This window comes from Enterococcus sp. CR-Ec1, from assembly GCF_002850555.1.
GTDB classification, from domain to species: domain Bacteria; phylum Bacillota; class Bacilli; order Lactobacillales; family Enterococcaceae; genus Enterococcus_D; species Enterococcus_D entomosocium.
This window is the reverse complement of record NZ_CP025223.1, coordinates 2,158,892-2,620,264: the sequence shown is the minus strand read 5'-3', so window position 1 is coordinate 2,620,264 and position 461,373 is coordinate 2,158,892. Positions and strand designations below refer to the sequence as shown.

General features: G+C 43.1%; 407 protein-coding genes, 1 tRNA gene, 7 pseudogenes, 1 riboswitch and 4 other annotated features (2 of these 420 only partly in view). Of the genes and pseudogenes, 316 read left to right on the top strand and 99 right to left on the bottom strand.

The features are described 5' to 3' along the window. The 11 genes and pseudogenes from CXM95_RS12550 to CXM95_RS12500 form a co-directional block, all read left to right on the top strand. Positions 1 to 918 (top strand): annotated as a pseudogene (locus tag CXM95_RS12550) (BglG family transcription antiterminator); it begins 1,151 nt to the left of the window's first position. Between the two features lie 22 nt (positions 919 to 940). Beyond that, positions 941 to 1,243: a PTS sugar transporter subunit IIB gene (locus tag CXM95_RS12545; protein WP_005225455.1), complete on the top strand. Its 303-nt coding sequence runs from the start codon at positions 941 to 943 to the stop codon at positions 1,241 to 1,243. 31 nt (positions 1,244 to 1,274) lie between these two features. Beyond that, the gene (locus tag CXM95_RS12540; protein ID WP_008379073.1) at positions 1,275 to 2,564 is read left to right on the top strand and encodes a PTS sugar transporter subunit IIC; all 1,290 of its coding nucleotides are present in this window, start codon (positions 1,275 to 1,277) and stop codon (positions 2,562 to 2,564) included. Positions 2,565 to 2,582: 18 nt separating this feature from the next. Then, entirely contained in the window at positions 2,583 to 2,975 is a 393-nt protein-coding gene (locus tag CXM95_RS12535; protein WP_005234663.1) for a hypothetical protein, read from the top strand. Positions 2,976 to 2,997: 22 nt separating this feature from the next. After that, positions 2,998 to 3,864, top strand: a complete 867-nt coding sequence (locus tag CXM95_RS12530) for a class II fructose-bisphosphate aldolase (protein WP_005234664.1) — start codon at positions 2,998 to 3,000, stop codon at positions 3,862 to 3,864. Further along, positions 3,865 to 4,485: a zeta toxin family protein gene (locus CXM95_RS12525; RefSeq protein WP_005234665.1), complete on the top strand. Its 621-nt coding sequence runs from the start codon at positions 3,865 to 3,867 to the stop codon at positions 4,483 to 4,485. It begins immediately after the preceding gene. A gap of 206 nt (positions 4,486 to 4,691) precedes the next feature. Further along, positions 4,692 to 5,291, top strand: a complete 600-nt coding sequence (locus tag CXM95_RS12520) for an NUDIX hydrolase N-terminal domain-containing protein (protein WP_016613623.1) — start codon at positions 4,692 to 4,694, stop codon at positions 5,289 to 5,291. Positions 5,292 to 5,452: 161 nt separating this feature from the next. Beyond that, complete coding sequence (locus tag CXM95_RS12515; RefSeq protein ID WP_008379064.1) at positions 5,453 to 6,763, top strand: NCS2 family permease; 1,311 nt, start codon at positions 5,453 to 5,455, stop codon at positions 6,761 to 6,763. A gap of 372 nt (positions 6,764 to 7,135) precedes the next feature. Beyond that, complete coding sequence (locus CXM95_RS12510) at positions 7,136 to 8,131, top strand: LacI family DNA-binding transcriptional regulator (RefSeq protein WP_042890342.1); 996 nt, start codon at positions 7,136 to 7,138, stop codon at positions 8,129 to 8,131. Positions 8,132 to 8,277: 146 nt separating this feature from the next. Continuing rightward, on the top strand, positions 8,278 to 9,654 hold the full coding sequence (locus CXM95_RS12505; RefSeq protein ID WP_086297404.1) for a PTS transporter subunit EIIC: 1,377 nt from the start codon (positions 8,278 to 8,280) through the stop codon (positions 9,652 to 9,654). Between the two features lie 43 nt (positions 9,655 to 9,697). Then, positions 9,698 to 11,140 (top strand): glycoside hydrolase family 32 protein, encoded by a 1,443-nt coding sequence (locus CXM95_RS12500; RefSeq protein WP_086297387.1) that lies wholly within the window; start codon positions 9,698 to 9,700, stop codon positions 11,138 to 11,140. 122 nt (positions 11,141 to 11,262) lie between these two features. On the opposite strand, the gene CXM95_RS12495 is transcribed toward CXM95_RS12500, so the two are convergent. After that, positions 11,263 to 11,934 carry a cyclic nucleotide-binding domain-containing protein gene (locus CXM95_RS12495; RefSeq protein WP_086297383.1) on the bottom strand — a complete coding sequence of 224 codons (672 nt, stop codon included), beginning with the start codon at positions 11,932 to 11,934 and terminating at the stop codon, positions 11,263 to 11,265. Between the two features lie 92 nt (positions 11,935 to 12,026). Here CXM95_RS12495 and CXM95_RS12490 point away from each other — a divergent pair, with 92 nt between their 5' ends. Beyond that, entirely contained in the window at positions 12,027 to 12,686 is a 660-nt protein-coding gene (locus CXM95_RS12490; RefSeq protein ID WP_034878443.1) for a YczE/YyaS/YitT family protein, read from the top strand. Positions 12,687 to 12,707: 21 nt separating this feature from the next. On the opposite strand, the gene CXM95_RS12485 is transcribed toward CXM95_RS12490, so the two are convergent. From CXM95_RS12485 to CXM95_RS12475, 3 genes are read right to left on the bottom strand one after another with little or no spacing between them, the layout of a single operon-like run. Beyond that, on the bottom strand, positions 12,708 to 13,112 hold the full coding sequence (locus CXM95_RS12485) for an arsenic metallochaperone ArsD family protein (protein ID WP_086299277.1): 405 nt from the start codon (positions 13,110 to 13,112) through the stop codon (positions 12,708 to 12,710). A 51-nt stretch (positions 13,113 to 13,163) separates the two neighbouring features. Then, a complete protein-coding gene (locus tag CXM95_RS12480) occupies positions 13,164 to 14,141 on the bottom strand; it encodes an ABC transporter substrate-binding protein (protein ID WP_086297378.1) in 978 nt (325 codons plus the stop codon). Next, entirely contained in the window at positions 14,138 to 14,890 is a 753-nt protein-coding gene (locus CXM95_RS12475) for a polysaccharide deacetylase family protein (RefSeq protein WP_176285362.1), read from the bottom strand. Before CXM95_RS12475 ends, CXM95_RS12480 begins: the two co-directional genes overlap by 4 nt. A 96-nt stretch (positions 14,891 to 14,986) precedes the next feature. On the opposite strand from CXM95_RS12475, the gene CXM95_RS12470 reads away from it, so the two are divergent. The 10 genes from CXM95_RS12470 to CXM95_RS12425 all read left to right on the top strand — a co-directional run bounded on the left by CXM95_RS12470 (position 14,987) and on the right by CXM95_RS12425 (position 25,470). Then, positions 14,987 to 15,706, top strand: coding sequence for an ABC transporter ATP-binding protein (locus CXM95_RS12470; protein WP_233499052.1), 720 nt, complete (start codon positions 14,987 to 14,989; stop codon positions 15,704 to 15,706). Then, complete coding sequence (locus tag CXM95_RS12465) at positions 15,703 to 16,437, top strand: ABC transporter permease (RefSeq protein ID WP_086294841.1); 735 nt, start codon at positions 15,703 to 15,705, stop codon at positions 16,435 to 16,437. Before CXM95_RS12470 ends, CXM95_RS12465 begins: the two co-directional genes overlap by 4 nt. A gap of 113 nt (positions 16,438 to 16,550) precedes the next feature. Next, on the top strand, positions 16,551 to 16,784 hold the full coding sequence (locus CXM95_RS12460; RefSeq protein WP_010747746.1) for a DUF1858 domain-containing protein: 234 nt from the start codon (positions 16,551 to 16,553) through the stop codon (positions 16,782 to 16,784). After that, the gene (locus tag CXM95_RS12455) at positions 16,781 to 18,094 is read left to right on the top strand and encodes a DUF438 domain-containing protein (protein WP_086297318.1); all 1,314 of its coding nucleotides are present in this window, start codon (positions 16,781 to 16,783) and stop codon (positions 18,092 to 18,094) included. The genes CXM95_RS12460 and CXM95_RS12455 overlap by 4 nt, the downstream gene beginning before the upstream one ends. 214 nt (positions 18,095 to 18,308) lie before the next feature. Continuing rightward, entirely contained in the window at positions 18,309 to 19,130 is an 822-nt protein-coding gene (locus CXM95_RS12450; protein WP_086297292.1) for a PRD domain-containing protein, read from the top strand. A 110-nt stretch (positions 19,131 to 19,240) separates the two neighbouring features. Next, entirely contained in the window at positions 19,241 to 21,175 is a 1,935-nt protein-coding gene (locus CXM95_RS12445) for a beta-glucoside-specific PTS transporter subunit IIABC (protein ID WP_101699224.1), read from the top strand. Positions 21,176 to 21,188: 13 nt separating this feature from the next. Beyond that, positions 21,189 to 22,676, top strand: a complete 1,488-nt coding sequence (locus tag CXM95_RS12440; protein WP_086297272.1) for a sulfatase-like hydrolase/transferase — start codon at positions 21,189 to 21,191, stop codon at positions 22,674 to 22,676. A 29-nt stretch (positions 22,677 to 22,705) separates the two neighbouring features. Continuing rightward, positions 22,706 to 23,818 carry a radical SAM/SPASM domain-containing protein gene (locus CXM95_RS12435; protein ID WP_086297264.1) on the top strand — a complete coding sequence of 371 codons (1,113 nt, stop codon included), beginning with the start codon at positions 22,706 to 22,708 and terminating at the stop codon, positions 23,816 to 23,818. Further along, positions 23,815 to 24,591 (top strand): sulfite exporter TauE/SafE family protein, encoded by a 777-nt coding sequence (locus CXM95_RS12430; RefSeq protein WP_086297261.1) that lies wholly within the window; start codon positions 23,815 to 23,817, stop codon positions 24,589 to 24,591. Before CXM95_RS12435 ends, CXM95_RS12430 begins: the two co-directional genes overlap by 4 nt. Positions 24,592 to 24,606: 15 nt before the next feature. Continuing rightward, positions 24,607 to 25,470, top strand: coding sequence for a formylglycine-generating enzyme family protein (locus tag CXM95_RS12425; RefSeq protein ID WP_086297257.1), 864 nt, complete (start codon positions 24,607 to 24,609; stop codon positions 25,468 to 25,470). Between the two features lie 51 nt (positions 25,471 to 25,521). Here CXM95_RS12425 and CXM95_RS12420 read toward each other — a convergent pair whose 3' ends face one another. The 4 genes from CXM95_RS12420 to CXM95_RS12405 form a co-directional block, all read right to left on the bottom strand. After that, on the bottom strand, positions 25,522 to 26,364 hold the full coding sequence (locus tag CXM95_RS12420; protein ID WP_086297254.1) for a hypothetical protein: 843 nt from the start codon (positions 26,362 to 26,364) through the stop codon (positions 25,522 to 25,524). 124 nt (positions 26,365 to 26,488) lie between these two features. After that, positions 26,489 to 26,704 carry a DUF378 domain-containing protein gene (locus CXM95_RS12415; RefSeq protein WP_008379021.1) on the bottom strand — a complete coding sequence of 72 codons (216 nt, stop codon included), beginning with the start codon at positions 26,702 to 26,704 and terminating at the stop codon, positions 26,489 to 26,491. A 28-nt stretch (positions 26,705 to 26,732) separates the two neighbouring features. After that, positions 26,733 to 27,077, bottom strand: a complete 345-nt coding sequence (locus tag CXM95_RS12410) for a YrhK family protein (RefSeq protein ID WP_086297251.1) — start codon at positions 27,075 to 27,077, stop codon at positions 26,733 to 26,735. A 19-nt stretch (positions 27,078 to 27,096) separates the two neighbouring features. After that, the gene (locus CXM95_RS12405) at positions 27,097 to 28,230 is read right to left on the bottom strand and encodes an alcohol dehydrogenase catalytic domain-containing protein (protein WP_101699596.1); all 1,134 of its coding nucleotides are present in this window, start codon (positions 28,228 to 28,230) and stop codon (positions 27,097 to 27,099) included. A gap of 288 nt (positions 28,231 to 28,518) precedes the next feature. Here CXM95_RS12405 and CXM95_RS12400 point away from each other — a divergent pair, with 288 nt between their 5' ends. Continuing rightward, positions 28,519 to 28,803: a hypothetical protein gene (locus CXM95_RS12400; protein ID WP_005234711.1), complete on the top strand. Its 285-nt coding sequence runs from the start codon at positions 28,519 to 28,521 to the stop codon at positions 28,801 to 28,803. A 70-nt stretch (positions 28,804 to 28,873) separates the two neighbouring features. Here the strand turns inward: CXM95_RS12400 and CXM95_RS12395 are convergent, their stop codons facing one another. Further along, entirely contained in the window at positions 28,874 to 29,377 is a 504-nt protein-coding gene (locus CXM95_RS12395) for an isochorismatase family cysteine hydrolase (protein WP_086297248.1), read from the bottom strand. A gap of 242 nt (positions 29,378 to 29,619) precedes the next feature. On the opposite strand from CXM95_RS12395, the gene CXM95_RS12390 reads away from it, so the two are divergent. The 9 genes and pseudogenes from CXM95_RS12390 (at position 29,620) to CXM95_RS12350 (ending at position 40,866) form a co-directional block, all read left to right on the top strand. Then, the gene (locus CXM95_RS12390; RefSeq protein ID WP_008379010.1) at positions 29,620 to 30,936 is read left to right on the top strand and encodes an ABC transporter substrate-binding protein; all 1,317 of its coding nucleotides are present in this window, start codon (positions 29,620 to 29,622) and stop codon (positions 30,934 to 30,936) included. Between the two features lie 132 nt (positions 30,937 to 31,068). Next, positions 31,069 to 31,980: a carbohydrate ABC transporter permease gene (locus tag CXM95_RS12385; RefSeq protein WP_008379008.1), complete on the top strand. Its 912-nt coding sequence runs from the start codon at positions 31,069 to 31,071 to the stop codon at positions 31,978 to 31,980. After that, a pseudogene (locus CXM95_RS12380) lies at positions 31,980 to 32,839 on the top strand (carbohydrate ABC transporter permease). Before CXM95_RS12385 ends, CXM95_RS12380 begins: the two are co-directional and overlap by 1 nt. After that, a complete protein-coding gene (locus tag CXM95_RS12375) occupies positions 32,836 to 33,438 on the top strand; it encodes a DUF624 domain-containing protein (protein ID WP_101699223.1) in 603 nt (200 codons plus the stop codon). Before CXM95_RS12380 ends, CXM95_RS12375 begins: the two are co-directional and overlap by 4 nt. Before the next feature lie 141 nt (positions 33,439 to 33,579). Beyond that, on the top strand, positions 33,580 to 34,614 hold the full coding sequence (locus CXM95_RS12370) for a LacI family DNA-binding transcriptional regulator (protein WP_086297234.1): 1,035 nt from the start codon (positions 33,580 to 33,582) through the stop codon (positions 34,612 to 34,614). A 99-nt stretch (positions 34,615 to 34,713) separates the two neighbouring features. Continuing rightward, positions 34,714 to 36,048, top strand: a complete 1,335-nt coding sequence (locus tag CXM95_RS12365) for a PTS sugar transporter subunit IIC (protein ID WP_008379001.1) — start codon at positions 34,714 to 34,716, stop codon at positions 36,046 to 36,048. Between the two features lie 53 nt (positions 36,049 to 36,101). Further along, positions 36,102 to 36,569 (top strand): hypothetical protein, encoded by a 468-nt coding sequence (locus tag CXM95_RS12360; protein WP_086297229.1) that lies wholly within the window; start codon positions 36,102 to 36,104, stop codon positions 36,567 to 36,569. Positions 36,570 to 36,577: 8 nt separating this feature from the next. Further along, on the top strand, positions 36,578 to 38,815 hold the full coding sequence (locus tag CXM95_RS12355) for an alpha-galactosidase (protein WP_101699222.1): 2,238 nt from the start codon (positions 36,578 to 36,580) through the stop codon (positions 38,813 to 38,815). Beyond that, positions 38,812 to 40,866, top strand: coding sequence for a beta-galactosidase (locus CXM95_RS12350; protein ID WP_086297168.1), 2,055 nt, complete (start codon positions 38,812 to 38,814; stop codon positions 40,864 to 40,866). Before CXM95_RS12355 ends, CXM95_RS12350 begins: the two co-directional genes overlap by 4 nt. 74 nt (positions 40,867 to 40,940) lie before the next feature. Here CXM95_RS12350 and CXM95_RS12345 read toward each other — a convergent pair whose 3' ends face one another. After that, positions 40,941 to 41,777: an NAD(P)H-hydrate dehydratase gene (locus CXM95_RS12345; RefSeq protein WP_034872317.1), complete on the bottom strand. Its 837-nt coding sequence runs from the start codon at positions 41,775 to 41,777 to the stop codon at positions 40,941 to 40,943. 159 nt (positions 41,778 to 41,936) lie between these two features. On the opposite strand from CXM95_RS12345, the gene pepV reads away from it, so the two are divergent. After that, positions 41,937 to 43,361 carry a dipeptidase PepV gene (gene pepV / locus CXM95_RS12340; RefSeq protein ID WP_005225493.1) on the top strand — a complete coding sequence of 475 codons (1,425 nt, stop codon included), beginning with the start codon at positions 41,937 to 41,939 and terminating at the stop codon, positions 43,359 to 43,361. 220 nt (positions 43,362 to 43,581) lie between these two features. Then, positions 43,582 to 43,875 carry a hypothetical protein gene (locus tag CXM95_RS12335; RefSeq protein WP_086297165.1) on the top strand — a complete coding sequence of 98 codons (294 nt, stop codon included), beginning with the start codon at positions 43,582 to 43,584 and terminating at the stop codon, positions 43,873 to 43,875. Between the two features lie 143 nt (positions 43,876 to 44,018). Here CXM95_RS12335 and CXM95_RS12330 read toward each other — a convergent pair whose 3' ends face one another. Then, a complete protein-coding gene (locus CXM95_RS12330; RefSeq protein ID WP_008378986.1) occupies positions 44,019 to 44,225 on the bottom strand; it encodes a hypothetical protein in 207 nt (68 codons plus the stop codon). 131 nt (positions 44,226 to 44,356) lie between these two features. Continuing rightward, the gene (locus CXM95_RS12325) at positions 44,357 to 44,665 is read right to left on the bottom strand and encodes a DUF5960 family protein (RefSeq protein ID WP_008378984.1); all 309 of its coding nucleotides are present in this window, start codon (positions 44,663 to 44,665) and stop codon (positions 44,357 to 44,359) included. Positions 44,666 to 44,825: 160 nt separating this feature from the next. Here CXM95_RS12325 and CXM95_RS12320 point away from each other — a divergent pair, with 160 nt between their 5' ends. Beyond that, positions 44,826 to 45,176 (top strand): hypothetical protein, encoded by a 351-nt coding sequence (locus CXM95_RS12320; RefSeq protein WP_086297162.1) that lies wholly within the window; start codon positions 44,826 to 44,828, stop codon positions 45,174 to 45,176. A gap of 120 nt (positions 45,177 to 45,296) precedes the next feature. Here the strand turns inward: CXM95_RS12320 and CXM95_RS12315 are convergent, their stop codons facing one another. Then, positions 45,297 to 46,040: an NADPH-dependent oxidoreductase gene (locus tag CXM95_RS12315; protein ID WP_087664956.1), complete on the bottom strand. Its 744-nt coding sequence runs from the start codon at positions 46,038 to 46,040 to the stop codon at positions 45,297 to 45,299. Between the two features lie 349 nt (positions 46,041 to 46,389). Between CXM95_RS12315 and CXM95_RS12310 the strand changes: the two genes are divergently transcribed. Then, entirely contained in the window at positions 46,390 to 49,041 is a 2,652-nt protein-coding gene (locus CXM95_RS12310) for a cation-translocating P-type ATPase (RefSeq protein ID WP_086299275.1), read from the top strand. 58 nt (positions 49,042 to 49,099) lie between these two features. On the opposite strand, the gene CXM95_RS12305 is transcribed toward CXM95_RS12310, so the two are convergent. From CXM95_RS12305 to CXM95_RS12285, 5 genes are all read right to left on the bottom strand, one after another. Beyond that, positions 49,100 to 51,238, bottom strand: a complete 2,139-nt coding sequence (locus tag CXM95_RS12305; protein ID WP_086297157.1) for a transglutaminase-like domain-containing protein — start codon at positions 51,236 to 51,238, stop codon at positions 49,100 to 49,102. Further along, on the bottom strand, positions 51,235 to 52,278 hold the full coding sequence (locus CXM95_RS12300) for a DUF58 domain-containing protein (RefSeq protein WP_086297154.1): 1,044 nt from the start codon (positions 52,276 to 52,278) through the stop codon (positions 51,235 to 51,237). The genes CXM95_RS12305 and CXM95_RS12300 overlap by 4 nt, the downstream gene beginning before the upstream one ends. A gap of 2 nt (positions 52,279 to 52,280) precedes the next feature. After that, entirely contained in the window at positions 52,281 to 53,219 is a 939-nt protein-coding gene (locus CXM95_RS12295) for an AAA family ATPase (RefSeq protein WP_086297151.1), read from the bottom strand. 192 nt (positions 53,220 to 53,411) lie between these two features. Further along, positions 53,412 to 55,253 carry an FAD/NAD(P)-binding protein gene (locus tag CXM95_RS12290; RefSeq protein WP_086297148.1) on the bottom strand — a complete coding sequence of 614 codons (1,842 nt, stop codon included), beginning with the start codon at positions 55,251 to 55,253 and terminating at the stop codon, positions 53,412 to 53,414. A 37-nt stretch (positions 55,254 to 55,290) separates the two neighbouring features. Continuing rightward, positions 55,291 to 56,286, bottom strand: a complete 996-nt coding sequence (locus CXM95_RS12285; RefSeq protein WP_016621584.1) for an ROK family protein — start codon at positions 56,284 to 56,286, stop codon at positions 55,291 to 55,293. 172 nt (positions 56,287 to 56,458) lie between these two features. Between CXM95_RS12285 and CXM95_RS12280 the strand changes: the two genes are divergently transcribed. Beyond that, positions 56,459 to 57,265: a Cof-type HAD-IIB family hydrolase gene (locus CXM95_RS12280; RefSeq protein WP_034872313.1), complete on the top strand. Its 807-nt coding sequence runs from the start codon at positions 56,459 to 56,461 to the stop codon at positions 57,263 to 57,265. A gap of 85 nt (positions 57,266 to 57,350) precedes the next feature. On the opposite strand, the gene CXM95_RS12275 is transcribed toward CXM95_RS12280, so the two are convergent. Both CXM95_RS12275 and CXM95_RS12270 read right to left on the bottom strand, forming a co-directional pair. Beyond that, a complete protein-coding gene (locus CXM95_RS12275; protein ID WP_034872311.1) occupies positions 57,351 to 59,501 on the bottom strand; it encodes a GH92 family glycosyl hydrolase in 2,151 nt (716 codons plus the stop codon). A gap of 5 nt (positions 59,502 to 59,506) precedes the next feature. Next, positions 59,507 to 60,559: a GntR family transcriptional regulator gene (locus CXM95_RS12270; protein WP_086297145.1), complete on the bottom strand. Its 1,053-nt coding sequence runs from the start codon at positions 60,557 to 60,559 to the stop codon at positions 59,507 to 59,509. A 155-nt stretch (positions 60,560 to 60,714) separates the two neighbouring features. Between CXM95_RS12270 and CXM95_RS12265 the strand changes: the two genes are divergently transcribed. From CXM95_RS12265 to CXM95_RS12185, 17 genes are all read left to right on the top strand, one after another. Next, the gene (locus CXM95_RS12265; RefSeq protein WP_016613582.1) at positions 60,715 to 62,004 is read left to right on the top strand and encodes a glycoside hydrolase family 125 protein; all 1,290 of its coding nucleotides are present in this window, start codon (positions 60,715 to 60,717) and stop codon (positions 62,002 to 62,004) included. 73 nt (positions 62,005 to 62,077) lie between these two features. Further along, positions 62,078 to 64,756: an alpha-mannosidase gene (locus CXM95_RS12260; RefSeq protein ID WP_016613581.1), complete on the top strand. Its 2,679-nt coding sequence runs from the start codon at positions 62,078 to 62,080 to the stop codon at positions 64,754 to 64,756. A 3-nt stretch (positions 64,757 to 64,759) separates the two neighbouring features. Then, entirely contained in the window at positions 64,760 to 65,635 is an 876-nt protein-coding gene (locus CXM95_RS12255; protein WP_086297142.1) for an ROK family protein, read from the top strand. Continuing rightward, positions 65,628 to 67,019, top strand: coding sequence for a glycoside hydrolase family 1 protein (locus CXM95_RS12250; protein ID WP_086297138.1), 1,392 nt, complete (start codon positions 65,628 to 65,630; stop codon positions 67,017 to 67,019). The genes CXM95_RS12255 and CXM95_RS12250 overlap by 8 nt, the downstream gene beginning before the upstream one ends. 240 nt (positions 67,020 to 67,259) lie before the next feature. Next, positions 67,260 to 68,141: an ABC transporter permease gene (locus CXM95_RS12245; protein ID WP_086294872.1), complete on the top strand. Its 882-nt coding sequence runs from the start codon at positions 67,260 to 67,262 to the stop codon at positions 68,139 to 68,141. Between the two features lie 13 nt (positions 68,142 to 68,154). Continuing rightward, positions 68,155 to 69,075 carry a carbohydrate ABC transporter permease gene (locus CXM95_RS12240; protein WP_005225516.1) on the top strand — a complete coding sequence of 307 codons (921 nt, stop codon included), beginning with the start codon at positions 68,155 to 68,157 and terminating at the stop codon, positions 69,073 to 69,075. A 27-nt stretch (positions 69,076 to 69,102) separates the two neighbouring features. Then, positions 69,103 to 70,572 (top strand): ABC transporter substrate-binding protein, encoded by a 1,470-nt coding sequence (locus tag CXM95_RS12235; protein WP_016613578.1) that lies wholly within the window; start codon positions 69,103 to 69,105, stop codon positions 70,570 to 70,572. Positions 70,573 to 70,845: 273 nt separating this feature from the next. Beyond that, positions 70,846 to 71,466 (top strand): DUF624 domain-containing protein, encoded by a 621-nt coding sequence (locus CXM95_RS12230; protein WP_008378954.1) that lies wholly within the window; start codon positions 70,846 to 70,848, stop codon positions 71,464 to 71,466. Continuing rightward, entirely contained in the window at positions 71,459 to 73,207 is a 1,749-nt protein-coding gene (locus CXM95_RS12225) for a sensor histidine kinase (RefSeq protein ID WP_008378953.1), read from the top strand. The genes CXM95_RS12230 and CXM95_RS12225 overlap by 8 nt, the downstream gene beginning before the upstream one ends. Continuing rightward, the gene (locus tag CXM95_RS12220; protein WP_008378952.1) at positions 73,200 to 74,684 is read left to right on the top strand and encodes a response regulator transcription factor; all 1,485 of its coding nucleotides are present in this window, start codon (positions 73,200 to 73,202) and stop codon (positions 74,682 to 74,684) included. The genes CXM95_RS12225 and CXM95_RS12220 overlap by 8 nt, the downstream gene beginning before the upstream one ends. A 107-nt stretch (positions 74,685 to 74,791) precedes the next feature. Next, complete coding sequence (locus CXM95_RS12215; protein ID WP_005234774.1) at positions 74,792 to 75,391, top strand: YczE/YyaS/YitT family protein; 600 nt, start codon at positions 74,792 to 74,794, stop codon at positions 75,389 to 75,391. A gap of 187 nt (positions 75,392 to 75,578) precedes the next feature. Then, positions 75,579 to 76,799: an MFS transporter gene (locus tag CXM95_RS12210; RefSeq protein WP_086297130.1), complete on the top strand. Its 1,221-nt coding sequence runs from the start codon at positions 75,579 to 75,581 to the stop codon at positions 76,797 to 76,799. 123 nt (positions 76,800 to 76,922) lie between these two features. Continuing rightward, entirely contained in the window at positions 76,923 to 78,254 is a 1,332-nt protein-coding gene (locus tag CXM95_RS12205) for an APC family permease (RefSeq protein WP_008378950.1), read from the top strand. Continuing rightward, complete coding sequence (locus CXM95_RS12200; RefSeq protein WP_086297128.1) at positions 78,251 to 79,210, top strand: D-2-hydroxyacid dehydrogenase; 960 nt, start codon at positions 78,251 to 78,253, stop codon at positions 79,208 to 79,210. Before CXM95_RS12205 ends, CXM95_RS12200 begins: the two co-directional genes overlap by 4 nt. 164 nt (positions 79,211 to 79,374) lie before the next feature. After that, positions 79,375 to 80,406 carry a YibE/F family protein gene (locus tag CXM95_RS12195; protein WP_086297125.1) on the top strand — a complete coding sequence of 344 codons (1,032 nt, stop codon included), beginning with the start codon at positions 79,375 to 79,377 and terminating at the stop codon, positions 80,404 to 80,406. Beyond that, complete coding sequence (locus CXM95_RS12190; RefSeq protein WP_086297122.1) at positions 80,403 to 81,164, top strand: YibE/F family protein; 762 nt, start codon at positions 80,403 to 80,405, stop codon at positions 81,162 to 81,164. Before CXM95_RS12195 ends, CXM95_RS12190 begins: the two co-directional genes overlap by 4 nt. 17 nt (positions 81,165 to 81,181) lie before the next feature. After that, positions 81,182 to 81,703, top strand: coding sequence for a GNAT family N-acetyltransferase (locus tag CXM95_RS12185; RefSeq protein WP_061054398.1), 522 nt, complete (start codon positions 81,182 to 81,184; stop codon positions 81,701 to 81,703). An 82-nt stretch (positions 81,704 to 81,785) separates the two neighbouring features. Here CXM95_RS12185 and CXM95_RS12180 read toward each other — a convergent pair whose 3' ends face one another. Continuing rightward, positions 81,786 to 82,784, bottom strand: coding sequence for a LacI family DNA-binding transcriptional regulator (locus CXM95_RS12180; RefSeq protein WP_016621569.1), 999 nt, complete (start codon positions 82,782 to 82,784; stop codon positions 81,786 to 81,788). A 258-nt stretch (positions 82,785 to 83,042) separates the two neighbouring features. Here CXM95_RS12180 and CXM95_RS12175 point away from each other — a divergent pair, with 258 nt between their 5' ends. The 4 genes from CXM95_RS12175 to CXM95_RS12160 all read left to right on the top strand — a co-directional run bounded on the left by CXM95_RS12175 (position 83,043) and on the right by CXM95_RS12160 (position 88,612). After that, complete coding sequence (locus CXM95_RS12175; RefSeq protein WP_086297120.1) at positions 83,043 to 84,314, top strand: extracellular solute-binding protein; 1,272 nt, start codon at positions 83,043 to 83,045, stop codon at positions 84,312 to 84,314. A gap of 139 nt (positions 84,315 to 84,453) precedes the next feature. Beyond that, complete coding sequence (locus CXM95_RS12170; protein ID WP_016613570.1) at positions 84,454 to 85,689, top strand: carbohydrate ABC transporter permease; 1,236 nt, start codon at positions 84,454 to 84,456, stop codon at positions 85,687 to 85,689. Between the two features lies 1 nt (position 85,690). Beyond that, entirely contained in the window at positions 85,691 to 86,545 is an 855-nt protein-coding gene (locus CXM95_RS12165) for a sugar ABC transporter permease (protein ID WP_008378938.1), read from the top strand. 9 nt (positions 86,546 to 86,554) lie between these two features. Beyond that, on the top strand, positions 86,555 to 88,612 hold the full coding sequence (locus CXM95_RS12160) for a beta-galactosidase (protein ID WP_086297117.1): 2,058 nt from the start codon (positions 86,555 to 86,557) through the stop codon (positions 88,610 to 88,612). Positions 88,613 to 88,703: 91 nt separating this feature from the next. On the opposite strand, the gene CXM95_RS12155 is transcribed toward CXM95_RS12160, so the two are convergent. After that, positions 88,704 to 90,218, bottom strand: a complete 1,515-nt coding sequence (locus tag CXM95_RS12155; RefSeq protein ID WP_008378933.1) for a flavocytochrome c — start codon at positions 90,216 to 90,218, stop codon at positions 88,704 to 88,706. A 572-nt stretch (positions 90,219 to 90,790) separates the two neighbouring features. Here CXM95_RS12155 and CXM95_RS12140 point away from each other — a divergent pair. Then, positions 90,791 to 91,513 carry a metal ABC transporter ATP-binding protein gene (locus CXM95_RS12140; protein ID WP_005234801.1) on the top strand — a complete coding sequence of 241 codons (723 nt, stop codon included), beginning with the start codon at positions 90,791 to 90,793 and terminating at the stop codon, positions 91,511 to 91,513. Position 91,514: 1 nt separating this feature from the next. After that, a complete protein-coding gene (locus CXM95_RS19150) occupies positions 91,515 to 93,272 on the top strand; it encodes a metal ABC transporter permease subunit (RefSeq protein ID WP_086297052.1) in 1,758 nt (585 codons plus the stop codon). Between the two features lie 27 nt (positions 93,273 to 93,299). Here the strand turns inward: CXM95_RS19150 and CXM95_RS18865 are convergent, their stop codons facing one another. The 3 genes from CXM95_RS18865 to CXM95_RS12125 form a co-directional block, all read right to left on the bottom strand. Continuing rightward, a complete protein-coding gene (locus CXM95_RS18865) occupies positions 93,300 to 93,473 on the bottom strand; it encodes a hypothetical protein (RefSeq protein ID WP_005234804.1) in 174 nt (57 codons plus the stop codon). A 134-nt stretch (positions 93,474 to 93,607) separates the two neighbouring features. Further along, a complete protein-coding gene (locus tag CXM95_RS12130) occupies positions 93,608 to 94,468 on the bottom strand; it encodes a metallophosphoesterase (protein WP_005234806.1) in 861 nt (286 codons plus the stop codon). 173 nt (positions 94,469 to 94,641) lie between these two features. Then, complete coding sequence (locus CXM95_RS12125; protein WP_005234809.1) at positions 94,642 to 95,358, bottom strand: hypothetical protein; 717 nt, start codon at positions 95,356 to 95,358, stop codon at positions 94,642 to 94,644. 185 nt (positions 95,359 to 95,543) lie between these two features. On the opposite strand from CXM95_RS12125, the gene CXM95_RS12120 reads away from it, so the two are divergent. The 15 genes from CXM95_RS12120 to CXM95_RS12050 all read left to right on the top strand — a co-directional run bounded on the left by CXM95_RS12120 (position 95,544) and on the right by CXM95_RS12050 (position 109,783). Further along, entirely contained in the window at positions 95,544 to 96,314 is a 771-nt protein-coding gene (locus tag CXM95_RS12120; protein ID WP_061054395.1) for a TatD family hydrolase, read from the top strand. Further along, positions 96,307 to 96,879, top strand: a complete 573-nt coding sequence (gene rnmV / locus CXM95_RS12115; protein WP_005234813.1) for a ribonuclease M5 — start codon at positions 96,307 to 96,309, stop codon at positions 96,877 to 96,879. The genes CXM95_RS12120 and rnmV overlap by 8 nt, the downstream gene beginning before the upstream one ends. Beyond that, positions 96,876 to 97,763, top strand: a complete 888-nt coding sequence (gene rsmA / locus CXM95_RS12110; protein WP_086297038.1) for a 16S rRNA (adenine(1518)-N(6)/adenine(1519)-N(6))-dimethyltransferase RsmA — start codon at positions 96,876 to 96,878, stop codon at positions 97,761 to 97,763. Before rnmV ends, rsmA begins: the two co-directional genes overlap by 4 nt. A 118-nt stretch (positions 97,764 to 97,881) precedes the next feature. Further along, the gene (locus CXM95_RS12105) at positions 97,882 to 98,493 is read left to right on the top strand and encodes a hypothetical protein (RefSeq protein ID WP_005225537.1); all 612 of its coding nucleotides are present in this window, start codon (positions 97,882 to 97,884) and stop codon (positions 98,491 to 98,493) included. Between the two features lie 138 nt (positions 98,494 to 98,631). Further along, the gene (locus CXM95_RS12100; RefSeq protein ID WP_005234818.1) at positions 98,632 to 99,402 is read left to right on the top strand and encodes a C39 family peptidase; all 771 of its coding nucleotides are present in this window, start codon (positions 98,632 to 98,634) and stop codon (positions 99,400 to 99,402) included. 399 nt (positions 99,403 to 99,801) lie between these two features. Continuing rightward, positions 99,802 to 100,770, top strand: coding sequence for a homoserine O-succinyltransferase (locus CXM95_RS12095; protein ID WP_086297022.1), 969 nt, complete (start codon positions 99,802 to 99,804; stop codon positions 100,768 to 100,770). Continuing rightward, positions 100,760 to 101,959, top strand: coding sequence for a MalY/PatB family protein (locus tag CXM95_RS12090; RefSeq protein ID WP_086297019.1), 1,200 nt, complete (start codon positions 100,760 to 100,762; stop codon positions 101,957 to 101,959). The genes CXM95_RS12095 and CXM95_RS12090 overlap by 11 nt, the downstream gene beginning before the upstream one ends. Continuing rightward, entirely contained in the window at positions 101,949 to 103,043 is a 1,095-nt protein-coding gene (locus CXM95_RS12085; protein WP_086297017.1) for an aminotransferase class I/II-fold pyridoxal phosphate-dependent enzyme, read from the top strand. Before CXM95_RS12090 ends, CXM95_RS12085 begins: the two co-directional genes overlap by 11 nt. 255 nt (positions 103,044 to 103,298) lie before the next feature. Then, positions 103,299 to 104,129, top strand: a complete 831-nt coding sequence (locus CXM95_RS12080) for a MetQ/NlpA family ABC transporter substrate-binding protein (protein WP_086296999.1) — start codon at positions 103,299 to 103,301, stop codon at positions 104,127 to 104,129. 50 nt (positions 104,130 to 104,179) lie between these two features. Continuing rightward, positions 104,180 to 105,760: an ABC transporter substrate-binding protein gene (locus tag CXM95_RS12075; protein ID WP_016613557.1), complete on the top strand. Its 1,581-nt coding sequence runs from the start codon at positions 104,180 to 104,182 to the stop codon at positions 105,758 to 105,760. Between the two features lie 72 nt (positions 105,761 to 105,832). Beyond that, on the top strand, positions 105,833 to 106,792 hold the full coding sequence (locus CXM95_RS12070) for an ABC transporter permease (protein WP_005234830.1): 960 nt from the start codon (positions 105,833 to 105,835) through the stop codon (positions 106,790 to 106,792). Continuing rightward, the gene (locus tag CXM95_RS12065) at positions 106,792 to 107,622 is read left to right on the top strand and encodes an ABC transporter permease (RefSeq protein WP_005234832.1); all 831 of its coding nucleotides are present in this window, start codon (positions 106,792 to 106,794) and stop codon (positions 107,620 to 107,622) included. Before CXM95_RS12070 ends, CXM95_RS12065 begins: the two co-directional genes overlap by 1 nt. 3 nt (positions 107,623 to 107,625) lie before the next feature. Next, positions 107,626 to 108,504, top strand: a complete 879-nt coding sequence (locus CXM95_RS12060) for an ABC transporter ATP-binding protein (protein WP_005234835.1) — start codon at positions 107,626 to 107,628, stop codon at positions 108,502 to 108,504. Then, the gene (locus tag CXM95_RS12055; RefSeq protein WP_008378908.1) at positions 108,504 to 109,394 is read left to right on the top strand and encodes an ATP-binding cassette domain-containing protein; all 891 of its coding nucleotides are present in this window, start codon (positions 108,504 to 108,506) and stop codon (positions 109,392 to 109,394) included. Before CXM95_RS12060 ends, CXM95_RS12055 begins: the two co-directional genes overlap by 1 nt. Continuing rightward, complete coding sequence (locus tag CXM95_RS12050; protein WP_005234839.1) at positions 109,391 to 109,783, top strand: OsmC family protein; 393 nt, start codon at positions 109,391 to 109,393, stop codon at positions 109,781 to 109,783. The genes CXM95_RS12055 and CXM95_RS12050 overlap by 4 nt, the downstream gene beginning before the upstream one ends. A gap of 54 nt (positions 109,784 to 109,837) precedes the next feature. On the opposite strand, the gene CXM95_RS12045 is transcribed toward CXM95_RS12050, so the two are convergent. Continuing rightward, positions 109,838 to 110,494, bottom strand: coding sequence for a Crp/Fnr family transcriptional regulator (locus CXM95_RS12045; RefSeq protein ID WP_008378905.1), 657 nt, complete (start codon positions 110,492 to 110,494; stop codon positions 109,838 to 109,840). Between the two features lie 222 nt (positions 110,495 to 110,716). Here CXM95_RS12045 and CXM95_RS12040 point away from each other — a divergent pair, with 222 nt between their 5' ends. From CXM95_RS12040 to CXM95_RS12025, 4 genes are all read left to right on the top strand, one after another. Continuing rightward, positions 110,717 to 111,982: an MFS transporter gene (locus CXM95_RS12040; protein ID WP_008378903.1), complete on the top strand. Its 1,266-nt coding sequence runs from the start codon at positions 110,717 to 110,719 to the stop codon at positions 111,980 to 111,982. Positions 111,983 to 112,013: 31 nt separating this feature from the next. Beyond that, the gene (locus CXM95_RS12035; protein WP_005225550.1) at positions 112,014 to 112,196 is read left to right on the top strand and encodes a hypothetical protein; all 183 of its coding nucleotides are present in this window, start codon (positions 112,014 to 112,016) and stop codon (positions 112,194 to 112,196) included. Positions 112,197 to 112,427: 231 nt separating this feature from the next. Further along, positions 112,428 to 112,529, top strand: a riboswitch (THF riboswitch). A gap of 26 nt (positions 112,530 to 112,555) precedes the next feature. Beyond that, positions 112,556 to 113,086, top strand: coding sequence for a folate family ECF transporter S component (locus CXM95_RS12030; protein WP_005234846.1), 531 nt, complete (start codon positions 112,556 to 112,558; stop codon positions 113,084 to 113,086). Positions 113,087 to 113,216: 130 nt separating this feature from the next. After that, positions 113,217 to 114,443 (top strand): glycoside hydrolase family 3 protein, encoded by a 1,227-nt coding sequence (locus CXM95_RS12025; RefSeq protein WP_035006661.1) that lies wholly within the window; start codon positions 113,217 to 113,219, stop codon positions 114,441 to 114,443. Positions 114,444 to 114,514: 71 nt separating this feature from the next. On the opposite strand, the gene CXM95_RS19195 is transcribed toward CXM95_RS12025, so the two are convergent. The 9 genes from CXM95_RS19195 to CXM95_RS11985 all read right to left on the bottom strand — a co-directional run bounded on the left by CXM95_RS19195 (position 114,515) and on the right by CXM95_RS11985 (position 119,352). Continuing rightward, positions 114,515 to 114,778, bottom strand: coding sequence for an Rgg family transcriptional regulator (locus CXM95_RS19195; protein ID WP_442778491.1), 264 nt, complete (start codon positions 114,776 to 114,778; stop codon positions 114,515 to 114,517). After that, positions 114,678 to 115,367, bottom strand: a complete 690-nt coding sequence (locus CXM95_RS12020) for a helix-turn-helix domain-containing protein (protein WP_233499050.1) — start codon at positions 115,365 to 115,367, stop codon at positions 114,678 to 114,680. The genes CXM95_RS19195 and CXM95_RS12020 overlap by 101 nt, the downstream gene beginning before the upstream one ends. A 404-nt stretch (positions 115,368 to 115,771) precedes the next feature. Then, on the bottom strand, positions 115,772 to 115,960 hold the full coding sequence (locus CXM95_RS12015) for a hypothetical protein (protein ID WP_005234854.1): 189 nt from the start codon (positions 115,958 to 115,960) through the stop codon (positions 115,772 to 115,774). A 228-nt stretch (positions 115,961 to 116,188) separates the two neighbouring features. Next, a complete protein-coding gene (locus tag CXM95_RS12010) occupies positions 116,189 to 116,611 on the bottom strand; it encodes a VOC family protein (protein WP_008378895.1) in 423 nt (140 codons plus the stop codon). A 103-nt stretch (positions 116,612 to 116,714) separates the two neighbouring features. After that, complete coding sequence (locus CXM95_RS12005) at positions 116,715 to 117,299, bottom strand: AAA family ATPase (protein WP_008378893.1); 585 nt, start codon at positions 117,297 to 117,299, stop codon at positions 116,715 to 116,717. A 116-nt stretch (positions 117,300 to 117,415) separates the two neighbouring features. Further along, positions 117,416 to 117,787, bottom strand: coding sequence for a hypothetical protein (locus CXM95_RS12000; RefSeq protein WP_008378891.1), 372 nt, complete (start codon positions 117,785 to 117,787; stop codon positions 117,416 to 117,418). Positions 117,788 to 118,044: 257 nt separating this feature from the next. Further along, positions 118,045 to 118,530, bottom strand: a complete 486-nt coding sequence (locus CXM95_RS11995) for a tetratricopeptide repeat protein (RefSeq protein ID WP_008378889.1) — start codon at positions 118,528 to 118,530, stop codon at positions 118,045 to 118,047. Between the two features lie 57 nt (positions 118,531 to 118,587). Then, positions 118,588 to 119,115 carry a GNAT family N-acetyltransferase gene (locus tag CXM95_RS11990; protein WP_016613544.1) on the bottom strand — a complete coding sequence of 176 codons (528 nt, stop codon included), beginning with the start codon at positions 119,113 to 119,115 and terminating at the stop codon, positions 118,588 to 118,590. A 24-nt stretch (positions 119,116 to 119,139) separates the two neighbouring features. After that, a complete protein-coding gene (locus tag CXM95_RS11985) occupies positions 119,140 to 119,352 on the bottom strand; it encodes a hypothetical protein (protein WP_008378885.1) in 213 nt (70 codons plus the stop codon). Between the two features lie 720 nt (positions 119,353 to 120,072). Further along, positions 120,073 to 120,126: a sequence feature (sodium ion sensor (DUF1646 type); this cis-regulatory element may regulate processes involved in with the transportation of sodium ions), on the top strand. 111 nt (positions 120,127 to 120,237) lie between these two features. On the opposite strand from CXM95_RS11985, the gene CXM95_RS11980 reads away from it, so the two are divergent. The 10 genes from CXM95_RS11980 to CXM95_RS11935 all read left to right on the top strand — a co-directional run bounded on the left by CXM95_RS11980 (position 120,238) and on the right by CXM95_RS11935 (position 130,110). Further along, positions 120,238 to 120,570, top strand: coding sequence for a hypothetical protein (locus tag CXM95_RS11980; protein WP_008378883.1), 333 nt, complete (start codon positions 120,238 to 120,240; stop codon positions 120,568 to 120,570). Then, positions 120,548 to 122,509, top strand: a complete 1,962-nt coding sequence (locus CXM95_RS11975; RefSeq protein ID WP_086296981.1) for a V-type ATP synthase subunit I — start codon at positions 120,548 to 120,550, stop codon at positions 122,507 to 122,509. The genes CXM95_RS11980 and CXM95_RS11975 overlap by 23 nt, the downstream gene beginning before the upstream one ends. After that, complete coding sequence (locus CXM95_RS11970; RefSeq protein WP_005225567.1) at positions 122,506 to 122,976, top strand: V-type ATP synthase subunit K; 471 nt, start codon at positions 122,506 to 122,508, stop codon at positions 122,974 to 122,976. The genes CXM95_RS11975 and CXM95_RS11970 overlap by 4 nt, the downstream gene beginning before the upstream one ends. 13 nt (positions 122,977 to 122,989) lie before the next feature. Continuing rightward, complete coding sequence (locus CXM95_RS11965) at positions 122,990 to 123,574, top strand: hypothetical protein (RefSeq protein WP_086296979.1); 585 nt, start codon at positions 122,990 to 122,992, stop codon at positions 123,572 to 123,574. 3 nt (positions 123,575 to 123,577) lie between these two features. Then, a complete protein-coding gene (locus CXM95_RS11960; protein ID WP_086296977.1) occupies positions 123,578 to 124,564 on the top strand; it encodes a V-type ATPase subunit in 987 nt (328 codons plus the stop codon). Next, positions 124,554 to 124,862 carry a V-type ATP synthase subunit F gene (locus tag CXM95_RS11955; protein WP_005225570.1) on the top strand — a complete coding sequence of 103 codons (309 nt, stop codon included), beginning with the start codon at positions 124,554 to 124,556 and terminating at the stop codon, positions 124,860 to 124,862. The genes CXM95_RS11960 and CXM95_RS11955 overlap by 11 nt, the downstream gene beginning before the upstream one ends. A 15-nt stretch (positions 124,863 to 124,877) precedes the next feature. Continuing rightward, complete coding sequence (locus CXM95_RS11950; protein ID WP_086296975.1) at positions 124,878 to 126,665, top strand: V-type ATP synthase subunit A; 1,788 nt, start codon at positions 124,878 to 124,880, stop codon at positions 126,663 to 126,665. Next, positions 126,649 to 128,046, top strand: a complete 1,398-nt coding sequence (locus CXM95_RS11945; protein WP_061054381.1) for a V-type ATP synthase subunit B — start codon at positions 126,649 to 126,651, stop codon at positions 128,044 to 128,046. The genes CXM95_RS11950 and CXM95_RS11945 overlap by 17 nt, the downstream gene beginning before the upstream one ends. Beyond that, positions 128,027 to 128,656 (top strand): V-type ATP synthase subunit D, encoded by a 630-nt coding sequence (locus tag CXM95_RS11940; protein WP_008378868.1) that lies wholly within the window; start codon positions 128,027 to 128,029, stop codon positions 128,654 to 128,656. Before CXM95_RS11945 ends, CXM95_RS11940 begins: the two co-directional genes overlap by 20 nt. Positions 128,657 to 128,733: 77 nt before the next feature. Next, positions 128,734 to 130,110 carry a TrkH family potassium uptake protein gene (locus CXM95_RS11935; protein ID WP_086296973.1) on the top strand — a complete coding sequence of 459 codons (1,377 nt, stop codon included), beginning with the start codon at positions 128,734 to 128,736 and terminating at the stop codon, positions 130,108 to 130,110. Positions 130,111 to 130,153: 43 nt separating this feature from the next. Here the strand turns inward: CXM95_RS11935 and CXM95_RS11930 are convergent, their stop codons facing one another. After that, positions 130,154 to 130,813, bottom strand: coding sequence for a hypothetical protein (locus CXM95_RS11930; RefSeq protein WP_086296971.1), 660 nt, complete (start codon positions 130,811 to 130,813; stop codon positions 130,154 to 130,156). Positions 130,814 to 131,134: 321 nt separating this feature from the next. Here CXM95_RS11930 and CXM95_RS11925 point away from each other — a divergent pair, with 321 nt between their 5' ends. The 6 genes from CXM95_RS11925 to CXM95_RS11900 all read left to right on the top strand — a co-directional run bounded on the left by CXM95_RS11925 (position 131,135) and on the right by CXM95_RS11900 (position 138,680). Continuing rightward, entirely contained in the window at positions 131,135 to 131,506 is a 372-nt protein-coding gene (locus CXM95_RS11925; protein WP_016613534.1) for a MarR family winged helix-turn-helix transcriptional regulator, read from the top strand. Between the two features lie 171 nt (positions 131,507 to 131,677). Next, positions 131,678 to 132,787, top strand: a complete 1,110-nt coding sequence (locus CXM95_RS11920; RefSeq protein ID WP_086296968.1) for an NADH-dependent flavin oxidoreductase — start codon at positions 131,678 to 131,680, stop codon at positions 132,785 to 132,787. Positions 132,788 to 133,136: 349 nt separating this feature from the next. Then, the gene (locus CXM95_RS11915) at positions 133,137 to 134,183 is read left to right on the top strand and encodes a hypothetical protein (protein ID WP_008378859.1); all 1,047 of its coding nucleotides are present in this window, start codon (positions 133,137 to 133,139) and stop codon (positions 134,181 to 134,183) included. Between the two features lie 228 nt (positions 134,184 to 134,411). After that, complete coding sequence (gene licT / locus CXM95_RS11910; RefSeq protein WP_005234912.1) at positions 134,412 to 135,248, top strand: BglG family transcription antiterminator LicT; 837 nt, start codon at positions 134,412 to 134,414, stop codon at positions 135,246 to 135,248. Between the two features lie 116 nt (positions 135,249 to 135,364). Then, positions 135,365 to 137,236 carry a beta-glucoside-specific PTS transporter subunit IIABC gene (locus CXM95_RS11905; protein WP_086296966.1) on the top strand — a complete coding sequence of 624 codons (1,872 nt, stop codon included), beginning with the start codon at positions 135,365 to 135,367 and terminating at the stop codon, positions 137,234 to 137,236. A 16-nt stretch (positions 137,237 to 137,252) separates the two neighbouring features. After that, the gene (locus tag CXM95_RS11900) at positions 137,253 to 138,680 is read left to right on the top strand and encodes a 6-phospho-beta-glucosidase (RefSeq protein WP_086296957.1); all 1,428 of its coding nucleotides are present in this window, start codon (positions 137,253 to 137,255) and stop codon (positions 138,678 to 138,680) included. A gap of 106 nt (positions 138,681 to 138,786) precedes the next feature. Here CXM95_RS11900 and CXM95_RS11895 read toward each other — a convergent pair whose 3' ends face one another. Next, a complete protein-coding gene (locus tag CXM95_RS11895) occupies positions 138,787 to 140,490 on the bottom strand; it encodes a sensor histidine kinase (RefSeq protein WP_101699221.1) in 1,704 nt (567 codons plus the stop codon). Then, on the bottom strand, positions 140,487 to 142,010 hold the full coding sequence (locus CXM95_RS11890; protein WP_101699220.1) for a response regulator transcription factor: 1,524 nt from the start codon (positions 142,008 to 142,010) through the stop codon (positions 140,487 to 140,489). Before CXM95_RS11890 ends, CXM95_RS11895 begins: the two co-directional genes overlap by 4 nt. A 168-nt stretch (positions 142,011 to 142,178) precedes the next feature. Between CXM95_RS11890 and CXM95_RS11885 the strand changes: the two genes are divergently transcribed. From CXM95_RS11885 to CXM95_RS11860, 6 genes and pseudogenes are all read left to right on the top strand, one after another. Continuing rightward, positions 142,179 to 143,468: an ABC transporter substrate-binding protein gene (locus CXM95_RS11885; RefSeq protein ID WP_005234924.1), complete on the top strand. Its 1,290-nt coding sequence runs from the start codon at positions 142,179 to 142,181 to the stop codon at positions 143,466 to 143,468. A gap of 61 nt (positions 143,469 to 143,529) precedes the next feature. Next, the gene (locus tag CXM95_RS11880; protein WP_010747841.1) at positions 143,530 to 144,405 is read left to right on the top strand and encodes a carbohydrate ABC transporter permease; all 876 of its coding nucleotides are present in this window, start codon (positions 143,530 to 143,532) and stop codon (positions 144,403 to 144,405) included. A gap of 2 nt (positions 144,406 to 144,407) precedes the next feature. Continuing rightward, positions 144,408 to 145,223 (top strand): annotated as a pseudogene (locus CXM95_RS11875) (carbohydrate ABC transporter permease); the annotation flags it as partial. 40 nt (positions 145,224 to 145,263) lie between these two features. Continuing rightward, the gene (locus CXM95_RS11870) at positions 145,264 to 147,456 is read left to right on the top strand and encodes an alpha-galactosidase (RefSeq protein ID WP_101699219.1); all 2,193 of its coding nucleotides are present in this window, start codon (positions 145,264 to 145,266) and stop codon (positions 147,454 to 147,456) included. Positions 147,457 to 147,646: 190 nt separating this feature from the next. Further along, positions 147,647 to 147,925 (top strand): (4Fe-4S)-binding protein, encoded by a 279-nt coding sequence (locus CXM95_RS11865; protein WP_199559928.1) that lies wholly within the window; start codon positions 147,647 to 147,649, stop codon positions 147,923 to 147,925. After that, the gene (locus tag CXM95_RS11860) at positions 147,913 to 148,185 is read left to right on the top strand and encodes a GNAT family N-acetyltransferase (RefSeq protein WP_005234932.1); all 273 of its coding nucleotides are present in this window, start codon (positions 147,913 to 147,915) and stop codon (positions 148,183 to 148,185) included. Before CXM95_RS11865 ends, CXM95_RS11860 begins: the two co-directional genes overlap by 13 nt. A gap of 69 nt (positions 148,186 to 148,254) precedes the next feature. Here CXM95_RS11860 and CXM95_RS11855 read toward each other — a convergent pair whose 3' ends face one another. The 5 genes from CXM95_RS11855 to CXM95_RS11835 all read right to left on the bottom strand — a co-directional run bounded on the left by CXM95_RS11855 (position 148,255) and on the right by CXM95_RS11835 (position 153,846). After that, positions 148,255 to 150,009 carry an ABC transporter ATP-binding protein gene (locus CXM95_RS11855; protein ID WP_061054371.1) on the bottom strand — a complete coding sequence of 585 codons (1,755 nt, stop codon included), beginning with the start codon at positions 150,007 to 150,009 and terminating at the stop codon, positions 148,255 to 148,257. Further along, complete coding sequence (locus CXM95_RS11850; RefSeq protein WP_101699217.1) at positions 150,006 to 151,736, bottom strand: ABC transporter ATP-binding protein; 1,731 nt, start codon at positions 151,734 to 151,736, stop codon at positions 150,006 to 150,008. Before CXM95_RS11850 ends, CXM95_RS11855 begins: the two co-directional genes overlap by 4 nt. Before the next feature lie 52 nt (positions 151,737 to 151,788). Then, on the bottom strand, positions 151,789 to 152,331 hold the full coding sequence (locus CXM95_RS11845; protein ID WP_086296863.1) for a GNAT family N-acetyltransferase: 543 nt from the start codon (positions 152,329 to 152,331) through the stop codon (positions 151,789 to 151,791). 149 nt (positions 152,332 to 152,480) lie between these two features. Further along, complete coding sequence (locus tag CXM95_RS11840) at positions 152,481 to 152,840, bottom strand: hypothetical protein (protein WP_086296861.1); 360 nt, start codon at positions 152,838 to 152,840, stop codon at positions 152,481 to 152,483. A 73-nt stretch (positions 152,841 to 152,913) separates the two neighbouring features. Continuing rightward, positions 152,914 to 153,846 carry a helix-turn-helix transcriptional regulator gene (locus CXM95_RS11835; RefSeq protein WP_086296859.1) on the bottom strand — a complete coding sequence of 311 codons (933 nt, stop codon included), beginning with the start codon at positions 153,844 to 153,846 and terminating at the stop codon, positions 152,914 to 152,916. A 77-nt stretch (positions 153,847 to 153,923) separates the two neighbouring features. Here CXM95_RS11835 and CXM95_RS11830 point away from each other — a divergent pair, with 77 nt between their 5' ends. From CXM95_RS11830 to CXM95_RS11795, 8 genes are all read left to right on the top strand, one after another. Continuing rightward, positions 153,924 to 154,388 carry a VOC family protein gene (locus tag CXM95_RS11830; protein WP_042890471.1) on the top strand — a complete coding sequence of 155 codons (465 nt, stop codon included), beginning with the start codon at positions 153,924 to 153,926 and terminating at the stop codon, positions 154,386 to 154,388. A 193-nt stretch (positions 154,389 to 154,581) separates the two neighbouring features. Beyond that, positions 154,582 to 155,709: an LCP family protein gene (locus CXM95_RS11825; protein WP_008378814.1), complete on the top strand. Its 1,128-nt coding sequence runs from the start codon at positions 154,582 to 154,584 to the stop codon at positions 155,707 to 155,709. Between the two features lie 176 nt (positions 155,710 to 155,885). Continuing rightward, positions 155,886 to 156,803 carry a cation diffusion facilitator family transporter gene (locus CXM95_RS11820; RefSeq protein ID WP_086296857.1) on the top strand — a complete coding sequence of 306 codons (918 nt, stop codon included), beginning with the start codon at positions 155,886 to 155,888 and terminating at the stop codon, positions 156,801 to 156,803. A gap of 770 nt (positions 156,804 to 157,573) precedes the next feature. After that, a complete protein-coding gene (locus CXM95_RS11815) occupies positions 157,574 to 160,240 on the top strand; it encodes a cation-translocating P-type ATPase (RefSeq protein WP_086296856.1) in 2,667 nt (888 codons plus the stop codon). Positions 160,241 to 160,449: 209 nt separating this feature from the next. Then, positions 160,450 to 160,857 carry a MarR family winged helix-turn-helix transcriptional regulator gene (locus tag CXM95_RS11810; RefSeq protein ID WP_008378808.1) on the top strand — a complete coding sequence of 136 codons (408 nt, stop codon included), beginning with the start codon at positions 160,450 to 160,452 and terminating at the stop codon, positions 160,855 to 160,857. 14 nt (positions 160,858 to 160,871) lie between these two features. After that, positions 160,872 to 161,507: a nitroreductase family protein gene (locus CXM95_RS11805; RefSeq protein WP_008378805.1), complete on the top strand. Its 636-nt coding sequence runs from the start codon at positions 160,872 to 160,874 to the stop codon at positions 161,505 to 161,507. Positions 161,508 to 161,521: 14 nt separating this feature from the next. Next, positions 161,522 to 161,809 (top strand): putative quinol monooxygenase, encoded by a 288-nt coding sequence (locus tag CXM95_RS11800; protein WP_101699216.1) that lies wholly within the window; start codon positions 161,522 to 161,524, stop codon positions 161,807 to 161,809. 2 nt (positions 161,810 to 161,811) lie between these two features. Continuing rightward, the gene (locus CXM95_RS11795) at positions 161,812 to 162,171 is read left to right on the top strand and encodes a DUF1304 domain-containing protein (protein WP_016613516.1); all 360 of its coding nucleotides are present in this window, start codon (positions 161,812 to 161,814) and stop codon (positions 162,169 to 162,171) included. A gap of 132 nt (positions 162,172 to 162,303) precedes the next feature. On the opposite strand, the gene CXM95_RS11790 is transcribed toward CXM95_RS11795, so the two are convergent. Further along, the gene (locus CXM95_RS11790; protein ID WP_016613515.1) at positions 162,304 to 162,906 is read right to left on the bottom strand and encodes an ECF transporter S component; all 603 of its coding nucleotides are present in this window, start codon (positions 162,904 to 162,906) and stop codon (positions 162,304 to 162,306) included. Positions 162,907 to 163,016: 110 nt separating this feature from the next. Between CXM95_RS11790 and CXM95_RS11785 the strand changes: the two genes are divergently transcribed. The 3 genes from CXM95_RS11785 (at position 163,017) to CXM95_RS11775 (ending at position 167,385) form a co-directional block, all read left to right on the top strand. Next, complete coding sequence (locus CXM95_RS11785; RefSeq protein WP_005225615.1) at positions 163,017 to 163,637, top strand: TetR/AcrR family transcriptional regulator; 621 nt, start codon at positions 163,017 to 163,019, stop codon at positions 163,635 to 163,637. Between the two features lie 367 nt (positions 163,638 to 164,004). Next, complete coding sequence (locus CXM95_RS11780) at positions 164,005 to 165,495, top strand: NlpC/P60 family protein (protein WP_086294925.1); 1,491 nt, start codon at positions 164,005 to 164,007, stop codon at positions 165,493 to 165,495. Positions 165,496 to 165,528: 33 nt separating this feature from the next. Then, a complete protein-coding gene (locus CXM95_RS11775; RefSeq protein WP_101699215.1) occupies positions 165,529 to 167,385 on the top strand; it encodes a glucosaminidase domain-containing protein in 1,857 nt (618 codons plus the stop codon). A 62-nt stretch (positions 167,386 to 167,447) separates the two neighbouring features. On the opposite strand, the gene CXM95_RS11770 is transcribed toward CXM95_RS11775, so the two are convergent. Further along, positions 167,448 to 168,071, bottom strand: a complete 624-nt coding sequence (locus tag CXM95_RS11770) for a hypothetical protein (RefSeq protein WP_005234960.1) — start codon at positions 168,069 to 168,071, stop codon at positions 167,448 to 167,450. A gap of 489 nt (positions 168,072 to 168,560) precedes the next feature. Here CXM95_RS11770 and CXM95_RS11760 point away from each other — a divergent pair, with 489 nt between their 5' ends. The 3 genes from CXM95_RS11760 (at position 168,561) to CXM95_RS11750 (ending at position 171,246) form a co-directional block, all read left to right on the top strand. Beyond that, positions 168,561 to 168,938, top strand: a complete 378-nt coding sequence (locus CXM95_RS11760) for a DUF7006 family protein (protein ID WP_005234961.1) — start codon at positions 168,561 to 168,563, stop codon at positions 168,936 to 168,938. A 138-nt stretch (positions 168,939 to 169,076) separates the two neighbouring features. Continuing rightward, positions 169,077 to 169,844: a putative ABC transporter permease gene (locus CXM95_RS11755; RefSeq protein ID WP_005234965.1), complete on the top strand. Its 768-nt coding sequence runs from the start codon at positions 169,077 to 169,079 to the stop codon at positions 169,842 to 169,844. 205 nt (positions 169,845 to 170,049) lie between these two features. Next, positions 170,050 to 171,246, top strand: a complete 1,197-nt coding sequence (locus tag CXM95_RS11750; RefSeq protein WP_101699214.1) for a 3D domain-containing protein — start codon at positions 170,050 to 170,052, stop codon at positions 171,244 to 171,246. 299 nt (positions 171,247 to 171,545) lie between these two features. On the opposite strand, the gene CXM95_RS19025 is transcribed toward CXM95_RS11750, so the two are convergent. Both CXM95_RS19025 and CXM95_RS19020 read right to left on the bottom strand, forming a co-directional pair. Next, positions 171,546 to 172,283, bottom strand: coding sequence for a hypothetical protein (locus tag CXM95_RS19025; RefSeq protein WP_233499048.1), 738 nt, complete (start codon positions 172,281 to 172,283; stop codon positions 171,546 to 171,548). Between the two features lie 56 nt (positions 172,284 to 172,339). Continuing rightward, positions 172,340 to 173,014, bottom strand: coding sequence for a helix-turn-helix domain-containing protein (locus CXM95_RS19020; RefSeq protein ID WP_233499047.1), 675 nt, complete (start codon positions 173,012 to 173,014; stop codon positions 172,340 to 172,342). A gap of 859 nt (positions 173,015 to 173,873) precedes the next feature. Between CXM95_RS19020 and CXM95_RS11740 the strand changes: the two genes are divergently transcribed. From CXM95_RS11740 to CXM95_RS11640, 20 genes and pseudogenes are all read left to right on the top strand, one after another. Continuing rightward, on the top strand, positions 173,874 to 174,743 hold the full coding sequence (locus CXM95_RS11740; protein WP_016613512.1) for a hypothetical protein: 870 nt from the start codon (positions 173,874 to 173,876) through the stop codon (positions 174,741 to 174,743). 45 nt (positions 174,744 to 174,788) lie between these two features. Further along, a complete protein-coding gene (locus tag CXM95_RS11735; RefSeq protein WP_005234969.1) occupies positions 174,789 to 175,721 on the top strand; it encodes an LCP family glycopolymer transferase in 933 nt (310 codons plus the stop codon). Between the two features lie 15 nt (positions 175,722 to 175,736). After that, positions 175,737 to 176,516, top strand: coding sequence for a YveK family protein (locus CXM95_RS11730; RefSeq protein WP_008378786.1), 780 nt, complete (start codon positions 175,737 to 175,739; stop codon positions 176,514 to 176,516). A gap of 9 nt (positions 176,517 to 176,525) precedes the next feature. Next, positions 176,526 to 177,233 (top strand): CpsD/CapB family tyrosine-protein kinase, encoded by a 708-nt coding sequence (locus CXM95_RS11725; protein WP_442778490.1) that lies wholly within the window; start codon positions 176,526 to 176,528, stop codon positions 177,231 to 177,233. Positions 177,234 to 177,256: 23 nt separating this feature from the next. After that, a complete protein-coding gene (locus tag CXM95_RS11720; RefSeq protein WP_008378782.1) occupies positions 177,257 to 178,021 on the top strand; it encodes a tyrosine-protein phosphatase in 765 nt (254 codons plus the stop codon). A 12-nt stretch (positions 178,022 to 178,033) separates the two neighbouring features. Then, positions 178,034 to 179,851 (top strand): polysaccharide biosynthesis protein, encoded by a 1,818-nt coding sequence (locus CXM95_RS11715; RefSeq protein WP_101699212.1) that lies wholly within the window; start codon positions 178,034 to 178,036, stop codon positions 179,849 to 179,851. Positions 179,852 to 179,863: 12 nt separating this feature from the next. Beyond that, positions 179,864 to 180,478: a sugar transferase gene (locus CXM95_RS11710; protein WP_324847109.1), complete on the top strand. Its 615-nt coding sequence runs from the start codon at positions 179,864 to 179,866 to the stop codon at positions 180,476 to 180,478. After that, positions 180,475 to 181,341 (top strand): NAD-dependent epimerase/dehydratase family protein, encoded by an 867-nt coding sequence (locus tag CXM95_RS11705; protein ID WP_101699210.1) that lies wholly within the window; start codon positions 180,475 to 180,477, stop codon positions 181,339 to 181,341. Before CXM95_RS11710 ends, CXM95_RS11705 begins: the two co-directional genes overlap by 4 nt. Next, positions 181,338 to 182,561 (top strand): glycosyltransferase family 4 protein, encoded by a 1,224-nt coding sequence (locus tag CXM95_RS11700; protein WP_101699209.1) that lies wholly within the window; start codon positions 181,338 to 181,340, stop codon positions 182,559 to 182,561. The genes CXM95_RS11705 and CXM95_RS11700 overlap by 4 nt, the downstream gene beginning before the upstream one ends. Before the next feature lie 2 nt (positions 182,562 to 182,563). Beyond that, on the top strand, positions 182,564 to 183,586 hold the full coding sequence (locus CXM95_RS11695; RefSeq protein ID WP_016613506.1) for a polysaccharide biosynthesis protein: 1,023 nt from the start codon (positions 182,564 to 182,566) through the stop codon (positions 183,584 to 183,586). Beyond that, positions 183,583 to 184,692, top strand: a complete 1,110-nt coding sequence (locus CXM95_RS11690; protein WP_061054353.1) for a capsular polysaccharide biosynthesis protein CapF — start codon at positions 183,583 to 183,585, stop codon at positions 184,690 to 184,692. Before CXM95_RS11695 ends, CXM95_RS11690 begins: the two co-directional genes overlap by 4 nt. 2 nt (positions 184,693 to 184,694) lie before the next feature. After that, a complete protein-coding gene (gene wecB / locus CXM95_RS11685; RefSeq protein WP_101699208.1) occupies positions 184,695 to 185,819 on the top strand; it encodes a non-hydrolyzing UDP-N-acetylglucosamine 2-epimerase in 1,125 nt (374 codons plus the stop codon). After that, positions 185,816 to 186,994, top strand: a complete 1,179-nt coding sequence (locus tag CXM95_RS11680; protein ID WP_101699207.1) for a glycosyltransferase — start codon at positions 185,816 to 185,818, stop codon at positions 186,992 to 186,994. The genes wecB and CXM95_RS11680 overlap by 4 nt, the downstream gene beginning before the upstream one ends. A gap of 82 nt (positions 186,995 to 187,076) precedes the next feature. Beyond that, complete coding sequence (locus CXM95_RS11675) at positions 187,077 to 188,198, top strand: glycosyltransferase (protein WP_101699206.1); 1,122 nt, start codon at positions 187,077 to 187,079, stop codon at positions 188,196 to 188,198. Next, complete coding sequence (locus CXM95_RS11670; RefSeq protein ID WP_101699205.1) at positions 188,195 to 189,427, top strand: O-antigen ligase family protein; 1,233 nt, start codon at positions 188,195 to 188,197, stop codon at positions 189,425 to 189,427. Before CXM95_RS11675 ends, CXM95_RS11670 begins: the two co-directional genes overlap by 4 nt. Then, positions 189,424 to 190,298: pseudogene (locus tag CXM95_RS19190) on the top strand (glycosyltransferase family 8 protein). Before CXM95_RS11670 ends, CXM95_RS19190 begins: the two are co-directional and overlap by 4 nt. 83 nt (positions 190,299 to 190,381) lie before the next feature. Further along, positions 190,382 to 191,449, top strand: coding sequence for a polysaccharide pyruvyl transferase family protein (locus CXM95_RS11655; protein WP_101699202.1), 1,068 nt, complete (start codon positions 190,382 to 190,384; stop codon positions 191,447 to 191,449). A 2-nt stretch (positions 191,450 to 191,451) separates the two neighbouring features. After that, positions 191,452 to 192,866, top strand: a pseudogene (locus CXM95_RS19010) (lipopolysaccharide biosynthesis protein). Positions 192,867 to 192,930: 64 nt separating this feature from the next. Next, positions 192,931 to 194,025 (top strand): acyltransferase, encoded by a 1,095-nt coding sequence (locus CXM95_RS11645; protein WP_101699201.1) that lies wholly within the window; start codon positions 192,931 to 192,933, stop codon positions 194,023 to 194,025. 10 nt (positions 194,026 to 194,035) lie between these two features. Further along, a complete protein-coding gene (locus CXM95_RS11640) occupies positions 194,036 to 195,202 on the top strand; it encodes a nucleotide sugar dehydrogenase (RefSeq protein WP_101699200.1) in 1,167 nt (388 codons plus the stop codon). A gap of 112 nt (positions 195,203 to 195,314) precedes the next feature. Here CXM95_RS11640 and CXM95_RS11635 read toward each other — a convergent pair whose 3' ends face one another. Further along, on the bottom strand, positions 195,315 to 195,929 hold the full coding sequence (locus CXM95_RS11635) for a helix-turn-helix domain-containing protein (RefSeq protein WP_101699199.1): 615 nt from the start codon (positions 195,927 to 195,929) through the stop codon (positions 195,315 to 195,317). A 635-nt stretch (positions 195,930 to 196,564) separates the two neighbouring features. On the opposite strand from CXM95_RS11635, the gene CXM95_RS11630 reads away from it, so the two are divergent. Next, positions 196,565 to 199,468: a MucBP domain-containing protein gene (locus CXM95_RS11630; protein WP_101699198.1), complete on the top strand. Its 2,904-nt coding sequence runs from the start codon at positions 196,565 to 196,567 to the stop codon at positions 199,466 to 199,468. Between the two features lie 81 nt (positions 199,469 to 199,549). Here the strand turns inward: CXM95_RS11630 and CXM95_RS11625 are convergent, their stop codons facing one another. Then, complete coding sequence (locus CXM95_RS11625) at positions 199,550 to 200,221, bottom strand: CPBP family intramembrane glutamic endopeptidase (protein WP_101699197.1); 672 nt, start codon at positions 200,219 to 200,221, stop codon at positions 199,550 to 199,552. A 234-nt stretch (positions 200,222 to 200,455) separates the two neighbouring features. Here CXM95_RS11625 and CXM95_RS11620 point away from each other — a divergent pair, with 234 nt between their 5' ends. Then, positions 200,456 to 202,018: a polysaccharide deacetylase family protein gene (locus CXM95_RS11620; RefSeq protein ID WP_176256998.1), complete on the top strand. Its 1,563-nt coding sequence runs from the start codon at positions 200,456 to 200,458 to the stop codon at positions 202,016 to 202,018. 70 nt (positions 202,019 to 202,088) lie between these two features. Here CXM95_RS11620 and CXM95_RS11615 read toward each other — a convergent pair. Next, positions 202,089 to 202,972: pseudogene (locus CXM95_RS11615) on the bottom strand (Rgg family transcriptional regulator). A gap of 1,153 nt (positions 202,973 to 204,125) precedes the next feature. On the opposite strand from CXM95_RS11615, the gene CXM95_RS11610 reads away from it, so the two are divergent. The 12 genes from CXM95_RS11610 (at position 204,126) to CXM95_RS11555 (ending at position 232,441) form a co-directional block, all read left to right on the top strand. After that, a complete protein-coding gene (locus CXM95_RS11610; RefSeq protein ID WP_101699196.1) occupies positions 204,126 to 213,500 on the top strand; it encodes an Ig-like domain-containing protein in 9,375 nt (3,124 codons plus the stop codon). A 102-nt stretch (positions 213,501 to 213,602) separates the two neighbouring features. Continuing rightward, complete coding sequence (locus CXM95_RS11605) at positions 213,603 to 215,072, top strand: adhesive domain-containing protein (RefSeq protein WP_101699195.1); 1,470 nt, start codon at positions 213,603 to 213,605, stop codon at positions 215,070 to 215,072. Between the two features lie 14 nt (positions 215,073 to 215,086). Continuing rightward, the gene (locus tag CXM95_RS11600; protein WP_101699194.1) at positions 215,087 to 215,395 is read left to right on the top strand and encodes a hypothetical protein; all 309 of its coding nucleotides are present in this window, start codon (positions 215,087 to 215,089) and stop codon (positions 215,393 to 215,395) included. After that, on the top strand, positions 215,392 to 216,039 hold the full coding sequence (locus tag CXM95_RS11595) for a WxL domain-containing protein (RefSeq protein WP_005235021.1): 648 nt from the start codon (positions 215,392 to 215,394) through the stop codon (positions 216,037 to 216,039). Before CXM95_RS11600 ends, CXM95_RS11595 begins: the two co-directional genes overlap by 4 nt. 111 nt (positions 216,040 to 216,150) lie before the next feature. Next, positions 216,151 to 217,194, top strand: a complete 1,044-nt coding sequence (locus tag CXM95_RS11590; RefSeq protein ID WP_005235023.1) for a DUF916 and DUF3324 domain-containing protein — start codon at positions 216,151 to 216,153, stop codon at positions 217,192 to 217,194. A gap of 658 nt (positions 217,195 to 217,852) precedes the next feature. Then, positions 217,853 to 218,581 carry a LytTR family DNA-binding domain-containing protein gene (locus CXM95_RS11585; protein WP_005235024.1) on the top strand — a complete coding sequence of 243 codons (729 nt, stop codon included), beginning with the start codon at positions 217,853 to 217,855 and terminating at the stop codon, positions 218,579 to 218,581. 28 nt (positions 218,582 to 218,609) lie between these two features. Continuing rightward, complete coding sequence (locus CXM95_RS11580; RefSeq protein WP_101699193.1) at positions 218,610 to 224,540, top strand: bacterial Ig-like domain-containing protein; 5,931 nt, start codon at positions 218,610 to 218,612, stop codon at positions 224,538 to 224,540. A 270-nt stretch (positions 224,541 to 224,810) separates the two neighbouring features. Beyond that, positions 224,811 to 226,487 carry a potassium-transporting ATPase subunit KdpA gene (gene kdpA / locus CXM95_RS11575; RefSeq protein WP_086332521.1) on the top strand — a complete coding sequence of 559 codons (1,677 nt, stop codon included), beginning with the start codon at positions 224,811 to 224,813 and terminating at the stop codon, positions 226,485 to 226,487. 12 nt (positions 226,488 to 226,499) lie between these two features. Then, positions 226,500 to 228,530: a potassium-transporting ATPase subunit KdpB gene (kdpB, locus tag CXM95_RS11570; RefSeq protein ID WP_096741366.1), complete on the top strand. Its 2,031-nt coding sequence runs from the start codon at positions 226,500 to 226,502 to the stop codon at positions 228,528 to 228,530. A gap of 48 nt (positions 228,531 to 228,578) precedes the next feature. Continuing rightward, on the top strand, positions 228,579 to 229,115 hold the full coding sequence (locus CXM95_RS11565) for a potassium-transporting ATPase subunit C (RefSeq protein ID WP_101699192.1): 537 nt from the start codon (positions 228,579 to 228,581) through the stop codon (positions 229,113 to 229,115). A gap of 12 nt (positions 229,116 to 229,127) precedes the next feature. Then, the gene (locus CXM95_RS11560; protein ID WP_101699191.1) at positions 229,128 to 231,728 is read left to right on the top strand and encodes a sensor histidine kinase; all 2,601 of its coding nucleotides are present in this window, start codon (positions 229,128 to 229,130) and stop codon (positions 231,726 to 231,728) included. A gap of 11 nt (positions 231,729 to 231,739) precedes the next feature. Continuing rightward, entirely contained in the window at positions 231,740 to 232,441 is a 702-nt protein-coding gene (locus CXM95_RS11555) for a response regulator transcription factor (protein ID WP_016613477.1), read from the top strand. A gap of 296 nt (positions 232,442 to 232,737) precedes the next feature. Here CXM95_RS11555 and CXM95_RS11550 read toward each other — a convergent pair whose 3' ends face one another. Next, positions 232,738 to 233,169 carry a GNAT family N-acetyltransferase gene (locus tag CXM95_RS11550; protein ID WP_016613476.1) on the bottom strand — a complete coding sequence of 144 codons (432 nt, stop codon included), beginning with the start codon at positions 233,167 to 233,169 and terminating at the stop codon, positions 232,738 to 232,740. A gap of 282 nt (positions 233,170 to 233,451) precedes the next feature. On the opposite strand from CXM95_RS11550, the gene CXM95_RS11545 reads away from it, so the two are divergent. Further along, entirely contained in the window at positions 233,452 to 234,792 is a 1,341-nt protein-coding gene (locus CXM95_RS11545; protein WP_101699190.1) for a peptidoglycan DD-metalloendopeptidase family protein, read from the top strand. A gap of 77 nt (positions 234,793 to 234,869) precedes the next feature. Here CXM95_RS11545 and CXM95_RS11540 read toward each other — a convergent pair whose 3' ends face one another. Beyond that, the gene (locus CXM95_RS11540) at positions 234,870 to 235,238 is read right to left on the bottom strand and encodes an iron chaperone (protein WP_101699189.1); all 369 of its coding nucleotides are present in this window, start codon (positions 235,236 to 235,238) and stop codon (positions 234,870 to 234,872) included. A 418-nt stretch (positions 235,239 to 235,656) separates the two neighbouring features. Here CXM95_RS11540 and CXM95_RS11535 point away from each other — a divergent pair, with 418 nt between their 5' ends. The 24 genes from CXM95_RS11535 to CXM95_RS11425 all read left to right on the top strand — a co-directional run bounded on the left by CXM95_RS11535 (position 235,657) and on the right by CXM95_RS11425 (position 262,735). Beyond that, positions 235,657 to 236,169 carry a hypothetical protein gene (locus CXM95_RS11535; RefSeq protein WP_034878497.1) on the top strand — a complete coding sequence of 171 codons (513 nt, stop codon included), beginning with the start codon at positions 235,657 to 235,659 and terminating at the stop codon, positions 236,167 to 236,169. Beyond that, a complete protein-coding gene (gene celB, locus CXM95_RS11530; RefSeq protein WP_005235081.1) occupies positions 236,153 to 237,508 on the top strand; it encodes a PTS cellobiose transporter subunit IIC in 1,356 nt (451 codons plus the stop codon). Before CXM95_RS11535 ends, celB begins: the two co-directional genes overlap by 17 nt. Before the next feature lie 101 nt (positions 237,509 to 237,609). Further along, positions 237,610 to 238,338 carry a GntR family transcriptional regulator gene (locus CXM95_RS11525; RefSeq protein ID WP_005225667.1) on the top strand — a complete coding sequence of 243 codons (729 nt, stop codon included), beginning with the start codon at positions 237,610 to 237,612 and terminating at the stop codon, positions 238,336 to 238,338. Positions 238,339 to 239,129: 791 nt separating this feature from the next. Continuing rightward, positions 239,130 to 240,215, top strand: a complete 1,086-nt coding sequence (locus CXM95_RS11520) for a DivIVA domain-containing protein (RefSeq protein WP_101699188.1) — start codon at positions 239,130 to 239,132, stop codon at positions 240,213 to 240,215. A gap of 137 nt (positions 240,216 to 240,352) precedes the next feature. Continuing rightward, positions 240,353 to 241,660 carry a hypothetical protein gene (locus tag CXM95_RS11515; protein ID WP_101699187.1) on the top strand — a complete coding sequence of 436 codons (1,308 nt, stop codon included), beginning with the start codon at positions 240,353 to 240,355 and terminating at the stop codon, positions 241,658 to 241,660. Further along, the gene (locus tag CXM95_RS11510) at positions 241,657 to 242,031 is read left to right on the top strand and encodes a hypothetical protein (RefSeq protein ID WP_101699186.1); all 375 of its coding nucleotides are present in this window, start codon (positions 241,657 to 241,659) and stop codon (positions 242,029 to 242,031) included. The genes CXM95_RS11515 and CXM95_RS11510 overlap by 4 nt, the downstream gene beginning before the upstream one ends. Beyond that, positions 241,964 to 243,343 (top strand): glucosaminidase domain-containing protein, encoded by a 1,380-nt coding sequence (locus tag CXM95_RS11505; protein WP_101699185.1) that lies wholly within the window; start codon positions 241,964 to 241,966, stop codon positions 243,341 to 243,343. The genes CXM95_RS11510 and CXM95_RS11505 overlap by 68 nt, the downstream gene beginning before the upstream one ends. Continuing rightward, the gene (locus CXM95_RS11500) at positions 243,336 to 244,379 is read left to right on the top strand and encodes a hypothetical protein (RefSeq protein ID WP_101699184.1); all 1,044 of its coding nucleotides are present in this window, start codon (positions 243,336 to 243,338) and stop codon (positions 244,377 to 244,379) included. Before CXM95_RS11505 ends, CXM95_RS11500 begins: the two co-directional genes overlap by 8 nt. A 13-nt stretch (positions 244,380 to 244,392) precedes the next feature. After that, positions 244,393 to 245,847 carry a hypothetical protein gene (locus tag CXM95_RS11495; RefSeq protein WP_101699183.1) on the top strand — a complete coding sequence of 485 codons (1,455 nt, stop codon included), beginning with the start codon at positions 244,393 to 244,395 and terminating at the stop codon, positions 245,845 to 245,847. Positions 245,848 to 245,885: 38 nt separating this feature from the next. Continuing rightward, entirely contained in the window at positions 245,886 to 246,209 is a 324-nt protein-coding gene (locus CXM95_RS11490; protein ID WP_016610400.1) for a hypothetical protein, read from the top strand. A gap of 25 nt (positions 246,210 to 246,234) precedes the next feature. Then, complete coding sequence (locus CXM95_RS11485) at positions 246,235 to 246,930, top strand: type IV pilus modification PilV family protein (protein WP_086316324.1); 696 nt, start codon at positions 246,235 to 246,237, stop codon at positions 246,928 to 246,930. A 43-nt stretch (positions 246,931 to 246,973) separates the two neighbouring features. Further along, positions 246,974 to 247,660, top strand: a complete 687-nt coding sequence (locus CXM95_RS11480; RefSeq protein ID WP_101699182.1) for a PulJ/GspJ family protein — start codon at positions 246,974 to 246,976, stop codon at positions 247,658 to 247,660. Beyond that, a complete protein-coding gene (locus CXM95_RS11475; RefSeq protein WP_101699181.1) occupies positions 247,647 to 249,695 on the top strand; it encodes a phage head-tail adapter protein in 2,049 nt (682 codons plus the stop codon). Before CXM95_RS11480 ends, CXM95_RS11475 begins: the two co-directional genes overlap by 14 nt. Positions 249,696 to 249,709: 14 nt before the next feature. Further along, positions 249,710 to 251,284, top strand: coding sequence for a GspE/PulE family protein (locus CXM95_RS11470; RefSeq protein WP_223347100.1), 1,575 nt, complete (start codon positions 249,710 to 249,712; stop codon positions 251,282 to 251,284). A 91-nt stretch (positions 251,285 to 251,375) separates the two neighbouring features. Then, positions 251,376 to 252,686, top strand: a complete 1,311-nt coding sequence (locus CXM95_RS11465; RefSeq protein WP_101699180.1) for a type IV pilus twitching motility protein PilT — start codon at positions 251,376 to 251,378, stop codon at positions 252,684 to 252,686. Between the two features lie 3 nt (positions 252,687 to 252,689). Further along, positions 252,690 to 253,901 (top strand): type II secretion system F family protein, encoded by a 1,212-nt coding sequence (locus CXM95_RS11460; protein ID WP_086299320.1) that lies wholly within the window; start codon positions 252,690 to 252,692, stop codon positions 253,899 to 253,901. Between the two features lie 75 nt (positions 253,902 to 253,976). After that, the gene (locus CXM95_RS11455) at positions 253,977 to 254,492 is read left to right on the top strand and encodes a type II secretion system protein (RefSeq protein ID WP_101699179.1); all 516 of its coding nucleotides are present in this window, start codon (positions 253,977 to 253,979) and stop codon (positions 254,490 to 254,492) included. A gap of 59 nt (positions 254,493 to 254,551) precedes the next feature. Next, complete coding sequence (locus CXM95_RS11450) at positions 254,552 to 255,304, top strand: prepilin peptidase (protein ID WP_101699178.1); 753 nt, start codon at positions 254,552 to 254,554, stop codon at positions 255,302 to 255,304. A 108-nt stretch (positions 255,305 to 255,412) separates the two neighbouring features. Next, positions 255,413 to 256,459 carry a type IV pilus biogenesis protein PilM gene (pilM, locus tag CXM95_RS11445; RefSeq protein WP_086299321.1) on the top strand — a complete coding sequence of 349 codons (1,047 nt, stop codon included), beginning with the start codon at positions 255,413 to 255,415 and terminating at the stop codon, positions 256,457 to 256,459. A 2-nt stretch (positions 256,460 to 256,461) separates the two neighbouring features. Next, positions 256,462 to 257,085: a hypothetical protein gene (locus CXM95_RS11440; RefSeq protein ID WP_061054312.1), complete on the top strand. Its 624-nt coding sequence runs from the start codon at positions 256,462 to 256,464 to the stop codon at positions 257,083 to 257,085. Next, the gene (locus tag CXM95_RS11435) at positions 257,078 to 257,704 is read left to right on the top strand and encodes a hypothetical protein (protein ID WP_005235123.1); all 627 of its coding nucleotides are present in this window, start codon (positions 257,078 to 257,080) and stop codon (positions 257,702 to 257,704) included. Before CXM95_RS11440 ends, CXM95_RS11435 begins: the two co-directional genes overlap by 8 nt. Before the next feature lie 21 nt (positions 257,705 to 257,725). Then, on the top strand, positions 257,726 to 259,591 hold the full coding sequence (locus tag CXM95_RS19005) for a pectate lyase-like adhesive domain-containing protein (protein WP_233499044.1): 1,866 nt from the start codon (positions 257,726 to 257,728) through the stop codon (positions 259,589 to 259,591). Between the two features lie 183 nt (positions 259,592 to 259,774). Then, positions 259,775 to 261,769: a hypothetical protein gene (locus tag CXM95_RS19000; protein ID WP_233499043.1), complete on the top strand. Its 1,995-nt coding sequence runs from the start codon at positions 259,775 to 259,777 to the stop codon at positions 261,767 to 261,769. Positions 261,770 to 262,021: 252 nt separating this feature from the next. After that, a complete protein-coding gene (locus tag CXM95_RS11425; protein WP_086373095.1) occupies positions 262,022 to 262,735 on the top strand; it encodes a demethylmenaquinone methyltransferase in 714 nt (237 codons plus the stop codon). 97 nt (positions 262,736 to 262,832) lie between these two features. On the opposite strand, the gene CXM95_RS11420 is transcribed toward CXM95_RS11425, so the two are convergent. The 5 genes from CXM95_RS11420 to CXM95_RS11400 all read right to left on the bottom strand — a co-directional run bounded on the left by CXM95_RS11420 (position 262,833) and on the right by CXM95_RS11400 (position 267,591). Next, the gene (locus CXM95_RS11420) at positions 262,833 to 264,638 is read right to left on the bottom strand and encodes an ABC transporter permease (protein ID WP_005235129.1); all 1,806 of its coding nucleotides are present in this window, start codon (positions 264,636 to 264,638) and stop codon (positions 262,833 to 262,835) included. A 13-nt stretch (positions 264,639 to 264,651) separates the two neighbouring features. Further along, positions 264,652 to 265,404, bottom strand: a complete 753-nt coding sequence (locus CXM95_RS11415) for an ABC transporter ATP-binding protein (protein ID WP_005235131.1) — start codon at positions 265,402 to 265,404, stop codon at positions 264,652 to 264,654. Positions 265,405 to 265,411: 7 nt separating this feature from the next. After that, entirely contained in the window at positions 265,412 to 265,774 is a 363-nt protein-coding gene (locus CXM95_RS11410; RefSeq protein ID WP_005235132.1) for a YxeA family protein, read from the bottom strand. A gap of 168 nt (positions 265,775 to 265,942) precedes the next feature. After that, positions 265,943 to 266,293, bottom strand: a complete 351-nt coding sequence (locus tag CXM95_RS11405; protein ID WP_008378669.1) for a hypothetical protein — start codon at positions 266,291 to 266,293, stop codon at positions 265,943 to 265,945. Next, complete coding sequence (locus tag CXM95_RS11400; protein ID WP_005235137.1) at positions 266,290 to 267,591, bottom strand: DUF1576 domain-containing protein; 1,302 nt, start codon at positions 267,589 to 267,591, stop codon at positions 266,290 to 266,292. Before CXM95_RS11400 ends, CXM95_RS11405 begins: the two co-directional genes overlap by 4 nt. A 361-nt stretch (positions 267,592 to 267,952) precedes the next feature. Between CXM95_RS11400 and CXM95_RS11395 the strand changes: the two genes are divergently transcribed. Next, entirely contained in the window at positions 267,953 to 269,746 is a 1,794-nt protein-coding gene (locus CXM95_RS11395; RefSeq protein WP_016613448.1) for an oligopeptide ABC transporter substrate-binding protein, read from the top strand. A gap of 311 nt (positions 269,747 to 270,057) precedes the next feature. On the opposite strand, the gene CXM95_RS11390 is transcribed toward CXM95_RS11395, so the two are convergent. Continuing rightward, positions 270,058 to 270,921: a helix-turn-helix domain-containing protein gene (locus CXM95_RS11390; protein ID WP_016613447.1), complete on the bottom strand. Its 864-nt coding sequence runs from the start codon at positions 270,919 to 270,921 to the stop codon at positions 270,058 to 270,060. 1,046 nt (positions 270,922 to 271,967) lie between these two features. Here CXM95_RS11390 and CXM95_RS11375 point away from each other — a divergent pair. From CXM95_RS11375 to CXM95_RS11365, 3 genes are all read left to right on the top strand, one after another. After that, the gene (locus tag CXM95_RS11375) at positions 271,968 to 272,810 is read left to right on the top strand and encodes a PRD domain-containing protein (RefSeq protein ID WP_008378663.1); all 843 of its coding nucleotides are present in this window, start codon (positions 271,968 to 271,970) and stop codon (positions 272,808 to 272,810) included. Positions 272,811 to 272,979: 169 nt separating this feature from the next. Next, the gene (locus CXM95_RS11370; RefSeq protein ID WP_016613444.1) at positions 272,980 to 274,881 is read left to right on the top strand and encodes a beta-glucoside-specific PTS transporter subunit IIABC; all 1,902 of its coding nucleotides are present in this window, start codon (positions 272,980 to 272,982) and stop codon (positions 274,879 to 274,881) included. A 91-nt stretch (positions 274,882 to 274,972) separates the two neighbouring features. Then, the gene (locus CXM95_RS11365) at positions 274,973 to 276,442 is read left to right on the top strand and encodes a glycoside hydrolase family 1 protein (RefSeq protein ID WP_101699177.1); all 1,470 of its coding nucleotides are present in this window, start codon (positions 274,973 to 274,975) and stop codon (positions 276,440 to 276,442) included. Between the two features lie 49 nt (positions 276,443 to 276,491). Here the strand turns inward: CXM95_RS11365 and CXM95_RS11360 are convergent, their stop codons facing one another. The 3 genes from CXM95_RS11360 to CXM95_RS11350 all read right to left on the bottom strand — a co-directional run bounded on the left by CXM95_RS11360 (position 276,492) and on the right by CXM95_RS11350 (position 278,563). Continuing rightward, positions 276,492 to 276,677: a hypothetical protein gene (locus tag CXM95_RS11360; RefSeq protein WP_008378656.1), complete on the bottom strand. Its 186-nt coding sequence runs from the start codon at positions 276,675 to 276,677 to the stop codon at positions 276,492 to 276,494. Between the two features lie 346 nt (positions 276,678 to 277,023). Further along, a complete protein-coding gene (locus CXM95_RS11355; protein WP_005235163.1) occupies positions 277,024 to 277,281 on the bottom strand; it encodes a hypothetical protein in 258 nt (85 codons plus the stop codon). 106 nt (positions 277,282 to 277,387) lie between these two features. Then, on the bottom strand, positions 277,388 to 278,563 hold the full coding sequence (locus CXM95_RS11350) for a helix-turn-helix transcriptional regulator (RefSeq protein WP_008378650.1): 1,176 nt from the start codon (positions 278,561 to 278,563) through the stop codon (positions 277,388 to 277,390). 160 nt (positions 278,564 to 278,723) lie between these two features. On the opposite strand from CXM95_RS11350, the gene CXM95_RS11345 reads away from it, so the two are divergent. The 7 genes and pseudogenes from CXM95_RS11345 (at position 278,724) to CXM95_RS11315 (ending at position 288,380) form a co-directional block, all read left to right on the top strand. Beyond that, entirely contained in the window at positions 278,724 to 280,925 is a 2,202-nt protein-coding gene (locus tag CXM95_RS11345) for a glycoside hydrolase family 3 N-terminal domain-containing protein (protein WP_101699176.1), read from the top strand. Positions 280,926 to 280,944: 19 nt separating this feature from the next. Further along, positions 280,945 to 282,297, top strand: a complete 1,353-nt coding sequence (locus CXM95_RS11340) for a PTS sugar transporter subunit IIC (protein WP_016613439.1) — start codon at positions 280,945 to 280,947, stop codon at positions 282,295 to 282,297. Positions 282,298 to 282,306: 9 nt separating this feature from the next. Beyond that, positions 282,307 to 283,212, top strand: a complete 906-nt coding sequence (locus CXM95_RS11335) for an ROK family protein (protein WP_086299328.1) — start codon at positions 282,307 to 282,309, stop codon at positions 283,210 to 283,212. Further along, positions 283,205 to 284,569: pseudogene (locus tag CXM95_RS11330) on the top strand (glycoside hydrolase family 1 protein). Before CXM95_RS11335 ends, CXM95_RS11330 begins: the two are co-directional and overlap by 8 nt. 3 nt (positions 284,570 to 284,572) lie before the next feature. Continuing rightward, positions 284,573 to 285,544, top strand: coding sequence for an alpha/beta hydrolase (locus tag CXM95_RS11325; RefSeq protein ID WP_061054302.1), 972 nt, complete (start codon positions 284,573 to 284,575; stop codon positions 285,542 to 285,544). Between the two features lie 2 nt (positions 285,545 to 285,546). Further along, the gene (locus CXM95_RS11320) at positions 285,547 to 287,247 is read left to right on the top strand and encodes a DUF4091 domain-containing protein (RefSeq protein ID WP_101699175.1); all 1,701 of its coding nucleotides are present in this window, start codon (positions 285,547 to 285,549) and stop codon (positions 287,245 to 287,247) included. A 245-nt stretch (positions 287,248 to 287,492) separates the two neighbouring features. After that, complete coding sequence (locus CXM95_RS11315) at positions 287,493 to 288,380, top strand: SDR family oxidoreductase (protein ID WP_005235175.1); 888 nt, start codon at positions 287,493 to 287,495, stop codon at positions 288,378 to 288,380. Positions 288,381 to 288,461: 81 nt separating this feature from the next. Here CXM95_RS11315 and CXM95_RS11310 read toward each other — a convergent pair whose 3' ends face one another. Then, positions 288,462 to 289,967 (bottom strand): helix-turn-helix domain-containing protein, encoded by a 1,506-nt coding sequence (locus CXM95_RS11310; protein ID WP_101699174.1) that lies wholly within the window; start codon positions 289,965 to 289,967, stop codon positions 288,462 to 288,464. A 183-nt stretch (positions 289,968 to 290,150) separates the two neighbouring features. Here CXM95_RS11310 and CXM95_RS11305 point away from each other — a divergent pair, with 183 nt between their 5' ends. Genes CXM95_RS11305 through CXM95_RS11295 form a run of 3 tightly spaced genes read left to right on the top strand, consistent with a single transcriptional unit; the run spans position 290,151 to position 293,970 of the window. Further along, positions 290,151 to 290,726 (top strand): WxL domain-containing protein, encoded by a 576-nt coding sequence (locus tag CXM95_RS11305; protein ID WP_008378634.1) that lies wholly within the window; start codon positions 290,151 to 290,153, stop codon positions 290,724 to 290,726. 16 nt (positions 290,727 to 290,742) lie between these two features. Beyond that, complete coding sequence (locus CXM95_RS11300; RefSeq protein ID WP_005235181.1) at positions 290,743 to 291,792, top strand: DUF916 and DUF3324 domain-containing protein; 1,050 nt, start codon at positions 290,743 to 290,745, stop codon at positions 291,790 to 291,792. 18 nt (positions 291,793 to 291,810) lie between these two features. Then, positions 291,811 to 293,970 carry a lectin-like domain-containing protein gene (locus CXM95_RS11295; protein ID WP_101699173.1) on the top strand — a complete coding sequence of 720 codons (2,160 nt, stop codon included), beginning with the start codon at positions 291,811 to 291,813 and terminating at the stop codon, positions 293,968 to 293,970. Positions 293,971 to 294,025: 55 nt separating this feature from the next. Here the strand turns inward: CXM95_RS11295 and CXM95_RS11290 are convergent, their stop codons facing one another. Beyond that, complete coding sequence (locus CXM95_RS11290) at positions 294,026 to 294,202, bottom strand: hypothetical protein (RefSeq protein ID WP_005235184.1); 177 nt, start codon at positions 294,200 to 294,202, stop codon at positions 294,026 to 294,028. A gap of 454 nt (positions 294,203 to 294,656) precedes the next feature. On the opposite strand from CXM95_RS11290, the gene CXM95_RS11285 reads away from it, so the two are divergent. Both CXM95_RS11285 and CXM95_RS11280 read left to right on the top strand, forming a co-directional pair. After that, the gene (locus tag CXM95_RS11285) at positions 294,657 to 295,025 is read left to right on the top strand and encodes a DUF7006 family protein (protein ID WP_101699172.1); all 369 of its coding nucleotides are present in this window, start codon (positions 294,657 to 294,659) and stop codon (positions 295,023 to 295,025) included. A gap of 278 nt (positions 295,026 to 295,303) precedes the next feature. Then, positions 295,304 to 295,666 carry a hypothetical protein gene (locus tag CXM95_RS11280; RefSeq protein WP_008378626.1) on the top strand — a complete coding sequence of 121 codons (363 nt, stop codon included), beginning with the start codon at positions 295,304 to 295,306 and terminating at the stop codon, positions 295,664 to 295,666. 50 nt (positions 295,667 to 295,716) lie between these two features. Here the strand turns inward: CXM95_RS11280 and CXM95_RS11275 are convergent, their stop codons facing one another. After that, positions 295,717 to 296,151 carry a MarR family winged helix-turn-helix transcriptional regulator gene (locus CXM95_RS11275; RefSeq protein WP_086373082.1) on the bottom strand — a complete coding sequence of 145 codons (435 nt, stop codon included), beginning with the start codon at positions 296,149 to 296,151 and terminating at the stop codon, positions 295,717 to 295,719. A gap of 58 nt (positions 296,152 to 296,209) precedes the next feature. Further along, on the bottom strand, positions 296,210 to 296,620 hold the full coding sequence (locus tag CXM95_RS11270) for an organic hydroperoxide resistance protein (RefSeq protein ID WP_034872372.1): 411 nt from the start codon (positions 296,618 to 296,620) through the stop codon (positions 296,210 to 296,212). Positions 296,621 to 296,805: 185 nt separating this feature from the next. On the opposite strand from CXM95_RS11270, the gene CXM95_RS11265 reads away from it, so the two are divergent. Both CXM95_RS11265 and CXM95_RS11260 read left to right on the top strand, forming a co-directional pair. Beyond that, positions 296,806 to 297,081, top strand: coding sequence for a hypothetical protein (locus CXM95_RS11265; protein ID WP_016620494.1), 276 nt, complete (start codon positions 296,806 to 296,808; stop codon positions 297,079 to 297,081). Then, the gene (locus CXM95_RS11260) at positions 297,078 to 298,037 is read left to right on the top strand and encodes an SPFH domain-containing protein (RefSeq protein ID WP_005235198.1); all 960 of its coding nucleotides are present in this window, start codon (positions 297,078 to 297,080) and stop codon (positions 298,035 to 298,037) included. Before CXM95_RS11265 ends, CXM95_RS11260 begins: the two co-directional genes overlap by 4 nt. A 65-nt stretch (positions 298,038 to 298,102) precedes the next feature. On the opposite strand, the gene mprF is transcribed toward CXM95_RS11260, so the two are convergent. Together mprF and CXM95_RS11250 are read right to left on the bottom strand one after the other, a co-directional pair. After that, positions 298,103 to 300,649 carry a bifunctional lysylphosphatidylglycerol flippase/synthetase MprF gene (gene mprF / locus CXM95_RS11255; RefSeq protein WP_101699171.1) on the bottom strand — a complete coding sequence of 849 codons (2,547 nt, stop codon included), beginning with the start codon at positions 300,647 to 300,649 and terminating at the stop codon, positions 298,103 to 298,105. A gap of 2 nt (positions 300,650 to 300,651) precedes the next feature. Then, positions 300,652 to 301,377: an alpha/beta fold hydrolase gene (locus tag CXM95_RS11250; protein ID WP_005235202.1), complete on the bottom strand. Its 726-nt coding sequence runs from the start codon at positions 301,375 to 301,377 to the stop codon at positions 300,652 to 300,654. A gap of 266 nt (positions 301,378 to 301,643) precedes the next feature. Between CXM95_RS11250 and CXM95_RS11245 the strand changes: the two genes are divergently transcribed. From CXM95_RS11245 to CXM95_RS18860, 3 genes are all read left to right on the top strand, one after another. Further along, positions 301,644 to 302,669: an NAD(P)/FAD-dependent oxidoreductase gene (locus tag CXM95_RS11245; protein ID WP_005235204.1), complete on the top strand. Its 1,026-nt coding sequence runs from the start codon at positions 301,644 to 301,646 to the stop codon at positions 302,667 to 302,669. Between the two features lie 199 nt (positions 302,670 to 302,868). Continuing rightward, complete coding sequence (locus CXM95_RS11240; protein WP_101699170.1) at positions 302,869 to 303,744, top strand: cation diffusion facilitator family transporter; 876 nt, start codon at positions 302,869 to 302,871, stop codon at positions 303,742 to 303,744. Between the two features lie 131 nt (positions 303,745 to 303,875). Beyond that, on the top strand, positions 303,876 to 304,046 hold the full coding sequence (locus tag CXM95_RS18860) for a hypothetical protein (RefSeq protein ID WP_005235207.1): 171 nt from the start codon (positions 303,876 to 303,878) through the stop codon (positions 304,044 to 304,046). Between the two features lie 114 nt (positions 304,047 to 304,160). Here the strand turns inward: CXM95_RS18860 and CXM95_RS11235 are convergent, their stop codons facing one another. Beyond that, positions 304,161 to 304,424 carry a hypothetical protein gene (locus tag CXM95_RS11235; RefSeq protein WP_086317413.1) on the bottom strand — a complete coding sequence of 88 codons (264 nt, stop codon included), beginning with the start codon at positions 304,422 to 304,424 and terminating at the stop codon, positions 304,161 to 304,163. Positions 304,425 to 304,595: 171 nt separating this feature from the next. Here CXM95_RS11235 and CXM95_RS11225 point away from each other — a divergent pair, with 171 nt between their 5' ends. Continuing rightward, positions 304,596 to 305,099 (top strand): GNAT family N-acetyltransferase, encoded by a 504-nt coding sequence (locus CXM95_RS11225; RefSeq protein WP_086316302.1) that lies wholly within the window; start codon positions 304,596 to 304,598, stop codon positions 305,097 to 305,099. 14 nt (positions 305,100 to 305,113) lie between these two features. Further along, positions 305,114 to 305,851, top strand: coding sequence for a MurR/RpiR family transcriptional regulator (locus CXM95_RS11220; protein WP_086316301.1), 738 nt, complete (start codon positions 305,114 to 305,116; stop codon positions 305,849 to 305,851). 24 nt (positions 305,852 to 305,875) lie between these two features. On the opposite strand, the gene CXM95_RS11215 is transcribed toward CXM95_RS11220, so the two are convergent. After that, positions 305,876 to 306,646 carry a MurR/RpiR family transcriptional regulator gene (locus CXM95_RS11215; RefSeq protein ID WP_086299339.1) on the bottom strand — a complete coding sequence of 257 codons (771 nt, stop codon included), beginning with the start codon at positions 306,644 to 306,646 and terminating at the stop codon, positions 305,876 to 305,878. Between the two features lie 171 nt (positions 306,647 to 306,817). On the opposite strand from CXM95_RS11215, the gene CXM95_RS11210 reads away from it, so the two are divergent. From CXM95_RS11210 to CXM95_RS11165, 10 genes are all read left to right on the top strand, one after another. Beyond that, the gene (locus CXM95_RS11210) at positions 306,818 to 308,209 is read left to right on the top strand and encodes a glycoside hydrolase family 1 protein (protein WP_086316300.1); all 1,392 of its coding nucleotides are present in this window, start codon (positions 306,818 to 306,820) and stop codon (positions 308,207 to 308,209) included. A gap of 12 nt (positions 308,210 to 308,221) precedes the next feature. Further along, positions 308,222 to 309,526 carry a PTS sugar transporter subunit IIC gene (locus CXM95_RS11205; protein WP_086316299.1) on the top strand — a complete coding sequence of 435 codons (1,305 nt, stop codon included), beginning with the start codon at positions 308,222 to 308,224 and terminating at the stop codon, positions 309,524 to 309,526. Position 309,527: 1 nt separating this feature from the next. Next, on the top strand, positions 309,528 to 309,773 hold the full coding sequence (locus CXM95_RS11200) for a hypothetical protein (RefSeq protein WP_086316298.1): 246 nt from the start codon (positions 309,528 to 309,530) through the stop codon (positions 309,771 to 309,773). Positions 309,774 to 309,913: 140 nt separating this feature from the next. After that, on the top strand, positions 309,914 to 311,212 hold the full coding sequence (locus CXM95_RS11195) for a PTS sugar transporter subunit IIC (protein ID WP_005225702.1): 1,299 nt from the start codon (positions 309,914 to 309,916) through the stop codon (positions 311,210 to 311,212). Between the two features lie 28 nt (positions 311,213 to 311,240). Continuing rightward, positions 311,241 to 311,492, top strand: a complete 252-nt coding sequence (locus CXM95_RS11190; protein WP_086316297.1) for a hypothetical protein — start codon at positions 311,241 to 311,243, stop codon at positions 311,490 to 311,492. Between the two features lies 1 nt (position 311,493). Beyond that, positions 311,494 to 312,588 carry a DUF871 domain-containing protein gene (locus CXM95_RS11185; RefSeq protein ID WP_074535646.1) on the top strand — a complete coding sequence of 365 codons (1,095 nt, stop codon included), beginning with the start codon at positions 311,494 to 311,496 and terminating at the stop codon, positions 312,586 to 312,588. A gap of 4 nt (positions 312,589 to 312,592) precedes the next feature. Then, positions 312,593 to 313,705, top strand: coding sequence for an amidohydrolase/deacetylase family metallohydrolase (locus CXM95_RS11180; RefSeq protein WP_016613420.1), 1,113 nt, complete (start codon positions 312,593 to 312,595; stop codon positions 313,703 to 313,705). Beyond that, on the top strand, positions 313,689 to 314,795 hold the full coding sequence (locus CXM95_RS11175; RefSeq protein WP_008378592.1) for a DgaE family pyridoxal phosphate-dependent ammonia lyase: 1,107 nt from the start codon (positions 313,689 to 313,691) through the stop codon (positions 314,793 to 314,795). The genes CXM95_RS11180 and CXM95_RS11175 overlap by 17 nt, the downstream gene beginning before the upstream one ends. Continuing rightward, on the top strand, positions 314,792 to 315,541 hold the full coding sequence (gene dagF, locus CXM95_RS11170; RefSeq protein ID WP_016613418.1) for a 2-dehydro-3-deoxy-phosphogluconate aldolase: 750 nt from the start codon (positions 314,792 to 314,794) through the stop codon (positions 315,539 to 315,541). The genes CXM95_RS11175 and dagF overlap by 4 nt, the downstream gene beginning before the upstream one ends. A 9-nt stretch (positions 315,542 to 315,550) precedes the next feature. Next, the gene (locus CXM95_RS11165) at positions 315,551 to 316,555 is read left to right on the top strand and encodes a sugar kinase (RefSeq protein ID WP_016613417.1); all 1,005 of its coding nucleotides are present in this window, start codon (positions 315,551 to 315,553) and stop codon (positions 316,553 to 316,555) included. A 106-nt stretch (positions 316,556 to 316,661) separates the two neighbouring features. On the opposite strand, the gene CXM95_RS11160 is transcribed toward CXM95_RS11165, so the two are convergent. The 8 genes from CXM95_RS11160 to CXM95_RS11125 form a co-directional block, all read right to left on the bottom strand. Further along, on the bottom strand, positions 316,662 to 317,240 hold the full coding sequence (locus CXM95_RS11160) for a TMEM175 family protein (protein ID WP_034872253.1): 579 nt from the start codon (positions 317,238 to 317,240) through the stop codon (positions 316,662 to 316,664). A 99-nt stretch (positions 317,241 to 317,339) separates the two neighbouring features. Continuing rightward, the gene (locus CXM95_RS11155) at positions 317,340 to 317,900 is read right to left on the bottom strand and encodes a TetR/AcrR family transcriptional regulator (RefSeq protein WP_010747950.1); all 561 of its coding nucleotides are present in this window, start codon (positions 317,898 to 317,900) and stop codon (positions 317,340 to 317,342) included. Positions 317,901 to 317,902: 2 nt separating this feature from the next. Beyond that, complete coding sequence (locus tag CXM95_RS11150) at positions 317,903 to 318,826, bottom strand: phytoene/squalene synthase family protein (RefSeq protein ID WP_101699169.1); 924 nt, start codon at positions 318,824 to 318,826, stop codon at positions 317,903 to 317,905. Beyond that, positions 318,816 to 320,303 (bottom strand): phytoene desaturase family protein, encoded by a 1,488-nt coding sequence (locus tag CXM95_RS11145; protein ID WP_101699168.1) that lies wholly within the window; start codon positions 320,301 to 320,303, stop codon positions 318,816 to 318,818. Before CXM95_RS11145 ends, CXM95_RS11150 begins: the two co-directional genes overlap by 11 nt. Then, a complete protein-coding gene (locus tag CXM95_RS11140) occupies positions 320,300 to 321,016 on the bottom strand; it encodes an ABC transporter ATP-binding protein (protein ID WP_101699167.1) in 717 nt (238 codons plus the stop codon). The genes CXM95_RS11145 and CXM95_RS11140 overlap by 4 nt, the downstream gene beginning before the upstream one ends. 11 nt (positions 321,017 to 321,027) lie before the next feature. Then, positions 321,028 to 322,092 (bottom strand): ABC transporter permease, encoded by a 1,065-nt coding sequence (locus CXM95_RS11135; protein WP_016613416.1) that lies wholly within the window; start codon positions 322,090 to 322,092, stop codon positions 321,028 to 321,030. A gap of 316 nt (positions 322,093 to 322,408) precedes the next feature. Further along, a complete protein-coding gene (locus CXM95_RS11130; RefSeq protein WP_086299345.1) occupies positions 322,409 to 323,056 on the bottom strand; it encodes an HD domain-containing protein in 648 nt (215 codons plus the stop codon). A gap of 22 nt (positions 323,057 to 323,078) precedes the next feature. Then, positions 323,079 to 323,969, bottom strand: coding sequence for a dihydrodipicolinate synthase family protein (locus tag CXM95_RS11125; protein WP_086299346.1), 891 nt, complete (start codon positions 323,967 to 323,969; stop codon positions 323,079 to 323,081). Between the two features lie 336 nt (positions 323,970 to 324,305). On the opposite strand from CXM95_RS11125, the gene CXM95_RS11120 reads away from it, so the two are divergent. Genes CXM95_RS11120 through CXM95_RS11110 form a run of 3 tightly spaced genes read left to right on the top strand, consistent with a single transcriptional unit; the run spans position 324,306 to position 328,517 of the window. Beyond that, the gene (locus CXM95_RS11120) at positions 324,306 to 326,138 is read left to right on the top strand and encodes a beta-glucoside-specific PTS transporter subunit IIABC (RefSeq protein ID WP_086299347.1); all 1,833 of its coding nucleotides are present in this window, start codon (positions 324,306 to 324,308) and stop codon (positions 326,136 to 326,138) included. A gap of 46 nt (positions 326,139 to 326,184) precedes the next feature. Further along, entirely contained in the window at positions 326,185 to 327,648 is a 1,464-nt protein-coding gene (locus CXM95_RS11115; protein WP_086299348.1) for a glycoside hydrolase family 1 protein, read from the top strand. A 20-nt stretch (positions 327,649 to 327,668) separates the two neighbouring features. Next, positions 327,669 to 328,517 (top strand): PRD domain-containing protein, encoded by an 849-nt coding sequence (locus tag CXM95_RS11110; RefSeq protein WP_005235258.1) that lies wholly within the window; start codon positions 327,669 to 327,671, stop codon positions 328,515 to 328,517. 67 nt (positions 328,518 to 328,584) lie between these two features. On the opposite strand, the gene CXM95_RS11105 is transcribed toward CXM95_RS11110, so the two are convergent. Further along, positions 328,585 to 328,986, bottom strand: coding sequence for an HIT family protein (locus tag CXM95_RS11105; protein WP_254905026.1), 402 nt, complete (start codon positions 328,984 to 328,986; stop codon positions 328,585 to 328,587). A gap of 173 nt (positions 328,987 to 329,159) precedes the next feature. On the opposite strand from CXM95_RS11105, the gene CXM95_RS11100 reads away from it, so the two are divergent. The 4 genes from CXM95_RS11100 to CXM95_RS11085 all read left to right on the top strand — a co-directional run bounded on the left by CXM95_RS11100 (position 329,160) and on the right by CXM95_RS11085 (position 332,033). Next, positions 329,160 to 330,140 carry an aldo/keto reductase gene (locus CXM95_RS11100; RefSeq protein ID WP_005235260.1) on the top strand — a complete coding sequence of 327 codons (981 nt, stop codon included), beginning with the start codon at positions 329,160 to 329,162 and terminating at the stop codon, positions 330,138 to 330,140. A 75-nt stretch (positions 330,141 to 330,215) separates the two neighbouring features. Then, complete coding sequence (locus tag CXM95_RS11095; RefSeq protein ID WP_005235261.1) at positions 330,216 to 330,620, top strand: MerR family transcriptional regulator; 405 nt, start codon at positions 330,216 to 330,218, stop codon at positions 330,618 to 330,620. A gap of 66 nt (positions 330,621 to 330,686) precedes the next feature. Beyond that, positions 330,687 to 331,247: an NAD(P)H-binding protein gene (locus tag CXM95_RS11090; protein ID WP_101699166.1), complete on the top strand. Its 561-nt coding sequence runs from the start codon at positions 330,687 to 330,689 to the stop codon at positions 331,245 to 331,247. Positions 331,248 to 331,415: 168 nt separating this feature from the next. Next, positions 331,416 to 332,033, top strand: coding sequence for a YitT family protein (locus tag CXM95_RS11085; protein ID WP_008378566.1), 618 nt, complete (start codon positions 331,416 to 331,418; stop codon positions 332,031 to 332,033). A 52-nt stretch (positions 332,034 to 332,085) separates the two neighbouring features. On the opposite strand, the gene CXM95_RS11080 is transcribed toward CXM95_RS11085, so the two are convergent. Genes CXM95_RS11080 through CXM95_RS11065 form a run of 4 tightly spaced genes read right to left on the bottom strand, consistent with a single transcriptional unit; the run spans position 332,086 to position 335,165 of the window. After that, positions 332,086 to 332,850 (bottom strand): ABC transporter permease, encoded by a 765-nt coding sequence (locus CXM95_RS11080; RefSeq protein ID WP_061054282.1) that lies wholly within the window; start codon positions 332,848 to 332,850, stop codon positions 332,086 to 332,088. Beyond that, positions 332,847 to 333,758 carry an ABC transporter ATP-binding protein gene (locus CXM95_RS11075; protein WP_008378547.1) on the bottom strand — a complete coding sequence of 304 codons (912 nt, stop codon included), beginning with the start codon at positions 333,756 to 333,758 and terminating at the stop codon, positions 332,847 to 332,849. Before CXM95_RS11075 ends, CXM95_RS11080 begins: the two co-directional genes overlap by 4 nt. After that, a complete protein-coding gene (locus CXM95_RS11070; RefSeq protein WP_005235274.1) occupies positions 333,755 to 333,982 on the bottom strand; it encodes a PLD nuclease N-terminal domain-containing protein in 228 nt (75 codons plus the stop codon). The genes CXM95_RS11075 and CXM95_RS11070 overlap by 4 nt, the downstream gene beginning before the upstream one ends. Then, complete coding sequence (locus CXM95_RS11065; protein WP_016620471.1) at positions 333,975 to 335,165, bottom strand: helix-turn-helix domain-containing protein; 1,191 nt, start codon at positions 335,163 to 335,165, stop codon at positions 333,975 to 333,977. Before CXM95_RS11065 ends, CXM95_RS11070 begins: the two co-directional genes overlap by 8 nt. Positions 335,166 to 335,332: 167 nt before the next feature. Between CXM95_RS11065 and CXM95_RS11060 the strand changes: the two genes are divergently transcribed. Further along, positions 335,333 to 336,499: a glycerate kinase family protein gene (locus CXM95_RS11060; RefSeq protein ID WP_082741588.1), complete on the top strand. Its 1,167-nt coding sequence runs from the start codon at positions 335,333 to 335,335 to the stop codon at positions 336,497 to 336,499. A gap of 70 nt (positions 336,500 to 336,569) precedes the next feature. Here CXM95_RS11060 and CXM95_RS11055 read toward each other — a convergent pair whose 3' ends face one another. Next, positions 336,570 to 336,908: a RidA family protein gene (locus CXM95_RS11055; RefSeq protein WP_016613408.1), complete on the bottom strand. Its 339-nt coding sequence runs from the start codon at positions 336,906 to 336,908 to the stop codon at positions 336,570 to 336,572. 269 nt (positions 336,909 to 337,177) lie between these two features. Here CXM95_RS11055 and CXM95_RS11050 point away from each other — a divergent pair, with 269 nt between their 5' ends. Then, positions 337,178 to 339,742, top strand: a complete 2,565-nt coding sequence (locus CXM95_RS11050; protein ID WP_101699165.1) for an HAD-IC family P-type ATPase — start codon at positions 337,178 to 337,180, stop codon at positions 339,740 to 339,742. Between the two features lie 16 nt (positions 339,743 to 339,758). On the opposite strand, the gene CXM95_RS11045 is transcribed toward CXM95_RS11050, so the two are convergent. Beyond that, positions 339,759 to 341,210: a helix-turn-helix domain-containing protein gene (locus CXM95_RS11045; RefSeq protein ID WP_087665207.1), complete on the bottom strand. Its 1,452-nt coding sequence runs from the start codon at positions 341,208 to 341,210 to the stop codon at positions 339,759 to 339,761. 812 nt (positions 341,211 to 342,022) lie between these two features. Beyond that, positions 342,023 to 342,235: a binding site (T-box leader), on the top strand. 66 nt (positions 342,236 to 342,301) lie between these two features. Next, positions 342,302 to 342,547, top strand: a binding site (T-box leader). Between the two features lie 58 nt (positions 342,548 to 342,605). Here CXM95_RS11045 and trpE point away from each other — a divergent pair. The 7 genes from trpE to trpA are packed head-to-tail and all read left to right on the top strand — an operon-like array spanning position 342,606 to position 349,015. Further along, complete coding sequence (gene trpE, locus CXM95_RS11035; protein WP_005235286.1) at positions 342,606 to 344,012, top strand: anthranilate synthase component I; 1,407 nt, start codon at positions 342,606 to 342,608, stop codon at positions 344,010 to 344,012. Beyond that, positions 343,993 to 344,589, top strand: a complete 597-nt coding sequence (locus tag CXM95_RS11030; RefSeq protein WP_005235288.1) for an aminodeoxychorismate/anthranilate synthase component II — start codon at positions 343,993 to 343,995, stop codon at positions 344,587 to 344,589. Before trpE ends, CXM95_RS11030 begins: the two co-directional genes overlap by 20 nt. Then, a complete protein-coding gene (gene trpD / locus CXM95_RS11025; RefSeq protein WP_005235290.1) occupies positions 344,589 to 345,623 on the top strand; it encodes an anthranilate phosphoribosyltransferase in 1,035 nt (344 codons plus the stop codon). The genes CXM95_RS11030 and trpD overlap by 1 nt, the downstream gene beginning before the upstream one ends. A gap of 26 nt (positions 345,624 to 345,649) precedes the next feature. Continuing rightward, a complete protein-coding gene (gene trpC / locus CXM95_RS11020) occupies positions 345,650 to 346,408 on the top strand; it encodes an indole-3-glycerol phosphate synthase TrpC (protein WP_101699164.1) in 759 nt (252 codons plus the stop codon). Continuing rightward, positions 346,405 to 347,052: a phosphoribosylanthranilate isomerase gene (locus CXM95_RS11015; RefSeq protein WP_101699163.1), complete on the top strand. Its 648-nt coding sequence runs from the start codon at positions 346,405 to 346,407 to the stop codon at positions 347,050 to 347,052. The genes trpC and CXM95_RS11015 overlap by 4 nt, the downstream gene beginning before the upstream one ends. Beyond that, positions 347,049 to 348,242: a tryptophan synthase subunit beta gene (gene trpB / locus CXM95_RS11010; protein ID WP_016620460.1), complete on the top strand. Its 1,194-nt coding sequence runs from the start codon at positions 347,049 to 347,051 to the stop codon at positions 348,240 to 348,242. The genes CXM95_RS11015 and trpB overlap by 4 nt, the downstream gene beginning before the upstream one ends. Then, entirely contained in the window at positions 348,239 to 349,015 is a 777-nt protein-coding gene (trpA, locus tag CXM95_RS11005) for a tryptophan synthase subunit alpha (RefSeq protein WP_101699162.1), read from the top strand. Before trpB ends, trpA begins: the two co-directional genes overlap by 4 nt. A 153-nt stretch (positions 349,016 to 349,168) precedes the next feature. Here trpA and CXM95_RS11000 read toward each other — a convergent pair whose 3' ends face one another. Beyond that, positions 349,169 to 350,026, bottom strand: a complete 858-nt coding sequence (locus tag CXM95_RS11000) for a PhzF family phenazine biosynthesis protein (RefSeq protein ID WP_101699161.1) — start codon at positions 350,024 to 350,026, stop codon at positions 349,169 to 349,171. A gap of 114 nt (positions 350,027 to 350,140) precedes the next feature. Between CXM95_RS11000 and CXM95_RS10995 the strand changes: the two genes are divergently transcribed. Then, on the top strand, positions 350,141 to 350,464 hold the full coding sequence (locus CXM95_RS10995) for a hypothetical protein (protein WP_016613398.1): 324 nt from the start codon (positions 350,141 to 350,143) through the stop codon (positions 350,462 to 350,464). A 39-nt stretch (positions 350,465 to 350,503) separates the two neighbouring features. On the opposite strand, the gene CXM95_RS10990 is transcribed toward CXM95_RS10995, so the two are convergent. The 3 genes from CXM95_RS10990 to CXM95_RS10980 form a co-directional block, all read right to left on the bottom strand. Then, complete coding sequence (locus CXM95_RS10990) at positions 350,504 to 350,926, bottom strand: HIT family protein (protein ID WP_101699160.1); 423 nt, start codon at positions 350,924 to 350,926, stop codon at positions 350,504 to 350,506. A gap of 340 nt (positions 350,927 to 351,266) precedes the next feature. Next, positions 351,267 to 351,340, bottom strand: a tRNA-Arg gene (locus CXM95_RS10985). Positions 351,341 to 351,484: 144 nt separating this feature from the next. Then, positions 351,485 to 352,183: an O-methyltransferase gene (locus CXM95_RS10980; RefSeq protein ID WP_034872576.1), complete on the bottom strand. Its 699-nt coding sequence runs from the start codon at positions 352,181 to 352,183 to the stop codon at positions 351,485 to 351,487. Positions 352,184 to 352,759: 576 nt separating this feature from the next. On the opposite strand from CXM95_RS10980, the gene CXM95_RS10975 reads away from it, so the two are divergent. The 4 genes from CXM95_RS10975 to leuD are packed head-to-tail and all read left to right on the top strand — an operon-like array spanning position 352,760 to position 357,291. After that, positions 352,760 to 354,280, top strand: coding sequence for a 2-isopropylmalate synthase (locus CXM95_RS10975; RefSeq protein WP_016612263.1), 1,521 nt, complete (start codon positions 352,760 to 352,762; stop codon positions 354,278 to 354,280). Beyond that, positions 354,277 to 355,341 carry a 3-isopropylmalate dehydrogenase gene (gene leuB, locus CXM95_RS10970; RefSeq protein ID WP_101699159.1) on the top strand — a complete coding sequence of 355 codons (1,065 nt, stop codon included), beginning with the start codon at positions 354,277 to 354,279 and terminating at the stop codon, positions 355,339 to 355,341. Before CXM95_RS10975 ends, leuB begins: the two co-directional genes overlap by 4 nt. Continuing rightward, positions 355,322 to 356,704 (top strand): 3-isopropylmalate dehydratase large subunit, encoded by a 1,383-nt coding sequence (gene leuC, locus CXM95_RS10965; RefSeq protein WP_086373056.1) that lies wholly within the window; start codon positions 355,322 to 355,324, stop codon positions 356,702 to 356,704. Before leuB ends, leuC begins: the two co-directional genes overlap by 20 nt. Beyond that, positions 356,704 to 357,291 carry a 3-isopropylmalate dehydratase small subunit gene (leuD, locus tag CXM95_RS10960; RefSeq protein WP_016612252.1) on the top strand — a complete coding sequence of 196 codons (588 nt, stop codon included), beginning with the start codon at positions 356,704 to 356,706 and terminating at the stop codon, positions 357,289 to 357,291. The genes leuC and leuD overlap by 1 nt, the downstream gene beginning before the upstream one ends. Before the next feature lie 17 nt (positions 357,292 to 357,308). On the opposite strand, the gene CXM95_RS10955 is transcribed toward leuD, so the two are convergent. Beyond that, entirely contained in the window at positions 357,309 to 357,962 is a 654-nt protein-coding gene (locus CXM95_RS10955) for a uracil-DNA glycosylase (RefSeq protein ID WP_034872574.1), read from the bottom strand. 169 nt (positions 357,963 to 358,131) lie between these two features. Beyond that, positions 358,132 to 358,202, top strand: a sequence feature (ribosomal protein L21 leader region). 19 nt (positions 358,203 to 358,221) lie between these two features. On the opposite strand from CXM95_RS10955, the gene rplU reads away from it, so the two are divergent. From rplU to CXM95_RS10765, 37 genes are all read left to right on the top strand, one after another. Then, a complete protein-coding gene (gene rplU, locus CXM95_RS10950; RefSeq protein ID WP_005225751.1) occupies positions 358,222 to 358,530 on the top strand; it encodes a 50S ribosomal protein L21 in 309 nt (102 codons plus the stop codon). Positions 358,531 to 358,556: 26 nt separating this feature from the next. After that, positions 358,557 to 358,901 carry a ribosomal-processing cysteine protease Prp gene (locus CXM95_RS10945; RefSeq protein WP_005225752.1) on the top strand — a complete coding sequence of 115 codons (345 nt, stop codon included), beginning with the start codon at positions 358,557 to 358,559 and terminating at the stop codon, positions 358,899 to 358,901. 12 nt (positions 358,902 to 358,913) lie between these two features. Continuing rightward, positions 358,914 to 359,207 (top strand): 50S ribosomal protein L27, encoded by a 294-nt coding sequence (gene rpmA, locus CXM95_RS10940; RefSeq protein WP_003126181.1) that lies wholly within the window; start codon positions 358,914 to 358,916, stop codon positions 359,205 to 359,207. A gap of 109 nt (positions 359,208 to 359,316) precedes the next feature. Next, on the top strand, positions 359,317 to 359,781 hold the full coding sequence (locus CXM95_RS10935) for a GNAT family N-acetyltransferase (protein ID WP_005235322.1): 465 nt from the start codon (positions 359,317 to 359,319) through the stop codon (positions 359,779 to 359,781). Positions 359,782 to 360,244: 463 nt separating this feature from the next. Further along, the gene (gene phnD, locus CXM95_RS10930) at positions 360,245 to 361,180 is read left to right on the top strand and encodes a phosphate/phosphite/phosphonate ABC transporter substrate-binding protein (RefSeq protein WP_005235326.1); all 936 of its coding nucleotides are present in this window, start codon (positions 360,245 to 360,247) and stop codon (positions 361,178 to 361,180) included. A gap of 95 nt (positions 361,181 to 361,275) precedes the next feature. After that, positions 361,276 to 362,064: a phosphonate ABC transporter ATP-binding protein gene (gene phnC, locus CXM95_RS10925; RefSeq protein ID WP_016620453.1), complete on the top strand. Its 789-nt coding sequence runs from the start codon at positions 361,276 to 361,278 to the stop codon at positions 362,062 to 362,064. Next, a complete protein-coding gene (gene phnE / locus CXM95_RS10920) occupies positions 362,061 to 362,843 on the top strand; it encodes a phosphonate ABC transporter, permease protein PhnE (RefSeq protein WP_005235330.1) in 783 nt (260 codons plus the stop codon). Before phnC ends, phnE (CXM95_RS10920) begins: the two co-directional genes overlap by 4 nt. After that, on the top strand, positions 362,840 to 363,631 hold the full coding sequence (gene phnE / locus CXM95_RS10915; RefSeq protein ID WP_008378503.1) for a phosphonate ABC transporter, permease protein PhnE: 792 nt from the start codon (positions 362,840 to 362,842) through the stop codon (positions 363,629 to 363,631). Before phnE (CXM95_RS10920) ends, phnE (CXM95_RS10915) begins: the two co-directional genes overlap by 4 nt. 145 nt (positions 363,632 to 363,776) lie before the next feature. Then, complete coding sequence (locus CXM95_RS10910) at positions 363,777 to 364,685, top strand: diacylglycerol/lipid kinase family protein (protein ID WP_101699158.1); 909 nt, start codon at positions 363,777 to 363,779, stop codon at positions 364,683 to 364,685. A gap of 96 nt (positions 364,686 to 364,781) precedes the next feature. Continuing rightward, positions 364,782 to 365,315 (top strand): GNAT family N-acetyltransferase, encoded by a 534-nt coding sequence (locus tag CXM95_RS10905; protein ID WP_008378501.1) that lies wholly within the window; start codon positions 364,782 to 364,784, stop codon positions 365,313 to 365,315. Positions 365,316 to 365,545: 230 nt separating this feature from the next. After that, a complete protein-coding gene (locus tag CXM95_RS10900) occupies positions 365,546 to 368,320 on the top strand; it encodes a sigma-54-dependent transcriptional regulator (RefSeq protein WP_051013021.1) in 2,775 nt (924 codons plus the stop codon). A gap of 229 nt (positions 368,321 to 368,549) precedes the next feature. Continuing rightward, positions 368,550 to 369,044, top strand: coding sequence for a PTS system mannose/fructose/N-acetylgalactosamine-transporter subunit IIB (locus tag CXM95_RS10890; protein WP_026008065.1), 495 nt, complete (start codon positions 368,550 to 368,552; stop codon positions 369,042 to 369,044). 68 nt (positions 369,045 to 369,112) lie between these two features. After that, positions 369,113 to 370,105 (top strand): mannose/fructose/sorbose PTS transporter subunit IIA, encoded by a 993-nt coding sequence (locus CXM95_RS10885; protein WP_101699157.1) that lies wholly within the window; start codon positions 369,113 to 369,115, stop codon positions 370,103 to 370,105. 30 nt (positions 370,106 to 370,135) lie between these two features. Continuing rightward, positions 370,136 to 370,939: a PTS mannose/fructose/sorbose transporter subunit IIC gene (locus tag CXM95_RS10880; protein WP_008378492.1), complete on the top strand. Its 804-nt coding sequence runs from the start codon at positions 370,136 to 370,138 to the stop codon at positions 370,937 to 370,939. A gap of 20 nt (positions 370,940 to 370,959) precedes the next feature. Next, positions 370,960 to 371,871: a PTS system mannose/fructose/sorbose family transporter subunit IID gene (locus CXM95_RS10875; RefSeq protein ID WP_005235347.1), complete on the top strand. Its 912-nt coding sequence runs from the start codon at positions 370,960 to 370,962 to the stop codon at positions 371,869 to 371,871. Positions 371,872 to 371,987: 116 nt separating this feature from the next. After that, positions 371,988 to 372,353 (top strand): DUF956 family protein, encoded by a 366-nt coding sequence (locus tag CXM95_RS10870; protein WP_005235348.1) that lies wholly within the window; start codon positions 371,988 to 371,990, stop codon positions 372,351 to 372,353. Positions 372,354 to 372,427: 74 nt separating this feature from the next. After that, positions 372,428 to 372,667, top strand: a complete 240-nt coding sequence (locus tag CXM95_RS10865) for a GlsB/YeaQ/YmgE family stress response membrane protein (protein WP_005225767.1) — start codon at positions 372,428 to 372,430, stop codon at positions 372,665 to 372,667. 214 nt (positions 372,668 to 372,881) lie between these two features. Beyond that, complete coding sequence (locus CXM95_RS10860; protein WP_005235349.1) at positions 372,882 to 373,946, top strand: M24 family metallopeptidase; 1,065 nt, start codon at positions 372,882 to 372,884, stop codon at positions 373,944 to 373,946. A 209-nt stretch (positions 373,947 to 374,155) separates the two neighbouring features. Continuing rightward, positions 374,156 to 374,581, top strand: coding sequence for an Asp23/Gls24 family envelope stress response protein (locus CXM95_RS10855; RefSeq protein ID WP_005225770.1), 426 nt, complete (start codon positions 374,156 to 374,158; stop codon positions 374,579 to 374,581). Beyond that, a complete protein-coding gene (nusB, locus tag CXM95_RS10850) occupies positions 374,574 to 375,038 on the top strand; it encodes a transcription antitermination factor NusB (RefSeq protein WP_005235350.1) in 465 nt (154 codons plus the stop codon). The genes CXM95_RS10855 and nusB overlap by 8 nt, the downstream gene beginning before the upstream one ends. 293 nt (positions 375,039 to 375,331) lie before the next feature. Further along, complete coding sequence (locus CXM95_RS10845; RefSeq protein ID WP_005235351.1) at positions 375,332 to 376,183, top strand: bifunctional methylenetetrahydrofolate dehydrogenase/methenyltetrahydrofolate cyclohydrolase; 852 nt, start codon at positions 375,332 to 375,334, stop codon at positions 376,181 to 376,183. Continuing rightward, a complete protein-coding gene (xseA, locus tag CXM95_RS10840) occupies positions 376,184 to 377,536 on the top strand; it encodes an exodeoxyribonuclease VII large subunit (protein WP_101699156.1) in 1,353 nt (450 codons plus the stop codon). After that, positions 377,517 to 377,738, top strand: coding sequence for an exodeoxyribonuclease VII small subunit (locus tag CXM95_RS10835; protein WP_005235356.1), 222 nt, complete (start codon positions 377,517 to 377,519; stop codon positions 377,736 to 377,738). Before xseA ends, CXM95_RS10835 begins: the two co-directional genes overlap by 20 nt. After that, complete coding sequence (locus CXM95_RS10830; RefSeq protein ID WP_005235358.1) at positions 377,735 to 378,631, top strand: polyprenyl synthetase family protein; 897 nt, start codon at positions 377,735 to 377,737, stop codon at positions 378,629 to 378,631. The genes CXM95_RS10835 and CXM95_RS10830 overlap by 4 nt, the downstream gene beginning before the upstream one ends. Next, complete coding sequence (locus tag CXM95_RS10825) at positions 378,628 to 379,449, top strand: TlyA family RNA methyltransferase (protein WP_008378483.1); 822 nt, start codon at positions 378,628 to 378,630, stop codon at positions 379,447 to 379,449. Before CXM95_RS10830 ends, CXM95_RS10825 begins: the two co-directional genes overlap by 4 nt. A gap of 97 nt (positions 379,450 to 379,546) precedes the next feature. Beyond that, the gene (gene argR / locus CXM95_RS10820) at positions 379,547 to 379,996 is read left to right on the top strand and encodes an arginine repressor (RefSeq protein ID WP_005235362.1); all 450 of its coding nucleotides are present in this window, start codon (positions 379,547 to 379,549) and stop codon (positions 379,994 to 379,996) included. A gap of 15 nt (positions 379,997 to 380,011) precedes the next feature. Then, entirely contained in the window at positions 380,012 to 381,685 is a 1,674-nt protein-coding gene (recN, locus tag CXM95_RS10815; RefSeq protein ID WP_008378481.1) for a DNA repair protein RecN, read from the top strand. A gap of 96 nt (positions 381,686 to 381,781) precedes the next feature. Further along, a complete protein-coding gene (locus tag CXM95_RS10810; protein ID WP_008378480.1) occupies positions 381,782 to 382,513 on the top strand; it encodes an alpha/beta hydrolase in 732 nt (243 codons plus the stop codon). A 399-nt stretch (positions 382,514 to 382,912) separates the two neighbouring features. Continuing rightward, positions 382,913 to 383,767 carry a phosphate ABC transporter substrate-binding protein PstS gene (locus tag CXM95_RS10805; protein ID WP_008378479.1) on the top strand — a complete coding sequence of 285 codons (855 nt, stop codon included), beginning with the start codon at positions 382,913 to 382,915 and terminating at the stop codon, positions 383,765 to 383,767. A gap of 97 nt (positions 383,768 to 383,864) precedes the next feature. Next, positions 383,865 to 384,785, top strand: a complete 921-nt coding sequence (gene pstC, locus CXM95_RS10800; RefSeq protein ID WP_005235375.1) for a phosphate ABC transporter permease subunit PstC — start codon at positions 383,865 to 383,867, stop codon at positions 384,783 to 384,785. Next, a complete protein-coding gene (gene pstA / locus CXM95_RS10795; protein ID WP_008378478.1) occupies positions 384,785 to 385,669 on the top strand; it encodes a phosphate ABC transporter permease PstA in 885 nt (294 codons plus the stop codon). Before pstC ends, pstA begins: the two co-directional genes overlap by 1 nt. A 13-nt stretch (positions 385,670 to 385,682) precedes the next feature. Further along, positions 385,683 to 386,489 carry a phosphate ABC transporter ATP-binding protein PstB gene (gene pstB, locus CXM95_RS10790; RefSeq protein ID WP_005225783.1) on the top strand — a complete coding sequence of 269 codons (807 nt, stop codon included), beginning with the start codon at positions 385,683 to 385,685 and terminating at the stop codon, positions 386,487 to 386,489. A gap of 31 nt (positions 386,490 to 386,520) precedes the next feature. Further along, entirely contained in the window at positions 386,521 to 387,279 is a 759-nt protein-coding gene (pstB, locus tag CXM95_RS10785; protein ID WP_005235379.1) for a phosphate ABC transporter ATP-binding protein PstB, read from the top strand. A gap of 11 nt (positions 387,280 to 387,290) precedes the next feature. Next, positions 387,291 to 387,968: a phosphate signaling complex protein PhoU gene (gene phoU, locus CXM95_RS10780; protein ID WP_008378477.1), complete on the top strand. Its 678-nt coding sequence runs from the start codon at positions 387,291 to 387,293 to the stop codon at positions 387,966 to 387,968. Positions 387,969 to 388,493: 525 nt separating this feature from the next. Then, positions 388,494 to 390,056 carry a daptomycin-sensing surface protein LiaX gene (liaX, locus tag CXM95_RS10775; protein WP_016612240.1) on the top strand — a complete coding sequence of 521 codons (1,563 nt, stop codon included), beginning with the start codon at positions 388,494 to 388,496 and terminating at the stop codon, positions 390,054 to 390,056. A gap of 49 nt (positions 390,057 to 390,105) precedes the next feature. Next, a complete protein-coding gene (locus tag CXM95_RS10770) occupies positions 390,106 to 390,414 on the top strand; it encodes a PspC domain-containing protein (RefSeq protein ID WP_016612239.1) in 309 nt (102 codons plus the stop codon). Next, a complete protein-coding gene (locus CXM95_RS10765; protein ID WP_005225788.1) occupies positions 390,414 to 390,773 on the top strand; it encodes a phage holin family protein in 360 nt (119 codons plus the stop codon). The genes CXM95_RS10770 and CXM95_RS10765 overlap by 1 nt, the downstream gene beginning before the upstream one ends. 63 nt (positions 390,774 to 390,836) lie before the next feature. Here the strand turns inward: CXM95_RS10765 and CXM95_RS10760 are convergent, their stop codons facing one another. Next, on the bottom strand, positions 390,837 to 392,537 hold the full coding sequence (locus CXM95_RS10760; RefSeq protein WP_008378475.1) for a M3 family oligoendopeptidase: 1,701 nt from the start codon (positions 392,535 to 392,537) through the stop codon (positions 390,837 to 390,839). A gap of 157 nt (positions 392,538 to 392,694) precedes the next feature. Here CXM95_RS10760 and hprK point away from each other — a divergent pair, with 157 nt between their 5' ends. The 6 genes from hprK (at position 392,695) to CXM95_RS10730 (ending at position 397,795) form a co-directional block, all read left to right on the top strand. Beyond that, positions 392,695 to 393,630: an HPr(Ser) kinase/phosphatase gene (gene hprK / locus CXM95_RS10755; RefSeq protein ID WP_005235388.1), complete on the top strand. Its 936-nt coding sequence runs from the start codon at positions 392,695 to 392,697 to the stop codon at positions 393,628 to 393,630. 14 nt (positions 393,631 to 393,644) lie between these two features. Further along, positions 393,645 to 394,475, top strand: a complete 831-nt coding sequence (gene lgt, locus CXM95_RS10750; protein ID WP_005235390.1) for a prolipoprotein diacylglyceryl transferase — start codon at positions 393,645 to 393,647, stop codon at positions 394,473 to 394,475. Between the two features lie 75 nt (positions 394,476 to 394,550). Beyond that, a complete protein-coding gene (locus tag CXM95_RS10745) occupies positions 394,551 to 395,579 on the top strand; it encodes an NAD(P)H-dependent glycerol-3-phosphate dehydrogenase (RefSeq protein WP_008378474.1) in 1,029 nt (342 codons plus the stop codon). Positions 395,580 to 395,596: 17 nt separating this feature from the next. Beyond that, on the top strand, positions 395,597 to 396,514 hold the full coding sequence (galU, locus tag CXM95_RS10740) for a UTP--glucose-1-phosphate uridylyltransferase GalU (protein ID WP_008378473.1): 918 nt from the start codon (positions 395,597 to 395,599) through the stop codon (positions 396,512 to 396,514). Positions 396,515 to 396,674: 160 nt separating this feature from the next. Then, complete coding sequence (locus CXM95_RS10735) at positions 396,675 to 397,100, top strand: DUF948 domain-containing protein (protein WP_005235398.1); 426 nt, start codon at positions 396,675 to 396,677, stop codon at positions 397,098 to 397,100. A gap of 14 nt (positions 397,101 to 397,114) precedes the next feature. Next, entirely contained in the window at positions 397,115 to 397,795 is a 681-nt protein-coding gene (locus tag CXM95_RS10730) for a YtxH domain-containing protein (protein ID WP_005235400.1), read from the top strand. Between the two features lie 82 nt (positions 397,796 to 397,877). On the opposite strand, the gene CXM95_RS10725 is transcribed toward CXM95_RS10730, so the two are convergent. Together CXM95_RS10725 and CXM95_RS10720 are read right to left on the bottom strand one after the other, a co-directional pair. After that, positions 397,878 to 398,756 (bottom strand): NAD-dependent epimerase/dehydratase family protein, encoded by an 879-nt coding sequence (locus CXM95_RS10725; protein ID WP_034872569.1) that lies wholly within the window; start codon positions 398,754 to 398,756, stop codon positions 397,878 to 397,880. Positions 398,757 to 398,810: 54 nt separating this feature from the next. Beyond that, positions 398,811 to 399,911, bottom strand: coding sequence for a M24 family metallopeptidase (locus CXM95_RS10720; RefSeq protein WP_016612236.1), 1,101 nt, complete (start codon positions 399,909 to 399,911; stop codon positions 398,811 to 398,813). 194 nt (positions 399,912 to 400,105) lie between these two features. On the opposite strand from CXM95_RS10720, the gene ccpA reads away from it, so the two are divergent. Further along, positions 400,106 to 401,104 carry a catabolite control protein A gene (ccpA, locus tag CXM95_RS10715; protein WP_008378470.1) on the top strand — a complete coding sequence of 333 codons (999 nt, stop codon included), beginning with the start codon at positions 400,106 to 400,108 and terminating at the stop codon, positions 401,102 to 401,104. 142 nt (positions 401,105 to 401,246) lie between these two features. Here ccpA and CXM95_RS10710 read toward each other — a convergent pair whose 3' ends face one another. Beyond that, positions 401,247 to 403,685 carry a transglycosylase domain-containing protein gene (locus CXM95_RS10710; RefSeq protein WP_016612234.1) on the bottom strand — a complete coding sequence of 813 codons (2,439 nt, stop codon included), beginning with the start codon at positions 403,683 to 403,685 and terminating at the stop codon, positions 401,247 to 401,249. A gap of 262 nt (positions 403,686 to 403,947) precedes the next feature. Between CXM95_RS10710 and tyrS the strand changes: the two genes are divergently transcribed. The 4 genes from tyrS to CXM95_RS10690 all read left to right on the top strand — a co-directional run bounded on the left by tyrS (position 403,948) and on the right by CXM95_RS10690 (position 407,606). Next, positions 403,948 to 405,210 (top strand): tyrosine--tRNA ligase, encoded by a 1,263-nt coding sequence (gene tyrS, locus CXM95_RS10705; protein ID WP_008378466.1) that lies wholly within the window; start codon positions 403,948 to 403,950, stop codon positions 405,208 to 405,210. 70 nt (positions 405,211 to 405,280) lie between these two features. Continuing rightward, entirely contained in the window at positions 405,281 to 406,192 is a 912-nt protein-coding gene (locus tag CXM95_RS10700) for an AEC family transporter (RefSeq protein ID WP_016612232.1), read from the top strand. 88 nt (positions 406,193 to 406,280) lie between these two features. Next, positions 406,281 to 407,174 (top strand): deoxyribonuclease IV, encoded by an 894-nt coding sequence (locus CXM95_RS10695; RefSeq protein ID WP_005225802.1) that lies wholly within the window; start codon positions 406,281 to 406,283, stop codon positions 407,172 to 407,174. 45 nt (positions 407,175 to 407,219) lie between these two features. Next, positions 407,220 to 407,606 carry a cytidine deaminase family protein gene (locus tag CXM95_RS10690; RefSeq protein ID WP_034872565.1) on the top strand — a complete coding sequence of 129 codons (387 nt, stop codon included), beginning with the start codon at positions 407,220 to 407,222 and terminating at the stop codon, positions 407,604 to 407,606. A 140-nt stretch (positions 407,607 to 407,746) separates the two neighbouring features. On the opposite strand, the gene CXM95_RS10685 is transcribed toward CXM95_RS10690, so the two are convergent. After that, positions 407,747 to 408,364 (bottom strand): FMN-dependent NADH-azoreductase, encoded by a 618-nt coding sequence (locus CXM95_RS10685; RefSeq protein ID WP_005225804.1) that lies wholly within the window; start codon positions 408,362 to 408,364, stop codon positions 407,747 to 407,749. 162 nt (positions 408,365 to 408,526) lie between these two features. On the opposite strand from CXM95_RS10685, the gene CXM95_RS10680 reads away from it, so the two are divergent. From CXM95_RS10680 to CXM95_RS10595, 18 genes are all read left to right on the top strand, one after another. Then, positions 408,527 to 409,222, top strand: coding sequence for a response regulator transcription factor (locus CXM95_RS10680; RefSeq protein ID WP_008378457.1), 696 nt, complete (start codon positions 408,527 to 408,529; stop codon positions 409,220 to 409,222). Further along, entirely contained in the window at positions 409,219 to 410,166 is a 948-nt protein-coding gene (locus CXM95_RS10675; RefSeq protein WP_016612231.1) for a sensor histidine kinase, read from the top strand. The genes CXM95_RS10680 and CXM95_RS10675 overlap by 4 nt, the downstream gene beginning before the upstream one ends. An 89-nt stretch (positions 410,167 to 410,255) precedes the next feature. Then, positions 410,256 to 411,032, top strand: a complete 777-nt coding sequence (locus CXM95_RS10670) for an ABC transporter ATP-binding protein (RefSeq protein ID WP_005235419.1) — start codon at positions 410,256 to 410,258, stop codon at positions 411,030 to 411,032. Continuing rightward, the gene (locus CXM95_RS10665) at positions 411,004 to 413,094 is read left to right on the top strand and encodes an ABC transporter permease (protein WP_016612230.1); all 2,091 of its coding nucleotides are present in this window, start codon (positions 411,004 to 411,006) and stop codon (positions 413,092 to 413,094) included. Before CXM95_RS10670 ends, CXM95_RS10665 begins: the two co-directional genes overlap by 29 nt. A gap of 265 nt (positions 413,095 to 413,359) precedes the next feature. Next, a complete protein-coding gene (locus CXM95_RS10660) occupies positions 413,360 to 414,910 on the top strand; it encodes an Ig-like domain-containing protein (protein ID WP_101699155.1) in 1,551 nt (516 codons plus the stop codon). A 182-nt stretch (positions 414,911 to 415,092) separates the two neighbouring features. Continuing rightward, complete coding sequence (locus CXM95_RS10655; RefSeq protein WP_005235425.1) at positions 415,093 to 416,142, top strand: LPXTG cell wall anchor domain-containing protein; 1,050 nt, start codon at positions 415,093 to 415,095, stop codon at positions 416,140 to 416,142. Between the two features lie 298 nt (positions 416,143 to 416,440). Further along, positions 416,441 to 417,964 carry a helix-turn-helix domain-containing protein gene (locus CXM95_RS10650; protein WP_101699154.1) on the top strand — a complete coding sequence of 508 codons (1,524 nt, stop codon included), beginning with the start codon at positions 416,441 to 416,443 and terminating at the stop codon, positions 417,962 to 417,964. Positions 417,965 to 418,216: 252 nt separating this feature from the next. Continuing rightward, positions 418,217 to 419,125, top strand: a complete 909-nt coding sequence (locus CXM95_RS10645) for an ABC transporter ATP-binding protein (protein WP_016612225.1) — start codon at positions 418,217 to 418,219, stop codon at positions 419,123 to 419,125. 2 nt (positions 419,126 to 419,127) lie between these two features. Next, positions 419,128 to 419,931: an ABC transporter permease gene (locus tag CXM95_RS10640; protein ID WP_008378441.1), complete on the top strand. Its 804-nt coding sequence runs from the start codon at positions 419,128 to 419,130 to the stop codon at positions 419,929 to 419,931. Positions 419,932 to 420,038: 107 nt separating this feature from the next. Beyond that, entirely contained in the window at positions 420,039 to 420,257 is a 219-nt protein-coding gene (locus CXM95_RS10635) for a YneF family protein (RefSeq protein ID WP_005235432.1), read from the top strand. Between the two features lie 198 nt (positions 420,258 to 420,455). Next, positions 420,456 to 422,204 (top strand): ABC transporter ATP-binding protein, encoded by a 1,749-nt coding sequence (locus tag CXM95_RS10630; RefSeq protein ID WP_042890950.1) that lies wholly within the window; start codon positions 420,456 to 420,458, stop codon positions 422,202 to 422,204. Then, entirely contained in the window at positions 422,204 to 423,979 is a 1,776-nt protein-coding gene (locus CXM95_RS10625; protein WP_008378435.1) for an ABC transporter ATP-binding protein, read from the top strand. The genes CXM95_RS10630 and CXM95_RS10625 overlap by 1 nt, the downstream gene beginning before the upstream one ends. 668 nt (positions 423,980 to 424,647) lie before the next feature. Further along, complete coding sequence (locus CXM95_RS10620) at positions 424,648 to 426,000, top strand: SLC13 family permease (protein WP_008378434.1); 1,353 nt, start codon at positions 424,648 to 424,650, stop codon at positions 425,998 to 426,000. A 62-nt stretch (positions 426,001 to 426,062) separates the two neighbouring features. Beyond that, the gene (locus tag CXM95_RS10615) at positions 426,063 to 428,192 is read left to right on the top strand and encodes a hydantoinase/oxoprolinase family protein (protein ID WP_101699153.1); all 2,130 of its coding nucleotides are present in this window, start codon (positions 426,063 to 426,065) and stop codon (positions 428,190 to 428,192) included. Beyond that, positions 428,189 to 428,923: a hypothetical protein gene (locus CXM95_RS10610; RefSeq protein WP_005235446.1), complete on the top strand. Its 735-nt coding sequence runs from the start codon at positions 428,189 to 428,191 to the stop codon at positions 428,921 to 428,923. Before CXM95_RS10615 ends, CXM95_RS10610 begins: the two co-directional genes overlap by 4 nt. Positions 428,924 to 429,071: 148 nt before the next feature. Next, positions 429,072 to 430,181, top strand: a complete 1,110-nt coding sequence (locus CXM95_RS10605; RefSeq protein ID WP_005235448.1) for a LacI family DNA-binding transcriptional regulator — start codon at positions 429,072 to 429,074, stop codon at positions 430,179 to 430,181. A gap of 414 nt (positions 430,182 to 430,595) precedes the next feature. Continuing rightward, positions 430,596 to 431,438, top strand: coding sequence for a BglG family transcription antiterminator LicT (gene licT / locus CXM95_RS10600; protein ID WP_005235451.1), 843 nt, complete (start codon positions 430,596 to 430,598; stop codon positions 431,436 to 431,438). A 197-nt stretch (positions 431,439 to 431,635) separates the two neighbouring features. Continuing rightward, positions 431,636 to 433,555: a beta-glucoside-specific PTS transporter subunit IIABC gene (locus CXM95_RS10595; protein ID WP_005235453.1), complete on the top strand. Its 1,920-nt coding sequence runs from the start codon at positions 431,636 to 431,638 to the stop codon at positions 433,553 to 433,555. A 76-nt stretch (positions 433,556 to 433,631) separates the two neighbouring features. Here the strand turns inward: CXM95_RS10595 and CXM95_RS10590 are convergent, their stop codons facing one another. Continuing rightward, positions 433,632 to 434,552: a MurR/RpiR family transcriptional regulator gene (locus tag CXM95_RS10590; RefSeq protein ID WP_005235454.1), complete on the bottom strand. Its 921-nt coding sequence runs from the start codon at positions 434,550 to 434,552 to the stop codon at positions 433,632 to 433,634. A gap of 260 nt (positions 434,553 to 434,812) precedes the next feature. Between CXM95_RS10590 and CXM95_RS10580 the strand changes: the two genes are divergently transcribed. Together CXM95_RS10580 and CXM95_RS10575 are read left to right on the top strand one after the other, a co-directional pair. Beyond that, positions 434,813 to 436,204 (top strand): 6-phospho-beta-glucosidase, encoded by a 1,392-nt coding sequence (locus tag CXM95_RS10580; RefSeq protein WP_008378426.1) that lies wholly within the window; start codon positions 434,813 to 434,815, stop codon positions 436,202 to 436,204. A 20-nt stretch (positions 436,205 to 436,224) separates the two neighbouring features. Next, a complete protein-coding gene (locus CXM95_RS10575; RefSeq protein ID WP_008378424.1) occupies positions 436,225 to 437,658 on the top strand; it encodes a 6-phospho-beta-glucosidase in 1,434 nt (477 codons plus the stop codon). Between the two features lie 231 nt (positions 437,659 to 437,889). Here CXM95_RS10575 and CXM95_RS10570 read toward each other — a convergent pair whose 3' ends face one another. After that, the gene (locus tag CXM95_RS10570; RefSeq protein WP_005235460.1) at positions 437,890 to 438,360 is read right to left on the bottom strand and encodes a glutathione peroxidase; all 471 of its coding nucleotides are present in this window, start codon (positions 438,358 to 438,360) and stop codon (positions 437,890 to 437,892) included. A gap of 153 nt (positions 438,361 to 438,513) precedes the next feature. After that, positions 438,514 to 439,899, bottom strand: a complete 1,386-nt coding sequence (locus CXM95_RS10565) for an MATE family efflux transporter (RefSeq protein WP_008378420.1) — start codon at positions 439,897 to 439,899, stop codon at positions 438,514 to 438,516. A gap of 185 nt (positions 439,900 to 440,084) precedes the next feature. Here CXM95_RS10565 and trxB point away from each other — a divergent pair, with 185 nt between their 5' ends. From trxB to thrB, 6 genes are all read left to right on the top strand, one after another. Then, positions 440,085 to 441,017, top strand: a complete 933-nt coding sequence (trxB, locus tag CXM95_RS10560; protein WP_008378419.1) for a thioredoxin-disulfide reductase — start codon at positions 440,085 to 440,087, stop codon at positions 441,015 to 441,017. Between the two features lie 147 nt (positions 441,018 to 441,164). After that, complete coding sequence (locus CXM95_RS10555; protein ID WP_016620427.1) at positions 441,165 to 442,892, top strand: phospho-sugar mutase; 1,728 nt, start codon at positions 441,165 to 441,167, stop codon at positions 442,890 to 442,892. A 246-nt stretch (positions 442,893 to 443,138) separates the two neighbouring features. Continuing rightward, positions 443,139 to 443,432: an ArsR/SmtB family transcription factor gene (locus CXM95_RS10550; RefSeq protein ID WP_005235473.1), complete on the top strand. Its 294-nt coding sequence runs from the start codon at positions 443,139 to 443,141 to the stop codon at positions 443,430 to 443,432. A 116-nt stretch (positions 443,433 to 443,548) separates the two neighbouring features. Next, on the top strand, positions 443,549 to 444,799 hold the full coding sequence (locus tag CXM95_RS10545; RefSeq protein ID WP_101699152.1) for a homoserine dehydrogenase: 1,251 nt from the start codon (positions 443,549 to 443,551) through the stop codon (positions 444,797 to 444,799). Positions 444,800 to 444,801: 2 nt separating this feature from the next. Beyond that, positions 444,802 to 445,860, top strand: a complete 1,059-nt coding sequence (thrC, locus tag CXM95_RS10540; RefSeq protein WP_016620425.1) for a threonine synthase — start codon at positions 444,802 to 444,804, stop codon at positions 445,858 to 445,860. Then, positions 445,857 to 446,726, top strand: a complete 870-nt coding sequence (gene thrB / locus CXM95_RS10535) for a homoserine kinase (RefSeq protein ID WP_008378411.1) — start codon at positions 445,857 to 445,859, stop codon at positions 446,724 to 446,726. The genes thrC and thrB overlap by 4 nt, the downstream gene beginning before the upstream one ends. Positions 446,727 to 446,805: 79 nt before the next feature. Here the strand turns inward: thrB and CXM95_RS10530 are convergent, their stop codons facing one another. Next, entirely contained in the window at positions 446,806 to 447,693 is an 888-nt protein-coding gene (locus CXM95_RS10530; RefSeq protein WP_008378409.1) for a pyruvate, water dikinase regulatory protein, read from the bottom strand. A gap of 95 nt (positions 447,694 to 447,788) precedes the next feature. Here CXM95_RS10530 and CXM95_RS10525 point away from each other — a divergent pair, with 95 nt between their 5' ends. The 9 genes from CXM95_RS10525 (at position 447,789) to recO (ending at position 455,059) form a co-directional block, all read left to right on the top strand. Further along, entirely contained in the window at positions 447,789 to 448,220 is a 432-nt protein-coding gene (locus CXM95_RS10525) for a Fur family transcriptional regulator (protein ID WP_008378408.1), read from the top strand. Between the two features lie 160 nt (positions 448,221 to 448,380). Continuing rightward, entirely contained in the window at positions 448,381 to 448,557 is a 177-nt protein-coding gene (gene rpsU / locus CXM95_RS10520; RefSeq protein WP_002356740.1) for a 30S ribosomal protein S21, read from the top strand. A gap of 33 nt (positions 448,558 to 448,590) precedes the next feature. After that, the gene (locus CXM95_RS10515; RefSeq protein WP_005235483.1) at positions 448,591 to 449,040 is read left to right on the top strand and encodes a GatB/YqeY domain-containing protein; all 450 of its coding nucleotides are present in this window, start codon (positions 448,591 to 448,593) and stop codon (positions 449,038 to 449,040) included. 185 nt (positions 449,041 to 449,225) lie between these two features. Continuing rightward, positions 449,226 to 450,185 (top strand): PhoH family protein, encoded by a 960-nt coding sequence (locus CXM95_RS10510; RefSeq protein ID WP_016612213.1) that lies wholly within the window; start codon positions 449,226 to 449,228, stop codon positions 450,183 to 450,185. Positions 450,186 to 450,206: 21 nt separating this feature from the next. Continuing rightward, positions 450,207 to 452,408, top strand: coding sequence for an HD family phosphohydrolase (locus CXM95_RS10505; protein WP_016612212.1), 2,202 nt, complete (start codon positions 450,207 to 450,209; stop codon positions 452,406 to 452,408). Beyond that, entirely contained in the window at positions 452,408 to 452,884 is a 477-nt protein-coding gene (gene ybeY, locus CXM95_RS10500) for an rRNA maturation RNase YbeY (RefSeq protein ID WP_008378268.1), read from the top strand. Before CXM95_RS10505 ends, ybeY begins: the two co-directional genes overlap by 1 nt. Further along, positions 452,868 to 453,257, top strand: a complete 390-nt coding sequence (locus CXM95_RS10495; protein WP_016612211.1) for a diacylglycerol kinase family protein — start codon at positions 452,868 to 452,870, stop codon at positions 453,255 to 453,257. The genes ybeY and CXM95_RS10495 overlap by 17 nt, the downstream gene beginning before the upstream one ends. A 35-nt stretch (positions 453,258 to 453,292) precedes the next feature. Beyond that, positions 453,293 to 454,192, top strand: a complete 900-nt coding sequence (gene era, locus CXM95_RS10490; RefSeq protein ID WP_008378264.1) for a GTPase Era — start codon at positions 453,293 to 453,295, stop codon at positions 454,190 to 454,192. Positions 454,193 to 454,285: 93 nt separating this feature from the next. After that, positions 454,286 to 455,059 (top strand): DNA repair protein RecO, encoded by a 774-nt coding sequence (gene recO, locus CXM95_RS10485; RefSeq protein ID WP_101699151.1) that lies wholly within the window; start codon positions 454,286 to 454,288, stop codon positions 455,057 to 455,059. On the opposite strand, the gene CXM95_RS10480 is transcribed toward recO, so the two are convergent. Next, entirely contained in the window at positions 455,053 to 455,859 is an 807-nt protein-coding gene (locus CXM95_RS10480; RefSeq protein WP_101699150.1) for an AraC family transcriptional regulator, read from the bottom strand. The two genes, recO and CXM95_RS10480, sit on opposite strands and share 7 nt — an antisense overlap. A gap of 121 nt (positions 455,860 to 455,980) precedes the next feature. On the opposite strand from CXM95_RS10480, the gene CXM95_RS10475 reads away from it, so the two are divergent. The 5 genes from CXM95_RS10475 to glyS all read left to right on the top strand — a co-directional run. Beyond that, positions 455,981 to 457,993, top strand: a complete 2,013-nt coding sequence (locus CXM95_RS10475) for a beta-galactosidase (RefSeq protein ID WP_101699149.1) — start codon at positions 455,981 to 455,983, stop codon at positions 457,991 to 457,993. Beyond that, positions 457,993 to 459,750, top strand: coding sequence for a glycoside hydrolase family 35 protein (locus CXM95_RS10470; protein ID WP_101699148.1), 1,758 nt, complete (start codon positions 457,993 to 457,995; stop codon positions 459,748 to 459,750). The genes CXM95_RS10475 and CXM95_RS10470 overlap by 1 nt, the downstream gene beginning before the upstream one ends. Positions 459,751 to 460,048: 298 nt before the next feature. Then, positions 460,049 to 460,288, top strand: coding sequence for a hypothetical protein (locus tag CXM95_RS10465; RefSeq protein ID WP_008378255.1), 240 nt, complete (start codon positions 460,049 to 460,051; stop codon positions 460,286 to 460,288). A 15-nt stretch (positions 460,289 to 460,303) separates the two neighbouring features. Continuing rightward, positions 460,304 to 461,215, top strand: a complete 912-nt coding sequence (gene glyQ, locus CXM95_RS10460; RefSeq protein ID WP_005225852.1) for a glycine--tRNA ligase subunit alpha — start codon at positions 460,304 to 460,306, stop codon at positions 461,213 to 461,215. A 1-nt stretch (position 461,216) separates the two neighbouring features. Beyond that, positions 461,217 to 461,373 carry the beginning of a glycine--tRNA ligase subunit beta gene (gene glyS / locus CXM95_RS10455; RefSeq protein WP_101699147.1) on the top strand. The gene runs 1,916 nt beyond the window's last position, so 157 of the gene's 2,073 nt are visible here — the first part of the coding sequence; its start codon is at positions 461,217 to 461,219; the stop codon falls past the right edge of the window.

Sequence of the window (461,373 nt, the reverse complement as noted above, 5' to 3'; positions counted from 1 at the left end):
ATTCATTTTTCTACAGCCCTAAGTTCATTGAACCACGAGATTATTACGATCTATAAGGCGGTCGTCGTCTGTAACCATGGAATGGCAACCGGCAATCTGCTGGCAGCCAGCCTCAAGGAGAAGTTTCCAGAAGTAGAAGTTGCGGCAGTCTTGAATTCACAAGAAGTCAATTTGATCACGAAATTCGATGTGGATCTGGTTTTTTCAACCTATGAGATCGATTATCGAGAAAAGCCGGTATTACTGATCCCACCGATCATCAATGAAGAAAATCACCAAGTGATCCGCCGTTTCTTAAAAAACAATGAACAATTCAAGCGGATCGCCTTTGACCAAAAAAATGCCACGCTGTTCTTCAATCAATTGCTTACAGTCATTGAAGAAAGCGGTGGAACGGTCGATGCTGCCGCCTATCGCAAATTGACACATTTGTTTGAACAAAATCAATTAGCCATTAATGCAAGGGAGATTCAGCCAATGTTAAAAGATGTTTTATCCGCTAGTCATATTCAATTAAATGTTCCTGTTCAAAATTGGGAAGAAGCCATTGAACGCTCTGCGCAGCCGCTAGTAAAAGAACAGATCATCGAAAAACGCTATATCGAGGCAATGGTTGCGGCGGTGGAGGAATACGGTCCTTATATCGTCATTGGCAAACATTTGGCGCTGGCGCATGCACGACCAGAAGATGGCGCCCAGCAGTTGGGTGTGAGTGTCCTCACCTTGGCGCCGCCAGTCGCATTTGGGAACCCAGAAATGGACCCCGTCAAAATCATTTTTTGCTTGGCTGCGGTGGACTCCTACTCTCATCTTGCCATCATGAAGGAATTGATCGAACTGATCAATGATGAAGAAAAAGTCACGCAGTTGCTGGATTGCTCTACGATTGAAGCTTTTCAATCATTGCTATTTTCATAAAAAAAAGAAAAGGGGAAAAATCATGAACAAATTATCGATCTTATTCGTATGCGGTGCAGGTCTTGGCAGCAGCTTTGCGGCTCAGATGTCAACAGAAGATGTCTTAACGAAATTAGGAGTGGAGGCGAAATTGGATCATGTCGATATCTCATCAGCGGTATCAATGAAACCAGACATCATCATTACGGCAGAGAATTTCCGAACGCAATTTGAAAAGTTTGCCTTGGACCCGACAACCGCAATCATTTATTTGCGCAACATCGTTTCAAAACCAGAAATCGAAGAAAAAATCACCCCAGTATTAACGGAAAAAGGCGCACTGTAAGGAAGAGGCATGACGAAGGGAGTTTGAAAAAATGGGCATCATCAATTTTATCATTGATAATATTTTAACGCAGGCATCGATCACGATCGCTTTGATCGCGATGCTAGGGCTGTTGCTTCAGAAAAAGTCAGCAGGTCAAGTCATTTCAGGAAGTTTGAAGACTCTATTGGGCTTCCAGGTTTTAAGCGCTGGTTCTAGCATCATCGTCGGTAGTTTGACCTATTTCGGCGAGATTTTCACAGAAGGATTCGACATGCAAGGCATAATTCCTTCCATCGAAGCCATCAACGGGCAAGCGATGAATGAGTTGGGCTTGGGTCGGGACATAGCGCTGACATTTTTAGCCATCTTTGTTTTTAATATTTTATTGGCACGCTTTACAAAATGGAAATATATTTTCTTGACGGGTCAAGCCATTTTATGGATGGCGACCATGACGACGGTCTTTGGCTATTTCGCTGGTTTACGGGGCGTTGTCTTGATTCTTGTCGGTGGGTTGATTGGGGCGATCTTTGCCGTAGCGATGCCAGCGATGGCTCAGCCCATCATCCGCAAAGTCACTGGGTCAGACGACATTGCTCTCGGACATTTCTGTACGATCGGCTACCTCTTTGAAGCAGGCGTTGCCTATCTGTTTGGAGAAAGAGGCGAGAAGAAAAAATCGATCGAAGACATCAAACTGCCACGTTCTTTTGAATTTTTACAAGATACCTATCTTTCTGTCATGGTCGTGATGGTTCCACTGTATATCGTGACGGTCTTGTTTGCTGGAGAAACCTTTGCTTCTACGCTTTCTGGTGATCAAAATTACATCATGTATGCCTTCTTGCAAGCCATTCAATTCGTGGTTGGGGTCTATGTTTTGCTAGCTGGCGTTCGGTTGCTCTTAGGCGAGATCGTCCCTGCATTTCGTGGGATCGCCATGAAATTGGTGCCTGATGCAAAACCAGCACTCGATTGCCCAGTGTTCTTCCCATATAGCCCCAATGCAGTTATTTTAGGCTTCATTACTACAACGATTGGGACAGTCATCGCCATGTTCGTTTTACCAGTCTTTGGCTTGGCGATGATCTTGCCGGGGATGCTGACGAACTTCTTTGCCGGCGGTACCGCTGGGATCTTCGGCAATGCGGTCGGTGGACGTCGAGGGGCGATCATCGGAGGGATCTTTCACGGATTCTTCATCACATTACTGCCAGCCCTACTTGTAACGATCTTCAATCAAATGGGCTTTGTTAACGCTACTGCAACTGATGTGGATACCGTTACGGCAGCCTTGCTATATGCTTGGATCATCAGTCCCTTATTGAAAAACTTTTAATCGCTAGGAGGAAGACCTATGTTCTCTTTTTTCAAAAAAGAAAAAAAGCCCACAGAAACACCAGCGGTTCCTTTGACCGCTGAAGAAAGCCAAGAGGCAGAAGCGCTTATTAAAACTTTAGAAAGTCAGTTGCAAGCAGAAACTGACATCGACGAACAAGCAAAATTGTATGAAGCGTTAGGCTTAGCCCAGGCAAAACTTTCCCGCACAGAAGAAGCGATCGACGCATTGGAAAAAAGCTTGCAGGCGAAAAAATCGATCGGGGACGGCTACAAAAAACTGATGTCCCTTTACAATGCTCAGCGTGCCGCCGCCGCACGAAACGGCGACGATGCAAAGATCGACTATTACATGGACAAAATGGAAGAAATGCGGCAAATCGCCAAACAACTTACGATCAGCGGCAATTAAACTAGACGAGGTGGAATCAAGGATGTATACAACATTAAAAGAAGTAACGAAAACAGCAGAAGCATTGAATTTTACAGTGGGGGCTTTTAATACCCATAATTTAGAAATGCTGCCAAGTATGCTGCGGGCAGCCAAAGAGATGGGGGCACCCATCATCATTCAAACAAGTATCGATACGGCGAAATACATCGGCTATGATGTCTTGGTCAATGTCGTCAAAACGATTGCCGATCACGAGCTAGTAGATGCTGTCTTGCATTTGGATCATGCCAGAGATTTCGATGAGATCAAAGCGGCGATTGATAGCGGCTATAGCTCGGTGATGTATGATGGCTCGCATTTGCCCTTCAAAGAAAACATTTTGAAAACGCGCGCAGTCGTAGAATACGCCCATGCCCATGGGGTGTCCGTCGAAGGAGAACTAGGAACGATCGGCGGCACAGAAGAAGGCATTCATGTGGAAGAAGACGATAAAGTCTTCACACGCCCAGAAGATGCAGTAGAATTTGTCGCTGCTACTGGCGTCGATGCGCTAGCCATCGCTATCGGAACCAATCACGGCCAATTCCGCTCCAAAACCGAAGTGAATGTTGCGTTATTGAAGGAGATCCATGCAGTCGTCGACGTGCCGCTAGTCATTCATGGAGGAACTGGCGTCAAAGAAGAAGATTATCCTGAATTGATCAATAACGGCATTCGCAAGTTTAATGTAGGTACTGAATTGTTGGTCAATTGGACGAAGATTGCGAAAGAAAATTTTGGGGCAACGGAAGTCAACAAATCATTGCGCCACAACGTGATCCCATCCAATGAAGCCATCAAAGAAATCGTCAAGCACAAGATCGGCCTTTTCATGAATACGAAAGCGCCGACTGCGATCGGCAAATAGATGGTACGCAAAAAGATGCTTGTTTTATTGGCAGGCAGTCCTGGGACTGGAAAAAGTTATTTACTGAATCTGCTGAAGGCACGTTTTCCCGATCTTTTCGCTCTTACGCCAGATGAAATCAAAGAGTGCTATGCCGAATCCCTTGGCTTTGATTCATTGGCAGAAAAAGCCCAGATCGAAAAACAGTATGTTTGGCCTTTTTACTATCAGGCATTGGGCTTGTATATGTCTCTAGGAAAACGCTTGGTGGTCTCGGAATACCCCTTTAGTGAAAAGCAGAAGCCCTTGCTGACTTTTCTCGCTCAAAGTTATGGCTACGACTGCTTGACCATACGTTTGACTGCCTCGTTTGAAACCTTATGGGAAAGACGTTTCATACGTGATCGAGCGGATGACCGTCATTTGAGTTTTATCATGGAACGATACCATTACGGGGATGTGCTGGAAGATAGACATGCTGCAACCAACCATATAACCAAAGAAGCGTTTCGGCAAATCATCACCGATCGCCGTTACGATGACTTTCAGTTAGGGGAGCTTATCGAAGTCAATGTGGAAGATTACAAGCAAGTGGATTATCGTCCGTTGATCGAGAGAATCGCAATTGAGCTAAGTAAATAAGCAAAGCAGTGGGCGTTATACCTGTTCTAGGTACATGCCAACTGCTTTTTTTTATGAGCTATTTCTCATGACTCAGCTTTTGGGGAAGTTTAGCTGTCAAAGCAAGACGGATTGTTTCTTATGTCTCAGAAGACTTTCTTTTGCAAAACCGCCGATTTCCTCTAGAATAAGAAGCATAACAGAGAAATGGAAAAGGCGGGGAATGGATGAAAGATTATTTTGCGCAATACAAACGCCTGTTATCGATCGCTGAAGCAGGTTTGTACTATGGCAAAGATGTGTACGATAAGGAACGATACCAAGAAATCAAAGAGTTGGCATTGCATTTGATGAGTACCGTCGTGGATCAAGACGCAGCTGCGTTGACCCTTTTAATAGAAAAAAATGAGGGGTATCCTACACCTAAAGTCGACGTACGAGCATTGATCCAAAAAGACGAAAAAATCTTGCTAGTGGAAGACAGCCTGACGAAAGAATGGTCACTGCCGGGTGGCTATGCAGAGATTGGCTTGACGCCTCGGGAAAACATCAAAAAAGAAGTGCTGGAAGAAACCGGTTTGCTAGTAGAGGTGAAGGAGCTGCGAGCAATTTTTGATACGAATCTAAGACAAGACATTCCGCAAGTGTTTCAATACTATAAGTTGGTCTTTGAATGTGAGGTTCTGGCAGGGGACTTTATCAAAAACAGTGAAACCTCCAACAGCGATTACTTTGCGTTGAACGAGTTGCCAAAGCTTTCCATCAAGCGCACCACCAAGGAACAGCTGGAGCAATTGGTGAATGAGAAGTCGTTACACGTTGATTAGAAACAACTAAGGGTAAGATGTTGGAAAAAGCGTTTTATTGGTTTTTTTAACCGGATAATATTTACTTGCAGATAAAGTTGGTTTATGATTGATTTCGTCGTTTTCATTATAAAAAAATCAAGCAATGGCGACACCTTTGCTTGATTGCTGGAGGAGTAAAAATGAAGAATCAAATCAATTCCTTTTTTGGGCTAGATACCTTACAAACAACGGTCAAACGAGAAATCTTAGCTGGTTTCACCACCTTTATCTCAATGGCCTATATTTTATTCGTCAATCCAACGGTCCTCGGGGCATCTGGGATGGACGAAGGTGCCGTCTTTACAGCAACGGCGTTAGCCAGTGCATTGGGCTGTATCTTGATGGGGGTTTTAGCAAAATACCCGATCGCTACAGCACCCGCATTAGGGATCAACGCCTTCTTTTCTTATTCAGTTTGTATTGGAATGGGGGTTCCATGGCAAACAGCATTAGCGGGTGTGTTTGTGGCATCACTGATTTTCATCGTGATCACGATCTTCAAATTACGGGAGCTGATCATTGATGCGATCCCTGCTGATTTAAAATACGCCATCTCTGGCGGGATCGGTCTGTTCATCGCCTTTTTGGGACTGAGCGAAGGCGGGATCATCGTTTCCGACGATTCGACCCTTGTGGCACTAGGTTCATTGAGTGTCGGTACGACGTGGCTGACGATTTTTGGTCTAGTGATCACTGCCGTCTTGATGGTTCGCCGAGTTCCTGGTGGAATTTTTATCGGGATGGCCGCAACAACTGTTTTAGGTCTTTTGACTGGCTTGATCCAAGCACCATCCAGTATCGTTTCTGCTGCACCAAGTATTTCTTCCACATTCTTAGTGGCGCTAAACCATGTAGGAGACATCAACTCCCTGCAAATGTGGGTCGTAGTACTGACTTTCTTACTCGTCACTTTCTTTGATACCGCAGGCACCTTGGTGGGGCTTGCCAACCAAGCAGGCTTCATGAAAGACAACAAAATGCCACGAGTCGGCAAAGCACTTGCTTCTGACTCCACTGCCATGCTCGCCGGTTCTTTATTAGGGACCTCACCAGTAGGGGCGTATGTGGAATCTTCCGCTGGGATCGCCGTGGGCGGTCGTTCTGGCTTGACTGCTGTGACGACTGGAATTTTCTTCTTGTTCGGCTTGTTCTTTTCACCATTGCTATCCGTTGTTACTTCCCAAGTGACGGCACCAGCACTGATCGTCGTAGGTGTGCTGATGGCACAATCGCTACGAGAAATCAAATGGCACGAAATGGAAATCGCAATCCCAGCCTTCTTGATTCTACTAGGCATGCCGTTGACCTACAGCATCTCCGATGGGATCGCCTTGGGCTTCATCTTTTACCCAATCACCATGTTAGCAGCCAAACGCGGCAAAGAAGTCTCACCAATCATGTACGGCTTGTTCTTTGTCTTTCTTGGGTTTATGTGGATTTTGAATGTGTGAGGGACGTTTTAATGTAAACTTAGGATAGGATCTCTACTAATAAAAAAACCAGTTAAGCGTGGCTTAGCTGGTTTTTTTATTATATGTCGCTTGCTATAAAAATGTTCAGAATCCAATAATGGTTTACTATCCGTGGTTTATCTGCTGACGAATCATGGCGGTGTATTGCTTAAAAAATATGCTCAATGATCTGATCGATCTTCGCCATAGCTTGTAAAGGGAGATTTTAGTTTCTCTACCATTCATTGATTGTAAGATTACTTTGAAGTGAAGCTTCATTCCAAAACCGCCCAACCCAACAATTTTTACGCAAAACCTGCGCTTTTCTTTCAGTTATTGTTATAATAAAAGAAAATGCAAAGGTGGGAAATCATGACAACGATCAAGGACATTGCTGAAAAGGCGGGAGTAGCGAAAAGTACGGTTTCCCGCTATCTGAACAATGGCTATATCAGTGAAGAAAAGCGCAAAAAAATTGATCAGATCATTGCTGAAACTGGTTATCGCCCCAATACATTTGCTCGATCGCTGAAAGCCCAAGACACGAAATTGCTGGGCGTGATCATTCCTCGATTGAATTCGCCCTCGACAAATGATGTGTTAAAAGGGATCGATACGACGGCTCGGGAAAACGGCTATCAAATGCTGATCACCAACTCCGATCAAAGCGATGAACGGGAACTAGAAAATATCGAAATGCTAGTCAAACAAAAAGTAGCAGGGATGATCCTTTTTGCGCGCAAAATCACGCCGCAGCTGCAAGCGGTGCTGGCAGAGGTTCCTATGCCGGTTTTATTGTTAGGTCAACAGTTAGCTGGCATTCATTCCATCGTCCATGAAGATTATCAAGCTGGCAAAACCATGGCAGAATATGCAGTCAGCGCTGGCCACCGACGTTATTTATTTGTTGGTGTCAGCGAAAATGATTATGCGGTAGGTGTCTTGCGGAAAAAAGGATTTCTTGATGTCTTGGCACAAACCCCCAACGTCAAAGTCGACTTTATCGAAACGTCTTTTTCAAGAAGAGAAACGTACCAAAAAGCCCTTGTGTTCTTGAAAGATCAACCGGCAACGTACATCGCCTGTGCTACCGATAATATTGCTGTTGCTGTATTGAAAGCCGCCCATGAACTAGGGTACCAAGTGCCGAAAGACTTTTCCTTGAACGGATTTGGCGGCTATGATTCGACGGATTATGTCTATCCGACCATCACAACGACCCAATATCCCTATGTCCAGTTAGGCATCGATGCCGTCTTAACGATCCAAAAACTGACGCAAGGGGAAAAGGTTCCTGAAGTGATCGAATTGCCGAATCGATTAGTGGTCAAACAGTCGACTGCCAAGCTTGACAAGCAGGAGCAATAAAGCAAACATTTTTAGAGAAAACAGGACGTCCAGTTGCGGCGTTCTGTTTTTTTATTTTCTTTGCTTGCAATTGCAAGCGGTTTCTGTTAATCTACAAAGGTAGAACCGGTTCCACAAATGAACCGACGATCAAAGGAGTGGGAAAAATGAAGGAACAAAAAACGATCGACCAAGTGTTAGAAGCTGTTGGCGGCAAAGAAAATGTCAAAAACTTTGAACACTGTGCCACACGTTTGCGCTTGATTTTGAAAGACGATCAGTTAGTAGATAAAGACAAAGCGGAAGCAGTTGAGGGCAGCAAGGGCTATTTTTTCAACACGGGACAACATCAGTTCATTTTTGGAACAGGAAAAGTCAATGAAGTGTATCAAGCCTTCGCCGCTGAAATGGGCAATGACGCCTCCGCTGAAAAAGCTGGCTTCAAAGATGATGTTTATTCGAATCTGTCACCCGTCCAAAAAGTTGTCCGCACGTTGTCAGATGTCTTGGTGCCATTGATTCCAGCTTTGGTAACGACGGGGCTTTTGATGGGGATTCGGGGATTATTGACTGAGTTGGGGGTCACCTATAGTGCTGACTGGTTAGCCATGTTTGAAATGTTAACGGATACAGCGTTTGCCTTTTTACCTGTTTTGATCGCCTATAGTGCGACGAAAAAATTCGGCGGTAATCCGATCATCGGGATCGTGGTAGGATTGATGATGGTGGCACCGCAATTGCCTAACGCTTGGGCAGTTGCCAGCGGGGATGCAGAGCCACTGCACTTATTCGGTTTATCGATCTCTGGGTATCAAGGGTCGATTTTTCCAGCAATTATTGTCGGGATCTTAGTTTCTAAGCTAGAAAAATGGTTCCGTAAATTTGTTCCGCAAATGATGGACTTGATTGTGACACCATTCTTAACGATCGTCATTACTTTAGGTTTGATTTTATTTGCGTTAGGACCAATCTTGCAAGTAGCTGAAAGAGCAGTCATCAACAGTATCGTTTACTTGGTGCAAGCACCATTGGGCATCGGTTATATCATTTACGGAGGGGTTCAGCAAGTGATCGTGATCACTGGATTGCACCATTCGTTAAGTATTATTGAGTTAGGGTTATTGAATACGACAGGCGAAAACGTCCTACAAGTCTTAGGTACAGCAAGTATGGCGGGACAATTTGGGGCTGCGATCGCTGCGGCATTTATTTATAAAAACAAAGTCAAACGCTCAAATGCCATCAGTGCGGCGGTTCCAACCTTATTTGGGATCACGGAACCTTTACTGTTTGGGGTCAACTTACGCTCAATGCGGATTTTTGGCGCAGGCATGTTGGGGGGCGCAGTCGGCGGGTTTGCGACGTATGTCTTCCAATTAGCTGCCACTGGGATGGGCATCACTTTTATTCCAGGACTATTGTTGTATACTGGAGATTTCGGTGCCATGCTGAAATACGTCGTCGTGATTTTGATTGCCTTTGCAGTCGGTTTTGCTGGTGTCCAATTGCAGCGCAAACCGCTAGCCAAAGAGTTGAACCAATAAATAATCCCTTGCTGTTCATCGGCAAGAGAAAAGAGGTACCGCATTGTTAACGAAGGAATACTGGGCACAGCTTGCCCAAACACAAAACGAATTAGCAGAAAAAATCAGTGCTGATGCGTGGCGCTTGAACTATCATTTGATGCCAGAAACAGGATGGATGAACGACCCGAATGGTCTTTGCCAATTCAAAGGCGTGGTTCATTTTTACCATCAATATGTACCGCAAACGCCCCATGGCGGGGAACCACCTCACTGGGGACACAAAACGTCGACGGATTATGTCACGTTTCAAGAAGAAGCGCTGTTTCTTTCTCCCGAACACGACTATGACAAAGACGGGGTCTACTCGGGCTCTGCCTTTATCGAGAATGACGCGATCCATTTCTTCTATACTGGGAATGTCAAACATCCTGGTGATCATGACTATACCTTTAGTGGACGAGAACAAAACACGGTCCATGTAATCAGCAAAGACGGCTATACCGTCGAAAAGCAAGAAGTCGTGATTCCTCATGAGCACTACCCTGAAGGATTTACCGATCATATTCGTGACCCAAAGGTTTTTGCCCACGAAGACACCTACTATATGCTGCTAGGCGCGCGTACGTTGGAAAACGAAGGGAAAATTTTGATTTATGAATCGACGGATTTAAATGAATGGACCTATCGAGGAATCTTTTTCGGTGAGGACTATGCTCTAGGCTACATGTGGGAATGCCCAGATTACTTCCATTTAGATGGCAAAGATGTGTTGGTCTTCTCACCGCAAGGCTTGGCAGCCAAAGAACATGCCTGTCAAAATATTCATCAATCAGGGTATCTGATCGGTGAGGTGGATTGGGAGACTCTGACGTTTAAAGAAACTTCTGCGTTTCGTGAACTTGATTATGGGTTTGACTTCTATGCCCCGCAAACCTTTGAAGATGAGCAGAAACGTCGGATCTTGTGGGGCTGGATGGGGCTAGGGGATACCAGTCCTGAATACAGCAATCCTACGATCCCTCGCGGCTGGCAGCATGCCGCAACGCTGCCAAGACAGCTTTCGGTCAAAAATGACCAGTTGTATCAAGAACCTTTGCCAGAATTCCAAAAATTGCGAGACAAGCAAGTCAGCCAAAAAATTGTGCTTTCAGAGAAACCGCAGCACTTGTCTTTCGATGAATTGGCATATGAGTTGCAAGTTACGGCGGAAGCCCCATTGCAGCAGTTCCAGCTTGGACTTTTGCAAGATACGACTTTGGCTTATGAAGCTGGTGTCTTCACGATCCATCATGGCGTTTCTGGCTACGGTCGTAAACAGCGCAGTGTCAAGGTCGATGAACTGACGCAGCTGCAAATTTTTGTCGATACGTCTTCGATTGAGATCTTCCTAAATGGCGGGCAATATTGTTTGACCTCTCGCGTGTATCCAAAACGGACCGCGGCGATCGCTCTCAGCGGAACCGGCACGGTTAGTGTCAATGCTTGGGCATTGGCGAAAAAATAAAGCAACGTCCCGAAAACGACAGCAAACAGTTGGTTTTTCTTGTTGCGCCCCCTAAAAGTCAGCTTTCTCTCTGGCTTTTAGGGGGTGTATCATACCAACTATTTCGCTGTCGTTTTTGCTTACTACTGCTTTTGTTGGTTTTGGATAAAGGTCTGCAGCGCAGGCGCATCGATCCGATAGCCGTCAGCAGTTTTGACCACTAGTTTTTGCGTTTTGAAATCTTTTAAGGTATACGTCAAATGGCGATAGCTCACGCCTAAGTATTCGGCGGTCTCCGTCAATTTTTCTTGAAAAAGATCATCGATCGAAGCTTCCAACAGTAGCTGGGCAAGGCGCCATGCTAAGGGATAGGTTTGATTGACGGAAAAATGATCCATACGCAGCAGCAATTTTTCACCGATAGTTTTGCCTAGCGTTTGTACGAAAGCCAGGTCTTGCATGAGCCCGTGGGCTGCTGCTTTCATCGGAATGCCCAGACATGTTGTTTCACCGATCGCAACCACGGTTTTCGGTACTGTTTCGGCGCCAATCAACGTGAGATCGCCAATGCAATCACCAGGATGGAGAAACTGCAGCAAGGCACGTTTGCCGTTTTCTTGCGTTTGAATGATCTTGGCTTTGCCAGTCAATAGGACAAAAAAGACCGTCATCGGCACCGTTTCTTTTTGGATCGCTTCTCGATGATCAAAGGTCCAGAGGGCACTTTGTTGTAAAATCTCCTCAGGAATCGGCAAGGGGCAGCTTTCTTTGATTGGTACCTGCTTTATTGCCAAGGCATAAGCGGTTTTTTTCACTTTTTTCCTCCAAACTAGGAGAAATCTCCTATTTGTTTTTAGTCAGTATAGCACATACTTAGAAAAGCAAAAACGAAAGTGTGGGAGAAAAAATGAATAAAAAGCAATGGATAGGATCAGGGATTTTTTATGGGCTGAGTGCATTCGGGATCAGCTTGACCATTAAAGCAAGCGTTGGGGTCAGTAGTTTTAATGCCTTGAATGTTACGCTGGCAACGATGTCAGGAATCAAAGTCGGCACCATCACAACAGCCATCAACTTGGGCTTTTTAGCTGCCTGTTGGCTATTGGATCGGCGGCAGACGTCCCTCAAACAAAAAGGCAGTGAGTACTTGATTATGTTTTTCGCTTTGCTGGCTTTCGGCTATTTGATCAATGGCTTTGTTTACTACTTCTTGGCATCGCTGCACTTGACGAATTATTGGAGCCAACTAGCTGCTTTGATCGGTGGGATCTTGATTTCTGGAACGGCGACGGGACAAGTCCTACGGTTGCAGGTCTTGAAATTTCCAATCGAGCACTGGTGTCATTTGCTGGCGCAACGCAGTCGTTGGACATTTAAGCAGTACCGTTATGGCGTTGATGCAGTCTGTATTTCGGGGGCACTCTTGCTAGCAATCAGTTTGGGCTTACCGCTAGCGGTGAGGGAAGGGACGGTCATTAGTTTCTTTTTGCTGTCAGGTGCCATCGCTTGGTCGAAGGAACGTGATTTGACTTTGGGAATACCGACTCGGCAAAAGCGTCAAGGGTAAATCCTTCAACGCCTTTTGATCTTACGCATCAAATTGCAAAGTGATCCCGGATTTGGTCAATTGTTCCCATTCACGGATCGTTGGCAAGCGACCTTGGCAAAATAGCTGATCGTCGACATACACGAGTGGCAGACAGCTGCGGCCATTGCTTGCTAATTGCTGCTTGACGGCTTGATTCGTATGAAAAGGGGCAGGATCTTCTGTAAAGAAGTATTCGTCGATCGTTAAAGGTTCGTTATGGAATGTTTGATGAGCCTGGGTCCTTTCTTCATTTATTTTTAACTGGTGAGTCAAGTGTGCTTCCCAAGTATCTTCTTTCTGGTCGGCATAAACAGCGATCGTTGGCATTAAATCAAATCCTTTCATGGCAGCTGATTTGTCAAAAGTATACCTGAATTTCTTGCCACGAGCAAAAAAGAGTGTCAAAAAGAAGTGAAACAACAAAAAAAGACGCAAATGCGTCTTTTTTGTTGTTTCTTATTCGTCAGCGGGTAAAAAATCGAAATTGGTCAACTCGTTGTAGGAATATGCTTGGTCGATTTGTCCTTTGTCTTTCGTCCAAGCAATGATCGCGTCGTATTGCTCTTGCGGTACAGCTTGGGCATAAGGATAGTCTTCCTGGCTGTCTAAGTAAGTACTCATAGCATCTGGGAATTGATAGTCTGCCAAGATGTCGGCATAGTCTTTTGCTGAATGAGCATTCATATAATCGATGGCTTCGTTGTAAGCAGTGTAGAATGCTTTTAGGTCTTGCGGGCGATTTTGGATAACTTCGTCCATAAATTGCAGTGTGCCGCCTTTGATGCCAGCATCTTTAGAGCTGCCTAAAACAATCGCCCCTTGGGCAGCCAACATGCTGGCTTGCGGTTCCGTATAAACAGCACCATCGACTTGGTCATTGAGCAATGCTTCGGAACGGGCAGAAAAAGAAGCGATATCCACGATGTCATAGGTAAAATCATTTTCCTGTGCAAATTGGTCCATGATGTATTCTAAAATGAAATTCGGTACAAGGGTGATTTTTTTATCCGCTAACCCTTTCATCTCAGTGATCCCTGAATTCGGTGAAGCGAGAATCTTGAAGTTTTCCAAAATATCAGAAGTGATCGTCATATCAATGCCGTTTTGCTTAAAGGTCGCTTCTGTCATGACATCGCTGATCGTACCATCCAGCTCGCCTGCCTGCACCGCCACATTGCGGTCATTCGGGGAAGTGAAGGATTTGAGTTCCACAGTCAATCCTTGCTTTTCGAAAAAGCCTTCTTCTTTTGCTAGAATGATCGGAATCGCTGATTCTGCTGGTAACACCCCGATCGTCAATGTTTGATCCGTGACCGCAGCTTCTGTACTGCTAGTGCTGGAATTGCGGGTACTTGCTGTTTCGCCAGTGTTGCCGCAGGCGGCAGCGCCGACAGCGAATAGTGCTAGGATACTTGCTAAAATCGTTTTTTTCATTGGTTCATTTCCTCGTTTCTAAATCGTTGTTCAAAAGCAGCCATTGGTAGTGAGAACGGGATGACAGCCCGATGGAGTTCCATTGGCTTGGTTTTTGTCGTATTGATGCCAGGTTTGGTTGTAAATGCCAGAACAAAGCCTTCCTTTTCTAGTGTTGCGATCGTCTGCTGATCATAAAAGCCAAAGGGATAGGCAAAAACATCCTTGAGGGGCACGTGCTGATTGCAGCTTCGTAAGTCTTGCGCAAAGGCTGCCGGTGTTTCCCACATTGACCGCCCTTGCTGGTCCTTGCGTTCGTGAAAATGAGCGGTATGATTGGCATATTCGAAGACATCGCTCATTTCGGCTAATTCGGCACTGCTCAATGTCCGCGAAACTTCTGGTTCGTAAGGCTGAGGGGCATCAAAAAGCCAGCCGGTCACGACAAAGGCAGTGGCCTTGAAACCAGCTTCCTTCAACAGTGGGTAGGCATATTCTTTCATTGATTGATAACAGTCGTCAAAGGTCAGCAACACGGATTTTTCTGGTAGCGGCTGCTGCCGGAAATAAAAATCTTTGACTTCTGCAAGGGTCAACGTATGGTAATTTTCTGCTTTCAAAAAGTCGATTTGTTGTTTAAAATGAGAAGTGCTATTGAATAAGGGCAGAGGCAAGGCATCTTGATAGCCGTCTGCGACTTTGATCGGGCGCACCTGATCATAAAGTTCTGCTTCGGGACGTATTTCATGAAATACGAGGGTCTGAAACATCATAAACCATCCTTTCTTGTCAATCACGCAAAAAATAGTATAGCATAAAATGTGAAAACCAACACAAATAATTTTAAGAAAGAAGTTTATTCTCTGATGAGTATTCGATTCGATTCCGTTTCCTTTACGTATGGGGAAACCGTCATTTTTAAGGATCTTTCGTTTTGTTTTGAACAAGGAACGACCTATGCGCTGCTGGGAGAATCGGGGATTGGCAAAAGCACGCTTTTATCCTTGATCAAAGGGTTGCAGCGACCGCAATCAGGCACGATCACTTACCAAGGCTGTTCCCCTGACAACATCGAGGTCGTTTTCCAAGAACTGCATTTGTTTCCTTGGCAAACAGTCTACCAAGCCCTGGAAATGCCGCTGCTTATCAATCAAACACCCAGTGAGAGCCGTAAAAAACGGGTCACAAGCTGTTTGGCGGAGTTGGGATTGACGCAGGTGCAGGACCGCTATCCACATCAGCTTAGTGGCGGTCAAAAACAACGGACCGCCATGGGGCGGGGACTGATCACACAGCCCGATGTTTTATTATTGGATGAGCCGACTGCTTCGCTGGATCAAGAAACCAAAGCAAACGCCCAAGCCATGATCGCTGCCCAACAGCAGCGTAGACAAAACAGCTTGATCGTGGTGACCCACGATCCAGAAGAGGCAGTGTTTTTGGGGCAGACGATTTTGTTGCTAAAAGATCAGGGCGTTACGCCGATCAGTAATCCTTTTTATGGCCGCCAGCAGGAACGAGACTCATTGGCTTTTTATGAAGTCGTCTTGCAGTTGAAAGAACAAATGAGGGAGGCAAGGCAATGAAAACCATCAAATCTTTTGCTTGGGGCTTCTGTTCGTTTGTCGTGGTTTGGTGGGGTGTAAGCTGGGTGACCAACAATCGCTCGTTGCCTAATCCTTTAGAAACCGCTGAACGTTTTTGGGCATTACGAGAAGTCTTACTGATCCACGCAGGTGCCAGTTTGCTGCGGGTATTTGCGGCGTTGAGTGGGGCGTTGCTAGTCGGGGTGCCGTTAGGAATCTTGATTGGGCGATCCCAAAGAGTGGATCGGCTGCTTGGTCCACTGCTTTACTTTTTATATCCGATTCCTAAAGTTGCGTTTTTACCTGTCTTTATGATTTTCTTTGGCTTAGGCAATCTCTCAAAAATTCTCTTGATTTTTGCGGTGATTGTCATTCAAGTGATCGTCTCGATTCGTGATGCAGTCACGAAGATCCCACCAGCGTATTTTCAGGTCATGAAAAATTATACCAATCAATGGCGCCATGTCTTGCGCTTCGTTATTTTGCCCGCGCTTATGCCAGCACTTTTTGCCAGTGTGCGGGTCAGTATCGGGATCGCGTTGGCTTCCCTCTTTTTTGCCGAAAACTATAACACGACGTATGGTGTCGGCTATCTCATCTTAAGTGCGTGGTCAAAAATGGACTACCCACAAATGCTTTCGGGTATCCTCCTGATTGCTTTGATGGGCTATCTGCTTTTTGCCAGTATCGATTGGTTGGAAAAAGTGGTGTGCCGTTACCGACAATCTTAGAAAAAAATGATCGATTGATAAATGTTTGCGGCAGTTCGTGTATTTTTGAACAAAATGATTTATACTAAGGATATCTTATTGAGAATCATTCTCACTGAAAGGAAGACCTTACTATGAAAGAAATCGATCTGTCAAAAACGCTCTATGAACTTGTGGCACAATATCCTGAAATACAAGAAATCATGAGTCAACTAGGGTTTACGGCGATCAATCAACCAGGGATGCTGCAAACTGCTGGACGTTATATGACGATCCCAAAAGGTGCACAGATGAAGAAGATCCCCTTGGAAATGGTTTGTCTCGCTTTCGAAAAACAAGGGTTTCTTGTGAAAGGAGCGACGAAATGAAAACCAACAGTCAAAGACAAGAACGGATCGTCGAAATACTGAGTTTGCTTCACCAAGGCGGTTCCTTTGAAGAAGCTAAACGCTTGTTTAACGAAGAATTTGATGGTGTGGATGTGACGGAGATCACTGCTGCTGAAAAAGCTTTGATCCAAACGGGGTTGGACCCTTCTGAGATTCAGCGTTTGTGCAATATTCATGCTGCTGTTTTCAAAGGTTCGATCAACGAGATCCATCACTCCAATGAAGAATATGGGCAACCAGGGCATCCTGTGCATACCCTGAAATTGGAGAATCAAGTCCTGCAATCCCTGTTGGCCGATGAGATCGATAGCCTCTTAGCTAAAATAAAAACCGGTGATTGGACGCCTAAAAAGCGTCTAAAAGCTGCCTGCAATGATTTAATGCAGATCGACAAACATTATGCGCGAAAAGAAACGTTGATTTTTTCTTACATGGAGAAGTACGGCATCACTGCACCGCCAAAAGTGATGTGGGGTGTCGATGATAATATTCGGGTCATGATCAAAGCGCTCAATGAGCTTTTGGCTTCCGAAAAAACTGCCTATAATCCGATTGCTGTCCAATGGGAAGCGGTCAAAAACGAAATCGAAGAGATGATTTTCAAAGAAGAAGAAATCATGGTGCCAATGACGCTGGATGTCTTCAGTCTTAAAGATTGGGAACAAATTGCGGCTGACAGTTTAGACATCGGCTTTGCCTTTATTCCAGAACCGCTTCCTTGGAAACCGAGCCAAGAAGCTCTTGAAAAGGAACAGGCGGCAGAACCCGCAAGGCAAGCGGCGATCAAACAAGCCCAAGAAACAACCGCCGGCATCGCAGCCGGTTTAGGATTCGATGAATTTCAAGTCATAGAAACGGAAAATTCGCCGCAAATTGCTGAACAGCCGACCCTCTCATTGCCTACTGGTAATTTGCAATTTGAACAATTGGTGGCGATTTTTCAAACGTTGCCAGTGGACTTGACCTTTGTAGATAGTGAAGAGCGGGTGCGCTTTTATTCAGAAGGCAAGAGTCGCGTCTTTCCACGAACGAATTCGGTTTTAGGTCGTGAAGTCGTCAACTGCCATCCACCGAAAAGCATGCATCTCGTGCAACAGATTTTGGATGATTTTCGAGCGGGTACAAGGGAGACAGCTGAATTTTGGATCGATATGCGGGGCCGTAAAATCTATATTCGCTACTTTGCATTAAAAAATGAAGCAGGCATCTATTTAGGTTGTCTAGAAGTCACGCAAGACATTACGGAGATCCAAAAAATCGAAGGGCAAAGCCGTTTGCTGGACCAGTGAGCAGTTTGGAGAAAGGCTGATCCGTGTCTATTTGAAACGAAGCAAAAAAAGAAAAATCAATAAAACGCTTGCAACGTTTCTAGAAAAATAGTATAGTAAAGGCAATCAAATGGGTAGTTACTGATAATGCAGGCTATACCTTTTTACGTGTGTACGGATCCTACACATGTATTAAGGTATCGCCTTTTTTCGTTTTAAGGAGGTGAGAAGCGTCTTGAAGATCAAAAAAATCTTAAACAACAATGCAGTTTTGGTCGGACAAGATGGCAAAGATTTTATCTGGATCGGTACCGGCCTTGGCTTCAAAATGAAACCAGGACAAACCGCCGATGAATCAAAAATTGAAAAAGTGTTTGTGCTTCATAAGAAATCCTCTGATCGTTTGATAGAATTGCTAGAGAACATTCCAATCCAATATGCATCTCTTGCGGATGATATTATCCGTTATGGAAAGCAAGTCATTTCCTACCAATTAAGTGATTCCATTTACATCTCTTTGACGGATCATATCTATAATTTGATTCGCTTGAAAGAAGAAGGGAGCAGCATCAACAATCGCTTGACCTGGGAAATCAAGCGTTTCTATCCCAACGAGTATGCAGTAGGAGAGCATGCGGTTCGGTTGATCGAAAGCAAAACGCAATTCTCCCTAAATGAGGCAGAGATCAGTAATATCGCCATGCATTTTATTAATGCGCAAATCAATGACGATTCAGAGAAGATGGAAGATATCGAATTGCTGACACAAAAAATCAAAGACATTATTTCACTTATTCGTATTCACAATCGTGTGCACATTGATGAGAATAGTTTAGCTTTCGATCGCTTCGTCACCCATTTGAGATTCTTTTTTAAACGGATTGAAAACAAGGAAATCGTTGAAGGCGTGGGGAATCCCCTATTAGTTCATGTGATCGATAAATATCCTAAAGCCTATGAAACCACCCGTTTGATTGGCGAATATTTAAATAAAACATTATATGACGATGAACAATTGTACTTAACGCTTCATGTACAAAAATTGATCGATCAATAATTCAAGGTGTTACTGGTAAAGCAGGCAAGACTTGACAAGGCTACAAGAAATGTAGTGTTGTTTGGTCTTGCCTTTTTCATTGGTTGATAGTAGAGAAAGGAATGAACGATATGCAATACCAAGAATTGAATGAACAAATTTTAAAGAATATCGGCGGAAAAGAAAACATTGCTGGGTTGACGCATTGTATTACCCGTCTTCGGTTTAAACTTAAAGATGAATCAAAAGCCCAGACCCAAACGATCAAAAACTTGCCGGGGGTTGTCACCGTCGTCCAAAGTGGGGGACAATATCAAGTAGTTATCGGAAATCACGTAGCAGAAGTTTACAAAGAATTTACGGACATGATCGATATGAATACGGAAGAAACTTCTGGGCAAGAGGAAGAACCCAAAGGGATTCTAAATCGGTTTATCGATATTGTCGCTGGTATTTTTACACCGATCATCAATGTCTTGATGGCAGCAGGGATGATCAAAGGGTTACTTGCTTTATTGACAACATTTGAAGTGCTGGATAAAGCATCAGGAACGTATTTGATTTTAAATGCGACAGGGGATGGATTGTTTTATTTCTTCCCACTCTTTCTAGGGTACACTGCTTCGAAAAAATTTGGGGGTAAACCCTTTATCGGAATGGCGATCGGGGCAGCATTAGTTTATCCGACGATCATAGCAGCAAATGGCGGAAGCGAAGCGATGTATACCTTATTTGCAGGTTCTGTCTTAGAATCTCCAATCTATATTACTTTTCTTGGAATCCCTGTTATATTGATGAGCTATACTTCAAGTGTGATTCCGATTATTGCAGCTACTTATTTGGCATCAAAACTAGAAGCTTTCTTTTCTTTATTGATTCCACGAGCAGTGCGGAGTTTCTTTGTTTCTTTTCTGACCTTGATCATCACAGTTCCATTAGTCTTTCTAATCGTTGGACCGATTACTACTTGGGCAGGATTACTATTAGGGCAAGCATTGTCAGCTGCTTACGAGTTTAGTCCGATTATCGCTGGTATTGTTATTGGGGGATTTTGGCAAGTCTTCATTATGTTTGGCCTGCATTGGGGTTTTGTGCCGATCGCTTTGAACAACTATGCCACACTAGGGTACGATGTCGTGATGATGGCTGGTCTGGCAACTCCCGTGGCGATGGCGGGAGTCACCCTCGCAATCTTTTTGAAAACTAGAAACAAAAAATTAAAAGAAATTGCCTTCCCTGCTTTTCTTTCGGCAATCTTTGGTATCACGGAGCCGGCACTGTATGGGGTAACCTTACCAAGGAAAAAAGCATTTTATACTACCTCCATCGCAGTCGCTGTTGCAGGAGGAATCATGGGATTGTTCAAAACGAGAGTCTATATCAATGGTGGGACAGGTATTTTCGCTTTACCACGATTTATTCACCCAGAAAATGGTATTGATAACAGCTTTATCGGGTTTGCCTTAGCTAGTGCCGTTGCCTTTGGATTAGGATTTTTGATCACGTTCTTTTATGCTTATAATCCTAAAAGTGATGACGAACCAGCTAGTGAAGGCACCCAGGAAAAAAATGTGGAGCCATCGACACTGAATCATGAACTTGGACAAACTGTTCTCTATGATTTAGCAACACCAGTTAGAGGAACGATCATCCCACTAAAAGAAGTAAAAGACGAAGCGTTTTCCAGCGGATTGTTAGGGAAAGGATTAGCTGTCATTCCGTCAGAAGGAAAGGTCTACGCACCAGCAGATGGAATCGTTTCAACACTTTTTCCGACAAATCATGCAGTGGGAATCACGACCGCAGATGGCGTTGAAGTTCTGATTCATGTAGGGATGGATACAGTGAATTTGAAAGGACAGTATTTCCAGCCAGCAGTTGCCCAAGGAGACTCAGTAACGAAGGGACAATTACTTTTGAGTTTTGATAAAGACGCATTGGAAAAAGAAGGCTATTCCATCGTGACACCGATTATTATTTCAAACACGGCGGATTACCTAGATATTGTTGAAACAGACAAACAAGATGTTGAAAAACAAGATACCTTATTAACGGTCATCGGTTAGGAGGAAAGACAAGTTGAAAAAAAATATCTTTTTATTCGTAGCAGATCAGATGAGAAATGACGCACTCGCACATATGGGGAATCCCGCATCAATCACCCCTAACTTTGATGAACTGGCAGAAGAAGGGGTTTCATTTGAAAATGCCTACTGCCAAAACCCCGTCTGTGTGCCTTCTAGAAATAGTTTTCTGACGGGTTTTTATCCACATGTCAATGGGCATCGAACGATGCACTATTTGCAAAGAGAAGATGAACCCAATATTTTGAAAGAAATGAAGAATCAAGGCTATGAAGTCATCTGGATCGGCAGAAATGATGTGGTTCCGGGAGATAAACCAAAAACAGACTATTGTGATGAATATTATGACGGTGTGGTAGACGAAAACACTCGGGATGCACAAAACAGTGAAGTCAATCATTCCGCCGATATGAACGAAGCCAGTAAACAGCTATACGACCAGATGCTTTCAGGAGATACGTATTATTCATTTTATATGGGAAAATTACCAGATAGTGAGGGTTATGGCAAAACGGATTGGAATTGTGTGAAAAAGGCGTTGGACTATCTTGAACGTCGCAGTCAGGAAAAGACAGACAAACCATTTTTCGTTTATTGTACGATCTCATTCCCACATCCACCCTATGCTTGCGAAGATCCATGGTATTCGAGTATTGATCGTCAGAAACTGCCGAAACGCCGACCGAACATCAAAGATATTCCTAACAAAGCCTCAATGCTGTATGGCATCAATGAGAAACAGAATTTGAACGGTTGGACAGAAGAGCGCTTTGATGAATTACGAGCTACCTATTTAGCAATGGTTTCGCGTTTTGATCATCAACTGGGCATGATCAAAGAGAAGCTGCGTGAAACAGGCTTTTACGATGAAACAAACCTCATTGTTTTCAGTGACCATGGAGACTATACTGGTGACTACACGATCACTGAAAAAGTCCAAAACTGTTTTGAAGAGCCGATCACGAATGTCCCATTGGTCATCAAACCTGCTAAAACGATTGAAAGTGTGCCGCGAATCACCAAAGCACAAGCGGAACTGCTAGATTTACCAGCAACGATCGCCGAACTGGCTGAGTTCGATCTTTCCTATACACAATTTGGAAAGTCATTGGTTCCTGTGATCAAAGGAGCCGAAGAGCACAAAGATGCTGTTTTTTGCGAAGGCGGACGCACTCATGGGGAGACACAAGCGATGGAGCTGGGGCATGGACCGAAATCTCCGTATTGGCCGCGGCTTGCGACACAGTATAGCGAAGGTCCGGAACATACAAAAGCAGTTATGTGCAAGATGGGAAACTATAAATATGTGATGCGTCTTTATGAGCATGACGAACTATATGATTTGGAAAAAGACCCGATGGAAATCAAGAATTTGGCGCTAGAAAAAGCATACGCCGAAATTGTCGAGAAAATGAAACAACGCGTTACTCGTTTTTATATGGAAACGACTGATTTTGTTCCGATGAAACGCGACAAACGCTAAAAAAGTAAAAAAAGAATCGAGGCCTCCACATGAAACATATCTCCGTATTGATCAAGCCAGCATCCTCTCTTTGCAATCTGCGCTGCACCTATTGCTTTTATGCCAACGTCAGTTCCTTGCGCGAAGTGCGTTCCTTTGGCAAAATGAAAGAGGATGTAATGGAAAAGATGATTGCAAACATCTATGCAGACTTAGAAGCTGGCGATCATTTGACGTTGGCATTTCAAGGCGGAGAGCCGACGATGGCAGGGCTGAGTTATTTTAGAAAACTAACGGCTTATGTTGCGGCGCAAAAAAAGCGAGTGACAGTACACTATGCGATCCAGACCAACGGCATGGTGATCAATGATAAATGGTGTCGTTTTTTGAAAGAGTATCGCTTTTTAGTCGGGCTGTCGATCGATGGGCATCCGCTTGCGCACGATCGGCATCGATTAGACGCCAAAGGGCGGGGGACCTTTGCGCGGGTTTTGCAGACCAAGCGGTTATTGGACGCCTATCAGATCGAGTACAATGTCTTGTGCGTGTTGACAAATCCATTAGCAAAGGAAGCCCAGCGTGTGTTTGATTTTCTCAAGGAAGAGCAGATTGCCTTTGCGCAGTTCATTCCTTGTTTGGCTGATTTGGATGCCACGTCAACGAACGACTATGCCTTGACACCAAGAAGCTTTGCGCACTTTTATCAGCAGCTGTTGGCGTTTTGGCTGCAGGAATTGACACAAGGGCGCTACCTAAGTATTAAGCTGTTCGATGATTTACTAAATCTATTGGTGCGGCAGCAAGTAACTGCCTGTGGGATTCTAGGCAACTGCCAAGTGCAGTATGTGATCGAAGCCGACGGCAGTGTCTATCCTTGTGACTTCTATGTATTAGATGAGTTTCGCATGGGCTATATCCAAGAGCAAACGTTGCGGGAATTGTTTTCTCAAGACTGTTCGCAGCAGTTTTTGTGCCAGAAAAAAGACATGCCTTCGAAGTGTACGCAATGTCCTTTCCAAAAAATGTGCCGAGGAGGCTGTAAACGAATGAAAGATGCAATGTACGTGGATAGTGAGGGGGTTTGCGGCTATCAGGAGCTGTTAAAAGACTTCACACCCAGAATCAATGAGATATTGGGGCTGTTGCAAGGGGTGAGACAATGATCGGACTGATTTATTTTCTCGTGATCGTCTTAGCAAATACCGTAGGGGCAGTTTCGGGCATGGGGGGCGGCGTGCTGATCAAACCGATTTTCGATTTTATCGGCGCCCATTCTGTTGCTGCGATCTCTTTTTACTCGGCGACAGCTGTCTTAACGATGTCTATCGTTTCGACAGCTAGACAATTAGCCAGTGGACGGAAAATCAATTGGTCGATTGCCTTGTGGGTTTCTGGTGGTGCTGTGTTAGGCGGTGTTTTAGGCAATGTTGCCTTTGAACAGCTATTGCTGGTTTTTCGAGACGACAAGATGGTTCAGCTGATCCAAATCCTTGTGACCGTGCTGACACTATTGTTCGCTTTTTTGTATACAAAATATAACTGGCGCGGGTTTGCGTTGGAAAAAGTCGGCTGGTATGCAGCTTGTGGCTTGATTCTCGGTTTTCTAGCCAGTTTGCTGGGGATCGGCGGCGGACCCATCAATGTTTCTTTATTGATGTTGCTGTTTGCCATGCCGATCAAAGAGGCGACGATTTATTCAATTTGTACGATTTTTTTCTCGCAGCTGGCAAAAATTTTGACGATCGCTTTTTCGACAGGTTTTGGTGCGTATGATCTGCAAATTTTGTGGTTTGTTATTCCAGCCGCGATCGTGGGAGGACTATTAGGCGCCAAGGCCAGCAACGTCCTGTCACCGCAGCGAGTGACACTGGTATTTCAAACTGTGATCGTGCTGGTGTTACTGATCAATCTGTACAATGGCTATCAATTATTGTAAAAAGGAGGCAAACAGATGCCCACGATTCCAGCAGGAACTTATCGAATCGGCACGAATACGATGGACGGCTTTGCCGAGGATCTTGAGGGACCGCAAATCAGCCTCGACAGCCCAGCATTTGCCATTGATGCCACGACGGTGACGAACCAAGCTTTCCAAGTTTTTGTGGAAGCAACAGGATATGTCACAGAAGCCGAGCGCTTTGGCTGGTCGTTCGTTTTTCACTATTTTTTAAGTGAGCAAACGAAACACCGCAGTCAAAAGATACCGAATATGGCTTGGTGGTACGCGGTTAGCGGCGCAGATTGGCGTCATCCTGAAGGACCTGATTCAACGATTGCCCAGCGGATGGATCACCCAGTGGTTCAGGTGTCTCGCAACGATGCGATCGCCTATTGCCAATGGGCAAAAAAACGCCTCCCGACAGAAGCAGAGTGGGAGATCGCTGCAAAAGGCGGGACAAGTTTTGAAAAATATCCTTGGGGAAGGGAATTTTTGGCAGAAAATACCTATCATTGCAATATTTGGCAAGGAGAGTTTCCAAAAAGCAACACGCGAGCAGATGGCTTTGCCAATACAGCGCCAGCGAAATGGTATGAGCCCAACGGCTTTGGTATGTATCAAGTGATCGGCAACGTCTGGGAATGGTGCGTCAATCCTGCCCGCATCCCGTTGACGCAGTTTCAACAACAGACGGGACAAACCTTTTGGATAAGGAATCAAACACAAGATGATCAAATGTATGCGACTCGCGGCGGTTCATTTTTGTGCCATGAATCCTATTGCAAACGATACCGAATTGCCGCTAGAAATGGTAATTCTGGGATGTCGGCAGCCAATAATTTAGGGTTTCGGTGTGTCAAAGACTTGGATCAGTAAACCGATAAAAGCAAAAGCGGCACCTATTCACGGGGATAGGTGCCGCTTGTTTTATTGCCATTCGGATTGATAATTTCCTTTGAGATCATAGACATAATTGATCTCGGTTCGATTACGAATCCCATTTAAACCAACGGTCCAAGTCCATTCACCTTGGAAGCCGTTTAAAATGACGATGCTGACACCAGGAACATAGTGATCTAGCTGAGCTGCTCGCGCCTCAGAATCCTTGATGATCTTGGGAATGACGCCCCAGTCGATGACATCAAAGGCAATGGTATCTTCCATCGAAAGCTCGATCGTATCGTCGTCTTTTTTCCATTTGGTCAACAGATTTTCTGGGTAATACCAATACTCGTCTTGTAGGCCTGTGTTTGGATTGATCACTCGCGCAACTGCATAAATGCCGCTTTTTAGCGGGACATTTCGGATGTGAAAACTATAGCTGACCAGTTGCAGCTCTTTGTCCTTGAATGAAGATTGATTTGGCAGCGCCGCCATAATTTCTTTGGCACTGGTTTCTTCTCGAAAGAGTTGGCGGTCTACAGGTAAAAAGGTGGAAACTACGCCAATACAAAAGAGAATCGCTGGTAGCAAGAGCAATGAGAATAACCAGTAAAATGGCGATTTTTTGTGTTTTTTGAGGCCGATGATCAGACCGATCAGAAAGACCAGCAGGATCCCTGCTACCCAAAAGTAGGGGAACAAACGAATGATCTGATGCCTGGTTTCAACGACTTGGTATTCATTCAGACCAAACCAGTTTTCCGCGATGGTGAGGTTATTTAAAACAATGATTCCGCCAATAATACTTAAAATAAATAAGAAAATCAATAGCAAAAGCATCCGACCGAGTATCCGACGTATCAGCGAGGGTCTAGTAGGTGGGGTCATGAGTCACGTCCTTTTTGTTTTTTTCGAAAATAGTAGGTTAAATATAAGAGTAGTACAACTGGTGTTTTTTTTCAATGATTGTAGACAAAAAAACTGCATCCACAGATGCAGGTTTTATTTTCATTTAGTCGAGGGTTTGTTGGCGGGCGATAGCTGGAAAGAATTTCAGGCTATACAATGCACTGATCCCAACTAGAATATAAATGACGCGGGCAATGATCGACGTGCTGCCGCCGGTGATCGCTGCGACAAGGTCAAACTCGAAGGCGCCGACCAGCAGCCAATTGATACCGCCGATGATCAATAAGGTCAGTGCGATCCCATCAAATGTTTTTAACATAGGAAACTCCTCTCTAGTTGTCGTCCCATCAACTTTCATCGTCGGTGATGGTGACATCTTTTTCTTTCTCGCCGTCTTGATTGCGCTCATTATAAATATAGACATGGCGAACGATTTTAATCAGCGGGCGAATGGTCAAAAAGACTCCGCCGATCAAATAGGCGATCGTTCCGTATATCGCAGGCAAACTAGTTAATGAAACGATACTCCCGAAAATATAAAACAAGCCCGTCAAAATATCATTCGTAAGTGAGATCAACATGTAGCGATTTTGAAAGTAGATGCGAAAGCGACTTGCCTTGATGATCACATCTTCTTCTTTTCCCGGATCGAATTGATGTTCACTCCGTTTGATTTTTGGCATAGGTGCCATCACTGCTCCTTTATTTGTGCTAAGGTTTCAAGACAACTTTGATGTTCTTGTCTTCTTTTTTGTCAAAAATCTCATACGCTTTGGCAGCATCTGCTAAAGGCATCGTGTGGGTGATGATCTGTGACGGGTCAAACAAACCGTCCGCAATCATGTCATAAATTTTTGGCATCAAATGGATCACAGGTGCTTGCCCGTGTTTGACATCGATGTTGCGCATAAAGAATTCTTGCAATGGATAAGAAGAAGCTGGTGTCATGTAAACACCAGTGATTTGGACGGTACCAAATTTTTTGACTGCTTTGGCGGCCATCTGGATCGGTGAGATCGTTCCACTTTGCAAGCTGACTAGGTTTTTGGCTTTTTCTTTGACGGGTTCTAAACCATCCATCCCAACACAGTCGATGATCACATCAGCGCCACCTTTGGTCAGCTCATACAATTCATCGGCACTAGTAGCCAGATCATCCAATTGGAATGTTTCGACTTGATTGTAGCTGCTGGCTTTTTCTAAGCGATGAGCAACAGGGTCCACGGCAATCACCCGCTTAGCGCCTGCCATCACAGCAAATTTTTGCGCAAACAAGCCAACTGGTCCTGAGCCTAAGACGATCACGGTATCATCTTTTTTGACGTCGGCATTTTGGACGCTCCAATATGCTGTAGGTAAGATATCAGATAAAAACAATACTTTTTCATCAGGGATCGTTGATTCAGGTACGATAAACGAGGTGAAATCTGCGAACGGTACGCGCAAGAATTCGGCTTGACCACCCCAGTGGTTGCCGTTCATTTTTCCAAAACCGAATAAGCCGCCATACAATGTATCTTCTGAAGAATTGTCGCATTGACTTTCCATCTCATTTTGACAAAAGTGGCAGTGACCGCAACCGATATTGAAAGGGATGACGACGCGGTCGCCTTTTTTTAGTTTCTGTATTTGACTGCCGACTTCTTCGACAATACCCATTGGTTCGTGACCAACGACATAGCCTTCTTCCAAAACCGAGCCGCCATGGTGGTAAAGGTGGAGATCAGAGCCGCAGATTGCAGTTGCGGTGATTCGGATGATCGCATCCGTCGGTTCTAAAATCGTTGGATCTTCTACACGGCGAACGTCCATTTTTTGATTTCCTTGCCAGGTTACTGCTTGCATCATTTTTCCTCCTTGTTTGTTCAGATAAGTTCGGACAATCACTAATTTTTCCAACAACATGTTTTTACTTTTCAGTAACAGATAAGTTAATTCTGCAAGGATTTTAACGATTTGACAACGAAAACGCTCAAAACGGTTGATTAGGATTTTTCTTCATCAATGGTTTAAAAAAAGAAAAACAGATGATTTGCTAAAAAAGTGAAAGCGTGACACTATTAAAGTGAAGCATGCATGTGTTACGAGTATCTACTGGAACCTGCATCAACCAGTGACAAGAAATGAGGAGGGATGATCATGGATCTAACGATTCGAGGAAAAGCTTCCTGCACCAATTGCAATGAAAACTTTGATGGGAAGCTAGTCGTTCATTTACAAGAAGACAGCGAGGGGCAATTAACCATGGTACCACCGTTGGAAACGAATGAATTGGCAGAAGATGAAATCGCTATTCATTATACTTACGGGGAAGTGAAGGAAGCCATCGAAGGAACCTTCGTATGTCCAAACTGTCAGACAGAAAATGAGGTTCGGATTGAAATTCCGACCGAGCTATTAGATGGCTCAATGAATTGAATGAATAATTAAATTGAAAAAGCTCTCTGTTCCTTGAACAGGGAGCTTTCGTTATTTATTGGTCATTGGTTTATTTTGTTCCATCAATGATTTGGACATTGAAGTCTCGTAAGATGTCGAGTCCTTGCGACTCGTGATTTTTACCGGCGACTAATGTTTTATTGATGGTGAAATCAGCGTCAGGAAAGGCGCTTTGGATCTCGATCGTATTGGAAAGGACGCAGATGTTGGTTTCAACACCGGTGATTTCGATTTTCTTTTCTTCTTCAGGCTTAAATAGATTTTTCTTGATGTCGATCAAGACTTCAGGTGGAATACTGTAATAGTATTTCTTGACGACTTTTTCATTTTCGAGAGGCTTAAGTTCTGGGATAAGCTGCAGGGCAGCGGCTTCTTCATCAGACGTTCCTTTGACTTCGATTGGGATGTCGCGGGTGTGTAAGATGTACTCCCCATTCGCCCGCGCTTGTTCTAGGCGCTTGGCGATTCGTTTGACGAGGGCGGCGCTATCTGGCACATACGCTTCGTTCTCTTCATCGAGAATTTGGTTTTGCATATCGACAATGACTAGCATGTGGTTACTCCCTTTCTATAAACATCGTTTTTCAAATGATCTAACGAGAGGTTGAAAAATAGGTGCTATTACTATGATGCCCCACTTTTTTTAAATTTTCAAAGAAAACGCTCTTCTTATCGTGAAACGGTAAAAATGTTATTTTTTTATTCGAATAACGATGCTTTTTGTTTGCTGAAAAGAAGAAGTAGTGATAGCTTTTAAATAGTACATTAAAAATAAATGAAAGTAGGTTAGGTTAAATGAGAAAGTTATTTTATATGGGGACTTTGCTTTTTTCAGTTGGTGTACTGGCGGCAGGATGTGGCAATAGCGAAACCGCTGATTCCTCGGGGAATGAGTCAGCAGATGGCAAAACGACGTTGGATTTTTGGTCCTTCTGGGGGTCTGGTGCAAGACAAGAAGTAATTGAAGAAATTATTGATGATTTTAATGCGTCACAAGATAAAATCGAGGTCAAATACAGCTACCAGCCTTGGGGCGATATTTGGACAAAATCACTGTCGTCGATCACTGCTGGTAATCCGCCTGATGTTATTGTACAAGATATTAATTCTGTTGCTCAGCGGGCAGAAGCGCAGCAAGCAACAAATTTAAGCGAGTATATCGAAGAAGGCTTTTCTGATGAATTTTATCCGCAATTATGGGATACGGTGGAGTATGAAGGGGATGCGTATGCTGTTCCTTTCAATACAGATACGCAAGTGATTTTCTACAACAAGACACTCTTTAAAGAGGCAGGTATCAGTGAAGAGCAACTGCCCCAAACGTGGGAGGAGTTAGAAACAGTTGCTCGTAAATTAGATGTCAAAAACGGTGATGACTTTGAGCGGATCGGTTTTTACCCATTGTGGAATTTAGGCGCCGATGTGTGGGCCTTGAATGCCGACGATGGCGTCAGCTGGTTTGACAAGGATGAGAACGTCAAAATCGATACAGACAACAAAGTGGAAGCGTTGGAATGGATCTTAGACTGGCAAGAGTATTATGGTCAAGATACCATCAATCGGTTAGAAGCTGAATTTGGTTCAGGTGTTGCCGATCCATTCATTTCTGGATTAGTGGCGATGCGTGCGCAAAACATCAACTACTACTCAAGTTTAGCGGAAAATGCACCGGATGACTTTGAATTTGGGGTCATTCAAATTCCTGAAAAAGAAAGTGGTTCTGGTCACTGGTCATGGGGTGGCGGGTTCGTCTTAGAAGTGCCATACGGAGCCAAAGATCCTGAAGCGTCCTATGAGTTTATCAAATACTTGTCGACACCAGAAGTTCAAGAGAAATTTGGTGAGAAAAGCTTTGATATCATGGCGAATCGAACAGCCAACGAAAACTTGGTCAACAACGACAATCTAGATGAAAACGGCCAAATGATCTACCAAATGGCAGATGAAAACTTTGCCAATACGGTGATCACACCTGTACCATTGACAGCTCCTGATTTCAGCAGTCTTGTCAATGAACAGATCGACCAAATCATGCTGGGCAGCAAAACACCGGCTGAAGGGTTGGCAGATGCGCAAAAAGCGGTCGAAGATCTCGTTGAGCAAAACAAATAAATTTCAAAACGAGCGTTTTTAAAAAAGAAGGAAAGTCCAGTCGGTTAGCGGACTGGGCTTTGCTTTCTGCTTTGCGAAGCGGACGTGTTTTCTTGAATAAACAATGAGTAAAAATAGAATGGAGTGGAAGGAATGCCAAAGAAGCGTTCAAAAAGTAAACGGCAAGAAGCTCTTTGGGGCTACTTCTTCGTAGCACCATTTTTGCTTGGGTTCGTGATCTTTATGTTAGGGCCCATGCTGTTTTCCTTCGTAGGAAGCTTTACCGATTACAATCTGACTTCAAAAATGAATTTTATCGGCTTTAAGAACTTTACCCGCATGTTCACGCAAGATACCCTGTTTTGGAAATCTCTTTATAACACGGCGTATTTTGTACTCTTCAATGTTCCCTTAACCACGTTATTCAGTGTTTTTCTAGCCACTTTACTGAATCAAAAAATCCGCGGAATCAGTTTTTTCCGAACGACCTTTTACTTACCAGCGATCCTTTCAGGGGTTGCCGTCTACGTCTTATGGATGCAATTATTATCTCCTTCCGCAGGATTGATCAATACCTTCTTGAGCTGGTTCAATATCAAAGGTCCGGCATGGCTGTTTGATCCAGAATGGACGAAACCAGCGTTGATTTTGATGAAGATTTGGAGTTCAGGGGGCGCGATGCTCTTGTATCTAGCTACCTTGCAAAATATTTCGCCGACGCTGTACGAATCGGCTGAGATCGATGGAGCGGGGGTTTGGGCGAAATTCAAAAATATTACGATTCCTTTGATCACGCCGATCATCTTCTATGATGTGATTACTTCAACGATCGGTTCTTTTCAAATTTTCCAAGAAGCATACGTGATGACCAAAAATGGTACCGGCGGTCCGGCGAATTCGTTGCTATTCTATAATTTGCATATGTGGAACAAAGCATTTGTTGCCTTTGATATGGGTTATGCGATGGCAATGTCGATGATCTTGTTCTTGATCGTCCTAGTCTTGACCTTTATCAATCTCAAGCTGGCACCACGCTGGGTTCACTATACCGGAGGTGGCAGCTAATGGAAATGACGACAAAAACGCGAAGCAAATCAAGCCAACAGCGAGTCAAGAAAATCATCAGCTATGTGGTGATGTCGATCATCGGGATCGTGCTGCTGATTCCGTTGCTGTGGATGGTCTTTACGTCATTGAAACCGATGGAGGAGATCGTGCGTTACCCGCCGACCTTTTTCCCAGAAGAAATCAATCTTGGCAATTATTTGGAGACCATCAACGCCTTTCCTTTTTGGCAGTATGCAAAAATACGTTATTCATTACTGTCTTAGTGGTCTTCGGGAATGTCTTATCAAATTCCTTCATTGCTTATGGGTTTGCAAAATTGGCCTTTCCAGGAAAAAATCTGATCTTTGCCCTCGTCTTGTCTACCATGATGATTCCTGGCTTTGTGACGATGATCCCGCAGTATGTTTTGTTTTCCAAAATCGGCTGGGTCGGCACCTATCTGCCGCTGATCGTTCCAGCGTTTTTCGGCAACGCCTTTAACATTTTCTTGATGCGGCAGTTTTACTTGTCCGTCAACAATGAATTGATCGAAGCCGCTAAGATCGATGGCGCCAATCATCTTTATATTTGGAGCCATCTAATGATCCCATTGACGAAACCCGCGCTGATCACGATTGCCATCAACTCCTTCAATGGGGCGTGGAATGATTTCTTAGGACCATTACTGTATATTCAAAATCAAGAAAAGTACACGCTGCAGATTGGCCTGCAAGTCTTCCAAAACCAATCAACGACCCAATGGAACTACTTGATGGCAGGAGCAACGCTTGTGCTATTGCCGACGATCTTGCTATTCTTCCTCGCACAACGCTACTTTATTGAGGGAATGGATCTGACGGGAGGTTCCAAAGGATGAGAACAAAAGTTACCCCGCAACGCTTGAACCAAGCGCTGTTGACTGGCATCAACTGGCTTCCGCATTTACTGGTTTTACAAGGCATGTGGCTGTTGTATTCCTTGCCTTTGATCACCAGTACCACCGCTATTCGAGCATTGATCGAGACGTTGACGGAACTGCGGAACGATGGCTTGGAGGCAAGCAGCAAAGCTCGTTTTCAGCAGGCATTTCATCAACAGTGGACAACAAGAAAAGGGCAAGACCGTTTGCTCAGTCTATTCTTCCTGCTGCTTTTGGCGGACAGCTTTATCTTTAGCCGTTTGCAGCACCCGCTGTTTCAGATCGCTAGTTACGCGTTAGCGTTCACCTTTGGCTTGTTTTGCTTGGTCTTACTTTATCAAACGAGGCTGCTTCACACCTATCCGCAGCAGCCCAGCTCATTGTTTTATAGTTTTTATCAGTTTGCTCGTTCACCCAAACGAGTACTGGCGCATCTTTTAGCAACAGTGACGCTTGTCTTGACCTTTTTGCTGTTTGGTCCAGTCTACTTATTGGTCTTAGGAATCAGCACCTTGTATTTAGTCAATGTCGTGCTCTGTGACCAAGCGCTCAAATAGAAAACAAATGGGTATCCCGAAACTTCCTTAGTGAAAAGCTAAGGAGTTTCGGTTTTTTTGTGAAAAGAAGGTTGACAGGGCCAAAAATTATGCCTATGCTGAATGTAAATTTAGTAAACAGTAAACAGATGAGGTGCAGCTATGGCAAGTATGAGAGATATCGCGAAATTAGCCGGGGTGTCGGTAGCAAGTGTTTCTAGAATCCTTAACAATGATGAAACCTTCAGTATCAATGAACACACGCGTCAACGAGTCATTGAGATCGCCAACCAAATGAATTATTCAAAAGAAAAAAATCAACCCCATTCCCGTGAAGTCGGCGACCAAAACACGATTGCCATCATTACCCGCCACGATCGAGAGTCGGAAAGAAACGATCCGTATTTTATGATGATCCGCAATGGGATCGAAAAAGAAGCGGCGAAGTGGCGCTTAAAAACGATTCGGGCCTTTTCCATGCGGGAGCCTCAAAAAGATTTGGCACAATTGGCGAAGTATGGCGCAGTCATTATTATTGGAGAGATGACCAGCGATGCTTTGGCAGAGATCAGTCAGCAAAATGCCAATATTATCCTGGTGGATAATTATAGTGAAGCACCCAGCTACGATTGCATCCAAACCGATTTTGCCCAAAAGACCCACCAGATCCTCACGTTGTTAAAAGAGAAGGGCCATGAGAATATTGCCTTTGTGGGCGGTGTTGCCAGCCGAGTGACGATTTCTGGCGAAGTCGTTTACGATGAACAAGAGATTCGAGCAGAAAACTACCGCCAATGGATGCTGCTCAATAAATTGGAAAAGTTCACAACCGTGCTGCAGGGGAAATGGTCACCAGAGACTGGTTTGCATTTTGGTCAGCAGATCGCGCAAATGAATCCTCGCCCCACAGCGATCGTCGTTGCCAGCGATCCTATGGCTGTCGGGGTTTACAAGGCACTCACTGAAGCGGGGCTATCGATTCCTAAAGATGTGTCAGTCGTTAGTTTTGATGATATCGAAATGGCGCAATTTATGACGCCCGCACTGTCCTCCGTCAAGATGAAAGCCGAAGAGATGGGGCAGATGAGTGTCGAATTAGCGAAAAATAAAATCCTAGGGGTGCGGACGATGCCGGTTCGCGTCGTTTGTGGCAGTGAATTGATCATTAGAGAATCGATTACCGAAAAAGATCAGTGACGTCTGATCTTTTTTATTTTAGGGGTTGTGTAAACATTAACTAAACAACTATACTGATTGTAGTAAACGTTTACAGTTAAAAATAAAGGAGAAAACGAAATGAAGTTTATTGATAAATTAGCCGAAAAGATGGTGCCTTTTGCTCAGATCATTGCCAACAACAAATACTTGTTAAGTCTTCGTGATGGGTTTATGGTCGCTTTTCCTGCAACAATGTTTGCGTCAATTATGATTATTATTCAAAATCTGCCTGCTACTTTCGGACTCTCGGAAAAACTTCCAGAGGGATTCATCACGTTTCTAAACGACTTTTTTGGTCCTATCGGAAATGCGACCATGAGTATCACCGCTATTTTCGTTGTTTTTGGGATCGGCTATCAGTTGGCTGGCAAATATGGACAAGCCAAATTATTTGCGGGTGCCATTTCACTGTCTTCGTTTTTGATGTTGCTGCCTTTTGGCTCATCCGAAGAGTTAGGTACAGTGATCCCCTTGTCGAAATTAGGGGCTGAGGGAATGTTTGTCGGAATCATCACGGCCATTATCGCTACGCAGATCTATTGCAAAATCAGTGCGGCTGGACTGACGATCAAAATGCCAGATTCGGTTCCGCCAATGATCGCAGAATCCTTTGTCGCCATCATTCCTGGGGCGGCACCGTTGTTCCTTTTCAATTTGATCCGCTACTTGTTCACCTTTACTTCATGGGGCAATGCCGTTGATTTCGTTTATGAGATTTTGCAAAAACCATTAATGGGCTTGGGCGGTACGTTGCCAGCAGTACTGATTGCCGTCTTGTTCACCCAATTCTTCTGGTGGTTTGGGATTCACGGTACCTTGGTGGTCAATGCGGTGATCGATCCAATCATGAATGCGTTAGCGATCGAAAACTATGAAGCCTACAAAGCGGGAGCTGAGCAATTGCCCCATATCATTAACACTACGTTTATGGGCGTGTTCGTCAATCAAGGAATGCAGTTGGGGATCTCGATTACAATGGCCTTCTTTATCGCTCGTTCGATTCGGATGAAAAAATTAATGAAGACGGTGATCGCGCCATCTGTTTTCAACGTATCTGAACCGATGACCTTTGGTTTGCCGATCGTCTTGAACCCAATCGCTTTTGTCCCATGGATCTTAGCGCCATTAGCCAGTACGACGATCTCTTACTTTGCGATTGCCGCAGGTTTGGTTCCGCGGCCAATCGGAGCAACGGTTGTTTGGACGACCCCGGTCTTCTTATCTGGTTGGTTAGGCACGGGTTCTGTTGCCGGCGCAATCTTACAGTTAGTGACGGTTGCCGTAATGACCTTGATCTGGGTGCCATTCTTGATCGTAATGGATCGCGGGTACTTGAAAGAAGAAAAAGCGGAAGCGGCATTAAATGAACAAGCGGCATCTGAGACGATCAATCAAAGGGTAGAAGAAAGATAAGCCCAGAAACGTAAAGGAATGCAATACGCGCATCCTTTAGAAAGGAATTTGTGATGAGAACCGATACATTGTCTTGCAGTTATCAAATGAATACCACACCTACGGACTTTTCCCGTGTGTTATTGGCGGAACAAGAGAAATTCTTTCTAGCCAAACAAGCCCAAGAACCGTTCGGGGAAGGCTGCCGTATTGAAACGATGATTCAAACCAAAACCGCTCCGCGGTTGGTACCTGCCGTTATGACGGTCAAAAAAATTGCCGCGGATGCGCTGTGGCTTCGTACGACCCATGAAGAAGGAGTGATCGATCAACGGTACAGTTTTGCTCCAGGACGAAAAGGGAAGCTGCAAGTCACGTATTCGGAACAAAGCCGTTTTGAGCAGCAGAAAACAACCTACAGTTTTATGCTGGCGGCGCTGTTTTACAAATTCTTTTTCAATCGTGGTGTCAAAAAACGCTTGCGTTATCTTGAAGCAGCTTGTCAACGAGCAGGGACAAATGAAAAAAATGGGGAAAATTGAGGATAGCAATGATAGAAATAAAGAACGAACAACTCTTTCACTTATACAATGAAAAAATCAGTTATATCATAAATGTGTTACCAAATCAGCAACTGGGTCATGTCTATTTTGGGCCATCTCTAGGCACACTGGCGCCGTTTGATCAAGCGTACCTTGAGAAAAAAGAGAATAAATCGGCAGGAACCGTCAAATTTTTTGAAGAAGACAATCTTTTTACATTGGCGGACCGTTTTCAAGAATTGCCAACGTATGGGACTTCTGATTTTCGAGAAGGTGCAGTGTCGGTTTTTGAGGAAGAAACCCCACTTTATGTTGATTTTAAACTTGTGGCTTTTCACTGTTTTGAGGGCAAAGAACGAAAGCTGGCGCAACCAGCCAGCTTCGCGGCTGCCGATGAAAGCCAAAGCATCGTCTTTGAATTGGTAGATCAAGAGCGGCAGCTGGAACTGGCGATCACCTATACGATCTTCAAAGGATCAGGTACCATCACGCGGCAGCAAACACTGACCAATACGGGGAGCAAGCCTAGAACCATCCAGCGCTTTTTGAGTGGTGTCTTGGAGCTGAAAAATCGCGATTTTGAACTGCTGCATCTTTCAGGCGCCTGGCTGAAAGAACGACATATCAAGACGGTTCCTTTGACCCAAGGGACGATCAGTGTCGGCTCGTTAAAAGGAGCGTCTGGTCATCAGCACAATCCTTTTGTTGCCTTAAAAGAACAGCAAGCCACCAATGACACTGGTCACGTCTACGGTGCCAACCTGATTTATTCTGGTAACTTTTTGGCGCAAGCAGAAATGGATGAATGGGACAACGTTCGATTGATGTTGGGGATACATCCTGAACGTTTCAGCTGGCAGCTTTCACAAGGAGAAACCTTTGAAGCGCCGGAATGTCTCTTCACCTTCACCGCTGCTGGCCTGAATGGTTTGAGTCAAGAATCCGCCCAATTTATCGAAAAGCATGTGATTGCCCCTTATTGGCAAAAGCGGCAGCGGCCGATCGTCTTTAATAACTGGGAAGCGACTTATTTTGATTTTAATGAAGAGAAGCTGTTGACCTTAGCCCAAGAAAGCAAGGTGTTAGGGATGGAGTGCTTTGTGCTGGATGATGGTTGGTTTGGAAAACGTAACAACGACCGCAGTTCATTAGGCGATTGGGTGGCGGACCCTGCCAAATTTCCAAAAGGAATCGGGTCTTTTGCTGAGAAAATTCATGCCATGCAGCTGCAACTGGGGATTTGGTTTGAACCAGAAATGGTTTCGCCAGATAGTCAGTTGTACCAAGAGCACCCTGAGTGGGTAGTCAAGCATCCTTATGAGCGGATCTCTGTGGGGCGCGGACAATACGTGTTGGATTTTGCCAATCCAGCAGTGGTCGAGGCGATTTTCGAAGCGATGCAAAAAGTGATCCTTGAAACCAAGCTAGATTACATCAAATGGGATATGAACCGCAATATCACTGAAGCTTACTCTCCCTATTTAGCGGAACAGGGAATTTCTCAGACGGAGTTTTATCATCGCTACATTTTAGGTCTTTATCGCTTATATGAAAAAATCTTAGCTGCGTTTCCGACCCTTTTGATCGAAGGCTGTGCTGGCGGCGGGGGCAGATACGATTTAGGGATCTTATTTTACAGTCCGCAGATTTGGCCTAGTGATGATAGTGATGCAGTGGAACGTTTAGCCATCCAAAGCGGAACGTTGTTAGGGTATCCGTTGTCCTCCTTCAGCAATCACGTGTCGGCGGCACCAAACCACCAAGTCGGCCGGGCAACGTCTTTAGCCTTTCGGCAAACCGTCGCAATGTTTGGGCCTTTGGGGTATGAACTCGATCTCTTTCACTTGTCTGAAACCGAAAAGCAGGCGATCAAATCCCAAATCGTCTTTTATAAAAAACAGCGGCAATTGCTGACCTTTGGCACTTTTTACCAGCTGCAGCAGTTGGACCATGCCAATGAAACGACTTGGGCAGTGTATGATCCGCAAAACGAAGAAGCATTGGTTGCTTTCTTTCGCGTGTTGGCACAAGCCAATCCGACGGCGGAAGACTTTTTGCCCGCACCCTTTCTCGATGGCCAACAGGTGTATCAGGTCAATGGCGAAACTGTCTCTGGTCAGCTGTTAAGGCAATTAGGGTTGCGTAAACCCTATCAGTTTAATGCCGTCAACCATGGAACGGCGCAAGTCACTGGCGATTTTCAATCATTTGTCTACCATTTACATGCCAAAAAAGGAGCAGAATGATGAGCAATCAATTGTTTGATCAGCAGTTTATGCATGGCGGGGATTACAACCCCGATCAATGGCTGGCTTATCCAGAAATCTTGCAAAAGGATCTTGCTTATATGCAGCAAGCCCATGTCAACACCGTCACATTAGGGGTGTTTGCTTGGAGTGCCTTAGAGCCGCAAGAAGGCGTTTATCAGTTTGACTGGTTGGATCGTGTGTTTGATCAGATCCATGGCATCGGCGGCAAAGTCATTTTAGCCACTCCTAGCGGTGGGCGTCCGCAATGGTTGAGCCAAAAGTATCCCGAAGTCAATCGGACCAACGCCCAAGGGCAAAAACATACCCATGGGTTTCGCCACAATCATTGTTACTCTTCACCGATCTATCGGGAAAAGGTAACGCAAATCAATCAGCAGTTGGCAAAACGTTACGGCAAGCATCCGGCATTAGCCATGTGGCATATCTCCAATGAGTACTCTGGGGAATGCTTTTGCTCCTATTGTCAAGAAAACTGGCGCAGTTGGCTGCAAAAGAAATATGGTGATTTAGCCACGTTGAATCATGCCTGGTGGACTTCTTTTTGGGGCGGTACGTACTCCGATTGGTCGCAGGTTTTACCGCCTTCGCCTCTAGGAGAACACAAAGTGCATGGCATGGATCTTGATTGGAAACGATTTGTTACAGATAGGACGATCGATTTTTATTTGCATGAATGTACGCCGATTCGCCAACTGACACCGGACATTCCTGTGACGACGAATTTTATGGCGGAAGGACATGCTACCCAAGACTATATTCCTTTGGAAGGCATTGACTACAGCAAGTTTGCTCGTCATGTGGACATCGTTAGCTGGGATAGTTACCCTGATTGGAACAACAACTTTGAATCTTTGGCAGCGACAGCAATGAAATCTGCCTATGTGCATGACCAGTACTGGTCTTTGAAGAAACAGCCCTTTTTAGTGATGGAATGCACGCCGAGTTTTGTTAACTGGCATTCCTTCAATAAAGCGAAAAAGCCTGGTGTCCATCAGTTGAGTGCCATGCAGCAGATCGCTCACGGCTCAGATAGTACCTTGTATTTTCAATGGCGCCAATCCCGCGGCAATTCAGAAAAATTCCATGGGGCAGTCGTGGGAAATGATGATTCCACGGAGAATAGGGTCTTCAAAGAAGTTGCGGCTTACGGCAAGCGCTTGGAAAAAATCAAAGAGATTCAAGGAACCACCAGAAAAAAAGCAGTGGCGATCCTTTTTGACTGGGAAAGCAACTGGGCATTGAAGCGAGGCGGCGGGTTTGGTCGACCAACCAGACGGTATCCGCAAACGTTGCAGGAGCATTATCGTTATTTCTGGGAACAAGACATCGCTGTCGATATTTTGACGCCAGAGCAAGATTTTTCTGACTATCGGTTGGTGATCGCTCCGATGCTTTACTTGATGACCTCGGAGACGATGGCAAAACTTTGCCAGTACACGGAAGCTGGTGGTACCTTGATTTCCAGTTACTTTAGCGGCATGGTCAATGAAACCGACCTGTTGTATCTGGGGGGCTTGCCACAGCCGTTGCGAGGGTTATTAGGCATCAACGTGCTGGAGCTGGAAACTCTTTTTGACACTGAACACAATCAAGTGGTTTTTCAAGGACAGCCCTTTGAAACACGGGACTATTCTGCAATCATCGAAGCCGAAACAGCGGAGGTACTAGGGGTGTATCAAGCGGATTTTTACCAAGGAACACCTGCGATCACCAAACATACCTTTGGTGCAGGCACCGCCTACTATCTGGCGGCTCGCACCAACTATGACTTTTTCGAACAGTTTTATGCCTCTTTGGTCCGTGAGCTGTCCTTGGCAGAGGAAAGGATCGCGCATGCCAATCCTGCAGTCTCGATCCAAGGCAGGATCAGTCCAGAACGAACGTACTTTTTCATCATGAATTTTTCTGAGAAAGAGCAGACACTACACTTGATCAAAGAAGTCGTTGATTTAGAGACCAATCAAGCAGTCCCTCAAACAGCAACCTTGGCGCCGTATGAAGTGCGAGTGGTTTATTTTAACAATTAGCTGACCATTGGAAAAAACGTCCCTTTCGACAAATGCAGAAAGGGACGTTTTTTTGATGAATGGTTTATCAGAAATCATTCTGGATCGGCTGCTTGGTGCTTTTTCATCCATTGAGGCAATGCGGCACTGATTTGTGTCGGCAAAACGACATAGTGCTCTTCTGCCAATGCTTCGCCAATCAGGCTATGGAGATAGACAGCCGCGTGGATCGTTTCCTCTGTTTTTTCAAACTGTGCCAAAAAGCTGGTAATCATGCCTGCCAGCGTATCACCCATCCCACCAGTCGCCATTGCGGGTGTTCCTAGGGGATTTTGGGCGATGCTGCTACCGTAAATTTGCGTGCGATGGCTTTTTAAGACCACCAGACTTCCGAGTTTTTGTTGGGCTTGCTGATTGTTTTCTTCGGTCTGGTCGGCAATTGCCAGTCCGCTGAGCCGTTGCCATTCCATCTGATGCGGCGTGAAGACGACTTGTTCAGGAAAGGGGATGATCAGCGGATATTTGGCAGCCAAATTGATCGCCGAACCATCGATCACCAACCATTGGTGTTCTTTTTGGGCAGAAACGATCCGCTGCAGCAGATCAAAATTGCTTTTTCCTTCTCCTAATCCGGGACCAATCAGTAGGACGTCCGCCGATTCGGTGACCGTATCGATCAGTTCTGTTTGCTGCCAATCGACAAACATCGCTTCAGGCAAGCGGGCGTGCAGGGCGGTTCGGTTGACGCCATCGGAGATCACAGTGGTCAAACCAGTTCCCCCATATACACAGGCTTGCGCCGCCATTAAGATCGCCCCACCGAATTGGCGGTTGCCCCCTACTAAAACGGCCCGGCCAAAGGTACCTTTGTGGCTTTTTGTCGGGCGCTGTTGGATCACTTTGGATAAAATCGCAGAATCAAGTTGCACCATGCAATGACTCCTTTCGTTAATCAAAATCGAGTTATATTTATTATACCTGTTTCCTAGAAATTTCATAGAAAAGACCCATGGAAAAAGGCGCAATTTTTTTTCCTTTTTTGGTTTAAGAGTGTTATCATAAATAGCGAGAACAGAAATGGAGGGAACACTATGACAATCGATTGGAAAAAAGAGGTCGAAGCCCGCAAAGACGATTTGCTGAACGACTTGATTGATCTATTGAAAGTGAAAAGTGAAAGAGAAGATGATAAAGCGACTGCGGATGCACCATTTGGTCCCGGACCTCGTGATGCGTTGCTACACATGCTAGCTTATGGCGAACGTGATGGCTTCACAGTCAAAAACGTCGATAACTACGCTGGTCATATCGAATTTGGTGAAGGAGACGAAACATTAGGGATCTTCGGTCACATGGATGTTGTTCCTGCAGGTGACGGCTGGTCAACCGATCCTTATGATCCAGTCATCAATGACAACAAAATCTATGCTCGTGGTTCTTCTGATGATAAAGGTCCTTCAATGGCCGCCTATTATGGGATGAAAATCATTAAAGAATTGGGCTTGCCATTATCGAAAAAAATCCGTTTTGTCGTTGGTTCTGATGAAGAAAGCGGCTGGGCAGATATGGATTACTACTTTGAGCATGAAGAAAAGCCTGATTTTGGCTTCTCGCCAGATGCCAATTTCCCAATCATCAATGGAGAAAAAGGGAATGTGACGTTAGGTATCCATTTCCAAGGCAACAATGAAGGAGACTTCACGCTACAAAGTTTCACTGCTGGCTTGCGAGAAAATATGGTACCAGGAACGGCAACGGCAAGCTTCATTGCTCCATCAACAGAAGAAGCATTAGCGATCGAAAAAGCCTTTTTCGATTACGTTGAAGCCAATCCAGTGACGGGCACAATTGAAACAGAAAATGAACAAGTGACGATCGAATTAGTCGGTAAAGGTGCCCATGGTGCCAGCCCACAATCAGGAATCAATGCGGGAACCTTCTTAGCTGTCTTCTTAGATAACTATGCCTTTGGCGGCGGCGCAAAACAATTCATCCATGCAGCAGCAGCCTATGTCCATGAAGATTTCTACGGTGAAAAATTAGGTGTGGCGTACGAAGACGAAAAAATGGGTAAATTAACTATGAATGCTGGCTTGTTTGCTTTTAAAGCGAACCAAGCAGGAACGCAAGCAGACAACTTTATCGCCTTGAACTTCCGTTATCCTAAAGGGGTAACTGCGGAAGGACTTGAAATCGGTGTGGAACGCACCGTCGGTATGGAAGGGGCCACCGTTACTCGCAATGACCGCAACATGGAACCTCACTACGTGCCAGCAGATGATCCATTGGTAGAAACTTTATTGGCGGTTTATGAAGAACATACCGGCGAAAAAGGCTTTGAACAAATCATCGGCGGCGGCACATACGGCCGTCTATTGAAACGCGGCGTTGCCTATGGCGCAATGTTCCCAGGCTATGTTGATACCATGCACCAAGCCAATGAATTCATGAGCTTGGATGACCTATTCAACGCAGCGGTGATCTATGCAGATGCTATCTACCGTTTGGCGAAATAAAGAGACATTGATACCGTCTATTCTTTTTTAGCGGAGTCGATTTATTGATACTTAGATGAATAGAGGCAATAAAGGAATAGCAGTACGACTGATTGTTTTAATCATTGTCGCACTGTTATTTTATTACTTTAGAAAATAATTATTTTATTTTCGTTGGGTTATTTTATTATTGACATCAAATCATCCGAATGATTTACTTTTTGTAAGGAGTTGAAAAGTGATGCCTGATTTAGTGAAATTTATTTTGGTTATTTTGATTATTTGGGTGGTTTATCAAGTATTTACGACGGTTTTATTTACCCTTTCCCAAAAAGCAGTTGCCAAACAAATCAAAAGCGGGAAGATGTCTGATCAGCAGTTGGCGAATTTGTACCACGCTGTAGCACGAGCAAATCAAGGAAGCAATTTCCAAGCGATTTTCTCTTATGGGCTCTTTTACCGCAGCCATGCAAAGCAAAGTGATGCGGTCTATGAACTGTATCGCGCGGAAATGGCGAAAAGAAATCTGCTGTAACCAACTGTGAAGCAACTGTTTTCGAGAATATTGCTCGAAGTAGCAAAAAAGCCCAGGTCCTGTACAACAAGTGCAGAACCTAGGCTTTTTTTGTATTTACTGGGCAGCAAGCTGTGACAGATAAACACAGCTCTTTGCTTCAGCTATTTCTTGTCTTTGTTGCTTTTTTGATCCATACCGGCACCGATCGCTACACCTAGTGCGATGCCTAAACCCATGCCTAATGCCAGGTTGTCAAAAAACAGCATCCCAAATGCAGCACCTAAGGCCATTCCGACACCGATCCCCAATCCCATATTGTTAGAAGCGGCTTCTTTTTCTTCAGACGTTTGCGGTGGTTTTTTCGTCATTGTGAAAAACCCCTTTCTTTTTAGTATAGAGGGGTTTTGTTTTGATGACAAACATTCGAACTGCTGCTCAGTGATTTTCATGAGGAGAGAGCAGCCGCTTGGTACAGTAAACGGGAGGGGGAAACATTGGTCTATCTTCCGCCGGGCAAATAGTTACGCTCGGGGTTGTAGCGGCGAATGATCTTATTTTCAGCAAGTACGTGCTCATAATAATAAACAGGCGCATCCTTAGTCTCTAGTCGAAAAACAAAGACGAGCGGAACCTTTAAGACGGAATAGCGCGCGGGGATCGCAATATATGATTTTTGATTGCGCTCCATCGTCAATGCGAATTCATCAAACAAAAGCGCCACTGGTGTGGGAAAGTTTACCAATTCATAATAGTGTTTTTCAAATGCATAGGTTTCTTGTTTTGCATAAGCGATTTTTGCAGCTGGCATACGCATTCACCTCACTTGAATTATACGAACGTTTGTTCTGTTTGTAAAGCGGAAAATCACCAAACGAGGAAAAAGGGGGAGTTCTCTATGAAAAAGATGTTTTGCTAACAAGAAATTTGCTACACTAGAGGAAAGAAGGAATCAAAAAGGAGCAGATACCATGGATTATGAACGCTTTGCACGATTACAGGCACGCTTTACCGATGAAAAACTGCTGACCAATGAAGGGTTCTATCGGTTGCGCTTGTCAGGGAAGGCGCAGTTCGAACTAGCCTTTATCAAAACTGGACCTTGTGGCGAGTCTGTCTACCAGCCGCTGATCAAGGGCACTTTTTCTGAAAAAGAAGCAATCCCTACCTATTTGCTGGATCTTGCGGCGCAACCTATGACGCAAATCAGTCAGCGAACCTCCGAAAATGCAGCCGTGATAGATAAAGCATTCGTAGAATTAATGGAAAAATGTGAGCAGGCAGTTGCCGTCAACGAAACCGCACAAGAAGCCGCACGTTAATTAGCGCGACAAAGATACAAGAGCAGCCTGAACCTGATTTTTTACACCAAGTAAAAAAACGATCCTGACAAGATTCCTTGCCAAAGATCGTTTTTTATTTTCCCGTGGTGATTAGTGTCCTCATTCGCCAAAGTGGTCTGAGAAGCCTTGTTGCTTCATAAAGGCAGCGACATCTGGACGTCGCGGTTCACGGAAAAATTCCGTCATTTTCGTTTGCCAATTGGTTTGCTGTTGATTGCTGCTGCGTTGTGCATAATAGGCTTCTGTCGTTTGGTTGTACTGGGCTGTTTGCTCCTGCGTCAGCGGTTGATACTGATCGACACTTACGATCGCTTCTTGGGGCAAGCGGACTTTCGGCTCATTTCTGTGTTGCGGATAGCCGATCGTTAAACCGAATAACGGAAACGTCAATTTTGGTAAGCCGACGAGTTCTGCGATACGAGGCAAATCATTGCGGATGCCGCCGATGTAGCAAATTCCTAAGTCTTGTGCTTCAGCATATGCTACCATATTTTGGGCAGCGATCGTCGTATCAACGACTGACACAATAAATGGTTCCATCGTGGTTAAGTGGGTATCCGGCAATCCTGCTTGGGCCAGCAGCTGCTGATGCTTATGTAAGTCGGCGACAAAAAGATAGAAGACCCCCGTTCGAGTGATGTAGTTTGGGGCACCGGCAATTTTTTCGATAGCAGCCAGTTTTTCAGGATCACTGACCTCAATGATCGAATAAGCTTGAACAAAGTTCGAACTGGAGCCGCTCTGGGCAACCGTTACTAATTTTTGCTTGAGTTCCTTTGATAGTGACCGGGGTTGAAAATCTCTGACAGAGCTGTGGCGGGTAAAAGTATCAAAAAGATCCATCGTTTTTCCTCCTGTAACGTACAAATTTCTTTCTTCTTTAGTGTAACAGAAAAAAAGGAATGGGAACAAAAAGAATGTTTTCAAAAAATTTTCAAATTGATGTTTTATAGTTGCCAAGCACAACAGTTTCCGTTATGATAATGATACATTCTTATTATTATTCCTTAGGGGAGTAACCGGTGGCGCAAGCTGCGATAATATCAACAGTAAGTAAGCTGGCGACAGCTTTCTGGTATTATTTGAAATGGTGAGACCTAAGACAAGCGTATACTTGTCTTAGGTCTCTTTTTTTCTAGCAGAGTGCCTAAGGAAAATAAAATTAAAAGGGGCAAAAAAATTGGCGAAAGAAATGTATCAAAAAGAAATCTCGGAAATTATGGCAGAGGTCCAGAGCAGTCCAGAGGGGTTGACGCAGCAAGAGGCAGCCAAGCGGTTAGAAAATGGCCTGAACCAGCTGAAGGAAGCACCTAAGAAATCAAGCTTTGCCTTATTCTTAGATACCTTCAAAGATGCGATGGTGATCGTCTTGTTGATTGTGGCAATCATCCAAATGGTTATGGGTGCCCACGTTGAGTCCATCGTTATCTTCGCAGTACTCTTGTTGAATTCCGTCGTCAGTGTGATACAAACGAAAAAAGCCGAAGGATCGTTAGACGCTTTGAAAAGCTTGTCAGCACCAGATGCTAACGTCATTCGGGATGGCAAAGAACAAAGTGTGCTGGCGAAAGAATTGGTTGTCGGCGATATCGTTATTTTAGAAGCTGGGGACTATGTACCAGCAGATGGTCGATTGATTGAAGAGGGTTCTTTGAAGGTCGATGAAGGAATGCTGACTGGGGAATCAACGCCAGCGGAAAAAGAATTAGGTGTGATCGATCGTACCGCACCGATCGGCGACCGTGACAACATGGTCTTCAGTGGAACGATCGTCACTTATGGGCGTGGTCGGTTTATCGTAACCGCGACTGGTAATGTGACGGAAATCGGTCAAGTGGCTGGCTTATTGGAAAGTACGGTTGAACACAAAACGCCATTGCAACGAGGATTGGACAGCTTCAGTAAAAAACTGAGCTTGGCGATCTTGGTCCTTTCATTGATTATTTTAGGGGTTCAAGTAGCACGGTTGTTCTTAGGTGACGGAACAGGTGATATGACGGAAGACTTAGTCAACGCCTTTATGTTTGCGGTAGCCGTAGCCGTAGCAGCGATTCCAGAAGCATTGCAATCGATCGTGACGATCGTCCTTTCGATCGGAACAAAACAAATGGCGAAGCGTCATGCCATCATTCGAAAACTACCGGCGGTTGAAACATTGGGTTCAACGAGTATCGTTTGTACAGATAAGACAGGGACCTTGACCCAAAACAAAATGACCGTTGTTGACTACTATTTACCAAATGGGCAAACGGGCACGTTCCCCGATGAGCCAACTACCTGGACATTGCCTGAAAAACGCTTAGTAGAGATCAGTGTCTTGGCCAATGATGCTGCCATCAGTGAAGATGGGGCGAAGCTAGGAGACCCTACTGAAATTGCTTTTCTGGATTACAGTGAGAAACTAAATCAGCCATATCGGGCGATTCGTCAACAGTTTCCTCGTTTGCAAGAATTGCCTTTCGATTCTGATCGTAAATTGATGTCCACCTTACATGAGATCGATGGCGAACATTTGTTGTTGACCAAAGGTGGTCCAGACATCGTCTTTGGCCGCAGTACCAAAGTCTTGATCGATGATCAAGTCGTTCCTTTAACAGATGAAATCAGAAATAAATTGCAGCATCAAAACGAAGAATTCTCAAAACGGGCATTACGGGTCTTGGCGTTTGCTTACCGTCCATTGACCGATATCCAATCACGAGAATTGACACTTGAGGATGAAAACGAGCTGATTTTGGTTGGTTTGATGGCAATGATCGATCCTCCTCGTAAAGAAGTCAAACAAGCCGTAGCAGATGCCAAATCTGCCGGTATCAAAACAGTTATGATCACAGGGGACCACAAAACGACAGCCGTGGCGATCGCACAAGAGATCGGTATTTCAGCTGAGGGCGACTTAGCCTTGACTGGTACGGAATTGGATGCTCTTTCTGAAACCGAACTAGCGGATCAATTAGACAAAATCACGGTTTATGCTCGTGTTTCGCCGGAAAACAAAATCCGTATCGTGCGGGCTTGGCAAGACAAAGGCAAGATCTCTGCCATGACCGGAGATGGGGTCAATGATGCCCCCGCCTTGAAACAAGCGGATATCGGGATCGCAATGGGAACCGGAACGGACGTTGCCAAAGATGCAGCGGCGATGGTCTTGACGGATGATAACTTTGCCTCGATCATTCGTGCCGTAGAAGTTGGCCGAAACGTCTTTGACAACATCAAAAAAGCCATTTCGTATTTGTTTGCTGGAAACCTAGGTGCGATCATTGCGATCGTCTTTGCCTTAGTGATGGGTTGGGACAATCCATTTACTGCCTTGCAGCTACTCTTTATCAACTTAGTCAACGACTCATTACCAGCAATTGCTCTGGGAATGGAAAAAGCCGAACCAACCATCATGCAGCGCCAGCCAAGAGATCCAAATGCTGGTATCTTCACTGGAAAAACTTTGATCTCAGTAACGTATCGCGGTATTTTGATTGCCGCTGTCGTGATTTTGGCACAATGGTTAGGGATGAGCCAATCACCTGAGTTAGGTGTAGCGATGGCCTTCTCAACACTTATCTGGAGCCGGACATTGCAAACATTGCCAGCACGCTCAAATACCGAGACTGCTTGGCAAGCTGGCCTTTTTGCCAATAAAATGGTGTGGTTGGCGATCGTCGTTTGTGGTGGACTATACAGCATTACCTTGATTCCTGGCATCCGTGAAGTCTTTGCGATTCCAGCAACCTTCACTTTAGGACATGTCGGTCTATGTATCGCAATGGCTGCTGTGGCAGTTGTTTTGATGGAAATCACAAAACTGATTATTATTGCCGTTCAAAAACGTCAAGGAAACGCCTAAAGCAAAAAACGTATCGATCCTTTGATCGATACGTTTTTTTGTCGTTTCTCCTCACTGCTTAGTTGATTTTTTTCAGCTGACTGATTTGGGCAGCGACTTGCTTCAAGAAGGCTTCTTGACCAGCCGGCTGTTCTTGGCTGTAAAGGTAGGCTTCGTATTGCTGCGTCAAGCGGATAAAATCACCATGAAACAGTGGATAGAAGGCTTCGAGTCGTTGGGCATAATCAATCAACGGCTCCGCCTCGTTACGGTACAAAACTTTCGTCGTTTGCCTTAAAAACAAAGGATAGGCAGCAACTAGTGGCTGTTTGTTAAAGCGGCAGATTAACCATAAATGAATACGGAAAAACGAATGGCGGAAATAGAAAAGCAGGCCAAGTCCTAGGAGAGCTAAGCCTCCAAAGAAGCCATTACGCAGCGTTTGTTTCAGCTCCTCAGTCAACCAAACATCATCGGTAACCGCGGCTGTTGCAGAACTGCTGGTCGTGGTTTCACTACTTTCTGTTTCCGTGCTGCTCGTTGGTGTTGTCTCGCTGCTAGCGGTCGGCGTTTCTTCGGAGCTAGTAGATTCTTGAGTCAACACGGGACGATCAGGATTTTGGAAACTAGGTGTCGGTTCAAAAGGCACCCAACCGTATCCGTCAAAGTAGACTTCCACCCACGAGTGGGCATTCAAGTTGCGAACGGTATAGGTAGTGATTCCGTTTTCTGTCACGGGGGATCCAGGAGAAAAGCCTTTTGCCCAGCGAGCAGGGATCTCTAAACTCCGTAGTAGAACGACCATTGCCGTGGAAAAATTGTCGCAGTAGCCGACTTGTGATTCAAATAAAAATTGATCAACGTAATCTTGCTCTTCTGCAGGCACGACGGCATCGGTTTTGGAATAGCGGAATACGAGCGGATCTTTCAAATAGCTTTCAATTGCGGTGACTCGGTCAAACAGACTGTTGCTGTCAGTGGTGATCTCAACAGCGAGGTCTTGCACTCGTTGCGGTAAGGAGTCAGGCAGTTGGATATAATTGATCGGTGTATCCGGATAAATCAAGGGCAGATTCTGAAGATTTTCAGCGGCAAAATCGGCATGGTCCCAATCGAGGGTCAAGACCGTGTCTGGTAGCGCATCAATCAAATCGACCCGTTGAATAGCATCGCTGATTTGAAAGCCACGCGCGCCGCTTTCAAGGGATAACCTACTGCGTCCATAGGGCAGTGGCACATAGTTTCCATGATTTTGGAATTGGATCCGCACTTGTTCATTCTCAGGATAGGTTTGTTGATAGCTCTGGTCAGCGATGGTGACATCGCCTGCTTCCAAGCGAATGTCTTCCCGGCTAGTACTGATCCAGCCTTTACCAGAATAAAAGTCTTTGCTTTCCACCCGCCAGTAATGCGGGGTTTCTTGTTGCGCTTCAAATAAAATCGTCGCATCATCAAGTAGTGGTCCGCCTAATTGACGATCATTTTCACTGAAGCCCGTGCGAGAACCAGTGGGGGTGCCATGTTCTTCAATAAATTGATAAAAACCCAGCTGATTCAGATTTGTCCGTATAGGCGTGGAACTAGCTGCCAATTGTTCTCGCACGCTCGTTTGCGGCAAGTAGACAGCAGTGACGGCTAAGCCACCAATCAATAGCATCACGCCGAACCAGGGGGCGATCGTTTGACTGGATTGAAAGGCGCTGCGCTGGATCATGGAAGAAGCCAGCGCGCAAAGAAAAATACCGATCAAATGCCACGTCAAATCAAATTGATTAAAAATCACGACTGTCAGCAAGTAGCCGATCATGGTACCGTAAATCAAGAAAAAGCGTTGATAAGCAATCGGTAAGATCGCTAAAAACAAGACCCAACTAACGATCAATGTCACCGCCGCCAGTTCGGTGATATAGCCGACCTCACCACTGAGGATCTCTTGAAAGGCACGGTGCAGGTCTAGCCAAAAACGCAGTAGCCAATCAAAAGAAAAGGCAGTCCCATAAGGAAAGATCCGATACAAGACGATCAGCCAAGCGGCTGCCAGCAAAGGCAAACTGTAACGGACTTTCGGCACGATGGTCAAAATCAAACAGACACTAAAGGCATAAGTTAAAAGGGTGAACTGATTGCCAAGGTCATAAACTGCGATAAACGGCAAGATCACCAGTGATAGACTGAGAAAGGTCAAAAGACCAATCAGTGCTTTCTTAATAAATCTCATCCTACCACCTCCTCAAGTTCATTCAACTGCCTCATTAAATCAGCGTAGGTAAACACTTGGCAGCTGTTTTTTTCTTCCAACTGACTGAGGTAGTTTTCCAGTTGTGGGGTGAAAACCGGGGTAATGAAGATAAGATGGCTGCCAGTCATGAGCGGTACCCCTTCAGGAACTTTCTCGAAGGGAAGGATCTGGGCATAGGCAGCGGCATCCGTTTGGTAAGGGGAAGTCAATCCGTCACCAATCAAGAGCGGCTGAAAAAGTCGTTGATTTTGTGAGAAATGGTGGATCGAATAAAACAGTGTCAAGGTCTCTTCAAAAGCAGGATGATCTTCTCCCCAAAAGAGCAGAAAGATGTCTTGTTCTTCTTCGTATTCTCGTTCGCGATAGATCAATTCCTGTTGTTTGCTGGATAATTTCCAATCGATATTTTTTAATGAATCCCCTAACTGGTATTGACGGAACTGTCGAATAGAAAAATTGGGTTCCCCGTGGGTTTGGCTGCGGACTTGCTGTTTAAAAAATGGCAATAGGGCAACGGCTTCTAGCTTCAATTTCGGTAGGATCAAAATCGATTGTTTCGCACCTGCAGCGTAGCTTTTTTCAAAAAAGCCAAAGAGATCATGGCTGTACAATTGAACGGGCAATTCTTCATAGCTGCCGCGCTCCTTTGGGGTCCAAGGCAGATGGAGCCGAATCAGATTGCCTCGATAAAAGGCGCTGTGATGACTTTCCTTGAAACGATCGTCAAACTGCAAGGTGAAATCGACCAGCGGCAGCAGCGTCGGGCGATACTTGAAGACTTGCAGCGGTAAGGTGATCGCTGTCTGTGTTTCAGCTTGGATCGATTCTTCTAAAACGATTTGGACCTTCTTGAGGGAGGGCAGCAAGAATACTGCGTCAAGCAACAATAACAGAGTCAGTAAAAACCAGAGGCTCCAACCGGCATTATTATTAAAGATCACACAGTAAGCCAGCAGCAAAAAATAGGCAGCGCTAAACAACAGGAGGCGCAGCACGCGTTCAAGCTTTTTTTTCTTCATCGCTATTTCCTCGTAGGGACAGGCACCCGTTGGATCATCTGTTTCATCAAATCTGAAAGGGTCTCCGCGCTAGCATGAACGCCGCCTTTCAGTAATAAACGATGACCGAAGACTGCTGGTAAAATTCGCTGCAAGTCTTGCGGCGTGACAAAGGTCCGTCCTTCCGTCAACGCTAACGCTTTTGCCCCTTTTAAGAAGGCGATCCCACCACGAGGACTGATACCAAGGTCAATGGAATTATGCTGGCGGCTCGCTTGAACCAGCTGCAATGCGTAACGGGCGACCCGCTCATCGACATACACGTCGTCCACCATCGCTTTCAAAGCGGTCACTTCATCAGCATGTAAAATGGTTTGGATCTGATCCAAGCTTTGCTGTCGTTTTCCAGTCAAGAGGGCGAGCTCATCTTGAAAATCTGGGTAACCGATATGCAGGCGGAACAAAAAACGATCCAATTGTGCTTCGGGCAAAGGATACGTTCCTTCATATTCGATTGGGTTTTGGGTAGCTAACACAAAAAAGTGGGGACTCAATGGGTACGTTTGATTGTCGATGGTGACATGATTTTCTGACATGGCTTCTAAGAGCGAGGCTTGCGTCCTTGGTGTGGTTCGGTTGATCTCATCTGCCAAGAGGACGGAGGTGAAGATCGGGCCGGGACGAAACTCGAACTGGTGGCTTTGGGAATTAAAAATCGACACACCTAACACATCGTTAGGTAAAAGGTCTGGGGTAAACTGTACCCGTTTGTAGTCACTTTGAATGGCTTTGGCTAATGATTTGACCAACATCGTTTTCCCAACACCGGGGATATCTTCAAATAAAACGTGTCCGCCAGCAAGCAGCGCAGCCACGGTAAATTGGATCACATCTCGTTTGCCTAAAATCACTTTTTCCACTTCTGCGATCAAGGCATCAATTTTTTGTAATTCAGCGGTCATGAAACAACCTCCTTGCGTTCTTTTCTTCTATTGTAACGGTTTTCTAGGACTGTCGCAATTTTCGTGTAACAATTAAAGAAAATTTCAAGAATATTCAAAAAAAGGAAAATCCTGCCTGCGGGTTTGCGGAAGAAAAGCAAAAAACTTCCGAAGCGGTTCGTCGGAAGTTTACGTTTGATAGAAAAGAAGCGACTAGAAGATGTGGTGTAAGAGGTCAGCGGCGATCTGGTCCGCCTGCCGTAAATTCCAAGCATCGGTTCCTGGCTGAGCAGTGGCAGCCGTCAGCCAGTGGATGCCTTCTGTGGGAATCCCGAAACAATAGAGGGCAGTGTAGGGGCGTTCATCTGGTCCAAGGACCTGATTGGTCTCAGGATCGATGGCGATAGCACCCGTCTCAAAAGGCACCTCATTGGGTATCGGCAACCGGTGCGGGTGAATGATCCGATCGTTTAGCAGTTGCCGCAACAAGGAATTGTTGGTTCGACGAATCGCTGTCGATGGAATGCGGGCCTCAATTAGTTGCGTCGCGTGATAGCGTGTGTCGGGAGATCGCTTTGAATACGTACAATAAGCCTCCTCAATCTCAACAGTCATGTCAGGACCTAGTAAGGTCACCACTCCGGCTTCCATCAAGGCGACCAGTTCCTGCAGTCGTTGAACCGGCGGACCGATCGATAAAAAGCTGTTAAAGGGAACGAGAGACTGCCAAAAGAGTGTTTTCAGGTCTTTTGCTGGCATTAGCTGATGATCGAGAACAAACCGAATCGGGTCACGCAGATCTTTGAAGACTTCCAAGGCACTGCTGATAGGTCCCGCTAGATTGCCTTTTTCGGCATCTTGGATTTGGGTACGTAATAGCGCAATGAAAAAGTCTTGCAAGGACTGCTGCTCTTTCTGAGCAAAGGGATCGGCTAGTTGGTGCCATGACCACCATTCCCTCTTAGGAAGCTGCCATTTTTTTAGCAAGTCTTCAGATCCTTCCGTGGCAACAAAGGCGGTGGTAAAAGCGTCAAGCTGATCTTTGTCAAGCCGCTGTTTTTCTAAAAGCAGCGTCTGATAATAGACGAGTTCTGCCTCTTTCTTTAAATAGAAGAGCAGGGTCTTGCCAGCAACCGTTTTGGCTGCTTGCCAAGCAGCGAGGCGTTCAGGGGTCAAAAAAACGGGCTTTCGCTGCTGCGTTGGTGTTTTTTGATTGCGGCCACGAGGATGATACGGGACACCCCGACGAGAACCGGCGATGATTTGCGGTTCTTCACCAGAAGGTTGATAGACGAGGGATTCATTGACTTTGACGAAGGTTCCGCCCCGACCACTGGTCAAGCGGGTGACGTAATCGTAAAAGGCAAGTCCTAGTCCCCGTAAAATCACAGGTTCTCCGGCTTTCACAGCCGTTAGATCCGTATCTGCCGCATTGGCTGGCGGTGCATAAAACCAGCCATTATTTTCTGCGGCAGCCGCCAATCGTTGTTCTGCTGCTGACAGTTGGGCTTGTGAATGGCCTGTAGCTAAGACGACGGCATCAACAAGGAATGTTTGGTGAGCCGTCGTCAACTGGTAGCGATTTTTGGAAAGAGGGATCAAAGAGCTGACACTATCTGACAGATGGTTGACGGTAATGGATTCAGGTAGCTCTATTAACAACTGCTGATAAAACCACTGTTGATAGAGTCCATATAACGCCCGCGAGCAATGCCCGTTAGGATCAAGTGAATCAAGTGCTGTGCATTCCGCAACGAGCTCAGGGGCATGCGTGGCTGCGAAATGTTTCCCTTCTGTCACTGCCCATTCGTATAAGGTAGGTCCTTTGACCACGGGGCCGCCGGTGCTTAATGTGTCATCCGTGAAAAGGGTGACTTGGCTGGTCACAGAATTCAATAGCAAATCTGCCGATTGGTCCGTGCGCCAAACTGCCCCAGGAAGAAAAGGATCAAACAGCAGCAAGTCGATGGCTTGTTTGTTTTGTTTGCTATGAGCAATCAGCCGTTCTGAAAGTGAAAGTCCACGAGGACCAGCACCAATGATCGCTATTTTCATATCACACCACCTCAATTATTCTATGGTCTTTGTGTCATCAACGGGCTAAGTCAAAAGGTGTCTTGCGGAAAATCAGCCAGTGCATGCCTAGCACCATGGCTTCCTCGATAGCATCGATATAATGGAAAGCGGGCTGATTGGGTTGTTGCTGCAGCAATGGATTTTTTTGGATCGCGTCTAGGAGATCGGTTTTTACTGCATCACTGCTGGCTAAAATGATACAGTGGGGGGCAAAAGCTGCATTGTAAAATGGCAGTATGCTTGTCAGGCGCTGGACCAAAGCCGTGCGGTCTTGCGGTGCACCTTGATCCAAGTAGCCGGGTAAAAATTTTGCCTCTCCCGCTAGGGCATCTTTTCCTTCTAAAAGCGCACCATTGACTAGGAGCGTGATACCGGGCATGCTTTTTTCAGGATTGTACATGCCAACGATGGTTTGCTGCAAGGAGATCTGTTGGGCGATGCAATAGCCGATCGTTAAAATATGGGCATCGTTTTGACAGTAGAAGGGCAGTGCAGTGACCTCTGCCACGAGGGCTGCCAGCTGCCAGCCGTTAAATTTTTCATACCAGCTGGAAGTCACGGTTCCTCCACTGATTTTTCCTGGTAAAAAGAGGGCGATCTGTTCCACAGAAGGAAATAATGCCAGCTCGTTCGTTACACATTCTTGAAAGCGATGAGGGGCAACATCAGGAAAGGGCTGGTCGTGTTTTGCCAAAACCTTCCCCTTGCGGTCGATCAGCATGGACCAAAGAGCCAAGGAGCCATCGTGATCGATAAAGCTAAGCAAAAGAGAATGACCTCGGTCTTGATTTAGCTGATAGGTCACTGCTGGTCGTCCTAGCTCTTTTTGCTCCAGCGGACCTTTCGTGATTTCCCCCTCTGTTAACAATTCTTTTAATAATGAGTTAGTGGTGACCATGCTGATGCCGGTTTTCTTCACTAAATCGGAGGCGAATAATGCCCCGTTTTGAAACAAAGTTTTTAAAACCAGCTGTTTGTTTTGCTGGCGAATGGTATGGGTGGTAGAAGCCATAAATGTTCTCCTTAATGAAGTGATTTAATTAAGTATACCGACGGGATGAAACGATGTAAAGTTTTTAAAAGACTGACTTGACGGAAAACTTGAAAATAAGTATACTTAATTAATAATGTTAATTAAGTGATTTGGAATGAAGAGGACACGAGGTAGAGGGGAAGAGAAACGTATGATCAAATTAGTCATCACAGATTTAGACGGTACATTTTTGAACAGCCAAGGCAGTTTTGATCGGCCTTATTATGAACAAGTCAGCCAACAAATGAAAGAAGCGGGTGTTGCTTTTGCTGCGTGTACCGGCAAACAGTGTGAACGAGTGGAAGAACTGTTTGGTGAAGCAGCAGCGGATGTTTGGATTCTTGGGGATAGCGCGACCCGCATCAAACATCAAGGAGAGTACATCTTTGAATCGCTGCTGCCAAACGAATTAGGGCGGCGGATCATTGCGAAGCTCGCTGCGATTGCGCAAGATCATGTGATCATTGCTTGTACACCGACTGCGGCGTACATTGCTGACACAACCAATGAAGCGGATGCGCAGAAAGTGCGTGGCTCTTATCGGGTGGTCAAAACGGTGGCGGATTATCAAACTATCACAGAAGATTTTGTGAAGCTCACTATTTTTGATCCCAAACTACGTTGTTTTGAGCATGTCCAACAGTTAAGCGAATTTACCAATGAAGCGTACATCGTGGCTTCGGAAGCCGCTTGGATCGATATCACCAATCAAGGCGTCCACAAAGGAACGACTGTGGCACACTTGCAAGAATTGCTGCACGTCACACCCGAGGAGACAATGGTTTTCGGCGATGGCTTGAACGATTTGGAGTTGATGGCAGCTGGCACGTTTAGTTTCGCCATGAGCAATGCCTTTGAGGAAGTCAAGGCAGCGGCAGCGTTTGTGACCAAATCAAACGATGAAAATGGCGTGCTGAAAACTATCGAACGTCTGTTACCGCTACAAATGAACCAATAAAAAAATCGCTCCCTGGCAGGGACAGCGTGCACTTTCAATTGACTGAAAGTAGACTGCTGCCTGTTGCTAAGGAGCGGTTTTTTCGTTATGCATGTGGTTGACTGACGCTATAAGGATAGGCATCGGCTGACCACTCTTTGCTGCGAGGGACGATACCTAGCTGGAAGTTCAATGTACCACCGGCAGTCAATTCTTGGTGGGTGAAAAATAATCGCTCGAAGGGTTCTTCGTTCAATGTAATTTTATCCACGAAGAGCTGTTGCGGCGCATTGGGCGTGCTCTTGATCACTAAGTCTTTGCCTGAAGCAAGATGCAGTGTTGCTTGATCAAATAAGGGCATGCCAATGACATATTCGCCTGTCCCCGGTGTGACTGGATAAAAGCCCAAGGCATTGAAGATGTACCAACCAGCCATGCTGCCGTTGTCTTCATCGCCAGGAAAGCCTTTTGGTGAGTCATTGAAGCACTGTGTCAGTAGCTGCTTGATCAAGGGCTGTGCCATTTCTGGTTTGCCCAAATAGCTGAATAGATACGGATAGTGGAAGCTTGGCTGATTGGAGATCGCCAGCTGACCAAAATCGAGTGCGGCCATCTCACTCATTTCATGGATCTCGAACCCGTAACCTTCTGTCGTATAGCGAGGTTCTTGATTGCACAAGTCAATCAGTTTTGCTTCAAAGGCCGCTTTGCCGCCGTGTGCAGTGATCAAGCCAGCGAAATCATGGTAAACAGCAAAACTACTTTGCCACGCACTGCCTTCTGCATAATCCAAGCCCCAGCGTGTGTCACTAAACTCTGGACGAAAAGCGCCATCTGGGTCTTTTGCCCGCATAAAGCCGGTCTCCTGATCGAAAATGTTGCGGTAATTTTGCGATTGCTGCTGATAATAGTCTGCTTGCTCGTCACCCAGCTGTTGCGCGACTTGTGAGATACAAAAATCACTGTAACAATAATCAAGGGTGTGATTGACCGATTCATGATGCGTCAATGGCACATACCCGTAAGTCAAATAGTCCGTCGTGCCGCGCCGACCATAATTGGGATTTTCACTTTGGACGGTGGCACCTTTTTTCATCGCTGCTAAAAATTCGGGCATCAAATCGGGACGGATACCTTTTACTGCGGCATCAGCGATCACGGCATCGATCAGCGTCCCGGGCATCAACCCCCGCTCATCAGGTGATAGCCATTTTGGTAAAAAGCCGCTTTCGCGATAACTGTTCAAAAAGCCTTCCAGCATGTCTTCCAATTGTTCGACAGCCAAGAGTGAAAAGAGCGGGTAGACAGTTTTATACGTATCCCAAAAGCCGTTGTTTGTGTACAGTGGTCCTGGTTTGATCGCTTTTGCCAAGGTATCCCAGTGCACTTTGCGACCCTCTTGATCGATTTCGAAGAAGGTTTGAGGAAACAAGAATAAGCGATAAAAATTATGATAAAAAGTAGAAACTTGTGCTTGATCGTGATGCTCGATCTCGATTTTTTGCAAAAAATGATTCCATTGCTGTTGGACAGAAGCCAGATAATCGGCAGGAGCCCATTGCTGTTCCCGCTGCAAGTTCAAACAAGCTTGTTCGCGACTGAGAAACGAGGTTGCAAAACGGATCGTCTGTGTTTGGCAATCATCAAAGCGGAGAACGACGAAGGCTTCTTTGCCTGTCAAGGCACCTTCGATCGCCGTGATGGGTGTTTCAAAACGATAGACGAAATGGATGGTGAAGCTTTCGTCTTCGCATCCTGAAAATACGATCAGTTGACCAGCCACTGTCTGTTCATCCAACTGTTCTAAGACATAGTCACCCGGCAGTGACAAGCCAAGACCCGGCTGATCCCCGCAGTTTTCAATAGACAGCACACCGCCATACATACTGGGAATCAAAGTCGTTGTTGTTAAATACCGCTGCGTCTTGATTTTAAGAAAGGCTGGATTAAAGGTGCTTTCTTCCGGACGATACGAGCTTTGCGCATGGAAAAGGGTATTTTCAGAAAGCGTGCCGTTTATCGGCAGCATCGTCAGATGGCTGAAATCACCCATCCAAGGGCTAGGCTGATGGGTGATGCGAAAGCCCTGAAAGGTTCGATCTTCTGGATGAAACCACCAACTGCCTCGTTGATCGCTGGTTTGCGGGGCAAAGTAGTTCATGCCAAAAGGAACCCCTGTATAAGGCAGGCAGTTGCCATGGGAAAAACTATATTGGTTGTCTGTTCCGTGTCGTGTGTCGATCATTGATACGTTCACTTGGTTCACTCCTTTAATTGGGTTGATTCTCTTTTGATCAAAGAAACAGCCACTAAATGGATGGTCGTCTCCGTTGGTACTGGGGGTGCTGCCTTCGCAGCGTTGATTTTCTCAATCACTTGGTTTCCTGCCAAGCGCCCCATCTCCGCAAAATTCTGCCCGATGGTCGTTAGTGCTGGATCAACGAGGGCAGCGGCTTGGATATTATCGAAACCAACCAGGGAAATGTTGGCAGGGACGTGCAAATCTGCTTGACGCAGTGCACGCATCAATTCGATGGCGATCAAGTCATTTTCACAGACGGCTGCCGTGACCTGATGTTCTTCCAGGTAGGCAAGCGCATTTGCGATACTGGCAGTAGCGTCGTCTAGCTTGGTGCGAAAGGTTCTTTGGTTTTTTTTCAGCGCATCGATGTAACCTAGATAACGCTGACGGACGGATTGTGGATGGTGGGTATCACCAAAAATATAAGCGATCCGTTGATGCCCCAACGCAAGTAAATGCTCCGTAGCTAGCTGTCCACCTTGAAAGTTATCTGGCATGACCGCTGGAAAATCAAACTCATGCAGCTTTTTATCTAAGGTCACGATAGGAAAGTGTTTTTCAGCACATTCGAACAGCAAGTCATAGTAAGAAAACGTATTGCTGGCGTAATAGATCAGGCCGTCGAATTCTTGCATCAGCTCAGCTGCCGTCGTTTTTTCCAAATAATCCACTGGTGTCATCAAAAGTTCAAAGCCGTGTTCTTGCATCACGGGGTAAATGCCTTCGGTAAAGTTTCCTAAAGAGAGATCATTGGCAAAGGGCAAGACAAACAAAATTCGTCCAGTCGCTTTTTTTTCCTTCAATTCTCGGACAAAGCTGCCGCTGCCTTGCACGCGATAGATCAGCTGATTTTGTTCCAGTTCCGTCAAGGCTCTTTTAGAGGTGATCCGACTGACTTGGTATTGTTCAGATAGTTCTTTTTCAGTAGGGACACGACTGCCCGGAGCTAATCGCCCTTCAACGATGGCTTCGTGAAGCTCCGAGTAAATTTTTTTATATAATGGTTGTTTCATAAGAAAACCCCTTTTGATATATCATATTTGTTAGCATACCATAAACCGATAAAAATGAAAACCCTTTAATTATTTTGAAAAAGCGCTAGACATTCACATGATTCATGATATACTAGGTTCGTAAATTGATATATCAAATCAGGGAAGGTGATGGAATGGTTTATAAAGAAATACCAACTTCAGTAGCAACATTTATGGAAACGATTACGGATCTATGCGGAGAAACGCATGCCGATTGGGCGAAAAATTTTAATGCAGCTTTTGCTAATACACTATTAACGACGGTCAAGCGTCATGAGGATGGCACGACCTTTTTACTGACGGGGGATATTCCAGCCATGTGGCTGCGAGATTCCACTGCGCAAGTTCGTCCGTATTTAGTGATCGCCAAAGAAGATGAAGACTTAGCAAGTATGATCAGCGGGTTGGTCAAGAAGCAATTCTACTATATTACGATCGATCCTTACGCAAATGCCTTTAACGAATCAGCCAATGGCGCTGGCCACCAAACAGACGATACAGAAATGAACGATTGGATCTGGGAACGCAAATATGAGATCGATTCTTTGTGTTATCCGATCCAACTGGCCTATCTGCTATATAAAAACACAGGCAGAACAGATCAGTTCAATGATGATTTTGTAACAGGCATCAAAAAAGCCTTGGAGGTGTTTGTAACAGAACAAAACCATGAGGAATCCCCGTATCGCTTTGAACGGGATACCTGGCGAAAAGAAGATACCTTGACTCATGACGGCAAAGGCGCGCCGGTGAAACCCGTTGGCTTGACTTGGTCAGGTTTTCGACCAAGTGATGATGCCTGCAAATACGGCTATTTGATTCCCTCCAATATGTTTGCGGTGGTGGTCTTAGGCTATATCCAAGAAATCTTTACGACGGTTTTAGAAGACACAGCGATCGTGGCACAAGCGAAAAAATTGCAAGCAGAGATCGAAGCAGGGATTAAAGCATACGGGTTGACCAAAAATCAAGCTGGCGAAGAAGTCTACGCGTATGAAGTGGATGGATTCGGCAATGGCACACTGATGGATGACAGCAACGTGCCGAATTTGATCGCTGCCCCTTACTTGGGGTATGGCAGTATGGAAGATCCCCTTTATCTTCAGACCCGTAAAACGTTGTTAAGCAGTGAAAATCCGTATTTCTATGAAGGCAAATACGCTAAAGGCATTGGCAGCTCTCATACGCCAGAAAATTATGTGTGGCCGATCGCCATGGCAATGGAAGGCATGACCACCACTGACAAAGAAGAAAAGAAACGAATTTTGGATCAGTTAGTGGCGACAGATGCGGGTACAAATTTGATGCATGAAGGGTTCGATGTCGATGATCCTTCGCAATACACGAGAGAATGGTTCTCTTGGGCGAACATGATGTTTTGTGAATTGGTCATGGATTATTTCGATATCCGAGTGGAAAAATAAGCAGCACGACCCACGACCGTTCGAGTGACACAAAAAGCAGTCCAACGACGCAAACAGCGAGGAGTAAAAATCAATGAAGAAACAAGTTTATATCATCTCTCACAGCCACTGGGATCGGGAATGGTACATGCCTTACGAACAGCATCACATGCGGCTAGTTGAATTGATGGATGATCTTTTAGAGTTAATTGAAAATGACCCTGAGTTCCACAGCTTCCATCTAGATGGGCAGACGATCATCTTGGATGACTATTTAGAAGTGCGACCTGAAAAACGCGAAGCGGTCAAAGCGGCCATCAAACAAGGAAAATTACAGATCGGTCCGTTTTATATTTTGCAAGATGACTTTTTGATAAGTGCTGAATCAAACACCCGTAATATGCTGATTGGAATGGCAGAAAGCAAAAAGTGGGGCACCCCTGTTATGTTGGGTTATTTCCCAGATACTTTCGGCAATATGGGGCAAACCCCGCAAATGATGCTGCAAGCCAATCTTGAAAGTGCTGCATTTGGACGTGGCGTCAAACCAATCGGCTTTGACAACGAAGTTTTACCCGATGATCAATTTACTTCCCAATATTCTGAAATGCATTGGGAAGGTCCAGATGGCAGTCAAATCTTTGGTCTACTTTTTGCCAACTGGTACTCCAATGGCAATGAGATTCCAGTGGATAAAGCAGAAGCCAAAGCTTTTTGGACACAAAAACTGCAAGATGTAGAGAAATTTGGTGCCACCAATCATTACTTAATGATGAATGGGGTCGATCATCAACCTGTCCAAAAAGACATTTCGGCAGCGATTCGTACAGCTAACGAGCTTTTCCCAGAGTATGAATTCAAACACGCCAGCTTTACCGAATACCTTGAAGCGGTGCAAGCAGATCTGCCAGATGACCTAGGAACTGTCACAGGTGAATTGACCAGTCAAGAAACCGATGGTTGGTATACTCTAGCCAATACCGCCTCTTCCCGAGTCTATCTGAAACAATGGAATACAAAGGTTTCCCGCCAATTAGAAAATGTCGCTGAACCATTAGCAACTATGGCTTATGAAGCAAGCGGCAGCTATCCTCACGATATGTTGGATCATGCGTGGAAAACACTGATGCAAAATCATCCTCACGACAGTATCTGCGGCTGTTCAGTGGACGAAGTACACCGAGAAATGATGCCGCGGTTTGAAAAAGCCAATGAAATTGGTAAGTTCGTGGCAGATGAAGCGTTACGCAATTTAGTAGCCGCCATCGACACGAGCAGGTTTCCTGAGGAGAGTCGTCCCTTTGTGGTCTTCAACACCACTGGCAGCACCCGTTCTGGTTTAGTGGAAGTCGTGATCGAACTTGAGCGTAAAACATTCCGTGAAGGATTGCCAAGCAAGCTTTACCACGAATTATTGGCGAAGCCAAAAGGTTCTTATTCGGTGATCGATGAACAGGGGAAACCTGTTGCTGCGATCATCAGTGAAGAAGAGGTCCTTTTTGACTATGAATTGCCTAAAGATGCCTTTCGGATTCCTTTCATGAAACGCTTTGTCACGGTTCAAGTAGAAGCAAACCAGTTGCCGGAATTTTCATGGCAGACCTTTGCCCTAGTGGAAAAAGCCGCTACGCCAGTAGAGAGCGCACCGATCGTTTCAGAAGGAGGGCGTAAACTTGCCAACGCACATTTGGAAGCCGTCATTACTGAAAACGGCAGCTTGACGATTACAGACAAAGCAACCCAAAAAACGTATCGCAATTTACTGGTTTTCGAGGATGTGGGGGATATCGCCAATGAGTACATCTTCAAACAACCAGAAGGGGATCAAGCAATCTTATCGACGCAATTTCCGCATCAGGTGACGATCGAACAAAACGATCCGCTGGTGGGAATTGTGCGACTGACACAAGAATTACAGATTCCTGTTTCAGCAGATGACCGTTTGTTAGAAGAACAAAAAGCTGTCGTCGATTTCCGTTTCCGTAAAGCACAGCGGAGTCAAGAATTGGTTGCTTTCAAGATCGAGACGGAGATTCGCTTAGAACGAACCAGCAACCGCCTGGCATTTAAAACCACCGTCAACAACCAAAGCAAAGATCACCGACTGCGGGTTTTATTCCCAACAGGGATTATCACGGATTTCCATGAAGCTGACAGCATTTATGAAGTCGTAAAACGGCCGAATCAGGTTTCCAGTCATTGGGAAAACCCAACGAATCCGCAGCATCAACACGCCTTTGTCAACTTGCATGATGAAACAGGCGGCATGACGGTTTCTAATTTTGGTTTGAACGAATATGAAATCGTGAAGGATCAGATCTGCTTGACCTTGTTGCGCTGTACGGGAGAGCTAGGCGATTGGGGCTACTTCCCAACACCAGAAGCGCAATGCTTAGGCAGCCACACCTTTGAATATGGCGTAGCCTGTCATGGGGCTCCTGAAGAACGTTATGAAACGTATCGCCAAGCACAAGCTGCCCAAGTTCCTTGGACGGCAAGCCAGACCGACAAGCATCAAGGCAAGCTAGCCAGCAGCAACCAATACATGGAAGCTCATGGAACGACGGTAGCTATCACCGCCTTAAAACGCAATCGCCAAGACCAGCAGATCGTTTTGCGGGGCTATAATTTGGCGGATCAAGCCACTGCCTTTCATGTGCAAAAAGAGCAGGCGACACTCTGTCTGTTGAACCTATTAGAGGAAGAACAAGCATCGTCCGTCAATGAGCAATTACATCCATATGAAATTCGAACCATTGGAGTAAAGGAGTGAGAAATGATGGTTTACGGAGGAATTGAAGCCGGCGGCACAAAAATGATTTGTGCCGTTGCCGATGAACAGCTGACGATCATCGCCCAAGAGTCGATCCCAACGACAACGCCAGAGGAAACGTTAGCGGCGATCTTTGCCTTTTTCGATCCCTATGATCTCGTGTCATTAGGGGTCGGTTCCTTTGGTCCGATCGGGATCGATCCAACCCAAGCGACCTATGGCCACATACTATCCACGCCGAAACAAGGCTGGCAGCAGTTCGATTTTCTCGGTGCGTTGAAGAAGCGCTACCCAGAGACAGCATTTGCTTGGACAACAGATGTCAATGCTGCCGCTTATGGAGAATTACGCCAAGGAGCGGCACAAGGCAAAGACAGCTGTGTCTATTTGACGGTAGGGACCGGCATTGGCGCCGGGGTCGTTCGTGAAGGAATGATTTTCGAAGGGATCGGTCATCCAGAAATCGGTCATACCTATGTCAAACGTCACAGTGAAGATATGTATGCTGGTACATGCCCGTATCACGGCGACTGTCTGGAAGGATTAGCCGCAGGGCCTTCTTTGGAAGGACGTACGGGGATCAAAGGACAAGACTTGCCGCAAGCGCACGAGATTTGGGGGTTGCAGGCCTTTTATCTAGGGCAAGCGCTGGTCAATATCACGTTAACTTTAGCACCTGAGATAATCATTTTAGGCGGTGGGGTCATGAATCAGCCGCATTTACTCGCTCAAATCCAACAAGCCTTCCTGAAACAGATGGCAGGCTATATGGAGACACCACCAGTGGAAGACTACATCGTCACTTGGGGCTTGCCGAACAAAAGTGGCATTATCGGCTGTCTCTTGTTAGGCAAAGAGCAGGTGACTGCCCATGACTAGCCTGCATTTTCCTAAAGATTTTTGGTGGGGAGCCGCTGCCAGCGGTCCGCAAACTGAAGGACGAACGGCCGATGATGGCAAAGGCGATTCGATTTGGGACTATTGGTACGCAACGGAACCAGAACGCTTTTATCAAAAACGGGGACCCAAAGATACCGTCCAGCTGCTGCAGCGTTACCCAGAAGATGTAGCATTGATGAAAGAGATTGGCTTTAATTCTTTTCGAACCTCGATCCAGTGGAGTCGCTTGCTGCCAGAAGGAAGAGGAGCGGTCAATCAACAAGCGGTGGCGTTTTATCGCGAGTACTTCGCCACTTTGATCGAAAATGGCATCGAGCCTTTCATCAATTTGTATCATTTTGATATGCCGATGGCACTGCAAAAAGAAGGCGGCTGGCTCAATCGCGAGACTGTCACAGCATTTGCAGATTATGCCGCTTTGTGTTTTGAGTTGTTCGGTGATCAAGTCCGTCATTGGTTCACGCAAAATGAACCGATCGTGCCAGTGGAGATGGGGTATTTGTATCAACAGCATTACCCAGCAGAAATCAACTTGGCACATGCGGTGCAAGTCGGCTACCATGAAGCACTCGCCAGCGCTTTAGCGATCCAACGCTTCCGTCAGTCTCAGCAATCAGGCGAAATCGGCATCATCTTGAATTTGACACCGACCTATCCGAAAGATCCGAATGATGAAAAAGATGGCCAAGCGGCGCAACTGGCAGATGCCTTTTTCAACCGTTCCTTCTTAGATCCAGCGGTCAAAGGCACCTTTCCGGAAGAATTGATCACTATCTTAAACGAGTTGGCGATCATGCCAGAAACCAGAGCAGAAGATTTGCAGATCATTAAAGAAAACACGGTCGATCTCTTGGGGGTCAACTATTACCAGCCGCGGCGGGTGCAGCAAAAGCGTTATGCCAAAACAGCGGACACTCCAATGCCAGAAGATTACTTCGATGTTTATGATTGGCCAGAAAAGAAAATCAATCCCCATCGAGGCTGGGAAATTTATGAACGAGGCATTTATGATACCTTGATCAACCTACGAGACAACTACGGCAATATCCCTTGTTATATTTCAGAAAACGGCATGGGAGTCGAAGATGAAACACGCTTTATCGATGCCAGCGGTCAGATCCAAGATGAGTACCGCATCACCTTTATCAAAGATCATTTGCGGTATGTTCACCAAGCAATCCAAGAAGGCAGCCGGTGCCGCGGGTATCACATGTGGACTTGCATGGATAATTGGTCTTGGCTGAATGAATTCAAAAATCGTTACGGGTTTATTGCCGTTGATTTGGCTACCCAAAAACGCACCATCAAAAAGTCAGGTGAGTGGTTCCGCGAAGTGATTCAGCAAAACGGCTTTGTCGATTGATCCTTTGTAAAAAACAACTCAATGAAGCGTCCTATCTTGCAAAAGGTAGGACGTTTTTTTGGTTTTTAGAGAATAAAAACAAAATATAAACAAAGACCTTTAATTTGTTTCATTTTATCTTTAGTTTGTTCCTTATTTTTTAGGGATGAAAGCGTTATTCTAGTAGCATGAAGGAGATGATGAGATGTGAAGAAAAAGGGGTTTTGGAGGAATGTCTGGCAATACAAAGCGTTAATATTGATGGCTTTGCCAGGTGTTGTCTGGTTTATCTTTTTTTTCTATATACCTGTATTCGCAAATGTGGTGGCGTTCAAAGATTTCCACATTTCACCAGACGGCTTTTTTGCCAGTTTGAAACAAAGCCCGTGGGTCGGCTTTGATAACTTTAAATTTTTATTTGCATCCAATGATGCTTGGCTGATTACTAGAAATACGTTACTCTACAATATCGTATTTTTAGCATTCAACCTATTCTTTGCGATTGCCTTTGCCATTATAATGAGTGAGCTACGCAATAAGCGTTTGGTAAAAGTTTATCACACGATGTCACTGTTGCCGTACTTCCTTTCTTGGGTGGTTATTTCGTACTTTGTCTATGCCTTTTTGAGTCCAGACAAAGGGATCATCAACCAATGGATCACGGGTATGGGCGGTGAAGGAATCAACTGGTATGCTGATCCGAAATGGTGGCCGTTTATTTTCGTCTTTATGAATGTCTGGAAGAGCTTAGGCTACAACAGCATCATCTATTATGCGTCAGTGGTCGGGATCGATCAAACGTATTACGAAGCCGCGATGGTCGATGGCGCCAGCAAATGGCAGCAGATTAAAAATGTGACGTTGCCACAACTGATTCCAATGATTTCCGTCTTGTTGATTTTGAACATCGGTGGGATCTTCCGTGCCGACTTCGGACTTTTCTATCAAGTCCCACGAAACTCTGGGGCGTTGTACCAAGTCACCTCCGTTTTAGATACGTACATTTATAATGGACTGACTGCCACAGGCGACTTCGGGATGACCGCAGCTGCCGGCCTTTATCAATCAGTGGTTGGGGCATTATTATTACTAACAGCGAATTTGGTTGTTCGTAAACTAGAACCAGATTCAGCATTATTCTAAGGAGGATGGATAAATGAAGAAAAAAGTAACGAAAGTCGAGATCCGCTCCTTTAACCCAACGGTCAACCTGATTTTTAATATCGTGATCGGTCTGTTCGCGATTTCCTGTGTCTTGCCGTTTCTCTTTGTGATCGCGATCTCATTGACCAGTGAAACCTCTTTGGCAGAAAACGGCTATCGCTTTTGGCCACAAGAATTTTCGTTCGCAGCATATACCTACCTGTTTAGCGGACAAATGAGCAGCAAAATTTTCCAAGCATTTGGCGTATCTATTTTTATCACTGTTTTTGGTACCTTCGTCAATGCAACGATGACTTCACTATATGCCTATGTCATCTCTCGCTCAAATTTTCCATTCCGTCGGTTCTTTACGATCTTTGCTTTGATCACCATGTTGTTTGCGCCAGGGATGGTTGCCAATTACTTAGTGATGGTCAACTTGATCCAATTGAAAGACACGATTTGGGCGTTGATTTTACCCCTTGCCTTAGGGCCTTTTAATATCCTTGTTATGCGGACCTTCTTTAAAAAGACGGTACCAGATAGTATTATAGAATCTGCGCGCATCGACGGTGCCAGCGAAATGAAGATTTTTCTGTCCATCGTGTTGCCCTTAGCGGTTCCAGGGATCGCAACGATCAGTCTATTTGCCGCTCTTGGCTATTGGAACGACTGGTTCAATGCATTGTTGTATATTCAAAAAGACTCTTTAGTGCCGTTACAAGCACTTTTGATGCGGATTCAAAGTAACTTGGACTATCTAGCCAAAAGCTCTGGTATGGCTGCCCAGATCCAAGGTGGTTTGGCCGCTTTGCCAAGCGAAACTGCTCGCATGGCAATCGTTGTTGTTGCAACCTTACCGATTGCGATCACCTATCCATTCTTCCAACGGTATTTTGTCGGTGGTCTGACAATTGGTGGCGTCAAAGAATAATCAAATGAGTATAGGGAGGAAACAAAAATGAATTTGTGGAAAAAAACAGCTTTTGCTGGGATGGCCGCAGCGGCAACTTTGGGAATGGCTGCCTGTGGGTCGAACGGCGCAACATCCGATTCAGAGAACAATGCAGACGGCGTAACGACTTTATTGATGTATCAAGTCGGGGACAAGCCAGAAAACTTTGATCAATTAATGGAGATCGCTAATAAACGCATTGAAGAAAAAACCAACGCTCGCATCGATCTGCAGTACATCGGCTGGGGAGACTGGGATCAAAAAATGAGCACCATCATTTCATCGGGTGAAAACTACGATATTTCTTTTGCCTCAAACTATGTTGCCAATGCGCAAAAAGGCGCGTATGCAGATTTGACGGAGTTAGCACCAAAATATGCCAAAGAAGCGTATGATCAATTAGACGAATCTTATATCAAAGGCAATACGATCGACGGAAAATTATATGCCTTTCCAGTCAACGGCAATATTTATGCCCAACAAGTCTTGACCTTCAATAAACAATATTTAGACAAATATGATTTGGATATCAGCGGGATCGAATCTTATGCAGATGCCGAAGACGTGTTGAAGAAGTTCAAAGAAGAAGAACCAAACATCGCACCGTTTGCGATCGGACAAACCTTTAATGTTTCTGGAAACTATGATTATGTGATTGGGAAAGATTACCCATTTGCTGTCAAATTGGATGGCGATACAACGAAGATCATCAATCAATACGAAGATGATGAACAAATGGAAAACTTGAAATTGATGCACAAATGGTACAACGAAGGCTTGATCCCAACCGATGCAGCCACCAATACAACTGGTTACCCATTAGAAGGCAACACATGGTTCATGCGTGAAGAAACCCAAGGACCAATGGATTACGGTGATACGATCTTAAGCAATGCCGCAGGTCATGAATTGGTTTCACGTCCAATCACGAAACAATTAAAATCAACCGGACAAGCGCAAATGGCAAACTTTGTCGTAGCGAATGTTTCGAAAAACAAAGAAAAAGCAGTGGAAGTGTTGGGCTTGTTGAACAGCGATCCTGAATTGTTGAATGGATTGGTTTGGGGTGTCGAAGGTGAAGCATGGGAAAAAATCGAAGGCCAAGACAACAAAATCCGTCTCCTTGATGGCTACTTGCCAAATACCCGGATGGCTGCTTGGAACACTGGGAACAACATGATCCTTTACACACAAGAATCCATCACAGACGATATGATCAAAGAGCGTGATGAAAACATTGCTAACGCGGAAGCATCACCAATATTAGGGTTCAACTTCAAGACTGATAATGTGAAAACAGAAATCACGAATATCGCCAATGTCATGAACCGTTACAAAGCAAGTTTAGCAACCGGAACGATCGATCCAGAAGAAAATGTTCCGAAACTAAACGAAGAATTAAAAACCGCTGGCTGGGAGAAGGTCCGCGATGAAATGCAAAAACAATTTGATGAGTACCGCGCAAGCCAAGAATAAGTAACAGGTGGTTCTCATAAATCAATAGATCAAGCAAGCCGGAGGCTAAACGCATCAGGACCAATGGTTCCCACGTCTAGCTTTTGGCTGCTTTTTCTTTTAAAGTAAATAGCAAAATCTTTGATAAAAACGTTACTTTTGTTTTTAACGTTCAAACAGCAAGCATGTTGCATCTAAAACGTACATAGCATTAAAAGATTCTCAGGTAGCTTGAGTAGGAAGCTGGAATCATGCTACATTTTCGGTAGGGAACAAATAAGGGAGGAATTTTAAATGGAAGAAACAGCAAATAGCGGGTTGGTCAAGGGCTTTCGCTTGATTTGGGCGATCGTGAAGTTGAATTTGTTTTTTGTCGTATTGACGCTTGCCGGTGGGGGAATCTTAGGGATTGGTCCAGCGTTTCATACCATCAGTGCTTTGATCCACGAAGATGGACTAAATTATGAGAATCAAAGTTTTCGTAGCGCATGGCGCATTTGGCGCAACGTCTTTGTCAAGGCCAATAAGCAGTTTTATCTGTTCTTCCTACTGACAGGGTTCTTAGTGTATAACCTGTATTTAGCTACCCAGATCCAAGGCTTGATTTGGTTGATGATCTCTTTTGTTTTAGTTGTTGTCAGTGGATTGAGTGTTTTACTGTACCTGTTAAGTGTGGTTTTTGACACGTCTTATGAGATATCCTTGTGGAATAACCTGAAATTGTCCTTTGTGTGTCTGTTTCTTCATATGGCGACCTTTCTAAAATTGCTGGTTGGGATCGCTAGTATTCTAGTTTTTACTTGGATGATGAAAGGGCTCTTGCTCTTTGGAACATTCAGCTTACTGATTTTATGGTGCCATGTGGCGATCAGTCAGGAAAAAAACGTCATTGATCGGGATTTGGCACATGACTAAGTGGCGTTTTCGTTTGTTCAAACATGATTTTTTGATCAATCAGTTGATGCAGCTGTACAGTGTACTCTTGGTGATCATCTCCATCATTATTATGTTGGTCCTGACCGCTTATACCGGAGCGGATCGTTTTACTACGAGTGAACGTTTAGTGGAGAGCACAAGCTTGCAGCTGGATGCTTACGTGCAAGATCAAAATACCGTTGTTTCAACGGTACTTGGCGAATTTACTAGTTCAGATACCGCCTTTGAATCATTACGCAACTATTTGCAGCTTTCATTGCCAGATTATTTTTCCTATAGTAATGATATTTTTCGCCAGACGGGACAAAGTGTTTACTTGCCCAATATTCTCTATCGTTTGATTCGTAATCATCCTAGTATCGAAGAGATCATCATTCAATTGGATGAAAGCAATGAGACATTAGTGGCAACGCCGGATACACCTTATGGAGAAAAACACAGCGGCAAACAGATTGATTTAAAAAATCGTCTGTTTTTTGTTCGTTCGATCGCCCAACCAAGTAATTATGCCCAGCCCTTAGGACAAGTCTACGTGATCTTTCGTTCAGACGATGTTTTAGCCAATCGACAAGAAGACAACCAAGTTCATGGAATCAACAGTTTTTTGTTTACCTCAAATGGTCAGCGCCTTTACAAGGATGCCACGAACCTCAGCAAGGAAACTTTAGCTAAAATAGATCAGGCGGTTGCTCACGGAACCATTCACGACACTCTTTCGAAAGACTTTTATATCAAAAAACAAACCACTGTCAGCGGAGAAGTGTCCCTGGTTTTGTTGTCAAAAAGGGTGATCTGGCGTGATATTTTTTCTAGTGCCATCTGGATCTTTAGTTTCGGGATCGGGATTCTCTTATTAGTCCTATGGGTGCTTCATCGCACCTTTAAGCGCTATACATCGCAAGTACAGCAGATCGTCTATGCGACGAAAGAAGTCAGCCAAGGGAATTTTGACAAACGGATCGATACCGCCAATGTCCAACAAGAGCTGAAAGAAATCGCAGAAGCCATCAATCAAATGACCTACAGTATCAACGAGTACATCAAAGATATTTACACGCTAGAGATCAAACAACGGGATGCCGACATGCGGGCGCTGCAAGCCCAGATCAATCCGCATTTTCTCTATAACACATTAGAATACATTCGAATGTATGCCTTGAGCCGCAACCAAGAAGAGCTGGCGGATGTCGTCTATGCTTTTTCGGCACTATTGCGGAACAACACGACGCAAGAAAAGACGAAGACCTTAAAAGAAGAAATCGATTTTTGTGAAAAATATGTCTACTTGTTTCAGATGCGCTACCCAGATAAGATCGCCTATCATGTAACCATCGATCCGGCATTAGAACAGTTGGAATTGCCGAAGTTCACACTGCAGCCACTTGTCGAAAACTATTTTGTTCACGGCATCGATTATCAGCGCAATGATAACGCCATCAGTATCAAAGCTTATAAAGAAGCCGGTCAAATCGTGATTGAAGTCAAAGACAACGGCAAAGGCGCAGATCCGCAGCAGTTAGGAATGATTCATGAAGAATTGCAAAATCAGGAGATCGGAGCCCAAACCTCAATCGGGATCAAAAATGTTCACGAACGGTTGCGGGGCATGTTCAATGGCGCTTATCAAATGGACGTTACGTCTCAAGCAGCCGCTGGGTTTACGGTCAAGATCCGTCTAGATGAAAACAATTTGCAAAGGGGGCATGAGGCAGATGTATAAAGCAATGTTCGTTGATGATGAATATATGATCTTGCAAGGGCTGCAAATGATCTTGCCTTGGCAAGAGCTGGGCTTTGAGGTGGTGCATACAGCGAAAAGTGCTAGTGAGGCCCTAGAGTATCTACAAGAACATTCCGTTGATTTGCTGATCACGGATATTCGGATGCCAGAAATGAACGGCATCGATATGATCCGCCAAGCGCAAGCGTTTGGGAATCGATTTTTTTCGATCATTCTATCTGGTTATCAAGAGTTTGCCTTTGTCAAACAAGGCATGGCGTTAGGTGTACGTAATTATCTTGTCAAACCTGTTAACAAAGAAGAACTGCGTAGCAGTGTTCAAGCGATTGCAGCTGAGTTAGAGGAGCAGCAAAAACTGTTGGCAGAAAAAGAACTTTATCAAGAATCAAGCCTGCTGCTTTGGTTGAATGATGAATTGAACGAAAGCGAGTACCTCCATTTGCTGGCGCAACAGAGGGTGCCGCTAGCAGCCCCCTTTACCGTTTTGCAGTTCAATGGGACTGCCGAGATCTTACAAAAAATCACGACGTTTTTTCAGCAACACGATCAGCCATTGATCTTACCAGGGCGATTAGATGAAAACCAAGTGATCATTACCGCAGCCGGACCAAGACAGCAAATCAACGCTGACTTAAAAGCACTAGCCCAGCAGCTTAATAGTAAAGACTGGCAGTTGATCATGAGCGAAACCATCAACGAGTGGGAGAATTTGTATAAAGCCTATGAGAAAATCAAGCAGGTTCAATCGTTGCAAGCCTTCTATCCAGATCTGTTTTTACAAGAACAGACGATCCACGTGGATATATTAGAGCGAAACGAAGAACTACCGTTTCTATCTTTTAACAAAGCGCTGACCATCGGGGATGTTAAAACAATCCAACATGAGCTAGATAAAATGTTCGCTATTTTGGAACAAACCCAAGCAGACCCTGAACATGTTCGCTATGTTTCTTTTTTGTTGTTCAATGATATTTATCGGCAACTGCCGGTGCTTTCCCAAGAAAACCATGAGCAGATTTTGGCACGGATTCGCGAGTCCAATACATTGGCAGATTTGCGGCAACTTTTTGATGATGTGTTGGAGCTGGCCAAATCGCAGCCGCCGCAAAAACGTTATTCAGAGATCGTTCAAAAGACGATCCAGCTGATTGAAGAAGGCTACACTCATGATTTGACGGTCAAATCAGCGGCAGAAGAACTGCACGTTAGCGTTGTTTATTTGGGGCAACTCTTTAAGAAAGAAACGGAAATGAGCTTTAATCAGTACGTCAATCTGGTGCGCATCAAGCAAGCCCAACAGCTGCTGCTTCATTCGAAAGCCACGATCAGTGAGATCGGCGATCGTATTGGTTACAACAATACCAACTATTTTTCGAAGATGTTTAAGAAGTTAAATGGCTTGACCCCCAAAGAGTTTCGCGATACCTATGAACAGCATTATGAATCCCTTGATTGAATTTAGATTTCTTCAAAAAAAATCCGGTTTTTGTGATTAAATGATAGTAATTGTGACGCTTTCACGGTAAACTAAGAGAGGAAAAATAAAGAAGAGAGCGTGATGTTGTGAAAGAAACCAAAAAATTTGCACAAGTTTTGATAGGTACCGGGCTGATTGCGTTAGCCATATCCTTATTGATCACTGCCCATCAAGGATATGATACGATCAGTACGTTTTTGTTAGGAATTTTGAATTTTATCGATGTCCCCTTTTGGATAGCCAGTTTGTGTTTTAACATTGTTGTTTTGTTGATCGTTGCAGTCTTTGATCGTGCCGAATTAGGCATTGGCAGTTTTATCAACGGGATCGGCTTAGGCTTGTTGATTGGGATCTTTGAACCAGTGATGGACAAAGTATCAATTCATTTGCCTTTCTACCCATGGATCGCTATTTTCGCTGCACCGATCTTATTTGGCATCGGCGCCGGCATTTACGTTTCTTCCAACAAAGGTTCAGCGGCGTTAGAAGCCTTGACGGCCTTGATCTATAAACGAAGCAAATTGACCCAAAAAACGATCCGTATCGGCTTGGATGCTGCGATGGTCTTGATCGGTTTTGCGTTAGGCGCCAGTGTTGGGTTAGGTACTCTCTTGTGTATCGTCTTTATTGGCCCAATCTTTGAAGCCACCATGAAAACCATCGCTGCCCGAAGGAAAAACGCCTAGCCTTGAGAATAAGTCGGAAAAAGCTGTCTGTGAGGGCAGCTTTTTTGCTGCTTCCATTTAAGGAAATCATCTGAAGAAAGAGGAATCCTGATTTCCTTAAGATTCTCTGTTAAAAAAAGTGTTTTCTCCATGGTTACTGTCTTATTGGACTTGGTATACTGATAAGACGAGTAAAGGAGAAGTGAAAATGAAAAGTTATCGTTCGACGATTGCGGCTTGCTTTGTAGGGTACATCGTTCAAGCCGTCATCAATAATTTTGCCCCCTTATTATTTTTGACCTTTCAAAGCCAATACCAGCTACCGATCAGCCAGATTACTTTGCTGGTTAGTTTTAACTTTTTGACCCAGTTAGCCGTCGATTTTGCAGCAATCTTTTTTGTAGACCGCATCGGCTATCGAGTGTCGATCGTAGCCGCGCATTTTTTTGCAGCGATCGGCTTGATTGGTCTAGCCGTTTTTCCCTTATGGTTTCCGACCCCGTTTAGCGGATTGTTAGCAGCGGTTTTGTTGTATGCCATTGGCGGTGGCTTGCTGGAAGTCTTAGTCAGTCCCATCGTTGAAGCCTGTCCAACGGAACATAAGGAAAAAACGATGAGCATGCTGCACTCGTTTTATTGCTGGGGGTACGTGGGGGTCGTTTTGTTCTCAACGGCGTTCTTCATGGTATTCGGTATTCAACAGTGGCCAATTTTGGCGATCATCTGGGCGCTGATCCCGTTGGTCAATTTGTATTTCTTTACCAAAGTCCCGTTGGCGCCAATCGTTGCCGAAGGAGAACGAGGGTTGACCACTCGGCAGCTCTTTTCCTTGAAAAGCTTTTGGCTGTTTCTGGTGATGATGGTCTGTGCTGGAGCCAGCGAACAAGCAGTCAGCCAATGGGCATCAACCTTTGCTGAACAGGGCTTAGGTGTTAGTAAGACACTAGGCGATTTGGCAGGACCGATGGTTTTTGCCTTGATGATGGGGATCTCCCGCTTGCTTTACGGCAAATTTGGAGAACGAATCGATTTGAAACGCTTTATGTTTTTGAGTGTTTTGCTTTGCCTACTGGCGTATATGATGATCGGCTTTGCTTCATTGCCATTGATCGGGTTCCTTGGCTGCGGCTTAAGCGGTTTTGCCGTAGGGATCATGTGGCCGGGGGTCTTTAGTCTTTCTGCGCAATACATTCGCAACGGCGGGACGGCGCTATTTGCTTATTTGGCATTAGCGGGAGATCTAGGATGTTCAATCGGACCCGCTGTCGTCGGTAGCATCGTCGAATGGACGGGACAACAGCTGCAGGTTGGGATTTTAGGTGCGATCATTTTCCCGATCATCTTGCTGGCAGGAATTTATTTGGTTCAACAAATGCACAAAAAACGACAGCTTCCGTTGCTGGTTTTTCAAGAATCCACAAAAGAATAAAAAAATTTTGGAGCAAATGCCGTCTTTTCATGGTATTTGCTTTTTGTTTTCTGAAATTCCTCTAGTCAAGATAGTTTCTATCCGCTATACTTTGACTTATTCATTTAAAAAGGAAGTGATGTTGTGAAAAGTCAATTGAAAAAAGAAATCAGTTTTTTTGGGGCATTATCGACAGTAATGGGAACGGTGATTGGCGCCGGCGTGTTTTTCAAAGCAGCGGCTGTGGTCCAGCAGACCCAATCGACTGGATTGACCTTGTTGGTTTGGCTGCTTGCCGGCTTTCTAACGATTTGCGGCGGCTTGACCGTGGCAGAGTTAGCGACGGCGATTCCTGAGACCGGCGGACCTATTCGATATATCGAAAGAATTTATGGGAAATTACCCTCCTTTTTATTAGGCTGGGCACAAAGTATCATTTACTTTCCAGCGAACGTGGCGGCTTTAAGTATTATTTTCGCAACACAATGTTTGAACTTATTTCATCTACCTAGCAATTATTTGCTTCCTTTATCGATTTTGACCGGAACGAGTGTGACCTTGATTAATCTTTTGGGAACAAAAGCTGCAGCTCAAGTCCAGTCCGTCACCTTAGCAGTCAAGCTGATTCCGATTGCGGTGATTATCGTGGCTGGCCTGATGACACCAGGGCAAGTATCGGTCTCATTGGTGGATTTTTCTTCCAATACTCAAGGCTCCCTTGCAGCTGGTATCAGTAGTGCCCTCTTAGCAACCCTTTTTGCTTATGATGGCTGGATGGGGGTCGGCAATGTCGCTGGAGAAATGAAGCGACCCGAAAAAGATTTGCCTAAAGCCATCATCTTTGGGCTGAGTTTTGTCACCTTGGTGTACGTGTTGATCAATGTTGCGTTTTTAAAAACATTGCCGATCGATCAAATCGCTGGTAATTTGAACAGTGCCTCAGAAACTGCGATGGCCTTGTTCGGCAGTTTTGGCGGAAAACTGGTCACGATCGGTATCTTGATCTCTGTTTATGGCGCATTGAACGGCTATACAATGACTGGCTTGCGGGTCCCATATGCGATGGCGTTGGAAGATGAGATTCCTTTCAGTAAGACCTTTGCGACCCTAAGCAAAACCACCAATGCACCCTATGCGGCGGCCTTTTTACAATTAGGGATCGCTTGTATCATGATGCTTTTAGGCACCTTTGATCTTTTGACCGATATGCTGGTTTTTGTTATGTGGTTCTTTAGTGTATTATTGTTTGTAGGAGTTTTTCGTTTGCGAAAAACAGAACCGCAGATGAAGCGTCCGTATAAAGTTCCCTTCTATCCAATCATTCCCTTGATTGCGATTTTAGGTGGCTGTTTTATCTTGATCATGACCTTGATCACTGACACGTGGTTAGCAGTCGTGGGAATCGGCGTGACGTTACTAGGAATTCCCGTTTTTTATGGAAAAGCAAAAGGAAAAGCGAGAGGGGCGAAAGAATGAAGATCGTTGTACTTGATGGCTATGCGTTGAATCCAGGGGATTTGGCTTGGCAAGGGTTTGAAGAATTAGGAGAGGTGACGGTGTATGATCGTACCTCATATACAGATAAACAAGAAATAATTGATCGAATCGGTGATGCCGAAGCGATTTTGACAAATAAAACACCGATCACCGCTGATGTGCTCAAAGCATGTCCGCAATTGACCTACATTGGGGTACTAGCAACTGGATACAATGTCGTTGATTTGGCAGCAGCGAGGGAACAAGGAATCACCGTGACCAATATTCCTAGCTACAGTACCAATGCAGTGGCACAAGCGACCTTTGCTTTGCTGCTGGAAGTGACGAACCAAGTGGGACACCATAATCGTTCCGTGCATCAGGGTGACTGGCAAACCAGCAAAGATTTTTCTTATTGGCAGACGCCATTGATGGAATTGGCAGGCAAAACGATTGGGCTGATTGGATATGGTGCGATCGCTCAAGCAGTTGCCACGATCGCACATGCGTTTCAATTGAAAGTAATCTACTTTAATCATCGACCAAAACCAGCACAAGCTGCTTGGGCAAAACAAGTGTCGTTGGCGGAACTGTATCAAGAAGCAGATATCATTAGCCTTCATGTTCCACAGTTTCCTGAGACAGAAAAAATGGTCGATCGCACAGCATTGGCACAAATGAAACCTTCTGCGATCCTGATCAATACCTCGCGTGGCGGCTTGATCGATGAAGCGGCAGTTGCTGAAGCGCTGCAAACTGGGCAGATCGCAGCCTTGGCGGCAGATGTCGTCTCGAAAGAACCGATTGCAGCGGACAATCCCTTGTTGCAAGCACCAAATTGCTATTTGACGCCGCATATCGCTTGGGCGCCCGTCGAAACCCGACGTCGTTTGATGGGGATCGCTGTGGCGAACTTAAGCGGCTTTAAAGCAGGGACGCCACAAAACGTCGTGTAAGCAAAACGAGCAAAAGGACTTTGACAAAGCAGGCGACTAGCAAAGCAGTTAGTCTCGCCAACACAGTAACCATTTCGACCAGTCATCCAGCCTCACAAGGTGATTGGTCGTAGGACTGGTGGTTTGTCTAAGTCTTTTTTTGCTGAAAATGAAAGGAGACGGTCTTGAAAAAGTATTATTATCTAGCGGCCTTTGTTAGCTTGCTGGTCTTGAGCTGGCTGATTCAAACCCAAAGTAGCCGCTTTTATACACAGCCGATCATAGAAGTACAAACGGTTCAAGTCACCGCCGACCAGCAGCAGATTCAAGGGATCCTTCGCAACGGAGAAGAAGCTGGGGCACTGCGGACAGTCACTACGCAATACACCCCCAACGGTGCGATTCATCCGTTGTATCAGACCGGACAACAGCTGCTTTTGCAAAAAGAAGGGGATGGCTGGCAGGTACAAACACAAAAACGGGATGGGTATCTCTTTTTCTTCCTTGCCTTATTCCTGATGGCAGTAGTCGCAATTGGTGGCAAAAAAGGCTTACGGGCTTTGCTTAGTATCTTTGTGAATACTGGCTTGCTGCTCCTTTTTCTTTGGTTTCACAAAGGCAACAGCTCCTTTTCATTGGTCTTTTTGATGATCGTTTTTACGATCGTCTCGTTGGTTATGACGATGGGGATTTCTTATGGCTTTCGCACGATCGACAGCCGCAAAATCATTGCCTCCTTAGCCAGCGTTCTCTTGGCGTTTTTTCTCTGTCGATTCGCCATGGATCTTTTGCAAGATCATGGGTTGCGCTATGAAGAAATGTCGTTTCTGACCCGTCCGTATCGCAGTGTCTATCTAGGGAGTCTGCTGATTGGCGCGATTGGTGCCAGCATGGACAATATCGTCATGCTGATTGCCAGTCTAGATGAGATCCAGCGCATCAATCCCCAGACGAGCCGCAAGGAACGATTAGCGATCGGTCGGTCCATCGCGCAAGATACGACTTCTTCGATGATCAATGTCTTGTTGTTTGCTTATTTAAGTGGGAGTATGCCAGCGCTATTGTTTTACCTAGCAAATGGCTGGCTGCTGTCGCAAGCATTGCCAATGCATCTTTCTTTAGAAATAGTGCGTACAGTATGCGGCGGCTTTGCGTTGGTTTTATCGGTACCGTTGACGCTCCTTTGCTTTGAACTACAAAGGAGGAAAGCAAAATGAATGTTTTGTTTGTGTTGATCTTGCTTTTTCTCTTGCTGACTTTCGCTGTTTTTCGGATCGAAGGGCTGTTTCAAGTCACTGGTCTGTTTATGAATGTGGCTGTCTTTCTAGCGCTGCTGGTCCTGATTGACCGAGGGGCACCGATCTTACCAGCGGCTTGTGTTGCCTTTTTAGCCGTGGCGGCGATCACCTTGTTTTTCGTGAACGGCGTCAATCAGAAAACCAAAATTGCCTTTGTCTGTGTGTTGGTCTTTCTAGGGCTTTTTCTACTATTATTTCCTCTGGTGCTCTCTGCAATGAATCTTCATGGGTTTTCGGCAGAGGAACTCGATGAGTTGGCGATGTATTCCTTTGATGTAGCTATCGATTTTAAGACATTGATGACTGCGATCATTTTGATGAGTTTTTCGGGGGCGGTGGCAGATGGGAGTATGGCGATCAGCACTGCGACCTATGAACTTTTTCAAGCAAACCCGCAAGTCTCAATCAAGGCATTAAGTAAAAGTAGTATGACCGTGGTATCAGACGTATTGTCTTCGACGATCAATACCTTATTGTTTGCCTTTATGGGAAGTAATCTGGCGTTGATTGCGTGGTTTCAAGATTTGTCGATCTCCTTTGGTGAAATGATCAATTCAAAGGCGTTCGTCTCAGAATTGATCGTTTGTTTGATCACGGGGCTGGCAGCGGTGATTATTTTACCCATCACCGCATGGGCAGCGAGTTGGTATTTTTGGAAAAGGAACCGAATGGAATAGAAGGGAGCGCAACAACTATGGAACCACTAATTGAAACCGAGCGATTATTGTTGCGAGAAATGAGTCATGACGATCGTCCAGCGATTGAAAAGATTTTGCAAGATCCAGAAGTCATGATTGCCTATGAAGGACCCTTCAGTGAGCAGGAAGTCACTGGTTGGATCGACAAACAGCTGCAACGCTATCAAAACGATCACATTGGCTTGTGGCTAGTGATTGAGAAAGCATCCGGGCAAGCGATCGGTCAATGCGGCTTGACGTGGCAAGACGTCAAGGGAGAAGCTGTTTTAGAAATTGGGTACTTGTTTCAAAAGAACTTCTGGCATCATGGGTTTGCCACAGAAGCCGCCCAGGCTTGTAAAGACTATGCGTTTGGAACGCTGAATGCCGATATTGTTTATTCGATCATTCGTGAGTCCAATCAAGCCTCCATAAATGTGGCATTGCGCAATGGAATGAAGCTGGTGGATCGCTTTGTTAAACACTATCGACAAGTGGACATGCCGCATCTTGTGTATGCTGTGGCGAAAGAGATGTGAAAAACGAAAGAATGCTTTTTTCGATTTAGACAATGAAACGCCCCTAGAAAGTTAGCTTTTTCTAACTTTCTAGGGGCGTTTTTTAAGCTTGCGTAAAGCTTTTTCGCTCGATGAGTTCAGCCCCTAAAAGGACTGTTTTGGTGATCGCTCGAGGATGAACGATCTGATCCACCAGCAAATCGATCGCGGTTTTGGCGATTTCCTCCACATCGATGTTAAACGTTGTTAGTGGGGGAGCCACAAATTTTGCGATCTCATTGTCATTGATACTGATTAATTCCAAGCGATCAGGAATGATGATAGATCGTTCATTTAACGCTTGGAGCACACCAACTGCGACGGTGTCAGAAGCCACAAAGAGCGCCTCTGGCAAATTGTCACCAAGGGATTCCACCATTTTTTTCGCCAAACGATAGCCGGTTTCAACGGAAAAATTGCCACCACTAAATAAGAACGCCTCATCGAACGCATCTCGACGAGCCAGCGTTTGACGGAAGATGATCTCGCGACTATCCATTTCTGCACGTTGAGTATCAGGATTTAGATAAGCGCCACCAATAAAGCCGATCTTTCGGTATCCTTTTGTTAAAAACAGATCGATCGCCAGTTGCGTCATTCGATCAGTATCGGGTTTGACCGTATCGAACAGCTCTGGACAGGGGTTGATTTCCAAAAGGACACCATAGGGGCAAACGGATTTGAACTGCTGCGTTTCTTTCTCAGTGAAAGAGCCAATCCCAATAAACCCCGCGACCTCTTGCAATGTTTCTAAAACATCATCTTCATGGGTGATCAGTTGAATTTCCAAATTGTTGATTTTCGCATATTTTTCTAAAGAGATTCGCAATTGTCGAAAATAGACATCTTGAAGCTCTTCTTGTTCTGTCAGCCAGAAAAGGACGGCGATTTTTTCTAGTGTTGTTTTTATTTTTGAGCGATCATAACCTAGTGATAAAGCGGTATGAATAATTTTTTGACGCGTATCGGCTGCGATCGACAACGATTCGTCGCCTTTCAATAATCGGGAAACAGTCGCTTGTGAAAAGCCTGATTGCTCGGCAATTTTTTTTATTGTAACCAATCTTCTTCACCTCTTTCTTCTAGTATACGCTAACAACTTTACCAAGTAAATGAATTTACTAAATATATTTACTGAATAGTGGAAGTTAGTAACATAGAGGTATTTCGAAAAAAAAAAATTTGTGTGATAAACCTTGATTTTATCCGTTTATTTACTCCATTGAAGAAATTAATTTAGTAAAACTATTTACATATTAAGTAAAATAATTTATTATAAATGAGAAGATAGCGTTTGCAAAAATAAAGAAAAGGTGGAGAAATGATGATGAAAAAAATGTCTCGAGTTCTTTTTTTAAGTGTAGCAGCTTTAGGATTAGGTGCTTGCGGTCCACAAAGCGAAGGGACAGATAGTACTGCAGCAAATAGTGGCAGCGATAAGGACTATGATCTATTGGTCTGGGAAGACCAAGCAAAATCAGCTGGGATTGAAGAGGCAGTCAAACAATTTGAAGAAGAACACGATGTGACGATCAAAGTGGTCGAAAAAGCCTATGGTGGACAGATTGAAGATTTACGATTGGATGGACCCGCTGGTACAGGTGCGGATGTCATCACAATTCCTGGTGATCAAATCGGTACATCAGTTACCGAAGGGTTGTTGAAAGAATTAACAGTCGATCAAACGCTACAAGATCTGTATACGGAATCAGCAATGCAATCGCAAATCGTTGATGGCAAAGTTTACGGCTTACCAAAAGCGGTTGAAACACAAATTTTGTATTATAACAAAGAGCTAATTTCCGAAGAAGACTTGCCACAGACAACGGATGAGTGGCTAGAGTATTCTAAATCTGTTTTAGGTGCTGACAGTTATGGGTTACTGGCATTATGGGATCAAATTTATTACGCACAAGGTGTATTGAGCGGTTATGGCGGTTATGTTTTTGGCGAGAATGCCGATGGATCCTATGACCCTGAAGATATTGGATTAGCTAATGAAGGTGCGATCGAAGGAGCGGACTATATCCAACAGTTTTATGATGCAGGTGTTTTTCCATCCGGATTGGTCGGTGAACAAGGAATCAATGTGTTGGACTCTTTATTTACGGAAGGAAAAGCTGCAGCTGTCGTCTCGGGACCATGGAACTTGTCTCCTTATAAAGAAGCGGGCATCGACTATGGTGTGAAAGAATTGCCATTATTAGGGAATGGTGAACATATGGGCTCCTTTATCGGTGTCAAAAGCTACAACGTAAGTAGCTATTCCCAAAACCCTGAATTAGCTGAAGCGTTCGTGAAATTTATCAGCAATGAGGAGAATTCAAAAGTCCGTTATGAAAAAACACAAGAAGTACCAGCGGTTGCTTCTTTGGCAGATGATCCATCAGTTCAAGAAAGTGAAAGTGCTGCAGCCATCGCCGCTCAGTCCCAACACGCAGAACTAACACCAGGGATCACTGAAATGAATTCAGTATGGGAACCAATGGATGCCGCATTGCAAACCATTGCTACTGGAAAGGCTGAACCGAAAACAGCTCTACCACAGGCAGTCGATCAGATCAAATCAGCCATTGCAGCAATTCAAAACTAAAAAGTCGTTACGAGGACAAACGTTTCGGATGGTGATTCAGCACTAGGAATCAAGTAATGCCGAACGAAACGTTTGTCAGCGGCTTTTTCTTACAGGGGGCGAAAATGTGAAAAACACGCAGTCGTATGCAAAACGAGCAATGTTATTCTCGATAATACCAGGATTCGGTCAATTTTATAATCGGCAAAAAATCAAAGGCGCTTTATTTTTCTTCTTTTTTGCTATGTATCTTGTCGTCTTTAAAGATTTATTTAATATGGGACTTTGGGGCATCGTGACATTAGGCGTGGAAGTGCCGAGAGACAATTCCATCTTTTTATTAGCAGAAGGATTAGTTGCCTTGATCGTCATCGGTTTTGGTCTGTTGTTCTATTATTTAAACATCCGTGATGCCTATAAAAACGGCGAATTAAGAGACAATGAGCTACCAGTCAACTCTATCCGTGAAAGCTACCAGGCACTATTAAGAGAAGGCTATCCTTATTTAATGAGTAGCCCAGCATTTTTCTTACTCGTGTTTTCTGTTATTTTTCCGATTCTCTTTAGTATCGCGTTAGCTTTTACGAACTATGATCTCTATCATTCTGCACCTGCCAATTTAGCAGATTGGGTGGGATTAGAGACCTTTAAGAAGATTTTTACTGTCGATATTTGGCGTAGTACCTTCTTCAATGTTCTAGGCTGGACAGTTATCTGGACCTTGATCGCCTCAACGTTACAAGTTTCTATCGGAATATTTTTAGCGGTGCTGGTGCATCAAAAAGAACTACGATTCAAAAAGTTCTTTCGAACGATTTTGATCCTCCCATGGGCAGTTCCGGGATTTGTTACGATCTTGGTATTTTCAGGAATGTTCAATGATTCCTTTGGTGCGATCAATAATACGATTTTGAATTTCTTCCAGATTTCACCGATTCCTTGGCTAACGAGTGCGAATTGGACCCGTTTAGCTTTGTTACTGATTCAAGGCTGGCTAGGCTTTCCGTATATTTTTATCGTGACTACAGGGACGCTGCAATCCATTCCTGATGATTTGTATGAGGCGGCGACCATCGATGGTGCTTCAGCTATGCAAAAATTCCGACGAATCACATTGCCATTACTGCTTTATGCAATGGCACCAATTTTGATTACGCAATATACGTTTAACTTCAACAATTTCAATATCATTTATCTGTTTAATTCTGGTGGGCCGGCAGTTCCTGGTTCGACCGCTGGTGGTACCGATATTTTGGTTTCATGGATCTATAAGCTCACGATGCAAAATAGTCAATATGCACTAGCAGCAGCATTGACGATTCTCTTATCGATCGTCGTGATCGCGATTGCTTTATGGCAATTCCGCCGAACAAATTCATTCAAGGAGGTTGGATAACATGAAGGCAGCAAGTATGAAAAAACAAAAATTTGTCCGCCTATCCTTGACGTATCTCGTACTGATTTTTACGGTAGTGGTGATCGTCTACCCTTTACTATGGACGATCGGTGCTAGTTTTAATCCTGGGAACAGTTTAATAAGTACGAGTCTGATTCCGACGAGTCCGACATTAAGTCACTACACGAAATTGTTTGCTGGCGACAATTCGCTATATTATAGTCAATGGTATTTGAATTCATTGAAAATCAGTGTATGCACTATGTTCCTGTCACTGATCTTTGTCTCCATGACGGCTTATTCCTTTTCACGGTTTCGTTTTACAGGCCGTAAAAATGGATTGATGCTGTTCTTACTACTACAAATGATCCCGCAGTTCTCTGCCTTGATCGCAATTTTTGTACTGGCGCAAATGCTCGGCTTGATCAATAGTCATTGGTTGCTGATCTTGATTTACGTTGGGGGTCAGATTCCCATGAACACGTACTTATTGAAAGGATATTTTGACTCGATTCCGTTAGATTTAGACGAGAGTGCCAAGATAGATGGTGCAAGCAATACGCGAATATTCTGGCAAATTTTGATTCCATTATCTCGACCAATGCTCGCAGTGGTTGCCATGAATGGTTTCACCGGACCACTGGGAGACTTTGCCCTGTCTTCAGTGATTTTACGTAATCCTGAGTACTATACATTACCCATCGGGTTATACAAATTAGTCACGGATAAAATGGGTGCCAGCTATACGACTTTTGCGGCAGGGGCCATTTTGATCAGTATTCCGATCGCGCTCGTCTTTATTGCATTACAAAAACATTTTGTCACCGGTTTGACCGCTGGCGGTACAAAAGGATAGGAAGAGAAGATGATAAGATATAACTTAGAAGAACGCTTTTTACATGGTGGGGATTATAATCCTGACCAGTGGCTAAATTATCCCGAGATCTTAGCCAAAGATTTAGAACTAATGGAAAAAGCTCATGCTAATACATTTTCCCTTGGTATTTTTGCTTGGAGTGCCTTAGAGCCAGCAGAAGGGGTGTTTCAATTTGAATGGTTAGACAAAATCATGGATCAGCTCGCCGAACGAAACAGTAACGTCATTTTAGCGACGCCAAGCGGTGCGCGTCCTGCCTGGTTGTCTAAAGCATACCCTGAAGTTCTCCGGACCAATGAAAAACGGGAAAAAATGTTACACGGTGGGCGACACAATCACTGTTTTTCTTCGCCAATCTATCGTGAGAAAGTGGCGATCATCAATCGGAAATTAGCTGAACGCTACCACGATCACCCAGCACTATTGATGTGGCATATTTCCAATGAGTATTCTGGAGATTGTCATTGTCCTATTTGCCAAGAAAACTTTCGTCAGTGGGTCAAGCAGAAGTATCAAACGCTAGCAGCTTTGAATGAGGCCTGGTGGGGACCGTTCTGGAGCCATACGATCACCGATTGGTCGCAAATCGAATCTCCTTCACCGATCGGCGAAATGCAAGTTCATGGACTAAATCTAGACTGGCATCGTTTTGTAACCGATCAGACTATTGATTTCTATGAACATGAGATCAAAGACATTCGTCGTTTGTCTCCAGATGTGCCGATCACAACGAATTTCATGGCAGATACCCGTGATTTGATTCCCTTTTATAGTCTTGATTATGGAAAATTTGCCCAGCATGTGGATGTCATTAGTTGGGACTGTTATCCTGCTTGGCATAATGATTGGGGAACGACAGCCGATTTGGCAAGTAAGGTTGGGTTTATCAATGATCAATATCGTAGCTTGAAAAAGCAACCATTTTTGATCATGGAATCAACCCCTAGTGGTGTGAATTGGCATCCAGTCAACCGCACGAAACGCCCCGGGATGCATCTGTTGTCTTCTATGCAATTTATTGCTCACGGTTCAGACAGTAATCTTTATTTTCAATGGCGAAAATCTCGAGGCTCATCTGAGAAGTTCCATGGGGCCGTCGTGGACCATGACAACGACGAGCAAAATCGTGTTTTTCAAGATGTAGCAGAAGTGGGGAAAGCCTTAGAAGAAATCAAAGAAATCAAAGGATTGCACAAAAAAGCCAAAGTGGCGATCATCTATGATTGGGATAACAATTGGGCGCTCAATGATGCGCAAGGTTTTGGTTTGGAGAGCAAACGCTACCCACAAACGTTGCAAGAGCATTATCGCTATTTTTGGGATCATGACATCGCGGTTGATGTCATCACGAAAGACCATGACTTTGATGCCTACCAATTGATCATCGCTCCGATGCTTTACCTCTTACCAAAAGAAACTATGAAAAAATTTCAACAGTATACGAAAAATGGCGGGACACTGGTTTCCACTTATTTGACGGGGATCGTGAATGAAACGGACTTGACCTATTTAGGAGGATGGACCCAAGAGTTAGAAGAACTGTTTGGTGTGTCTGTGAAAGAAATCGATACGTTATATCCGAAACAAAAAAATATGCTTTTAATGAAGGAACAGCAGTACCAAATTCATGATTATTGTAGTATTGTCCAAACAAACACCGCCCAAACGTTAGGGGTGTACGGTGCAGATTTTTATCAAGGTCAAGCTGCAGTGACCGTAAATGATTATGGTGAAGGAAGTGCCTACTATCTTGGGGGACGGACGGATCAAGCCTTTTTGGAAGACTTCTATCAAGAAGTAACACAACAGCTTCGCTTACAAAATGAGTGGGTCCGCCAAGGTTCAACGAACGTGTCGATTCAAAGTAGAGAAAGTCAGCAAGAGCAGCTCGCTCCGACTACCTATTATTTTGTGATGAATTTTTCCGAAGAAAATCAAGAAGTAGAGGTAGCAACTTCAGGAATCGACTTGCTTACAGGAAAAACGACAAACCAACTTCTTCAGTTGGCGCCTTATGAGGTGCAGATCATCAAAGTGACAGCATAAGATCAATAAAACTATTGTGTCAATTATATGAGAAAAAAGAAGTACTAACGCTGATGAAAAGCGTTAGTACTTCTTTTTTATAGAGAATGGTTTAATTTTCTTGCGCAAATTCGGCAGCTTTTGTTCCTGCTTGGCGTCCGAAGATGATGATATCGGCAACTGCATTTCCGCCAATTCGGTTTTCACCATGCAACCCACCAGTTACTTCTCCGGCTGCAAAGAGACCTGGAATGATCTCGTTATCCGTAGCGATCACTTCTGTGTTCGTGTTGATCTTCACGCCGCCCATCGTGTGGTGGATACCAGGAGCAATGGCGATGGCATAGTAAGGTCCTGTTGACAAATCGTTGTCCATTGCTGTGCTGCGTCCAAAGGCTTCGTCTTCACCAGCAGCCACACTGCTGTTCCAGGTAGCGATCGTTTCAGCAAGCGCTGCTTCTGGCATGTCCAATTCTTTTGCTAATTCTTCGATCGTGTCAGCGGATTTGACTAACCCTTGTTGCTCGTAAAAATCAATGGCTGTTACGCGTTCTTTGACACCTGCATCAAAAACTAACGTTGCCGATTTTTCAGGTAGGGCAATAATCGCTTCAGAGACTTTGTCTCGTGTTTCCATTTCATTGAAGAACCGTTCGCCTTCTTGATTGACCAAGATCGCGCCTTCTCCACGGACAGCTTCAGTGATCAACAGTGATTTAGACTGATCCACTGTTGGGTGGATTTGGATTTGCTCTAAATCAACCGTTTGTCCGCCTAACGCTTCGATCATTTTGATTCCATCACCAGTCGAACCCTCTTGGTTCGTTGTCACGTAGTCTGCCAATTCTGGTTTGTACTCGGTGATCATGTCGAAATTGGCACCGAAACCGCCTGTTGTAACGACAACTGCTTTGGCATCAATGGTTTGTTCGTTTCCTTCTACTTCAACGGTCACCCCGTTGACTTGACCATCTTCTTCATTGATTTCTTTGACATCGGCATTTACAAAAATTGGGATTTCCAATTCATGGATGTTGCGCATCAAGCCATCAACTAAGTATTCCCCAACCGCGGAACCATCAGATGGACGGTGCGTTCTTTTTTCACTCATCCCGCCAGTCGTTGTTAAGTTGTCTAAAGTGATACCCATGGAATCTAACCAATCGATCGCTTCTGCTGAATGATCCACAAAGTAGCGCAACAATTCTTCATCATTGGTGTTGTGACCGCCAGCTAATGTTTCTTCATAGAATAGATCGTTTGAATCTTCAATGCCTTCTGCTTCTTGGAATTTGGTTTCTGAAGCGTTCATTCCTGCAGAAGATTTCAATGTATTCCCACCAGAAATTGGCATTTTTTCTAAAATAACTGGGTTTGCGCCAGCTTCCTTTGCTTGGATCGCAGCGGCCATTCCAGCGCCACCCGCACCGACAATCACGACATCGTAGCTGTCTGCAAGTTCGCTAGGGTCTGTGTATTCTTGACCAGATGCAGCTGAAGTTGCATCTGTTTCTTCATTAGCAGATGAACCAGTACTTGTGCTGCTGCTTGTTTGTGAATCAGCGCCACAAGCACTCAAAGTTGCTAACGAGGTTAGGACTAATAGTGTTTGGAAAATTTTCTTCATTGTTTTTATTCCTCCTAAAACTTTTTCCAAATCAAAGACTAACATAGTTGTCATGTTATTTTTAGGTTTTGTTCGAAAAATCACATAATAATTAGAAAAGTTTAATTTATAAAGCGTTTTAGTCGAGATGAAAGGGTTTCTTGGTCATCATAAAAAAGAGTAGATTCGTGAATTTGTGGAAATAGAAGAATTACTGATTCTTTGATTTGTTTGGTATTAATCATGAAGGGAGTATGAAATGAGATTTGATTTTTCTCTTTTCTGTTATTGAAAAAAAGTACGTCACTGAGGTGCCGAGGAACGATCTCTTTTATTGAAAATAAATTAAACGCTTTGCGATCAAAAGATAGAAAGAAATTAGTGGAATCAGTATTTGTGGTCGCCAATTTTTATTCAATAAATAGAGATAGAATCTTGGGTTTCAAGAACCATTGCCAAAAAATTGCGGTGTTTCTTAAAAAAATCAAGAGAACTGTCTTGCAAAACCAATCCTTTCTTGTATAATAAAAATAAGTTAGGTCTACCTAAAAAATAAATAAACTATCCTTAACTATGGAAATGGAGTGAAAATAATGATTACTTTTTCAGAAATATCCGCAGCCTATGATGGCAATCATCAAGTGATCTCGGATTTGTCGTTTCAAGTAGAGAAACCAGCGATCGTAGGGATCATCGGACCAAATGGGGCAGGGAAGTCGACGCTGATCAAAGCGGCGTTGAAGTTGATCCCTTCCAGTGGGAACATGAGTGTCAACAAAAAAGCGTTAAAAGACTTTCAAAAGGAAATTGCCTATGTCGAACAAAAGACTGCGGTTGATTACACGTTTCCGATCACAGTCAAAGAAGTCGTATCTTTAGGCTTGTATCCTAAGATGCGCATGTTCCAAAGAATGTCGGCCAACGATTGGCAGAAAGTGACAGCCGCTCTGGCAGCGGTAGAAATGGAATCCTTTGCGGAGCGTCAGATTGGGGAATTGTCCGGTGGGCAGTTTCAGCGGGTCTTGATTGCTCGAACGTTGGTGCAAGATGCTAACTATATCTTCCTCGATGAGCCCTTTGTAGGGATCGATGCCACCAGTGAAGCGATCATCGTCGGCCTGTTGCGTAACTTGCGAGATGCCGGAAAGACGATTTTTATCGTTCATCATGATCTGGGGAAAATCACCGAATACTTTGATTACTTGGTTTTTCTCAATCAAACCCTGATCGCTGCGGGCCCAGTGAGTGAAGTCTTTACCGAAAGCAATTTGAAGCAAACATTTGGCGATGCGATCATCGTGAAAGGAGGCGTTTAACATGTTGACAAGCTTTTTTACCAGTTTAAGTAACTATCATTTCTTGCAAAATGCCTTGATCACGGCAGTCGCGATCGGAATCGTCGCAGGGGTGATCGGTTGTTTTATTATCTTACGAGGGATGTCCTTGATGGGGGATGCAATCTCTCATGCGGTCTTACCAGGGGTAGCCTTGTCTTATATCTTCGGCGTTCATTTTTTTGTCGGGGCGATCTTCTTTGGGATCTTGGCTTCCATGATTATTACCTATATCGCCAATAACAGCCTGATCAAAAGTGATACGGCGATCGGTATCACCTTTAGTTCGTTTCTAGCTTTAGGGGTTATCTTGATTGGGGTAGCAAACAGTTCGACTGATTTGTTTCACATTTTGTTTGGGAATGTGCTAGCGGTACAAGATAGCGACAAATGGCTGACGATCGCTATCGCTATCCTTGTGCTGGCAGTGATCATCCTTTTCTTCCGTCCACTGTTGATCACGTCTTTTGATCCGATGATGGCAAAGGCTTTTGGGATGAAAGTGCAAGCCTATCACTACTTATTGATGTTCTTATTAACTTTGGTTTCAGTGACAGCGATGCAAAGCGTCGGAACGATCTTGATCGTGGCTTTATTAGTCACTCCAGCAGCAACGGCTTATTTATATACAAAACAATTGAAGCATATGATGATCATCGCAGGGGTTTTAGGTGGTCTCGCCTCATTTATCGGCTTGTTTATCGGGTACAGCTTTAATATTGCCGCAGGATCAAGTATCGTTTTGACCGCAGGAGCCTTTTTCGTGATCGGTTTCTTGTTCTCACCAAAACAAAAGACCAGTCCAGTCAAGCGCTGGTCAGCGACAGCGGTTTTAGCAACGGCAGCTGTAGCCGGTGGCTTCTTTTTGGCACAGCAAAACGGACAGATGGACCAAACAGAAGGGAAACTTTCAGTAGTAGCGACCAATTCGATCATTGCTGATATTACGGAAAACATTGCCGGTGATCGAATCGATCTTCACAGTATCGTACCAGTGGGGCGTGATCCCCATGAATATGAACCTTTAGTGGAAGATGTTCGAAAAGCGACCGATGCTGATCTTATCCTTTATAACGGCTTGAATCTAGAAACTGGCGGCAATGGCTGGTTTACCAAATTGATGAACAATGCCAATAAGGTAGAAAATGAAGATTACTTTGCCGTCAGTGATGGCGTGGATGTGCTTTATTTATCTGATGATGAAGACCACAGCAAAGCCGATCCTCATGCATGGTTAAATCTAGAAAACGGCATAATCTATGCCCGTAACATCGCTCAACGCCTGAGTGAAAAGGACCCTGACAATCGCTCTTTCTATGAAGAAAACCTTGAACGCTACTTGGCTTCATTAGAAGAACTGGATCAGCAAGCGAAGGAAAACTTCCAATCGATTCCTGAAGAGAAGAAATTGATCGTCACCAGTGAGGGAGCCTTCAAATACTTCTCTAAAGCCTATGGTGTACCGTCTGCCTATATTTGGGAAATCAATACCGAAGAAGAAGGTACCCCTGCGCAAATCAAAAACTTAGTGGATCAGCTGCAAAACTCAGCCGTCGCTTCCTTGTTTGTCGAAAGCAGCGTCAATACTCGTCCAATGCAAAGTGTTTCTCGTGATGCGGGCATTCCGATTTTCGGAACCGTCTTTACCGATTCGATTGCAGAACCGGGAGAAGAAGGCGACAGCTACTATAACATGATGAAGTGGAATCTCGAGACGATTTATCAAGGCTTGAATCAATAATACAAAAACATCCTTAGCTCGTTCTGGCTAAGGATGTTTTTTCGTCGTATTTTTGTGCTGGAGAAAAGCAAAGAGATAAAATCCGCAGCCCATCAAGGCAGCAAGAAATGCGATGACAGGAAAGTACAACCCCTGACCGTAAACATAGGCTGTATAAGCAAAGAAGGCGATCAAAAACCAGAGTGTTCCTGAGATGACCATTTTTTGGTTCCTCCTAATTGTTTAAAAGTATTTATTTGGTATATTTTAACACGATAGGGGCAAAAAGAAAATCAGCGAATCGAACGTTTGCTGAAACGATTTGCTGATTTTTTCCCAATTACAACGATGAACAGTTAAGAAACGTTCAATTGCTGTTGCGGTTCTAAATGGTAATAAAGGATCTCTGGCGGGACGCCGAGTCGGGCGGGAATCTTGGTCATACCGACCCCACTGGAAACACTCAATAAGGTCTCATTTCCTAAAAGGTAGAGCCCATCGGTATATTTCAACGCGCCCTTTGTTTTCGCATAATAAAAAGGCAAGCGAATCTGCCCGCCATGGCTATGGCCAGAAAGAATCAAGTCGTAGTTTGGCAGATTGGTGATCCGAGAAACATAATCGGGTTCATGGAGCAAAAGCAGCTGCCATTCTGCTAAGGTTGCTTCATAGGTAAAACTGACTTTCGGACTTTCTATATCGATACCGACAATATTCATCGACGTCTTGTCATCAGAACCAAAAACCGACTCATTATCAAGTAAGGTAAACCCTGCATGCTGGTATATTTCCTTAACAAAGTAATGACCGTCATTCAAATGGTCATGGTTCCCCATAACTGCGATCTTACCCAGAGGCGCTTGCAATTTTTTCAGCTTTTCGATCAGTCGCTTGGTTGAACGATGCGGCCATTTTTTATAATTATCGATCAGATCCCCCGTGATGATGATCAGATCCGGCTTGTTTTGGATCGTTGATCGAATGATGCGATTCATTCGTCTTGGTTTAAACCAACGAGAAAAATGGAGATCACTGATATGGGCAATCACGATATTGCTTTCTGCTTGGTAAAGGTCATAAGCTTTTGAAATATCTAAGACGGTGCGCTTGTCTTTTTTTATGAGATAATGCCGTTGTTTGAGAAGATGCGGTTCAATAATAAAGGAGTAAACTAGCAAGCCCGTAAGGAGGAATGCAATAAGAATGAGGGTGTACATGGCGTGGCTCCTTTTTTGATTTGCTAGTTTCTAGCATAGTAGATTCTTACAAAAAAAGCAATCATACGGAAGCAAAAATAACAAAAAATATCCATCGTATTTCGCTTGATTTTTCCATTAAAAAAGATACAAAAGAAGCTGCAACAGCCTATCTTTTGTATCCTAGATCGCAATTATTTGATTTTCACCAATCGTTTGAAGCGTGCCTTGTGTTTGACAGGGATCAAAGCCATGACACAATCATAAGGGACAGAGATGATCGCCCATGCGAGACTTTTACTTGAAGCAAAGGGATAGTTTTGCTGTAAGACAAAATGGCCACTGATCAAGGCAAAACCGATACTACCGACCCACAGCCATTGCGGGTCCCAATTTGTGAAGTGCTGGAGGGCTGTGATGACAAACGGATAGCCGTAAAAGTACAATGCAGTCAAAACGAAAGTGACATTTTTGGTTAATTGACGCAAGGTCAGTAAGAAAAACAAGCCCGAAAGAACGATACCCAATGGAGGAAACAGACTAACTAAGAAGGAATAAACGATGCCCCATAAGATCATGCCTGGGCCTTTGACGAGAGCAGCTATGACAAAGACAAAAAGTAGGAATAAGAGCTGTTGCGAAAAACTTGCTGCCGTCAAAAGTCCGAAGAAACCAACCAATAACCAGTGAGAAAAAGTCGCTGTTTGATTCTTTTGTGGCGTCTGCTGCTGCAGTTTTAGCCATGTAGCAAAATTGGGGAAATCTTGCTGGAAATTTCGCTGAAAATCGCTATTGAATGCTTGATGGGCATTTTGCTGCCGATAGTAGTGATATTGATTTTTTAACGTGCCTTTAGTTGCTGCTTTTTGGCCAGAAAAAAAGCGGCCGGGATCAATTTTTGATCGTTCCATATTTCCACCTCCATACGATTTCGTTACCCTCAGTATAGAGAAAATCAGCTTCGGCGTCCTCCAACTTTGGGCGGATTTTTTTTGCTTGCTGAAAGTTTTCTTAAACTGCTGAAAAAAGCGGAGAGGATTCGTTTCTTAAACCGTCAAAATATGCTAGAGTATAGAAGGACTAAGGAGGAGATTTCATGATTTTTGATTCTCATACACATTTGAATGCAGAACAGTTTAACGAAGACATTCCCGAAACCGTCGCCCGTGCGCATGAACTAGGAGTAACGGAGATGGCGGTCGTCGGTTTCGATCAGCCAACGATTGAAAAATCGTTAGCATTAAGCAAAGAATATCCTGGCATTTACAGCATTATCGGTTGGCATCCCACCGAAGCTGGTTCTTATACCCCGCACGTAGAAACCTATTTGCAAGAGCGCTTGGAACGACCAAAAGTCGTTGCCCTAGGTGAAATCGGTTTAGACTACCATTGGATGGAAGATCCGAAAGAAGTTCAAGAAAAGGTCTTTCGTCGGCAAATGGCAATCGCTCGTGAACATCAGCTGCCCATCAGTATTCATACCCGTGAAGCCTTAGAAGATACCTATGCGATCTTAAAGGATGAAAAAGTCCAAACAATCGGTGGTATTATGCACAGCTTTAGTGGAGACGGAGAATGGGCGAAAAAGTTCTTGGATCTAGGAATGTACATTTCCTTTAGTGGTGTCGTGACCTTCAAAAAGGCCACGGAGGTACAAAAAGCTGCACTAGTCGTACCACAAGATCGGCTACTCGTTGAGACTGACGCGCCGTATTTAGCCCCTGTTCCTTATCGCGGCAAACGCAATGAACCCGGCTATACCCATTATGTGGTGGATAAAATCGCGGAGCTGCGGCAAGAAGCGGTCGCTGATGTTGCGGCCTACACGACAAAAAATGCCCACCGCTTGTTTAGGATCAATGACTGATAAACCGAAAATCGAAGAAATCATTGTCGTCGAAGGCAAAGACGACACCCGTCGATTGCAAGAAGTGTTCGAAGTAGATACGATCGAAACGATCGGTTCAGCGATCGATGATACGATCCTTGATCAAATCGAGCATGCCCAAGAGACACGAGGGGTCATCGTGTTTACCGATCCCGATTTTTCGGGAGAAAAGATCCGCAAAATCATTATGGAAGTGGTTCCGGATGCCAAGCATGCCTTTTTACCGCGCAGTCAGGCAGCACCGAAAAGCAAAGGCAGTTTGGGCGTGGAACACGCCAGCCATGAAGCATTGAAAGAAGCCTTGCGAAAAGTCGTAACCCCGATTGCTTCAAATGAAGTCAGTGAAGGAACCATTGATCGCCAACAGTTATTAGCGTATGGCTTGATCGCAGGCGCTGGAGCAAAAGAGAAACGAGAGCGGCTAGGAGATCTTTTACGCATCGGCTATACGAACGGCAAACAATTAGAGAAGCGGCTGGCAATGTTTCGTATCACCGATGCAGAGTTGGCAGAAGCTATGAAAACAGTGGAGGAAGAATTGTGAAGGAAGAACGGGATATAGCAACCCCCTCAAGAACCAAAGAGATTTTAGCGAAACATGGCTTTACCTTTAAAAAAAGTTTAGGACAAAACTTCTTAACAGAACCGAATATTTTACGGAAAATCGTAGAAACAGCAGGCATCGACGAAACGACAAACGTCATTGAGGTTGGACCTGGAATCGGTGCGCTGACCGAACAGTTGGCAAAGCAGGCCAAGCAAGTGTTGGCGTTTGAAATCGATGATCGGTTGATCCCTGTATTAGCTGATACGATGCAGCCTTACGCAAACGTAAAGATCATTCATCAAGATGTCTTGCAAGCAGACCTATCAACGACCATTCGGTCAGAATTCAGCGATACGGCTGCTTCATTAAAAGTTGTCGCAAATCTGCCTTATTATATTACTACGCCTATCATGATGCACTTTTTAGAGTCTCAGGTACCAGTAGATGAAATGGTCGTGATGATGCAAAAAGAAGTGGCTGATCGAATCTCAGCAGTTCCCGGGACCAAAGCCTATGGCTCGTTGTCGATCGCTGTGCAATACTACATGGAAGCAAAACTGGCATTCATCGTCCCGAAAACCGTTTTTGTACCCCAACCGAATGTTGATTCGGCTATTTTGAAATTGACGCGCCGTCCACAACCAGCGGTCGCAGCCACCGATGAAAAAGAGTTCTTTAAATTAACGAAAGCAGCCTTTCAGTTGCGTCGTAAAACCCTTTGGAACAATTTGCAAAATAGCTATGGAAAAGATGAAGAAACCAAACAGTGGTTGGCAGACAGTTTAGAAGCAAGTGGGATCGATCCGAAACGTCGTGGAGAAACGCTGTCGTTAGCGGAATTTGCCAAATTAAGCAATGAAATGCAAGCGCGCAAAGGATAACTTCTATAAAAACGGATGTTGAATAAACATTCGTTTTTTTGTGTCTTGACACCTTGTGGAAATACCAGTAGAATAAGCAAGACAGAACTGTCATGACACATTTAAGGAGAGAGTATAAATGAAAAATCATTCCATCCGCCATTTAACGATCGCTGCATTGTTAATCGGCATGGGGATCGTCATTCCCATGGTAATGCCCAAAATCGTCATCGGACCTGCATCTTTTACCTTAGCTAGCCATGTTCCCGTATTTGTGGCGATGTTCTTTTCACCAGCGATGGCGATCGCTGTAGCTTTAGGAACGACCTTTGGCTTTTTCTTAACACTACCACCAATCATTGCATTACGGGCATTGTCCCATGTTGTTTTTGCAGTCATCGGTGCCTTTTATTTACAGAAGCACCCAGATATTTTACTGAAAAATGGCAAACCCTCTTTATTGAATATCAAATTTCAGAGCTTTAACTTGATTATCGGACTGATTCATTCTGCCGTTGAAATGGCAGTCGTTGCCGCCTTTTACTTCACAGGAAATGTACCAGGGACAGCATTCGATGGCAATTTCTACTATTTCTTGTTCGTTTTGATGGGGATCGGTGGCTTGATCCATAGCTTGATCGATTTCAATTTGGCTTATTTTGTTGCAGGTGCCTTAAGCAAACAATTTGATATTCGTTCGTTTTCAAAAGCAAAAGGACGCTTTATTCAGAAACAGAAGAAAGCGGCATAAGCGCCAGTTTGAATAGACCCGCTGCGTAAACGGGTCTATTTTTTTGTATTCAGATTAAGAAAATACTCCTTCTTAAAACGTTTATTATAGTGAAATAATAAACAGAAATAAGTTATAATATAAAAGAGGAGGAAGTAGATGAAGAAGAAAAAGTTAAAACGGTTACTTTTAGGTATGTTCGTCTTGATGCTCTTCTTTCTGCTGATTTTTTATGACAGTAAGAATGGGCAGTCCCCCTTTGAAAAGATAGAGGATGAATTGACACTAGCACTTTCGGATGAAGAACAAACATCAGAGCCTGAATACAGTGACGTTATTCAATTGGATGTTCCGTTAGAAAATCAATTCGATGAAGTTACGTTAGGAAATGGTTGTGAAGTAACGGCTTTATCGATGCTCTTGAATTTTTACGGATTTGATACCAATAAAAATCAATTGGCAGAAGAATTAGTGTATGTCCCACTTTATGAGGATTATAATCACCATGGAGATCCGCGAGAAGGCTTTGTTGGAAACATCTATGGCGGCGATAGCGCGATGGGTGTTGACGTAGAACCGATCACTGATGTCGCCGAAAGTATTGTAAAAGAGCAATATGAAGTCGTTAGTGGACGAGACAAAAGTTTTGATGAGATCGTCAAAGTCCTGCAATCTGGGAAACCAGTTTGGATGATCGCGACGTTAGAATTACAAGTACCTACCGATGCTGATTTCTTTCAATGGAATACCCAAAATGGCGAAATCCTTGTGACTGCATTGATCCATTCGGTAGTGATCACTGGCATCGATGGTGATACGATGTATGTCAACGACCCTTATGGGCATAAGGATCGCGAAGTCAGCAAAGAAGACTTAGCAGCGATCTATGAAAAAATGGGTCAGCAATACTTATATTTAGAAGAAATCTAAGAAAAAGTCTCAACTTGCCGTTGACAGTAAATGAAAAAACAATTATAATTTTTTAAAATTAAACAAAGATTTCGATAACGTTGAAGAGAAGAGTAGCAGATCAACAAAGGTACAGAGACTCCGGTTGGTGAAAAAGGAGACATGCGGTGATCAGTGAAGATGAGCTCTGAGTTTTTTTGTTGGTTCACGCCAGCAAAACGGCATGTGCCCGTTACAGCGCCAAGTATCATAGTGTACTGTTGAGGTGTTATTTGTGAGAATAGCACGAATTAGGGTGGTAACGCGCATCAAGTCGTCCCTTTTATCCATAAGGATAAAAGGGCGGCTTTTTTTGTTTTTCACAGCCGAAACTGTTCGCTTTCTCTTCAACAAGAAATTTATCTGTAAGGGGTTGAAGCAATGCCAATCATTATTCCCAAAGAATTACCCGCTGCAGCGGTCCTGCAAAAAGAAAATGTCTTTGCCTTACTGCAGCATAAAGCGGCGAAGCAAGAGATCCGTCCCTTGAAAATCGCGATCGTCAATTTGATGCCGAAAAAGATCGCTACAGAAAATCAGTTGTTGCGTTTACTTTCCCAAAGTCCACTGCAAATTGAGGTGACTTTACTAAAAATGAAATACCACGAAAGCAAAAACACCTCTGTCGATCACATGGAAAAGTTTTATCAAGAATTTTCAGTGATCCAGCCGCAACGATTCGATGGCTTGATCATCACCGGAGCCCCAGTTGAAAAAATGGCATTCGAAGCCATTGACTATTGGCAAGAACTACAAGAAATCATGGATTGGAGTCAGACGAATTGCACTTCAGTCCTACATATTTGCTGGGGGGCACAAGCGGGGCTTTATTACCATTACGGTATCGACAAAGTGTTGTACCAAAGCAAATTGTTCGGTGTCTTCGAACAAACAGTCACGCATTTTCATCCACTGGTTCGGGGCTTTGACGACGTCTTTTATACACCACATTCGCGCTATACTGGCATCGATGATGTCCAGCTGGCCCAAGCGCCTTTAGAAATATTGGCAGCGGGCGTTGAAACAGGGCCTTCCATCTTCGTATCAGAAGATCATAAAAATGCCTTCTTGCTAGGGCATTTTGAATACCACACAACGACCTTGAATGAAGAGTACTTGCGAGACATGGAACGGGGCTTAGATACCGCATTGCCCCAAAATTACTTTGCCTATGACCGTTTAGGCGGAAAAATTACCAACCGTTGGCGGGGACATGCCTCTTTGTTTTTCAGCAATTGGATCAATGAAACCTACTTGCGAACGCCGTATGACCTGTCCGTCACGCCGACGAAAGAAGGTTACCGAATTGGCAGTGAGCCAGAAGGTCGGGTGAGTATCAATGACGACTGAGCATTTTCTCTCCCACTATGCTAGACAGCGAAAAGGCACTGATTCTTTAAAATGGGATCTTGTGGATCAACGGTTCCAAGGAGAAAAGCTTTTGCCTTTATGGGTAGCTGATATGGATTTTGCTGCACCAAAGGCAGTGGAAGAAGCCTTGCAGCAACTGGTTGCTCAAGGAACCTTTGGCTATGCGATTCCCCCCTCAGGCTATTTTTTAGCCTATCAAGCTTGGCAAGATCGCCACTGGGGGACGAAATTCGAAGAAAAATGGCTCTCGTTTTCCACAGGGGTCGTCCAATCTTTGGTTGATTTGCTTCATTGTTTCACAGAACCAGACGATGGCATCTTGATCCAGCCGCCCGTCTATTATCCCTTTTTTGACAGCATCAAAGAGACGAAAAGGCGCTTAATAGAAGCACCCTTGCAAAAGGTGGGGAATTCTTATCAAATCGATTTTGCTACTTTTGAAGGCAAAATCATTGAAGAAAAAGTGAAACTATTTATTCTCTGCTCCCCCCACAATCCAGTAGGGCGGGTCTGGCAAGAGAAAGAACTGCATCAGTTATTGGCCATTTGCCAAAAACATGAGGTTGTCGTGATCGCCGACGAGATCCATCGTGAACTGATACTCGGTGAGCAGCAATTTGTTTCAGCCGTGACAGTGGCACAGGGGTTCGGCTTTGAGAAGCTGATCGTTCTGGATTCGCCCTCAAAAACCTTCAACTTAGCAGGATTGTTACTCTCTCATGTTTGGATTCCTGATTTAGAGATGCGCAGAGCCTATCAGGCTTGGTGCCGACAATACAAGCAGACGGAAGTCAATCGTTTGGGATTGGTGGCTGCGAAAGCCGCGTATGAATCGGGGGATCAATGGCTAGATGACCTGCTTTTGGTGATTGCTGCCAATGAACAAATGGTCCGCCAGCAACTGCAAGAAGCATTTCCCAAAATTGAGCTCCTGCCATTAGAAGGAACCTATCTTCTCTGGGTCGATCTGAGGCAAGTCATCGCCAAAGAACGAACCAAGCAGGTGGTCCAAGATACTGCCGGTCTCGCAGTCGATTATGGGGAATGGTTCGCCAAAGACGGTCAGGGCATGATTCGTCTGAATCTTGCGACAACACCAACGATCATTCAAAAAGCCCTTGATCGTTTGATTGAGGCAATCAAAAAGGAGGAACGACATGACCATTGATACAGCAACTTTTCTCGCCCAATTAGGCAATCATTCGGATCAGCAAACCGGGGCGATCAGCCCGCCAATTTATCTTTCCACGACCTTTGCACATCCTGAATTGGGGCAAAGTACCGGCTATGATTATACTAGGACCAAAAATCCGACCCGGGATATTTTAGAAGCAGGCCTTGCCGAATTAGAAAAAGGGGCTCGGGCAGTAGTGACCAGCTCTGGCATGAGTGCGATCGCTTTGATTTTTGATTTATTTGCCAGCGGCAGCCGCTTTTTGGTTTCTCGTGACTTGTACGGCGGTAGCTTTCGCTATTTTGCGGAACTGGAAAATAGCAAGCGAGCCTTTTTCGATACCTTCAGTACTTTAGCCGAATTAAGTGAAAAATTAACTGACGAGGTAACGGCTGTCTTCTTAGAGACCCCGACGAATCCTTTGATGACCGTGACGGATATTGCTGAAACCGCCAAGCTTGCTCACGAACAGGGGGCGCTATTGATCGTAGATAATACCTTTTTGACGCCCTTACGGCAGTTGCCCTTAGAAGATGGCGCGGATCTAGTGATCCATTCAGGTACCAAGTTCTTATCTGGTCACAATGATATTTTGGCAGGCGTCGTCATCGCAAAAGATGCGCAGCTGGGGGAGCGTTTGAACTATTTAGCCAATACTTCTGGCCCTACCTTGAGCAGCTTTGATACGTGGTTATTTATTCGTAGTTTAAAGACGCTGCCATTGCGCTTTGAACGGCAGGAAGCCAACGCCAAGGAAGTCGGCCGCTTTTTACGAGCCCATCCGGCGATCAAAGAGGTGCTTTATCCGAACGCCGGCGCGATGATCAGTATTCGGGTGCTTGATGAAACCAAAATCAGCGGCTTTTTAGCAGCATTACAGGTCTTTACCTTTGCGGAAAGCCTAGGTGGTGTGGAAAGTCTCATCACGTATCCAACGACACAGACCCACGCGGATATTCCTCAAGAGGTACGAGAATCTTATGGGTTGACGCCGGATCTTTTACGGATCTCCATTGGGATCGAAAGTAGTAAAGATTTGATCGATGACTTAGAAAATGCACTGAAGATATTCAAATAACCCGACCACAGATCAGCTAGTTAAAAACTTACTTTTGTAGAGTAATTTTATTGACAGTTTTAGTTGTATAGGATAAAGTTACACTACATATGAATAGTGAGTCCGATGTTTTCGGTTGACGGCAACAGGCATTTGCCATTTCTCCTTTGAAAAAACAATTTGTTTTGAGAAACAGAGGTGAAATTGGTCTAGTTGAGCAATACTTCAAGAAAACGGGACGATTGATCTGAGGAGGGAACAAAAGGGGAAAAAGGGATGAAAAGAAACGTAGTAAAGGGATTGGCAACAGGGGCTCTTGGATTGCTGGCATTGTTCAGCTTCGCCGCTTGCGGCAGCAGTCAAGCAGATGAGGAATCCACCGTTGTCAAATTGGGTGTCGTGGGTGAGCAAAACGAAGCCTGGGAACATGTGCAGGAAGAATTGAAGGAAAACGAAAATATCGACTTGCAATTGGTGAAATTCACCGATTATCGTCAGCCAATCGTGGCGCTTGAGGATGGCTCAATTGACCTTCACGCAGCATTGACGGAGATTTTTATGGACAATGTCAACGAAGAAAGTGGTTATTCCAACACGACGATTGCCTATACGACATTAAACCCACTTGGTATTTATTCCGATAAAATCACCGATGTCAACGAATTGGCAGATGGTGCTACGGTGGCTTTACCCAATGATGTCTCAAATGAGAGCCGTGCACTATTACTCTTACAGACCGCCGGTTTGATCACTTTGGATGAATCAAAAGGTTTACTGCCAACAACCAGTGATGTCATTGACAATCCCAAAGCCCTGAAATTTGAGCTACTTGACTCCAATCAAACTGCTCGGGCAATGACCGATGTCGACATTTCTTTGATCAATAATGGCATGGCCGTCGATGCTGGTTTGGTTCCTACAGAAGATGCGATTTTCTTAGAACCTGTGGCTGATTCCTCCAAGCCTTATTATAATGTGATCGCTGCGCGAGCAGACGAAGCAGACAATGACGTTTACCAAACGGTCGTTCGATATTATCAGACCGATGAAGTAAAAGCAATCATCGAGGAAGTAACAAAGAAATCTAGTATACCTGTATGGGAATAGAAAGTTAAAAACGACTATTACTATATAGGAACAGGAAGTAGGATGGAAAAATGATAAATTGGAAAAAAGGTTTAGCAAGTGTTGCCGTCGTTGGACTAGGATTTGTTCTAGCAGCCTGCGGTGGATCAAATACAGAAGAAACGTCAACCAGTAGTGCAGCTGGAGCTGGGGATGATTCAACATTCACTTATGCGATCAGCGGGGACCCATCGTCCACTAACCCGATCAACACCAGTGATCGTTGGGGATTGACAGTGACAAACATGATCTATTCTCCACTAGTTACAGTGGAAGCAGACGGAACAACACAAAATGCGTTGGCAGAATCAGTGGAACCAGCTGAAGATGGCCTTTCATTGACAGTACATTTGAAACAAGATGTGAAATGGTCAGATGGCGAAGACTTTACCGCCGATGACGTTGTTTTCACATATGAACAAAAAGTCAAAAAAGAAAATGGCAATGCCGATTCCCTTTGGGTCGACGACCAACCAATCGCGATCGAAAAAGTGGATGAATACACCGTCAAATTCGTGTTGCCGACACCGAGTGCGGCAGCGATCAGCAATATTGCAACCGAAACATACATCATTCCCGAGCATATCTTTAAAGATGTTACCGACTTCTCTGTCAGTGAACTGCCTGAAAAACCAGTCGGCACTGGTCCGTATCAACTGAAAGAATACAAACGTGGTGAGTACTTTACTTTTGAAGCCAATGAAAACTATTATGGCGGCAAGCCTTCGATTCAAAATGTGACGTTGCGCATCATCGAAAGTACCGATACTGCGAAAGTCGCTTTGCAAAAAGGGGAAGTGGATGCAGCCGTTGTCTTGCCTTCAGATATTGAAGACTTAGATGATGAGCAGATCTCTGTTTATCCTTATACTGAAAACCGTGTTGGTTATCTAGGCTTGAACACTCACTCAGATGCTTTGCAAGATGTGAAAGTTCGACAAGCAGTTCTCTATGCGTTGAACAAAGATGAATTAAATCAAGCAGCATATTTAGATGAAGAGTATTATGCAACACCATATTCATTCTTGCCACCGAACAACCCATACGTCACTGATGATGTTGAAAAATATGAGACGAATGCTGAAAAAGCAAAAGAACTTTTACAAGAAGCTGGTGTGACTGATTTGTCATTGAATTTGGCTTTCAACTCAACCGATCCAGCCCAAACGATCCAAGCTACGTTGATCCAACAACAATTGCAACAAGCAGGCATAACGGTTACACTTGAAGGTGGCGATGGTACAGCGATCTTTACCGAGTTGAAGAAACCTGATTCAACGAAGTACAACTTATTCCTTGGCGGGTATATCATGGGAAATGACCCTGACTTATACGGCAGTCTATTTGAAACTGGGGGTAGTGCCAACTACTTCCAAAGCAATAGCGAAACCATTGACAATTTGTTTGCCCAAGCAGCAGTTGAATTAGACACGGACAAACGTGAAGCATTGTATGATGATTTGCAAAAGGCCATTGCTGACGAAGCGATCATTTACCCAATCGTTGACAACAAGAAAATCCTAGCGGTCAATAACCGAATTGGTAATGTAGAAGATGCAGGTTTGATCCCAATCTATACATTCGAAGATATGTCTAAATTGACAATCAAGTAAATCCATTGGCTGTGATAAAGAGGAATCTTTTTTATCACAGCTTTTTTCTATGAAAAAGAAAGTAGGTCAGTTATGTTTCGATACATTGCAAAACGAGTATTGCAAGCAATCCCTTTGCTGTTTGTGATCTCTTTTATCGTTTTTTCACTTATACATATCGCACCGTATGATGTGATCGACTCCATCACGACACCCAATATGTCGCAAGAGCAAATCGATCTTTTGCGGCAGCGCTATGGCTTGGATCAACCCTTTTTGGTTCAATATTTTCTTTGGATCAGAAATATTCTTACCGGTAATCTTGGCTTTTCTTTGGTGTCTCAAAGTAGTATTTCACAAGAACTTGCGACTCGGATTCCCAATACCATGCGCCTAGTGATCCCCGCTTATTTGACTGCCTTGTTGTTGGCCATCATTTTGGGCCTGTTGGCTGCTGCCAACAAAGGAAAGATTTGGGATCGGATCATTGACGCTGTGGCATCTCTAGGAATCGCTGTGCCGACCTTCTGGTTTGCGATGATCTTGATTTATGTGTTTGGTTACTTATTAAATATGTTTCCAATCATTGGCATGTATACGGTCGGTAAAGAAGGGGATTTTGGCGATTTTCTGCAGCATTTTATTTTGCCTTATACCACATTGACAGTCGCCTTCTTTCCAGATTTGACGCGGTATATCCGCGCATCAGCGACACAACAAGTTTCAGAAGACTACGTGATGGTGCAACGGGCATTTCATGCCAGCAAATGGCAGATTTTCAGCCGTCATATTAGTCGAAATATTTTGATTCCCGTTGTCACCCAAATCGGCTTGGCGTTGCCGATGTTAGTTACCGGTGCGATCATTACAGAAACGATCTACGGCTGGCCGGGCGTCGGCCCTTACTTGATGAGTGCGACGAAAAGCCTCGATTATCCTGTGATCATGGCCATCATGCTGTTGTCAGCAACACTGGTCATCTTAGGGAATTTGTTAGCGGATGTATTATACTCCGTGGTTGATCCACGTATCCGTAAAGGAGGGAGTAAGTAATGAAACGTTTCAAAAAAATCAGTGAAGTCATGCTTGCTTCGCCCATCTATACCTTTTCTGTCGTTTTCCTGACGTTATTGATTATTTTGTCGCTTGTTGCACCTTTGATCCCCATCGATCCTAATGCAACGGATGTCAGCAACATGTCACAGCCGCCGAGTTGGTCTCATTTATTTGGAACCGATGAAGTGGGGCGAGATTACTTTATTCGGGTCGTCTACGGCGGTCGGGTATCATTGTTTGTAGGTGTTTTGGCAATGATCACAGCGACGTTTATTGGGACTCTTGTCGGTCTTGTTTCTGGCTACTTTGGCGGTTGGATCGACAACCTTCTGATGCGGCTCGTCGATGTATTGTCATCGATTCCTTGGTTGGTGTTAGTGATCGTTTTGAGCGTCTTTTTACGTCCCGGACTAACCACGATTATTATTGTGATCGGCGGCTTCTCCTGGATGAACATCGCTCGTTTGATTCGTGGTGAAACGTTAGCGGCGAAAGAACGGGAATATGTCGCTTACGGGAAATTTATCGGACGTTCTTCATTTAGTATTATCGTGAAGCATGTTTTCCCAGCAGTGCTTCCTACCTTGATCGTTGCGGCATCTGCAAGTATTTCAGGAGCGATCATGACCGAATCGGCTTTGAGTTTTCTAGGCTTAGGAATACAGCAACCGATGGCTTCGTGGGGCAGTCTGTTGCAAAACGCGCAAAACAGCTTGCAGCGGGCACCATACATGGCGATTCTTCCAGGGCTCTTTGTTATTTTCACCATCTATTCCTTTAACAATATCGGCGACATGATCAAACATGTCTTGCAGAGAGAGGTGTGACCGATGAAGACAGAGTTATTAGCGATCGAAGCGTTGAATGTGACATTTCAAAGCAAAACCGGTCCGAAACCGTTAGTAAAAAATCTTGATCTGGTAATTCCTAAGGGCAAAGTCGTTGGGATCGTTGGCGAATCTGGCAGCGGCAAAAGTATGACCATGAAAAGCGTTATGGATCTTTTGCCTGATAAAGTGACCGATCACTATACCAGTTATACATTTGAAGGAGCAGCAGTTACCGATCGTCGAACATTACCGATCGCCATGATTTTTCAAGACCCGATGACTTCGTTAAATCCTTTGCGCACGATTGGCTATCATTTGATCGAAGTGATTCGCCGCTCACAAAAAGTATCGAAAAAAGCAGCACAAGAAATCGCCGTCAAAGAGTTAGAAAAAGTCGGCATACCTTTTCCAGCACAACGCATGAAACAATATCCTCATGAGCTATCTGGGGGGATGCGTCAGCGGGTGATGATTGCCATGGCTTTGTTGGCGCAACCGAAATTGCTGATCGCAGATGAACCGACAACGGCTTTAGATGTGACGATCCAAGCACAGATTTTGGCATTGATCAAAAACCTGCAAAGAGAGAACCAGCTTTCCGTCGTCCTTGTGACCCATGACTTTGGGGTCGTTGCAGGAATGTGCGACTTTATTAAAGTGATGTATCAAGGCCGAGTCGTGGAAGAAGGAACCACGGAAGAAATTTTTTATCAGCCGGAACATCCTTATACGAAACAATTATTGCAGGCGGCCCATTTAGGCGACAAGCATGCCGAATTAAAAGTCTTTGACTATCATGAGACATTGGCAGATGAACTGCAAGAAACGCAACTATCTAAGACACATCGCGTCTGGCGCAATCAGGAGGTGACAGAATAATGGAAGAACTGATTCGCGTAGAACATGCGACGAAAATCTTTCGCAGTAAAAACTGGCGCGGCACTGTCAGTGAAGTCCGAGCGGTCGAAGATGTCAGCCTTACGATCCATCGGGGCGAGACATTGGGGCTAGTGGGGGAATCTGGGAGTGGGAAAACCACTTTAGGACGCAGTATTTTAAATTTAGAGACCTTAACAAGCGGGGAGATTTTCTTTGAAGGCAAAGAGATAACAGCATTGACGGCAGAAGATCGCAAAGCAGCGTATCAGCAAATGCAGATCATTTTCCAAGATCCGTATTCATCATTGAATCCCCGTATGACAGCACTTGAACTGGTGATGGAGCCGTTGTATCATGAAACGAAAGATGCTGCTCGAGCGAAAGCCAAAGAAATCTTAGCGATCGTCGGGATCACCGGTGATGATGTTCATAAACTGCCTCGCAGTTTCAGCGGCGGACAACGGCAACGGATCGGTATCGCTCGTGCGGTGGTCAATCGCCCGGCGTTCGTCTTGTGTGACGAACCGACTTCGGCATTAGATGTCTCCATTCAGGCTCAGATCATCCAATTGCTGCTGCGTCTACAAAAAGAGTTTTCATTGTCTTATTTATTCATTTCCCATGACTTGTCCGTGATTCGTCATATCAGTGATCGAACAGCCGTCATGTATCAAGGGAAATTAGTTGAATTGGCACCTACCGACCGTTTGTTTGAAAATCCGCTGCATCCTTACACGAAGAAATTATTAGCAGCAGCTCCGATCGCTGATCCTGTGTTAGCAAGAGGTGCGATGGAACAAACGGAAATTCAAAGCACGATTACTTTGACACCATTGTATGAATGGGTCGAAGTTGAACCAGATCATTTTGTGAGGAGAGAAAAACGATGACAGTAGAAACATTGACGATCCATCAAGGAAGCGACAAATTTGAAATGACGACCCCAACTGGCAATTGGGTGTTAGCACGGGAAAAAGGCTATTCGCCAGTCCAAATGCTTGTGAGTGCGGTAGCTGCTTGCGGCGGCTATGTATACGCATCTGTCTTAGAGAATTCAAAGGTTGAAGCAGAAATCGAAAAGATCGAAGTCAGCTATGACCGAGACGACAATAAAAAAGCCCAACCAGTCAGTGCTATCCAAATTCAGTTTTATGCGAAAATCGCCGAAGCTGATCATGACAAAGCGACCCGTTGCCTAAAACTCGTTTCACCAAATTGTCCCGTGATCCAATCATTAGATCCAGCGATCGAAGTGACGGAAACGGTGACGTTTATTTAATCGAAAAAGACTTTGTGTGCCTACAACCAATAGGCGTACAAAGTCTTTTTTTGATCAATAAATAATATTCTCCCGAATAAAGTCGATATCTGTCACTAATAGTTTGCGATCGACACTTTTTAGGGCGCCAGATTCTCGTAATTTTTGCATCATTCGATTGACACTGCTGGCAGAGGTAATGCCGCAAAAGCGAGCGATCTCCTCATTGGTGACTTCAAAGTCAATCAAGACACCATCTGTTGTCTGGATTCCGAACGTTTCATAGAGCTCATTGATTTGGGTACAGACAGCACCAAATTTGCCGTTCATCAGCATTTGCTGCATCTTTTTCATCGTATCCATCAAGTTTCTCCGATAATACTCTTTGACATAATCCTGTAGCAGACGGTCACGATTGACATCTGCCCAAAATTGATCCCGCACGATTTTGTATAATTCGGCTTCTTCTGATTCAACCCGCACATTAAAAGGGGCTTCGACTTCTTGAGAAGATTCGTCTTTAAACAAAGAGACGATCTCGAAATCCGTCAAATAGCGCAAGTTGAATTCGCGCCCTTCATGGGTCACTACGCTAGTTTTGATGATGCCTTTTTTTAAAATATAGACGTACCGATCCGGGATGCCTTCATACGTCAAGTAACTCTTTTTCTTGCGGATAACGACCGGTATTGCTTGTTTTTCTAAATAATCACGTAATATCTGTTTCTCCACCCACGTTACTCCTTCACTTCATGCCAACCCAACATTTTCTGAAAAAAATCTGAAATTTCCTCTATTCATGCTTCATTAAAAGACATTTCTGGTGAAAAAGCAATAACAAATGTTAATGTTTCTTGTTAATGCTCTTTTTTAACAGCAAAAGCGCATTTCAAGCAGAGGAAGTTTCGGTATAGTAAAACGCATCACAGCACAAACAGGAGGAATGGAAGAAACATGTCAGATAGGGAAACCAATCAAGAAGGAGTCGTCAGCTCGACGCCGTCAACCAAAAATGAAAAACTATGGAACAAAGGGTTTATCACGATTACCTTGATCAATTTTATCGTCTTTCTCGTGTATTATTGTTTTGTCGTCATCACTGCGAAATTTGCCACTCAGGAGTTAGGGGCATCCACCGCACAAGCTGGCTTGGCAGCGGGGATCTACATTATCGGGACCTTGATCGCTCGCTTGTATGTTGGAAAAATTTTAGAATTAGTTGGTCGTAAAGCTGTTTTGCGCTGGGGGATATTGTTTTATGTCATTACCACCGCTGCTTATTTGGTCTCAGTCAACATTTATATTTTAGATACTGTGCGCTTTTTCAATGGCTTTGCTTATGGTGCTGTCTCAACAGCGGCTAATGCGATCGTCACAGCATATATCCCAGCTTCCAAACATGGCGAAGGGATCAATTACTATGGATTAAGTACCAGTTTAGCAGCGGCAGTCGGGCCTTTTATTGGCATGCTATTATTACCGACCGTCGGCTTTGATTTCATTATTTGGTTAGCAACCATCTTATCAATCGCAACAGCCATCGCGTGTTTCTGGTTCCCAGTCAAAAACATCCCATTAACAGAAGAACACAGAGCACAACTAAAAAAATGGTCCATCAAAAGTTTTGTCGAACCAAAAGTCTTTTTCATTTCCGGGATTGCCTTTTTGATCGGGTTGGCTTACTCCAGTGTTCTCGGCTTCTTGTCGATCTACGCCAGTGAGCTTGGGTTAGAAACGGCCGGTGCCTTTTTCTTCATCGTCTATGCACTTTCCGTGACTTTCACACGGCCAATGACTGGCAAACTATTTGACCGCCATGGCGCAGATGCGGTCATGTATCCTAGCTTTCTTTTCTTGACCCTTGGTCTTTTCCTATTGAGTATTACCGGCAACAGCTGGATGTTGTTGCTTGCGGGTTGCTTTGTCGGCTTGGGCTATGGCACCTTCATGTCGAATGGCCAAGCCGTTTGTCTAAAAGAGGTCGATCCTCACCGTGTCGGCGTAGCGCTCTCCACCTATTTCATCGGGCTGGACCTCGGCTTAGGCGTAGGTCCCTATGCATTAGGAAGCTTGCACGGTCTGTTTGATTACTCGCAGATCTACATCTTATGCGGACTGATCCCAGTCGTCGTTCTTGTTTTATACAAATTGTTTTATAAAACGAAACGCGCAGTTGCCGCCGTTGGTACTTTGAAGCAGCCAATCAACGAAGAAGAATGACCTCAACCATCACAAAAAGGAGTGTTTCACCATGGATAACAATCAATTGATTATTGAAGCATTGAACAAATTAGTGACGAACATCAACGAATTAAATGAAGAAATGCACGCTATGAAAGAGGTCACAGCAACGATGACCCATGAACAACTAGCTATCGATCATCAATTACGCGACATCAAATCGGTATTGATCAATGACAATCTGATTGGATAATTTGTCATAAAGCATGAAATGAAACAAGAAACAGAATGAACGCTTTTTTTGAGAATGTTTTTTGCTCACTTACTAGTGGCAGAAAAATTCACATAAGAAAAGCGTTTTTTTTTGATGCGCAAAAAAGAAAAGCGAACATTGGCAGATTTTGTACAAGAAAATAAGTAAGAAAAATTGTGGCAGTCCGCGCTTGTATGCTATAGTGTGTCTGGGTAGTAATACCTAATAAAAATCAGAGTAGGAAATAAAGCGTTAAGTGCTGAAAGGATGGGATGTTGCCTTTCGGACGAAGAACGGTCATTCGTTCGCGGTTTTATTTTCGCATTCGCTGCATGAATTTGTAGCAACTCTAAAAGGAGATGCTCGCTATGAAAAGAAAAGTCGATGCACACATGATTGCGGTCATGGGACTTTTGATTGCCTTAATGGTGGTCTTGTCGCAAATCTTGGGGTTTGAAACCTCCTATATCAAAATCACATTTTCCTTTGTACCACAGCTGATCATGGGTATGCTGTTTGGTCCGTTTTGGACCGCAGTTGGATCGTCATTAGCTGATATCGCAGGAATGGTGATTTTTCCAAAATCAGCCTACTTTTTCGGCTTTACCATCAATGCCTTTGTTGGTGGACTGATTTATGGCTACTTCTTCTATCGGAAAGAAGTCACATTAAAACGAGCGGCAACGGTCGTCTTGTTAAATACTATTTTGATAACCTTGATCTTAACTCCGATTTGGTTAGCTATGATGCTGAATATTCCTTTGACAAGCTGGGCCATCTGGTCGGTCCGCTTGCTAAAAGCAGTCATCATGTTCCCGATACAAACTGCGTTGATTTACATCGTAGGGCGTGCGGTACCATACAAACGGCTGATCCGACGGTTCGTTTAACGAGTAAAAAAGAACGATAACATCCATTGAAGTGAATCATCTGCGAATATTTCGTAAGTGGTTCACTTTTTTCTTTCTAAGGATGGGCTTAGTCATTCTCAATAACTTGTTTAGAGGGGAAGGTGAACCTATGAATAAAAAAGGACTCGCTATGGGACTGTTTCTTTTCTTGGTCTTAGCAGCAATGGGAGGGATGAAGTGGGTGATAGAACAGCAAAAACAGCAAACGGAGGAGTCATCCGTGATCCAGCAAAGCAGCTCGAGAGACGAAACAAAGGAAGAAAGCAGTGCAAGCCAAGAAACCACCTCAATTTCCACGTCACCTTCTGTTTCAACTTCCACGCAAGAACAGTCAGAAGAGGCAATAGAAGAAAAAATCGCCACGATGAGTTTGGAGGAGAAGGTCGGGCAATTGTTTTTTGTGCGTGTACCTGAAAGCAATCAAATCGAAGAACTTCAAAACTATCACTTTGGCGGCTATCTGTTATTCGGCCGTGATACCGAAAATGAGACGGCGGAGAGCTTGAAACAGAAAATTTCAGATTACCAAGCAGCCAGCGCCATTCCGCTGTTGATCGGTATGGATGAAGAAGGGGGCACGGTGACTCGCATCAGCCGCAATCCGAACCTTACGGATCAGCGTTTTCTCTCACCACAACAGCTATATGCCCAAGGTGGATGGTCGGCGATCGAAGAAGATACAGCAAAGAAAGCGGAAATTTTAAAAGCGTATGGCATCAATGCCGGGCTGTTTCCCGTTGCCGATGTTTCCACTGATCCGCAGTCCTTTATCTACGACCGAACCATTGGCATGGATGCGCAGGGCACGAGTGCGTTTGTAGAACGTGTGGTTCATGTTTTGCAGAAACACCACGTGGGGTCAACCTTGAAGCATTTTCCCGGCTATGGCAACAATCGTGACTCGCATGTCGCCATCGTCACCGATGACCGCCCGCTATCTGCACTGCGGGAAACGGATTTTCTGCCTTTTGCCGCAGGGATCAAGGCTGGTGCCGATAGTATTTTGGTGGCCCATACGATTGTCAATAGTATCGATAACACTGTACCCGCCTCTATTTCAAAACCCGTGCATGAGCTGCTCCGAAATGAATTGCATTTTGAAGGGGTCATCATGACGGATGACTTGGATATGGCAGGACTTTCTGAGTTCATTCCGCAAAATGAAGCCGCATTACAGGCGTTGCAGGCGGGAAATGATCTAGTGATCTCATCTACCTACCAAGAACAGATCCCCTTTGTCGTACAAGCGGTTGAAGATGGCCGCTATTTGGAAGCTGATTTGAATGCTTCCGTCAAACGAGTTTTGCTCTGGAAAGAAGCATTGCATTTACTTTAAGAAAAAATAAACCTGCTGTTTCCTCCGTGTAAGAGAGTCGTTCTCTTACTGAGAGGAAGCAGCAGGTTTTTTTAGATACTATGAGCCAGTACCTCTAATTCTTTGGCAAAGGCTTCTTGTCCAATAAATCGCAGATAGTCCAAGGCTTTTTCAATCGTGGCCATTCCCAGCGTACGATCTCCTTGGAACAAGGCGTAAATGCCTTCGAAATAACGAATCATCAGGCGGATACGATCATTGTCCGGCGGCAGGTGATCGGCTAGATACGTCAGCACATGCGCCAACTCGGCAGGTTTTTTGCGATCGATAAACAAGAAAGCCGCATTCGTCAGCAATTTTGTGTAGATTTGATAATTGATACTTAGCGTATTGCTGTAAAAAAATTTTTTTATTCAGGTGTTTCATTTGATACAAGATGTACTCGTCAGAAAAAAGGAAAAGCAGATTGGTAAATAAGGAGATTTCAAACTTTCCCCACGTGTCGATTCGTTCCAAGTATTTCTTGATGGTCGCTTCGATGATGCAACGTTCTTCCTCGTCGGTAACTACGCCTTTTTTCTCTAAAATCAAAAAGAATTGACTATACAATACATAATAGAAAAAATCCTTCGTGGTTTTATACAGTGCTTGGGCTTTGTTGATCAAAGAGAGTACTTCAGAATAATTGCTTTCATAGTAAGCGGTGGTCAACTGTTTGGATAGCTGTTTTTTCTCGCTGACTTGATTGTCATCCAAGCGATACTCAAATTCCTCTAAGGTGACATTTAAGCGGTCCAAATATTGGTGCAAAATATCAAAGGCGATGCGATGCCCTTTTTGTTCAAAGGTTGCCAGTGTACTGCGTTCTGAAATGTTCTCAACCAATTTTCGCTGTGAGATATTTCGTTCCGTTCGTAACTCTTTTAACAAGTCATTGGCCTTCAAAAAATCCCTCCTAAAAAAAGTGGACGGAAAAATAGTCCAAATATGTTACAGCTTTATTTTGCGGGTAAACTTGAAGAAAGTCAATTAAAGGAGGAGAAATGGATGTTTGATTTTTTTAGTTTTCCCTGGGAAGTTGTAGAACTAATGGCTAACGTTTTTTCTTTCTTCAAATAATCGATCCTTTGTGATTGGTTAGCAATTGATTTTTTAACAGGAAAAAAGTATAAGTGGTTTCACGTAATAAGTTACTGTTCATTCGCGCATTCAAACGCCCTCTCCCCAAACAGCTTACCCTGTCAAGGTGCGTAGGTTTGCCGAATCCCTTTTAAAAAAGGAGCAAACACAACAGCGAGTGATTGCTCTTTTTTTGTTGGTCAAAAAAACTGCATACGGCATCGCAACAGTCAGTTTTGCTTTTTCTTAAACATTGGTTCATTCGGATCAGAATAGTAATCAGGATTGAATTCATCATCGATCGATACCCCGAAAAGAGAAACGAGACTGGGAAGAAACCCAATCACGCCGAGGACGACGGCAACTGGAAGGTAGAATTTTTTACGCTTGTACCACGGAAGCTGCGATTTCTTTTCCATAGGAAATCCCCCTTTTCGCTTAGTGTAACATGTTCTGAGTTAGGTGTGTTAATAATTACCTTCAATACTTAAAAATATACTAAAGCGGTGTATTGGTACATCTGATGGGGCAAAAAGTTTCGCTAGGTAAATCTAGGAAAGGGTCGTTTTTTGTCATTGCTGCCAGAATCAAGTTTTTATATAAAAAAGGAACCGAGTAAGAAAGCAATTCTTCTTACTCGGTTCCTTTTATTGAAAATAATCCTTGGCTTGGTCCATCAAGGTTTGAAAGTCTGATTCGTTTTTTCTTATTGCCTCTGTTAGGGTAAACAAATAACCGTTGGGGTCTTTGATGGTCATTTCAAGGGCATTCCAAGGCTTTTCCATCAAAGGTTCCACGATCCACTTTGCGGGAATTTTCTGAGCGATATTCTGAAGATCATTCATCGCTACATTCAAAATTGCCCCATCGCCAACAGTGAACGCTTCTGCTGCAATCAGCATCAAATCTTGGTAGTCAGCAAGACGCAGGTGGTCCATCATCACTTGATTTTCTTGATTGCGAAACTGATACAATGACTGGAAACCCAAGATTTCTGTGAACCATTTCGATGATTGCACAATATCTTTTGTCTTCATTTGGTAAAACATTGGCATAACATAAACTTTCATTTTGACACCTCCTCTTGATTAGAGGATACCGCTTGACGCAGCGTCAAAGTCAATAGACATTTTCGTATTGAAGCAAAGCTTGATAATGGCGTTTCTTTGGCACTTAAGTCAAGGAAAAATGGGCAATAATTTTTTGACTCACTTCATCAGGTGACAAGTGGGTATTGTTGATTTTCAGCGAAGGAATCGTTGGGAAAAGGGTAGTTAATTCCTGTGGCAGGCTTTCTAAGCGATAGTTTTCATACGAAGACAAAAGCTCATTTCTAGAAAAAGCCAGCGCTCTTTTTGACGGCTTTGCGGCTAAACGGTCCTCATGGCAATTGCGCTTTAAACGTTCCTCAATATCAGCCACTAATTCGATAAAATAGACCTCTTGTCGGGCATCGGTAAATAGCTGGGCGATCTCTTGTAAAAAAGCTAAATCTCCCGCTTGATCGAAATCAATCAAGACCGTAAAGATGATTGATTTTGTCGTATTATTGGCTTCATTATGAACAAAGGCTTTGAAGAGTTCGATCCGCGTTTGATTAGACAAAGCAAATGCTGCTGGGCTATAGCCAAGAAAATTCGCAAATAGATCAATGGTCTGGTGATTGAATAATAGTTTTGCATCCAACCGTTTTTCCAGTTCTTTCCCCACAGTCATTTTTCCTACCGCTTGCGCGCCAATCAAGACGATCAATGACATCACAACACATCCTTTTTATCAATCGTAACAAAGGTGGGCTATCGTGTAAATCCGTTCTTAGAAAGAAACGATTGAGAAGCTTGATTTTTTATGTGGAAACCAAGGATGCTCTTTTTTTAGGTAAAAAGGAATGAGCGAAATTTCTCCGAGACAGGAAAAAAGATCATACAGCATAGTAGCACGGTTTGGAACAACAAAATGACTAGTAGATTGATCGTTTCAAATCGTGAATAAAGATAGAAGTGGATCAGCCATTCGAAGACATTGACAAAGACTAAATAAAGGTAGTGCGCTTTTTTGACCTTGCAGTTTTTCAACCAATAATAGCTTAAGTAATAATCCAGCAAGATCATCAATAATAGAAAAAGTTTGCTAAAAGCCGTCAGATTGTCATGCTGGGAGGCAAGTTTTTGAAAAAATAGCAAAAGTGTGGGTGTCGGAATATAAATAATCAATAAGGATAGAAAAAAATAGACAATAAAGGGCATAGTCATTCCTCCAAAATATTGATAAAAAAAGCATAGATAAATTAGCAAATTTGACAGTACTCGTCAATTGGTTTTGTTATCGAAATTTTCGATAATGGATGTTTGGTATTGATTGAAGGAAAAAGGACCATAGGAAAGTCGATGGCTATTGATTCAGCAAAGCGCTGATAGCGAAGGAGTAATTAAGGGACAGGAAAAAAGAAATACTCCCTTTCTTTAATCGAGAAGGGAGTGCTTGATTGATCCGACGGAAACATCTAACCCCATGTCTCATTGAGTTTATCCGCATAAAACAAAAGTGCCTGTCGGTAAGACTGGATGTCTGGATCGCTAGAGGTTTCGGCAAGCAGGGTCAATAATCGTTCAGCGGCTTGCTCATACTCGGCTAGATTAAACAGTGTCATGGCATAGAAGGTTTGCAAAGCATGATTTTTTGGAAACAGCTGTATCGCGTGTAAAAACACTTCTTCGGCTTTTTGATACTTGCCGAGGGCACGATAGGTGCTGCCTAGACCTAGGTAGGCATCTGGCAAGTCGTTTTCTGATAAACCTAACGCGATTGCTTGTTCATAATAAGGAATTGCCTGTTGTTCTTCCCCTAAAAGATCATAACTCCAAGCCGTTTGGTAGTGGACAAAGGCATCTTGGGGATTTTCGGCAGCTAATTGAATCAATTGTTCATTTGATTGTTGCAGCTTTTTTTCAGCCCGCAGTTGGATCGCAGCAGCTAGTCGTTCATTCATTGGTTCGAAGCTCCTTTTCAAATAGTAGAAAATGACACGGATAACTTGCGAGCCTAGCTAAGGGGAAAGATCAGCCCAGCTTTCACCTGCAAAGGAAAAACCGCATGCTTCATACAGCTTGTAGGCTGGCTGATTTTCAACCGTCACTACCAGATAAAGGTGAGTGAGTCCCATGGCTTTTGCTCGTTGGATCACTTCATTCATCATTAGCTTGGATAAGCCTTTGCCTTTAAAGGCTGCGCTCATAACAACAAATAATAGCAGGGGAAGCTCTTGAAACGTGCTGGTTACTACGGCACCGATAGGATAATTATCCATTTGCAACCGAAAAGAAAGCTCTGGACTCAAGGGACCGTATTTTCCGTCAGCAGTCTCTCTCAGCTCTCTTTGCCAGTCAGCAATCGATTCCCCTTCGTCATCCGTCGTTTCATGATAGGCCGAATAAAAAAGTTCTGCGACACTTCGAGAATCCGGGATAAAGGGGTCAAAAGAAAGGGCGGATTCTTGTAAAGCTTTGGGGGTATGTTGTAAGTCACAAGCCATAATGATTCGTTTCATAGAAGCACTCCTCTCTGCTCGTTTCATTTATTATAGCAGAGCAAAGCTTTCTCAAGATCGTTTTTTTCTAATGAAAGCCCAGATACAACGAATTCCTTCGTAGATTGCAGTAAAGACAGCAACCAGAAACAAAAACGACATGTAATGGATCAAAAAAGCCAGTTGAAACCACAAGCCATAGACCATCGGCAGGACGACGAGCAAACAAATTCCTAATTCGATGTTTCGCTTTCTTCTTATTTGAAACCAACGTTCATCTGACATCCTTTTTTCCTCCTGTTCATTCTTTACACACGCTCTCGGATAAATATCCATCTTTTTATAAAATATTCAATATAGTTGCGATATTTTGATTAAAAACTAGAAAATTAGTTTATTTTTTGGTAATCTTGAAGATAAGATTAGAAATAGCTGTTGTTTTTTATTTTGACTTATTATCCCACGAAAGACAAGGTGAGCTCAATGGAAAGAAAACCGATGTATTTAAAAAATGGGCTTCCCCTAACAATGGAGCCCGGTAAGATTTATACATGCCTTTACCGAGGCGGTTATTTCATTTGTGAAGAAAAGGGCCAACCGCTGCCATCGATAAAAAGAGAAGCGAAATAAGCGAACTTCTCACTTAAGATTTGTCAGGGATCGAACGGGTTGTTGGAATTGTTATCTCCTTTTTGGTACCAATCAAATGATGTCTAGCATTTTCAAAAAATCTCAACGTTCTTCATTCAGACCATTCTAAGGCTTAAATTGATTTTGACCGATTTCAATTTAGTAAGAACAATCCGATCACTGACAAATGTTAGGTGAAAAGTCCCCAAGAGACTGAACGAATAGTAATGGTTATTCGGACAGCCAAGAGCAGTGGAATTACGAGCGAACATACAATAGTAGAAATCGTCTTTTTCTCATAAAAAACGATTCTACTTGAAGGGAACATTTTTTTTTGCTATAATAGTTCAGGAATTGAAAAATAAAATAGACAAAGGTTGAGCATTTTTTATGCTTCAAGGATCAGGTTTGCCAAGGGGTGAGGCAAACATTCTTGGAGGAATGCTGGCCTTTTTTTGTTATCAGCATACTTCTTCGTGAGGTATGCTTTTTTTGTTTATTTTTCAGTTGAGAATATAAATCACTATGGGAGGGAAATCGATGAGAGAAGCTTTGACTCGTTTACGAGAAGCAGAAGAAGCCAATGAACAGCAATTGCTCGCTTTGAAAAAAGAACTGCAGTCGGAAGAAGCGCAGCAGCAACAAGCATTGCAAGAGCGGGCTTCCGCTTTGGAAGAAGCCCTTGCTCAGGAACAAGCAACAGTCGAAGACCAGTTGCAACAGTCACTAGAAGCACAAAAGCAGCAGCTGGCAAAAGAGACCCAGCAAGTGTTAGATCGTTACCAAAAAAATATGCAAAGCTTCCAAGAGCAAGCGGTTCAACAGATCGTTGAAGGAGTGATCGGAACTTATGGCAGTAACCAAACTAAATAAACTAACGTTGATCACCCCGAAGCACTACCAAGAAAGGGTATTGACGAAGCTGCAAACGATGCAGTTTGTTGAAATCGAGAACGTATTTGAGCAGGAAGCGAACGAAACTTGGCTACGGGAATTTTTTGCAGGAGCCACCCCAGAAGGTGCTTCTCACCAACCAATGATTCGTCGACTGCAAGAAGCAATCCGCTTTATTCGCCAAAATGGTGATGCGAAAAAAGGCATAGAATGGCAACGAGATGCCTTGCGGCTGTCGGACTTTGAAACAAGCTTCGATGAAGCAGCAGCATTGACGGAGCTGGTTGAAGTCGAGAATTTGCAAGAGCGCTGGGTAGAGACGATCGAAGCGATCGAAGCAGCGACGCAGACGGAAGAATGGGCGACACAGTGGCAAAATCTTGACGTGCCGTTGGAGATCGAAGCACCTGCTCATACAAGTTTTTTTGCTGGGCGTGTCGAAGGCCCACGCTGGGAAGATCTAGCTGAAGCCTTGCGACAATTGGAAGAGGTTCATATCGAAGTGATCTATTCTGAGCCAAAAAAAGTCAATTTCAGCTGCCTATTTTTAGCAGCGATCGAAGAGCAAGTGTTCCAATTGTTTCACCGATATGGGGTGAAGAAAGAAACCGGTCGAACATCCGAATCACCAAAAGTGGTTTTGCAAAACGCGAAACAAGCGTTGACTTCCTTGACCCAGCAGCGCAAAGAACTGATTACAGAAATCAGTCAGCACAAACAACGGCTGATCCTGTTACAGCAAGCGGAAGAACTGTTTTTGACTCGTGAGAATCGAGCAATGATGCAGCAGCGCTTAGCAGCTGGTCAGACCTTTGCCCTCTTGCGCGGCTGGATCGCAGAAAAGGATCAACCGTTAGTGGCGGAAATGGTCCAAGAATCCTTTGCCAACGAGATTTACTATTCGTTTGAAGAACCCACTGCAGAGGAGATTGCTGCCAATCAAGTGCCAACGAAGCTAAAAAACGCCTCGTTTATTCAACCCTTTGAAATGTTGACGGAGATGTACAGCCTGCCAAAATACGATGAGATCGATCCAACCCCATGGATGACGCCCTTTTACTATGTTTTCTTTGGTATGATGGTGGCTGACTTAGGTTATGGTGCATTAATGGCTGTAGCGACCACGATCGGGCTGCACGCCATGCGTTTGCCCAAAGGGACCAAACGGTTTCTGAAATTGTTCCAGATTTTGTCCGTGCCAACTATGATTTGGGGCGCAGTCTACGGCTCTTTCTTTGGCGCTACATTGCCCTTCCAACTTTTATCACCCTCCGAAGATTTTATGGCGATCTTTGGTCTATCCATGATTTTTGGTGGGATCCAACTGTTTACAGGCCTTTATTTAGCAGCCAAAGAAAATATCCGCAAAAAGGATCTTTTAGGTGCAGTCAACGATGGCTTTGCGTGGCTAGGACTTTTGAGTGGTCTTTTAGTGGCAGCCGCAGGCAATCTTTTGATCGATGTCCCAGCACTAACAACCGTCGGCTTGATTTTAGCAGGCTTTAGTGCCTTATTGATCATCGTGGTACCGATTCTGAAAGGGAAAACCAAAGTGGGCGGCTTCTTTTTAGGGTTGTATGACTTGTACGGTGTGACCAGTTACATCGGCGACTTTGTCAGCTACAGCCGCTTGATGGCATTAGGGATCTCCGGTGGGAGTATCGCAGCAGCTTTCAACTTATTGGTGGGCTACTTGCCGCCAGCCGCTCGTTTTTCTGTAGGCATTCTCTTATTGGTTGTCCTACAAGCTTTAAACATCTTTTTATCGTTACTGAGTGCATATGTGCATGCCGCACGTTTACAATATGTAGAGTTTTTCGGAAAATTTTTCACTGGTGGGGGGCGCCAATTTGAAACCTTCAAGCCAAGTGAGAAATACGTTGATTTTGATAAAGAAAATGGAGGAGACAATAAATGATTGATTACTTAATTAATAATAATGGTGGTATGGTGTTTGCAATTATCGGAATGGGGATCGCTACGATCTTTTCTGGGATCGGTTCAGCCAAAGGGGTGGGCCAAACTGGTGAAGCAGCGGCAGCCTTAACGACGAATCAGCCGGAGAAGTTTGGACAAGCCTTGATTTTACAATTGCTTCCCGGAACGCAAGGACTATACGGATTCGTTATTGCGTTTATGATCTATGGTAGCTTAAGTGGTGAAATGTCGACAGTGACTGGTATGGCGTACTTGATGGCATCACTGCCAGTTGCCTTTACTGGCTTATTCTCAGGAATGGCCCAAGGGAAGGTCGCTGCAGCTGGGATTCAAATTTTAGCGAAGAAACCAGAGCATTTCTTTAAAGGGGTCATGTTCTCAGTAATGGTTGAGATGTATGCCATCTTAGGCTTTGTTATTTCTTTCTTACTTTTAGGAACGATTTAAAGGGGGCGAAGGTATGGATGCAATCGACAAAATGATTGCTGAACTAGACCAAGAAGCGCAGACAAAACGGGAACGTTTGGCTGCCGCTGAACGTGCTAGGATCAGTGAAACGATGGCACGTGACTGGGCGAAAAAAGAGTCGGACTTGCAGCTTCGTGCCCAGCAAGCAAAAAAGCAAGCCGAAAAACATTATCAGCAAGCGCTGAATCGCCAAGCAAGTGCCGCTAAGCAGCAGCAAATGGTGAAACAAAACGAATACCTGACACAACTTTTTGAGCAAGCGTATCAACAAATGGTTGCCTGGACGCCAGAAGAGCTGCAGTCATTTGCTGAAAATGTGCTGCAACAGCTGCCGATCAGTGGGACGGTGACCTTCCACGCTGGTCCTGAGCAAGCAGCCCATCTAGATGCCGCTTGGCTTACGTCTTGTCAATCAAAACTACCGTATCAAATCAAAGCAGGCGCACCATTGTCAGAAGCAGGCTTTTTGGTGGATGACAACGGCATTCAATACAATTTTACCTATCAAGTATTGCTTGATGAATACAAGAAAGAAACCCGGGAACGGTGGTTGCAGATCATACAACAAGGAGGTTGATCCATGAGGAACTATCATCAATTGAATCCAATCATTCGGCTGAAAGAGATGACGTTGTTAAAGTCGCAAGAAGTCGAGCAAATGATTGCAGCAAAAGGGTTTGCTGAAGTCGAAGCTGTCTTGCAGCAGACCCATTATCAACGCTATTTGAAGCCAGATTTTCATGAACGATTCGAAACCTATCTCGATGAAGAATTGTTAAAGACGATCAAAGAATTGGCCGAGCTGGTTCCTGATCAAGAGGTCCTCCGACTGTATATGATGCCTTTTACTTTCCATAATCTAAAAGTCTTGACCAAAGAGTCAGTCACTGGAAAAGATTATGATCATCTACTGATCGAAGATGGTTTTTACACGATCGATGAGTGTCGGACCGCCATCAAAACGGGAACCTCAGAGGTATTGCCTGAGAAAATCGTGACTACGATCCAAGAGGTGCGGGAGTACTTAGAAGGCGGCGCCGTGCTGCAAGGCATCGATATCATTTACGATCGCCGGTATTTACATGAACAACGGCGACTGGCAGATGAAATCAAGATCCCTGAGCTACAAGAAGCTGTCATCAAGATGATCGATCTGACCAATATGACGATCGCCGCTCGTTGTGTACTTCAAAAACGATCGCGCAGTTTTATGGAGGCAGTCCTAGTGAGTGTCGGCAGTATCCCGAAAGAAGAATTTTTAGCGTTTGCGGATGCGTCCTATAGCGACTTTTTAGCCTTCTTATTAGAAAGTGATTATCAGGAAGTGTTGCGGCCTTTGATTCATGAACAGGTGATCGACTTTGCTGGCTTGGCACTTTTACAAGACAATTTGATCACAGAAAGCTATGGTCAAGCTCAAACGGATGCTTTAGGACCACTGCCTTTACTCGTATTTTTGAATGCTAAGGTTTTGGAACTGCAAAATCTGCGTATCTTGCTGGTAGGCAAACGCAGCGGCTTTACGGAAGAACAAATCAGAGAAAGGATGCGGCACTATGACTCATAAAATCGGCGTGATCGGCGAGAAAGAATCCGTAATTCCTTTTCAACTATTTGGCTTTCAGGTCTGCTATGCCTCGGAAGAAAAAGAAGTGAAGCAGGCGCTGGCAAAATTAATGAAGAACAGTACGATCATCTACCTGACTGAAAAATGTGCCGAGCTGATTCCCGATGAATTAGCAAAAGTCCAACAAAAAATGACACCTGCAGTCATCTTGATTCCTGATTACGATGGTTCCCGAGGAATCGGCAAACGAATGATTCAAGAAAATGTCGAAAAAGCAGTTGGGCAAAACATACTATAGAGAGGAGCCGATGTTGTGGAAAAAGGAACAATTATTAAAGTATCCGGTCCATTGGTGTTAGCCAAAAATATGGGCCATGCAAGTTTAGAAGATATCTGTTATGTAGGAGATTTAGGCGTGGTCGGTGAGATCATCGAAATGCGCGGCGACGTCGCTTCGATCCAAGTCTATGAAGAAACGTCCGGGATCGGACCTGGTGAACCAGTCGAAACCACCGGTGAACCGCTATCCGTAGAATTGGCGCCTGGGATCATGTCACAAATGTTTGATGGCATCCAACGTCCCTTAGAAACCTTCATGTCTGTCACCCAAAGCAACTTCTTGACGCGTGGGGTGCAATTGCCTGCGTTGGATCATGAGAAAAAGTGGCCTTTTGTACCGACCGTGGAAGTCGGCGCGGCAGTCAGTACCGGGATGGTCATCGGCACCGTGCAAGAAACACCGTTGATCAATCACAAGATCATGGTTCCTCATGGCGTTTCAGGAACAGTCAAGGCTGTTTATGCGGGGGAATTTACGATCGATGAAACGATTTATATTTTAGATACCCCCAAAGGAGAACGGTCTTTCACGATGCTGCAAAAATGGCCCGTTCGTCATAGTCGTCCTGTAAAGCAAAAACTGAATCCAGTCGAACCAATGATTACAGGCCAGCGAGTGATCGACACCTTCTTTCCAATCGCTAAAGGCGGGGCGTCAGCCGTTCCAGGACCTTTTGGTGCAGGGAAGACTGTCGTTCAGCACCAAATCGCCAAATGGGCGGATGTCGACCTAGTCGTCTATGTCGGCTGCGGCGAACGCGGCAATGAAATGACCGATGTAATGAACGAGTTCCCAGAGTTGATCGACCCTCGCAGTGGTGAATCTTTAATGGCGAGAACCGTGTTGATCGCTAACACCTCCAATATGCCGGTAGCCGCTCGGGAAGCGTCGATTTATACTGGGATCACGATTGCGGAATACTTCCGAGACATGGGGTATTCCGTGGCGATCATGGCGGATTCCACCTCACGTTGGGCAGAAGCACTGCGGGAAATGTCTGGTCGTCTGGAAGAAATGCCCGGGGATGAAGGGTATCCGGCTTACTTAGGCAGCCGCTTGGCAGAGTATTATGAGCGTTCTGGAAAAGCGATTTGCTTAGGTTCTGATCAAGAAGGCAGCATCACTGCCATCAGCGCTGTTTCACCATCAGGCGGTGATATTTCAGAACCAGTTACCCAAAATACGTTGCGGGTCGTTAAAGTCTTTTGGGGCTTAGATGCCACCTTAGCGCAAAAGCGTCATTTTCCATCGATCGATTGGTTGAAGAGCTATTCTTTATACGAAAACGAATTGGGTGCCTTTTTGGACCAACAAATGCAAGTAGATTGGTCCAAACAAGTAACAGAAGCCATGCGGATGCTGCAAAAAGAATCTGAGTTGTCAGAGATCGTTCGACTTGTCGGCATCGACGCTTTATCCGAAAAAGATCAGTTATTGCTGGAAACCACCAAGTCTTTGCGAGAAGATTTCTTGCAGCAAAACGCTTTTGACGACGTTGATACGTTTACCTCTCGTGAAAAGCAGTTCAAAATGCTGGAAACGATCTTGCTGCTCCACAAAGAAGCGGAAGATGCGTTGACACTAGGTGCGTATCTTTCAGAAATCTATGTAGGGACCGAAGAATTGCGAGACAAAGTGGCACGTATGAAGTACCTGCCTGAAGCAGAATTAGCAAAAATTCCTGCTTTGCATCAAGAGATCAAAGCAACGATGAAAGAAATTTTACAGAAAGGAGACCGCACTGATGATCAAGGAATATAAAACGATTGGAGAAGTCGTCGGACCATTGATGGCCGTCGATCGCGTCTCCGGTGTCAAATACGAAGAGTTGATCGAAGTCCGCATGCAAAACGGCGAAACGCGGCAAGGACAAGTACTTGAGATCCAAGAAGACAAAGCGTTGGTCCAAATTTTTGAAGGAACCGGCGGGATCAATTTGCGGGAATCTGCGGTCCGCTTTTTAGGACATCCTTTGGAATTAGGCGTTTCCGAGCAAATGATCGGGCGAGTCTTTGACGGCTTAGGTCGGGTCAAAGATGGCGGAGTAGAGATCGTTCCAGAAAAATTTATGGACATCAACGGCGAAGTGATTAATCCAGCAGCGCGGGATTATCCTGATGAGTTTATTCAAACGGGGATCTCATCGATCGACCACTTGAATACGCTCGTTCGGGGACAAAAGCTACCGATTTTTTCTGGATCTGGTCTGCCTCATAAAGAATTGGCTTCGCAAATTGCGCGTCAAGCACAAGTGTTGAATTCAGAAGATGATTTCGCTGTTGTGTTTGCTGGCATCGGGATCACCTTTGAAGAAGCTGAATATTTCATGGAAGATTTTCGTCAAACGGGCGCCATCGACCATTCTGTCGTCTTTATGAATCTAGCCAATGACCCAGCGATCGAGCGGATCGCTACTCCCCGAATGGCACTGACGGCGGCCGAATACTTGGCTTATGAAAAGGGCATGCATGTCTTGGTGATCATGACGGATATGACCAACTACTGTGAAGCTTTGCGGGAGATCTCCTCTGCTCGTCGTGAAGTGCCAGGACGTCGCGGCTATCCTGGGTATCTATATACCAATCTATCCACGTTATATGAACGTGCTGGACGGATTCGCGGCTTGAAAGGTTCAGTGACCCAGCTGCCGATTTTGACCATGCCAGAAGATGACAAAACCCATCCGATTCCCGATTTGACCGGCTATATCACCGAAGGACAAATCATCTTGTCTCGTGATTTGTATAAAAACGGCATCCAGCCGCCCATCGATGTCTTGCCGTCATTGTCACGGTTAAAAGATAAAGGGACCGGCGAAGGCAAGACACGCAAAGACCATGCCGCAACGATGAACCAGTTGTTTTCTGCGTATGCTCAAGGAAAGCAAGCCAAGGAATTGGCAGTCGTTTTAGGAGAATCGGCATTGTCGGAAGTAGATAAAACCTATGCCAAATTTGCAGAACGCTTCGAAAATGAATACTTGAACCAAGGGTACCGCACCAACCGTTCGATTATCGAAACCTTGGAATTAGGGTGGGACTTGTTGGCGATGCTGCCAAAAGTCGAACTGAAGCGGATCAGCGATGCCTTACTGGCGGAATACTTACCGGGAGAGGAGAACAATGGCGCAAAAAACCGTTAATCCAACCCGCATGGAGCTGTCGCGCCTCAGCAAACAATTGGCGACAGCCAAACGCGGACATAAATTATTAAAAGACAAACAAGACGAACTCATGCGTCAATTTATTGAATTGATCAAAAAGAATGACCACTTGCGTAAAGAAGTAGAAGAACAATTGCAGCGTGCCATGAAGGCATTTCGCTTAGCCAATGCCACGATCAATGAAAAATACATTGAAGAAATGTTTATTTTACCAGCAACTGAGGTCTCCCTTGAGTTATCCACGAAAAATATCATGAGTGTGGAAGTGCCAGTGATGCATTTTGATTATGACGATACGGTGATGCAAGCGCCGATCGAATATGGCTTTTTGAATTCCAATGTTCCGTTAGATAATGCGGTCGCCCGTTTTACCGACGCCATGCCGAAGCTGTTGGAGCTAACGGAAATCGAAAAGACCTGTCAATTGATGGCAGGGGAAATCGAACGTACTCGCCGACGCGTCAATGCCCTAGAATATTTGACGATTCCCGAGCTGGAAGAAGCCATTTATGGAATCAAAATGCGGCTGGAAGAAAATGAACGAGCAAACGTAACAAGAATGATCAAAGTGAAGAATAAATCAAAATAAAATGGTATGATAAGTGAAAAACAACTGCAATAAACTAGGATTACCAAGCCATTGGTTTTTGCAAAAGGTCAAAGGAAATGAAAATGAAAAAAAGAAATCGTTTGAAAAAAAAGCTGGCATCGCAACGCTTTTTGATTCCGCAGATCGTCACACTGGTCTTCGTTTTGTTGATATTGGCAGGAACTGGCTTACTGATGCTGCCGGCTGTCACCCAAAGTGGTGAAGGTACCAACTTTTTAGATGCACTGTTTACTGCCACATCGGCTGTTTGCGTGACGGGTCTTTCGACCTTGACAGTAGCCGACCATTACAATCTCTGGGGCCAAGGGATCTTGCTGATGTTGATTGAGATCGGTGGGATCGGCTTCATGTCGATTCCCGTCTTCTTTTACATCTTGGCGAGAAAAAGAGTCCATCTTAGTACCAGGATGATTTTGCGGGAATCATTGAATCTGGATCGGATGTCTGGAGAGATCCATTTGGCATGGTACCTGATTCGGATCGCCTTTTTGATCCAAGTCAGCGGGATTATCTTGCTGGCTTTTGCATTCGTGCCCCGTTTTGGTTGGGAGCAAGGCCTTTGGTACAGTGTTTTTCATGCGATCTCGGCCTTTTGTAATGCTGGGTTTGATTTGTTTGGAAACAGCATGGTAGGGTTTCAAAATGACCCGTTTGTGCTGGGGATTATCAGTTTCTTGATCATTGCCGGCGGTCTTGGGTTTCTCGTTTGGTTCGATCTCCTGCATACGGCGTCCAAAAAACGGTCCCTGCATAGTCGCTTGGCATGGATCGCTATGATCGTTTTGGTGGTTTTTGGAACGGCAGGGTTCTTTTTGACCGAAGCCAATTCACAGTTGATCACGGGTGACTCGGTCATCGAACGTTTTTTCCAATACCTCTTCTTAGCGGTCACCCCAAGAACCGCGGGATTTTTCAGTATTGATTACGGACAAATGAGTCAAGCAGGCTTGATGCTGACGATGATTTTAATGTATATCGGCGGGACCTCTGGATCAACGGCTGGGGGATTGAAGACAACGACGTTTGCAGTCTTGATCATCAAGATCCGCAGTTTATTGAAAGGGCGCAGTCGAGCGGAAGTGTTCGGTCGCACGATCAAAGAATCTGCTGTATCGCGTGCCTTTACGTTGTTCTTTCTTACCTTGACGTTATGCTTCGTAGCGATTTTCTTATTGTCGATCACTGAGCGTATGCCGCAAACCCCAAACTTTGGGTTGCCAACCATTGCCTTTGAAGTTTTTTCCGCTTTTGGAACCGTGGGGTTGACCATGGGGTTGACGCCTTACTTGTCGGTTTTTGGCAAACTACTGATCATTTTTTTGATGTTCATTGGTCGAGTCGGCATCATGACCGTTGCTTTTTCATTGATGAAAAAAGCCAACAAACAAGAAGCTGGCTACAAATATCCTGATGAAACCGTGATGATCGGGTAACGAAACAGGGAAACGAAGCACGCTTCGTTTCCCTGTTTTTCGTTTATTGAAGTACTTCTAACATCACATCTCGTTGGTCATCGCTGACATTCCCCGCATAATTTGGTGTGATTAAAGATAGACCACCCTCTTTATTTGTAAATAGGTACAGGTTTTGGTTAAAATCAGGATTTCCATTGGAAGTGATCCCTTTCGAAAAGGTCAACTGAGTGTTCACTTTTACTGTGCGAATCTCATTGTTTTTCGCAGAAAACACGCGAATCTCTTTTGTTGCGATCGTATCGACTTGTGCTTCATAGCTTGCGCTGTCGCCGATCGAAATGATCAATGGGCTCGTATTTTGAATCGTGACAGCATCTGGTACATTGACGCCATGGAAATAAAAAGTCAGTGAAGGGCCATATTGGGAAAGATCAACGGCATATGGCAACTCATTGGTGGATACTGAGCTTGCTGTTGTTTGCGTTGCGTCAGAGTGATCCGTCGATTGCTGGCTTGTGGTTGAAGTTTTTGAAGTGGAGCTTGACGCTAAGGAGCTGCTTTCAGTCGTTTGCGCCGTCGTGCTTTTTTTGCTTTCAGTAGACACACGACTCTGACTTAGCTCGCTTGTTGATTGCGCGGTATCTTTTTCGTTGTTACAGCCTGTCAAAAGCCCCAAACTGACGAGCATCAGTGTCCCAATCAAAGAAAATGTTTTTTTCATTGTTTACTTCATCCTTTCTTTAGAATACTAAAGCATCTAAAACAAGCAAACTATTGTGTCTAAATGCACAATTTTGCTGACATAGCGTTTAAATATTCTTTAATGTTAAAGATATTGTAATCCAGAACACTGAAAAAGAATAGGAAGTTTTTGCTGAATTTTTCGCCAATTCTATCATAAAATATTCATTAACGTCCGCAGCAGCTGGCTAGTTTTGTATAATAAAGTTTCAGCCATAGTGGCGAAGCTTTCTGGCGGCTTGCGTAACGCAGGGATCTAGATTAAAATACCTTGGTATAGGAGAATGGGGTGGTGAAGAGGATGGAAAAAGAACGGATGGGGCAATGGTTAGCCTTTACGAATCAGCATCAAGCGATCGAAGCTCGTTTGGAGCAAGCCCTCAAAGCAGAAAGCAATCTGTCTTTGAATGAGTATTACGTGCTTTATTACTTAGAAAAGACCCCCAATCATAGCATGCGCCTCAACGATTTGATCGCCCATTTTGATTTGAGTCAAAGTGCGATGTCACGCATGATCATGCGCATGGAAGACAACCTGTGTGGTGTGATCGAACGGCATTCTTGTCAAGAGGATAAGCGGGGGATCTATATTGATTTGACCCAATCAGGGGAAAAGAAACTGCAGCGCTCAAAAGTCGTTTTTGAAAAAGTCTTGGAGGAAATGCTAGACTAAAGATGTTTTCACTTGTTTTCTCCTTGATTCTTTTGTAATATAGATGCATGTGCATGTATATTTTGGCAAAAGAGAAAAAAATGCACCGATTTGCTTTAAGGATCTCCTTAGGTAACCAAGCCAGTCAGATTTACAAAGCGAAATGAATCCAATGGAAAAGGTGGGAAACCCATGCGAAATGTAACAGACAAAGCAACATTTAAGCGCGGATTACAGTTGAAAAATCGAATCATTATGGCACCAATGACGACCAAGATGTCCTTCTTTGATGGGGTGATTACGAAAGATGAGTTGGCTTACTATGGCTTACGCTCTGGGGAAGTCGGAGCAGTCATCACAGCGGCAGCCAATGTCCAAGAAGATGGCAAGGGCTGGGAAGGGGAATTAGGCGCTTATGACGATGCCTTTTTACCTGGATTAAGCAAATTAGCCAGCACCATCAAAACAAATGGGACCAAAGCCATTTTACAGATTTTTCATGCCGGTCGGATGACGGATGACTCAGTTTTACGAGGCACACAACCCATATCCGCCAGCGCGGTTGCAGCTGAACGACCAAATGCCCAAGTTCCCCGGGAAGTTACGGTGGATGAGATATTAGCGATTATTGAAAACTTTAAAAAAGCTACCGAACGGGCGATCAAGGCGGGGTTTGATGGCGTAGAACTCCACGGAGCCAATACGTATTTGATCCAACAATTCTTTTCTCCTCACTCAAATCGTCGATCCGATGAATGGGGTGGCTCACTAGAGAACCGTTATCGTTTTATTGAGAAGCTCGTCGATGAAGTATTGGAAACAGTAGACCAATCAGGTGTGAAGGAGTTTATCGTCGGTTATCGGTTTTCACCGGAAGAATTCGAAGAACCAGGGATTCGCTTTGAAGATACGTTGTTCTTAGTGGACCAACTGGCAGAAAAAGGATTAGACTATCTGCACATTTCTCTTGCGGATTATACCCGTAAATCGATTTCAAAAGCGTATCAAGAAAAATCAATGTTGGCGTATGTCTATGAAAAAATCGCTCAGCGGGTTCCTTTGATTGGTGTAGGGGATGTCCGAACGTCGAAAGATGCCGCGGGCTTGCTAGAACATGCAGATTTTGTTGCAGTGGGGCGGGCATTATTGATCGATCCTCATTGGGGACAAAAAGTCTTAGACGGTCAAGATGAGTTGATCCGCACCACGGTTTCTACTTACGAACGTGAGGAACTCGTATTACAAAATGGCGTTTGGGGTTTTATGGAAAACATGATGCCAGATCGACTAAATGAAGAATAATAAGCAGACAACCACCTTTGCCTCGGGCGAAGGTGGTTTTTTGTGATCGCTACTCATTTGTGACACATTGAGAAGAGCTGTTTTTTCTCTAGTGAAACCCTGCTAGCTTCAAAATGACGAATCAGCAGAAGACTGTGAGAAACAAGCCTGTGATCGAAAGAAAGAGCGTGAAAAGATTTTTTTAGTTAAAATACACGAATGAATTTTTGCTTTATTTCAATAAATAGTCAAATAATTCAGAATCATTCATTTTTCTTACAAAAAGATAGCGCAAGTCGAGTTGATTGATAAAAAAACAATCAGTTGTTAGACTGAATACAGGTTAAAAAAACAAAAAGGGGATGTAATGATGAAAAAAGGATTCAGAAATTATTTAGGTTCAGATGAGCGGGAGGCAGGCTATAATTTGTCTTGGGGTTCTATCTTTGCAGGGGTCGTAACATTTATCGCATTGTTCATGACACTGTCAATGATCGGCTCAGCAATCGGTTTTGGTTTGGTGGAACCAACATCAAATAATCCATTAGATGGTGTGGGTACAGGATTATTGATTTGGACAGTCATTACCTTTGTCTTGGCATTATTCGGTGCTGGTTTTGTTTCAGGTGTGGCGGCTCGACGTGTTGGATTGGTTCATGGTTTCTTAACATGGGCAACTAGTATGATCGTGATGATGGTTATGCTCTCTTACTTAACGATCGGTGCATTTTCTGTAGTCGGTTCACTTTTAGGAAACGTTGCTTCTGCTGTTGGCAGTGGCGTTGAAACAGTTGCCTCAGGTGCTGGCGATGTCGCTTCAAAAGCCTTCGATGAAATAACAGGAAACATGGAAGACGTCAATACAGATGAATTACAAGCGAATGTCAATGATGTTTTACAAGATACCGATGTTCCTGAATTGCAACCAGACTACTTGCAAAATCAATTGTCTGATGCGACGAACGACATCAAAGATGCCGGCAAAGACATTGCAACCAATCCCAATGATGCTGATAAAATCATTGATGATTTAGCAAGCAAATTACAAGATCGTGCTACAACGATCGGTGATTCAGTCGATAAAGAAGCAATCTCAAATGCAGTGGCTCAAAACACAGATCTAAGCCAACAAGAAGCGGAAGAAGCAACGAACAATATCGTGAACGGCTTACAAGATGCTTCTGATGAAGCACAAAAACAAATCGAAAATGCACAACAAAATCTTGAACAAGCCAAACAAGACATTGACCAAGCAGTGGAAGACGCTCGTCAAAAAGCGGAAGAAGCAAGTGATGCAACAGCCAAAGCGTCTATTTGGGGCTTTGTGGCAATGGTCTTAGGACTCGCTCTTACGTCAATCGGTGGTATGGTGGGAGCAAACTTAGTTAAAACTGCTGACCACGAAAACCGTATCTAATTTTACCTCTCATCAAGAGAGCTAGTGATTTATAAACCAGTGAACAGCGTTCTGCCAAAGAGTCAAATGGCAGCAGCGCTGTTTTCTGCTTTTAAACAAGCGGTTGAAAATCCCCATTGACGAGTGATTTTTCTCATGCTACACTGGCTCTGAGGATTGTTACCGCTTTAGGCGGGCTATACCTATTTTTTTGTGTGAAGAAATCTAAAGAAGAATAGGGTCGTTAAAATGAACGTAACAAAAGTGATCAATAACAACATTGTGATTTCTGAGAATGAGGAAAAACAAGAATTGGTCGTCATGGGCAAAGGCTTAGGCTTTAAGAAAAAGCCGGGCGATGCGATCGACGATACCAAGATTGAAAAAGTCTATCTCAGTACACAAGAGTGGAATGTCACAAAACTAACCCAATTACTTTCTTCTATCCCTATCGAACATATTCAAGCAGCGAATGAGATCATCAGTTTTGCAAAAGTTTCCCTTGGGAAAAAGTTGAGCGAAAAATTGTTTCTGACGCTGACCGATCATATCAATTATGCTATCGAGCGCTATCAAAACGGCATGGAAATTAAAAATGCCTTGCTATGGGAGATCAAGCGGTTTTATAACCATGAATACCTCATTGGCAAAGAAGCGTTATCGATCATTAAAAATCGCTTGGCGATCGAGCTGCCGGAAGATGAAGCCGGCTTCATTGCTCTGCACATTGTCAATGCTGAGTTGGATATGGCGCAGGTCAGTCAAGTATCGGAAATGGCGAAGATCATTCAGCATATCCTAAACATCGTCAAATATCATTTTTCAATGGAGCTTGATGAGTATTCATTGAACTACGAACGCTTTGTGACCCATTTGAAATTTTTTGTCCAGCGCTTATTCAGCGGTACAAAGCTCGATGATGCAGGAACCGGCAGTTTTATTTTTATGTTGAAAGACCGCTACATGAAGGAATATGCGTGTGCGTTGAAAATCAGTGACTACATCAACAAAGAATTCGGTAGACCGTTAGAAGAAGACGAATTGATCTATTTAACTATACACATCAAACGAATAACAAGTGCTTAGGATTGTTACTGGATTGGCAGGCTATACCTAAATGAACTCCCAAGGGGTTTGTTTAGGTATTTTTTTATGGTTTGACACACAAAAAACAAGCGAAAGACCAAAATAGGAGGAACGACATGAATTACAAAGAGTTAGCAAAAACGATCATCACCAATGTTGGTGGGGAAGAAAATATCCAAAGCTTGACCCATTGTGCGACACGCTTGCGCTTCAACTTGAAAGATGATAGCAAACCCCAAGAAAGTACTTTAAAACATACACCAGGGATCATGGGTGTGGTCAATAAAGGTGGGCAATACCAAGTAATCATCGGCAGTGATGTTGGCAATGTCTACAACGAAATCACTGCCCAAACCAATTTAAACAGTGACCAAGAAACAGCAGAAGACGATCGCGGACGTGTTGCGAAAGTCATCGATACGATCACCGGGATCTTCACTCCAATATTACCAGCCATCACGGCAGCTGGGATGCTAAAAGCGGTTCTTTCATTGCTAGTGGTCTTCAATGTCTTGACGGCAGAGAGTCAAAGTTACCAAATATTAAACTTTATGGCGGATGCGGCGTTCTACTTCTTGCCGATTTTGCTGGCTGCTTCTTCTGCACAAAAATTCAAAGCCAATATGTATTTAGCTATGATGGTAGGGGGGATTTTACTCCATCCGAACTTTATCGCGATGGTGACAGCAGTCAATGAGGCAGGCGGCGGCATCCATTTATTCGGCTTGCCGATTTCACCAGTGAGTTATTCATCATCGGTTATCCCAATCATCTTGAGTGTTTGGTTTATGTCTTACGTTGAACCGATCGCCGATAAAGTCTCGCCAAAAGCAATCAAATTCTTCAGCAAACCGTTGCTAACGATCTTCGTCGTAGGGACAGTAGCATTAGTTGCTTTAGGCCCTCTAGGCTACATGATCAGTGAAGCGATCTCTACAGGGATCCAAGCCTTAGAAACGGTTAGCCCATGGATCGTTCCATTACTGATTGGCGCCTTCACACCATTGTTCGTGGCAACTGGTACCCATTATGGGTTAGTGCCTATCGGAATCAATAATCGAATGACTGCCGGATACGACACAGTGATCTATCCTGGCATGCTGGCTTCAAACGTCAGTCAGGGAGCTGCAGCTATCGGCGTTGGTTTTAAATCAAAAGATTCTACGATCAAACAACTGGCATTTTCTGCTGGTCTGACTGGGCTATTCGGCATTACTGAACCGGCGTTGTATGGGGTCAATTTGCGGTTTAAAACACCCTTGTATGCAGCAATGATCGGTGGCGGATTTGGTGGTCTATTTATGGGAATCATGCGTGTCCGCAATTTCTCAGGCGGATCACCAGGCCTGTTGACTTTGCCAAGCTATATCGGCGATGACACCTTACGTCATTTGACCAATGCTTGTATCGGTGCGGCAATCAGTATCGTGATCACATTTATTGCGACATTATTCTTATACAAAGACCCTGTCACAGAAGAAGCACCTGAAGCAACACCGACAGACAAAGCGCAAGAACCCGCACATCAAATCAGCGGCGCAGAGATCAAAGCACCTTTAAAAGGGGAACTAAAAAGCTTGCAAGCAGTCAATGACGGCATGTTTTCGGAAGAGATTCTTGGCCAAGGGGTAGCGATTGAGCCAACCGTCGGAGAAGTGCTAGCTCCAGTAAACGGGACTGTCACAGCAGTCTTTGATTCAAAACATGCTATTGGCTTGACCAGTGAGGAAGGCATTGAACTATTGATCCACGTGGGGATCGATACAGTGCAATTAAATGGTGAAGGCTATGCCTATCAAGTAGAAAAAGGGCAAAAAGTGACAGTCGGGGATCCATTGATTACGTTTGATATTGAATTTATTAAAGAAAAAGGCTATCCAGTAATCACGCCGATCGTTATCACCAACAGTACTGAAGTGGGGGACATTTTGACGGCTAACAGTGGCCCGATTACGTTTGGCGATCAAATCATCAAAGTGATCGGCTAAAAAAGGAGAATAAGACATGGGATTTCCAGAAAACTTTTTATGGGGCGGTGCAACAGCCGCCAATCAATGTGAAGGCGGGTTTAATCAAGGCGGGCGTGGGCTTGCCAATGTCGATGTAATTCCGACTGGCAAGGACCGCCGAGCAGTTATTACCGGCAAGCGTGAGATGCTTGCTTTTGAAGAAGGGTATTTCTATCCAGCCAAAGAAGCGATCGATATGTACCATCATTTCAAAGAAGATATCGCCTTGTTTGCGGAGATGGGCTTTAAAACCTATCGTTTATCGATTGCTTGGTCAAGAATTTTTCCGAAGGGGGATGAAGAAACCCCTAATGAAGAAGGCTTGCGCTTTTATGAAGAACTTTTTTTAGAGTGCCGTAAATACCAAATCGAACCCTTGGTGACGATCACTCATTTTGACTGTCCGATCCATTTGATCAAAGAATATGGCGGTTGGCGCAACCGTAAGATGATCACCTTTTATGAAAACCTTTGTCGAGCGATCTTCACTCGATACAAAGGATTGGTGAAGTACTGGCTGACCTTTAACGAAATTAATATGATTTTGCATGCCCCATTTCTCGGTGCTGGGCTGACCTTTGCTGAAGGCGAAAATGAAGAACAAATTAAATACCAAGCTGCTCATCATGAATTAGTCGCAAGTGCGTTGGCAACAAAAATCGCCCACGAGATCGATCCAGAAAATAAAGTTGGCTGTATGCTGGCTGCGGCTAGTTATTATCCTTACAGCTGCAATCCGAAAGATGTCTGGGAAAGCAAAAAAAGCGATCGCGGCAACTATTTCTTTATCGATGTGCAATCGCGAGGAGAATATCCAAATTATGGTTTGAAGATGCTAGCTGATAAAGGAATCACTTTGGAACGAACCGCCGAAGATGCGGCTTTATTAAAAGCCCATACCGTCGATTTTATTTCCTTTTCATACTATGCCTCTCGGGTTGCTGCTTCAGAAGATTCCGGTGTTGAGAAAACGGAAGGCAACTTGTTCCCGACCATTAAAAACCCGTATTTAGAAGCGTCAGAATGGGGCTGGCAGATTGATCCGCTTGGTTTGCGAATCACGATGAATGATCTCTATGATCGTTACCAAAAGCCGCTTTTCATCGTCGAAAACGGTCTAGGAGCGGTGGATACGCCAAACGAAGATGGAAAAATCAATGATGTGTATCGCATCGACTATCTACGTGCGCATATCGCTGCGATGAAAGAAGCGATTGACCAAGACGGTGTGGAACTGTTGGGCTATACTTCATGGGGCTGTATCGATTTGGTTTCTGCAGGAACCGGAGAAATGAAGAAACGCTATGGCTATATCTATGTCGATCGCGACAATGAAGGCAATGGCACATTAGCCCGCAGCAAAAAGCAATCCTTTTATTGGTACAAAAAAGTGATTGCCTCAAATGGGGAAGACTTGGCTTAAGCCAGTTAACTAACGATTATCATTAAGGAAAGAAACGCCAGCGGAACAGAACTGCTCATGGAAGCAGCCTGGTTCTGTTGGCGTTTTTCTTATTTAACGAAAGAAATTATTCTGCTTCCTCCCGCTGGATCGGCAGCAGCAAGCGAACGGTGGTTCCTTCGTTGATGCGTGATTCTACAGTCAATCCATATTTCTCCCCATAGAGCAGCTTGATACGCTGATCAATATTGTCTAAGCCAATACCCGAATAGTGTTCAAAGTGGTTCGCGGAGCTGGTTGGGTGCTCTTCATTGAACCCGATGCCCGTATCGATGATCTCAATTTTCAGGCCTTCCTTACTGACACGAGAAAAAATCTGGATCAATCCTGAATCCTCTTCGGGAAAGGCATGCAGGTAGGCATTTTCGATAATCGGTTGCAAAATCATCTTCGGTACGAGAATATTTTCGCAGCCATCTTCTGAAAAAATCGTTGACTGGATGCGATTGCCGTAACGTACGTTCATTAAAACGAGGTATTCTTCCACGATCGCTAGCTCATCCTTTAAGGGGACGATCTCTTTGCGGTTAAAGGTGTGCCGCAACAATTGGACAAAGCTTTCAATCGCTTGGGTGGCGGCTTCTTGTTCGTTTTGCCAGATCAAAAACTTGATGGCAGTCAATGTGTTGTAGACAAAATGCGGTTGGATCTGCATTTGCAACGAGCGGATCTCGAACTTGCGTTTTTCGGCTTCTGTAACCATTAAATGATCGACATAAGATTCCAAGTCCTCTAGCATCAAGTTATACGCACGCCCCAATTCTCGCGTTTCGTATGTCCCGTTGATGGTAACCTTGTCGCTGAAATCGCCTTGTGTGACCGCAGGCAGCTTGGCAATCAGCTGATAAATCGGTTGGGTGATGTTGCGGATGATCCAAAATGCCAGCAGACTAAAAAGTAAAATACTGACGACAGAAATCAAAAGAGCTGGCTTGATCAGATTCATATTGTGTACTAGATGCGATTCATCCAAAACATCGTAAAAAGTAAAATGATACGAATAAAGGGGCAGCTGATTGATGCTAGTATCTCTTTTGACCGTGACGAGGCGATCTTCAAACGGCTGGCCTAAAAGGCTCGGATCAGAAGTGGAAAGAATTTGATTTTGTTCATTGACGATATAGATCGAGTGGAGACTGGTATCTAAGAGTTGACGATAGATCGAAGAAAAATCGGATTCTTTTAAGAAAATCAGGGCATAGCCGAAAATCGTTTCTTCTTTCATTAATTTGCGCACGTACATCAAGCCAGGGGAGTCGCTGGTGGAGGTACTTAAGCCTTGGTCCAAGAAATAATATTGACTGATGGCGTCATTGTCATTGATCTGCTGGATAAAGGCACTGGCGAGAAAATCATCTACTGATTGATTGCGAACCGCATCGTTTTGAAAGAAAGTGCCCCCGTTGACCCCAATCAACACCAAATTCGAGGGGATGTCTTGAAACAAAGAGCGCGTGTCTTTTAATTGCTCGTTTAATTCTAAAATCGTACGGCCTTGATTCATGTCGCCTTCTAAGTATGTTTCAACGGCTTTGCTTTCATCGACGATATCAAAAATTCGATGGATATTCTCGTTCAGACGCTCATAATCTTCTTGGATTTTTTCCAGTAGCAGCTGATTGGAACTCTGGTACGAAGCAACATAGGCATCTTTCGAGCGACCATAGATCACGACGACGGTTAGCAGACAAACACTAATGACCCCGACGACAACAAAGAGGAAGATCCGACTGAATAATTCATTTTTCTGAATCCATTGGTTGATTTTCATAATTGATTCAACCGCCGATACTTCGATGGAGTGACCTGACATTCTTTCTTAAAGATACGAGAAAAATAGCTGATATCCGAATACCCGACCGCTTCACTGATTTCAGATAGATTCAGATCAGATTGTGTCAGTAGTTCTTTGGCTTTATCCAAGCGGGTTTTCTTTACATACTCAGAAAAGCTCATTTTCAGTTTCGCAGAAAGAAAAGCCGAAAGATAGGTGTAACTAAAATGAAAGGTTTCAGCCAGTTCAGACAAAGACAGACTTTTAGTGTAGTTGTCTTGAATGAAGCGCTGGATCGCAACGAGTAGATCATCTTCATCCAGCGGTGATAAGGTCGTCAGCTGTTGACGAATATCATCAATGGTCGCCAACAACAAATCAGAAAAATCTTCCAAATACTGCACGTGACCGATGGCATGCAAAAATTCGGCTTTTAAGCGGCTAAAGCGTGGAGCAGTGGGAAATTCTTCTTCCAAGCGGGACAGTAACGTGTAAAAAATACTGCTGGCCTGCTGTTTTAAAAATGTCGGATCGACATTGGATAAGATCATGTCATTAAAATATTCCTCAATTCTGGTGATTCCTAATAAAAAGTTGTTGTCTAACAAAGCCCGTAAGAACTTCTTCGTATCAAAGCGATCACTTTCAATGTACAAAAAGAGTTCGTGTTCTGGCACCAACCGTTGACGTTTATAAAAAAACGATTGTCCTTGGCTTTTGGCTTTGAGGGTCACAAAATGGTCCCGCAACTGTTCAATCTTTTGAAAGGGCACACTGAGAGTAAAGAAGGCGTCTGGCTCGGTAAAACGCAATTGTTCCAACGTTTCTTTCAAAGAGGAATAAACATCCGTTCCTTCTGGATAACTGATCACTAAGCCGGCATCTTTGTTACTGGTTTGAAAAAAGAGCGTCTTTACCTGCGGTTGTGATTGAGTAAATTCCGTTAATGCATGCAGCAGCTGATCATTGGCACGAAAGCCGCTAAAATTGGTGGTCAAAATTTGGGCTTGCTGTTGCGGCTGACCCAATGCAAGAGAGTCCGCTAAAGGAGCCAACGGTTCTTCATACCCTGCTAAATAGCGATTCAACGATTCTTGCAGCTGCGTCTCCTCAGTCACGGAGCCTTTTGTATGTGACAGCTTTTGTGTGATGTTGTGTAGCGTCTTCAACAAGAGTGTCGGTGTCAGTGTCGGTTTTAAAAGATAATCTACGGCACCATTTCTAAAAGATTGACTGACGTATTGGAAATCATCGTAGCTGCTCAAGACCAAAAAATGGACTTCTGGATATTGTTGTTGAATGATCGTTGTGAGTTGAAGGCCGTCCATTTGTGGCATTTTCAAATCCGTAATCACGATGTCGGGATTCAGCTCATGGATCAGCGCCAATGCTTCTTGCCCGTTCGCTGCATCGCCTAAGAGACGGAACCCTTCTTGCTCCCAACGTATCATATGTTTCAATCCATCTCGGATCGTTGCCTCATCATCAACGACTAAGACCGTGCGTAAAATAGTCATGGTATCCCCCCTATATCTCTTCTTTATTATAAACGCTTTCAAAAAAGAAAGGTATTGTAACTTTTTTCTATTTTTGGACAAATTTAGTAAGCTCTTTCATAATCATTGAATACGGTTACAAAATCAGTGTATAGTTAGCCTTGTAAATAAAAGGAAAGAGGGATAAAAATGAAAAAACTACTTGCATCGATGGTAACGGCGGCTGCAGTGCTGACTTTGGCGGCTTGCGGAAACAGCAACACAAGCTCTGGTGATTCCGGCGAGTCCTCAAACAAAGTCACGGTCTGGGCATGGGATGAGACCTTCAACATCAAGGCAGTCAATGAAGCCAAAAAAGTGTATGAAAATCAAGATGTCGATGTGGAAGTCGTGACGATGTCGCAAGATGATATCGTCCAAAAATTAAATACTAGTCTGGCATCAGGAAATACGGACGGACTGCCAAATATTGTCTTGATCGAAGACTACCGCATCCAAGGGTACCTTTCTTCTTATCCAGATGCGTTTAGTGATCTAACGGATATCGTGAATGAGGAGGATTTCTCCAGCTATAAATTTGCGGTTAATAAAGTCGACGATGTCATTTATGGGGTGCCATTTGACAGTGGCGTCGCAGGACTATTTTACCGCACAGATTATTTGACCGATGCAGGCTATGAGCAAGCGGATCTCCAAGATATTACCTGGGATGATTTTATCAGCATTGCCAAAGATGTCAAAGAAAAAACGGGTCACGCTATGATGTCGTTAGACCCAAGCGATCTTGGCTTGGCACGAATCATTATGCAATCGGCAGGCGAATGGTATACCGGTGAAGATGGCTCCACCGTGACCATCAAAGACAATGAATCCTTCAAAGCCGGTCTAACTGTCTTGGCAACATTGTTGAATGAAGGCTTAGTTGAACAAGTTTCCGATTGGGATGGCGGGGTCAATGCTGTTCAATCGGGGAATGTTGCGTCTGCGCCAACCGGTGCGTGGTATTCTAGCACAATTCAAGGCGCTGAAGATCAAAGCGGCAAATGGGCGATCGCTCCGATCCCATCCATCGCTGGCGATAGCAATTCAGTCAATGCTTCCAGCATCGGCGGAGCAGGCTGGTACGTGATCAAAGGGGTTGACGGCGAAGAAAATGCTAAAGACTTTTTAGCCAATACCTTTGCTTCAAACAAAGAATTGATGGGTACACTAGCTACCGAGATCGGTTTGGTTTCAACCATGAATGCTGCAGAAGAAACGGAAGAATATACGTCGGGGCTTGATTTCTATGGCGGTCAAAAAGTCTTCCAAGATTTCTCTCAATGGTCACAAGAAATTCCAGCCGTGAACTACGGCAATCACACCTATGCCATTGAATCTGTCTTGACTGAAAGCTTGCAACGAGTGATCAACGGCGAAGACATCGATAAAGTATTAGAAGAAGCACAATCACAAGTGGAAGCACAAATTGCAAACTAATCGAACAACTTTGCAGAAACTCGTGAGCGATCGCGAGTTTCTGTGTTAAGGGGGAATTACAATGAAGAACAAAACAAAAAATTGGTTTGCAAACGGCAATGCCTTTATTACCTTACCCGTCATTTTGATCACGATGCTGGTCTTTATTCCGATGGTCTCGGCATTGTTCACGTCATTCCAATCAGGACCACCGACAGCGATGACCTTTAACGGTCTTGGCAACTATCAGCGGATGTTGAGCGACTCAACCTTTAAAAAAGCCTTTGGCAATACGTTTTTATACTTATTAGTCCAAGTTCCGATCATGCTCTTTTTGGCGCTGATCGTATCGAACATATTGAATGACAAAAAATTGAAATTTAAAGGGCTGTTCCGCACCGCCTTATTTTTACCCTGTATCACATCCTTGGTTTCTTATTCCTTGATCATGAAAAGTCTCTTTTCGGCAAATGGGTTAGTCAATAACTTTTTGACGCAACTACACCTGATTGATGCACCGATCCAATGGTTGACGGATCCCTTCTGGGCAAAAGTACTGATCATTTTTGCCATCACGTGGCGTTGGACTGGCTACAATATGATCTTTTTCATCTCAGGCATGCAAAATATCGATCCAAGTATTTACGAAGCGGCAGAGATCGATGGTGCCACGAAATGGGATCAATTCTTCAAAATCACGATTCCCAACTTGCGTCCAATCATCTTATTTACCACGATCACCTCAACGATCGGTACGCTGCAATTATTCGATGAAGTTCAAAATATCACTGGCGGTGGACCAGCCAATGCCACGACGACCTTGTCGCAATATATCTACAATTTGAGTTACAAATTCACGCCAAACTTTGGGTACGCCGCTGCGGTCTCCTTTGTTATCGTGATTGCGATCGTGATCTTATCGATCATCCAAACGAAAATAGGAGGAAAAGAAAATTGAAAACAATCTCACTTACTTTAAAATACGTCTTTCTGGCGATTTTGGCTTTCATCTCTATTTTTCCATTTGTTTGGATGATTCTAGGGATGACCAATCAAACCTTTGATATCGTTGCTGGAAAAATCATGATTGGGGATCAGTTGGTCATCAACTTCCAAAATCTCTTTTCTTCCGACTTGAATTTTACTCGGGCATTAGGCAATTCCGCAGTGATTGCCGTGATTACGACCGTCTTTGCGCTGTTGTTCTCCTCCATGGCAGGGTATGGCTTTGAGATCTATCGGACGAAAACCAAAGACCGCATCTTTAATATTCTCCTGCTGTCGATGATGGTGCCTTTTGCCGCGCTAATGATCCCGCTCTATCGAATGTTCAGCAAACTTAGCGGCACACCGATCGGAATCAATACCTTCGCTGTCGTGATTTTGCCCTCAGTCTGTACCGCCTTTTTGATTTTCTTTTTCCGCCAAAACATCAAGGCATTCCCTAGAGAATTAGTCGAAGCTGCTCGGATCGATGGCTTGAATGAACTGAGTATTTTCTTTAGAGTCTACATGCCTACGGCTAAAAATACCTACGCAGCTGCCGCGATCATTACGTTTATGGGCAGCTGGAACAATTATTTATGGCCATTAGTTGCCCTGCAATCACCAGACAAACGGACCGTTCCACTGGTTCTTTCAGCAATGGGTGCTTCTTATACACCTGATTATGGCATGATGATGTGCGGCATCGTGATCGCCACACTGCCGACGGCCATCATTTTCTTCGTTTTACAAAAACAATTTGTCCAAGGGATGCTGGGATCCGTGAAATAAGCGGTGCATCAGCAAACAAATACAAAGTAGAGGGTACGATATGATTCTTTTTGACAAACAACTAAACGTCTTTCATTTAAGCAACGATCAAATCAGCTATCTCTTACAGATAGAGGAAGGGGGCAATGTGGCGCACCTTTATTTTGGAAAAAAAATCGCCCATTATTCTGGTGGCTATCGTTATCCACGTCTTGATCGGTCCTTTTCACCTAATCCCCCAGACAGTAGCGATCGGCTTTTCTCATTAGACACCTTGATGCTAGAGTTTCCTGGTAATGGCTTCGGGGACTTTCGAGAAGCTGCCTATACGATTCGCCAGTCTGACGGCAGCCGAGTCAGCCATTTTGTCTTTAGTGATTACCAGATTCAACAAGGCAAACCAGCCTTAGCAGGATTGCCTCAGACCCATGGGGCCGACGACGGCATCGAAACACTGATTCTGTCCTTAAAAGATGATGTGGCAGGACTCGAACTGCAGCTGTTTTACACGATTTTTGAGGAGGCGGCAGTGATCGTCCGCTCAAGTAAAATAATCAACCACGGAAACCAGCCTGTTACCATCGAACAGCTGGCGAGTCAATCCCTGGATTTTCCTAACCGTCCCTTTGATTTGATCCACTTGCCAGGGGCGTGGGCGAAGGAACGTCAAGTGACCCGAGAACCCATCAATCGCGGCATCAAGCGTTTGGACAGCAAGCGTGGTTCCAGTAGCCATCAGCAAAATCCCTTTGCCGTCTTGCTGGAACCTAATGCTACGGAGTTTGCTGGGGAGTGTTTTGGTTTTAGTTTGCTGTATAGTGGCAACCATGAAATCATCATCGAAAAAGATCCTTACCATCAGACTCGTGTGATCATGGGGATCAACAGCCATCAATTTGCCTGGCAATTGCCGCCAACTGAAAGCTTTCAAGCCCCAGAAGCCGTGATTGCTTATAGTGAGGCTGGCTTGAACCAGCTGTCAGCCACCTATCATGACTTTTATGATGAGCATTTGATTCGGGGCAAATACAAAAAGCAAGAACGGCCGATCCTGATCAATAACTGGGAAGCAACGTACTTTGATTTCAATGAAGAAAAACTGGATGCCCTCGTTGATGAAGCGAAGGAGCTGGGAATCGAACTGTTTGTTTTGGATGACGGCTGGTTTGGTCAGCGAGAAGATGACCAAACCTCATTAGGCGATTGGTTTGAAAACGAAGGCAAGCTAGCTTCTGGCTTGGCAGGATTTGCCCAAAAAGTCCATGACAAAGGGCTGCAATTCGGGCTTTGGCTGGAACCAGAAATGGTTTCGGGCGACAGTGAACTGAACCGACAACACCCCGATTGGCTGTTACAAGTACCAAATCGCAAGCCAGCGCTTAGCCGCAGTCAGTATGTGTTGGACTTTTCTCGACAAGATGTCAGAGACCATCTCTATCAGCAATTATCCCAACTGTTTGATACGGTTGCCATCGACTATATCAAATGGGACATGAACCGCAGTCTGTCGGATGTCTATTCCTTGCTCCTCGATCCTGCCCAGCAAGGGGAGGTCGCGCATCGCTATCTGCTGGGCTTGTATGAGTTCCTAGAGAAACTGACCACTGCCTATCCGACGATCCTGTTTGAAGGCTGTTCTGGCGGTGGCGGGCGCTTTGATGCCGGTTTCTTGTATTATATGCCGCAGATTTGGACCAGCGACAACACCGACGCCATCGCCCGCTTGAAGATCCAGTATGGTACCAGTCTGGTCTATCCGCCATCCACCATGGGGGCACATGTCTCAGCGATCCCGAACCATCAGACCCAACGGGCAACGGATCTAGCGATTCGCGGCAATGCCGCGATGTCTGGCTTGCTGGGCTATGAGCTTGACTTAACACAGCTGACAGAAGGAGAAAAAGCGCAAATCAAAGAACAAATCACTTTTTATAAAAAACATCGGCGCCTGCTGCAGTTGGGCCGCTTTGTTCGACTGCTCAGCCCTTATGAAGGCAATGCCGCCGCCTGGCTGTATGTTTCTCCAGATAAAAAAGAAGCGATCGTCTTTTACTTCCGAGTTTTAGCTGAAGCCTCTGCACCATTGGTTACTTTAAAGCTGGCTGGTCTTGATCCTGACCTCACCTATCAAAGTGGGGGAGAGAACTTCGGTGGCGATGAATTGATGCAATTCGGGTTATATATCGATCCTCATTTAGCAGGGGATTACGCCACGCAGCGGTTTCATTTTGTTGCAAAAGTGCCCCACGAATGAAAAAAGCGTTCCGTCAAAACATGCTGTTTTGACGGAACGCTTTATTGTGCTGCCGCAAGCTTTTGGCTAATGATCGGCAACTGAGAGGCTATTTTAGAACAAATGATTTATTTTTTTCTCGAGAAGTCGTATGATGAAGGAGGAGGCAGGCAGTTTGCTTCTGACAATCAGTAAGAGGAGGGTGTTCAACATGGACGAACAGCCACTAGCGAATGAAACAGAAGAAGGGTTGATTGCTGCAGGATATCGGAAGTATCGTGGTGAAGCGATCGATATTTATTACAACAAAGAGATCTGCACCCACAGCGGTAATTGTGTGCGGGGCAATCCCGCCATTTTTGAAGTTGGACGGCGTCCCTGGGTGATTCCTGATAATGGGGAATCAGCCCAAGCGGCACAAGTGATCCAAACTTGCCCCAGCGGTGCATTAAAGTATGTGTTAAAGGAGGAACAATCATGGAAATCTTAGAAGAAAATGCTCGATTTGTGTTAAAAGACGGTGACAAAGAAATTGGTGAAATGACGTGGTCAAAAGCCGGTGAAACGCGTATGATCATTGATCATACCTTTGTCGATCCTGCTTATCGGGGCCAAGGTCTGGCCGAAAAATTAGTGGCAAAAGGGGTGGAAAAAGCCCGCAAAGAACAAAAGAAAATCATTCCTTTGTGTCCCTTTGCCAAAAAAGAATTTGAACGCAAACCAGAATATGCCGATGTTTGGAACCAATAATTCAACCAAAACAACCCCCACCAACTCAAGAGTCTCTCTTTGAGCTGGTGGGGGTTGTTGTATGGATGATCAATGTTGGAATTGAGCATGGTACAGGCGATAGTAATAGCCTTGTTCTGCCAGTAATTCTTCATGGGTTCCTTGCTCCACGATTTGACCGGCATCCATTACAAGGATCTTGTCTGCTGCTCGAATCGTTGATAACCGATGGGCGATCACAAAGCTGGTTTTGCCTTCCATCATTTTCAAAAAGGCATCTTGAATTTTTTTCTCAGTCAGAGTATCAACCGAACTGGTTGCTTCATCCAAAATCAGCATTGGTGGGTTACTGATCATCGTGCGGGCAATCGTCAATAGCTGTCGTTGTCCGTCAGAGATCTTGATGCCTTGATGACCGATCGGTGTATCTAGTGTTTCTGGTAAGCGCATCACATATTCATACATATAGGCATGCTTTAGGGCATCATAGATTTCTTCATCTGTGGCAGTGTCATTTCCGTATTGCAAGTTTTCTCGTAAAGAGGCATCAAAGAGCCATGTATCTTGCAAGACCATTCCGAAGCTTTGCCGTAATTCTTCTCGTTTCAACTGACGAATATCGGTGCCATCGATCTTGATCGCGCCTTTATCGACATCATAGAAACGCATCAACAAATTGACCAACGTCGATTTACCGGCACCGGTTTTTCCGACGATTGCGACGGTTTCTCCAGGTTTTGCAGTAAAAGTGAAATCTTCGATCAATTTTTGACCAGGATCATAAGCAAAAGACACCTCCTCAAAGGCAATCTCGCCTTTGATCTCTCCCAGTGATTGAGATTCTTGGTCATCGGCTGTTTCTGGCTCTTGATCCAACAGCTCAAAGGTTCTTGAAAGTCCAGCCAATGCCGTTTGGATCTGGGTCGTAATTCCTGACAATTCAATGAATGGTTTCGAAAACTGACTGGAGTAGATCGTAAAGCTGGAAATCATCCCAACCGTGACAGCACCTGAACCAGAAAAGTAAAGCAGACCGCCGACAAAGCCGACTGACAGATACGCCAAATGATCGACGAATCGCGAAAGGGGATTGGTCAAAGAAGAAGAAAACTGTGCCTTTTGCCCCCGGACATTCAATTCTTGGTTGATCGTTTCAAAACGGTTTTGGTTGATGGTTTCTCGATCAAAGGCTTTGACGATTTTTTGATTGCCGATCATTTCCGTAACAAAGCCAGAAATTTCGCCGACGATTTCTTGTTGCCGAGCAAAATGCGATTGTGACGTTCGTGCCACGATCCAGTTGACCAAAAAGATGATCGGGGTCGAAACCAATACGACCAACGTTAAGGGCACACTCATTTGCAGCATGACGACTAAGGCGATCAAGACGACCGAAATACCAGAAAACAGCTGGTTGAAGACTGCAGCGACGGCAATGGAAATATTATCCATGTCATTGGTAAAACGACTGACGATGTTGCCGTGAGAGTTTTGGTCATAATAGCGCAAAGGCAATGTATTGAGATGCGCAAAACCTTTTTTGCGCAAATCGGCGACAGATAAATACGCCACGCGGTTACCCAGTCGCTGGATCAACCATTGACTGACCACAGTCACTAAAACCACTCCGGCAAACAGAAGCAAAATACGATAGAGAGTGCTAAATTGCACTTGATCAGCACCTATCAGCTGATCGACGGCTTGACCAATCTGATACGTCATATAAACCGAGGAGACGCCAGCAGCAATCCCGAGGACAACTGCTGCCCAAGTTTCCTTCGCATAGGCAGTCAAATAAGGGAGGTAGCGACGAAAGGCCGACCAATCGAATGATTTCTTTTTCATGCTTCTTCCTCCTCTGCCTGTGATGCGACGATTTCTTGGTATTCTTTTGAAGATGCCAACAGCTCTTCATGGGTCCCTTTGCCTACTAAATTCCCTTGGTCTAAGACTAAGATCTGCTGCGCATCTTGAATGGAGCGAACCCGTTGAGAGATAATGATGACCGTGCCACGAATGCTTTCTTTTAAAGCCATCCGCAAATCAAGATCGGTTTGATAGTCAAGGGCACTTAGAGAATCATCCAAAATCAAGATATCTGGTTTAGCGATCAATGCTCTGGCAATCGTTAACCGTTGTTTTTGTCCCCCAGAAAAGTTCTTGCCCCCTTCAAAAATCGGGGTATCCAGTTGCTGCGGCAAGGCTTCAACGAAGTCGCGGCTTTGAGCGATTTCGAGTGCTCGCCAACACTCTTCATCGGTGGCCTCTTTTTTGCCCCATTGCAAGTTTTCTCGAATCGTTCCCGTAAACAGCACGGCGGTTTGAGGCACCATGGCGATTTTTTGGCGTAATTGCTGTAAAGGCCATTTCCGCACATCGTGTCCGTCAACGATCACTTTGCCATCTGCCACATCGTAGAAGCGGGGGATCAATTGGGTCAAGGCAGATTTCCCACTCCCGGTTGGTCCAGTGATACCTAAAATAGACCCCGGCGCGACTTGGAAATCAATGTTTTTCAAGGCTAATCCGTATTCTTTTGAAAAGCGGAAATCAACGTGCTCAAAGCGAATCGCTCCGACGTTGTTTTTCGGCTGATCCATAAAGACTTCTGAAAGCTCGTCGCCGATCGACGGCTCAGTGGCTAACACTTCGTTAATCCGTGAACCAGATGCTGCCGCACGGGTAAAGATGATCACTAAGTTGGAAACCACGATCAACGCTAAGAGCATTTGATTCATGTAATTGACCAGTGCCAATACTTGTCCTTGCTGCAAATTGCCAATATTGACCTTGAATCCACCGATATAAAACAACGCGATAATGCCGACATTCATGATCAAGGTGGTGGCAGGCGTCAATAAGGCAGAGAGATTTGTGACCCGTAAATAGACCTCACTTAAATCATCAGTTGCCTTATAAAAGCGTTTCGTTTCCGTTTTTGTGCGGGCAAAGGCACGAATCACCCGAATCCCGCTTAAATTTTGACTAACTAGCTCATTCAACTCATCTAAATGGACTTGAACTTTCTTATACAATGGCACGGTTTTGGCGATGATCCAGAATAAGACGATACAAAAGAGCGGTAAAACGAGTAGGAAAATCAAGCCAGCTTGCCAATCAATGACAAAGGCCATAATCACAGAACCGATACTTAAGAAGGGCGCCCGGACAACCAGCCGAATCAGCATCGCCAAAGCAATCTGCATCTGATTGATGTCGTTGGTCATTCGAGTAATCAACGTATCAGTACCGAATAAGTTCAGTTCGCTATGGGAAAGGGTGTTGATTTTTTTCATCAAGCGATTGCGTAATTCTGTCCCGAATCCTTGAGAAGCGACGGAAGCATAATACTGACAGATGACGGCACAGATCATGCCTACCACGGACATCACGATCATCCAGATCGTCATTTCAACGACTTTCGACCAATTGTTTTGCCGTAGCCCCTCATCGACTAAAGCGGCCATCTGTAAAGGCAAGACCAATTCAAACACCGCTTCTAAAAATTTGAAAAACGGACCAAGAATAATCTGTTTGCGATAATCCTTGGCGTAGCGTAACAAGCTTATCATAAAAAACCTCCTAAATTATTGCGGATGAGCGGACTTGTTCATCCTCATGAGCTTATGAGTGAACTTCAGCAAGATGTTCACTGACTAAACAGGCAAAAACCAAACTATCGGTCCATTCCCCCTTGTTCCACCAGTCTTGGATAAAATGTGCTTCTTGGCGCAATCCAATCCGTTGGCAAAGCTTGGCTGAGGCCTGATTGCGGGCATCTAGCGTCGCTTGGACCCGATGGATCTTCTGACTGGCAAACAACCAGTCCAACAACTCTTTCAAGGCTTCTTGAGCAAACCCTTGTCCGCCAAATGACGGATGGAAGGCATAGCCGATTTCAACGGAAGACGGCTGACCAGTAGACCACACCGACAAATCGCCGATGACCGTTTGATCGTGTAGTACCGCCAAAGAAAGACCTGCTTGGTCCGTCAAGGTGTGCTGTTGACATTTTTTGGCAAAAGACGCCGCTGCCGTTTCTGTCTGCCAAGGCTCATGAAGTAAGAAACGGCAAACTTCCGCTTGCTGATAAATAGCAAAGGTATCGGCAAAATCACTTTCTTGAAACGGACGGATCGTTAACAGTTCACTTTCCATACATACCATAGACAGCCTCCATTTCTTTATGGACATCTTACCATAGAACGAAATAGCCGAAAACATTATCAGAAAAATACAACAACTTTCTTGTAAAAGAGTGTAAATTTCATGAAAATTCTTTCTTTTACAATTAGAACTTGCCAGTTGCTGCCTATTTACCACGCCTGCCAGCGGGCAAGAAAGTTTTTTTGCCAATCCCCCAAGGGCAAAATCACTCGCTGCATTTGAAAACGGTAGGTTTCCCCTTTATAAGTAAAGCGAATCGGGACGAGCATCCCTACAACAGGATCTTTGTGCTGTTTTTTTAGCTCAGCAAGCGGCACGATTTTGTGCTGCAGGACTTTTGTCGAGAAAAGATTCAATGCCAAAATCGTCAATTGCTGATCATCTAAGACGAGCAGGGTACGGCTGGTGATGGCATTGAAGGACTGCCATTTTGCATAACCGAACACAGCTCCTTCCGTCAAATAGGGGGCTGCCAACGCTTGGAAGGTTTTTTTATTTAAAAGAAACATGGGTAGAAAACTCCTTATAAGTAAGAATCGTTTTAGGCAGAGTGTCAACCATCATCGAACAGCGTGAAGACGCTTAGTCAGTTGTAAATGGCTGCAGCATCCGCCGAACTTTTTCAGTATACGCCTGTTTGAGGGCTAACGGTTCGATTTCTTTGATGGTTGGCCCAAATTGCAAGAGAAAGTCAGCTAGAAAATCAAGCTCATTGTCGGCAATGTGTCCTTCTAAGCAAAGCTCACTAGGACGTTCCACCACTGCCATATCAGGATATTTTTCTTGCCACAAGCGTTCCTTTGCCGATAGATCAAAGCGGATGTGATAGCCCAGTGTTTGTGTCAACACTTGTTGCTGCAGCTGTTTTTCAGCTAACTGCTGCAAGGTATAGCCTGTTTTTTCAGTCGGAGCAAGTTCCTGCATTGCATCACAGCGATAGCGGCGAAAGGCCTGCTTTTGACAATCAAAGGCCAAACAATACCAGTAACCAGCACGAAAATCCAGCTGATAGGGTTGTACGGTCTTGTTCGTTTTTTGATAACGCTGATAGGTAAATTGGATGACCTGTTCTTGTACGATCGCTGAAAAAAGCGCTGAGAGGATCGGTGCACTCGTCAATTGAGGCACCCCTTGAAACGAAACCGCCGTCTCCATTTTTTCTAACCAGTCGGTATCTCCTTGATAAAAAGACTGCAAAAGTTTTCGCCGCAGCCCTTGATAGCTCCGATCAAAAGGAGAATCGTACAGTTTTTGTAAGAGCTGTAAAGCAAAGAAAAGGGTATAGCGCTCATTGTTGTCAAAGTACAAGGGGGTCAGTTGATTTTTTAAAATCTGATAGCCGCCATAACGACCGGCTTCTACTACGAGAGGCAAGCCCAGCTCTTCCAACGATTGGACATCGCGGACGGCTGTGCGTTTTGAAATCGCAAAGGTTTCCATCAAATCAGCTAGATGAAAAGTGGTTTTTCCTTGTAAATACAATAGCTCCTGAGTTAAACGTTCTGATTTTTTCATTTCTTTCTCCAATGGTGCCAAGTTTTGGCAATATTCACAGTTACACTTATGGTAACAAGAAAAGGAGGAACCAACAAATGATCGAACCAAAAATCGCTTTATTTTTAACCTTAGACGGCAAAGCCCAAGAAGCCATCCACTTTTATCAGGAAACATTAGACGCGACCCTCTTATTCGCCATCACCAACCAAGAATATCAAAAAAAACTTGATCCAACGCTGGAGATTCTTGCAGGTCAAGAACAGTATCTTTCTCATTCCATCCTACAAATCGGAGATTTCCAGTTGCAGCTGGCTGACAATCCATTGATCGAAGGGGAGCCCATTCAAGCAGGGAATCACTTATCCTTGAGTTTGACGATAGACGACACCAAAACAGCTCAAAAGCTTTATCAACGACTAGTGGAAAAGGGCAGTCAGGTGATCCAGGCACCTAGTGAAAATCCGTTTGCGTTTTTTTATGCAAGTGTTCGCGATCCATTTGGTGTAATTATTCAGCTTACTGTCGAAAAAGAAGTTGATCCATCAAAAAAGGGTGAATGAAAAAAATCGTTTTTTAATAAAATATCCATAGAAGTTGACTAATTATCCAGCTTTCTTTCATCATCAGAATTATTTTTAAGGAATGTTTAAAGGACTTCACAGAAAAAGAATAAAACTTCTTAAAAAAATAGGCGGATCGCAAAAATTCTGGTACAATCGGGGAGAGCAATTCAGGAGAAATGAAGGAGGCACTATGGATAGAAAGACGAGATATAAACAGCAAAGAGCCCACAAAGCGCGCAACAAACGCGTGATTATTGGAGGAATCTTTCTTTTCGCCATTGCAGGCATCGTTTTATTTGCCGGCTATACGTATTATGCAGCAAAAAATTCAGTGGATAAAATGTTTAAAGAATCCGCTGTAATCAGTTCCAATAAAAGTAAAGAAGACAACTCATTGAAAGCTTCTGACGTGAATTCAAAGTTTGGGATCTTGCTGATGGGTGTCGATAATGACGCGGAACGTGAAAAGACAGAACATTTGGACAGTGCCCGTACCGACAGTTTGATTTACATGGTATATGATGGCGAAAACAAGAAAATCGATATGGTTAGTCTCCCTAGAGATATTTGGACCAATATTTATGATGGAACAGGAACTGGGACAATTGCTACTACAGCCAAGATCAATAGTGCATTCACGATTGGTGAGGAAGACGCAACGATTGAAACAGTCCAAAACTACCTGCAATTGCCAATTGACTATTACGTAAACATCAATTTTACAAGTTTTGAAAAAATAATCGATGCGATTGGCGGAATCACTGTTGATGTGCCTTACGACATCAACAAGAAATATACTTCAGACAACACGGGAGAAACGTTGATTCCAGAAGGACGTCAATTGTTGAACGGTGAACAAGCCTTGATTTTTGCCCGTATCCGGAAAATGGATACTGATGTGGATCGAGGAAACCGTCAGCAAGAAGTTATTGAAGCAGCGATCCACCAAGCTTTGAAAATCAATAATGTCACCAAGTACCAAGAAATTTTAGATTCTGTCAGCGAAGATGTGAATACAAACTTTAAGTTTGAAGACTTAGTATCTTTAGCGGGCAATATGTTGTCTGGGTTCGATATTCAAAAACATACCTTTGAATGGTACGATGGGGAATCTTATGATGGACAATCGATCGTATATATTCAAGACTATTCTTACAATGAAATCCGTAATGATATGTTGAAAGCATTAGGTCAAGCACCAGCAGATTCGCAAGCAGATGCCAATACAGAAACACAAACCGGTGTTGGAAACGAGACAGGTGCAGGAACTGGTGACGGATACGGCTCGGATGTCGTTGATGACGGAACCGGCTACTAATCAAGAGAAAAAAGTCAGGAACATTCCTGACTTTTTTTGTACCCTCAGACCTTTAAAAATCGATTGAAAACAAGTTCAGTCTCTCAAGCCGCTTTCGTTTGCATCTAAGAAGTGCAGTGCTATTCTTAAGAAAAGAGACAGCTTGTTGCAGCAAGTCATACACTGGGGGAGGAACCATGATGGAAAAACAGCAAGAACAAAAAGCCCGAAGAATCGTCTTGTTGACCCATGTCTTAGGGTTGCTCATGAAAGCCATCGGGTACTTCCTTAGCGGCAGTGCAGTTTTAATGAACGAAAGTATTCACAGTATGATCGATTGCATCAATCAAGGTCTTTTGGCCATCGGTGAAAACCGAGCACAGCGAGGACGCAGTGAATTGTATCAGTTCGGTGAAGGACGAGCGACCTACTTTTTTAGTACCGTGGTCGCAATGACGGTCTTTTTAGGAGGCGGCATTTTAGCTGTTGTCGAAGCCAGCCGCGATTTGCTGGATCCCACCCACGAAGTGGAGCAGATCCAGCTGGTGGCAGCAATCTTATTTGTCAGTTTGTTTATTGAAGTGACTGCAGTTCAAGATGGTTGGCAAGAAGTCAAAGAACAAAATAAACAAAAACAACCCCTCGTCCGTTTTTTGAAAGAAAGCCGGGATTCTGATTTACTATTAGGTTTTACGGAAAATTTGTTTGCCTTAGGCAGTGTGACGATCGCCATCATAGGAATCTCATTGACTGCTTTGACAGGCAATCCAGTATTTGATTCCCTCGGGGGCATTTTAGGTGGATTGTTGTTGATTGCTGCTGCTGTCTTTTTAGCCAAAGAATTTTATAGCCTTTTGATTGGCGAAGGGGCATCCGCATCAGATTTAATGGCGATCAAACAAATTTTAGCCGACCCTGCAATCATTCAAATCAAAGATTTACGAACCCTCCATCTAAGCCCAGAGGAACTTTTGATCGTCGCCGACCTTAGCTTGAAACTAGCGCCGGATGAAGAACCAAGCACGTTTATTGATACCATTGAGCAACAAATAAAGCAGGCTTTGCCTGAACTGCGGGTCTATTGCTATATCGAGAGTGAGGAAATTACCTCTTAAAGTAGAATAAATACGAAGCATTCTTCGGTTGGTGATTCACAATTCAACCGATGAATGCTTGTTTTGGGTAGTGGTGAGCTCGTGTTGAATGAACACAAAGGATCAATGGCTTGTTTTAACTTTAGGCTTTTCTGACGATCAGGAATTAGATTGTAAGCGGAAAGATCCAGCGATTTATCTATTTTTTAGCAGTAAACAGTTTTTTTGTTCAAAAGTTTGTGTTTTTTTGTTAAAATAAAGTAAGGACAGCGAGTGTTCTCTGTTTGAAGTTATTTTTTTGCTAGAGTTGTAACATTGTAAATCACAACATAGCGAAAGCTCAGGTTATTAAGAAAATGCCGAAACGAGTGCCTGTTTGCCGTTACTGGCATGCTGCCCAATCGTCACCAAAAGCGGTGGTGCTAATTTTGTCACGACTGTTTTTTTACACCACTTGTGAAGCAAAATCCTTTGCGAACATCTTCATCCATGATAGGTTAGAAATAGGCCGAATGGTTTTTTCACAAAGTACGTACATAGAAAGATCACTTGCGATGACTAAAAGCAGCGACTTCATTGCTCGCAAAATGATCGATGCTCATCACACATACCTTTTCCCTCAGCCAGTCAATCTGCGCTTGCTTTTCTTATTGGTTATATTCCCTTAAATCAGCAATTGCCTGAACCAATTAAAAATCAAAAAATGACTGTGCAAGGTATCTGTACCGATTTATCCCTTCAGAAACGTGGAAACCCTCGGCAAGAAGTTTACAATTAAAAGGAGGAATTTGATGGAAAAATTTTACCAGCAAAAGACTGAAGAGACCTTGAAACATTTTGAAAGTGACCGCAAGCAAGGCCTAAGCGGGAAAGAAGCCGACAAACGCTTAGAAAAATACGGAGAAAACACGATCCAGCAACAAGAATCCCTTTCTGTATGGGAATTGCTGTGGCATAACTTGAACAACTTGATTGTTTATCTCTTGCTAGCAGCTGCGTTACTCTCTTTTGCGATGGGGGAAACGGTTGAAGGAATTGCAGTACTGATTGCCGTGGTGATTGCTGTAATGACCGGTTTCATTACAGAATTACGAGCACAAAAATCAATTGATTCACTTCAAAGCATGATTTACACTACCGCAAAAGTGATTCGTGATGGAGAAGTAATGGAGATCGAGTCGGCAAAGATCGTTCCAGGCGATATTCTCGTTTTGGAAGAAGGGGATGCTATTGCCGCAGATGCCCGCTTACTTGAAACGAGCAACTTTGCCTGCATCGAATCAGCGCTGACCGGTGAGTCAGAAGCTGTTGAAAAAGATGCACGAGAAACTTATGAAGAAGATGTTCCATTAGGCGATCGCCGCAATGTCGTTTTCGCAGGAACTGCGGCAACTCGGGGAAATGCCTATGCAGTAGTGACAGAAACCGGCATGAAGACCGAGGTTGGAAAAATCAGTGACATGCTGACGGGGGATAAAAAGCGTCAAACGCCATTAGATATCGAATTGGACAAGCTTGGAAAAGCAATCATTATTGCAGCACTCTTTGCTGCGGTGGCAGTTTTGGTCGCAGGTATTTTGACGAATCAGCCATTTGTCGAAATGATCCATATCTCGATTATTTTAGCGGTCGCAGCGATACCTGAAGCAATGCCAGCCGTTTCGACAATCACATTGTCTCGAGGCATGCGGACGATGGCCGAGCACAAAGCACTCGTCAAATCGTTATCAGCCGTAGAGACTCTTGGCGCCACCAGTATCATTGCCAGTGATAAAACGGGGACGCTGACAGAAAACCAAATGACGGTTGCCGAGATCATTTTAGGTTCTGGGGAAATGTTCAAAGTGACAGGAAATGGGTATGAACCCAACGGAAAATTCTATAAGGCAGACTCGGATGATAATTCCGAAATCGACGCAACCAATCATGATGCACTGCAAGGGATGGTTGCAAATGGCGCTTTATGTACCACCGCCACTTTACGTGAAAACGAAGGGCAATACGAGATCCTCGGTGATCCAACGGATGGGGCGTTTGTCGTTTTAGGTCAAAAGATCGGCATCGATCGGCAAAAAGAGCAGGACAGCGGGCTGAAGAAAATCGCAGAAATGCCCTTTGATTCCGACAACAAATACATGGTGACCGTGTATGAAGGAGAGCAACGGACATTGATCATCAAAGGGGCACCAGATGTCTTAATTGATTTAGCTGATGCTGATGCCACAGAAAAAGAACAACTTCATGAATACAATGACACGTTAGCCAGTCATGGGCAGCGGGTGATCGCTGTCGGTTGCATCAAGGATTATCAAGGTGGGACGGACGAAGCAGAACTGAAAGCAGCATTACAGGAAATCAAGATCCAAGGCTTTGCGGGCATCGTCGATCCGCCACGAACAGATGTCAAAGAGGCAGTGAAGGTCGCCCAAGAAGCGGGGATCCGAGTGAAGATGATCACGGGGGACCATCCGAAGACCGCATCAATGATCGCCAAAGAAATTGGCTTAAAAGATCATGAAAAAACCATGACAGGTCGCGAGATCGATGAATTGGCAGGGCAGGAGGGCTTTAACGAAAAAATCGAAGAAGTCGCTGTCTTTGCTCGAGTCTCTCCAAAAAATAAATTACAACTTGTGGAAGCCTTGCGTGAAGAAGGCGATATCGTTTCTATGACTGGCGATGGCGTTAACGATGCGCCAGCACTCAATGGCGCCGATATCGGGATCGCCATGGGGATTCGTGGGACAGAAGTAGCCAAAGAATCTTCCGATATGATTTTAACGGATGACCGTTTTGGAACAATCGTCGATGCCATCAAAGAAGGACGTATCATTTTTGACAACATAAAAAAATATGTTTCTTTCTTATTCTCATGTAATATGGTTGAGATCGTGACGATCTTTTTAAGTGTCATCTTCTTGATGCCAATGCCGATCCAACCGCTGCATATCCTTTTCTTAAATCTAGTCATCGATATTGCGCCAGCAATGGCGTTAGCCTTTGAACCAGCAGAAGACGATATCATGAAACGTCAGCCACGGTCGAAAGCTGATGGCCTCGTCAACAAACGCTTCTTAGGACGCATCATTTTAAGTGGTGTTGTGATTGGTTTGGTGGCGTTTGGCTTCTTCAATTTCTTGATGTTGACGGATCACGAGTTGCTTTATGCACAAACAGCGACCTTTACCTTTATGGCAGTAGCACAATTGATGCATATTTTCAACGTTCGTAAGAGCAGCGGTTTTGGCTTAGACAAAACTCTCTTGAAAAACAAACCGTTGATGGGGGCATTGCTCCTTTCCGTAGGTTTGCAGCTTTCAGCAGTCTATGTACCGTTTATGAATGAGCTATTAGACACGATGCCAATTCAAGCCGGCACGTGGGGGATCATCTTCGCTGCTGCAGCGATCTCTACACTGATTGTGATGGGCTTGAAGAAACTCTTCCAATTAAAATAAAATAAATTCTCCAGTATTTTCTCAATACCGGAGTAACGAAGACCCGCAGCCTAATGGCGCAACTTCGCCAAAGGATTCTTGATTCGATCCTTGATGAAGTTCGCCTAGCTGCGGGTCTTTTTTGCTTACTCTTTACAAGCAAAAGAAAATGATTTATACTTGACTAGTCAACAGTTGACAAGTCAATGATGAAAGGAGCGGTTTATGCAATGAATTTACGTGAGCTAAGCGGATTGCTGTATCGGATGAAAATCGTGAATCAAGAATTAACGGCGATCTTTGAAAAAGAGACTGGCTTTAGTCTGACCCGTTATCAGTTGCTGCAGTTTTTGAATGAGCAAGGACGCTGTACCCAAAATCAAGTACAGAATGAATTGAAGATCGATAGTGCAGCGGTCACTCGGCATTTGAAGATTCTCGAAGAAAAACAATTTGTGACACGGGAACGAAACAAAGACAATAACCGCGAGATTTTTGTTTCTTTGACACCGAAAGCACAAGCCGATTTGGCTAGTTGTGCTTCAAAGCATGCCAGCTCTGAGGAGTCGTTAGGCATCAATTTGACCGAAGAAGAAGAAGCACAGCTTCTAACATTACTTATGAAATTAGTTCCATGAAAGAAGGCAAACCCATGACAGAATACAGCAATAACAATTTTTCAGAGATTACCTTTGGCCGAAAATCGGTCCGTGTCTATGATGAAACCTACAAAATCCCCCATGAAGAAATGTTGACCATGATCCAAGAGTCAACGACAGCACCTTCCTCAGTCAATATGCAGCCTTGGCGCTTTGTCGTTGTGGAAAGCGATGAGCAAAAAGCAAAATTGAAACCGTTGATTCGTTTCAACGTCCGACAAAATGATACATCTTCTGCAATGGTCTTGATTTTTGGCGATATGCTTTGTCATGAACTAGGAGAAGAAATTTATAACAAAGCAGTAGCAGAAGGCAAAATGCCAGCGGAAGTACGTGACCAACAATTAGCAGCGATCATTCCTCATTACGAAAATCTTACAAAAGAACAAATGAATGATGTGGTGAAGATCGACGCTAGTTTAGCAGCGATGCAATTTATGTTAGTTGCGCGGGCGCATGGCTATGAAACCAACCCAATCGGCGGCTTTGAAGCAGATCAATTAGCAGAAGCTTTTGGTTTAGACAAAGAACGTTATGTTCCTGTCATGATCCTTTCAGTCGGAAAAGCCAAAGAATTAGGCTATGAATCCGTTCGGTTAGACGCAGAACAAATTACGACATTTCTATAAGAGGAGGGAAAACGATGGAAATCATCAATGCAACGTTTTACATCAAAGAAGAAAAGCGGGCAGATTTTTTAGCCGCTGTTATCCCACTAATAGCATCGGCAAGAACTGAGGATGGCTGCCACGGCTATCATCTCTATGAATCATTGGAAGAAAACAATCGGTTTGTCATGGTCGAAAAATGGGCGAATCAAGAAGCGATCACCGCCCACAATCAAAACCCGCTGCTGCAACAATTATTCCAGCAAATGCCTGACTTTGCAGCCAAACCGAGCGAGATCATTGTCGCTCAACAAGGAGAATAAAGATGACGATTTTATCGACGATTTTGATTGTACTGGTTGCCTTAGAGTTTTTCTATATTCTCTATTTAGAAACATTTGCCACTACGTCCAAAGCAACGGCGCGGGTCTTCAACGTGACGAAAGCAGAACTTGAACGACCGATCGTTGTGACCTTGTTCAAAAACCAAGGGGTTTACAATGGACTCATTGGTTTGGGGTTACTGTATAGTATTACCTTTGCTTCAGCACCATTGGAAATCAGTCGCTTGTTGCTGATCTACATTATCTTAGTAGCTGCATATGGCAGTGTGACTAGCGACAAGAAAATTATTTTGACCCAAGGCGGTCTAGCGATCCTTGCCTTGCTGTCCACCTTTTTTTAACCAATAAAAGAAGAAGCCCCCTAATCTAAGAAAGCCTTTCTATACAATAGAAGCTTTCTTAAATCGGGGGCTTTTAATGTTTGGGCAAAGAGTACTCAGAACGTGAAAAAAATGATAGGATAAGAGAAGGGACTAACGATTTTCTGGACGTAAACTGGTTGCCGCAAATAAGGCTTTTACTAGAATGGGTGTTAAGATCGCAGCTGTGATCACCTCAGAGATTCCATTCGTTATAGCAATTCCACCGAGGGTCACGAATAAAGCCGAAGCATCGACACCATAGGTATTGGCAACTAAGCCAGTATATAAGGTTCCCATTAGGGTTAAGACCAAAACTGTATTGGTGATGGTCCCAAAGATTGCTGCAACAATCGAAGCAGCGACGACTTTTTTGGTCTTTTTGTAAATGATCGTAAACAAGAGACCAGCCACTAAGCCAACCAACACACGGGGAACCACCGAGATGATTGGGTTGGTGAAAACGGCAATGTCCAAGGGCGTTGTCGGAGAAGTAAACGCACGGATCATGGTAAAAACACCCCAGACTAAGCCGATGAACATCCCGTCTTTTGTCCCTAAAACGATGGCAGCGACGATCACCGTGATATGGATGATCGTTAAACTAGTGATACCGATCGGAATAAATCCAAGGAAAGGTACCATCGTCTGTAAAATAATAATAGCAGTCAAAATGGCACGAATGACAAGGCGATAGGTTTTGCTTTTTGTATTCATTGTAAAAACTCCTTTTTTTATAATGACACTCGTGTCATTTTTAAGTTAGGTTGATTATACAACAAAATGACACGAGTGTCATTAATAATGTGATGAAAGGAGCCAAAAAAATGGCGAAGAAGCAGCAGAGCGAATTGACTACAGCGGAAAAGAAAAAACAACAAAAGCGTGATTTGATTCTTGAAAGTGCCAAAGTCGTCTTTAGTAAGAAAGGTTTGATTGATGCGACAATGAAGGACATTATCGAAGAGTGCGGCATTAGTCGCGGCGGCATTTATTTGTACTTTCGTTCGGTGGATGAGATTTTTTTGGCAGTGTTAGAGCAGCGTTCCAAACGAAAATTTGATGATGTACGAGAGATGATCATGGAGCAAGTACCCTTTGAAACGATTTTAAACAAATATTTTTCCGACCATCGCAAGCGTCTACTCCACAGCATTTCTGACGGTATGCTGCGAGCCGTCTACGAGTATTACTATACGCATAAAACCGAAGCCTCCAGTTCACTGCAGCAAGCTCAACTCGCTGAGACGAAACGGACGATCCATGAGATTTTTCAAGTGGGCGTTCAGCAAGGTGTATTAAAAGATGAAAACTTGGCAGTGATTGCAGAAAACTATATGTTCGTGATTGAAGGATTAGGGATTTTGGCTCTGACCGGTCACATCACAGAACAGACCATTGATGACCAAATCGCCGTAATGAGACAACTACTCCCTTATCGTGAATAACACAGACAAAAAAACTCGCTCTTTTCTAGAAAACACTAGGAAGGAGCTTTTTTCGTCTGTTTATAACTTTGTGAATCAAGCATATTTTGCAGAAAATTAATGTAATAAAAGTGAAATCTACAACATTATTTATTTTTTCTTAAGAAAAAGGACTTTTTCTATGAAGTTTTCTTGAACAGTTGATACATAGGGATTCACTCGGCGTGTCGGTGGGATAGGAGTGGGGAACATGTAATAAAAAAACAGAGCTTATTTATGTAACTAAAATGTAAATCGCTTACGGATTGGGTTTGTTGCTGAACTATGGTAAAATGAAAATGGTCAAATAAATGAAAAAAAAGTTTTAAAATTGAATTTGGAGGATCAGATGAAGAAGAAAATCTTTGCAACAGTGTGTATGTGCGGCATTGTATTGTCATCATTCGGCGGACCTGTGACCGTTTTTGCTACGAATCACGATCAATTGATCGAACAAAAAAATAACGAAATTGATCAGTTGAGACAGCAACGTCAAAGCGTACAAGGGGAAATTGACGGATTGTCTGCAGAAATTGATTCGTTAAATCAAGAAGCAGCAATCATTTTAGCGCAGCAAAGTGATTTGTTGCAAGCGATCGAAGGATTGGATCAGGAAATCAGTCAGTTAGAAGAGCGCATTGCCAAACGCTCAGAAAACATTGAAAAGCAAGCCAGAGAAACACAAGTTAATGGAAAAGGCGACCATTTTCTAACAGCGGTACTAGAGGCGGACTCTGTCAGTGATCTAGTCGGTCGTTTGCATGCGATGACGACGATCATTCGAGCGAATAATGAAGTGATCGAACAGCAAAAAGCCGACCAACAAGCTGTTGAACAAAAGCGTGCGGAATCACAAGAAAAAGTGGCAGAATTGCAAGCAGCACAGAGCCATCTGGAAGCACAAAAAGGTGTTTTGGAAGCAAGCCAAGCAGAATTAAATGTCTTAGTTAGTAATTTAGCCTACGAAGAAGCAACGAAAGAAGAAGAAAAAGAACAGCTGCGTGCGGAAAAAGAAGCCTATGAAGCGGAGCAAGCGAGAATTCGTGAAGAAGCTGCCCGAGTAGCTGCTTTACAAGCCCAAGCGGAACAAGCGGCGCAACAGCAGGCAGAACAAGCTGCAGCGGAAGAAGCAGCCTTGAATGAAGCAGCTGTTCAAGTAGAGAGCACAGAACCTGACGCAGAAACAGAGAGCCCAGCGCCAGTGGAAGAGCCAGAAGCACCAGCAGAAACGCAACCAGAGGAAACGCAAGAATCTGAACCGGTTGAAACACCAGAGGTTCCAGAGGAAACACCAGTAGATACACCAGAAATTCATGAGCCAGAAACACCAGTGACACCTGCAGCACCGGAGACGCCAGCGGACAGTGCACCTGCAGTTCCTGCACCAACGCCAGCACCGACGCCAGTTACACCAACACCGGCGCCAACGCCTGCTCCGTCACCTGCACCGATCGTGACGCCGCCAGCACCTTCTGCACCAGCATCAACAAATGGTGCTGCAATCGTGGCAGAAGCCTATAAGCATATCGGAAAACCCTATGTGTGGGGTGCCAAAGGACCGGACAGCTTTGACTGTTCTGGGTTTACTCGCTATGTCTTTTTACAAGTAACAGGGAGAGATATTGGTGGATGGACGGTGCCACAAGAAACAGCCGGTACAGTGATTTCCGTTAGCCAAGCACAACCAGGAGATCTTTTATTCTGGGGTTCATCAGGTAGCACCTATCATGTAGCCATTGCTTTAGGTGGCGGACAATACATTCATGCACCACGCCCAGGACAAAATGTTTCTGTTGGCAGCACCGCTCATTTTACACCTAGCTTTGCAGTAAGAATGTAAGAAGTAGCTAGCTGTAGTTTTAAGGAGAGACAAATGGAAGAAAGAAAACAACTTCGTTATCGTGCGAAGAAACAAAAAAGAGGGCTTCTTTACCGTAAAAGTGCGGCGGCAACCGCTGCACTTGTTAGTACGGTGAATATTTTGCCGATGAATGTTTTAGCAGATACACTCGAGTCAGCAGAAGCCCAAAATGGTGTTCAAGTAGTTGAAACAGCAGAGTCAACCCAAGACACATCGACGCATGATTCAGTGAGCATTGTAGAAGATCAAGAAGTGAACGAGGGATCACCAGCAACTCAAGATAGTACCGATCCATCAGAAGCTGAAAGTGCGGATGGAGTAGACATCCAAGAGGTACCCGAAAATGCACCAGCAGATGATGCTTCTGAACAGAATGAAGCAGAAACCGATAGTGATATTCCTGTTCTGTCAGAAGAAGAGCGGATCGCCATTGAAACGAAGGTCATGCCCAACTATAACAATCCAATGGCACGTTTCAACAATCAGCAAGCATTTATTCAGCAAGTAGGACCAATGGCACAAGAAGTTGCCGGGGCAAATGACCTCTACGCTTCGGTCATGATTGCCCAAGCGATCTTAGAATCGGGTTGGGGGCAATCCACGCTGACCACTCTTGCAAATAATATGTTTGGTATCAAGGGATCTTACAATGGACAATTTGTAGAGATGCAAACCATGGAAGATGACGGGAATGGCAATCTCTATCCGATTATTGCTAGGTTTCGTAAATACCCCTCATTAAAAGAATCTTTTCAAGACAATGCGCATGTTTTGAGAACTACCTCATTTTCGCCGGGTGTTTTCTTCTACCATGGGGCATGGAAGTCTAATACAAATTCTTATCGTGACGCGACTCAATGGCTGCAAGGACGTTATGCCACCGATACTTCTTATGCAAGTAAGCTAAACAACTTGATTGAAACGCACAATTTGACCCAGTACGATACATCAAGTGGTGGCGGTTCAAATGATAACAACAATAACAATTCTGAGCAGGCGATCAATAAGCAATTCAGAACAAATGCAGCACTCAATATCCGTTCGGATGCTTCCACTAGCGCCTCGATCGTTGGTTCATTGGCTGCCAATGCAACATTTGAAGCAGTAGCGCAAAAAACTGGTACCAGTGTGAACGGCAATACGACGTGGTATCGAATTCAAGGACGTGGCTGGGTAAGTGCTGCTCACGTGACGGAGATCTCATCGAATACGGGTGGGAATGATAACAACAATAATAATGGTAACAACAACAATAACAACAATGCCGAACAAAGCATCAACAAAGAGTTCCGCACAACTGCTGCCTTGAACATCCGTTCAGATGCATCGACTAGCGCTTCTGTTGTTGGCTCCTTGGCAAGTAATGCGACATTTCGAGCAGTCGCTCAAAAGACGGGATCGAGTGTCAACGGAAACAATGTGTGGTATCGAATTCAAGGACGCGGCTGGGTGAGTGCTACGTACGTGACAGAAGTGAACGCTGGAAGTAATAGCTCTGAGCAAAGCATCAACAAAGAGTTTCGTACAACCGCAACATTGAATATTCGCTCTGATGCGTCTACCAGTGCCAGAATTGTTGGTTCTTTGTTAAACAACTCCTCTTTTCGCGCGGTTGCGCAAAAGACCGGAACCAGTGTGAATGGCAACAACGTCTGGTATCGAATTGAAGGGCGTGGCTGGGTAAGTGCAGCATATGTTCAAGAAACGAACACTTCCTCATCAAACAGCACCACCTATACCGTACGTTCGGGAGACACTCTATGGGGCATTTCGCAACGCTACAGTGTGACTGTGAATCAGTTGATGCAGTGGAATAATCTTTCTGGCTCATTGATTCTTGTAGGACAGCGTCTTGTAGTCCGTAGATAAAATGAAAAAACATCTGGAACCATTTTTGCGGCTATTTGCCAAAATGGTTCCAGATGTTTTGTTTATTCTTCTTTGAAGCTGTTCATGATCGCTGTTAACTCGTCTTTTGAAGAGTCGTATAAGCTTTCTAACGTCCAACCATACAACTGAACATAATTATTGTCGGTTTCAAGTACATAATAAATATAGTGGATATTTAGCCCTTCAACTGTCGCTGGGAAATCAACGAAATAGGCCTTCGTGTCAGGAATTGGTAAAAAGGTGGCGGTCGTATCGAAGCTTGTTGCCAAATTTTCTTGAACCAATCCGAGATAAGTTTCTAAATCGGCAAAATCTTGTTTCGATTCAACGACTGCAGCTAAGTATTTCGTTTCTAACGCATCTGACAACATGAAATCATTGTCAGGATTCAATGAAGTGAAATCGGGTACCTCTTGCCAATTACTAGGCAAATCGATGGTATAGTTTGTTCCACTCACGCCTGTGATGGTTTGTTCCGAACTCGGTAAAGCCGCTTCGCTGGAAGAGCCCGTCGATTCTTGCGCGACTTCTGTTGACGAAGTCATAGATAAGCTTGTAGCGCTTGCATTTTCCGTGCTTTCTGAAGCTGGTTTCTCCTCTTTTGGCGTACAGCCAGCAAAAAGAAGTGTGAACCCCAATAAACTAAAAACAACACTTTTTCTCATTATTCTCACGTTCCCCTTTGTTTTCTATTTTCAAATAACCAACATTATTTAGTTAATCGTATAATAGGAAAGGAAATAACGCAATAAAATATTCTCAGTTACTGCATGAAAAGAAAAAAATAAAGGATTGTTAAATAATAAATTTAAAAAAATGAAGCCGAAATAACTGACTGTTACCGCTTATTTTCACTTTTTTCTTAGATTGATGCAAAAGTTGATTATAAATACGGGGCGACTTTTGCTATGCTTTAGAAAAGAAAGGAAGCATTAAAAGAATAGTGAAGTTAAAAATTGTGTCGGTTATATCTATAAAATAATAGTGTGTTTTTTATTTATCTATTTGTTTTGAATAATTGTCAGAATTTTGTTGCGAAATACTATGGCTTCTTTCGATACAAAAAGTAGGGCGACATCAGCGACAGCCGGATAGAGAAAGATAGCTCAAAGCGGCGAGGAATAGAAGAAACATAAGATCTACGTTTAAAAATAATGGAACTAGGGGGAAGGAAATTGTTTTATCAATCAGTAAATGAGTATCTAGTAAAAATGAGAGAAGGATTATCTGCTGAAACCATTAAAGGTGAAATGCCATCAGTCTATGCGTACTGGTTAGCACAGGAAGCAGAATTGAAAAAAATATTGAAAAACAAAGACATGGCATTTTGGATGGATATCCAAAGAGTTCTCTTGATCGATGCAAAATTAGTATTACTTCGCAGTTATATCAATGACTACGATTTTCACGGATTTTCCGAAGATGAGATCATTGCAAATGTGGAACAAGATCATTTTACCTTTAACAAAGAACTGTGTGGCTATAGTTTGAAAGAACAAGTGCACCCATCAATTATTTTTGGTGATCAATAAGCAACGAAAAAAGAACGTTCAAACAGGGAATAAGCTACTGCACTGATTCAAAATAAGACTGATTGATTTGTGGTATGATTGTGATGACAAGTACGATTGCACAGATCATTGTGACAGTTTGAAAAGGAGCGGATAGGTATGGTTCAATTTGAACGGATCATTTTATTATTTTTCTTGTACTCATTTATCGGTTGGCTTTGGGAAACCATTTATTGCTCACTAAAAGCCAAGCACTTTGTTTATCGGGGCTTCCTTGTTGGTCCCATCACACCCATCTACGGCTTTGGGATTCTTGGCGTTGTCTATTTATTGCGGCCATTGCATGAGCAAGTGATTCCACTGTTCTTTGCGGCAGCGTTGTTGGTTACCGTGCTTGAATATGTGACAAGTTATTTACTTGAGCGTTTTTTTCATGCCTCATGGTGGGATTATAAAGAAGTCCCATTAAATATCAATGGACGGGTGGCATTGCCGATTTCTCTTTTTTGGGGCGTGTGCTGTGTGCTCATTGTTCGATTTGTTCATCCGCAAATGCTGGAGATTGTTCAAACATTGAGTGCTCGCGTAGGATTCTTATTGCCAGTTTTCTTATTGATGGTTCTCTCTTTTGATATGGGCTATACCCTAGCTAACTTGGTTGCCTTTCAGAAAGCGGTGCAACAGGTCAATCAAGCCTTTGAACAGCACAAAAAAGAATTGGCTGAAAATATTGAGCAATATAAAAACGATTGGCAAGGGCGCTTCGCAGCGTTTCCAGAAGAATGGCGCGTATTAAAACAGAATCTACCGAGATTGAATTTCCATCAAAGAAGACTCTTAAAAAACTTTCAAAAGTTAGAAATCAATCAGATAAAAAGCAGTCAGGAATTGTCTCGATTTATTGAAGCGATCCGTAAGAAAAAATAGGTTTGTTACGGTAAGGTTACAAAAAATAAACCCTTATCAATGCTGATTCTTCCCACTTCTGACTGATTTCAGTTGAAAAAGACGATTAAAACACCCACTTTTACGATAATTTGTAACAAATTGTAAAGGTCCTGCAATAAAATTCTTCTTAAGAATTTGTATAATAGGATATGTTGGAAAACATAGTGAGAAGTGAGGGAATTTTTTGAAGGCAAAGAAACTACGAACAATCGTTGTCGCTGTCTTTGCGGCAGGAATCGTTTCTCCAATCTTTGCGCAGGCTGAGTCACTTGAATCATTGCAAGAGCAAGAAAGTGCCGTCATGCAGCAAAGTCAGGAAATCAGTACGGAAGTACAGATTGCATTGACTGATGTGAATGCGAAATACAGTGAGGTAGAAGAGCTAAAAGCTCAAATCGCTGAAAATGAAGAATCATTAGCAACAACCAAAGCAGAAATCAAAACTGCACAAGAAACAATTGAAAAGCGTGAAGCAGTCGTTGCGGAACGTATGAAAGACATCCAAGTCAATGGCGGGGCTACTAGAGACTGGACGGTACTGTTAGAATCATCAAACATCCAAGATTTTATCAATCGTGCCTATGCGATGACGATGTTACAAAACTTGGAAAAAGAAAAGATCGATTCATTAACAGCTGAAAAAGAAAAGCTAGAAGCTTTAGAAGAAAAAGCACAGTCAACACAGCATTCATTGAAAGAAAATCAAACCGCATTAGAATCAGAAGCCAAAACACTGGATTCAAAAATTGCGAATCTACAAGCCCAATTGAAAGAAAACGAATCAACCTTGGCACAAATCGCTTCAAGCAAAGAAGCTGAAACAGCTCGCTTAGCTGCTGAAAAAGCAGCAGAAGAACGAGCAGCCAAAGAAGCGGCAGAACAAGCAGCGAAAGAAAAAGCAGAAAAAGAAGCAGCCCAAGCTGCCGAACGTTCAAGCGCTTCTGAATCACAATCGGCTGCTTCATCGAGCAGCGATACGACTGAAAGCAGCACCTCATCATCGAGCAGCTCTTCAAGCAGTAACAATAGCTCAAATAGCAGCTCAAGCAATACCAACAACAACAATAATAATAGCAACAACAGCAATACAAGCAGTGGTCGGACATTGATGATGGAATCAACTGCCTACTCTTATAAAGAAGCTGGCTCCAGTTTCTTTACGGCAAGCGGTACAGACTTACGTAAAAATCCAATGGCAGTTGCCGTGGATCCAAGCGTGATTCCGTTAGGCACCTTAGTCAATGTTGAAGGTTATGGCGTAGCACTAGCGCTTGATACTGGTGGCGCGATCAAAGGAAATATCATTGATGTTCACTTTGATAACGTAGCACAATGTATCCAATGGGGACGTCGTCAAGTAAAAGTAACGATTCTCGATTAATCAATCAACTAGCAAGAAGCAGCTCACAGAATGAAGTGGCTGCTTCTTTTTTTTGCTTTTAATAGAATAAGGCATAAGTAGAGAGCGTATCGCTGTGTCAGTGCCGATCCGAACGATACGCTCTGTTTTGATTTAAATTGCCCATAAGTCCTTACAATCGTTCTCTCAGTTATTTATTTTGTGGTGATCTAATCATACTAGAGAACGATATGTTTTTTAATACCTAAAATGAAAATGGGGCTGAAGAATCAGTTATGATTCCTCAGTCCCATAAATTAAAGAGCCAAGATTTTCATTTATCAAGGATTGAAGTTGGCATTCAGTTTTTCTTCTAAAGCTTCCCAGTCGTGCTCATCGGGAAAAGTTTTGAATAGCAAATAATCAATGTCTTGGGCATATTCGGTAATGTATTCCGTATAGTTGGTGACGATCAAGTCAATTTGATTTTTTTCCAAATAGCCTGCCGACAATTCATTGGAGTCTGGAAAATAAAATGTCCGAGAGCTGCGCAAATAACGAACAGATTTGCATTTTAATAATTGGCATAAATAAAAGGGGCCTTCAAACAAAAAAGCGATATTCTTCTTTGCTTGCCAGTACAAAGATTTAATAGAGGTAACGTACATCGTAAGACTCGTTCCTAAGTGTTCCAGTGTGATACTGTCCCAAATTTCTCTGGCTAATGGTTGCGTCAACAGATAGTTTTTAAATAGATGGTAATCATCCATATACGCCTCTTCGACAAAATGAACGGTATCCGAAATCATATGGTTTAATAAGGGGGATAATAATTGCTTGATTTTTGCTACCGTAAAAAAGGATTCTACTAAGAGCCGATCACGAGCGCTATCTTGAGTATCTGGCAAACAATCCTTGACAAAGGCTGCAGCAAGCTGCTTAATTTCAGGCCAATGATTATACTCTTTACAAAAGGTTTGTTCGATCGCCAAATTGCTGATCGAGCGACGGGTTTTCACCAATAAGAACAAATAAAGGACTTCCTCATAGGGGAGTTCTTTTTGGTATTGTTCACTCATTGCCTCGTTGATTTCAGAAAATAGCCGAAAATCATTATATTGCTCAAATATTTTTTTTATTTGCTTAGGCAACTCGATACCTTGACCCGCACAATGGCGCTCAAAGGTGATATACAAGTAATAATTGAATTCACCAAACGAACAAGCATGCTGGTCAAGTTGATAACATCTAGAAAAAGCGCTAGCAGTGATATTTTGGATGGCGATCGGCGGGAAAATCGTATGGGCAGTAATTTCCGATTCGTAATAGAAATCATGGAAAAACTTGCTTTATTGATCTCCTCACCAATAAAGCAAATAGGATTGGTTTGGATCTCCAAACGATAGAAAGAAAAAATCGGTTGCACTTTCCGCAAATAGCGAAGAACAGTGCTTTCTGATATATGGTACTTCTCTGCCCATTCAGATGAGCTATAAAGATCATTGTGGAAAATACTTTCGATGATATGGAACAGAATCTCATTGGCAATCAGCGCACGTTTTTTCGTTAAATAAACAGTGGAATGTTTGATCGAAAAAATATACCCCTTGTGAGAAGAGTCGATCGATAAACAATCGCCAAAGTACTCTTTTAGATCCGTCACATCCGTAACGATCGTTCGCGTGGTACTTCCTGAAATTTTTGCCAAACCTTGAGTCGAACATTGATAATTTTTCTCGAATGCCCTCAAAATTTTCAGCCATCGAATCGTTGCAGTGTTAGTAATAAAATTTATTTGAAAATTTCTCAAGACGTGGCTCCTTTCATGAACAAAATCGCAAATCTTACTTATTCATCTTAAAGAAGATAGGGAAGAAAAAACAAATCACGTATTTCATCGATTGGTGAAATCTATACCTGAGTCTATGCGAGATTTTTTGCATTTTCTATAAATCAACTGACGATCGGCATATATATAGGTAGAAACACGTTTTTTCCAGCATGTCGAAGAAGATTGATGGAAATTGAATAGCCAGAGAGGGGCGAGACGATAAGTTTTTAGTGGTGGAATAAAAATTAAATGATTATTGTTTTTCGGGGGGCGATTGAATATTAAGGGGAATAGAATTGAAGAAAAAAGTCACTTTGCGAAAGACAACTTATAATTTTAACAGGAACGATTGACGTAAAAAAATAGCAGCCGCAATGGAAACCCTAAGTGCGCCAAGAAAAGAATTCAGCTTTGCCAAATTAATTTATAATAACAAGAAAAGTGTATAAAAATACTTTCTGAATTTCTTATCTTTTCTATTTATAATGAAAAGATGTTGAGAAAGTGAACGAATATAATCTCTTAAGGTTATTTTTCTATAATGTGACAACCTTCAAAGGTGATGAGAACAACGATTATAACTGAATTAATCATTATTTAAAATGAGGGTTTAAAAAAACTGTCAAGTAAAGTAGACGTTATTTATGGTTTTTTAAAATAACTGATGTTTGGCATTATATAAGTCTTTTATTGACGAAAAATATACCTTAATAAATAAAAAACGGGAATTTCCTTTATTTAATGATACATTTCTCTTATAATAAACTAGAATTGCCTTTATTATGTGAGAGGAAGGCAGAATGCTTAAACAAGCACAATTGAAGTAGGGAGTGTGTTCATGGGAAAGCCGTTAATAAAGACTTTGACTGTTTTAGCCGTTGGTATTGGCGCCGTTGCAATTTGTTTTATTGGTTACCGACAAAATAACCAAAGGCAATATCAGCAGCGAGTCGAATATGCACAGACAGCGATTGCCAGCGAAAAAGATCGCATCAATGAGTTGTCAAATGAAATTGCTGAATTTTACAGCAACGAAGATCAAACGTTTTTGCGAAAAGATCTTAAAGAAGAAGACGTTCTTAAAACAGTCGCAAAACTTTCTGCAGTGAAAGTATCTGCAGACGATTATGGGATCGATGATGATGCACTGCCAAGTGAGTCAGTGGAGATCCAACAAGAAAAAACCGCCCTTGATGATCAGCTAAAAGACATCGAGGCAAAATTAAAAGTACAAGCGGATACGGAAGCCTTATTTACTGAAGGTGTTTCAAATTGGCAAAGTGCTGAAAATGATGTCACCATTAGAGCTGATCTAAAAGAAACGGATGTCGGGAATGTCCGTGAAAATCTGAGCTTTTTTGAGGATAGTAAATGGAAAGAGTTAGTTGTTTCCTATTTAGAATATGCGGATACTCAATTGGACCGCATTGCAAAATTACAAGAAACTTTTGATGAAATGCTTGATGGGGATGAGGTGACAAGTGAAGTCACCTTAGAAAAATACCTGAGTGCAGTCGACAGTATCAGCAAAGTTCGCAACGAAGAATTGAAAGAGAAATTCACCGAATTAGCAGATAAAGTCGCTACCCAAATGGGGTACACAGGATACAGCACGTATACACCCCCCGCTTCAACGGAAAGTTATTCAGAGGATACATCCGCAGGAGATGGCACCTGGACAGACCAAAGTTCAGACACTGTTTACTAATTTAAAGATGTATCGAAGAAAATAGAGATAACTGGAGGAAAGCAAATGTCAAAAGGAAAAAAAATCTTTTTAATCATCTTTTCAATCGTTGCAGTGTTAGTCATCGGAATGATCGGTGTCGCTGCAAAATTATATTTTGATGTATCAAACTCAATTCAAGAAACCTATCAATCAGTCGAACGTGATCGAGAAGATCGTCTACGTGAAAATGATGTCGACCTATCCCAAAAAGATTCCTTCTCGGTTTTACTGATGGGGATCGATACCGGTGATTTAGGAAGAGTCGAACAAGGACGTTCTGATACCATGATGGTTGCGACCATCAGCCCACAAGACAATCAGACGACGGTGGTGAGTATTGGAAGAGATTCCTATGTTGATATCGTTGGACATGGGACGACAGATAAAATTAATCATGCCTATGCTTTTGGTGGACCAGCGATGGCAATGAATACCGTAGAAAAATTCTTGGATATTCCGATCGATCATTATGTATCAATCAATATGGCTGGTTTGAAAGAATTAGTCGATGCGGTTGGCGGCATTGAAGTTGATAATGAAATCACCTTTTCGCAAGACGGCTTTGATTTTGCTATCGGACGTACATCACTAAATGGCGAACAAGCCCTTGCCTATTCAAGAATGCGTTATGAAGATCCAAACGGCGATTATGGGCGTCAAGAACGCCAACGTAAAATCGTTGAAGGGATCGTTAAGAAAGTCTTGAGTCTTGATGGAATCACCCAATATCAAACGATCTTAAATGCCGTTGAGCAAAACATGAAGACAGATATGAGTTTCGATGACATGCGAACCTTAGCATTTAACTATCGCAGTGCCTTTCAAACGATCAAACAAGATCAGTTGCAAGGGGAAGGATTCATGCAAGATGGCATCTCATATCAGCGTGTGAGTGACGAAGAACTAGCAAGAGTTCAAAAAGAGTTGAAAGCTCAACTAAATCTAGAGAATGAATAGGAAAGTGGAGAAAAGATGGAAGAAACAATTAGCTTAAAAGAAATATTCGCAATTCTACGGAAACACTTAGCTGCTATTTTTATTTCAATGTTTGCTGGTTTAGCTTTAGCAGGGATATTCACCTTCTTTGTCATTACACCGAAATACAGTTCACAAGCTCAGTTGATTGTGACATTGCCTCAATCCGAAACTACCAATGCCAACGATGTGAATACAAACTTGCAAATGATCAATACGTATAAAGATATGATTGTCAGTGACTTGGTTATGACACAAGTAAAGGATCGTTTGGAGTCTGAAAATAACCTTGACTTGACTGTCGGACAATTGAAAGAATCCATTTCGATCAACCAGTCACAGAACTCACAAATGTTTTCCATTCAGGCAACTAGTACAAATGCAGTGTCAGCGCAAAATATTGCCAATACGACAGCATTGGTCTTTCAAGAAAATGCTCAAGATGTTATGAATGTTGATAAAATCTCAATCATTTCAAGTGCGGTAGCTAGTACTACACCAGTTTCACCTAACAACAAACTAAATTTAGCCATTGGTCTGGTATTAGGGATCATGGTCGGTGTCGGTTTAGCCTTCTTATTGGAGCTACTAGATCGAACTGTCAAAGATGATAAATTTGTAACCGAAACATTAGGCTTTACCGTATTGGGTACTGTACCCCAAATGTCACCAAAAGAATTGGCTGCGACCATTCAGAAAAAGCCAAGCGCACCATTTATTAAGAAACCGCAAGGCGACAAAACGGCAGAATCACGCCGTAGTCGTAGCCGGGTCTAGGAGGGAACAATGATGGCAAAAAAACAAGAACGTACTGGGACACAGACACATGCAGTGAGCTTGATTACAATGGTTGATCCTTCTTCACCAATCTCAGAGCAATATCGTACGATCCGTACAAATATTCAATTTGCGTCTTCAGCAGATAAACAAATCAAGACCATTGTTGTTACTTCTTCTGGTCCAGGTGAAGGGAAATCGACAACTTCAGCTAATTTAGCGGTTGTTTTTGCAAAATCAGGACAACGAGTATTGTTAGTTGATGCCGATATGCGAAAGCCTACTGTATACAAAACATTCAGCTTAAACAATGCGATTGGATTGAGTACCGTATTAAGTACCTCAACGAGCGTCCTTGAAGCAGCTCAAAAAACGGTGATTGATAATTTATCTGTCTTAACCAGCGGACCAAAACCACCAAATCCATCTGAGCTACTTGGGTCAGCACGAATGAACCAAGTGATGGAAGAAGCGAAAAACCTTTACGATGTGGTTATCTTTGATATGCCACCAGTTGTAGCAGTCACCGATGCACAAATCATGGCATCTAAAGCAGATGGGACGATCTTAGTGGTTCGAGAAAATGTTGCACGTAAAGAATCCTTAACAAAAGCGAGAGATCTATTGAATATGGTTCAAGCAAGAATCATTGGGGTGGTCTATAACGGTGCCGAACACTCGAAAGACTCAGGTTACTACTATTATTATGGAAATTAATTAATTTGAAGGAGACGAGAGAAATGATTGATTTACATTGCCACATTTTACCAGGAATTGATGATGGTGCAGAAGACATCAATGCGAGCATTGCTATGGCTGAAAAAGCGATTAGCCAAGGAATTACGCATATCCTTTGTACCCCACATCATAACAATGGAAAATACCGCAATCCGAAGTCAGAGGTCATTTCTCTCGTTACCTCTTTACAAGAAGAATTAGACGCACGGAACCTGCCCTTGACAGTTCTTGAGGGGCAAGAGGTTAGGATAACAGGAGATTTAATTGAGGATATACAGAAAAATGACATCCTTTTTACAGATCTTGATGATACGTATATCTTGATAGAATTTCCTACGATTGAAGTGCCTACGTATACAGAACAAATATTCTTCGATTTACTACAGCTGGGAAAGATTCCAGTCATTGTCCACCCCGAGCGGAATGCTCATTTTAGAAAAGACCCTAACAATCTCATCCCTTTTTTGGATATGGGCTGTTTGGCACAGTTAACTGCGCCAAGTTATGTCGGCGTATTTGGAAAAGAAATCCAAAAAACAGCAAAAACAATGGTTGAACATAATCTTGTTCAGATGGTCGCTTCGGATGCCCATGGCGTTACAAAACGCACCTTTAATTTAAAAGAAGCTTATGAGCAAATTGAGCAAGATTTTGGCATGCTCAAAGTAACCTTGATGAAACAAGTAGCAAAAGATTTGATAAATGGGGATCAAATCAGTTTTCCAGCTTTTACAGAAGTGAAAAAAAAGAAATTCGGGTTATTTTAGGGGGCAACTGGGTTGTTTGAATTAACGAGAAGAAGAAAAATTGTAACTTTGATAGTTGTAGATAGTTTATTGATCATAGCAGCGAATATAGCAGCAGTTTATTTTATGAAACCCTTTGTGGCGATTCCAAAAGAATTTACATTGATGTCGGTGAGCCTTTCTGTCGGTTTCTACCTTTTTTATGGTTCCGTATTTCGTGTTTTTTCTCGGATCAATCGTTACACGAACTTGAAAGAAATGATCGCTATCTTCTTGGCTGTATCATGCAGCGCTTTTACTTGTAACGTGATCTTGTTTTTCGGTGATGAAACCTATAGCATGCGCTTAGTGATCTTTACGTACTTTCTTTCGCTCTTTTTGATCATTGCTAGTCGATTGATATGGCGGATCTATATAGAAAGAAAAAACATGAGAGGGGCATCCAATGAGGTTGTCAAAAATACCCTGATCGTCGGTGCAGGAGAAGGCGGCCGTATTCTTTACAATAGCTTCGTAGGTTCGAAAACGGCAAGTGACATTAATATTATCGGATTTGTCGATGATGATCCGAATAAACGAAACACTTATCTTTCTGGGAAAAAAGTCTTGGGTTGTATCAGTGATTTACCTGATTTGATTCAAAAGTATGAGATCAATATGGTTACGATCGCTATTCCATCCTTGTCACGGAAAAAATTGCGAAGTATTTTTAGCTTAATTGAACCTTTGCATGTCAAAGTCAACACGATGCCATCAATGGAAGAAATCGCCTCTGGAAAAATCAGCACATCACGTTTGAAGAAAATCGATGTCGTTGATTTGCTAGGCAGAGACGAAGTCAAATTGGATATCGACTCCATCAAAGATCAAATTACTGGAAAGACGATATTAGTGACTGGTGCTGGTGGATCGATCGGTTCCGAAATCTGTCGCCAAGTGATTCAATTCAATCCTAAAAAACTAGTTTTGCTAGGACATGGAGAAAACTCGATTTACTTAATTGACCGTGAGTTGAACATCAATTTTAAAGATAATATTACCGAAATCGTTCCTGTTATAGCCGATATACAAGATCGAGAAAAGATGTTTGAAATCATGAAGGAAGTCAAACCGGATATCGTTTATCATGCGGCAGCACATAAACACGTACCGTTGATGGAATACAATCCTAAAGAAGCAGTGAAAAACAATATTTACGGAACGAAAAATACCGCTGAAGCTGCCAAAGCTGCGAAAGTGAAAAACTTTGTAATGGTGTCTACGGATAAAGCCAATAATCCACCAAACGTCATGGGGGCAACAAAGCGCATCTCCGAGATGATTGTTACCGGCTTAAATGAAAAAGGGTGCACGAAATTTTCTGCTGTGCGTTTTGGCAATGTATTAGGTTCAAGAGGCAGTGTGATTCCAGTATTCCGTGAGCAAATAGCAAAAGGTGGACCGATCACAGTAACTGATTTTCGTATGACCCGCTATTTCATGACGATCCCAGAAGCTAGCCGCTTGGTTATTCAGTCAGGGGCACTTGCTCAAGGTGGCGAAATCTTCATTTTAGATATGGGCGAACCGGTGAAAATTGTTGATCTTGCGAAGAATATGATTCGTCTAAGTGGTTATAGCGAAGAAGAGATTGAGATTATTGAAACTGGGATTCGACCTGGGGAAAAATTATATGAAGAGCTTTTGCTGGATAAAGAACGAAATGATAAAGCAGTCTTTGAGAAAATTTTTGTTGGGAATATCAAAGGATATTCATTGGAAGAGGTACTTTGTTTTGTAGAAGCACTTCCTAAAGACAGTGCTACATTGGCTAATGAAATTGTGAAATTTGCAAATGCTTCAAACAAATAGGAGTGGGTTTTGTTGTATAAGGATGGAATGAAAAGAATTATTGATTTTCTATTATCGCTAATAGGGATAATTGTTTTATCACCAGTACTATTACTATTATGTCTAGCGATAAAAATCGATTCAAAGGGTCCCATTATTTTTAAACAAAAACGGGTTGGAAAGAATAAAACCCATTTTAATATTTATAAATTCAGAACAATGAAGATTGATACACCAAAAGAAATGCCAACACATCTTTTAGAAGATCCTGATTTTTATATCACCAAGGTCGGGAAATTTTTAAGAAAAACCAGTTTGGATGAGCTGCCTCAATTATTCAATATTATTAAAGGCGATATGGCTGTCATTGGGCCTCGTCCAGCGCTATGGAATCAATATGATTTGATTGAAGAACGTGATAAGTATGGGGCAAATAATGTTCGACCAGGATTGACTGGGTTGGCTCAAATTAGTGGTCGAGATGAGTTGGAAATTAAACAAAAAGCTCTTTTAGATGGGAAATATACTGAAAGCATTTCACCATCTATGGATCTGAAGTGTTTTCTTGGAACGATTGTTTCTGTTTTTAAAAGTGAGGGTGTTATAGAAGGCGGAACAAGTAGTATTAAGAAGGAGGATGGGCAATGAAGCGTATCCTCATCACAGGAGAAAATAGCTATATTGGTACATCATTTAAAACATGGATAGAGCAATATAAAGATTATTATCAAATTGAAACGATTAGTGTTAGGGAGAGTACTTGGAAAGATGTTGATTTTTCTGTATATGATGTTTTGATTCATCTTGCAGCTATTGTTCACGTCAAAGAAAAGAATGAAGAATTGTATTACAAAGTAAATCGTGATTTAGCTATTAAAGTAGCAGAAAAAGCAAAGAAAGAACATGTACAGCATTTTATTTTTTTTAGCACGATGTCTGTTTTCGGAGTAGAGAGCGGAGCTATTTCTGCAGAAACTAAAATAAATCCTACCACACCGTATGGTAAATCTAAGAGAGAAGCTGAGATACAGATCGAAAGGTTAGCAACTGATTCTTTCAATGTAGCGATAATCAGACCTCCTATGATTTACGGTCCGCAATGTGTTGGAAATTACCAAAGATTATCAAATGTGGCAAAAAAAACTATTGTATTTCCTAAAGTAAACAACAAGAGAAGTATGCTTTATATTGATAATCTCCATTGCTTTGTCAAAGTAATTATAGATAATCAGTTAAATGGAACGTTCCATCCACAGAACAAAGTGCTCGTCAACACGTCTTTAATGGTAAATGAGATCGCAAAATTTCATAGAAGAAACATATATTTAATAAAAGGGTTCGATACCCTTATTTCTAAACTTTCGGAGCATAGCAACTTACTTCAAAAAGTTTTTGGCACGCTCTTCTATGATTCAACCCTGGAGGGTTATCCAGAATCGATTTTTAATAATGTGAAATTTGATTATCAAATCAGAGACTTTAAGGCTAGTATTGAGGAGAGTGAAAAGTGAAAAGAGATATACTATTTATGTGCCAATTCTTTTATCCAGAGTATGTTTCTTCGGCACTCTTACCTTATCAGACTGCTCAAGGATTAAGTAAAGCAGGTCTAACAGTCGATGTCCTATGTGGTTATCCTCGAGAATATACACAAAAAAATGAAAAAATACCAGTTAACGAAAAAATCGACGATATGACGGTTTATCGAAAAAAATATATCCAACTTGGCAGAAAGAATTTTTTAAGTAGACTAATAAATTACTTTTCATTTACATTCACAATATTATTGAATGTACGGATGTGTAGAAATTACAAAACAATCATTGTCTATTCAAACCCACCTATTTTGCCTGTAATATCCATTATTGCAAAAAAACTTTATGGATGTAAAATTGTTTTTGTTGCATATGATCTTTATCCTGAAATTGCTGAAAGAACAGATACGATTAGGAAGAATAGTTTTATTTCTAGATTTATGCGAAAAATAAATGAACGATTATATCCGGAAACATCAAATATTGTGGCTTTGTCAAATGACATGAAATCGTATATTAAAAAAAATAGGAACATTGATCCAGAAAGAATAATAGTAATACCAAATTGGGCAACAGAAGAAAAATCATTGAATAAACTAGTGACACCGGAGTTCATAGAGATAAGTAATAAGTATCCACTCATAGTTTCTTATTTTGGTAATATGGGAACGGCACAGGATATGGATACCATTTTGAAGACAATTTCTGATGAACGTATTGCTAAAGAAAAAATCGCCTTTTTATTTGCTGGTCACGGCAATAAGAAAAAAGAAATATCAGAAGTCATCGCAGAAAAAAGTCTAAAGAATTGCTTTATGTTTGATTATTTAAGTGGGAATGAATTTAATGATGCTTTAAGCATTACTTCTATATTTATTGTTTCACTTGAAGATGGTCTCTCTGGATTAGCAGTTCCTAGTAAAACATACAGTTATTATCAAGCCGAAAAACCAGTAATTGCGATCATGGATACGAACACTGACATTGCTCGTGAATTATTATTAAATAACGCAGGGATCGCAGTGGATAATGGAGACTCGGAAGAATTAATAAGTAGTTTATTGACTTTAAATAATGATAAAACAACACTTCGCTCTATGAGTAAGAATATGTCAACCAAAGTTTCCAAAAACTATTGTAGAAATATTCAAATTCAAAAATACATTAAATTATTCAAAAGAATATTGGAGGAATAAAAGTGTTTAATAATAAAGTGTTATTAATAACAGGTGGTACAGGTTCATTTGGTAATGCAGTAATGAAAAGATTTTTAGACTCCGATATAAAAGAAATCCGTATCTTCTCTCGAGATGAAAAGAAACAAGATGATATGAGAAAGAAATACAACAATGACAAATTGAAATTTTATATTGGGGATGTACGCGATATAAATAGTGTTAAAAATGCAATGTACGGAGTAGATTACATATTTCATGCGGCTGCTTTAAAACAAGTTCCTTCATGTGAATTCTTTCCGATGGAAGCTGTTAAAACAAATGTCATGGGTACGGATAATGTTGTGACAGCTGCTGTTGAGATGGGGGTAAAAAAAGTTATTTGTCTTTCAACAGATAAAGCAGCTTATCCAATCAACGCAATGGGGATTTCAAAGGCAATGATGGAGAAGGTTTTTGTAGCAAAAGCAAAAACTGTGGCAGATGAAAATACAATGATTTGCGGAACTCGTTATGGTAATGTCATGGCATCCAGAGGTTCTGTGATTCCATTATTTATTGAGCAAATAAAAGCAGGAAAACCGTTAACTGTTACGGACCCGGGCATGACTAGATTCTTGATGAGTTTAGAAGAAGCAGTTGAATTAGTTGTTTTTGCATTTCAAAATGCAAAAGCAGGAGACATCATGGTTCAAAAATCGCCTGCGTCAACGGTAGGTGATCTAGCACAAGCAGTGAAAGAACTTTTTAAAGTTGAAAATGAGATTCAAATTATAGGCACCCGTCATGGTGAGAAAAGATATGAAACGCTTCTTACAAAAGAAGAATATCTCGTTGCGAAAGATATGGGCGGCTTCTATCGTGTACCAGCCGATACTAGAGATCTTAATTACGAGAAATATTTTAGCGAAGGCAGTACCGAATTGACACACGAAGGCGAATACAATTCTGATAATACGGAACGACTATCTGTAGAACAAATCAAGGAAAAATTATTAGCATTAGATTATGTTCAAGAAGAGTTGAAAGAGTGGAAAAATCGATGAATATTTTAGTTACAGGAGCCAATGGATTTGTAGGTAAAAATTTAATTGCAGAGCTTCGAAACGAAGGTTATGAAAATGTTTTTGAATATGATATAGATACTCCTCCACATTTATTAGATGAATATTGCTTAAAAGCAGATTTTGTTTTCCATTTAGCGGGCGTGAATCGACCCAAGGAAGAAGAAGAGTTTATGGAAGGGAATTTCGGTTTCACCTCAGTTCTTCTAGATAAACTAAAGGAATACAACAATACATGTCCAGTAATGATATCATCCTCTATTCAAGCTGCTCTTAACAATGCTTATGGTCGCAGTAAGAAAGCTGGAGAAGATCTCTTACGAAAATATCAAAGTGAAACTGGAGCGAAAGTCTACATTTATCGATTCTCTAATTTGTATGGAAAATGGTCGAAACCAAATTATAATACGGTAGTAGCGACTTTTTGTTATAAAGTGGCTCGAGGTGAAGAAATAACCGTCAATGATAAAAATGCAGAAATTGAACTTTGCTATATTGATGATGTTATTAAGGAATTGCTGCATTGCCTTCAAGCAAAACCATTTATTGTCGATGACTTTTGTTCAGTAAGAGAAACGGATACAGTAACTGTGGGCGCTTTGAGAGATATAATTCTTTCTTTTAAAGAAAGTAGAAGAAATCTATCTGTACCTCAATTAAATCGTAGAATAGAAAAAAATCTGTATAGTACATTTCTTAGCTTTTTACCAGAGGATGAGTTTTCATATCCTTTAAAGATGAATATCGATGATCGCGGATCATTCACCGAATTTTTGAGGACTGAAGATCGCGGACAAGTCTCAATTAATATTTCAAAGCCGGGGATTGTTAAAGGAAATCACTGGCATCATACCAAAAATGAGAAATTTCTGGTAGTAAGTGGAAAAGGCGTTATCCGCTTTAGAAAGATTGGTTCTGAAGAAATTATCGAGTATTTTGTTTCTGGTGAGAAATTAGAAGTAGTCGATATACCTGTTGGTTATACTCATAATATTGAGAACCTAGGTAATACTGACATGGTCACTGTTATGTGGGTAAACGAAACGTTTGACCCTGAAAATCCTGATACTTATTACGTGGAGGTCTAGCATTGAAAAAATTAAAAGTTATGACAGTCGTTGGGACTCGTCCAGAAATCATTCGCTTATCTGCAGTTATTAATCGTTTAGAGAGTTCTGAAGCGATTGACCATGTACTTGTACATACTGGGCAAAACTATGATTATGAACTAAATGAAGTTTTCTTTGAAGACTTTAAATTAAAGAAGCCAGATTATTTTTTGAATGCAGCAACAGGTACAGCCATTGAAACCGTTGGGAATATACTGATCAAAATAGATCCAATTCTTGAAGAAGTAAAACCAGATGCATTTTTGGTCTTGGGAGATACCAACAGTTGTTTATGTGCCATTGCCGCGAAGCGAAGACACATTCCTATTTTTCATATGGAAGCTGGAAATCGCTGTTTTGATCAAAGAGTACCAGAAGAAACAAATCGAAAAATTGTTGACCATACAGCTGATATTAATTTAACGTATAGTGATATCGCCAGAGAATATTTATTGAGAGAAGGGCTTCCAGCGGATCGAATCATTAAAACCGGTAGTCCCATGTTTGAAGTGTTGAATTCTAGAAAAAAAGATATTGAGCACTCACCTATTTTGGAAAAACTAAGCCTTAAGCAAAATGAGTACTTTTTAGTATCGGCACATAGGGAAGAAAATATCAGTTCAAAAGAAAATTTTCATGATCTAGTGGATTCACTAAACTCAATTGCTGAAGAGTATCAATATCCAATCATTATTAGTACCCATCCACGGACAATGAAAATGATAGAAGCAGAGGGAGTTCAATTCCATAAATTGATTCAAACTATGAAACCTATGGGTTTTAATGATTATAATAAACTTCAAATGAACGCTAAAGCTGTTTTAAGTGATAGTGGTACGATTAGTGAAGAAGCATCGATCCTCGGGTTTAAAGCTTTAAATATCCGTCAGGCCCATGAAAGACCAGAAGCTATGGAAGAAGCTAGTGTAATGATGGTGGGGTTAAAAAAAGAGCGAATTTTAGAGGGATTGACAGTTTTAAATAAACAAACTAATTATACCTTACAATCAGTAGTTGACTACTCTATGCCAAATGTTTCAGAAAAAATTTTAAGAATAATAATTTCTTATACTGATTATGTTAATAGGAATGTGTGGCACAAATGAAAGTACTTTTTATTAACTCAGTTTGCGGTACTGGAAGTACTGGAAGAATTTGTACAGACTTATATGACGAGCTTACTAATGCTGGTCATGATTGTTCTATAGCATATGGAAGAGGATTCGCGAATCAAACTTACAAAACATATAGAATTGGTGGAAAAATAGATGTGTTATCGCACGTGATCAAGTCAAGATTATTTGATAGTCATGGTTTTTACTCTAAAAGAGCAACTTTAGATTTCATTAATTATATTGAAAGGATAAAACCGGACATAATACACATGCACAACCTTCACGGGTATTATCTAAATGTAAAGATACTTTTTGAATATTTGAAAAAATTTACTGGTAAAATTATATGGACTCTACATGATTGTTGGACATTTTCTGGACATTCTGCATTCATAGACTATAACGAAAACAATCGATTGGTCGACAAACTTTATGGTTTTAAAGGAAGTAGAGAATATCCTAAAGCACTTTTTAATAATTCTAGAAGAAATCTAAAATTAAAAGAAGAAATTTTTTCAAGTATTGACGAACAAAAACTACTATTGATAACTCCTTCTAATTGGTTAAAAGAAATGGTAAGTAATACTTTTCTAAATAAATATAATGTTAAAAGAATCTATAATGGAATTGATATGAATACTTTTAATAAAACATATTCAACAAAATCTAATGAAAGCAGATATGTTTTAGGATGTGCTAACATTTGGGATAAGAGAAAAGGATTAGATGATATTTACTGTTTAGCTAGGAGACTAAAAGAAGAGAATTTTATTATTGTCGGAAAGGTAAAAAGAAAGTTGGAATATAATAATATAACATACATTGATAAAACAGATTCCGTAACTAAACTGGTTGAGTTATATAGTAATGCAAATGTTTTTATTAATCCGACTTATCAAGACAATTTTCCTACAACCAATATTGAAGCCTTAGCTTGTGGAACACCTGTAATTACTTATAATACAGGAGGTAGTGCAGAGGCACTATCTAAAAATGTTGGGAAAGTTGTTGATAAAGGGAATATAGACGATTTAGAATCAGCTATAATGAACGTCAAAAAAAATCCTTCCATATCATCGAAATGTAGTGAAAGAGGAAAACAGTTTAGTAAAGAAAAAATGTTTGAACAATATCTTTATATTTACAATTTAGATTATAAAAATTGAATTGTTACTATCTAATTAACTACATTAATTCGAACTACAATAAATAGAATTATACTGTTAAACATGTTTAAAGGAGTTTTATATGAAAATTGTTCACATACAACAATTCTTCAATGATGGATTTGGTTATCAAGAGAACTTATTGCCAGAATACCAAAAAGATCTTGGGAATGAAGTGATATTAATTACGTCTACAAGAAGTGATGGATTTAATGGAGAATCCAGAATAAAAGATGAAGGAATATATATCGAAAATAATTTTTTGGTCAGAAGAATAAAAATAATTTCGGAATTTCCTAGGCGTTTTGTCATTTTCAAGAATTTATATAAGGAATTAGAAGACGAAAAGCCAGATTATATTTTTCATCATTCAGTAACGTCACCCTCTATTTTCGTAGTTGCAAAATACAAGAAAAATAATCCGAATGTATTGATTTCAATGGATAATCATGCAGATTTACAAATATCAGGTAGAAATATTCTATGGAAAGTCTTCTATTATAATTTTTTTTGGAAGATATCTCTAAAATGTATAAATAAATATGTGGACGTTTTCTTCGGAGTTACACCTGATAGATGTTTATTTTTAAAGAATGAACTTGGAATACCGAGTGAAAAAGTAAAACTCTTACCTATTGGAACAGACATTAAAAGAATTGTTTTGTCTGGTAAATCAGATGAATATAACGATATGATACCTGCAGATAAAAAAATAATTGTCCATGGTGGTAAAATGAGTTTACGCAAAAATACAGATCACTTGATTAACGCTTTTAATAAACTAAATACTGATGACTACCATCTAATATTGTTTGGAAGTATTGAGGATGAGTATTTAACAAAATTGATAGAAAAAAGTCCTGGAGTTACATTTTTAGGCTGGTTAAATAGGCAACAAACACTGAGTTTATTAAAAGATTCATATTTGGGAGTATGGAACTGTCAACATACGACACTTATCGAAGATGCAATTGGATGTGAGCTTCCATTGCTAATTAAGAGGTATGGAAGTACGAGTCATCTGATTTCGAGAGAGGATATTTATTTAGAGGAGGACACTGAGAAGGAAATCACAGACAAACTTCAAATAGTTTTAAGTGACAAATATATCAGAGAACTTAAAAATAGAACTAAAGAAGTTAAAAAGAGTATTTCCTATTATAATATAGCAAAAAAAAGTATTGATTTTGTAGTGAGTAGGTGAGGAAAATTTATTTATTTTTAGTAGGGTACTTATTTTTTGATGAAATATGCTCTTTATTTTTTACCATACTTAATATCGATATAGATCCAACAAGTGATATAAGTTTATATGTTTATCTTAAAATATTCTATGGATTAATTTCGGTTATATATTGTTTAACAAAAATTATTATTGAAAGAAAAACAACGAGTTTTTTTATTGTAATTTTTATGCTGACAATGCTCTTAATAATATTACTCTTTATTACAAGTATGAGGTACAGCAATACACCTATTTCCCGAAGTACATTAATTACGTTAGGTTATTTGATACCTTTTTTCATTTTATGTGGAGTGATAATACCAAAAATTGACTTAGAGAAAATCAGCATAAGGATACCTTATATAATTCTTTCTCTATTTGTTTCAGGTATGATAGGAATTGTGATTCCAAATATCCAAGGGGAAACTGTTAATTCACTAAATGGTTTCACGTATCAAAATACTTCTTATTTCTTTTCAATGGGATTTTTGCTAACACTTATTCATCTGCTTAAAAATAGTCAACGAGAAAGGATAAGAATTAGGACGTATTTCTATACATTCTTGTTAATATTCTTTTTAGTTCTCTCATTTATTGGTGGAGGAAAAGGTGCTTTAGTAACAAATATTTTTGCGTTTTCTTTATATTCTTTTTACAGTAAGATAACTCTCAAAAGATTTCTTTATATTATCTTTTGTTGTGTAATAGGGTATCTAGTGATTTTAAATATTAGTAATAAAAATATTGAATTGTATTCAGGAATTGAAAGAGCTCTTTCATTCTTAAGTTTAGATATGCAAACGTTGTGGGATAATTCAAGTGGTAGAGAAAGTATTTATAATATTACAATTGGACTGATTTCGCAAAAACCTATTTTAGGATGGGGGATCGGATCATCAAATTTTACTATATTAAGAAGTTATCCACATAATCTTTTTCTTGAAATTTTATTAGACGGTGGTATAGTATACTTTCTGATTTTTTTAGCAGCAATTAGTTCTACTTTGAGCACTTTATATAGAAAAGCTAAAAATGATTTGTGTTATATATTTATACTATCTTGCTTTTTATTTGATTTTTTGAGCTTGCAATTTAGTGGGAGCTACTTATTTGGTAATTATTTCTTTTGGTTTGGTTTACTATTAAATATATATATTCTTTTTTTTGGAAATAAGATTAGAAGTTATGAAGAGGTTAGTCACATATGAATAATATAAACATTGCAACTATAGCAGATAAAAATTATCTTCCCTATTTGAAAGTTACGTTGAGTAGTCTAACAGAGAATACAGGTTCATATCTAACTGTTTATTGTATATTATCAGAAAGTGTGGATATATCATTTTATTCTTTTTTAGAGCAAATCAAATGCACTTATAGTAATTTTGATTATAAGATAATTGATTATCACAATAGAAAAATTGAATTCTCATCTAAAAACCATGTCTCACCTACAGCGTACTTGAAGATAAATTTACCGTCAATCTTATCGTTTTTAGATACTGTAATATATTTAGATAGTGACTTATTAATAAGAAGTGACATCAAAAAATTATGGAATCTTTTTGATGATACTGCACTAATTCAAGCGGTTTGGAACCCAGGATATAACTATGATAATTTTAGTTTTGATCAAGATCTGGATTATCAAACATTTAATTCAGGAGTCATGATTTTAAACTTAAAAAAATGCGGGAAGATGATAGCGAAGAAAAACTAAAACGGTTTTTACATGAAAAAAATTCCCTTACATCATTAAATGATCAAGCTGCTTTTAATGCGGTATTTCAGGAATGGGGTCGATTGCCAGAAACTTGGAACGCACAATATTGTTTTTTTTATAAAAAAAATAAAAACCTTATTAAATGCCAAAAAAAAAGAAATGAAGTTTTAAATAATCCTAAAATCCTACATTTTACCAGTAATTCTAAACCATGGTTATATAGGAATTGTCATCCATTTAAAAAAGAATATATGAGTGCCTTAAAAAAAGTAGAAGATGGTTACGTATATCCTGATAAAAGCTTTAAATCTTTTTTACAAAGGACTATTGAGTTAAAAAAAAACAAGCTGTGGTAGCCAGTTCAATATTTATGATATAATCTTTGTTTTTTTAGGTTATACAATTAAACAAGTATGCTTTAAGGAAGTGAGAAGCTTAAATGAAAGAGATTTTTTTAAATGGAGCGGCATTTACTGATAATTTTGGTGATATTTTATTTTTTCAAGTTTTTTCAAAAGTTGTAAATGATTTAGGCTATACACCATCCATGTACTCCGAGAATGAAAAAGTAAGAGCACAATTATCTAATGTATCATTCTATTCAAATAAGTTAGATGCTATCAAAAATGCAGATAAGATTGCGTATGTAGGAGGTGGATATTTTGGAGAACAACCTAATCCTAAGTGGACTTATAGATTTAGGTGGGGTCTTCAAAATATTAGAAGAATACAAGTTTTTGGTATTTTAGCTATTTGGTATAAAAAACCTGTAGGAATTTTTGGAGCGGGTGCAGGGAATATTTCTAATCCACTAACCAGAATGGTTATAGATAAAATAGTTAACAAAGCTGAAATTGTTATCGTTAGAGATTATGAATCAAAGGAAGCGTTGAAGAGAAAGAAAAGTGAAGCAAAACATATTATAGAGTCAGTAGACACTATATTGGCTATCGATACCATCTTAAATGATGTCCATGTAGCCTGCGAGAAGAATATCTTGCTACATTTATCTGATTCTCCTGAAAATGATGAAAACTCGAAAGTTTTATGGGAGGACGTGTCAGACTTTTTAAAAGAAAATCGAAATTTTAGATGTACAATTATAACTGATCATTTCAGTGGTGGTCAAAAATGTAGCTATGACTATTTTTCCAATATGTCAAAAACGAATTCTCAAGTATCTGTTTTCAAATATACTGATACTATTAGTTTAATTAATTTGATTGCAAAATCGGAATATGTTATTACTAACAAGCTACATGTAGGAGTAGTAGGTCTTTCTTATAATAAGAAAGTAATTTCAATACCCAATCATCCTAAAGTCGTAAATCTTTTTAAGCAACTAGGTATTGAAGAAAGATTAATTAGAAAAGAAAATTTAAATAAAGGAAAATTATTATCAGTTATGTATAAAATACAGAGCGAAGAATTGGCAATTGATAACAAAGTTAAAGAACGCGCGTTGTTTAATGTAGACAGTTTTAAAGAATTTATTTCAAAGAGGTAAGCATGAAAAAAGTATTCTCAAATTTTTTGTATCAAGCTTCTTATCAAGTATTATTGATAATATTGCCAGTTGTAACCATACCAATAGTTTCTACAGCACTAGGAAAAGAAGGAATAGGAACATACAATTTTATTTCCTCTATTGTAAATTATTTTGTTTTAGTAGCTGGATTAGGTTTAGCTAATTATGGCGTAAGAGAAATTGCTATCGTACGTGATAATAGAAAAAAATTATCTGAAAAATTTTGGGAGTTACAGCTATTTAACCTCTTCTTTTCTCTATCCTCGTTGATTTTATTTCTCTTTTTTGCAGTCAGCCGAGAAGAGGAGAGGTTGTATTTAGTACAATCAATGGTAGTTTTAGCCACTGTTTTTGATATTTCTTGGTTTTTCAGCGGAATTGAGAATTTTAAAAAAATAACAATTCGTAATTTTATTATTAAAATAATTACGTTTTTATTAATTTTTTCTTAATTAAAACTGAACAAGACTTATTAAAATATTTTATTATACAAGGTGGAGGTACTTTATTAGGTTCATTGAGTTTATGGATTAATCTAACTGATTACGTTGATTTTACAAAAATAAAAATAAAGAATATATTTTTACATTTCGTTCCTGCGGTCACATATTTTATTGCTAAAATAGCAATTTCTTTATATCAAAACTTGACAAAGACTATATTGGGCTTAGTTGTAAGTATAGGAGCATTAGGGCTTTATGCTAATGCTATGTCATTAATAACTATGACTGGTTCTATAATTAATGCAATGAACACAGTGATGATACCAAGGATGAGTAAGATAGCCAATAGTGGTGGAAAAGAAGATATAATACCTATTCTTGTGAAAGTTATACATTTACAAATTTATATTACAATTGCTATGTCATTTGGTATCGCAGGTATTTCTGGAACTCTAGTTCCGTGGTTTTTTGGACCAGATTTTAAAGAACTAATTTTGATATTACCTGTTTTATCTCCAGTCCTCATATTTCAATCACTTCAAATGTCAATTGCTACTCAGTACTTAATTCCATTTGGAAAAATGAAAGAGTATAATTTATCTGTAATTTTAGGAGCGCTTGTTTCAGTCTTAACAACATTGTTACTCTCACTAAAAATAGGTGTTTTTGGCGCTGTAGTTGGAATTAGTTTTGGATATATGACTATTTGCGTAATTCGAAGTTATAAATTAATAAAATCTACTACTTTTAGATATAATTGGATTGAGCTGGGGAAATATTTAATTTCTGGAATTGTTATGATGTCGAGTGTTTACTTACTAGGTTTAAATTTAACACCAACTATAGGAACAACTTTCATACAAATTTTAGTAGGCGGGATAATTTATATGGGAATATCATTAGCCTTGAAAGCAAATCCTTTATATATGCTAGTTTTTAGAAAGAGGAGATGAAAAAAGTCCGTCTTGATGTTTTTTATGAATCGGATCAAAGATATTAAAAGGAGTAAAATAACCTATGAAAAGAAATAATTCAATAGAGTTAATCAGAATTATTGCAATGCTGGGTGTAGTATTAACTCACCTAATAACTATCGGGGGGGTACTATTTAATACAGACTTTTTTTCATTAAATTATTTTTTAGTAGAATTTATTCAAGTTTGGACAAGAATAGGTGTACCACTTTTTATAATAATTACAGGTTACTTAATGTATAATAAGAAGTGGAAAATTGAAAGATTAATTGATATTTTTTGCCAAGTATTTTTTTGGGCACTTTTGTTTCTAGTAGTTATTTTAATTGTGTCACCTCAGATGCTGAGTTTAGATAACCTTATTGATAATTTTTTTCCTTACTTTAGGGGTTATTATTGGTATATAATAGCCTATACTGGATTATTTGCTTTGTCACCTGTTGTTAATATAGCTTTATCAACATTAGATAAAAATATAAGGAAAGAATATTTAATTTTTCCTTTTTTTCTTTTTTCAATTATCCCAACATTTTTTAATACAGATTTATTTTATCTGAACGAGGGACGTTCTACTCTGTACTTGATATTAATGTATTCTCTAGGAAACTACTTAAAAAGAACTAATTCTATTGAAAGATTTTCTAAAAAATTTTTTTTATATTTCTTCCTCACCAATATAGCACTGGCATATTTAGGAAATTTGACTATTGCATATTGTGCAGCTATTTTCCTTAATAAACAATTTTTTTTCACTACTCAATTTTTTTACGCCTATACCTCTCCTTTTATTATTGCAGCGAGTGTCTCTTTATTTGCATTTATTATGAAATTGAAGATTGAAGATTCAAAATTACTTTATTTTTTATCTTCAAATTCATTTGCAGTTTACTTAATTCATGCAAATCCACTAATTTTGAATTTGCTAATAAGGAACAATTTCATCTCATTGAGTAATAAAAATTTCTTTATATGCTTATTTTCTTTAATGTTGTTTAGTTCAATTATATATTTAATTGCTGCGTCTTTGAATTTTATCAGAAATCTTTTATTTAATAAACATTTCTCTAGCTGCTCGTTGTTTATTAAATTACAGTTATTTAAATTTTTAAATTTTGTGTTTAGTATAAAAATTAGATAGGAGCTATATAATGAAATTTTCAGTTTTCGGTTTAGGTTATGTTGGATTGGCTAATGCTTTATTGTTATCTCAAAATGATCAAGTTAAGGCGTTTGATATTTTGACGGAAAAAATTCAGAAATTACAGCAAAATATTTCTCCAATTGATGATGAAGAAATTCACAATTTCTTAGAACGAGATGATTTGAGCATTGATTTCACAAATGATTTCGAAGAAGCGGTAAAATTTGGTGATTATTTAATAATTGCTACGCCAACGGATTATGATGAAATCAAAAACTATTTTAATACGTCAACTGTTGAAGATGTAATTGAAAGAGCTCTTATCATACGTCCTGATGCCGTATTTATCATAAAATCAACTATACCAGTTGGTTATACACAAGAAATTAAAAATAGATTTAAGACTGAAAACATTATCTTTTCACCTGAATTTTTAAGGGAAGGAAAAGCATTATATGATAATTTATATCCTTCGAGAATTATTATAGGAGAAATTTCGAAACGAGCAAAAGAAATTGCTGACATATTTGAAAAAAATGCATTAAAAGAAAATATTTCTGTTTTACTCACTCACTCTACTGAAGCAGAGGCAATAAAACTTTTTTCAAATACGTATCTTGCCCTAAGAGTAGCGTATTTCAATGAGTTGGACACTTATGCAGAGTCACGTGGTTTAGATAGTAGACAAATAATCGAGGGTGTAGGATTAGATCCACGTATAGGCTCACATTATAATAATCCTTCCTTTGGTTATGGTGGTTATTGCTTACCGAAGGATACAAAGCAGTTAAGAGCAAATTATGAAGATGTCCCTAGTAATATTATTGGTGCTATTGTAGAAGCGAATACCACCCGAAAGGATTTTATTGCTGATCAAATTATTGCAAAAAAACCTAAAGTGGTTGGTATCTATCGTCTGACTATGAAGGCAAACTCAGATAACTTCAGATACTCTTCCATCCAGGGAATTATGAAACGTATTAAAGCAAAAGGTATAGAAGTTGTTGTATATGAACCAACTTTAGATGCAGCTGAATTTTATCATTCAAGAGTAATAAAAGATTTTGATGAATTTAAAGATTTGTCTGATGTAATAGTTACCAATCGTTTTGAAGAAATTTTGAAGGATGTTGAGAATAAGGTATATACAAGAGATATCTTTGGAGACAACTAACTTCGTTTTGTTGAATAGAATTATTATTCTTAAATCCTAATGCAGTTGAGAACAATCAAATCAATTATTGTTCTCAACTGCATTCTTAATTTTAAATTTGAGATTGGAGTCCTTACATCTCAAACTTCCGCCAATCAAACAAATAAATCACCCCAATTGCTTTAAACATCAAATAGACAAAATGACCATAATTATGGCCGATCAGATGTAACGCATCAGCGGAAGCTCCTTTATTCGACCAAAGAGTAAAACCTAATATAATGGCTAAGATCAGCAGACCTTTTCCTAATGCAAAGACAATTGTTTTTGCAGGAAGGGGTCTTTTTTTTGTGAGGAAAAAACCGGATAAAAGGACAAAGTTAACTAGTAACAAAAAATGTGCAGCAGCTGTCCATAGGGTCATTGTTCCTGTAGGTGTTAAGAAGTCGGTGAAAACGCAAGCGACGACTGCAGTCAAATTGAGCAAGTATAGAAGAAGGCGGAAGGTTGGTTTCTTCTCCTCACTCATTCTTTCTGGTTCGTCTGCTAATTGTTCTGGTTTTAGCAGTGCCTCTAAATCGATTTTATAGAGATCACTTAATTTGATCAATGTATCGATGTCTGGGGTACTTCGATTGTTTTCCCAATTTGAGATCGTTTGTCTGGTAACAAATAATTTCTCGGAAACTTCTTGTTGGGTGAGTCCTAATTTCAAGCGACTCTCTTTTATTTTTTCAGCTATAGTCATTTCAATGCTCCTTCTGACATATCCTATCATAAAGCGGTTCAAAGAAACAATTGTAAAGCTCGATTTAACGAAGAAATGCACAAGTGTATTTCTTCGTTTTCAAAAAATGAAAATAAAATGAGTTTAGCTTAGAATTTCGCATTGGATATTCACGGCAACTCGATTATTTTTAGTGTTTTTTTCTTTTAAATAATACCTAATTCTATTGTTCTGAGCTGGAAACTTGAAAAAATATCTCTTTTGAAAATTAGGAGGTATTTTTATATGAGTCATTCAAAAAAGAAAGCAAATCTTAGGTGAAAATAGTGTCCTGTTTTAGGAAAACGGAAATCGTTGATAAAACAAGGATGCAAAGAAGCTTTGCGCTGATTTGCACTGGATTTGCTTGAAGGGAAGGGTACTTGAATTATAAAATTCTGAAGAGGTGATGTAGTGCAATGATAAATGAATCAGGTATACACAAGATAAAGGGCATTTCATGAGTCCGCATAAAAATTTCAGCTAGGAGTGGAGAATACGATAAATAAAAAAATGTTTTTAAATTAAAATTTAATAAATTATAATGATTTTCAGGCGTGAAAAAAGCTTGAATAAAAAAGTCTAAATTTTGAAAAAGAAGGTTAAGGTGAAAGTTTGTGAAAAAGAAATTTAAACATATTATGTCTTTAATAATCCTATTAAGTGCTGCGGTGGTAACACCAGCATTTCAGGTAATGGCGGAAAGCGAAGGTTTTTCAGATTCCCAACAGTTGGAGCAAGACGAAAAGATAGCTACACCATCTAATGATACAAATGATTTAACGGAAGCAGATAATGCTGCGATGACAACAATGACCTCATCGAGTGTGGATGCTAAAAACGAGCAATCGCAAGTCAACAGTGATAATGAAAAAAATATTTCTGAATCAGATATTAAAGAAGATTCTGCTGTAAGCACTGTAGATAAGGTTCCCTCATCTGTTAATGCTTCAGCTGCAAGAGCTGTCAATGGGCAACTGACGGTTCAAGTGTTAGATGGTAATTCAAACCAACCGATCCAAGGAGCTTATTTCACATTGACCTCCTCGACATCTGGTGAAGTGACATTGTTAGTCACGGACAGTTCAGGAAAGGTTACAATTCAACTTCCTTCAGGTGGCTATTTTATTAAGCAAGTTGGTACCACGAATCAAAGACAAAACTATGCATTCACGTCGGTTGGAAATTCCATCACCTTGCAGCCTGGGGAAACGAAAACACTTGAACTCTACGAGCGTTTAATTACGGGTGAATATGCTTTTGGAAACAGTCCCGATACGATTCATATTCCTGTAAACAGTACGTTTGATTTCTCAACCAAAGCATTAGGCATTGAGGCGTTTAAACTAAATTTTAGCGGCAATATAGAAAAAAGTATTTCTGACTCGCAAATCTATCCTTACTACACCAATGTTGACCCAAGCAACCCAGGTTCCTATGTAGCAATTTTTATGGCTCGACAAGCCTCCTATAGCGTGAATACCACACATGTGGTCAATGTCATTGTCGATCCGGAGCAAATTGGAGAGGTAAATGTCCGATACCTTGATGGTCAAGGGCAAGAAATCCATGAGATGCAGACCTTGACCGGTACGATTGGTGAACCATATGATGTTAGCAACGAAGAATATAAGTTAACAATTGATGGCTACACGTTAGATGAAACTAAGTTACCAGAAAACAGTAAAGGTATCTTGGGAGAAACAGCACAGACGGTCACCTATGTGTATACAAAAAATCCCGTACCAGCAGCGGATGTAACGGTCGAGTACGTAAATACAGAAGGTAAAGAAGTTCATCCTTCTCAAACGATCAGTGGAAATGTAGGGGACCCATACGATGCTAGCACAGAACAATATCAATTAAAAATCGAAGGCTACACTTTAGACGAAACTAAACTACCAGAAAATGGTATCGGTGTATTTGGCGAAACGGTGCAAACAGTCACTTATGTCTACACAAAAAATGCTGTACCAGCTGCGGATATCACGGTCGAATATATAGATACCGAAGGCAACGAAATCCACGCTTCTCAGACGATTAGCGGTAATGTGGGCAATCCATACGATGCCAGTACAGAGAACTATCAATTAACGATCGACGGCTATACACTGGATGAAAGACAACTGCCAGAAAATACCACAGGAGTATTTAGTGAAACCGTACAAACAGTCACTTATGTGTATACAAAAAATGCTGTACCAGCTGCGGATGTAACAATTAAGTATGTGGATACAGAAGGCAAAGAAATACACGCTAGCCAAACGATTTGCGGTAATGTAGGTGAATCATACGATGCCAACGTAGAACAATATCAATTAAAAATCGAAGGCTACACTTTAGACGAAACTAAGCTACCAGAAAATGGTATCGGTGTATTCAGCGAAACGGCCCAAACTGTTACCTACATTTACATAAAAAATCCGATACCAGCAGCGGATATAACAGTAAAATACGTTGATACAGAGGGCAATGAAATTCATGACTCCCAAACCATTAGCGGAAGTATAGGTGATTCATACGATGCCAGCACACATCAATATAAAGTAACGATCGAAGGCTATACTCTAGATGAAACCCAGTTGCCAGAAAATAGTAAAGGTATTTTTAGCGAAACAGCGGAAACAGTTGCGTACATCTACATAAAAAATCCGGTACCAGCAGCTGATGTAACAGTGGAGTACGTGGATACAGAAGGTAAAGAAATTCACTCCTCTCAAACGATCAGTGGAAATGTAGGCGACCCATACGATGCTAGTACAGAAAAATATCAACTAATAATCGACGGATACACCTTAGATCAAAGTCAATTACCAGAAAACAATAAGGGTGTGTTTGGAGAAACGGCACAAACAGTCACCTATATCTACACGAAAAATCCGGTACCAGCAGCTGATGTAACAGTGGAGTACGTGGATACAGAAGGCAAAGAAGTTCATCCTTCACAAAGGATCAGTGGAAACGTAGGCGAATCTTACGATGCTAGTACAGAAAAATATCAACTAACAATCGAAGGCTACACCTTAGAGCAAAGTCAATTACCAGAAAACAATAAGGGCGTGTTTGGAGAAACAGCACAAACAGTCACCTACATCTACACAAAAAATTCTGTACCCGCAGCGGATATAACAGTGGAGTATATGGACACAGAAGGCAAAGAAATTCACCCTCCACAAAGGATCAGTGGAAACGTAGGCGACTCTTATGATGCCAGCACAGAAAAATATCAACTAACAATCGACGGCTACATATTAGACGGAAGTCAGCTGCCGCAAAATGCCAAAGGCACATTCGGTAAGCAGGAGGCAACTGTGACGTATGTTTATACAAAAGAAAACGTAGCAACCGTCGTTATTTCTGATAAAAAAGAAAAAGCACCAACAGCAACTGTTGTTTCAAAAAAAAGCAATTCTGCGCAAAGATTGCCGCAAACCGATGAGCAGGGGACGTTGTTCCCATTTGTAGTTGGTTTGTGCTTCGTCGCCACAGCAAGCTGGCTTTATTTCAGAAAGCAAAAATAGCGATCAAGTAAGTCATTGGGGAAAGGCGTTACTGACTATCAAAAAAAGACAGCTACGATTCAGCTGTCTTTTTTTGATTATTTAACGAAAGAATGAAATAAAACCGAGTCCATCATAAAGAAAATGGCAGATCCAGCTGACCCAAACACTATTGGATTTTTTCCAGACGTAGTTGAGTGCCAATCTTGCGGGCATCAAGGTGATCAATAATTGTGCTGGATGAAAACCGTACGCTGGGATATGCCACAAAGCGAACAGCACACTGCAAATGATGGAAGACCAGAGGAAAGAGAATCCTTTTTTCTGTAAAGCTAACAAGAGATTGGTACTAAGCAACTCTTCTCCCATCAACATGAAGGGTACTTGTAAAAAGACCATTTGGACAGTGATGGTTTCGCCGATCGAGTTAGTTGTTGGTTGTCCAAAAATAGCGGCATAAATAAAGGAAAAGAACACGCCAGTCAAAATGACGAAAGGCACACCCCATAATAAAACGATGAAACGAAAATGTTTGAATTGTTCCAAAAAGGTCCTTCGTAAGAGAAAGTACCCTACACCAAATGCCAAAATCACATTCCATACAGTACCAATGATGGATAAAACGGAATCGCTTAGGGGTGTATAGGGAAGCATTTGATAGGTTAAACCGATGACTAATGTAAGAATAAATAAATACGTTGCTGACTTGTGTTTCATTTTGAACACATCCTTTAAAGTAATTACCACACGCTGAATTATAAACAGAAAAAACATCAAAGTACAAAAAGATATCTCTCATTATTTTTAAACGAAAATAAAACGGAGTGAATACGATATCATGGCTGATAGGCTTGCTTTTATTAGTATCAGAATAAAAGATTTCTTAGAACAATTCTCAAAAATGGTGAACAAAAAGAGAAGTTTATAAGAATCTCTGTAACACTGTTGAAATATTATTACGCTTATGTTACATTTTGTTTACGTTATTATGTTTTAGGGAGAATGTTTATGAAGAAATCAAGTAATTATTCAAATAATTCACAACATAAAGAAGCGATGTCTGAAAAACAAGCACCTTTTTCAAGGGTCGAATCACATCAAAAGCAAACAACGGGAACGGCAAGACGCACGCAAATCAACGATCGTCAAGTTTCTAAAAAGAAGCCAACCCATCGTAAGTATCTCTTTTCATTGATGACGCTTCTGACAATTGTCATTATCGCCACTGGCGGCTATATCGCCTTTACGTTGAAGCAGCAAGAAGCCTTGGCACGGGAAAAATATGAGGCTGCTGCTGAAAAGTTATTGGCATCGATCCAAGAAGAACAAGTTAAAGAGGGAATCCCAGCAAAACTCGAAACATTGTCTAATGGGGACAAGAAAGAATTGATTTTCCGACCAAAAGAAGAAAGTACGATTCCTGTCAAAGATGCAAGCAAGAAATTGTCGACCATGGCGAACAAATTATGCAAAAAACACACCGACAAAGAGACAGTCACTGTTGCTCGGATTGAAGCACAAGCTGTCGCATCGAAAGTGTCAACCTATTCTTTAAAAGCGGACAGCTATGTTTGGAACCGGGAAACTGGTCGCTTTGAAGATGCGGATAGCGTGGTTGCCGATCCAATTTTTATTTCCGAGAAAACCGGCAATGAATTATCCTTGAAAGACTTGGTTCCAGATGAAGGCAGCTTGTTAGGGATCCAGCAAGTCATTCAGCAAAAGATTTTAGACCAAGCCAAGGAACCTGATAAAGTCATTGATGCGGTCTTGGCGATGGATCGAATCACCTATGAGTCGAAATTTACGTATGATCCTGAAAAATTAACGATCCAGTTGCCCCAAAATCAAACTGGCGTATCTGAGATCACGTTGGCGTACAAAGAGATTGCACCGTTTATTGATCCGGAACTTGTTAATGCGGATCAATTGAAAGAGCAACAATCGACATTGGACCAAAACAAAAAATATGTTGCACTGACTTTCGATGATGGCCCTAACGACACAACCACATTAGATCTTTTGAAGATTTTAAAGGACAACGATGTCAAAGCAACGTTTTTTGAATTAGGACAAATGGTGGATCGATATCCTGAAGTATCGAAAAAAGTCCATGAGGAAGGGCATGAAATTGCCAGTCACTCCTATTCACATCCGCAATTAAATACGTTGTCGCCGGAGGATGTCAAAGCTGAAATAACTAAGACCGACAAAGCAATCTATCAGGCAACAGGAGTCTTACCTAAGAATTTGCGCCCGCCGTATGGGGCGATCGATCAACAGAGCGCCCAAGCGGCAGGAAAATCGATCATTCAATGGAGTGTTGATACCGAGGATTGGAAGCTAAAAGATCCGAACAAAATTTTGAAGGTCGTACAAAATAATGTCTACGATGGTTCAATAATTCTGCTCCATGATATTCATCCGAAATCCGTTCAAGCCGTACCTGGTATTATTCAAACGCTGAAAGCGCAAGGCTATGAATTTGTGACGGTGGATCAATTGCTCAATGGCAACCAAAAACCAATGTATCAATACTTTGGAGCGACAGACGAACGTAGTGTTAGCTAATAGCTGAAAAAGGAAGTGATGGCAATCATCACTTCCTTTTTTATTAACGAACGCTGCAGTTGCCGCTTTATCACTCGGAGGAGGCAAATGCTCGGAGATAATCTTCATCCAATAGCAAAGCAAAATCATCGGCAAGGGCTTCTTGATCCAGTTCTCGCATAATATCCAACATCTTTTGCGTGATCGTTTCACCAGCTTTTTGATCGCCGGTTCTTATGAGCAACACGCCTTGGAAAAACTTGCAGACGGTTTGGTGGAAAAATTCTTTGTAGTCTGTCGCTAAAAGTTTCAATTGGACAACGAGAACTTCCGTCGCATCGTACTGCTGGTGTTTTAGCGTATATTCAATCAAATTGATCAGCAAGGCGCAGTAGATTTCACGACCTTTTTCCATATCGATGTAGTACTCGAGCATCTTGGATACTTTTTGAAAAAGAGGAAATTATGGTCGTTGTCCAGAAGATCGATGGTGTTGCCAAATAGTTGGATTTCTTGTAACGTCCAGCTCTCAACATCAATGAGGTAAGAAGTGATCGTTTGGCGATCGCATTCTAAAACAGCACTTTGTCGATAGACCCCATGTTTTGCCAAGCATTGTAGCATGCGAATTCGCGAGCGAACCTCTGCAATACGGATATTGTTCAGTCTACTAGTGGTTTGTTGTAGTTCCTGTAACAGCTTTTGTAAATTTGGCAGATCGTGTTTGTTTGAATATTGATTATACCGATGATTATAGCTGTTTTGCTCATCCAGGCGATAGCCATTCGCGATATAGAGAAATTCATCGATATCCATTGAGAGATTTTCTAAAATTTGCAACAGCAAGTTGGCAGCAATTTGATGCTTGCCTTTTTCGAACTCGATGGCATAAGACTTTGAAATAATCGTGCCATAGACTTCTTTTTGGGTGAAGCCTTTTTTCAATCGGATTTGTCTGATCGTTTCGCCATACATAAGAAAGCCTCCGCTCTCGTTGAATTAATGAGATCTTGTATCCCCATTATAGTAAAGTAAAGCCAATAGAGGAATCTAAAAGGTCTTTTATTTCAGACTTTCCTTGATTTGGTGGAAGAAATCGTTCAGTAATCTTTGTGATAGAGGATCCTCAGAGGGGGATCGTAGAAAAGCGTGAGAACATTCGGTTCTCACGCTTTTTTTAGACAAAACTGAGGCAGATCAATAGAAAAATCATTACTAGCCAATGCATCGTTTGTTGCTCCTTAAGTCGTATTAGAAGAAGTCAATTGGGCAGCGGTGTTTCCTTCTTACCAACAAGTATAACCGCTTCGAGTAGAATGAACGCTTACGTCCGAAATGTAGGACCAAATAACTAGGTGAGGATGAAAAGCAGCGAAGAGCAACTGAAGAAATAATCGTTCATAATAGTGCAACGTTGATTTTGATAGAATAGTTTCATTCTTTTTTCACAGAACTTTCTGCGAGCGTTTCGATTCCTTTTTTTCGTTAGCAAGAGTTATTTTAGGTGATATCGTGAAAAAAAGTCTAAATTATTTTTGTTTTTTTATTTGCGGAGGTAAAAAACGAGGTTAAAATCATGAAAAAACACAATCATCATTTTTCTCTATCCAGATGTATAAACATGCAATTGAAATCGTATTCATTATATTGATTAAACATAAAAAAAAGAAAGGTTAACTGACGAAAAAAGGCAATATTTTATCATTATACATTTGTTTATAAGATAAATATAAATAATTTCTGCTTGTTTATAAAATAAACCTTTTGTGTTTTGAAAGGTGAAATTCAGTGTTTTTTTAATTATTTATCGTGTTTATAATTTGTTGGAAAGAAATAAATTTGCTAGAATTTTGGTACACAGTGTGTTCGTTTAGTTATTTTATTTTTTAGTTTCACAAGAGTGAGCTAATGTGCTTCTAAACTATTTGAACAAAAATCACTGGGTTTTTCAGAAAGCATGCGAAAAAATCTTCGCTTTGCGATCGGTTACTTTTTGTTTTCTCTCTATGCCTTTAGGTGTTGGGTTGAAATAGATTTTCATCTGGTTTTAAAGGGGGAAAGAAGGATTCCAGAGATCATCAGTTTTATCTTTTGTCGGTTAAATTTTTTTCGAACAGGAGGAGAATGAATGAAAGGCATTAATTATAAAAAGCTCATGGATTCAAAGAAAAACACACGCGTTCGAACAAAGAAAAATATTATTGCGAATTTAACTGTCAGTGGAATGTTGTTGACAAGTACGGTGGTCGTGCCAGCAAGTTTGTTATGGGCACCAACGACGGTTGAAGCTGCTTTGGTTTCAGCTGAACTTTTCTCAGATATCACAGCGTCTAATAACTCAGGCACGAGTGCGTCTGCACCTTATGCAACTCCTGGTGCAACGAACCAAGTCAATTTCTCGATTTCTGGATCGAATGCAGTAACGGTTGATGTCTTGAATGGGGATAAAGTCGCGGTTGTTGGGGTTCCTCAAGGCCTTACTGGTTTGGTTCAACCGGCAGGGAATGCATCGATTTCCACCAATGTGATACTCCAACTGGGGAATTTCCCAGCCTTGCAAACACTGATCGGTACAGTCACACCAGCAGTCAATACCTTGATCAGCACGGTGGATGGAATCGTCAATCAAAATTTAGCTGATGCACTTGATATTCCGCCAACAATCGTTGGCGGCTTGCCAAATCCGTTGTATACGGCGGCTTCAATCGTGGATGTTAGCCAAGTGATATCCGTCAACTTAGATGAAATCACTACCCAGTTAGACTTATTAAATCAACTTGGACAATTTGGCCAAGCGAATTTTGAAGTTCCAGCTGGACTAACCGATAACGAACGTGCCCTGATTGCCAATGTGGATGATGGTTTATTTATCGTTATCAATCAACGCATCAATCAAATTCTCGATAATTTACAAGCAGCCCAGATTCAAGTCAGTATTTTGGATGGTGCAAGTGGGATTCCAGGCATCGGTACCTTGATCGGTCAAATCAATACGTTGGTACAAAGTACCGTTAATACAGCTAAAGCCACTTTAAACGCAACGGTTGAAACAGCACAAACAGTCTTCAATGCAACGACAGATTTAGCAGATCAAATCGCTTCTGCATCTGTTTTAGGTCAAACCAATGTGGTCATTCCAACGAATGTCACCAGTCCGACCTATGCACAATTGGTTGAAAACGGCGTGGCGAATCCATCTAATCCTTACGAAGCCCGCTTCGAAGGAACGATGTCTCAACTTGATTTGATCACCATTGATTTATTTACGGATGCTGACGGCAATAACTCGATTTGGTTTGCGCCAGATACACCAGAAGATCAAACCGATACACCAACAATCAATCCATTGACAGCAGGGGAAACGACGATCAGCGGAACAGCTGAGCCAGGCGCAGCCATCACATTGGCGATCAACGGCGGTGCACCTATTACAACAACCGCAGATGGTGACGGCAATTGGACGGCAGATGTCCCTGAATTGGTGGAAGGCGATACAGTCACAGCAGTAGCGGAAGCTGATGGGGAATCGGCGAGTGAGCCTGCAACGGCAACGGTAGCAGCACCAGTGGTTAATGCACCAACGGCTTCGATTACAGGAAATAGTACCGATGGGTACCCTGTGACGGGGACAGCCGCAGCAAATGCAGCCATTGAAATCACCAATGCCGAAGGTGAAGTCGTTGGCTCTGGTACGGCAAATGAGAACGGCAACTACAGTATCACGTTGAACCCAGCAGATGTAGCAGAAAATGAAAACTTGAATGTTGCCGCAATCGTCACTGCCGGTGGGCAAACTTACCGTAGTGGCAATACGCCAATCGTCGTTCCAGCAGACGATGCGGAGCAACAAACGGGAACACCAACGATTCAACCGGTGACTGCCGGGGATACAAGCGTCAGCGGAACTGCTGAGCCTGGTGCCTCGATTACTGTGACCGTCAACGGTGCAGATCCGATCGTGACGGAAGCCGATGAAGAGGGCAATTGGCGTGTTGATGTGGACGAAGTGTCAGAGGGCGATACGGTTTCAGCTATCGCCGAACTAGCAGGACAAACGCCAAGCCAACCGGCTAGCACCACCGTGTCCGCCTTAACAGTCAACGCACCAACGGCTTCGATCACAGGAAATAGTCAAGAGGGCTATCCAGTGACTGGAACCGCAGCACCAAATGCGGCCATTGAGATCACCAATGCGGATGGCGAAATTGTCGGAACAGGTACCGCCAATGAGAATGGTATTTATACAGTCACGTTAGATCCAGCGGATGTTGACGCGGAAGAAACCCTGAATGTGACAGCGGTTGTGACCGCTGGCGGCGAAACCTATCGAAGCAACCCAACACCTGTTGTGGTGCCTGCAGATATCCAGCAGACGGAAACACCAATGATCGATCCAGTCAGTGCTGGAGATACGACCGTTAGTGGGACAGCCGAACCGGGGGCAACGATAACGATCACGCTTCCTGAAGGCGACCCAATCACGGCTGAAGCCGATGATGAAGGTAACTGGGAAGCAACGGTTCCTGAATTGTCAGAAGGCGATTCTGTGACGGTCGTAGCTGAGTCTGAAGGCAAAGATCCGAGTGCCCCAATCACCGTGAGTGTAAACGGTTTAACCGTGGCGGCGCCAACGGCTACGATCACTGGAAATAGCACAGATGGGTATCCAGTAACGGGAACAGCGACTGCCAATGCAGCGATTGAAATTTTGAATGAAGAAGGCGATGTCGTTGGTAGTGGAACAGCCGATGACGAGGGCAACTTCACGATCACCCTTGATCCTCAAGAGGTGGCAGCTGGCGACAACTTGCGGGTTGAAGCGATCGTGACGGCTGGTGGTGAAGACTACCGCAGTACAGGCACACCACTTGTAGTTCCTGCAGATGATGTAGAAAACTTGACGGAAACACCAACGATCGACCCAGTAACAGCTGGGGATACGACCGTCAGCGGAACGGCTGAACCAGGGGCAACAGTGACGGTCACGCTGCCTGAAGGCGATCCGATAACGGCAGAAGCCGATGACGAAGGCAACTGGGAAGCGACGGTTCCTGAATTATCAGAAGGCGATACGGTAACAGTCGTTGCCGAGGCCGAAGGCAAAGATCCAAGTGCACCGATTACCGTGACCGTTGATGGTGTTACGGTCAGTGCACCGAGCGCTTCCATCACAGGCAATAGCACGGATGGCTATCCAGTCAGCGGAACAACGACACCGAATGCGGCAATTGAGATTTTGAATGAAGCAGGCGATGTTGTTGGTAGCACGACGGCGGATGACACGGGTGCTTATACCGTGACCTTAGATCCAGCCGATGTGGCGCCAGAAGAAGCCTTGCAGGTGGTGGCAGTTGTGACAGCAGGCGGTCAAGACTACCGCAGTAATGCCACACCAATCACCGTACCAGCAGACATTGAACAAACAGGGACACCAACGATCGATCCGGTCACAGCAGGTGATACCACGATTAGCGGAACGGCAGAACCAGGGTCGACGGTTACTGTGACGATCACCGATCAAGAACCAGTAACGGCTGAAACGGATGACGAAGGAAACTGGCTTGCAGAAGTGCCAGCAGTCTCTGGTGGCGATACAGTCACGGTCGTTGCGGAAGCCGAAGGCAAAGAGCCAAGCGCGCCAATCAGCGTTGGAGTCAATGGAGTGACGGTGGCAGCACCAACAGCGATCATCAGCGGCAATAGTACCGATGGCTATCCAATCACGGGGACTGCACCAGCGAATGCAGCGATCGAAGTGCTGAATGAAGCAGGCGATGTGATCGGTACTGGCACAGCCGATGGGGATGGAAACTATACGGTAACCATCGCACCAGCCGATGCAGCACCAGAAGAAACCTTGTCTGTCGTTGCGATCGTAACAGCTGGCGGGGATGAGTACCGCAGTCCTGCCACACCAGTGACGGTCCCAGCAGATGAGCTTGAACAAACAGCATTACCAACCATCGACCCAATCAATGCAGGGGACACGACGATCAGTGGGACTGCCGAACCAGGCGCTACGGTGACGGTAACGATCCCAGGTGAAGAACCTGTGACTGGTGAAGCCGATGACGAGGGCAACTGGACGGTTGAAGTTCCTGAAGTTTCTGAAGGAGAAACCGTCACAGTGGTCGCACAAGCACCAGACAAAGACCCAAGTGCACCAATCAGTGTTGGGGTCAATGGATTGACGATTGCTACGCCAACCGCGAAGATCAGTGGCAATAGTACCGATGGGTACCCAGTAACGGGAACGGCACCAGCCAATGCAGCCATCGAAATCTTGAATGCCGATGACGAGGTGGTAGGTACTGGCACTGCCAATGACGAAGGCCAATACACGATCACGTTGACGAGTGATGATGCGTCTCCAGCTGAAACCTTACGGGTGGTGGCGGTAGTCACAGCCGGTGGTCAAGCCTACCGCAGTGCGGCTGCCCCAATCACAGTACCATTGGATCAAACCGCAGTCCCAACGATTGAATCAGTGACAGCCGGCGACACGACCATCAGTGGTACAGCTGAACCTGGCGCGACAGTCTCGGTAACGATTGGTGACGCAGAGCCAGTCACTGCCGAAGCAGATGACGAAGGCAATTGGACGGCAACGGTGCCCGAGGTTTCTCAAGGAGAAACAGTTACAGTGGTAGCGACCCTTGATGGGGAAACGCCAAGTGACGCAGCAACGGTCATCGTAAATCCACTTAGTGTGGCAACACCGACAGCAGCGATCAGCGGCAATAGTACAGAGGGGTATCCAGTTACAGGAACGGCAACGCCGAATGCAGCGATTGAGATCTTAAATGCAGCCGGTGAGGTTGTCGGCAGTGGCGAAGCAAATGAGGAAGGTGCCTACAACATCACATTGAGCAACGACGATGTTGATCCTTCAGAAACGCTTCAGGTGGTGGCAGTGGTAACAGCTGGCGGCGATGAATACCGCAGTGCACCGCTTTCCATCGTGGTACCAGCAGACCAGACGACTACCCCAACGATCGAGCCAGTGCAAGCAGGGGATACATCCGTCGGAGGAACGGCCGAACCTGGTTCAACGGTGACGGTGGAGATTCCTGGAGAAGATCCAGTGACTGCCGAAACGGATGAGGAAGGCAATTGGACGGTCACCGTACCAGAGCTTTCAGAAGGCGACACGGTCACAGTGGTTGCGGAAGCTGAAGGCAAAGACCCAAGTGAACCAATCAGTGTCGGTGTCGGTGCCTTGAACGTGACAGCACCAACGGCAACGATCACTGGCAACAGTACTGACGGCTATCCAGTCACAGGGACAGCACCAGCCAACGCAGCGATTGAGATCTTAAATGATGCGGGTGAAGTGGTGGGCAGTGGCACTGCCAATGGAGACGGTGAGTATACGATCACCTTGACAGAAGGTGTTTCTCCAGCAGAAACCTTGCGAGTGGTGGCAATGGTAACAGCTGGCGGTCAAGACTATCGCAGTCCAGCAACTAGTATCGTGGTGCCAGAAGATAACGCAGAAGACCAAACAGCAGCACCGACTGTCGCACCCGTGGTTGCTGGGGCGACAACCGTTAGCGGAACGGCTGAACCAGGAGCAGAGGTAACCGTTGAACTGCCAAGCGGCAATACTTACACTGCAACAGCGAATGACGAAGGTGAGTGGACGGCAACTGTGCCGACGGTTTCTCTAGATGATGTCTTGAAAGTTACTGCTTTGGCAGACGGCAAAACAGAAAGCTTACCAGTAACGGTGACGGTGCAAGGGCTGATCGTGGCAGCACCAACGGCAACGATTTCTGGCAATAGTGAAAATGGTTATCCTGTAACTGGTACAGCACCAGCCAATGCGGCAATCGAAATCTTAAATGCTGATGATCAAGTGATTGGCACAGGGGCAGCCAATGAGAATGGTGTTTACACCGTTACCTTGACCAGTGAAGAGGCATCAGCAGGAGAAACGGTCCGTGTCATTGCCATCGTTTCAGCAGGTGGGGATGACTTCCGTAGTCAACCAACGGCTGTCGTGGTACCTGCGGATCAAACGGCGACACCAACGATCAATCCAGCAGTTGCCGGCGCAACAGAAATCAGCGGGACAGCCGAACCAGGAGCAATAGTCAACGTGACGGTCGGTGAGCAAGACCCAATCTCAGCCGAAGTTGACGAAGAGGGCAATTGGCAAGTTGATGTGCCAGAGCTTTCCGAAGGGACGATTGTTACGGCAGTAGCAGAAGTAGAAAATGAGACACCAAGTACACCAGCAACGATCACAGTCGGTGCATTAACGGTGGCGGCTCCTAGTGCGTCCATCAGTGGCAATGCAGCCGATGGTTATCCAGTGACCGGAACAGGACCAGCGAATGCGACCATCGAAATCTTGAACGAAGCTGGCGAGACAGTTGGAACGGGTACGACCAATGATGCAGGGCTTTACACGATCGATTTGACCAGTGAAGGTGTCTCTCCTGAAGAAAACTTGACGGTAGTTGCGGTGGTCACAGCTGGTGGTACAGATTATCGTAGTCCAGCGACACCAATCATGGTGCCAGCTGAACCGGGTGAAAATCAAACAACGGCACCAACGGTTGATCCAATCAAAGCAGGCGACGAAACAGTTAGCGGAACGGCAGAACCAGGCTCAACTGTGACTGTGACACTACCTGACGGCACAGAAGAAACCGCCGAAACAGATGATGAGGGCAACTGGAGTGTCGATGTGCCTGAATTGTCTGAAGGGGATACCATCACAGTCGTCGCAGACAGTGACGGCAAAGACCCAAGTGATCCAATCACTGTCATCGTTGAAGGAGTGACTGTCGCAGCACCAACAGCTTCCATCAGCGGCAACAGCACGGATGGCTACCCAGTGACTGGTACAGCACCAGCCAATGCAGCGATCGAGATCTTGAACGCAGACAATGAAGTCGTTGGAACAGGCACTGCCGATGGAGACGGCAACTATACAGTGGACTTAACTGCTGAAACTGTCAATCCAGAAGAAACCTTAAATGTCGTTGCTATCGTAACAGCTGGTGGGAAAGAGTATCGCAGTAATCCCACAGCGGTCATCGTACCAGCAGATACGGTAGTGGATCAGACAGCTGCACCAACGATCAATCCAATCACGGCAGGAGATACCAGCATCAGTGGGACCGCAGAACCAGGTTCAACCGTGACGATCACTGTACCAGATGCGGAACCAATCACGGCTGAAACGGATGACGAAGGCAATTGGACAGCAGAAGTACCAGAAGTTTCTGAAGGCGATGCAGTCACTGTTGTGGCTCAATCACCTGACAAAGAGCCAAGCGCTCCAGTAACAGTTGGTGTGGGGGCGTTGACGGTCACTGCTCCTAGTGCAACCATCACAGGCAATAGCACGGATGGCTATCCAGTAACTGGAACGGCACCAGCCAATGCCACCATACAAATCTTGAATAGCGATGGACAAATCGTCGGTTCAGGAACCGCAGACGCGGAAGGAAACTACAGTATCACTCTTGAACCAACAGTTGTTGCACCAGCGGAAAGCCTAACAGTCGTCGCAGTTCTGACAGCTGGCGGCAAAGAATACCGCAGTAATGCGACACCAATCGTGGTACCTTTGGATCAAGAAGAGCAACAAACTGCAACACCAACGATCGATCCAGTCAAAGCTGGCGATACGACGATCAGCGGGACTGCCGAACCAGGTTCGACGGTGACGGTAACGATTGGTGAAAATGAACCGATCACAACTGAAACGAACGAAGAGGGCAATTGGACAGTCGAGGTACCTGAAGTTGCGGAGGGTGATACCGTCACTGTTGTGGCACAATCCCCTGAAAAAGACCCTAGTGCACCAATCACAGTGAGTGTGGATGGCATCACGGTTTCAGCACCGACCGCTTCCATCACTGGCAATCCAGAGGATGGTTATCCAGTGACGGGGATGGCAGCACCAAATGCGGCGATTGAAATCGTGAATGAAGCGGGGGATGTCGTTGGATCAGGCAATACTGATGAAAATGGCAACTACACGATCACGCTCTCTGGTGAAGATGTTTCTCCTGAAGAATCATTGAACGTCGTTGCGATCATTACAGCCGGCGGCAAAGACTATCGGAGTAATGCCACACCAATCGTAGTGCCCGTTGAGAATACGATCGATCAAACCGCCACACCAATCATCGAACCAGTCACAGCTGGTGACACGACCATCACTGGTACTGCTGTACCGGGATCGATGGTCACCGTGACGGTAACGGGAGAAGAAGCGGTTGAAACCGAAGCAGATGAAGCAGGAAATTGGTCAGTGGAAGTTGCAGAAGTTTCTCGAGATGAAATCGTAACAGCAGTGGCGCAAAGTGAAGGAGAAACCACCAGTGAACCAGCAACGACCGTTGTTAATGGCATCACGGTCAACGCACCTTCAGCGTCCATTACGGGTAATTCCCAAGAAGGCTATCCAGTAGCCGGGAACGGGCCTGCCAATGCAGCGATTGAAATTTTGAATGAAGCGGGGGATGTCGTTGGAACAGGCACGACCGATGAAAATGGTGACTATACGATCACATTGACTAGTGAGGATGTCGCACCAGAAGAAAACTTAACGGTTGTGGCGATCGTCACTGCTGGTGGGGATGACTACCGCAGTAATCCGACACCAATCGTCGTACCTGTCGATGATGAAAGCATCAAGACAGATACACCAACCATTGACCCAGTTACGGCTGGTGATACAACGATCAGCGGAACGAGTGAGCCAGGTGCTACGATCACCGTTACCATCAGCGATCCGTTAACAAGTAGATTCCTGACCATCTTCGCGGCTGAAGGACCAATCACAACGATCGCCGATCAAAATGGTGACTGGGATGTTGAGTTATCCGCGGAAGCGACGGAAGGCGAAACTGTTACGGTTCTTGCTTTAGCCGAAGGCGAAACCTTAAGTGATCCGACGACGACCGTAGTCAGTGCCTTGACGGTTGACGCACCGGTTGCCACGATCACTGGCAATCCTACCGATGGCTATCCAGTCTTCGGGAATGGTCCAGCCAATGCGACGATCGAAATCTTGAATGAAGCGGGTGACGTTGTCGGAACTGGAACGACCAATGGGAATGGTGCCTTCAGCATCACATTAGACCCAGAGGATGTTTCACCAGAAGAAACCCTTAACGTTGTGGCTATCGTTACAGCAGGTGGCAGAGAATACCGCAGTGCAGCAACACCAATCGTGGTACCAACGGGTGACAATGGTACGGATGGTACCGACGGCACGGACGGTAGCAATGGCACGGACGGTACCAATGGAACGAATGGTACCGACGGAAGCAACGGCGCTTGGGGTAACTGGGGCAGTTGGGGGAACAACAACGGCAACGGTAGCAATAACAACCAAAGCTGGTGGGGAAGTAAGTACCTACCGAAAACGGGATCTGAAGGAACTTGGTATGCTTCACTGATTGGGGCAGCAGTCTTCGTTGTAGGAGGAATTGGTTTGTTCTTCAAAGCAAGAAAGAAAAAAGACCAACAAAAATAGCATGACTTTACCAGCGGAGTGGACATCCTCCGCTGGTATCTCTAGTGAACAATAGTTTTGAAGCAATGATCATCGTTTCGTAAAGAAAGGGTTAGAAATGGTATGAAAAGCAGAAGGAGGGAAAAACGTCTTTACAAATGGACGATCGGCCAATTAATTCTCTTTTTGACCAGCATCAGTTTCGTCAATTTGTATCTTTTAACAACGACAATAAAAGCCGAAGCAGCAGTGAATGTTTTAGATGTGGAGATTTTAAGCAATTTAACGAGTGCCAATACAAGTGGCACCTCAGTAAGCGTTCCATGGCCAGGCAGCGTGACAAATCGACCAGTGACTTTTTCTATTAAAGGCAACGGCGGGTTGAACGCTTCTGTCAATGTCAGTGGGGAAGATAAATTTGCTTTATTAGCGATCCCAGCAGAATTGAGAACTAGCATTAGTGCCAATGGATCAGCATCGATCAAGACGTCGACCACAGTCAATATTGCCAATGTTCCACTTTTGAATGAGATCTTAACAGCGCTTGATTCCTTGACCAGTTCACTAAATCTCAACCTTGGGATTGTTCAAATCGATTTGACAGCGATCAATCAGCAGATTTCTTTACTAAAGACTGTCGGAAATATTGGGAATGTTGAATTTACCAGTCCGTTGCAGTTTACGACCCAGAAAGAAGCTTTATATGCCAATATGAGTTCGAACCTTGGTGTCGTCTTAGGAACCAATGTCCCGCAAATTCTACGGAATTTAAGTACCGCGATTCAAAATACCCAGATCCGAGTGATCGGCATCGATATTGGCGGCGTCGTGCGCGCATTGCTGCAAGGGTTGCTCAATACTCTGCTTAGCACCGTGAACTCAGCGTTGAATGATTTGACAACTGTCCAAGAACAGCTGGCGGATGCAGCTGTTTTAGGAGCAACGGATGTTCAAATTCCGACGTTACTTTCAGGTCCGGGTCAGTTGACTGCAAATTGGACCGCTAATTTTTCCGCTTCTGTTTTGAAAGCAAAGCCGACGGACATCAATCTCTTGAACTTTAGTGCGCTAAATATCAGCAGTCGCCAAACCATGATTTATTTCATGGTCGAAGCACTGACGATGGATCGGACGAATCTACCGACTCAGCTGAATTTTGGCCGACATGCCATTCAAACGAAAAAGAGTGAGACGTGGCGGGCAACCGCCAACGGCGATCAAAGCGCAGCTGCTACAACTGGGATTTTACGGATCAATGATACCCGCAATCGGCAGAAAAAATGGCAAGTAAAGGTCAGACAATCCACCAATTGGGTCAATGGTACACGCACATTGCCAGCCGCCGAATTAAGGGTTCAGCTTGGCACTGTCAATTCGACCTTTACGGATGGTCGAGTGGTTTTACCTGATAATGCAACGATTGCCCTGCAGCAAAATGTCGAAAAAAATGTGGTGGCGTTGGAAAATGCGGCATCGACTGGTGGACTGACCGTTAATTTTTCCCAGTTCAATTTATTTGTACCTGAGAAAACACCTAAATTTCAAGGTCAGTATCGCGCCACCGTCGTGTGGACCGTTTCCGATACACCTTGAAAAGGAAGAGCAGAATGAAAAAGAATTCCCTTGTGCTGCTTCTGATTTTGATGATCGGCAGTTTCTGCAGTTTCGTTCCATCAGCAGTAGCCAATACGACGACCGGCAACATTGAGTTTTATGAAGGACCAACGGAAATAGCTAGCAGTGATTCAATTGATGAAGAAATTGAACCACCGCCCAGTCAAGAAACGGTCACTAACGTAGAAGAACCACTGCCGCAGCTTGCTGAAACCAATCACTTTTGGCTGCCCTTAATAGGTGGATTCTTCATTAGTCTGACATTGATCATTTGCATCAAAAAAAGGAGGATGGCAAAATGATTTCAAAGAAATCGGTAATAGGCGCATTGGGGGTATTGACCGCCCTTAGTATTGTGACCACGGTGCAAGCGGACGATACGACCGGTGTCGTAGAATATACCTCTGGTGGCATCGTGTTTGACCCGGATAAAGGCGGGAGTGATCCCAATACGCAGCTACCAACGAATTTAGATTTTGGTGCCCATGAGATCCAAACAGAAAATGCCGAAACGTGGGTGGCTACTACGGATGGGACTGGACTACCTGGCGATGGGTCCACGCTGCAAAGAGGGGCAGTTGCAGTCAGTGATAACCGAGGACAGGCGAACTCTTCTTGGGCAATTAAAGTACGGCAAGCAACCCAATTTACGGCAGGAGACAGTACGTTGGACGGTGCGGTATTAACGGTAGATACGGGTACATTGACCAACAACTTAAGTTCGCCGCCAACCGGAACCAGTGATATTGCCAATGGCGAGCTTGATTTTGCGGCGATCAACAATGAATATGCTTTCTTGACCGCCAATGCTGGTGAAGGGATCGGTGAAACGTCGATGCCTCTAGAACAATTTACCCTTTCGATCCCAGCCAATACGGAAAAACAATCGGCAACCTATCAAACGACCCTCGTTTGGACGATCAGCAGTGCTCCGACGACCCCATAGGTTAGTAGTCATTGCTTAACAGTTAGCAGAAAAAAAGCAGCTTGCCTAAGCGGCTGCTTTTTATGCTAGCTGATTTTTCTTTCCTATTTTGTGTAGAAAGGATCTGACAGGATGCATCAGAACAAACTTCGAGGCAAAGGATTTCAGTATTGGGTAGTAAGTATTCTAACGGTCTTATTTTTCATTGGTACTAGTAGTACGGGGGCAGCAGATTCACTTGATACCTTCGATGTTCAGATCAAATTGCCGGAGTCACAGCGGGACAAAGAGTTGATGTACTATGATTTGTTGCTGGAGCCCAAGGCAGAAGAAAAACTAGCAGTCATGGTTTCCAATAAAAGCGAGCAACCAATCAATCTACAGCTATCGTTTAATCGAGCGGTCACGAACATGACTGGCGTCGTTGAGTACTCTGGGGCAAATGAGGAAGCAACGCCTTCTGCTCCGTACGCGATCGAAGAACTCGTTACTTTGAGTGATGAAACACTTTCATTAGCCCCTAATGAACAAAAAGAAATCACCTTGACAGTCCGGATGCCATCTAAATCATTTGATGGGATTTTGGCAGGAGGACTATACGTACAGCAAACCGGCAGTGAAGAATTTCAAGGGAATGTTCAAAACCTATTAGCAAGAGAAGTGGCGGTATTGCTCCGAAATAAAGAGTCAGACATCCCGCCAGCGGTCCGAATTGAAGAAGCCCATTTGGAAGAGATCAACCGCCGCAATGTCATCATCGTAGCGGTGGAAAATGCAGCAGCCGATTATCTCAGTAAAGCCACGCTTGCTTATGAAGTTTTCCATGAAGGAAAAGCAACAGCCATCAAAGGGGAAAAAGAAATCCAATTAGCGCCCAATGCATTAATGAATTACGCACTTCCGCTGGATGGAAAGGAACTGCTATCAGGAGAGTATGAAATAAAAGCGACCCTTAAAGCAGCCGATCAAGAATGGCAGGGAGAGCCGACCTTCCAAGTTGCAAGGCAAGAAGCGCAAGAAAGAAACGAGCAAGATGTCAGTATTGAAGAAACCGCTTCGCCGATCCTTCTCTATCTATCGATTGGTGGTGTTTTATGTTTGATCATCGCTTATCTGATTTGGCATAATCGAAAACTAAAACGAGCATTAAAAAAAACAGATGATAAAACCCCATGAGCACTTGTAAGAAATTCCTTATTAATATAGAAGGAAAAAAAGAAAACAATCAAAATTCACGGGATGCATGTAAATCAAAAGCATAATAAAAGCAGCAAACAGGCCATTTATTGTTCGAAATAAATGGTTTTTTGTCGTGTCCATGAAGATTCGATATGGTAAATTAAGTAGAAAATTTTTTTTGATTGCATCTTGCTGCAGCGAACGATCACTTTTATTTTGATGGAAAATCTTCAGAGGAAACAGTTGATTACCCTTAACCGGACTGCCCAAAGAGAAGGGTAGCTTTTTTTTGCGAAAAAACGAAAAATAAATAACGATTAATATTTAATTTGAACGAAGGTTATTTTTTTGGAAATCATTAGAAAGGTTGGGCAGTAGTCGGTAAGTTTTGGAATTGTTAATTAGTTAAACTACTTAAAAAAACATAAGTTTTTATTGTTGTTTGCGCTTTCTGTCTTATAAATGTGTTAAGAAAGCAGTACGACGGGAACTCCTTTACTATAATAGGTTTAGACCAATTATAAAGTCTTTTCTTACTTTGTTTTTAATTTAAACTACCTTTTTTGCATAAACGTTTCGCTAATTCGTTTGAAAGTGCAAGCAGGCATTTTTAATTAAGAATACAATTAGAAATGATGTGAAAAGGAGAATTAAGATGTCTGCAAATTTGAGCAATTTCGCTGTTTATATAGTAGATGACAACTTTTTTAATGGAAATTTGATGAAAAAAATGATCACTGAAAGTCATGTTCCTTATTCTATGGTGGAGATCATTTCACCGGAAGAACTAGATTCTTTTCTTGAAGGGTACTTAACAGATGTTAACGATTTATTTTTATTTTCCATTGAAATGATGGGCTTTGATCGAAGTTTTCAATTAGCAGGGCGATTGAGGGAGCAGTGCAAAAAGTGTCAAATTGCTTTTTATGGTGCCTATGCGTCCAAAATCGAAATCAAGAAACTGAATCTTATCTGTCCTTTAGGAATCATCGATACAGAAGAAAAGGATGTGGCAATGCAGTTAAGAAATTTGTTAACAGAAGCAATTGAAGTGAAACGATCATTGCTGGGAAAAAAACACTTATTAAAAATTGTTAGTAAACGAGAGTTGATGATCGTTGATGCAGAAGCAATCAACTACATAACAACGATCAAAGGTGAGCGAAACCGAATCGTATTCCATCAAAAGAAATCAGTTGAGTGCATTGAAACTTCGTTAAAGGTCATCAAACAGCTAGATTTGCCTGAGTATTATAAAGTATTCAAATCGTACATTATTAATGCGCGACAAATCAAAATGATTGATCGAACAAACAATGTTCTTTGCTTTTTTAATGGGGAAGAATTAGAAGTTGGAAAAAAAATCCGTAAAGCAATCAGTTAAAACTACATATATTTAATGGAGGAAAAAAATGAAAAAGAGAAATAAACGAATTCGTCATGGCATTGTTGTTACCGCTTTAGGTCTGTCCCAAGTGATCACTCCGGTCATGGCGCTTGCGGAAACCACGGAACAGGAACAGACCATTCGTACTTTAGATAACTCAAATCATCTGCTGGAATCAACCAGCGGCGTTGCCAATGAAACAAACACAAGCGACGCGCAAACAACTGAGACTACTCAAACGGATCGTTCTTCAGAAGAAAGCGGCGAAGCAACCTCCAAGACGGATGCAGCAACAACGAGTCAAAGTGAAACGCCTGCTACAACTTCATCAACGCATACAGCAGATACTACAGATTCGACGCAAACAAGTTCTTCAGAAACTGAATCGAAAGAGGCAAAAGGAGCCGAAAAGAGTTCCCGTGTCAGCACCCGCATCAATGGACAAGAGCTTTTAGAAAAAGGCACATTACTGACGATTGCTGGTGAGGAGTTCAGTCAAACGGAAGAAACGCGGATTTTAAACAATAGTCCGGTGAAACTGAAATTAGACTTTGAAATCAATGACGAAGACTATTTAGCCGGCACCACTGCTGTTTTTGACCTGCCGGAAGGCCTTGGTTTTAGTGATATGCAAGGAACAAATGAAGCAATCAATGCTTCGTGGGCAGTAGATAGTGCCGCCCATCAATTAACGATCACCTTTAACCAATCCGTTCATGATGCCTCGTTTTCGATCGAGTTGACCAGTTATCTTTATTCAGAAGACAAGCCTCAGCTAACCATTGAAATCGGCGATCAAAACCAGACAAGCTACACCATTGATTTGTATGAAGAAGTTGACCCGATTCAATATGTGTCAGAAAAAAATGTCTTTGGGATGCAAGGAATGGTTTATTACAATACCGATCGGACATTATCTGGAACGGAAACTCTTTCACTGCATCTGGTTGAGACGCCGGGTGCTTCCTTCAAAAAAATTGAGACTCAACCGTTAAAAGTCTTCAGCTATGAAGTGGATATCAAAGGAAAGATCAAACCAGAAACACAAACAGCCCTAGTAGAAGGGACGGACTACACGATCACCTCAAATAGTCTTTACAATACTGCTGTTGAAGTCAAACAAATGGACAAGCAAAAGGCCTATGGTGTTTCTTATCAATTCACGATGAGTTTGACCGCGTTGACGGATTATACTTCTTCTTTTTCAAAAGGGTATCCGACGACCGGATTTGGTTCGGTACAGCTAAAACAAACAGCTGCCCAAAACAGAGGGTTTTCCTTCACGGCAGCAACCAGTAAAGATGAAAAAGAAGTCGATTCTAGGTATTATATGGGGGTTGCTTCTGCCAGTTTTATGAATGGCCTTTCTAAAGGAAACTACTATGTATCAATTCATCAAATGCCGACGGAGATGAAAGCAGGTCAACAAATCATTCTTTCGAGTCAAAACGGACAGCCGATCACGGCGAAACAGTTAACAGCAAGAGACGCCTTCTATCAAAATGTGACTTTTACGGATTATTTTTCTGTCGAAAATAATGGGGACAAACTGATTGTGACGGCCACAAAAGACAGCAATCTCACTCTTGGTTCCACGAACATAACCGTACCCTTTGATCAGAAAGATATCATCCTCAATGTCTCGACACCGTTAATTGCTAATAAAGAATTCAAAATCGTTGAAGACAACTACGTCGAACCAATCAGTGTTCTTAATCCCAATAACGCTGAAACTGCTTGGGGAAATTATGATCAAAATGGTGCCTATGCCAGTGACACTTCAGTCAATATCGAAGGCAGCACCTCACAACCGATCGAAAATTTACAAATGTTTATTGAACATCCCGAGTATCTTTCTTTAAGAAAGGTACCAAAAGTCGGCTTCTATTATACTTTAGGAACTGATTATACGATTGAAGAAGTAGCAGGCGGAACGATGGTCACCTTTACGTCGCCCATTACCTATTCTGTTCAATTTGATATTGGCTTCAATTATGTGCCAGATAGTTTAGCACCGACAAAATCAATTCCTAACGATACAATTCCAATCACGATTTCCGCGACAGGACTTGACACGGTTCATACCTCCGTCTATACCGGAAGAAAACTGTATTCTGAACGCACGCTCCAAAGCAGTAAGAATCAGTTTTTAGTCAACGCTCGTCAAGATACCATCAGTGATTTGACTGTTGAGACCCATGTTCCGAAAAATACGGATGTTGTGTTTTCGATCATCGATGTTTCCAATGAACAAGTCAGTGGCATTTATCCACAGTACTGGGATCGTGGTTATTATGATAATCAAGCCATGAAAGAAAGCGATCCGAATTATCCAACGATCACCCATGATGAGGCAACCAACTATTATACCTTTGATTTTGGGACGACTAACCATCGCTACATCATTTCCTATCAGTACGCCAATGGTTGGCAGGAAATGAGTACGATTTATGTACCTGGTTTTGCAAAAGAGCCGCTATCAAATAATCAGCAAGGCTCAACTACCGTTTCGGTTTCCAATACAGCGACGGATATTATTGGGATTACTCAAAATACCGTGAATAATACAAAAAACATGACTCAGGTCAAGGTCACAACAAAAAATATCGATGATGGCTCGAAAAAAGTAGCAAATCCAACGATCCTTCTAAAATCATTGGGAAATACCAATGGTGAAATCGATCTTAGGTCAATCAATGTTTCAAATGTGCCAGACGATAGCTACGAAATCAAAGAAATTGACGGAGACGTACAGCTTGTCTTTTCAAACTATGTTTTAACGAAAAATATCGAAATCAGTTACAACGTCCTTTCACAAAACGCCGGCCAAATCTCAGCTTCAGCAACGATCGTTTCTGATACGATTGATACCTTGTCGGAAGCCAAACGGACGGCTACTTCGACGGTGACTAACCTGCAATTTTCGGCAGGTGATTCAAACGGGATCATTTACAAAACTAGTGCGTCACTTGATGTTTATAATACCGAAGAACCAACTCAGAAAATTGCAGGCGTTACATTGATGCTTTGGAATCAGTTGACTGGAGATGTTATTTCTGTTGTAACGGATGAGAAGGGAGAGTATCAATTAGCTGATATTTATACAGGGACCTATATGCTTTATGTTTCCTACGTCCCAGAAGGTTACGTCATACCACAGGAACTTCAGCTTGGTAAAGAGGTGCAAGTGAACCGGACGGGCAATCATCTTTCTGTCGGCATCACACCAGAAGAAGACTTGTCGACGATCGACGCCAAAGATAGCACGATCTACGTGGGAGATGAATGGCATGCTGAAGACAACTTTGTTTCAGCGACAGACAAGCATGGCAATGCGTTGACCTTCTCGGAAATTACCGTCAACGGTGAGGTCGACACATCTAAAGTCGGCACTTATGAAGTCAAATACATGAATGGCAACGTGAGCGAGACAGCGACGATCACTGTGGTGGCCAACCAAGAAACGGTGGCAGCCAAAGACAGCACGTTATATGTGGGCGATGCATGGACAGCAGCTGATAATTTTCTAGCGGCAACGGATAAAGACGGTAACACAGTGGCAATCACAGAAGTGACCATCACCGGTGAAGTTGACACGGATACACCTGGAGAATACCAAGTGATCTATCGTAACGGCAAAGCCGAAGCAACAGCGACGATCACGGTCTTAGCAGACCAAACTTCGGTTAAAGCCAAAGACAGCACCTTATACATCGGGGACGACTGGCATGCGGTTGATAACTTTGTTTCGGCAACGGACAAAACAGGAGCGAACGTTCCATTTTCAAATGTGACAGTTAGTGGAGCCGTGGATACTTCCAAAGAAGGCCAATATTTAGTGGTTTATCAAAATGGCAATCAAAAAGCAGTCGCCACGATCACCGTGGTTGCCAATCAAGAAACAGTCGTTGCCAAGGATAGTACACTTTATGTTGGAGATGCATGGGAGCTTGCGGACAACTTTGTTTCAGCAACGGATAAGAAGGGGCAACCGTTAAGCTTGGCAGAAGTCACCACCAGTGGTGAAGTGGATACGAAAGTACCTGGAGAATACCAAGTAACCTATCGCAATGGCAAAGCCGAAGCAACTGCCACGATTACCGTGTTAGCGGATCAAACGAGCGTTCAAGCTAAAGACAGTACTTTATATGTCGGTGATGAATGGGAAGCCGCCGACAACTTTGTTTCCGCAACGGACAAAACCGGATCAAACCTACCATTTTCAGGAGTGACGGTTAGTGGGTCAGTCGATACCTCCAAAGTAGGCGAATATCCAGTGGTTTACCAGAATGGCCATGTTAAAGCAACGGCGACGATTACGGTCGTTGCCAACCAAGAAACGGTAGTCGCCAAAGATAGTACGATTTATGAAGGCGATGACTGGCAAGTCGCCGATAACTTTGTGTCGGCAACAGACAAAGACGGCAACGCAGTAAAACTGGCTGATATCACAACGATAGGTACAGTCGACAGCGCCATACCAGGGAAATATGAAGTAATTTATCGCAATGGCAAAGCTGAGGCGAAAGCGACGATCACCGTGTTAGCTGAGCAAACATCAGTTAAAGCCAAAGATAGCACCTTATATGTCGGGGAAGACTGGCAAGCAATCGACAACTTTGTCTCAGCCACAGACAAAACCGGAGCAAATCTACCATTTTCAGGAGTGATTGTTAGCGGATCAGTTGATACGAGCAAAGAAGGTCAGTATAAAGTTACTTATAGCAATGAGAAAATGGAAGCTATTGCTACGATTACGGTCGTTGCCAACCAAGAAACGGTAGTCGCCAAAGATAGTACGATTTATGAAGGTGATGACTGGCAAGTCGCCGATAACTTTGTGTCGGCAACAGATAAAGACGGCAATGCAGTAAAACTGGCTGATATCACAACGATAGGTACAGTCGACAGCGCCATACCAGGGAAATATGAAGTAATTTATCGCAATGGCAAAGCTGAGGCGAAAGCGACGATCACCGTGTTAGCTGATCAAACAAGCATTAAAGCTAAAGACAGTACCCTATACGTCGGCGACGAATGGGAAGCTGCCGATAACTTTGTCTTAGCCACAGACAAAACGGGAGCAAATCTACCGTTTTCAGGAGTGACGGTTAGTGGCACAGTCGATACCTCCAAAGCAGACGAGTACCCAGTGGTTTATCAAAATGGCAATGTAAAAGCAACTGCGATGATTACCGTGGTGGCTGACCAAGAAACGGTAGTTGCCAAAGACAGTACGATTTATGAGGGTGAAGACTGGCAAGCAGCCGATAACTTTGTGTCTGCAACAGATAAAGACGGCAACGAAGTGCAACTGACTGATATCACAACAGTAGGTACAGTTGACAGCACCACACCAGGCAGATACCAAGTAACCTATCGCAATGGCAAAGCCGAAGCCACTGCCACAATTACCGTGTTGGCAGACCAGACCTCTGTGACTGTGAAAGATAGCATGATTTATGTTGGTGACAACTGGACAGCTGCCGACAATTTTGTCTCCGCTACAGATCGTGATGGTAAGACACTTACGTTGGAGCAACTGTTGGTGGACGGTTCGGTTGATACCAAAAAAACCGGAACCTATCAAGTCACCTATTCAATCGTAACCGATGAAGCAGCAACCCCTAACTTTTTCGCACGCTTATTTGGTACTGACTCACAAGAAGCAGTCACCGCCACAGCGACGATCAAAGTCATTGAAAAAGCAGAAGAACCAGAGGAAAATGATAAGCAGCCAGAGAAAGATGATTCTAATAAAGGGCAAGAAAAACCAACGGATGCAGGACAGCCTGGTAAACAAAGCAAAGCGACCGCAAAGGACAAACGGGTGTTACCAAAGACTGGTACAGCCATCACTCAAGGCTATTCCATTGTAGGAGCGAGCCTTGTGGCACTAGCGGGGATCGTCTTCTTTCGTAAGAAACACACGAACAAAAGCAGAAAAACGAAATAAGTCTCAATGACTCTAGCAGCGGATATCGTGAAGGATATCCGCTGTTTTTGTTTTTTTTTTTTTAAAACCTGCTGTATTGCGGTTTTCTTGTCCGATAAGCAGCCGTATAAAGAAGATATAAAGATGCTAGCAGAAGATTTACACTATTTTTATTTCTTTTTGCGTATGCTTACGTCATGAAGGAGTGAAGAATATGAATCTTGTTTTAGGAATAATCGGAGTGATCGTAATGATCTATCTCTTTTGGTACTTGTTTGAGGGGGGAGAACGATGAGTAGCTATTTTGTGCAAGGTTTTTTATTTTTACTGATCTTACTAGCAGCAGCGGTTCCTTTGGGCTGGTATATCAAAGAAATCATGCAAGGAAAAACACCGCGGTTTGTCCGCTTTATTCAACCCATTGAACGGTTGACCTATCGAGTGATTGGTTCGGTCAGCAAAAAAGAAATGACCGCCAAAACTTATCTATTTTCAGTCTTGGCCGTCAGCGTCTTTTCCATCATCGGATTGACCGGATTATTGATGGTCCAGCACTGGTTACCGCAAGGGGCGGCCGTTGAGAATTTGTCCTTTGACTTAGCATTGAACACAGCCGTCAGTTTTGTGACGAACACGAACTGGCAAGCTTACGCTGGGGAAGAAGCACTGACCAATCTTTCCCAAGCATTAGGATTAACGGTGCAAAATTTCTTATCTGCGGCAGTAGGACTAGCTGTACTGTGTGCCTTGATTCGTGGGCTGCAGCAAAAACAAAAACGAACGGTAGGGAATTTTTGGCAAGACATCACCCGTTCCTTACTGTATATCCTTTTACCACTCTCATTGATTTTAGCGATCTTGCTCCTGTCTCAAGGCGTCGTTCAAACGTTGAGCAGCGGCGTGGAAGTCAATGGATTTGAAGGGAAATCCTTTTGGATGGCGCTCGGGCCGGTAGCGAGTCAAATCGCCATCAAGCAATTAGGGACCAACGGCGGCGGTTTTTTTGGCGCCAACGCCGCCCATCCATTTGAAAACCCAACGATGTTCAGTAATTTTTTAGAAAACTTAGCGATCTTGTTGCTGCCAGCTGCTGTGATTTTTGCCTTTGGCTTTTGGATCAAAGAGTGGAAACAAGGACGTACGATCTTGATCACCGCAACCGTCTTTTTGATCCTGGCCTTTATTGGCGTAGTGATCAGTGAAGCTTATGGGCCGCAATTCAGTCAAGTGCTTGGGAATGCCAACCTAGAAGGCAAAGAAGTACGTTTCGGTATCGGTTGGTCGAGTCTCTGGGCAGTGAGTACCACCGCCGCTTCCAGTGGATCAGTCAATGCCATGCTGGATAGTTTCACACCACTCGGGGGTGCGATCCCAATGTTCTTGATGCAGCTGGGGGAAATCATCTTTGGCGGTGTCGGTAGCGGACTTTATGGCATGATCGCTTTTCTATTATTGACGGTCTTTATCGCTGGTTTACTCGTGGGACGAACACCAGAATATATCGGCAAAAAAATCGAAGCCTTTGACATTAAAATGACGAGTATCGTTATTTTGACGCCATTGCTACTGACGCTTTTCGGGGCTATGTTGATGACCTTGCATCCTGACATCATGAGCTGGCTAACCAACCAAGGCGCCCATGGCTTTAGCGAACTGTTGTATGCAGCAACTTCGTTCAGCAACAACAACGGGAGTGCCTTTGGCGGCTTGACCGCAGATACTGTTTTCCTGAATAGTTTGGGTAGTATCTTGATGTTCGTTTCACGTTTCGTTCCCATCGCAGCCATCTTGTATCTGGCAGAAAACATGGGTGCCAAAAAGAAAACCGTTCGTAATGAAGGAACCTTGTCAACCACGAGTCCAGTCTTTGTCACGATGCTAATCATTGTGATCATCGTGATCGGTGCACTGAGCTTTTTACCAGCGATGGCTTTAGGGCCAATCGCAGACTTTTTTACAACGAAATAGGAGAGAGAAAAAATGAAAAAAATCTATCAATGGGCGATCGGCGAATCCTTTAAGAAATTGGACCCTCGCCAACAAATCAAAAACCCCGTGATGTTTGTGGTTTACCTAGGGGCGATCTTGACAACGATTTTATGTTTTCAAGAACAAACGGTCCCGTTGTGGTTTAGCATCAGTGTGACCGTCTTCTTATGGTTGACTATATTGTTTGCCAATTTTGCCGAAGCAGTGGCAGAAGGGCGCGGCAAAGCACAAGCGGATAGTTTGAAGCAAGCCAAAAAAGACATCATGACCTACAAAGTCATGTCCTTGGAAGATGTCGCCAAAGAGGCTTTTATCGAAGTCCGTTCCTCCGATTTGAAAAAAGGCGACTTGGTTTATGTTCCTTCTGGCGAACAAATTCCTGCCGATGGGGATGTCGTGGAAGGTGCTGCTTCGGTGGACGAAAGTGCCATCACAGGAGAATCAGCACCTGTCATTCGTGAATCTGGTGGCGACCGTAGTGCAGTCACGGGAGGAACCTTAGTCGTTTCCGATTACTTGGTCATTAAAGTGACCGCTGAAAATGGTCATTCTTTTTTGGATAAGATGATTGCGATGGTGGAAGGGACACAGCGGAAAAAAACACCCAATGAGATTGGCTTGCAGCTGTTCTTAGTGACACTGACCATCATCTTCTTGGCTGTTTCCATCACATTGATTCCCTTTACTGATTTTAGCAGTCAGTTATCTGGTCGGGGAACGGCGATTTCCAGTGTGATCGTGATCGCTTTACTGATTTGTCTCGCACCAACCACGATCGGCGCCTTGATTTCCTCAATTGGGATCGCAGGAATGAGTCGTTTGACTAAAGAAAATGTCATTGCCATGAGTGGCCGCGCGATTGAAGCTGCAGGAGATGTGGATGTTTTGCTGCTGGATAAAACAGGAACCATTACTTTGGGAAATCGCCGTGCCAGCGAGTTCTTGCCAGTACCAGGGGTCACCGCCAAAGAGTTAGCAGATGCAGCACAGTTGGCATCTTTTGCCGATGAAACGGCGGAAGGCCGCAGTATCGTGATTTTAGCCAAAGAAGCCTTCAATATTCGTGAACGGGAATTTCAGCAAGCCGATGTCCACTGGATCGATTTTAGTGCCAAAACACGAATGTCTGGGATCGATTATCGTGGCGATGAGATCCGTAAAGGAGCTGCTGATACGATCAAGCAATATGTGACGGCAAAAGGGCAGACCTATCCCACTGCGTGTGACGAGATCGTAGAAAAAGTCGCTAAGGCTGGTGGGACCCCATTGGTCGTAGTGAAAAATGGCCAAGTGCTTGGGGTCGTCTATTTAAAAGACATCGTGAAAAACGGCGTCAAAGAAAAATTTGCCGACATGCGCAAGATGGGCATCAAGACGATCATGATCACTGGGGACAACCCTTTGACGGCAGCTGCTATTGCCGCCGAAGCGGGCGTCGATGATTTCTTAGCCGAAGCAACACCAGAAAACAAAATGAACCTGATTCGCGAATATCAGGAAAAAGGGCATTTGGTGGCGATGACGGGGGATGGAACCAACGATGCACCCGCACTCGCCCAAGCCGATGTGGCAATGGCGATGAACACTGGTACGCAAGCAGCCAAAGAAGCGGGCAATATGATCGACCTTGATTCCAGCCCAACCAAATTACTGCAAGTAGTCCAAATTGGTAAACAGCTGCTGATGACCCGTGGGGCATTGACGACCTTTAGTATCGCGAATGATATCGCCAAATATTTCGCAGTGATCCCTGTTCTGTTTTATGCGATTTATCCAGAACTCGCAGCGCTGAATATTATGAATCTTGGTAGTCCCTTAACGGCGATTTTGTCCGCAGTCATCTACAATGCAGTCGTGATCATCGCCTTGATCCCTCTGGCGTTAAAAGGGGTCAAATATCAAGAAAAACCAGCCAGCCAAATGCTGCGGCACAATCTTGTCGTCTACGGACTAGGCGGCATCATCGCACCATTCATTTGTATCAAGCTAGTAGATTTGCTTTTGTCAGCTGTTCTACTATAAGAGAAAAGAGAAGTCCATCAGCGTCAAGGAGTCATTTAGGAGGAAAACATGATGAAGAATACCCTCTTTGCCAGTATCAAATTTTTACTATTTAGTACCGTGCTATTTGGCGGTCTCTATACATTATTGGTCACCGGTGTCGGACAAGTCTTTTTTGCCCATCAAGCCAACGGCAGTCAAATCGTGGAAGACGGAGCGGTCAAAGGGTCTGAGCTACTTGCGCAACCCTTTGACCAAGCAGGTTACTTCCAAGGCCGTGATCAAACTGTTTCACAATTGTCGCCCTATGATACGACCCAAAAAAAGACTGTAGCTGAGCGGACAGCGGCGTTACTGGCAGAAAACCCAACCCAAACCAGTGTGCCGATCGATCTCGTGACTGCTTCGGGTAGTGGCGTTGATCCTGACATCAGTGTCGAAGCGGCACTTTTTCAACTGCCGCGGATCGCTGACACAAGAGGCATCGATGAACAAACAATTCATGATATAATAAACAGGAATAAAGTAGCTGATTTGTTCTCCACGAGAGAATATGTCAATATCATGGCCTTGAATCAGCAGCTCGATCAATTACCCGAAGAATAGGGGGAAGCATCTATGAGTGAAAACAACCAGCAGACGATCCCAGAAGAGATGCTGCTGCAAGCGGGCTTTGGACCTAAACGTGGCAAGCTACGGGTATTTTTCGGTTTTGCTGCCGGTGTTGGAAAAACCTATACGATGTTAACAGAAGCCCATGAGTGTTTACTCATGGGCAAAAATGTGGTGATCGGCTATATCGAACCCCACAAACGTCCCGATACCAATCGATTGCTTGAAGGGTTACCACAAGTACCATTAAAGCAATACCAACACAAGCAATTGACCCTTTATGAGCCAGATATCGATCGACTGATCCAACTAAAACCAGATATCGTCTTGATCGATGAGTTGGCACATACCAATCCCATTGGTGCGCGAAACAAAAAACGTTACCAAGATGTCGATGAATTACTGAATGCAGGAATCACCGTCTACACGACCATCAATGTCCAGCATATCGAAAGTCTGAATGATATCGTGGAAAAGGTCACGGAAGTGGAAGTCAGAGAAACGGTCCCTGACACCTTTTTCCAGCACGCCAGCTTGCGGGTGGTGGATGTTGAACCAGACGAACTGATCGATCGATTAGAACAAGGAAAAATCTATGCCGACGAAAATGCCAAACGAGCGCTAAAAAACTTTTTTACGCCAGAAAAACTTGATCATCTGCGGGGATTAGCGATCCAAAAAGCTTCCAATCATATCAATCAAATGAACGGCGGTCGAAAACGAGTCCAAAGCAAGCTTTTGACGATCATTGATGATCGCTTGCCGAAAATGGCAGAGAAATGCATTCGTTGGACCGCCCGCTTAGCCCAAGGAGTGGGGGCGGAATGGACGGTTATCCAAGTTCGATCGTTAGATGATACACCTACCGAGGTGCCATTGGCAGAGCGTTTGGGGGCAGAAGTCATCAACATCGAAGCGGATGACAGTTTTGAGACCATCGTAGAGTATGCCAAAATGACGGGTGCCAGTGACATTATCATGGGGAAACAGGTTTCTCAGAAGTGGTTCCAAAAATTGTTTGTCGAGGATTTGGAAGACCGCTTGATTCGGCGCCTTGATGATATTGAGATCCATTTGATTCCTTTTAAAGAAAAAATGCAGCGACCACGGCTGACGTTTTCGCAATTATTTGAAGGCGGTGGTCGAGATTTCACCTTGACCTTTGGGCTGATCATGCTCGCCACCATAGTGACAGAAGGCATGCAGTACTTACATTTCGGCGATCAGAATTTGATGCTGGTTTATATCTTTTTTGTTCTCTTAGTGGCACGTTACACGAGTGGCTATCTATGGAGTGCCATGGCATCGATCATTAGTGTCCTTTCTTACAACTGGTTCTTTGTCGAACCTTTGTATTCCTTGACGGTCTATAAAGCAGGCTATCCAATCACATTAGTGATCATGCTGATCGTTGCCTTAATGATCAGTAATTTGATGGTTCGATTGAAGACCCAGGCAGAAAATGCCAAGGAAAAAGAGCATCAAATGGAGATATTGTATGAGTTGAACAAACAATACATGGAAACGCGGAATGAGCAAGACATTTATGAAAGTACGACCACCTATTTGGCACGCTTACTCCAGCGAGAAGTGGCGTTATATGACAGAGAAGGTCACTTGAGAAGTCTGCATTCTTCAAGAGAAACATTGTCTCAACTGACTGGCAAGGATGAGAAAGCCGTCGCTTTTTGGGTCGTAAAAAATCAAAAAGAAGCCGGTCGCGGCACAGATACTCTGATTGGTGCCAATGGATTTTACTTGCCGATCGTTTTAAACGGCAAACCACTAGGCGCCCTTGGGGTGGAACGCAACGAGGAGCATCAGTTGGCCAATAGTCAATTGAATTACTTACGTTTAGTGATCACCCAAATCGCTACCGTGTTGGAGCAAGTCTCTCTGGCGAGTGAGAAAGAACAGATCCAATTGGAAAACGAACGGGAAAAAGTCCGCAGCAATCTACTGCGTGCGGTTTCTCATGACTTGCGGACGCCACTGACGACGATTTCTGGCATTGCCGAAACATTGAGCGAAACCGAAGGCGCGATCAAAAAGGAAACGAAACAAAAGCTGCTAGGAGATATCCAAAGTGAATCCCAGTGGTTGATCCGCATGGTCGAAAACTTACTGTCGGTGACCCGCATCAATTTGACTAACATGGCGGTCAAGCGCAGTGAAGAACCAATCGAAGAAATTATCGAAGCGGTTTTAACGCACCTAAAAAAAGTCTATCCGCAACAAAAAATCATCGTGAAGATGCCCGATCAGCTGATTTTTGTCAAAGTCGATCCAATCTTGATCGAACAAGCCTTGTTTAATTTGATTGAAAATGGCGTACGCCATGGAACCGCCGATACACCGATTTTCTTGCGAGTTTTTCAGGAGCAAGAAGTGGTCATTGAAATCGAGAACCAAGGAGAGATCCCCCTAGGGCAATACCAAAAAATCCAAGCGAATTTGACTAATGACACCGAAGTGCCGGTGGATTCCAAAAATGGACTAGGCATCGGACTGAGTATCGTTAAAACCATCATCCATGCCCATGAAGGCAAATTGGCGATCGAAACGAAAGCCGGCAGTACCATCTTTCGTATTTATTTAAAGCAGTAAGGAGGAAGAACATGCAGCGACATTTTTTATTGATTGAAGATGATTCGAATATCGTTGATTTTATGGAGGTCGTCTTGCAAAGAGAACACTACAACTTTACGTCAGTTGGTACGGGCATGGAGGCATTGATGCTCTTGCAGGAAGAAACTATCGACTTCATCTTACTGGATCTGGGCTTACCGGACATTGATGGCATGGAGCTGTTAAAAATCATTCGTAAGCGCATGAACACACCGATCATCGTGATCTCTGCCCGCAAAGATGAACAAGACAAAGTGCAAGCGTTAGACCTCGGTGCCGATGATTATGTAACAAAGCCCTTCAGTACCAATGAATTATTTGCCCGTATCCGCACGGCATTGCGGCACAAGGAGTCAGCTGCCTTTAGCAGCAGCCCGATTCTCGTAAACAAGGAGTTAACGATCGATTTTGAGAAGAAAATCCTGTACAAGAATCAAAATGAGATCCATTTGACCAAAAACGAATACCGTATCATGGCAGTAATGTTCAAGAATTTAGGCAAAGTCGTCACTTACGATACGCTGACCAGTGAAGTCTGGGGACCTTTTGCAGCGGATGCACAAACCTTACGAGTCAATATCTCAAACATTCGCAAAAAAATCGAAACCAATACGCTGCAGCCAGAATATTTGATCACTGAAATCGGCGTCGGGTATCGCTTGCGGGAGTATCCAGCAGAATCTTCTGTATAAGTTCGATTCAATCCTAAACAGCCTCCTCCTAAAATTTAGGAGGAGGCTGTTTACTTTCATTGCATCAATGACCATAGTATCCACTGCTTTATACCATTTGACAGTGCCAATCCAAGGGAAGATGGGACTGCACGAAGGGGAAAATAATCAATCATGTTGCTCATTCAAATTTTGTATATTTGTCCTATATGTATTGCTGGGAAATATGTTGTTTGATCAGTTATACTTTTTTTATTAAACAGTTTCCAAAGGGTTCGTTAACTAACAGGTAGAAAAAAATAGGAAAAAGAGCAGCATCAACGATGCCACTCCATGGTGTTTTCGATTTCATTGGTATCAGAATCCAGTTGTTCAGAAACGATGGTAAAGCCGTTTTTGAGATAAAACGCAATAGCAGCTGTATTTTTTTGGTAGACATTCAGAGTCAGCTTCTCGTGTTCTGCTTGTGCTTTTTGTAAAAGCTGCTTGCCAATGCCGTGGGCACGATAGTCTTTCAAAACGAAAATACCAGCGATATAATCACCCAACATCCCGATGAAGCCGACGGGCTGATCATCCACCGAATAGGTGTAAATAAGGGCATCAGAGAAGGCTTTTTTCACAAAATCATAGTTATCTTGCCAATGGGCAGCCGAAATAAAGTCATGGGCATCCAAATTACTTTGCAGCCAAATCTGGGCGATGGTTTCTAATTCAGAATCAGTAAATTGGGTCACTTGTTGTATCATGAGAACCTCCGTTTTTATTCAGTATAGCATAGGTATATTGCTGATTGCTGCGAATCGCGGCACTTTTGTAGGCAATTGGTCAGGAGACGAACCGCTTGATAAGTAACGAAGGTTAAATGACGAAGAAAAGCAATCTTTTTCGTTGAAATATTCTAACAATTTTGTTTCAGCTAGATGTCAATTTCTTGCAGCCAGATGTTATTTGTGTGAAAACAGCCCCAAGAATGAAATCTTTCGGTATGCTAGAGAAAGCGATAAGACACATCTAGTTAAGGAGAAAAAATGAAAAAGACACTTTTGGTTGCAAGTTCACTTGTTTTGCTGACGCTGCCTGTCGTGACGGTATCCGCAGACAGCTTTGATCAGAAGATCCAGCAGCAAAATGAAAAAATCAATGACATAAAAAATGAATCTACCTCATTAGAATCACTGAAACGCTCCACAGAGGCAGAGATTCAATCGATTGAAGGAGAAATCCAAGCAATCCTACAAAAGAAAACGACGACGGAAGAAGAAGTCAATTCCTTGGCACAAGAGATCCAAGTCCTTGAAGAAAAAATCATCAAGCGCACAGAGGTACTGGCTAATCAAGCGCGTGACATTCAAACGTCGGAACCTTCCAATCGGTTGTTCCAAAAAATCGTTGATGCTGAATCCATCGGAGAAGCCATTCAACGGGCGATCGCTTCAGTAACGATCATGAATGCCAGCAATAGCATCGTCGAACAACAGCAAGAAGATATCGCAACGAGCCAGCAATTGGAAAAAGAGTTGCAGGAACAATTGGTTGTGATCGAAGAGCAGTCAAACGCATTGCAAGGAAAACAAGCGGAATTAGCTGATGTCAAATTGAATCAAGAAGTTGAACTAGCGGACCTTGCCTTGGCATTGAACACCGAAGAAGAGAAAAAAGACCAATTGGAAGCGGACCAAGCAGAAGCAAAACGGCAACGAGAAGCAGCGTTGAAGCAACTGGCTGAGCAAGAAGCACAAGAAGCAAAAGCGCGCAAAGAAGCAGAAGAAGCAGCAAAACGCCAGCAAGCAGCAGAAGCCGAGTCAGCTAAAACTGCTGAAAATCCTGCCGTTCAACAAGCAGCAGTGGCAGCAGCACAGCCGAAGACGGAAGCAGCAGTGGCGCCAGAAACATCGGTGGCTCCAGAAAAAACTGCAGCTACTCCTGCACCTGTCCAGCAAGCAACTGAGCCAAAAGAACAAGCAAGCACAGGTGGATGGCAAATGCCAGTCGATTCGGTTCATATTTCGAGTCGTTTTGGGTATCGAACAGATCCAACAGGGGCATCAGGAAATCAACATAATGGCATCGACTTTACCGGGGGGACAGGAACACCGATCTATGCGATTCAAGCAGGCGAAGTTGTCGAAGCGGGCTATGGTCCGTCAACTGGTAACTATGTGATCATCAAACATGCCAATGGCATTTACAGCTACTACATGCACTTTAGTACACTGCCAGCTGTCTCGGTCGGACAAAGCGTCTCAGCTAGACAATATGTAGGCGGTATGGGAACGACTGGAAATTCAACTGGCGTCCATCTACATTTAGGGATGTCAACAAGCTTATGGTCAGGATTCTTTGATCCGGCGCCAGAATTAGGCTTATAATAGTCAGAAAAACCGCAGAAGCGAACAGGCTTCTGCGGTTTTTTTGGTTGCTATTCTTTTACGAAGTCTCAATTGGCTCAGCGCCAAAAGCGGGTCATCTCCGCTTTGTCTTTCAGGTTGAAAGCGATCATGTCTTCAATCAATGCTTGATCGATCGGCTCAGTCCACTTGATGCGAAAAATGTTATCCGTATGGCTGTAGCCAGCTTTTTCAATGGCATCGATAAACTGTTCAAGACACTTGGTTTCTGGAGAGACAGAAAAGTGCGGTTTTGAAACGCTGAAACCGATAATAAAGGTTTCATGGGCGGTGAACATCGGCTGATTCCATTTAATGACTGGAACGAGGTCAGGAAATTTCTTGGCAATAGCGGCAAATAAGGCACGCAGTTTTTCTTGTTTTACTGGATCTTCAATGCTGGTTAAGTAAGTTTCTAATACATCCATTGGGAGATCTCCTTTCGTTTTAAGGAACGAGTACAGGCAATGTCGATTAATAAAAATAACGCATGTTTGAAATCAACTATTTTGTTACTTAGAGTGTACTGTAAAGTTAGTAAGTTGACAAACCTGTTGCCTTGCATGGGGGATAAAGCCTTCAGAAACAAACATTTTTTGCAAAAAGTAACGCTAAAAACAACTTTTTTTCTGCTCGAACAAAAGCCAAACATCAGGAACATTCCAGTATTATCCTGCACGGTTCCTTGAGATCAGCTTAACTTTTCAGAAATAACAAATGAAAAAGCAGATTATTTTCAGAGAAAACTTTCAAAAAGAAATCGGTTGCATTCAACAAGAATTCTGCTAGAATATAACTTGTTCGAACAAGTTGTTGAGCGAAAGCAAAAAGAAAGGAGGAGGACTTGTGACCAAAAGGAAACCGGTAACCCAAGCAGCCAAGAAAGAATATGCAAACAAAAGTATGCGGTTTAATCGTTTTTTACTTTTTCGTTATATGACTGCGATCTTTTTCTTTGTCAATCTTTATTGGACCCTATTGAGTCTGTCTCAATGGACATGGGCTGGTTTGATTCCCATTGCCTTATTGATCGTTGATGGACTTATACTTATTGAACAAACTCAAAAATATTGGCAGCAATCGAATCGTTTACTGGTGACAAAAATCGGATATTGGCTCCAATTCGGTGTCAATCTGATTGCAATTCTATTTATTTTGATCGGACAGCAAGCAACATTGATTCCTTTTATGAATCAATCGGGTAGAGGCATCTTACTTGCCTTGTTTACTGTCGGCATGATCGCGTGCCTGTTCATCCAGCGTAAAGCGTGGTTGATCGAGCATGACCGCGACAAATATTTCACGTATTTGACTACATTTGAAACTCAAGGAGGAACAGTCAATGGATTCAGAAAATAACAAAATGTTTGCTTTCTTGGACCGCTACTTAATGGGTCCAATGGGGAAAATCTCACAATTACGGATCGTTCGTGGGGTCATGGCAGCCGGGATGGCGTCGATTCCTTTCACTATTGTAGGATCTATGTTCTTGATCGTCAGCGTTTTACCACAAAGCTTCCCTGCATTAGAGGGCATTTGGAGTGCGTCATTCGATAAGATCCAAAATCTTTACATGTTAGGTAATACCGCAACGATGGGGATTTTAGCACTTTACTTCTGTGTCGTGTTTGGTTACGAATACACCAAAATCCAAGCACAAGAAGAAAAAATCGTTCTTAGCCCAGTCAATGGCGCGTTGCTTTCAATGATGGCGTTCTTTATGTGCTTGCCACAATTAGTTTTTGAAGGCGGTATGGCAACATTAGTCAATGTCATTTCTGATGACCAAAAAATCATCGATGGTTGGGAAATGGCTGGCGGGGTGACTCGTTTAGGAACAACTGGGATCTTTACAGCGATCATCATGGCGATTATTGCCGTAAAAATCTACGCATTCTGTGTGAAACGCAATATTGTCATCAAAATGCCTGACACAGTGCCAACAGGAGTATCTTCCTCTTTTACAGCATTGATCCCAACGGCACTGACTTCATTAGCTGTAATCGTCATCAATGGTGCATTAGTCGCAATGGGCACAGATATTTTCAAAGTCATTGCGATTCCTTTTAGTTTCGTGACGCAATTGACCAGTACCTGGGTCGGACTACTTGTTATCTACTTCTTCATGCATGCGCTCTGGATCGTGGGTATTCATGGGGCAACGATCGTGACCTCATTCTTGACGCCAATCGTATTGTCGAATATGGTGGAAAACCAAAATGGTGCCAACATTGCCTTTGCGGGTGAGTTTAACAATAGTTTCGTAACGATCGGTGGTTCAGGAGCAACGTTAGGAATGGTGATTTTCATCGCCTTCTTTGCAAAATCAGCACAGTTAAGTGCTTTAGGAAAAGCAGCGATCGTGCCATCCTTCTTCAATATCAATGAACCGATTTTGTTCGGGATGCCAGTGGTATACAACCCGTACACAGCGATCCCATTCTTCTTAGCACCGATGGTTTCAATGTCCGTTGCTTATTTTGGCATCAACTTAGGCTTTGTTAACCCACCGATTGCCCAAGTAGCGTGGCCAACTCCAATTGGCTTATCCGGCTTTATTGGTTCAGGTGGTGACTGGCGTGCCTTTGTCTTAGCAATCATCTGTGCAGTCGTTGCTTTCTTAATTTGGTTCCCATTCATCAAAATGTATGATGGCAAATTATACAAGGACGAACAAGCAAACGCAACGAAGGCATAATCTATCCGTTTTTTTGATAAGCCGGCTATGAAAAATAGCTGGCTTTTTTTACGCCAAAGACGATAATAGTAGTAGAGAATCGCAAGGAAAGGAGTAGGCAGATGACGAAACTCAGTATTGAAGACTTAGCAGCAGAATTGATCAGAAAGATCGAAGCCGGTGACATTGGAAATGAGCAGGGGAAGATGCCTAGTGAACGAGAGCTTTTGGCAATTTATCCAGTTTCTCGTTATACGTTACGCCAAGCCCTCAATAAGTTGAGCAAGATGGGCTGGATCTACCAGATGCAAGGCCGCGGCTCGTATATTCGCTTTCAAAACAACCAAAAACCGACCATTGAACAAGGAGATCTTGGCTTCAATGAAGACTTGACCCGGGGCGAGAAAAACATTCGGACGGTCAAAGCCTCAAAGCGACTGGTCAAAGTATCAGAGGCGTTGTTTCTTCCAAGTCAAAAACAATTTGCGAAAGATCAGCACTTTATCGAAGTCCAACGGTTTCGCACGCTAGATGACAAACCGTATTTGATTGAGCGTTCCTATTATATACCTGAAATCGTAGGGGAGATCTCCGAAACAATGATGGAGGGGTCAATGTTCCAAGCTTTGGCAGAAGAAAAACAACTGACAGTCGCCTTCATCGACAAGTTCATCCAAAGCAAACCGCTATCACAGGAACAAGCAGCGTTTTTTCATCTAGAAGAAGGTATGCCCGCACTGATCGTACGAGACGACAGCTATCTGAGAAATGGCGAACTATTAGCCTTTTCGATGATCCATTATGATTATCGGATGGCGACATTATACATGCATAAAAAGTTATTCGTTTAAAGCAAACTGATTTTCAAGAAACGGTTCTTTCTTTTTTTGAAGGCAAGAGAAAAGCAGCCCATCAGGGAGAAAAAAGACTTACAGTTGCTGAGCAGCGGACTGGAACCGGCTTTCAAACTGAGAGAAAAGGGATCGCTTCCAATGGATGAAAGATGACTGAGCAGTAAAACTATATAATAGGTAAAGAATCGATCAGCGACCTTGGCTTATAAGGTCGCTGATTTTTTTTGAGGGGATTGATCGGCGGTTAGGAAGGCGTGATTGTTGATTTAAGATAAAGATCGTTTAAAGAAGACCATTCGTTTCCTTAATACGAAGATATTTTGCTCAATTTTTAACAATATCATGTGGATAAACGACTTGCTCTGACAAATATTTCATCAAGTGAAGAAATATCTGATTTTTCAATCTGTTTTTGCTTTGATACTATCAAATAGACAACAGATGTTCTGCGAACGGAAGCCGTCTTTTCGTTTAATGGCTATTTTATTGAGAAACAGGCCGATTCACTGACTTGATTCCTATCCTCCAAAATAAATGGAGGCCGTGGAAATCATGGGGTGTGGTGGTTTTTGCTTTCTTTTTTTGAACGAATGATGGCAAGAAGGAAACGGACATCACTGCTCAAAAGGTCACAGCAGAAACGTCAGCTCGCTTGAAAAAAAGCCCGAGGGTAGAACAGCAAAAGTGCAACTTTTCACGAAAGCAGACGAACAAGCAGACCAATTTGTAGACACACTAAATTGTTAACGAATCAAATCATCGATGAGTGAGGAATCAGGAGGGGTAACATGGCATTATTTCGCAAAAAGAAAGATGAAGAAACTTACGAAGGCGTTCATGTCTACGACGAGGAATATGATGAAGAAGAGTACGACGAAGACGAGTACGATGATGAAGAATATGATGACGATGAGTATGACGATGAAGAATATGAGGACGACGAGTACGAGGACGATGAGTACGATGATGAAGAATACGAGGAAGACGAGTATGACGATGATGCCCAAGAAGAGCTGCTGGCATTAGAAAATACCGTTTCACAACTGACCAAGACCGTCGAACATTTGACCAAGCAATTGGAAAACAAACAAGAATCCATCAATCGGATGGCTTCGCAAGCGACGCAACAAGAAAGTATCATTTATGAAATCAAGCAGCTGCAAATGCGTTACAACGAGTTACAGCAGCAGTTAAAAGAAGCAGAACGTCAACAAGAAGCCCTCAAAACCAATTATGAGCAGGAAATTGAGCAGTTGACGAGTCAAGAAGACGAATTGATCGAAGTAGAAGAAGAGCTCGAACAATTGCGTCAAAGAGAAGATGAACTGCTAAAAGAATTAGAAGAAAAAAGCAAGCAAGTCCAGGCTTTTGAAGAAAAAGCGATTCATTTAGAAGAAAAAGCGGCGATAATCGAAAACTACAAATTAAAAGAAGTCGAAAGCATGCGCCGGATCACTTCGCTTGAAAATGAAAATCAACAGTTGAACTTGCGCTTGCAAGAAGCGGAAGCGAAATATCGGGATCTCGAACGTTCAAGAGTCGAACAATTGGCAGATAAGAATGTCTTACAGCGTGACTTGGAACGTGAGCTGGCAAAGGTCGAACAAATGAAGGACGAGCTGGCGACGATTTTGATCGAAGCAAAAGAAAAAGCACGGGAAACCGCTGCTGAAGCAGAACTGGAAGCCGACAGAAGACGTCAGATGGCGGAAAATGAAGCCCACAAGATCATTTCAGAAGCATCGATGGAAGTGATGAAAATCCGTCAAGAGATCAAGCAATACCAAGAACGACTTACGACGTTTCATCATGAATCGAAAGGGTTGTTTGAGCAGTTGATCCAGCATAGCAAAGTGTTGAATCTGCCAGACTAAAAAGAAGGTTATGAGTCGGAATAGACGAAAAGGTCTGCTAAATAATTTCCGAGAGCGACACGACAAAGGAGGGAAACCCACTAGGACCATATATGCTGTATAAGAAATCACAGGCAACAACTACGACTTGATTTCTTATGAGAATGTTGGTCATTGGGACGAATGTGACGAATGATATTTTAAAAATTGCCATCTATCCAACCTTGAGTCCAAATCTTGAGGAATTATTTTACAAACAAGAGGCACTTCCATCAGTAATCACTGCCTGTGACAACCTCTATCAAAAAAAGTGGCCGCTCAAATCGTCGATTCGCAAACAAGTGACGCATTACTTTGAGCAATTTTATTCCATCGAAGCCTTCACCCATCATATCGAGATGGAGATCTTACGGAAAAAAATCGATTACTCAAAATTACGCATTCCCTTGGAACAGCAATTTCCTCAGTTTGTGTGGACGCAAATTGGCATCAATCATGTGTCCGATGAGAAAAGCAATTTGTTTTTGGAGTTTGTACCAATCGCATACACAGAAGAAGAGTTTCCCTTTACGATGCAGTTGCATGCTAGCTTGCAGCAGCAAGCCCCCGCTGGTGTAAGTGATGCGAACGACTTTAAAGAGCAACTGGTAAAAATCGTACAAAGCGTGATCGACGAACAAAATGTCACGTTTGTGAGTCGCCCGAAAGCGCAAGTCCATGAAGAAAAACGTCAGGGCAAAACCAATGCAATGAAAAAAGAACTGGAAGACACGCTCGAGTTCCAAAAGGTCAGTGCGGATGAGCCACCAAAGTTCAAAAAGAAAGTTCGAAAAAAAAGCAGCAAAAAAAAACAGTCAAAAAAAGCCAAGCAATTGTCCAAAGTCAACGCCAATGAATTAGCGTTGGAGGAAGAGGCGAAACGAGAACGAGCAAGCAAAGAGCGCTTGCGCTTGGCCAATCAAAAGCTTGAGATCTACATCGAAAACTTAGAAGCCTCTTTGATCAAAAATAGTATCCACTATTTAAACAGCTTGACCGATGAAGAAGACGAGAACTGGCATACGCAATTGAAAATCAGCTTACGAGAATATACCTATCTTTTTCAAAAAGCCAAATACCTCGAACAGGTTTGGCGCATCAATGACAATCTCGTACAAAAGATCGAAAAAATGACGTTGAACGAAAAAGAATTGACCTATGAGAGAGGGCAAGTGCAGCAAGTGGTCGACAACAACCTATCTGCTAAAGATATCAGTTTAGTTTTTTATGAATGCAGCGTGATTGAATCACGAGTCAAATTGTATGAGCGACCATGGTTTAGAAAACCTTACGCACGCATTATGAAGATGGACTATGACAATCTTTTACGAAAAGCCGCTTACTTTGATCTTCTCCAAAGCGAAAGCTATCTATTAGAAAAAAAAGCATTGATCGAAGGCAATACAGACGTTAGGAGCAGTCTATGAGAACCCAAAAGCAAAAACAACGATTCTTATTCTTATACCGCATCTACTTTATTGCTTCTTTGATCCCATTAGCGGTATTTTTGCAGCTGACCGCCTATTTTTATCTCTCTGCCTTTCGAGAATATGTCACTATCAGTCACTTGTTTTTACTCGCTCTTTTGCTAGGTTTTACGATGTATTTGCGGAACAATGCCTTTCATTATCAATTGCTACTTGTGCAGCTTGAGAAAAATGAAAGCAAAGACCATGAACGACCAAAAAAAGGCACCAGCAAGAACAGCCCCAAGGAGGAGGATCAAGAAGATGAAAAAGCCCAGAAGAAACATAAAAAGTCTGTTAGCGATCGGAGCATTTATCGGAATCATCAATAATCAAACGATTTCTGAAGCCATGGTTCGATCGATCTTAGGTGTAGAACCATCTACTTATATGGAAACCATCGATGCACAACGAGAAAGTCGTGGGCAATCGATAACGGATGCCCTCCGACCGGTCTCTTACGAAGGAGCTGACAGGATAACGGAGCAACTTGATACTCCTCCAGAACAAACAAAAGAAACCCTTCCAGAAGAAGCGGAGCAGGCCGAAAAAGGAACGGAAGTCCAAGTCGTAAATGATGTGGAACGACCGGCAGACGAGGGACAGACAGACGAGGAAGAGATGGAGAGCGGCTCGGATGAAACAGAAGACCAAGAGGCCGAAAACGTTCCGTCGACGCCAGATCCTTCAGAAGGCGATCAACAGCCGAATCAGCCTGCTGGACCTGAAACGAATGAGCAAGAAACCAACGATACCAACAGCAGCAACAATAGCGGAAACAACCAATCAAATGGGAATCAAACCAATCAGGACAAAGAAAAAGAGCCCGATCCAATCACTGAAGAACCCGAATCGCCGATCGATGAAGAAGAGCGGGAAAGCAACTTTCAGTTTTCGGTTTCACGTAATCTAACGACACAACAATTCATCAATGAGATTGGTTCTGACGCGCAGGATGTTGCCTATAACAATGATCTTTATGCCTCAGTGATGATCGCACAAGCCATCTTGGAGACTGGCTCAGGAAATAGTGCCTTATCCAGTCCGCCAAACCACAATCTCTTTGGCATCAAGGGCAGCTTTCGTGGGCAAAAAGTGACCTTCAATACGCAAGAAGATGATGGAAGTGGTGCGTGGTATACGATCTCTTCCAATTTCCGTAAATACCCAAGTTACCGTGAATCCATCGAAGATTACGCTCGCTTACTAAGAGGAGGCATCACTGGCAACCCGCGCTTTTATGCCCCCGTTTGGAAAGAAAATGCCCCAACTTATCGGGAAGCAACTGCGTGGTTGACAGGGCGCTATGCTACGGACATCCATTATGACCAAAAGCTGAATGCGTTGATCGAGGCCTATGATCTAACCATTTATGATAATGAGCCGACCGAAGAGATTTTGGAAGAGATTGAACGCACACGTGCACAAGCAATCGAAGCAGCCCGCAAGGAAGAAGCGGAGACGACCCGTTCGTTGTTTGAAGACTTGCAAAGAAGCGCGGCAAATCGTCGAGGCTCAGGGAATTTGCCAGCGTCCATTCGGACCGTCAAGGATCGCTTGCAGGAAAATGCCAATGCCAATACTTATGCAAACCAATTTAGAGGGATGGAACGAGCGGGCAGCGAGGTAGATGCCAATGAGTAATCAGTCGCAAGCACCTAGAAGAAAAAAACGTCCGCCACAGCCTGCCAAACGTGAAAAAAAACGAGACCAACCAGAGGATACACCGAGAAATCCCCGAATCGAAAAGTTTCAGGCGCAAGGAAAGCAAGCCAGCCCTTCTAGTGGCAAGAAACGACCAAAAAAGCCGACCCAAAAAGAACCGACAGGACAGGCGCCTGTGAAAAAGAAACGAAAAAAAGCGGCTGGTACAGCGAATCGCCCCAAATTACCGACCGAAAAGCAGCATCCTAGCAAGCAAAAAGAAAGAGCGGCTGCCAGTACGACCAGTGAAGAACCACGCAAAAAGAAAAAGCGTCCACCGCAGCAAGCACGTCCAAGTCAGCACAACGAGCAGGGGAAAATCAAAAAATCAAGTCATCCTAAAGCCAAATCAAAAGGGACCCACAAGCACGGCAAAAAACCAGCGGAAGTTTCCCAGAAACGACGTCCCCCGCAAAAAGGCAAAGCTGCGACGAAGAAACCAACAGCCAAAAAGAAATCTGGCAATCTCGTACTGAAAATCATCTATCTGATTTTCTTGGTTTGTAGCATGACTGTCCTATTTACGTTTATCGGCTTATATGTGACTGATCAAAACGAAATGACAGTTTTTAATCATCGGGTGGTGCGTTTATCAGATAATGGGATGGCGAATCTTGACAGCTCCGCATTACGCACACAAGATTTGATCATTTTAAGAGAACAAGCCTTCACTCAAGTACAGCCAAACGGGCTCGCGGTCTTTACAAATGGCTCAGGAACCGGCTATATTGCTCGCCGAGTACTATCGATCGAGGCTGACGAAGAGCAGGGCTATCATTTATCCGTCATTGGTGATGGACAGGCATTTGGGGAAGAAGCCATTGAAGCAGACCGTTTCGTTGGAGAAGTCTCAATGAGTATCAACCATGTAGCAGATGTGTTTCGTTTTATTGATCAAAACTTGATATTATCCATCATCTTCTGTGTATCATTGATCGCCTTATTCATTCTATTAGGCATTTATCTCTTTACTTGAGAGCCGTCATTACTTGAGAAAAGAGGAAACAAGGGTGCAAAAAAAAATAGTGTTAAGAAATAGTATCGCGGGTCTGCTTTTCTTTCTTTTGTTGCTTAGCATCTTGATTTGGCAGAATAATCAGTCTATTCATATTCGTCGATTAGCGGATGAAAATGAAGTGTTCGAAAAAATCGAGATTTTGGAAGAATGGCAGGAACGAATGACCCTTACAGGGACGACGATCCAACGATCCGTTCGGGTAATGAACGCTAGTGAAGTGCCAGTCTTTGTCCGAGCAAGCTTTGAAGAAGTGCTGCGCTATATCGCGCCAGACAGTGAGGAAGCAGCCTTTGAGCAGGCGGCAGATGCGAGTGATGCGCCAGACTTATTACCAGTACTGTCTCGCTTTGATGAAAACGAGATTTTAGCAAGAGGGTATCAGAACGTGACCCAGCAGATCCCAGAACTCATTGGAAATGCTCTTGATGGTCAAGTGATGGTTTGGATCAGCGATGAGACGATCGAAGAGTTGGCACCCACGCCTCCCTTGGATGCCTTCGATAGTGAAGAGATGCAGGAGCTATTGGGGGAATTAGACGCTGAAGAACAGGGAAATCCTGAGAACTTCTACGATCGCACCGAAGGCAACGAAGAAATGGAGGAGCAACCGTCATCAGACTTGATCGATGGTCCGCCAGATCTCTGGCAAGAACCGGTCCTTGTCGAAGCTCACTTCAGCTATTCCTTTCGACGGAACCAACGACCGGTCATGCAGAAAATGAGTGGGGAACTGCTGCTGCTCAATCCTGCTGATCCGGTTGCTGAGTGGACCTTTGAAGCAGCCAACTTGACCTATAGTTATTATCTTGAAGGGTATCGTTATTTTGTTCGAAACTGGGCGGAGTCGCAGCTAGCCAGCCCCTTTTCCACCAATGAAGAACCTACGGGATTCACGTATCTCGGAGAACAGGGAACGATTGATCAGTCGTCATTTGATTACACGACGACAGAATCTGGGTTAGGCAGTGCCTTTCAATTGCCAGAGATGATCAGTACGTTTCCCGATGCTGCTGGCTTGTATCCGACCCAATCGGTGAAAACGCTAAGCAGCTTTGTCTCTGAAAGTCCCGCCCAGATCGACTCAGAAGCCATCATGATCGAATTCGGCTCTTTGAGCGATTACCGTCAGATCGATCGAAATACTTGGATCTATAATCCCGATGATGGCTGGTTTTATTATAGTTTCCCTTTGGACCGATCCTATCAAAGTGAAGACGGTTATGGCGTCACCCGTTCACTGATCGAACAAGTGATGATCGATACAAGTGTCGCAGACGATAGCCATCTTGCCTACGAACTTTTACCGAAAGTCGAAGTCATTCAGGCTTCTGATCGACAATCATTAAGGGAGGTCTTTCAGTTAGACAATGATCGGCCAGAGAGTGCCACTGCGATCATCTATCGGCATTTGCACTCACTTCAATAAGTTGCTAGAAAATAAGTCAAGGAGAGATTCACGTGAAAATGGTCATTGAAGAAATTGAATACCGTTATTTTCTTCAATACGGGAAGTATTTGGATTATTTCTACCAACAATATATGCAAGCGAATGTCGAAGATCCTGATGTTGAAAAAGGGATCGCCGAGATTCAGCGACTGGTTGAAGAAGAAAGGTATCATTATATCAGGGAACGAATCCGCATCACACGCAAAGCCAAAAAAAGTATTCCATTAGCTGATTACCCTGATTTCAATAAACTGATTCACTGGGGGTTTACCCTTAGCAAATTATCTTTTCTTGACCCAGATACAAGTATCAACCAGCTAGAAGAAAAGGATTCTCCTTGATCGGGGGCTAGGCAAAAAGCAGGTGATGAAACTGAAAAAAGGCAGACAAGCACATAAAGTACTTGATGAATCAGGGTTCAGCCTTGTTGAGATCCTTGGAGCGATCGTCATTCTCGGGATCGCAATGGTCATGATCGCCATGCTGATCATCCAAAACAACCTGATCCTTAGCTACAATACCCGAATGGAAGAGGCCATCGCAGCACGAGATGATGTCAAGGAATGGCTAATATACCGGGCACAGACTCAAGACTTGGCGGATTTGAATATCGGGATCTTTACGGCTAGACCTTCTTGGATGATGGTCGATCCAGATGATCCCTCAGAAGTTCGCCGACACCATTTGGTCCTCGATAATTCAGGGATTCAATACAATGCGCAAGGGCAACCGATGTATGAAGAAATCCCGATTGCTGTAGATGATCTCAATCGGGGCCGATTTATTCGCAAGGTGGTATACGATCATTCTGGCGCTCATTTGCCGCAGCCCTTGGTAAATTCGGAAGAAAATCGCCTCTATATGGGAACGTACTTGTCGGAGAATGAAGAAACCACCAACTATTTGGTCAAGGTCTCCATTCGCGAAGACCCCAGACATGGACTGCGAGAAGACAGTTACGACCGTCGTCAGCTCGGGCTCGGACTTATTATTCAGGTCTTCGATAAACAAACGGGCGCATTTTTGACAGAAACGTATCTGCATTGGGTAGTAGACTATTGAAAGGGCTGACTGTTCTTTCGGAAGTTGCAAAGGAGGGGGGCAGATGAAGCATCGATTACAGGATGAGCAAGGAATCACGCTTGTCGAATTGTTAGGGGCGATGGTCATATTCGGCATCATCATTGCACTCTTTTCTGGGACACTCTTTTTGATCGTCCAAGCCTCTGTTCGTCAAGGTCGAATTGCTGCCTTTCAAGGGATAGCGAATGAAATCTTGGCGCAAGCAGACCAAATCGCCAAAATTGATGGTATCTATGAACATGCGGGGTATTTAGGAAAATATGATAGTCTTCTTTTCCACGAGGAACATATTGTCAAAACAATGCCTGAAGGAACCTTAGGGGCAACGATTACGGAAGAGGGCAGTCCGCGAATGGTTGTGACGGATATCACAGATACCAACAATATTCGTGCCAGAGTCTATGATACGAAAGATCCTACGATTAAGTTAAAGATCATTCAACAAAAAAATGAGAATGAAGCGACGTTGACCCATCACTATACGCCAAATTATCGCGATACGTTCAGTATCCAGACCAAGTTTTTCGTTTTATTTTACACGGAAACGATCAACTTTGCGGATTATTATGATGATTTGACTGGCTGGTGGCAGATGGAGGATCTGGTCACTGATTACCACAAGCAGATTATCTATAAACGAGAATTTACGATCAATTATCGTGACAATGAGAAAGCAAGAGGGGGGGTACCCGGGAATGGAAGATGGTAGACAAAATGAAGCTGGTTTTGCGCTGATTTATGCCCTCGCGGCGATCATTCTTTCCTCTTTGATGATTGGCTTGGTCTTCCTTGTTGCTCGAAATGTCAATTCACAAATTCGAACGATAGATAGCTTCCGTCGAGTGGAAGATGTACACGAATATTCCTTTCAACTCGCTTCTCAGGAGCTAAAACTGAGAATAGATGATTTCATCACTCGAACCATGCAGAATGGCGGCTTCTATTCTAATAATAATGACTGGCAAGACCATCTAGATAACGAATTGAGATTTGTGCTGGACGAAGTCGATGTGAATGAGACCATCGATGATAAATTTTCTTTTACCTCCTCTGTCGTTGACTATGAATATAATGAGATCGCCCCTTATGTAATGACCAAATCTGGTGGGGAGCAAGGATGGATCCAATCCGCCTCGATGCTGCCAGATAAAACCAATCTTCAAATCATTATTCAAATTCAATCGCAAGTCACGGATCAGACGCAATTGGCTGAAGGGCAACCGCGAGTACATACAGCTTCTGCCGAATATATCTATGAAATGCAGCTTGAAGAAGAAGACCTCGAACAAAGACAAACACAGCTGGATATTTGGCGAAACATTTTTTATCCCTATTACTTACCCTCTACAGCAGGGCAAGCTGTATCCGCCGATACTTGGGTTCGAAAATTGTTTGAAGTCGCCGATTTTCAACGCGTACGTCCATCGTTTGATTATCTCGCTTTTGAATCGGATGACTTCTTGCAATTCGGGTTTGCCAACAATGTCCTGCAAGATTTTCAAGACGGCAGATTTTTAGATTTTCGAACAAAGCCGATTCTTAATTGGCTGCATTTCGATGGTTCCTTTTTCTTTAATCATGGGGTCCAGATGGAAGGACAGGGAAGCGGGCAATTTTCGTCAAAAAGTCTGCTTGCGATCCAGAATGATGGCGGACAGCCTAGTAACGGGTTGAACGTGATCAAAGACATCTTCTTGCAAGCCGGTTTAGGAATGTATATCGATTTGGGCAGTCGAGCTGGCAGTCGCTTGGTCCTCTCACAAGCATATACGGATATCCTTGCTGGAAACGTATGGATCAACAACACCAATAGTTCGGCTTCGAGAGTTGAGCAAGAAGGGGTTCTCTTTGCTGAAGGCCATCTAAATGTTTCCGTAAATTCACCGGATGCGGGCACTGGGTTAGGCGAATTAAATAGCAATTATTTTAATTTTTATCATCGAGAAGCCACGAAACAGAATCCTGCGGCAGATGGTAGTTTGACGTTTATGAAGCCGTCGATGGTTCTGACGAGCAGCAATTTTTATGCGGGACCAGTCACGGAAGGCTCGATCGTGCATAGTACCGAAGATACGGAACGAAGGATTACTGTTTATGGTGATTTTATGCTGACGAATACGATGATGCCTAGTGGTGGAACAATCGATGATTTCTCGTATTTTCAGAATCAAAATCAATTCACAGTGCCCCATGACCCGTCAAGAATCACATTGGATGGCAGCAATACCATAATGGAGGTTCACGGGCTTTCATTTATCGATGCGCCGAAAACTGCTCGTAGATTGGCATTAGCAGAAGCCGGCAGTTCAGCGGTTTTTGATTCTTATTATGAAGATCCAGCGTATTGGAATCAAATCACCTTAAAAAATGGTGCCCAGCTGATCTTGGGTCATACAGGCGTTGAACCCTTTCATTTAGCTGTGGATAGAGAGTCGACCTTTGTCATGGAAATACTGCCAGATTTGGCATTATTTGACCCGACTTTTTTAGCAACAGGGGCTCATAACCGTCGTCTTGAAGGAACGGTCGTTCTTGTACCTTACTATATGGATGACCAGGTGGAACTAGAAAATCAACTGCAACAATTAGGCGTCAATTATCGCGTCCGCGACTTTGAAAGTCAGGCGCAACCGGGGGAGGTAACGATCCTCAGAAGTTTTTTGGATCGAAACATGTGGTCTGATGATGAAGCATATTTAACCGTTACACGAATGTTTGACTATATCAACAAACTCGATTATTGAAAGGAGGGCGCCAGTTGCCGCAATCAAGTGAAAGAACGCCACGTAGAAAACCTAGAAGGCCTCTCAAAAAGTCAGAGAACACCACAAGTTCAACCACTGCTGAGAAAACACAAACAGGCAACCTGTTTGACTTAGAGATCAGCTCAGAGGTTTTGTCCTTGATCCCCCGCTCGTTTGCCAAACAGCACAGCGTCTTTCCATTAGAAAAAAAAGGCAACCGCTTGACCGTTGCGATGGCAAACCCTGGGGATTATGCGGCGATCAATGAAATGCGTTTAATCACTGGGTTATTGATTCGTCCGCAAAAAGCCCACAATGCCGATATCCAACAACTGATCGTTCGCGATTACCCTTCTGAGATCAGTTTGGATGGCTTGAGCGACTCTCTCGTTGAAACCATCGACCCAGAAGGCGACTCAAAATTAGATGATTCGCCGATTGTCAAATTGGTCAATACCCTGCTGCAAGATGCGGTGGATCGGGGCGCCAGTGATATCCATTTCGATCCCCAAGAAAAAGGATTAGTCGTCCGCTTACGGGTCGATGGGGAGCTTCGCACCCATGAAAACTTGCCTAAGAGTATTCAGACTGGTGTTACTTCACGACTGAAAATCATTTCCTCCTTGGATATCACCGAAACACGTGTGCCACAAGATGGTCGGGCAATGATTCGTAACGGGGGCAACGTGGTTGATTTACGGGTCTCGGTTTTACCTGTCATTCATGGGGAGAAAGTCGTGATTCGGGTGTTGGATCGCTCCAGTGGCATTCGGCGCCTAGATGAGTTTCGCTTTGAACCGAAGGTATTGGCAACCTTTAAAGCGATTTTGCATAAACCCCACGGGATCATTCTTGTCACTGGGCCGACGGGATCAGGGAAATCATCTTCCTTGTATGCGGCGCTGCAAGAGTTGAACACGCCGGAGATCAATATTATCACCGTCGAAGACCCAGTAGAGTTTCAGCTGCAAGGCATCAACCAAGTGGCAGTCAACAGCAACGTCGGTTTGACCTTTTCCGCTGGGTTACGATCGATCTTGCGGCAAGACCCTAATGTCGTGATGGTGGGAGAGATTCGAGATGGCGAAACGGCGGAGATTGCGATTCGGGCTTCCATGACCGGGCACTTGGTATTATCCACCCTGCATACCAACGATTCCGTCAGTACCATCAATCGCTTAGTCGATATGGGGGTAGAACCGTTTCTGGTCGCCAATGCGTTAGAAGGCATCTTAGCTCAACGGCTCGTCCGAACCCTTTGTTCTTCTTGTAAGACAGTAGGACCAGCCAGCGACAAGGACAAGCAGTTATTTGAATCCTATGGCATCACGGTCACGGAACTGGCACAACCCGTTGGCTGTCCAAAGTGTGGCAATACAGGATTCAAAGGGCGAATGGCCGTCCAAGAGCTGTTGACGATCGATGCTAAGCTGCGCCGGATGATCACGAACAAAGCGACCAACGACCAGCTGATGGATTATGTTCAGGAACGAAAGATGCGCTTTTTGTTGGATGATGGGTTAGACAAAGTGCAACAAGGCTTTTCCACCATCGAAGAAGTCTTGAAGGTGGTCGCTGCAGAAGAGTGAGGCGCTGATTGATTTATCGGTGATCCAGGGATCACCGGAGAACTACATACATTGTTTTAGAAGAAAATGCACATAGAAAGGGGCTGGTTTAATGGATCAAACGAGAGTGGCAACACAAGAGCGAGCAACCAAAAGGGCGACGAGAGAAAAAACAGCTCCGACCCGTACCCGCATTCGGGAAAATCGTGAACTGAGAGAAAAAAAACGTGCCCACAGTCGCCAGAGCGATCAAGACCGATCTGTCTCGACGCGGGAGATCATTCAAAAAGCAGAACGGCAAGCAGTGACAAAAACGACGACTGCCAGCAGTACACAGGGCGTCAATCGCAACGAAGCGGCGCAATTTGCTGCCATGTCACCTAAAGAGCGGATCGATCATTGGTTGATGATCGCCGTCGAACAAAAAGCATCGGATATCCATTTAGTCGAAGGCGTACCGCCGATTTTTCGTCGCCACGGCGACTTGCTACCGATCGAAGGGGTTCCGACCATCGACACCAAGGACATCGAAGCCATTGCCGAAATCCTTTGCAACCAACGGCAATGGGAGGAATTCAAGGGAAAAGGCGAGACCGACTTGGCCTACGAACTAGGCGACATCTGTCGCTTTCGGGTCAATATTTTCCGCCAAAAAGATACCGTTTCGATCGCCTTGCGGCAGATCCCCATCGAGATCCCGAAGCTAAGCAAACTCGGTATGCCGACCGTCTTGCGGACTCTGATCCATAAAAGCCAAGGCTTGTTCTTAGTTACAGGGCCGACCGGTTCAGGGAAATCAACGACACTGGCTGCGATGCTGGACTATTTGAATGATACCAAAAAGACGCATATTTTGACGTTGGAAGACCCGATTGAGTACATCCATAACCACAAAAAAAGCATCGTTGCCCAGCGCGAAGTCGGCAGCGACACCATGTCCTTTGGCAATGGCTTACGAGCTGCCCTGCGTCAAGATCCAGACGTCATCTTAGTAGGGGAGCTACGAGATTTTGAAACAATCTCGATTGCTTTGACGGCAGCGGAAACGGGACACTTGGTATTAGGAACCTTGCATACGTCAAGTGCCCCAGCGACTATTGAACGGATCGTCGATGTCTTTCCTGCCGATCAGCAGACTCAGATTCGTACACAGCTTGCTGGCGCATTACTAGGGATCTTCTCCCAGCGCTTGCTGCCAACGATCGATGGCAACGGACGGGTAGCAGCAACCGAAATGATGCTCAATACCCGAGGGATCGCCAGCTTGATCCGTCAAGGGAAAACCCACCAGATCCATAATATGCTGCAGATGGGAAAAAACGAAGGCATGCATACCATGAGCGCTTCTTTAGAAGAACTCGTTGCTGCGGAACGGGTCGATGCCGATGTGGCAGATAACTTGATGGAGGAAGGGGGCGAATAGCCGATGGCACTCTTTGCCTATCAAGGCACCAATGTCCGAGGCGAAACGTTTTCTGGCAGCTTACGTGCCAATTCCTCCGTTGAAGCCCGCCAAAAGCTGCGCCAAAAGCATATCAAAGTCAACAGTTTGATCGAACAGCCAGAAACCTTGGCGAATAAAGAGATTCAACTCTTTACAAAAGTTTCGTTAAAACTGCTGGTAGGGTATTTGCGCCAGTTTTCGACATTGATCGCTTCGGGGATCACGATTGTTGATGCCTCACGAATGCTGGAAGAGCAACAAAAAAACCCGAATTTCAAGAAAATTCTTGGCGAAGTTCGGGATGAGATTGATAGCGGACGCCCGCTCTCAGAAGCCTACAAAGATCATCCCAATGCCTTTCCGACACTTCTGACCAGTGTCATCGCTGTTTCGGAGATGTCTGGATCACTGGAAGGAAATTTGAAGGATATGGCGGATTACTATGAAAAAAGCGCTGAAAACCGCAGCGGGATCGTCACAGCGATGGTCTATCCGATTATTTTAGTGATTTTAACCTTTATCGTGGGGATCATTTTATTGGTGATGATCGTACCGATGTTCGTGGAAGTATTTGAAGGATTTGATGCGGATCTGCCGACGATCACCGTCGTAACGATGGCGATCAGCGAGTTCCTTCAGACCAGAGGGTGGGTTTTAGCCGTCTTGATCGTCGGATTTTTCGTCGGACTGTGGATCGCGCGACGCAATCCAACCTTCGATTTCGCTTTTCAAAGTTTTCTATTACGTATTCCGTTGGTGGGCGATATGATCACCAAAAATAGTTTTTCATTATTTATGACAACCATGTCGACACTGCTTAGCAGCTCTGTCGGTATGGTGACCGCCTTGAATATGAGTCGGGATGTCGTTTCCAATAAATACATCAAGCGAATCATCGATAATTGTGCCTTTCAAATTGAAGAAGGTGGCAAGATGAGTGATATCTTTCGTGGCAACATGATGGTCCCGATGTTAGTGACCCAGATGGTCGAGATTGGCGAAAGTACTGGTTCCCTAGAGGACATGCTGAAACGATTGAGTATCATCTATCAAAAAGAAGTTGATGAAACCAGTAAGCGACTGAAAACGATCATGGAACCGATTGTCATCTTGATAATCTGTGTGATCGTTGGCTTGATCGTTGCGGCGATCATGATCCCGATGTTCGATTTATTCGGTGCGATCCAAGGGTAATGAATTTTGGTATTATCAAGCCACCTAGACGGCTTGTTTAATATATATGGAAGAAACAGGAGGAGTAAACACACTATGATTGATGCAATTTTATCAGAAGAAACAACGGACAATCGATTGAATAAATTATTGAAAGACGAGCGCGGCCTCTCCTTGGTCGAGTTGCTGGCAGTAGTCGTTATCTTAGCGATCATCGCTGGGATCGGGGTTATTGCGATTGGGAACGTGATTCAAAATTCACGGGAAGATGCAGCTGTTGCAGATGTACAACAAGCATTTTCAGCAGCAATATTGTACCAATCAACGAATCGTACATTAAACAATGGAACAGCAGGAGCAGCAAATTTTGATTTGGCAGATGTGATTGAAGACGGCTTGTTGAGTGCAAATGCGTGGACATCAGTGTCAGCAAATGCTCCAGGCACAGTCCAATTCTATGTTTCAGCAGATGGTGAACTTACAATGTTTGTTCCAGGTGATGTTTTGAGAGCAGGGCAAGTAACCAATGATCCTGTGGGAGCAGCAAATGCTGGTTATAGTCAGAGTCAAATCAATGCTTTAACACGAGATGATCTATTTACACGACCTTAAGTCACTAACCTGACCTAAGGTGTATGGCAACTCAACCCCCAGGAAAAAAGGAGTTTTTTATGAACGAAATTTTGCAACAGATCCCAATGGGCCTAATCATTGGATATCTTTTCATCATAGGAATGTGTCTAGGTTCTTTTCTCCTAGTGGTTGGTTGGCGGGTTCCCAAAAAGGAATCCCTGCTGACTCGCTCGCACTGTGATGACTGCCAACAGACATTAGGTGCAAGGGACCTCATTCCAGTTTTATCATACCTTATTTTAAAAGGCAAGTGCCGTAAGTGTCAAAAAAAGATCCCGCTGATTGCTTTTCTTTATGAAGTGTTGATCGGCATGCTATTTACGGGTACGACCTTGCTGTTTTGGGGCACTGCTGAAGTGATTGCCGCTTGGTGTTTATTAGCCTTATTAGCCATTATTTCTGCCAGCGACATCTTCTATCAGCTGATCCCCAATAAAGTGTTAGTCCCTTTTTTCGCCGGAGGGATCGGTTTACGGTTGATCCAACCGCAAAATGAATTTTGGTGGTATTGGCTCGTTGGCTTCTTTGCTGGCTTCTTGCCATTGTATATCTTAGCGGAGCTCAGTAAAAAAGGCATGGGTGGCGGCGATATCAAATTATTTGCCGTCTTAGGCGTGTATATCGGCCCAGTACAAGTCTTGACCGTTTTATTTGTCGCTTCTTGCTTGGCAGTGATCTTTTACGTGATCCAAATGCTACGGGGCAAAGTCAAAAGCCGCTACATTGCTTTTGGTCCCTTTATCGCCATTGATACCGGCATGGTTTATCTTGGCAGCGGCTGGTTCCTTTGAATTGGGTTGCTGACCTTGGCGTTTGCTTGATTTGCTAAGCAAGCGTTGTACATAGAAATAACGTTGGTTCCTTCATATAAAACCAACAAGAAGAAAGCAGGTCCTCGTATGTTTGGCAAAAAAACAATTCCCCGCTTAGTAGGGATCGACATCCAAAAAAACTGCATCCGTTACTGTACCAAAAAAGGTGACCGTCTCAAATACGGCGAGCTGGTTGTGAATGGTACGATTTTTAAAGATGATAAGCTGCGCAATCCTGATAGTCTTGAAGCCGCCTTCAATGAGATTGCCAAACGCTTGGGATTACGCACGATGTGTGTGGTGATCACGGCACTAAATTCTCGTCTGCTGATCAAACAGATCCCAATCGGTAAGATGAACTCGGAAAAAGAGATTCGCGAGTACTTGTATTTTGAATTGGGGGAGTCCATCTCTTTGCCTTTTGAAAACCCGATTTTTGATCTACTGATCCTTGGTAAAGGCAACAAGGAAAAAGCACCAAAAGCACAAAAGAAAAAAGCAAGCAAGAAGGAAGAAAAAGCAGAGCCGCAAGCTGTGGTCATCCAGCGGAATCGGTTTACCATCAATGGCAATGTGCCAGTCGTGGTCACATCAGAGCCGATTTTGATTCAACTAGGCGATACATTGAAAAAAGGCGGCCATCAGTTGATGGGCGTCGATTGCAGTTTTCTGGCGTATAGTCGCATGTTTCAGCGACAGATCAACTGGAGTGAAAATTTCGTGCTGGTCGAGTTAGATGCTGGCATCGCTAATATCACCTTTTTTGAAGAATTGGTGCCGACTTACGTGCAGTATGAAGATTATAATCAAGCCAACTGGAAATATATTGAAAAAGCCCAATCTGTGCAAGTGAACTTTAGGGAAAGTGCGGAGATCCAAGCACTGGAAGGGTTAGCAGAAACCTTGAATTCGGTGATTGCTTACTATTATCAGGAAATCTCGCCTGATTGTGAATTGAAAAAAATCTACTTAGTCGGCGGTCATCCAATGCTGCGGAAAGAAGTCCAAGAAATATTTCATGAGTTGTCTTCTTTGCCGGTCAAAACGATTTCCGCAAAAGTAAGTGAAACCAGCAAGAAAAAAATTCCCGACCGCTATATCTTGGCTGCGGGATTAGCGACGAAAGAGGTGTAACCATGAACATCAATCTATTGCCTAATAAATTTATCCGTAATCGGGCGTTTGAAGTCATTCTTTCGGTTTCGCTTCTCCTTTCGCTAGTAGTCGTTGGGGTTTGTGGGTTAGGCTTTTGGTATTATCAAAGGCTGGTGACCAATAATCAAAGCAGTATCATGTCTAGTCAAGCAGAGCGCATCGTTTTCCAGCGTCAGTTAGAAGAGATGCTGGCATCAAAATCACAAGAGCTACAAGAATTCATCGTCCTGCAAAAGCAAGAGAAATATTTCACGGCTCCCATTATGGAAACCTTTGAGGAAGTGGCATCAGGGATCGATGTGACCATCAATTCGTATAATTTGCTGCTAAATGGTGAGGGGACAATGTCCGAAACAGCCCAAGACGGCACACCATTGTTTCCTTCGGTGAACTTGGCGGTCCAAGGAGATGTTTATGAAAGTCTGATTCGCCTTAAATCGGCTTTTGAAGCAATTGATTGGGTACATCATGTGACTTATCAATCTTTTTCTCATAGTTCAACGCCGCAAGATGGGCGCATCACTGTCTACCTCTCACGAATCGCTGCACCACAAGTGATCAGTGAAGAGAGCGAAGAGGAAAGCGAGGTGGAAGCGGATGACTAAAGTCTTTTTCTCCAAAAAACACATCATCATCTCCGCGGTAATTGCGTTAGTTCTCGCTACCTCAGTACTCATTTTCTGGCTATTTTTACTGAATCCCAAACGTGCCGAAGGGATCGAATTGGCTCAGGAATTAGCTGGGATCGAAGCTGAGATCCGTGACATTCAGGAACAGCTGGTCTACCTGCAAGCGGAACCAGACCTTCTTTCCTCAGAGACGGTCAATGAGGTGCCAATCATTCCCAATGGTATGGCGATCGAGTCTTATTTTACCGATCTCGCTGCCCTTGAAACGGAATTGCCGATCACGATTTTGCAATCGACCTTTAATGAAGAGATGCTTTACCCTACACCAGAACAACTGGCGGATCAGACCGGTGACAATCCTTTGGCTACGCAATTTCGGGTCACAAGGATCGGCTTTGACCTCCTGAGTGAGACGAATGAAGGAATCGTGCGTTTTATTGATCGGATGGAAAACCTGAATCGCTTTTTAAAAGTGGAATCAGTCGAATATCGGCAAGGAAGTAATACGTCAGGAGCAGATGCGTTTTCGGCAAGTGTCGTTATCAAGCTGTATTATCTATCGAGCTTTGAAACGGGACAAGAACTGTTGGAGTAATCAAAGGAAAGGGGTGCCTAGATGAAATCATTTACTGTTCTGGCGACTGTCTCGAAAATCAAATTGGCTACCGCTGCATTAGGGGGCTTTATCGTAATTTCTATCTTGTATGCGGTCTTTGCTATCCATGGTGGCAATTCTTATGAAGTGTCCGGTCACTTTGACCCAGAAACAGGACAATATGTATTGACGATCGAATCGGAACAAGCCGCTGGCGAGACGCTTTTCTTGATGGCAAATCATGAAGCGCTGGTGTCATTAGAAATGTTTGAAATGCTTGAGCTTGAGGAAGCGACCTTGCATCCAGCTGAACAAGAGGGTGTTTATGGTGTGGCGATCGAAGTGGCGCCTACGGAAGAAACGTTGTCCTTGGCATTACCAGTTTCTTTAGGAGAAGAAGAAGCCATCGAATTTGTCCTTAAGCGGGGAAATCGGACGCTGCAAAAAATCGCTCCGCCTTCTCTCGAGGAACGACAAGCCTTGCGATTGGAAGCTGACAAGGCTGTAGAAGAAGTAGCCTTGCTTGACATTCAGCAGCAGGAAACCAATGAGTCAGCGGCAGTCGAACTGCTTTCAGAACGGGTGACGCAAGGAGAGCGTGCCGAAGTTTCGGACTATCAAGCGCTGCGGGATGCTTTTAGTGATTCATCGATCTCTGAAATCGTGTTTCTCGCTGACATTACCGCTGATTATACGGATGAGGCCAACAATCGTTTAACAGCGTTGGATCGGTCGGTGTCCATCGATGGGAATGGCTTTACCTTAACCACACCGAAGCGTTTCAACACGAACGGGACACCAAACTATAGCACGAATCCTACTGGACGTTTCTTTGAACTGACGACTACCCATGATCATCAGCCAGCGGTCTTTGAGTTGAAAAATATGACGATCGATTTTCAGGGAAACAATCTAGGATTAAACGCGTTGATCTATCAACAATCGTTGGCAGCCTCAGCTTTTTGGACGGTCAAAATAGAAAATATCGAGGCAAAAAGTGGTGTGCTAGAGGGAAGTACAGGCAATAATTTCCTTTATTTGCAACAAGGAAATCTCGAGATTCGCGGAACGTTCCATTGGGTGGCTCACAGGAACCCAGCCGCGGGCAACAGTTCAGATACTGGCAGCTTTAATGTCAAAAGTGTCTTGATCACAGATGAGGCGGATGTCAAGATCTCAAATACGCAGCCGATTTTTCGGCTCCGACCAGACAACAATAATATCTCAACCTCGTTTCGGGTCAATAAGGGTTCCAAAGTAGATCTCTATAGTGTCCAGTGGCAAGCAATTTGGGCAAATCTCGAAGGACGTACTAACGAGGTGATTTTTGAAGTCGATGGAGAAGGCACGGTCTTAAATGCCTCGTCACAAATGAATTTAGCGGGAGCGAACGGCGCAATCATTTCCTTGATTGGACAACGGGATGAAACGCAAAATAAGTTTTCTCGTACGATTATTTCTGGTGGTGCGGTCGTAAACTCCTATTCTAGAGCGCCTGCTCCCACGAGTGGTGTACCGAGAGGAACCACTGCTTTTGTCAATCAAATTTCAAAAGCGGGATCGACCACCAAACTCGGCGGCAATGTGACGGTAACTGGGGAAGGGTCGCAGTTTAATATGTTTGGTGATGGGCAACATCATGAGTATGGTTCAGTTATGCGGTTTCGCTTAGTCGGGGAACAGACCTTTGTGCTTGCCGACCAAGGGAAAATGAATATCGTCAAATACCACGGAAATGCGGCTGCAGTGCGGATGTACGGGCGGAACAACGAGTTCTATGTGGAGTCAGCCGGTCAGTTGAATATCTTTAACCATGCAGGCACCAGAACTGCGGCAGATGATGGCATCTATATTGATGAAACAGGTTTTGCCGTATTTGATCAGTAAAATGATGAAGAACGAGAATTTGACCCATCTGCTGATTCCACCATTACTGCCAGTAATGGCTCAGATACGGCTGGTCGACAAGGCATTCAATTTCCTCTTGATGGCAGTGGAACTTCGGTTTTTCATGCACAAGGTGAAAACAGTCGAATCCATATCTATGCACATCGTGGACCTGCTGTTTGGATGCAAGGCGGAGAAGCCGAGTTCTTAGCTGGAAAAGACGCGACTTTTCGAATGGAAGGTCGGACCCTAGGTGCAAATAATGGAATAATCAGTTCGGTTGCCAGAAGCAATTTTGTGATTGATGAACCACTGTTTTATGACTTCCGAAATAATCGTCCGAATGGCGGACAAGCTTTTTCTAATTCGAACCGTAACAGTACCTTTACGTCTAATCGTGTTGGACTAGCGGTTTGGGAAAAACGCAACGAAGTGAATCTAGATGGTGATCCGGACAATTTCTGGAATCCATTGAGCTATCAACTAGGCAATGTCAATTTTGCACAAATCGTTAGTCCGCAGCCGGGAGAGCCTTTTTCAAATGAGTTCAACAGTACGACTTTTAGGGGCGGGAATGCCTACACGCGATTTTCTGCCAATAATTATCCGCCAATGATCCAGCACTTAGTGACCCCGACCAATGCCGACAAAACCTTTTATGCCAAAGCGGTCGTTCCGTATGAATACACGGGGGCGATTCGCGATGCTTGGGATGATGAGGTCTGGGTAGAAGTTGCTTTGAAGGACGAAGCAGGCAACCAGCTTGAAACGCAATGGCTTTCCTCCAAATCAACTGTCGATGTTTTTGGTGAGGTGCATAATGGTGTGATCGCATGGACGCGGGACGACTTTTTCAAGACAGGTCAACGTTTTGAAGTGCTGCGTGCCCACCGAGGATTAGACCCAACGATGGAGGATGTTGATGATTCGATTTTCATTCATGCAACAGAAGAGAGTATTGCCGCTTTGCCTGATGCCGTCGTCGTGGATGTACGACCACCGACTGGTCTGCAAGTGGCAGAGGATCAGGTCTTTAATGAACGGACGACAACAGTTTCGGGGATCATGGATTTTCATTCTCCGCAAGACGACCAGCCAAAAGAGCGAGTCGCCATTTATGCGAGTACCGCGCAAGGATTGATCCGTGATGCTTCAGGTGACCCATATGTCATTACGCTTGATGCCGAACAAGGCAACTCCGTGCCATGGCAGTATCAATTACCACGTCGCCTTGATCCTGAAGAGGATGTGTATATCGAATTTTACGCGAAAGATTTTGCAAATGATCGTTACGACGATTTCGTAGGAACCTTACCAGATACGACCACGACGGAACCCAATGGTCAGTTGGGGAGCACGAATCCGTCCGCCAGCGATTATGAGGACTATTTAGGGTATCGTGATGCCATTGGCGATGAACGTTTCCCACCAGCGCTCTCCTTTGAAGTCACCAGTATTCGACCTTCTGACCCATCGATTACGTTGCGAGTACCGCAAAGCTTTGATCGTGATGAAGAAGGCAATCCGATTATCACCGTCGGCAATCAATTGATCTTGCGGACGATCGTAGAAAGCAACGATGCGCGAAATTCTGGGAAAGACGATATTGAGAATGCTGTCGTGACACTAGATATCTCGCCGAATTTATTGACGTTCTTAAATGTCGATACGCTCGTGTACCAAGACAATATAGCCTCGTCTAGTCTTTCTGGCGATCGTATCACGATCCACTTAGAACGACCAATCGCACCGGGGGATCGCATGGAATGGAACTTGACTGCTCGAGTGGATGAACAGGCAGCTGCTGGTAATGTTCTGACCCCGGTAACGATCAACGGTAGAGTTTCGGGGAATCAGCCAGAGACGGAAAACATTTTGATAGGGGAAGACAGTCTCACGCTTCAGACCGGCACACGCGCTGTCACTGGTGAGTTGATCAATCTTGCTGTTCATAACAATCAGCTGCAAATTTTTTATTCCAATCTTAGTACCTTTGACGTCTATATGGATGGCACCTTTTATCGAACATACAACGTGCAACAAAGACCCGTAACGGATTCTGTCACCCTTGACATTCCTGTTCATGACATCCGTAATTTGATTTCTGTGCGCTACAAAGATGAAAATGGCGCAGACCGTGTTTCTTATTGGAACAATATCTGGGACTTCATCGATTAAACGTGAACAACCTTTTTTAAAACAAACAGAAGAAGAACAGTCTTTCACTGCTGGATCCGCTTGTTGCTGACCGAATTGCCTTGGTCAACAAGCGGGGAGCTATGTAGGAAAGACTGTTTTTTTGTGGGGAAATGACTGGAGGAAAAGCCGAAAGCAGGGTTTTTGTTCCGCAGGTTTTTTCGTGCTAGACTAAAAAGCAGAAGCACGTGAAGCAACAGCAAAACGAAGGGAACAAAGAAAGGACGTGCCGCAATGGCAACAACAGCCAAAGAAACCAAAGTACATGATGTATTTGAATCGATCGCTTCCCGTTATGATCGAATGAACGGTATTATCTCCTTTCAGCTCCACAAACGGTGGCGCAAGGACACCATGAAACGGATGGCAGTACCAATGGGTGCGGAGATATTAGATTTATGCTGCGGGACCGGGGATTGGGCGTTTGCTTTAAATGAAGCGGTCGGTCCGACGGGGCAAGTGACCGGCGTTGATTTTAGCGAAGAAATGTTAACGGTTGCCAAAGCAAAGGCACAGAAAAAGCAACAAACGCAGATCCAGTGGCAGACCGGCAATGCGATGGCATTAAGTTTTCCAGACGCGCACTTTGATTATGTGACGATCGGGTTCGGGTTGAGAAATGTCGCGGATCGCCAACATGTCTTGGCGGAAATCCATCGGGTGCTGCGCCCAGACGGGAAAATCGTTTGTCTCGAAACATCACAGCCCACACTGATCGGCTGGCGGCAACTGTTTACTTTTTATTTTCACCATGTCATGCCGTTATTTGGCAAATTGTTCGCCAAAAGCTATCAAGAATATTCCTGGCTCCAGGAGTCTGCGCGGGATTTTCCTGACAAGGAGGCATTGAAACGGGAGTTTCAGGCAGCTGGCTTTGATGTGTTGCAAGTCAAAAGCTATGCAGGAGGTGCGGCGGCGATGCATATGGGCGTTAAACCTCAAAGCTAACGGCGTTTTTTTTCGATAGAAGAGCGACGAAATGAAAGAGACCATCAAGCGGATTGATGGTCTCTTTGCGTTGAGCAATTCAGAAAGTCTGTACGAGTTATTTTTTGTTTGGTCGTAAAACGATGTTGGTGTATAACCAGATGGTCACCACGTAATAAATGGCATAGAGAGCAATAAAGATGCCAAAGGGCAGCCATAGATCGTGGTACGGATCGATCATCAATGTTGTGAACATTTGTAATCCGAACAAGACATGGATCATCCCTAAGATACCAGGAACTAGGAAGAGCACACCAATCTCTTTGCGGATCGATCCTTTCAATAAGCTAGTCCGGGTTCCGATTTTTTTCAACATCGTATAGCGTTGAATGTCGCTGTTGGCCCCAGAAAGAATTTTAAACATCAAGCAGCTTGCTAACATCGTCAAGAAGGCGATCCCCAAGAAAAAGCCCATAAATTCAAAACCGGAGAAGAGACCATTATACGTGTCATAGACGAAGACCCGTTGCGAAAAATTCGTATCGGCAGTTTCAGTAGTATTGGTTTCTTGGTTTGTTTGCGCCAATTCATGTAATGCATCGTAACTTGCTTGAAAGTCTTTGACTTGCACCATTCGCAAGCTGGATTCAGGGGCATTGATTGTGTCAAAAGCGGTTTGATCGACAACTTGGATCTCTTTGCCTCGTTGTTCTGGCAAGAGGTAGCTACGCAATTGGTCCTGCGCGGTGATATCTTTGGCTAATTGGTCTCCCGACAGCTTGTTGTAGGTAACGTCGATACTCAACTGATTCGTACTGGTGCTGAGCAAGTTGTTCTTGTTGAATTGATCTTTATTGTAATAAAGGGTGTCGTCTGTTTCCTTCAGACTATAAGTGACATCAAGAGTCGGCTTTAAGGCTGCAACTTTTTCGTCAGAAGCATTTTGGGCATTATTCAAATACAAGTCATAAGGGGCAACGGATTTTGCCATAATTGGGATCTCGTTTTTGAAGCCCAGACCAACAGTCAAGGCACCTAATGCAAGAGCAAAGAGCATGGCTACCATCGATAGCATCTGCGTATAATCACGAATCCGAAAGCTTAGCTGAGACAAGGTGAAATTGTTTAACCTTTTCAAAGCAATGGCATCGGTCCTCTTCAGCAAAGATAAAATCGTGATGATCACGGAACGAAAGACAAGGTAGGTCCCTAAAATAATAGTAACTAGGGCAACACCGATCCCCACTAATTGGAATTTCATCAAGTCGCTCATCATATAATAACCGACTGCTAAAGAACAAATCCCTAAGACAGTTTGCAAAAAGAGCATGAAAGGACGTTGCTTGACTTGCGCCGGAGTGCTGGTTTCTCGTAACAAGGCTAAAATTGATTTCTTGGCAATTGCCCGTGCATTAAAGATAGCAGCGATCAAAAAGAGAATCGAGAAGAATGCAAGTGTCACGACTAATGCTTGTAGATTAAAGGCCGCATAATGGCTGATCTGTAAATTTAATTGGTTCACTAGTAAGGTATTGACACCACTGGCTAATCCAATACCTAGTAAAGAACCAACAGCAGTGGCGGCGATCCCGACCAAGAATGTTTCAATGAAAATCATTTGGGCGATCTTACGTCCTTTGGCTCCTAACATCATAAACATGGCATAGTCTTTTTGCCGCATCGCCATTAAGAAAGAATTGGCGTATAAAATGTAGGCAAAGGTGATGATTCCTAGTAAGACAGAACCAAAGCGAAAGATAAAAACCACCATACTGATGATCGAGTTGCTTTTTAAAAAGGCTTCATTGCTGGCCATTGATTCGAACATATAGAAGATGGCTGAGGCCATGACTAAACCAGAAAAGAGGACGATATAATCCTTCAACCGGCCTTTGATTCCGGTAAGTGATAATTTCCAAAGCATGTGTTCTTCCTCCTTATTGTTCCAAGTTTCCTAGAATGACAAGGATCTTGCGGTAAAATTCTTCCCGGCTTTGATCCTCACGTTTCACTTCTTGATGGATCTTCCCGTCCTTGATAAATAAAATACGTTGGCAATAGCTGGCAGAAAGGGGATCATGAGTGACCAATAAAATCGATACTTGGTCATTGGTATTCAAGTCGTCCATCATATTTAATAAGTCTTTGGCACTTTTTGAATCCAAGGCACCTGTCGGTTCATCCGCAAAAAGAATCGTTGGTTCCGTGATCAAGGCTCGAGCGGCTGCCACCCGTTGTTTTTGCCCACCTGAGATTGCTGCCGGATAGTTGTCGAGGATATGCGTGATAGACAAACGTTCTGCGACTCGTTTGATCCGTTGTTGGATGATCTTTGGTTTGACTCCTTGTAAAGAAAGGGGCACCGCAATGTTTTCAGAAGCTGTTAAGTTTTCTAGGAGATTGAAATCTTGGAAGATGAAGCCAATTTCACGGCTGCGAAAATCTGCCAAGGCATCGCCTTTTAGTTTGGTGATGTCGCTGTTGTTGATGCGGATCGTACCTTTGGTTGGATGATCCAAGGTTGAAAGAATGTTCAACAAGGTAGACTTACCGGAGCCTGAAGCTCCCATGATTCCGATAAATTCACCTTTTTCAATATCAAAGCTGATGCCTTTCAAGGCTTCGGTTTGTTTTTCGTTGGCTTTTCCGTAAACTTTAGTAAGTTCACTTGCTTGAATAATTTTTTCCATGATTAAGTTACGCTCCTTTTAATTGAGTTAGTGCTTTTGCGGGAATGTCTTTTTCTTTGACCTCTTCATAGCTGGTCACGCCTTTTTTCTCATTCCATGTAAGTTTCAAATAGGCTTCTTTACGCAAAGGCCGCTCTTGGAAACCATTGAAATCAAGGGTTTTGCTCTTGCCATTTTCGTCATAAGCCGGTAGTTCATAGTGGTATTGAGTATAGACATTGCCACTGTCATCTTTAGAAGTCGTCTTTTCGCCATCTGTCGTGATTTGGACATAATAGCTGTCGCCCCCCATGATGACTGATTCAGCAATTTGCAATGCACCAAATCCCACAAGCACGACAACTGCTAGTCCAATCAAAAATTTTTTCATAAATAGGTCACCTCGTTTTTTATTATGATGAAAGTATAACGCTAGTTTTCTGAAAAGGAGTGTGAAAAATCTATCAATAAACTTTCAATTTTGTCACGAGGAACGAACAAAAAAACGTTTCTGAATTGTGTGATCCACAAATCAGAAACGTCGTTTGCTTGTTACTCTTCAGTCATATTTTTTGCGAAACAGTTCAACGACTAGTTGTCCCTCATCATACATAATGGCGGCTTCATCGATCATTAATCCCAATAAATAGTAATCTTTTTCTTCATGGATCGTTTGATGACCGCCCAACAGTTCAACGTAATAGTTTTCCAAGGTACTGTCTCTTGGTGTATTGAGCATGTTGATAAAATGTTCTAGATCAGAGGGCTGTTCAGGGAAAGGGCCCTGCACGACTGCTTTGAAACCTTCTGCTTCAAAGGCCATCTCGCTCGTTATCTTTTGACAGTCATGGGACAAAAAGTAGGTGACTACTTCATCGACGATTCGTCGTGCCCGTTCTTTTTCAATCATTTTTTTCGCCGCCTTCTGATTTGTTGGTATTCATCTAACAATGGTACCATTGCCGCCGCGACAAATCCACTGGAAAAACCGTTATTGTATAAGTTCAATCCTCCATGTAAATAAGTGATATTTGTGACCAGTGCTGCATGGACGATGCCTGCTAAGATACCAGCTACAGGACCATAATACCCACTGATCGGAGCTAAACTTGTTCCAAAGATCGCTGTGAGTAATAAGCTGAAGGTGGATACATCAGAAGTCAAACCGACTTTGGTGGCTAAGACCACCCCAATCATCACGGGCAAACTATTTTTCCAATGGTTTCCAAAGGCACTGAAACCAATCACGGTCAATACAGCCCCTAAAAGTGGACCGGAAAGCTCGCCTTGCAGCAGGAAAATAAAGACTAACATCAAGAGCCCCATCATTGCCATGTTCATCATGGTGATTCCTAGTGAAAAAATTGTGACATAATCGGTCATCAGTTTCCCAGAAGTTTTAAAAAGATCCGTTAAACCTTTTATTGATCGTTTATTTAAAAAATAACCAATAAAAAACAAGAAAAAACAAAGGATGAGCAAGAAAGCCGTCAGATAATAGTGATAGTCAGTCGTCAATTGCTTGTTCGAATAGACTTCCATGTCGAATAATCGTAAAAAGCTAGTGAAAAACATAGTGATAATACCGGTGGCAAAGCCAATATTGTACAAAGAAAATCCTTGATGGAATTGTAAAAATTGTGCTGCCAGTGGGGGGAGTGTTAAGCCAATCAAAATGCCGATTCCATAACCTAACGCGATTCCTAGGGGCAAAGGTAAGCCTAAGCCAAATGCTAAGTAACTAATGACGGGTGAGGCAGCACTGCCAAATAAAGCGACAAGTGAGTACTGGGTTGAGGGCCGTTGCTGTATGTAAGAGTATAGATAGACACCCAAGGGAATGGGGATTGAGTTAAAGATGTTTTTTCCAAAAAAAGAAAAGCCGGATATGGTAAAGAAAGCTGCGATCATCGGACCACTAATAATGGTTCCTTGCTTTTTAGCAAGCAGGATACTAATCAAAGTCAATAAGCCGCTATTCAAAAAGGCGCTTCCGAGATTGCCGATTGCAAAATAATCAGAAATCAAATTGCTAGGGGCATTCAAAATAGCCAACGATCCTTGCCACAATGCCTGAGGCGGCGAGGTGAACAAGCCGAGTAGAATCAACACACAGCTGTAAGCCAGAAGCAACCGCTGAGTTAAGAGCTGTGAGATCGGTGCAAAAGGTTTCGATTTCGTTTGTAAGAAAATTCGTTTGTCTGACATAGTTTCACTGAACGCTCCTTTTTTTTCATAGTATCACATCTTTTCTCGTCTAAGAAGGTTTTTTTGACAGTTTCCACAAGGCGTTTTTCGAAAAATATGAGAGAAAAGGAACGTCATAAAAGAAAAACTTAAGAATATTTGAAAAAAAGCAATAGCGATTTATCAATGATTTTCGTCTTATTTTCAATAATTTCATAGATTGATGAAATTATTGACGGAAAGAGTTTTGAGAAAATTGTTATAATTTAGTTAATCTCGTTCAGATTTTCTAATAAAAAAGCCATTTTAAGATAAAAAAACTGTTTGCTTGGTTTTTTTATCAGTGAATCACAAATGAGGGGATTTAATAAGGAGGAAGAGTATGAAGAAAACGAAGTTTGGCATGATTACTTTATTGGCAGCGCTTGTTTTAGGGGCTTGCGGACAAAGTAACGGAGGTGGAACAGGTTCGACAGATACAGGAGAGTCGTCATCAGACGCTGCAGCATCAGATATCAGCACATTACCGTTAGCGGTAGTCAATGATGATGAAGTGATTGAAGGTGGAGTTTTAGACGTTGCTGTAGTAATGGACACCCAGTTCCAAGGATTATTCCAGTGGGAGTTCTATCAGGATGCCTATGACCGTGACTTTATGTTACCAAGTCATGAATATCTATTCTTACAAGATGAGGATTTTAAGATTATTGATGGTGGACCTGCAGACTTAGACTTGGATGTCGAAAACAATAAAGCGACGATCACATTACGTGATGAACTAAAATGGTCGGACGGGGTAGATGTTACAGCCGAAGATGTCATTTTTTCTTATGAAGTCATTGGTCATCAAGACTATGATGGCGTTCGCTACAATAATGACTTTACTAATATTGTTGGAATGGAAGAATACCATAGCGGTGAAGCAGATACGATTTCTGGGATCACAGCAGTTAGCGATAAAGTAGTTGAGATCGAATTTAAGGAAATGCATCCTGGAATGCAGCAATCCGGTGGAGCAATTTGGAACGCGGCATTACCAAAACATACCTTTGAAGGTATTGAAGTAGCAGATATGCCATCCAGTGATCCTGTACGGACAAACCCAATTGGTTTTGGTCCTTACAAGATGACGAATATCGTACCTGGGGAAACCGTAGAGTATGTTCCGAATGAACATTATTATGGGGGAACACCAACATTAGAAAAAATTGTGATGCGTAATGTTCCATCTGCATCGATCAATGAAGCACTAAATGCAAAACAATATGATTTAGTATTGAAAATGCCAACAGATACGTTCGATACGTATCAAGATATGGATGGCTACCAAATGTTAGGACGACCAGAACAATCATACACCTATCTTGGTTTTAATTTAGGAACATGGAATGACGAAACAAATAGTGTTGATTTTGATCCAAACGCAAAAATGGCCAACAAAGCATTGCGTCAAGCAATGGGCTATGCTATCGATAATGATGCGATTGGTGAGCGTTTCTACCATGGCTTGCGTTCAAATGGTACAACATTGATCCCACCGGTTTATGGTAGTTTGCACAGCACTGATGTGGAAGGCTACCACTTAGATATGGATAAAGCAAATCAACTCCTAGATGATGCTGGCTTTATCGATGTTGATGGTGATGGCTTCCGGGAAGATCCAGATGGCAATAAATTAACCATCAATTTTGCTTCAATGTCAGGTGGAGAAGTGGCACAACCACTGGCAGATTACTATGTCCAACAATGGCAAGAAATCGGTTTGGATGTCCAATACTCTACAGGACGTTTGATCGACTTCCAAGCATTCTATGACAAGTTGAAAAATGATGATCCAGATATCGATGTTTTCCAAGCTGCTTGGTCTACTGGATCAGATCCATCACCAACTAGCTTATGGGGACCAAATTCAGCCTTTAACTACACTCGTTACGAGTCTGAACGCAATACAGAATTGTTAGCAGCCATCGATTCAAATGATTCCTTCGACGAAGAAAAACGCAAAGAAGCATTTGATGCATGGCAAGAATATGCATTTGAAGAAGCGTTTGCTATTCCGACATTGTACCGTAACCAAGTTTTGCCGGTCTCTGATCGTGTCGCAAACTTTACGTGGGCATATGATCCAGATCATAATCCATGGGCGACTATCGGAGTGACTTCAGAATCTCGCTAATCGATTTGTTGAATCACTGAAATCAAAAGAGAACAACGCTTTTGTCGTTTTCTGAAAAGCCAGCTCAGTTTACTTCTATAGTTAACCGGAGGGATGAGTTGTGTAAAATCAAATCTGGGTCAGGATAAACCAGATACGTTTTAAGATTTTAGCCCGAAAACCAGTTAGGTCTACGCACCTAACTGGTTTTTTGTGTACAAGTTAGGCTAGCATTTGACTGAAAAACGCCTGTCCTTCAATAAGCAGACAGGCGTTTACGAAAAAGATAAATCATGTTTGTAAGGATATAGGATGATTCAAAGGGAAGAATGTTAAATGGAGATATTCGTCACGGTATGAATCAAGTTTTGCAGGTCATTTTTATGGTTCTGGTAACCGGCTTGTTCGATAACGATTAAGCTGTTTCTTAACACTTCTTTGTTTAATTGAGAAGATTGCAAATAGGAGTAAATTTCTTGATACAAGACTTGATGGATTTTCAAATAAAAATACAGAGGTGTATTAGGCAAGGGATGAGACAAAAGCAGAAACTTGTTAAGCAGATAGGAATCCTTACTTTCACTGGCAAAGGCGCAGCCATTTAAGATCACAACACTTAACAAATTTGCATAAAAGGGATCATTGGCGTAGTGAAGGATTTTTTTGATCCCATGATCTAAGTAATAACTGATGGTTTCTTGGTCAAAAATAAATAACAAATTTGAGAATAAGTTTAACTCAAAGCGCCCCCATGTTTCGATATCAAACAAGTATTGCTTTACCAGTTCAACTTCTTGGGTGTAAGCTCCTCGATTCATCAGAAATGATTCACGGTTGAGCAGCAGCAGGCCTTGGACATACAAAGAATAATAAAAAAAATTTTGTGTCTCAAAGTAGCGTTCCTCAAGGCTAGTCAAGTAGTCGATAGTCAGTGTTCGATCATAGTATCGGGTATAGAAATCTTGCACCAGCTGACGTTTTTGACCTGTGGCTTCGCTGTCGATCAACAGACTGAACTCATGAACCGTGATATTCATTTTGTCTAAGTAGTCAAACAAGGTTTGTGAAGAGAGATTTGTTTTGCGATTTTCGAAAGAAGAAAGGGTGGTGCGAGAGGAAATACCTTCGGCAAGCTTGGCTTGCGAGATTTTGCGATCTGTGCGCAGTTTTTTGATTAAAGAGCCTTGCTGTTTCATGGGGGACCTCCTTAATTGTGACGCATTTCTGAACAATGTGATTTTAATAACATGTTATCAAATATAATAGGGTATAGCAAATAATAAAGGAGGTCGTTTTTCATGGAATTTGAACCATTTGGTCCTTGGGAAATCAACCCATTTAAAAACTAGTACAGGCTTTCATTTAGAAACTTGTCATTGAAGGATCAGTGACAGATTGATAAATGAAATTTAGTTTACGTCCTGCTTTTTTCGCGGCGAACTGCGAACATTCTAAGCAGGAAAGAGAAGATCTTGAAGAATCGAAAGGTTATTTGGTTGATTCCCCCACTCAAAGAGACCTTTTCGTTTGTGGAAGTCATGAAACGCATGAATCGCGCAAGGTGGTCAGTCCCGTTGAATGTCTGTCATGCACCAGACCTTCCCCAATTTTCTGATTCTTTGTGATTGATCGTCTTTCAAGCATCATACTTCCAGCTATGACCGTAATGCACGAAGATTACGGTTTTTTGTGGTCTTATTGTGCTACACAGTAAACCTTGTATTTCAAGTGAACTAAAAGACCAAAGCTAGAAAAGAAATTCAGTGAGAAAGATAGTGAAAAAAAGTCAAAAACAAAAAAGAAAAACGTTTGCAAAAAAAGTGTTGACATTTTTTCTCAGAATGAGTACTATTATCTCAACGGAACACGAGAGTGTTCTCATTACTGGATTCGTTACTGTTCGGCAGGCAAGACCAGAGGAAAAAAGTGCATTGATTACCCAAAGTTTCTTGGGTTGTACACTTTTTTGCTTTGGTCTTCTTTTTTTGCTCCATTATTTCTATTCGCTAAAAAAGAACCGGTTCCAAGGTAAGGTCCAGTCATTGATCATCAAAGGAGGGGAGAAGTAAAACGCAATGAAGTGCCAGCTAGGTTTGACGATATCCTGCAGTACTGCCTGGAGCAGACATTTACCTCGTCACTTAATGGCAAGTCAGAGAAAGAAAAAAATACAAGACCTTCTGCATAGACGTCAAACGATGCAAAGCTGTGTATGCGCTATGCTGATCAAGGAGGATCGTTCGTGAAGATTATCAAGAGGATCAACAACAATGTTGTACTTTCAAAAGAAGATGAAGTTGAAGTGATCCTAATGGGAAAAGGGATCGGCTTTCAAACGAAACCGGGTGACCTGATTCCGGCTGAGCGAATCGAAAAAAAATACTACCCAGAAGATGACTTGACAGTGGAACATATGTCGAAAGTCATGACGAAGGCTGACGAGAAACAAATGGCCGTCATTTATGAAATCGTGCGTCTTTTTCGGGAAAGTGTTGGAACCGATTTCAATCCAAACGTTTATTTCACACTGATGGATCATATCTTGTTTGCCATCAGTCGTCAAAAGCAAGAAATTGTTTTGACCAATCCCATGCATTGGGAAATCAAGAAAATCTATGCCAAGGAATATGCGGTCAGTGTCCAAGCGGTCGAGTTGATCCGCAAAGAGCTGTATCCCGATTTTTCGCAAGAAGAAGCTGCGTTTATCACTTTGCATTTCGTCAATGCGCAAATTGAAAAAAGCGCCAATCAAAGTGCCTATGAGCACACCGAGTTGACCAACAATATTTTACGGATCGTTAAGTATAGCATGAACATCGAGTACGATGAGAATTCTTCCTACTTCCAACGGTTTGTGACCCACATTCGCTATTATTTAATTCGACAAAGTCAAGAAAAAGAAGAGCCAGTATTGGCTAATCCGATGATTGCCTTGGCTTTCAGCAGCTATCCGAAAGAAAAAGAAACCGCAGATTCGATCAAAGAATACTTATTTGAACAAAAGGGCTGGCATGTCAACGATATGGAATTGATGTATTTGATTCTGCATATCGGTAACTTAGCCGCTCACTCAAAATTAACCTAAGAATGGAAATGGATTCGTTACAGTTCGGCTGGCAAGACCTGCACTTTCTTACAATACTCGTTGAGGAGACCCGTCTCGTTTTTTATGGGTGATACTCCTGCTTGTTTATTGTAGAAATGGCCGGTCTTTTTATTTTTATTAAATGATCTATTAAAAAGGAGAAATCAAAATGGCAAAATATACTGAATTAGCACAAGACATTTTGGCCCATGTTGGCGGCAAAGAAAATGTCTCTTCTGTAAAACACTGTGTGACTCGCTTACGTTTCCACTTAAAAGACGAAAGCAAAGCAGACACAGATTATTTGCAAAAACGTGACGGTGTCGTGACCGTTGTCAAAGCAGGCGGACAATACCAAGTGGTTATCGGTAATCATGTGCCAGATGTTTACGATGAAGTGCTGAAAGTCGGCGGATTAGCCGATGGCGGCAGTCTTGATATCGACGAAGGCGACGAAAAGAAAGGCAGTTTGTTTGACCGCTTTATCGATGTCATCTCAAGCTTGTTTCAACCGTTCTTAGGTCCATTAGCGGCAGCCGGTATTTTAAAAGGGATCACGGCGCTACTTGCAGCAACTGGGATGGAAGCGACCAATGGAATCTATGTAGTAATGAATACCCTAGGCGATGGTTTGTTCCAATACTTACCTATGATCTTAGCCGTAACTGCTGCAAAGAAATTCAAGATGAATACCTATACAGCATTAGCGATTGCAGGTGCGATGGTCTATCCTGGTTTAGCAGAAAGCGTTGCTGAAGCGAGCAAAGTCTTTGGTCTAACCTTGACCTTACCAGCAGGTGGCTACTTTAATAGCGTACTGCCGATTATTTTAGCGATTTTTGTCGCTTCGAAAATTGAACAGTTTATGCGCAAAGTTACACCTGATGTAGTCAAAATGTTTGTGGTTCCTTTTGTAACGATTTTGATCACTGTGCCGTTGACCTTCTTTGTGGTAGGTCCAGTCGCAAATACAGCATCTAGCTGGATCGGTATTGCTTTCCAAGCGGTTTATGATTTCAGCCCAATCATTTATGGATTTGCTTTAGGGGCATTATGGCAAGTATTGGTAATGTTTGGTCTTCACTGGGGTCTTGTGCCATTGGCGATCATGGATATGGCGCAAAACGGCTCTTCGATTATTTTGACCGCCGCAGTGCTACCATGTTTCACGCAAACGGGTGTGCTAGCAGCGATTTGGTTGAAAACGAAAGAACCAAAAGTCAAACAAGGCGCAATGCCAGCATTGATCTCATCGATCTTCGGTGTGACTGAACCTGCGATCTACGGTTACACTTTGCCAATGAAAACACCATTTATCGTTTCTTGTTTAGTTTCAGGTTTCGTTGGTATCTACTTGTCAATCTTTAACGTCACTGGTTACGCAATGGGCGGTATGGGCATCTTCTTGTATCCTGCATATATCGATCCAGCAACAGGCAGCTTCCATAGCGTGATCCACTTAGCCATCGGTACAGTTATTGCAATCGTAGCGTCATTTATCATCATGATGTTATTGAAAGTACCAACTTTGTATACAACTGTTGATTCACCAGTCGACGGTCAAGCAACACCAGCAGCACCAGCACCAGAAGTAAAAACCGTTTCTGCCAGCGTCAAAGATGAAACAGTCAAAAGTCCAGTAACCGGTCAAGTGGTTGCTTTAGCAGATGTGGAAGACAAAGTCTTTTCTTCAGGTGCTATGGGAAAAGGGATCGCCGTTGAACCAGCGATCGGTGAAATCACTGCTCCAGCAGATGCAGAAGTCAAAATCTTGTTTCCAACAAAACATGCCATCGGCTTAGTCACTGAGGATGGGACAGAATTATTGATCCACATCGGCATGAATACGGTGGAACTTGAAGGCAATCACTTTACTGCCTACATCAACCAAGGAGACAAAGTCAAAGCCGGTCAAAAATTGATCTCATTTGATACTGAAGCGATTCGTGCGGAAGGCTATTCCTTACTGACACCAGTCATCGTCACAAACTCTAACGACTACAGTGACATCCAAACGACACAGTCAAAAGAAGTAACAGCGAACGACAATTTGATCGAAGTCGTAAAATAAATGCGTTTATCGGCACGTCGTAGGATCAGTAAGAATGCTTTCTTGCTGATCCGCTGTGTCGATAAATAAAGAAAAAGAAAGTAGGCTAATCATGACAGAAAAACAATTTCCAGAAGGCTTTTTATGGGGCGGCGCCACTGCAGCCAACCAATTTGAAGGAGCATGGAACGAAGGCGGACGTGGCCCAGCGACATCCGATACGGCGATCGCTGTCAAACCAGAAGACCGCAAAAACATGGCAGAATTTGCTGCACCAATGACTCGGGAAAAAGTCTTGTTTGCCTTAAATGACAAAGAAGGCTTGTATCCAAAACGTTGGGGATCAGATTTCTATCATCGTTACAAAGAAGATATCGCCTTGTACGCAGAGATGGGCTTTAAAACGTTCCGTCTGTCCATCGCTTGGTCAAGAATTTTTCCAAATGGTGACGATGTTCAGCCAAATGAAGAAGGTTTGCAATTTTATGACAACGTGTTTGATGAGTGTGCAAAATACGGGATCGAACCCTTAGTGACCCTCTCTCACTACGAAACACCTATCGGGATCGCGTTAAACTATGGCGGCTGGAAAAATCGCCAAGTGATCGATTTGTTCGTCAAATACGCAGAAACTGTGTTGACCCGCTACAAAGACAAAGTCAAATATTGGTTGACCTTCAATGAAATCAATATCATGGGGATCTCTGGCTATGTTGGCGGTGCCTTGTTATCTGAAGATGGCACGCAAAATCTTTCTGACATGTATCAAGCTGTGCATCATCAATTTGTGGCTTCTAGTTTAGCAACAAAATTTGCCCACGAAATCAATCCTGATATCAAAGTAGGGATGATGTTGGCACGGATGCAAGCCTACCCAGCTACACCAAATCCAGCAGATGTGATGGAAGAAATCAAGCGTGACCACGAGAATCTCTTCTTCTCTGATGTCCAAGTTCGTGGGAAGTATCCAGCGTATACGAAGCGCTTCTTTAAAGAAAACGGCATCGAAGTGACCTTCGAAGATGGCGATTTAGACATTCTTGCGCAATACCCTGTCGACTTCATGTCCTTTTCTTACTACATGAGTTCTATTGCCCGCCACAATCCTGAAGAAGGCGGCGAAGCAACGGCCGGCAACTTTTCTTTAGGCGAATCAAACCCTTACTTGGAAGCCTCTGAATGGGGGTGGCAAATCGATCCAATCGGCTTGCGTGTGACTTTGAATAACTTGTACGACCGCTACCAAGTACCATTGTTTATCGTTGAAAACGGCTTAGGTGCCTTGGATACGGTGGAAGAGGATGGTTCGATCCATGACAGCTATCGAATCGATTATTTGAAGGCGCATATCGAACAAATGTATGAAGCGATCGAAGATGGTGTGGAATTGATGGGCTATACGCCTTGGGGTTGTACCGACTTAGTTTCGGCTTCAACGTCAGAAATGTCGAAACGCTACGGCTTTGTCTATGTAGACGCGGATGATGAAGGAAACGGTAGCTTTGACCGTTCCCGTAAAGATAGTTTTTACTGGTACAAAGAAGTCATTGCTACCAATGGCGGTAGTTTGTTACAGGATTAAAAATAAACCAAAGCGGCTCTCAAAAAAGAGAGCCGCTTTTTTGTTGTGCTCAGTAAAAAAAGAAGAGAAAGGGGGTTAGCAGCTGCCATGCTAGAAAGATCAATGAAACAGTCAACGCCCATTTTTTCATTTTGGGCTTAGGCACAAGGGATTCGGGCATCAAATAGACGAGAGAGAATACTGTAAGAAAAAACAGCAGGGTCAGTGGTTGGACGACAAAGGTCAGCCAGTTCATAGGGTAAGCTCCTTTTATGAGGATAGATGATTTGTTCTTTTGTGTTATTATTTTGCAAATTCATTATATATTTAGTTCGTTAAAAAGGCAAGGAGCTCATGGAATAACGATCGTGTGCAGGAAGGGGGGAGAAAAACGAGTGGCACATCCTTGTATTTTGATTCGAATCTTTCTAGAGTAACACAGTAAGCTTGAGGTTAGAATCAGAACTAGCAATAAAAAAGCCCCTTTTCAGGGGAGGGGAGTTCTTTAAAAAGATAGGAAGAAACCCGTGTATTTGATGAAGCTATTGGTCCTTAGTTACTGGGGACCTGACTAATTTACGTGGAAAACCCGCCACTGTCATTCACCGTTTTCTGATCCTCAAGTAGAAAATAAAACAAAGAAGACTAGCCGAAATCAAGAAACCCATAAAATAGAAAGTTAGCTGCATGTCAGGCATCGTATAGGAATACTCTAAAATCTTACAAACAAAGATCACTAAAGAAACCGTGATGGATAAGGAAACCCATGTGAAACGCGGCAATCGTTTCGTTACGATGATCAATCCTAACGAAAAAAAGATGACTGGTACCCAAAAGATCAAGCGAGCAAGTTGGATCATTTTATCTCTCCTCATTCAAATTGATTTGAGTAAAAGGATAGCTTACAACGTTTGTTATTAAAAATAATAACCATTGTTTCTGAGCATTTTTTCGGAAATTGTGTCTTTAACTTAAAGCATGAGCGTAATGTTTCTCTTTAAATTCTTTTGGTGTTTGCCCGGTAACGGCTTTGAAATTGCGGATAAAATGGCTTTGATTGGCGAATGCCAACTGGGTGCTGATTTTTTCGTAGGAAAAATCTGTGAACAGCAATAGATGCTTGGCTTCGCTGATCTTTCGTTCCTGAATGTAGCTGTGGATCGTTTTGTTCATTTCTTTTTTGAACTGATTACATAGATGGGTCTTATGTTTTTGAGTGATGGCTGCGAGATCATCAATGGTCACTTTTTCATAGAGATGGCTGTCGACATAATTAACAATCGTCTTGACCAACAGTGATTTTTGCGCCAGCGGATAGCTATGCAGAAGCTCCATAAAGCGGTAGGTGGCTTCTTTGATATAGCGGAGGCACTCCTCGGCAGAATGAATATAAACCAGACCTTGGATCAATGAATCAGATAAGCCGAATGCTTGGTTGACTGGTACTCCTTCATCAATGCTCATGCGGGTCACGACAGCGACAAAGGCCGAAAACTTTAGTTTTAAGCCTTCCAGTTCATGAGGGGAAAGGGAAACACTGTAGGTCTCTTTCATTTTGTTAAATACCCAGACTACTTTTTCCGGCTCGTTTCGTTTGATGTAGTCAAGATAGCGCAATTCAAAATGATAGGAATCAAAGGTAGCTTCATGCACACGGCGTTCATAAAGATTGGTTTCCAAGCTAAGATCTGTTTGCATGGATCGGTCGTGGGATTCAGTTTGGTAATGCCAATGGATTTGGTCTTTTGCCAACGGCTGCTCCGCAAACAGCGTATAAAGTAGCTGGATGTATTCTTCAAAGGAGTATTTGTCTTCTTTGGAATAGTGCACATTGTAGTGGTATTCATGTTCAAGAAATAGGTAAGACGTATCTGGTGTACCAATCACTCCACAGGGTCCGATGACCATATAACAGGTTTTTCCAGCTAACTGAAACGCAAAACAACCAAGCATATATTTGCCGAAATGATAGAGATTTGCAACTGGGCCGTTCGTTTCTTCCAAATAGTGTTTCAGAGGATTCTTGGCTGTTAAGGTGAGTGGGGGATACAGCGGAGTCCCTTCTTGATCCAAGAGAATCATCGGGATCAAATATTTGCGATAAAGCAGATCCATGGCGGTCGTAAGTGTTGTTTTGTTCATGAGACACCTCAAAGTCCAAACATTGTTTTTTCTTTTAGTATAACGTAAATTTTTTAGCATTCAATAAACAATTTATTATAAACACTAGTTTTTTAGTATATCTAAGGAAGGATTCTTTCTATAATTCAGATAAATAAAACGGTTACAGGAAGGAGTAAACATGGATAGTAAAAAATTGAAAGAATTGTTTCAGCAATTGACGCCAGAAGAAAAAATCGCTCAGACGATTCAATTGAATGGCAGTTTAGTCATTGAAAATGAGGTGATGACTACTGGCCCGATGCAAGATTTAGGGCTTCCACCAAATTTGAAGATTCACGAGATTGGTTCGATTTATAATGTGAACGATTACCAAAAATTGATGCAGTTACAGAGGGAAACGTTAGCACACAGCCGACTAAAGATTCCTATGCTGTTTATGTCGGACGTCATCTACGGGTTTCGAACGATTTTTCCGATTCCCCTTGCCCAAGCAGGTTCCTACGATTTTAATTTGATCGGGCAAGCCGCTGAGATGACCGCCAAAGAATGTTACCAAAATGGCCTTCATGTGATCTTTTCACCCATGCTGGATCTTGTTCGCGATCCTCGCTGGGGCAGAGTGATGGAGTCGCCAGGAGAGGATGTGTATACGGCAAAACGTTTTGCTAAAAGCGTCGTGACCGGCTACCAAGGCAATCTTGATCAAGGAGTGGCAGAAAATCACGTTGCTGCTTGCATCAAACATTTTGCTGGTTATGGTGCACCCGAAGCGGGCAGAGAATACAATACGGTCGATATGTCCAATCAGCGCTTATTCAATGAATATTTGCAACCCTATCAAGCGGCGATCGAAGCCCAAGCACTGCTAGTGATGACGGCCTTCAACATATTGAATGGTGAACCTGCAACGGGTAGCCGCTGGTTGAACCGAGAGATTTTGCGCGAACGTTTCGGTTTTGATGGGGTACTGGTCTCCGATCATGCCGCCATCAAAGAATTGGTCCCCCACGGTTTTGTCAAAGATGAACGGGAGGCCGCTCAGAAAGGTTTGGAAGCGGGCGTTGATTTTGATATGATGACATCGGTCTATGCGACGCACTTGCCAGAACTGATTAAACAACCCGAATTAGCCGCGTTGCTGGATGAAGCAGTCTGGCGAATTCTCGTACTAAAAAATCAATTAGGTTTGTTTGAGGAACCCTATCGAGGGTTGAAAACGCAACAAACTGGAGAGGTTTTGTCGGATAAAGCCAAAGAGCTAGCCGTTAAGCTAGTAGAAAAAAGCTGTGTGCTGTTAAAAAATGAGGGCAGCTTACCTTTGAAAAAGGACCAAACCGTCGCTGTGATCGGTCCTTATGGAGAAAGCCGGTTGACCTTAGGTTTTTGGGCGTCAGTCAGCGGCAAGCCACAAGACACGATTCCTTTAAAAACCGGTTTGCTGCAGCATTTCGCACCCGAAAACTTGATCTTTGCTCGTGGATACAATCTATTCGACTCGTATGAGAAATTTGGTCCTTTAAAAGCCGGGATCGAACAGCTGAATGGACCGATCGAACCAGAAGATCAGTTGCTTTTGGAAGCCATGGAAGCCGCCGAAGCCGCCGAAGTTATCGTCTTGACTTTTGGAGAGCAGTTTTTGGAGAGCGGCGAAGGGGCATCAAAAGCTCATTTGCAGCTGCCATTGAAACAAATTCGTTTGATCCAAGCGTTGAAAAAAACTGGCAAGCCTTTGATTGGCGTGCTTTATACTGGCAGACCGTTAGTCTTAACACAAGTGGAAGCATTATTTGATAGTCTGTTGCTCGTATGGTATCCAGGAACGATGGGCGGGATCGGGATCGCCAATCTGTTGAGTGGGCAGGCTTCTCCGACGGCAAAACTGGCGATGACCTTTCCTCGGAGTGAAGGACAGATCCCACTATACAGTGCCCAACTGCCAACGGGCAGACCTTTGACAGATAGTGAGCATTCTGATCGCTTTTTGTCAAAATACCGCGATGAATCAAATGAACCCTTATTCGCATTCGGAACAGGTCTTAGTTACAGTTCGTTTACTGGTGAATGGCTTGGTAGTGAAGTATCTAGCGAGACAATCCATTTGGCTTATCGAGTGAAAAACCAATCGGCAATAGCTGCAGAAACCGTCATCCAAATTTATCTCATGCAGCGCCCAGCGGCAATGGTTCGTCCAAGTCGCCAATTAATTGCGAGTGACCTCATCTCATTCGCGCCCCAAGAAGAAAAAGAGCGCAGATTGTCACTGCCGTTGTCAGAACTTGTTTTCTATGACAATCAAGGGAAGAAACACATAACCAAAGGTACTTATCGATTCCTAATGCGGATCGATCAAAAAGAAACGATGCTTAGTGTAACGATCTAAACTAAAGGAGTGAGAAAGAATGGAAAAATTAGAAGCATTTTTAAGTAGCAAACTATTACCAATGTCACAAAAATTACAACAAAACAAAGTATTGGCCGCTTTGATGGAGGGTTTTATTCGAACAAGTCCCATCACTTTAGGAATTGCGTTTATCACGATCATTGGAAATTTTCCGATTCCTGGTTGGACGGACTATTTGACGAAAATTGGCATCTTCCAGCATGTTGAAGCGATCACCAACGGAGCAACTGGCGTTTTTGCCTTGTATGTTGTATACAGTTTGGCGTATTCTTACGCAAAACAATTAGGAAGCAATGAACGCAATTCAGCGATTATTTCTTTAGCTAGTTTCATTATGTTGATGCCACAAACCGTCGCAACAACTGTCATGCAAGATGGCCAAGCAGTGGAACAAACGATTGGTGCCTTGAAGCTTGATTTCTTAGGCGGGCAAGGACTGTTTATCGGCATGCTGACCGCTTTGTTGGTCACTCGCTTTTATGCTTTCTTATCGAGAAAAAACATTATGATCAAGCTACCGGATAGTGTTCCCCCAATGGTAACCCAATCTTTAGCACCAGTGTTTGTGGTCACGATCATTTTTGCAGTCGTCTTTGTCTTACGTGTCTTATTTGGGTTTACTTCATCCGGTTCGATTTTCCAATTCTTTATCGATGTGATCAATGCGCCGTTGAACTCCTTAGTTGCCAGCCCGCTATCGATCATCATCATTATGGAATTATTAGCTGTTTTATGGTTTTTCGGAATTCATAATGCAGTTTTACAAGGACCACTCGGGGCGATTAGTATGACCATGGTCGTTTCAAATATTGCCGCTTACCAACAAGGACAAGCGCTGCCTTATCTGATTCCTTCAGTGATTTATATGGGCATGTATGCTGCTGGCTTCATGGGCTTTGTGACCTTCTTTATGATCCGCAGCAAATCGGCAAAAATGAAACAATTAGGAAAATTGTCGTTTATCCCGTCGATCTTTAACATCACAGAGCCAATCATGTTCGGGATGCCGATTATTTTGAATCCGTTGTTCTTTATTCCGCAAGTCTTTACACAATTGATCGCTGGCTTTGTGACCTGGGGATTGGCAACAACGATCCTCCCAATCAGCTTGAATCCAACCATGAGTCTATTGCCATGGACCACACCGACTTTTATCAAAATGCCCTTTTCAGGAGGACTTAACTACACGATCTTAATGATCATCTGTATGCTGATCGGTATTGTTATGTGGTATCCGTTTCTAAAAATTGCGGATAAAAAAGAGTACGAATTAGAAATGGCTGCTGAAAAAAAGCAAGCAAGTGAAGCAGCAAAAATGACAGAAAAAGTCGTGGAAGAAATTCAAGCGTAAACAAAGGAAGTGGCACATTTGGTTTATTTAGGAATTGATATCGGTGGGACGCACATCAAAACGGGATGGGTCGAACACGACGAGGTCAGTAAACGACGCACCATTTTAACCCCTGTAGCTTTTGAACCCTTTAAAGAAGCTATCAAAGGGCTATTGCAAAGCTATGCCCGTCAAGTTTCTTTCACGAAAGTGGCTATCGCAGTCCCTGGTTCAGTTAATGAAACAGGGACGGTCTTCTTTGGTGGTGCCTTGCCATACCTTGATGGGGTAAATTTGCCAGAATTGATCTGCCAGTTAAGCGATGGCATGGTGACAGAGGTTACTGTCGAAAACGACGCAAAAGCCGCCGCGCTAGGGGAAATGAAAGCCGGCAATCTGCAAGGGATCCAAAATGGTGCGGCGATCATTTTAGGAACCGGTGTGGGAGTTGGTCTTTGTCTCAATGGAAAACTCTATCGTGGGCATCATGGACAAGCTGGTGAAGTCAGTTTTATGATTCGTGACCGACAAATGAGAGGCGCGGACTCTTTTGTGGGGATCGGTCTTTCGGCTGTCGGATTAATTGAGCGTTTGGCTGCTAGTATGGCTATCGCGCCTGATGGTCCTTTGGTCTTTGATACCCTTACGAAAACTGCTGATTCTGAGGCAGAGGCTTTATTTTTAGCTTATACCAAAGAAATCGCTGTCTTGTGTTTTGATCTTCAGTGTCTTTTAGCTCTGGAGAAAATCGTTATCGGTGGCGGGATAAGTCGTCAGCCATGCTTGATCGAAGCCATATCTAGCAGCTATCAAGCTATTTTTAAAACCGCACCAATCATTGAGAAAACGCTGCAGCCAGTTGCGATCCAAGCCGCTTATTTTCAAGCGGACGCCAACTTGATCGGCGCAGCCAAGGAGGAACCGTGGGATGAGTAAATTTCCGGAAGCATTTTTGTGGGGAGCATCCACTAGTGCTTATCAAGTAGAGGGCGCATGGGCAGAAGACGGCAAAGGTCCCTCAGTGCAAGATATCAAAGAGATTCCGCAAGGGACCACTGATTTTAAAGTAGCATCAGATCACTATCATCGATATGAAGAAGATGTGAAATTGTTTAAAGAATTAGGGTTAAAAGCCTATCGTTTTTCCATATCATGGAGTCGAGTCATGCCCGATGGTTAGGTCAACCCAGCAGGATTGGTGTTTTATCAAAAACTGATCGATCTGCTACTAGAAAACGAGATTCAACCGATCGTCACCGTTTTCCATTTTGACCTGCCCGTTGCGATCGCGAAGCAAGGTGGGTGGGAAAACCGAGAGACGATCCAAGCATTTGCTGATTACTGCCAAGTACTGTTCGAAAATTTTGGTCATCAAGTCCCGCTATGGCAAACCATCAACGAGCAAAATGTGATGGCACTTGCTGGTTCGGTCATTGGTACGAGTCAAAAATCCATGAAAGAAAAATTTCAAGAAAATCACCATATGCTAGTGGCCCAAGCATTGGTGACCCAACAGTTTCATGCCGGTAATTTTAGCGGCATGATTGGCCCAGCACCGAATATCGCCAGTGTCTATCCAGCTTCTGAAAAACCAGCCGATCAGCTGGCAGCTCTTTCTATGAGTGCGCTGAGAAATTGGTTATTCCTAGATGCGGCTGTTTTCGGCACATACAACCATAGCGCATGGCATTTGTTAGAGACGATTGGTGCAGCACCGACAGTCACTGAAGCAGATCGAAAGATTTTGGCAGCTGGAACATGTGATTACATCGCATTGAATTATTATAATACGATGACCGTCAGCAGCTATTTTCAAAAAGAGACAAAACTCGATCAACAGTCTGGTTTCGGGATTCCTGGCTTTTTCCAAGTAGTAGAAAACACCCATTTGCCAATGACTGAATTCGGTTGGCCTATTGATCCAGAAGGCTTTCGCTTTACGTTGAACGAAATCTATTCCCGTTATCGTCTGCCTCTTTTGATCACGGAAAACGGCATCGGTGCCAAGGATGTTTTGACAACTGATGGTAAAATCCACGATGATTATCGCATCGACTACTTGCAGCAGCACATAAAACAGATGGCATTGGCGATCGAAGACGGTGTCGATGTGATCGGCTATTGCCCGTGGAGTGCCATTGATCTCGTCAGTACTCACGAAGGCATCGCTAAACGGTACGGGTTTATCTATGTCAATCGTACGGACGATCAGCTGTTGGACTTGGCGCGATACAAGAAAGATAGTTTTTATTGGTATCAAAACGTTATCGATAAAAACGGGTTAGGAGAGTAAGCGATGTTTTTTCAGGAATATCTATTTGATCCAGAAGCGCAAGCCGGTTTGACAGTGTACCTGCATGAGGAAAAAGCCGAGTATGAACGGGTGGGCGATCGTCCGTTTGTCTTGGTGATTCCCGGTGGCGGCTACTCCTTTTGCAGTGAGCGGGAAGCTGAGCCGATTGCCTTAAATTTTGCTGCCCAAGGCTTTCACGCCGGGGTCTTACGCTATCATGTAGGGACACATCGCAGTTTCAGCCATTCCTTAGCAGATGCAGAAAAAGCGATTACTAAAATCCGAGAACTTGCAAGTGAATGGGGAATCGATGCCGAAAAAATCGCTGTGATCGGCTTTTCTGCCGGCGGCCATTTGGCAGCGGCATTATCAACACTCTCCTCAATGAAACCGAGCTTATGTATTTTAGGCTACCCAGCGATATTGTCTTCATTTGCTACTGTGATGAAGATCGATGCCCCTTCATTAGAGGAATGTGTCACAAAAGATACGCCGCCCACCTTTTTGTTTTCAACCTTTGAAGACAATGTCGTTCCTATCGAAAATTCATTGGCGTATCTGCAGGCCCTAGAAGATCACGAGGTTCCCTTTGAAAGTCATATTTTCCAAAAAGGACGTCACGGTCTTTCTTTGGCGACCGAACGCTTCGGTAATCGTAAAGAAATGGTTGATCCACGTTTTGCCCGTTGGTTTGATGAATGCGTCGAATGGCTAGAGTTGAACTGGGCAGATAAAGTTGCCCAGCCAGCTTTGTTTCCTGATTTAGGGCAGTGGCCAATTCGGGCATTACTCGAGTCAGGTGAAAACAAACGCTTGCTGTTGCAGGCTTTTCCATCATGGGCAGACAAAAGCCGCTTAAAAATCGTAAAAAACATCAGCTTGCAGCAACTACTAACGATCATGCCAGAAGCTTTTGAGAATGTTTCTTATCAAGCGCTTGTTTTGCAGCTGATTGATCCTAGAAAGGAAGAGTAAAAATGAAAGCAATCCTGGTCCATGAAAGCTATAAGGCTTCAACAGAATTGATCACCCAAGAGCCACAAGCGATTGAACAGTTATCAGCTGTTCGTAACAGTACTGCTGCTTGTCAGTTGCTGCTGCACGATGGCAACCGCAATCATTATATTATTGGCGACGAGTTTTCGATCCCCGATGAAATCGAGATTCCCATGATACGCGTTGAGATTTTTAGCGAATTGCCGGTCAAAGCGCAATTCGTCGACTATTATGTCGGTCAGCAGGAATTGGCGTACGCCGATAAATTACTTGAACGAACTGCCAAAACCTATCCTGGCGATCGCTTTGCGCCTCTTTATTTGGAGTGGCAGATCGATGAGACGATCAAATCGCAAGTTTATCCCGTGAAAATCAAGGTCTATCGGGCACACTTGACTAGCCAAGAGGAGTGCTTGTTAGAAAAGAACCTAACGATTGAAGTGGGCACTTTTACTTTTCCAAAAGAATATTTAGAAACGTTCCACTTAAATATGTGGCAGCAGCCCAGCAATTTGGCTCGCACCTTTGACGTTCCGTTATGGAGCGATGCCCACTTTGACTTGATCAAGGAAATGGCTGAGAGTCTCGCTGCGATCGGACAAAAAGCGATCACAGTGATCGCCGGAGAGATCCCTTGGAAGGGCCGGTTCAATTACATCGTCAAAGATTATCCCGCCAATTTATATGAGTATTCGATGGTAAAGGTCAAAAAGACGCCAGACGGAGAACTTTCCTGCGATTTTTCTGTGCTGACACGTTACCTTGATTGTTTTTTTGCTGCGGGCATCAAAGATGAAATTGATGTGTTTGGTTTATTAGGGGTCTGGGAACCGCCATTTTTTCCGTTAGTCAACTTGGACCATCCAGAAAAATTGGTGATTCGCTTTTATGATGAGGGGAAAGGCGCCTTTGGCTTTATTAATCAAAAAGCTGAGTTGCAGGAGTATCTACGCCAAGTATTTGATTATTTTAAAGGAAAGAATCTGTGGGAGAAGGTTCGCATCGTTTCTGACGAACCGAAGAAACATCAAATCGACAGTTTCCGAGCCTCGTTAGCTGTTTTAAAAGAAATTGATCCGTCGATCCAGATCAAAGCTGCTTTTGATAAAGAAGACGTGTTATTTGAGCTGCTGCCAGTGATCGATCATCCTGTGACTTCCTATTACTGTACTTGCAACCATTACGAAACACTAGCACAAAGCCATCCGGGCAAGATGCAGTACTATGTCTGCAATTATCCGGACAAACCAAATACCTTTTTGCATAGTCCCCTGTTAGAGACGCGAATGCAAGGAATCTTATCGTATCAGTTCAAAACAGACGGCTTTCTGCGTTGGGCCTACAATTGCTGGCCAGAACATGCTCGGTCCGATATTCGGTACAATACGAGCTCACTACCGATCGGTGATCTTTGTTTCGTCTATCCTGGCAATCACGGACATTTATTGTTGTCCCTAAGGTATAAACAACTACAGCGGGGGATTGAAGATTTCTATCTCTTGAAGACCGCTCAAGCTGCACAACCGCAGCAAACCGACGCCGTAGTAGCAGATTTTCTTAAAGTTACAGACACGAAACACTGGATGATCGACAGCCATCACAGTCATCCCGATGTTTTTCTACAGACCGCGGAGGAGATGGAGGCCTTTCATCGGGCCCTCCTCGAACTGCTAGAAAAGTAGCAAAATCAAACACTGCACCCAGAAATTTCACTACGATTTTCCAGAAGAATAGTGAGATACCTGTGGGCGTTTTCACTACTGATTCACGCAGCTTTTTCGTTTTACTAGGCATCTGTTTTCTTACAGATGCTTTTTTTCTGGTGAGCGTTTCGTTTTTCATTCCCTCCATCTTCCTTTACACTTTTAAGTAAGGTCATAACAAACTATGACAAATAGAAGTAGAAATAATCAAGGAGGAAACGAGCATGTCAGAAAAAATCAACAATCCGTTAACGAAGTACTATGATGGCAAATTTGAAAAACAGGTGCAAGAAGCACCGGCAATTCAAGGAAAGATGCAGCCAGTACCTGATTGCGGGGAAGAAAGCTACGCAGGTTCAGGCAAATTAGCTGGACGCAAAGCATTAGTGACCGGTGGTGATTCTGGTATTGGTCGAGCAGCAGCGATTGCTTTTGCCAAAGAAGGCGCCGATGTTGCAATCAACTATCTTCCTTTTGAAGAAGAAGACGCGCAAGAAGTCAAAGCAGTCATTGAAAAAGCTGGACGCAAAGCAGTTTTGATCCCAGGAGACTTGAAAGATGAAACTTTCGCTCGTCAATTGGTTCATGAAGCAGCCAAAGAATTAGGCGGGTTAGATACGTTGGTTCTAAATGCTGGGATGCAACAAGCGGTGAAGGACATCAAAGAGTTGACTACACAACAAATTCAAGATACCTTTACAACGAATATCATCTCGATGTATTGGACAGTCCAAGAAGCGTTGGATTATCTGCCAGCTGGTGGGAGCATCATCACGACCACTTCGATCCAAAGTGCGGAGCCTAGTGCCCATCTTTTAGACTATGCAGCCACGAAAGGTGCTATTACTTCCTTTAGTAAAGGGCTAGCTGCTCAATTAAGTGAAAAAGGCATTCGGGTCAATACGGTGGCTCCTGGTCCAATCTGGACACCACTTCAAATTTCGGGTGGACAGCCACAATCTGCGATCCCAGAATTTGGTCAAAAAGAACTGATGAAACGTGCTGGACAACCAGTCGAATTAGCACCAGTCTATGTTTTCTTAGCCTCTGATGAAGCAAGTTATGTAACTGGTCAAGTTTACAGTGTAACTGGCGGTAGCTTCTTCGCTTAAAATTCCTAGGACTAAAATAGTAGAAAAAAGCTCGAGCAAAGAGGCTCGGGCTTTTTTGCGGATGAAAATGGAATCGGCAACTTATTTTCCTTGTTCGGCAAACATCTTGGTCATCATCAGTTGATTGATCTTTGCAAAAACGGCTGCCCACTCTTGCTCGGCTTGCAGGTTAGACAGTAAGACTAATTTTTCGGAAAACATCACTTCTTCATAATTATCCGTGATCAATAAATCTGCGGCTTCCATTTGTTTGACGAAAGTCACAGAAGCTTTAGAATAAATCGAACGAATCCTCGTCTCAATCATTTGCTTTGTGCGGTATTGAATCGTCGTTTGAATATAGATCGACACGGTCGGGGGCGTATTCATCTGTGTTTCCAAATACAAGAGATGAGCCAGATAAGGCAACTGTGTCTGTTCAAAATACTCTTTATCCAAGTCAGCAAATGGATACTTTTCAACATGGGTCAGTAAAAGTGTGCAGATTGCTTCATAGGTTCTGTCTTTAGAAGGAGCATTTTCAATCAACAGTTGGTGTTCTAGCTGCCACACTTCCAGAAGATCGATGCCGATAATGATCGATAGATTGAAGACCAGTAGACAGCTGCTTAATAATTTTTCGAATTCGGCGGCTTCCTGACTTGGAGCAAAGGTATCGTGCCAATCTTTGATCATTGCAGTGAAAAAGCGCACAAGATCAGTATCAGAATGTTTGATCTCTTGGATGATCATTTGATTCTTTTCTTGGGGAACAACCCCTGGCAAAAAGACATGCAAAAAGAAATTCAAGTAAAGATACTCTGACTGAAGCATCTTTTCTGAGGCATAATCGGCACTCAAAAAAAGTGATTCGAGAATTTCTTCTGGTAAAAAACAATAGAAATTCATCAATCCCATGTATTTTTCAGGAATCGGCGGCAAATATTTTTTCTGGATCGTTCGGCTGACCACTGCTTGCCAAAATGCAGCGAGTTTATTTTTCGTCAACGGATCAAAGTGAGAAACAGCAAAGAATGCCGTAAATTCTTCGACATTTTTATGGGAAACACTCGGCAAAAGCCACAAATCAGCAGGCGCACTTTGGGTCAAGAAACTGTAGGTGAAAATACGGATATCAAGCTCTTTTCCAGCAAGAACGATTCGATTATTCAGGTCTGTTCGAATTCGGATTTGAAATTTTTCCAATAGTTGGTTGATTTTCTTGATCAACCGATACATATGCGATTGGCTGACATGCAAATCCAAACATAATTGAGTCAAGGTCATTTGCGGGCGCCCAATCAAGTAATGAATCAGGTTATATTGTGTGGAGTTGAGCAAGTAATGATACATCAATTGTGCATAGAAAGGTTCATCATCCTCTGTTCGATCAAGAAAATACTGATTGTAATGATTTTTTGATAGAAGCAGGTGAGGTGAGAGCAGTTGCAAATCTTCATTTAAAAAATAGATATATTTTTGCAGGCTTTTTTGCGGGATATTCAAAACTTCTGACAGTTGGACCAATGTCACTCCGTTGGAATTGCAGACAACTTTGAAAATCTCTAATTTCTTTTCTTCTGCGGGAGAAATGAATTCTCGATACATAAGGGATTCTCCTTTTTGGCGTTTTTTTTACGCTAAATCTGTGAACCGTATGATAACCATGATGGATTATACTTATGATAGATGAGAATAGAATGAAAAAACACCAATTAAATTATTATTTTTTAAGGCTGTTTTTTCGATGACCCTCGGTTTCTCATTAAAAAAGTGAAGGAAGAGATGAAAATGAACAAAAAGGTACGAATGTTAGGTTTGGTCGGAATGGGTTTAGGAATGGCGCCCACTGCGGCAGCTGCAGCAGAAGCGAATCCAACGGCTTCAATGACGAGTCAAGCAACACTAACGATCGAACAAGGAATCTTGTCACTGGATCAGGTGACCAATTTTAACTTCGGTACAAGCAGTATCCAAGATATCGCTACCGATGAACAAGTGATTCAAACAACGTCGGATGAAGTGACATCGATCACGGATTACCGTGGACCAAATCAAGCTGGCTGGCAGTTGACTGCGCAATTATCGAAAATGACGAATGCCAGCGATAACGAGCTAGCAAATGCCAAAGTCACTTTAAATGGTTCAACGGCTTCGGGCGATGCAACGCTAGTATCGGGCACCGAATTGATGGTAGGAGCAACAGAACCTACATTGATCGCTTCTGCTAATGGGACGACCGGCTTAGCAACCAATGACTTTAACTTTTCCAATGCTTCATTAACCGTACCAAAACAAAATGTGAACAGCGGCACTTATAGTGGAACGATCACTTGGACATTATCAAACACCTATCAAGCAGAATAGCAAGGAAAGGGCGACAATGAAAAAACAAATCAAGTGCTTCGTACTCATTAGTTTCTTTATCAGTTTGTGTTGCTTTACGAAAGTCACCGGTCATGCACAGACCACACGGTTCACTGTAACCCCAGAACTTCCCCAAAATCAAGTCAGTGACGTCAGTTATTTCGACTTACTGGTAAATCATGAGACCGAACAGAATTTGACCGTTGCCCTTCATAATACAAGTTCAGAGCCGTTGACCATTAAAGCAGCAGCACTAAATAGTTATACGGCCTCTACTGGGATCATCGCGTACCAAGCAGAACAGACCGCCGAAGAGAACCAAGGAATCTCGTTTAGTCAATTGATTGAAAATCCGAGACAGACGATCCAGCTTGACCCTGGAGAAAGTCGTCAGGTCCATTTTACCCTTTCAATGAAGGCAAAAGAATTTGCAGGAGAAATACTTGGTGTGTTTGACTTTGAAGAAGAACCGGCGGAAACAACTGAAAGTCAGCAAACAAATCTGCAAGCCAACTATAAAATTCAACAAGGGATCCGCTTGCGTCAGAATGTAGCAACCATGCCTGACCCCCAGTTGTCTTTGGTCAATTCTGAGGCGGTGGAAAGATATGGTTCTACAGCTCTCAAAAGTAGGATCCGCAATGATCAGCCCACAGCCTTTGGCAACATCACTGTCAGAACAGTGATACGTGAGCAAGATAGCGGCAACAAGGTCGGTGGGTTTTCTGCAGAGAATTTTCAAATAGCTCCGAATTCGGTTTTGGAGCTGTTTAGTGCCTTTGATCAGAACATTCTCGAACCGGGGACCTATCTATTACGGATTGAGTTGAATGCGCCTAAAGGAACATGGGTGTTTGAGGATTCGGTGGTGGTTGATCGCAAGCAAGCCAACCTTATCAACCGTCAGACAACGTTAGGTGCAGCGTATCTTCAAAAACAGTACTGGCTCTATGCAGGAGGGCTACTTCTCTTCCTGTTTGTCCTACTTCTCTTGTTCATTTTATATAGGAGACGTAAAAAAGCAGAAGCAGATGTTAGGCTGTCAGTGCAAGAAGAATCAGAATGAAGAAAGCGGAGGACAGTGATGAAAAAGTTTGGCATTATCCGATGGGGCTATGTGTTCTTTTTTAACATTTTGCTGCTATGTGGGAAACAAGAAATCGTCCATGCTGCGGTATCTGCGCCAGATTTTCCTACGTTAGCGATTGACGATTCTCTGATCACTCCTGTGGGACAAGCGGGGTCGCCACAAGGGGAACCGGGCGTTAATTATGTTCAGATTAATGATGGAGCTACTACCAACTCCAGTGGTGGTGTCTGGTTCAATAAGCCGGTTTCTTTTACTCGCTCTTTTCGGTTAGAAATGGCATTTTGTATCGATAATACAGCAACGGACAGCGATGGGCTCGCTTTTGTGATGCAAAGCAATGGCTTAAATGCGCTGGCAGAACAAGCAGGACCGACGATTGGCGTCTGGTCAAATACAGGAGGAACGACTCCTTTAAATACGGGGGCAATCCCGCAAAGTTTTGCGATTGAATTCGATACGTTCTATAATAATTCCGGTTTGACTGGGGACGGTATGATGGATCGCGATGTTCCTTCCAGCCATCATATCGCATGGAATTTTCCCGGCTCAAATGACGCATATACCACCGATGGCTGGCTGATTATCGACAAAGTCTTAAATCATCGTGATACGGTATCAGTGAGTGATATTTCCGATGGGGTGTGGCATAGTTTTACAGTAGTTTTTGATCAGCCAACGCAAACGTTGCGTTACACCGTACCAGATTTCGGTGTTGATGTGACGGTACCTGTTGATGACACCTTCAAATCAAATTTGAACCTGACTAATAGTGCACCGGTCTATTTTGGTTTTACTGGTGCAAACGGGGGCTATGTTCAAGAAAAAGCAGTGGCGTTTGTCGATGTTGAAGGATTAGTAGAACTTGAGATGCGAACCGGTGTTTTTGAAAAAGACCCAGTCAAACTATTGTTGGATACTGGTACGACACTTTCCCAGCCAGCCACTGTCGACAATAGCAAAACCATTACTTATGCGACCTATCTCTCCTATAAAAGCACCAGTGATCTAGCTGACTTGGAATCGGGAATCTTGCTCTCATCGCTTTTTCCAGAAGGACTACCATTAGTTCCCGAGGCGGTTTATTTTGGAAAAGCCAGTGAAATCATGGTTAATGGCATGCCGGAAGGCGGAACTGCCTTACCTTTTGTCATTGAAAATGGGCAATTGGTTGCGACACTGCCTGACATGGTCAAAGGGAATGAATACATCGTTCACTTTTCCGTCAATTACACAGAAGCGCCGCTCAATCAGAATTTAGATATAGCCATCCCTGTCCAAACTGTTTTTAATGGAAATGCTTTTGTTTCCAGTATGACGTCAGGTGATCCAGAAATTCATTATTATCAAATGACTGGAATCTTTCCACCAACGCTTACAACAGGTTCGGCGTCATTGGCAGAATCAAAAGCAGACCTGCAGATCGTGCGGCAAAAGCGCAATTCCTATATACCGATCACGATTGATGACCAAAACTCGACCCAAGCCAAAATATATGTCACGGAGTTCTTTACGGAGGATGTGACAATCACCGAAACCGATTTCTCTGAAGCAGCGTTGGTTGAACGGGGAACATTGTCGGAGCCGCTAACGGATACATTGGTGTTAGACACCGAAGAACTAGAACCAGGCACAACCTATTATCTGGCTTCCTATGTGATCGATACAGAAGGCAATCGATCGGCGACACGTTATTATGGGATTGACTTTCGTGGGATTGTAGAATTTCAGCGTGCGCCTGCTTCAATCACAGCGACAGTGACCTTGAATGAACTGGTACGATCCATCAGAGACGATGGCTTTGCTTATATAGCGATTGCTTTTGATCAAGAAGCCCTTTTGTCTATCAGCAATACTAGCGAAGGAACCTGGCAGTTAAGTGGACAGATAAAGGATTTTATGCAAGAGCAGCAACTATTGGCAGAGGAAATTCAGTTGGTAATCTATGATCCGGTGACCAATCAGCTGGTGGCTTCTGTCACTTCTGAAGAGCAAGTGATTTTCCAGCAGGAGCCAACAGGAGCAACGGACTTAACCTTGGATCTTCAGGAATATGATTGCTACTTTCGCTTTGTCCCCAAGTTAGATTTGATTTTACCAGGTACCTATACAGGCACAGTCGACTGGCTGTTGGAGAGTACAATCATTAATGAATAGCAAAAAAAAACGCCTAGAAGGCGTTTTTTTCGTCTAAAAGTTTAAGTCGGTCCCTTTAACTTTGGCGACTTTTCGCAATTTTTAAAACTAATGATAGGCCTGCTAAAGCAAAACTGCCGTATTTAACGAATTTTTCCAAGGATTCTAAGGTTTGCTGTTTTTTGTGTTTGCAGTCTGGACAGCTTTTTTCATGGGCATTCATTTTTTTTCCACATTTACAATGACTCTTCATCTGTGATCCACTCCTCGTTTCGTTTTATTTTGATGACTTTCTATAATTTAATTATACATGTTGTATAAGGTTCTGTCTGAAATTATGCTGTGTAAGACGTTTGTTAAAATGAGAAAAAACCTACGTTTATTGGGGGAGGCGTAGAAGTGTGTAATTGCGAGGATATTGGCAGTTACAGAGCCCGATGGGTAGGAATCGCTATAGATAAAAAAGGAAGGAAATCTGACAATTTTCTCATTTTCGATAGGTGCTGAATCGCTTTGCTTATCAGTTTAGCAAAATTTTGCTATTGTGGAGTAAGATTAGGGGACAAGAAAAGACGCTTCTCTTTTTTTTCTATATTCTATCCTTAATCTGAGAACGAAAATCACCGATAGTATGCTATATATAAGAACAAGGAGCCATCCTTGACAATGTCGAATATGGCATTTGAATGAAAGGATTGATGAAATAAGTGATTTCTTCAATAATTTATACCGATACAAAGGCTTATTTAGATAAAGTGCTAGACCAAGCACTGTTGGATCTACTAAAATCTGATTATCCTAAAGTATATGAACACGTGCAAAACTTGATTGTTGCTATGGAACAAACGATCCAACAAATTGACAGCACAAATTTTTGGCGGTTGATGCCGGAAATTTTAGGCTATGATTCTCGTTTTTTTTTGTTGAACTCGCTGCAATTGTCAGAAGACAAACTGTTGACGGAAATCGAGATTATTCAGATGATCGAACGTGATTTTCCGAATTTGAATAAAGAATTTTGTGGCTATTCCTTAAAAGAACAAGAGCATGAGAGTTTGATCTTCAGTGTTCAATAAACACTTCTCGTAGGAATATCAAGTAGAGTAAGAAAACGACTAGCTGATCTAGTCGTTTTTTTTTATCAAGAAAAAGAATAATTAAACATGTTATTTATCATTAAAATAAAAATTATTTTGAAATCATGAATAAAATAGATTATTATTGGTATATAATCCTTTTAGTGAAAGAAAAAACAATCGAAAAAAGGAAGAGGAAAGCCAGCTGACTGAAATAGCTGCGATTGTTTTAATTTAGAAAATAAGAACCAGCCTCATCGGCATGGAAAGGAGCAATTATGGATTACTTGAGTTTTTCAAAAAAAGAGTGGGAAGTCTTAGTTTGTTTTTGGGCTGTGGATGAACCTCTGTGCTGTACAGAATTTAGTGAACGTTTCGGCTTAAACCGTAACACATCACTGTCCGTGATTCGCAAGTTAGTAAACAAAGGAGTTCTGGAGATTGCAAGTATCAAAATGAGCGGATCAGTCTTGGCTCGTCGCTTTCAGCCAGCTGTAAGTGAATTGGAGATATTACAGACAGGCCTAACCGATGACCAGATTTTTGAATTAGTGAAAATCGCCATCAGAAAAATCGAAGATCCTGAACAATTAACCCAGTTGCTAAATGTGATTGGTGAATTGAAAACTAAAGCTTCTTAAAGAATACTCGTTTGCATGATAAAAAAATGATCCGCTGTGAAAACAGCGGATCATTTTTCTTGTTCTTGAAATCTTTGTACCATTTTTGTCGTCAATTGATGGAGCACGGACAGTTCTTCCGGTTCAAGAGGCAAGAATTCGGTCACTTTGTAGGGGATCTCTAACGCTTGTTCATGAAGCGCTTTGCCTGAGTCAGTCAATGTGACCCTCAAAGAACGTTCATCGTCTTGATTTCGATTTCTTACTAGGTAGCCTTTTGCTTCAAGCTTTTTTAAAACCGGTGTCAGTGTGCCAGAATCGAGACATAATTGCTTCCCCAATGCTTTGACACTGATCGCTTCATCTTCCCATAACACTAACATCACTAAATATTGGGTATAGGTCAAATTCAACGGGTCCAGTAAGTCTTTGTACTGTTTGATAATTTCTTTTGAAGCGGCGTATAGAGGAAAACACAATTGGTTTTCTAACGCTAAGACATTCATGTTTTCACCCCTTTTTCTAATATCCGCCTCTTATCATAGCTGTTTTTTCAACGAAAGTCTACTCGCTAACGGCTTTGACAGTCACTTCAATGTTGCCAGCTGTGGCTTTTGAATAAGGACATACGGTATGAGCGATCTCAAGCAATTCTTGTGTTTCTTCTGTTGACAATCCTTCGATTTGACCTTCGATCTCAACACCCAAGACAAAACTGGATTCGCTTTCTGCGTATAAGGTCACTTGTGCGCTCACCGTAGAAGCACCATCGATTCCTTTGCTGCTTTTCACCAATTCAAGGGCACTGTTGAAGCAAGCACTAAAACCAGCCGCAAAAAGTTGTTCTGGATTGGTAGCATTTTCGACACGTTTGCCAGGTGCAGTGATGTTTAGCTCAAATGAATGATCGGGACTGTGTACTTCTCCTGAACGGCCACCAGTGTTGATCATTTTAGTCGAATACATTTTTTTCATCATTTCTTCACTCCTGATTTTTATATTTTGTACAATTAAATTGTATACAATTTAAATGAAAAATGCAAGGAATTGGTTTTCGTTCTATGTTTTTTTTCTAAAAAAAAGCGGAATCAGCATAAGTTTACTGTTCTCTTGGGTGAAACGTGCTATCATAGTTAGTAACACTTGTAATAGATTAACAAATGAGTTTGAAGCTTCAAATTTACTGCATGAAGGCAAAGAGGGTGAAAATCATCGTAGATTATATGGAAAAACGAGCGGTAGGGCGCTATTTTCGATCGTTGACGGATCATTATTCAGGCTATATACGGCTTTATGGCACCTATACAGAATATCGGGTGATTGCAGGGATTCCTGCTGAAAATGTCATGTTAGAGATTATCGGGGTTGAAAACGGTGTCTTATTGACCCGTGTAAACAATACATTATTTGAAAATGGAAGAGGGTTTTTACAATGATCATTATCCAAATTATTTTAGTTATTTTAGTATTAGTGATTCTGATTTGGCTGATTGCAAGCACTGCTGTGATCGTTCGTCAAGGGGAAGTCAAAGTTGTCGAAAGTTTTGGGAAGTACGTTCGAACATTGGAACCAGGGCTTCATTTTCTTGTTCCGATTTTGTATACAGTTAGAGAAAGAGTGTCCTTGAAACAGATTCCTTTGGAGATCGAACCCCAAAGTGCAATCACAAAAGATAATGTAATCGTTCAAATTGATGAAGCAATCAAATACCATGTCACAGATGTGCGTGCCTTTGTCTACGAAAATGAAAACTCCGTTGTTTCAATGATCCAAGATGCCCAATCGAACTTGCGGGGAATCATCGGGAAAATGGATTTAAATGAAGTTTTAAATGGGACTGAAGAAATCAACGTAGCGTTGTTTACTTCAATCAAAGATATCACGGCAGGCTATGGCTTAGCGATCGACCGAATCAACATTGGGGAAATCAAAGTTTCGCAAGAAATCATTGAATCAATGAACAAATTGATCACTGCCTCTAGAGACAAAGAATCGATGATCACAAGAGCCCAAGGTGAGAAATCTTCTTCAGTCTTGAGTGCAGAAGCCAAAGCTTCTCAAATGACGATCGACGCCGAAGCCCGAGCGGAACAAACTCAAATCGATGCCGAGGCGCGGGCAAAGCGTGTACGGATTGATGCCGAGGCGGAAGCAGAACGAATCGCGAAAATCACTGAAGCTGAACGCAAACGGATTTTAGCCATCAATGAAGCAATCAAAGAAAGCCAGCTCGACGAGCGCTCACTATCATATCTAGGGATCGAAGCCTTCAGAGATGTGGTGAATAGCAATACCAATACGGTCATTCTGCCATCAAATATGACGGAACTGGGAAATATTCCAGTCGTCAAACAACTTTGGGAAAATGCACCATCTAAATCGGCTGAATAAGTTAAGCACAACAATTGAAAAAGGTTCCCATACTCCGAGAAGAAAGAGGAGTATGGGAACCTTTTTTACTTCGTTTTTTCCGCCGATTGATTATCGACGATCAAGAGGGCCATCATGACATACCCGATCCAACTATCCCGAGAGTATAAAATGTAGCGAGGGGACCAAGAAGCGGCATATTTCTGTTTGTATTCGCGTAACCCTTCAAAAGAATAGAAACGAGAACCAAAGGTGTAAACGAGATAGGCGATCCGCTCTTGCAAGAAACTGCTGCGGAAAGTACCAACGTTGGCTAATGGTGCCATGCCTAAATCAAATTGTTGGTAGCCTTGTTCTTTAAAATAGTCGAATAGCTGAATAAACAAGAAATCCATCGTTCCATTCGGCGCTTTTTCAGGATCGTGGCGCATCAAATCAATGGATGCTAGGCCTGTTTGATAGGTGGGCATAAAGGAAGCGAATGCGACGATCTCCTGTTGCTGATTACGGACGACAGCAATTGGTGCAGTGCTTAGATAGGATTCTGAAAAGAACCCAAGGGAGAACCCTTTTTCTTTCCGTCCATCTAGCCAGTTGTCAGAAATTTCCTTAAGCGTTGCAAATGTTTCGGCTGAAAAGGGTGGGGTGAGCACATCAAAAGTAAAGCCTTCTTTAGTGATCTTATTGTTCAATGCCCGCTGTCCCTTCATTTTCTTTCCTGAGAGGGTGAAGCTAGGTAGATCCACATAAGCTTTCTCACCGAATTTGATAAAGTCATACCCAAATTCATGCAGCAGCATCACCATTTCTTCACTACTTTCATAAAAGATCGGCAGATAATTCCATTGATCCATTTCTGTTAAGAAAGTTTCCAGTGCCTGTGGAAAGTCTGCTTGCTTCCCAGAAGGATCCCCCATGACTAAACATTTGTTATTAAAGGTCGTAAATTGAAAAAAGACCGTCGGCTCGCCAATTTCTGGATACACGTATACTTTCTTGTCTTTTAGATACACCAGATGGCTGTCGCTGTTGCCACCGTAAGTATTTAAAACATGTTTCACTTTATCAGTGGCAGCACTGACGCCTAATTGGTGTTTTGGTCCCATCAAGTACCGGGCAAACAGCAGCATCGCAATGGCGACGAATAAAATCGCAACGAACCCTTGCAGCCATAATTTTTCAGAAGGGAAAAGCAAAAAATCCATCGAATGGTGATGCGTTGGATGTCGATTGATATGAGGCATATTGTAGACCCCGATAATGACATAGAGGATCGTCAACGAACCAATTAACAAACCATCGATCGTCAGCCATTCCCACGAGAAGACGAGTTGTTTACGGAACAACTCGCTTTTTGAAAAAATCATGATTGCTAATAATAATAGAAGAAACAGCATGGTCGAAAAACGGAAGCCCGCAAAAATAGCATAACCGATTGTTGCTGCAATCAACAAAAGCGTCGGCACGTACGCGCGACTGACACGGGCAGATATCCCTCGACCGGCAATTAAAAAGAGGTAACCGAGAAAAATACTCGGGTACTGCATCACAAAATTCAAGCGAATCGGATTGAGGTGGGCTAACCATTTGATTTGATCAAAGGCTTCTGGAATCGTGGCGGAGAGCACCAACATCGTTCCCGTCAAATAAAGCAGCAACACTTCGATCTTGTGGAACACTTCCAACAACAAGCTTTTTGGAATACCAGAAAAGCGCTGGTTGAGGGAGACGCCGACATTTTTTGAGAAAAAAAGCAAACCGATCAAAAAGGGAATGATGTAATAAAACAGGCGGAATAGCAACAGCCAAGCAATGACACTTTCACGGGGAATCTGCAGTGAGCCCATTCCCATGATCATCATTACATCAAAGGTTCCAAGTTCTCCGGGAATCATCGAAACGATCCCAATCACGGAGGCAGCGATGAAAAGTGGCAACAATTGAAACACATCCACCGAGATGCCCATCAAGAGACCAGTCGTAAAGAAGGCTGCAAAAACACCCAGCCATTCTAATAAGGAAGCGGCGATCAACTGCAGACGATCACGCCGTTGCAGTCCACCTAAGTAAGCATTTTTTTTGGAAAAACTAAGGGCATAGACAACTGGAAAATAAAGACTACCGCCTAAAAGCCAGATCCAATACTGTTGCAGATAATCTGTCGTTGGACCAAATAAGACGAAGGCTAGTGCAGCAAGGGATAAAATCGAAAGACCAGACATCAGGTAAATAAAAATCTTCGAAATTGCTTGGGCAACTTCTTTGCCTTTTTTTCCTTTGCCGTAAAATTCCGAGCGTAATCCGATGCTGATGAAGCCGCCGAAGCCGATTAAGTTGTTCATAGTGTTGATGATCCAGCTGGTTTCCAGCAAATAACGGCGATCAGGTTTGTCCCCTAATAGGCGGTTCAAGACAATGTCATATAAGACCATTGGCAAGACACATAATAACCCAATGACAGCCATTAATGCCACTCGCCAAAGTGCCAGTTGCGCAAACAACTCTTTTAATTGATCAATGGAGATCGTCTTGCTTAATGAAAGCAGTTCGCCCAACACGATCACGGCTACTGCAATCAAGAAGAGTGTTTTAAACAGTGAGCGGTGGTCGCGGAGCCAAGTAAAGATTCTCATAGTTATTCACCGACCTTTTCTAAAAAAGATAATACTTTCGTGTTAAATACCTCTGGATTCTTTCGTGCAAAACTATGTCCTTGTCCTTTGACGACGATAAAATTGGACTGAGGGATACTGTTTGCAATATAAAAAGAATGGGAAAGCTTGATCGAATCACGTTTGCCGACCAAAATCAATGTCGGCACACTGAGGTGATTCAAATCGGCTGTAGATAAACCGATTGGACGAAACAACAATCCCAAAATAGGGAGAAAGCCCCGCATTCCTTTTGAGAATGGGGAACAAAGCCAAACGATCAGATATTGCAAGACACTCCCCATTCGAGAAAAGAGTCTAACTCCCCGTGGCTCAGTATTGCCCGAGTTTAAAATCATACAACTAACATACTCAGGGTAAAGATGACAAAAGACCATTGCTAGATTAGCCCCATCACTAAATCCTAATAGGGCGATTTTAGACAAATTTTCTTGCTGAATGATTGCTAAAAGATCCGTTGCCATTTTAAAAAAATCGATCTTTTTCTGTGTGTTAGTGGACTTGCCATGCCCACGGCTATCGATTAAGTACAATTGATGTTTTTGTCGCAATGCGTCGACCTGCTTTGAGAAATAGGCACTGCTACCGCCATTTCCGTGCAATAAAAAAAGAGGGCATCCTGAACCGGTTTTTTCATAATAGAGGACAGACCCATCCGGTAAGGGTGCGTAACATTTTTCAACTTTCATTTTTTCACCTACTTTCTAAGAGTATACCTTGAAGTCAGTAGCTATCACAAACATATCACTAGATAAAATGAGAAAAAATAACATTCTACTCATTTTTTCTTTAGCAGATATTTAGGAAAAGGCTTTTTTCTTTACAATGTAAATAAAAATAATCGACTAAGTTAATTAATTTGTTTTCAGAAAATTCTTTACAAACACGGTTTCGTTGACTATAATCGAACTAACTAATTGAGAATGATTTTCATTTATGAAAGGGAGGCTAGCCAATGACCACTATAGCAGATGTTCTGATTATCGGAGGAGGGCCCACGGGGCTCTATGCGAGTTTTTATGCTGGATTACGTGATCTATCGGTCGTATTGTTTGAAGCACAAGCCGAATTAGGCGGGAAGATCAATTTTTATCCTGAAAAAATGGTCTGGGATGTGGGTGCATTGCCGCCAACCAAGGGGAAGAAAGTCAAAGAACACTTGATTGAACAGGCTAAGTTGTTTGATCCAACGATCTATCTGAAAACGAAAATCATCGAATTGACCAAGGAAGACGATCTTTTTTATGCAGTGGATGACCAAGGGAGGACCCATGTTGGACGCACCGTTTTAGTTTGTATTGGCGGCGGTGTCGTTTCTCCGCAAAAATTGCCTTGTTTCATCCATAATAATGTCGACAACTATATCCACTATCAGTTTCCTGACCAGCAAGCGATCCAAGGCAAACATCTTGTGATCTCTGGCGGCGGGGATGCAGCAGTTGATTATGCGATTGAAGCGGCGTCTTATGGGGCAAAAGTTTCGCTTTGTTATCGGGGCGAGAAATTGAAGGCCCATGAAGCACAAGTAAAGAAGATGAAAGCAGAAGGGATTCAAGTGCTGATGAATCACACGATTGACGGGGTGAATCAAGCCGAAACCTTCAATATGGTTCTAAGATTAAAAAACAGTGCTAACCAAGAAACGATCGATTTTTTATGCGATCATTTGTTGATCCAACATGGCTATGACCGGGACAGTGCCTTGTTAGATAAAGTTTCCTTTGATCTCGCACGTCATGAAGATTTTTATTTGAACTGTGAGATTCCAACAAAAACCAGCCATCCCGGTGTGTTTGCAGCTGGTGACATCCATTACTTCAAAGGCAAAGTGAATCTTTTGGCAGGCGCCTTTCAAGATGCTGCGCAAGCAGTCAACCAAATCAAACACTATTTAGAGCCGACCAGTGTCCCACAGGCGATGGTTTCTTCCCATAACGAGAAATTCAGTGAAAGAAATCGACAGCTGCTGGTGAACGAGTAGCAGCGATTCTTTGTGAAAGAAAAAAAGCAAAAAACAGGATTCCCTTTGGTGTCCTGTTTTTTGGTAGCCTCAGAACAGAAATTCGTTTCACTAGAAGTGAATGTTTGCCACTCCTAAAAAATAAAATCTCTCAAATAAATGATGCAATTGATGAAAATTTCAGCTATTATTTTCAAGTTGACTAATTGGAGGGGATGACATGAATCAAACAAGATATGCAGAATTAAAACAAGCAGAAAGAGGCGCTATCTTAAGTATCGTTGCCTACATTTTTGTTTCCATCGCCAAACTAGTTATTGGTCGTTTGGCAAACTCTGAAGGATTATGGGCGGATGGATTAAACAATGCGACGGATATCGTAGCTTCTATCGCTGTTTTGATCGGTTTGCGTTTGGCTCAAAAGCCAGCAGATGAAGACCATAAATATGGTCATTGGAAAGCAGAAAATGTGGCGAGTCTCGTAACATCCTTGATTATGCTGGCGGTCGGTCTGCAGGTTTTATGGTCCTCCATTCAAACGATTCTACTCGGTGAAATGCAAAGTCCCGATATGATTGCGGCAGTCGTCGGTATCATTTCAGCTATTTTGATGTATAGTATGTATTACTACAATAAGCGATTATCCGCTCGCGTAAAAAGCTCCGCTTTGCTAGCAGCTGCTAAAGACAACCGCAGCGATGCGTGGACGAGTATTGGAACGGCGATCGCTATTTTTGCCGCCTCATTTGGTATCGGTTGGTTAGACAGTTTGACTGCGATCGTGGTAGCTCTTTTGATTATCAAAACCGCCGTTGACATTTTTCGCGAGAGTGCCTTTTCACTTTCTGATGGGTTTGATGAATCGTTAGTCGTGGAGTATGAAGCGGCAATCGCTGGTTTTTCTGAAGTGAAATCTGTTAAATCGATTCGAGGAAGAATGTATGGTGCCAATGTTTTTCTCGATGTCGTCGTGACGATGGACAAATCTTTGACGGTTGAAAAGAGTCATAACGTGGCAGATGCTATTGAAGATCTCTTAGCTGATCATTTTCAGGTGTTTGATACCGACATCCACATTGAGCCAGCTACCGAATAAATTTTCTGGCAAAACCTTGGTAGGACAAGGATGTAAACCACCCGTTTCCTGTTTGTAAACTGAAAAGTTCTTACGGAACCTGCTCATTCATGGCAAACTAGAGGTAACAAAGGAAGAAAGTAGGGAGCCCTATGAATAATAAGCAGGTAGTAGAAAATGAATTAGTTATTTCTTTAGATAAAATGGATGAAACAGAAATGATGGCAATTTGCCAACAATATATTGCGGCTATCGATGATAGCCAAGTCCTCTTCGCTTTACTGAAAAAAGTTCAAGCCTCTAAAGCAGCAGTAAGCAAATAAAAAAAACCGGCATCTTATGCATTGATGTTCCCCACAGCGAAAGCGAAAGGAGCATTGATCAACAGGAAAAGATGCCGGTTATTTTTTGATTCGTTCAAGTCTTTTTAAAAACTTTTAAAGGACGTTTAATAGTGCGGTTAATTCATAGACGAGCAAAGAGGCTATTCCTAAAGGAATAATGCGTCGAAATATAATCTCTTTCAAGCGCTTGCCTGCTTGTCGTTCTTTTTCATAGTTAGGATCATGAGCGTGTGCTTTAAATTGCTGAGGAGAACGAGAAAAGATCGAGCCATTGGTCATCGATAAAACCCATCCAATCAACACCATGAAGAAAGAAACAAAAATGATTGCCAATAAAAGTAGTTGTAAGAGTTGCATCATATTGCTACCTCCTTTTTGTAGCTATTTTTTCACTTCTAGTTTACCATCTTTTGAAACTTTTAGGGATCTTTATTCAACGTGCCCTTTCTTTTTTTGGTTCTTCCCTTATAATAGAGATATTTATAAGCGAGTTTCTGTTTCGCACAGCAACAGAGAGAAGGGATTCTTATGGCAATTACACAAAAAATCATTCAATCACCAGAAGACTTCCAAACGTTGGATCGTTTGATCAAAGAAATCTGGCCAGAAGTGTTTACACCAATCATTGGTTCGGATCAAGTCGCGTATATGCTGGCTCATTATCAATCACCAGCAGCGATTCAAAACGAAGTCCAGCAAGGAGCCGTCTATCTTTTACTAATGGAAGGTAACCAAGCAGTGGGGTATACAGCGTATGAAGAAACGCCGCAGCAGATTTATTTAAGTAAATTGTATCTCCACCAATCCACTAGAGGCAAAGGCTATGCCAGCCAAGTCTTTGATTGGTATGAGGAAATCGCCTCAGGCAAAACGTTGCATTTAAACGTCAACAAACAAAATCAGCAGGCGATCGCTGTTTATGAACATCGCGGCTTTGAACGCGTTTCTGAACGCACCGTTACGATTGGTTCGGGATTTGTTATGGATGATTTTATTTATGAGAAGAAGATTGCTGGAGACGAAGGGGCGTAACAAGGAGAAAACGAATGGAACTCACTGCCAAGAATAAGTCGTTCAGTAAGAAAGAATGGCAACTATTTCAATATGTTTTAAATCAGCAAGCAGAAGTCTGTTCTATGTCTATCCGTGAACTGGCTGATACAACAAAAACTAGCTCAACGACTGTTCTGCGGTTTTGTCGAAAATTTGATTGCGAAGGTTTTTCAGAATTTAAAATCAAATTGAAAAAGACGTTACAGAAACAAGGAAAGACTGATCGATTATTCAAACAAGATAAAAAAGCCCTGCACTATTTTTTTGAACGTATGGATGAATCCTTCTATCGAGAAACATTATTAACGATCGCCAAACGAATAAGTAAAGCAAAACTTTTGATCTTAGCCAGTGATAGGGAATCGACACTTGCTTTGAGCTATGCTCAACAAAAGTTTACACGTTTAGATAAGATCGTGAGCGTAGAGGAAGAAGCAACATCGATTAAATCCGTTTGGCGAACCTTAAGTAGCGAAACCACGTTGCTGGTCTTTTCTAATAAAGGCGCCGATCCATTCCTTGAATCTTTGATCACTGAATGTAGCCTCGCTGGAATTTCAACCATTTCACTGACAAATCGTTCAACAACGTCAATTGCTAAACTATCTGAGCGAAATTTTGCTTATTATTATTCCGATAATCAAGAAGCTGATTCATTGTCCTCACAAATTCCAGCCATTTATTTGGTGGAACTTTTATTTGATTTAGTTACAGATTGTGAAGATCGCTGAATAAAATGAAACTACCTGCGTCTATCAGAGAAGTTCTTCTGATAGGCGTATTCTTTTGGCAATTTTTTCAATTAAATAGATTGCTGGTAGTTGAGAAGTCAGTTCAATGGTTTTCTCTTTTTTCTGACTGGCTTTAAAAATGGTCTCTCTTTCGATGTAATAGGGCACCGTCAAGTCGGATAACTGGCTGATGGTTGAATCTTCGGTATTCGTGATGGCAATAATCTGACAATCTTTTTGATTTAACTTTTGTAAGTATCGAATCATTTCTTGTGTTTCCCCAGAAATCGACAAAACAATGATACCGGTTTTGCACAATATGTCTTCTGGAAACCAGTCGATAGGATAATTTGAGGGATCGTCAACTTTTAATGCCGTTTTTCCCAAGTCAGTAAAATAGAGTGCGCCATATTCCGCAATCGTTTCAGATAAGCCTGATCCAATAAATAGAACGAAGCTTTTGTTCTTAAGAATCTCTGTTGCTCGATTGATTCTCTCAGATAAAAAGGGCTGGTTTACTCGCTTTAAGAAATCAATTGTTTGAGATTCATCACTATCGGATATTTTGGATTTTACGAGAGAATCTAAGTAAAAGCGCAAATTGATCTTAAATTCGGTAAACGTATCACATTCAAATTTCTTGCAAAAGCGGCTAATACTAGCAGTACTGGTATGAGTCTCTTTGGCAAGTTCTTTCATCTTCATTTTAGACACTGAAGCCAAGTTTTTTGATACAAATCGGTAAACCTCGTATTCTAGTGCAGTAAGTTCAGGATTGTAGTCAAGAAAAAGCATGATGCACCTCCGTAACAAAGTGTTTTTTTTGTGGAACAAATGACAAGGGATGAAAACGTTCTCTATTTAGGATTATAACATTATATTGATTTTACTTCATGCTATACTTTCGTTGTTCAATAATGTAAGCGGATGCTTCGCTTAGTAAAAAAGGAATTGTAGGAGGGCGACATGGAGTATAATTTTTCGAAGGACTTTTTCTGGGGTGCAGCAACGAGTGCGACACAATCAGAAGGAACGATAGCTGGAGACAATAAAGGAGAAAACATTTGGGATTATGCATCAAAAAACTATAACCATCGGTTTTTTGAAGGAGTTACAACAGAACATACATCAAGGTTTTATCAGGAAATGGAAGCGGATTTGGATCGAATGGCGGCACTTTCTTTTAATTCTTTTCGGACTTCGATCTCTTGGTCACGTCTTATTCCCGAAGGTATAGGGGAAGTTAATCCAGAAGCTGTTGACTTTTATACCAGAATGCTTGATGGGTTAAATCAAAGAGGCATCAAACCGTTTATCAATCTTTATCACTTTGACATGCCAATGAAATTACAAGAAATCGGCGGATTTGAAAATCGTGAGGTCATCGAAGCGTATCGGGCGTATGCGAAAATTTGTTTTGATCTATTTCATGAGAAAGTTGCGTACTGGTTTACCTTTAATGAGCCGATGATTCCAGCAGAAGCCGGCTATTTGCATGACCGACACTATCCTTATGTAGTAGATTTTAAACGGGCGGCACAAGTACTTCACCATATCATCCTTGCTCACTGTGAGGCAGTTAAGGTCTTTCGACAAGGAACTTATCAAGGAAAAATCGGTATCATCATGGATGTGATCCCAGTTTACCCAAGAAGCCAGCATCCTGCCGACTTAAAAGCAGCGGAAATGGCAGACCTCTTCTATACTCGCTCGCTTAATGAAGCGATTTTAAAGGGTCGTTACCCACAGGAGTTAAAGGCTATTTTAACGCGCTACGACCAAATGCCACGAATGGAAGAACAAGATCTTGCTTTGATTGCTGAAACAACGATTGATCTGTTAGGGATCAATTATTACCGTCCACGGCGAGTGAAAGCCAAAGAATTTTTGCCTAATCCCGAGGGAGTTTTCTCACCAGAATGGTTTTACGATGATTACGAGATGCCTGGCAGAAGAATGAATACTTCAAGGGGGATTGAGATTTATCCTCATGGCTTGTATGATATCGCTAAAAAAATCCAGTTAGAATATGGGAATATTGATTGGTTTGTTTCAGAAAATGGCATCGGGATTCAGGGAGAAGAAACATTTATCGAAGGGGGGCAAGTGCAAGACAACTACCGAATTGCTTTTTTAAAAGAGCATTTAATTAAGCTTCATCAAGCAATGATGGAGGGGAGTAACTGTCTGGGGTATCATATGTGGACATTTGTGGACTGTTGGAGTTGGCAGAATGCGTTCAAAAATCGCTATGGCTTTTATCGTCTGGATTTAGAAACGGGAGAAAAAACGATGAAAAAGTCTGGTCTATGGTTTAAAGAAGTGATTCAAAGAAATGGTTTTTCAAACGAATTTTAGGAGGGTTTTATAATGAAAGTTTTAGACTCGGTTGCAATGAAGTTATTACCGATTGCCAATGCTATTGGACAGCAGCGGCACTTGCAGGCAATTCGAAATGGGTTGATTTCTATTTTGCCGCTCACGATCGTTGGCTCTTTTTTCACCATTATTTTAAATTTGCCGATTCCTGGTTATACCGAATGGGTCGCTCCTTATTTACCGGCACTTGACATACCTTTTCGATTTACGGTGGGGTTAATGTCTCTTTATGCCTCATTTACGATCGGCTCCAACTTAGGTGCTAGTTACAAACTCGATCGAATAACAAGTGGGTTTTTATCCATGTTAGCGACGATTTTAATGGTCGTTCCAATCAATTTGGCGGAAGGCATCAGCACGACAGGAGATGCCGTACTTGCAGGAAGGTATTTACCCATCGCTTCACTTGGATCACAAGGATTATTCGGTGCGATCATTGCGGCGCTAGTTTCAGTAGAGATTTATCATTTTACAAAAGCAAAAAACTTGGAAATCAAGATGCCAGAAGGCGTACCGCCTGTTGTAGGCGAATCCTTTGCGGCACTCCTACCAACCTTGCTGGTTATCTTAGTCTTTTGGATTCCGCGCCACTTTTTCGGCTTCGATTTAAATGGATTACTGACGATCGCCATCTCTCCTTTAAAAGGTTTCTTAACAGGCAATAATTTGGTTGGCGGAATCATCACACAATTTGTTATCTGCGTTTTCTGGGTATTGGGTATTCATGGCCATGCCGTTTTAGGACCCATCATTCGTCCATTTTGGGATCAAGCAATTTTAGAAAATGCGGAATTATTCCAAAACGGTATGTCTGCCTTTGATCTACCAAATCTTTTTACCGAACAATTTTATCAATGGTATGCGCAAATGGGTGGTACTGGATCAACGCTTGCATTGGTTGTTTTGTTTATGTTCTCTCGTTCAAACTATTTAAAACAATTGGGGCGTCTTTCCATTTTACCAGGGATTTTTAATATTAATGAACCGATGATCTTTGGGACGCCAATTGTGATGAATCCACTGTTGGCAATTCCGTTTATTCTTGTGCCAATCGCTAATACTATCTTAGTCTATATCGTTACCGCTTTGGATTGGATTCCTAAGATGATGGTCAAACCACCATTTTCGATTCCCGCACCTCTTGGCGCATTGATTACCTCAAATTGGAATTGGGTTGCTTGTTTGATGGTCTTCGTCTGTTTCTTCGTTTCATTAGCGATTTACTATCCATTCTTTAAAGCATTTGAGAAACTTCAAGTGGCGCAAGAGCTAGAAACAGCTAAAGAAGGTGAGTAGAATGGTTCAAGTAGTGAGTTGTTTGCTCTTGATTTTTCTGACCCATCTTCTTTTAGAAAAAAATAATGCCAAAATCACGCTGGCTTTTTGGAAACTATTACTTGTTTCCTTACTTTTCTTACTCAGTTTGTTTTTCTTGTTGATCCGCACTCCTTTGGCACCAGTTTTCATTTTGTTACTTATTATCAATTGTACCGTCATCCAAAATCGATTTATGTATCAGTATCGACCGAAAGGACAACGATAGGACGCTTGATGGTTATTGTAGGAAATGTTATTGCGAAAAGATTATTCTATCTACTGTTTAAAAAACTATTTACGAACCCAGATCCTCTGTGCTATTATCCTTGTATAAACATTATAATGTTATAAACTAAGGAGGCAATTATGAAAGGGTTTGTAGAATTTATTGAACAGAAATTGATGCCGATTGCAAATAAAGTGGGGATGCAACGGCACATGGTAGCGATTCGAAAGGGGATCATCGCTACTTTACCATTAACGATCGTTGGGTCGTTCTTTACGATTTTGCTGAATTTCCCCATTGAATCGGTCGCTGCGGTGATCGAACCGTATCGGGAAGTTTTGGATATTCCATTTCGTTATACAGTCGGATTATTGGCATTATATGCAACGTATGGGATTGCTTCATCGCTAGCCAAAAGCTACAAGCTGGATTCATTGACTGCGGGTATTTTAGCAACGATGTCCTTTCTTGTAACCGCTGCACCACCGTTGCGAGTCTTTGATTCTGTGGAAGGTATCATTGATGCCGGACGTTATATCAATGTGGCCAACCTAGGCTCCGGCTCTTTGTTTGGCGCGATCGTTACGGCAATCTTGTCTGTTGAAATCTATCGTTTCTTTATCGTAAAAAACATCACCATCAAAATGCCAGATGGCGTGCCGCCAGAAGTGACGAATTCATTCATGGCGTTGATTCCCGGTGGAGCGATCCTGATTTTATTCTGGGTGATCCGTCATATGCTTGGTTTTGATATCAATGGCTTTTTAAGTAATTTGTTGATGCCGTTAAAAGACGTGCTAGCGGGTAACAGCTTGTTTGGTGGTTTATTGACTGTCTTCTTGATCTGTTTCTTCTGGGTACTGGGGATTCATGGACCAGCCATCATGGGTCCTGTCATTCGTCCATTTTGGGATATTTCCATTGCTGAAAATATGGAAGCCTTCCAAGCATCTGGCAATGCGCATGAATTGCCTAATATTTTTACAGAACAATTTTTACAATGGTTCGTATGGATCGGTGGAGCCGGTACGACCTTAGCGTTGGTCGTTTTGTTCTTCTTCTCCAAATCAAAATACTTGAAACAATTGGGCCGTTTATCCATCTTGCCAGGCTTATTCAATATCAATGAACCAGTGATTTTCGGTGCACCGATCGTAATGAACCCAATCTTAGGCATTCCGTTCTTGGTGGCACCATTGATTACGACAACGATTTCTTACTTCGCGACCATTACGGGTGTCGTACCGATGATGGCTGCCAGACTTGGTTTTGCCATTCCAGCACCAATCGCCGCCTGGATGAGTACGGACTGGAGTATCGCAGCAGCGATTTTAGTGATCGTCAACTTCTTTATTACACTCGCAATCTACTACCCATTCTTTAAAGTCTTTGAGAAACAGCAGATTGCCCGCGAACAAGAAGAAGAAACTGCCGCTTAAGCAAGACAAAAAAGAGTGAGGTGCAAACATGGGGATTTATGCCATTTGTTTATTTTTTGGTTGTCAAATTTGGTTAACAAAATCAACACAAGGGAAAAAAATTAAAGAAGTGCCGTTTTGGCGGATGCTTTTGTTCGGGATTCTTGGCGTTGCTGCAGCGATCCTACTGAGCCGTCAGTTTCCGTGGGGACCATTTTTGACGATAACGGCGACGATTGTTTGCAGTTCGCTTTTACTGACACGTTTTACTACTTTTTATGAAGAAATGAGGATGAGATAAGTTGAAAAGACAACTAGGAGTATCGGTGTATCCCGATCACAGTGATTTTGAAACAGACAAAGCCTATCTGCAATTAGCCCATGATTATGGCTTTAGCCGCATTTTTATGAGTATGCTGGAAGTGAGTGACGGCAAAGAAAACGTGCAGAAAAAGTTTAAAGCGTTGATTGATTTTGCCAAAGGATTAGGCTATGAAACGATTTTAGACGTGGCACCAGCCATCTTTTCGGAACTAGGCATCTCCTATGATGACTTGACCTTTTTCCATGAACTAGGTGCCGATGGGATTCGTTTAGATTTAGGCTTTGACGGCAATAAAGAAGCGATGTTGACCTACAATCCCTTTGGCTTAGCTGTTGAATTGAATATGAGCAATGATGTGGCGTATTTAGACAATATTTTGACCTATCAAGCCAACATTCCTTACTTATACGGCTGCCACAATTTCTATCCGCAAGAAGGGACTGCCTTGCCCTATGATTTCTTTGAAAAATGCAGTCGTCGTTTCAAGGAAAAAGGCATTCGAACCGCCGCATTTATCTCTTCTCAAACGGGAACGATCGGACCTTGGGATATCAATGATGGCTTACCGACCTTAGAAATGCACCGAAGAATGCCTGTAGAAACTGCCGCAAAGCATTTGTTTGCCACAGGCTTGATTGATGATGTCATTATCGGCAATGCTTATGCTTCGGAAGCAGAATTGGCGGCACTAGGAGCGATTGATCGCTACCAGACCGCATTTGCGATTGAATTTGTGCCTGAAATCAATGAAGTTGAACGCCAAATCGCCCTGGACGAGCAGCATTACCGTCGAGGCGACATCACCGATCGGATGATCCGTTCCACAGAAGTTCGTAAAAAGTATAAGAACCATGACAATCCTGTCCATGACCACGAAGGCGTCTTTCAACGAGGGGACGTTGTGATTGGCAATGATCGTTTTGGCAAGTACAAAAACGAGCTGCAAGTCGTGCTAGAGCCTCACTCAGATCCACGAAAAAATAAAATCGGTTCGATCGTCGAACAAGAGTTAGTTCTGCTGCCCTTTATCCATCCTTGGTCGAAATTCACTTTCACAGAGAGGAAGGTGTAACGAAATGTTTGATTTGATTATTCGTCAAGCCCGCACGATCGATGAAGAAGTATTTGATATTGGGATTCAAGACGGCAAAATCACTGCTCTGGCACCCACGTTGCAGGAGCAGGCGAAACAAGAGCTGACCTTAGCAGAAGGGGAGTTCTTGTCAGCTGGTTGGATCGATGACCATGTCCATTGTTTCGAGGAAATGACGCTCTATTATGATTATCCAGACGAGATCGGTGTCAAACAAGGCGTCACGACCGTTATTGATGCGGGGACGACTGGCGCCGAAAATATCCATCGGTTTTATGATTTAGCCAAAGAAGCCAAAACCAATGTCTTTGCTTTAGTCAACATTTCCAAATGGGGCATCGTAGAGCAGGATGAACTTGCGGATCTGTCAAAAGTCAAAAAAGAATTGGTCAAAGAAGCGCTGCAGAAGTTTCCTGACTTTATCGTCGGGATCAAAGCCCGAATGAGTAAAACGGTGATCGGCGAAAATGGCATCACGCCGTTGAAATTAGCCAAAGCGATCCAAGCTGAAAATCAACCGTTGCCTCTGATGGTCCATATTGGTTCAGCACCACCGAATTTAGCAGAGATTCTCGCTGAATTGGAAGCAGGTGATGTGGTGACCCATTGCTTTAACGGCAAAGCCAATGGGATTTTGGATCAGACGAACCAAACCATCAAGCCTTTCGTCTTTGCTGCCTATGAAAAAGGCTTGGTCTTCGATATTGGTCATGGGACAGACAGTTTCAATTTTGATGTGGCGGAGACGGCCTTTGCCAATCAGCTAAAGGCTTCTTCCATTAGTACGGATATCTACATCCGCAATCGTACCAATGGACCTGTTTTTGATTTAGCGACGACTATGGAAAAATTAGCGGTCGTAGGGTATGATTGGCGTGAGATCATCGAGAAGGTGACCAGTGCCCCTGCGAAGCAATTTCATTTACAGAACAAAGGCGAGATCGCATTGGGATATGATGCTGATTTTACGATTTTCCGCTTTGAAGAGGGCGAAAAGGAATTGACGGATTCTAACGGCAATCGCCGAATCACGACACAACAGATCGTGCCGCAAAAAGCGGTGATAGGAGGGGAACTTTTTGACACTGAATATTGAAGAACTAGGCTTGAAAGAAGTCATCAATGCTTCTGGCAAAATGACGATTCTAGGTGTCTCGAAAGTCAGCGAAGGCGTGCTTGCAGCCCAGCGCTATGGCGGGGAGCATTTCTTTGAAATGGCAGATCTAGCAGAAAAAACCGGTGCCTATTTAGCAAAATTGTTGAAAACGGAAGATGCGCAAATCGTTTCTTCCGCTTCGGCGGGAATCGCCCAATCAGTGGCGGCACTCATCGGTCAAGGAGACAGCTATCATTTGTACCACCCATATAGTGAGAAAATCAGCAAGCGGGAGATCATTTTGCCCAAAGGCCACAACGTAGATTATGGCACACCGGTGGAAGTGATGGTGGCGCAAGGCGGCGGAAAAGTCGTAGAAGCAGGCTATGCCAATATGTGCACACCCGAGCACATTGAACAGATGATTACGCCCGAAACGGCGGGGATCCTCTACATAAAGAGTCATCATACCGTTCAAAAAAGTATGCTGACGGTAGCAGAAACGGCCCAAGTTGCCAAGGCACACGATCTTCCATTGATCGTTGATGCGGCTGCTGAGGAAGATTTGTTTGCCTATACCCAAGCAGGTGCTGATTTAGTGATCTATTCAGGTGCGAAAGCACTGTCAGGACCAAGTGCTGGCTTAGTGATCGGCAAGCAGCCCTATGTCTCTTGGGTGCGCCTGCAATCCAAAGGTATTGGTCGAGCAATGAAAATCGGTAAAGACAATATTCTCGGATTTACCCAAGCCGTGACGGATTATCTAGCGGAGGGAACAGAATCTGGCGCTTCGATGCAAGAGCGCCTACAACCATTTATTGCGGCAATCAATGAAATCACTGGTTTCGAAGCAAAAATCGTTCAAGACAGCGCCGGCAGAGACATTTATCGAGCGAGTGTCAAAGTGAAAGAACCAAGTGCCAAAGCAGTAATCGACGCGCTAAAAGCGGGAGAACCAGCGATTTATACCCGTGAATACCAAGCCAATAACGGCATTATTGAATTTGATATCCGAGCAGTCAATGAACAAGAAATGGCAGTGATCACCGATCGCTTACAAGAAATTATGTTAGGAGCAACCCAAAAATGAAAACTTCACCCAATTATTTCGCTGACCGTGTCTGTCTGAATGTGTTAGCAAACTCTATTGAAAATGCGAAAGCTTGTTATGAAGCAGCAGAGGGCAACATCGTCCTAGGTGTTTTATCAAAAAATTATGCTAGCGATGAGGCAGCCATCGTTGACATGAAAACCTATCAAGCGGCAACAAATAATGCCCTTTCTGTTGGACTTGGTGCTGGCGACCCCAACCAAAGTGAAATGGTCTCCCGAATTTCCGCTGTTCTACAGCCACAGCATGTTAACCAAGTGTTCACGGGAGCGGGGACCTCACGAGCTTTGCTAGGACAATCTGAAACGATCGTCAATGCCCTTGTTTCACCAACGGGAAAAGTCGGCTATGTCAATATTGCTACTGGACCATTGAGTTCACAAACTCCAGCTGCAGAAGTCCCCGTCGAAACAGCGATCGCTTTATTAAAAGATATGGGGGCTAGTTCTATCAAGTATTTTCCAATGAAAGGGTTGGCTCATAAAGCAGAGTATCAAGCAGTAGCAGAGGCTTGTGCTGCGAATGATTTTTATTTGGAACCGACCGGCGGCATCGATTTAGAAAACTTTGAAGAAATCTTGCAGATCGCTGTTGATGCAGGAGTGAAAAAAGTCATTCCACATATTTACAGCTCGATCATCGATGGCGAAACAGGGGACACACGCCCTGAAGATGTACAGACATTAGCAGAAATGACGAAAAAGGTACTGGCAGCAGCCAAATAGGGGGGATCAATGATGCGGATCGGTGCTTACGGTGAGGTAATGATGCGGTTGACACCACCAGAATATCGAACACTGGAACAGACCCACTCTTTGCGGATGGATTTTACAGGAACAGGGGTCAATCTGTTAGGCAATTTGGCGCATTTCGGCTTGACCACCTCGATGCTGACACAAGTGCCAGCCAACCGTTTAGGGGATACGGCGAAAGCCAGCTTGCGTTCCTATGGGATTCAAACAGCATTTGTTGGCAAAAAATACAGCCATATCGGCAGTTATTTCGCCGAGATCGGCTACGGCGCTCGTCCGACTTACGTGACTTATCAAAATCGCCATCATAGTTCCTTTGGCGTTTCAGGTCCAGAAGAATATGCCATTGATGGATTTCTAGAAACAGTCGATCTCATTCATATTTGCGGGATCTCTCTTAGTTTGACTGAGAAAACCTGGAAAACTGCATTGGCTTTGGCGAAACAGGCCCATGTAAAGCAGATTCGCGTCTGCTTTGATTTTAACTTCCGCCCAAGCTTGAATGAAGAATTAAATCGTGAGGTACTAAAACAACGGTATGAAACGATCCTGCCTTATTGTGACCTAGTTTTCGGCTCTGTCCGTGACTTGGAGGAGCTGCTGGCATATCCCTTAGAGGAAACAGAAGGTGCCGAGCTTGCGTTGATCCAATCCTTTATTGACCAGTATCAACTAGAATGGTTCTGCGGGACACGCCGTCTAGCCGTGGAAGACAAGCAATTTATCAGTGGAAGAATCATTACGGCGCAGGATGCCTATGAAACGGCACCGCAGCTGCTGCAAGTATTGGATCGGATCGGGGCAGGGGATGCCTATGCCGCTGGTGTATTATTAGGCTATGCCGAAAAATGGTCGCTCCAACGCACTGCTGATTTTGCAATCACGAATGCTGTATTGGCTCATACGATGCTGGGAGATGTCCCATTAACCACCAAAGAACAAGTGGAACAAGTCTTACGGGCACCTGGGAAAGACTTGATTCGCTAGAAAAAACACTTGCGTCCTTCTCCTAAAAGCGATGGATGATTGCGCAAAAGCAGCCGATTGTTCTGCTTTTGCGCAGTTATCCATCAAGAGAAGGACGCAAGTGTTTTTATTGTTTTAAAAAGGTTTCTACTTTTTTCTCAGGGATCACCCACAACAATAGCACGAGACTATCCAGCGTGATGATAAGTAGTGGATGGACCAGCCAGCCGAGGAGCAATGCCAGCACGTTGATAAACAACGTAAAGTAGAGTTTCTTGTATCCGCGAAACAGTTCTACGATGGCTTGATTGTCAGGGTTGGCACGCACCAAGGACTTTCCTACAAGGAAATAGCTGAAATCCGTCAATAAAATGACAGCTCCGTAAAGCAGTTGAGGGGCAAGAGCGACTGGATAACGACTGACCCATGACGTTACAAAAGGAAAGAGGGTTAGTGCCAGGATCAATAAATGATTCGCCCACAAGGTCCAACCGTCAATTTTAGATACTACTTGAAATAGATGATGGTGATTGTTCCAGTAGATCGCTAACATCACAAAGCTGATCAAATAAATAATAAATTGCTGTTCCACTCCTAAAAAAGAAGCAAAGGTATCGCCTTCGGGCTGGTGCAATTCCAGTACTAATAAGGTCATTACGATCGCAATGACCGCATCCGTAAAGGCTTCGATTCGATTTTTTGACATGTACATCCATCCTTTTAAGTTTCTGTTTACTGGATCAGTGTACGCGATTGTCAGAAATTCGTCGAATGATTATTCTCGGGACAAAAGCCAACGTTCCAGCTATTTCGCAATTGGCCCATTGCCTAGTGCACCGAATAAAAACAAATCGATCGCTTCTGGCATCTTGTCTTCTTTTTCTGGTGAGTCCAAGTGAGCCGCCATCAGCACTAATAACTGGCTGGTAACAAATTCTGGATCGACATCCGAACGGAGATTGGAATCACTGCGACGGAACAAGTCAAGAAACGGTTCTTTGTAATTTTTCCGCCAAAGCAAGTACAGTTTTTTTGAAGTGTCCTCAGAAACGGTATGCTGAATGTCGTGCATCATCATATAAAAATTGATGCGATGCCGACTTCTTAAAAAAAGAAACATGTTTAAGATTTTTTCAGAGATCGTCAAGGAAGTATCTTCAACAGTCTGATTTAGTTTTCCAGAAACCTCTTGTGCCAAAGAGACCATCACTTCATAATAGATGGCTTCTTTGCCTTTGAAGTGATAATAAAGATTGGGTTGGGTGATGCCGACGGCTTCTGCGATCTGTCTAGTAGAAGTTGCTTGATACCCCTGCTGCATAAACAGGTTTTCTGCGACTCGTAATATTTTTTCTCGCAAGTTCAAAGTCAGCCCTCCCAACGTTCCTGACGAAGCATTTTTTTCGCGGTAAACAAAAGTTGGATTTTCCGTTGTTTCGGTACCGCTGTTTTTTCAGCAAATACTTGATACTTGTTTTTGCGGATCACAGTCAAGATTTCCCGATAGATCAAAGCAGCTGCTAATAGAGCTTCACGGCAATCTTCATCGATTTGCGGCATCATGACAAAAGATTCCTGATAAAGCGTCTCAGCAAGTTGCGCTTCGTGTTCCCACATCTCGATAAACTGCTGGTTTTGATTGCCAGCTGCTAATGCCTCTCGCGAAAGGTTGAATTGCGCCAAGACCGTTTGTGGCAAATAGATGCGGCCCATTCGCAGATCCTCGCCAATATCACGTAAAATATTGGTGCGTTGCATCGCTTCACCCAATTTTATGGCGGGCTCTTGAATCGCAGCGGCTGTTTGTGAGAGAATCGGCAAGAGCATCAGACCCACACTGCCGGCTACGTAGTAACTATAGTCGGAAAGCTCTTTTTCAGAGGTGGGCTGCTGGAAGTCAAGGTCTTGTTTTTGTCCCACCAATAGATCGAAAAAGGGTTGAAACTGTAGGTCAAACTGTTGGAAAGAAAGGGTCAATGCCCGCCAAATGGCTTCATCAGGATCTTCTTCCTTGATGGCTTGCGGCAAGTCGATCGCATCGCCGGTTAATAGTTCTTGTATTTCTTCCAAGCGTTTTTTCATGGCTTCGATCAACAATGGGTCATGCTTTTCATCGACGGCATCATCGGCACGTCGGCAAAAGGCGTAGACGGCATAGACGGCGCGTGCTTTGTCTTTTGGCAATTGAGAAAAGGCGGTATGAAAGTTTTTCGAATGCTTTTTTATGATGGCCTCACAGTATAAAAAATCGTTGTCGTATTCATCAAAGACGCTTAATGATTTAACGGTCATCTTTTAACAACTCCTCCACAGCTAACTTGGCACTTTGCATCACGATTGGCACACCCGCTCCCGGATGCGTACTGCTGCCGCAGAAGTATAGGCCTTCTGCATAATCAAATTTATTATGGGGACGATAGTAATTGCTTTGCGCCAAGGTTGGTTTCAAGCCAAATGTCGCACCGTTGTAGGCATTGAACCGATCATTGAACGTATCTGGCGTATACATTTTTTCATACACGATGTGTTCATCGATATCCGTAAAGATCGTTTTTTCTTTTAATAATCCAATGATCTGCTGGCGGTAGCTTTGAATCGTTTCATCCGTCCATTGATCAAATTTAGATAATTCAGGTACTGGGACTAAAACATAAAGACCTTCTTGACCATCAGGTGCTAAGGAAGCATCTTTCAGGGTTGGACGATACAAGTAGAAGGATGGATCTTCTGGCAGCTTGCCAGCCTCGAAAAGATCGTCTACATTGCGTTTGAAATCATTGGCAAAATAAATGCTATGGAGTGCGCTATCTTCATATTTTTTGTCCAGTCCTAAATAAAGCAAGAAACAAGAACAAGAGTAATCCATCGAAGCGATTTTTTGATTGGTGTATTTGCCGCGTTTTGAATCATCAGGAATCAAGCTTTCCATAGCATAAGGAAAATCAGCCGCACAAATCACGGCATCTGCGGTGATCGTTTCTCCATTGACACGAACGCCTTTGGTTTGCTTGTTTTCGATCAATAATTCATCGATTGGGGTATTGTAATGGATCGTTCCGCCTAATTCTTGGAACAAACGTGCCATACCAGTGGCTAATGTATACATGCCGCCTTTGATGAAATAGACCCCATACATCAACTCGATCATAGGGATGATGGTATAAAGGGACGGCCCTTGGTAAGGGGAGACACCGATATACAAGGTTTGAAACGCTAATGATTTTCGCAGGCGATCATCTTTGACAAATTTAGAAATGGAAGAGTAGGCGTCACTAAACGTTCGCAGCTTTAACCCTGCCCATAATGATTTGGGATTGTAAAAGTCTCGCCATGTCCGAAACGACTTGGTGATGAAGGACTCTTTGGCGATCACATAGCGTTTGTAAATATCTGCTAAAAAGGCAAAATAGCCTTGAGCATCTTCTTCCGAGATCGCTTCTAGCGTTTTGGTCAATTCTACTAAGTCGTTTGAGAAGGTCAGCGGTTCGTCTTGAGCAAAATACAGCTGCAGCATCGGATCGACTTTCTCCATAGGAATATAGTCATTCGGATCAACGCCAGCAAATTCAAACACTTCACGATAAATTTCAGGCATCATCACGATGGTGGGTCCCACATCAAAGGTAAAGCCGTTTTCCTTGATCTGATTCATTTTGCCCCCAGGTTGACCTTCTTTTTCGTAGAGGGTGACGTCATAGCCAAGTTTTTGCAAACGGACAGCAGCAGCTAATCCTGACACGCCCGCACCGACAACAATAATTTTTTTCATGCTTGCTCCTTCTGCGAATCACTTGATTCGGCTTCTTTTTTCGTGTGTTCTTTTTCTTCTAAAACGCCATCCTTCATGACGAGGACCCGATCACAATAATCTGTCAAACGGGTATCATGGGTCACCATAATGGTGGCTTTTTGTTTTTCTTTGGTTTCTTTTGCTAAGATTTTGACGACTTCGACGGCTTTTTTTGAATCAAGACTCGCCGTTGGTTCATCTGCCAAAATGATGGTGGGATCATGATAGAGCGCTCGGGCAATAGCCACACGCTGCCTTTCACCACCAGATAGTTCATCGGGGTATTTGTTCTGCAGCTTTTCAATCCCTAGTTGTTCAAACAATTCAGTAGCTGATTGCTCTTGGGGTTCTTTGCTGACCTTATCCACCAATTGAAGTTGCTTTTTGACCGTCAAAAAAGGGACAAGGTTGGAAGCTTGTAAAATAAAGCCGATCTTTTTGAAACGAGTTTTTGCCCGTTGCTTTTCTTTTTGTTTACTAAAAGGTTCGTCATTGATAAATACTTCGCCTTCAGAGGGAGATTGTAGACCACCGGCAATCGTCAGAAAGGTACTTTTCCCAGAGCCGGAAGGACCGATGATGGCGACAAATTCGCCTTTTTCTACCGAAAAGTTGGTTTCTTTCAAGGCTTCAATCGTCGCGTCCCCATCTTTAAATGATTTTTTGACTTGTTTGAATTCAATGGCACTCATGTTTTTTCCTCCTATCCGATTGCTTTCAATGGGTCGATTTTTACAATCGTTCGCACCGAGAAGAAAGCACCTAGCATCGCGATCAGAATCATCATTACACTGATACTAGCAAAGAATAATAGATTGATTTGGAATGGCACTGCCGCAGGTAACACGAGGGCGGTACCGATCGTTGCCAACCCACCGATCAAAACACCCGAGGTGGCCAACAAGAACGTTTGGGCGATCACCGAAAAAGCAATGTAGCGGCTAGAGATCCCTTGGGCTTTCATGACACCGAAAATTTCTGATTTTTGCATCGTTAGTACATAGATAAAAATACCGATAACGATGGCAGCGATCACGATCAAGAACCCGATCATAAAGCCAAAGGTCAGCACTTGTGCGTTGTAACCAGGCAATTCATTAATAAATTTGCTGATATCCGTAGCGACTAGATCATCTGGCACTTCTTTGATTTTGCCACGAGTTACGATCGCGTTGATACGGGCATTTTCTGAATCATCTTCTTTTTCAAAACGAATTTCTTGATAGGCACCGATCGAGGTGTAGAGGACCGGAGCAACACTGAAGCGGGCGTTATCTGTAAAACCGACGATTTTCAATTTTTTGTCACTGCCGGCTAATTTGATGGTGTCACCAATGGAAATCCCGTATTCTTCCTCAATGCTGCTGTCTGCGACCGCTTCATCATCTGACGCAAACATCTCGCCATCGATAATATTTGGTGCTAGAAATTGATCTGGATCAATGCCGAAAAAGGTGACATCGACTTTTTCACCGTTGTCTTCTTTAGTCACTACCCCAGCGGTTTGCGCCAAAACAGCTTTTTCTGGTGCATCGACTTCGTCATAAAGACTGCGAGGAAGCATCGACATGTTTAAATTATCATTTGCTTCTTCAGTCAACAAAATTTGATCTGCCTCCCATTTGTCGACCGCCATCCGATTATCTTGAGCCAACCCATACGCTAAGCCAGTTAAAAAAAAGACCAGATAGGCGATTAAAAACATGACCCCTGTGACTAGGGCGTAACGCAATTTGGAATGGCGTATTTCATTGATTGCCAAAAACATAACGATTCCTCCTATTATTTTATCACTTGATAAAATAAAAATACCATTTTTTTTATTTTCAGCAAACTATCTTGCTTACAAAGAGTAAATTCGGTGAAAAAAGGAAGGTTATTTAGAAGGGCGTCTGTTGATTGAAGAAAACCAGTTGCTGCTCTTTTATTTCGATAGAATCGTTTGAGCAATGAAGGAGAGGGGCGACTTCCGTGAAAAAAGAACTAGAATAACAATAAAAGCCCTCTGATTCAGCGCACGCAAACACTTGGCGTATTTTGAAATCAGAGGGTTTCTATTTAAAGTCTGGTGCTGGATCAAAGTGTCAATCGTCAGTTTCTTTGCTTGTAGCGATAACTAACGGCACGATTTTTTCAAAGGAGTGACGAAAGCTTTCAGGTTGTGCTAACTTTTGATAAATGATCGCCAAACCGTCTTGGTTTTTGCGATAATCCAAACAAACCTTCAGCTCACTTTGAGGACCATATTTCTTTGAAATGTACTGATACGCTTCTTGGTGCAATTGTTCTAGATCTGTGAGTTGCTTTTTCTCATAAGCAAAAAGCAAGGTTCGCTTGAGGATTCGCTCAAAATCTAAGTCACGATCGGCTTCGGAAATAATTTTGCCATAAAGCGAGCGAGGCTCATAGGGCAGCGAGGCGCGATGGTCTTCTACTGCTTCGCCGATCATTGAAATGACTGGAGGAGAGAAAAAGCGTGGCAACACAGCATCTTGTTCAACGATCTTGCGGGAATTGCTTTCGTGGTTTTTGCGGCCATAGAGCAAGCCGATATCATGGTAGGCAGCTACCGTATAGACGATATTCAGGTCAACAGGCAATGTTTCAGCAATCTCAAAACTATTTTGGATCACTTGGTGGACGTGCGCTGGGGAGTGACTGCTATCCAATTGGTTGTATTGTGGGATGATGGAGCTTTCAATATAGTGCTTTAGTTGTGGATCAATCTTCATTTATCTGGTTCTCCTGCCTTTCTTATGCTAGATGAGGAGGAATTGAGCCAGTGCTAAACCGATCACTCGTTTCTAGACCTAGCGGCTGACGACAAAAGCCAAAGGGCTGTCCATCAATGGTGATTTGCTGCTTGAGCCACGGAAGATAGCTGATGGTATCTGTTGGATCGCCGGCAGCTGCTTGTTCCATTTTCTGCCATTCATTCGACGTAGAAATCGTTGCAGCACCTTTGAGTAACCCTTGCCAAATCACCTGGATCTCCTCGGGACAAAGGTTTCCTGCCATTGATGACAGCCCGTTAAACCCTAGTGCGACCTTTTCCGCCAAGTCCGCTTCACCACCAGCATAAAAACGAAAATCGGCAGCCGTCTTTGTTTTTAGTTGAGGCACTCGCTCCTTACTGCCAGCTTCTTTTAAGCCGATCACCCGAGGGTCAGCGATCAAGGTCAAGAGACTTTCTGCAGATAAATCAAAGCCCGTGCGGCGGGGATTGTTGTATAAAATAACTGGTTTTTCGCAAGTATGGATCAATCCCTGAGCATAGAGGACGGCTTCCTTTTGGGTCAGGCAAAGATAAGGGGGAAAGCCTAAAACCACACCATCGATTCGGGGATTTTTGCTGATTGCTTCTGCCAACGCGAGCGTTTCATGAAATACAATGCCAGCTAAACCGAAGAGGACTTCGAAATCGGCTGCCCAGCTGGTTTCTTGCGCTAAGGCATGTAGAAGCTGTTTTTTTTCTGTTAAAGTCAATGAATGCTGTTCACCGGTGGAGCCACACACCAAAACCGATTTGATCCCTTGCTTTTGCAGTTGCAAGATATGAGCGATCGTCCTTTTCGTGTCAAGTCTTTCTGCATGGTCAAATGCTGTTGGGACGGCAACATGCAGTGAGTGATTCAATGAAGTCATCCGATTCATCCTTTCTTGTGATACGTTTAGCCAGCGATGTTCTTCTTGCTTCTGGTGCAAGCCAAGGAAGACGAAATAACTGATTATCCACTAAGTGTAGCAAACTTCTCGTTTCAGCAAAAGGCTTAGCAAAATATTTTTAAAACGGTGGTTGCGTTTTCAAATAAAGCATGGTATTATGCAAGTAATAAAACAGGCATGTGACTGGTAATGCAGGCAGGACCTATAAAAAACATGGAAGGGATCGTTGGATTCCGTTCAATGTTTTTGTAGGTGCTGCCTGCTTTTTTCTTTGTTTGGCCAACAAAGGAAAACTAATTAAAGGAGAAGAAAATTATGAATGTAAAAGAAACGGCAACTGCCATCGTTGAGTTGATTGGCGGAAAAGAAAATATCGCACATTTGGAACATTGCTCCACACGCTTGCGCTTTACCTTAAAAGACAATAGCCTCGTACAAAAAGATGACTTGGAAAAAGTCGATGGCGTGATTGGGGTGCGACAAAATGTCCAATGCCAAGTCATCATCGGCAATGATGTCGTCGAAGTGTATGATGAGGTTATGAACGTGTTAGGTCATGAGCTAACAGCGGATGGAGGAAGTGAAGGCAAACAAAAACAATCGTGGGGTGCGGTCCTGCTTGATTTTATTATCTCGATTTTTCAACCGTTGATTCCAGCAGTCGCTGGAGGGGGCGTCTTGAAATCCTTACTGTTACTTGCTTCTGTCACTGGATTGATGGACAATACGAGCCAAACGTATCAAATTTTGAATCTGATCGGTGGCGCACCATTGTATTTCTTACCGATTTTAGTGGCGATCACCACGGCAAATAAATTAAAGGTCAACCAATTGGTGGCGGTTTCCGCTGTCGGTGCCTTGATTTTGCCTGAACTAACGACACTATTGACAGATGGCGCAGCTTTCATGGGCTTCGGTTTACAAAATATCGCCTATGCGTCACAAGTATTTCCAGCCATTTTAACGGTTTTATTTTACGCTCAAATTGAAAAACTGTTTACTCGAATCTCACCAAAACCGATCCGTATCTTCTTTGTTCCAATGATGAGCTTAGTTATTACGGTTCCAGTTGCTTTATTGATTTTAGGCCCATTAGGCTTTGAAGTCGGAACGATTTTCTCAGCAGCGATTATTTGGCTGTATGCCCATTTAGGTTGGGTGGCAACGGGGATCTTAGCCGCTGTTTTACCATTGATGGTGGTTACCGGTATGCACAAAGCTATGATTCCTTATGCTGTTTCGTCCATGAGTGAGATGGGGGCAGAGCTGTTATACTTACCTGCCTCATTGGCACATAACATCGCAGAAGCCGGTGCTTGTTTTGCGGTGAGTGTTCGGACCAAAGACCAAAAACTTCGTTCAACCGCTGTTTCTGCAGGCATCTCCGCCCTTTTTGGCATAACCGAGCCTGCTTTGTATGGGGTGACGATCCTGCACAAACGAGTGCTTTACGGCGTGATGGCTTCCAGCCTAGTTGGTGGTGCAGTGGCTGGGTTATTTGCCATCAAGGCCTTCGCATTAGTTGGTCCCGGTCTAGCAAGTATCACTATGTTCGTCGATGAAGCCAACCCGATGAATCTTGTGTGGGCATTAGTCACGTTAGGGGTATCCTTTGCTGTTTCCTTCGTCCTTGTCCTTTTCTTATTCAAAGACAAAACAGTGGAAAATAAGACGACAGTTGCCGATCCGAAAGCCGAAGTATTGAGTAAACCAGTAGAAGGCCAAGTGGTCGCCCTATCTGAAGTCAACGATGAAGTCTTTTCAAGCGGTATGATCGGAGAAGGTTTCGGGATCATCCCGACGTCTGGCGAATTGATCGCACCAGAAGATGGCGAAATCACGATGTTGTTTGAAACCAACCATGCGATCGGGTTAAAAACTCGTAATGGCGCAGAATTGCTCTTTCATATCGGCTTGGATACCGTTCAATTAGAAGGCAAACACTTTACCCCTTACGTGAAAGCGGGGGATCAAGTGAAACAAGGGCAACCCCTGATTCAATTTGATCTAGATGCCATCAAAGCAGCTGGGTTTGATCCAATCGTGATCTGTGTGGTCACCAATCAAGAGAACTTTACTGTCAAACCGATCGAATCAACCGATGAGCGCAACGAACAAGGTGTTTTATCGATTGCACCGATCGTCTAAACCAATGAGCAATGCAACAAAAACAATGTAAAAGGGGATTGAAAAAATGACTGAAACAACTTTTCCAAAGGACTTCTTATGGGGTGGCGCTATCGCCGCAAATCAAGTAGAAGGGGGATGGAATCTTGGCGGCAAAGGCTTGTCGGTAGCGGATGTGGCTACTTACAAACCTCATGTCGACGTGAAAAACTTTGCAGCACATATGAGTGTGACTGTTGAAGCCGTCAAAGAAGCAATGGCGGATTCAACGGATACCATCTATCCAAAACGCCGAGGGATCGACTTCTATCATCGCTATCCAGAAGATTTGGCTTTATTTGCGGAGATAGGTTTTAAAGTATTGCGTTTATCTATTGCATGGACCCGATTGTTCCCAACTGGGGAAGAAACGACACCCAATCCAGAAGGGATCGCTTTTTACCGCAATGTCTTCCAAGAAATGCAGCGTTTGGGAATCAAACCGATCGTAACGTTGTCTCACTATGAGATGCCGTTAGCGCTGAGCTTGAAGTACAATGGCTGGGTGGAACGTAAAGTGATCGATGACTTTGTCCGTTTTGCGACCGTCTGCTTTGAAGAATTTGGGGAGTATGTGGAGTATTGGCTGACCTTTAACGAAATCGACAGTATCCATCGTCATCCCTTTACAACAGCAGGTCTCATTCCTGAGCAATCAGAAGCTGGTAAGGAAGAGCAAGACGTATATCAAGCCCTCCATCACCAATTTGTGGCCAGCTCATTAGTGACAAAAATCGCCCATGAAATAAATCCCGACAACAATGTCGGCTGTATGATCACGAAGTTGATGACGTATCCATTGACTTGTGACCCATTGGATGTTGAATTAACTTTAAAGAAAAACTTGGAAAATGATTTTTATGCGGACGTTCAAGTCAAAGGTGCTTATCCGCGAATGATTGAAAAAGATCTCGAAAAACGGGGCATCAAGATTGAAATGGCACCAGAAGACCGCCAAATCTTAAAAGATCACACCGTTGATTTTCTTTCTTTCAGTTATTATATGTCTATGGCTGAATCAGGCGACCCACATGCGGAACGGACACCGGGCAATACGGTTTTAGGGGTAAAAAATCCCAAGCTGCCGTCAACTGAATGGGGCTGGCAGATCGATCCTAAAGGCTTGAAAATCTCCTTGCTTTCATTGTATGATCGGTATCAAGTGCCATTGATGATCGTTGAAAATGGTATGGGTGCCGTGGATGTCCTTGAAGACGGTCAAGTGCATGATCCGTATCGGGTCGATTATTTCAAGGCACACTTCAAACAAATGAAGGAAGCCATCGATGAAGGAGTCGATTTGATTGGTTATACTTCATGGGCACCGATCGATCTGGTCAGTGCGGGGACGTCACAAGTGACGAAACGCTACGGCTTCATTTATGTGGATGCCGATGATGAAGGAAACGGCAGTTATGACCGTTTGAAAAAAGATTCCTTCGATTGGTACAAAGAAGTGATCGCTACCAATGGCGCAAGTTTGGCAGAATAAACAGTGAGGAGCGAGAGTGCATGATTTACATCAAGAAAGTCTTAAATTCAAGTGTCGTACTTGTTGATAAGGAAGGCCAGGAAATGATTGCACTTGGGAAGGGGATCGGCTATGGAAAGAAAGTCGGCGACAGCATAGCCGATACCCAGATCGATCAAGTTTTTCTGCCAATCGATGAAAAAAAATCGGGTCAGTTTGCCGATTTGGTGGATGAGATTCCGTTGTACTATTTTGAAATGACCAAAGAAATCGTTCAGCTGGCGCAAAAAATGCTGCCGTATCCGCTAAATTCAACGATTTACCTTACCTTATCGGATCACTTGCACTTTGCTGTGGAACGTCAGCAAAAAGGCTTGAGTGTGACGAATCGACTCTATTGGGAAATCAAGAATTACTATACGGAGGAATTTCGAGCCGCCGAACAGGCACTACGCTTGTTGAAAGAGAAGTATCAAATTGATCTGCCGGAAGAAGAAGCCTCCAATATCGCGTTTCATTTGATCAATGCCCAGTCGAACACCGAGGAAAATCAAGATGGGTTGAAAAAAGCCAAATTGATCGGGTTGATCGTCAATATGGTACGCTACTCGATCCAGCAAGACGTCAACACCAATTCGATCCATTATAATCGCTTTATCACCCACGTGCGTTTCTTCGTTGACCGGTTCTTTTTGGATGGTCTGCTGCAAGAAGAAGACGAAGGACTATACCGTCAAATGTGGGCTCTTTATCCAAATGCTATGGAGATCGCGACAAAAGTCAAAGCCTATATCGATAAAGAATATCAAACGAAGATCCCTGTCAATGAAATCGTCTATCTAGGCGTTCATATCAATCGGTTGATGAACCATTCAGCGATCAATTCCTAAGCGTCCTCATTTTTAACAAACACAAACAAGCCGTTTCCCTTTGCTGGAAGAAACGGCTTGTTTGTATTTAGTAGGCTTGCTTGTCAGGAATCACGCCTCGAACGCCGCCTTTTGGTTCCTCCACGTCGCCTTGGTAGCGTGGGATCAAATGACAATGGCAATGAAAGACCGTCTGTCCGGCAGCCTCCCCGCAATTGAAGCCGATGTTGAAGCCGTCTGGTCGATAGGTTTCCAACAAATAGGCTTTGCCTTCCTGCAACAAAGCCTGCAAGTCTTGTAATTCCTCTTGGGTGAGGGCAAAATAATCCCTTCGATGTTCTTTGGGGATCAATAGCAGGTGTCCAGGGGTGACGGGAAACTTATCAAAGATCGCATAAAAGCGTTCGTTTTCAATGATCGCATGTTTTGAGGCAGTACAAAAAATACAAGTCAAAATCTTCCGCTCCTTTTTCTCAGCTAGATAGCGTATCGATACTTATCTTTAGTGTACCAAAAGCTGATTCGAAATGAAACGCACGACAAAAAGCATGTCATTATGAGTCATTTGCGAGTAAAATGAAAAAAAGTTTGCTGATTCGCTTGACTTAGAGTGCACTTCAACCTGTATGCTTAGTGTAACTTAAAAAACAGGAGGACGAGCAAATGAACTATGTAAAATTTGGCAATACGGGACTTGATGTGTCACCATTATGTTTAGGGACAATGGGATTTGGCGATCCCAATAGTGGCTTTCATGAGTGGGTGTTAGAAGAAGCAGATAGTCGCGAAGTCATCAAAAAAGCCTTGGATCTAGGCATCAACTTTTTTGATACGGCAAATGTCTATTCTTATGGAGCGAGCGAAGAAATCGTCGGTCGAGCATTGAATGATTTTGCTCCGCGGGATGAGATCGTGGTTGCCACAAAACTGTATTCAAAAATGAAGCAACGGCCAAACAGTGGAGGGCTGTCTCGAAAAGCGATCTTTTATCAAGTCGAACAAAGCTTAAAACGCCTACAAATGGACTACATTGATTTGTATATCATCCATCGTTGGGATTACCACACGCCAATTGAAGAAACCATGAAGGCCTTACATGATTTGGTGGTTTCTGGAAAAGTGCGCTATATTGGTGCATCCGCGATGTACGCTTGGCAATTTGCCAAAGCACAAGCAGTTGCAGAGAAAAATGGCTGGACCAAATTTGTTTCGATGCAAAATCACTTAAACTTGCTTTATCGAGAAGAAGAGCGAGAAATGATGCCCTTGTGTGCCGATCAAAAAATTGCCGTGACGCCATATAGTCCTTTGGCTGCTGGACGTTTAACAAGAGATTGGGGTGCAGAGACCAAACGGTACTTAACGGATAAAACCGCCAATCAAAAGTACGACAAAACGATGGAACAAGACCGGGAGATCGTGGCACGAGTCGCAAAGATCGCTGACAATCACCAAAGCAAACGGTCGCAAATCGCCTTGGCTTGGTTATTGCAAAAAGAACAAGTGGTCGCACCAATTATTGGCGCAACAAAAGAAAGCCACTTATTGGATGCTTTACCTGCCCTTGATCTAAAGCTGACTGCCGAAGAGATTGCTTATTTGGAAGAGCCTTACTTGCCTCATGCAGTGGTAGGAGCGGAATAACGAGTAACAAAAGGGCTTCTGGCTCGTAGCATGTAAAACGATCTAGGAAAAAATGCAAAACAAGGAAGTGAAGTCATGAATATCAAAAAAGTCAGTGAACTGAGCGGTGTCTCAGCTGATACCATCCGTTACTATGAAAAAATTGGGCTGATTCCGCCGGTCAAACGCAATAAAAACGGTGTTCGTGAATTTGATGATGACGACTTAAAATGGATCACCTTTACTAGGCAAATGCGTAATGCTGGACTATCGATTGACGGGTTGAGTCATTACCTGGCTTTATTTGAAGAAGGGCGAGGGACGGTTCCTGAGCGCAAGCAGCTCTTAGCAGAACAAATTGCGGTACTCAGGGAGAAAATCTCAGATATGACGGAAGCTGTTGAACGTTTAGAATACAAACTAGAACATTACGACGAGCATGTTCTGCCGACAGAAGAACGATTGCGTCAACGAAAAGCCAATTTGGTCACTAAGTCTTAATGACTGAATTCTCTACTATGGAAATTGAAACGTTCTGCTCAATGGAATCCAATAGAAAGGAAGCTTATGAAACGACTTGCGATTTTAGGTGCTGCTGGAACGATTGGGCAGCTGACACGCCAAACACTTTTAGAAAGAACCAATTTCTCCCTAGTACTCTATGCCCGCCAGGCAACGGAGCGTTTGCAACAGATTGATGCTGCGCGTGAGACGATCATTGATGGTGACTTTCTCGATTTAGGGCGACTCGTTCGGGCATTGCAAGATTGCCAGTCGGTTTTTTTGACGGATATCCATGATCCGCGGGCAACGCTGCGGGTGGTCGAGGCGATGAAATTAGCAGAGGTCAGCCAATTGATCAGTGTCGCACCAGAAAGAAACCTTTGTCATCCAGAGGCATTAAAGCAATTGGTGTCCGCAACTGATCTTTCCCTTTCCCCGAAAAAGCATCAGCTGTTATTGCAGCAAAAAAATCGCTTGATGTCCTATCAATTGATTAAAGGATCAGAATTGTCGGTTTACTTTGTTCATTTGCCGTCAGAGAAGAAACGTATGGCGAATAGAAGAGCATGGCGGGAATCTGTTGTAGAAGAAATCCTTTCCGCTTGTGATTGCTGTGCAGCTTAACAGCAATCTTAAAGGAATGAAAAAATAGCAGAATACTTTCTTGAAGGTCAGAATCAATTTTTTCATGTTTTCATGAAAAAATTGGTTCTTTCTTTTACGATTTTTTTGATAGAATAGACAGAAGCTTTTATACATAAAAATAGTTGCCAGATCGAAAGGAGAACGTTGATGGAAACACTTATCAAAAAAAATCTTGCTTTATTGCTTGGGGTGCTATGGATCTGCATCGCATTAAACTTCTTCCTTTTACCTCACAGCATTGCTTCTGCCGGTGTCGGGTCGATTGGCTACCTCATCGAAACTGGCTGGTCGATCAATCGCCATATCGTTGTCTGGGGTATAAATTTATTGATGCTGGCCCTTGCGTTTTTACTTTTGAAACGAGAGGTCTTTGTCAATACGGTTATCGGTAGTTTGGCATTTCCCGTTCTTCTAGCACTTTTACCAGAAATTATGCTGCTGCGCTTTTATTCCATCTCATTGATTTTAGGTAGTTTCTTCTTTAGCTTCGGCATCTTTTCGCTCTACAAAATTGGTGCGTCTAATGGCGGCGTGACGATTCCGCCACTAATTTTGGAAAAATACTATGGCATTCGCAGATCTAGTGGGGTTTTCTTGACCAATTTGATCATCATCTTATTGAACCTTCTGATCTTTTCTTGGCAAGAAGCACTTATTTCTGCCTTTTCAATCTACTTGATTGCCTTCTTCATGCGGCTCTTCATGAGAATCGAACAAAAAATGCAGGCCAAGAAATCTGTGAAAGTCCAAGGAACAGCAAAATAGAGTAACATTTCAGAAGCAAAACATCGGTGCAAAAAATCTGCACCGATGTTTTTTAATATTTTCTTTTTCTTAGAACAGCTATGGAACCAGTCAAACAAGCGATGATCAAAAAGCAAGTTAACAACAGTGCTGGCAGCAGTTCCCCTAGTTTGATTTGGTCGGTTAAGTAGTTAGGAAATTGGCTGGAAAGGGAATATGGATTCCAGTTTGTTACTTGACTCCATAGGTTGCCTAACATGCCCATCAGATAACAGACGCCAATAAACAACAAACCTTGATAGATACTTTTAGCAAAGCTGGAACCTAGCAGCAGGATGCTGATTGCTAGTAAACCGAAAAGCCAATAGCTGACCAAAGCGCTAGGGACTTGAGCAGCGCTGGAATCATCGAAATAAATCATCGTATAAAAAGCACTGACACTGGCACTTATAAGGTAACTCAAAGACCAAAGAATCATTAAATAGCAAGCTTTTGCTATGACGATCGTGGTTTTTGGTAAGCCTCTGGTGATCAGCTGAATAAAGGTACCCTGATTTATTTCGGCTGAGAGCGTATCGGTAAAAAGAATCACAAATATTAGCAGGCCAATCGTGCCGATGTTGCTGTAAAACTGAAGCCACGCATCGATCGATGTCGGATCAGCAATCGTGATTTCAATCGATTCCGGCATCATACTGGCCATCAGATCTGGCATAATTTTGGCAGTAAAGGGAGAAAGCATACCAATCAGGGCAAACAGGATCAAGCAAATCAGTAGTTTTTTGCTACGAAGACCGCCGAGAAACTCTTTCTTTAAGAAAACAAGAAACGCATTCATTTGATCACCTCCAAGTAAATCGACTCTAACGATGGTTCGATTCTTTGAAAGGATTCTGGGACAATGTGTTGTTCGTTCAGCAATTGTAGCAACTGTGAACCGATATTGGTTCCAGTTTGTTCATCGATCAGTAATTGATTGTTCTTTCTTTTCGCCGAAATGCCATGGATTGCTAACACTTTGGCAAATTTTAAATGGTCTCCTTCGTCGGTAAAGACAATCCCAAAGACGGTTTTTCGATAACGGTTTTTTAAGGAATCCATCGTTTCGAACGCACGGATCTGACCTTTGTGCAAAATTGCAATATAATCTGACAGCTGTTCGACATCTGCGAGAATATGAGAGGAAAAAAGCACTGTCGTTTCTTCTTTGATTTTTTCCAATACATCAAGAAATGCTTTGCGTCCGAGAGGGTCTAGTGCGGATGTTGGTTCATCACAAATCAAGATGGCGGGGCGGTTGATCAGAGCTTGGGCTAACCCTAGACGTTGCTTCATGCCGCGAGAAAAGCCAGCGATTTTTTGTTTCGAAGCTTCCAGGCCTACCAACTCTAAGACTTCCATCACTCGCTGAGGCTGAAAAGATTCTTTATTTGGCTGAATTTTTCCGCAGAAAGTCAAATATTCTACAGCTGTCATAAAAGAGTAAAACTGCGGCACATCTGGCAAATAGCCGATCCAGCGATTGGTCTTGGTTGAGCCAAATTGTACTGGTTCGCCACAGACAGTGATTTCGCCTTCATCAATAGGGAGTAACCCTAAAATCGCTTTCATAGTGGTTGTTTTGCCAGCGCCGTTTTCCCCTACAAATCCCACGACACTCCCTTTGGGGACCGAAAAGGATAGGTCTTGTAGCACTTGTTTGTGCCCAAAACGTTTGGATAAGTGATTGATCTCGATCATCTTCATTGTTGATCCCCTTTTCCAAAAGCAAAATAAAGGATAGGACCGATCAGGCTAACAAAACAGGCGATGAAGAGCCAAAGAATACGAGAGCCGAACTTAAATTGTTCTTGTTTTAAAATATCTCGAACTGCCAAAACGATCAAGATCAATTGCAAAAGAATCAGAGGGATCAGTATGGGCAAATAATCAGATATATTTTCTGGTACGTTTAGTGAAAAACTATTCATGTGAGTCACTCCTTTGCGAATTAGATACTTGTTCAGCCAGATTGCTCAAGCGCTGAAACAACTCTTTAAATGGGGGGTTTTCTTGATACGGTTCAAACAAGGGTGTCAGCTGTGCTATTGCAAGAAATTGTTTTTTGACACTACCTGAGTTACGCGGGATCTGACTCCCTAATTCTAATTCACTGATCCACTCATCGATGCTGTTGAAATAATCATCTCCTTTCAAAACGATTTCCTCTGGAGTAGCTTCTAATGTTTTGACATACAGCGTTAATGCTTGTAACAATAAGCTTTCTTTTCCTAAAGCAGCAAACGAAACCATCCCAGCGGCTAGAAAATTCAGTAAAGAGAGGGGATGCAATTCGGCCAGTTGGAAGCTCTCGCTGAGTGCCAGTCCACGTGCATAGGTTTTTTCCAGTTGCTCCTCGTCTTGTGTGAGCATTGCTAAATAATTCGTTAGCAAACTCATAAAAATAATTAAGTACTGGTAAATCGCACTTTGCGTAACGATCTCAGCTTGTTGCAACTGATTTTTTTGCTGAAATGCTGCGGCAATCAACGGTTCGCTAGGTAAAAAAGAGAGAGTTTTCGTGCCAAGGATCGCCAAGACTTCTTCTGGCTTGTTTCTCATCAGAAGACAATAAGCATCGATCTGTTTCGCTTGTTGTGCCAGCTCACTGTCTCCTTGGTCCATGATCCGTTGGTACAGGGTTTCTGCTTCCTTCAAATAGGTATTTTTCTTTGCTTCCATCAAAGCGTCTTCGTAAGTTTGCCCTTTCGGGACGCCTTCTACGGGGACATCCGGCAACAGATCCCAATGATTCAAGTAAAAGGACCCCATTTGTAATAAGAATGGATAACAAGAGTAATAGCGTTTGGTAAAACTTTGAGCAAGAGCGAGAACTTCCGTTGGTGTTTTTGTTTGGAAGGCGTCTTTTAATAATTGGTAGATTCGCTGGATCTCTTTAGGTGATAGCTGCGAATCTAAAATCAACAATTCATCGACGCTGCAATCAAAATACGCCGCTAATAAGGGCAGTGAAGTGATATCTGGATACGTCTGTCCCGTTTCCCATTTTGAAACGGATGCTTTTGACACGTTCATAAATGCTGCTAATTCTTGCTGCGTAACGCCTCTGTGTTTTCTTCTCCGGGCGATTTCCTCGCCAATTGGTAAGTCCATAGTACACCTCCGATAGGTTTGTTTGATATACTTCTATCATAAGAGGAGAAGGGATAACTTACAATGGATTACTAGTTAACTTTTGGTTGATTTGATTAACCATAGGTTGATTATTAACGTAGGTGCCCCCATCTCTGGCAAAGAGATGATCTAGAAGGAGAGGCAGAATGATGAAAATTGTAGCAGCGATTGATTCCTTCAAAGGAAGCGCCACTTCCGCAGAATTAAATCAAGCGGTCTTAAGCGGGTTTTCAGACCAGTGGGAAAAATGTAGTATTCCCATCGCTGATGGGGGAGAAGGCTCAATGGCAGCAGTCTTTGCTGCGTTTGGAGGCAATTACGAAACGGTTCCAGTGACCGACCCATTAGGTGGTAAGTTGCAAGCCCGTCTGTTGGTCACAAAAATCAATGAAGAAAAAATCGCTTTGATTGAATCTGCGGAAGTGATCGGATTGCAACTCGTGGAACCTAGTGACGAGACCACCCGCAATAGCTCTTCTTTTGGTTTAGGCCAAATGGTCTTAGCAGCTTGCAGACAAGGAGTGAAAAAGATTTACCTGACCCTTGGCGGTAGCGGCACTTCTGATGGGGGCGTAGGCTTTTTACTTGCGTTAGGAGCAACCATTCAAAGAAACGAGCGAATGGAAAACAATCCTTTGCTGCAGGCAGAATCTCTGGAGCTCAGCCAGTTGAACCCTCTGCTTGCACAAATTGACCTGTTTGCTTTAGCCGATGTAACAAATCCTTATTCAGGTGAACAAGGATTTGCGTCAGTTTTTGGTTCACAGAAAGGGGCAACCAAAGAAACGATCCAGCAGTTGGATCAACAAGCAAAGCGTTTGGCTGAACACATCAAGCGGACCACGGGGATCGATTTGGAAGTCCCTGGTTCTGGTGCAGCTGGGGGCCTTGGTGGTGCGGTTTATTTGGCAGGTGGTCAGTTGGTTCCGGGATTTTCGACGATTGCTTCCTTGATTGGATTTGAGGAAAAAATCAAAGGAGCAGACTTATTGATCACCGGTGAAGGTCGTATCGATGGCCAAACAGCTAGGGGGAAAGTACCCTATGGTGTCGCTTTGCTCGCTCAAAAACGCCAACTCCCAATTGTTGCAATCTGTGGCTCCCGAACCGAACGTCTCGGCGAACTGTCGCAATTGCTTCCAACAGTCTTCAGTATCCAACAAGGACCAGTTTCCTTGGCAGAAGCGATGGAAAAAAAGCGAACCTTGATTAATGCTCAACAGACTGCTCAAGCCATCGCCGGCTTTGTGGAGCAGTGGCAAAAAAAGACCGGATCAGTTCCTTCAGAAGGCACTGATTTTCCAACCAAATAAGAAGCAAACACCAAAAAACTTCGTAGGGAAGGCAATCGCCAGTACGAAGTTTTTTGGTGTTGCGCCTTTTTTAAGCCAAGGTGGCTTGTGCTTCAATCTCCACTTTAAATTCAGGGGCAACCAAGCCGGCAACGATGACGAGACTCATGGCCGGTTTGTTTTCTGCCAAAATGGTTGTGAATGCCGTACGGACAGCAGCTAAGTAAGCAGCATCCGTTAAAAAGACGGTCATTTTGACCACTGATGACCAAGACAGTTGATTGGCTGATAAATGCTCTTCGATTTTCTTCAAAACGATGGCTGTTTGCTCTTGCGGGTCCTCAGGTGTGGCTCCGTCTTGTGACGGCGTTTGACCAGAAATGAAAAGAAAAGGTCCTTGCGCGATTTTTGTATCGGTATAGATTGCCATTAATTTGGCTCCTTTCTTCTATCTTACCTTTGGATGATGGGGACAGATAGCAATTGATTGGGTGTGTCTTAGTTTACTTGATTACACCTGCAAAAACAATCAACAAACGTTTTCTGTTGGTTTTGTGAAACCACGGGACGAAGCCGCCCTTCCCCTTTAATAAAAACACTCATTTTTTTCAGGCTCCACTGAAATTATCGCCAGAATTTTATGGTTTTAATGTCTTATACTATGTTCAGATCAAATAAATAAACAAGGAGGAAAAAAATATGAATTGGTACAAAAACACAACAGAAGAACTATTACATACGTTGCAAACAACACGGCAGGGCCTTTCCTCCGAAGAACGCAACCAGCGTTTAGCAAAGCAAGGTGAAAATAAAATTACTGAGGCTGCGCAGATCCCTACATGGAAGAAAGTCGGCAAGCATTTTACAGACTTACTGATGTTGGTCTTAATCGTCGCAGCCGTTTTAAAAGGGGTTTCGGGTGATTATATCGAAAGCGGCATTATTATGGCGGTCGTCGTCATCAATGGATTAGTCGGCTACTGGCAAGAGCGTAAAGCCCAAGAGTCACTGGATGGGTTGAAGCAATTCATGGGGCAAGAAGCAACAATTTATGTTCATGGCCGCAAGAAGAAAATTGCTGTTTCTTCCTTAGTAAACGGAGATTTAGTCGTTTTAGGACCAGGAGATGTCGTACCAGCAGATATGCGCTTGATCGAAACCCATGATCTTTTGATTGAAGAGTCTATCTTAACCGGCGAATCTGAGCCAGTTCAAAAAATGACTGAACCCATTACTCAAGAAAGTACGATTGGTGACCAGCGGAACATGGCGTTTTCTGGTACCCATGTAGAAAGCGGAACTGCCAGCGGGATCGTCGTTGAAACAGGAGACGATACACAAATCGGCCAGATCAATCAAGCAATTCAGTCTGTGAAAGCGCAAGAAACCCCGTTGATCAAAAAAATGAAGCAATTGAATCACCAAATCTTTAAAGGCATTATCGGATTAGTGATTTTCTTGATCTTCTTTACTACCTTCCGCTACGGCTTTGATCTTGATCTCTTGTTCTCATCAGGTATCGCATTAGTTGTAGCAATGATTCCTGAGGGCTTGCCAGCCGTGCTGACCATGATTTTATCGATGGGTGTCAAGGAAATGTCTGAGGAGCAAGCAATCATCAAAACGATGCCATCAGTGGAGACACTAGGTGCCATGACGGTGATTTGTTCAGACAAAACAGGAACCTTGACCAAAAATGAAATGACGGTCGTCGATGTCTTAGTTGAGTCAAACGTGGATAAAGCAACGGTGCTTGATATCATGGCAAATTGTCAAGATTTGAAGCAAGACGAAGGACAAAAGGCGGCTGAACTCGTTGGAAACCCAACCGAAAAAGCCTTGTTACAATACGCAGAATTAGCGCAGCAACCATTGCGTAAAACAGTCGATAAAATTCCTTTTAATTCCTCTTACAAGTACATGGCAACACGCCATCAAAATCAAGAAGAGCCGAATGACTCGGTAGTGTTTGTCAAGGGTGCGCCCGAAGTGTTGCTTGAGAAAAGCCAACTGACTTCAGATCAAAAGCAATGGTGGTTAGATGAAAGTGCAAAATTAGCAGCGAAAGGGCAGCGACTGATCGGCTTTGCGCATCTGACGCTGTCGGCACAGGAGTCCTTGTCCCACGAAGCACTCATCAATTTAACCTTTGTTGGGATCGCTGGCATCATTGATCCTCCGAAAGACAGTGCCATCAAAGCGGTAAAAGAGTGCTTGCAAGCGGGCATCCAAGTCAAAATGATCACAGGAGATCATGGCAAGACCGCTCAAGCTATCGGCAAGCAAATTGGATTGAAGCACACGAATCACGTGTTGGAAGGGCTGGAAATCGATCTGCTGTCTGAGGAGGAGTTGCAGCAAGCAGTCCAAAAGACAGATATCTTTGCTCGAACGACCCCAGAGCATAAATTACGGATCGTTAGTGCTTTGCAGGCGAATGAAGAGATTGTCGGAATGACCGGCGATGGTGTAAACGATGCACCAGCGCTGAAAAAAGCCGACATTGGGATCGCTATGGGGATCAAAGGCAGTGAAGTAACCAAGCAAGCAGCCGATATGGTTTTGGCAGACGATAATTTTCATACGATCGCCAATGCCGTCCGAGTGGGTCGACGGATCTACGATAATTTGAAGAAAACCATCAACTTCTTCTTACCAACGGCTGTTGCACAAGGATTGATCGTTATTGCGGCACTCTTGTTGAACCGACCACTGCCACTGACACCTGTACAAATTTTATGGGTAAATATGGTGACAACCATCACGCTTTCTTACGCACTCGGTTTTGAGAAGGCAAGTGCGGATGTCATGAATCGACCACCACGGCCAATCAAAGAAGGTATCTTATCTTGGTACAGTCTGTTCCGCATCTTCTATGTCTCGCTGTTAATCATGATTCCTTCCTACGTCTTAGCGATTCAGTTTGAAGGAACGGTCCTTCAACAAAGCATGCTACTGCAAAGTATCGTCTTTGCTCAAGCAGTCTACTTACTGAACTGTCGTGAGCTGGTAAAGCCGGCGTTGAATCGCCAACTCTTTGCCAATAAAGCACTCTTAGTCTCCCTGGCACTACTGATTGTATTGCAGGCAGCGATTTTCCTAACACCTATCGGACACCAGCTTTTAGGGATTGGTTCTTTGACGCTGATGCAGCAGTTGAGTATTGCAGCCAACGGGGCACTTCTTTTCACAGTCGTCGAAGGTGAGAAATTTATTACAAACAAGCTGCAAGGACGTCAAAAAGCTGCCCCAGTGAAACAATAAAGGCAGCTTGATGATTCTAGTGATAACTTAAATAATAGGTTTGAATGAGCTCAGTCACTTGATTGAGCTCATTTTTGGTCGGTACCATCGATAAATAAAAGACTGGGACAGGGGCATCATCTAATGGGAAGTTTGACAAAACAAAATCAACGTCGGTTGCCGATAGCCCTTCTAGTTGACCTGGTTCGATCGCCGATAGTAGAATACGTGCTCCGAGAAAGTCATTCAATTCTTGCATAAGGTAAGCTTTCCATGCTGGCTCCCCTTGAAAGATAAAGTATCCCTTTGCCCGGATAGGGTTGATTTGTAAAATAGCCTGTTGGATCAACAAGGTGGTGGTTGACCATAAAGGAAAACTCGTTTCCCTTTGACTGTTTGTCTGTTCTTCTAAAAAGTCATGGATCGTTGCTTCTATCGGTAGCGAATAGGGCTGATTCAAGCGCTGGATCTCGTGAAATTCTAACCCAAACCATTCTGAGAGTTTGGCAGACTCTTGCGTTTTGATCAAGAGCAGCAACAGATTCTCAATCAGCTGCGTCCCGCTAGCGAGAGGTAGCTGCAACGAGCGGGCTAATTGTTCGACAAAATGGGTCGTTTTATCGTGAATGGTTTGATACGTTTCAAGAGTCGCTTGAATCGTTTGGGACCAATCGTTATTGTAGTTCCAGCTTTCTAAAAAACAGTAGAAGCTAAAGAAGTGTTCGCTGCATTCTAAATATACGCCTTCTTTTTGGTAGAGATAACTTAATGGCTGTTGGAAAAGACCGTAGAGGGGATCATCCCCATTAAATTCGAAGGAATCCATGCGGCAATTGGCCTTGATACGGATTGTATTGATAAAAAACCAGCAAGTACCGAAGATTTGTTCTACGTCGATTTGGAGTTTATCTTTGCCCAGACGCTGTAAAAAATGTTGATAGTGGGACTCATGAATTGTATATTCCTCAAAAAAGTAATTGTTATGGGTATAAGGCAGTAAAAGTCGATGGAAAAAGACCCGAATATTGATCTCACTTCCTTCAAAGCGGATCACGCGATTTGTGATGCGAATCCGTATGGAAAAATCCGTCAAACTTTTATTTAATTTTGTAATATGCCGCCGCAAAGTTTCATAGGAAGTTCCCGCTTGGCCAAGAATTTCTTGCGTGCTAAGTTCGCTGGAAAAAAGCAATGCTTTCATTAAAGAAACACCGATCGATTGAGGGAAAAACGTTTCCCATAGCTGACTCATCAACAATGGCCCATCATGGGTCAAAGCAAAGCCATTACTGGCGGCTTCAATCTGCCAACCTTCGGGTAATTGTTGACGAATATAGGTTATATCAGAAAAAACCGTTCGTTCCGTCGTATCGATCAATTTTGCTAGTTGCTTGGCAGTGATCATTTTGTGATTCGCCAGTTGTTCCAAGAGAAGGATCTGACGTAATAAATCCTTCTCGGTAATGATTTTTTTCATCATCCCATCCATGACAAAAACTTCCTTTCTGAGTCTTTCGTGTTCTTTTTGATTTTATACGAAAAAGGCAAGTTTTGCTATTTCCAATTCACCGAATGATGTTTTTCTATTAAAAAAGATGGAATGGGTATCCTTCTGAGTAACTGTCTAAAGGAATGAGGTTTTTTATGTGTTTTAACGGTTAGAGGTCTATCATATGTTCGTATTTCTTCATTCGCAAATACAAAGAATAACTTTCTTTCGATAATTTTATTTTTGAGGAAAAAAGACTCTTTTTGCGAGAGGCGTAGAGTTTTCGATGGAGAGCAGAGTCGATGATCCATTCAATTTCTGCTTGTTCTTCCTCTGATAAATCGGCATTTTTCTCATTGGATTGAATGAGAGAGTAAGTAAATTCTAAGCAGCTCATTTTATAAATAAAGGTGGAGAAATATAATTTGTCTATGTGCATTTAATCACCCTTTCTTATATCCGGTTCAATCATATAGAATAATATTTTGAATAACAATTCTGTTTTTTCATGATGTCATGAAAATTTTGGGTAAATGTCTATTTTTTGGTAAAAGATAGCGAATATTTCGTAGCTTGATCTTCACGAAAGGGTTATAAAAAAACAAATATTATTTAAATGGATCAGCAACTATAATTAAGTAATCTGAAAGAAGTGAAGGGCATTTTTGGCCTAAAGAATGTGTCGTCATTTTGGTTAAGACAAACCGTTGCAGGATGTTTTCTTGTTTTGTCAAAAGGAGTCAAAAAAATAAAATTCGCTTTTTCCTGTTGACAGATCAACAAAAGCCGCGTAATATAGCTACCAATAACTCATTAAGACTAGACAAAAGAGAAGTATGAGGACGTTCGTCTTGCAGAGAGCTGATGGTGGTGCAAATCAGCAGATTGACGCTTCAGAAATGGACTTTTGTGTCGAAAGGCTGAAATCAGTAGGCTTTTTCCGGGAACTCCCGTTACAGAGAACGATCGTTGATAGACGATCTAGAGAACCAATTGAGGTGGCACCGTGAGTAATCGCCCTCAGGCAGACAAGTTTGTTTGCCTGAGGGCTTTTTTGTTTTTCTTGCCCTTCAACCAATTAAAAAATAAACGTAAAATCAAACTAAGAGAAGTACTTGAGTCTTTTTTGGTTACAGAAAGTCGGCGGTGATGAGAGTCCGGCACCAAGAAATCAAGGAAATGGCCTTAGCCGATCATTTTTTGAACCCTTTTTTGGCAGTAGGAAAATGCGGGAACTCCCGTTATAGAGGAAGACCGTTGTTAGACGGTTGATAGAGAAGAAGTTGTTTATTTGGGCAACTTCAATTGAGGTGGTACCGCGATCATTCGCCCTCAAGCAGACGTTTTTATGGCGTTTGCTTGAGGGCTTTTTGTTTACAAAGAAAGGAGCAGCTTATGTATCGAATGGAACGAATCAACAGCGATTGTTTGACACCTGTCTCAGTTTTTTTACGGATTCAAGGGGCGCATAAATGTTTATTGGAAAGTATTCCCAGAGAAGAAGATACCGGACGCTATTCGATCCTTACCTTTGATCCCGTTCAGAAAATGACCTTTAAGGATGGTGTTTTTCAAGTGGAGGATCTTTTGAAAAAAACGGTCAACAAGTACCCGTGTCAGGACCCTTTAAAAGAAATGGAAGGGTATGTAGTCAAAAAGGAAATTAGCGCTTTACCGAATCTACCGCTGCAAAGTGGGGCTATCGGGTATGCGGGCTATGATATCGCCGCTTGCTATGAAGACATCGGACAACTGCCCGCAGATGAATTGCAAGTGCCTGATATGGCCTTTTGGCTTTTCGAAACTTTTCTCGTTTTGGACCATCAGACGGAAACTTTAACGATCATTCTTGAAAATTGCTATAGCCAAAGAGGAACCGTCGAGATGGAGCAGGTAATGCAAGCAGTGAAGCAGCAGTTAAGGACACCAGTCGCCGCTGAGACCCGTGTATTGTCAAATGAAAAACTGCATTTTACCAGCAATGTTACTCAACATGCCTATGAAGCGATCGTTCAAGAGGCGAAAGCCCGAATTACGGCGGGAGACATGTTCCAAGTCGTTCCTTCGCAACGTCTGAAAGCGTCATTTAAACAAGAGCCCTTTGACTATTACCGCAAACTACGAGTGACAAATCCTTCCGCGTATCTCTATTATCTTGATTTCGATCACGGATTTAAAGTGATTGGAAGCTCACCTGAAAGCCTGATTCGCGTTCAAGGCGACGAAATCACCACGAATCCGATCGCTGGTACCCGCAAACGAGGGGCAACCAAAGCAGAAGACGAAGCTTTGGCAAATGAACTATTGGCAGATGAAAAAGAACGTGCAGAGCATCAGATGCTGATCGATCTTGGGCGCAATGATTTAGGGCGGATCGCTGAACATGGGACGGTTCATGTTCCTTTATACATGGTGATCGAGAAATACCGCTATGTCATGCATATCGTTTCGGTAGTGGCTGCCAAGCGCAGAGCAGGTGTGACGGCAATGGATGCCTTGAAAGCAACCCTGCCAGCAGGCACGGTCAGCGGGGCACCAAAGATTCGTGCCATGACTCGCATCTATCAATGGGAAGCTGTTCGAAGAGGGGTCTATGCGGGAGCCGTTGGTTATTTTTCACGAAATGATCAAGCGGATTTTGCCATCGGGATTCGGACATTGGTATTGAAAGACGAGATCGCATATGTCCAAGCAGGGGCGGGGATCGTTTATGATTCTGATCCTTCATCTGAATACCAAGAAACATTACACAAAGCCAAAGCACTATTGGAGGTGTCAGCCAATGATTTTACTCGTCGATAATTATGATTCCTTTACGTATAACTTAGTCCAGCAATGTCCAGCGGATACGATCGTCTTGCGAAATGACGATCCAGAGCTTTTTATTGTTGCAAAAGAAGCAGATGGCATCATTTTTTCCCCGGGACCAGGCCGTCCCGAAGAGGCAGGATTCATGATTTCTTTGATCAAAACATACCATGATAGCAAGCCGCTTTTAGGCATCTGCTTAGGTCATCAAGCCATTGGTGAAGCGTTTGGTGCCAAAGTGGTCCAAGCACCAGCTATTATGCATGGCAAGCAATCGACCCTTACGTATCAGAAAAAAGGCGTATTCGAAACCTACCTAGGAGATATGACTGTCATGCGCTATCACTCGCTTGTCATTGAGCCAGCGACACTTTCAGCGGAATTTGAGGTTTTGGCTGAAACAGAAGGGATCATCATGGCGATTCAGCATCGCGAAAAACCAATCGTAGGACTCCAATTCCATCCAGAATCAATGGGAACAAACGAGGGGGCATTTTTCATAGAACAGTTTCTTAAACTCGTCTCGGATAATACAGAAAAAACACAAGATGAAAAAAGGAGGAATCTTTAATGCAAGCACTAAAAAAGCAGCCGCCGCAACAAATCACTCAGCAATTATTTAATGGCCGTCATTTAAGTTATCAGGAGATGCGTCACTTTGCTCAAGGAATTTTAAGCGGGGTGTTTTCAGAAAGTCAATTGGGCGCAGCATTAGTTGCGATGAAGATCAACGGCATCACAGCTGCCGAATTGACTGCTTTAGCAGAAATTATGTTAGAGCATGCCGTGACCATTCCTTATGAAGGAGGAGACACCATGGACAATTGCGGCACTGGTGGCGACCACGCCAATAGTTTTAATGTCTCCACTTCGGCTGCCTTCGTTTTAGCAGCTGGGGGAATCACGATGGCAAAACACGGCAATCGCAGTATCTCTAGTCGTTCAGGCAGTGCCGATGTCTTAGCATGCTTGGGGGTGGCAATTCAAGCATCACCAGAAAAAATCGCCGATCTATTAGCGACAGTCGGCATCGCTTTTCTCTTCGCCCCGTCGTTGCATCCGGGCATGAAAGCAGTGATGAAAATACGGCAAGAATTAGCGACACCAACGATTTTTAATCTATTAGGCCCTTTGATCAATCCTGTTCCGTTGACTACGCAACTGATCGGTACTTACGCTGGCGAGAGCTTGGTAGACACCGCTCAGGCGTTAGGCAGTCTTGGTCGGCAACGAGCAATGGTGATCCATGGATGTAATGGGATGGATGAAGCCAATTTGGCTGGTGAAACGGCGATCAGTTTTTATCACGAAGGAAAGGTGACGAATTTTTCTTTGGATCCGCAAGCGTATGGCTTTACGCCAGCACCGATCGAGGCGATCGTCGGCGGAGATGCGGCTCAAAACGCCGCGATCTTAACAGCAGTTTTGAAAAATCACCCTTCCGTTTATCTAGAGACAGTGGTCTTAAATGCAGGGTTAGGCTTTTATACCAACGGCAAAGCCGCCACCCTAGCGGAAGGCTTTGCGATGGCACGAGCGTGTATCGCTTCGGGCGCGGCCTACGACAAACTGCAGATGCTGATTCGTCAGTCAAATAGCCATTAACTACGAGAGCTGTAAGGAGGAGAATCATGGATTTTTTAGAAACGATCATCCAGGAAAAAGTTGAAGAAGTTGCCGCGATGCCACAAGAAATCGAAAAGGTCGTAACGAAACGTCCATCATTTTATCAGCAAGTCAAGGACCGACCACAAAAAATGCACCTCATTGCTGAAATCAAGCGTGCTTCACCCTCAAAAGGAGACATCAACCAAGGAATCGACCCAGTCACACAAGCGCAAGCTTATGAAGCCGCGGGTGTCAGCGGGATTTCCGTTTTGACCGACCAGCAGTTTTTTAAAGGCTCGCTGGCAGATCTTGAAGCAGTCAGTAAGGCTGTTTCGGTGCCTATACTATGCAAAGACTTTATTATCGACAGAAAACAATTGATTCGCGCCAAGAATGCGGGTGCCAGTATTGTTTTATTGATCGTGGCCGCTTTAAAACCAGAACGCTTAGCCATACTTCATCAAGAGGCAATAGCACTAGGGTTGGAAGTACTCGTTGAGACTCATAATGCGGCTGAATTTCAACAAGCCCAAGCCTTAGAGGCCAAAATCATCGGCGTCAACAATCGTGACCTAAAAACCTTTGACGTTTCCTTGGATATCAGTGTTGCTTTAGCACCTCAGCCGTCAGAGGCGGTTTACATCAGTGAATCTGGTATTCGAACTGCCTCCGATGTGCTGCAGCTTGCACCGTTTTATCATGGAGTCCTCGTTGGAGAAACGTTGATGAGAAGCAATCGAATTGCTGAAACAGCTGCAGATTTGCAGGTGAGCCGCCGATGACCAAAGTGAAAATTTGTGGACTCACCGAACGGCTGCATGTCGAAACTGCCATCAGTGCAGGAGCAGATTACCTTGGCTTTGTTTTTGCCGAAAGCCGTCGGAGAATCGATCCGACACAAGTCCGCAAGATAACGGAGCAAGTACCCCAAAATGTAGGGAAAGTCGGGGTTTTCGTTTCTCCAAGTTTTGAAGAAGTGCAAGCGGCAATTCAAGCCGCCCAGCTGACAGCGATTCAGCTCCATGGAAAGGTTCTGCCATCTTTGCAAACAGCCATCCAGACAGGCATTTTTGCGCATCAAAAGATCGCAGTGATCCGAGCCTTTGATGGAGAAGCAGAGACTTTAGAACAAGATTTCCTAAGCTGCGATGCAGATTTTGGGTTATTGGACGCTCCAGTAAGAGATCACCCTTATGCTGGCGGCAACGGCCAATCCTTTGATTGGCAAAAAGCGGCGAGAAAACCGTTGCCGTTGTCTGAGCGATTTTTTATTGCTGGCGGTTTGCACGCGGAAAATGTAGAAGAGGCGATCCAACTTTTTAGGCCTTATGCTGTCGATGTTTCTTCAGGCGTTGAAACCCAGGGGAAGAAAGACAGTCGGAAAATCGAACAATTTATTTACTTAGTAAAGGAGAAGATAAAATGACCCAATACCCCACAGAAGCAGGTTTTTATGGTTCTTTTGGCGGGCAGTTTGTGCCAGAGACATTGATGTATGCAGTCAAGCAATTGGAAACTGTCTATCGTGAAGCACAAGCGGACGCAAGTTTTCAAGCAGAATTACAGGAATATTTGCAAGAGTATGTAGGAAGAGAGACCCCCCTTTATCATGCACAGCGCTTGTCACAACACTTAGGCGGTGCCAAAATTTATCTGAAGCGAGAAGATTTGAATCATACGGGCGCCCATAAAATCAATAATGCGCTAGGGCAAGTGTTATTAGCAAAGCGGATGGGGAAAAAGAAAGTGGTAGCGGAGACCGGTGCTGGACAGCATGGCGTCGCCACAGCGACTGCGGCCGCGTTGTTCGGTATGGAATGCACGATTTTTATGGGTGCGGTAGATGTTCAGCGGCAAGCACTAAACGTCTTTCGAATGGAATTGTTGGGAGCAAAAGTGGTTTCAGTCACTTCAGGCAATCAGACATTGAAAGATGCTGTCAATGAAGCGCTGCGTTACTGGGTCGCAACCGTCGAGGACACCCATTACGTGATGGGTTCCGTACTCGGTCCGCATCCTTTTCCAGAGATCGTTCGAGATTTTCAAAGTGTGATTGGCAGTGAGACACGACGGCAACTATTAGAAAAAGAAGGACGACTACCGACGACAGTCGTTGCTTGTGTTGGCGGCGGCAGCAATGCGATGGGAATGTTTTACCCTTTTATCGATGATCAGACCGTTCGTTTGATTGGCGTTGAAGCAGCTGGGAAAGGTGTGGATACTACTGAGCATGCGGCGACCTTGACGAAAGGCAGTATCGGTATTTTACATGGTACCAAAATGTATCTGCTGCAAGACGATGATGGGCAAGTGATCGAACCTTATTCGATTTCAGCTGGTTTGGATTATCCAGGGGTCGGTCCCGAGCATTCTTACTTGAAGGAGATTGAGCGAGCGGAGTATTTCGCTGTCACTGATGAAGAAGCCGTTGACGCCTTTTATCTCTTGTCTCAAATCGAAGGCATTATTCCTGCTTTGGAAAGTGCTCATGCCGTTGCCTATGCCCTAAAGCTAGCCCCAATCATGACACCCGAAGAACGCTTAGTGATCTGCTTGTCTGGGCGAGGGGACAAAGATGTTCAACAAATCAAAGACCGGAAAGGAGCAGCGAAATGACCAGCAAAACATTGACGATGAAACTAAAGGAGCGCCAAAAACAAGGCAAGCCACTATTTGTTCCTTATATTGTGGCGGGTGCCAACGGACTGGAACGCCTGCCAGCAGAAATCGAACTGTTGACGACACATGGCGCAGCCGCCATTGAAATCGGCGTGCCCTTTTCAGACCCAGTCGCAGATGGAGCGGTCATCCAAGCAGCTGGAATGCAGGCATTAGCCAATGGGACCACTTTAAAAAAGATCATTGCTTTGCTGCAAACAATCCATTCCGAGGTTCCACTGGTATTGATGGGGTATGCCAATTCATTCTTTCATTATGGGATTGAACAGTTAGCAAATGAGTTAAAAGCGACAAATGTGAAAGGGTTGATTATTCCAGATTTACCTTTTGAACATCGATCACTAGTAACGCCTACTTTTGATGCGGCGGATCTCGCGCTGATCACACTGGTCTCTTTGACCAGTCCTCCAGACAGAATTCAGACGCTGATCGAAGACGCAGAAGGATTCGTTTATGCTGTGACAGTGAACGGTGTCACTGGAGAAGATCGCCAATACAACGAACAGCTGGATCAGCATTTGCAAGCCATTTCGGAAAAAAGTCCGATTCCAGTATTAGCTGGTTTCGGGGTCTCGACCCACGCAGATGTGCAGCGCTTTGCCAGTGTGTGTGAAGGGGTAGTGATCGGTTCAAAAATCGTAGCAGCGCTACAAAACGAGCCACTGCCTAAAGTCAGTGAGCTGTTAGCAAAACTTGTTGGTAAGCCATAGAAAACAATGTGAAGGAAAGAACCCGAATTGGGTTCTTTTTTTATGAGAAAACTAGTATTCGAGGTACTGATGGGCTGCTATGGAAAAAAGAACGTGATGTGTGAAGAGGAAAAGAAAAAAGGCTGATTGAAGATCAGCCCCAAATTGTCGTGATTATGCCAGTGTATCCGTGTCGATGGTTACTGTCTCGCAAAAATGCCCTCTGCCCCCAACGTAAACATGTTGGATTTCCTTTCGCGAAGTCGTAACGAGTTTGACAAAGATTTCAGAAGGTTCACCTAAATTGCTGCCTTGTTCAAAGCGATACACTTCTTTTTCGAGGGCACACTTTTGATACAAGAAGCAAGCCAAGGCGGCATTGGAAGTGCCTGTGGCAGATTCTTCATTGATGTCAAACAATGGGGCAAAGTTACGGCAAACGATTCGTTCTTTTTCCATTGCATATAAGTGCATGCCAACTACTTGTTGAAGCGCACTTACTTTTTTTATTTCCTCAAAATCAGGTGCAACTTGCTGCAACTGGGCCGTTGTTTTGATTGGGATAAGGATATCCTTTAATCCAGTAGAAACGATTTGAATAGGAATTTGATCATTGATAGCATTGGTATCAAAACAGTCAGTTAATTGTTCTAGTGAAAGCACATCTGAAAACAGTGGTTTGTTCTGTTCCATGAAAATGACACCGTCTTTGATGGTGATCGACAAACGTCCGGCGTTGGTGTAGATGCGATACTGTCGCTTGGAAAGTTTGTTTAGATACGATAATAGTGCAAAGGAGGCAATTGTTGCATGTCCGCATAAGTCAACTTCTTCTTTTGGCGTAAAATAGTCAAATCGGAAATCGGCCTGCGGGGATTTCGATAAAAAAGCTGTTTCTGAAAAGCCTAACTCTTTTGCGACGGCTAACTTTTGTTGTGGTGCAAGTGGCTGTTCCAGCAAAACGACTCCAGCCTTGTTGCCACCCGTTTGATTTTTACTAAACCCACTTGCGATATGTACCGTTATCTCCATAGGACACCTGCTTTCTTTGTTCTTGTTAAGCATAGCATAATTTTTGCAGGGATAGGTTAAGAAAACGGATTGGTTAAGCGTGTTATACTGAAGGTAAGACAGAGGAGGGACTATATGAAGAGAGCGATGATCCTTTACCCAATCATTTTTGTAGACTTTCCCTTCGGATATGAACACCAAGACTTACGTCAGTTGATCGACACGGTGATTTATTTGAAAACACCACTAGATATTGCTTTTGCTCGTCAGATTAAACGGGATTATACGAACGAATCAAAAGAAGCGATTTTGACTTGGGCAGATACTTATCTTTCCTATGCAAGGGAGCTATTTGTTTTACACGAACAGATCATTGCTGAAACAGCCGACTATGTACTGGATGGTGCTCTACCAGCTGATCAGCTAGCAGAACAAGTCAAGTATTATCAAGTATTTTAAGAAGCGCTTTTAAGCAAGATTTAGTCTACTGGGTTTTGTTTAATCTACCTTACTATCTGTTTCAGAGGTCAAAAATGCCGCTGCTTCCTCTAAAGAGAGCGCTGCTCCATTGAATGTGGGCCACGCATTGATACCGTCACATTTTTTTCTCGGAATCAAGTGAAGATGAAAGTGAGGGACTGATTGACCCGCTGCTTGATTTGCTGCGCTTAGCAAATTAATCCCATCAAATCCTAAGCGAGTGACACAATGATCTGCTATTTTTTGAACCGTTTGAATGAGGTGAGCAAGAAGAACGGGGTCGCAATCTAAAATACTGGTGTAATGTTTTTTAGGAATAACCAGCATATGATAATCCACGTCTTTGGCATGATCAAGGAAGGCGCAAACACTGTCATCTTCATAGATTACATGGCTTTTTATTTTTCCAGAGACGATGCGGCAAAAAGGACATTCTTCCATCAAAATTCCTCCTATGGAATAAATTTTGTTAGTTGTGTTCGAGAAGTATAATATCTAAAAATGTGAAGCTACGGGATTATGGGAAACCATAAACGATCTTTGTAATTAAGCCGCTCTTTGAGAGGATAATATCATATTTATTTAGCAGTTAAAACTATATGTGATAATTAATGATGTTTTAGATAATTAGTTAATAGGTTGTTTGCAAAAGAAAAGCTCCGTGCTGCTGATTTGTGGTAAAAGTGACGTTTGAAAAAAGTGGTTTTTAAAAATTTATCAAAAAAAATCGCTAGGAATCAAGATTCCTAACGATCTGCTAGTGCAATGCACGATAATATAACGTTCCAGGAGGGATTCGAACCCCCGACCGTTCGCTTAGAAGGCGAATGCTCTATCCGGCTGAGCTACTGGAACAAATAATTTTCAGCGAATGCTCACTTCGCCTAAGCTGTTGAAATCAATCAGCAACAAATAACATTATAGAAAAAGGGCGCAGCAATGTCAATCGCTTTTCGCCCTTTTCTTATTTTTCTTTGAAAAAAGGAAGCGCAGCTGCCCTCAACCTTTCTCAGGTTCCTCAAGAATTACGCTATCTGCTTCTTTCGTAATGAGAATCACACCATCTCCTAAAGGGACAAGCGTGGAGGTCAGCTGAGGATGGTTCATCACGGTATCCAAGAAAAGATTCAATTTGCGATGGATCGCTCGCTGGTTACGAGGGATTTCTTCGATGGGGTGTAGAATCGTTCCAGCTTGAAATACGTCATCCACCATCAGCACACCGCCTTTGCGTAATAGACGCAGACATTCTGGTAAAAATTCAATGTATTTTGATTTGGCGCTGTCCATGAAGATAAAATCATAAGGGCCACTCAATGTAGGTAGGACGTCTGCCGCTTGTCCTTCTAATAGCGTGATTTTTTCTTCATTTCCTAAGCGAGCGTAGGTTTCTTTGGCTTTGCGGATCATGACGTCAAAGCGATCGATCGTTGTGACATGACCATCTTTCACACATTGCGCCATCAAGCTTGAAGAAAAACCGATCGCTGTGCCGATCTCAAGGATTTCTTTTGGCTGGAGCTGTCCTAATAAAAACTGCAAAAAGACCACTGTTTCATGTGGGATGATTGGCACTTCTTTTTCATGAGCGGCTTGCTCGATTTCACCAAGTTCGCCGGGTAATTGCTTTTGTTTTTCACGCATAAACGCCACTAGTTCTGGTTTGACTACTGGACGATGCATCATTTCGTTGCGCATCTTCATCCTCCTAATTTATCGCTGCCCCTTATTATACGAATAACTCACCTTAAGTTCAATCTTTTCGAGTCTTTGGAACAACAAAAAAACCAGTCATAAGACTGGCAGGATAAAGGGGTGAAAAATATTTTTGGGATATTTCTATCATAACGGTGTTATGTGGAGGTTTGGTTAAAATCCTGTGAAGATCTCGTCAGGTTCTGCTTAAATTTTCATCAAGGAAGAAAAGCAACCCATCAACAGGGCAAAAACGAACTTTTTATCGAAATATTCAGAAAATTCAGGGAAAAGTGTTGACAGAGGAACCTGCTGTTTGGTATCTTCATAACAAGATAAAAAAAGTGATAGGTGACGACGATGGATAAACGATTGAAACAAACAGCTGCATTTTTATTATTATTATCGTAAGGACTCTTTTTCTATGACCCGCCTTTTTTAAGGCATCATTTGAAGAGTCCTATTCGCATTGCATGAAGGAAACCCTTTATGGAGTGCTTTTTTTATACCATTTTTTCAATTGTGTTTGAATGAGGTCGCGCCAAGCGTGCTCCTACCACTGCTAAGGAGGAAATAGTGATGAGAAAAATCCAGTTTTTTGATACGACATTGCGAGACGGTGAACAGACCCCGGGAGTCAACTTTAATACGAAAGAGAAGGTTCAACTGGCGCTGCAATTAGAAAAATGGGGCATCGATACGATCGAAGCAGGTTTTCCGATTGCATCAGAAGGAGATTTTCAAGCAGTCAAAGCGATTGCTGGGGCGGTGACGAAAATGACCGTTGCAGGACTTGCCCGTTGTCAGAAAAAAGACATTGATCGTGCCTATGAAGCTCTTTATCAAGCCGTCGATCCACAGATCCATGTCTTTCTAGCAACGAGTAAGGTGCATCGCCAGTACAAGCTGAATATGACGAAAGCAGAAGTACTCGCTTCCATCAAAGAACATGTGGCTTATGCGCGTGAACGCTTTGAAAAAGTTCAATTCTCGCCAGAAGATGCCACCCGCACCGATAAAGCCTTCTTGCTTGAGGCGGTTCAAACAGCGATTGATGCCGGCGCGACGATCATCAATGTGCCCGATACAGTAGGGTTTACCAATCCTACGGAATATGGAGCGCTTTTTGCCTATTTGATCGCCAATATCAAAAGCGAGCAGCAGATCACTTTTTCTTCCCATTGTCATGATGACTTGGGAATGGCGACAGCCAATGCGCTGGCGGCTATTGAAAATGGTGCTGATCGGGTGGAAGGAACGATCAACGGGATCGGCGAACGAGCTGGCAATACTGCATTAGAAGAAGTGGCCTTGGCGTTGCATATTCGCAATGATTTCTATCAGGCTACCTCCAACATCAAATTAAACGAAACAAAACGAACCAGCGATCTGGTGGCACGTTTGTCAGGAATCACGGTACCGAAAAACAAAGCGATCGTCGGCGGCAATGCTTATGCCCATGAATCAGGGATTCATCAAGATGGCGTCTTGAAAAATCCTGAGACCTACGAAATTATTACCCCACAGTTGGTGGGGGTAGAAACCAACTCGTTGCCTTTAGGCAAACTTTCTGGCCGCCATGCGTTTGTCGATAAAATGCAGCAACTGGGCTACCAGTTTGACCAAGAAGAAACCAACGAATTGTTTAAACGCTTCAAAGAATTGGCAGATAAAAAGAAGCAAGTGACCGAACAAGATTTGCTGGCTTTGGTGGCCGATCAAGGCCGCAGCCAAGAAGGCGGCTGCGAGTTGGACGCCGTTCAGCTACAATACGTGTCCAATGGCCATCAAGGAGCAGTGGTTTCTATCATCAAAGACGAGGAAAAACAAGTGGCATCAGCCATCGGTGCCGGCAGTATCCAAGCTATCTACAACTCGATCGATCAGATTTTCCAGCAGCAGCCGAAGTTGTTGAATTATGAAATCACTGCCTTGACCAGTGGGGAAGATGCGCAAGCGGAAGTGCACGTGGTCATTGAATGCCAGGAAACCAATGAAAAAATCAGCGGGATCGGCTTAGACTTTGATGTCTTGCAGGCGTCAGCCAAAGCATATGTACAGGCTAGCGCAGCTCTAAAGAATCGAGGTGTCCTTGTTTGAAAAAGATCGTGGTTTTAGCAGGAGATGGCATCGGACCAGAAATTATGGACAGTGCCCTTGCGGTATTGAAAGCGGCTTGTCCTGACCATCTCCAGCACTTTCATTTTGACCAGCGGCCATTTGGTGGAGCGGCGCTGGCACTTACTGGAGAGCCATTGCCGCAAGAAACACTACAAGCTTGCCAGCAGTCGGATGCGGTCCTTTTAGGAGCCATTGGTGATCCAGCTTGGGAAAACGCACCGACAACACCCGAGAAAGGACTTTTGAATCTGCGTCAAGCGTTAGGTCTATACGCCAATATTCGACCCATCAAAGTAGTTGATGCGGTGATTGCTTTGTCTCCCATCAAAGAAACGATCCTTCGAGGGACAGATTTTGTCATCGTTCGTGAGTTGACTGGCGGTATCTATTTTGGCGAAAAAGCAGAAAAACCTGAAGAAGCCTACGACATCAATCATTATCACCAAGCAGAGATTCGACGGATTTTGCGTAAAGCCTTTGAGATCGCCCGTACGCGGAAGAAGCGGGTTCTCTCTGTCGATAAAGCAAATGTGTTGGCGACTAGCCGGCTTTGGCGCCGATTAGCGGAAGAAACGGCACAGGAATTCCCGGATTGTCAGTTGACTCATCAATATGTTGATTCCGCCGCTATGAAAATCATCCAAAATCCCAAAGACTTTGATGTAATCGTGACCGAAAATCTCTTTGGCGACATTTTAAGTGATGAAGCCTCGGTTTTGCCGGGGTCATTAGGGGTGCTACCAAGCGCAAGCCATGGCGCAGAAGGGGTTTCTTTATATGAACCGATCCATGGCTCGGCACCGGATATTGCTAGGCAAAATTGTGCCAATCCGGTTTCCATGATTTTGTCTGTCGTGATGATGCTAAGAGAGTCCTTTCAAGAGGAACAGCTGGCAGATACCATCGAAAGTGCGTGTTATGAGGTAATGAATGCGGGGATCTTGACGCGTGATTTAGGTGGGACGGCAACGACAACTGCCTTTACAGAAGCGGTTATTGCACAGTTAGGAGTGAGCAATTATGGGGAAAACGCTGTTTGATAAACTATGGGATCGGCATGTGATCACAGGAGAAGAAGGGCAGGCGCAGCTGCTTTATGTCGATCTGCATATGATCCATGAAGTGACGACGCCGCAAGCCTTCGAAGGCTTGCGGCAAGCGGGACGGACAGTTCGCTGTCCCGAAAAAACCTTCGCAACAATGGATCATAATGTGCCTACCAAAGATATTTTTACCATCACCGATCTGGTTGCAAAAAAGCAAATGGATACGTTACGTAAAAACTGTCATGATTTTGGGATCGAATTGTGTGACAATGGCTCTGCCAACCAAGGAATTGTCCATATGGTTGGCCCAGAAGTAGGCTTGACCCAACCAGGAAAAACGATCGTTTGCGGTGATTCCCATACTGCCACCCATGGTGCTTTCGGCGCGATCGCATTTGGGATCGGTACGAGTGAAGTGGAGCATGTCTTTGCGACACAGACGATTTGGCAGACAAAACCGAAACGCATGGGAGTTGAGATCACCGGTCATCTGCAGCCGGGGGTGTACGCCAAAGATATTATTTTGGCATTGATCGCGACGCATGGCACAGATTTTGGTGGTGGCTATGCCGTAGAATTCTTTGGCGAAACGATCCGCAACCTGACGATGGAAGAGCGCATGACCATTTGCAATATGTCGATCGAAGGTGGGGCGAAAATGGGCTTGATCGCACCTGATGAAACGACCTTTGCTTATGTGAAGGATCGACGCTTTGCGCCACAAGCGTTTGCCAGTGCGGTGACGGATTGGGAAACCCTGTATACCGATGAAGGTGCCAACTATGATGCCCTGATCACCTTAGACGCAGCAACCTTAGAACCTTACATCACTTGGGGCACCAATCCAGAAATGGGAGTACCGGTCAGCGAAACGTTTCCTGAAGTGCGAGATCACAATGATCAGCAAGCCTATGAATATATGGCACTGCACCCCGGACAGACGGCTGCCGATATCCCCATCGAATACATCTTTATCGGATCGTGTACCAATGGTCGTTTGTCTGATCTGCAAGAAGCAGCGGCGATTTTGAAAGGTCAGACCATCAAAGAAGGGGTCACTGGCATTATCGTTCCTGGTTCACGCCCTGTTCGTAAAGCAGCGGAAGCGATCGGTTTAGACAAAGTCTTTATTGAGGCTGGTTTTGAATGGCGGGAGCCTGGCTGTTCCATGTGCCTAGGAATGAATCCTGATAAAGTACCAGAAGGCGTCCACTGTGCCTCCACGTCAAACCGCAATTTTGTTGGACGGCAAGGGAAAAACGCTCGGACGCACCTGTGTAGTCCAGCAATGGCGGCAGCAGCTGCGATCCATGGGCGTTTTGTCGATGTACGAGAAGTGGTTGGAGGTGTTGGTTAATGGAAGCTTTTACGCAATTTGAAGGTACGACGCTGCCTTTGATGAATGACAATATCGATACCGATCAAATCCTACCGAAAAATTATTTGAAGCGCGTTGAAAAAACGGGGTTTGGCGAATTTTTATTTGACGATTGGCGCTATTTGCCGCAACGCAAGCCTAATCCAGCATTTATCTTGAATGATCCAGCATATCAGACCGCTCAAGTCCTCGTCACTGGTGATAATTTTGGTTCTGGCTCTTCTCGAGAGCATGCGGCATGGGCGCTGTTGGATTACGGCTTTAAAGCCGTGATTGCTGGCAGCTTCGGTGATATTTTCTATATGAATGCCACCAAAAACGGGCTGCTACCCATCGAGCTGCCTTTGACTGTTCGCCAAAGGATCGCCTCGCTGCCTGCTTCTGAAAAAATCAGCATCGACTTGCCGAGGCAATGTGTGATCGTTGCCGGGGAGGAGCATTTCTTTGCAATCGATGCTACCTGGAAACACAAATTGATCCACGGTCTCGATGAGATCAGTATCACCTTGCAGGAAGAGGCGAAAATCACCGCCTATGAGCAGACGATTCCAGCGTATTGGCAGTAGGGCTAGGGGACTGGTCGTTATTCGTCGGCTGGTATTTGTGAAAGAATGTTTCTTAACCCTCGCCAATCAGCTTCGATTTGCGGAGTCAACGTCCGATTATAAAAGATCGCAGCGGGATGATACATCGGCACGATCAGATATTCTTTTTCCGACCATTGATAGCCATCCTTTGTCGGATTGCTTTCTTGAATTTTGGAACGGATCACTTCGCCATGGTGGTCTTTGATATAATAGGCGTTGCCTAATAATCGCTGTAGTCCGATATTGCCAACAGTTGCAATGACGGGCGGATCCACGATGGACAACTCGTAGTCAAGCAGTGGTGCGTGTAGCAAGACTTCCTTTTTGGTAGGTGTCCGATTGGGATGGACGATCTCATGGGCACCGCTGCGCTTGTTGATTCGTTCTTTGACGGAATATGGACGGCTGCGGACAGCGCTGGTGATGTAGACATCCTCACGGGTCAAACCGGCTAAAGCCAACGATTTCATCAATTCTTTTCCTGCTTGTCCGCTAAAAGGAATAAAATTCTCGATTTCGGTTCGACCAGGGGCTTCACCAACGATCATCAATTTGGGCTGCAGCGGTCCTTGACCTGGAACAAATCCTTCCAACGGATAACTGCGGGATGCCTGTTGAACGGCAGTGGCTAATTCTTTGGGGTATTGCATGAAAACTCCTCCCATTCTGTTTCGCTTGTGCTCTTTCTTCTATAGTAATAGAAAATAAAAAATGCACAAAAGGAAATGACTAGTAGCAAAAGAATTCTGTCTTTTCCTTAATTAGTGATTGACTTTAGGAAAACATTTTGATAAAGTTAATCTGTTGTAATTGTGGACTCCACAGCTACAACCGCACAGAACAAGTAGTAAGTACGAAAGTCACTTGGGATGGCGAGTCTAAGTATATTATAAGGAGGTGCTGTAGAGCATGTACGCAATTATCAAAACTGGTGGGAAACAAGTAAAAGTTGAAGTGGGTCAAGCAATCTACGTTGAAAAATTAGACGTTGAAGCTGGACAAAAGGTTACTTTTGATGAAGTTATCTTAGTAGGTGGCGAATCAACAAAAGTGGGTGCCCCAATCGTTGCAGGAGCAACTGTTGAAGGAACTGTTGAAAAACACGGCAAACAAAAGAAAGTCGTAACTTTCAAATACAAACCTAAAAAACATTCACACCGTAAACAAGGTCACCGTCAACCTTACACAAAAGTTGTTATTGACGCGATCAACGCTTAATTCTTACGAAAAGCAGGGTAACGAATATGATCAAAGGGACATTCAAACGAAATGACTCTGGTCGGATTGTTTCTTTTGAACTAGCTGGACACGCACAAGCAGGAGAATACGGCAAAGACATCGTCTGTGCTGCAGCATCCGCTTTAGCGATCAGTGCAGTCAATGGGATCGATGCTTTGGCTGGCGTTGCGCCAAAAGTTGAAGCAGATAACGAAAATGGTGGGTACTTATTAGTCACGCTGCCTTCTCGTTTGACCCAAGAGCAGTCGAATATCGCACAAATTCTTTTAGAAAATTTGTTGATCGGCTTGCAATCAGTTCAAGAAGAGTACAACGATTATATCCAAATCAAAACTACTAAAGAAAACTAGGAGGTGCATCTCATGTTGATGAAAATGAATTTGCAATTCTTCGCTCACAAAAAAGGTGGGGGTTCTACTTCTAACGGACGTGACTCTCAATCAAAACGTTTAGGTGCGAAACGTGCTGACGGTCAAACCGTTTCAGGCGGATCAATCCTTTATCGCCAACGCGGTACTAAAATTTACCCAGGGGTAAACGTAGGTATCGGTGGAGATGATACATTGTTTGCAAAAGTTGACGGCGTTGTTCGTTTCGAACGTAAAGGCCGCGACAAAAAACAAGTATCTGTTTATCCAGTAGCGCAAGAAGCATAAGAAAATGACATCCAGATTACGTAAAAGTAACCTGGGTGTTTTTTTATACACCAATGAAACCGTTTTAACGAAATAGTTATTTATAATAGCTTAGATAAGGAGTGAAGCAATGATTCAATTAAAAGAAATCACGAAGGAAAACTATCGTGCGTGCATGAATTTGAAGACAACGAAGGAGCAAGAAGATTTTGTTGCGCCCAATTGGTACTCAATGTTAGAGGCGATCTATGAGGAACCACGTCAGGCATTTGCCCTCTACAATGGTGAGGATATGGTCGGCTTTCTCTTATTTAGTTTTTACGAAGCGGATGAGGATTATCCAAAAGCTTCGTGGTGGATCGAGCGGTTTATGATCGCAGAAAAATTCCAAAATCAAGGGTTAGGCAGTCAGGCGTTTCTTGCTGGGTTAGATTGGTTCAAAACCCATATCCAAGCGCAAGAATTAAGGATCTCCGCTGTAGATGGCAACGAGATCGCAACAAAGCTTTACGAACGAAACGGCTTTGTCTTGACAGGTGAAATGATTGATAACGAGCATGTACTCTTGTTGCAGCTGCCAACGGATCAAGGGTAAATGACTCTTTCTACAGTAAAAAATGAGGTCAAAAGCAGAGGTTCTTAAGGGGATTCTCTGCTTTTTTTATTGGTGTTTTTCCGGTCAAAAAAGTGTGCCGTCATTTTCTGGCTAGATTTTTCAAGAAATTTTGTGCACTTAGGGTAAGAATTACGAGTATATCCATGCTTTGTTGTTCACAAAGTTCCTTTTGCTATTAACGAAATCTTTACACGTTGACAACACAAACCTTATATTCATTTGATACTCTGAGGAAGTAGAACAAATGGAAAGAAACTTTCGAAAAACGTTGATTATTGAGAATGTGCTCACGAATGATTTTGGTCGAAACACGAACATTATCAAAAAAGAAAACGTTCGTAATTCGAAAAAGATTGTTTTTGATTCGTTGGTTTTTTATAATCAAAAAGGAAAGTTCGGAATTCCGTGAGTTCGATTTTTTTAATGAAAAGGAGAAAAAGTGATGAAAGTTTGGAAGAAAACGGCAATGTTTGGTTTAGGTTTGGTGGCAGCAGTTACGCTGGCGGCATGTGGCTCAGGTGGAGCAAGTACTGACTCGGCGGCTGAAGAAGCAGGATATGTACCAGAAAAGTTGACCGTTCAATTTGTTCCATCACAAGCAGCAGAAACATTAGAAGCAAAAGCAAAACCACTTGAGCAATTATTAAGTGATGAATTGGGGATTCCAGTCACTGTGAGTGTTTCCACTGACTACAATACAATCGTCGAAGCAATGGCTTCGAAACAAGTAGATGTAGGCTTTTTACCGCCGAATGCCTATGTTTTAGCAAATGAACAAAGCAATGTTAAGGTGCTATTACAAGCACAGCGTTATGGCATCAAGCAGCCTGGTGGGGAATCAACGGATGAATTGGTTGATAGCTATCGCTCAATGATCGTCGTAAAAAGCGGCAGCGATATCAAAGAGTTGGAAGATTTAAAAGGCAAAACGATTGCCACGCAAGATGTTACTTCTTCTGCCGGTTATGTTTGGCCAGTAGCAGAAATGAAAAAAGCAGGCATCGATATCAATACGGATGTGACGACTGTTCAAGTCAAAGGCCATGACCAAGCGGTCTTATCTGTCTTGAATGGCGACGTTGACGCAGCGTTCGTTTTTGAAGATGCCCGCAACACGGTCAAAAATGATTACCCAGAAATCATGGATGAGGTAGAACCAATGTACTTTACCGAACCGATCCCGAACGATACGATCAGTGTCCGCAGCGACATGAGTGAAGAGTGGGACAAAAAAATCCAAGATGCCTTTATCGCGATCGGTAAAGATGAAGAAGGAAAACAAATCATCTCTGATATTTACTCTCATGAAGGATACGTTGTTTCACAAGACAGCAATTTCGACATCGTAAGAGAGTATGCGGAACAAGTCGGACAATAACTAATAGATGAATAGATCGGGAGGGTACCGGTAGTTGAGGTACCCTTTTCGAATGGAAAGCAATTTTTACCTAATGGAAAGAAAGTAGGAGAATCATGGCTCTAGAGAACGAAACGATTATTTCATTTCAGAATGTGACCAAGCGATACCCAAATGGGGTATTAGGTTTGAAGGACTTAAACATCGATATCAAAAAAGGGGAATTTGTCATCGTAGTGGGTTTATCAGGAGCAGGAAAATCAACGATGCTGCGCTCCATCAATCGACTGCACGAGATCACGAGTGGCGAGATTTTAATCGATAGCAAGTCGATCACAAAAGCAAAAGGAAGAGAGCTACGCTTGATTCGTCGAGACATTGGCATGATTTTCCAAAGCTTTAATTTGGTGAAACGTTCGAGTGTCTTGCGAAATGTCTTAACTGGGCGAGTAGCTTATCACCCAACGATCAAAATGTTGCTTGGTTTGTTCCCGCAAGCGGATAAAGAGCTGGCTTATCAATCGCTGCAGCGGGTCAATTTAGCAGAAAAAGTCTATACTCGAGCCGATGAATTGTCTGGCGGTCAGCAGCAGCGGGTTTCGATTGCCCGTGCTTTGACGCAAGAGCCGAAGATTATTTTAGCGGATGAACCGGTTGCTTCCTTAGATCCTTTAACCACTGAAAAAGTCATGAATGACTTAAAACGGATCAATCAAGATCTGGGGATTACCATCGTAGTCAATTTGCATTCTGTCCAATTGGCAAGAGAGTACGGCACGCGGATCATCGGGTTGCGAGACGGAGGCTTGGTTTTTGATGGCCCTGTCAGTGAAGCGACCGATCAGCGATTGAAACAGATTTATGGCAGCGAGATCATAGAAGAGCAGGAAGGGGCAGGACAATGACGACAAATACGTTGCCGAAACGCAGCGGACTATGGAAAAATGTTCTTTGGCTCGTCATTTTTTTAGTGGTATTGTTCGTTAGCGGCTCTATTTCAGGCGTTGATTTGGCACGGTTCTTTAGCAATAGCAGTCAAATGAATGTCATTTTACAAAAGATGGCTCATCCTGATTGGGCATATGCCAAAATCATTGTAGAGCCGATTTTACAAACGATCCAAATGGCGATCATCGGCACGACCTTTGGTGCACTGGCGGCTTTTCCGTTTTCACTTTTAGCAGCACGAAATATCATGACGAATCATTGGATCAGCGGTTGTTTCCGTTTTGTTTTAAATATCATTCGGACAGTACCTGATTTGATGCTGGCGGCTTTATTTGTTGCCATTGTCGGAATCGGTCCCGTTGCCGGGGTGATCTCCATCTCTGTGTTTTCTTTTGGGATGATCACCAAATTGTTTTATGAATCGATTGAAACGATTGATGAAGGTCCGATCGAAGCAATCACGGCTTCTGGAGGATCGAAGTTTGACATCATCCGCTATGCAGTCGTACCGCAAGTCATGAGCCATTTTCTTAGTTACTTGCTTTATGCCTTTGAGATCAATGTGCGGGCATCGACGATTCTTGGGTATATCGGCGCAGGCGGAATCGGTGTTTTCTTACAACGATCTTTAAGCCAATTTCGATATGACCAGACGTCGATTATCGTCTTAGTGATTTTTGCAGTTGTTTTGGTGATTGATACCATCAGTAATAGATTAAGGGAGCGATTGTTATGATGTTGCCAGCAGAACCGAAAAAGAAAAAAATACGGAATTGGCTGATCGCAGTAGTCGTTATCCTCCTTTATATTTGGGCTTTTGCTGGCGTGCCTTTTGCGGGTGTTAAAGAAAATGTCGGTCAAATTGTCGGCTCAATCTTTTATGGCCTGATCCATCCTGATTGGGGCTATGTTTATACCGGTGATGGCGAAGATTTGATCAGTTTGATGATCGAAACCGTTGCGATCGCCTTTGTGGGTACGTTTTTATCCTCAATATTAAGTATTCCTTTTGCCTTTTGGGCGGCGCGCAGCAAAAACAGCCCTCGCTGGCTATCAGGTTTCGGTAAAATCGTGCTGACGGCGATTCGAACGTTTCCAGAAATCGTCTTAGCGATCATGTTCATCAAAACAGTGGGTCCCGGATCCTTTGCTGGTGTTTTGGCAGTTAGTGTCCATTCCATTGGGATGTTGGCGAAACTCTATAGCGAAGCGATCGAGAACATGGATCACGGTCCTTCAGAATCGGTCGTTAGTGCGGGAGGAAATCGTTGGGATGTGTTAGGCTTTGCGACATTGCCACAACTGATTCCAGAATTTCTTTCTTTTACCTTGTATCGTTTTGAACTGGCTGTCCGTTCAGCTTCGATCTTAGGGATCGTAGGGGCAGGTGGGATCGGTACGCCGATGATCTTTGCCATCAATGCGCGATCATGGAGCCGTGTAGGAATCATTTTATTAGGGATCGTTGTGACGGTCACGATCATTGATTTTATTTCTGGGCGCTTGCGTAAACGATTGGTTTAATAAAAGGAAGTGCGTACTCGAAAAAACACAATCTGCATAGGCTGTGTTTTTTTGCAGCGGATAGGCGGATGTCGTTTAAGACAGGTTTCGTGAAACTTGTTATACTGGATTCATAGAAAATGAACCCAAACAAGGAGGCTGTTTTATGAAAGCATTATTGATCGTCAATCCAAGTTCTGGTGGGGAACAAGCGAAAGAATTTGAGGAGATGGCAGAAGAAAAGCTGCGGGAAGCTTTTTCAGAAGTCGTTGTCAAACATACCGAAAAAGAAGGAGATGCTACACGTTTTGCCTCTGAGGCAGCAGCAGAATTTGACAGTGTCTTCGCAATGGGCGGTGATGGTACCGTCAATGAAGCAGTCAATGGCTTAGCTCCTCATGACAAACGACCAAATTTCGGTTTCTTCCCGCTGGGCACAGTAAATGATTTAGCCAGAGCATTAGCGATTCCACTAGATCCCAAGGAAGCCATCGAATCATTTGCAGTGGATCACACCCGCAAAATCGATATTGGGCAGGTTAATCAAGACTATTTTACCAATGTAGTGGCGATTGGTATGATTCCAGCGGCGATCAACAATGTGGAAGTTGAAGAAAAAACCAAGCTGGGAAAAATGGCCTATTTTGTTTCTGGTCTACGGGAAGTGCGGAAAAATGAAAGTCATCCGTTTGAAGTGACCGCCGAAAATAATGGCGAAAAAACGACGATCGCTGTGGAAAGCAGTACGATGATCGTTGGTTCATCCAATACGATCGGCGGTTTCGAATCTCTTTTGCCTAAAGCGAGTACCGATGACGGCAAATTACATCTGATCTACTTAAAGGATACGAATCTTTGGGAAACTGTCAAAAGCGCGCCTGAGCTTCTCAAAGGAGTTACGGAATCAAATGATGTTCTTGGTTATCAAACTTTTGATAAAGCAACGATTCGTTTGACGGATGGGGCAACGATCGAAACGAATGTCGATGGTGATCCAGGGCCGGAATTGCCAATCACAGTAGCGGTGCTGCCGCAACATCTTACCGTGTATTGCGGAGTTGAAAAAGCCCGTTAAATCATTCATAACTAGGAAACGATCCGTCAAAAGCGGATTGTTTTTTTTATTCAGAAAGAGTATACTGGGAAAAAATTTACTGAAAGAAGGGGTTCTATGACGATACGTTCTGCCACGATTGCAGATGCCCAAGCCTTGACAGCAATCTATGCTTATTATGTAGAAAATACACCGATTACCTTTGAAACGGAGGTGCCATCGGTTCAAGAATTCGCGGAACGCATCGCCAAGACCTTGAAACGCTACCCGTATCTCGTTGCAGAAGAGGCTGGTGAAATTGTCGGTTATGCCTATGCGTCAGCCTATAAAGAACGGGCGGCGTATGATTGGACCGTTGAAGTAACCGTTTATTTAGCGCCGGATGCCAAAGCAAAAGGGCTCGGCACCGCTCTTTATCAAGGGCTTGAAGAAAAACTAAAAGCGCAAAACGTGGTCAATCTGACTGCGTGTATTACAGGAGGCAATCAACAAAGCGAGGCTTTTCATGAGAAGCTTGGGTATCGGAAAGTTGCTGATTTTTCGCATGTCGGCTATAAGTTCAATCAATGGCACGATGTGATTTGGATGCAAAAAGAACTGCAACGATTTCCAGACCAGGTGCCAACGTTCATTCCCAATGAAAAAGCCTAACACATCCTGACTTTTGAATATCTTTTTTTGGCAAAATGCTTTATGCTGAGAGTAGCATGTGAAAGGACGTTCTATTATTCTTTCGAACAAAGTATTTTGCTTTTTCTGTGTGGAAAAAAAGTTGCTTTTTTATAGAAAAATGAGTAAAGTATTCAAGTGGAAAAAACAAGGAGGCGAAGCTGTTGGGCAAGCGAATCGAACGGATTTATCAATATATCGTCGAAAATACGATGAGCGGCTTAGGGGAAAAGAAGGGGTTGTCTACTTCAGAAGTTGCCGATCATTTAGCCATTCAGCGCAGTAATGCCAGTAAGGATTTAAATAAGCTTGTTAAAGAAGGGCGCGTCGAAAAAAGCGACTCGCGGCCTGTTCGTTATTGGGCGGCAGGGGTCGATCCCAGCAGTAAGGAAAAGTATGTCCCAAGCTACAAAGAAAGTCGCCCGCAAAGAGAAAAAGCCTTCCCTCAACGAGTACAAGGAAAACCCTCTGACCGAGATATTTTTGCGACGATCATCGGTGCCAACGGAAGTATGAAAAACGCTGTTGAGCAGGCGAAAGCAGCGATCTTGTATCCGCCGAAAGGGCTAAACTGCTTGATCACAGGGCCTACTGGTTCTGGGAAAACGTACTTTGCCCATGCGATGTTCCAGTTTGCCAAAAGCAATCAAGTAATTGCCGATGACAAAGAATTGATCGTCTTTAACTGTGCGGACTATGCAAATAACCCAGAGCTTTTGATGAGCCATTTGTTTGGTTATGTACGGGGGGCATTTACGGGTGCCGATCAAGAGAAGATTGGTATTATTGATCAAGCGGATGAGAGTATGTTGTTTCTCGATGAGATCCATCGATTACCGCCAGAAGGGCAAGAAATGATTTTTTACTTTATGGATCATGGAACCTTTAGCCGTCTAGGAGAGACGGGCAAAAATCATCAAGCGAATGTCCGAATCGTTGGTGCTACTACCGAAGACCCCAACTCAACGCTATTAGATACCTTTACCCGACGCATTCCCATCAATATTCAACTGCCCTTTTTTGAGAAACGACCCGCATCAGAAAAAGTCGATCTCGTTCGGGTATTAGTCGGGCAAGAGGCGACCCGTATTCAGCGGACGATCTCCTTGACAGAAGATGTGGTCAAAGCGTTGATCGGCAGTGTCAGTTTTGGGAATATCGGTCAATTGAAATCCAATGTCCAGCTAGTCTGTGCACGGGGCTTTTTGAATCATATGCAACAAGATGAGATTGAAATCGATTTGATCGATTTGCCAGAAGGGATTCGTTCAGGATTGATCGTTTTGGGGAATCGCCGCAATGAGCTGGCAGAGCTTTCTAAGATCCTTGAACCGAAGATCAGCATTCAACCGAATCAAAACTTAAACAATATTCAATCAGATTCCTATGAATTGCCTTATAATCTTTACGATATTATCGGCGACAAGGCTGCTCTGCTAAAAGCAGATGGGTTAGATCAAGAAGCGATCAATCATTTTATCTCAACAGATATCAATGTTCACCTAAAGTCTTTTTATAAAGATCACGGGTTTTCCTTTAACTCGGTCAATAAATTAAGTGAATTCGTCGATCAGAAAGTGATCAGTGTAACAAATCAAATCTATGAGCTGGTTCGACAACGCTTAAATTATGATTTTCAGCAAAATTTCATCTATGCCATGAGCTTACACATCAGCTCGTTTTTGAAAAAAATCCATTTGGGAGAAGAACGACAAACCAATGACAATATTCGTCAGATGGTAGCTGATTATCCTCAAGAGTTTGAAGTCGCCAAAGAAGTCCGCGATTTTATTGGTGATAGTTTCCAAGTGGCGATTCCTGAGAGCGAATCTTATTATTTAGCGGTTCTTCTGGTTTCTCTTAGAACCTCTCATTCCTCTGGGAAAATCGGCGTCGTCGTTGCAGCCCACGGCAACAGCACAGCCAGTAGCATGGTACAAGTGGTCAAACAATTGCTGGAAGTCGATCAAGTGACAGCGGTGGACATGCCATTAGATATGCCCCCGGCTGTGGCGTTGAAAAAAATCGTGGATAGTGTACGGGCAGTCAATGATGGCAGTGGGGTGATCCTCTTAGTCGATATGGGGTCCTTAGCGACCTTTAATAATGAAATCCAGCGAGAAACGGGTGTGGCTGTTCGAACAGTCGATATGGTGACCACCTCCATCGTCCTAGAGACGGTCCGTAAAGCGTCAGTGATCGGCACGGACCTCGATCAGCTCTATGATTCATTACGGAAGTTCCGCGGGTATGGAGCGGTCACTGTGGAAGAACCAGTGACACAAAACCACCATCCTAAAGCGATTCTAGCGGTCTGCGCTTCGGGAAAGGGAACGGCGCAGCGCATCAAAGAATTGATCCAAAGCTCATTGTCAAAACGTCAAAACCAAAATGTCGAAGTGGTGACGTTATCGGTGGCGGATCTGAGGACGGACTTGGATCAAATTCAACAGCGCTATCGACTGATTGCCGCAACAGGGATCATCGATCCCCATATCGACGCACCGTTTATTTCATTAGAACGTTTTATCGACCAAGATGTTGATCTTTTGTTGGATGATATCCTATTAGAGAACGATTTGAGTTTTGAAGATGAAGTGCAGCTAGATGATCGGCAGGCAAAGGAAATCTGTGTCCGGTATTTAGAGGAAAACTTTACCTATATCAATGCGAAAAAAGTAGTAGAGCCGTTGTGGAAATTTGGCGAAGAGATCATTCACGATTTGGATTTGGTAGGGGCGCAGCAAGGCTTTCAGATCAATTTTGTGATGCATGGCGCAGGTATGCTGGAGCGGATCTTACTGCGGCAGCCATTGACTGTTTCTGAAATTGATTTAGCAGCGATGGAGGAGAATCCGCTTTATGGCCAATTGCATGTGCATGTCCAATCGTTTTCACGCTTGATGAATATCGAAGTGCCCAAGACTGAAGAGTACTATCTGCTAGAGCTGATCAAAAACCATCACGAAAAAGAAATGTATTTTTAATTCTTACAAATAATACAGATACACTAAAAAAGATACAGTATTTTTTAGTGTATCTTTTTTAGTGTATTATCTGAATGCTGATTCTTAAGGTTTTTTCAAGAATAGTGTATCGGAAAAACTTGGCACGCTTCTTGCTTCTATATAAGTGGATACAGGAGGTGATTGAAAAAAGAACAGATCCTCAATATGAAAAGCGGATCGATGGATGTAGGAGGCTTGCACAATGGGAATGGATATACGTCTTGCCCGAATCGACGATCGGTTGATTCATGGTCAGGTCGCCACAGCTTGGTCGAAAATGACTGGTATCAATCGAATCATCGTGGTCAGTGATGAAGTCGCAAATGACCAATTACGAAAGTTTCTCTTGAAAGAAGCTGCTCCACCAGGGATCAAATCCAATGTGGTGACAGTAGCGAAAATGCTTGAGGTGGCGCATAACACATTATTTAATACGCAAAAAGTCATGTTATTATTTACCAACCCTCAAGATGTCGTGACTCTGGTTAAAGGAGGTATTGACATTCGTTCCGTCAATATCGGCGGTATGAGTTTTTCAATGGGAAAACGAATGATCACTAATTTCGTGTCAGTCAATGATCAAGATCTTGCTTCATTGCTTTACTTGCAAAACCAAGGCATTGAAGTGGAGATACGCAAAGTTCCAGCTGATCGTAAAATCTTTTTGAAGGATATTTTGGAAAAAGAAGGTAGTCACCCTTAGTTTTTCGATGTTGTTTTTTCTTTCGTATTCGTGTCACATTTTTCAATTTTGATATAGGAGGTAAAAAGATGGTAGGAATTATCCTAGCAAGTCATGGAGAATTTGCTAACGGCATTTTGCAATCTGGTTCAATGATCTTCGGCGAACAAGAAAATGTTAAAGCTGTTACATTGATGCCAAGTGAAGGTCCAGATGACATCAAGGCAAAAATGCAAGAAGCAATTGCTACATTTGACGATCAAGAAGAAGTATTATTCTTAGTTGATCTTTGGGGTGGTACTCCTTTCAACCAAGCGAACAGCTTGTTTGAAGATCACAAAGACAAATGGGCAATCGTCGCTGGTATGAATTTACCAATGGTGATCGAAGCCTATGCTTCACGTTTTTCAATGAATACAGCGCATGAAATTGCTGCGCATATCGTTGAAACAGCTAAAGAAGGGGTCAAGGTCAAACCAGAAGAACTTGAACCAGAAGAAGCTTCAGCACCAAAAGCAGTGCAAGACGATCAACCTAAAGGATCACTTCCTCCGGGAACTGTTCTAGGCGATGGCAAAATCAAAATCGTACTTGCTCGTGTCGATTCACGTTTGTTGCATGGTCAAGTTGCTACAGCTTGGACAAAATCAGTGAATCCATCTCGGATCATCGTTGTTTCTGACGCGGTGGCAAAAGATGACTTGCGTAAAAAACTGATCGAACAAGCAGCTCCTCCAGGAGTAAAAGCGAACGTCATTCCAGTGGACAAAATGATTGAAGTTTCTAAAGACCCTCGTTTCGGGAATACGAAAGCTTTACTATTATTTGAAAACCCACAAGATGTATTACGTGCTGTTGAAGGTGGCGTTGATATTACTGAAGTGAACGTTGGTTCAATGGCTCACTCTGTTGGGAAAGTTGTTGTAAGTAAAGTATTGTCGATGGGTACAGATGATGTGAATACATTTGAAGATTTGAAAGAACGCGACATCAAATTCGATGTGCGTAAAGTACCAAATGACTCTCGAGACAACATGGATGAAATCTTACGCAAAGCCAAAAATGAATTGGCAAATAAATAGAAACGTATTCAACTAAATAGGAGGTCTATCATGACTATTATATCTATGGTATTAGTAGTACTCGTTGCCTTTTTAGCTGGTATGGAAGGGATCTTGGATGAATTCCAATTCCATCAACCGCTAATCGCGTGTACTTTGATCGGTTTAGTGACCGGTAATTTGGAAGCATGTATCATTTTGGGCGGATCATTACAAATGATCGCACTTGGATGGGCAAATATCGGTGCCGCTGTTGCACCTGATGCTGCATTGGCGTCTGTCGCATCTGCAATTATTTTAGTTTTAGGTGGACAAGGAACTGCTGGTGTTGATACAGCGATTGCCGTTGCGATCCCTCTAGCTGTTGCTGGGTTGTTCTTGACAATGATCGTTCGTACATTGGCTGTGCCAATCGTTCACTTTATGGATGCTGCTGCTGAAGAAGGCAACATTCGTAAAATCGAAATGTGGCACGTGATCGCTGTATGTATGCAAGGGGTTCGTATTGCGATTCCTGCAGCTGCATTGTTGGCTATCCCTGCTGCAACTGTTCAAAACTTCTTAGAATCAATGCCTGCATGGTTAACTGATGGTATGGCTATCGGTGGTGGTATGGTTGTTGCCGTTGGTTACGCAATGGTTATCAACATGATGGCAACTCGCGAAGTATGGCCATTCTTTATTATCGGTTTCGTAATCGCAGCTATCTCTCAATTGACATTGATCGCTATCGGTGCCTTGGCAGTAGCAATCGCATTGATCTACTTGAACCTAACTAAAATGGGCGGATCATCAAATGGAGGCGGCGGCAGCAACACTGGCGACCCTCTAGGCGATATCTTGAATGACTATTAGAATCGAAGGAGGAGAAAAAAATGGCAGAAAAAATTCAATTAAATAAAAAAGATCGTTTAGCCGTAGCATGGCGCTCTACCTTCATTCAAGGTTCATGGAACTATGAACGTATGCAAAATGGTGGTTGGGCATTCTCAATGATTCCAGCAATCAAAAAATTATACAAAACAAAAGAAGACCGTGCCGCTGCTTTGAAGCGTCACTTAGAATTCTTTAATACTCACCCATATATCGCATCACCAATCTTAGGTGTAACTTTAGCGTTAGAAGAAGAACGTGCCAATGGTGCGCCTGTCGATGACGTAGCGATCCAAGGGGTAAAAGTTGGGATGATGGGTCCTTTAGCCGGTGTCGGTGACCCTGTGTTCTGGTTTACTGTACGTCCGATGTTAGGTGCATTAGGTGCTTCTCTTGCTTTAGGCGGAAACATCTTAGGCCCAATCATCTTCTTCGTTGCTTGGAACATCATCCGTTGGGCATTTATGTGGTACACACAAGAATTCGGCTACCGTGCTGGTTCTAAAATCACAGATGACCTTTCAGGTGGTTTGCTACAAGATGTAACAAAAGGTGCTTCTATTTTAGGGATGTTCGTATTAGGGTCACTTGTTCAACGTTGGGTATCGATTTCCTTTGCACCAGTTGTCTCAAGCGTACCGCTTGATGAAGGTGCTTATGTCGACTGGGCGAACTTGCCTTCTGGTTCAGCTGGTTTGCAACAAGCCTTCCAACAAGTAGCTGAAGGCCGTGCATTGACTGATACAAAAGTAACAACATTGCAAAACAACTTGGATCAATTGATTCCTGGTTTAGCTGCACTATTGCTTACTTTGTTATGTATGTGGTTATTGAAGAAAAAAGTTTCTCCAATCGTCATTATTATCGGTCTATTCTTAGTCGGTATCGGTGGACACTTGATCGGATTGTTATAATCTTTTCAATGATAGGTGCTTGGGGAGACCCAAGCATCTTTTTATTTATTCGCCAAACATGCCGCAAACACGTATAATAGGTAACGATAAGACGATATAGAATGGAGTAAGCGCAAATGGTACAATCCCTTAATACAAAAGTTGATTTGACGATCGATGCTACGTCTTTTTTAGGTATCAATGAATACGGCAAAATAATGATCGGCGATAATGCCTTTGAGTTTTATAATGATCGTGACAAACGCAAGTTTATTCAAATTCCTTGGGAAGATGTCGACTATGTGATCGCTTCGGTCTTGTTCAAAGGACGCTGGATCCCACGGTATGCGATTCGGACCAAAAAGAATGGGACATATACCTTCTCATCAAAAGAACCAAAAAAAGTTCTGCGGGCAATTCGCGAATACGTTGACCCAGATCATATGGTCCATTCTCTTGGCTTTTTCGATATCTTGAAACGGGCAATTACCCGTAGAAAATAACAAGAGAGCATATGTTTTTCCAATTGATTCTCAATATGTTACCCTTTTTATAAGAAAGTTTAGGAGGGGTTATTATGCACTTTTTATGGACATTGATCGTGGGAGCGGTCATCGGTTCAATCGGTGGCGCCATCGCAGGAGAAAAACGCGGTTGCATTTTTGATATCGTGGCAGGACTTGTGGGCGCATCAATCGGACAAGGCTTATTCGGCACTTGGGGACCGCAAGTGGCAGGAATGGCAATCGTGCCAGCAATCATTGGGGCAGTCATTTTCGTGGCTGTCGTATCATTCTTTTTGGGACGTAAAAGATAATTATCAAAGAAGCAATCCGTTGATTGGGTTGCTTTTTTTGTGGATTAAAGTTATCTAGAAAAGAACAACGAGAGAGCCAACTAGAGTCTTTTTAAAACACCATTCTTTAGGTTCGTATTGTTTGATTTTTTAGAAAACTTTTCGCTTACTTTCCGCTTTTTCTGGAAGTTTGTTATAATACTATCGTATAGAACAAGAAAGTAGGGAACGATACATGTTAAGAGTTGAAAAATTACGTGAAGCAATGAGAAAAGATTCGATTGATGGGTTCTTGATCACCAGCCCATACAATTTGCGTTACTTGACAAACTTTACTGGTACAACTGGTTTAGCAGTCATTACGTTGGACAAAGCTTTTTTTGTAACAGATTTCCGATATACAGAGCAAGCAGCGGCCCAAGCCCAAGGATTTGAGATCGTAAAAAATAGTGGACCGATTTTTGAAGAAGTTGCAACTATCTGCCAAAAGGAAGAAATCAATGTCTTAGCATTTGAAGAAAGTTTCGTCAGCTTTGCTGAATACTCCGTCTTAGAAGACTTGATTGAGGAATCCTCATTAGCTCCTGTATCTGGTATGATCGAGGCATTGCGGGAAGTCAAAGATGAGGAAGAAATCGCATTGATCCAACAAGCCTGCCATATCGCCGATCAAGGGTTCGAACATATTTTGAAAATGATCCGCCCAGGGATGACCGAAATCGAAGTGGCGAATCAGTTAGATTTCTTTATGCGTTCATTAGGTGCCACAAGCGTATCTTTTGAAACGATCGTGGCCAGTGGTCTTCGTTCAGCAATGCCCCATGGGGTTGCCAGTGAAAAAGTGATTGAACAAGGCGATCTGATCACGTTAGACTTTGGCTGTTACTATCAAGGCTATGTGTCTGATATGACCAGAACTTTTGCTGTGGGGGATCCTGGCGATAAATTGAAAGAAATCTATCAAATCGTGCTAGAAGCACAAGAAAAAGTCTTGGCAGCAGCAAAACCTGGAATGACCGGAATTGAGCTAGATGCGATCGCCCGGGATCACATAGCTTCCTTTGGCTACGGGGATGCTTTTGGTCATTCAACAGGCCATGGGATTGGTTTAGAAATCCATGAAGGACCAAATGTCTCCTTCCGTGCTGATAAAGCATTTGTTGTCGGAAACGTCATTACAGATGAACCAGGCATCTATCTTCCAGGAATTGGCGGCGTTCGTATCGAGGATGATCTTTTGATCACTGAAACTGGTAATAAAGTGTTGACACATTCACCGAAAGAATTGATCATTCTCTGATTCATCGACCTTGTTTTTCAGAAAATTCATTGAGAATAGTGGGTTATTATAGATTCTCAGTGCAGAAAATGATAAACTTAGAGCGAGAAGAAACACTGTGCCATGGATGTTATTGATTGAATCAAGCGCTGGCTTGTTTCAAACGGAAAAAACGAGCGATTTTTTTACAAACAATACGGTACAGCTGTTTAGAATGGAGGCAAAAACGTATGAATGAAGATAAAAACCTTGTATTAAATGCAAGTCCTGAATTAGGCGAAATCGTCATCGCGCCAGAAGTGATCGAGATCATTATTGGGATCGCTGCTTCTAAAGTGGAAGGTGTCTATGGGATGCGAGGAACACTGGCAAACAGTGTCACTGAATTACTAGGCCGCGCAGCTCATGGCAAAGGAGTCTACTTAACGATCGATGAAACAGGGATCAAAGTGGATATCTACTGCTATATCACTTATGGGATGTCAGTGCCTAAAGTGGCAATGGAGATCCAAGAACGGGTCAAACAGCAAGTCTTATTTATGACAGATGTGCAACTGGCTGAAGTAAATGTTCATGTTGTGGCAGTCGTGCCAGAAAAAGTAGATTTACCAGACATCGAAGAATTATTTGGAAACGACGAGGAAGAAAATGAGTAAAGAATTATCTCGGCATGAAATACGGAAAATGGCGTTACAAGCTTTATTTCCACTAGACTTTAACAAAGATTTAACGAAACAAGATGCCATCATGCATGCCATCGAGTTGGAACACCATGAATTGATTGATGAAGAACAAGAGCATTTTGTCCCTGTTTATTTAGATCAATTAGTGGCAGGTGTCTGTCATTACAAAGAAGCCTTGGATGAAGTCATTCAAAGTCATCTAAAAGCCGGTTGGAAAATCCAGCGTTTATCAAAAATGGACGTGACGATTTTACGAATCGCTTTGTATGAAATGATCTATGTGGATAATGTGCCGAATCGTGTGGCTTTGAATGAAGCGATCGAATTAGCGAAAACCTTTAGTGACGATCAGTCAAGAAAGTTTGTCAATGGTATTTTATCGACAGTCAATCAAGAGCTAGAAACAAAAAACAACCAAGTAAGTGAGTAATTTTCAGCCTTAACACTATCGAACAAAAGAAAACAGCCTTTATTCGATCGAGGCAGAAACCGAACGATTTATGAGCAACCGCCTTGTTTTGACGGTCCTGCTTGATCGTTCGGTTTTTTTGCATACACTTTGTCGGTTTGACCTCGTTTTTTCCGAAAAAAGGGAGCCTTAGACGGTGTTTTTCTTTTCAGAAAATGCTATGATAGAAAACATGAAGAAGCAGATCGACAAACGATTGATGCGTTTCTTTTTACAAAATAAGTCAGTATAATCAGGTTGGAGGAGTTGTCAGAATGGGTACATTGATCAATGGAAAAGAATTGGCTGAAAAAATGCAAGCGGCGTTTCTTTCAGAGACAGCAACACTAAAAGAGCAGGGTGTGACACCGGGATTAGTTGTTTTACTTGTTGGAGAAGACAAAGCAAGCCAGACTTATGTGAAAAATAAAGAACTAGCTGCGGCGAAAATCGGCATCAATTCCCGTGTTGCCCGCTATCCTGAATCCATTACTGAGGCAGAATTATTAGCAGAAATCGAACAGTTCAATAACGATGATGCCTTTCACGGCATTTTGGTTCAACTTCCTTTGCCAAAACATATCAATGAAGAAAAAGTGCTGTTAGCCATCAAACCGGAAAAAGATGTCGATGGTTTTCATCCAATCAATTTAGGAAAATTATTTGCCGGTGTACCTGACCGAATTCCTTGTACCCCTTATGGCATCATGAAAATGTTTGCTGCGTATGGGATCGAATTGGAAGGGAAAAATGCTTTAGTTATCGGCCGCAGCAACATTGTCGGAAAACCGATGGCGCACTTGCTCTTAGGGGCAAATGCCACCGTGACTATTGCTCATTCAAAAACCAAAAATCTGCCTGAGTTAGCGAAGCAAGCGGACATTTTAGTCGTGGCGATCGGCCGCGGTCATTTTGTCACAAAAGACTTCGTAAAAGAAGGGGCCGTGGTGATCGATGTAGGAATGAATCGGGATGCCAATGGCAAGTTGATCGGCGATGTGAAATTTGATGAAGTCGAACCGATCGCTAGCTATATCACCCCGGTACCTAGAGGTGTAGGACCAATGACGATCACGATGTTGATGGCCCAAACGATCGAGGCAGCAAAGGAGACAATGAAAAACTAAATGGCGCAAGAATATTTAACGGTGACCGCATTAACAAAATATATCAAGCGTAAGTTTGACGTCGATCCGTATTTAGAACGGGTTTATTTGACGGGGGAAATCTCTAATTTTCATCGTCGCCCCAATCACCAATACTTTAGTTTAAAGGATGATGGTGCAAAAATTTCGACCGTCATGTTCAAGGGCGCTTTTGACAAGCTGCGCTTTCAACCAGAAGAGGGCATGAAAGTCATGGCGGTTGGACGTATCACCTTGTATGAGGCAAGCGGAAATTACCAAATGGTGATCGATCACATGGAACCAGATGGTGTCGGTGCCCTTTATCAAGCCTATGAACAATTAAAGCAGAAATTGGCAGCGGAAGGATTATTTTCTGCACCGAAGCAGTCGTTGCCGAAATACCCGAAACGCATCGCAGTCTTGACCAGTCCTAGTGGGGCGGTGATCAGAGATATCATCACGACGACCCAGCGGCGTTATCCCATTGCTCAGATCGTTTTGTATCCAACCGTGGTACAAGGCAACAAAGCCGCGGATGATGTGGTGAAAAATATCCAACGAGTCGAAGCCGATGGTACCTTTGATACTATGATCATCGGACGTGGGGGTGGGTCGATTGAGGACCTCTGGCCTTTCAATGAAGAACGAGTGGCAAGAGCCATTTTTGACGCAAAAACCCCCGTTATTTCTTCAGTGGGGCATGAAACCGATACGACGATTGCCGATTTAGTGGCGGATGTGCGGGCGGCAACTCCGACCGCAGCTGCCGAATTAGCAGTGCCCGTCCTATCAGAAGAGATTTTGCGGATCGAAGAAAGACAAGCCCGATTAGAGCAAGCTTTTATGCACCAGATCCAGTACAAACAAGAACGCTATCAGCGAGTGATTGGATCATATGTTTTTCGACAACCAGAGCGCTTGTATGAGGCACAGTCCATCAAACTCGATCAGTTGCAGCAGCGGATGCAGCAAGGTCTGCAAACCTTGCTTTATGACAAGGATCGCCATGCACAGCAATTGATTTCACGGTTAGCACAACAACAACCAAAAGCGCGATTGCAAGCTAGTAACCAAGAGGTCAGTTATCTTTCCCAACGCTTAATGAAAGCCATGAAAGATATTTATGCAGCAAAAGAAAATCAATTTGCAAATGCAGTCCAATCTCTTGATTTGCTAAGCCCACTGAAAATCATGGGTCGGGGCTACAGCTATACCACGAAAAATGAGCAGGTGATCAAATCGATTGATACGATCGAGCCAGAAGACCAGCTGACGATCCATTACCAAGATGGCCAAGCACTTGTCGAAGTTATTAGTACAGAAGGAGTTAATCATGGCAAATCCAACATTTGAAGAATCATTACAAGAATTAGAACAAATTGTAACCCGTTTGGAACAAGGGGATGTTCCCTTAGAAGAGGCACTAGATGCTTTTCAAAAAGGGATGGTTTTGAGTAAGCAATGCAAGGACACTTTGAGTAAAGCAGAAAAGTCCTTAACAAAAATGATGACAGAATCTAACGAAGAAGTGCCTTTTGAAGAGGAAAACCAATGAGTGCTTTAACAGAATTCACAAAAGAACACGCCCCATTGATTGAAGAAGTCATGGAGCGCTTTGTCAAAGAACACACCTCTGATCAACGATTGTTTAAAAGCATGCAGTATTCGATCCAAGCTGGCGGCAAACGTATTCGCCCGCTTTTATTGGCAGCAACAGTCGCCGCTTTTCACAAACCCGTCAATACCGCGGTGTACCAGTGTGCGGCAGCCCTAGAAATGGTGCATACGTATTCGCTGATCCATGATGATCTGCCAGCAATGGACAACGATGATCTGCGTCGAGGCAAACCTACCAACCATAAGGTTTTTGGTGAAGCTTTAGCGATTTTAGCTGGAGATGGTCTTTTGACGGCTGCATTTCAATTAGTCGCTATGGCGGAGATCGAAGCCAATCAAAAAGTCTTGCTGCTGCAGCAATTGAGTAAAGCGGCGGGAACACAAGGCATGGTCGCCGGCCAAGCAGCTGATATTCAAGGAGAAAACCAAGCCCTTAGTCTTGAGGAACTGATGTCCATTCATGAACGGAAAACTGGAGAATTGATCCGCTTTGCGGTGATTGCTGGAGGTGTCTTAGCCGACCAGACGGAAGAAGTTCTGCATGAATTGGATCGCTTTGCCCAGCATATTGGGTTAGCCTTTCAAATTCGCGACGATCTGCTGGATGCCACTAGTACGACCGAAGAGCTAGGCAAAGTTGTCCGTCGAGATGACGAATTGGCGAAAAGTACCTATCCTGCTTTACTTGGCTTAGCAGGCGCGCAGCAAGCCTTGACAGAAGAATTAGGCAAGGCCAAAGAAATTCTGGCGCAATTAAGTCAATACGGTCAATTTACGCCGGATGTTTTATTGGCATTTGTGGAACGATTTGAGATTCGAGGGAACGCATGAAGAAAGAACGAGTAGATGTTTTAGCTGTCCAGCAAGGCCTGTTTGAGACCCGAGAGCAAGCCAAACGGGGAGTGATGGCTGGATTGGTGTACAAAGAAAAAAATAATGAGCGCCTAGATAAGCCGGGAGAAAAAATTGCCGCAGATACGCTGCTGCAGATCAAAGGCAAAAAGCTGCCTTATGTTTCTCGTGGTGGTCTCAAGTTAGAAAAAGCACTCAAAGTCTTTGATTTTGACGTAACCGATAAAATCATGTTAGACATCGGCGCATCCACCGGTGGTTTTACTGATGCGGCATTGCAAAATGGTGCCAAAAAAAGCTATGCATTGGATGTCGGTTACAATCAGTTAGCCTGGAAGCTGCGGCAAGATGAGCGAGTGATCGTAATGGAGCGGGTCAACTTCCGTTATGCAAAACCAACTGATTTTTTAGACGGTCTTCCAGATGCCGCTACGATCGATGTTTCTTTTATTTCACTTAAACTGATTTTACCCCCGCTATATGATATTTTGGTAGCGGATGGCGAAGTGATGGCGCTGATTAAACCGCAATTTGAAGCGGGCAAAGAAGCAGTCGGGAAAAATGGGATCGTTCGTGATCCCAAAACCCATGAACGAGTTTTGGAGGAAGTACTAGCATTTGCTAAGAAAACAAACTTCGATGTCTTAAACCTAAGTTTTTCACCAATCACTGGTGGCGAAGGGAATATCGAGTTTATCGTACATTTAAAGAAAAGCCTGCAAGAAGGTACCGCAGTAGGGATCGATATCCCGAAAGTTGTTGCATCAGCACATGAGACCTTTCATCAACCAAAATAAAGAATGGAAGAGAGTGGACATTTTACTTGTCGGCTCTCTTTCTTTCTTGCGCAAAATAGGATAAAATTAGTAGGAATTCATTCAGGAGGAACAAGAGATGAGAAAAAAAGAACGGCATCGCTTGATTACACGATTGTTAAGTGAACAAGATATTCAGAAACAAGAAGATTTTGTCGAGTTGTTAAAAGATCGCGGCGTCTCAGTCACACAAGCAACCATATCAAGAGATATCAAGGAATTGAAGTTAGTGAAAGTTCCTTCCCAAAAAGGTGGCTATCGCTACAGTATCCCGCAAGAGACAACGGAAGACGTGAGTGGTAAACTAGATAAAATCCTAAAAACGGCTTTTGTTTCTGTCGATCGAATGGACAAATTTGTGATCCTGCGCACACTGCCCGGCAATGCCTCGGCTTTGGCGAATTTAATCGATAAACGTTATGCCAAGGAATTATTTGGCACGTTAAACGATGATGACAACGTCTTGATGATCACTAGAACAGAAGCAGATACCGAGAACCTATTCAGGGATTTCCAACGTTACGTTTAGAAGAGGAGGCAAGGGATGCTTTTAGAATTGTCGATCCAAAATTTTGCGATTATTTCCAACTTGCACTTATCTTTCCATGAGGGAATGACGGCACTGACAGGTGAGACAGGTGCCGGGAAATCAATTATTATCGATGCGATGGGTTTGCTAGCAGGCGGTAGAGGTTCCAGCGACTATTTGCGTCAAGGAGCAGAGAAATGCCGTTTAGAAGGGATCTTCGAATGGCCGAATCAGCAGGAGTTCAAAGACTTGACCGCAGATTTAGGTATTGATGAAGAAGAAGTTTTGATCGTACAACGAGATATCTCTCAATCGGGGAAAAATATTTGTCGTGTCAATGGTCGAACCGTTACCTTGTCGGTTTTGCGTCAAATCGGTTTATTCTTGGTCGATATCCAAGGACAAAATGAGCATCAAGAGCTGCTGCAGCCAGAAAAACATTTGACCTTGATGGATGGGTTTGGGGATGATAGCTTTAAAGCGGAGCTTGCGGATTACCGTCAAGCCTATCAAAGCTATCGCTCTTTAGAAAAACACGTCAGGACCATTCAAGAAAATGAACAGCTATATGTCCAGCGAATGGACATGTTGCGTTTTCAACAAGAAGAAATCGCCCAAGCAGAATTGATGGGAAATGAAGAAGAACTGCTGATCGATGAACGAGAAAAACTGACCAATTATCAAAAAATCGTGGATGCTCTAGGGCAAAGCTATGGTGCCTTATCTGCCGAAGAAGTCAATAGCCTAGATGGGGTCAGTGTAGCTTTATCCGAGATCCAGTCAATCGCCCATCTTGATCCGGCTTACGAAAAAATCAGTGAAGCGATCCAAAGTGCGTATTACTTGTTGCAAGATGCAGCCACTGATATTTCGCGGCAAGTCGACAATCTTGAATTAGATGAAGGCCGACTGGAAGAAGTCATTTCGCGGCTGGAAACGATTCGTCAATTGAAGCGCAAATACGGGGAGTCGATTCCTGTGATTCTTGCTTACTATGATGAGATCAGTAAAGAAATCAGCGAGTCTGCCTATACAGAAGGTCAGTTGGAGCAATTAGAAGAAGAGCTTGCCCAAAAAGCTGAAGCAGTTTGGCAGCTGGCGGAAGCCTTGCACGTCAAACGACGTGAACTGGCTCATCGTTTAGAAAAAGAAATCGTTCAAGAGTTAAAAGAGCTGTACATGGAGCACGCACAATTTGAAGTACGGTTTGCACCTGGCTCAAAACAATTGAGTAGCAGCGGATTTGACACCGTAGAATTTTATTTGACCACAAATCCTGGTGAAGGCATGAAGCCGTTGGTGCGGGTTGCTTCTGGGGGAGAACTTTCACGGATCTTACTGGCCCTCAAATCAATTTTCTCTCGGAAACAAGGAATCACCAGTATTGTTTTTGACGAAGTTGATACTGGGGTCAGTGGCCGAGTAGCCCAAGCAATTGCTGAAAAAATCGCCAAGATCGCAGCCAATTCGCAAGTTTTGTGTATCACTCACTTGCCGCAAGTAGCTGCTGTAGCGGATAATCAATATTTTATTGAAAAAGCAATTCAAGAAGGACGGACAGAAACCCACGTCCGTAAACTATCTAAAGAAGAACGGGTGGCAGAGATCGCCCGTATGCTCTCAGGTGCAGAAATCACCGATTTAACGATCGAACATGCACGAGAACTATTGGCACTTGCACACCGATAAAAATTGGGAAACATTCGTAGAAAGATTCAGGAGATGATGGACCAGCAAGTTTCGTCTGCCATCCTTTCCTGATCTTCTTTTTTGCAGGAGGATATGATGAGAAAAAGAACAAAAGTTTTGATTGGTGTATTGGTCACCGTTGTTATTTTAACTATTGCCGGTTGGATCGGTTGGCAACAACTACACTACCCAGCAGTTGATGCTGCAGTCACAGCTGCGAAAGAGGCAGAAGATGAGGGGAATGTCCTTTATTTTGCTGGAGATGAAGAAAAGCCATTGGTCATTTTCTATCCCGGCGCCCTTGTCGATGCGGAAAGCTATAGTGTATGGGCAGCAGGTTTAGCGGAAAAAGGCTATCCTGTCGCGATCGTTAAAATGCCCTTTAACATGGCTGTTTTATCAGGCAATCGTGCAGAAGAGGTCTTGAAAGAAATTCCCCATAACTCCTATGTCATTGGTGGTCATTCATTAGGTGGGGTAATGGCGAGCCGTTTTGCAGCGAATCAATTGGCTGCAAACGACAAGGATTTAAAAGGGGTCTTTTTCTTCGCAAGCTATCCCGATGAAAAAGGGTCTTTGGCTGATCAGTCGATTTCTGTGCTATCGTTGACAGGGAGTCAAGATCAGGTGGTCAATCAAGAAAATTGGCAAGCTGCCCGCAGCTTCCTTCCAGAATCTACCACGTTCCAAACGATCGAAGGCGGCAATCATGCTGGCTTTGGTACCTATGGGTTACAAAAAGGAGAAGCCGCTGCTGATTTATCAAATGAAGCACAGCAAAAAGCCATCGTTGAGCAGATGGCTGCGTGGCTAAGTGAATTAGAGTAAAAAAAGACGGCAGAAGATGCATAGAAATGCTTCTTTCTGCCGTTTCGATTCAACAGACATTTTGGGGAAATGTTGATGAAATCGTGAAAACGCTGAACATAACAACATATTGTACTTGATTGGGGAAGCAAGATTAATAATTATGTTCTTTTAAAATACGTTTCCTCTCACAGTATAGCATAGCATACCTTCTGGATGCACGTAATTTAATTAAGAAATTCTGTCATTTTTTTTACGAAACAGTTATTTTGAGAAAGAAAAAAAGCGTTTTAAATAAACGAACGGACGCTGTTCCAGAAAAAAAAGCAAATAATAATTTTCATTAAATTCAACTAATGGTAAAATGAAAATAATTGATTTTTAAGATCAATGACTTACGAAAGTACAAGGAGCGTTATGATGAAAAAATTTAAACTTCTAAGTCCTATTATCGGATTGGTTATTTTACTCTCAGGATGTGCAAGCTGGGCAGATAGAGGAGAATCGATCACCGCAGTCGGTTCCTCTGCTTTGCAGCCGCTAGTAGAAACAGTTGCAGAAGAATTTCAAAACTCAAATCCAGGTCGGTTCATCAATGTCCAAGGAGGCGGAAGCGGAACTGGACTAAGTCAAGTCCAAGCCGGTGCAGTCGATATCGGAAATTCTGATTTGTTTGCGGAAGAAAAGCCAGGAATCGATGCTGATGCCCTTGTTGATCATCGGGTGGCAACGGTGGGAATCACACCAATCGTTAACAAAGGAGTTGGTATCACAGACATTTCCACAGAAGATCTAAAAAATATCTTCTTAGGAAAGATCACCAATTGGAGCGAAGTCGGTGGAAATGATCTGCCAATCGTTTTATTGAACCGGGCGACAGGTAGTGGTACGAGAAGCACATTTGAAAAATGGATCATGGATGGCGAAACCGCTATTCCTTCTCAAGAGCAAGATTCTAGTGGGATGGTACGCTCGATCGTTTCTGATACACCAGGGGCTATTAGCTACGTTGCATTTTCTTATGTGACTGATGAAGTCAATGTCCTTTCAATTGATGGCGTTGAACCTACGATTGAAAATGTGACGACGAATGATTGGAAAGTTTGGGCGTATGAGCATATGTATACAAAAGGAGAACCAACCGGATTAACTGCTGAGTTTTTAGAATATATGCTTTCTGACGAAGTCCAAGAGCATATCGTTGGGGATCTAGGCTATATTCCAATTTCCATCATGCAGGTGGAAAGAGACTGGGAAGGCAATATTGTTGAATAATCTTTACACAAAATTTACACAAGCTTTAACAGAAATTGATGTTGAACCGATAAACTAATGGTTATGAGTTTAGTTTGATTTTTGAGGAGGAACCCTCGTGGAAAATGTAAAAGAAGTGTTAACAAAAAAATCTAAGCGCGCAAGAATGGAACAAAGAGGAAAACTAATCAGTTTTCTTTGTATCGCGTTGATTGTTTTGGTTGTGATCTCCATTTTTTATTTCGTTGCTAGCCGAGGATTAGCGACATTCTTTGTAGACAAAGTCAATGTGTTTGACTTTTTGTTTGGTACCCAATGGAATCCGAGTGCTGTGGGACCTGATGGACAACCGTTAGTTGGTGCCTTGCCGATGATTCTAGGATCGTTCTTCGTAACGTTCTTATCAGCGATCGTGGCAACACCTTTTGCCATCGGTGCAGCCGTCTTTATGGTAGAAATCTCACCTCGTAATGGAGAGAAGATCTTGCAGCCGGTCATCGAACTTTTAGTCGGTATCCCTTCAGTTGTTTATGGATTCATCGGTTTGTCTGTCGTTGTACCAGCAGTCCGCTCCGTTTTTGGCGGTACTGGTTTTGGGATCTTGGCAGGGACGTTTGTCCTGTTTATCATGATCTTACCGACAGTGACTACGATGACTGTCGACGCTTTGCGGGCAGTTCCACGGCATTATCGTGAAGCTTCGTTAGCTTTAGGTGCGACTCGCTGGCAAACGATTTACAAAGTTGTTTTACGAGCAGCTGTTCCTGGTATTTTAACAGCGGTTGTTTTTGGAATGGCGCGGGCGTTTGGTGAAGCATTGGCGATTCAAATGGTTATTGGTAATGCGGCATTGATGCCAACTAGCTTAGTGACACCAGCTTCAACATTGACTTCTATCCTAACGATGGGTATCGGAAATACGATCATGGGGACAGTCCAAAATAATGTTTTATGGTCATTAGCCTTGATCTTGTTATTGATGTCCTTACTATTTAACATTGTTATTCGCTTTATTGGGAAGAAAGGAGCCTTGAAATAATGAATGCAAAACGTTCAGATAAAATTGCTACCGGCGTCTTGTATGCCGTTGCTGGAATCATTGTTTTGATTTTGGCTTCCTTATTACTGTACATTTTGGTTCGGGGGGTTCCTCACATTAGCTGGGAATTTCTGACCTCTTCTTCAAAAGCGTATCAAGAAGGCGGCGGGATCGGCATCCAATTGTTCAATTCCCTTTACTTGCTTTTAGTAACAATGATCATTAGCTTCCCGATTTCTTTAGGAGCGGGGATCTACTTATCAGAGTATGCAAAGAAAAACTGGTTAACGGATATCATTCGGACATCGATCGAGATTTTGAGCTCACTGCCTTCAGTGGTTGTCGGTCTCTTTGGTTTCTTAGTCTTTGTTATTCAGTTTGGTTATGGCTTTTCAATTATTTCTGGTGCCTTGGCATTGACCTTCTTCAATTTGCCACTATTGACGAGAAATGTAGAAGAATCACTTCAAGCAATTCATTACACGCAACGTGAAGCAGGCTTGTCTCTTGGTTTGTCACGTTGGGAAACGGTCACACGCATCATTGTTCCAGAAGCAACACCAGGGATTTTGACTGGGGTCATTCTAAGTTCTGGTCGGATTTTTGGTGAAGCGGCAGCGCTGATCTATACTGCAGGACAAAGTGCACCGGCCCTTGATTTTACAAACTGGAATCCATTGAGTGTTTCCAGCCCGATCGGTCTTTTCCGACAAGCGGAGACGCTGGCAGTCCATATTTGGAAAATCAATACAGAGGGCACGATGCCTGATGGCGCACAAGTTTCAGCTGGAGCTTCGGCAGTATTGATCATTGCCGTCTTGCTATTTAACTTTGGCGCCCGTGCAGCTGGCAAACGGTTGTACAAGAAAATGACGTCAGCATAAGGAGAATGACAGTATGAACGATTACAATTGGGATGATCGAAATATCATTACCTTCGATAAACCAGAAGATGTGGCGCTTTATACCACTGACTTGCATGTATGGTATGGATCAAATGAAGCCATCAAAGGCATTGATCTACAATTTGAAAAGAATAAAATCACCGCATTGATCGGTCCCTCTGGTTGCGGAAAATCAACGTATCTGCGTTCCTTGAATCGAATGAATGACGGAATCGCAAATACGAGAGTCACAGGAAACATCATGTACAAAGGGGTCGACGTGAACACGAAAGAAGTCGATGTCTTCGAAATGCGTAAGCGGATCGGCATGGTTTTCCAACGACCAAACCCTTTCAGTAAATCGATCTATGACAACATCGCCTTTGCTTTGCGACGTCATGGAGAAAGAAACAAAAAGAAATTGGATGAAGCAGTCGAAACCAGCTTGAAACAAGCCGCACTTTGGGATCAAGTAAAGGACAGCTTAGACAAAAGTGCTTTGGCATTGTCCGGTGGACAGCAGCAACGTCTGTGTATCGCTCGAGCAATTGCGATGAAACCAGATATTTTGCTTCTAGATGAACCAGCTAGTGCCCTTGACCCCATCTCAACCGGGACAGTGGAAGAAACTCTTATCAACTTGAAAAACGACTATTCAATCATCATCGTGACCCACAACATGCAGCAAGCTGCTCGGATCAGCGATTATACCGCCTTTTTCTACTTAGGAAATGCGATCGAGTACGATGAGACCCGTAAGATATTTACTCGTCCAAAAATTAAAGCAACAGAAGATTACGTATCCGGTCATTTTGGCTGAGCCGATTCGATCAGTAAACGGAGGCAAAACAATGGCAGAAGAAATTATTACATCGAAAGATCTGCATTTATACTACGGAAAAAAAGAAGCATTAAAAGGAATCGACCTTTCCATCAAAAAAGGCGAGATCACTGCGATGATCGGTCCTTCAGGTTGTGGGAAATCGACCTACTTGCGTTCTCTTAATCGAATGAATGATTTGATCCCTGGTGTGACAATTACAGGAAGTGTTGTCTATAAAGGGAAAGACATTTATAGTCCGAAGCAAGACATCGTTGATTTGCGTAAAGAAATCGGGATGGTTTTTCAGCAACCGAATCCATTTCCCTTTTCAATTTACGAAAATGTGATTTATGGGTTAAAATTAAAAGGAGTCACGGACAAGGCGATTCTTGATAAGACGGTAGAGGAAAGCTTGAAAGCAGCGTCTGTCTGGGAAGATGTCAAAGATAAGCTTCACCAAAGTGCGCTATCTTTATCCGGTGGACAACAGCAGCGGGTATGCATCGCTCGGGTATTGGCTGTCGATCCAGAAATCATTTTGCTGGATGAACCAACCAGTGCGTTAGACCCAATTTCATCTGGGAAAATCGAGAATACCCTTTTGGCACTGAAAGAACGCTATACCATGATCATCGTGACTCACAACATGTCACAAGCTTCAAGAATCTCAGATAAAACCGCGTTCTTTTTGGACGGCAACTTGATCGAGTTTAATGACACGAAAAAAGTGTTCCTAAGTCCAAGCAAAAAAGAAACAGAAGATTATATCTCAGGAAGATTTGGTTAGGAGGAAAAGGGATGTTGCGTACACAGTTTGAAGAAGAATTATTAAATCTACACAATCAATTTTATGAGATGGGGATGCTAGTCAGCAGCGCGATCCACAAATCCGTACGAGCATATGTCAGACATGATAAAGCAATTGCTCAAGAAGTGATTGAAAATGATTTGGCGATCAACAATATGGAAGTTCGTTTGGAGAAAAAGAGCTTTGAAATGATTGCTTTGCAACAACCAGTAACCACCGATCTACGAATGATCATTACTGTAATGAAAGCCAGCTCTGACTTGGAACGAATGGGAGACCATGCAGTATCGATCGCGAAGTCAACGATTCGGGTCAAAGGTGAAACACGGATCGCCGAAATCGAAAAAGAAATTTCTGATATGTCGGATTATGTGAAGAAAATGGTCGATAATGTTTTAGTTGCCTATGTAAAAACTGACCAAGAAGATGCCCGTATGATTGCCCAAATGGATGATCGGGTCAATGAGTATTACAAAGACATCTATTACAAAACGATCGAGAGTATGAAAGAAAATCCGGAAACCGTTGTTAGTGGAACCGATTATTTATCTGTTGCACAGTACTTAGAACGTATCGGTGACTACGTAACGAATATTTGTGAATGGATCGTGTATCTTGCTACTGGGAAAATCAGTGAATTGAATACAAACCGTACGGAAATGATTTAAGAAACCAGCTTAGGTTCTTGATCACTTATCTCTTTTAAAAGAGATGGGACAGACCGCCGAAAGAAGTTGACCTTTAAGGAGTAACTTCTCTCGGCGGTCTTTTTGATTTGGAAGAATCACTGAAATAGATGACGTGAACAAGATAGACAAATTATAAAATGGCTTCCCTAAAGATGGACAATGGAAATCGATTCTATCGTAACCGAATTTTTCAAGTTGAACCTTCTGCTCTTTTCATCCCCGACCCGCAGTGAAATGAACAATAGATCATTTACTCTAGCAGGCCTATTCCTCAAGGCTGCTATTAGCTGAAACTTTTGTTTCCAATGGTTTTTCGTGGTACTGTTAAGATAAGGAAGATCGTTTTGTGCCTAAAGTAATGAAGAAAAGTGCCGGTTCTGCTTGCCAATCTGCAGATTGAGAAAAACTTGGTACTTAAGACCTATGACACTTTTGCAAAAACAAGGCATAATAGGTTCGTAAGCTAAACTTGCAATCACACATTTGCTGAAGGAGGCAATTTCCATGAACGAAAGAGAACGTATATTGGATCTAGTAAAAAAAGGTGTGCTTTCTACAGAAGAAGCCTTAGATTTACTAGAAGGTATGGCAAAAGCCAAAGACGAAAAACAAATTAACAAAGCTGCTGCTGAGGTAACCGCGGATAAGAATGCGACAAGCCCATTTGATGATACTGAAAATGACGATGAGATGTTCACGTTTGACGGCGAAGAAAAACTTCGTCAAAACGAAGCGCAAGACAAAGAAAATCTTGAAAAGATTCTTGATGGCTTAGCAACGGAAGCCAACCAAGCATCTGCTGAGTTGGACGAAATCAATGCTGAAATTCTTGGCGTCAAAGAAGAATTAAAAGAAGCGCAAGAAACTCTGATGCAATTGAATACCAAAGAAGAATTGGATCAATTGTCAGAAGAGGAATTGGCAACACGTCATGAAACAGAAGCGACCATTACTGGCTTAGAAGAAACGTTAGATGGCTTAACCGAAGAAAAAGCAGAATTGGAAGCAAAACTAAAAAATATTCGCAAAGACCAATGGTCTCAAACGAAAGAGAAAATCTCTCAAAAATTAGATATTCCAGAAGATTGGAAAGAGCAAGCGACCGATACTATCAATCAAGTAAGTGAAAAAATGGTCGATGCCAGCACCCACTTCGGACACTTCTTGAAGAAAACGGTTCGAGCAGTAACGGATTCTGTTAACGACAACATGGAATGGAAAGATATCAACTTGAAAGTTCCCGGTGTTGCAGCGACGAAATTTGAACACACATTCAGCTATGACGAAACGGCAGCGACATTGATCGATGTGAAGTTAGCCAACGGCAATGTTTCCTTCCAATTATGGGATGAACCAGGTGTCAAAGTAGATGCCAAAATCAAACTATATGGTAAAATGGATGCGGCGGAGCCTTTCGATGCTTTTGAAGCAAGAAGCCAAATCAATGTCGATGACGAACGCATCTCCTTCCAAATTCCAAACAAACGCATTCGTGCCGATCTGGTTTTCTATTTACCAAAACGTACCTATGATCATGTAGCAGTAAAACTATTGAACGGAAATGTTACATTCAATGAATTGGATGCAAAAGATGTTTATACAAAATCAACAAATGGCAATATCGATTTCCGCAAAGTAAACGCATCGATGTTAGAGATTGAAGGCGTGAATGGAACGATCACTGTTCAAGAGGGTGAGATTTTAGATGCCATCATCGAAACAGTGAATGGCGACGTGACGTTGACAGCCACACCACAAAACACCGGTATTTCTTTAGTAAACGGCAATATCCGTGTGACCTACAAAGAAGAAACGGTCCAAAAATTAAACGCCAGCTCTGTAAATGGCAATGTTAAAGTAGCATTACCTGCAGGGATCGGTTTTGAAGGGATCGCCAAAACAAGTTTAGGTAGCATTAACAATCGCTTAAGTGAGATGGAAGTTGTACGGGAGAAAAAAGAACGCCTAAACCAACTATTGCAATTCCGTCGGGTTGCCGATAAAGTCGCACAAATCGATCTATCCACAACAACAGGAAATGTCTTTATCAAAGATACAGATAAATAAGAATAGTTGAGTATACACTCATTAAAGAAAAGAAGGAAGGTGTAGATAAATGAACAAAAAATTAACAAAATCAGCCAATAACGTTGTCATTACAGGGACTCTAGGGGGTCTGGCAGAATACTTGCGAATCGATCCAACTATCGTTCGCGTGATCTATGTCTTTCTATCTTTAGTGACTGCTGGGTTCCCTGGAATCACTTTATATATCATCATGGCGGTCTTGATTCCTTCAGGACGCAAGAGCTCCTCAGGATATGGTCATGACAATCGATATTACAAACAAAACAAATACAATGAAGCAAATCGTCCCCGTAAAGAAGCGGAAAAGGTAGAGGATGAGGACTGGAGTGACTTCTAGTGTCTTATTTTCAACGGCTTATCATGAATACACTGACGTTTGTCACATTGGCGGTTCTATTACCAAATATGATCCACGTTCAAAGCATTATGACTGCAGTGATCGCCAGTTTTGTACTGTCGATCCTGAATGCTTTGATTAAACCAATTCTGATCGTCATTTCATTTCCATTGACTTTACTGACGCTTGGGTTTTTCACCTTTGTGATCAATGCGCTCATGCTGAATTTGACTTCGTATTTTGTTGGGTCAGCCAACTTCGGCTTTTCCTCGTTTGGGGCTGCTTTATTAGTGGCACTGATCATGTCAGTGATCAATATGATCGTGACCGAACACCATATCGAAAAATATTCACGTTAAAAAGACGTTTCACGTTTTCTCCTACTAGCTACGAAGCTAGTGGAGAAACGGAAACGTCTTTTTTTAGTTTAACTGTTCTTCTTTGATGGCTGACAGATACGTATCTACTGCCTGTAAGGTTTCATCAAGCGCTCCTTTTTCAAAAGGTGAACGTAGATGAGCCAGAGCCAGGATCTCAAGAAATGTTTTCGTGCCGCCGACTTCGCAAATGGCCAAATAATCTTGCCAAGCGGTTTCGTCTTTTGCCACGATGAATCGATACCAAAATTGGAACGCACACACTTGTGCCAATGTGTAATCGATATAGTAGAAAGGTGATTCAAAAATATGCCCCTGTCTGAACCAATACAAGCCACGATCAAGGTCTGGATACTCTGAATAATCCCGTTCTGGACAGTATTGGCGCTCTAATTCCCGCCAACGGGCTTTGCGCTGTGATGGTGTCCATTCAGGATGCTCATAAACGTCTTGTTGGAAGTGATCTACTAAAACGCCATAAGGCAGAAATTGCAGGCTGCTAGCAAGATGCGCAAATTTGTATTTTTCTGTTTCTTCTCCAAAAAAGGCGTCCATCCATGGCCAAGCGATAAACTCCATCGACATTGAATGGATCTCGCAAGATTCATAATTTGGAAACAAAATTTCTGGTTCTTTGATCCAACGAGAGCGAAAGGCTTGAAAGGCGTGGCCAGCTTCGTGGGTCAAAACATCGACATCGCCCGAAGTACCGTTAAAGTTGGCAAAGATAAATGGCGATTGATATTCTTGGATAAAGGTACAGTAGCCGCCAGATTGTTTGCCTTTTTTGCTGAGGAGATCAAGCAAGTCATGTTCGACCATAAAGTCAAAAAATTCGCCAGTTTCAGGGGATAGTTCCTGATACATCACACGGGCTTTTTCCACTAGTTCTTCAGGTGTTCCTTTAGGCTCTGCGTTGCCACTAGGATAAACAAGTGGCAAGTCGGTAAAAGTTGCTTGTGCCAATTGATTACGCTGTGCCTGTCTTTGGTACAGTTTTTGGGTGATTGGGACGACTTTTTCTAAAATTTCACGACGATAGGTCTCAATCATTGAACGATCATAGTCCCAACGATTCATTTGGGTATCCGCAAAGGCGACGTAATTTTCAAAGCCGAGCTTGTGGGCGATCTCGGTACGAACCTTGACCATCTCGTCATAAATTTGATCAAAACGGTCTTCATTTTCCGTGAAGAAAGCCGTTTGCTTTTCAAACGCTTCTTTACGAACGCTGCGATCTTTATTTTCGGTAAATGGTCGCAGTTGTGCGAGGGTATAGGTTTCTCCTTGGAAGTCGATTTGGGCAGAAGCGACCAATTTGCTGTAATCGGAAGCCAATTGGTTTTCTTTTTGAAACAATTCGATCAAGGCATCATCAAAAAGCTTCACGCGGCTTTCGGCAAACAAGAAAAGTGTTTCTGGATATTCGGCTTTTAATTCATCTAAGACCGGTGAAGCCAAGAGTGCTTGATAGAATTGAAAATCCAGAGCTTCAAAATGAGGCTGGTATTCATTCCAGAAAGTGTCTTCTGTTTCATAAAAGGCATCGTTGGTATCGATCGAATAACGGATCGAAGCCAAGTTCATTGCGGTATCGATCGTTCCTCTTAGTTCGTTCAAAGCATCAAGAGCTTGCTTCGCCTCCGAGAAGGTATCGGCTGACTGAAGGTTTGCTAATGCTTTTTTGAATGTTTCTTGATAGACTGGAAAATCAGGGCGTTGATACGTGTATGCTGAAAATTTCATTAAAAATCCCTCCTTAGTAAAATAATAACACAAACGAAAAAGAATGAGGACTTCTATTGGCGAAGGTAGTAACTTTACTGATAGAATGATAAAATAGAACCAGAGTGTCGTTTACAAGAAGCAGCGGCAAGAATCATTGAGAAAAGAGGGAAAACCTATGGCAGAAACCGTCAAAGTCAGCGAGCTGGCGGAGGCTTTAAATTTAGAGATAGTTGAAGGAACTGAAAACAGTTTAGAAAGAGAAATCATTACCGGCGATATTTCCCGACCTGGTTTGGAATTGACGGGTTATTTTAATTACTATTCCCATGATCGTCTGCAATTATTCGGCAGCAAAGAGATCACCTTTGCGGAACGAATGATGCCAGAAGAACGCTTGATGGTGATGCGCAAAATGTGTGCCGATGATACACCGGGATTTATTGTTTCTCGCGGCTTGGAAGTACCAGCAGAAATGATTCAAGCCTGCAAAGAACATGAGATTACGATTCTACGTTCGCCCATCTCAACGTCACGTCTGCAAGGAGAGCTTTCTAGTTTTCTCGATGGGCGTTTAGCAACAAGAACCAGTGTCCATGGGGTATTAGTGGATGTCTATGGCTTGGGCGTTTTGATCCAAGGCGATAGCGGAATTGGTAAAAGCGAAACAGCATTAGAGTTGATCAAACGTGGGCATCGGTTGATCGCTGACGACCGTGTGGATGTGTATAAGCAAGATGAATTGACTTTGGTGGGGGAACCGCCGAAAATCTTGCAACACTTGATCGAGATCCGGGGAATCGGGATCATCGATGTCATGAATCTTTTTGGTGCCAGTGCCGTACGAGGGTATATGCAGGTTCAAGTAGCGGTGTATTTAGAAGCTTGGGCGAAAGACAAAAAGTATGATCGACTAGGAACCGATGATACGACGGTTGAAATTGGTGGCGTTGATGTACCACAAATCAAAATCCCCGTAAAAACTGGTCGAAATGTTGCGATCATTATCGAAGTTGCTGCCATGAATTTCCGGGCGAAAACGATGGGTTATGATGCTACGAAGACCTTTGAAAATCGATTGACGCAATTGATCGAAGAAAATTCTGGAAACTAGAGAGGATAAGATAGATGTTAGGTTTAGTAAATCGAGTCGCATTTGAACTATTTGGTTTGCCGATTTATTGGTATGCGATCATTATCGTATCAGGCGTGATCATTGCTATGTGGTTAAGCACGAGAGAGGCGGTTCGTGTCGGGCTCAAGCCAGATGATGTGACTGATTTTATGTTGATTGGATTGCCAGTATCGATCATTGGTGCACGGCTTTATTATATTCTATTTGACTTGCAATACTATATTGATGACCCAAGTCAAATTTTCAATATTCGGTCTGGTGGGATCGCTATCTATGGTGCATTGATCGCCGGGGGGATTTGGCTGTACTTTTTCTGCCAACGAAATTTTATTTCTCCCTGGACCTTTTTAGATATCGCCGCACCAAGTGTCCTATTGGCACAAGGCATCGGGCGTTGGGGCAACTTTATGAACCATGAAGCATTTGGAGCAGAAGTCAGCCGCTCCTTCTTAGAAAGTTTGTATATACCGAAATTTATTATCGATAATATGTATATCGACGAAGCGTATCGGCAGCCGACGTTTCTTTATGAATCGGTTTGGAATGTGATCGGATTTATCGTTTTGATTTTCTTGCGCAAGAAAACTGGGTTATTAAAAGAAGGCGAAGTTTTCTTGAGCTACTTAATTTGGTATGGGTTCGGACGCTTCTTTATTGAAGGAATGCGCACCGATAGTTTATACTTATTTGGGGATATCCGTGTGTCACAAGCACTTTCCGCTTTATTATTCTTTGGAGCGATTGGGCTATTGATCTGGCGTCGGAAAAACCAAACTTTAAAAGACTACAATCGCAGCTTTGGCAAAAACCAAACGATTATCTAAACAGTTATTTTATCGAAATTATGGTAAAATGATAAAGTGCATGAATTTGCGAAAAGGATAGAGGAGGTTTCCATAGTGAAACAGAAAATCGCCGTTTTAGGTCCCGGATCATGGGGGACTGCTTTGGCACAAGTCTTGTCTGAAAACGGACATGAAGTGACTATTTGGGGCAACAATCCCGCCCAAATCGATGAAATCAATACGTATCATACCAATCGGCATTATTTGCCTGATTTGAAATTACCTGAAAATATTTTAGGCTGCAAAAATCTAGAAGAGGCGATCCAAGGGGCAGATGCTGTCTTGTTTGTAGTACCAACCAAAGCGATTCGTGCCGTGGCACAAGAATTCACTAAGAAGACAACCGGTAAACCAGTCATCATCCATGCCTCAAAAGGATTAGAACAAGGCAGTCATAAACGAATCTCAGAAGTACTTGCCGAAGAGATCCCAGCCGATAAACGGCAAGAAATCGTTGTCCTGTCAGGACCATCACATGCCGAAGAAGTCGCTGTCCATGATATTACCACGATCACGGCAGCTTCAGAAAATGAATCGGCTGCTAAATATGTACAAGAGCTATTTATGAATGATTACTTTAGAATCTACACCAATAACGATGTGATCGGTGTCGAAACTGGCGCCGCGCTGAAAAACATCATCGCTATTGGTGCCGGAGCGATTGCTGGACTGGGCTTTGGGGATGATGCGAAGGCTGCGATCATGACCCGTGGGTTAGCAGAAATCAGTCGTCTCGGTGTGGCAATGGGTGCAAATCCATTAACCTTTATCGGATTGAGTGGTGTTGGCGATTTGATCGTCACGTGTACCAGTGTCCATTCGCGGAATTGGCGTGCCGGAAACCTATTAGGAAAAGGCCATAGCTTAGACGAAGTGTTAGACAATATGGGCATGATCGTTGAAGGAGTTTCAACCACCAAAGCTGCCCGCGAATTAGCAGAAGCTTTGTCAGTGGAAATGCCAATCACAGAAACGATTTATTCGGTCTTGTATGAAGGCAAAGACATCAAGCAAGCAGCTAAAGATATTATGCTGCGAGACGGCAAAGAAGAAAACGAATTTACGGTAGATCAATCATTATGATTAAAGGAGCGAGTCACATGAATGTCAAAAAAGCAGTTATCCCAGCAGCCGGTCTAGGTACCCGATTTTTACCAGCTACAAAGGCAATGGCAAAGGAAATGTTGCCGATCGTTGACAAACCAACGATCCAATTTATCGTGGAAGAAGCTTTACAATCAGGGATCGAAGATATTTTGATCGTAACAGGAAAAGCAAAGCGTCCGATCGAAGACCATTTCGATGCCAATTTAGAATTAGAGATGAATCTAAAAGAAAAAGGCAAGACAGAGCTTTTGAAATTAGTGGAAGAAACAACTGACGTAAATCTGCATTTCATTCGCCAATCTCATCCGAAAGGATTAGGCCATGCCGTATTACAGGCGCGGGCATTTGTCGGAAATGAACCGTTTGTAGTCATGCTAGGTGATGACTTGATGGAAGATCAAGTGCCATTGACGAAACAGCTGATCGATAATTATGAAAAAACGCATGCATCAACGATCGCTGTCATGGATGTTCCTCATGAAGATACATCAAAATACGGAATCATTGATCCTGGTATGGAAGTTGAAAAAGGCTTGTTCAATGTCAAAAACTTTGTTGAAAAACCAGCGCCAGAAAATGCGCCAAGTGATTTAGCAATTATTGGTCGCTACTTGCTGACCCCTGAAATTTTTGATATTTTAGCCAATCAGGAACCTGGTGCTGGCGGCGAGATCCAATTGACGGATGCCATCGACACATTAAACAAAACCCAACGCGTGTTTGCTCATCAATTTACCGGCAAGCGTTACGATGTAGGAGACAAATTTGGTTTCTTAAAAACAAGTATTGAGTATGGTTTAGTACACCCTGAAGTCAAGGACAACTTGAAAGAGTATTTGATCGAGTTAGGAAAAGAACTAGCTCCGGCTCAAAAAGAAGTCAAAGAAGCACCGAAAGAGTCAAAAAAATAACAAAAACTCCTAAACAAGGCAATTTCTGATGAAATTGCTTTGTTTTTTTATTATTTCCTGTTGAAAGCGGATAATTTTCTTAAAAATGCAGTCTTTTATTTGTAGAAAGTGCAGTGAAATGCTATTCTTAATATAAGTAAATGGGGAAAGGAGCCATTCTATGTCAGGAGGAGAACTAGCTGCATTGATTGCTGCGATCGCATTTGTCGTATTGGTCATTTTCGTCGTTCGTTTGTTGATGCAAGTCAGCAAGACAATGACCAAAGTAGACAAAACGGTCGAAGAAGCAAACACAACCATCCGTGTCATTACCAAAGACGTTGATATTCTTTCAAAAGAGGTTGAAGGTCTTTTGGTAAAAACGAATGAGCTTTTACAAGATGTGAACGGAAAAGTCGCAACCATCGATCCTTTGTTCACAGCAGTTGCAGATCTAAGTACCAGTGTTTCAGAACTAAATGTTTCTGGAAAAAATTTAATTACGCGCGTGGGTAGTCTTGGCCGGACCACTGCCAAAGCAACGGTAGCTGGAAAAGTCGGTCAAACAGCCATGAAATTTTTCAAAGACAAAAATAACCAAAAATAAAAGGAGGACTTTCAATGAGTAAAAAAGGCGGATTTTTATTAGGAGCAATCATCGGAGGAACAGCGGCAGCAGCAGCAGCACTTTTGTTGGCGCCAGAATCTGGTAAAACATTAAGAAATAAATTAGCAAAACAAGCAGACGATTTATTAGATAAAGCATCTGATTATGGTGATTTAGCCAAAGAAAGAAGTACGGATCTTGTCGATATCGCTAAAGATAAAGCAGCAAAATTAAGCGAGCAAGCATCTGACTTTACCGGTTCTTTAACAGCGAAAGTCGATGACTTAAAAGAAACAGCAGCTGGTTCATCAGAAGAAACCGTTGAAGAGTTAAAGAAACAAGCAGGTGATCTATCAGAACGCTTCAAAAAATCAGCAAGCGATGTGAAAGAAACAGCGAAAGATGCCAAAGAAGATGCAGATGATACAGTCCAAGATATCATCATTGATGCAAAATCTTCTGCAGCGGATATGAAACAAACCGTCAAAGAAGGGGCACAAGAAGCAAAACCTGTAGTTGAAGAAGCCAAAAAAGACGGTCAAGCAGCCGCAGCTGATTTGAAAAAAGAAGCTGGAAAAGCAGCGGATGATGCCAAAAAAACAGCGAAAGCAGAAACAAAAGAAGCTAAAGCTGACTTGGAAGATGCAAAAGAAGAATTAAAAGATACATTAGAAAAAAACAATCCTGAAGCATAAGCAAGGATACAAAATTTGATTACTTTAAAAGATAAAAACGTTCGCCAGTTAAATCGGCGAACGTTTTTCGTGACTTCAGTAGCTATTCGTTTGATGCTTGGGTGATTTCCCAATCGCAAAGTTGATAGATCCAATCCCGCAGTTGACTGAATGGAAACCCAATTCCCTCAGCGAGAGCAACATTGATCGAATAAACAGGTGTACCATTGTAAGGGCCTTGATCACCTGTTTCTGAAAAGAGAGGGGAAAGACCGGTTTTTTCCGTTACGTATTGCAGCACTTCTTCTAAAGAAATCGTGCCTTTTGACGCACCGTTGATGGGTCCTGTGAAAGAGCTGGTACCTAAAAACGCTAAAAATTGGCCAGCTTCTTCAGCATCGACAAAGCCCATTTGATGCGTTAGATTATCGACAGCCATTGGCTTTTGCTTTATCAGATGGTCGATGTAAAAGGCAAAACGTTTTGTATAATCATCTGCACCGATCACGTAAGGAAAGCGGACAAAAACGGACGGAATCTGACTGTAGTTTTGGGTAAGAATCTCTTCAACGGTTCGTTTGCCTTCAGCATAATTGACTTCCTCAGAGCAAACAATTTTGACCGCTTCTTTGGCAGGATCAAAATCCGCTTCTTTCAAATCGAAGTGCAGTTCATGATAGGCAGACATCGAACTAGTGACAATGTAGCGTTTGGGTGTTACATGACGCAACAGAATCTCAATATCATTTGAAGTATAAGCAATATTGTCGTAAATAACATCATAGGTTTCTTGTGTCAACGTCGTTTTGATACTTTGTTCATCCGTGCGATCAAAGACAAGTCGGTTGACTTGATCCCCAAAAGAATCAGTCGTCTTCCCTCTGGTAGCGATCGTGACATCACAGCCTTGATCCACTAAAGATTGGACCAAATATTTACCGAAAAAACGCGTGCCGCCTAAAACTAACACTTTTTTACTCATAAGAACACTCCTTTTCATGTAATTACAACATATTGCGCCGTTTCATTAAAAGAATCAAGATAAAATCAACAATTCTTTTTTTGTTTTGGTAAATGGTACACAGCCATCTGCAGTGACATAGATGCAATCTTCAATACGAACACCGACTTGATCTGGCAAATAAATCCCTGGTTCGATAGAGAAGCACATGCCTTCTTCAATCACTAAATCATTGCCAGTGATCAAAGAGGGGAACTCATGAACCGTGGTCCCGATGCCATGACCTAAACGATGGTTGAAGTAGTCGCCATAGCCATAACCCGTAATCACATCACGAGCGATCTTGTCTAATTCTCCAGCGGTGATCCCAGGTTTGACCGCTGCTTGAGCCGCTAGTTCTGCTTCAAGAACGATGTCATAAATTTTTCTTTGTAATGCAGTCGGTTCTTTATAGGCAACCGTTCTGGTTGCATCGCTGCAATACCCTTTCCAGATGACTCCTAAATCAAATAAGACGAGTTCATTAGCAGTCACTTTGCGATCCCCAGGTACGCCATGAGGACTTGCTGCATTGGCACCAGCTAATATGGTCGTATCGAAGGACATATGGGAAACCCCACGTTTTTTCAACTCGTACTCAATTTCTGCTACGATTTCCATTTCGCTAACGCCTTCTTTGATGGCAGCAAACCCAACCTCAAAAGCAACATCTGCCCAGTTGCCAGCTTCTAGTAAGGTGTCAATCTCAGACGCGGTTTTTGTTAATTGCATTTTTTGAATCACCGGGGTCACATCTAAAGAAAAATCGGTTTTTGGCAAGAACCGTTTCAATGCTTCATAGCGCTCGACGGAAAGGTCATTTTTTTCTAATGCCAAGGAAGAAACCTCGTAACGAGAGGTCAATTCTTGGCAGATTTTCGCCCAAGGGTCTTCACTATCGAGATAACCGATAATGTCAAAGGGCCAGCCGCTATTTTTTGCTTCTTCTACTTCCAGAGCTGGTGTGAAAAGAAAGGGATCTTTTCCAGGTGCGACGAACAAAGCAAGGACCCGTTCATGAGGTTCACTTTTAAAACCGGAAAAATAAGCGATCGTTGCTGGATTAGAAATATAGGCAACATCGGCGCCATTGGTTTTCAACCAGGCATTTAACTCATTGATTTTTTTATCATTCATTTGATAAAACCTTCTTTCAAGTATTCTTTTTCTATTTTATCATGCTTTCGAAGAGAATAGGGGAGGGGAAAGTAGGAAATTGCTAAGTTTTCATGAAAACAAAATTAAAACGGTTGCAAATCCAGAAAAAATTTGCTATCCTAACAAAGAAATGTAAATAAGATTTTCTGAAAATAGAATAAGGGAGATATATCATGGAAAAACAAACAATTACGATTTATGATGTTGCACGGGAAGCGAATGTATCGATGGCAACTGTTTCACGGGTAGTCAACGGAAATCCAAATGTAAAACCAGCAACTCGTAAGAAAGTGCTGGAAGTGATCGACCGCTTGGATTATCGTCCAAACGCAGTTGCTCGAGGGTTGGCAAGTAAAAAGACCACAACTGTTGGTGTTATCATTCCTGATGTCAGCAATATGTTCTTCTCATCACTTGCTCGTGGGATCGATGATGTAGCGACCATGTATAAATACAATATCATCTTAGCCAACTCTGATGGCGATACGATGAAAGAAGTCAACGTATTGAACAACTTGTTAGCAAAACAAGTAGACGGCGTTATCTTCATGGGTCATCGCATCACGGATGAAATTCGCGGGGAATTCTCTCGCTCAAAAACTCCAGTCGTTTTAGCTGGTTCGATCGATCCTGATGAACAAGTAGGAAGTGTCAATATCGATTACACAGCAGCTGCCAAAGATGCTGTTTCGTTATTGGCGAAAAACAATCAAAAAATCGCTTTTGTCAGCGGTGCTTTGATCGATCCAATCAATGGCCAAAACCGCTTGAAAGGCTATAAAGAAGCCTTGAAAGAAAACAACCTTGACTATTCTGAAGGGTTGATCTTTGAATCACCATACAGCTTTAAAGAAGGCTTAGCATTAGTTGATCGCATCATCAACAGTGGTGCAACAGCAGCTTATGTTACAGACGATGAGTTAGCGATCGGCGTCTTAGATGGTTTGTTAGACAAAGGCGTTAAAGTTCCTGAGGATTTCGAGATCATCACCAGCAACAACTCATTATTGGCTGAAGCAGCTCGTCCACGCTTATCAAGTGTGACGCAACCATTGTATGATATGGGTGCCGTTGCGATGCGTCTATTAACTAAAATGATGAACAAAGAAGATGTAGAACAAAAAACGATCGTCTTGCCTTACGGTATTTCAGAAAAAAGCTCTACGAAATAAGTAGCGATTTAATAAAAAGACTAGTGGAGCAACGCTTTGCTGTTCCACTTTTTGCTTCAACGATCGTTCGTGTGGGTAGAAAATCTATGGATTTTCTACCCACACTTTTTTTGTATAAAAAAACTGATCAGCACAAGGCTGATCAGTCATCATCATCATTTGTATTAGGTTGGTTATTTTCTTGCTCGTCCTCGTCGTCATCATTTGCAGTAGGTGTAACATTGTTGGATGCGTTATTCGATGATGTATTCGACGAACGATTTGTTGAACGGCTAGAAGATGCTTTTTTCCAATAGTCAGCATAGTTTGCATCTGAACCACCGAGTCCAAATTTGAAATCGACCGTATCTGGTCCGCCAGTTGCCCAATAAGAAGTAACGGTACTACTTGGATTCGTATAGGTTCGATTATCGACTCGCACGGTTCCGCCTGGTTGGGTACCAGTAAACTTGGAAACTTGAGCTTTTTTGACATCACTAGAAAGTTCAAACTTCTGATTTACACCAAAGACTTCTTGGTTTGTTTGATAGATACGATTGATCAAGTAAGCCATGTAATTGGCTGTCCGAGTTCCTGCTGCACTATCGGTAGCTTTATTGTCATCCCGCCCTGACCAGCTGCTGATGGTGATCGATGGGGTGGAAACGACTAGCCAAGAGTCAGACCAATTATTGGTAGACCCAGTTTTACCGACCCAATCGGCATTCCCGAGGTTCCAATCTAATCCGCTGATAACCGATTTAAAGGAACTGGTTTTTTGCTCATCGATAACACTACGCATCATGTCGGTCATGATGGACGCTGTCGCTTCAGAAAAGACTTGGACCGGTTTGGCTTCATGCTGATAAAGCACTTCGCCTTCATTATCCTTGATTGATTCGATGATGTAGCCTTGCTGATAGACACCGTTATTGGCAAATGTTTGGAAGCCATTTGTTTGATTCAACACTGTGACATCGGTAACCCCTAATGGCGCTGATTCATATGCCCAGCTGTTATCTTCAGGATAGCCCATTTTGCTCAAATAATTTGAATAGGCATAAAAATGATCGCCTTCTTTTTCCCACAGATCTTGGAAAATATTTGTCGCTGCGATATTACTGGAAACCTCCAAAGATTCACGAATCGACATGAAGGTATTGGTTCCACGGTTTGTGGCATTGACGATCGGCTCACCGGCGTTTTCTCCTGTCCGCCACTTTGCGGCATAATCAGAAACCATTGATTCAGAGCCCATCAAGCCACTTTCGATCGCCGGTCCGTAAACCAGCATTGGTTTGATACTTGAACCTGCTTGGCGTTTGGCATCAAAGGCATGGTTGAATTGATTGTCAGCATAGTTACGACCGCCAATAAAGCCTAATACTTTCCCGGTGGCATTGTCCATCATGACATTGCCGACTTCGATGGTGGAGTCGCCCCAGTTGTCTAACATATAGCCGTATTTATCGACGGCATCTTGCATCGCATTATAAATATCTTTATCGATCGTTGATGTGACGGTATAGCCACCATTAACTAGTTTTTGCTGCGCCAATTCGAAGTATTTTTGGTAGGTTTCGTCTTTGGCATATTCTTCGTCACTGACATCATCTTCATCTGCCAGCTGTTTGGCAATAATGTCTTTTGCTTCATTTAACACTGTGTAATAAAGGAAGCTTTGATCCGTTTGTTCAATGGCTTCTTGTTTTTTGAAGTCTTGCTTCAAGTCATAATTAAGCGCCTCTTCGTATTCTTCTTTCGTAATATCGTGGTTACGATACATACTGAAGAGCACGAAGTCTTTCCGCTCTAAGCCAGCGGTCAAGTTTTCCTTGATCTCGCCCGTATTTGTATAAGGGCTGTAGACGATCGGGCTTTGTGGCAGACCCGCAATAAAGGCTGCTTGCGGTAAAGACAGGTCAGCTGCGTTAACGCCAAAAATTCCTTGCGCCGCTTCTTGCACACCTGCGATATTTTGCCCTTTATTGTTCCGGCCGAAAGGGGAGATGTTTAGATACATGGTGACGATCTCATCTTTATCGAAAAATTTCTCCACTTCCATGGCTAATAAAATCTCATTGGCTTTGCGTTTGAAGGTCGTTTCACTGGAAAGGATTTGTTGTTTCACCAGCTGCTGGGTCAAAGTGGAACCCCCGCTGCCGCCAAAGCCTGTCGCTTCGGATAATAATGCCCGCACGACTGCTTTTGGTACGACGCCATTATGAATATTAAAATATTCGTCCTCTGTTGCGATGATCGCTTTTTTCAAGTAGTCTGAAATTTGATCGGAATTAACCGACGTTCGCATCAGATCTGAGCGAATCGTTGCGATTTTACTGCCATCAGCGTATGCGAGTTGAGAAGTCTCTGTGATGTCGGTCAGTTCTTTCTGCAACTCATCTTTAGAAGGAGCTGCGGTATCTTCCACAAGAAAAGCAAAGTAGCCGGCACCGATCCCTAAAGCTAAAGAACCGCCTAGCACCAGTAAAGAAATAGCCACTAAGAACAAGGCATGTAAAACCCTAAGACTGATATTGAAATAGAACCAGCCTCTATTTTTGTTTTCTGTATTCTTTTGATTTTTCGTTTTCTGGGACAAAAAGAGTCACCTCAATAAATTAGAATAGATTCCGTGTAATTATAGCAAAAAACAAGGCGCTTGGGTAGCACCCTATCTGTTATCGAAAGAAGTGTGCGAGAAAATGCCAGTTGGTATTTGTATTGAACCAGCGATAATAAGGGAAAACGAACTGATTTGCCTAAAAGTTTCTTTTTTGGTAAAGGACTTTGAGAGAAAGACTTTTCATTGCCCTCTTTTTCAGTTAAGATGAACAATGAAGCAATTATTAGGAGGAGAAAGAATGAGTACAGACTTTTTTGAAGAACTAAAGCAACGCGGATTAGTTCATCAGACCACAGACGAAGCAGCCTTGACCAAACAATTAAATGAAGAGTCTGTGAAACTATATATCGGCTTTGATCCTACCGCAGATAGCCTGCATATTGGTCATTTATTGCCTATTTTGATGTTGCGCCGTTTCCAACAAAACGGACATGTGCCAATCGCATTAGTTGGTGGCGGTACAGGAATGATCGGTGACCCATCCTTTAAAGATCAAGAACGTCAATTAAACACATTGGATACCGTTTTGGAATGGTCACAAAGTATCAAAAGCCAATTATCTCGCTTTATTGATTTTGATGACCAAGAAAATCCTGCCATCATTGCCAATAACTATGAATGGTTAGGGGAATTGAAACTGATCGATTTCTTACGGGACACGGGGAAAAACTTTACCATCAACTACATGATGAGCAAAGAAAGTGTCAAACGTCGGATCGAAACAGGAATTTCCTACACCGAATTTGCATACCAGCTTTTACAAGCCTATGACTTTTTGAACCTTTACGACAACCACGGTTGCTTGTTGCAATTAGGTGGTAGCGATCAATGGGGGAATATCACCTCTGGAATCGAATTATTGCGTCGTGAGCGTGAAGTCCAAGGGTTCGGTTTGACTATGCCATTGATCACAAAAGCAGATGGAACGAAATTTGGGAAAACAGAAGGCAATGCGGTTTGGCTAGATGCCAAGAAAACAACGCCTTACGAGTTCTACCAATTCTGGATCAATACGGATGATCGTGATGCAGTCAAATTCTTGAAATATTTCACCTTCTTATCATTAGAAGAAATCGCTGCGATCGAAGCTGAATTTAACGCTGCACCAGAATCTCGAGCAGCACAAAAAGCTTTGGCAAAAGAAGTCACTACTTTGGTTCATGGGGCAGAGGCTTATGAACAAGCCGTACGCATCTCAGCAAGTTTATTCAGCGGCAATATCAAAGAATTGAACGCTGAAGAGATCGAACAAGGCTTTAAAGGGGTTCCTAGTCATCAGGTAACAGCGGATGATTCTTTGAACATCGTTGAAGTGTTGACGACTGCTAAAATCGAACCATCAAAACGTCAAGCAAGAGAAGACGTACAAAATGGGGCCATCTACATCAATGGGGAACGCGTCCAAGACCTAACGTACGAGATCCAAGCAAGTGATCGGATCGGTGGAAAATACGTCGTGATTCGTCGTGGCAAGAAAAAATATTTCTTATTAACATTTTAATCGCAAAAAGCGAACCGACCTGTTGGTTCGCTTTTTTTCAAATTTTTGTAGAGGAAGGGTCTTTGTTGGAATGGGAAATATAGTGTTGAATGCCGCCGGTTTATTTGCCATGATCTTCTTAGGGTATTTTCTTAAACGGCTAAATGTCCTTTCAAAAGCGGATGGCTCGATCTTATCCAAAATTATTTTGAATGTGACGTTACCGGCAGCAATCATTTTGAATTTAGCTTCAATGCAAGTACAAGTCAGTGCGCTTAGTTTGATTGTGATCGCTTTGATCATTACGATCGTCCAGATCCTCTTCGCATTTTTCTTGACCAAAAAAGAATCGAACACGCTGCAACAGTTTGCTATGTACTGCGGGTCAGGATTTAATATCGGCAATTTTGCAATTCCTTTTGCCCAAAGTTTTTATCCTTTAGGGATTCCACTGATTTCGCTGTTTGATATGGGGAACAGTATCATGTTGGCAGGGGGAACGACGATTTTCATCGAGTTCTTGATTGGAAAGCGGACGACGTTTGAACCAGGAAAAATCTTTTTGAATCTCCTGCGCTCGCCAACATTTACCATTTATCTAGTGATGCTGATTATCCGCAGTGCGGATTGGAGGATTCCCGAGTCAGCCTTGGCGCTCGTTCAGCCAATCGGGATCGCAAATACGTTTCTGTCCATGTTTATGATTGGCTTATTTTTGGATTTCCGCTTACCGAAGCACACTACGCCAACGGTAATCAAAATTTTAAGCTTACGCTACGGACTAGCTTTCGTGCTGTTCGCGGCTTTCTATGTTTTACCGATCCCAGTTTTATTAAAACCAGTACTTTGTTTGTTAGTGTTTGCTCCGATCCCTTTATTTGGGGTCATTAATTCCGTGATTGCTGGGATGGAGGAAGAGGCGGTGGGATTTGTTTCTTCCATTAGCTTTTTGATAAGTATGCCGCTAATGACGGGTGTCCTGATGTTATTTGGACTCGCTTGATAAAAAAATACGGCAATGAGCAAAATAATCGCTTTACAAGGTGCTTTTATCGATAATAGAGAAGACTAGATTTAGGAGGAAAAGAAAAATGTTGATTGGTTCACACGTTTCAATGAGCGGCAAAAAAATGCTTTTAGGAGCAGCAGAAGAGGCGGCTAGCTATCAAGCTACTACGTTTATGATCTATACCGGAGCTCCGCAAAACACGCGGCGCAAACCTATCGAAGAGATGCAGATCGCAGCTGGACAAGATTTTATGACGGAAAAGGGAATTTCGAATATCGTTGTCCATGCCCCTTACATCATTAATTTAGGTAATACCATCAAACCAGAAAACTTTGGCTTTGCCGTTTCGTTCTTACAAGAAGAAATCCAACGAGCCCAAGCTTTAGGTGCAACTCAAATCACGTTGCACCCCGGTGCCCATGTCGGTGCAGGACCCGAAGCTGGGATCAAGCAGATCATTAAAGGCTTGAACGAGGTCCTTGAAAAAAATCAAACCGCCCAGATCGCATTAGAAACAATGGCAGGTAAAGGCACCGAGATTGGTCGCAGTTTTGAAGAATTGGCAGCAATTATCGATGGCGTTACCTTAAATGAAAAGTTATCCGTTACACTAGATACTTGTCATACGAATGATGCCGGCTACAATGTCAAAGAAGACTTTGACGGCGTGTTAAACGAGTTTGACAAAATCATCGGGTTGGATCGCTTGAAGGTCATCCATGTCAATGATTCAAAAAATCCACAGGGTAGCCACAAAGACCGACATGCGAATATTGGTTTTGGCACGATCGGCTTTGAAGCCTTGAATAAGATCGTTCATCATGAGCAATTATCAGCGTTACCGAAAATTTTGGAAACACCCTATGTTGGCGAAGACAAAAAGAATAAAAAAGCCCCTTATGGCTATGAAATCGCGATGCTGCGGGAAAAGACCTTTGATCCTGAGCTATTGACGAAAATCATGGCGGGTGCTTAAACGGTTCATTTAACCATGAGCCAGCTTATTATTGGAGGAAGAAAAATGGACTTTCAGTTGCTGATCGATGCCGCGAAACAAAAACTGGGATTCAGACAGCTCTCTCAATTTGCAGAAGCAGGGAGTGTCGCGGCAGCTCTGGCTACTGCAGATGGACAGATTTATACAGGTATCTGTATCGATACCAGCTGTTCCATGGGTTTTTGCGCCGAACAAGCTGCGGCTGCGCAAATGATCACCGATGGGCAGCAGCGGGTGTTACAGATGGTTGCAATCAATTCGGCAGGTGAGCCGATCCCACCTTGTGGTCGTTGCCGTGAATTCATCAGCCAGCTGGATCCTGCCAACCACAACACGCAGGTCATGATCGCAGCAGGAAAAATAATGACGATAGAAGAGCTGTTGCCTTTTGATTGGAAAGCATCAAAATAAAAAGAGATTTAGCCCCTTAGACCGCTCTGTTCTAAGGGGCATCTTTGTTTTATCGATCCAATGGACGATCAACATGTTTAGATAAAAAAACTCCTCAACCAGCAATAGCGCTTTGTTGAGGAGTTGATCGATAGCAATGATTAGAATTTTTTCGCAGCTGCTGCTACGCGTTCTAAACCTTCAGCAATGATTTCTGCTGTTTTAGAAGGATCTGCATTGTGACCTTCGATGATTACTTCTTCTGTGATGTTCATGCCGAACATACCACCGAAAACTTTTTCCATAAAGGTTACAGCGTTTTCCATTGCGCTCATTTCGCCTGAGTAAACACCACCACGGGCATTCAATAGAACGATTTCTTTGTCTTTCAACAATTGGTTCATTGAACCATCTTCGTTATAAGAGAAAGTAAAGCCAGCTTGGAAGATATAGTCGATGAATGTGTGCAAAGCTGCTGGGATCGTTAGGTTCCACATTGGGAAAGCGAAAACGATGGTATCTGCTGCTGCGAATTTGTTCATCACGTCTTGACGGACAGTCATCAATTCTTGTTCTTCTTGGTTTAATTCTTGTTCTTGTGAAAGTTTGCCAAATGCTTCAAATAACGTTTGACCGATATAAGGCATTGGTTGTGCGTACACATCAAAGGTTACAACGTCCACATTGTTCGTATCAAGATTTTCAACGAACGTATCAAACATTTTTGCAGATACTCCATCAGGACGGTTATTGGCTTTAACAACTAAAATATTTTTCATTTTTTTCCACCTTTACTTTAAGTAAGTTTTAATCACAAAACGTAGTATACTATAAAATAATTTTGCTTACAATAAATAAGTGTACTTTTTTAAAAAAAGCTGGAATTTTGCGGTATTTTTCACGTAGTTTTGGTAAACTTTAGAGAAAACAGGAGGGGTTCTATGAAAATATTCGTGGTCGAAGATGACAAATCGTTAGTCAAAATGATGGAAAATCAATTATCCCGCTATGCGTATCAAACCTTTGTTCCGGAAAATTTCGCTGCGGTTTTAGCTGAATTTTTGCTGATCCAACCTGATTTGGTTTTGTTAGATGTCAATCTGCCTTATTATGATGGGTTTTATTGGTGCCAAAAAATCAGGGAACATTCATTGGTTCCAATTCTCTTCATCTCCGCACGTGACGGCAATATGGACCAAGTGATGGCATTAGAATACGGTGCTGATGATTATCTGGTCAAACCTTTTTCTTATGACTTGCTGCTGGCTAAAGTGAAGAGCCATATTCGCAGAGTCTATGGGGATTATGCACAGTCTGATCGGGCGAGAAGCTTGAAGGCTGGCGAATTGACCTATTATCCGGAAGCGTTGAAGATGGTCTATCGTGAAGCCAGTGAATGGCTGACTGTTCGAGAAGGAGAATTATTGACCCTGTTAATGTCGGCACACCCAGAGATGGTCAAACGGGAACGGATTTTAAATCTATTATGGGATGATGAGCGCTTCGTTGATGACAATACGCTTTCTGTCAATGTCGGCCGTTTGCGAAAAAAATTGGCGGCAATGGGCATCAATGATCCGATCCAAACGATTCGCGGCAAGGGTTACGCCTTATCGGTAGTAGGTACAGAAGAATGAGAGCATATGCAAGTGTTCATTTACCTAAACTACTCGTTACCTTCCTAGCCATTTCATTGTTCGTTTTGGTGATTTGGTTGGATGGCTATCGAAATTACCTCGTGATTGGTTATGGTCTGCTTCTATTCGGGCTGTTCATTGTTCTTGTTTATTTGGTAGATTACCTTTCCAATACTGCATTTTATCATTATATCAAGCATGGAAGAGCGACTCACCGAAGCAATGGCTACCTTTCCAAGCAATGGCGCAAGCAGTTCGATGCACAAGAACAGCAAGAGCAAGAACGGCTGACAGAACTAGATCAGCACCATCAAAATCATATTCGTTTCATGAATATCTGGGTTCATCAAATGAAAACACCTGTCTCAGTGTTAGCGCTAATGGCTGAAAGTGAGGAGGTCGACAGCTACGATCTTTTAGCTGAAACAGATCGCTTAAAAAGTGGCTTGGCGACTGCGCTGAATTTTGTGCGCTTGGAAGATTTCACAGAGGACTTCGTTATCGAGTCAGCCTCACTGTTGGAATTGTTAAAACACAGTATCGGTGACCAGAAGCGGAATTTTATTCGCAGTGAAGTCTATCCGAAGCTGATGAGTGAAGCGGATATCACGGTGACAACAGACAAAAAATGGCTAGGTATTTTGCTCTTTCAGCTCATCAGCAACGCCGTCAAGTACTCAAAGCCAGACAGTAAGGTCTATTTTGAGATCGATCCTTTTTCTAGAAAATTGACGATCTCAGATGAAGGGTGCGGAATTGCAGAAGCGGATCTGCCAAGGGTTTTTCGCCCCTTTTATACAGGTCAGAATGGTCGGCAAACAGGAGAGGCAACTGGGATCGGTCTTTATTTAGTTGAAACGATCAGTACGCAATTAGATATCGATGTGTCGCTTGCCTCTATGGAGAATCAAGGCACGACGGTTACCCTAACATTTCGGAGGTGAAGGCTTTCTTACAATTTTGTAAGCTTTCTATCATGAAATCGATAACTGATTGCGGTGCCGCCTGCTAAACTGGTAGCAAAGGAGTGAAGATGATGGCTTTACTAGAATTGAAAAATGTATCGAAAACCTACACAGGGGAAGTGTCTGTTGAGGTTTTACAGCAAATCGATCTCAAAGTGCCAGAAGGAGAATTTATCAGCATTATGGGTCCATCTGGCAGTGGCAAGACCACCATGCTGAATTTGGTGGCAACATTGGATAAACCGACTTCAGGTTCGGTGATCATCAAGGGCGAGCAGCCCCTAGAATTATCTAAGCAAAAACTCGCGGAGTTTCGTCGTCGGCAACTAGGTTTTGTTTTTCAAAACTACAATTTACTTTCGCCGTTGAGCGTGCTTGAGAATGTGATTTTACCACTGACACTGGATCGGGTGCCCGTTCCTGAAATGAAAGAACGTTCGGAACAGCTATTACGTGAGCTTGGGATCTATGAGAAAAAAGACAAACGCATCTATCAGCTTTCCGGTGGAGAGCAGCAGAGAGTTGCGATTGCTAGAGCTTTGATCCATCAACCGGAATTGCTTTTAGCAGATGAACCGACGGGCAATCTTGATTCAAAGGCAGCACGAGATGTCATGGAAATACTAAGTCAGATGAACAAGCAACTTAAGGTCACCACCATGATGGTCACCCATGATCCTTATTCTGCCAGCTTTTCTGATCGGGTCGTTTTCATCAAAGATGGAAAGCTGTATAACGAAGTCTATCGCGGGGCTGATCAACAGCAATTTTATCAAAAAATTCTTGAAGTCCTAGCACATTTAGGAGGTCGCCGTCATGAATTTCAGACAGTTGATCATTCGTAATCTGCGGGGGAATTTTCGAACCTATGCGGCCTACTTCGTCAGTAGCGCCTTTGCGGCGATGGTGTTTTATATCTTTAGTCTTTTGCTCTTTCATCCGCAATTGGAAGAAAATTTGTCCAATAGCGGTACACTTTCAGAATTGGCGAAGGTCGGTCTATCCGTCGCACTTGTGGTGATCGCTTTACTGTCGCTGTTGTTTTTATGGTATACATTTGTGGTCTTTTTAAAACGACGCAAACGTGATCTGGCAATCTACTTGATTTTGGGGATCGAAGAAAAAGATCTGCGAAAGATTTTGTTTGTCGAAAATGCCCTTTTAGGAACCTGTGCCACAGTGACCGGTATTGGGTTAGGGATTTTATTGACGAAATTATTGCTGCTGATTGCGCAAAATGTCATGTATCTAACAGAAGGACTGAAATTTATGGTTCCTATGGAAGGTTTAGGATTGACCTTTGGGATCTATGTCTTTATTTTTCTCTTGATCTCCTTTTTCAGTACCCGCGCCTTGCAAGGAGAACAGATTATCTCATTGATCAAGGAAAATGAAAAGCCACGTCCTGAACCAAAAAGCCATTGGGCATTGGCTTTTTCAGGAATTGTGCTGTTACTAATTGGCTATGGATCGGTCTTTTATTTTAGCTACCAAACGTACTCGATGCTGCCGCTTATGCTAGGAGTCTTGTTGACTGTTGCGGGCACGATTTTGTCATTCCATCAGTTCAGCGTATTTCTATTGAAACGATTAAAGAAACGCCCGACCTTCTTACGAGGGACTCGGATGCTGACTATCAGCGAATGGATTTTTCGCATGCGAGACAATGCGGCGATGTATAGTCTGATTGCTATTAGTACCTCCGTGGCATTCGTTGGGATTTCCGTGATGCTGGCGATTGGCAGTTCTTCTTTTTCTTCGATCCAAGGAATTAGTGTAGCCTATGTATTTCCGTGGTCTGGGCCAGAAGACCTCGATCATACCGAGGGAAAAGTAAACGAAATTAAAACTGCTATAGAAGAAAAAGGGTATGCGCCTGTAACGGATAGTGTTTCCTTACTATGGGCATATGCGAATCTTGATGAATCTGCAGTTACGAATGATTCATTCTATACGACGAATGGCTTTTCAATTATGCGAGAAAGCGACTATCAGAAAATAATGAAACAAATTGGTGAGGAAGCTGATTCTGTTGCAGATAATCAAATAATGACACTTAGTGCTAATTATTCACGTCGAAAACAGCTTCTAGAAGCCCCTGAGAACGAACGTACAAGTATCTATCCAATCGAATTGGGATCAGAGACCGGTATAAAAAAAGATGTTACGATTGTCCACAGTCCCTCAATGCTTTCTCTGGATTACTTTGGACTGTCAGTTGTGACAGATAAAACCTTTGAGGAGTGGCAAGCCCTCTTGCAAAAATCCACCGACGATATGGAATCTGGTTTTATTTGGTTAGACTATCCAGAATGGGCTGAAACACCTGAATTGGTATCTGATTTCAATGGGAATTTAGATAAAGAAAATGCCTTGATCGATCAGCAATACGAAGAGCTCAGTCAGGAGTTTGAAGCCAAAGGTGACTATACGGATGAAGAGTGGGCAGAAGCAGCAAAAGACATTCCGATGCGTACGTCTTATACCTCGAAATACCAAGTTTTCCAAGAAAATCGTCAAGGAAATGGCATCATCTTAATGATCACGGTATTACTGGGTTCGGTTTTCTTTATTTTCTCCGCTTCAATTATCTATTTCCGTTTATTTGCAGATTTAGATAAAGATGGGGCGTACCACCGTTCCTTGCATATCTTAGGTGTGTCGCCGAAGGAGCGTCACAAAGTTCTGCGACGCCAACTGCAAGTGATGTACTTCTTGCCAACAGTCGTGGCAATGATCCATTTTGCGGTGGCAATGACCGCTTTGCGTATTTTAGTAGAATTGCCTGTATGGCAATACTATGGTGTGATTGTTAGTCTCTTTTTGATTTTCCAAATCGTTTTTTACTTTGTTTGTCAGTATCGGTACTTGCAGCAAATTGATAGGATCGCCGATCCTACAGAGTAATTTATTCTTCAAGCCAAATCTCTTTCAGTCTGTACTGATTGGGATTTGGCTTTTTATTAGCTAGTTTGTCTAAATTTCTATCCATGAAGCCTTTTAATTGTGCAAATCATTGAAAAGCAGATAAAATTAAGTAACGCTCATTTTGTCAAACAAACGAAGAGACACTGTTAGAACACGACAACTGTCAGATGCAAAATTCATTTCGAGTACAGTGAAGGCTGCGGTCGATGGATTTAGGGAAGCACTTATTTGAGGGAGGAGACCAATGATCACACGACTTGGAAAAGCATTTGCAGTCTTACTGTTGCTGATTCCTTTATTTGCTGGTATCCGGATTGTTTATGGGGAAACCGATGTGGGTGCCAACCTGATCACAAATGTATCGATCGTTAATAGCCGCAACGAGGTCATCACAAGTATTGAAAAGGATGATTCCTTCAAAATAGATATGACCTGGAGTTTGGAGGATTTAGGAGATTTAAAAGCCGGTGACAAAGCGACTGTCACCTTGCCAGTTGAGATTGAAGGCGTCAATAATACGTATGCTTTATACGATGAAAATAACAACTTAGTGGTCAATGTTACCCAAGTTGGCAATCAGTTGACCTTTGTTTTCACGGAATTTGTCGAACAAAATACCAATGTACACGGGGACTTTTATTTTTGGACAAAGTTCAGCGATGAAGTGACAGAGAACCAAATCAACAACATCAACTTCGAAACAGTAAATGGAACGCAATCGGTGCCTATCTTTATTCAAGCAGTGGATGATACAGGGGAGGGAGCCTTACTCACCAAACAAGGACTGTATTTAGGTACGCAAGAACCCAAACGGATTATTGATTGGCGTGTGTACATCAACTCGTTTGATACAAATCAAGTGACGATCAAAGATGGAACGTTTATTGATATTTTAGGTCCCCATCAGACACTCATCAGTACGACTGCCCGAGTGGTTTACGGACCCAGCGTTTCCAACCCAACGTATGTTGAGCAAGTACCGATCGTTTTAAATAGTGATGGCTCCTTTGAAATTCCTTTGCGGGATACGGAGGAACGGATCTACATTACCTACAAAACAGAAACGGATGGTTCATTGGAACAATATACCAATCGGGGCATCCTTGATGCCGTGGTCAATGATGTGCCAAGAACAAGCAGTATTACTGGCTATACGCCACGCTATGGTGGCGGTGGTGGCGGAACCGGTGAACCAGGGGAGTCCAGCAGCACGGAACCAAGTAGTGAAAGCAGCACCAGTAGTACAACCGAACCAAGTAGTGGAAGCAGTACTAGTAGTACTACCGAACCAAGTAGTGAAAGCAGCACCAGCAGTAGCACAGAACCAAGTAGTGAAAGCAGCACCAGCAGTAGCACAGAACCAAGTAGTGAAAGCAGCACTAGTAGTACTACCGAACCAAGTAGTGAAGGTAGTACAAGTAGTACCACCGAACCAAGTAGTGAAAGCAGTACAAGTAGTAACACGGAACCAAGTAGTGAAAGCAGCACCAGCAGTAGCACAGAACCAAGTAGTGACAGTAGCACTAGTAGTAGCACGGAACCAAGTAGCGACAGTAGCACCAGTGAATCCACCGAATCAACTAACAGGAGTAGTTCTAGTAATACTGGGGCGGTGTCACCTGAAAATTCATCCTCTGGGATCAATAAGTCATCCAAAACAAATAATTTGCATAATCAATCAGAAAAACAGCACTTTCCTCAAACGAATGAAGTGTCTAATCATTTATGGATTGCAATAGGAATGGTTTTAGCAGGATGCGCATTGAAGTTAGGTTGGAGTAAATTTATCAGGTAGATAGAAACTGAAATTTTGGAGGCAGTTTTATTACTTGGAAGAAAAATTAATAAAGACTTATTTAAAGGAAAGATGCCATTTTATGGCCACTTTCCTTTTTTTTTCGGCGCATGTTTTCTCTGAGATTTTATTATAATTTCTTTATCAAGTTATCTTGAAATATTCATTTAGGAAGTGAGGAAATGAGAAAACTGGTTGGTGTATTAATCACAATACTGCTAATAGGGTTATTGATTCTTGTGTTTGGTTTCGATCATACTTCAGCAAAAGAACGTTCCAGAGGAAATCTGTCGTTTTCTGTACAAACGAACCGAGTGATTTATGACGAAGCCTTGAAAATGATCACGGTTCCGGTACGTCCGAACAAAACACTGACTTCACAAAAGGTTCGTGTCTTACTAACTTATGGTTGGGATGGGAACGGACACAGTGAAAAAGTGATCGGCGAAACAGTTTTAACGAAAGTCGATTGGTTTTCAGGTGTTGAAAACTACTTAAGGATCCATGCGGAGATGGCTATTGATGAGATAAAAAGTATGGATAAAGTTGATTTAGTTGTTATATATGATGGTGAAACAACAATAACTGAAAACCTGAAGCCCGGTCATTGGCAAGTAACCGCACCGCCAAGCAGTAATGAGAGTACGACAGCTGAGACAAGTAAAAGCTCAAACGAAACGGTAGCAACAAGCGCTTCCTCTAGTAGTATCGAGCCGAAATTTAGCGAGTCTCAATCGACGAGTCCAACGACTTCTGAGGCTGAAATTACCAGTGAAGACATCCAAAGCACACAAAGCACTATCGATATCAGTGATTCGGAAACCGTCAGCACCCAACCAGTCACTAAAAGCGAGCCAAGTCAGACAGAGAGCTGTCAAGAAAACGCAGCGACAGCCATAACGTCTACCGAGAAGGAATCTGCTTCGTCAAAGCATTCAGATTCACAAAAGAAAACCAAAGGATTGCCAGCCAATCAATCCCAGAAAAGTCAGGCGAGCGTTTCATCTAGTGTCCGTACAGAAGAGCACCAAGCGACAACATCTTCTCAAGACAAAAAGGAACAACTTCAACCCACGGAGATAAGCAGTGGCAAGGAGGTCAATGCAGCCGTACTACCGAAAACCGGCAGCAAAACTACCAATCTTCGCTATCTACTCTTTGGTCTAGTAGTGGTTCTGACTGTGTTTCTTTACTGGCTGAAGCGAAAGTTATTTTATGATGAGAAGCTGTAACGAACATACCCAAAAATCATGAGAAAATTGATAACCCACGATTGGAAATTTCTTCCCCAGAATGCACAATCACGTGTTGTTTTGCCGTAATTCATAATTAGTCTGACGATCCTTTTGAAGCGTCAGACTTTTTTTATGAAAATATGCAAATAACGAAAGGAAAATTTGTTAAAAGTAATTTGACAGAAAAGAGTGCACAGTGGTACGATCACCAAACATTCACAGCTTACAATTTTGTAAGGTGATAGATTCAAAGCAAAAAACAGCTTTGGCTGACCATACAAGCGAGGGAATTTTCATGTTACACGCACTTTTGGATACCACAGAAAAACAAATTTTTCAGTTTCTTAGCTATTGTTACGAAACGAACAAACCAAAATATACAATTAAAGAGCTTTCTGATGTTTTCAATAGGAGAACGAATAAAATGCAGTCGATCGTGCAACAAGTCGAATGGTTTTGTGCCCGCTATCCTCAGTTTACGTTGATTTATGATGAACAAGAAAAAGAAGTGTTGATTGCTTTTTCTCCACGATTTTTATTGAGTCAAGCATATAATGTATTGTTACAGGGAACCGTTGGGTTTATCTTACTCGATGCACTCTTTCACGGGGACTATCACTCCCTTGAACAACTCAGCCTCAAAACCTTCAGCAGTCTCCGAACGGTCCAACGAAAATTGCAGGAACTAAATCACATTTTGGCGAACTATCATTTGTCCTATAGTCTGAAAAAAGGAGATCCCTTGACAGGTGAGGAATACGCGATCCGCTATTTTTATCATTTAACCTATTGGCAGATTTTCGATGAGAAGCACTCACAGGTAGTGGCATCGATCAAGGATAAAGAAAGCATTATGGCTTTGTTTGAAACTCATGCTTCTTATATGAGAAAAATCGATATCGATAAGTTTCTTAATCTATTCGCTATCTCCCTGCAAAGAATTCATCAAAAGCATCCAATCACTTTTTTACCAGAGGAAGTAAGTACCTTTGAACATCCACTGATTGAAAGGAATCAGTTTTTTGAGGTCTTTTTAAAGCCATTATTCAACGGCAATCACCTTTCTCTATCTGAAATCTCGGAGCCTGAATGCAGCTTCTTGTATTTTATGTTTGGCGTAATGAACACCTATCTTGAAGAGGATCTTTGCGAGGCGGAACTCTCGTGGTTGACCCAACCCAAGTATCAGCCAGAAGTATTACTTGTTGAACAACTAGCCCAGTGTTTTCGTCTGAGGTTTACCGATGCTGAAAAAAACTATTTACTAGTTAATTTCGTAATGATCCATTCTGCTTCCAACCTTTTTGGTACCCGACAAAAAAGTGATAGTTTTGGTAAACCGACCGACAAGCAAGAGCTACAAGCGGCTTTCCCGGTGCTGTATCCGACCGTGAAACGATTTTTTGAGGAAGCGACTGTTTCTTTACCTGATTTGCGTGCATTGCTGCAAAAGAATGACCGATTGATTTTCCAATACTGTATGTTATTGAGAGTTATTTTTATCAAATATGAACAGCCAGTCACTTTCTCGATCCATTCGAAATACGGAAAAACGCAAGAACTTTGGATGAAGAACCGACTATTGAATGCAACGCATCGAGCGATGGCGCATCTTTCACTTACTCAAAAACCAGATTTGGTCATCAGTGATTATCCGATTCATCAAGAATTTTCTGAGGAAGAACAGCCCTATATCTTTTATTGGAACGGTCAACCAAGCGCAAAGGAGTGGAAACAACTTAAACAAACGATCAAACAGATCAGAAGTGCCAAGAACAAGGCAGCTTTTGAAAAGCTCGTTTTTGCCAAATCGATTTGATCGTACCATGTAAATAATCAGCCGCGTGGGTTGGCTGAGCAGACAGAACTTATAATTTCGTAAGTTTCGGCAGTAAGGCGAAAGTGAAAAGCGACTTTGATAAACACAGGTGTCAAGAAGCAAAAACAGGAACATCGTCGTTCCTTTTTCGCTTCTTGACTTTTTTTTACAGAGATGGCATGGTATACATATTATCATAACGTTTTTTATTTAAAATCGTTGCAGAAAAGGTGTTAGGAAGAAGGGGTAACTTTGACAGAAGTATTAGCACTGCAAAATGTTTCCAAATTGATTGGAACCAAACGAATCATTGAGGATGTTTCCTTTGTGGTGGGCCAAGGACAAGTCGTTGGTTTATTAGGGCCTAATGGGGCTGGGAAGACGACGATCATTCGGATGATTGTTGGGTTGATGAAGCACAACACAGGATCGATTGCCATTATGGGGAATTTACTGGATTCTTCTTTTAAAACCGCGATTGCCTCAGTCGGTGCGATCGTTGAAAATCCTGAGTTTTATAATTATATGACAGGCTATGAAAATTTGATGCAGTATCAGCGCATGGCGAAGAAAAAAAGTACGACAGCAGAATTAGAAGCTCTTATTCGTCAGGTACATTTAGAAGGACACATCCATCAAAAAGTCAAAACCTATTCATTAGGGATGCGTCAGCGTTTAGGTGTTGCCCAGGCATTGGTCCATCAACCAGACTTATTAGTTTTAGATGAACCGATGAATGGCCTGGATCCTAAAGGCATGCGGGAGTTTCGAGAAATGATTCTTTCTTTGAGAGAAAAAGGCGTTTCTGTCTTAGTTTCCAGTCATCAATTAAGCGATATCGAACAAATTGCCGATCATTTGATCGTGGTGCAAAAAGGAAAAGTCACTCATCAAGTAGCAATGGCAGAGTTGAAAGCAGAGAAAAATGTACTGATTATTAAAACTGATGATAATGCGGAAACAGAAGCAATGTTAAAAGCTTCCTTTGAGGTCGAGGTCTTGCAGGTTGCAGATGAACTGCAAGTCACTCTAGCAACAGATCAGCGTTCGGCAATCGCTGCAGCGATCGTGACGGCTGGGATCGGCTTGAAAGAACTACGGACAAAGCAATCTTCTCTAGAAGATACATTCTTGGCTTGGACCGAAGAAGGAGGTTTGTAAGCATGCTGACATTGATTAAAAATGAATGGATCAAATTAACCAAAAAACGTTCTACTTGGATCATGCTGCTTTTATTGGTTCTAATGACTTTTGGGTTGACCTATGTGGTTCGCTTAGGTAGTCCCGAGATTGGTGCCAATGATTTATTCGCTTCTTTGAGCGACATGACTTCCTTTTTAAACTTATTTGTGGTGATTGTGGCAGCTTCTTCAGTGGCGGAAGAGTTCAGTCGTGGAACAATCAAGTTCTTATTGATTCGGCCTTTTTCCAGAAGCCAAATCTTAGCAGCAAAAGCCATCAACACGTTTTTATTTGCGCTTTTAGGGACTGCTGTTTTACTAATCAGTAGTTTAGCAGCCGCCAATTTATTTTTAGCAGCTGAATCACCTTTTGCTGCTACTGGCTACAACGGGCTAGCGGCGATTCTCGTTGCCTTTGTTTTTGCGGGAACCAACTTGCTATTGATTGTCTTTTATATTGCATTGACCATCTTTATCTCAGCCGTCATTCGCTCTCAAAGCCTGGCGGTTGGCTTAGGCTTGGGTATGTTGTTTGGAAGCAGCATCATCAACTCGATCATGCTTTTTGCTCAAGAAAAATACCCATGGCTGAAGTGGAACCCGTTTAATTTTATGAATATCAAAGAGCAGATACCGAGTTTATTAAATAGTCCTGACATGCAGATGACTGCCTTTGATCCGGGATTGGGCTATTGGGAAATGGCGATCGGGATCCTTGTTTATAGTGTTTTAATCTACCTTTTAACAAATTGGTTATTCAATAAAAGAGATGTCGCATTAAGTTGAGGAAACGAGTGAAAGTTTTTGGATAAATCCAACTTTCACTCTTTCTTTTTGTGTTTTTTTCTAGTAAAATGATTCATTGAGAGTACAAGAGAAAGGAGAGTTTTCAAATGGTTAGTGTAGGAATCGTAATCGTGATCGCTGTTGTTGCAGCATTACTAGGCGCTGTCGGCGGCTTCTTTTTGGCGCGTAAATATATGCAAGATTATCTAAAGAAAAATCCTCCCGTTAATGAGGATATGCTTCGCTCGATGATGATGTCAATGGGTCAAAAACCTTCTGAGAAAAAGATTCGTCAGATGATGCAGCAAATGAAAAACCAAAAGTAGGTTTTTTTCTAAGAAGCGGGCTGATTTTATCAGCTCGCTTTTTATTGCGGCAAAATGCAGAAACTAAAAGAATGTCCCCAGGCTGCTTTTTCTATTTACGTTCTGTGAATAGCGGGGTAGCAATCGAATCTGAATCTAATAAATATTCGGAAAAATCGCAAAATTTAGGCAACAGGTCACAAAGAAATGGAGAGTGTTATGTCAATATTTAGGAAGTTAGGTTGGTTTTTTAAACAAGAAAAGAAACATTATTTGTTAGGCGTAGGCTCTTTAGTCCTAGTCGCCTTGGTACAGTTGGCCCCTCCCAAAGTTATCGGGATCATCATCGATGAAATTGCGGAAAAAGAGATCTCGATGCAGACGATCTTTTTTTGGGTCATGATCTTGATTGCTTCAGCTATCGCTCAATATGTGTTTCGTTTTGTCTGGCGAACGCATATCTGGGGCAGTGCCGCTCGGCTAGAAAAAACGTTACGCAGACAGTTATTTGCACATTTTACAAGGATGGATCAGTTGTTTTATCAAAAGCATCGGACAGGTGATTTGATGGCCCATGCCACCAATGACTTGAATGCCATCCAGAATGTGGCAGGGGCGGGGATCTTGACCTTTGCTGATTCCTTCATCTCTGGTGGAGCTACTATCATTGCGATGGTTCTCTTTATCGATTGGCGGTTAACGATCATTGCTCTATTGCCGCTGCCTTTCTTAGCAGTCATGGCACGGGTTCTTGGTAGCAAATTGCATGATGCGTTTCGTGACTCGCAAGAAGCATTTTCTTCCATCAACGACAAAGCCCAAGAAAGTATTACTGGGATGAAAGTCATCAAAACCTTTGGACAGGAAAAAGAGGACATCGCTGATTTTCAAACCAAAATTGACCATGCCATCATCAAAAACCGCAAAGTCAATTTTCTGGATGCCTTGTTTGATCCGTTTATTACGATCATTATCGGAATCTCCTATGTGCTGACGATCATCGTCGGCGGCAATTATGTTATGGACGGTACCATCTCGATCGGTCAATTGGTATCCTTCATCAGTTATATCGGTATGTTAGTTTGGCCGATGTTTGCCATTGGACGTCTGTTTAATGTGCTGGAACGAGGCAATGCTAGTTATGATCGGGTTGCCGAATTGTTGGCGGCAAAGACCCATATCATTGAAGCCAAAGATGCGGTCGATGCCCCAGCTCAAGGAACGGTGAACGTTCAAATCAATGATTTTCACTATCAAGGAGATGATTTTGCCCTGCAAGACATCCACTTTACTTTGCCTGCCGGGCAAACACTTGGTGTCGTCGGGAAAACCGGTGCTGGAAAAACCTCTTTGATGAAGCTTTTGTTGCGAGAGTATGATTCATTTGATGGAGCGATCACCTTCGGGGGCATCGATAGCAAGCAATACTCTTTGAATGCTCTTTTGGGATCAATCGGTTATGTTCCGCAAGATCATTTCTTATTTTCCATGACGATTCGAGACAATATCCGCTTTGCGCAACCACGGGCTTCTCAAGCAGAAGTTGAAGCGGCTGCTGGATTGGCAGTGATCCACGAGGATATCAGTCAGTTTCCGGAAGGGTATGAAACGATGGTGGGGGAACGTGGTGTTTCTCTTTCTGGCGGACAAAAACAGCGTTTATCCATTGCCCGTGCTTTGATCACTGATCCAGAATTATTGATTTTAGATGACGCCCTTTCAGCAGTAGATGCCAAAACGGAAGAAGCTATTTTACAACAATTACGGACGTTCCGTCAGAATAAAACAACGATCATTGCTGCCCACCGCCTAAGCAGTGTCAAGCACGCAGAAGAAATTCTCGTGATCGACAATGGGAAAATCAGTGAACGCGGGACCCATGAACAATTATTGGCTGCAAATGGCTGGTATAAAAAAATGTGGGACAAACAGCAACTAGAAGCCAAAATCGAAGGGAGTGAAGCCTAATGCAAGAATCAGAATGGAGTAAATCGATTCCCTTTAAAGAACAAAAAAACATCATCAAGCGAATGTTTCTTTTTGCCAAGCCATTTCGAAAAACCTTCTATGCAGCGATCTTTTTTGCTTTTGTGCTATCGATCGTCAATATCCTGTTGCCTTTGATCATTCAAACCTTTATGGATAATTATTTGACCAATCAAACGGCGACCCAGCAAGTCATTTATTTCTTTGCTGCATTGTATTTCTTTGGGGTGTTGGTAAAAGCTGTGATTTGGTTTTTCCAATGGTTCCTTTATTCGATGGGTTCTTTAAAAACCTATCAATATATTCGAGCAAAATTATTTGAAAAATTGCATAGTCTTGGGATGCGCTATTTCGATCAGACGCCAGCGGGTTCAATCGTTTCACGGGTCAGCAACGACACAGAAACGTTGTATGAATTTTGGTATGTCTTCTTGATGGTATTGACAGGGATTTTTGCGGTGGTTTCTTCTTTTGCCGCCATGTTTCGCATCAACGTCAAAATTGCTTTACTGAACTTGATTTTTCTGCCAATCCTAATGGTAGTCATCTGGTATTATCAAAAATTCAGCTCTCGTATCTATCGTCAAATGCGGGAAAAACTGAGTCAGCTGAATACGAAATTGAATGAATCGATTTCTGGCATGCAGATCATTCAGCAATTCCGTCAAGAGGCGCGGCTGAATGAAGAATTCGAAGCGACCAACGATGATTATTTGAAAACTAGATACGCTATGATCCGCACGAATGCGCTGCTACTATCACCAATCATTAGTTTGTTGTATGCCTTAGCGATTGCCTTGTCATTGACGCTCTTTGGGTTTGATGCCTTAGAATCGCCCATTGAAGTTGGGTTGATTTTCGCCTTTACGACCTATATTCAAGGATTCTTTAATCCCATGACACAGATGATGGATTTTCTCAGCGTCTTTACTGATGGGATGGTAGCCGGCAGCCGGATTTTGAAGATTATGGATAACGAAGAATATACGCCGCAGCAAAACTCCGATGCCAGTCAAACCATCACCAAAGGAAAAATTGAATTTCGTGATGTCAGTTTTTCCTATGATGGAAAAAACAACGTATTGAATCATATTTCTTTCATCGCCTATCCAGGTGAGACCGTGGCTCTAGTCGGTCACACAGGAAGTGGCAAGAGCTCGATCATCAATGTGTTGATGCGTTTTTACGAATTTGGGGAAGGGCAAATTTTGATCGATGATCAAGATATCCGCGACTTCACGATGGAAGAGCTTCGGAAAAAAGTTGGACTCGTATTGCAAGATGCTTTCATGTTTTATGGGGACATCGCTGACAATATCCGCTTATTGAATCAGGACATTCGTGAAGAACAGATCGAAGCAGCAGCAAAATTTGTTCAAGCAGATGCCTTTATTCAAAAACTACCTGGTAAATACCACGCCAAAGTGATTGAACGGGGTGCCAGTTATTCAAGCGGGCAACGGCAATTGATTTCCTTTGCCCGAACGATGGTGACCGATCCGAAAGTGCTGGTCTTGGATGAGGCGACTGCCAATATCGATACTGAAACAGAAGGACTGATCCAAGAAGGCTTGGCAAATATGCGTCAAGGGCGAACCACGATCGCGATCGCCCATCGATTGTCTACCATTCGCGATGCTGAGTTGATTTTGGTGCTTGATAAAGGCTCGATCGTCGAACGAGGCACCCATGATGAACTTTTGGCTCAAAAAGGGTTGTATGCCGATATGTACCGTTTGCAGGCAAGTGAAGTTTAAACGGCCAATAGACCTTAAAATACCACGTAGGTATTTTAAGGTCTATTTTGTATAAATTGAACAAATGAAGCAAAAATTTCTATTTGTGATTGACAGCGTTTTCACCCTTTGCTATCATGTAGACATTAAAACAACTAGCACCTAGTCAAACAAATGATTAATCGGTTAGGATCCTTTTCGGTTTAGACTAGTAATTACGCTCGGTCAGGCGAGTGTCAGAGGAGCCTTATGTGAAATGTTGTGCAAACAAGAGGATCGAATCATAGAGGAGAAACAGGAGGGAAGCGGCTCTAATCAAAAGGCAAGCATCCTGAGCCTATCTTTTACGAAGAGCCCAACCGACGAGAGTGGAATATGGAGGTTGATTTGAATAGTGGCAGCTCCCCATCGAGAAGGGATCGAAGGAGAATCGAGTGGAAGCTTAAAGATAGTGGATAAACACGAGATATTATTCGTTGTTTTATTTTTTTAAAATTTTTGTTAACCGGTTAACTAAAACGGTTAACAAAAAAGAGGAGGGAAGCAAACGTGGGAAATGGTCACAAGTCTAGCCGATTATTTCATGATAAAGGTCGCATTCAGCGAGAATAGGGGAAGTAGCAAACGTAGAAACTTGCAACACGATGTATGAACAAAAAAAGTTCAAATGGAAAGATGAGGGAAAATTTATGGTAGAAATTATAATTGGTATTTTAATGATCGTTTCTTTCTTAGGAATGGTTTGGTACTGCGTCAAAGGGTTCAACCTGATGGTGGGTTTCTTCGTTATGGCAACACTTTGGACCGTTTTAGCTTTTATTGGCAATGCGTTGAGTCCGGATTTAACAGCTTTGAATTTTGTCGATACGATTACAAATATTTATCAAACAGGACCCGCCGGTTTTGCTAGTTCGATTCTGGTCAATATTTTCTTCGGTTCCTTCTTTGGTCGGATTTTGATGGATACAGGGATCGCAGCAACGCTGATTCGCAAGGTTGTTGAGCTTGGTGGGGATAAACCACGGATCACCATGACCCTTTTATGTACTGTTACTGCTTTATGTTTCACATCCATGACGGGCATTGGTCCTGTAATCTCTATCGCAGTGATCGTTATGCCAATTTTGCAAGCGTTGGGTATTCCAACAGCGATCGCTTTATTCGCTTTTATGGGTTCCATCATGGCGGGAATTTTTGCCAATGTAACAAATTTTGTGCAATACCAAGGTATTTTAGCGGCATTACAACCTGACGGAAGTCAATCCATGATGGAATATGGGTTTTCCGATTATTTCACATTCGGCATGATTGCACTAGTCGTTTCCTTACTTGTGACATTGGTTTTTGCCAATATTGCTTTAAGTCGTGCGAAATCATCAAAAGTCAAAGCGTGGGCTTCCACACCTGGCGCAACTTCAGGCGATGCTCCTTGGTATTCTTGGGTAGCTGTGATCGCACCAGTCTTACTCGTTGTGTTTGCTGAATTTCCTATTATTCCAGCATTTATTCTCGCAGCTTTGTACGCCTTACTGACTTGCGGAAAATTAAAAGGTGGTTTCGTGAATATTTGCCGCATGTTAGCTAAACAATTTGCAGATGGTGCTGTCGATGTTGCGCCCCTGGTAGGTTTCTTATTAGTACTGGCTATGTTTAATTCAGCTGCAAGTCTAGCGGTTCCTTTCTTTGAACCAATCGTTGGCGGTCTAGTTCCTCATAGTACCGTGGCTCTTGCGATCTTATTTGCCATCTTAGCGCCCCTTGGTTTCTTCCGCGGTCCTTTGAACTTAGTCGGATCAGGAGGCGCAGTAGCGGCAGTGATCTTAGCTGCCACAAATTGGGATCTGGCATTCATTTTTCCACTTTTCGCTGTGGTCACGATCGCTCCTCAGCATTTGGATATTACTCAGTCATGGGTAGCATGGGGTCTAGGACATCATAAAGTTGGTTCTAAAGATTTCATGAAGTTTTCGATACCAGCTGGGTGGCTTTCTAGTGCGATCCTGTGTATCATTGCGCTCATTTTGTTCGGTTTGAATAACTAGTCGATGAAAGAACGTAGCTAATCAATAAATCATGCAACTATGGATGTAGGAGGAAAGTGGAAATGAGTGAATTAAGAAAAGTTAGAATGGGGATCGATGTAGGCGGTACCCATACAAAAGCTGTCGCTATCGATAATCTGACTCACGAGATCATAGGAAAATCCAGCGTGAAGACCACTCATGATCATGAACGGGGGGTAGCTGCTGGCGTTGTCGAGAGTTTTCAAAATTGTATGAAAGAAAATGATATTGACCCAAAAAGTGTGATTTTTGTTGCTCATTCAACCACCCAAGCCACGAACGCTTTGATTGAAGGGGATGTGGCTGACATTGGTGTTTTCGGTATGGCTCGTGGTGGTTTCGAAGGATTTCTGGCAAAGCGTCAATTAAAAATTGCCGATATCGTTCTAGGGAATCAGCGATCCATTAAGATCATCAATGCCTTCTCAAAACTCAAAGGAATGAATAAAGCGAGTGTTGAAGAAATGATCGATGATCTAGTGAGGCAAGGATCAGAAGTGATCGTCGCTAGTATGGCTTTTGGTGTAGATAATAATGATGCTGAGAATCTAGTGATGGAAGTTTGTACAGAAAAAGGAATTCCATGTACTGTTGCTTCAGATATCACGAAACTTTACGGATTGACCAGAAGGACACGAACTGCCACTATCAATGCAAGTATTTTACCTAAAATGTTATCTGTCGCAAATTCCACGGAAGTCTCTGTGAAGGAGTCTGGTGTAGATGTACCCTTAATGATCATGAGAGGCGATGGTGGGGTTATGGAGATTGCTGAGATGAAAAAGCGGCCAGTTCTGACCATGCTCTCGGGTCCGGCAGCTTCAGTAATGGGTTCACTGATGTATTTACGAGCATCAAATGGCGTGTATTTTGAAGTAGGCGGCACAACCACCAATATCGGTGTCATTAAAAACGGACGGCCAGCGATCGACTATTCTGTCGTTGGCGGACATGAAACATACATTTCCAGTTTGGATGTACGAATCACGGGCTGTGCAGGGGGGTCCATGATTCGCGCAACTGCTAATGGAGTGGTAGATGTAGGACCTCGTTCTGCACATATTGCCGGTCTTGACTACGCAGTTTACTCTGATCCAATCAACTGGACAGGAGGAACGGTGGAATTCTTTAGTCCGAAAGAAGGCGATCCTGCAGATTATGTTGCAATCAAATTTGATAATGGTGATCGGGTAACCATCACCAACTCATGTGCAGCAAACGTGTTGGGCTTGATCAAACCGGAACATTTCTCTTATGGGAATATCGAAGCGGCTCGAAAAGCGATGGGCGTATTAGCGGATTATTGTGGCACGACGATCGAAGATATCGCGACTCAAATCATGGAGCGTTCTTACGCAAAATTAGAGCCAGTCATTTTGGCTTTAGCAGAAAAATACAAACTAGAAAAAAGCCAGATTTCATTAGTAGGAGTTGGCGGCGGCGCTTCGTCATTAATTATCTACTTGTCAGAAAAAATGGGCGTAAAATATTCGATTCCGGAGAATGCTGAAGTGATTTCCTCTATTGGCGTCGCCCTAGCGATGGTACGAGATGTCGTTGAACGGATTATTCCTTCACCTTCGAAAGAAGACTTGCGATCAATCAAAACAGAGGCTATCAATAAAGCCATTGAGAGTGGGGCTACCCCAGAAAGTGTGGAAGTCTTTATCGAAATCGATCCTCAAACGTCTAAAGTCACAGCCATTGCAACTGGTTCCACCGAAGTCAAGACGACGGATCTTTTAGCAGAGGCAACCGTCGAGGAAGCCCAAGAATTAGCAGCGGGCGATTTAGGGCTACCTACTAACGAAATTGATCTTTTAGAGAAAAGCTCGCATTTTTATGTGTTTGGAACCCGTGTTTCTACAGGAGACAATCCGGCAATTCGAATCCTTGATAAAAAAGGCTTTATTAAAGTACAACGAGCTTCAGGGAAGGTCATCAAAACCACCGCGGAGAATTATGTGCAAGCAGTCGAGCAACTATGGGATGATTTGGCGATCTATCAGACAGAAGTGATTTTGCGTCCAGATTTCTATATTTGTGCCGGACCTCGGGTGATGGATTTTTCAGTAAACGATTTGGAGGCATTGATGTTGTTGATCGATATCGAAATGTCGACTTTTGATTCTAATGAAGAAGTGATGATTCTGGCGGCGAACTCCCTATGATCAAGCAGAGGTTTTTCTTAAAACAGCAAAATACGGTTGATCTGGCATTATTAGAAAAGTGGTATGAACAGCTCATGCCCATCAGCGAATTCAGTTGGGGAGTATTTGAGTTTACCCGCGAGATGCTACGTAATAAAGTGAGGGAAGAGGAAAAAAACGAAATCATTGAAGAAGCCATCTTATGTGGTAGAACATGGGCGCAAAAAATGCTCGACCAGTTTGATTTGAAAAAACAGGAAAAGGCAGATCGTGCCTGGTACTTGGCGAATAAGCTTGGTTTATCAATTACGGAAAGATCTGGAAAACCGACGAAGTTTCGCATGGTCTTTGCGCAGTTTGTCATGGAGCGCTCCATTGAATTGATCACTGAACCCATTGCTGCCTACACTGTGCTGACTCAATCTTCGCAAATATTGCCTAAACCAGAAGTTGTCCGAGGGATCTTGATCGCCCATGAAATTTTTCACTATTTAGAAGAGCAACATGGTGCCACGATGTACCATATCACCAAAACGATCCCACTGTGGCGCTTTTTTTCCTACGAGCACCGGTCAACGGTTGGTTGTGCTTCGGAAATTGCTGCGATGGCTTTTGCAAAAGAACTGTGTGAGGCAGACTTTGTGCCTCAAATATTAGATATTTTGCTTTCCTATCCGTTGGAAGTGGACTTTTCAAAAAGTATATATGAAGTCGTGCAGCAAGAAATGCGCCACATTGAAGCAATGGGCTAGTTCTTTGAAAATAGCTCACTTAGCGGCTTCTTTACGATCTGTCACTATTGAGATAGGACAGTCCGTGTCGAACGAAATCGGTCCTTGTTCATTTTTCAAGGGTTCCATGATATAATTGACCAACAGCAAAAAGCAAGGCGTGGATTGAATGGCAAATGAGAAAATCACCATTAAGATGGTGTCAGAAAAAGCAAATGTTTCAAAAACCACCGTTTCTAGATATTTGAATGGCAAATATGAATTTATGTCAGCAGAGACAAAAAAGCGCATCGAAGAAGTGATCGCAGAGCTTGAATACCGTCCAAATGCGCTAGCACAGGGGTTGAAAAACAATAAAACGGGATTGATCGGCATCGTTGTCAGCAATATCATGATCCCGGAAGTAGCAGCTTTAGTTCGAGGCGTCAATGATTATTGTATACGAAAATCTTTTCAGGTGATTCTTGTTGAAACCGATCAAAAAAATATTTCTCAGCAGGATCAAATCCAAGCGTTGATCGACCGTCAAGTGGAAGGGCTTATTCTATCGTCGAATCAGGACGAAGCATTCGTGAAAAGCTTGACTGAGCAAAAGGTCAAAATCGTGCTGGCTGATTGCACGATCGAAGAATTGATGATTGATACAGTCATCGTTGATAATGAAAAAGCGACGGCCGAGATGATTCAACGTATTTATTCAGAAGGCTTTGATCGAGTCGCTTACTTTACACCACCGCTCACAACGCCTAGTCGGAAGAAAAAACTTGCTCTTTTTCTGGAAAGTTCTAAAATCGCAGTCAGAAATCCTGAGCAACTAGCATTTGAGATCGAAGAAACACAAGTGGCATTTGACGCGTGTAAGGAATCACTAAACGAATTGTTGAAAAAAAATCAAGGCTATCGTTTAGCAATATTAGCTGAAAACAGTGAGTTGATGTTTGCATTGATCCATGTGATCTATAGCTTGGGCTTGCGGATTCCAGAAGACGTTGCGATCGGGGGCTATGATGATTTAGGCTGGAACAAACTTTATCATCATGAAATGTCTGTGATTGAAAAACCGTCGTATGAAATTGGTTCGCAAGCTGCTGAACTTTTAGTCAAGCGGATCTCAAAAGGGAAAATGCAGTATAAACCAAAAGTGATCGAAGTACAGCCAAAAATCAAAATGAGTGGTTCGACACAAGTGAGTGACAATAGTTTTGATAAAATCGTTATCCGTATGAACCAAGAAAACCAGCCTTACATCAAAAAAAATTATCGTAAACAAGATGATTAGCTTTTTTTGAAAAAACAAGAAGCAAATGACATAATAGCCGACTCCCCATCATTAGACTGATCAGTCAAGTCTTTGGGGAGCGGTTTTTTATCGTTCGTTAAGGTTTTGTCTTTATCTAAGATAAGAACGAATAAAAATTGATCCCTCGTGTTTTCAACAAACGATCAATAGATTCGTATTAGGTGTCAGTAAAAATAACGAACAACGATTGACAGCGCTTTCTACCTTTGCTATGATAAAGATAATAGAACTGGTTCTAATGGATAGTGATTGTTGATTTTTAACAAGCTAAACCTGATGAAGCTGCGGTATTTGCGCTGCTTTCATGAGGTTTTTTCTGTGTTGACTGTTGGCTAAACAACAAAGACAAGCAATGAACCATATCCGCAATGATAAAGTAAGTGGGGGTAGGACATGAAAATCAGTAAAGTGTTAAACAATAATGTTGTGATCACTACCGATCAAAGTCAAAACGAGATTATTGTTATGGGGCGGGGGATTGCCTTTAAGAAAAAAGTGGGAGATGACATTTCTTCAGAAACGGTCGATAAAGTATATCGCTTAGAAAATCAGACGATCTTATCTCAATTTCAAGAGCTGCTTGCTGACTTACCACTGGAATATCTTGAATTATCCAATGAGATCATTGAGTATGCTCGGCGAGAATTGTCATCCCCCATCAATGATTCCATCTACATCTCGCTGACAGATCATATGCACTGTGCCATTGAACGATCGAAAAAAGGAATGACGGTCAAAAATGTCTTATTGTGGGATATCAAGCGTTTTTTCCCCGATGAGTACCAAATAGGCTGCAAAACAGTAGAAAAAATCAAAGAACATTACGGGATTCAGCTGCCAGATGATGAAGCTGGCTTTATTGCTCTGCATCTGGTCAATGCGCAAACCGAAAATGGTGACCAAGGCAATATTGCTGAGCTAACCCAAACGATGCAAGACATCATTAACATTGTTAAATATTTTTTCAAAACCACCTTTGATGAAGAGTCCGTTTATTTTTATCGCTTCACTACGCATTTGAAATTTTTTGTCTCAAGAATGCAAAACCATACCCCTCATACGGATGAAACCGATGAAGATCTTTTGGCTATGGTCAAAGTGAAGTACCGAAATGCGTATCAATGCGTACAAAAAATCGCTGAACTATTAGAAAATCAGTATCAGTATCAAATGTCCAGTGACGAAAGTTTGTATTTAACGATTCATATTGCCAGACTTGTGCAAAAAAATCGTTGATTGAAATAAAGAAGAAAGGAGAAGGAGTTTTACTCAGTGCAAGATATAGAAGAAAGAATAATTTTTTGGCAATGATTTTTATTAAAACGTATTTTTAGGACCGCTAGTTAAGAAGTAGCATATCAAAGACGAAACATTTTGGATAGTGACATTCAGTTGGCTAAACCTTCAATACAAAAAAATTGGAGGAATCAAAAATGGGTAAATATCGTGAATTAGCAGAAAAAATTGTCGCAAATGTCGGTGGGAAAGAGAACATCAATAGCTTGACGCATTGTATCACACGCCTGCGTTTTAAATTAAAGGATGAAGGCGTCGCAAATGATGAAGTCTTAAAGAATATGGAAGGTGTCGTGACGGTCATGAAGAGTGGCGGTCAATACCAGGTGGTTATCGGAAACCATGTGCCAGATGTCTATGCAGAAGTGATCGATGTTGCAGGAATCAGTGGTGATGCTGAAGAAACAGCCTCAGGTGGCAACTTGTTTGATCGTTTGATCGATATTTTGAGCGGCTGCTTCCAACCCTTCTTAGGTGCTTTGTGTGCGGCTGGGATGATCAAAGGACTAAACGCACTGTTGCTTTTTATTGGTACAACAGGTTTGATCGATTATACAACAACGACTGGTACCTATGTGATGTTCAATGCGATCGGTGATTCGATCTTCATGTTTATGCCGGTGATTTTAGGGTATACGTCAGCAAAAAAATTCCGCTTAAATCCAATGGTGGGAATCGTGATCGGGTCGGCGCTTTGCTATCCGACGATTCAAGGATCAGCCTTGCAAGCGGCATTTGTTGCCGGAGCTGGCGAGGGAGCTGCTGCACCTTATAGCTTATTAGGCTTGCCAGCGTATGAAACCTTCTTAGGGATTCCGTGGGTTGGTGCGACATATACTAGTAGTGTGGTTCCAGTAATCTTTATCATCGCATTCGCTGCACAAGTTCAAAAATTGGCGAAGAAAATCATTCCGTCTGTTGTCCAAACATTTTTAGTGCCTTTCTTGGTTTTATTGATTGCATTGCCAATTGGCTTTTTGGTGATTGGACCTGTGATCAGTATGTTGACGGATCTTTTAAGCTCAGGATTTGAAGCATTGATGGACTTCTCTCCAGCGATTTATGGTTTGTTATTAGGCTTCTTCTGGCAAGTCTTGGTTATTTTCGGCTTGCATTGGTCAGTTGTGCCACTACACATTATGCAAGTGACACAGCTCGGCTACAGTCAAATTTTGGTAGCATCATTTGGTGCCAGCTTTGCCCAAACAGCGGTAGTGATGGCTATGTACTTTAAACTTAAAGACAAAAAACTAAAAGCTCTATGTCCACCAGCCATTATCTCAGGACTTTTCGGTGTAACAGAACCAGCAATTTATGGGATCACGTTACCGAAAAAAATGCCGTTTTTCTTCTCAATGATTGGTGGGGCGGTCGCAGGTGCCTTCTTAATGATCAATGGCACAACGAGCTATACCTCTGGTGGTTTAGGCGTCTTTGGAATCTTTAACTATATCACTCCAGAAGGCGATGCCAGTGGCATGTGGTTCTCGGTCATCGGGATCTTGATCGCTGCAGCGATTGGTTTTGGTTTGACGATGGCTTTCTGGAAAGATGATGCGGTGGAAGAAGAAATCGCAGAAGGACAACCAGCGATGACTGTTCGGAAAGAAGTAATCACTTCCCCTGTTGAAGGAACGATCGCACCACTAAGCAGTGCAAAAGATGAAGCCTTCGCACAAGGGATTCTAGGAAAAGGCATCTTGATCCATCCCTCAAAAGGCGAAGTTGTGGCTCCTTTTGACGGAACAGTAATGACCTTGTTCCCAACCAAACATGCCATTGGGTTGATCTCTGAGAACGGCTTAGAGCTTTTGATCCATATTGGTTTAGATACTGTTCAATTAAACGGTGAATACTTTGAAGCCCATGTGAAGCAAGGCGACACGGTGACTCGCGGACAAAAATTGATCACCTTTGATAAGGATGCATTGATCAAAGCTGGATTTAATATTGAGACCCCAGTGTTAGTCACCAACTCCGCCGATTATTTGGATATCATCGAGTCAGACAAACGTGAGGTAGGCTGTTCCGATGATTTGATCACGGCTTTAGTTTAGCCAAAAACTTTCTAACAAGTTCTACGTAAGGTTAAAAGCGATCGCCCATGTGAAGCGATCGCTTTTTGTCAGTCATTTAATTGGGAAAAAGTGAGTCTTTATAATGAAGATTTTTATCGTAGGTTGGCTCAGCGATTATCGTCGATGATGTAGGGCGCTTGTCATAAGCCATGCCAATATCGATCAAATGCTGCAAGTTTTTTTCATAATGCTCCGAAAAGACGACTGCGTACAACAAATCCAGCAAGTAGCAAACGGACGTATTGATCGTAAAGTTGGCGATCTTTGAGTAGAGCCGTTCTCTTGTCGTGATATTCAAAACACAATTACTTAATTTCGCCAAGGAGTTCTCCCCGATACTCGTCATGCCAATGATGGAAACCTGCCGCTCGGCAAGGATCTTACCGATTTCTTTGACCATTTTGTTTTCACCGGTGTAAGAAATCAAGATCGCGGTCGTATCGGAGGTACAGTTAGATGCCTCGTAAGCACTCTCGCCGAAGGTGTCGCAGACGTGAATGTTTTTTCCTAAACGCCGCATCTTCAAAACAAAGTCTTGAGAAATCAAGGTATTGGCATTACTGGCGAAGATCTTGATATGGTTGGCGTTGAGCAACGATTGTTTCGCTTTTTGTAATTCATCATGATGGATCAAGGAAAGCGTATCTTCAATCGTTGTTTGTTCAAGCTTTGCCAACTTTTTGGCGATGGTCATAATGCCGTCATGGGAGGAAAAAGGGAAGTTCGCATCTACATCAGTAAAATGGCTGCTCATATAAGTTTGCTCTTCCACAAAGGCCGTTTTTAAGTCGAGCCAACCATTGAAGCCTAATTTTTTGGCAATCCGAATAAAAGTAGAAGGATGAACGTAGGTCTTTTCTGACAATTCCTTAATGGTTTGATCCGCCATCGCAGTCGGGTTGGCTAATAAATAATCGATCAACGATCGTTCCGCTGGTGCTAGTTTGATTTGGCGCATTTTTTCTTGTAACAACATGGTATATATGCTCCTTTTTACATTTTTTTATGATTATTTGTAAATGGTTTTTACAAAAATTCGTTTTTATTCAGTACCTAGCGAATCGTTTACATCCTAATTATTCCTTATTTGATGCTCTTTGTAAATCTTTTTTACAAAACATCTGCAAGAAGAAGCGAGATTTGCAAACGCTTTTTCTAAATATGCTATTTACATTGAATCAAATGTTTTTATGAATGATAATAAGAATGTAAATAAAATAGCAAAGGAGCAATACAATGACAAAAGGAATTAAAATTGCAACCATTGGTGGCGGCAGCAGCTATACCCCGGAGTTAATGGAAGGCTTTATCAAACGCTATGAAGAATTGCCGATTCGTGAGATTTGGCTAGTAGATATCGAAGCAGGAAAAGAAAAATTAGCAATCGTTGGTGCGATGGCACAACGGATGTGGGATGCGTCACCCTACGATGTAAAAATCCACATGACATTGGATCGAGAAGAAGCGCTAAAAGATGCTGATTTCGTTACGACCCAATTTCGAGTAGGGTTGCTGAATGCCCGCATTAAAGATGAACGAATTCCTGCTTATTATGGCATGATTGGTCAAGAAACCAACGGCCCTGGCGGAATGTTCAAAGCGTTTCGTACGGTTCCAATCATTCTTGAAATTGTTGAAGACATGAAACGTTTATGTCCGGATGCTTGGTTGATCAATTTTGCGAATCCAAGCGGCATGGTGACTGAAGCAATCGTGCGTTACGGAAAATGGGACAAAGTGATCGGGTTGTGTAATGTGCCAGTCATGGCAACCATGATTGAGCCAGCCTTGATCGGTAAAGAACCGGACGAATTGATCTACAAATTTGCAGGATTGAATCACTTCCATTGGCACAAAGTTGCTGATTCACACGGCAACGATGTAACGATGGATATTATTGATAAAATGTATGAAGAAGACAATGGCTTACCGAAGAATATCTTTGATATTCCATTTTACAAAGAACAGCTAGAACAAATGAAGATGATCCCTTGCGGTTATCATCGTTACTACTATCGTCAAGAAGAAATGCTGAATCATGCGATCGAAGAATACAAGACTGTTGGGACCCGTGCACAGCAAGTGAAACAAACCGAAGCCGAATTGTTTGAGTTGTACAAAGACCCTGAATTGGATCATAAACCTGAACAGCTGCAAAAACGTGGTGGTGCGTATTACTCAGATGCAGCGTGTGAAACGATTGCTTCCATTTATGCCAATAAAAATACCCAAATCGTTGTTTCAACAAAAAATGAAGGCGCCGTTCCAGATCTTCCTGCCGATTGCGTAGTTGAAGTAACAGCTTACGTTGGCGGACAAGGTGCTAGAAATGTTGCCTTTGGTGAGTTACCGACAGCTGAAAAAGGTTGGTTACAGGTAATGAAAGCAATGGAATTATTAACGATCGAAGCAGCTGTGACTGGGGATTACAATATCGCATTACAAGCCTTCACCATCAACCCATTGGTTCCATCAGGTGATACGGCAAAACGTGTCATGGACGAACTGTTTATTGCCCACAAAGATCACTTGCCTAAATTTAAGGAAACGATCGCACGTCTTGAAAAAGAAGGCGTAGAAGTACAAGATGAAGTAGCCCGCGAACTTGATCGCGAACTAGTTAAATAAAGAGAAAGTAGGAAAGAAACATGGCATTTAGAAAAGACTTTTTATGGGGCGGCGCAACAGCTGCCAATCAATGTGAAGGAGGCTACCAAGAAGGCGGACGTGGCTTGGCAAACGTTGACGTGGTACCGATCGGCAAAGATCGTTTTCCAGTCATTACTGGTCAAATGAAAATGTTCGATTTTGATGACGAACATTTCTACCCAGCAAAAGAAGCGATCGATATGTATCATCGCTACAAAGAAGACATCGCGCTATTTGGCGAAATGGGCTTTAAAACCTACCGTTTGTCGATCGCTTGGAGTCGGATTTTCCCTAAAGGTGATGAAACAGAACCAAATGAAGACGGCTTGAAGTTCTATGAAGATCTTTTCAAAGAATGCCACAAATATGGGATCGAACCATTAGTAACGATCACTCACTTTGATTGCCCAATGCATTTAGTTGAAAAATACGGAGCATGGCGTTCTCGTGAATTAGTCGGATTCTATGAAAACTTGTGTAACGTGATTTTCAACCGCTACAAAGGATTAGTAAAATACTGGTTGACCTTCAACGAAATCAACATGATTCTACATGCGCCATTTATGGGAGCGGGACTTTATTTTGAAGAAGGCGATAACGTTGAGCAAGTGAAATATCAAGCGGCTCACCACGAGTTGTTGGCATCCGCAATCGCAACGAAAATCGCTCACGAAGTTGATCCTGAAAACAAAGTAGGTTGTATGCTGGCTGCTGGCGCGTACTATCCATATACAAGCAAACCAGAAGATGTCTGGGAATCACGCAAAGCAGATCGCGAAAACTATTTCTTTATTGATGTTCAATCACGTGGGGAATATCCACAATATGCGCTGAAAGAAATGGAACGCAATGGGATCGAAATCAAAATGGAAGAAGGCGACCTTGAGCTGTTGAAAGCTCACACCGTAGACTTTATTTCTTTCTCTTACTATTCTTCACGCGTATCAACAACGGACGCTGAATTGTTAGAACAAACGGCTGGCAATATTTTTGCCTCTGTGAAAAACCCATACTTGGAAGCAAGTGAGTGGGGTTGGCAAATTGATCCACTTGGTTTGCGGATTACAATGAATGACATTTATGACCGTTACCAAAAACCATTGTTTATCGTTGAAAATGGTCTAGGCGCTGTGGATACACCAGATGCAGATGGCTATGTGGAAGATGATTACCGCATCCAATATTTGGCAGAGCATATCCAAGCAATGAAAGATGCGGTTGAACAAGATGGTGTCGACTTATTGGGTTACACGACTTGGGGTTGTATCGATTTAGTTTCAGCTGGAACAGGTGAAATGAAAAAACGCTATGGTTTCATTTATGTGGACCGTGACAATGAAGGAAACGGCACCTTGAAACGAACCAAGAAAAAATCATTTGATTGGTACAAACAAGTGATTGCTTCAAATGGTGAAGATTTATCGAATAACTAATCAAAAGAAGCTGCAGTTGATCCCGTTGAGAAATCAAAGGGGATCCACTGCAGTTTTTTTAAAGTCTTTTTGAAATCTTTGTAACGAATGGTTTCTTTAAGAAGAAATAGACATTCAGATATTTTGACAAGCGCCAATGTGATTGTTGTATAATGTTTATGTTGCAGCAATCACAAAAAGGTGACCTTAAGGATGACATGTTTTGTCCTCAAAATCGCCTTTCTCTGTTTTTTAAAGAACTTTTTCAATTTCTGGAATCATTTTTTGAGGATTTGTCTGGGGAGCAAAACGCTCAACGACTTTACCTTGGCGATCCACCAAGAATTTCGTGAAATTCCATTTAATGGCTTTTCCTAGCGTGCCAGGTGCTTCTTCTTCCAAATAGCGAAACAAGGGATCCGCGTCTTTTCCATTGATCACTGTTAACTTGTGCATCGGAAAGTCGACACCATAGGTGGTTCGGCAAGCGGCTGCGGCTTCTTCGGCTGACCCGACTTCTTGTTTGAACTGATCAGAAGGAAACCCTAAAACGACCAATCCTTGGTCTTTATAAGTTTCATAAAGACCTTGTAGTTCTTTGAACTGCGGGCTCAAACCACACTTCGTAGCTGTATTGACGATCACTAGCGGTTGACCTTCGTATTTTGCTAGCGAATAAGTTTCGCCATTTTCCAATGTTGCTTGGTAGTCATAGATTGACATAGCAAACGCTCCTTTTAATGTAAATCGTAGTCGATAGCTTCTGAGACAAGTATAGAGCAAAGTCTTCAAAAAAACCAAGCAAACTTCTTGGCGCATTTTATTTTTTATGGAAAACAAAAAAGTCCAGCAGTCACCGAGACCGCTGGACTTTAATTATGCTTCTGGCAATACTTCGGGTTCTGTTTCTTGTGGATGAACGACAGATTTAGTTTTCCATACACCGGAGTGCCAACGATAAATCATTAAGACGCTGCGCAATGCTTCGTCAATGGCATAAGCGATCCAAACGCCGATCAAGCCGAATTTAAAGACGATCGCCAGTGAATAGGAAAACGGTAAGCTGATGACCCATAGAACAACTAGACTACAGATCAATGGGAACTTCACATCGCCACTTGCATTTAAGGAACCCACAAGGATCATATTGACTGCACGCGCCGTTTCTAAAACGATCTCTACCAAAAAGACACCTTTGGCAATCTCGATCACTTCCGCGTTGGTGGTAAAGATTCCCATGATTGGCTCAATAAACAAGTAAGTCAATAAACAGATCGTTACCGAGGCAATGATCCCGATCACCATCGTGCGCATGCCTCGCTGATGCGCGCGATCGTATTCTCCAGCACCGACATTGCGGCCAATCATGATTTGATTCCCTTGACTCAATGCGGAGGCAATCAAATAAACAAATTGGGTGATAGCTGTTACGTAAGATTTTGCAATCAAGACGCTGGCACCAAGTTGAGCCACGATCATCGTCACTACGACTTGCGCTCCTTGATAGGAAAGAGACTCGCCAGAAGAAGGCAATCCGTAAGTCAAAATGTTTTTCATCACACCCCAAGAGACATTCGAGAAACGGGCAGATAAAACAGAAAAATTCACATGCTTCTTCAGCAACATTGCGGCAATTATTAAACCAATCGAATTACCAAAGACGCTAGAAAATGCCAATCCGGTCACACCAAAATTCGGTAAACCAAAGGGGCTATATAAGACAAAGTAATTCCCAATGACGGCTAGGATACTAGCAAACATCGGCACCAATAACGCAGGTTTTGTGAAACTGTGGCTACGCATGACAGCAATTATGACCGCCGTGATCGATGAAAGGAACAGACTTCCCCCATACACTTGTAAGTATCCATGACCTAAAGCAACTAATTCAGCATCCAATCCCATGAAACGAAGGAGATAGGTTGAGCCGAAAAGGAACATTAAGCTGATCAAAATCCCGATGAACAATGAGCCAAAAAGAGCGGTATTGATGACTTTCGGTATCTGGTCGCGTTTTTTCGCACCAATCAATTGTGCGATAATGATCTGAGTACCCACGGTGATGAAACCGTAAATAAAGACCGTTAAATTCAATAGTTGATTGGCAGCACTGACGGCCGCTACTGCTGGCTCGGAGTAATGAGAAATCATCCAAACGTTGACATTCCCAATAACGACCCGCAAAAATAGCTCAACAAAAATCGGCCAGCTGAGGAAAAGCAGTTCACGGTCTGATTTTCCTAAAAGTTTTTTCTTATTCAATTGTAAGGACTCCTTATTTTCTATATAATAGACGTATCGTGAAAATTTTACAAAAATTGAAAAGAAAGTCAATGTAATTTTCAAAAGTAAAAGCAGGAATATCTTATTATTTTTTGTAAGCAGATGAGTTGAAAGAATTTGCTTTTGAAAGTAAAGTATGGGTAGTCCAAATTGGAGGGAAATATATGTATGATGTAATTATCATCGGCGCAGGCCCTGCGGGGATGACAGCAGCGCTTTATGCGTCAAGATCGAATTTATCAGTACTAATGATTGAACGAGGCGCACCTGGCGGTCAAATGAACAATACGGCTGAAGTTGAAAACTACCCAGGATACGAATCAATCTTAGGCCCTGAATTAGCATTTAAAATGTATGAAGGTGCCATTAAATTTGGTGTTGAAAATGCCTATGGGATCGTTCAGAGCATCACGGATCAAGGTGAATTCAAAGAAGTTGCCACCGAAGACAAAACCTATCAAGGGAAAACAATCATCATTGCCACAGGATGCGTACATAGAAAGTTAGGCGTCAAAGGCGAAGAAGAATTCGCGGGACGCGGTGTTTCATACTGTGCGGTTTGTGACGGTGCCTTTTTCCGTAACAAACGCTTGATTGTTGTTGGCGGAGGCGACTCGGCAGTCGAAGAAGCTATCTACTTAACACAATTTGCTTCCGAAGTAACGATCGTTCACCGTCGTGACGAATTACGAGCACAAAAAATCATTCAAGACCGCGCATTTGCCAACGAGAAAATCTCTTTTATTTGGGATTCTGTTGTTGAAGAAATCAAAGGCAATGAGATGGTCGTGACTGGCGTGCAAATCAGAAACGTAAAAACGGATGAAGTGACAGAAGAAGCTGCTGGCGGTGTCTTTATCTATGTTGGTTTAGATCCGTTGACAGAACCATTCAAAGCCAGCGGTATCACGAATGATGCTGGCTGGATTTTAACCAATGAGCAGATGGAAACTTCAATTCCTGGTGTTTACGCGGTTGGCGATGTTCGTGAAAAAGGCTTGCGTCAAATCACGACGGCAGTCGGCGATGGCAGTATTGCTGGTCAACAAGTGTTTGATTTTATTGAAACACAAAAGGATGCTCAATTAACGAAATAGTTTAATGGAATCAGCTGTTATTTTTAAAGTGTCAATCACTTTTGATAGCAGCTGTTTTTATTTTTCGTTTGGTTATTCTTTGAGAAATCTGTAAGTAGTGTTATACTAATTTTAGAGCATTTTAACGGAAAAAGGAGAGGTTATTTTATGGCATGGGAACAAACATTTAATCAATGGAAAAACAGTGAACACTTAGATCCACAATTAAAAGAACAATTGACCGCATTAGAAGCAGATCCTGCGATGTTAGAAGACGCTTTTTATATGCCTTTGGAATTTGGGACTGCCGGTATGCGAGGAATTTTAGGACCTGGTATCAATCGGATGAACATTTATACGATTCGTCAAGCAACCGAAGGATTGGCTCGCTTTATGGATACACAAGATCCTGAAACAAGACGTCGTGGCGTAGCGATCGCCTATGATTCCCGTCATTTTTCACCTGAGTTCGCGATGGAAGCGGCAAAAACATTGGCAAAACACGATATTCCAGCCTTCGTCTTTGAAAGCTTACGTCCGACGCCAGAATTATCTTTTGCTGTGCGTTACTTAAAAACCTTTACTGGAATCATGATCACAGCTTCTCACAATCCAGCCGAATACAATGGCTACAAAGTATATGGGGAAGATGGTGGACAAATGCCACCAGCAGATGCGGATGCATTGACAAAATTCGTTCGGGAAATTGAAAATCCGTTAGAGATCCCTGTATTAAGTGAAGAAGAAGCCAAAAACAGCGGCTTGATCTCTATTATTGGTGAAGAAATCGATACTGCCTATCTGAAAGAGATCAAAGAAGTCACGATCGATCAAGAATTGATCGATACGGTGGGCAAAGATTTGAAACTTGTCTATACACCACTTCACGGAACAGGGCGGATGCTTGGGGAGAAAGCGTTGAAACAAGCTGGTTTCCAACAATTCATTATTGAACCTTCTCAAGCGGTTGCTGATCCAAATTTCAGTACAGTAAAATCACCGAATCCAGAAGAGCACTCTGCCTTTGAATATGCGATTGCTTTAGGAGAAAAAGAAGGTGCTGACCTGTTGATCGCAACAGATCCAGATGCCGATCGCTTAGGAGCTGCAGTAAGAATGCCAGATGGCAACTACCAAGTGTTGACAGGTAATCAGTTAGGCGCATTGATGATCCGTTACATTTTAGAAGCCCATAAAACAGCTGGGACATTGCCAGAAAATGCAGCAGTCTTAAAATCGATCGTTTCTAGTGAATTGCCAACAGCGATCGCTAAATCCTACGATGTGGATATGATCAACGTATTGACCGGCTTTAAATTTATTGCCGAAAAAATCCAACAATTTGAAAAAGACCATTCTCAAACCTTTATGTTTGGCTTTGAAGAAAGCTATGGCTACTTAGTAAAACCATTCGTACGGGACAAGGACGCGATCCAAGCGCTCGTTTTATTAGCAGAAGTGGCTGCTTTTTACAAACAATCAAACAAAACATTGTATGACGGTCTGCAAGATATTTTTGAAGAGTACGGTTATTATGCAGAAAAAACGATTTCTGTAACGATGAGCGGCATGGAAGGGGCAACTAAGATTGCTGCCTTGATGAAGACTTTCCGTGAAAAAGCACCTTCTGTCTTCGCAGGAACCCCTGTCGTACAAACAGAAGACTTTAAACTGTTGACTCGTGTGGGCTTAGATGGTCACCAACAAAAAATGACCACACCGCCTTCTGATGTTTTGAAATACACCTTGGAAGATGAAAGCTGGATTGCGGTTCGTCCTTCTGGGACCGAACCGAAAATCAAGTTTTATATTGGTGTAAAAGGCGAAACGGCAGAAGCAGCAGAACAAAAAATTGCTGATCTGCAAGCAGCGATTGAAGAAATCACAGGTGAATAAAGTCATCTGCTGCCTTCATAATCAAAAAATTGCAATTTGACTGAATGATCCGAGTGATAGAAAAAGAAGCATTTGTTTCCCCAACGAACAGTTGTTGAGGGACCTAAGCTTCTAAAGGGAATTTTCTGACACTTGGATCTATTCTTGTCTTTTATCTAATTACTTCTCCTTGTTTGGCGGCCGCTGATTGACAAGCCGTCTATCAGGGGCTAAAATGCAAAAGGAAATAAGAGAGGATGTGGCGCGATGACTCCGCCTAAATTAGAGGAAATTCAGCAAGTAACGCAGATTTTTAAGATGCTTAGTGATCCGACAAGATTAAAAATTTTGTTGTCCCTTCAAGAGGGTGAACGCAATGTCACTTCAATCGCGGAACAAGTACATATGGAACAATCAGCAGTCTCTCATCAGTTGAAACTATTGAAAGATAATCGGATCGTAAAGTCGGAAAGACAAGGAAAAACCATCCTTTATAGTCTTGATGACAAACATGTTGTGGATATTTTGCAAAAAACATTCGAACATATCCATCACCGTTAAAACTAGGGCGAGAATTTCTCAAAAGTCCTAGTTTTTTCTTATTGTTTTTGGTATGCTAGTGGAAATATTAAAATTAGATGAACGGTTTTTAATAACGTTTTCAGTTAGGGGGCTTTATGGGTAAGCAATTGAACATTGGATTATTAGGAATGGGTGTTGTCGGCAGCGGGGTATGCCAAGTGTTGGCAGAGCAAAAAGAAGCCATTCTGGCACGCACAGGAGTCAGTGTGCAAATCACGAAAGCATTAGCTTCGCCTTATGAGGATAAGTCTGCGTTAGCAGCTAAGTATGGGTTTGCTTTGACGAATGAGGCGAATGAGTTGTTTGAAGATGAGACCATCGACGTAATTGTGGAATTGATCGGGAAGATCGATCCGGCAAAAGCGTTTATTTCAGCTGCTTTAGAAAATAAAAAGCATGTTGTGACGGCAAATAAAGATTTGATTGCCACCCATGGACCTGAACTGCTGGCAATTGCTGAAAAAGCCGGTGTTTCTCTTTATTATGAAGCCAGTGTGGGGGGAGGAATTCCGATTTTGCGCACATTGAGCACCCACTATCTACCTGATACGATCACAGGGATTTTTGGCATCGTCAATGGGACGACCAATTATATGCTGACGAAAATGACGGAAGATGGCATGACCTATGAAGATGCGTTGTCACAAGCTCAAGTAAAAGGTTTTGCCGAATCAGATCCTTCCAATGATGTTGACGGTATCGATGCGGCTTATAAAATGGTGATCCTGACCAAATTTGCTTTTGGGAAAACAATCGACGTTGCTGATGTTGCAACAAAAGGTATTCGCGGATTAGCTGTAGAAGATATTAAGCAGGCACAAGCTTTTGGCTATGAAGTGAAATTGATTGGCGCAGCTCAAAAGACTGATGACGGTTCCCTTACTGTATCGGTTGGGCCGGTGTTAGTGCCAAAAAACCACGCCTTGGCGACGATCCAAAATGAGTTCAATGGTATTTTTATCAAAAGCGACGGAATTGATCAGTCGATGGTTTATGGACCAGGGGCTGGATCGCGTCCGACAGCCACTAGTGTGGTTGCCGATTTGACGGTATTGGCTAAAAACAAAACATTCGGGATCGTTGAACCTTTTTTAACCTTTGAAAAAGAAACAGCATTGGCTTCGGTACAAGAAGTTCCTGTGCAACACTATGTTTCCTTTTCAAGTAAAGACCTTAATGCAGCTTCTTTCCCAGAATGGTTTGAATCAAAGCACACAGCATTTGATGAAGCAAGCCAACGAATAGCTGGAATCACGAAGCCAATCAGTGAAAAGGAACTAACAGTAGCACTCAAGGCATACGCGAATACGCAAAACGTGCAAATAATGAAAGTGATGGAGGAATAAACATGTATCAAGGATTATTGCATCAATATAAAGAATATCTCCCAGTTAATGAAAATACCCCAGCATTGTCGCTGGCTGAAGGAAATACACCTCTGATTCCATTACCAAGTCTTTCAAATGAATTAGGGATCCAATTGTATGGAAAATACGAAGGCCTGAATCCGACAGGCTCATTTAAAGACCGCGGCATGGTGATGGCGGTGGCAAAAGCGGTAGAAGAAGGCGCGAAAGCGATCGTTTGTGCCTCGACAGGAAATACTAGTGCAGCCGCAGCCGCTTATGCGACCAGAGCAGGAATCAAAGCTTATGTCGTCATTCCAGAAGGCAAGATCGCTATGGGGAAACTGGCGCAAGCGATCGTTTATGGAGCGGACATCATTTCGATTCCAGGAAACTTTGATGAAGCGTTAAAAGCAGTCCGGGATATTGCGAAAACAGAAGCTGTGGCATTAGTGAACTCTGTCAATCCTTATCGTTTAGAAGGACAAAAAACAGCTGCCTTTGAAGTATGCGAACAGCTAGGACAGGCGCCTGATGTTCTTGCAATTCCAGTTGGTAATGCTGGGAATATCTCGGCTTATTGGAAAGGATTCAAAGAATGGCATGAGAAAAAAGGCACCACGTTGCCAAGAATGCATGGGTTTGAGGCAGAAGGTGCGGCTGCCATCGTTCGTGGGGAAGTCATTGAACAGCCGGAAACCATCGCTACAGCGATTCGTATCGGCAATCCAGCCAGCTGGCAGTTGGCAGAAGCCGCTCGTGATGAATCAAAAGGATACATCGATGCAGTAACCGATGAGGAAATTTTGAATGCGTATCGTAAAATTGCTGCGCAAGATGGTGTGTTTATTGAACCAGGCTCAGCTGCCTCGCTGGCTGGTGTCATCCAGCACGTGAAAGCAGGGAAAATCAAACCAGGTGAGACTGTCGTTGCCGTCTTTACTGGAAATGGTCTGAAGGATCCTGATACAGCTATCAAAGCGACAGAAGTAACCATCAATAAGATGAGTGATTTAGAAGAAATGCGTCAGCATCTTCGTGAAGGAGTTGCCAAGTTATGAAGATCCGCGTTCCTGCAACCAGTGCGAATTTAGGGCCTGGTTTTGATTCCTGCGGGATTGCCCTGTCAAAGTATTTGTTCATCGAAGTTTTAAAAGAAAACGATACATGGGAGATCATCCATGAGCTAGGCTCAGAGATCCCAAACGATGAAACTAACTTACTTTTGCGTGTGGCACTAAAATTAGCACCAGACATGAAACCCCTGAAGATCCGTATGAGTTCGGATATTCCTTTGGCACGAGGCTTAGGCAGTAGTTCCTCGGTGATCGTCGCTGGTATTGAACTAGCCAACCGAATGGCACACATGAATCTGAGTGCAGCACAAAAGCTTGAGATCGCAACTGCCATTGAAGGGCATCCTGACAATGTTGGACCAGCGATCTATGGAGATTTTGCAGTTGCTGCTTATGACCATCAGCACAAGCATACGTATTTAGTAAAGCATCATTTTCCAGAGTGCGAGATCATTGCCTATATTCCTCATGAAGAACTGTTGACTGAAGCAAGTCGTCAAGTCTTGCCGCAAACACTTTCTCACGAGCAAGCAGTCGAGGCCAGTGCGATCGCCAATGTTATGATCGCAGCGGTCATCAATGGCAATCTGCCTCTTGCAGGGAAATTAATGCAGCAGGATCGTTTTCATGAAGCTTATCGGGAAAAGCTTGTGCCACACTTGTCGACCATTCGCCAGATTTGCGAAGAAGAAGGCGGCTATGGCTGTTTCTTAAGCGGCGCTGGACCAACGGTCTTAGCGATCGTCCCAGAGGAACGGGCAGAACGAATCTCAAAACTTTTACATGCCTTGGAGAGCAATGCGTATATCGAACAATTACAAATCGATCGTGAAGGGCTGCAAGTTTTTTAAAAAACTTTGAAATGATAGATATCCTAAAAAAGATGAGCAGACGGCAGTCTGTTCATCTTTTTTTATTGCGTTATCGTTGTCAGTCTTTTGTCTCTGAAGTGTAATAGCTATGGTCTTCTAAGTTTAATGCATTTAAAATCATTGAGGCGGTTTCTTCGATGGAAAGGGAAGCGACATTGATCACGACACAACCTAATTTCTCATAAAGATCATTAGCAAACGTCAGCTCCGCTTTGATTTTTTCAATATCGGAATATGCAGAGTCAGGGTTCAGGCCGTAAGAACGCATCCGTTCTTTGCGGATACTGTTTAACACATTCGGATCGTTTGTTAACCCGACGATTTTTTTCGGATCGATTTCCCAGAGCTGTTTCGGGATGTGGGCTTGTGGAACCAAAGGCAAATTAGCGACTTTTAAGTTTTTGTTCGCTAAAAATAGACTCAACGGTGTTTTTGAGGTTCGAGAAACCCCTAGTAACACGACATCTGCTTCCAAGAAGCCACGAGGGTCTTTTCCGTCATCGTACATGACCGCAAATTCCATGGCTTTGATGCGTTTGAAATAATTTTCGTTCAGGTGGTGCAAAGCCCCTGGCTCTCGTGAAGGTGCTACTCCAGTGCGGCGTGCCACTTCACTGACAGGCGGTGTTAATACGTCGAAATGATAGAGATCCGCTTCTTCACAAAAATGATTCGTCAAATCCACGAGTTCTTCTTTGATCAAAGTGTGAAGGATAATGGCATTGTGTTTCTTAGCATCTGATAATGCTTTGATCAAGTGCTCTTTCGTGTGGATAAACGTGCGTCTAAAAAGGTTAAATTCGACGCTGGGGTACTGTGCCATTGTCGCTTGGGCAAGCTTCGATGCTGTTTCACCGGCAGAGTCCGACAAAACGAACATCGTCACTGCAGCACTGGTTTGCAATTTTTCTTGCAAGTCTAGTTGTTCTGGTTCATTTGGCTTCATAAGAAAAATCCTCTCTTGCTTTTTTATTGATTTCATTATACCATACTTAAGATTGATAAAATCGGAATGATTTTGATTTATCAGGAGGGTCTACGATGAAAAATCAAACGCTCATAGAGCATGCCATGACAACGTTGAAAGAAAATGGCTTTAAAAATACAAAAAAAAGAGAAGCGATCATTACCTATTTAGTGAAACGCAATCGCTATTTACCGGCAAAAGAAATTCATGAATACATGTCGGAAAAGTACCCTGGCTTGAGTTATGATACGATCTACCGGAATTTGCACGATTTTTCTGAGATCGGTATTTTAGAAGAAACAGAACTGAACGGTGAGATGAAGTTTCGCTATAACTGTTGTGCAGAATTAGAAGACCATCATCACCATCACTTTATTTGTACGGTTTGTGGCAAAACAAAAGAACTGCATATTTGCCCAATGGACTTCTTTCAAGAACAGCTTCCCGGTTGCTTGATCGAGGGTCATCGCTTCGAGATTTTGGGTCGTTGTGAAGAATGTCAATGAAAACCCAAACAAACTTGACAGTATCGAAGACTTTTTTAACAGAATGCCTTGACACTTTTTCAGGGGTTAGCTATAATTTTTAAAGGACAGTCGTGTTTTTTGGGATTTTATTTCAATAACAACTACGGTTACTTTTTAAGCTCGGAGGGAGGGAATTTACATGTCAAAAACAGTCGTTCGCAAAAACGAATCACTTGACGATGCTCTTCGTCGCTTCAAACGTTCCGTGTCAAAAGCGGGTACTTTACAGGAATCTCGTAAACGTGAATTTTACGAAAAACCTAGCGTAAAGCGTAAGAAAAAATCTGAAGCAGCTAGAAAACGCAAAAAATTCTAATTTTCTACTGTTTTGAGAATTGGAGCTGGTAGTGTGACACTACTAAGTACACTGAATGATGACATGAAGACAGCGATGAAAGCCAAAGACAAGGAAACCTTGCAGGTGATCCGCATGTTGAAAGCATCAATTCAAAATGAGCAGATCAAAAAAGGTTCTGACTTGAATGAAGAAGAAGAGTTGACCGTTTTATCTCGTGAGATGAAGCAACGTCGGGACTCTTTACATGAGTTTGAGAAAGCTGACCGAAATGATCTAGCTGAGAAAGTCAAAGTTGAAATTGCAGTTGTTGAAAAATATTTGCCAGCACAACTTGATGAAGCGGAAATCCGCCAAATCGTTGCTGGAGCGATTGAAAAGACTGGTGCTTCTTCTTCCAAAGAATTTGGAAAAGTGATGGGTGCTGTAATGCCGCAAGTCAAAGGCAAAGCAGACGGCAATCAAGTCAATGCGATCGTTAAAGAATTATTGGATCAAATGTAAGCTCACGCCGCGAGTATGGATGACATGCTCGCGGCTTTTTTCTGATTTCAAAAACTTAAAAAAAGCATAAGGACAAAAAGGAAACTACCCTTGGACTTTATAAGTAATTTTTCTTTTTTCCATCTTATGTTATTATTAATAAGAACGCCAAAAAAGGAGCTGTAACATATTTGACAGACAAAACTATGACGATCGAGATAACACTTAGTGAGAACGATGACGTTCGTTTACTCTTAGGTGCTCACGATAAGAACATTAAAATCATTGAAGACTCGACGGGGACGGTCATTCACACTCGTGGGGAGCTGATCCAAATCGTCGGCGAAGCGGAAGCTACAGAAAAAGCACAATCCGTGATCCGAGCGTTGCAAGAGTTGATCAAACGAGGCATCAATATCAGTACTCCTGATGTGATCACAGCTTTGAACATGGTAAACAAAGGCAGTCTTGATTATTTCAAAGATATGTATGAAGAAGAAATCATCAAGGACCGTAATGGGAAACCGATTCGGGCAAAAAATGCCGGTCAAAAGAAATATATCGAAGCTGTCCGTAAACATGATGTGGTCTTTGGGGTCGGACCAGCCGGAACCGGAAAAACCTTTCTGGCCGTCGTAATGGCGATCGCTGCTTTAAAGAAAGGTCAAGTGCAAAAGATTATTTTGACACGGCCCGCGGTTGAAGCAGGAGAGAACCTTGGCTTTCTGCCAGGCGATTTGAAAGAAAAAGTCGATCCTTACTTGCGACCGGTTTATGATGCGTTGTATCAAATTTTCGGGATGGATCATACGAACCGTCTGATGGAACGAGGCGTCATTGAGATCGCACCATTAGCATATATGCGAGGGCGTACATTAGAAGATGCCTTTGTCATTTTAGATGAAGCGCAAAATACGACGATCGCTCAAATGAAAATGTTTCTGACGCGTTTAGGATTCAACTCCAAAATGATCGTCAATGGCGATACGAGTCAGATCGACTTGCCAAAAGGGACTTTAAGCGGTTTGATCCATGCGGAGCGAACGTTGCAGGAAATCCCTAAAATTGCTTTTGCTAATTTTGAAGCAGGAGATGTGGTGCGGCACCCAGTTGTGGCCGATATCATTCGAGCTTATGAAGAAGCAGATCTTAAAGACAAGCGCTGATCGTCTTTCAGGAGGAGAACTATGATCATTCAACCACTACGGAAACTTAGAGAAAGACTCGGGAAGTTTTATTTACCAGTTTTGATGTTTCTCTTCTTTCTTTTTTCGATTGGTATCATGTACACCAGTGTCAAACAGAATAATGTCGATTATAGCGAAGGCCAGGTGGCGGAAGAAAACATTCGTGCCAATAAAACGATCGAAAACACTACTGCAACGGAACAAAAACGCAAATTGGCAGCAGAAGCGGTTCCGCCAGAGTACACCTATCAGGATACTCTAGCGCAGACACAGCACGATCGCATCGACCACCTTTTTGACTTAGTTGATTCAGTCAAAAAATCAACGGATGAGACACATGCAAAAGAAGTTGCTGAGGCGGATGAGGATGAAAATATCCCTAAACCGAGTACGGATGAATACATTGCAGCCTTAAAAAAAGAGTTTGAAAAAATGAGTGATGATGAACTCGATTTCTATCAGTCATTGACGAATAATTTTTTGTCGACATTGTTTTCATTAAGTACCGATGAATTGAATACGGTACGAACCTATGCGTTGCAGCTAGTAGACGAGCAAATGGCCAAACAGATCCGTCAAACAGAACTCAGTACTTTCCGCTCAGAGGCGGAAGACAAGATCCAATTTCTAGATGTTACTTCGGATATGGCGTCCGTTTTACGCTTCATTGTCAATCAAGGAATCGTCGTCAATGATATTCCCAATGAAAAGCGGACGGAAGAAGCGAGACAAACCGCCATGGATGCTGTTCCACCGGTAATGATCTATCAAGGGGAGATCATTGTTCGTGAAGGATCACAGATCGATGCCAACGCATTGGAAAAGCTGCAGCTTTTAGGAATGACCAATCAGACCTTCTCAGTTTTTCCATTAATCGCCTTAGTTTTAGCGACCTGCTTACAAATGCTCATGCTGTTTTATTATACAAGACAGACAAAAGATGTTGAAAAGCGAATGAACGCCGTCACTTTTTATATTTTGGCGATGGCATTCAGTATCTTGATCATGAAATTTTTCCAACTGTTCCAATCAGAATTAGTGACCTTTATCCCGCTCTTTTTCCCAGCAGCCTTTACACCGCTGATTTTAAGCATTTTCTCCAGCAGACGTTTAGGGATATTAGCCGCGATTTTCCAAGTGGTCAGTGCACTCTTCATTTACTTTGATTCCAGCGGGACCAACTTGTTGACGACTGTTTTAGTGACCTATCTCTTCTCTGGGTTGATGGGGACGATGATCAAACGAGCACGTATCGCCAGTCAAGGGAAAATCGCAGTCATGTGGGTGATCGTTTTCCCATTACTCTTAAGCATCATGTTGGTCATTTTCCAAGGAATGGATTTGGCCCGCGGCAATACGTGGACAACACTCGTTTGTGGATTGGCCGGCTCGCTTCTTAGCTATTTGCTGACGATGGGGCTGCATCCATATATCGAATTATTGGTAACGGATGAAAGTATGATCGTGTTGAATGAATTGAGTAACCCGAACCACCCGTTATTGAAGCAGTTGCTGGAAGAAGCACCAGGGACCTATCATCACAGTATGATGGTTGCTAATCTTAGCGCCAATGCCGTCGCCGAGATCGGTGGGCAAAGCTTACTGACCCGCGTGGCTTGTTATTACCATGATATTGGCAAAGTCAAACATGCCAATTTCTTCGTAGAAAATTTACCTGCTGGTGCCGAAAATCCGCATAATTTTTTGCTGCCGGAAGACAGCAAACAAATCATCTTCGGTCACGTGATCGACGGAGCGGAAATTCTCGAAGAAGCCAAAATGCCGCGGATGGTGATCGATATTTGCCGTCAACACCATGGCACAACTCTGATGCGTTATTTCTATGTAAAAGCTCAAGAGCGTAATCCCGAGGTGACAGAAGAAGATTTCCGTTATCCTGGGCCAAAACCGCAGACACGAGAAGCGGGTGTCGTGAGTATCGCTGACAGTTGTGAAGCAGCTGTTCGAGCGATGGAAAATCCGACCAATCAAAAAATTCAAGAATTTGTTGCGAATCTCATCAATGATCGGATCTTAGACGGTCAATTAGATGAAACGGGACTAACGTTGAAAGAAATCCGGATGATTGAAAAATCACTGGTCAACGGACTATGCAGTACCTTCCATTCACGGATCAAATACCCAAAAATGAAATCGGAAGCAGAGAAAATGAAAGAAGAACAAGAAAGAAGAGAGCGCTAATGGAGATTACCTTTTTAGATGAGACAAATTCAGTGGGGGAAACGAAGATCAAAGAGATCGAAGGACTTCTGCAATTTGCTGCAGGACATTTAGACCTTCCAGAGGATACGGAAATGTCCGTCACGTTTATGGACAATGCAGCCATCCAAGAAATCAATCGGGAGTATCGCGGCAAAGATATGCCGACAGATGTCATCAGTTTTGCCTTCGAAGAAGAAACGGCGGAGGAGATGCCGATTATTTTTGACGAAGCCCTTGAAGAGATGCCTCGTGATCTAGGAGACATTATGATCTCCATAGAACGGGCAAAGGAACAAGCTGCTGAATATGGGCATACCTATGATCGGGAACTTGGTTTCTTGGCGCTGCATGGTTTCTTGCATATCAATGGCTATGATCATATGACACCAGAAGATGAAAAGGAAATGTTTGGATTGCAAAAGGAAATACTGGATGCCTATGGACTCAAAAGATAAGAATATTGGGAAAAATAAACAGTTTATCTCGTCAATCGAATTTGCTTTCACCGGTATAAAAACCGTCTTTAAAGAGGAACGTAATATGCGTAAACATGTTGGGTTAGGCATCGTTGCGATCATTGCAGGTTTTATTTTCCGTTTGAATCAAATGGAATGGCTTTGGCTGCTGTTAGCCGTTTTCTTGGTCTGGATCGTGGAGATCATCAATACAGTCTTTGAGAATGTCGTTGACATGTTTACGGACTTTCATTTCCATCCAATCGGGAAAAAAATCAAAGATATGGCAGCTGGTGCTGTGCTGATGACCGCAGTTTTTGCATTAGTGGTCGCAGCGATCATCTTCTTGCCAAAATTACTGCAGCTCTTCTGATACGCACTAAAACCACAAGATAAAGGGGAACAACAATGACAACACACAAATCAGGCTTCGTTGCGATCGTCGGACGGCCAAATGTTGGGAAATCCACACTACTAAATCGAGTTGTAGGACAAAAAATCGCGATCATGAGTGACAAGGCGCAAACGACTCGTAATAAAATCCAAGGGGTCTATACGACAGATGACGCACAGCTGATCTTTATCGATACACCAGGGATCCATAAACCCAAACACCGTCTAGGCGATTTTATGGTGGAAACCGCCTATAGCGCACTTCGTGAAGTTGACGTGACACTATTTATGATCAGTGCCGATCAAAAGCGCGGCAAGGGTGATGATTTTATCATCGAACGGTTGCGTCAAAGCCAGACGCCGGTTTTCCTAGTGATCAATAAAATTGATAAAGTCCATCCGGATGCTTTATTGGCAATCATTGAAGATTACTCCTCACAAATGGACTTTGCCGAGATCGTACCGATTTCTGCAACGGAAGGCAATAATTTCGAAACGCTAATGAAACTATTGGTCGATGAAATGCCTGAAGGTCCTCAGTATTTCCCAGAAGATCAAATCACTGACCATCCAGAATACTTTATCGTTTCCGAGTTGGTACGGGAAAAAGTCTTGCTGCTGACCAGAGATGAAGTGCCTCACTCGGTAGCGGTCGTCGTTGACTCCATGAAACGAGATCATAATGATAAGGTGCATATTCAAGCGACGATCATTGTCGAACGTGACAGCCAAAAAGGCATTATCATCGGTAAAGGCGGTAAAATGCTGAAGCAGATCGGGACGAAAGCCCGTCTAGATATTGAACACTTATTAGATGACAAAGTCTTCTTGGAATTATGGGTGAAAGTTCAAAAAGATTGGCGCGACAAGCAGACCTTCTTAACGGATTACGGCTATCGTAAAGATGAGTATTAAGGAAAGGCAGATCCATCACGGTCTGCTTTAAAGAGGAAAAACTGATGCAGTTAGCCAACTGGATCAGTTTTTTTCAAGAAATGAGGTGCGACGATGAATCTTGTTGAAACAAAAGGAATTTTGCTTTTTTCAAAGGACCATAAAGAAAAAGACAAGCTAGTCAAAATCTTTACGGAATCTGCCGGGAAGCAAATGTTTTATGTCAAGGGTGCTCATCGGAAAAATAACCCCTTGGCACCAGCGTTGCTCTCCTATACTGAAGCCACCTACATGGGAACCATCAAAACGGAAGGCTTGTCCTTTTTAAACAATGCCAAAGACATTCATCCTTTTCGTACGATCCAAAGTGATATTTTTATTGCTGGTTATGCGACCTACTTGTTGAATTTGGCTGATTCTGCTATCGATGATCGGGTCTATGACCCACATCTATACCACTTTTTACATGAGGCATTGCACTTAATGGATCAAGGGAACGACGCAGAGATCATCACCAATATCTTTGAGATCCAGATTTTGCATCGTTTCGGGATCAGCCCGAATTGGACCCATTGTGCCATCTGCGGAAAAACCGACGGTCGGTTTGACTATTCCTCAAAATATAGTGGCATTTTATGCGAACAACACTGGGGGATGGACGAACGTCGCTATCATGCGGATTCTCGTGCGATCCATTTTATTCGCTTATTTTCGCAAATATCCTACGAGCAGATTGCTTCGATCAAATTAAAGCCAGAAACGAAAGCAGCGATTCGACAAGTGATCGATCTATTGTATGATGAATATGTGGGCATTCATTTAAAAAGTAAGAAGTTTATCGATCAGATGGGGCAATGGCAAGACGTCTTAAAACCGAAAAATCAATGATAGAGTTGGCGAAACTTCAATGGAGTTAAGCCGACTCTTTTTTTGAATAATGCGGTAAAGTGACTCGCATCCTGAAACCCTACAGCAAAAGCGGCTTGCTGAATGGGCAGATCCGGCTGTGCCACCAAAAGCTCTTTGGCACGGGTCATGCGATAGTTTAATAAGTATTGGGCGGTGGATTGTCCTAAAAAACGCTGGAACAACCGAGAGAGATATTGAGGCGAAACATAGACTAAACCAGCCAATTTTTTGATCGTGATCGCCTGATCATAATTGGTTTCGATTTCTTGTATAACAGGGACCAGATATTGTTGAAACAAGGGGTGTTTTTCGGTTGGATTCCCAGAGCGCTCTTGCATGATCGCCAGCAAAAAACGATAACACTCACTAGAAGCCTGTAACGGATCCCAGCTTATTTTTTGGTCTTCTTTAATGCGTTGTTTGATCCAAGTCATATAGGAAAAAGTTTTAGACTCTTCAACTAAAAGATAAGGTTGACTTGTAAATTGTTTTAATATCTCAGCTGCCAAAGGTCCTTGAAAGGTAGCGAAGGAGGTTTTCCAATCTGATAAGGGATAGTAGCGATGAGGAGTGAAAGGGAAAATCAAGATGCCTTCACTGGGACGTAAAATAAAGGATTCTTGACCAAAGGTGACGCGACCTTCTCCTTGTTCTGTCTGCAGCCAATGAAAGTAAGGGTAGCCATCGAGACGAACAACGTCATCTTGTGGCCAATCGTTTCCGATACTTTCAAGCGACAAAGGCAACTGCTGGTTTGTTTGATAAAAATAAATAGGCATGTTCAACCTCCATGTTTCGAAAAGTTATAAAATAGTGTTTCATGTATTATACTACAACAAAATGAAAAGCCTTACAATAAGAGAGTAGAAATCATTTTATTTTAAAGGAGCGTTCACTTATATGACAAAATTTTTTGATCGAATTCTATTCGGCGGCGATTATAATCCAAATCAGTGGCCGAAAGAGATTTGGGAAGAAGACATTCGGATCTTTAAAAAAGCAAGTATCAATAGCGCGACCGTCAATGTTTTTTCATGGGCAAAGATCCAACCCTCTGAAAATTGTTATGATTTTGAGGAATTGGATCAAATCATCGAAAAATTAAGTACGGAGGGCTTCGACATCGTCTTAGCCACTTCCACAGCCGCTTTGCCAGCTTGGATGTTTAAGAAGTATCCGGAAGTCGCTCGCACCGATTATGATGGACGCCATCATAAGTTTGGGCAACGGCATAATGCCTGTCCCAATAGTTTGGTTTATCAAAAATACGCAGAACGTCTGGCAACGAAATTAGCCGAACGTTACGGCGAAAATCCACAAGTGACTTGTTGGCACATCAATAATGAATACGGCGGCGAATGTTATTGCGACAACTGTGAAAAAGCGTTTCGTGTTTGGCTAAAGGATAAATATCAAACGATCGAAGCACTGAATAAAGCCTGGAATATGGAATTTTGGGGTCATACTGTATATGAATGGGACGAAATCGTTCTGCCAAATGCGCTGTCAGAAGGAATCGGTTATGACAAGACGGCATTTGCAGGAATTTCTATTGACTACCGACGCTTCAACTCGGATAGCCTTTTAAAAAACTATATGATGGAGCGGGACGCTATTCGGAAAATCGATCCCACGACACCGATTACAACGAATTTGATGGGAACCTTTAAAGGACTGGATTATTTCAAGTGGGCGAAGGAAATGGACCTTATTTCGTGGGATAATTATCCAGCGTATAATACGCCATGGAGTTTAGTAGCCATGACACATGATCTAATGCGCGGCTTGAAACAACAGCCCTTTATGCTGATGGAACAAACACCCTCTCAACAAAACTGGCAACCCTATAACTCATTAAAAAAACCGGGACAAATGCGGGCGCAAAGCTACCAAACGATCGCTCATGGGGCGGACACGATCCAATATTTCCAATTGCGACGTTCCATCGGTGCTTGTGAGAAATTCCATGGAGCTGTTATCGAACATGTCGGTCATGAAGACACGCGAGTTTTCCGAGAAGCGGCAGCTCTTGGTGCTGAATTAGCGCAGCTTTCAGACATTATTGGGACGCAAACTCAATCACAGGTTGCCGTGATTTTCGATTGGGACAATTATTGGGCATTAGAATATACGAGTGGTCCGACCGTTGATCTGAAGTATGTAGAACAGATCCATCGCTACTATCGTTATTTTCATGAACAAAATATTGCCGTCGACTTGGTTCCCGTGGATGCTGACTTATCAAAATACAAATTAGTCGCAGCACCTGTTCTCTACATGATCAAAGAAGGAATGCAAGAGCGGCTCACTGATTTCGTCAAACAAGGTGGTTCTTTACTTACCACGTATATGAGCGGTATCGTTGATCAATCTGACAACGTTCACTTAGGGGGCTATCCTGGGCCATTGCGGGAGTTAGCTGGCATCTGGGTGGAAGAAATCGATGCATTAGCCCCAGAACAATCAAACGGCGTTTCCTTAGTCAATGAAGAACGGACAGGAACCAGTAATTTAGTCAGCGATTTGATCCATTTAGAAACCGCCGAAGCGCTAGCGCATTACACAAGCAATTTCTATGCAGGAATGCCGGCAGTGACGAAAAATATGTTTGGCGATGGCACCGTCTATTACTTTGGTGGACAGTTGGAAGATCAGCTGCAAGATCAGCTTTTCAAAACGATTGTCGAAGAAAACGATATCACCCCAGTGATCGAGGAAGCAACAAAACTAGAAGTTGCCTGTCGTGAAAATGCAGAGGCGAAATTCTTCGTTATCATCAATTTCCACGAAGAAGCACAACCGTTGCCAGCAATGTTTGTTGGAAAGACGGATCTTCTGACGGGTGAGGTTCTTTCTTCAGAAATGATGCTGACACAATACACCACCTATATCGTCAAAGAGGAGCGTAACTGATGCGAACTTTTGCTATCGAAGATGACTTTTATCTAGACAAAAAGCCGTTCAAAGTGATCTCTGGAGCGATCCATTATTTTCGGGTCGTTCCTGAATATTGGCAAGATCGATTAGAGAAACTACGCTTGATGGGTTGTAATACTGTGGAAACCTATGTTCCGTGGAATCTCCATGAAGCACAGGAAGGCGTCTATCAATTTGAGGGGATCCTTGATTTGCGGCGATTTATCCAAACGGCACAAGAAGTAGGGCTTTATGTCATTTTGCGACCAGCACCTTATATTTGTGCAGAATGGGAATTTGGGGGACTGCCTTATTGGCTTTTGCAAGATCCCATGATGAGGCTTCGGTTTGATTATCCACCATTTATGGAAAAAATCACTCGTTATTTCGCCCATTTGTTTCCACAAGTGCGGGATCTGCAGATCACCCAAGGCGGTCCGATTTTAATGATGCAAGTAGAAAATGAATACGGCAGCTACGCCAATGATAAAGAGTATTTGCGGAAAATGGTGGCTGCGATGCGGCAACAGGGTGTAGAAACGCCGTTAGTGACCTCTGACGGACCTTGGCACGATATGTTAGAAAACGGCACTATCAAAGACTTGGCATTGCCTACGATCAACTGCGGCTCCAACATCAAGGAAAACTTTGAAAAACTTCGAAGATTTCACGGAGAAAAACGGCCACTGATGGTCATGGAATTTTGGATCGGCTGGTTTGATGCTTGGGGTGATGACCATCATCATACAACATCAACGGCTGATGCAGTAAAGGAGCTTCAGGATTGCTTGGCAGAAGGTTCTGTCAATATTTATATGTTCCATGGCGGGACCAATTTTGGCTTTATGAACGGGTCAAACTATTACGAGCGCTTAGCGCCGGATGTCACTAGCTATGATTATGCTGCCTTGTTGACAGAATGGGGAGAACCTACTGCCAAATACCAAGCCTTCAAAAAAGTGATCGCTGACTATGCGGAAATTCCTGAGTTTCCCTTGAGTATGAAACTTGAGCGAAAAGCTTATGGAACATTCTCAGTGAAAGAACGAGTCTCCTTGTTTTCGATGATCGACACGATCAGTCAACCGATCATAAGGAATTACCCTTTATCGATGGAAGCCTGCAATCAAGCGACAGGTTATATCTACTATCGCTCACTGATTGGGCCTGCACGGAAGATTGCCGACTACCGTCTGATCAATACGATGGATCGTGCCCATACGTTTATCAACCAGGAACTTTTGCGCATCGATTACGATCGAGAAATCGGTCAATCCTACAGTTTCGATCTATCAGAATCAGAAAACGAGTTGGGGATCTTGGTGGAGAATATGGGGCGGGTCAATTATTCCGTTAAAATGAACCATCAGCACAAAGGCATTAAAGACGGTGTGATCATTAATGGCGCATTCCAAAGCAACTGGGAAATCTATCCCTTGCCGATGGATAATTTGCATGCCATTGATTTCCAAGGAAAATGGCAAAAAGGCCAACCAAGTTTCTCACGCTTTGAATGTGTTTTTGATGAATGTGCAGATACCTTTATCGAATTGCCGGGCTGGGGCAAAGGGTTTGTCCAAGTCAATGGTCATATGATCGGCCGTTTCTGGGAAAAAGGACCGCAGCAGCGCTTGTACGTCCCGGCGCCGTTTTTAAAAACTGGAATGAATGAGATCATTGTTTTTGAAAGTGATGGGAAAATCGCTGATGAGATCGTCTTTCATGATCAGGCGGATTTAGGTCCAGAAGGATAAAAGTTCAAATTAATCATTGACAAACCCTAGCTTCAACTACTATCATAAGGGTAATCGAATCCGTGCTATGACCGGAAGAAAGAAAGAAGACCATTCCATGAAGCGAACTTGGGAGAGTGAAAGCCAAGTTGGAACCTTATTTCGCAGGCGTCCGTGAGCATGATCAATGAAGCTGCCGACTTGTCGGAAGTAGGGTGGAACCGCGAATGTATCGTCCCTATATCTATACACTTTGTATAGATATAGGGACTTTTTTATGTTTCACACTAAGAATAGCCAAAAATAAAGGAGGTTTATTATGTTATTTGATATGACGATTCCAGCAAGTGCGTTTACCGAAAAAAAGCTCAAAGTATTAGCAAGTATTCCACTGCAGGTTCGCCTTTTAAAGGATGAACAGCTTTTACATGAATTTACAACGAGTCCAGACCAAATGCTTTACGACTTATCTGATATTTTAGAAGCAGATGCCGTGGTCGAAGTGAAATTGATCCCCGGATCAGTTGTCGAGTTTTATCCTGTCGTCAATGCGTTATAAGAAAGGAAGAAAAAGATGAGTAAACTAACTGTGCAAGAGATGATTTTGACCCTGCAAAAATTCTGGTCTGAAAACGGCTGTATGCTGATGCAGGCCTATGATACAGAAAAAGGGGCTGGAACCATGAGCCCATACACATTTTTACGTGCAATCGGTCCAGAACCATGGAACGCCGCTTACGTAGAACCTTCTCGCCGTCCAGCTGATGGCCGCTACGGGGAAAACCCAAATCGTTTGTATCAGCACCACCAGTTCCAAGTCGTGATGAAGCCCTCTCCTGAAAATATCCAAGAGCTTTATTTAGAAAGCTTGCGTCTTTTAGGGATCGATCCATTAGAACATGATATTCGTTTCGTCGAAGATAACTGGGAAAACCCCTCAATGGGTTGTGCAGGTCTTGGTTGGGAAGTTTGGTTAGATGGGATGGAGATCACCCAGTTTACTTACTTTCAACAAGTTGGTGGCTTAGCGTGTAAGCCAGTGACATCAGAGATCACTTACGGCTTAGAACGTCTAGCATCTTATATTCAAGAAGTTGAAAGTGTCTACGATCTTGAATGGTCTGCAGGTGTCAAATATGGTGAGATTTTCCGCCAACCTGAGTATGAACATTCAAAATACTCCTTTGAAGTCAGTGACCAAGACTTGCTTTTAGGGAACTTCGATCGTTTTGAAAAAGAAGCAAAACGCTGTATCGATGAACGCTTAGTTCATCCAGCTTACGACTATATCTTAAAATGCAGCCATACCTTCAACCTGTTGGATGCTCGTGGCGCAGTCTCCGTCACTGAACGTGCTGGGTACCTCGCACGTATCCGTAATATGGCCCGTCAAGTAGCAAAACTATTTGTAGCAGAACGGGAAAACCTCGGTTATCCATTGCTTGATCCAGAAGTGGCGCAAAAACTGATTGAGGAGGGAAAATAAGATGGCACAAAACCTATTATTAGAAATCGGCTTAGAGGAATTACCTGCGCATGTCGTAACCCCAAGTATGAAACAATTACAAGAAAAAACGGCAGATTTCTTAGATGCTCATGCATTACCTTATACAGCGATTGAAGCTTATTCGACACCTCGTCGTT

Bases quoted from the DNA above. Each gene is read 5' to 3' on its own strand.
- CXM95_RS12320 (WP_086297162.1), top strand. From the start codon at position 44,826: ATGGATTATGAACGCTTTGCACGATTACAGGCACGCTTTACCGATGAA.
- recO (WP_101699151.1), top strand. From the start codon at position 454,286: ATGAATCTTGTTGAAACAAAAGGAATTTTGCTTTTTTCAAAGGACCAT.
- CXM95_RS12355 (WP_101699222.1), top strand. From the start codon at position 36,578: ATGATAGAAATAAAGAACGAACAACTCTTTCACTTATACAATGAAAAA.
- CXM95_RS11735 (WP_005234969.1), top strand. From the start codon at position 174,789: ATGTCAAAAGGAAAAAAAATCTTTTTAATCATCTTTTCAATCGTTGCA.
- CXM95_RS10660 (WP_101699155.1), top strand. From the start codon at position 413,360: ATGATCACACGACTTGGAAAAGCATTTGCAGTCTTACTGTTGCTGATT.
- CXM95_RS11800 (WP_101699216.1), top strand. From the start codon at position 161,522: ATGGAAATCATCAATGCAACGTTTTACATCAAAGAAGAAAAGCGGGCA.
- CXM95_RS12370 (WP_086297234.1), top strand. From the start codon at position 33,580: ATGGCAAGTATGAGAGATATCGCGAAATTAGCCGGGGTGTCGGTAGCA.
- CXM95_RS11280 (WP_008378626.1), top strand. From the start codon at position 295,304: ATGGATTACTTGAGTTTTTCAAAAAAAGAGTGGGAAGTCTTAGTTTGT.
- pepV (WP_005225493.1), top strand. From the start codon at position 41,937: ATGACAATCGATTGGAAAAAAGAGGTCGAAGCCCGCAAAGACGATTTG.
- CXM95_RS11210 (WP_086316300.1), top strand. From the start codon at position 306,818: ATGGAGTATAATTTTTCGAAGGACTTTTTCTGGGGTGCAGCAACGAGT.
- CXM95_RS11960 (WP_086296977.1), top strand. From the start codon at position 123,578: ATGAGGAACTATCATCAATTGAATCCAATCATTCGGCTGAAAGAGATG.
- CXM95_RS10670 (WP_005235419.1), top strand. From the start codon at position 410,256: ATGATGGCTTTACTAGAATTGAAAAATGTATCGAAAACCTACACAGGG.
- CXM95_RS11865 (WP_199559928.1), top strand. From the start codon at position 147,647: ATGGACGAACAGCCACTAGCGAATGAAACAGAAGAAGGGTTGATTGCT.
- CXM95_RS10505 (WP_016612212.1), top strand. From the start codon at position 450,207: ATGATCATTCAACCACTACGGAAACTTAGAGAAAGACTCGGGAAGTTT.
- CXM95_RS12530 (WP_005234664.1), top strand. From the start codon at position 2,998: ATGTATACAACATTAAAAGAAGTAACGAAAACAGCAGAAGCATTGAAT.
- CXM95_RS11720 (WP_008378782.1), top strand. From the start codon at position 177,257: ATGATTGATTTACATTGCCACATTTTACCAGGAATTGATGATGGTGCA.
- CXM95_RS11970 (WP_005225567.1), top strand. From the start codon at position 122,506: ATGATTGATTACTTAATTAATAATAATGGTGGTATGGTGTTTGCAATT.
- CXM95_RS11295 (WP_101699173.1), top strand. From the start codon at position 291,811: ATGAAAAAGTTTGGCATTATCCGATGGGGCTATGTGTTCTTTTTTAAC.
- CXM95_RS11320 (WP_101699175.1), top strand. From the start codon at position 285,547: ATGAAAGCAATCCTGGTCCATGAAAGCTATAAGGCTTCAACAGAATTG.
- CXM95_RS11420 (WP_005235129.1), bottom strand. From the start codon at position 264,638: ATGCTTTGGAAATTATCACTTACCGGAATCAAAGGCCGGTTGAAGGAT.
- argR (WP_005235362.1), top strand. From the start codon at position 379,547: ATGAGAAAAAAAGAACGGCATCGCTTGATTACACGATTGTTAAGTGAA.
- CXM95_RS11890 (WP_101699220.1), bottom strand. From the start codon at position 142,010: ATGACTATTTTACGCACGGTCTTAGTCGTTGATGATGAGGCAACGATC.
- CXM95_RS11545 (WP_101699190.1), top strand. From the start codon at position 233,452: ATGAAAAAGACACTTTTGGTTGCAAGTTCACTTGTTTTGCTGACGCTG.
- CXM95_RS10975 (WP_016612263.1), top strand. From the start codon at position 352,760: ATGAGAAAAATCCAGTTTTTTGATACGACATTGCGAGACGGTGAACAG.
- CXM95_RS11215 (WP_086299339.1), bottom strand. From the start codon at position 306,646: ATGCTTTTTCTTGACTACAATCCTGAACTTACTGCACTAGAATACGAG.
- CXM95_RS11115 (WP_086299348.1), top strand. From the start codon at position 326,185: ATGACTGAAACAACTTTTCCAAAGGACTTCTTATGGGGTGGCGCTATC.
- CXM95_RS11655 (WP_101699202.1), top strand. From the start codon at position 190,382: ATGAAAGAGATTTTTTTAAATGGAGCGGCATTTACTGATAATTTTGGT.
- CXM95_RS12245 (WP_086294872.1), top strand. From the start codon at position 67,260: ATGGCTTTGCCAGGTGTTGTCTGGTTTATCTTTTTTTTCTATATACCT.
- CXM95_RS10475 (WP_101699149.1), top strand. From the start codon at position 455,981: ATGACAAAATTTTTTGATCGAATTCTATTCGGCGGCGATTATAATCCA.
- CXM95_RS12260 (WP_016613581.1), top strand. From the start codon at position 62,078: ATGAAGAAACAAGTTTATATCATCTCTCACAGCCACTGGGATCGGGAA.
- CXM95_RS11880 (WP_010747841.1), top strand. From the start codon at position 143,530: ATGAAGAACAAAACAAAAAATTGGTTTGCAAACGGCAATGCCTTTATT.
- CXM95_RS10725 (WP_034872569.1), bottom strand. From the start codon at position 398,756: ATGAGTAAAAAAGTGTTAGTTTTAGGCGGCACGCGTTTTTTCGGTAAA.
- leuC (WP_086373056.1), top strand. From the start codon at position 355,322: ATGGGGAAAACGCTGTTTGATAAACTATGGGATCGGCATGTGATCACA.
- CXM95_RS10625 (WP_008378435.1), top strand. From the start codon at position 422,204: ATGCAAGAATCAGAATGGAGTAAATCGATTCCCTTTAAAGAACAAAAA.
- tyrS (WP_008378466.1), top strand. From the start codon at position 403,948: ATGAGTACAGACTTTTTTGAAGAACTAAAGCAACGCGGATTAGTTCAT.
- CXM95_RS10835 (WP_005235356.1), top strand. From the start codon at position 377,517: ATGGCAAATCCAACATTTGAAGAATCATTACAAGAATTAGAACAAATT.
- CXM95_RS10905 (WP_008378501.1), top strand. From the start codon at position 364,782: ATGACGATACGTTCTGCCACGATTGCAGATGCCCAAGCCTTGACAGCA.
- thrB (WP_008378411.1), top strand. From the start codon at position 445,857: ATGAAGATCCGCGTTCCTGCAACCAGTGCGAATTTAGGGCCTGGTTTT.
- CXM95_RS11770 (WP_005234960.1), bottom strand. From the start codon at position 168,071: ATGAGAAAAAGTGTTGTTTTTAGTTTATTGGGGTTCACACTTCTTTTT.
- CXM95_RS12310 (WP_086299275.1), top strand. From the start codon at position 46,390: ATGTATCAAAAAGAAATCTCGGAAATTATGGCAGAGGTCCAGAGCAGT.
- CXM95_RS12335 (WP_086297165.1), top strand. From the start codon at position 43,582: ATGCCTGATTTAGTGAAATTTATTTTGGTTATTTTGATTATTTGGGTG.
- CXM95_RS11300 (WP_005235181.1), top strand. From the start codon at position 290,743: ATGAAAAAACAAATCAAGTGCTTCGTACTCATTAGTTTCTTTATCAGT.
- CXM95_RS11905 (WP_086296966.1), top strand. From the start codon at position 135,365: ATGAATTACAAAGAGTTAGCAAAAACGATCATCACCAATGTTGGTGGG.
- phnC (WP_016620453.1), top strand. From the start codon at position 361,276: ATGGCTCTAGAGAACGAAACGATTATTTCATTTCAGAATGTGACCAAG.
- trpB (WP_016620460.1), top strand. From the start codon at position 347,049: ATGACCCAATACCCCACAGAAGCAGGTTTTTATGGTTCTTTTGGCGGG.
- CXM95_RS11435 (WP_005235123.1), top strand. From the start codon at position 257,078: ATGACTAAAGTCTTTTTCTCCAAAAAACACATCATCATCTCCGCGGTA.
- CXM95_RS11455 (WP_101699179.1), top strand. From the start codon at position 253,977: ATGATTGATGCAATTTTATCAGAAGAAACAACGGACAATCGATTGAAT.
- CXM95_RS11275 (WP_086373082.1), bottom strand. From the start codon at position 296,151: ATGAATGTCTTAGCGTTAGAAAACCAATTGTGTTTTCCTCTATACGCC.
- CXM95_RS11760 (WP_005234961.1), top strand. From the start codon at position 168,561: ATGGAACTAGGGGGAAGGAAATTGTTTTATCAATCAGTAAATGAGTAT.
- CXM95_RS10680 (WP_008378457.1), top strand. From the start codon at position 408,527: ATGAAAATATTCGTGGTCGAAGATGACAAATCGTTAGTCAAAATGATG.
- CXM95_RS19000 (WP_233499043.1), top strand. From the start codon at position 259,775: ATGCAAGGCGGAGAAGCCGAGTTCTTAGCTGGAAAAGACGCGACTTTT.
- CXM95_RS12240 (WP_005225516.1), top strand. From the start codon at position 68,155: ATGAAGAAAAAAGTAACGAAAGTCGAGATCCGCTCCTTTAACCCAACG.
- CXM95_RS12470 (WP_233499052.1), top strand. From the start codon at position 14,987: ATGAGTATTCGATTCGATTCCGTTTCCTTTACGTATGGGGAAACCGTC.
- CXM95_RS11515 (WP_101699187.1), top strand. From the start codon at position 240,353: ATGAGAATGTTGGTCATTGGGACGAATGTGACGAATGATATTTTAAAA.
- CXM95_RS12165 (WP_008378938.1), top strand. From the start codon at position 85,691: ATGAAGGCAGCAAGTATGAAAAAACAAAAATTTGTCCGCCTATCCTTG.
- CXM95_RS11610 (WP_101699196.1), top strand. From the start codon at position 204,126: ATGAAAGGCATTAATTATAAAAAGCTCATGGATTCAAAGAAAAACACA.
- CXM95_RS11985 (WP_008378885.1), bottom strand. From the start codon at position 119,352: ATGTCAGATGAACGTTGGTTTCAAATAAGAAGAAAGCGAAACATCGAA.
- CXM95_RS11930 (WP_086296971.1), bottom strand. From the start codon at position 130,813: ATGAAAAAAACATTTTCTTTGATTGGGACACTGATGCTCGTCAGTTTG.
- CXM95_RS11015 (WP_101699163.1), top strand. From the start codon at position 346,405: ATGACCAAAGTGAAAATTTGTGGACTCACCGAACGGCTGCATGTCGAA.
- CXM95_RS19025 (WP_233499048.1), bottom strand. From the start codon at position 172,283: ATGAGTGAACAATACCAAAAAGAACTCCCCTATGAGGAAGTCCTTTAT.
- CXM95_RS10990 (WP_101699160.1), bottom strand. From the start codon at position 350,926: ATGGAAGAATGTCCTTTTTGCCGCATCGTCTCTGGAAAAATAAAAAGC.
- pstA (WP_008378478.1), top strand. From the start codon at position 384,785: ATGAATGCAAAACGTTCAGATAAAATTGCTACCGGCGTCTTGTATGCC.
- CXM95_RS11965 (WP_086296979.1), top strand. From the start codon at position 122,990: ATGGATGCAATCGACAAAATGATTGCTGAACTAGACCAAGAAGCGCAG.
- CXM95_RS10495 (WP_016612211.1), top strand. From the start codon at position 452,868: ATGGACTCAAAAGATAAGAATATTGGGAAAAATAAACAGTTTATCTCG.
- CXM95_RS11135 (WP_016613416.1), bottom strand. From the start codon at position 322,092: ATGTTTTTGGCAATCAATGAAATACGCCATTCCAAATTGCGTTACGCC.
- CXM95_RS12345 (WP_034872317.1), bottom strand. From the start codon at position 41,777: ATGGTGCAACTTGATTCTGCGATTTTATCCAAAGTGATCCAACAGCGC.
- CXM95_RS10860 (WP_005235349.1), top strand. From the start codon at position 372,882: ATGTTAAGAGTTGAAAAATTACGTGAAGCAATGAGAAAAGATTCGATT.
- trpD (WP_005235290.1), top strand. From the start codon at position 344,589: ATGCAAGCACTAAAAAAGCAGCCGCCGCAACAAATCACTCAGCAATTA.
- CXM95_RS10845 (WP_005235351.1), top strand. From the start codon at position 375,332: ATGGGTACATTGATCAATGGAAAAGAATTGGCTGAAAAAATGCAAGCG.
- CXM95_RS11315 (WP_005235175.1), top strand. From the start codon at position 287,493: ATGTCAGAAAAAATCAACAATCCGTTAACGAAGTACTATGATGGCAAA.
- CXM95_RS12100 (WP_005234818.1), top strand. From the start codon at position 98,632: ATGAAGAAGAAAAAGTTAAAACGGTTACTTTTAGGTATGTTCGTCTTG.
- trxB (WP_008378419.1), top strand. From the start codon at position 440,085: ATGTATGATGTAATTATCATCGGCGCAGGCCCTGCGGGGATGACAGCA.
- CXM95_RS11070 (WP_005235274.1), bottom strand. From the start codon at position 333,982: ATGAATAGTTTTTCACTAAACGTACCAGAAAATATATCTGATTATTTG.
- CXM95_RS11360 (WP_008378656.1), bottom strand. From the start codon at position 276,677: ATGAACTGGCTGACCTTTGTCGTCCAACCACTGACCCTGCTGTTTTTT.
- CXM95_RS11780 (WP_086294925.1), top strand. From the start codon at position 164,005: ATGAAGAAGAAAATCTTTGCAACAGTGTGTATGTGCGGCATTGTATTG.
- CXM95_RS11920 (WP_086296968.1), top strand. From the start codon at position 131,678: ATGCGAAATGTAACAGACAAAGCAACATTTAAGCGCGGATTACAGTTG.
- CXM95_RS10945 (WP_005225752.1), top strand. From the start codon at position 358,557: ATGATCAAAGGGACATTCAAACGAAATGACTCTGGTCGGATTGTTTCT.
- CXM95_RS11560 (WP_101699191.1), top strand. From the start codon at position 229,128: ATGAGTGAAAACAACCAGCAGACGATCCCAGAAGAGATGCTGCTGCAA.
- CXM95_RS11415 (WP_005235131.1), bottom strand. From the start codon at position 265,404: ATGGAAAAAATTATTCAAGCAAGTGAACTTACTAAAGTTTACGGAAAA.
- CXM95_RS11565 (WP_101699192.1), top strand. From the start codon at position 228,579: ATGATGAAGAATACCCTCTTTGCCAGTATCAAATTTTTACTATTTAGT.
- CXM95_RS10620 (WP_008378434.1), top strand. From the start codon at position 424,648: ATGGTAGAAATTATAATTGGTATTTTAATGATCGTTTCTTTCTTAGGA.
- CXM95_RS10675 (WP_016612231.1), top strand. From the start codon at position 409,219: ATGAGAGCATATGCAAGTGTTCATTTACCTAAACTACTCGTTACCTTC.
- CXM95_RS10995 (WP_016613398.1), top strand. From the start codon at position 350,141: ATGAAGAGAGCGATGATCCTTTACCCAATCATTTTTGTAGACTTTCCC.
- CXM95_RS12395 (WP_086297248.1), bottom strand. From the start codon at position 29,377: ATGCTAGTCATTGTCGATATGCAAAACCAAATTCTCGATGAAGAGAAC.
- CXM95_RS11915 (WP_008378859.1), top strand. From the start codon at position 133,137: ATGAAAAAAGGATTCAGAAATTATTTAGGTTCAGATGAGCGGGAGGCA.
- CXM95_RS10730 (WP_005235400.1), top strand. From the start codon at position 397,115: ATGAGTAAAAAAGGCGGATTTTTATTAGGAGCAATCATCGGAGGAACA.
- CXM95_RS12250 (WP_086297138.1), top strand. From the start codon at position 65,628: ATGACTAGCCTGCATTTTCCTAAAGATTTTTGGTGGGGAGCCGCTGCC.
- CXM95_RS12230 (WP_008378954.1), top strand. From the start codon at position 70,846: ATGGAAGAAACAGCAAATAGCGGGTTGGTCAAGGGCTTTCGCTTGATT.
- CXM95_RS11450 (WP_101699178.1), top strand. From the start codon at position 254,552: ATGAACGAAATTTTGCAACAGATCCCAATGGGCCTAATCATTGGATAT.
- CXM95_RS12120 (WP_061054395.1), top strand. From the start codon at position 95,544: ATGATTTTTGATTCTCATACACATTTGAATGCAGAACAGTTTAACGAA.
- CXM95_RS11605 (WP_101699195.1), top strand. From the start codon at position 213,603: ATGAAAAGCAGAAGGAGGGAAAAACGTCTTTACAAATGGACGATCGGC.
- CXM95_RS10700 (WP_016612232.1), top strand. From the start codon at position 405,281: ATGGGAAATATAGTGTTGAATGCCGCCGGTTTATTTGCCATGATCTTC.
- CXM95_RS11855 (WP_061054371.1), bottom strand. From the start codon at position 150,009: ATGAAAAAGAAATCATTCGATTGGTCGGCCTTTCGTCGCTACCTCCCT.
- CXM95_RS12425 (WP_086297257.1), top strand. From the start codon at position 24,607: ATGCCCACGATTCCAGCAGGAACTTATCGAATCGGCACGAATACGATG.
- CXM95_RS12025 (WP_035006661.1), top strand. From the start codon at position 113,217: ATGAATAAAAAAGGACTCGCTATGGGACTGTTTCTTTTCTTGGTCTTA.
- CXM95_RS11840 (WP_086296861.1), bottom strand. From the start codon at position 152,840: ATGTTTCTTTTAAATAAAAAAACCTTCCAAGCGTTGGCAGCCCCCTAT.
- recN (WP_008378481.1), top strand. From the start codon at position 380,012: ATGCTTTTAGAATTGTCGATCCAAAATTTTGCGATTATTTCCAACTTG.
- CXM95_RS11640 (WP_101699200.1), top strand. From the start codon at position 194,036: ATGAAATTTTCAGTTTTCGGTTTAGGTTATGTTGGATTGGCTAATGCT.
- CXM95_RS12035 (WP_005225550.1), top strand. From the start codon at position 112,014: ATGGATAACAATCAATTGATTATTGAAGCATTGAACAAATTAGTGACG.
- CXM95_RS12390 (WP_008379010.1), top strand. From the start codon at position 29,620: ATGAGAAAGTTATTTTATATGGGGACTTTGCTTTTTTCAGTTGGTGTA.
- CXM95_RS11945 (WP_061054381.1), top strand. From the start codon at position 126,649: ATGATCAAGGAATATAAAACGATTGGAGAAGTCGTCGGACCATTGATG.
- CXM95_RS12225 (WP_008378953.1), top strand. From the start codon at position 71,459: ATGACTAAGTGGCGTTTTCGTTTGTTCAAACATGATTTTTTGATCAAT.
- CXM95_RS11090 (WP_101699166.1), top strand. From the start codon at position 330,687: ATGAAACGACTTGCGATTTTAGGTGCTGCTGGAACGATTGGGCAGCTG.
- kdpB (WP_096741366.1), top strand. From the start codon at position 226,500: ATGAAAAAAATCTATCAATGGGCGATCGGCGAATCCTTTAAGAAATTG.
- CXM95_RS11590 (WP_005235023.1), top strand. From the start codon at position 216,151: ATGCATCAGAACAAACTTCGAGGCAAAGGATTTCAGTATTGGGTAGTA.
- phnE (WP_005235330.1), top strand. From the start codon at position 362,061: ATGACGACAAATACGTTGCCGAAACGCAGCGGACTATGGAAAAATGTT.
- CXM95_RS18860 (WP_005235207.1), top strand. From the start codon at position 303,876: ATGAATAATAAGCAGGTAGTAGAAAATGAATTAGTTATTTCTTTAGAT.
- CXM95_RS12235 (WP_016613578.1), top strand. From the start codon at position 69,103: ATGAATTTGTGGAAAAAAACAGCTTTTGCTGGGATGGCCGCAGCGGCA.
- CXM95_RS11860 (WP_005234932.1), top strand. From the start codon at position 147,913: ATGGAAATCTTAGAAGAAAATGCTCGATTTGTGTTAAAAGACGGTGAC.
- CXM95_RS11835 (WP_086296859.1), bottom strand. From the start codon at position 153,846: ATGAAAAAATCAGAACGTTTAACTCAGGAGCTATTGTATTTACAAGGA.
- CXM95_RS11725 (WP_442778490.1), top strand. From the start codon at position 176,526: ATGATGGCAAAAAAACAAGAACGTACTGGGACACAGACACATGCAGTG.
- CXM95_RS11265 (WP_016620494.1), top strand. From the start codon at position 296,806: ATGAGTTTGAAGCTTCAAATTTACTGCATGAAGGCAAAGAGGGTGAAA.
- CXM95_RS10685 (WP_005225804.1), bottom strand. From the start codon at position 408,364: ATGAAAAATATTTTAGTTGTTAAAGCCAATAACCGTCCTGATGGAGTA.
- CXM95_RS10735 (WP_005235398.1), top strand. From the start codon at position 396,675: ATGTCAGGAGGAGAACTAGCTGCATTGATTGCTGCGATCGCATTTGTC.
- CXM95_RS10545 (WP_101699152.1), top strand. From the start codon at position 443,549: ATGGGTAAGCAATTGAACATTGGATTATTAGGAATGGGTGTTGTCGGC.
- CXM95_RS12040 (WP_008378903.1), top strand. From the start codon at position 110,717: ATGTCAGATAGGGAAACCAATCAAGAAGGAGTCGTCAGCTCGACGCCG.
- CXM95_RS11900 (WP_086296957.1), top strand. From the start codon at position 137,253: ATGGGATTTCCAGAAAACTTTTTATGGGGCGGTGCAACAGCCGCCAAT.
- CXM95_RS12540 (WP_008379073.1), top strand. From the start codon at position 1,275: ATGGGCATCATCAATTTTATCATTGATAATATTTTAACGCAGGCATCG.
- CXM95_RS12265 (WP_016613582.1), top strand. From the start codon at position 60,715: ATGGTTTATAAAGAAATACCAACTTCAGTAGCAACATTTATGGAAACG.
- CXM95_RS10690 (WP_034872565.1), top strand. From the start codon at position 407,220: ATGGACTTTCAGTTGCTGATCGATGCCGCGAAACAAAAACTGGGATTC.
- CXM95_RS19005 (WP_233499044.1), top strand. From the start codon at position 257,726: ATGAAATCATTTACTGTTCTGGCGACTGTCTCGAAAATCAAATTGGCT.
- rplU (WP_005225751.1), top strand. From the start codon at position 358,222: ATGTACGCAATTATCAAAACTGGTGGGAAACAAGTAAAAGTTGAAGTG.
- CXM95_RS12295 (WP_086297151.1), bottom strand. From the start codon at position 53,219: ATGACCGCTGAATTACAAAAAATTGATGCCTTGATCGCAGAAGTGGAA.
- CXM95_RS12015 (WP_005234854.1), bottom strand. From the start codon at position 115,960: ATGGAAAAGAAATCGCAGCTTCCGTGGTACAAGCGTAAAAAATTCTAC.
- CXM95_RS12465 (WP_086294841.1), top strand. From the start codon at position 15,703: ATGAAAACCATCAAATCTTTTGCTTGGGGCTTCTGTTCGTTTGTCGTG.
- CXM95_RS12305 (WP_086297157.1), bottom strand. From the start codon at position 51,238: ATGAGATTTATTAAGAAAGCACTGATTGGTCTTTTGACCTTTCTCAGT.
- CXM95_RS11250 (WP_005235202.1), bottom strand. From the start codon at position 301,377: ATGAAAGTTGAAAAATGTTACGCACCCTTACCGGATGGGTCTGTCCTC.
- CXM95_RS11885 (WP_005234924.1), top strand. From the start codon at position 142,179: ATGAAAAAACTACTTGCATCGATGGTAACGGCGGCTGCAGTGCTGACT.
- CXM95_RS10550 (WP_005235473.1), top strand. From the start codon at position 443,139: ATGACTCCGCCTAAATTAGAGGAAATTCAGCAAGTAACGCAGATTTTT.
- CXM95_RS12255 (WP_086297142.1), top strand. From the start codon at position 64,760: ATGATGGTTTACGGAGGAATTGAAGCCGGCGGCACAAAAATGATTTGT.
- CXM95_RS11260 (WP_005235198.1), top strand. From the start codon at position 297,078: ATGATCATTATCCAAATTATTTTAGTTATTTTAGTATTAGTGATTCTG.
- CXM95_RS12545 (WP_005225455.1), top strand. From the start codon at position 941: ATGAACAAATTATCGATCTTATTCGTATGCGGTGCAGGTCTTGGCAGC.
- hprK (WP_005235388.1), top strand. From the start codon at position 392,695: ATGGCAGAAACCGTCAAAGTCAGCGAGCTGGCGGAGGCTTTAAATTTA.
- CXM95_RS11675 (WP_101699206.1), top strand. From the start codon at position 187,077: ATGAAAATTGTTCACATACAACAATTCTTCAATGATGGATTTGGTTAT.
- CXM95_RS11110 (WP_005235258.1), top strand. From the start codon at position 327,669: ATGATTTACATCAAGAAAGTCTTAAATTCAAGTGTCGTACTTGTTGAT.
- CXM95_RS11540 (WP_101699189.1), bottom strand. From the start codon at position 235,238: ATGGATGTATTAGAAACTTACTTAACCAGCATTGAAGATCCAGTAAAA.
- ybeY (WP_008378268.1), top strand. From the start codon at position 452,408: ATGGAGATTACCTTTTTAGATGAGACAAATTCAGTGGGGGAAACGAAG.
- glyQ (WP_005225852.1), top strand. From the start codon at position 460,304: ATGAGTAAACTAACTGTGCAAGAGATGATTTTGACCCTGCAAAAATTC.
- CXM95_RS10650 (WP_101699154.1), top strand. From the start codon at position 416,441: ATGTTACACGCACTTTTGGATACCACAGAAAAACAAATTTTTCAGTTT.
- CXM95_RS10665 (WP_016612230.1), top strand. From the start codon at position 411,004: ATGAATTTCAGACAGTTGATCATTCGTAATCTGCGGGGGAATTTTCGA.
- phnE (WP_008378503.1), top strand. From the start codon at position 362,840: ATGATGTTGCCAGCAGAACCGAAAAAGAAAAAAATACGGAATTGGCTG.
- CXM95_RS11520 (WP_101699188.1), top strand. From the start codon at position 239,130: ATGGCATTATTTCGCAAAAAGAAAGATGAAGAAACTTACGAAGGCGTT.
- CXM95_RS11705 (WP_101699210.1), top strand. From the start codon at position 180,475: ATGAAGCGTATCCTCATCACAGGAGAAAATAGCTATATTGGTACATCA.
- CXM95_RS11595 (WP_005235021.1), top strand. From the start codon at position 215,392: ATGATTTCAAAGAAATCGGTAATAGGCGCATTGGGGGTATTGACCGCC.
- CXM95_RS10955 (WP_034872574.1), bottom strand. From the start codon at position 357,962: ATGCAATACCCCAAAGAATTAGCCACTGCCGTTCAACAGGCATCCCGC.
- CXM95_RS12360 (WP_086297229.1), top strand. From the start codon at position 36,102: ATGAGAACCGATACATTGTCTTGCAGTTATCAAATGAATACCACACCT.
- CXM95_RS11195 (WP_005225702.1), top strand. From the start codon at position 309,914: ATGAAAGGGTTTGTAGAATTTATTGAACAGAAATTGATGCCGATTGCA.
- CXM95_RS12095 (WP_086297022.1), top strand. From the start codon at position 99,802: ATGCCAATCATTATTCCCAAAGAATTACCCGCTGCAGCGGTCCTGCAA.
- CXM95_RS11080 (WP_061054282.1), bottom strand. From the start codon at position 332,850: ATGAATGCGTTTCTTGTTTTCTTAAAGAAAGAGTTTCTCGGCGGTCTT.
- CXM95_RS11130 (WP_086299345.1), bottom strand. From the start codon at position 323,056: ATGAAGATTGATCCACAACTAAAGCACTATATTGAAAGCTCCATCATC.
- CXM95_RS11190 (WP_086316297.1), top strand. From the start codon at position 311,241: ATGGGGATTTATGCCATTTGTTTATTTTTTGGTTGTCAAATTTGGTTA.
- CXM95_RS11785 (WP_005225615.1), top strand. From the start codon at position 163,017: ATGGCGAAGAAGCAGCAGAGCGAATTGACTACAGCGGAAAAGAAAAAA.
- CXM95_RS11625 (WP_101699197.1), bottom strand. From the start codon at position 200,221: ATGTTTTTTCTGTTTATAATTCAGCGTGTGGTAATTACTTTAAAGGAT.
- CXM95_RS12075 (WP_016613557.1), top strand. From the start codon at position 104,180: ATGATAAATTGGAAAAAAGGTTTAGCAAGTGTTGCCGTCGTTGGACTA.
- CXM95_RS11120 (WP_086299347.1), top strand. From the start codon at position 324,306: ATGAATGTAAAAGAAACGGCAACTGCCATCGTTGAGTTGATTGGCGGA.
- CXM95_RS12460 (WP_010747746.1), top strand. From the start codon at position 16,551: ATGAAAGAAATCGATCTGTCAAAAACGCTCTATGAACTTGTGGCACAA.
- CXM95_RS11410 (WP_005235132.1), bottom strand. From the start codon at position 265,774: ATGAAAAAATTTTTGATTGGACTAGCAGTTGTCGTGCTTGTGGGATTT.
- CXM95_RS10575 (WP_008378424.1), top strand. From the start codon at position 436,225: ATGGCATTTAGAAAAGACTTTTTATGGGGCGGCGCAACAGCTGCCAAT.
- CXM95_RS12330 (WP_008378986.1), bottom strand. From the start codon at position 44,225: ATGACGAAAAAACCACCGCAAACGTCTGAAGAAAAAGAAGCCGCTTCT.
- galU (WP_008378473.1), top strand. From the start codon at position 395,597: ATGAATGTCAAAAAAGCAGTTATCCCAGCAGCCGGTCTAGGTACCCGA.
- CXM95_RS12155 (WP_008378933.1), bottom strand. From the start codon at position 90,218: ATGAAGAAAATTTTCCAAACACTATTAGTCCTAACCTCGTTAGCAACT.
- CXM95_RS11270 (WP_034872372.1), bottom strand. From the start codon at position 296,620: ATGAAAAAAATGTATTCGACTAAAATGATCAACACTGGTGGCCGTTCA.
- CXM95_RS11730 (WP_008378786.1), top strand. From the start codon at position 175,737: ATGGAAGAAACAATTAGCTTAAAAGAAATATTCGCAATTCTACGGAAA.
- CXM95_RS12490 (WP_034878443.1), top strand. From the start codon at position 12,027: ATGAATAAAAAGCAATGGATAGGATCAGGGATTTTTTATGGGCTGAGT.
- leuD (WP_016612252.1), top strand. From the start codon at position 356,704: ATGGAAGCTTTTACGCAATTTGAAGGTACGACGCTGCCTTTGATGAAT.
- CXM95_RS12285 (WP_016621584.1), bottom strand. From the start codon at position 56,286: ATGGCTTCTACCACCCATACCATTCGCCAGCAAAACAAACAGCTGGTT.
- CXM95_RS11995 (WP_008378889.1), bottom strand. From the start codon at position 118,530: ATGAATGAACGACTAGCTGCTGCGATCCAACTGCGGGCTGAAAAAAAG.
- licT (WP_005235451.1), top strand. From the start codon at position 430,596: ATGAAAATCAGTAAAGTGTTAAACAATAATGTTGTGATCACTACCGAT.
- CXM95_RS11140 (WP_101699167.1), bottom strand. From the start codon at position 321,016: ATGAGTGCCATTGAATTCAAACAAGTCAAAAAATCATTTAAAGATGGG.
- CXM95_RS11180 (WP_016613420.1), top strand. From the start codon at position 312,593: ATGTTTGATTTGATTATTCGTCAAGCCCGCACGATCGATGAAGAAGTA.
- CXM95_RS12270 (WP_086297145.1), bottom strand. From the start codon at position 60,559: ATGAAACAACCATTATATAAAAAAATTTACTCGGAGCTTCACGAAGCC.
- CXM95_RS11990 (WP_016613544.1), bottom strand. From the start codon at position 119,115: ATGAAACGAGCAGAGAGGAGTGCTTCTATGAAACGAATCATTATGGCT.
- CXM95_RS12030 (WP_005234846.1), top strand. From the start codon at position 112,556: ATGCTCGCTATGAAAAGAAAAGTCGATGCACACATGATTGCGGTCATG.
- CXM95_RS12290 (WP_086297148.1), bottom strand. From the start codon at position 55,253: ATGAAAATAGCGATCATTGGTGCTGGTCCTCGTGGACTTTCACTTTCA.
- CXM95_RS12525 (WP_005234665.1), top strand. From the start codon at position 3,865: ATGGTACGCAAAAAGATGCTTGTTTTATTGGCAGGCAGTCCTGGGACT.
- CXM95_RS12280 (WP_034872313.1), top strand. From the start codon at position 56,459: ATGATCAAATTAGTCATCACAGATTTAGACGGTACATTTTTGAACAGC.
- CXM95_RS11200 (WP_086316298.1), top strand. From the start codon at position 309,528: ATGGTTCAAGTAGTGAGTTGTTTGCTCTTGATTTTTCTGACCCATCTT.
- CXM95_RS11305 (WP_008378634.1), top strand. From the start codon at position 290,151: ATGAACAAAAAGGTACGAATGTTAGGTTTGGTCGGAATGGGTTTAGGA.
- CXM95_RS10605 (WP_005235448.1), top strand. From the start codon at position 429,072: ATGGCAAATGAGAAAATCACCATTAAGATGGTGTCAGAAAAAGCAAAT.
- CXM95_RS11585 (WP_005235024.1), top strand. From the start codon at position 217,853: ATGTCTGCAAATTTGAGCAATTTCGCTGTTTATATAGTAGATGACAAC.
- CXM95_RS11045 (WP_087665207.1), bottom strand. From the start codon at position 341,210: ATGGATGGGATGATGAAAAAAATCATTACCGAGAAGGATTTATTACGT.
- era (WP_008378264.1), top strand. From the start codon at position 453,293: ATGACAACACACAAATCAGGCTTCGTTGCGATCGTCGGACGGCCAAAT.
- CXM95_RS11465 (WP_101699180.1), top strand. From the start codon at position 251,376: ATGGATCAAACGAGAGTGGCAACACAAGAGCGAGCAACCAAAAGGGCG.
- CXM95_RS10870 (WP_005235348.1), top strand. From the start codon at position 371,988: ATGGTACAATCCCTTAATACAAAAGTTGATTTGACGATCGATGCTACG.
- CXM95_RS11050 (WP_101699165.1), top strand. From the start codon at position 337,178: ATGAATTGGTACAAAAACACAACAGAAGAACTATTACATACGTTGCAA.
- CXM95_RS12405 (WP_101699596.1), bottom strand. From the start codon at position 28,230: ATGCAAGCAGTAACCTGGCAAGGAAATCAAAAAATGGACGTTCGCCGT.
- CXM95_RS11925 (WP_016613534.1), top strand. From the start codon at position 131,135: ATGGAAAAAGAACGGATGGGGCAATGGTTAGCCTTTACGAATCAGCAT.
- CXM95_RS11245 (WP_005235204.1), top strand. From the start codon at position 301,644: ATGACCACTATAGCAGATGTTCTGATTATCGGAGGAGGGCCCACGGGG.
- CXM95_RS11325 (WP_061054302.1), top strand. From the start codon at position 284,573: ATGTTTTTTCAGGAATATCTATTTGATCCAGAAGCGCAAGCCGGTTTG.
- CXM95_RS11460 (WP_086299320.1), top strand. From the start codon at position 252,690: ATGGCACTCTTTGCCTATCAAGGCACCAATGTCCGAGGCGAAACGTTT.
- CXM95_RS12430 (WP_086297261.1), top strand. From the start codon at position 23,815: ATGATCGGACTGATTTATTTTCTCGTGATCGTCTTAGCAAATACCGTA.
- CXM95_RS11085 (WP_008378566.1), top strand. From the start codon at position 331,416: ATGGAAACACTTATCAAAAAAAATCTTGCTTTATTGCTTGGGGTGCTA.
- CXM95_RS11075 (WP_008378547.1), bottom strand. From the start codon at position 333,758: ATGAAGATGATCGAGATCAATCACTTATCCAAACGTTTTGGGCACAAA.
- licT (WP_005234912.1), top strand. From the start codon at position 134,412: ATGAACGTAACAAAAGTGATCAATAACAACATTGTGATTTCTGAGAAT.
- kdpA (WP_086332521.1), top strand. From the start codon at position 224,811: ATGAGTAGCTATTTTGTGCAAGGTTTTTTATTTTTACTGATCTTACTA.
- CXM95_RS12210 (WP_086297130.1), top strand. From the start codon at position 75,579: ATGAAAAGTTATCGTTCGACGATTGCGGCTTGCTTTGTAGGGTACATC.
- CXM95_RS12400 (WP_005234711.1), top strand. From the start codon at position 28,519: ATGATCATGGATCTAACGATTCGAGGAAAAGCTTCCTGCACCAATTGC.
- CXM95_RS11505 (WP_101699185.1), top strand. From the start codon at position 241,964: ATGAAAAAGCCCAGAAGAAACATAAAAAGTCTGTTAGCGATCGGAGCA.
- CXM95_RS12415 (WP_008379021.1), bottom strand. From the start codon at position 26,704: ATGTTAAAAACATTTGATGGGATCGCACTGACCTTATTGATCATCGGC.
- CXM95_RS11870 (WP_101699219.1), top strand. From the start codon at position 145,264: ATGATTCTTTTTGACAAACAACTAAACGTCTTTCATTTAAGCAACGAT.
- CXM95_RS11510 (WP_101699186.1), top strand. From the start codon at position 241,657: ATGAGAACCCAAAAGCAAAAACAACGATTCTTATTCTTATACCGCATC.
- CXM95_RS11690 (WP_061054353.1), top strand. From the start codon at position 183,583: ATGAATATTTTAGTTACAGGAGCCAATGGATTTGTAGGTAAAAATTTA.
- CXM95_RS11810 (WP_008378808.1), top strand. From the start codon at position 160,450: ATGAATTTACGTGAGCTAAGCGGATTGCTGTATCGGATGAAAATCGTG.
- CXM95_RS11240 (WP_101699170.1), top strand. From the start codon at position 302,869: ATGAATCAAACAAGATATGCAGAATTAAAACAAGCAGAAAGAGGCGCT.
- CXM95_RS10880 (WP_008378492.1), top strand. From the start codon at position 370,136: ATGACTATTATATCTATGGTATTAGTAGTACTCGTTGCCTTTTTAGCT.
- CXM95_RS11425 (WP_086373095.1), top strand. From the start codon at position 262,022: ATGGCAACAACAGCCAAAGAAACCAAAGTACATGATGTATTTGAATCG.
- CXM95_RS10695 (WP_005225802.1), top strand. From the start codon at position 406,281: ATGTTGATTGGTTCACACGTTTCAATGAGCGGCAAAAAAATGCTTTTA.
- CXM95_RS11490 (WP_016610400.1), top strand. From the start codon at position 245,886: ATGGTCATTGAAGAAATTGAATACCGTTATTTTCTTCAATACGGGAAG.
- CXM95_RS11370 (WP_016613444.1), top strand. From the start codon at position 272,980: ATGGCAAAATATACTGAATTAGCACAAGACATTTTGGCCCATGTTGGC.
- CXM95_RS10900 (WP_051013021.1), top strand. From the start codon at position 365,546: ATGAGCGGCTTAGGGGAAAAGAAGGGGTTGTCTACTTCAGAAGTTGCC.
- CXM95_RS12010 (WP_008378895.1), bottom strand. From the start codon at position 116,611: ATGAAAGTTTATGTTATGCCAATGTTTTACCAAATGAAGACAAAAGAT.
- thrC (WP_016620425.1), top strand. From the start codon at position 444,802: ATGTATCAAGGATTATTGCATCAATATAAAGAATATCTCCCAGTTAAT.
- CXM95_RS10595 (WP_005235453.1), top strand. From the start codon at position 431,636: ATGGGTAAATATCGTGAATTAGCAGAAAAAATTGTCGCAAATGTCGGT.
- CXM95_RS12050 (WP_005234839.1), top strand. From the start codon at position 109,391: ATGACAGTAGAAACATTGACGATCCATCAAGGAAGCGACAAATTTGAA.
- CXM95_RS12140 (WP_005234801.1), top strand. From the start codon at position 90,791: ATGATTACTTTTTCAGAAATATCCGCAGCCTATGATGGCAATCATCAA.
- CXM95_RS12505 (WP_086297404.1), top strand. From the start codon at position 8,278: ATGAAGGAACAAAAAACGATCGACCAAGTGTTAGAAGCTGTTGGCGGC.
- CXM95_RS11525 (WP_005225667.1), top strand. From the start codon at position 237,610: ATGACGAAACTCAGTATTGAAGACTTAGCAGCAGAATTGATCAGAAAG.
- CXM95_RS18865 (WP_005234804.1), bottom strand. From the start codon at position 93,473: ATGGTCATCTCAGGAACACTCTGGTTTTTGATCGCCTTCTTTGCTTAT.
- CXM95_RS10875 (WP_005235347.1), top strand. From the start codon at position 370,960: ATGGCAGAAAAAATTCAATTAAATAAAAAAGATCGTTTAGCCGTAGCA.
- CXM95_RS10865 (WP_005225767.1), top strand. From the start codon at position 372,428: ATGCACTTTTTATGGACATTGATCGTGGGAGCGGTCATCGGTTCAATC.
- CXM95_RS12515 (WP_008379064.1), top strand. From the start codon at position 5,453: ATGAAGAATCAAATCAATTCCTTTTTTGGGCTAGATACCTTACAAACA.
- CXM95_RS11680 (WP_101699207.1), top strand. From the start codon at position 185,816: ATGAAAGTACTTTTTATTAACTCAGTTTGCGGTACTGGAAGTACTGGA.
- CXM95_RS11165 (WP_016613417.1), top strand. From the start codon at position 315,551: ATGATGCGGATCGGTGCTTACGGTGAGGTAATGATGCGGTTGACACCA.
- CXM95_RS11160 (WP_034872253.1), bottom strand. From the start codon at position 317,240: ATGTCAAAAAATCGAATCGAAGCCTTTACGGATGCGGTCATTGCGATC.
- CXM95_RS11400 (WP_005235137.1), bottom strand. From the start codon at position 267,591: ATGTCAGACAAACGAATTTTCTTACAAACGAAATCGAAACCTTTTGCA.
- CXM95_RS12475 (WP_176285362.1), bottom strand. From the start codon at position 14,890: ATGTTTCAGACCCTCGTATTTCATGAAATACGTCCCGAAGCAGAACTT.
- CXM95_RS11475 (WP_101699181.1), top strand. From the start codon at position 247,647: ATGGAAGATGGTAGACAAAATGAAGCTGGTTTTGCGCTGATTTATGCC.
- CXM95_RS11955 (WP_005225570.1), top strand. From the start codon at position 124,554: ATGACTCATAAAATCGGCGTGATCGGCGAGAAAGAATCCGTAATTCCT.
- CXM95_RS10655 (WP_005235425.1), top strand. From the start codon at position 415,093: ATGAGAAAACTGGTTGGTGTATTAATCACAATACTGCTAATAGGGTTA.
- CXM95_RS10980 (WP_034872576.1), bottom strand. From the start codon at position 352,183: ATGCGCAACGAAATGATGCATCGTCCAGTAGTCAAACCAGAACTAGTG.
- CXM95_RS11235 (WP_086317413.1), bottom strand. From the start codon at position 304,424: ATGCAACTCTTACAACTACTTTTATTGGCAATCATTTTTGTTTCTTTC.
- CXM95_RS11845 (WP_086296863.1), bottom strand. From the start codon at position 152,331: ATGGTATGTATGGAAAGTGAACTGTTAACGATCCGTCCGTTTCAAGAA.
- CXM95_RS11485 (WP_086316324.1), top strand. From the start codon at position 246,235: ATGAAACTGAAAAAAGGCAGACAAGCACATAAAGTACTTGATGAATCA.
- CXM95_RS12535 (WP_005234663.1), top strand. From the start codon at position 2,583: ATGTTCTCTTTTTTCAAAAAAGAAAAAAAGCCCACAGAAACACCAGCG.
- CXM95_RS10570 (WP_005235460.1), bottom strand. From the start codon at position 438,360: ATGTCAATCTATGACTACCAAGCAACATTGGAAAATGGCGAAACTTAT.
- CXM95_RS11345 (WP_101699176.1), top strand. From the start codon at position 278,724: ATGGATAGTAAAAAATTGAAAGAATTGTTTCAGCAATTGACGCCAGAA.
- CXM95_RS12190 (WP_086297122.1), top strand. From the start codon at position 80,403: ATGAATGTTTTGTTTGTGTTGATCTTGCTTTTTCTCTTGCTGACTTTC.
- CXM95_RS11225 (WP_086316302.1), top strand. From the start codon at position 304,596: ATGGCAATTACACAAAAAATCATTCAATCACCAGAAGACTTCCAAACG.
- CXM95_RS12000 (WP_008378891.1), bottom strand. From the start codon at position 117,787: ATGCCCTTTATTGTCTATTTTTTTCTATCCTTATTGATTATTTATATT.
- CXM95_RS12090 (WP_086297019.1), top strand. From the start codon at position 100,760: ATGACGACTGAGCATTTTCTCTCCCACTATGCTAGACAGCGAAAAGGC.
- CXM95_RS12105 (WP_005225537.1), top strand. From the start codon at position 97,882: ATGAAAAATCATTCCATCCGCCATTTAACGATCGCTGCATTGTTAATC.
- CXM95_RS11500 (WP_101699184.1), top strand. From the start codon at position 243,336: ATGAGTAATCAGTCGCAAGCACCTAGAAGAAAAAAACGTCCGCCACAG.
- CXM95_RS12300 (WP_086297154.1), bottom strand. From the start codon at position 52,278: ATGAAGAAAAAAAAGCTTGAACGCGTGCTGCGCCTCCTGTTGTTTAGC.
- CXM95_RS12220 (WP_008378952.1), top strand. From the start codon at position 73,200: ATGTATAAAGCAATGTTCGTTGATGATGAATATATGATCTTGCAAGGG.
- trpC (WP_101699164.1), top strand. From the start codon at position 345,650: ATGGATTTTTTAGAAACGATCATCCAGGAAAAAGTTGAAGAAGTTGCC.
- CXM95_RS10630 (WP_042890950.1), top strand. From the start codon at position 420,456: ATGTCAATATTTAGGAAGTTAGGTTGGTTTTTTAAACAAGAAAAGAAA.
- CXM95_RS10640 (WP_008378441.1), top strand. From the start codon at position 419,128: ATGCTGACATTGATTAAAAATGAATGGATCAAATTAACCAAAAAACGT.
- CXM95_RS12130 (WP_005234806.1), bottom strand. From the start codon at position 94,468: ATGTACACCCTCATTCTTATTGCATTCCTCCTTACGGGCTTGCTAGTT.
- CXM95_RS10610 (WP_005235446.1), top strand. From the start codon at position 428,189: ATGATCAAGCAGAGGTTTTTCTTAAAACAGCAAAATACGGTTGATCTG.
- dagF (WP_016613418.1), top strand. From the start codon at position 314,792: ATGAAAACTTCACCCAATTATTTCGCTGACCGTGTCTGTCTGAATGTG.
- CXM95_RS12375 (WP_101699223.1), top strand. From the start codon at position 32,836: ATGAGAACAAAAGTTACCCCGCAACGCTTGAACCAAGCGCTGTTGACT.
- CXM95_RS12200 (WP_086297128.1), top strand. From the start codon at position 78,251: ATGAAGATCGTTGTACTTGATGGCTATGCGTTGAATCCAGGGGATTTG.
- CXM95_RS10480 (WP_101699150.1), bottom strand. From the start codon at position 455,859: ATGCCTATTTATTTTTATCAAACAAACCAGCAGTTGCCTTTGTCGCTT.
- CXM95_RS10855 (WP_005225770.1), top strand. From the start codon at position 374,156: ATGAATGAAGATAAAAACCTTGTATTAAATGCAAGTCCTGAATTAGGC.
- CXM95_RS11755 (WP_005234965.1), top strand. From the start codon at position 169,077: ATGGTTCAATTTGAACGGATCATTTTATTATTTTTCTTGTACTCATTT.
- CXM95_RS12435 (WP_086297264.1), top strand. From the start codon at position 22,706: ATGAAACATATCTCCGTATTGATCAAGCCAGCATCCTCTCTTTGCAAT.
- CXM95_RS11620 (WP_176256998.1), top strand. From the start codon at position 200,456: ATGAAGAAATCAAGTAATTATTCAAATAATTCACAACATAAAGAAGCG.
- CXM95_RS11150 (WP_101699169.1), bottom strand. From the start codon at position 318,826: ATGACCGTTAAATCATTAAGCGTCTTTGATGAATACGACAACGATTTT.
- pilM (WP_086299321.1), top strand. From the start codon at position 255,413: ATGTTTGGCAAAAAAACAATTCCCCGCTTAGTAGGGATCGACATCCAA.
- CXM95_RS11775 (WP_101699215.1), top strand. From the start codon at position 165,529: ATGGAAGAAAGAAAACAACTTCGTTATCGTGCGAAGAAACAAAAAAGA.
- CXM95_RS11220 (WP_086316301.1), top strand. From the start codon at position 305,114: ATGGAACTCACTGCCAAGAATAAGTCGTTCAGTAAGAAAGAATGGCAA.
- CXM95_RS12420 (WP_086297254.1), bottom strand. From the start codon at position 26,364: ATGACCCCACCTACTAGACCCTCGCTGATACGTCGGATACTCGGTCGG.
- CXM95_RS10770 (WP_016612239.1), top strand. From the start codon at position 390,106: ATGAACAAAAAATTAACAAAATCAGCCAATAACGTTGTCATTACAGGG.
- CXM95_RS12315 (WP_087664956.1), bottom strand. From the start codon at position 46,040: ATGGATCTTTTTGATACTTTTACCCGCCACAGCTCTGTCAGAGATTTT.
- rnmV (WP_005234813.1), top strand. From the start codon at position 96,307: ATGACTGATAAACCGAAAATCGAAGAAATCATTGTCGTCGAAGGCAAA.
- CXM95_RS11830 (WP_042890471.1), top strand. From the start codon at position 153,924: ATGATCGAACCAAAAATCGCTTTATTTTTAACCTTAGACGGCAAAGCC.
- CXM95_RS12160 (WP_086297117.1), top strand. From the start codon at position 86,555: ATGATAAGATATAACTTAGAAGAACGCTTTTTACATGGTGGGGATTAT.
- CXM95_RS12520 (WP_016613623.1), top strand. From the start codon at position 4,692: ATGAAAGATTATTTTGCGCAATACAAACGCCTGTTATCGATCGCTGAA.
- CXM95_RS12065 (WP_005234832.1), top strand. From the start codon at position 106,792: ATGAAACGTTTCAAAAAAATCAGTGAAGTCATGCTTGCTTCGCCCATC.
- CXM95_RS12125 (WP_005234809.1), bottom strand. From the start codon at position 95,358: ATGGAACGATCAAAAATTGATCCCGGCCGCTTTTTTTCTGGCCAAAAA.
- CXM95_RS11550 (WP_016613476.1), bottom strand. From the start codon at position 233,169: ATGATACAACAAGTGACCCAATTTACTGATTCTGAATTAGAAACCATC.
- CXM95_RS11000 (WP_101699161.1), bottom strand. From the start codon at position 350,026: ATGGAGATAACGGTACATATCGCAAGTGGGTTTAGTAAAAATCAAACG.
- CXM95_RS11310 (WP_101699174.1), bottom strand. From the start codon at position 289,967: ATGTATCGAGAATTCATTTCTCCCGCAGAAGAAAAGAAATTAGAGATT.
- CXM95_RS12070 (WP_005234830.1), top strand. From the start codon at position 105,833: ATGTTTCGATACATTGCAAAACGAGTATTGCAAGCAATCCCTTTGCTG.
- nusB (WP_005235350.1), top strand. From the start codon at position 374,574: ATGAGTAAAGAATTATCTCGGCATGAAATACGGAAAATGGCGTTACAA.
- CXM95_RS11125 (WP_086299346.1), bottom strand. From the start codon at position 323,969: ATGACTTCATTGAATCACTCACTGCATGTTGCCGTCCCAACAGCATTT.
- celB (WP_005235081.1), top strand. From the start codon at position 236,153: ATGGATTCAGAAAATAACAAAATGTTTGCTTTCTTGGACCGCTACTTA.
- trpE (WP_005235286.1), top strand. From the start codon at position 342,606: ATGTATCGAATGGAACGAATCAACAGCGATTGTTTGACACCTGTCTCA.
- CXM95_RS10890 (WP_026008065.1), top strand. From the start codon at position 368,550: ATGGATATACGTCTTGCCCGAATCGACGATCGGTTGATTCATGGTCAG.
- CXM95_RS11850 (WP_101699217.1), bottom strand. From the start codon at position 151,736: ATGATAAGCTTGTTACGCTACGCCAAGGATTATCGCAAACAGATTATT.
- CXM95_RS12185 (WP_061054398.1), top strand. From the start codon at position 81,182: ATGGAACCACTAATTGAAACCGAGCGATTATTGTTGCGAGAAATGAGT.
- rpmA (WP_003126181.1), top strand. From the start codon at position 358,914: ATGTTGATGAAAATGAATTTGCAATTCTTCGCTCACAAAAAAGGTGGG.
- CXM95_RS10885 (WP_101699157.1), top strand. From the start codon at position 369,113: ATGGTAGGAATTATCCTAGCAAGTCATGGAGAATTTGCTAACGGCATT.
- CXM95_RS12170 (WP_016613570.1), top strand. From the start codon at position 84,454: ATGTTATTCTCGATAATACCAGGATTCGGTCAATTTTATAATCGGCAA.
- CXM95_RS11060 (WP_082741588.1), top strand. From the start codon at position 335,333: ATGATGAAAATTGTAGCAGCGATTGATTCCTTCAAAGGAAGCGCCACT.
- lgt (WP_005235390.1), top strand. From the start codon at position 393,645: ATGTTAGGTTTAGTAAATCGAGTCGCATTTGAACTATTTGGTTTGCCG.
- CXM95_RS11030 (WP_005235288.1), top strand. From the start codon at position 343,993: ATGATTTTACTCGTCGATAATTATGATTCCTTTACGTATAACTTAGTC.
- mprF (WP_101699171.1), bottom strand. From the start codon at position 300,649: ATGAGAATCTTTACTTGGCTCCGCGACCACCGCTCACTGTTTAAAACA.
- CXM95_RS10935 (WP_005235322.1), top strand. From the start codon at position 359,317: ATGATTCAATTAAAAGAAATCACGAAGGAAAACTATCGTGCGTGCATG.
- CXM95_RS12480 (WP_086297378.1), bottom strand. From the start codon at position 14,141: ATGAAAAAAACGATTTTAGCAAGTATCCTAGCACTATTCGCTGTCGGC.
- CXM95_RS10910 (WP_101699158.1), top strand. From the start codon at position 363,777: ATGAAAGCATTATTGATCGTCAATCCAAGTTCTGGTGGGGAACAAGCG.
- CXM95_RS10555 (WP_016620427.1), top strand. From the start codon at position 441,165: ATGGCATGGGAACAAACATTTAATCAATGGAAAAACAGTGAACACTTA.
- CXM95_RS11095 (WP_005235261.1), top strand. From the start codon at position 330,216: ATGAATATCAAAAAAGTCAGTGAACTGAGCGGTGTCTCAGCTGATACC.
- CXM95_RS11895 (WP_101699221.1), bottom strand. From the start codon at position 140,490: ATGAAAATCAACCAATGGATTCAGAAAAATGAATTATTCAGTCGGATC.
- CXM95_RS10805 (WP_008378479.1), top strand. From the start codon at position 382,913: ATGAAAAAATTTAAACTTCTAAGTCCTATTATCGGATTGGTTATTTTA.
- CXM95_RS11805 (WP_008378805.1), top strand. From the start codon at position 160,872: ATGACAGAATACAGCAATAACAATTTTTCAGAGATTACCTTTGGCCGA.
- CXM95_RS11825 (WP_008378814.1), top strand. From the start codon at position 154,582: ATGGATAGAAAGACGAGATATAAACAGCAAAGAGCCCACAAAGCGCGC.
- CXM95_RS12410 (WP_086297251.1), bottom strand. From the start codon at position 27,077: ATGGCACCTATGCCAAAAATCAAACGGAGTGAACATCAATTCGATCCG.
- CXM95_RS12350 (WP_086297168.1), top strand. From the start codon at position 38,812: ATGATGAGCAATCAATTGTTTGATCAGCAGTTTATGCATGGCGGGGAT.
- CXM95_RS11145 (WP_101699168.1), bottom strand. From the start codon at position 320,303: ATGAAAAAAATTATTGTTGTCGGTGCGGGCGTGTCAGGATTAGCTGCT.
- CXM95_RS12455 (WP_086297318.1), top strand. From the start codon at position 16,781: ATGAAAACCAACAGTCAAAGACAAGAACGGATCGTCGAAATACTGAGT.
- pstB (WP_005225783.1), top strand. From the start codon at position 385,683: ATGAACGATTACAATTGGGATGATCGAAATATCATTACCTTCGATAAA.
- ccpA (WP_008378470.1), top strand. From the start codon at position 400,106: ATGGAAAAACAAACAATTACGATTTATGATGTTGCACGGGAAGCGAAT.
- CXM95_RS12445 (WP_101699224.1), top strand. From the start codon at position 19,241: ATGCAATACCAAGAATTGAATGAACAAATTTTAAAGAATATCGGCGGA.
- CXM95_RS10615 (WP_101699153.1), top strand. From the start codon at position 426,063: ATGAGTGAATTAAGAAAAGTTAGAATGGGGATCGATGTAGGCGGTACC.
- CXM95_RS11055 (WP_016613408.1), bottom strand. From the start codon at position 336,908: ATGGCAATCTATACCGATACAAAAATCGCGCAAGGACCTTTTCTTTTC.
- CXM95_RS10825 (WP_008378483.1), top strand. From the start codon at position 378,628: ATGAAGAAAGAACGAGTAGATGTTTTAGCTGTCCAGCAAGGCCTGTTT.
- CXM95_RS11580 (WP_101699193.1), top strand. From the start codon at position 218,610: ATGAAAAAGAGAAATAAACGAATTCGTCATGGCATTGTTGTTACCGCT.
- CXM95_RS12365 (WP_008379001.1), top strand. From the start codon at position 34,714: ATGAAGTTTATTGATAAATTAGCCGAAAAGATGGTGCCTTTTGCTCAG.
- CXM95_RS11740 (WP_016613512.1), top strand. From the start codon at position 173,874: ATGGGAAAGCCGTTAATAAAGACTTTGACTGTTTTAGCCGTTGGTATT.
- CXM95_RS11065 (WP_016620471.1), bottom strand. From the start codon at position 335,165: ATGGACTTACCAATTGGCGAGGAAATCGCCCGGAGAAGAAAACACAGA.
- CXM95_RS12385 (WP_008379008.1), top strand. From the start codon at position 31,069: ATGCCAAAGAAGCGTTCAAAAAGTAAACGGCAAGAAGCTCTTTGGGGC.
- CXM95_RS10465 (WP_008378255.1), top strand. From the start codon at position 460,049: ATGTTATTTGATATGACGATTCCAGCAAGTGCGTTTACCGAAAAAAAG.
- CXM95_RS10530 (WP_008378409.1), bottom strand. From the start codon at position 447,693: ATGAAGCCAAATGAACCAGAACAACTAGACTTGCAAGAAAAATTGCAA.
- CXM95_RS11350 (WP_008378650.1), bottom strand. From the start codon at position 278,563: ATGAACAAAACAACACTTACGACCGCCATGGATCTGCTTTATCGCAAA.
- CXM95_RS11790 (WP_016613515.1), bottom strand. From the start codon at position 162,906: ATGAATACAAAAAGCAAAACCTATCGCCTTGTCATTCGTGCCATTTTG.
- CXM95_RS11645 (WP_101699201.1), top strand. From the start codon at position 192,931: ATGAAAAGAAATAATTCAATAGAGTTAATCAGAATTATTGCAATGCTG.
- CXM95_RS11480 (WP_101699182.1), top strand. From the start codon at position 246,974: ATGAAGCATCGATTACAGGATGAGCAAGGAATCACGCTTGTCGAATTG.
- CXM95_RS10760 (WP_008378475.1), bottom strand. From the start codon at position 392,537: ATGAAATTTTCAGCATACACGTATCAACGCCCTGATTTTCCAGTCTAT.
- CXM95_RS12175 (WP_086297120.1), top strand. From the start codon at position 83,043: ATGATGATGAAAAAAATGTCTCGAGTTCTTTTTTTAAGTGTAGCAGCT.
- CXM95_RS11365 (WP_101699177.1), top strand. From the start codon at position 274,973: ATGACAGAAAAACAATTTCCAGAAGGCTTTTTATGGGGCGGCGCCACT.
- CXM95_RS11815 (WP_086296856.1), top strand. From the start codon at position 157,574: ATGGAAAAATTTTACCAGCAAAAGACTGAAGAGACCTTGAAACATTTT.
- CXM95_RS10635 (WP_005235432.1), top strand. From the start codon at position 420,039: ATGGTTAGTGTAGGAATCGTAATCGTGATCGCTGTTGTTGCAGCATTA.
- phnD (WP_005235326.1), top strand. From the start codon at position 360,245: ATGAAAGTTTGGAAGAAAACGGCAATGTTTGGTTTAGGTTTGGTGGCA.
- CXM95_RS11635 (WP_101699199.1), bottom strand. From the start codon at position 195,929: ATGACTATAGCTGAAAAAATAAAAGAGAGTCGCTTGAAATTAGGACTC.
- CXM95_RS11290 (WP_005235184.1), bottom strand. From the start codon at position 294,202: ATGAAGAGTCATTGTAAATGTGGAAAAAAAATGAATGCCCATGAAAAA.
- CXM95_RS10470 (WP_101699148.1), top strand. From the start codon at position 457,993: ATGCGAACTTTTGCTATCGAAGATGACTTTTATCTAGACAAAAAGCCG.
- CXM95_RS11340 (WP_016613439.1), top strand. From the start codon at position 280,945: ATGGAAAAATTAGAAGCATTTTTAAGTAGCAAACTATTACCAATGTCA.
- CXM95_RS10580 (WP_008378426.1), top strand. From the start codon at position 434,813: ATGACAAAAGGAATTAAAATTGCAACCATTGGTGGCGGCAGCAGCTAT.
- CXM95_RS11440 (WP_061054312.1), top strand. From the start codon at position 256,462: ATGAACATCAATCTATTGCCTAATAAATTTATCCGTAATCGGGCGTTT.
- trpA (WP_101699162.1), top strand. From the start codon at position 348,239: ATGACCAGCAAAACATTGACGATGAAACTAAAGGAGCGCCAAAAACAA.
- CXM95_RS11100 (WP_005235260.1), top strand. From the start codon at position 329,160: ATGAACTATGTAAAATTTGGCAATACGGGACTTGATGTGTCACCATTA.
- CXM95_RS12055 (WP_008378908.1), top strand. From the start codon at position 108,504: ATGGAAGAACTGATTCGCGTAGAACATGCGACGAAAATCTTTCGCAGT.
- CXM95_RS11940 (WP_008378868.1), top strand. From the start codon at position 128,027: ATGGCGCAAAAAACCGTTAATCCAACCCGCATGGAGCTGTCGCGCCTC.
- CXM95_RS11205 (WP_086316299.1), top strand. From the start codon at position 308,222: ATGAAAGTTTTAGACTCGGTTGCAATGAAGTTATTACCGATTGCCAAT.
- CXM95_RS12510 (WP_042890342.1), top strand. From the start codon at position 7,136: ATGACAACGATCAAGGACATTGCTGAAAAGGCGGGAGTAGCGAAAAGT.
- CXM95_RS10720 (WP_016612236.1), bottom strand. From the start codon at position 399,911: ATGAATGATAAAAAAATCAATGAGTTAAATGCCTGGTTGAAAACCAAT.
- CXM95_RS19150 (WP_086297052.1), top strand. From the start codon at position 91,515: ATGTTGACAAGCTTTTTTACCAGTTTAAGTAACTATCATTTCTTGCAA.
- CXM95_RS11795 (WP_016613516.1), top strand. From the start codon at position 161,812: ATGACGATTTTATCGACGATTTTGATTGTACTGGTTGCCTTAGAGTTT.
- CXM95_RS11975 (WP_086296981.1), top strand. From the start codon at position 120,548: ATGGCAGTAACCAAACTAAATAAACTAACGTTGATCACCCCGAAGCAC.
- CXM95_RS11395 (WP_016613448.1), top strand. From the start codon at position 267,953: ATGAAGAAAACGAAGTTTGGCATGATTACTTTATTGGCAGCGCTTGTT.
- CXM95_RS12060 (WP_005234835.1), top strand. From the start codon at position 107,626: ATGAAGACAGAGTTATTAGCGATCGAAGCGTTGAATGTGACATTTCAA.
- CXM95_RS11405 (WP_008378669.1), bottom strand. From the start codon at position 266,293: ATGATTGAAAAAGAACGGGCACGACGAATCGTCGATGAAGTAGTCACC.
- CXM95_RS11980 (WP_008378883.1), top strand. From the start codon at position 120,238: ATGAGAGAAGCTTTGACTCGTTTACGAGAAGCAGAAGAAGCCAATGAA.
- CXM95_RS10510 (WP_016612213.1), top strand. From the start codon at position 449,226: ATGACGATCGAGATAACACTTAGTGAGAACGATGACGTTCGTTTACTC.
- CXM95_RS11555 (WP_016613477.1), top strand. From the start codon at position 231,740: ATGCAGCGACATTTTTTATTGATTGAAGATGATTCGAATATCGTTGAT.
- CXM95_RS12080 (WP_086296999.1), top strand. From the start codon at position 103,299: ATGAAAAGAAACGTAGTAAAGGGATTGGCAACAGGGGCTCTTGGATTG.
- liaX (WP_016612240.1), top strand. From the start codon at position 388,494: ATGAACGAAAGAGAACGTATATTGGATCTAGTAAAAAAAGGTGTGCTT.
- pstB (WP_005235379.1), top strand. From the start codon at position 386,521: ATGGCAGAAGAAATTATTACATCGAAAGATCTGCATTTATACTACGGA.
- CXM95_RS10810 (WP_008378480.1), top strand. From the start codon at position 381,782: ATGAGAAAAAGAACAAAAGTTTTGATTGGTGTATTGGTCACCGTTGTT.
- CXM95_RS12005 (WP_008378893.1), bottom strand. From the start codon at position 117,299: ATGTCATTGATCGTCTTGATTGGCGCGCAAGCGGTAGGAAAAATGACT.
- CXM95_RS12085 (WP_086297017.1), top strand. From the start codon at position 101,949: ATGACCATTGATACAGCAACTTTTCTCGCCCAATTAGGCAATCATTCG.
- rpsU (WP_002356740.1), top strand. From the start codon at position 448,381: ATGTCAAAAACAGTCGTTCGCAAAAACGAATCACTTGACGATGCTCTT.
- phoU (WP_008378477.1), top strand. From the start codon at position 387,291: ATGTTGCGTACACAGTTTGAAGAAGAATTATTAAATCTACACAATCAA.
- CXM95_RS10590 (WP_005235454.1), bottom strand. From the start codon at position 434,552: ATGTTGTTACAAGAAAAAATGCGCCAAATCAAACTAGCACCAGCGGAA.
- CXM95_RS11600 (WP_101699194.1), top strand. From the start codon at position 215,087: ATGAAAAAGAATTCCCTTGTGCTGCTTCTGATTTTGATGATCGGCAGT.
- CXM95_RS12325 (WP_008378984.1), bottom strand. From the start codon at position 44,665: ATGCCAGCTGCAAAAATCGCTTATGCAAAACAAGAAACCTATGCATTT.
- CXM95_RS10830 (WP_005235358.1), top strand. From the start codon at position 377,735: ATGAGTGCTTTAACAGAATTCACAAAAGAACACGCCCCATTGATTGAA.
- CXM95_RS10525 (WP_008378408.1), top strand. From the start codon at position 447,789: ATGAAAAATCAAACGCTCATAGAGCATGCCATGACAACGTTGAAAGAA.
- xseA (WP_101699156.1), top strand. From the start codon at position 376,184: ATGGCGCAAGAATATTTAACGGTGACCGCATTAACAAAATATATCAAG.
- CXM95_RS11390 (WP_016613447.1), bottom strand. From the start codon at position 270,921: ATGAAACAGCAAGGCTCTTTAATCAAAAAACTGCGCACAGATCGCAAA.
- CXM95_RS11355 (WP_005235163.1), bottom strand. From the start codon at position 277,281: ATGATCCAACTTGCTCGCTTGATCTTTTGGGTACCAGTCATCTTTTTT.
- CXM95_RS11820 (WP_086296857.1), top strand. From the start codon at position 155,886: ATGATGGAAAAACAGCAAGAACAAAAAGCCCGAAGAATCGTCTTGTTG.
- CXM95_RS11935 (WP_086296973.1), top strand. From the start codon at position 128,734: ATGAAAATGAAAAAAAGAAATCGTTTGAAAAAAAAGCTGGCATCGCAA.